Source organism: Serratia aquatilis, from assembly GCF_044865145.1.
GTDB lineage: Bacteria > Pseudomonadota > Gammaproteobacteria > Enterobacterales > Enterobacteriaceae > Chania > Chania aquatilis.
The window spans coordinates 3,219,391-3,680,763 of record NZ_CP173186.1 but is presented as its reverse complement, the minus strand read 5'-3'; the positions used below and the strand labels follow the sequence as shown (position 1 = coordinate 3,680,763).

The 461,373-nt window shown below is 50.1% G+C and carries 390 protein-coding genes, 5 tRNA genes, 4 other RNA genes, 7 pseudogenes, 1 riboswitch and 1 other annotated feature (1 of these 408 only partly in view); of the genes and pseudogenes, 223 read left to right on the top strand and 183 right to left on the bottom strand.

The genetic code is table 11. The features are described from left to right. The 22 genes from cydB to aroG all read left to right on the top strand — a co-directional run. A protein-coding gene (gene cydB, locus SAQUA_RS16710; RefSeq protein WP_380680929.1) for a cytochrome d ubiquinol oxidase subunit II crosses the window boundary here: on the top strand, positions 1 to 856 show its 3' portion. 284 nt of this gene lie to the left of the window's left edge; only the last 856 of its 1,140 coding nucleotides appear in the window; the start codon falls outside the window, past its left edge; its stop codon occupies positions 854 to 856. Between the two features lie 17 nt (positions 857 to 873). After that, positions 874 to 987 (top strand): cytochrome bd-I oxidase subunit CydX, encoded by a 114-nt coding sequence (gene cydX / locus SAQUA_RS16705; RefSeq protein WP_021805265.1) that lies wholly within the window; start codon positions 874 to 876, stop codon positions 985 to 987. After that, positions 987 to 1,283, top strand: a complete 297-nt coding sequence (ybgE, locus tag SAQUA_RS16700; RefSeq protein WP_380680924.1) for a cyd operon protein YbgE — start codon at positions 987 to 989, stop codon at positions 1,281 to 1,283. The genes cydX and ybgE overlap by 1 nt, the downstream gene beginning before the upstream one ends. 130 nt (positions 1,284 to 1,413) lie before the next feature. Further along, positions 1,414 to 1,818, top strand: coding sequence for a tol-pal system-associated acyl-CoA thioesterase (gene ybgC, locus SAQUA_RS16695; RefSeq protein ID WP_380680921.1), 405 nt, complete (start codon positions 1,414 to 1,416; stop codon positions 1,816 to 1,818). Further along, entirely contained in the window at positions 1,815 to 2,498 is a 684-nt protein-coding gene (tolQ, locus tag SAQUA_RS16690) for a Tol-Pal system protein TolQ (protein ID WP_380680918.1), read from the top strand. The genes ybgC and tolQ overlap by 4 nt, the downstream gene beginning before the upstream one ends. A 12-nt stretch (positions 2,499 to 2,510) precedes the next feature. Beyond that, a complete protein-coding gene (tolR, locus tag SAQUA_RS16685; RefSeq protein ID WP_380680915.1) occupies positions 2,511 to 2,939 on the top strand; it encodes a colicin uptake protein TolR in 429 nt (142 codons plus the stop codon). A gap of 78 nt (positions 2,940 to 3,017) precedes the next feature. After that, the gene (gene tolA / locus SAQUA_RS16680; RefSeq protein ID WP_380680912.1) at positions 3,018 to 4,217 is read left to right on the top strand and encodes a cell envelope integrity protein TolA; all 1,200 of its coding nucleotides are present in this window, start codon (positions 3,018 to 3,020) and stop codon (positions 4,215 to 4,217) included. Between the two features lie 127 nt (positions 4,218 to 4,344). Further along, positions 4,345 to 5,637 (top strand): Tol-Pal system beta propeller repeat protein TolB, encoded by a 1,293-nt coding sequence (tolB, locus tag SAQUA_RS16675; RefSeq protein ID WP_380680909.1) that lies wholly within the window; start codon positions 4,345 to 4,347, stop codon positions 5,635 to 5,637. 44 nt (positions 5,638 to 5,681) lie between these two features. Further along, positions 5,682 to 6,191 (top strand): peptidoglycan-associated lipoprotein Pal, encoded by a 510-nt coding sequence (gene pal, locus SAQUA_RS16670; RefSeq protein WP_380680906.1) that lies wholly within the window; start codon positions 5,682 to 5,684, stop codon positions 6,189 to 6,191. Between the two features lie 9 nt (positions 6,192 to 6,200). Next, the gene (gene cpoB / locus SAQUA_RS16665) at positions 6,201 to 6,992 is read left to right on the top strand and encodes a cell division protein CpoB (protein ID WP_380680903.1); all 792 of its coding nucleotides are present in this window, start codon (positions 6,201 to 6,203) and stop codon (positions 6,990 to 6,992) included. A 174-nt stretch (positions 6,993 to 7,166) separates the two neighbouring features. Next, positions 7,167 to 7,242, top strand: a tRNA-Lys gene (locus SAQUA_RS16660). A gap of 15 nt (positions 7,243 to 7,257) precedes the next feature. Next, positions 7,258 to 7,379, top strand: a non-coding RNA gene (locus SAQUA_RS16655) — RtT sRNA. 25 nt (positions 7,380 to 7,404) lie between these two features. Further along, positions 7,405 to 7,480: transfer RNA gene (locus SAQUA_RS16650), tRNA-Val, on the top strand. A gap of 7 nt (positions 7,481 to 7,487) precedes the next feature. Beyond that, a tRNA-Lys gene (locus SAQUA_RS16645) sits at positions 7,488 to 7,563 on the top strand. Positions 7,564 to 7,577: 14 nt separating this feature from the next. Next, a non-coding RNA gene (locus SAQUA_RS16640) (RtT sRNA) lies at positions 7,578 to 7,701 on the top strand. Between the two features lie 163 nt (positions 7,702 to 7,864). Continuing rightward, a tRNA-Lys gene (locus SAQUA_RS16635) sits at positions 7,865 to 7,940 on the top strand. A gap of 14 nt (positions 7,941 to 7,954) precedes the next feature. After that, positions 7,955 to 8,078: non-coding RNA, RtT sRNA (locus SAQUA_RS16630), on the top strand. A gap of 163 nt (positions 8,079 to 8,241) precedes the next feature. Continuing rightward, positions 8,242 to 8,317 (top strand) — tRNA-Lys (locus SAQUA_RS16625). Positions 8,318 to 8,333: 16 nt separating this feature from the next. Then, positions 8,334 to 8,456, top strand: a non-coding RNA gene (locus SAQUA_RS16620) — RtT sRNA. A 349-nt stretch (positions 8,457 to 8,805) separates the two neighbouring features. Beyond that, complete coding sequence (gene nadA, locus SAQUA_RS16615; protein ID WP_380680900.1) at positions 8,806 to 9,867, top strand: quinolinate synthase NadA; 1,062 nt, start codon at positions 8,806 to 8,808, stop codon at positions 9,865 to 9,867. Between the two features lie 119 nt (positions 9,868 to 9,986). Beyond that, on the top strand, positions 9,987 to 10,712 hold the full coding sequence (pnuC, locus tag SAQUA_RS16610) for a nicotinamide riboside transporter PnuC (RefSeq protein WP_380680897.1): 726 nt from the start codon (positions 9,987 to 9,989) through the stop codon (positions 10,710 to 10,712). A gap of 386 nt (positions 10,713 to 11,098) precedes the next feature. Next, complete coding sequence (gene aroG, locus SAQUA_RS16605; RefSeq protein ID WP_380680894.1) at positions 11,099 to 12,151, top strand: 3-deoxy-7-phosphoheptulonate synthase AroG; 1,053 nt, start codon at positions 11,099 to 11,101, stop codon at positions 12,149 to 12,151. Positions 12,152 to 12,246: 95 nt separating this feature from the next. Here the strand turns inward: aroG and gpmA are convergent, their stop codons facing one another. The 8 genes from gpmA to modE all read right to left on the bottom strand — a co-directional run bounded on the left by gpmA (position 12,247) and on the right by modE (position 21,263). After that, entirely contained in the window at positions 12,247 to 12,999 is a 753-nt protein-coding gene (gene gpmA / locus SAQUA_RS16600) for a 2,3-diphosphoglycerate-dependent phosphoglycerate mutase (protein WP_021180326.1), read from the bottom strand. Between the two features lie 281 nt (positions 13,000 to 13,280). Then, positions 13,281 to 13,619, bottom strand: coding sequence for a PsiF family protein (locus SAQUA_RS16595; protein WP_380680889.1), 339 nt, complete (start codon positions 13,617 to 13,619; stop codon positions 13,281 to 13,283). 203 nt (positions 13,620 to 13,822) lie between these two features. Beyond that, the gene (gene galM, locus SAQUA_RS16590; RefSeq protein ID WP_380680886.1) at positions 13,823 to 14,869 is read right to left on the bottom strand and encodes a galactose-1-epimerase; all 1,047 of its coding nucleotides are present in this window, start codon (positions 14,867 to 14,869) and stop codon (positions 13,823 to 13,825) included. Beyond that, positions 14,863 to 16,014, bottom strand: a complete 1,152-nt coding sequence (galK, locus tag SAQUA_RS16585; protein ID WP_380680883.1) for a galactokinase — start codon at positions 16,012 to 16,014, stop codon at positions 14,863 to 14,865. Before galK ends, galM begins: the two co-directional genes overlap by 7 nt. Further along, positions 16,011 to 17,063: a galactose-1-phosphate uridylyltransferase gene (galT, locus tag SAQUA_RS16580; RefSeq protein ID WP_380680880.1), complete on the bottom strand. Its 1,053-nt coding sequence runs from the start codon at positions 17,061 to 17,063 to the stop codon at positions 16,011 to 16,013. Before galT ends, galK begins: the two co-directional genes overlap by 4 nt. 262 nt (positions 17,064 to 17,325) lie before the next feature. After that, positions 17,326 to 18,147 carry a lysostaphin resistance A-like protein gene (locus tag SAQUA_RS16575; protein ID WP_380680877.1) on the bottom strand — a complete coding sequence of 274 codons (822 nt, stop codon included), beginning with the start codon at positions 18,145 to 18,147 and terminating at the stop codon, positions 17,326 to 17,328. A 718-nt stretch (positions 18,148 to 18,865) separates the two neighbouring features. After that, complete coding sequence (gene modF / locus SAQUA_RS16570; protein WP_380680874.1) at positions 18,866 to 20,344, bottom strand: molybdate ABC transporter ATP-binding protein ModF; 1,479 nt, start codon at positions 20,342 to 20,344, stop codon at positions 18,866 to 18,868. Between the two features lie 127 nt (positions 20,345 to 20,471). After that, the gene (modE, locus tag SAQUA_RS16565; RefSeq protein ID WP_380680871.1) at positions 20,472 to 21,263 is read right to left on the bottom strand and encodes a molybdenum-dependent transcriptional regulator; all 792 of its coding nucleotides are present in this window, start codon (positions 21,261 to 21,263) and stop codon (positions 20,472 to 20,474) included. A gap of 209 nt (positions 21,264 to 21,472) precedes the next feature. Here modE and SAQUA_RS16560 point away from each other — a divergent pair, with 209 nt between their 5' ends. The 4 genes from SAQUA_RS16560 to modC all read left to right on the top strand — a co-directional run bounded on the left by SAQUA_RS16560 (position 21,473) and on the right by modC (position 24,296). Continuing rightward, positions 21,473 to 21,616, top strand: coding sequence for an AcrZ family multidrug efflux pump-associated protein (locus SAQUA_RS16560; protein WP_380680868.1), 144 nt, complete (start codon positions 21,473 to 21,475; stop codon positions 21,614 to 21,616). A 155-nt stretch (positions 21,617 to 21,771) separates the two neighbouring features. Then, positions 21,772 to 22,545: a molybdate ABC transporter substrate-binding protein gene (gene modA, locus SAQUA_RS16555; protein ID WP_380680865.1), complete on the top strand. Its 774-nt coding sequence runs from the start codon at positions 21,772 to 21,774 to the stop codon at positions 22,543 to 22,545. Then, positions 22,542 to 23,231 (top strand): molybdate ABC transporter permease subunit, encoded by a 690-nt coding sequence (gene modB / locus SAQUA_RS16550; protein WP_380680862.1) that lies wholly within the window; start codon positions 22,542 to 22,544, stop codon positions 23,229 to 23,231. The genes modA and modB overlap by 4 nt, the downstream gene beginning before the upstream one ends. Further along, the gene (modC, locus tag SAQUA_RS16545) at positions 23,232 to 24,296 is read left to right on the top strand and encodes a molybdenum ABC transporter ATP-binding protein ModC (RefSeq protein WP_380680859.1); all 1,065 of its coding nucleotides are present in this window, start codon (positions 23,232 to 23,234) and stop codon (positions 24,294 to 24,296) included. A 36-nt stretch (positions 24,297 to 24,332) separates the two neighbouring features. Here modC and SAQUA_RS16540 read toward each other — a convergent pair whose 3' ends face one another. Further along, complete coding sequence (locus SAQUA_RS16540) at positions 24,333 to 25,154, bottom strand: pyridoxal phosphatase (RefSeq protein WP_380680856.1); 822 nt, start codon at positions 25,152 to 25,154, stop codon at positions 24,333 to 24,335. 221 nt (positions 25,155 to 25,375) lie between these two features. Between SAQUA_RS16540 and pgl the strand changes: the two genes are divergently transcribed. Beyond that, entirely contained in the window at positions 25,376 to 26,371 is a 996-nt protein-coding gene (gene pgl, locus SAQUA_RS16535) for a 6-phosphogluconolactonase (RefSeq protein ID WP_380680853.1), read from the top strand. A 66-nt stretch (positions 26,372 to 26,437) separates the two neighbouring features. Beyond that, positions 26,438 to 27,817 (top strand): DASS family sodium-coupled anion symporter, encoded by a 1,380-nt coding sequence (locus SAQUA_RS16530; RefSeq protein ID WP_380680850.1) that lies wholly within the window; start codon positions 26,438 to 26,440, stop codon positions 27,815 to 27,817. Between the two features lie 36 nt (positions 27,818 to 27,853). On the opposite strand, the gene SAQUA_RS16525 is transcribed toward SAQUA_RS16530, so the two are convergent. Next, a complete protein-coding gene (locus SAQUA_RS16525; RefSeq protein ID WP_380680847.1) occupies positions 27,854 to 28,336 on the bottom strand; it encodes a kinase inhibitor in 483 nt (160 codons plus the stop codon). Positions 28,337 to 28,370: 34 nt separating this feature from the next. Beyond that, positions 28,371 to 29,357: a CDF family Co(II)/Ni(II) efflux transporter DmeF gene (dmeF, locus tag SAQUA_RS16520; RefSeq protein WP_380680844.1), complete on the bottom strand. Its 987-nt coding sequence runs from the start codon at positions 29,355 to 29,357 to the stop codon at positions 28,371 to 28,373. Between the two features lie 79 nt (positions 29,358 to 29,436). Between dmeF and SAQUA_RS16515 the strand changes: the two genes are divergently transcribed. Continuing rightward, complete coding sequence (locus SAQUA_RS16515; protein ID WP_380680841.1) at positions 29,437 to 29,712, top strand: metal/formaldehyde-sensitive transcriptional repressor; 276 nt, start codon at positions 29,437 to 29,439, stop codon at positions 29,710 to 29,712. Between the two features lie 29 nt (positions 29,713 to 29,741). Here SAQUA_RS16515 and bioA read toward each other — a convergent pair whose 3' ends face one another. Beyond that, positions 29,742 to 31,016 (bottom strand): adenosylmethionine--8-amino-7-oxononanoate transaminase, encoded by a 1,275-nt coding sequence (gene bioA, locus SAQUA_RS16510; protein WP_380680838.1) that lies wholly within the window; start codon positions 31,014 to 31,016, stop codon positions 29,742 to 29,744. Between the two features lie 90 nt (positions 31,017 to 31,106). Between bioA and bioB the strand changes: the two genes are divergently transcribed. From bioB to bioD, 4 genes are read left to right on the top strand one after another with little or no spacing between them, the layout of a single operon-like run. After that, positions 31,107 to 32,144: a biotin synthase BioB gene (gene bioB, locus SAQUA_RS16505; RefSeq protein ID WP_380680835.1), complete on the top strand. Its 1,038-nt coding sequence runs from the start codon at positions 31,107 to 31,109 to the stop codon at positions 32,142 to 32,144. After that, entirely contained in the window at positions 32,144 to 33,295 is a 1,152-nt protein-coding gene (gene bioF, locus SAQUA_RS16500) for an 8-amino-7-oxononanoate synthase (RefSeq protein WP_380680832.1), read from the top strand. Before bioB ends, bioF begins: the two co-directional genes overlap by 1 nt. Continuing rightward, a complete protein-coding gene (gene bioC, locus SAQUA_RS16495) occupies positions 33,279 to 34,046 on the top strand; it encodes a malonyl-ACP O-methyltransferase BioC (RefSeq protein WP_380680829.1) in 768 nt (255 codons plus the stop codon). The genes bioF and bioC overlap by 17 nt, the downstream gene beginning before the upstream one ends. Then, entirely contained in the window at positions 34,039 to 34,728 is a 690-nt protein-coding gene (gene bioD, locus SAQUA_RS16490) for a dethiobiotin synthase (RefSeq protein WP_380680826.1), read from the top strand. Before bioC ends, bioD begins: the two co-directional genes overlap by 8 nt. 166 nt (positions 34,729 to 34,894) lie before the next feature. On the opposite strand, the gene SAQUA_RS16485 is transcribed toward bioD, so the two are convergent. From SAQUA_RS16485 to SAQUA_RS16465, 5 genes are all read right to left on the bottom strand, one after another. Then, positions 34,895 to 35,437: a fimbrial protein gene (locus tag SAQUA_RS16485; protein ID WP_380680823.1), complete on the bottom strand. Its 543-nt coding sequence runs from the start codon at positions 35,435 to 35,437 to the stop codon at positions 34,895 to 34,897. 9 nt (positions 35,438 to 35,446) lie between these two features. Continuing rightward, positions 35,447 to 36,454 carry a fimbrial protein gene (locus tag SAQUA_RS16480; RefSeq protein WP_380680820.1) on the bottom strand — a complete coding sequence of 336 codons (1,008 nt, stop codon included), beginning with the start codon at positions 36,452 to 36,454 and terminating at the stop codon, positions 35,447 to 35,449. 239 nt (positions 36,455 to 36,693) lie between these two features. After that, positions 36,694 to 37,452: a fimbria/pilus periplasmic chaperone gene (locus SAQUA_RS16475; RefSeq protein WP_380680817.1), complete on the bottom strand. Its 759-nt coding sequence runs from the start codon at positions 37,450 to 37,452 to the stop codon at positions 36,694 to 36,696. A gap of 128 nt (positions 37,453 to 37,580) precedes the next feature. Continuing rightward, positions 37,581 to 40,070 carry a fimbria/pilus outer membrane usher protein gene (locus tag SAQUA_RS16470; RefSeq protein WP_380680814.1) on the bottom strand — a complete coding sequence of 830 codons (2,490 nt, stop codon included), beginning with the start codon at positions 40,068 to 40,070 and terminating at the stop codon, positions 37,581 to 37,583. Positions 40,071 to 40,302: 232 nt separating this feature from the next. After that, entirely contained in the window at positions 40,303 to 40,836 is a 534-nt protein-coding gene (locus tag SAQUA_RS16465; RefSeq protein WP_380680811.1) for a fimbrial protein, read from the bottom strand. Positions 40,837 to 41,976: 1,140 nt separating this feature from the next. Between SAQUA_RS16465 and SAQUA_RS16460 the strand changes: the two genes are divergently transcribed. The 4 genes from SAQUA_RS16460 to SAQUA_RS16445 all read left to right on the top strand — a co-directional run bounded on the left by SAQUA_RS16460 (position 41,977) and on the right by SAQUA_RS16445 (position 49,522). Beyond that, positions 41,977 to 44,541, top strand: coding sequence for a filamentous hemagglutinin N-terminal domain-containing protein (locus SAQUA_RS16460; protein WP_380680808.1), 2,565 nt, complete (start codon positions 41,977 to 41,979; stop codon positions 44,539 to 44,541). Positions 44,542 to 44,717: 176 nt separating this feature from the next. Beyond that, on the top strand, positions 44,718 to 46,427 hold the full coding sequence (locus tag SAQUA_RS16455; protein WP_380680805.1) for a ShlB/FhaC/HecB family hemolysin secretion/activation protein: 1,710 nt from the start codon (positions 44,718 to 44,720) through the stop codon (positions 46,425 to 46,427). 752 nt (positions 46,428 to 47,179) lie between these two features. Further along, positions 47,180 to 49,192, top strand: coding sequence for an excinuclease ABC subunit UvrB (gene uvrB / locus SAQUA_RS16450; RefSeq protein WP_380680802.1), 2,013 nt, complete (start codon positions 47,180 to 47,182; stop codon positions 49,190 to 49,192). An 84-nt stretch (positions 49,193 to 49,276) separates the two neighbouring features. Continuing rightward, positions 49,277 to 49,522: a VF530 family DNA-binding protein gene (locus tag SAQUA_RS16445; RefSeq protein WP_380680799.1), complete on the top strand. Its 246-nt coding sequence runs from the start codon at positions 49,277 to 49,279 to the stop codon at positions 49,520 to 49,522. On the opposite strand, the gene yvcK (SAQUA_RS16440) is transcribed toward SAQUA_RS16445, so the two are convergent. Beyond that, positions 49,519 to 50,436, bottom strand: a complete 918-nt coding sequence (gene yvcK, locus SAQUA_RS16440) for a uridine diphosphate-N-acetylglucosamine-binding protein YvcK (protein ID WP_380680796.1) — start codon at positions 50,434 to 50,436, stop codon at positions 49,519 to 49,521. The genes SAQUA_RS16445 and yvcK (SAQUA_RS16440) overlap by 4 nt on opposite strands. 335 nt (positions 50,437 to 50,771) lie before the next feature. On the opposite strand from yvcK (SAQUA_RS16440), the pseudogene moaA (SAQUA_RS16435) reads away from it, so the two are divergent. Beyond that, positions 50,772 to 50,891 (top strand): annotated as a pseudogene (gene moaA / locus SAQUA_RS16435) (GTP 3',8-cyclase MoaA); the annotation flags it as partial. A gap of 81 nt (positions 50,892 to 50,972) precedes the next feature. On the opposite strand, the gene SAQUA_RS16430 reads toward moaA (SAQUA_RS16435), so the two are convergent. After that, positions 50,973 to 52,127, bottom strand: coding sequence for a fimbrial protein (locus tag SAQUA_RS16430; RefSeq protein ID WP_380680793.1), 1,155 nt, complete (start codon positions 52,125 to 52,127; stop codon positions 50,973 to 50,975). A gap of 649 nt (positions 52,128 to 52,776) precedes the next feature. Here SAQUA_RS16430 and SAQUA_RS16425 point away from each other — a divergent pair. After that, positions 52,777 to 53,067 (top strand): annotated as a pseudogene (locus SAQUA_RS16425) (UvrB/UvrC motif-containing protein); the annotation flags it as partial. On the opposite strand, the gene yvcK (SAQUA_RS16420) reads toward SAQUA_RS16425, so the two are convergent. Further along, on the bottom strand, positions 53,053 to 53,970 hold the full coding sequence (gene yvcK / locus SAQUA_RS16420; RefSeq protein ID WP_380680790.1) for a uridine diphosphate-N-acetylglucosamine-binding protein YvcK: 918 nt from the start codon (positions 53,968 to 53,970) through the stop codon (positions 53,053 to 53,055). The pseudogene SAQUA_RS16425 and the gene yvcK (SAQUA_RS16420) sit on opposite strands and share 15 nt — an antisense overlap. Positions 53,971 to 54,229: 259 nt before the next feature. Next, positions 54,230 to 54,372, top strand: a riboswitch (molybdenum cofactor riboswitch). Between yvcK (SAQUA_RS16420) and moaA (SAQUA_RS16415) the strand changes: the two genes are divergently transcribed. From moaA (SAQUA_RS16415) to SAQUA_RS16390, 6 genes are all read left to right on the top strand, one after another. After that, positions 54,362 to 55,345, top strand: coding sequence for a GTP 3',8-cyclase MoaA (moaA, locus tag SAQUA_RS16415; protein WP_380680787.1), 984 nt, complete (start codon positions 54,362 to 54,364; stop codon positions 55,343 to 55,345). It overlaps the preceding riboswitch by 11 nt. A gap of 36 nt (positions 55,346 to 55,381) precedes the next feature. Further along, positions 55,382 to 55,894 (top strand): molybdenum cofactor biosynthesis protein B, encoded by a 513-nt coding sequence (moaB, locus tag SAQUA_RS16410; RefSeq protein ID WP_380680784.1) that lies wholly within the window; start codon positions 55,382 to 55,384, stop codon positions 55,892 to 55,894. A gap of 3 nt (positions 55,895 to 55,897) precedes the next feature. Then, the gene (moaC, locus tag SAQUA_RS16405) at positions 55,898 to 56,377 is read left to right on the top strand and encodes a cyclic pyranopterin monophosphate synthase MoaC (protein WP_380680781.1); all 480 of its coding nucleotides are present in this window, start codon (positions 55,898 to 55,900) and stop codon (positions 56,375 to 56,377) included. Then, the gene (moaD, locus tag SAQUA_RS16400) at positions 56,374 to 56,619 is read left to right on the top strand and encodes a molybdopterin synthase sulfur carrier subunit (protein WP_380680778.1); all 246 of its coding nucleotides are present in this window, start codon (positions 56,374 to 56,376) and stop codon (positions 56,617 to 56,619) included. Before moaC ends, moaD begins: the two co-directional genes overlap by 4 nt. A 2-nt stretch (positions 56,620 to 56,621) precedes the next feature. Then, positions 56,622 to 57,074 (top strand): molybdopterin synthase catalytic subunit MoaE, encoded by a 453-nt coding sequence (gene moaE / locus SAQUA_RS16395; RefSeq protein ID WP_380680775.1) that lies wholly within the window; start codon positions 56,622 to 56,624, stop codon positions 57,072 to 57,074. Positions 57,075 to 57,202: 128 nt separating this feature from the next. After that, complete coding sequence (locus tag SAQUA_RS16390) at positions 57,203 to 57,910, top strand: Bax inhibitor-1 family protein (protein WP_380680772.1); 708 nt, start codon at positions 57,203 to 57,205, stop codon at positions 57,908 to 57,910. Between the two features lie 58 nt (positions 57,911 to 57,968). Here SAQUA_RS16390 and SAQUA_RS16385 read toward each other — a convergent pair whose 3' ends face one another. From SAQUA_RS16385 to cecR, 5 genes are all read right to left on the bottom strand, one after another. After that, positions 57,969 to 59,075, bottom strand: a complete 1,107-nt coding sequence (locus tag SAQUA_RS16385) for an ABC transporter permease (protein WP_380681236.1) — start codon at positions 59,073 to 59,075, stop codon at positions 57,969 to 57,971. Positions 59,076 to 59,084: 9 nt separating this feature from the next. Then, positions 59,085 to 60,221 (bottom strand): ABC transporter permease, encoded by a 1,137-nt coding sequence (locus tag SAQUA_RS16380; protein WP_380680769.1) that lies wholly within the window; start codon positions 60,219 to 60,221, stop codon positions 59,085 to 59,087. Next, positions 60,218 to 61,954 carry an ATP-binding cassette domain-containing protein gene (locus SAQUA_RS16375; protein WP_380680765.1) on the bottom strand — a complete coding sequence of 579 codons (1,737 nt, stop codon included), beginning with the start codon at positions 61,952 to 61,954 and terminating at the stop codon, positions 60,218 to 60,220. The genes SAQUA_RS16380 and SAQUA_RS16375 overlap by 4 nt, the downstream gene beginning before the upstream one ends. A 9-nt stretch (positions 61,955 to 61,963) precedes the next feature. Beyond that, the gene (hlyD, locus tag SAQUA_RS16370; protein ID WP_380680762.1) at positions 61,964 to 62,950 is read right to left on the bottom strand and encodes a secretion protein HlyD; all 987 of its coding nucleotides are present in this window, start codon (positions 62,948 to 62,950) and stop codon (positions 61,964 to 61,966) included. A 208-nt stretch (positions 62,951 to 63,158) separates the two neighbouring features. Next, positions 63,159 to 63,857, bottom strand: a complete 699-nt coding sequence (gene cecR / locus SAQUA_RS16365) for a transcriptional regulator CecR (RefSeq protein ID WP_380680759.1) — start codon at positions 63,855 to 63,857, stop codon at positions 63,159 to 63,161. A 328-nt stretch (positions 63,858 to 64,185) separates the two neighbouring features. Between cecR and rhlE the strand changes: the two genes are divergently transcribed. From rhlE to dusC, 3 genes are all read left to right on the top strand, one after another. Continuing rightward, positions 64,186 to 65,553 (top strand): ATP-dependent RNA helicase RhlE, encoded by a 1,368-nt coding sequence (gene rhlE / locus SAQUA_RS16360; RefSeq protein WP_380680756.1) that lies wholly within the window; start codon positions 64,186 to 64,188, stop codon positions 65,551 to 65,553. A gap of 98 nt (positions 65,554 to 65,651) precedes the next feature. After that, complete coding sequence (locus SAQUA_RS16355; RefSeq protein ID WP_380680753.1) at positions 65,652 to 66,611, top strand: D-2-hydroxyacid dehydrogenase family protein; 960 nt, start codon at positions 65,652 to 65,654, stop codon at positions 66,609 to 66,611. Between the two features lie 75 nt (positions 66,612 to 66,686). After that, on the top strand, positions 66,687 to 67,616 hold the full coding sequence (gene dusC, locus SAQUA_RS16350) for a tRNA dihydrouridine(16) synthase DusC (RefSeq protein WP_380680750.1): 930 nt from the start codon (positions 66,687 to 66,689) through the stop codon (positions 67,614 to 67,616). Here the strand turns inward: dusC and SAQUA_RS16345 are convergent. Further along, positions 67,613 to 68,503 (bottom strand): LysR substrate-binding domain-containing protein, encoded by an 891-nt coding sequence (locus tag SAQUA_RS16345; RefSeq protein WP_380680747.1) that lies wholly within the window; start codon positions 68,501 to 68,503, stop codon positions 67,613 to 67,615. The two genes, dusC and SAQUA_RS16345, sit on opposite strands and share 4 nt — an antisense overlap. A gap of 114 nt (positions 68,504 to 68,617) precedes the next feature. Between SAQUA_RS16345 and SAQUA_RS16340 the strand changes: the two genes are divergently transcribed. After that, positions 68,618 to 69,397, top strand: a complete 780-nt coding sequence (locus tag SAQUA_RS16340; protein ID WP_380680744.1) for a 2OG-Fe(II) oxygenase — start codon at positions 68,618 to 68,620, stop codon at positions 69,395 to 69,397. Between the two features lie 57 nt (positions 69,398 to 69,454). Here the strand turns inward: SAQUA_RS16340 and SAQUA_RS16335 are convergent, their stop codons facing one another. Together SAQUA_RS16335 and SAQUA_RS16330 are read right to left on the bottom strand one after the other, a co-directional pair. Beyond that, positions 69,455 to 71,644 (bottom strand): metallophosphoesterase, encoded by a 2,190-nt coding sequence (locus SAQUA_RS16335; protein ID WP_380680741.1) that lies wholly within the window; start codon positions 71,642 to 71,644, stop codon positions 69,455 to 69,457. Positions 71,645 to 71,851: 207 nt separating this feature from the next. Then, positions 71,852 to 72,415: a DedA family protein gene (locus tag SAQUA_RS16330; RefSeq protein ID WP_380680738.1), complete on the bottom strand. Its 564-nt coding sequence runs from the start codon at positions 72,413 to 72,415 to the stop codon at positions 71,852 to 71,854. A gap of 217 nt (positions 72,416 to 72,632) precedes the next feature. Here SAQUA_RS16330 and SAQUA_RS16325 point away from each other — a divergent pair, with 217 nt between their 5' ends. The 5 genes from SAQUA_RS16325 to pbpG all read left to right on the top strand — a co-directional run bounded on the left by SAQUA_RS16325 (position 72,633) and on the right by pbpG (position 77,964). Then, positions 72,633 to 73,952, top strand: a complete 1,320-nt coding sequence (locus SAQUA_RS16325; protein ID WP_380680735.1) for a sensor histidine kinase — start codon at positions 72,633 to 72,635, stop codon at positions 73,950 to 73,952. Next, a complete protein-coding gene (locus tag SAQUA_RS16320) occupies positions 73,952 to 74,575 on the top strand; it encodes a response regulator transcription factor (RefSeq protein ID WP_380680732.1) in 624 nt (207 codons plus the stop codon). Before SAQUA_RS16325 ends, SAQUA_RS16320 begins: the two co-directional genes overlap by 1 nt. 108 nt (positions 74,576 to 74,683) lie before the next feature. Next, the gene (locus SAQUA_RS16315; RefSeq protein WP_380680729.1) at positions 74,684 to 75,367 is read left to right on the top strand and encodes an outer membrane protein; all 684 of its coding nucleotides are present in this window, start codon (positions 74,684 to 74,686) and stop codon (positions 75,365 to 75,367) included. Positions 75,368 to 75,569: 202 nt separating this feature from the next. Beyond that, positions 75,570 to 76,673: an adenosylhomocysteinase gene (locus SAQUA_RS16310; protein ID WP_380680726.1), complete on the top strand. Its 1,104-nt coding sequence runs from the start codon at positions 75,570 to 75,572 to the stop codon at positions 76,671 to 76,673. Between the two features lie 421 nt (positions 76,674 to 77,094). Continuing rightward, complete coding sequence (pbpG, locus tag SAQUA_RS16305; RefSeq protein WP_404413218.1) at positions 77,095 to 77,964, top strand: D-alanyl-D-alanine endopeptidase; 870 nt, start codon at positions 77,095 to 77,097, stop codon at positions 77,962 to 77,964. A gap of 81 nt (positions 77,965 to 78,045) precedes the next feature. On the opposite strand, the gene SAQUA_RS16300 is transcribed toward pbpG, so the two are convergent. The 5 genes from SAQUA_RS16300 to SAQUA_RS16280 form a co-directional block, all read right to left on the bottom strand. Beyond that, positions 78,046 to 78,603, bottom strand: coding sequence for a GNAT family N-acetyltransferase (locus SAQUA_RS16300; RefSeq protein ID WP_380680723.1), 558 nt, complete (start codon positions 78,601 to 78,603; stop codon positions 78,046 to 78,048). A gap of 134 nt (positions 78,604 to 78,737) precedes the next feature. Beyond that, the gene (locus SAQUA_RS16295) at positions 78,738 to 79,763 is read right to left on the bottom strand and encodes a MerR family transcriptional regulator (RefSeq protein WP_380680720.1); all 1,026 of its coding nucleotides are present in this window, start codon (positions 79,761 to 79,763) and stop codon (positions 78,738 to 78,740) included. A 118-nt stretch (positions 79,764 to 79,881) separates the two neighbouring features. Next, entirely contained in the window at positions 79,882 to 80,694 is an 813-nt protein-coding gene (locus SAQUA_RS16290; protein ID WP_380680717.1) for a MetQ/NlpA family lipoprotein, read from the bottom strand. Between the two features lie 117 nt (positions 80,695 to 80,811). Beyond that, positions 80,812 to 81,648 (bottom strand): DUF1460 domain-containing protein, encoded by an 837-nt coding sequence (locus SAQUA_RS16285; protein WP_380680714.1) that lies wholly within the window; start codon positions 81,646 to 81,648, stop codon positions 80,812 to 80,814. A gap of 125 nt (positions 81,649 to 81,773) precedes the next feature. Further along, positions 81,774 to 82,241 carry an acyltransferase gene (locus tag SAQUA_RS16280; protein WP_380680711.1) on the bottom strand — a complete coding sequence of 156 codons (468 nt, stop codon included), beginning with the start codon at positions 82,239 to 82,241 and terminating at the stop codon, positions 81,774 to 81,776. A gap of 199 nt (positions 82,242 to 82,440) precedes the next feature. Between SAQUA_RS16280 and SAQUA_RS16275 the strand changes: the two genes are divergently transcribed. After that, entirely contained in the window at positions 82,441 to 83,031 is a 591-nt protein-coding gene (locus tag SAQUA_RS16275; RefSeq protein WP_380680708.1) for a Yip1 family protein, read from the top strand. A 54-nt stretch (positions 83,032 to 83,085) separates the two neighbouring features. Here the strand turns inward: SAQUA_RS16275 and dld are convergent, their stop codons facing one another. The 3 genes from dld to SAQUA_RS16260 are packed head-to-tail and all read right to left on the bottom strand — an operon-like array spanning position 83,086 to position 85,798. Beyond that, entirely contained in the window at positions 83,086 to 84,792 is a 1,707-nt protein-coding gene (gene dld / locus SAQUA_RS16270; RefSeq protein WP_380680705.1) for a D-lactate dehydrogenase, read from the bottom strand. Positions 84,793 to 84,803: 11 nt separating this feature from the next. Beyond that, positions 84,804 to 85,598 carry a type I methionyl aminopeptidase gene (gene map / locus SAQUA_RS16265; RefSeq protein WP_380680702.1) on the bottom strand — a complete coding sequence of 265 codons (795 nt, stop codon included), beginning with the start codon at positions 85,596 to 85,598 and terminating at the stop codon, positions 84,804 to 84,806. Then, a complete protein-coding gene (locus SAQUA_RS16260) occupies positions 85,595 to 85,798 on the bottom strand; it encodes a ParD-like family protein (protein WP_380680699.1) in 204 nt (67 codons plus the stop codon). Before SAQUA_RS16260 ends, map begins: the two co-directional genes overlap by 4 nt. A gap of 171 nt (positions 85,799 to 85,969) precedes the next feature. Between SAQUA_RS16260 and ddlA the strand changes: the two genes are divergently transcribed. Both ddlA and SAQUA_RS16250 read left to right on the top strand, forming a co-directional pair. After that, positions 85,970 to 87,076, top strand: a complete 1,107-nt coding sequence (gene ddlA / locus SAQUA_RS16255) for a D-alanine--D-alanine ligase (RefSeq protein WP_380680696.1) — start codon at positions 85,970 to 85,972, stop codon at positions 87,074 to 87,076. A gap of 61 nt (positions 87,077 to 87,137) precedes the next feature. Further along, positions 87,138 to 88,061: a haloacid dehalogenase-like hydrolase gene (locus tag SAQUA_RS16250; protein ID WP_380680693.1), complete on the top strand. Its 924-nt coding sequence runs from the start codon at positions 87,138 to 87,140 to the stop codon at positions 88,059 to 88,061. Positions 88,062 to 88,117: 56 nt separating this feature from the next. Here the strand turns inward: SAQUA_RS16250 and yajD are convergent, their stop codons facing one another. The 4 genes and pseudogenes from yajD to SAQUA_RS16230 form a co-directional block, all read right to left on the bottom strand. Further along, the gene (gene yajD / locus SAQUA_RS16245; protein WP_380680690.1) at positions 88,118 to 88,459 is read right to left on the bottom strand and encodes an HNH nuclease YajD; all 342 of its coding nucleotides are present in this window, start codon (positions 88,457 to 88,459) and stop codon (positions 88,118 to 88,120) included. Positions 88,460 to 88,544: 85 nt separating this feature from the next. Further along, positions 88,545 to 89,438, bottom strand: a complete 894-nt coding sequence (locus SAQUA_RS16240; protein WP_380680687.1) for a LysR family transcriptional regulator — start codon at positions 89,436 to 89,438, stop codon at positions 88,545 to 88,547. 119 nt (positions 89,439 to 89,557) lie between these two features. Then, on the bottom strand, positions 89,558 to 90,775 hold the full coding sequence (locus tag SAQUA_RS16235) for an MFS transporter (RefSeq protein ID WP_380680684.1): 1,218 nt from the start codon (positions 90,773 to 90,775) through the stop codon (positions 89,558 to 89,560). A 150-nt stretch (positions 90,776 to 90,925) separates the two neighbouring features. Continuing rightward, positions 90,926 to 90,997, bottom strand: a pseudogene (locus tag SAQUA_RS16230) (hypothetical protein); the annotation flags it as partial. A gap of 122 nt (positions 90,998 to 91,119) precedes the next feature. On the opposite strand from SAQUA_RS16230, the gene SAQUA_RS16225 reads away from it, so the two are divergent. Then, positions 91,120 to 91,713, top strand: coding sequence for a LysE family translocator (locus tag SAQUA_RS16225; RefSeq protein WP_380680681.1), 594 nt, complete (start codon positions 91,120 to 91,122; stop codon positions 91,711 to 91,713). Here SAQUA_RS16225 and SAQUA_RS16220 read toward each other — a convergent pair. Next, positions 91,689 to 92,507 carry an AraC family transcriptional regulator gene (locus SAQUA_RS16220; protein ID WP_380680678.1) on the bottom strand — a complete coding sequence of 273 codons (819 nt, stop codon included), beginning with the start codon at positions 92,505 to 92,507 and terminating at the stop codon, positions 91,689 to 91,691. The two genes, SAQUA_RS16225 and SAQUA_RS16220, sit on opposite strands and share 25 nt — an antisense overlap. Before the next feature lie 137 nt (positions 92,508 to 92,644). Between SAQUA_RS16220 and SAQUA_RS16215 the strand changes: the two genes are divergently transcribed. After that, positions 92,645 to 93,109 (top strand): methyltransferase family protein, encoded by a 465-nt coding sequence (locus SAQUA_RS16215; protein ID WP_380680675.1) that lies wholly within the window; start codon positions 92,645 to 92,647, stop codon positions 93,107 to 93,109. A gap of 39 nt (positions 93,110 to 93,148) precedes the next feature. Here the strand turns inward: SAQUA_RS16215 and SAQUA_RS16210 are convergent, their stop codons facing one another. After that, positions 93,149 to 93,994 (bottom strand): PA4780 family RIO1-like protein kinase, encoded by an 846-nt coding sequence (locus SAQUA_RS16210; RefSeq protein ID WP_380680672.1) that lies wholly within the window; start codon positions 93,992 to 93,994, stop codon positions 93,149 to 93,151. Positions 93,995 to 94,535: 541 nt separating this feature from the next. On the opposite strand from SAQUA_RS16210, the gene SAQUA_RS16205 reads away from it, so the two are divergent. From SAQUA_RS16205 to SAQUA_RS16190, 4 genes are all read left to right on the top strand, one after another. Continuing rightward, positions 94,536 to 95,834, top strand: a complete 1,299-nt coding sequence (locus SAQUA_RS16205) for an SLC13 family permease (protein WP_380680669.1) — start codon at positions 94,536 to 94,538, stop codon at positions 95,832 to 95,834. 90 nt (positions 95,835 to 95,924) lie between these two features. After that, a complete protein-coding gene (locus tag SAQUA_RS16200) occupies positions 95,925 to 96,806 on the top strand; it encodes an oxygenase MpaB family protein (protein WP_380680666.1) in 882 nt (293 codons plus the stop codon). A gap of 353 nt (positions 96,807 to 97,159) precedes the next feature. Next, positions 97,160 to 98,263: a suppressor of fused domain protein gene (locus SAQUA_RS16195; protein ID WP_380680663.1), complete on the top strand. Its 1,104-nt coding sequence runs from the start codon at positions 97,160 to 97,162 to the stop codon at positions 98,261 to 98,263. A gap of 64 nt (positions 98,264 to 98,327) precedes the next feature. Next, the gene (locus SAQUA_RS16190) at positions 98,328 to 98,855 is read left to right on the top strand and encodes a cysteine hydrolase family protein (RefSeq protein WP_380680660.1); all 528 of its coding nucleotides are present in this window, start codon (positions 98,328 to 98,330) and stop codon (positions 98,853 to 98,855) included. Positions 98,856 to 98,934: 79 nt separating this feature from the next. On the opposite strand, the gene SAQUA_RS16185 is transcribed toward SAQUA_RS16190, so the two are convergent. Further along, the gene (locus tag SAQUA_RS16185) at positions 98,935 to 100,164 is read right to left on the bottom strand and encodes an MFS transporter (RefSeq protein ID WP_380681226.1); all 1,230 of its coding nucleotides are present in this window, start codon (positions 100,162 to 100,164) and stop codon (positions 98,935 to 98,937) included. Between the two features lie 365 nt (positions 100,165 to 100,529). Then, positions 100,530 to 101,435 (bottom strand): FCD domain-containing protein, encoded by a 906-nt coding sequence (locus tag SAQUA_RS16180; RefSeq protein ID WP_380680657.1) that lies wholly within the window; start codon positions 101,433 to 101,435, stop codon positions 100,530 to 100,532. 149 nt (positions 101,436 to 101,584) lie between these two features. Between SAQUA_RS16180 and SAQUA_RS16175 the strand changes: the two genes are divergently transcribed. The 12 genes from SAQUA_RS16175 to SAQUA_RS16120 all read left to right on the top strand — a co-directional run bounded on the left by SAQUA_RS16175 (position 101,585) and on the right by SAQUA_RS16120 (position 113,922). Further along, positions 101,585 to 102,610, top strand: a complete 1,026-nt coding sequence (locus SAQUA_RS16175) for a zinc-binding alcohol dehydrogenase family protein (protein ID WP_380680654.1) — start codon at positions 101,585 to 101,587, stop codon at positions 102,608 to 102,610. 62 nt (positions 102,611 to 102,672) lie between these two features. Then, complete coding sequence (locus SAQUA_RS16170) at positions 102,673 to 104,124, top strand: tagaturonate reductase (RefSeq protein ID WP_380680651.1); 1,452 nt, start codon at positions 102,673 to 102,675, stop codon at positions 104,122 to 104,124. 272 nt (positions 104,125 to 104,396) lie between these two features. Beyond that, positions 104,397 to 105,056, top strand: coding sequence for an ATP-dependent Clp protease proteolytic subunit (locus SAQUA_RS16165; protein WP_380680648.1), 660 nt, complete (start codon positions 104,397 to 104,399; stop codon positions 105,054 to 105,056). A 384-nt stretch (positions 105,057 to 105,440) separates the two neighbouring features. Then, complete coding sequence (locus SAQUA_RS16160) at positions 105,441 to 106,586, top strand: ABC transporter substrate-binding protein (RefSeq protein WP_380680645.1); 1,146 nt, start codon at positions 105,441 to 105,443, stop codon at positions 106,584 to 106,586. Between the two features lie 71 nt (positions 106,587 to 106,657). Then, positions 106,658 to 107,041, top strand: a complete 384-nt coding sequence (locus tag SAQUA_RS16155) for a hypothetical protein (RefSeq protein ID WP_380680642.1) — start codon at positions 106,658 to 106,660, stop codon at positions 107,039 to 107,041. A 624-nt stretch (positions 107,042 to 107,665) separates the two neighbouring features. Next, the gene (locus tag SAQUA_RS16150; RefSeq protein ID WP_380680639.1) at positions 107,666 to 108,076 is read left to right on the top strand and encodes a hypothetical protein; all 411 of its coding nucleotides are present in this window, start codon (positions 107,666 to 107,668) and stop codon (positions 108,074 to 108,076) included. Positions 108,077 to 108,535: 459 nt separating this feature from the next. Beyond that, entirely contained in the window at positions 108,536 to 109,369 is an 834-nt protein-coding gene (gene phnC, locus SAQUA_RS16145) for a phosphonate ABC transporter ATP-binding protein (RefSeq protein ID WP_380680636.1), read from the top strand. A 50-nt stretch (positions 109,370 to 109,419) separates the two neighbouring features. After that, on the top strand, positions 109,420 to 110,352 hold the full coding sequence (gene phnD, locus SAQUA_RS16140) for a phosphonate ABC transporter substrate-binding protein (protein ID WP_380680633.1): 933 nt from the start codon (positions 109,420 to 109,422) through the stop codon (positions 110,350 to 110,352). A gap of 93 nt (positions 110,353 to 110,445) precedes the next feature. Then, positions 110,446 to 111,309 carry a phosphonate ABC transporter, permease protein PhnE gene (gene phnE / locus SAQUA_RS16135; RefSeq protein ID WP_380680630.1) on the top strand — a complete coding sequence of 288 codons (864 nt, stop codon included), beginning with the start codon at positions 110,446 to 110,448 and terminating at the stop codon, positions 111,307 to 111,309. After that, positions 111,309 to 112,196 carry a phosphonate ABC transporter, permease protein PhnE gene (gene phnE, locus SAQUA_RS16130; RefSeq protein WP_380680627.1) on the top strand — a complete coding sequence of 296 codons (888 nt, stop codon included), beginning with the start codon at positions 111,309 to 111,311 and terminating at the stop codon, positions 112,194 to 112,196. The genes phnE (SAQUA_RS16135) and phnE (SAQUA_RS16130) overlap by 1 nt, the downstream gene beginning before the upstream one ends. A gap of 134 nt (positions 112,197 to 112,330) precedes the next feature. Then, positions 112,331 to 112,795: a DUF1456 family protein gene (locus SAQUA_RS16125; protein ID WP_380680624.1), complete on the top strand. Its 465-nt coding sequence runs from the start codon at positions 112,331 to 112,333 to the stop codon at positions 112,793 to 112,795. Between the two features lie 188 nt (positions 112,796 to 112,983). Beyond that, positions 112,984 to 113,922, top strand: a complete 939-nt coding sequence (locus SAQUA_RS16120) for a cation diffusion facilitator family transporter (RefSeq protein ID WP_380681223.1) — start codon at positions 112,984 to 112,986, stop codon at positions 113,920 to 113,922. Positions 113,923 to 113,926: 4 nt separating this feature from the next. Here the strand turns inward: SAQUA_RS16120 and SAQUA_RS16115 are convergent, their stop codons facing one another. After that, complete coding sequence (locus tag SAQUA_RS16115) at positions 113,927 to 114,457, bottom strand: GNAT family N-acetyltransferase (protein WP_380680621.1); 531 nt, start codon at positions 114,455 to 114,457, stop codon at positions 113,927 to 113,929. Between the two features lie 31 nt (positions 114,458 to 114,488). Further along, positions 114,489 to 115,061, bottom strand: a complete 573-nt coding sequence (locus SAQUA_RS16110; RefSeq protein WP_380680618.1) for a DUF4865 family protein — start codon at positions 115,059 to 115,061, stop codon at positions 114,489 to 114,491. Between the two features lie 230 nt (positions 115,062 to 115,291). On the opposite strand from SAQUA_RS16110, the gene SAQUA_RS16105 reads away from it, so the two are divergent. Then, complete coding sequence (locus SAQUA_RS16105) at positions 115,292 to 116,161, top strand: LysR substrate-binding domain-containing protein (RefSeq protein ID WP_380680615.1); 870 nt, start codon at positions 115,292 to 115,294, stop codon at positions 116,159 to 116,161. Positions 116,162 to 116,164: 3 nt separating this feature from the next. Here SAQUA_RS16105 and sseA read toward each other — a convergent pair whose 3' ends face one another. Continuing rightward, positions 116,165 to 117,010: a 3-mercaptopyruvate sulfurtransferase gene (sseA, locus tag SAQUA_RS16100; protein ID WP_380680612.1), complete on the bottom strand. Its 846-nt coding sequence runs from the start codon at positions 117,008 to 117,010 to the stop codon at positions 116,165 to 116,167. Positions 117,011 to 117,341: 331 nt separating this feature from the next. Between sseA and SAQUA_RS16095 the strand changes: the two genes are divergently transcribed. From SAQUA_RS16095 to SAQUA_RS16070, 6 genes and pseudogenes are all read left to right on the top strand, one after another. Then, positions 117,342 to 117,815 (top strand): DUF192 domain-containing protein, encoded by a 474-nt coding sequence (locus SAQUA_RS16095; protein ID WP_380680609.1) that lies wholly within the window; start codon positions 117,342 to 117,344, stop codon positions 117,813 to 117,815. Between the two features lie 13 nt (positions 117,816 to 117,828). Beyond that, a pseudogene (locus tag SAQUA_RS16090) lies at positions 117,829 to 117,951 on the top strand (Gfo/Idh/MocA family oxidoreductase); the annotation flags it as partial. A 288-nt stretch (positions 117,952 to 118,239) separates the two neighbouring features. Beyond that, the gene (locus SAQUA_RS16085) at positions 118,240 to 119,169 is read left to right on the top strand and encodes an ABC transporter substrate-binding protein (protein WP_380680606.1); all 930 of its coding nucleotides are present in this window, start codon (positions 118,240 to 118,242) and stop codon (positions 119,167 to 119,169) included. A 102-nt stretch (positions 119,170 to 119,271) separates the two neighbouring features. Continuing rightward, positions 119,272 to 120,432: an ABC transporter permease gene (locus SAQUA_RS16080; protein WP_380680603.1), complete on the top strand. Its 1,161-nt coding sequence runs from the start codon at positions 119,272 to 119,274 to the stop codon at positions 120,430 to 120,432. Next, positions 120,429 to 121,361 carry an ABC transporter ATP-binding protein gene (locus SAQUA_RS16075; RefSeq protein WP_380680600.1) on the top strand — a complete coding sequence of 311 codons (933 nt, stop codon included), beginning with the start codon at positions 120,429 to 120,431 and terminating at the stop codon, positions 121,359 to 121,361. Before SAQUA_RS16080 ends, SAQUA_RS16075 begins: the two co-directional genes overlap by 4 nt. Then, positions 121,358 to 122,149, top strand: a complete 792-nt coding sequence (locus SAQUA_RS16070) for an ABC transporter permease (RefSeq protein WP_380680597.1) — start codon at positions 121,358 to 121,360, stop codon at positions 122,147 to 122,149. The genes SAQUA_RS16075 and SAQUA_RS16070 overlap by 4 nt, the downstream gene beginning before the upstream one ends. A gap of 39 nt (positions 122,150 to 122,188) precedes the next feature. Here the strand turns inward: SAQUA_RS16070 and SAQUA_RS16065 are convergent, their stop codons facing one another. From SAQUA_RS16065 to SAQUA_RS16015, 11 genes are all read right to left on the bottom strand, one after another. Beyond that, the gene (locus SAQUA_RS16065; protein WP_380680594.1) at positions 122,189 to 122,362 is read right to left on the bottom strand and encodes a hypothetical protein; all 174 of its coding nucleotides are present in this window, start codon (positions 122,360 to 122,362) and stop codon (positions 122,189 to 122,191) included. A gap of 78 nt (positions 122,363 to 122,440) precedes the next feature. Continuing rightward, complete coding sequence (yedA, locus tag SAQUA_RS16060; protein ID WP_380680591.1) at positions 122,441 to 123,352, bottom strand: drug/metabolite exporter YedA; 912 nt, start codon at positions 123,350 to 123,352, stop codon at positions 122,441 to 122,443. Between the two features lie 158 nt (positions 123,353 to 123,510). After that, positions 123,511 to 124,047, bottom strand: a complete 537-nt coding sequence (locus tag SAQUA_RS16055; protein ID WP_380680588.1) for a DUF3833 domain-containing protein — start codon at positions 124,045 to 124,047, stop codon at positions 123,511 to 123,513. Further along, positions 124,047 to 124,562, bottom strand: a complete 516-nt coding sequence (locus SAQUA_RS16050) for a hypothetical protein (protein WP_380680585.1) — start codon at positions 124,560 to 124,562, stop codon at positions 124,047 to 124,049. The genes SAQUA_RS16055 and SAQUA_RS16050 overlap by 1 nt, the downstream gene beginning before the upstream one ends. Before the next feature lie 20 nt (positions 124,563 to 124,582). Continuing rightward, positions 124,583 to 125,812, bottom strand: a complete 1,230-nt coding sequence (locus SAQUA_RS16045) for a class I SAM-dependent methyltransferase (RefSeq protein ID WP_380680582.1) — start codon at positions 125,810 to 125,812, stop codon at positions 124,583 to 124,585. Next, complete coding sequence (locus SAQUA_RS16040; RefSeq protein ID WP_380680579.1) at positions 125,809 to 126,534, bottom strand: DUF1365 domain-containing protein; 726 nt, start codon at positions 126,532 to 126,534, stop codon at positions 125,809 to 125,811. Before SAQUA_RS16040 ends, SAQUA_RS16045 begins: the two co-directional genes overlap by 4 nt. Next, positions 126,531 to 127,799 carry an NAD(P)/FAD-dependent oxidoreductase gene (locus tag SAQUA_RS16035; protein ID WP_380680576.1) on the bottom strand — a complete coding sequence of 423 codons (1,269 nt, stop codon included), beginning with the start codon at positions 127,797 to 127,799 and terminating at the stop codon, positions 126,531 to 126,533. The genes SAQUA_RS16040 and SAQUA_RS16035 overlap by 4 nt, the downstream gene beginning before the upstream one ends. 4 nt (positions 127,800 to 127,803) lie before the next feature. Beyond that, a complete protein-coding gene (locus SAQUA_RS16030) occupies positions 127,804 to 128,520 on the bottom strand; it encodes an SDR family NAD(P)-dependent oxidoreductase (RefSeq protein WP_380680573.1) in 717 nt (238 codons plus the stop codon). Further along, on the bottom strand, positions 128,520 to 128,951 hold the full coding sequence (locus SAQUA_RS16025; protein WP_380680570.1) for a nuclear transport factor 2 family protein: 432 nt from the start codon (positions 128,949 to 128,951) through the stop codon (positions 128,520 to 128,522). Before SAQUA_RS16025 ends, SAQUA_RS16030 begins: the two co-directional genes overlap by 1 nt. Beyond that, on the bottom strand, positions 128,938 to 129,717 hold the full coding sequence (locus SAQUA_RS16020) for a MerR family transcriptional regulator (RefSeq protein ID WP_380680567.1): 780 nt from the start codon (positions 129,715 to 129,717) through the stop codon (positions 128,938 to 128,940). Before SAQUA_RS16020 ends, SAQUA_RS16025 begins: the two co-directional genes overlap by 14 nt. 99 nt (positions 129,718 to 129,816) lie before the next feature. Next, positions 129,817 to 130,470 carry a helix-turn-helix transcriptional regulator gene (locus SAQUA_RS16015; protein WP_380680564.1) on the bottom strand — a complete coding sequence of 218 codons (654 nt, stop codon included), beginning with the start codon at positions 130,468 to 130,470 and terminating at the stop codon, positions 129,817 to 129,819. Positions 130,471 to 130,573: 103 nt separating this feature from the next. Here SAQUA_RS16015 and SAQUA_RS16010 point away from each other — a divergent pair, with 103 nt between their 5' ends. The 9 genes from SAQUA_RS16010 to SAQUA_RS15970 all read left to right on the top strand — a co-directional run bounded on the left by SAQUA_RS16010 (position 130,574) and on the right by SAQUA_RS15970 (position 140,625). Next, positions 130,574 to 132,028 (top strand): MFS transporter, encoded by a 1,455-nt coding sequence (locus SAQUA_RS16010; protein WP_380680561.1) that lies wholly within the window; start codon positions 130,574 to 130,576, stop codon positions 132,026 to 132,028. A gap of 661 nt (positions 132,029 to 132,689) precedes the next feature. After that, complete coding sequence (locus SAQUA_RS16005; protein WP_380680558.1) at positions 132,690 to 132,974, top strand: hypothetical protein; 285 nt, start codon at positions 132,690 to 132,692, stop codon at positions 132,972 to 132,974. Between the two features lie 551 nt (positions 132,975 to 133,525). Next, positions 133,526 to 134,062: a fimbrial protein gene (locus tag SAQUA_RS16000; RefSeq protein ID WP_380680555.1), complete on the top strand. Its 537-nt coding sequence runs from the start codon at positions 133,526 to 133,528 to the stop codon at positions 134,060 to 134,062. 70 nt (positions 134,063 to 134,132) lie between these two features. Beyond that, entirely contained in the window at positions 134,133 to 134,825 is a 693-nt protein-coding gene (locus SAQUA_RS15995) for a molecular chaperone (RefSeq protein ID WP_380680552.1), read from the top strand. Between the two features lie 116 nt (positions 134,826 to 134,941). After that, positions 134,942 to 137,494 carry a fimbria/pilus outer membrane usher protein gene (locus tag SAQUA_RS15990; RefSeq protein WP_380680549.1) on the top strand — a complete coding sequence of 851 codons (2,553 nt, stop codon included), beginning with the start codon at positions 134,942 to 134,944 and terminating at the stop codon, positions 137,492 to 137,494. A 44-nt stretch (positions 137,495 to 137,538) separates the two neighbouring features. Next, positions 137,539 to 138,552 carry a fimbrial protein gene (locus tag SAQUA_RS15985; protein WP_380680546.1) on the top strand — a complete coding sequence of 338 codons (1,014 nt, stop codon included), beginning with the start codon at positions 137,539 to 137,541 and terminating at the stop codon, positions 138,550 to 138,552. Positions 138,553 to 138,592: 40 nt separating this feature from the next. Next, complete coding sequence (locus SAQUA_RS15980; RefSeq protein ID WP_380680542.1) at positions 138,593 to 139,102, top strand: fimbrial protein; 510 nt, start codon at positions 138,593 to 138,595, stop codon at positions 139,100 to 139,102. Between the two features lie 504 nt (positions 139,103 to 139,606). Further along, complete coding sequence (locus tag SAQUA_RS15975) at positions 139,607 to 140,317, top strand: AzlC family ABC transporter permease (RefSeq protein WP_380680539.1); 711 nt, start codon at positions 139,607 to 139,609, stop codon at positions 140,315 to 140,317. Next, complete coding sequence (locus SAQUA_RS15970; protein ID WP_380680536.1) at positions 140,314 to 140,625, top strand: AzlD domain-containing protein; 312 nt, start codon at positions 140,314 to 140,316, stop codon at positions 140,623 to 140,625. Before SAQUA_RS15975 ends, SAQUA_RS15970 begins: the two co-directional genes overlap by 4 nt. Positions 140,626 to 140,815: 190 nt before the next feature. On the opposite strand, the gene SAQUA_RS15965 is transcribed toward SAQUA_RS15970, so the two are convergent. Next, a complete protein-coding gene (locus SAQUA_RS15965) occupies positions 140,816 to 141,925 on the bottom strand; it encodes a porin (protein ID WP_380680534.1) in 1,110 nt (369 codons plus the stop codon). Positions 141,926 to 142,341: 416 nt separating this feature from the next. On the opposite strand from SAQUA_RS15965, the gene dinG reads away from it, so the two are divergent. Then, entirely contained in the window at positions 142,342 to 144,543 is a 2,202-nt protein-coding gene (gene dinG, locus SAQUA_RS15960; RefSeq protein ID WP_380680531.1) for an ATP-dependent DNA helicase DinG, read from the top strand. Between the two features lie 22 nt (positions 144,544 to 144,565). Here dinG and SAQUA_RS15955 read toward each other — a convergent pair whose 3' ends face one another. Beyond that, on the bottom strand, positions 144,566 to 145,102 hold the full coding sequence (locus tag SAQUA_RS15955) for a fimbrial protein (RefSeq protein ID WP_380680528.1): 537 nt from the start codon (positions 145,100 to 145,102) through the stop codon (positions 144,566 to 144,568). Positions 145,103 to 145,115: 13 nt separating this feature from the next. Next, positions 145,116 to 146,099, bottom strand: coding sequence for a fimbrial protein (locus tag SAQUA_RS15950; protein ID WP_404413052.1), 984 nt, complete (start codon positions 146,097 to 146,099; stop codon positions 145,116 to 145,118). A gap of 657 nt (positions 146,100 to 146,756) precedes the next feature. Between SAQUA_RS15950 and ybiB the strand changes: the two genes are divergently transcribed. From ybiB to SAQUA_RS15910, 8 genes are all read left to right on the top strand, one after another. Then, positions 146,757 to 147,716 carry a DNA-binding protein YbiB gene (gene ybiB / locus SAQUA_RS15945; protein WP_380681217.1) on the top strand — a complete coding sequence of 320 codons (960 nt, stop codon included), beginning with the start codon at positions 146,757 to 146,759 and terminating at the stop codon, positions 147,714 to 147,716. Positions 147,717 to 148,200: 484 nt separating this feature from the next. After that, positions 148,201 to 148,731, top strand: a complete 531-nt coding sequence (locus SAQUA_RS15940) for a hypothetical protein (protein ID WP_380680525.1) — start codon at positions 148,201 to 148,203, stop codon at positions 148,729 to 148,731. Beyond that, positions 148,722 to 149,525, top strand: a complete 804-nt coding sequence (bcsQ, locus tag SAQUA_RS15935; protein WP_380680522.1) for a cellulose biosynthesis protein BcsQ — start codon at positions 148,722 to 148,724, stop codon at positions 149,523 to 149,525. Before SAQUA_RS15940 ends, bcsQ begins: the two co-directional genes overlap by 10 nt. A gap of 20 nt (positions 149,526 to 149,545) precedes the next feature. Continuing rightward, positions 149,546 to 151,678: a UDP-forming cellulose synthase catalytic subunit gene (bcsA, locus tag SAQUA_RS15930; RefSeq protein WP_380680519.1), complete on the top strand. Its 2,133-nt coding sequence runs from the start codon at positions 149,546 to 149,548 to the stop codon at positions 151,676 to 151,678. Next, positions 151,675 to 154,116 (top strand): cellulose biosynthesis cyclic di-GMP-binding regulatory protein BcsB, encoded by a 2,442-nt coding sequence (gene bcsB / locus SAQUA_RS15925; protein ID WP_380680516.1) that lies wholly within the window; start codon positions 151,675 to 151,677, stop codon positions 154,114 to 154,116. Before bcsA ends, bcsB begins: the two co-directional genes overlap by 4 nt. Before the next feature lie 36 nt (positions 154,117 to 154,152). Then, complete coding sequence (locus SAQUA_RS15920; protein ID WP_380680513.1) at positions 154,153 to 158,184, top strand: cellulose synthase subunit BcsC-related outer membrane protein; 4,032 nt, start codon at positions 154,153 to 154,155, stop codon at positions 158,182 to 158,184. Positions 158,185 to 158,186: 2 nt separating this feature from the next. Continuing rightward, positions 158,187 to 158,672 carry a cellulose biosynthesis protein BcsD gene (gene bcsD, locus SAQUA_RS15915; RefSeq protein ID WP_380680509.1) on the top strand — a complete coding sequence of 162 codons (486 nt, stop codon included), beginning with the start codon at positions 158,187 to 158,189 and terminating at the stop codon, positions 158,670 to 158,672. 3 nt (positions 158,673 to 158,675) lie between these two features. Further along, positions 158,676 to 159,701, top strand: coding sequence for a glycosyl hydrolase family 8 (locus SAQUA_RS15910; protein ID WP_380680506.1), 1,026 nt, complete (start codon positions 158,676 to 158,678; stop codon positions 159,699 to 159,701). A 57-nt stretch (positions 159,702 to 159,758) separates the two neighbouring features. On the opposite strand, the gene SAQUA_RS15905 is transcribed toward SAQUA_RS15910, so the two are convergent. Beyond that, positions 159,759 to 160,394, bottom strand: coding sequence for a flavin reductase family protein (locus tag SAQUA_RS15905; protein ID WP_380680503.1), 636 nt, complete (start codon positions 160,392 to 160,394; stop codon positions 159,759 to 159,761). A gap of 133 nt (positions 160,395 to 160,527) precedes the next feature. On the opposite strand from SAQUA_RS15905, the gene rlmF reads away from it, so the two are divergent. Then, positions 160,528 to 161,490 (top strand): 23S rRNA (adenine(1618)-N(6))-methyltransferase RlmF, encoded by a 963-nt coding sequence (gene rlmF, locus SAQUA_RS15900; protein WP_380680500.1) that lies wholly within the window; start codon positions 160,528 to 160,530, stop codon positions 161,488 to 161,490. 48 nt (positions 161,491 to 161,538) lie between these two features. Here the strand turns inward: rlmF and glnQ are convergent, their stop codons facing one another. From glnQ to SAQUA_RS15875, 5 genes are all read right to left on the bottom strand, one after another. Continuing rightward, positions 161,539 to 162,261: a glutamine ABC transporter ATP-binding protein GlnQ gene (gene glnQ, locus SAQUA_RS15895; RefSeq protein ID WP_380680497.1), complete on the bottom strand. Its 723-nt coding sequence runs from the start codon at positions 162,259 to 162,261 to the stop codon at positions 161,539 to 161,541. Then, a complete protein-coding gene (gene glnP, locus SAQUA_RS15890) occupies positions 162,258 to 162,917 on the bottom strand; it encodes a glutamine ABC transporter permease GlnP (RefSeq protein ID WP_012005911.1) in 660 nt (219 codons plus the stop codon). The genes glnQ and glnP overlap by 4 nt, the downstream gene beginning before the upstream one ends. Before the next feature lie 102 nt (positions 162,918 to 163,019). Further along, positions 163,020 to 163,763, bottom strand: coding sequence for a glutamine ABC transporter substrate-binding protein GlnH (gene glnH / locus SAQUA_RS15885; RefSeq protein ID WP_380680491.1), 744 nt, complete (start codon positions 163,761 to 163,763; stop codon positions 163,020 to 163,022). A gap of 416 nt (positions 163,764 to 164,179) precedes the next feature. Beyond that, the gene (locus tag SAQUA_RS15880; RefSeq protein WP_380680488.1) at positions 164,180 to 165,157 is read right to left on the bottom strand and encodes a diguanylate cyclase; all 978 of its coding nucleotides are present in this window, start codon (positions 165,155 to 165,157) and stop codon (positions 164,180 to 164,182) included. Then, positions 165,144 to 169,724 carry a CHASE domain-containing protein gene (locus tag SAQUA_RS15875; RefSeq protein ID WP_380680485.1) on the bottom strand — a complete coding sequence of 1,527 codons (4,581 nt, stop codon included), beginning with the start codon at positions 169,722 to 169,724 and terminating at the stop codon, positions 165,144 to 165,146. The genes SAQUA_RS15880 and SAQUA_RS15875 overlap by 14 nt, the downstream gene beginning before the upstream one ends. Before the next feature lie 124 nt (positions 169,725 to 169,848). Between SAQUA_RS15875 and SAQUA_RS15870 the strand changes: the two genes are divergently transcribed. Beyond that, the gene (locus SAQUA_RS15870; RefSeq protein WP_380681214.1) at positions 169,849 to 170,385 is read left to right on the top strand and encodes an AAA family ATPase; all 537 of its coding nucleotides are present in this window, start codon (positions 169,849 to 169,851) and stop codon (positions 170,383 to 170,385) included. 279 nt (positions 170,386 to 170,664) lie between these two features. After that, positions 170,665 to 171,870: an aldose 1-epimerase family protein gene (locus SAQUA_RS15865; RefSeq protein WP_380680482.1), complete on the top strand. Its 1,206-nt coding sequence runs from the start codon at positions 170,665 to 170,667 to the stop codon at positions 171,868 to 171,870. 130 nt (positions 171,871 to 172,000) lie between these two features. On the opposite strand, the gene rhtA is transcribed toward SAQUA_RS15865, so the two are convergent. Then, entirely contained in the window at positions 172,001 to 172,888 is an 888-nt protein-coding gene (gene rhtA, locus SAQUA_RS15860) for a threonine/homoserine exporter RhtA (RefSeq protein WP_380680479.1), read from the bottom strand. A gap of 395 nt (positions 172,889 to 173,283) precedes the next feature. Here rhtA and ompX point away from each other — a divergent pair, with 395 nt between their 5' ends. Continuing rightward, a complete protein-coding gene (gene ompX / locus SAQUA_RS15855) occupies positions 173,284 to 173,802 on the top strand; it encodes an outer membrane protein OmpX (protein WP_380680476.1) in 519 nt (172 codons plus the stop codon). 144 nt (positions 173,803 to 173,946) lie between these two features. Here the strand turns inward: ompX and SAQUA_RS15850 are convergent, their stop codons facing one another. The 6 genes from SAQUA_RS15850 to ltnD all read right to left on the bottom strand — a co-directional run bounded on the left by SAQUA_RS15850 (position 173,947) and on the right by ltnD (position 179,756). Next, positions 173,947 to 174,477 (bottom strand): GNAT family N-acetyltransferase, encoded by a 531-nt coding sequence (locus SAQUA_RS15850; RefSeq protein WP_380680472.1) that lies wholly within the window; start codon positions 174,475 to 174,477, stop codon positions 173,947 to 173,949. 215 nt (positions 174,478 to 174,692) lie between these two features. Beyond that, positions 174,693 to 176,063 (bottom strand): GntP family transporter, encoded by a 1,371-nt coding sequence (locus tag SAQUA_RS15845; RefSeq protein ID WP_380680467.1) that lies wholly within the window; start codon positions 176,061 to 176,063, stop codon positions 174,693 to 174,695. 89 nt (positions 176,064 to 176,152) lie between these two features. Further along, positions 176,153 to 176,929, bottom strand: coding sequence for an HPr family phosphocarrier protein (locus SAQUA_RS15840; RefSeq protein WP_380680464.1), 777 nt, complete (start codon positions 176,927 to 176,929; stop codon positions 176,153 to 176,155). Between the two features lie 3 nt (positions 176,930 to 176,932). After that, positions 176,933 to 177,556, bottom strand: a complete 624-nt coding sequence (locus tag SAQUA_RS15835) for an aldolase (protein ID WP_380681211.1) — start codon at positions 177,554 to 177,556, stop codon at positions 176,933 to 176,935. Positions 177,557 to 177,579: 23 nt separating this feature from the next. Continuing rightward, complete coding sequence (gene otnK / locus SAQUA_RS15830; RefSeq protein ID WP_380680460.1) at positions 177,580 to 178,842, bottom strand: 3-oxo-tetronate kinase; 1,263 nt, start codon at positions 178,840 to 178,842, stop codon at positions 177,580 to 177,582. Then, the gene (gene ltnD / locus SAQUA_RS15825; RefSeq protein WP_380680457.1) at positions 178,842 to 179,756 is read right to left on the bottom strand and encodes an L-threonate dehydrogenase; all 915 of its coding nucleotides are present in this window, start codon (positions 179,754 to 179,756) and stop codon (positions 178,842 to 178,844) included. The genes otnK and ltnD overlap by 1 nt, the downstream gene beginning before the upstream one ends. Before the next feature lie 250 nt (positions 179,757 to 180,006). Between ltnD and ygbI the strand changes: the two genes are divergently transcribed. From ygbI to SAQUA_RS15810, 3 genes are all read left to right on the top strand, one after another. After that, positions 180,007 to 180,771, top strand: a complete 765-nt coding sequence (gene ygbI / locus SAQUA_RS15820) for a DNA-binding transcriptional repressor YgbI (RefSeq protein WP_380680454.1) — start codon at positions 180,007 to 180,009, stop codon at positions 180,769 to 180,771. A 588-nt stretch (positions 180,772 to 181,359) separates the two neighbouring features. Then, a complete protein-coding gene (locus tag SAQUA_RS15815; protein WP_404413217.1) occupies positions 181,360 to 182,178 on the top strand; it encodes a transcriptional regulator in 819 nt (272 codons plus the stop codon). A 184-nt stretch (positions 182,179 to 182,362) separates the two neighbouring features. After that, a complete protein-coding gene (locus SAQUA_RS15810) occupies positions 182,363 to 183,010 on the top strand; it encodes a helix-turn-helix transcriptional regulator (RefSeq protein WP_380680448.1) in 648 nt (215 codons plus the stop codon). Between the two features lie 314 nt (positions 183,011 to 183,324). On the opposite strand, the gene SAQUA_RS15805 is transcribed toward SAQUA_RS15810, so the two are convergent. Further along, entirely contained in the window at positions 183,325 to 184,791 is a 1,467-nt protein-coding gene (locus SAQUA_RS15805) for an ATP-binding protein (RefSeq protein WP_380680445.1), read from the bottom strand. 3 nt (positions 184,792 to 184,794) lie between these two features. Next, positions 184,795 to 185,508 carry a response regulator transcription factor gene (locus SAQUA_RS15800; RefSeq protein ID WP_380680441.1) on the bottom strand — a complete coding sequence of 238 codons (714 nt, stop codon included), beginning with the start codon at positions 185,506 to 185,508 and terminating at the stop codon, positions 184,795 to 184,797. Between the two features lie 151 nt (positions 185,509 to 185,659). Between SAQUA_RS15800 and SAQUA_RS15795 the strand changes: the two genes are divergently transcribed. From SAQUA_RS15795 to SAQUA_RS15780, 4 genes are all read left to right on the top strand, one after another. Further along, on the top strand, positions 185,660 to 186,271 hold the full coding sequence (locus tag SAQUA_RS15795; RefSeq protein ID WP_380680438.1) for a cytochrome b/b6 domain-containing protein: 612 nt from the start codon (positions 185,660 to 185,662) through the stop codon (positions 186,269 to 186,271). Positions 186,272 to 186,281: 10 nt separating this feature from the next. Next, positions 186,282 to 187,070 carry a molybdopterin-dependent oxidoreductase gene (locus tag SAQUA_RS15790; RefSeq protein ID WP_380680435.1) on the top strand — a complete coding sequence of 263 codons (789 nt, stop codon included), beginning with the start codon at positions 186,282 to 186,284 and terminating at the stop codon, positions 187,068 to 187,070. A 59-nt stretch (positions 187,071 to 187,129) separates the two neighbouring features. After that, the gene (locus tag SAQUA_RS15785) at positions 187,130 to 187,465 is read left to right on the top strand and encodes a pentapeptide MXKDX repeat protein (protein ID WP_380680432.1); all 336 of its coding nucleotides are present in this window, start codon (positions 187,130 to 187,132) and stop codon (positions 187,463 to 187,465) included. Positions 187,466 to 187,526: 61 nt separating this feature from the next. Next, entirely contained in the window at positions 187,527 to 187,775 is a 249-nt protein-coding gene (locus tag SAQUA_RS15780; protein WP_380680429.1) for a YdgH/BhsA/McbA-like domain containing protein, read from the top strand. A gap of 344 nt (positions 187,776 to 188,119) precedes the next feature. On the opposite strand, the gene SAQUA_RS15775 is transcribed toward SAQUA_RS15780, so the two are convergent. Further along, a complete protein-coding gene (locus SAQUA_RS15775; RefSeq protein ID WP_380680426.1) occupies positions 188,120 to 190,159 on the bottom strand; it encodes a choline transporter in 2,040 nt (679 codons plus the stop codon). A 385-nt stretch (positions 190,160 to 190,544) separates the two neighbouring features. Between SAQUA_RS15775 and betI the strand changes: the two genes are divergently transcribed. The 3 genes from betI (at position 190,545) to betA (ending at position 194,445) form a co-directional block, all read left to right on the top strand. Beyond that, a complete protein-coding gene (betI, locus tag SAQUA_RS15770; RefSeq protein WP_380680423.1) occupies positions 190,545 to 191,141 on the top strand; it encodes a transcriptional regulator BetI in 597 nt (198 codons plus the stop codon). 20 nt (positions 191,142 to 191,161) lie between these two features. Continuing rightward, the gene (gene betB / locus SAQUA_RS15765; protein WP_380680420.1) at positions 191,162 to 192,634 is read left to right on the top strand and encodes a betaine-aldehyde dehydrogenase; all 1,473 of its coding nucleotides are present in this window, start codon (positions 191,162 to 191,164) and stop codon (positions 192,632 to 192,634) included. 155 nt (positions 192,635 to 192,789) lie between these two features. Beyond that, the gene (gene betA, locus SAQUA_RS15760) at positions 192,790 to 194,445 is read left to right on the top strand and encodes a choline dehydrogenase (protein WP_380680417.1); all 1,656 of its coding nucleotides are present in this window, start codon (positions 192,790 to 192,792) and stop codon (positions 194,443 to 194,445) included. An 82-nt stretch (positions 194,446 to 194,527) separates the two neighbouring features. Here the strand turns inward: betA and SAQUA_RS15755 are convergent, their stop codons facing one another. Then, the gene (locus SAQUA_RS15755) at positions 194,528 to 194,983 is read right to left on the bottom strand and encodes a helix-turn-helix domain-containing protein (RefSeq protein ID WP_380680414.1); all 456 of its coding nucleotides are present in this window, start codon (positions 194,981 to 194,983) and stop codon (positions 194,528 to 194,530) included. 128 nt (positions 194,984 to 195,111) lie between these two features. Then, positions 195,112 to 195,795, bottom strand: a complete 684-nt coding sequence (locus tag SAQUA_RS15750; protein WP_380681208.1) for an ArsR/SmtB family transcription factor — start codon at positions 195,793 to 195,795, stop codon at positions 195,112 to 195,114. Positions 195,796 to 195,877: 82 nt separating this feature from the next. On the opposite strand from SAQUA_RS15750, the gene SAQUA_RS15745 reads away from it, so the two are divergent. The 3 genes from SAQUA_RS15745 (at position 195,878) to SAQUA_RS15735 (ending at position 198,991) form a co-directional block, all read left to right on the top strand. After that, positions 195,878 to 196,852, top strand: coding sequence for a cytochrome P450 (locus SAQUA_RS15745; RefSeq protein ID WP_380680411.1), 975 nt, complete (start codon positions 195,878 to 195,880; stop codon positions 196,850 to 196,852). Beyond that, positions 196,833 to 197,177 (top strand): antibiotic biosynthesis monooxygenase family protein, encoded by a 345-nt coding sequence (locus tag SAQUA_RS15740; RefSeq protein ID WP_380680408.1) that lies wholly within the window; start codon positions 196,833 to 196,835, stop codon positions 197,175 to 197,177. The genes SAQUA_RS15745 and SAQUA_RS15740 overlap by 20 nt, the downstream gene beginning before the upstream one ends. A gap of 221 nt (positions 197,178 to 197,398) precedes the next feature. Beyond that, entirely contained in the window at positions 197,399 to 198,991 is a 1,593-nt protein-coding gene (locus tag SAQUA_RS15735) for an ABC-F family ATPase (RefSeq protein ID WP_380680405.1), read from the top strand. A 31-nt stretch (positions 198,992 to 199,022) separates the two neighbouring features. On the opposite strand, the gene moeB is transcribed toward SAQUA_RS15735, so the two are convergent. Beyond that, a complete protein-coding gene (gene moeB / locus SAQUA_RS15730; RefSeq protein ID WP_380680402.1) occupies positions 199,023 to 199,784 on the bottom strand; it encodes a molybdopterin-synthase adenylyltransferase MoeB in 762 nt (253 codons plus the stop codon). Between the two features lie 2 nt (positions 199,785 to 199,786). Beyond that, entirely contained in the window at positions 199,787 to 201,025 is a 1,239-nt protein-coding gene (gene moeA, locus SAQUA_RS15725; protein ID WP_380680399.1) for a molybdopterin molybdotransferase MoeA, read from the bottom strand. A 661-nt stretch (positions 201,026 to 201,686) separates the two neighbouring features. Between moeA and gsiA the strand changes: the two genes are divergently transcribed. From gsiA to gsiD, 4 genes are read left to right on the top strand one after another with little or no spacing between them, the layout of a single operon-like run. Beyond that, entirely contained in the window at positions 201,687 to 203,564 is a 1,878-nt protein-coding gene (gsiA, locus tag SAQUA_RS15720) for a glutathione ABC transporter ATP-binding protein GsiA (protein WP_380680396.1), read from the top strand. 25 nt (positions 203,565 to 203,589) lie between these two features. Next, positions 203,590 to 205,125: a glutathione ABC transporter substrate-binding protein GsiB gene (gsiB, locus tag SAQUA_RS15715; RefSeq protein WP_380680393.1), complete on the top strand. Its 1,536-nt coding sequence runs from the start codon at positions 203,590 to 203,592 to the stop codon at positions 205,123 to 205,125. Positions 205,126 to 205,182: 57 nt separating this feature from the next. Beyond that, the gene (gene gsiC, locus SAQUA_RS15710) at positions 205,183 to 206,103 is read left to right on the top strand and encodes a glutathione ABC transporter permease GsiC (RefSeq protein WP_380680390.1); all 921 of its coding nucleotides are present in this window, start codon (positions 205,183 to 205,185) and stop codon (positions 206,101 to 206,103) included. 12 nt (positions 206,104 to 206,115) lie between these two features. Continuing rightward, a complete protein-coding gene (gene gsiD / locus SAQUA_RS15705) occupies positions 206,116 to 207,021 on the top strand; it encodes a glutathione ABC transporter permease GsiD (RefSeq protein ID WP_380681205.1) in 906 nt (301 codons plus the stop codon). Positions 207,022 to 207,982: 961 nt separating this feature from the next. Here the strand turns inward: gsiD and fghA are convergent. The 3 genes from fghA to SAQUA_RS15690 are packed head-to-tail and all read right to left on the bottom strand — an operon-like array spanning position 207,983 to position 210,960. Next, complete coding sequence (gene fghA / locus SAQUA_RS15700; protein WP_380680387.1) at positions 207,983 to 208,825, bottom strand: S-formylglutathione hydrolase; 843 nt, start codon at positions 208,823 to 208,825, stop codon at positions 207,983 to 207,985. Between the two features lie 15 nt (positions 208,826 to 208,840). Continuing rightward, a complete protein-coding gene (locus tag SAQUA_RS15695) occupies positions 208,841 to 209,965 on the bottom strand; it encodes an S-(hydroxymethyl)glutathione dehydrogenase/class III alcohol dehydrogenase (RefSeq protein WP_380680384.1) in 1,125 nt (374 codons plus the stop codon). A gap of 47 nt (positions 209,966 to 210,012) precedes the next feature. Further along, the gene (locus SAQUA_RS15690) at positions 210,013 to 210,960 is read right to left on the bottom strand and encodes a putrescine utilization regulator PtrR (protein WP_380680380.1); all 948 of its coding nucleotides are present in this window, start codon (positions 210,958 to 210,960) and stop codon (positions 210,013 to 210,015) included. Between the two features lie 106 nt (positions 210,961 to 211,066). Here SAQUA_RS15690 and SAQUA_RS15685 point away from each other — a divergent pair, with 106 nt between their 5' ends. The 7 genes from SAQUA_RS15685 (at position 211,067) to mglC (ending at position 219,649) form a co-directional block, all read left to right on the top strand. Then, on the top strand, positions 211,067 to 212,206 hold the full coding sequence (locus SAQUA_RS15685) for a YbfB/YjiJ family MFS transporter (protein WP_380680377.1): 1,140 nt from the start codon (positions 211,067 to 211,069) through the stop codon (positions 212,204 to 212,206). A gap of 398 nt (positions 212,207 to 212,604) precedes the next feature. Next, positions 212,605 to 213,270: a GTP cyclohydrolase I FolE gene (gene folE, locus SAQUA_RS15680; protein WP_380680374.1), complete on the top strand. Its 666-nt coding sequence runs from the start codon at positions 212,605 to 212,607 to the stop codon at positions 213,268 to 213,270. 67 nt (positions 213,271 to 213,337) lie between these two features. After that, positions 213,338 to 214,519, top strand: a complete 1,182-nt coding sequence (gene yeiB, locus SAQUA_RS15675; protein ID WP_380680371.1) for a DUF418 domain-containing protein YeiB — start codon at positions 213,338 to 213,340, stop codon at positions 214,517 to 214,519. 129 nt (positions 214,520 to 214,648) lie between these two features. Further along, positions 214,649 to 215,674 (top strand): HTH-type transcriptional regulator GalS, encoded by a 1,026-nt coding sequence (gene galS / locus SAQUA_RS15670; protein WP_380680368.1) that lies wholly within the window; start codon positions 214,649 to 214,651, stop codon positions 215,672 to 215,674. A gap of 301 nt (positions 215,675 to 215,975) precedes the next feature. Next, a complete protein-coding gene (gene mglB, locus SAQUA_RS15665) occupies positions 215,976 to 216,968 on the top strand; it encodes a galactose/glucose ABC transporter substrate-binding protein MglB (RefSeq protein WP_380680365.1) in 993 nt (330 codons plus the stop codon). Between the two features lie 150 nt (positions 216,969 to 217,118). Further along, positions 217,119 to 218,627, top strand: a complete 1,509-nt coding sequence (gene mglA / locus SAQUA_RS15660; RefSeq protein WP_380680362.1) for a galactose/methyl galactoside ABC transporter ATP-binding protein MglA — start codon at positions 217,119 to 217,121, stop codon at positions 218,625 to 218,627. 11 nt (positions 218,628 to 218,638) lie between these two features. Further along, positions 218,639 to 219,649 carry a galactose/methyl galactoside ABC transporter permease MglC gene (mglC, locus tag SAQUA_RS15655; RefSeq protein ID WP_380680359.1) on the top strand — a complete coding sequence of 337 codons (1,011 nt, stop codon included), beginning with the start codon at positions 218,639 to 218,641 and terminating at the stop codon, positions 219,647 to 219,649. Between the two features lie 69 nt (positions 219,650 to 219,718). Here the strand turns inward: mglC and sanA are convergent, their stop codons facing one another. From sanA to metG, 8 genes are all read right to left on the bottom strand, one after another. Beyond that, positions 219,719 to 220,468 carry an outer membrane permeability protein SanA gene (gene sanA / locus SAQUA_RS15650; RefSeq protein WP_380680356.1) on the bottom strand — a complete coding sequence of 250 codons (750 nt, stop codon included), beginning with the start codon at positions 220,466 to 220,468 and terminating at the stop codon, positions 219,719 to 219,721. A gap of 145 nt (positions 220,469 to 220,613) precedes the next feature. Further along, on the bottom strand, positions 220,614 to 222,311 hold the full coding sequence (locus SAQUA_RS15645; protein ID WP_380680352.1) for an NAD-dependent malic enzyme: 1,698 nt from the start codon (positions 222,309 to 222,311) through the stop codon (positions 220,614 to 220,616). Between the two features lie 199 nt (positions 222,312 to 222,510). Continuing rightward, positions 222,511 to 223,395, bottom strand: a complete 885-nt coding sequence (cdd, locus tag SAQUA_RS15640) for a cytidine deaminase (RefSeq protein ID WP_380680349.1) — start codon at positions 223,393 to 223,395, stop codon at positions 222,511 to 222,513. Between the two features lie 143 nt (positions 223,396 to 223,538). Then, positions 223,539 to 224,234 (bottom strand): CidB/LrgB family autolysis modulator, encoded by a 696-nt coding sequence (locus tag SAQUA_RS15635; RefSeq protein WP_380680346.1) that lies wholly within the window; start codon positions 224,232 to 224,234, stop codon positions 223,539 to 223,541. Continuing rightward, complete coding sequence (locus tag SAQUA_RS15630; RefSeq protein WP_380680343.1) at positions 224,231 to 224,638, bottom strand: CidA/LrgA family protein; 408 nt, start codon at positions 224,636 to 224,638, stop codon at positions 224,231 to 224,233. The genes SAQUA_RS15635 and SAQUA_RS15630 overlap by 4 nt, the downstream gene beginning before the upstream one ends. A gap of 89 nt (positions 224,639 to 224,727) precedes the next feature. Next, positions 224,728 to 225,954, bottom strand: a complete 1,227-nt coding sequence (locus SAQUA_RS15625; protein ID WP_380680340.1) for an MFS transporter — start codon at positions 225,952 to 225,954, stop codon at positions 224,728 to 224,730. A 458-nt stretch (positions 225,955 to 226,412) separates the two neighbouring features. Beyond that, positions 226,413 to 227,636, bottom strand: a complete 1,224-nt coding sequence (locus SAQUA_RS15620; protein WP_380680337.1) for an alpha/beta hydrolase family protein — start codon at positions 227,634 to 227,636, stop codon at positions 226,413 to 226,415. Between the two features lie 237 nt (positions 227,637 to 227,873). Then, positions 227,874 to 229,901 (bottom strand): methionine--tRNA ligase, encoded by a 2,028-nt coding sequence (gene metG, locus SAQUA_RS15615; protein ID WP_380680334.1) that lies wholly within the window; start codon positions 229,899 to 229,901, stop codon positions 227,874 to 227,876. Between the two features lie 161 nt (positions 229,902 to 230,062). On the opposite strand from metG, the gene apbC reads away from it, so the two are divergent. Beyond that, positions 230,063 to 231,175 carry an iron-sulfur cluster carrier protein ApbC gene (gene apbC / locus SAQUA_RS15610; RefSeq protein WP_380680331.1) on the top strand — a complete coding sequence of 371 codons (1,113 nt, stop codon included), beginning with the start codon at positions 230,063 to 230,065 and terminating at the stop codon, positions 231,173 to 231,175. A gap of 48 nt (positions 231,176 to 231,223) precedes the next feature. Here the strand turns inward: apbC and SAQUA_RS15605 are convergent, their stop codons facing one another. Continuing rightward, positions 231,224 to 231,865, bottom strand: coding sequence for a phosphatase PAP2 family protein (locus SAQUA_RS15605; protein ID WP_380680328.1), 642 nt, complete (start codon positions 231,863 to 231,865; stop codon positions 231,224 to 231,226). A gap of 350 nt (positions 231,866 to 232,215) precedes the next feature. On the opposite strand from SAQUA_RS15605, the gene udk reads away from it, so the two are divergent. The 4 genes from udk (at position 232,216) to SAQUA_RS15585 (ending at position 236,685) form a co-directional block, all read left to right on the top strand. Then, positions 232,216 to 232,857, top strand: a complete 642-nt coding sequence (udk, locus tag SAQUA_RS15600) for a uridine kinase (RefSeq protein ID WP_380680325.1) — start codon at positions 232,216 to 232,218, stop codon at positions 232,855 to 232,857. Between the two features lie 132 nt (positions 232,858 to 232,989). Continuing rightward, a complete protein-coding gene (gene dcd / locus SAQUA_RS15595; RefSeq protein WP_380680322.1) occupies positions 232,990 to 233,571 on the top strand; it encodes a dCTP deaminase in 582 nt (193 codons plus the stop codon). A 143-nt stretch (positions 233,572 to 233,714) separates the two neighbouring features. Continuing rightward, positions 233,715 to 235,556 (top strand): outer membrane assembly protein AsmA, encoded by a 1,842-nt coding sequence (asmA, locus tag SAQUA_RS15590; protein ID WP_380680319.1) that lies wholly within the window; start codon positions 233,715 to 233,717, stop codon positions 235,554 to 235,556. Positions 235,557 to 235,680: 124 nt separating this feature from the next. Further along, entirely contained in the window at positions 235,681 to 236,685 is a 1,005-nt protein-coding gene (locus SAQUA_RS15585; RefSeq protein WP_380680316.1) for a LacI family DNA-binding transcriptional regulator, read from the top strand. A 656-nt stretch (positions 236,686 to 237,341) separates the two neighbouring features. On the opposite strand, the gene araD is transcribed toward SAQUA_RS15585, so the two are convergent. The 7 genes from araD to SAQUA_RS15550 all read right to left on the bottom strand — a co-directional run bounded on the left by araD (position 237,342) and on the right by SAQUA_RS15550 (position 245,200). Beyond that, positions 237,342 to 238,034 carry an L-ribulose-5-phosphate 4-epimerase gene (gene araD / locus SAQUA_RS15580; protein WP_380680313.1) on the bottom strand — a complete coding sequence of 231 codons (693 nt, stop codon included), beginning with the start codon at positions 238,032 to 238,034 and terminating at the stop codon, positions 237,342 to 237,344. Beyond that, positions 238,028 to 238,897, bottom strand: coding sequence for an L-ribulose-5-phosphate 3-epimerase (locus tag SAQUA_RS15575; protein WP_380680310.1), 870 nt, complete (start codon positions 238,895 to 238,897; stop codon positions 238,028 to 238,030). The genes araD and SAQUA_RS15575 overlap by 7 nt, the downstream gene beginning before the upstream one ends. Continuing rightward, entirely contained in the window at positions 238,884 to 240,371 is a 1,488-nt protein-coding gene (locus SAQUA_RS15570; protein ID WP_380680307.1) for an FGGY-family carbohydrate kinase, read from the bottom strand. The genes SAQUA_RS15575 and SAQUA_RS15570 overlap by 14 nt, the downstream gene beginning before the upstream one ends. Positions 240,372 to 240,383: 12 nt before the next feature. Beyond that, on the bottom strand, positions 240,384 to 241,376 hold the full coding sequence (locus SAQUA_RS15565; protein ID WP_380680304.1) for an ABC transporter permease: 993 nt from the start codon (positions 241,374 to 241,376) through the stop codon (positions 240,384 to 240,386). Further along, entirely contained in the window at positions 241,373 to 242,863 is a 1,491-nt protein-coding gene (locus SAQUA_RS15560; RefSeq protein ID WP_380680301.1) for a sugar ABC transporter ATP-binding protein, read from the bottom strand. Before SAQUA_RS15560 ends, SAQUA_RS15565 begins: the two co-directional genes overlap by 4 nt. 261 nt (positions 242,864 to 243,124) lie before the next feature. Then, on the bottom strand, positions 243,125 to 244,042 hold the full coding sequence (locus SAQUA_RS15555; RefSeq protein WP_380680298.1) for an ABC transporter substrate-binding protein: 918 nt from the start codon (positions 244,040 to 244,042) through the stop codon (positions 243,125 to 243,127). A gap of 90 nt (positions 244,043 to 244,132) precedes the next feature. Next, a complete protein-coding gene (locus tag SAQUA_RS15550; protein ID WP_380680295.1) occupies positions 244,133 to 245,200 on the bottom strand; it encodes a zinc-binding dehydrogenase in 1,068 nt (355 codons plus the stop codon). A 667-nt stretch (positions 245,201 to 245,867) separates the two neighbouring features. Here SAQUA_RS15550 and dcuC point away from each other — a divergent pair. Beyond that, a complete protein-coding gene (gene dcuC, locus SAQUA_RS15545) occupies positions 245,868 to 247,226 on the top strand; it encodes an anaerobic C4-dicarboxylate transporter DcuC (protein ID WP_380680292.1) in 1,359 nt (452 codons plus the stop codon). Positions 247,227 to 247,264: 38 nt separating this feature from the next. Here dcuC and SAQUA_RS15540 read toward each other — a convergent pair whose 3' ends face one another. Further along, positions 247,265 to 248,851, bottom strand: coding sequence for a TerC family protein (locus SAQUA_RS15540; RefSeq protein WP_380680289.1), 1,587 nt, complete (start codon positions 248,849 to 248,851; stop codon positions 247,265 to 247,267). Positions 248,852 to 249,522: 671 nt separating this feature from the next. Between SAQUA_RS15540 and galU the strand changes: the two genes are divergently transcribed. From galU to SAQUA_RS15440, 20 genes are all read left to right on the top strand, one after another. Then, on the top strand, positions 249,523 to 250,422 hold the full coding sequence (gene galU, locus SAQUA_RS15535; protein ID WP_380680286.1) for a UTP--glucose-1-phosphate uridylyltransferase GalU: 900 nt from the start codon (positions 249,523 to 249,525) through the stop codon (positions 250,420 to 250,422). A 51-nt stretch (positions 250,423 to 250,473) separates the two neighbouring features. Further along, positions 250,474 to 251,370 (top strand): sugar phosphate nucleotidyltransferase, encoded by an 897-nt coding sequence (locus SAQUA_RS15530; RefSeq protein ID WP_380680283.1) that lies wholly within the window; start codon positions 250,474 to 250,476, stop codon positions 251,368 to 251,370. 312 nt (positions 251,371 to 251,682) lie between these two features. Beyond that, complete coding sequence (locus tag SAQUA_RS15525) at positions 251,683 to 252,822, top strand: polysaccharide export protein (protein ID WP_380680280.1); 1,140 nt, start codon at positions 251,683 to 251,685, stop codon at positions 252,820 to 252,822. Between the two features lie 24 nt (positions 252,823 to 252,846). Then, the gene (locus SAQUA_RS15520) at positions 252,847 to 253,281 is read left to right on the top strand and encodes a protein tyrosine phosphatase (protein ID WP_380680276.1); all 435 of its coding nucleotides are present in this window, start codon (positions 252,847 to 252,849) and stop codon (positions 253,279 to 253,281) included. 16 nt (positions 253,282 to 253,297) lie between these two features. Then, entirely contained in the window at positions 253,298 to 255,475 is a 2,178-nt protein-coding gene (gene wzc / locus SAQUA_RS15515) for a tyrosine-protein kinase Wzc (RefSeq protein ID WP_380680272.1), read from the top strand. A 310-nt stretch (positions 255,476 to 255,785) separates the two neighbouring features. Continuing rightward, positions 255,786 to 256,700 (top strand): glycosyltransferase family 2 protein, encoded by a 915-nt coding sequence (locus SAQUA_RS15510; protein WP_380681202.1) that lies wholly within the window; start codon positions 255,786 to 255,788, stop codon positions 256,698 to 256,700. Between the two features lie 12 nt (positions 256,701 to 256,712). Then, positions 256,713 to 258,146 carry an undecaprenyl-phosphate galactose phosphotransferase WbaP gene (gene wbaP, locus SAQUA_RS15505; protein ID WP_380680269.1) on the top strand — a complete coding sequence of 478 codons (1,434 nt, stop codon included), beginning with the start codon at positions 256,713 to 256,715 and terminating at the stop codon, positions 258,144 to 258,146. Between the two features lie 73 nt (positions 258,147 to 258,219). Then, on the top strand, positions 258,220 to 259,326 hold the full coding sequence (locus tag SAQUA_RS15500; protein ID WP_380680266.1) for a DegT/DnrJ/EryC1/StrS family aminotransferase: 1,107 nt from the start codon (positions 258,220 to 258,222) through the stop codon (positions 259,324 to 259,326). A 2-nt stretch (positions 259,327 to 259,328) separates the two neighbouring features. Beyond that, positions 259,329 to 259,901: an acyltransferase gene (locus SAQUA_RS15495; protein ID WP_380680263.1), complete on the top strand. Its 573-nt coding sequence runs from the start codon at positions 259,329 to 259,331 to the stop codon at positions 259,899 to 259,901. After that, entirely contained in the window at positions 259,898 to 261,049 is a 1,152-nt protein-coding gene (locus tag SAQUA_RS15490) for a TDP-N-acetylfucosamine:lipid II N-acetylfucosaminyltransferase (protein ID WP_380680260.1), read from the top strand. Before SAQUA_RS15495 ends, SAQUA_RS15490 begins: the two co-directional genes overlap by 4 nt. A gap of 1 nt (position 261,050) precedes the next feature. Then, the gene (locus SAQUA_RS15485) at positions 261,051 to 262,448 is read left to right on the top strand and encodes an oligosaccharide flippase family protein (RefSeq protein ID WP_380680257.1); all 1,398 of its coding nucleotides are present in this window, start codon (positions 261,051 to 261,053) and stop codon (positions 262,446 to 262,448) included. 87 nt (positions 262,449 to 262,535) lie between these two features. Next, complete coding sequence (rffG, locus tag SAQUA_RS15480) at positions 262,536 to 263,600, top strand: dTDP-glucose 4,6-dehydratase (RefSeq protein ID WP_380680254.1); 1,065 nt, start codon at positions 262,536 to 262,538, stop codon at positions 263,598 to 263,600. A 20-nt stretch (positions 263,601 to 263,620) separates the two neighbouring features. After that, positions 263,621 to 264,490, top strand: a complete 870-nt coding sequence (gene rfbA, locus SAQUA_RS15475; RefSeq protein WP_380680251.1) for a glucose-1-phosphate thymidylyltransferase RfbA — start codon at positions 263,621 to 263,623, stop codon at positions 264,488 to 264,490. 1 nt (position 264,491) lies between these two features. Beyond that, entirely contained in the window at positions 264,492 to 265,028 is a 537-nt protein-coding gene (gene rfbC / locus SAQUA_RS15470; RefSeq protein WP_380680248.1) for a dTDP-4-dehydrorhamnose 3,5-epimerase, read from the top strand. Then, positions 265,025 to 265,882: a dTDP-4-dehydrorhamnose reductase gene (rfbD, locus tag SAQUA_RS15465; RefSeq protein ID WP_380680245.1), complete on the top strand. Its 858-nt coding sequence runs from the start codon at positions 265,025 to 265,027 to the stop codon at positions 265,880 to 265,882. Before rfbC ends, rfbD begins: the two co-directional genes overlap by 4 nt. A gap of 473 nt (positions 265,883 to 266,355) precedes the next feature. After that, positions 266,356 to 267,210 carry a glycosyltransferase family 2 protein gene (locus SAQUA_RS15460; RefSeq protein WP_380680242.1) on the top strand — a complete coding sequence of 285 codons (855 nt, stop codon included), beginning with the start codon at positions 266,356 to 266,358 and terminating at the stop codon, positions 267,208 to 267,210. A 26-nt stretch (positions 267,211 to 267,236) separates the two neighbouring features. Next, positions 267,237 to 268,127, top strand: coding sequence for a rhamnosyltransferase (locus SAQUA_RS15455; RefSeq protein WP_380680239.1), 891 nt, complete (start codon positions 267,237 to 267,239; stop codon positions 268,125 to 268,127). Positions 268,128 to 268,759: 632 nt separating this feature from the next. Next, positions 268,760 to 269,059, top strand: coding sequence for a transposase (locus tag SAQUA_RS15450; protein ID WP_380680236.1), 300 nt, complete (start codon positions 268,760 to 268,762; stop codon positions 269,057 to 269,059). A gap of 175 nt (positions 269,060 to 269,234) precedes the next feature. Beyond that, positions 269,235 to 270,302, top strand: a complete 1,068-nt coding sequence (locus SAQUA_RS15445) for an acyltransferase family protein (protein WP_380680233.1) — start codon at positions 269,235 to 269,237, stop codon at positions 270,300 to 270,302. A gap of 31 nt (positions 270,303 to 270,333) precedes the next feature. Then, the gene (locus SAQUA_RS15440) at positions 270,334 to 271,548 is read left to right on the top strand and encodes a hypothetical protein (RefSeq protein ID WP_380680230.1); all 1,215 of its coding nucleotides are present in this window, start codon (positions 270,334 to 270,336) and stop codon (positions 271,546 to 271,548) included. Positions 271,549 to 271,567: 19 nt separating this feature from the next. Here SAQUA_RS15440 and SAQUA_RS15435 read toward each other — a convergent pair whose 3' ends face one another. Next, on the bottom strand, positions 271,568 to 273,061 hold the full coding sequence (locus tag SAQUA_RS15435; RefSeq protein WP_380680227.1) for a hypothetical protein: 1,494 nt from the start codon (positions 273,059 to 273,061) through the stop codon (positions 271,568 to 271,570). 187 nt (positions 273,062 to 273,248) lie between these two features. Between SAQUA_RS15435 and galE the strand changes: the two genes are divergently transcribed. Further along, positions 273,249 to 274,265 (top strand): UDP-glucose 4-epimerase GalE, encoded by a 1,017-nt coding sequence (gene galE / locus SAQUA_RS15430; RefSeq protein WP_380680224.1) that lies wholly within the window; start codon positions 273,249 to 273,251, stop codon positions 274,263 to 274,265. A gap of 265 nt (positions 274,266 to 274,530) precedes the next feature. Here the strand turns inward: galE and SAQUA_RS15425 are convergent, their stop codons facing one another. The 11 genes from SAQUA_RS15425 to SAQUA_RS15375 form a co-directional block, all read right to left on the bottom strand. Next, entirely contained in the window at positions 274,531 to 274,635 is a 105-nt protein-coding gene (locus tag SAQUA_RS15425; RefSeq protein ID WP_404413216.1) for an IS66 family transposase zinc-finger binding domain-containing protein, read from the bottom strand. Between the two features lie 393 nt (positions 274,636 to 275,028). Further along, the gene (locus SAQUA_RS15420; protein ID WP_380680221.1) at positions 275,029 to 275,433 is read right to left on the bottom strand and encodes a WbuC family cupin fold metalloprotein; all 405 of its coding nucleotides are present in this window, start codon (positions 275,431 to 275,433) and stop codon (positions 275,029 to 275,031) included. 247 nt (positions 275,434 to 275,680) lie between these two features. Beyond that, a complete protein-coding gene (locus SAQUA_RS15415; protein WP_380680218.1) occupies positions 275,681 to 276,898 on the bottom strand; it encodes a glycosyltransferase family 4 protein in 1,218 nt (405 codons plus the stop codon). Continuing rightward, a complete protein-coding gene (wecB, locus tag SAQUA_RS15410) occupies positions 276,899 to 278,029 on the bottom strand; it encodes a non-hydrolyzing UDP-N-acetylglucosamine 2-epimerase (RefSeq protein WP_380680215.1) in 1,131 nt (376 codons plus the stop codon). It abuts the gene before it with no gap. Further along, positions 278,029 to 279,132 carry a capsular polysaccharide biosynthesis protein CapF gene (locus SAQUA_RS15405; RefSeq protein WP_380680212.1) on the bottom strand — a complete coding sequence of 368 codons (1,104 nt, stop codon included), beginning with the start codon at positions 279,130 to 279,132 and terminating at the stop codon, positions 278,029 to 278,031. The genes wecB and SAQUA_RS15405 overlap by 1 nt, the downstream gene beginning before the upstream one ends. Before the next feature lies 1 nt (position 279,133). Beyond that, positions 279,134 to 280,168 (bottom strand): UDP-N-acetylglucosamine 4,6-dehydratase/5-epimerase, encoded by a 1,035-nt coding sequence (gene fnlA, locus SAQUA_RS15400; protein WP_380680209.1) that lies wholly within the window; start codon positions 280,166 to 280,168, stop codon positions 279,134 to 279,136. A gap of 544 nt (positions 280,169 to 280,712) precedes the next feature. After that, positions 280,713 to 281,960, bottom strand: coding sequence for an O-antigen translocase (locus SAQUA_RS15395; RefSeq protein ID WP_380680205.1), 1,248 nt, complete (start codon positions 281,958 to 281,960; stop codon positions 280,713 to 280,715). A 60-nt stretch (positions 281,961 to 282,020) separates the two neighbouring features. Next, positions 282,021 to 283,235: a glycosyltransferase gene (locus SAQUA_RS15390; RefSeq protein WP_380680202.1), complete on the bottom strand. Its 1,215-nt coding sequence runs from the start codon at positions 283,233 to 283,235 to the stop codon at positions 282,021 to 282,023. 15 nt (positions 283,236 to 283,250) lie between these two features. Next, positions 283,251 to 284,240, bottom strand: a complete 990-nt coding sequence (locus tag SAQUA_RS15385; RefSeq protein WP_380680200.1) for an EpsG family protein — start codon at positions 284,238 to 284,240, stop codon at positions 283,251 to 283,253. A gap of 1 nt (position 284,241) precedes the next feature. Then, positions 284,242 to 285,240 carry a hypothetical protein gene (locus tag SAQUA_RS15380; protein ID WP_380680197.1) on the bottom strand — a complete coding sequence of 333 codons (999 nt, stop codon included), beginning with the start codon at positions 285,238 to 285,240 and terminating at the stop codon, positions 284,242 to 284,244. A gap of 40 nt (positions 285,241 to 285,280) precedes the next feature. Then, positions 285,281 to 286,402 (bottom strand): LPS O-antigen chain length determinant protein WzzB, encoded by a 1,122-nt coding sequence (locus tag SAQUA_RS15375; protein ID WP_380680194.1) that lies wholly within the window; start codon positions 286,400 to 286,402, stop codon positions 285,281 to 285,283. Positions 286,403 to 287,375: 973 nt separating this feature from the next. Here SAQUA_RS15375 and gndA point away from each other — a divergent pair. Then, the gene (gene gndA, locus SAQUA_RS15370) at positions 287,376 to 288,782 is read left to right on the top strand and encodes an NADP-dependent phosphogluconate dehydrogenase (protein WP_380680191.1); all 1,407 of its coding nucleotides are present in this window, start codon (positions 287,376 to 287,378) and stop codon (positions 288,780 to 288,782) included. A gap of 66 nt (positions 288,783 to 288,848) precedes the next feature. On the opposite strand, the gene hisIE is transcribed toward gndA, so the two are convergent. The 9 genes from hisIE to hisL all read right to left on the bottom strand — a co-directional run bounded on the left by hisIE (position 288,849) and on the right by hisL (position 296,124). Further along, complete coding sequence (gene hisIE, locus SAQUA_RS15365; protein ID WP_380680188.1) at positions 288,849 to 289,463, bottom strand: bifunctional phosphoribosyl-AMP cyclohydrolase/phosphoribosyl-ATP diphosphatase HisIE; 615 nt, start codon at positions 289,461 to 289,463, stop codon at positions 288,849 to 288,851. Continuing rightward, positions 289,457 to 290,233 (bottom strand): imidazole glycerol phosphate synthase subunit HisF, encoded by a 777-nt coding sequence (gene hisF, locus SAQUA_RS15360; protein ID WP_380680185.1) that lies wholly within the window; start codon positions 290,231 to 290,233, stop codon positions 289,457 to 289,459. Before hisF ends, hisIE begins: the two co-directional genes overlap by 7 nt. Next, positions 290,215 to 290,952, bottom strand: a complete 738-nt coding sequence (gene hisA / locus SAQUA_RS15355; RefSeq protein ID WP_380680182.1) for a 1-(5-phosphoribosyl)-5-[(5-phosphoribosylamino)methylideneamino]imidazole-4-carboxamide isomerase — start codon at positions 290,950 to 290,952, stop codon at positions 290,215 to 290,217. Before hisA ends, hisF begins: the two co-directional genes overlap by 19 nt. A 5-nt stretch (positions 290,953 to 290,957) precedes the next feature. After that, the gene (gene hisH / locus SAQUA_RS15350; protein WP_380680177.1) at positions 290,958 to 291,548 is read right to left on the bottom strand and encodes an imidazole glycerol phosphate synthase subunit HisH; all 591 of its coding nucleotides are present in this window, start codon (positions 291,546 to 291,548) and stop codon (positions 290,958 to 290,960) included. Continuing rightward, a complete protein-coding gene (hisB, locus tag SAQUA_RS15345) occupies positions 291,548 to 292,615 on the bottom strand; it encodes a bifunctional histidinol-phosphatase/imidazoleglycerol-phosphate dehydratase HisB (protein WP_380680174.1) in 1,068 nt (355 codons plus the stop codon). The genes hisH and hisB overlap by 1 nt, the downstream gene beginning before the upstream one ends. An 8-nt stretch (positions 292,616 to 292,623) precedes the next feature. Further along, positions 292,624 to 293,688: a histidinol-phosphate transaminase gene (gene hisC / locus SAQUA_RS15340; RefSeq protein WP_380680171.1), complete on the bottom strand. Its 1,065-nt coding sequence runs from the start codon at positions 293,686 to 293,688 to the stop codon at positions 292,624 to 292,626. Beyond that, a complete protein-coding gene (gene hisD, locus SAQUA_RS15335) occupies positions 293,685 to 294,992 on the bottom strand; it encodes a histidinol dehydrogenase (protein WP_380680168.1) in 1,308 nt (435 codons plus the stop codon). Before hisD ends, hisC begins: the two co-directional genes overlap by 4 nt. Positions 294,993 to 294,996: 4 nt before the next feature. Continuing rightward, complete coding sequence (gene hisG / locus SAQUA_RS15330; RefSeq protein WP_380680164.1) at positions 294,997 to 295,896, bottom strand: ATP phosphoribosyltransferase; 900 nt, start codon at positions 295,894 to 295,896, stop codon at positions 294,997 to 294,999. Positions 295,897 to 295,966: 70 nt separating this feature from the next. Further along, positions 295,967 to 296,101: a sequence feature (His leader region), on the bottom strand. Next, positions 296,077 to 296,124, bottom strand: coding sequence for a his operon leader peptide (gene hisL, locus SAQUA_RS15325; RefSeq protein WP_100396937.1), 48 nt, complete (start codon positions 296,122 to 296,124; stop codon positions 296,077 to 296,079). It overlaps the preceding feature by 25 nt. A gap of 277 nt (positions 296,125 to 296,401) precedes the next feature. Here hisL and SAQUA_RS15320 point away from each other — a divergent pair, with 277 nt between their 5' ends. Beyond that, complete coding sequence (locus tag SAQUA_RS15320; RefSeq protein WP_380680161.1) at positions 296,402 to 297,226, top strand: SDR family oxidoreductase; 825 nt, start codon at positions 296,402 to 296,404, stop codon at positions 297,224 to 297,226. Positions 297,227 to 297,264: 38 nt separating this feature from the next. Here the strand turns inward: SAQUA_RS15320 and rimO are convergent, their stop codons facing one another. From rimO to SAQUA_RS15290, 6 genes are all read right to left on the bottom strand, one after another. After that, positions 297,265 to 298,596, bottom strand: a complete 1,332-nt coding sequence (rimO, locus tag SAQUA_RS15315; protein WP_380680158.1) for a 30S ribosomal protein S12 methylthiotransferase RimO — start codon at positions 298,594 to 298,596, stop codon at positions 297,265 to 297,267. A 364-nt stretch (positions 298,597 to 298,960) separates the two neighbouring features. Then, on the bottom strand, positions 298,961 to 299,926 hold the full coding sequence (locus SAQUA_RS15310) for a magnesium and cobalt transport protein CorA (RefSeq protein ID WP_380681195.1): 966 nt from the start codon (positions 299,924 to 299,926) through the stop codon (positions 298,961 to 298,963). Positions 299,927 to 299,945: 19 nt separating this feature from the next. Next, a complete protein-coding gene (locus tag SAQUA_RS15305; RefSeq protein WP_380681192.1) occupies positions 299,946 to 300,371 on the bottom strand; it encodes a GNAT family N-acetyltransferase in 426 nt (141 codons plus the stop codon). Between the two features lie 194 nt (positions 300,372 to 300,565). Continuing rightward, a complete protein-coding gene (locus SAQUA_RS15300; protein ID WP_380680155.1) occupies positions 300,566 to 300,979 on the bottom strand; it encodes a YjaA family stress response protein in 414 nt (137 codons plus the stop codon). A 40-nt stretch (positions 300,980 to 301,019) separates the two neighbouring features. Further along, positions 301,020 to 301,640, bottom strand: a complete 621-nt coding sequence (locus tag SAQUA_RS15295; protein ID WP_380680152.1) for a glutathione S-transferase family protein — start codon at positions 301,638 to 301,640, stop codon at positions 301,020 to 301,022. A 76-nt stretch (positions 301,641 to 301,716) separates the two neighbouring features. Beyond that, positions 301,717 to 302,373, bottom strand: a complete 657-nt coding sequence (locus tag SAQUA_RS15290; protein WP_380680149.1) for an HAD family hydrolase — start codon at positions 302,371 to 302,373, stop codon at positions 301,717 to 301,719. A gap of 392 nt (positions 302,374 to 302,765) precedes the next feature. Between SAQUA_RS15290 and SAQUA_RS15285 the strand changes: the two genes are divergently transcribed. Continuing rightward, on the top strand, positions 302,766 to 303,962 hold the full coding sequence (locus SAQUA_RS15285; RefSeq protein WP_380680146.1) for a serine hydrolase: 1,197 nt from the start codon (positions 302,766 to 302,768) through the stop codon (positions 303,960 to 303,962). 54 nt (positions 303,963 to 304,016) lie between these two features. Here the strand turns inward: SAQUA_RS15285 and SAQUA_RS15280 are convergent, their stop codons facing one another. From SAQUA_RS15280 to ybjG, 5 genes are all read right to left on the bottom strand, one after another. Further along, positions 304,017 to 305,384 carry an L-serine ammonia-lyase gene (locus SAQUA_RS15280; RefSeq protein WP_380680143.1) on the bottom strand — a complete coding sequence of 456 codons (1,368 nt, stop codon included), beginning with the start codon at positions 305,382 to 305,384 and terminating at the stop codon, positions 304,017 to 304,019. A 149-nt stretch (positions 305,385 to 305,533) separates the two neighbouring features. Beyond that, entirely contained in the window at positions 305,534 to 306,832 is a 1,299-nt protein-coding gene (locus SAQUA_RS15275; protein ID WP_380680140.1) for an HAAAP family serine/threonine permease, read from the bottom strand. A gap of 915 nt (positions 306,833 to 307,747) precedes the next feature. Then, complete coding sequence (gene deoR, locus SAQUA_RS15270; RefSeq protein WP_380680137.1) at positions 307,748 to 308,512, bottom strand: DNA-binding transcriptional repressor DeoR; 765 nt, start codon at positions 308,510 to 308,512, stop codon at positions 307,748 to 307,750. A 172-nt stretch (positions 308,513 to 308,684) separates the two neighbouring features. After that, positions 308,685 to 309,365, bottom strand: coding sequence for a deoxyribose-phosphate aldolase (deoC, locus tag SAQUA_RS15265; RefSeq protein WP_380681189.1), 681 nt, complete (start codon positions 309,363 to 309,365; stop codon positions 308,685 to 308,687). A 220-nt stretch (positions 309,366 to 309,585) separates the two neighbouring features. Continuing rightward, positions 309,586 to 310,191, bottom strand: coding sequence for an undecaprenyl-diphosphate phosphatase (gene ybjG, locus SAQUA_RS15260; protein ID WP_380680134.1), 606 nt, complete (start codon positions 310,189 to 310,191; stop codon positions 309,586 to 309,588). 281 nt (positions 310,192 to 310,472) lie between these two features. On the opposite strand from ybjG, the gene eco reads away from it, so the two are divergent. Beyond that, positions 310,473 to 310,985, top strand: coding sequence for a serine protease inhibitor ecotin (gene eco, locus SAQUA_RS15255; protein ID WP_380680131.1), 513 nt, complete (start codon positions 310,473 to 310,475; stop codon positions 310,983 to 310,985). Positions 310,986 to 311,039: 54 nt separating this feature from the next. On the opposite strand, the gene lpxA is transcribed toward eco, so the two are convergent. Beyond that, positions 311,040 to 311,834 (bottom strand): acyl-ACP--UDP-N-acetylglucosamine O-acyltransferase, encoded by a 795-nt coding sequence (lpxA, locus tag SAQUA_RS15250; protein WP_380681186.1) that lies wholly within the window; start codon positions 311,832 to 311,834, stop codon positions 311,040 to 311,042. A 471-nt stretch (positions 311,835 to 312,305) separates the two neighbouring features. Here lpxA and SAQUA_RS15245 point away from each other — a divergent pair, with 471 nt between their 5' ends. After that, positions 312,306 to 312,785, top strand: a complete 480-nt coding sequence (locus SAQUA_RS15245; RefSeq protein ID WP_380680128.1) for a 2TM domain-containing protein — start codon at positions 312,306 to 312,308, stop codon at positions 312,783 to 312,785. 120 nt (positions 312,786 to 312,905) lie between these two features. On the opposite strand, the pseudogene SAQUA_RS15240 reads toward SAQUA_RS15245, so the two are convergent. Together SAQUA_RS15240 and SAQUA_RS15235 are read right to left on the bottom strand one after the other, a co-directional pair. Then, a pseudogene (locus tag SAQUA_RS15240) lies at positions 312,906 to 313,139 on the bottom strand (ASCH domain-containing protein); the annotation flags it as partial. A gap of 207 nt (positions 313,140 to 313,346) precedes the next feature. Next, positions 313,347 to 315,035: an aspartate:alanine antiporter gene (locus SAQUA_RS15235; RefSeq protein ID WP_380680125.1), complete on the bottom strand. Its 1,689-nt coding sequence runs from the start codon at positions 315,033 to 315,035 to the stop codon at positions 313,347 to 313,349. Positions 315,036 to 315,444: 409 nt separating this feature from the next. On the opposite strand from SAQUA_RS15235, the gene SAQUA_RS15230 reads away from it, so the two are divergent. Then, complete coding sequence (locus SAQUA_RS15230; protein ID WP_380680122.1) at positions 315,445 to 315,834, top strand: inner membrane protein YbjM; 390 nt, start codon at positions 315,445 to 315,447, stop codon at positions 315,832 to 315,834. 46 nt (positions 315,835 to 315,880) lie between these two features. On the opposite strand, the gene SAQUA_RS15225 is transcribed toward SAQUA_RS15230, so the two are convergent. Continuing rightward, positions 315,881 to 316,147 (bottom strand): GrxA family glutaredoxin, encoded by a 267-nt coding sequence (locus SAQUA_RS15225; protein ID WP_380680119.1) that lies wholly within the window; start codon positions 316,145 to 316,147, stop codon positions 315,881 to 315,883. A 370-nt stretch (positions 316,148 to 316,517) separates the two neighbouring features. On the opposite strand from SAQUA_RS15225, the gene SAQUA_RS15220 reads away from it, so the two are divergent. The 8 genes from SAQUA_RS15220 (at position 316,518) to rlmC (ending at position 324,427) form a co-directional block, all read left to right on the top strand. After that, on the top strand, positions 316,518 to 316,820 hold the full coding sequence (locus tag SAQUA_RS15220) for a YbjC family protein (RefSeq protein WP_380680116.1): 303 nt from the start codon (positions 316,518 to 316,520) through the stop codon (positions 316,818 to 316,820). A 121-nt stretch (positions 316,821 to 316,941) separates the two neighbouring features. Further along, complete coding sequence (gene rimK / locus SAQUA_RS15215) at positions 316,942 to 317,844, top strand: 30S ribosomal protein S6--L-glutamate ligase (RefSeq protein WP_380680113.1); 903 nt, start codon at positions 316,942 to 316,944, stop codon at positions 317,842 to 317,844. A gap of 185 nt (positions 317,845 to 318,029) precedes the next feature. After that, a complete protein-coding gene (locus SAQUA_RS15210; RefSeq protein ID WP_380680110.1) occupies positions 318,030 to 318,509 on the top strand; it encodes a YbjN domain-containing protein in 480 nt (159 codons plus the stop codon). A 397-nt stretch (positions 318,510 to 318,906) separates the two neighbouring features. Then, positions 318,907 to 320,016 carry a spermidine/putrescine ABC transporter substrate-binding protein PotF gene (gene potF / locus SAQUA_RS15205; protein WP_380680106.1) on the top strand — a complete coding sequence of 370 codons (1,110 nt, stop codon included), beginning with the start codon at positions 318,907 to 318,909 and terminating at the stop codon, positions 320,014 to 320,016. A gap of 216 nt (positions 320,017 to 320,232) precedes the next feature. Further along, positions 320,233 to 321,351, top strand: a complete 1,119-nt coding sequence (gene potG, locus SAQUA_RS15200; RefSeq protein ID WP_380680103.1) for a putrescine ABC transporter ATP-binding subunit PotG — start codon at positions 320,233 to 320,235, stop codon at positions 321,349 to 321,351. A gap of 24 nt (positions 321,352 to 321,375) precedes the next feature. Further along, positions 321,376 to 322,338, top strand: coding sequence for a putrescine ABC transporter permease PotH (gene potH / locus SAQUA_RS15195; protein WP_380681183.1), 963 nt, complete (start codon positions 321,376 to 321,378; stop codon positions 322,336 to 322,338). Beyond that, on the top strand, positions 322,335 to 323,180 hold the full coding sequence (gene potI / locus SAQUA_RS15190; RefSeq protein WP_380680100.1) for a putrescine ABC transporter permease PotI: 846 nt from the start codon (positions 322,335 to 322,337) through the stop codon (positions 323,178 to 323,180). The genes potH and potI overlap by 4 nt, the downstream gene beginning before the upstream one ends. A 119-nt stretch (positions 323,181 to 323,299) precedes the next feature. Then, complete coding sequence (gene rlmC / locus SAQUA_RS15185) at positions 323,300 to 324,427, top strand: 23S rRNA (uracil(747)-C(5))-methyltransferase RlmC (protein WP_380680097.1); 1,128 nt, start codon at positions 323,300 to 323,302, stop codon at positions 324,425 to 324,427. Positions 324,428 to 324,740: 313 nt separating this feature from the next. Here the strand turns inward: rlmC and artJ (SAQUA_RS15180) are convergent, their stop codons facing one another. The 5 genes from artJ (SAQUA_RS15180) to artP all read right to left on the bottom strand — a co-directional run bounded on the left by artJ (SAQUA_RS15180) (position 324,741) and on the right by artP (position 328,713). Next, positions 324,741 to 325,475 carry an arginine ABC transporter substrate-binding protein gene (gene artJ / locus SAQUA_RS15180; protein WP_380680094.1) on the bottom strand — a complete coding sequence of 245 codons (735 nt, stop codon included), beginning with the start codon at positions 325,473 to 325,475 and terminating at the stop codon, positions 324,741 to 324,743. A 350-nt stretch (positions 325,476 to 325,825) separates the two neighbouring features. Beyond that, entirely contained in the window at positions 325,826 to 326,494 is a 669-nt protein-coding gene (artM, locus tag SAQUA_RS15175; protein ID WP_380680091.1) for an arginine ABC transporter permease ArtM, read from the bottom strand. After that, complete coding sequence (artQ, locus tag SAQUA_RS15170; RefSeq protein ID WP_380680088.1) at positions 326,494 to 327,210, bottom strand: arginine ABC transporter permease ArtQ; 717 nt, start codon at positions 327,208 to 327,210, stop codon at positions 326,494 to 326,496. Before artQ ends, artM begins: the two co-directional genes overlap by 1 nt. Positions 327,211 to 327,219: 9 nt before the next feature. After that, complete coding sequence (gene artJ, locus SAQUA_RS15165) at positions 327,220 to 327,951, bottom strand: arginine ABC transporter substrate-binding protein (protein ID WP_380680085.1); 732 nt, start codon at positions 327,949 to 327,951, stop codon at positions 327,220 to 327,222. A gap of 33 nt (positions 327,952 to 327,984) precedes the next feature. Further along, complete coding sequence (gene artP, locus SAQUA_RS15160) at positions 327,985 to 328,713, bottom strand: arginine ABC transporter ATP-binding protein ArtP (RefSeq protein ID WP_380681180.1); 729 nt, start codon at positions 328,711 to 328,713, stop codon at positions 327,985 to 327,987. Positions 328,714 to 329,095: 382 nt separating this feature from the next. Between artP and SAQUA_RS15155 the strand changes: the two genes are divergently transcribed. After that, complete coding sequence (locus SAQUA_RS15155) at positions 329,096 to 329,419, top strand: heavy metal-binding domain-containing protein (protein WP_380680082.1); 324 nt, start codon at positions 329,096 to 329,098, stop codon at positions 329,417 to 329,419. Positions 329,420 to 329,518: 99 nt separating this feature from the next. After that, entirely contained in the window at positions 329,519 to 330,355 is an 837-nt protein-coding gene (locus SAQUA_RS15150; protein WP_380680079.1) for an N-acetylmuramoyl-L-alanine amidase, read from the top strand. Here SAQUA_RS15150 and SAQUA_RS15145 read toward each other — a convergent pair whose 3' ends face one another. Beyond that, a complete protein-coding gene (locus SAQUA_RS15145; RefSeq protein ID WP_380680076.1) occupies positions 330,356 to 331,366 on the bottom strand; it encodes an NAD-dependent epimerase/dehydratase family protein in 1,011 nt (336 codons plus the stop codon). Between the two features lie 155 nt (positions 331,367 to 331,521). Continuing rightward, positions 331,522 to 332,961, bottom strand: a complete 1,440-nt coding sequence (locus SAQUA_RS15140; RefSeq protein WP_380681177.1) for a DUF2867 domain-containing protein — start codon at positions 332,959 to 332,961, stop codon at positions 331,522 to 331,524. A 153-nt stretch (positions 332,962 to 333,114) separates the two neighbouring features. On the opposite strand from SAQUA_RS15140, the gene SAQUA_RS15135 reads away from it, so the two are divergent. Next, on the top strand, positions 333,115 to 333,462 hold the full coding sequence (locus SAQUA_RS15135) for a DUF1294 domain-containing protein (protein WP_380680073.1): 348 nt from the start codon (positions 333,115 to 333,117) through the stop codon (positions 333,460 to 333,462). Between the two features lie 50 nt (positions 333,463 to 333,512). Here SAQUA_RS15135 and SAQUA_RS15130 read toward each other — a convergent pair whose 3' ends face one another. From SAQUA_RS15130 to SAQUA_RS15105, 6 genes are all read right to left on the bottom strand, one after another. After that, positions 333,513 to 334,502 (bottom strand): MBL fold metallo-hydrolase, encoded by a 990-nt coding sequence (locus SAQUA_RS15130; RefSeq protein ID WP_380680070.1) that lies wholly within the window; start codon positions 334,500 to 334,502, stop codon positions 333,513 to 333,515. Positions 334,503 to 334,599: 97 nt separating this feature from the next. Continuing rightward, a complete protein-coding gene (gene ltaE / locus SAQUA_RS15125) occupies positions 334,600 to 335,616 on the bottom strand; it encodes a low-specificity L-threonine aldolase (protein ID WP_380680067.1) in 1,017 nt (338 codons plus the stop codon). A gap of 111 nt (positions 335,617 to 335,727) precedes the next feature. Continuing rightward, positions 335,728 to 337,449 carry a ubiquinone-dependent pyruvate dehydrogenase gene (gene poxB / locus SAQUA_RS15120; protein ID WP_380680064.1) on the bottom strand — a complete coding sequence of 574 codons (1,722 nt, stop codon included), beginning with the start codon at positions 337,447 to 337,449 and terminating at the stop codon, positions 335,728 to 335,730. Between the two features lie 116 nt (positions 337,450 to 337,565). After that, a complete protein-coding gene (gene hcr / locus SAQUA_RS15115; RefSeq protein ID WP_380680061.1) occupies positions 337,566 to 338,570 on the bottom strand; it encodes an NADH oxidoreductase in 1,005 nt (334 codons plus the stop codon). A gap of 54 nt (positions 338,571 to 338,624) precedes the next feature. Further along, positions 338,625 to 340,274, bottom strand: a complete 1,650-nt coding sequence (gene hcp, locus SAQUA_RS15110; RefSeq protein WP_380680058.1) for a hydroxylamine reductase — start codon at positions 340,272 to 340,274, stop codon at positions 338,625 to 338,627. A gap of 181 nt (positions 340,275 to 340,455) precedes the next feature. Then, the gene (locus SAQUA_RS15105) at positions 340,456 to 341,352 is read right to left on the bottom strand and encodes a lysine exporter LysO family protein (protein ID WP_380680055.1); all 897 of its coding nucleotides are present in this window, start codon (positions 341,350 to 341,352) and stop codon (positions 340,456 to 340,458) included. Positions 341,353 to 341,596: 244 nt separating this feature from the next. On the opposite strand from SAQUA_RS15105, the gene SAQUA_RS15100 reads away from it, so the two are divergent. Continuing rightward, complete coding sequence (locus tag SAQUA_RS15100) at positions 341,597 to 343,255, top strand: ATP-dependent endonuclease (protein ID WP_380680052.1); 1,659 nt, start codon at positions 341,597 to 341,599, stop codon at positions 343,253 to 343,255. Here SAQUA_RS15100 and SAQUA_RS15095 read toward each other — a convergent pair. Next, positions 343,217 to 344,212: a VirK/YbjX family protein gene (locus SAQUA_RS15095; protein ID WP_380680049.1), complete on the bottom strand. Its 996-nt coding sequence runs from the start codon at positions 344,210 to 344,212 to the stop codon at positions 343,217 to 343,219. The genes SAQUA_RS15100 and SAQUA_RS15095 overlap by 39 nt on opposite strands. A 226-nt stretch (positions 344,213 to 344,438) precedes the next feature. Here SAQUA_RS15095 and macA point away from each other — a divergent pair, with 226 nt between their 5' ends. Both macA and macB read left to right on the top strand, forming a co-directional pair. Further along, positions 344,439 to 345,521, top strand: coding sequence for a macrolide transporter subunit MacA (macA, locus tag SAQUA_RS15090; protein WP_404413215.1), 1,083 nt, complete (start codon positions 344,439 to 344,441; stop codon positions 345,519 to 345,521). Then, on the top strand, positions 345,521 to 347,467 hold the full coding sequence (gene macB, locus SAQUA_RS15085; RefSeq protein WP_380680046.1) for a macrolide ABC transporter ATP-binding protein/permease MacB: 1,947 nt from the start codon (positions 345,521 to 345,523) through the stop codon (positions 347,465 to 347,467). Before macA ends, macB begins: the two co-directional genes overlap by 1 nt. Positions 347,468 to 347,741: 274 nt before the next feature. Here macB and cspD read toward each other — a convergent pair whose 3' ends face one another. After that, complete coding sequence (gene cspD / locus SAQUA_RS15080) at positions 347,742 to 347,963, bottom strand: cold shock-like protein CspD (protein WP_380680043.1); 222 nt, start codon at positions 347,961 to 347,963, stop codon at positions 347,742 to 347,744. Positions 347,964 to 348,303: 340 nt separating this feature from the next. Between cspD and clpS the strand changes: the two genes are divergently transcribed. Together clpS and clpA are read left to right on the top strand one after the other, a co-directional pair. Continuing rightward, positions 348,304 to 348,624 (top strand): ATP-dependent Clp protease adapter ClpS, encoded by a 321-nt coding sequence (gene clpS, locus SAQUA_RS15075; RefSeq protein ID WP_380680040.1) that lies wholly within the window; start codon positions 348,304 to 348,306, stop codon positions 348,622 to 348,624. Between the two features lie 26 nt (positions 348,625 to 348,650). Further along, complete coding sequence (clpA, locus tag SAQUA_RS15070; RefSeq protein ID WP_380680037.1) at positions 348,651 to 350,930, top strand: ATP-dependent Clp protease ATP-binding subunit ClpA; 2,280 nt, start codon at positions 348,651 to 348,653, stop codon at positions 350,928 to 350,930. A gap of 203 nt (positions 350,931 to 351,133) precedes the next feature. On the opposite strand, the gene infA is transcribed toward clpA, so the two are convergent. The 5 genes from infA to trxB form a co-directional block, all read right to left on the bottom strand. Then, positions 351,134 to 351,352, bottom strand: a complete 219-nt coding sequence (gene infA / locus SAQUA_RS15065; RefSeq protein WP_002211347.1) for a translation initiation factor IF-1 — start codon at positions 351,350 to 351,352, stop codon at positions 351,134 to 351,136. Positions 351,353 to 351,458: 106 nt separating this feature from the next. Then, a complete protein-coding gene (gene aat, locus SAQUA_RS15060; RefSeq protein ID WP_380680029.1) occupies positions 351,459 to 352,184 on the bottom strand; it encodes a leucyl/phenylalanyl-tRNA--protein transferase in 726 nt (241 codons plus the stop codon). Positions 352,185 to 352,292: 108 nt separating this feature from the next. Next, the gene (gene cydC / locus SAQUA_RS15055; RefSeq protein WP_380680026.1) at positions 352,293 to 354,041 is read right to left on the bottom strand and encodes a heme ABC transporter ATP-binding protein/permease CydC; all 1,749 of its coding nucleotides are present in this window, start codon (positions 354,039 to 354,041) and stop codon (positions 352,293 to 352,295) included. Between the two features lie 2 nt (positions 354,042 to 354,043). Further along, positions 354,044 to 355,810 (bottom strand): heme ABC transporter permease/ATP-binding protein CydD, encoded by a 1,767-nt coding sequence (gene cydD, locus SAQUA_RS15050; RefSeq protein WP_380680022.1) that lies wholly within the window; start codon positions 355,808 to 355,810, stop codon positions 354,044 to 354,046. Between the two features lie 443 nt (positions 355,811 to 356,253). Continuing rightward, on the bottom strand, positions 356,254 to 357,225 hold the full coding sequence (trxB, locus tag SAQUA_RS15045) for a thioredoxin-disulfide reductase (RefSeq protein ID WP_380680019.1): 972 nt from the start codon (positions 357,223 to 357,225) through the stop codon (positions 356,254 to 356,256). Positions 357,226 to 357,908: 683 nt separating this feature from the next. Between trxB and lrp the strand changes: the two genes are divergently transcribed. The 11 genes from lrp (at position 357,909) to SAQUA_RS14990 (ending at position 372,467) form a co-directional block, all read left to right on the top strand. Further along, a complete protein-coding gene (gene lrp, locus SAQUA_RS15040) occupies positions 357,909 to 358,403 on the top strand; it encodes a leucine-responsive transcriptional regulator Lrp (protein ID WP_021804943.1) in 495 nt (164 codons plus the stop codon). A gap of 120 nt (positions 358,404 to 358,523) precedes the next feature. Next, positions 358,524 to 361,994, top strand: coding sequence for a DNA translocase FtsK 4TM domain-containing protein (locus tag SAQUA_RS15035; protein WP_380680014.1), 3,471 nt, complete (start codon positions 358,524 to 358,526; stop codon positions 361,992 to 361,994). Positions 361,995 to 362,190: 196 nt separating this feature from the next. Further along, positions 362,191 to 362,802, top strand: a complete 612-nt coding sequence (lolA, locus tag SAQUA_RS15030) for an outer membrane lipoprotein chaperone LolA (protein ID WP_380680011.1) — start codon at positions 362,191 to 362,193, stop codon at positions 362,800 to 362,802. Between the two features lie 7 nt (positions 362,803 to 362,809). Beyond that, complete coding sequence (locus SAQUA_RS15025) at positions 362,810 to 364,153, top strand: replication-associated recombination protein A (RefSeq protein ID WP_380680008.1); 1,344 nt, start codon at positions 362,810 to 362,812, stop codon at positions 364,151 to 364,153. A gap of 109 nt (positions 364,154 to 364,262) precedes the next feature. After that, the gene (gene serS / locus SAQUA_RS15020; protein ID WP_380680005.1) at positions 364,263 to 365,555 is read left to right on the top strand and encodes a serine--tRNA ligase; all 1,293 of its coding nucleotides are present in this window, start codon (positions 364,263 to 364,265) and stop codon (positions 365,553 to 365,555) included. Between the two features lie 508 nt (positions 365,556 to 366,063). Then, the gene (gene dmsA, locus SAQUA_RS15015) at positions 366,064 to 368,517 is read left to right on the top strand and encodes a dimethylsulfoxide reductase subunit A (RefSeq protein ID WP_380680002.1); all 2,454 of its coding nucleotides are present in this window, start codon (positions 366,064 to 366,066) and stop codon (positions 368,515 to 368,517) included. A gap of 10 nt (positions 368,518 to 368,527) precedes the next feature. Continuing rightward, entirely contained in the window at positions 368,528 to 369,145 is a 618-nt protein-coding gene (locus tag SAQUA_RS15010) for a DMSO/selenate family reductase complex B subunit (RefSeq protein ID WP_380679999.1), read from the top strand. A gap of 1 nt (position 369,146) precedes the next feature. Then, the gene (locus SAQUA_RS15005) at positions 369,147 to 370,007 is read left to right on the top strand and encodes a DmsC/YnfH family molybdoenzyme membrane anchor subunit (protein WP_380679996.1); all 861 of its coding nucleotides are present in this window, start codon (positions 369,147 to 369,149) and stop codon (positions 370,005 to 370,007) included. A 47-nt stretch (positions 370,008 to 370,054) separates the two neighbouring features. Next, positions 370,055 to 370,663: a Tat proofreading chaperone DmsD gene (dmsD, locus tag SAQUA_RS15000; protein WP_380679992.1), complete on the top strand. Its 609-nt coding sequence runs from the start codon at positions 370,055 to 370,057 to the stop codon at positions 370,661 to 370,663. After that, positions 370,663 to 371,211, top strand: coding sequence for a 4Fe-4S dicluster domain-containing protein (locus SAQUA_RS14995; RefSeq protein ID WP_380679989.1), 549 nt, complete (start codon positions 370,663 to 370,665; stop codon positions 371,209 to 371,211). The genes dmsD and SAQUA_RS14995 overlap by 1 nt, the downstream gene beginning before the upstream one ends. Before the next feature lie 107 nt (positions 371,212 to 371,318). Then, positions 371,319 to 372,467, top strand: a complete 1,149-nt coding sequence (locus SAQUA_RS14990; protein ID WP_380679986.1) for an MFS transporter — start codon at positions 371,319 to 371,321, stop codon at positions 372,465 to 372,467. A gap of 51 nt (positions 372,468 to 372,518) precedes the next feature. Here the strand turns inward: SAQUA_RS14990 and pflA are convergent, their stop codons facing one another. The 4 genes from pflA to ycaO all read right to left on the bottom strand — a co-directional run bounded on the left by pflA (position 372,519) and on the right by ycaO (position 378,896). Then, a complete protein-coding gene (gene pflA, locus SAQUA_RS14985) occupies positions 372,519 to 373,259 on the bottom strand; it encodes a pyruvate formate lyase 1-activating protein (RefSeq protein ID WP_380679983.1) in 741 nt (246 codons plus the stop codon). Positions 373,260 to 373,599: 340 nt separating this feature from the next. Beyond that, the gene (pflB, locus tag SAQUA_RS14980) at positions 373,600 to 375,882 is read right to left on the bottom strand and encodes a formate C-acetyltransferase (RefSeq protein ID WP_380679980.1); all 2,283 of its coding nucleotides are present in this window, start codon (positions 375,880 to 375,882) and stop codon (positions 373,600 to 373,602) included. Positions 375,883 to 375,941: 59 nt separating this feature from the next. After that, on the bottom strand, positions 375,942 to 376,802 hold the full coding sequence (gene focA / locus SAQUA_RS14975; RefSeq protein ID WP_380679977.1) for a formate transporter FocA: 861 nt from the start codon (positions 376,800 to 376,802) through the stop codon (positions 375,942 to 375,944). Positions 376,803 to 377,138: 336 nt separating this feature from the next. Next, positions 377,139 to 378,896: a 30S ribosomal protein S12 methylthiotransferase accessory factor YcaO gene (ycaO, locus tag SAQUA_RS14970; protein ID WP_380679974.1), complete on the bottom strand. Its 1,758-nt coding sequence runs from the start codon at positions 378,894 to 378,896 to the stop codon at positions 377,139 to 377,141. Positions 378,897 to 379,045: 149 nt separating this feature from the next. On the opposite strand from ycaO, the gene ansB reads away from it, so the two are divergent. The 3 genes from ansB to aroA all read left to right on the top strand — a co-directional run bounded on the left by ansB (position 379,046) and on the right by aroA (position 382,913). Then, complete coding sequence (gene ansB, locus SAQUA_RS14965) at positions 379,046 to 380,092, top strand: L-asparaginase 2 (protein WP_380679971.1); 1,047 nt, start codon at positions 379,046 to 379,048, stop codon at positions 380,090 to 380,092. 284 nt (positions 380,093 to 380,376) lie between these two features. Then, on the top strand, positions 380,377 to 381,462 hold the full coding sequence (gene serC / locus SAQUA_RS14960; protein WP_380679968.1) for a 3-phosphoserine/phosphohydroxythreonine transaminase: 1,086 nt from the start codon (positions 380,377 to 380,379) through the stop codon (positions 381,460 to 381,462). 164 nt (positions 381,463 to 381,626) lie between these two features. Further along, complete coding sequence (gene aroA, locus SAQUA_RS14955) at positions 381,627 to 382,913, top strand: 3-phosphoshikimate 1-carboxyvinyltransferase (RefSeq protein WP_380679965.1); 1,287 nt, start codon at positions 381,627 to 381,629, stop codon at positions 382,911 to 382,913. Between the two features lie 235 nt (positions 382,914 to 383,148). On the opposite strand, the gene SAQUA_RS14950 is transcribed toward aroA, so the two are convergent. Both SAQUA_RS14950 and SAQUA_RS14945 read right to left on the bottom strand, forming a co-directional pair. Next, complete coding sequence (locus SAQUA_RS14950; protein ID WP_380679962.1) at positions 383,149 to 383,976, bottom strand: alpha/beta hydrolase; 828 nt, start codon at positions 383,974 to 383,976, stop codon at positions 383,149 to 383,151. A gap of 310 nt (positions 383,977 to 384,286) precedes the next feature. Beyond that, a complete protein-coding gene (locus SAQUA_RS14945) occupies positions 384,287 to 397,438 on the bottom strand; it encodes an Ig-like domain-containing protein (protein WP_404413033.1) in 13,152 nt (4,383 codons plus the stop codon). A 625-nt stretch (positions 397,439 to 398,063) separates the two neighbouring features. On the opposite strand from SAQUA_RS14945, the gene cmk reads away from it, so the two are divergent. From cmk to lpxK, 6 genes are all read left to right on the top strand, one after another. Continuing rightward, positions 398,064 to 398,753 carry a (d)CMP kinase gene (gene cmk, locus SAQUA_RS14940; RefSeq protein ID WP_380676939.1) on the top strand — a complete coding sequence of 230 codons (690 nt, stop codon included), beginning with the start codon at positions 398,064 to 398,066 and terminating at the stop codon, positions 398,751 to 398,753. Between the two features lie 285 nt (positions 398,754 to 399,038). Then, positions 399,039 to 400,715, top strand: coding sequence for a 30S ribosomal protein S1 (rpsA, locus tag SAQUA_RS14935; RefSeq protein WP_380676941.1), 1,677 nt, complete (start codon positions 399,039 to 399,041; stop codon positions 400,713 to 400,715). 62 nt (positions 400,716 to 400,777) lie between these two features. Then, a complete protein-coding gene (gene ihfB, locus SAQUA_RS14930) occupies positions 400,778 to 401,062 on the top strand; it encodes an integration host factor subunit beta (protein WP_004928264.1) in 285 nt (94 codons plus the stop codon). Between the two features lie 297 nt (positions 401,063 to 401,359). After that, entirely contained in the window at positions 401,360 to 403,585 is a 2,226-nt protein-coding gene (locus tag SAQUA_RS14925) for a ComEC family protein (RefSeq protein WP_404413032.1), read from the top strand. A 35-nt stretch (positions 403,586 to 403,620) separates the two neighbouring features. Beyond that, on the top strand, positions 403,621 to 405,369 hold the full coding sequence (msbA, locus tag SAQUA_RS14920) for a lipid A ABC transporter ATP-binding protein/permease MsbA (protein ID WP_380676944.1): 1,749 nt from the start codon (positions 403,621 to 403,623) through the stop codon (positions 405,367 to 405,369). Next, the gene (lpxK, locus tag SAQUA_RS14915) at positions 405,369 to 406,346 is read left to right on the top strand and encodes a tetraacyldisaccharide 4'-kinase (RefSeq protein WP_380677193.1); all 978 of its coding nucleotides are present in this window, start codon (positions 405,369 to 405,371) and stop codon (positions 406,344 to 406,346) included. Before msbA ends, lpxK begins: the two co-directional genes overlap by 1 nt. Here the strand turns inward: lpxK and SAQUA_RS14910 are convergent. Further along, complete coding sequence (locus SAQUA_RS14910) at positions 406,339 to 407,754, bottom strand: VOC family protein (RefSeq protein WP_380676946.1); 1,416 nt, start codon at positions 407,752 to 407,754, stop codon at positions 406,339 to 406,341. The genes lpxK and SAQUA_RS14910 overlap by 8 nt on opposite strands. Before the next feature lie 553 nt (positions 407,755 to 408,307). On the opposite strand from SAQUA_RS14910, the gene SAQUA_RS14905 reads away from it, so the two are divergent. The 6 genes from SAQUA_RS14905 (at position 408,308) to SAQUA_RS14880 (ending at position 412,413) form a co-directional block, all read left to right on the top strand. Then, positions 408,308 to 408,517 (top strand): cold shock domain-containing protein, encoded by a 210-nt coding sequence (locus SAQUA_RS14905; protein WP_317695855.1) that lies wholly within the window; start codon positions 408,308 to 408,310, stop codon positions 408,515 to 408,517. 224 nt (positions 408,518 to 408,741) lie between these two features. Continuing rightward, positions 408,742 to 408,969, top strand: a complete 228-nt coding sequence (locus tag SAQUA_RS14900; RefSeq protein ID WP_317695858.1) for a cold-shock protein — start codon at positions 408,742 to 408,744, stop codon at positions 408,967 to 408,969. A gap of 109 nt (positions 408,970 to 409,078) precedes the next feature. Then, complete coding sequence (locus tag SAQUA_RS14895) at positions 409,079 to 410,305, top strand: winged helix-turn-helix domain-containing protein (RefSeq protein ID WP_380676949.1); 1,227 nt, start codon at positions 409,079 to 409,081, stop codon at positions 410,303 to 410,305. Between the two features lie 137 nt (positions 410,306 to 410,442). Beyond that, positions 410,443 to 410,625 carry a Trm112 family protein gene (locus SAQUA_RS14890; RefSeq protein ID WP_317695860.1) on the top strand — a complete coding sequence of 61 codons (183 nt, stop codon included), beginning with the start codon at positions 410,443 to 410,445 and terminating at the stop codon, positions 410,623 to 410,625. Next, positions 410,622 to 411,371 (top strand): 3-deoxy-manno-octulosonate cytidylyltransferase, encoded by a 750-nt coding sequence (gene kdsB / locus SAQUA_RS14885; RefSeq protein WP_380676952.1) that lies wholly within the window; start codon positions 410,622 to 410,624, stop codon positions 411,369 to 411,371. Before SAQUA_RS14890 ends, kdsB begins: the two co-directional genes overlap by 4 nt. A 145-nt stretch (positions 411,372 to 411,516) precedes the next feature. Beyond that, entirely contained in the window at positions 411,517 to 412,413 is an 897-nt protein-coding gene (locus SAQUA_RS14880) for a YcbJ family phosphotransferase (RefSeq protein WP_380676954.1), read from the top strand. A 37-nt stretch (positions 412,414 to 412,450) separates the two neighbouring features. Here SAQUA_RS14880 and elyC read toward each other — a convergent pair whose 3' ends face one another. Further along, the gene (gene elyC, locus SAQUA_RS14875; protein ID WP_380677195.1) at positions 412,451 to 413,218 is read right to left on the bottom strand and encodes an envelope biogenesis factor ElyC; all 768 of its coding nucleotides are present in this window, start codon (positions 413,216 to 413,218) and stop codon (positions 412,451 to 412,453) included. 152 nt (positions 413,219 to 413,370) lie between these two features. Here elyC and cmoM point away from each other — a divergent pair, with 152 nt between their 5' ends. The 7 genes from cmoM to SAQUA_RS14840 all read left to right on the top strand — a co-directional run bounded on the left by cmoM (position 413,371) and on the right by SAQUA_RS14840 (position 424,135). Next, entirely contained in the window at positions 413,371 to 414,156 is a 786-nt protein-coding gene (gene cmoM, locus SAQUA_RS14870; protein WP_380676956.1) for a tRNA uridine 5-oxyacetic acid(34) methyltransferase CmoM, read from the top strand. Further along, positions 414,153 to 415,475, top strand: coding sequence for a chromosome partition protein MukF (gene mukF, locus SAQUA_RS14865; RefSeq protein WP_380676958.1), 1,323 nt, complete (start codon positions 414,153 to 414,155; stop codon positions 415,473 to 415,475). Before cmoM ends, mukF begins: the two co-directional genes overlap by 4 nt. After that, the gene (gene mukE, locus SAQUA_RS14860; protein ID WP_380676960.1) at positions 415,456 to 416,175 is read left to right on the top strand and encodes a chromosome partition protein MukE; all 720 of its coding nucleotides are present in this window, start codon (positions 415,456 to 415,458) and stop codon (positions 416,173 to 416,175) included. The genes mukF and mukE overlap by 20 nt, the downstream gene beginning before the upstream one ends. Next, positions 416,172 to 420,626 (top strand): chromosome partition protein MukB, encoded by a 4,455-nt coding sequence (gene mukB / locus SAQUA_RS14855; RefSeq protein ID WP_380676962.1) that lies wholly within the window; start codon positions 416,172 to 416,174, stop codon positions 420,624 to 420,626. Before mukE ends, mukB begins: the two co-directional genes overlap by 4 nt. 214 nt (positions 420,627 to 420,840) lie before the next feature. Continuing rightward, a complete protein-coding gene (ldtD, locus tag SAQUA_RS14850) occupies positions 420,841 to 422,703 on the top strand; it encodes a L,D-transpeptidase (protein ID WP_380676964.1) in 1,863 nt (620 codons plus the stop codon). Positions 422,704 to 422,873: 170 nt separating this feature from the next. Next, the gene (locus tag SAQUA_RS14845) at positions 422,874 to 423,422 is read left to right on the top strand and encodes a DUF882 domain-containing protein (RefSeq protein ID WP_380676966.1); all 549 of its coding nucleotides are present in this window, start codon (positions 422,874 to 422,876) and stop codon (positions 423,420 to 423,422) included. Positions 423,423 to 423,487: 65 nt separating this feature from the next. Continuing rightward, positions 423,488 to 424,135 carry an MBL fold metallo-hydrolase gene (locus SAQUA_RS14840; protein ID WP_380676968.1) on the top strand — a complete coding sequence of 216 codons (648 nt, stop codon included), beginning with the start codon at positions 423,488 to 423,490 and terminating at the stop codon, positions 424,133 to 424,135. A gap of 68 nt (positions 424,136 to 424,203) precedes the next feature. On the opposite strand, the gene SAQUA_RS14835 is transcribed toward SAQUA_RS14840, so the two are convergent. The 4 genes from SAQUA_RS14835 to pncB form a co-directional block, all read right to left on the bottom strand. After that, positions 424,204 to 425,394 (bottom strand): amino acid aminotransferase, encoded by a 1,191-nt coding sequence (locus tag SAQUA_RS14835; RefSeq protein ID WP_380676970.1) that lies wholly within the window; start codon positions 425,392 to 425,394, stop codon positions 424,204 to 424,206. A gap of 244 nt (positions 425,395 to 425,638) precedes the next feature. Continuing rightward, complete coding sequence (gene ompC, locus SAQUA_RS14830) at positions 425,639 to 426,751, bottom strand: porin OmpC (RefSeq protein WP_380676972.1); 1,113 nt, start codon at positions 426,749 to 426,751, stop codon at positions 425,639 to 425,641. Between the two features lie 301 nt (positions 426,752 to 427,052). Beyond that, positions 427,053 to 428,453: an asparagine--tRNA ligase gene (gene asnS, locus SAQUA_RS14825; RefSeq protein ID WP_380676974.1), complete on the bottom strand. Its 1,401-nt coding sequence runs from the start codon at positions 428,451 to 428,453 to the stop codon at positions 427,053 to 427,055. A 391-nt stretch (positions 428,454 to 428,844) separates the two neighbouring features. Then, positions 428,845 to 430,050 (bottom strand): nicotinate phosphoribosyltransferase, encoded by a 1,206-nt coding sequence (pncB, locus tag SAQUA_RS14820; RefSeq protein ID WP_380676976.1) that lies wholly within the window; start codon positions 430,048 to 430,050, stop codon positions 428,845 to 428,847. 401 nt (positions 430,051 to 430,451) lie between these two features. Between pncB and pepN the strand changes: the two genes are divergently transcribed. Then, on the top strand, positions 430,452 to 433,067 hold the full coding sequence (gene pepN, locus SAQUA_RS14815) for an aminopeptidase N (RefSeq protein ID WP_380676978.1): 2,616 nt from the start codon (positions 430,452 to 430,454) through the stop codon (positions 433,065 to 433,067). A 32-nt stretch (positions 433,068 to 433,099) separates the two neighbouring features. Here the strand turns inward: pepN and ssuB are convergent, their stop codons facing one another. From ssuB to SAQUA_RS14795, 4 genes and pseudogenes are all read right to left on the bottom strand, one after another. Continuing rightward, complete coding sequence (gene ssuB, locus SAQUA_RS14810; RefSeq protein ID WP_380676980.1) at positions 433,100 to 433,867, bottom strand: aliphatic sulfonates ABC transporter ATP-binding protein; 768 nt, start codon at positions 433,865 to 433,867, stop codon at positions 433,100 to 433,102. Next, positions 433,864 to 434,658 carry an aliphatic sulfonate ABC transporter permease SsuC gene (gene ssuC, locus SAQUA_RS14805; RefSeq protein ID WP_380676982.1) on the bottom strand — a complete coding sequence of 265 codons (795 nt, stop codon included), beginning with the start codon at positions 434,656 to 434,658 and terminating at the stop codon, positions 433,864 to 433,866. Before ssuC ends, ssuB begins: the two co-directional genes overlap by 4 nt. An 11-nt stretch (positions 434,659 to 434,669) precedes the next feature. Then, positions 434,670 to 435,251, bottom strand: a pseudogene (locus SAQUA_RS14800) (LLM class flavin-dependent oxidoreductase); the annotation flags it as partial. 94 nt (positions 435,252 to 435,345) lie between these two features. Then, a pseudogene (locus SAQUA_RS14795) lies at positions 435,346 to 435,714 on the bottom strand (NAD(P)H-dependent oxidoreductase); the annotation flags it as partial. Between the two features lie 318 nt (positions 435,715 to 436,032). Here SAQUA_RS14795 and pyrD point away from each other — a divergent pair. Further along, positions 436,033 to 437,043, top strand: coding sequence for a quinone-dependent dihydroorotate dehydrogenase (gene pyrD / locus SAQUA_RS14790; RefSeq protein WP_380676984.1), 1,011 nt, complete (start codon positions 436,033 to 436,035; stop codon positions 437,041 to 437,043). Between the two features lie 157 nt (positions 437,044 to 437,200). After that, positions 437,201 to 437,749: a cell division protein ZapC gene (locus SAQUA_RS14785; RefSeq protein ID WP_380676986.1), complete on the top strand. Its 549-nt coding sequence runs from the start codon at positions 437,201 to 437,203 to the stop codon at positions 437,747 to 437,749. Between the two features lie 10 nt (positions 437,750 to 437,759). Here the strand turns inward: SAQUA_RS14785 and SAQUA_RS14780 are convergent, their stop codons facing one another. Continuing rightward, the gene (locus SAQUA_RS14780) at positions 437,760 to 438,863 is read right to left on the bottom strand and encodes a YcbX family protein (protein ID WP_380676988.1); all 1,104 of its coding nucleotides are present in this window, start codon (positions 438,861 to 438,863) and stop codon (positions 437,760 to 437,762) included. A 103-nt stretch (positions 438,864 to 438,966) separates the two neighbouring features. Between SAQUA_RS14780 and rlmKL the strand changes: the two genes are divergently transcribed. From rlmKL to rmf, 6 genes are all read left to right on the top strand, one after another. Next, positions 438,967 to 441,087: a bifunctional 23S rRNA (guanine(2069)-N(7))-methyltransferase RlmK/23S rRNA (guanine(2445)-N(2))-methyltransferase RlmL gene (gene rlmKL, locus SAQUA_RS14775; RefSeq protein ID WP_380677197.1), complete on the top strand. Its 2,121-nt coding sequence runs from the start codon at positions 438,967 to 438,969 to the stop codon at positions 441,085 to 441,087. A 5-nt stretch (positions 441,088 to 441,092) separates the two neighbouring features. After that, on the top strand, positions 441,093 to 442,997 hold the full coding sequence (locus SAQUA_RS14770) for an ABC transporter ATP-binding protein (protein ID WP_380676990.1): 1,905 nt from the start codon (positions 441,093 to 441,095) through the stop codon (positions 442,995 to 442,997). A 77-nt stretch (positions 442,998 to 443,074) separates the two neighbouring features. Then, a complete protein-coding gene (pqiA, locus tag SAQUA_RS14765; protein WP_380676992.1) occupies positions 443,075 to 444,391 on the top strand; it encodes a membrane integrity-associated transporter subunit PqiA in 1,317 nt (438 codons plus the stop codon). Further along, positions 444,378 to 446,024 carry an intermembrane transport protein PqiB gene (gene pqiB / locus SAQUA_RS14760; protein ID WP_380676994.1) on the top strand — a complete coding sequence of 549 codons (1,647 nt, stop codon included), beginning with the start codon at positions 444,378 to 444,380 and terminating at the stop codon, positions 446,022 to 446,024. Before pqiA ends, pqiB begins: the two co-directional genes overlap by 14 nt. Continuing rightward, entirely contained in the window at positions 446,021 to 446,578 is a 558-nt protein-coding gene (gene pqiC / locus SAQUA_RS14755) for a membrane integrity-associated transporter subunit PqiC (protein WP_380676996.1), read from the top strand. Before pqiB ends, pqiC begins: the two co-directional genes overlap by 4 nt. 396 nt (positions 446,579 to 446,974) lie before the next feature. Then, the gene (gene rmf / locus SAQUA_RS14750) at positions 446,975 to 447,142 is read left to right on the top strand and encodes a ribosome modulation factor (protein WP_317695921.1); all 168 of its coding nucleotides are present in this window, start codon (positions 446,975 to 446,977) and stop codon (positions 447,140 to 447,142) included. Positions 447,143 to 447,208: 66 nt separating this feature from the next. On the opposite strand, the gene fabF is transcribed toward rmf, so the two are convergent. From fabF to SAQUA_RS14735, 3 genes are all read right to left on the bottom strand, one after another. Continuing rightward, entirely contained in the window at positions 447,209 to 448,483 is a 1,275-nt protein-coding gene (gene fabF / locus SAQUA_RS14745) for a beta-ketoacyl-ACP synthase II (protein ID WP_380676999.1), read from the bottom strand. 223 nt (positions 448,484 to 448,706) lie between these two features. Next, positions 448,707 to 449,225, bottom strand: a complete 519-nt coding sequence (gene fabA, locus SAQUA_RS14740; protein WP_380677001.1) for a bifunctional 3-hydroxydecanoyl-ACP dehydratase/trans-2-decenoyl-ACP isomerase — start codon at positions 449,223 to 449,225, stop codon at positions 448,707 to 448,709. Positions 449,226 to 449,293: 68 nt separating this feature from the next. Beyond that, entirely contained in the window at positions 449,294 to 451,042 is a 1,749-nt protein-coding gene (locus SAQUA_RS14735; RefSeq protein ID WP_380677003.1) for an AAA family ATPase, read from the bottom strand. Positions 451,043 to 451,251: 209 nt separating this feature from the next. Between SAQUA_RS14735 and matP the strand changes: the two genes are divergently transcribed. Continuing rightward, positions 451,252 to 451,710, top strand: coding sequence for a macrodomain Ter protein MatP (gene matP, locus SAQUA_RS14730; protein WP_380677005.1), 459 nt, complete (start codon positions 451,252 to 451,254; stop codon positions 451,708 to 451,710). Between the two features lie 64 nt (positions 451,711 to 451,774). On the opposite strand, the gene ompA is transcribed toward matP, so the two are convergent. Beyond that, a complete protein-coding gene (ompA, locus tag SAQUA_RS14725; RefSeq protein ID WP_380677007.1) occupies positions 451,775 to 452,866 on the bottom strand; it encodes a porin OmpA in 1,092 nt (363 codons plus the stop codon). Between the two features lie 359 nt (positions 452,867 to 453,225). Further along, entirely contained in the window at positions 453,226 to 453,732 is a 507-nt protein-coding gene (gene sulA, locus SAQUA_RS14720; RefSeq protein WP_380677009.1) for an SOS-induced cell division inhibitor SulA, read from the bottom strand. Between the two features lie 233 nt (positions 453,733 to 453,965). On the opposite strand from sulA, the gene SAQUA_RS14715 reads away from it, so the two are divergent. Further along, positions 453,966 to 454,634 carry a TfoX/Sxy family DNA transformation protein gene (locus SAQUA_RS14715; RefSeq protein ID WP_380677011.1) on the top strand — a complete coding sequence of 223 codons (669 nt, stop codon included), beginning with the start codon at positions 453,966 to 453,968 and terminating at the stop codon, positions 454,632 to 454,634. On the opposite strand, the gene yccS is transcribed toward SAQUA_RS14715, so the two are convergent. Beyond that, positions 454,631 to 456,766 (bottom strand): YccS family putative transporter, encoded by a 2,136-nt coding sequence (yccS, locus tag SAQUA_RS14710; RefSeq protein WP_380677013.1) that lies wholly within the window; start codon positions 456,764 to 456,766, stop codon positions 454,631 to 454,633. The two genes, SAQUA_RS14715 and yccS, sit on opposite strands and share 4 nt — an antisense overlap. 26 nt (positions 456,767 to 456,792) lie before the next feature. Further along, positions 456,793 to 457,245 (bottom strand): YccF domain-containing protein, encoded by a 453-nt coding sequence (locus SAQUA_RS14705; RefSeq protein WP_380677015.1) that lies wholly within the window; start codon positions 457,243 to 457,245, stop codon positions 456,793 to 456,795. Positions 457,246 to 457,399: 154 nt separating this feature from the next. Between SAQUA_RS14705 and helD the strand changes: the two genes are divergently transcribed. Then, on the top strand, positions 457,400 to 459,454 hold the full coding sequence (gene helD, locus SAQUA_RS14700; RefSeq protein ID WP_380677017.1) for a DNA helicase IV: 2,055 nt from the start codon (positions 457,400 to 457,402) through the stop codon (positions 459,452 to 459,454). A 31-nt stretch (positions 459,455 to 459,485) separates the two neighbouring features. Here the strand turns inward: helD and SAQUA_RS14695 are convergent, their stop codons facing one another. Further along, positions 459,486 to 459,944 (bottom strand): methylglyoxal synthase, encoded by a 459-nt coding sequence (locus tag SAQUA_RS14695; RefSeq protein WP_380677019.1) that lies wholly within the window; start codon positions 459,942 to 459,944, stop codon positions 459,486 to 459,488. A gap of 126 nt (positions 459,945 to 460,070) precedes the next feature. After that, the gene (locus SAQUA_RS14690; protein WP_380677021.1) at positions 460,071 to 460,742 is read right to left on the bottom strand and encodes a DUF2057 family protein; all 672 of its coding nucleotides are present in this window, start codon (positions 460,740 to 460,742) and stop codon (positions 460,071 to 460,073) included. A 210-nt stretch (positions 460,743 to 460,952) separates the two neighbouring features. Between SAQUA_RS14690 and SAQUA_RS14685 the strand changes: the two genes are divergently transcribed. Next, entirely contained in the window at positions 460,953 to 461,366 is a 414-nt protein-coding gene (locus SAQUA_RS14685; protein ID WP_380677023.1) for a CoA-binding protein, read from the top strand. Positions 461,367 to 461,373: the final 7 nt, after the last annotated feature.

Sequence of the window (461,373 nt, the reverse complement as noted above, 5' to 3'; positions counted from 1 at the left end):
GGCCTTGTTCTTCCGCCCGGTCGGTTTTGATTACCGTTCCAAGTTGGAAAATAGCCGCTGGCGTAACATGTGGGACTGGGGCATCTTTGTAGGTAGCTTCGTGCCAGCACTGGTATTTGGTGTGGCATTCGGCAACTTGCTGCAAGGTGTACCATTCCACATCGATGAATACCTACGCCTGTTCTATACCGGTAATTTCTTCCAACTGCTCAACCCGTTTGCACTGGTGGCCGGTATTGTCAGCCTGACCATGCTATTGGCTCAGGGTGCAACCTATCTGCAGATGAGAACCACTGCCGAGATCCACCTGCGCGCGCGTGCTGCCGCACAGATTTCTGCTTTGGTAATGGCAGTATGTTTCCTGTTGGCAGGGATCTGGCTGGTGAAGGGGATCGACGGTTTTGTGGTGACTTCAGTGCTGGATACTGCGGCGGAATCTAACCCGCTGCGTAAAGAAGTGGCGCATCAGGCTGGTGCTTGGCTGATCAACTACAACAAGTATCCGATCCTGTGGGCGTTGCCGGCGTTGGGTGTTATTTTGCCATTGTTCACCATCCTGTTCTCCCGTCTGGAGAAAGGGGCTCTGGCATTCTTGACTTCGTCGCTGACTATTGCATGTGTGATTTTGACGGCAGGGGTAACCATGTTCCCGTTTGTAATGCCTTCAAGCACCGTGCCTAACGTTAGCTTGACAATGTGGGATGCGACTTCCAGCTTACTGACGCTGAAAGTGATGACCATTGTAGCGATTATCTTTGTGCCTATCGTTCTGGCGTACACCATCTGGTCGTACTACAAAATGTTTGGGCGTTTGGATAAGAACTTCATCGACAAAAATAAGCATTCACTGTACTAAGCAAAAGGAGCTAAACCATGTGGTATTTTGCCTGGATCCTCGGAACGCTTCTTGCCTGCGCATTTGGTATTATCACGGCGCTGGCGCTTGAGCACAGTGAAGATTCAAAAGCGCAGCAAGATGGTAAGTGATGAGTTCTTCGCTCGCTGATAAGCTGTACGCTCTCACTGATAAGGGCCCTGTTCGGGCCCTTTCACTGGTGATGGCATTGATTTTGGCAGGATTCGTTTTCTGGGATCCTACCCGCTTTGCGGCGCGCACCAGTTCATTGGAGATATGGCAAGGCATCTTCCTTATCTGGGCAGTGTGTGCTGGGTTGGTTCACGGCGTTGGGTTTCGTCCGCACAGCACGTTCTGGCGTGCGTTTTTTGCGCCTTTACCTGCCATTGTGATCTTGGCAGCAGGATTACTTTACGTTTCTTTGTAATCTGCTTTAAGTGCTATTCTATGGGCCGTTCTGGCCCATAATTATTTTCATTACCATCTGGTTACCCATTCCCAACCCAATCCGTCTTGCGTATAGTAGCAGCGTTAAATTGCATTGGCTTGGAAGTATCGTGAGTAATACGTTGTTTCGATGGCCGGTTCGTGTCTACTATGAAGACACCGACGCCGGAGGTGTGGTTTACCATGCCCGCTACGTCGCCTTTTATGAAAGAGCGCGCACAGAGATGCTGCGTCAACATGACTTTCATCAACAGCAGCTGCTCAGTGAACATATCGCTTTCGCCGTCCGGCGTATAACGGTGGATTATCTGCTTCCGGCTCGTCTCGACGATCTATTGGAAGTGCAGACCCAAATCACCTCAATACGCGGGGCATCTCTTACGTTTGCTCAACGCATTGTTAATTCTGACGGTACTCTTTTGAGTCAGGCCGATGTATTGATTGCATGCATTGATCCACACCAAATGAAGCCGATAGCGCTTCCTAAGTCTATTGTCGCGGAGTTTAAGCAGTGACTGAAATGAACATCCTAGATTTATTCTTGAAGGCGAGCCTGCTTGTTAAGCTTATCATGTTGATTTTGATATGCTTTTCAGTGGCGTCCTGGGCGATCATCATCCAGCGCACTCGCATCCTGAATGCAGCAACGCGCGACGCAGAAGCTTTTGAAGACAAATTTTGGTCGGGTATCGAACTTTCACGCCTGTATCAGGAAAGCCAGGCGCGTCGCGATAGCCTGACGGGTTCTGAGCAGATTTTCCACTCCGGTTTCAAAGAGTTTGCTCGCTTGCATCGTGCCAATAGCCATGCACCTGAATCTGTGATCGAAGGGGCTTCGCGAGCGATGCGCATCTCCATGAATCGTGAACTCGAAACACTGGAAACCCATATTCCTTTCCTCGGTACTGTGGGTTCCATCAGCCCGTATATTGGTCTGTTTGGAACAGTATGGGGGATTATGCACGCATTTATCGCACTGGGTGCTGTCAAACAGGCGACCTTGCAGATGGTGGCTCCAGGTATTGCCGAAGCCTTGATTGCAACCGCGATCGGTCTGTTTGCCGCGATCCCTGCGGTTATGGCTTATAACCGTCTTAACCAGCGTGTTAACAAGCTTGAGCAGAATTACGACAACTTTATGGAAGAGTTCACCGCTATTCTGCATCGCCAGGCCTTCTCCAGCGACAGCAAATAAGTAGGAGGTAGCATGGCGAAAGTTCGTGGTCGTAACCGTCGAGAGCTGAAGTCGGAAATCAATATTGTTCCCTTGCTGGATGTATTGTTGGTGTTGCTGCTGATTTTTATGGCAACAGCACCAATTATTACCCAAAGCGTGGAAGTTGATTTGCCGGATGCCACCGATTCAAAAGCGGTGTCTAGCGATGACAATCCTCCGGTAATTCTGGAAGTCTCCGGTGTTGGTCAATACACCTTGGTGGTCGATCATAACCGTATGGAACTGTTGCCACCTGAGCAGGTTGCGGCTGAAGCCCGGTCGCGTCTGGCTGCTAATCCAAAGACGGTCTTTTTGATCGGTGGAGCAAAAGAAGTACCGTACGATGAAATTATCAAAGCCTTGAATATTCTTCATCAGGCGGGCGTAGCTTCCGTAGGGTTGATGACTCAGCCCATTTGACCGTAAGGTGAGTGGTAACCCGGTTTCTGCTCTTTTTGAGCAGGAGCCCGTTTAAGCACCAGTTTTTGGGACTCTATTTTGGTAAAGGCAACTGAGCAAAACGATAAGCTGAACCGCGCCGTTATTGTTTCGGTGGTTCTGCACATCATATTAATTGCCCTGTTGATTTGGGGATCGCTGCATGAAAACACTGAAATGAGTGCAGGCGGTGGCGGTGATGGCTCCGTCGTTGGCGCAGTGATGGTCGATCCTGGCGCTGTGGTGGAGCAGTTTAATCGCCAACAGCAACAGAGCAGTGATGCAAAACGTGCAGAGAAACAACGTCAGAAAAAGGCGGAACAGCAGGCTGAAGAGCTACGGCAAAAACAGGCTGCAGAGCAGCAGCGCCTGAAAGAACTTGAACAAGAGCGTTTAGCTGCTCAGGAGAAGGCTGCTCAGAGTGCTAAAGCGCAGGCTGAACAGCAGAAAAAAGCTGCTGAGCAACAACAACAGGCCGTTGAGCAGCAGAAGGCTGCAGAGGCAGCAGCAGCGAAGGCCCTAGAACAGCAAAAAGCTGCCGAACAGGCGGCTGCGAAAGCTAAAGCCGAGGCTGACAAGATAGCCAAAGCGCAAGCAGACGCGCAGAAAAAAGCTGAAGCAGAAGCCAAGAAAGAAGCAGCCGCTGCGGCCGCTGCCAAGAAACAGGCGGAAGAAGCTAAAAAAGCGGCTGAAGCAGCCGAGAAGAAAGCTGCTGCTGATGCCGAGAAGAAGGCTGCTGCAGAAGCCGAGAAGAAAGCAGCTGCTGAAGCAGAGAAGAAAGCTGCAGCTGCAGAGAAGGCTGCTGCGGCCAAGAAAGCTGCTGAAGACAAGAAAAAGGCAGCTGCTGAAGCGGCCAAACAGTCTGCTGAAGTTGATGACTTGTTTGGTGGTTTGGCTGATGGCAAAAACGCGCCAAAAGGCGGGGGGGCTAAAGCCAAAGGCGATGGCAAACCGGCTGGGCAAGGCAATGCCAAATCTGCAGGGGCAAGTGGCGCGGATCTGGATAGTTATGGTAGCCAGATACAGAATGCCGTGAAGAATAAATTCTACGATTGGACTTCGTACAAGGGGCGCACATGTACATTGAGAATCAAACTTGCACCCGACGGTTTATTGATCGATGCGAAAGTTGAAGGTGGAGATCCAGCACTATGCCAAGCGGCTCTAGCAGCGGCTCGGCAAGCGAAAATACCTAAACCGCCAAGTAATGAAGTTTATGAGGCATTTAAGAATGCACCTATTGATTTTAACCCTAAATGATATTTATCCGTTGTTGTGGTTAAAGTTTACACGATGCACCAACAGGGAGCAGGTAGTTTTGTTGGCGTTGATTTGTTAAAATTCTGCTAATTTATCGTAGGCATCCTGCCTGGATAAGGGAGATGAGATGAAGCAGGCATTTCGAGTAGTACTAGGTTTTTTAGTACTGTGGGCAGCCGTGTTGCACGCGGAAGTTCGCATTGAAATCACCCAAGGGGTCGACTCAGCTCGCCCTATTGGTGTGGTACCGTTTAAATGGGCGGGTCCAGGTACCCCTCCTGAAGAAGTTGGTCAGATCGTCGGTGCAGATTTGCGCAACAGTGGTAAATTCAATCCAATTGATGTCGCACGCATGCCGCAGCAGCCTGCCAGCGCGTCTGAAGTGACGCCGGCTGCATGGACTGCATTGGGTATTGATGCTGTCGTTGTTGGTCAGGTACAACCTGGTGCTGACGGTAGCTACCTGGTTTCCTACCAATTGGTCGATACTTCAGGTTCTCCGGGCACTGTTCTGGCACAGAATCAGTTTAAAGTGACTAAGCAGTGGTTGCGTTATGCTGGTCACACCGCCAGCGATGAGGTGTTTGAAAAGCTGACGGGTATCAAGGGTGCATTCCGAACTCGTATTGCCTATGTAGTGCAGACCAATGGTGGCAAATTCCCGTATGAGCTGCGTGTGTCGGATTACGACGGTTATAACGAGTTCGTTGTACATCGTTCACCAGAGCCGTTGATGTCACCAGCCTGGTCACCGGATGGAAGCAAGCTGGCTTATGTCACCTTCGAGAGCGGTCGTTCTGCACTGGTGATCCAGACGTTGGCTGATGGTGCTGTCCGTCAGGTTGCCTCATTCCCGCGCCACAACGGGGCGCCAGCCTTCTCTCCAGACGGAAGCCGTCTGGCTTTCGCGCTATCGAAGAGCGGTAGCCTTAACCTGTATGTGATGAATCTGGGTTCTGGTCAGATTACGCAAATTACCGATGGTCGCAGTAACAATACGGAACCAACCTGGTTCCCGGACAGCCAGTCTCTGGCATATACCTCTGACCAAGGGGGCCGTCCGCAGATTTATAAGGTTGGTGCTGGCGGTGGTGCGCCACAACGCCTGACTTGGGAAGGAGCCCAAAATCAGAACTCTGATGTGAGTTTTGATGGTAAATTCCTGGTGATGGTGAGTTCCAACAATGGTAACCAACACATCGCCAAACAAGATCTTGGGTCGGGAGCCGTTCAAGTATTAACGGACTCGTTCCTGGACGAAACGCCTAGTATCGCACCAAACGGCACAATGGTGATCTATAGCTCCACGCAAGGTATGGGCTCTGTGTTACAGTTGGTATCGACTGATGGGCGTTTCAAAGCGCGTCTTCCGGCAACTAATGGACAGGTCAAATTTCCTGCCTGGTCGCCGTATCTGTGATGCATGTGTAAATATGTATAGCAAACTATAAAAGGATCAAAGAAATGCAACTGAACAAAGTGCTGAAAGGGCTTCTGCTGGCACTGCCAGTTCTGGCTGTAGCAGCTTGTAGTTCTAACAAAAGCGCAAATAACGACCAATCTGGTATGGGCGCTGGCACTGGTACAGAAAATGGCAGCAGCAACCTGTCTTCTGAAGAACAAGCTCGCCTGCAGATGCAAGAACTGCAGAAGAGCAACATTGTTTACTTTGGTTTTGACAAATATGACATCAGCTCTGAGTTCTCTCAGATGCTGGATGCTCACGCTGCATTCCTGCGTAACAACCCATCCTACAAAGTGACTGTTGAAGGTCACGCGGATGAGCGCGGCACGCCAGAATACAACATTGCTTTGGGCGAGCGTCGTGCAAACGCAGTTAAAATGTACCTGCAAGGTAAAGGCGTTTCCGCTGACCAGATCTCTATCGTTTCTTACGGTAAAGAAAAACCAGCAGTACTGGGCCACGACGAAGCGGCTTATGCTAAAAACCGTCGTGCCGTTCTGGTTTACTAAGAGAATCGCATGAACAGTAACTTCAGACATCACCTGTTGAGTCTGTCGTTATTGGTTGGCGTAGCGGTCCCATGGGCCGCTACTGCCCAAGCGCCAATCAGTAATGTCGGCTCTGGCTCGGTCGAAGACCGTGTCACATCTCTTGAGCGTATCAGTAATGCTCAAGGGCAACTTTTAAACCAACTCCAGCAACAACTCTCTGACAACCAACGCGATATCGATACTCTCCGTGGACAGATCCAGGAAAGCCAGTATCAGTTGAATCAGGTTGTTGAGCGCCAGAAACAAATCTATCAACAGATGGATAGTATTAGCCAGGGTGGCGCACAGAATTCTGCGGGTGTGGCAGCAGGTGCAGCAGTAGGTGATTCTGCCGCTGCTTCAGCTCAAGGCACGGCAGTTGCTACAGCCGCCCCAGCAAGTGTTGGGGATGAAAACAGCGACTATAATGCGGCTGTTTCGTTAGCGCTGGAAAAAAAACAGTATGACCAGGCGATTTCTGCTTTCCAATCTTTCATAAAGCAGTATCCAAAATCCACTTACCAGCCTAATGCCAACTACTGGCTTGGGCAGTTGTTCTACAACAAAGGTAAAAAGGAAGATGCGGCATACTATTATGCAGTGGTGGTAAAGAATCATCCAAAGTCGCCTAAGGCACCGGACGCAATGTATAAAGTCGGGGTGATCATGCAGGAAAAAGGCCAGGTAGATAAAGCCAAAGCCGTTTACCAGCAGGTAGTAAAACTCTATCCGACCAGTGATGCGGCCAAACAGGCAAAGAAACGCCAAGCCAGTCTGTAAATATATAGTGAGCCCAGAAGTTAGTCGATTTGGCCGAATTCTGGGCTCATTCGCGTGAAGAACAAGCAGTTGAATCGGTATTGCCAAAATTTAGGTTGCGCTACCGAGAGAAATTAGTAATATATGCCGCCGTTGCCAAGACATCTTACAAGACGTTAAAGCAGCAAAGAAATTGGGTCGTTAGCTCAGTCGGTAGAGCAGTTGACTTTTAATCAATTGGTCGCAGGTTCGAATCCTGCACGACCCACCAATTTCAAAGAATTGGTGCAAAGTGGAATCGTAAAGGATGAGAACCGTAAAGGTTCGAGCCGAGCGCAGCGAGACGACAACGCGCAGCGTTGCCCGAAGGGCGATGCCGAAGGCGAGTCAATCCTGCACGACCCACCAATTTCAAAGTAGTAATCACGACAGTGGGTGATTAGCTCAGTTGGTAGAGCATCTCCTTTACACGGAGGGGGTCGGCGGTTCGAGCCCGTCATCACCCACCACTTCTGCGGGTCGTTAGCTCAGTCGGTAGAGCAGTTGACTTTTAATCAATTGGTCGCAGGTTCGAATCCTGCACGACCCACCAATTTTAAAGAATTGGTACAGACTAAATCGTGAAGGATGAGAACCGTAAGAGGTTCGAGCCGAGCGCAGCGAGACGACAACGCGCAGCGTTGCCCGGAGGGTGAGGCCGAAGGCCGAATCAATCCTGCACGACCCACCAATTTTAAAGAATTGGTACAGACTAAATCGTGAAGGATGAGAACCGTAAGAGGTTCGAGCCGAGCGCAGTGAAATAGAACGATTACGCGATGAACTGAGCATAATGATCTTTGCAATACAGTTTTCAGTTCTGTATTTGCAGTTAAGAAGTAAGTCACATCATCGGGTCGTTAGCTCAGTCGGTAGAGCAGTTGACTTTTAATCAATTGGTCGCAGGTTCGAATCCTGCACGACCCACCAATTTTAAAGAATTGGTACAGACTAAATCGTGAAGGATGAGAACCGTAAAAGGTTCGAGCCGAGCGCAGCGAGACGACAACGCGCAGCGTTGCCCGGAGGGTGAGGCCGGAGGCCGAATCAATCCTGCACGACCCACCAATTTTAAAGGATTGGTACAGACTAAATCGTGAAGGATGAGAACCGTAAAAGGTTCGAGCCGAGTGTAGGTAAACAGCTCGACTAATCCAATATTTATGCATGATAATCTTTACAATACAGTTTCCAATACTGTACTTGCCATTAAGCAGTAGTCCACATCAGTGGGTCGTTAGCTCAGTCGGTAGAGCAGTTGACTTTTAATCAATTGGTCGCAGGTTCGAATCCTGCACGACCCACCATTCTCAAAGAATTAACGCAGAATAAAAATCGTGAAGGATGAGAACCGTAAAGGTTCGAGCCGAGCGCAGCGAGACGACAACGCACAGCGTTGCCCGAAGGGTGAGGCCGGAGGCCGAATCAATCCTGCACGACCCACCATTCTCAAAGAATTAACGCAGAATAAAAATCGTGAAGGATGAGAACCGTAAAGGTTCGAGCCGAGCGCTTAGCAAGTAAAACCAAAACTAGCATTTTCTTCTTTAACCCATCAAAACACCGCTTCTTCAGTACTTTTCTTGAGACTCACCCAAAAAGAATGCACTCAACGTTGACCATACTTCCTTTTATTTTAGCAAATTAAACAAATTTATAGCCTTTAGACGAATTGCAGCGACTTTTCACTTAATTTTAGGTATTTTGTTTATTATATAAAACGAAGGTGTTTGCAAAGGGCGTGAAATGATGTACCTGAGTAACAGGCAAACAGCCTAGCACAGAGATGACAGCGATGAGTGAAATGTTTGATGCCAATGCGTTGATATATCCGTTCCCGCCGAAACCGGTGCCATTAGACGAAACAGAAAAGTCGTTTTACCGGCAAAAGATTAAAACGTTACTCAAGCAGCGTGATGCCGTCATGGTGGCACACTATTACACCGATCCAGAGATTCAGGCGTTGGCGGAGGAAACCGGCGGCTGCGTAGCTGATTCGCTTGAGATGGCGCGCTTTGGTAGCCAGCACCCCGCGTCGACTCTGTTGGTCGCTGGTGTGCGCTTTATGGGCGAAACAGCAAAAATACTCAGCCCTGAAAAGCGAATCCTGATGCCGACGCTGAAGGCTGAGTGTTCACTGGATCTCGGTTGTCCTGAAGCTGAGTTTAGTGCTTTTTGCGACAGTCATCCTGATCGCACCGTGGTGGTTTATGCTAATACTTCAGCTGCGGTTAAAGCGCGTGCTGATTGGGTGGTGACTTCCAGCATCGCTGTTGAGTTGATTGAGCATCTCGATAGTTTGGGTGAAAAAATCATCTGGGCACCCGATAGGCACCTTGGACGATATGTACAAAAGCAAACCGGGGCGGACATATTGTGTTGGCAGGGGGCGTGTATCGTCCATGACGAGTTTAAAACTCAAGCGTTAATGCGTATGAAGGCTTTGTACCCCGGAGCTGCCATACTGGTGCATCCTGAGTCGCCGCAGGCCATTGTTGATTTGGCTGATGCTGTCGGTTCTACCAGCCAACTGATCCAAGCGGCAGTTACGCTGCTTAACAAGCAACTGATTGTTGCTACAGACCGAGGCATTTTTTACAAGATGCAACAGGCCTGCCTGGACAAAGAGTTGTTTGAAGCCCCAACGGCGGGGGAGGGAGCAACATGTCGTAGCTGCGCCCGTTGTCCTTGGATGGCGATGAATGGCCTGAAAGCAATTGCCGAGGGACTAGAGCAGGGCGGAGTTCAGCATGAGATTATTGTTGAAAACGCATTGCGTGAAAAGGCTCTTGTTCCACTCAATCGCATGTTGGAATTTGCTGCACAGTTGAAGCAGCAGGTGAGAGGAAATGCCTAAATAGCCGCTACAGGCGGAACGATTCGTGCCACTGGGACAGGGAGATCACTGTTTCGCATGACAGCCTAGCCTGAAGTTAATGTTTTAGTCCATCGGAACCTAAAGTTAAGGAAAGCAAGATGAGTTTTTTCAGTACCGGCAATATATTGGTTCATATTCCGATAGGAGCAGGGGGATACGATCTATCGTGGATTGAGGCCATCGGGACGCTGTTTGGATTACTGTGCATCTGGTATGCCAGTAAAGAAAAGATCATCAACTATCTATTTGGATTGATTAATGTCACGTTATTTGCCGTGATATTCTTCCAGATCCAACTTTATGCCAGCCTGTTACTGCAGCTATTTTTCTTTGTTGCCAACATATACGGTTGGTATGCTTGGAGCCGACAGACGCAGGATAACCAGGCAGAACTGAAAATTCGTTGGTTGTCGCGCTCTAAAGCACTGATATGGGGGACGCTATGTGTGGTTGGTATTGCGTTGATGACGTTTAACATCGACCGCGTATTTGCTTATCTGACGCAGTTAGCCGTAGCCGTGATGCAGGCTCTGGGTCTTAACGTACAGATGCCAGAGTTGCAACCTGATGCTTTCCCGCTCTGGGATTCAACGATGATGGTCCTGTCTATTGTCGCGATGATCCTGATGACACGTAAATACGTTGAGAACTGGCTGTTGTGGGTGGTTATTGACGTCATCAGCGTGGTTATCTTTACCTATCAGGGTGTTTACGCGATGGCGCTGGAATACGTCATCTTGACTTTGATTGCGCTTAATGGCTCTTGGTTGTGGGTACGCAGCGCTGCACGGAATGACTCCCAGCCGTTATCTTCGGTGCAATAGGAAGTACAGTTGCTGGTTGCTGATAATCTCTGATAGCCCTTCAGCAGCCAGTAACGGCCCACTACGGCGGCAAATCAACATAGTCGTACAAAGAAGTACGCGCACAGCAGCTAAGCCTCATAGCCCCCTACAGGATGAATGCAGCTTACGTCATCCGATCCGGAAGATGTAAAGTGCGCGCAGAACTGTGTTGATGTTGAGGCTTCCGCAGCTAAAGTGATGGAACACCACCGAATATCTACCGGTAGCAGCAGTAAATCAGAGTTGAAATCCATACCACCTCCATTGGTTAAACTAAAGATGATTTACAGCGCCAGCCCCACAGGCTAGATTGGTAGGATTAAACCGCTGCAAATTACACCTACCGAACACCGAATGGAAAAGTTATGAATTACCAAAACGACGATTTACGTATTAAAGAAATCAAGGAACTCCTGCCTCCTGTGGCCCTGTTGGAGAAGTTTCCGGCCACGGAACAGACGGCAGAGACGGTGTCAAAGGCGCGTAATGCTATTCATAAAATCCTTAATGGCAAGGATGATCGCCTATTGGTTGTGGTTGGGCCTTGCTCTATTCACGATACCAAAGCAGCAAAAGAGTATGCCGCACGCCTATTAAAGTTACGCCAGGAGTTAAGTGGTGAGCTGGAAGTGGTAATGCGTGTCTACTTTGAAAAACCGCGAACCACCGTTGGCTGGAAAGGTCTGATCAACGATCCCCACATGGATAATAGTTTCCAGATTAATGACGGCTTGCGCCTTGCTCGTAAACTGCTGATAGACATTAACGATAGCGGTTTGCCAGCTGCCGGTGAGTTCCTCGATATGATCACTCCGCAATATCTGGCCGATTTAATGAGCTGGGGAGCGATCGGAGCACGAACCACTGAATCCCAGGTACACCGTGAACTGGCTTCGGGCCTCTCTTGCCCTGTGGGCTTTAAGAATGGTACTGATGGCACTATCAAGGTTGCGATTGATGCCATCAATGCAGCCAGTGCGCCGCACTGCTTCCTGTCGGTGACTAAGTGGGGGCATTCCGCAATTGTAAACACCAGCGGAAACGGTGATTGCCATATTATTTTGCGCGGTGGTAAAGAGCCGAACTACAGTGCTGCACACGTGAAAGAAGTGAAACATGGCCTGGCAAAAGCCGGTTTGCCTGCTCAGGTAATGATTGATTTCAGCCATGCCAACAGCAGCAAGCAGTTCAAAAAACAGATGGATGTCAATACAGACGTTTGTCAGCAAATCCGCGCGGGTGAGAAGGCGATTATCGGTGTAATGATCGAAAGCCATCTGGTAGAAGGCAATCAGAATCTGGAAAGTGGTGAGCCGCTGGTTTACGGTAAAAGCGTTACTGATGCCTGCATTGGTTGGGAAGATACGGAAACCGTGTTGCGTGAGCTTGCGGCGGCGGTGAAGGCACGCCGTAGTTAAGTGCCAGCCTCCTAAAATATTCGTTAGCTTGAATCTTGCTCATTTAAAAGCCCCCATTCAGAAGATAGGGGGCTTTTATCGTTTTAGTAACGGGATTACTTCGCTTTGCCCTGATTGGCTACTGCGGCCGCTTTTGCCGCAATCTCGTCGGCATTGCCCAGATAGTAGCGCTTGATAGGCTTGAAGTTCTCGTCGAACTCATACACCAATGGCACGCCGGTCGGGATATTCAGCTCAAGGATTTCATCTTCGCTTAAATTATCCAGGTACTTAACCAGCGCACGCAGGGAGTTACCGTGAGCTGCGACGATCACTCGTTCACCGCTTTTAATGCGTGGCAGAATTTCTTCATCCCAGTATGGGATCACGCGATCAATGGTTAATGCCAAGCTCTCCGTTAGCGGCAGTTCTTTTTCGCTCAATGCTGAGTAGCGCGGATCGTGGCCTGGGTACCGTTCATCTTCTTTGGTCAGCTCCGGTGGCGTGACGGCAAAACCACGACGCCACTGCTTAACCTGCTCGTCACCATATTTTTCAGCGGTTTCCGCTTTGTTCAGACCTTGCAGAGCACCGTAATGGCGTTCGTTCAACTTCCAGGATTTTTCTGTCGGCAGCCAGGCTTGGTCCAGTTCGTCCAGAATGTTCCACAAAGTGTGGATAGCACGCTTGAGTACCGAGGTATAAGCAAAATCAAAAGAGAAACCTTCATCTTTCAAAAGTTTGCCCGCTGCTTTCGCTTCGGTACGGCCTTTGTCAGACAGATCAACATCATACCAACCGGTGAAGCGGTTTTCGTTGTTCCACTGGCTTTCGCCGTGGCGCACCAGAACAAGCTTAGTTACAGCCATAGCTTAACTCCTTAATAATCCGATAGTTCAATGATAACGAAAATCATTATATTACCGCAGCCGGTAGCTCGGCAATCGATATACTCGTGAGTGTACCCGACTAAGAGTAGGCCAGGAGCAGCGTTATTCCCTGCAGTCATTGGGTGTCGTGTATAACCATAGTCAATTTATGGCTGCAAAGTAAGTGCGGTGTGAGGGAATAGCTTAATCGCTCAAGCTGACAGAGCAATAAGAACAAAGGCGCGAATGATATTAATTCAATCGCGCCGAGGAGAATGGAATCAAACGGATTTTTTCAGGCAGTCACTCATAAAGGTTTTGCGTTCTTCACCCTTCAGGCTCTTTTTGGCAGCATCAGCGTTACAGTTTTTCATTTTCTGCTGCTGTGGGGTCAGAGCTTTCTCCGTTTTGTGGCCTTCGGCCTTCAGGCAAGTGCTCATAAAGGTAGTACGGTCAGCCCCTTTTAACGATTGGTTAGTGGCCTGTTGATTACAATCGGTCATGCGCTTCTGCTGTGCGGCTTGCGCTGTAGAGGGGGCTTTTGCCGTGGTTTCTGCGGCTATCAGATCGGTGCTAAGCATGAAACCTACCAGTAATGGAAGTGCGATAATCAGACGCATAGGTATTCCTTTAGCTATTGTTCGGCCAGACTGGCCAAAAATTGTGACGTTGCACAACATGTTGTGTTTATTTGTTAGCCTGATTCTAGACCTGGGGGGGGAATAAGGGAAGGAAAGCAGCAGTGATAACCGTTTGTAAAATCGTAATGATTTATAACCAGAACTCCCCTTGCGGTACAGCAAGGGGAGCGCAAGGCAAAGGATCAGAGGGCTTCTCTAAATTGATAGTGCGTGGCGCTCTGGTAACGTTGGCCTGGCTGTAACCAGCAGTCCGGTTGCGGCCACTCTGGATGGTTTGGGCTATCGGGCAGGAATTCACTTTCCAGCGCTACGCCCTGGTAGTTTTCGTAGGTGCCACCGTTACGTGAAGGTGTCCCCTTCAAGTAATTACCACTATAGAATTGCAAAGCAGGGGCAGTGGTGAAAACCGTTAACTCAACCTGGCCGTCAGCCGACCACAGATGCGCTGCTGGTGCAGCCAACTCGTTACAGGCCGAGTGCAGTAGATATGCATGGTCATAGCCATAAACGCGTTGCTGATCGCTATCACGCAGTAAATCCTGCTCAATAGACTTGGGCTGGCAGAAATCCATGCCGCTACCTGCAACAGCCGTCAGATCGGCGCAAGGTATACCCTCACTGTCTACTGGCAGGTAATGGTCTGCAAACAGCTGTAATCGCTGTTGCCTTGCGTCATTCCCGGTACCATCCAGATTGAAGTAAGCATGATTGGTCAGATTGACCGGGCAAGCGCGATCGGTTTGCGCCTGATAGCTGATTTCCAGCCGGTTATCGTGGGTCAGTAAATAGGTCACCGTCACGTCGAGATTGCCGGGAAAGCCCTGATCGCCATCCGCTGAATGTAACTGATAAACCACCCGCTGTTCATCTTGAGCCATAATCTGCCAGCGGCGAGCGTGGAATCCCCCGGGGCCACCGTGTAGCTGGTGTTCTCCTTGGTTAGCAACCAGTGGATGGCGCTTGCCGTCCACCGTCAGACTGGCGTGTGCAATACGGTTGGCATAACGCCCGACGGTAGCCCCCAGATAGGCACCCTGATTCAGGTAATCTGCAGGGGTGCGGCACCCAAGCAACAATTCACGGTTTTCACCCGAGCTCAATGGCAAGATGGCTGAAAGCCAAGTTGCGCCCCAATCCATCAAGGTGATCGCCATTCCGCCAGTATTACGTAGCGTGGTGAGAATAAAGGGCTGGCCGTCAGGGGCAAGCGCAGCGGTGTCCGTTAACATAAGCCCGATCCTTGCGATGCTTTACACACGTAGAAAGTTTCTTTTAGGCCGTTGGTTTTCAAAGGATACTGTTGGGCTACGGCTGCACGCACGGGCTCAACCAAGTCCAGCGGCATCAGTGCAACTATGCAACCGCCAAAGCCCCCGCCGGTCATGCGCACGCCACCTCGCTCGCCGATGACACTTTTGACAATCTCAACCAGCGTATCGATAGGAGGAACGGTGATCTCGAAATCATCACGCATCGAAGCGTGCGATTCTGCCATGAGTTTCCCCATCAATTTCAGATTGCCCGCGGCCAATGCATCGGCAGCCGCCAGCGTACGACCGTTTTCGGTAATCACATGACGCGCTCGTTTGGCGACGATCGGGTCCAGTTCATGCTGGATCGGCAAGAACAGCTCTGGGCTTACATCACGCAATGCTTTCACCCCAAAGAAGCGTGCAGCTTCCTCACATTGCTTGCGGCGGGTGTTGTATTCACTGTCCACCAGACCACGTTTCACATTGGAATTGATAATCACCACCGCCGCATCTTCAGGCATCGGTACTGCTCGGGTTTCCAGCGTTCGGCAGTCGATCAGCAGCGCATGATCTTTTTTGCCCAGTGCTGAAATCAACTGATCCATGATCCCGCAGTTGCAACCTACGAACTGATTTTCCGCTTCCTGGCCATTCAGAGCCAGTGCAACCCCATCCAGCGGTAAGTGATAGAGCGCCTGCAATGCCTGCCCAACGGCCACTTCCAAAGAAGCAGAAGAACTCAGCCCTGCACCCTGGGGCACATTGCCGCTGATCACCAAATCGGCTCCACCGAAATCACTGTTGCGAGTCTGCAGGTGTTTCACTACGCCGCGCACATAATCTGCCCAGCGCAGGGTTGGGTGTTTGACGATAGGTTCATCCAACGAAAACAGGTCTTGTTGATCTTCATAATCGGCTGCCAATACACGGATCTGCCGATCATTACGCGGAGCGCAACTGATAACGGTCTGATAATCAATGGCGCAGGGCAGGACAAAACCGTCGTTGTAATCAGTATGTTCACCAATCAGGTTGACCCTACCCGGAGCCTGAATGGTAAGGGTAGGCGCGTAGCCAAAATGATCGGTAAAGATAGCTTGGGTATGTTCTTTCAGACTCATTGTTTCACTCCGGCTTCACGATAATGGATGTCGCTCACCGCTCTCAGGCGCTCTGCTGCCTGCTCTGCGGTGAGATCACGCTGGGTTTCCGCCAGCATTTCGTAGCCCACCATAAATTTGCGCACGGTAGCGGAACGCAGCAGTGGTGGGTAGAAGTGGGCATGTAACTGCCAGTGGCGGTTATCGGCATTGTTGAACGGTGCCCCGTGCCAGCCCATTGAATAAGGGAAAGAACATTGAAACAGATTGTCATAGCGGCTGGTGAGCTTCTTGAGGGCGATGGCCAGATCGCTGCTTTGTGCCTGCGAGAGTTCGGTGATGCGTTGAACAGCGGCTTTCGGCAATAACAGCGTTTCAAACGGCCAGGCCGCCCAGTAAGGGACAACAGCCAACCAGTGCTCTGTTTCCACTACCGTTCTGCTGCCATCGGCCTGCTCACGCTGTGCGTAATCGAGCAGCATGGCGGAGCGATATTGCTCGAAATAGTCACGCTGCAGACCATCTTCCCGTTCGGCTTCATTAGGTAAAAAGCTGTTAGCCCACACTTGGCCATGCGGATGAGGATTGGAGCAGCCCATGGCTGCACCTTTGTTTTCAAACACCTGTACCCAAGGATAATCGCGTCCCAGATCGGCGGTCTGTTCCTGCCAGGTGGCGATCACCTGCTCTAATGCGGGAAGCGAAAGCTGCGGTAACGTTTTGCTGTGATCCGGTGAGAAGCAGATCACCCGGCTGGTACCGCGAGCGCTTTGGCAACGCATTAGCGGGTCATCACTTTCTGGTGCTGGTGGCGTATCTTGCATCAAAGCCGCAAAGTCATTGGTGAAAACGTAGGTGCCCGGGTAGTCAGGGTTGTTATCACCGGTTACGCGCGTATTGCCGGGGCACAGGAAGCAGTCAGGATCGTGGGCAGGTAGAGTTTCCTGCGCTGGCGATTCTTGCTGGCCTTGCCAAGGACGCTTGGCACGATGGGGAGATACCAGCACCCATTGGCCTGTGAGTGGATTAAAGCGGCGGTGCGGATGATCAATAGGATTAAAATTTGGCATTGCGCTTCCTTCATCTTACCTGTCTGCCCAAGTGTAATCGCTTTCATCGCTTGATTGCGGTTCACAATAGGGCGCTCTGCAAAGAATATTTATGCTAAAGATAGCATTGGTGAGCTTATAAAAAGGTGATCTAGCGCGAAAAATGGAATCGTTTACACTAATTGAAACAGCGAGTGGCTCGCATAGCTTGGCGGATTAAGTGAAAAGAAGTGGTAACGCTTCCATTGTTATGGCCAGCAGCAAAATCTGCTGGCCATAAGCATCATGGTTGTTGATAGAAGGGGTAAGTAAAGAACATCAAATGAACCAGATTAAGGCCGAAATGGAACAGGATCGGTACCCACAGGCGTCCGCTCCACATCCAGGCCAGGCCGTAAATCACCCCCGCCAACGTAGCGAATGCCACCATCAGCATACCACCTGCAATATGGGCGGCGCCAAACAGCAAGGCTGTGATGATCAGTGCTGGGTAGGCTCCCAGCCATTGGCGAATACGCTGCTGTAAATAGCCCCGAAACAGGGCTTCTTCGGCCATAGCAACAAAAAACAGATTAGCCATCAGGAATGCCAGGATCCACTGCGGCATATGCAGTTCTATCTTCAGCCCACCAAGCAGCACGGCTAACAACAGCAACGCGGGCACACACAGCACCAGAATTATCCAGGCGCGGCTGCCGACTTTCCGGTCGGCAAAGCCCGCATTGAACAGCGTTGGCAGGCAGACAAACAATAGGAATGGCACCAAGGCTTTATCGAAGTTGTAATACATCGAATATAGCGAACTCAATGGCCCAACCTTATCCTTAACAACCATCAATGGATTATTAAAGCCGGGTATCAGGTGATAGAACAGGGCGACCGAATAGGCAACAAGAAAGATCTCTGCGGCCAATCTGATAATACGTTGTTGACGGTATTGGTGATGAAGCCAGACTGCAACGGCGGGAAAAGCCAGGCAAGCCAGACCGAGAGGCGTCAGAACATGGTGGTAAACTCCCATACCAATAGCGGCGGCCAATATGACTGAGGCTATAAGCCGATTAAATGGCAAAAAAAACAAGGAAGCCGAAAGTACGCCCCACATAATGGTGATTCCTTAAAATAGACACATGGCACTATACTCGTCATTCTTCAAGTTGCCTGTGTGTTGGCTTTCCTCGCTCACCCCAGTCACTTGACTTGCGTAAGCTCCTGGGGACTCGCTGCGTTGCCGCGTTACTCGGCCCAAATTTGGGCCTCGCCCCTGCGGGGCCAGCGCCAGCGCTGTTCAAAAACGCATTACGTTTTTGTCATGCAACTCGAATTATTTAGAGTATAAATACCGAAAATCAGGTGTGTTGAAGACCCGTAAAGTGAGTAATCGGCCGTACTGCCTTGTTAACCGTTTCGCAGGTAATTGAGGGCACAGCCTGAATGGATAGTAGCATACGCAAAAGCAAATATAAGATCGGGGCCGTTGCGTAAAGACGTTCTCCCAATAGCCTCAGAGGCGCCGACGTGCGACTGAGGGACACAGCCTACCTAGTTTTTCATCCAGGTACGCGAGTGGAGCACTTCGCTCAGGTTTCGCAGCATATCCAGCCTTTGCTGCTTGCCAGATCTTCAATCAAGTCAATAGTAATCAGTGCCGCAGACATACTTTCTCCAGAAAATAACCCTGCATCCTTATATGATAAAAGGCCATAAATAATGTGCTGCGGGGAAGTGTTGCCGGATATATCCCGGTTGAATGTTTATGCCCTCAACCGGGAGGGGCTGGCAAATCGCACCTTGCTCCTATACTGCAATTACTAAAGGAGTCATTAAGGGGCGACGGTTAAAATATCCTGCTGATAGCGGTATCCATCCTCTTCAGGCACGAAGGTCAAACGGTGAGTAATGCATAGGGGTGCATCTTCTGCATGGTGGGAAACAAACAGTAATTGGGTTGACCCCTGTTGGATCAACACATCAACGAAACGCCGTACCAACTGACGGTTAATCGGGTCCAAGCCTTGTAATGGCTCATCAAGGATTAATAGCGCCGGGTGCTTGACCAGCGCTCTGGCGATCAGGGCTAACCGTTGCTGGCCCCAGGAAAGGCTATGGAAAGGCGCGTCGGCCTGGGTATTCAGACCAAGCAATGCCAACCACTGCGAGGTCAGTTGTTGCTGACGATCGGAAACGGCCTGATAGATACCAATCGAATCAAAAAAACCGGAAAGGATCACGTTACGCAGGCTGGCACTGACGCGGTAATCCAGATGCAGGCTGCTGCTGACGTAGCCGATATGACGCTTGATATCCCAGATTGTTTCGCCACTACCACGTCGGCGGCCAAACAGTGTCAGATCATTGCTGTACCCTTGCGGATGATCGCCAGTGACCAGGCTGAGAAGCGTAGATTTGCCCGCACCGTTAGGGCCGACGATCTGCCAGTGCTCGCCAGGATTAACTTGCCAACTTAGCCGGTGCAGGATGGGGCGGTCGTTATAGCTCACCACGCCATCGCGCAAAACGATCAAGGGCCGATCGGTGGGGAGGTGGGTAACTTGAGCGGGGTCTTCGGTTTCAGGCAGCATCAGCCCGGCAAGGTTTTCACTGTGTGCCAATTGAGCGACCAGCGCATCGGCCATCACCTGTTCCCGTGGCCCTTGGTTGGTGAGAATACAATCCGCCAGTACACCGACCCGCTGCACAAACTCCGGGATTTCATCAAAGCGATTGAGCACCATTACCAGCGTGTAACCGAACTGTGAGAGTTCTGCGAGCATAGCGGCCAACTGAGCGCGTGAATTGACGTCCAGCCCATCGAACGGTTCGTCGAGGATCAACAGATCTGGCTGGGGCATCAGTGCGCGGCAAAGCAGTGTTTTGCGCGTTTCGCCGGTAGAAAGGTATTTAAAACGGCGCGAAAGTAGGGCTGTGATACCAAACTGGGCGGCAAGTTGCTCACAGCGTGCGGCATCGTTGATCTCTTCCTGAATGATTTCCGCCGTGGTGCGGCCTGTATCGTCTTCATCAGGGCTGAGCATGTCGGTATTGTTGCGTTGCCATTCATCGCAGACCAGTTTTTGCAACTGCTCGAACGAAATTCGTACGGTGTTGCTGAAATCACTGTGGCGCTGACCTTTCAGCAACGTTAACTCATTGGCTAACGCTCGTGCCAAAGCAGATTTACCGCTGCCATTGGCCCCGACGAAAGCCCAACTTTCTCCAGACTTAATGTGTAATTGGTCCAGCGTTAGCGTACGTGTATCACTTAAACGAAATGAACCTTGCGAGATTTGCAACGACGACATCGTTTGTTCCCTGTTCAGCAATAATTTGTTTTAGGCTGTTACCCAGTTGCGCCGCAGCACACCGCCTAGAGAAATAGGCGTATCAGGAAAAGATGTCAATCGGCAATACTGCAACGTGACGTTGCGTTTAACACAATGTGGCGATAATGACCCGATCGGCATTGAAAAAAGCGTGAACGTCGCTACCTGGACGAAGTTTCAACTGAGCGAGCTCCTGATTATTCAGGGTGGCGCACAGCGTTTCTCCGCTGCCGAGTGTGACCAGAACCTCGCTGTGATCGCTACCGGGCTGGATACTGAACACCGCGCCTTTCAATACGTTATCCGCCAGGCCAGTAATCGCGGGATCGGTACTTAGTTTCACCCAGGGGGCTTTAATCAGTGCCAAAACCTCTCTGCCTGGCGTCAGTTGTAACCGTTCGGCACTTTGTTGAGTGACAGCCGCAGTAAGGTGAGTTCGGCCGTCTGCCAGCAACAGGTTGATATGCTGTTGTACCTGTTGATGATCGCGTTCAATGACGGTACCAAAAAACTGGTTGCGTGCGCTGGTTTGCAGTGAAAAACGGGCAATTACAGCCAGCAGGCTGTCGAGCGGCAGGTTATCCTGTTGCAATACGTCGAAGGCCTTTTGCTGGATTTGGCCCAACAGGTCATAAAGTTGGATCAGGCGCTGCCCATAGTGGGTGACCTGAGCACCGCCACCGCCCTTACCCCCGGTAGCTCGTTCGACCACGGTTTGCTCGGCCAGTAGGTTCATTTCATTAATGGCATCCCAGGCGCTTTTGTAGCTGATCCCGGCCAGTTTGGCTCCCTGACTGATTGAACCAGTATGCACAATCTGCTTGAGCAGCGAGATGCGGCGCGGATCGGCGAACAGCTTCTGTTGAAGTTTTAAAGTGAGAAGGATCTCTGCCTGCATAATGAGTACGCCCGTCGTTTTTCAAGCCGTGGTTTGAAATTCATGGTGATAAAGCGGTTATTGTCGCTGATTTGCTCAAAAGCGCCAAATGAGCACGTTTAGCCGGTTACAAATTTCCTGCTGTCTCTAAAATAAACACGTTTTTGCCTGCATTTTGGTTTAGAGTAAACCCTACGCAGCCGTTTAAATAGGCAGTAAAGTGAGGTTTCATGTTGGAATTATTGAAAAGTCTGGCGTTTGCCGTGGTAATGGTACCTGTCGTTATGGCCGTTATCTTGGGCCTGATCTATGGCTTAGGGGAAGTGTTTAACGTCTTCTCCAAGATTGGCCATCCAAAAGAAAAACGTAGCTAAAATCCTTATCTCAACGCCCCGTCAATTGATTTTGGCGGGGCTTTCTCAAGTATACCCTCGTTATATACCAATAAACCGCATGACAAGCTTGCGCATTGCGTTATATTATTTTTTATATAACGATTAGTGGCAATAACTAACTTGCGGAGAAAACCATGAAAAAGCAGTGGGTCAAGTGGCTTGCAGGCGTTGCACTGGCTTCAGGGATGATTGTGCAGGCCTCGGCGGCAGAGAGGATTACCGTTTTTGCTGCCGCCTCATTGACTAACGCATTGCAGGATATCGCCGCTCAATACCAGAAAGGTCAAGATGTACAGGTGGTTTCTTCTTTTGCCTCATCTTCAACGTTGGCGCGTCAGATTGAGCAAGGGGCTCCTGCCGATCTGTTCATCTCCGCCGACCAGCAATGGATGGATTATGTCATCGACAAGCAACAGATGGTGAAAGAGACGCGTTATACCCTGTTAGGCAATAATCTGGTACTGATTGCGGCCAAATCTGCTCATCAAGACAACATCGGCATTAACAAGAAAACGGATTGGGCAAAGTTGCTCAAGGGCGGTCGTCTGTCAGTCGGTGACCCGGATCATGTGCCAGCAGGGATCTACGCCAAAGAAGCCTTGCAAAATCTGGGCGTCTGGACAGCATTGGAATCACAATTGGCACGAGCCAACAACGTACGCAGCGCCATGGCACTGGTTGAACGGGAAGAAGCCCCGCTGGGAATTGTTTATGGTTCTGATGCTGTCGCCAGTGATAAAGTAAAAGTTGTGGGGATCTTCCCGGAAGAGAGCCATAAGCCAGTTGAATATCCAATGGCAATAGTCAAAGATCGCCAGACACCAGCCGTAACTGCCTTCTACAGCTATCTGAAAAGCCCTGAAGCGGCGGCTATTTTCGAACGTTATGGATTCGCCCCGCATAAATGATATTGAGTGAGTATGAATGGCAGGCGGTTGAACTGAGCCTGAAAGTCTCCAGCCTGGCAGTGATCTGCAGTTTGCCGCTGGGGATTTTGACGGCTTGGATCTTGGTGCGTTGCCATTTCCCTGGCAAGTCGCTGCTGGATAGCATTATTCATCTGCCGCTGGTGTTACCGCCGGTAGTGATTGGCTATTTACTGCTGATTGCCATGGGGCGCCGGGGTTTTATCGGTGAATGGCTGTATGAGTGGTTTGGATTCAGCTTCAGTTTCAGCTGGCGAGGGGCCGCGCTGGCCTCTGCGGTGGTAGCATTTCCGCTGATGGTGCGAGCCATCCGGTTAGCTCTGGAGGCGGTGGATATTCGCTTGGAACAGGCTGCCCGCACCCTGGGTGCGCATCCATGGCGGGTGTTTTTCACCATCACTTTACCGCTTTCGCTACCCGGCATTATTGTTGGCACCGTGTTGGCATTCGCCCGCTCTTTGGGCGAATTTGGTGCGACTATCACCTTTGTTTCCAATATTCCCGGTGAAACGCGAACCATCCCTCTGGCAATGTATACCCTGATAGAAACGCCGGGGGCCGAAGCGGCGGCGGCGCGCTTGTGCGTGATTGCCATCGTACTTTCACTGGCGGCATTGATGGTTTCCGAATGGCTGGCCCGCTGGGGCCGTAAGCGTATGGGCCTGTAAATGTTAGAACTGGATTTTTCCCAGCGTCTTGGCGATCTCAATCTTGAGGTAAAAGCCAGTTTACCTGCTCAGGGGATTACTGCGATCTTCGGGCTGTCCGGTGCGGGTAAAACCTCGCTGATTAACGCCATCAGTGGCCTGACGCGTCTACAGCAAGGGCGGATTACCCTTAATGGCCGTGCGCTGGTGGATACATCTGCGGGTATTTGCCTACCGCCGGAAAAACGCCATATCGGCTATGTTTTTCAGGATGCTCGCCTGTTCCCGCACTATCGGGTGCGGGGTAATCTGCAATATGGCATGGCAGCCAGCATGCACAGCCAATTCGACAATATTGTTGAGCTCTTGGGGATCGCACCGTTGCTGCATCGTCTGCCGCTGACCCTGTCGGGAGGGGAAAAACAGCGTGTGGCGATTGGCCGTGCGCTGCTTACCGCGCCGGAACTGTTGCTGATGGATGAACCCTTGGCGTCCCTCGATCTGCCGCGTAAGCGTGAGCTATTACCCTATCTGGAACGTTTGGCGCAAGACGTGAACATCCCGATCCTCTACGTTAGCCACAGCATGGATGAGATCCTGCGGCTGGCAGACCAGGTAATGGTGCTAGATAACGGCCAGGTAAGAGCTGTAGGTGGGTTAGAGGAGGTCTGGGCCAGCAGTGCGTTGCGGCCTTGGCTGCAACGTGAGGATCAGAGTAGCGTGCTGAAAGTTAGCGTGATTGAACATCATCCGCGCTATGCCATGACCGCTCTGGCGCTGGGCGAACAGCGATTGTGGGTTGCCAGCATCGATGCGGCGATTGGAACGGAGCTGCGTATTCGTATCAACGCCGCCGATGTTTCTTTAGTGCTGCAACCGCCGCTTAACAGCAGTATCCGCAATATTTTGCCCGCCACAGTAGTGGAGTGTCTTGAGGTGGATGGTCAGGTCGAAGTGAAACTGACGGTAGCGGGAAACATTCTCTGGGCGCGTATCTCACCCTGGGCGCGCGACGATCTGGCAGTTCAGCCCGGTCTGCGACTGTATGCGCAGGTCAAAAGCGTTTCGATTAGTCGTGAAGGTTAAGGAGAAGGAAAGCCTGTTCCCTTCTCCGCACAGGCGTCAGCCTAAAACTCGGCTGCGGATAACTTCAGCAATACCCGGCTGCAGATGATCGGCAATCACCAGGTCTGCGCGCTCCTTGATGGCGTCATCGGCGTTACCCATGGCAACCCCTAACCCAGCGGCTTCGAGCATGCTGAGATCGTTATAGTTGTCACCAAATGCGACAACCTGATCCATACTCAACCCCTGAGATTCTACCCATTGCTGCAGACGCTTGCCTTTGCTGTTACCCGCTTGCGCAATATCTACCTGATCGCGCCATGACCATTCACAAGCCAGCCCCAGCTCTTTCTCCACCGTTTCGGCAAAGTCGCGTAGCGATGAATGATCGTCATGTGAAATAGCAAATTTCCAAATGGCCTGCACTTCATCTGCCGCCTGTAGCAAACTGTTCACCTGCTGTAGCGCTGGCCGTTGGGCTTGGGGCAACGTCTCAGCCCAGGCCAACGAACGGATCACATGTCCACTGGTATGTTGGTAGAGCATCGCATCATCCACGTACATCAGACCGTGAATATTGCTCTGCTTGAGCATCTGTAATACCAGCTTGGCTTGCTCTTTCGCCAGCGGATTGGCCGCCAGCACTTTTTTCTGTTGGAAATCGTAAACATAGGTACCATTGCAGCAGATGGCCGGCGTGTCGATCTGCAATGCCTGATAGAACGGGTGGATAGCAACGTGATGACGGCCAGTGACTATTACCACTTTCACTCCGGCGGCGCGCGCCTGGGCCAGTGCACTCAACGACTCGGGCAAGATTTTTTTCTGATCGTCCAGCAGGGTGCCATCTAAATCGAGGGCAATAACACGGTAGCTCATAGCATTCTCGTTATGGTTAGCAAGGAAATTAACCCGATGGTACACCGGATGAACGCTTGATAAAACAGCACAATATCAGGCTGTGCCTTCCAAATACACGTGAGCGCCGCTGGTGAGCACTTTAGGGACCCAACCTGGGGTTGTTATGCCGCAGATGTCAGGTAAGCTAAAGCAAACAGCAAAACTGAAACCGGTTACTCTTTCTCAATTAAGGAGAGAAAATGAAGCAAATCGTTTATGTCGCCAGCCCGGAAAGCCAGCAGATCCATGTTTGGCAGTTAGATAACAACGGAGCCTTGGCGTTATTACAAACGGTCGATGTACCGGGACAGGTGCAACCCATGGTTATCCATCCTGATCGGACGCACCTTTACGTAGGGGTACGCCCAGCATTTGGTATTGTCAGCTATCGCATTGAAGCGGATGGCAAGTTGCAGCAAGCCGGTATGGCTCCGCTGCCTGGTGGGCCGACCCATATTTCGACCGATTTGCAGGGCCGCTATTTGTTCTCTGCTTCTTATAGCGGTAACTGTACCAGCGTCAGCCCGATTGGCCATGACGGCGTGGTAACGGCGCCCATAGAGCAGATAGAGGGACTGACCGCGCCACATTCGGCAAATATTGACCCAACCAATCAACTGCTGCTGGTGCCTTGCCTGAAAGAGGATCGTATTCGGCTGTTTAACCTGAGTCTTGAAGGCAAGCTGACGCCGCACAGCCAGGAAGCGGTATCAACGGCAGCCGGTTCTGGTCCACGCCATATGGCATTCCATCCGAACAGCAAGTTTGCTTACTGCGTCAACGAACTGGATGGTACAGTGGATGTGTTGGCGATCGGTGAAAACGGCGGCCAATATACGTTGGTACAAACCCTGGACGCTATGCCTGCGGATTACAACGGCACCCGTTGGGGGGCTGATATTCATCTCACACCGAATGGCCGTTTCCTTTACGTCAGCGAACGCGCTGCCAGCATTCTGACGATTTTCAGCGTGTCTGAAGAGGGGGGCGAGGTTGCAGTCGTTAGTCACCAGACGACGGAAGAGCAACCGCGCGGTTTTAATATCGATCACAGTGGTCGTTTCGTCATTTCAGCGGGTCAGAAATCCGATCATATCGAGGTCTACGAGATTGATCAGCATAACGGCGGATTGACTGCGTTGGCGCGTTACCCGGTAGGTAAAGGCCCTATGTGGGTGAGTATCTTGGCAAGATAACCCGCAGAGGGGGGGCACCGCTATGATTTGAATGAACCTGGGTATATTACAAAAAGGAGTTTCGCGATGGCTGATTCACCATTAACACCCTCTACCACTCTGCCAGCCACACGCAGGGGGCTTTTGATCCTGGCTTTGGATATTCTGTTGCTTGTAGTTCTATTGAATACTTTGCCATTCAGCCCAAAAGAAAATATGGGTTTGTCACTGTTGGTCTTTATCGGCATTTTATGGCTCACCGAGGCTGTGCATGTGACTATCACTGCCTTATTGGTGCCTATTCTAGCCATAGGGATGGGCATGATGGATGTGACCAAAGCCTTGTCATCCTTCGCGAACCCTACCATTTTTTTGTTCTTTGGCGGGTTTGCGCTTGCAACGGCATTGCATGTACAAAGTATTGATCGCTTGATCGCTAACCGGCTTCTTGCGCTAGCACGTGGGCGGATGTTGGTGGCTGCCCTGATGTTATTTGGGGTAACGGCGTTACTGTCTATGTGGATCAGTAATACGGCAACCGCCGCGATGATGCTGCCACTGGCTATGGGGATCTTGAGCAATCTGGATCGCGAGCGCGAGCATAATACCTATGTATTTCTACTGCTAGGTATTGCCTACAGCGCTAGCATCGGTGGATTAGGTACTATGGTTGGCAGCCCACCCAATGCGATTGCTGCGGCGCAGCTCGGGTTGGATTTTGTCGGTTGGATGAAGTTTGGTGTACCGATCATGCTGGTTTTGATGCCAGTGATGGTAGGTATTCTATATCTCACTCTGCGCCCAAACTTAAATCATCGCTTTGAACTGAAACTAGAGGCGTTCGCTTGGACCCCTTTCCGTAAACTCACTCTTGGCATTTTTATGCTCACCGTGTTTAGCTGGATTTTCAGCAGCTATATAAGCGCTCTGCTTGGGGGAGTGGGGCAGTTTGACACTGTCGTTGCGATCAGTGCTGCAATATTGATCGGTACTAGCGGCGTGGCTAACTGGGAACAGATCCAAAAAAATACCGAATGGGGTGTTCTCATGCTATTCGGCGGCGGGCTCACATTAAGCGTGATATTAAGAGATTCAGGTGCTAGCGCGCTTATGGCGCACGGCTTGGCTTCAATGCTGGGTGCCAGCCACTGGTTCATTATTATTCTGGCGGTAGCAACCTTTATCATTTTTCTGACGGAGTTCACCAGTAATACCGCCAGTGCGGCGCTATTGGTGCCGGTATTTGCTACGGTGGCTGAAGCCCTGGGTATGCCGCCAGCGCTGCTGACCATTGTGATTGGTATCGGTGCGTCATGTGCCTTTATGCTTCCGGTCGCCACACCGCCTAATGCCATCGTTTATGGTACGGGGATGATTCTGCAAAGTGAAATGGTGAATGTAGGATTCCGGTTGAACTTGCTGTGTATTCTCATCGTGACGCTGTTTGCCTGGTTTATCTGGTTATAACTTTAAAAATCGGGGCGAAATGCTCGCCCCATAATTTTAGCTATATGTTACGGTCAGGGTGGCGCTACCCAGACTATGGAAGTGAATATTGAAGCCGACCATCGCGCCGCTGGCCTCCGCATCCACAGGAATACTCTCCACATCCAAGGCGTGAACCGTGAAGTGGTAACGATGGCTTTCACCCTGCGGCGGTGCCGCACCACCGTAACCGGATTTGCCGAAGTCGGTACGGGTTTGTACTGCCTCTGCAGGTAGCCCCGGTTTGCCGGAGCCTGCGCCTTGAGGCAGTTCGCGCGTATCTGCAGGCATATTGGCGACCACCCAGTGCCACCAGCCAGAGCCGGTAGGCGCATCGGGATCGTAAACCGTTATGGCAAAACTCTTGGTGCCTTCAGGCACACCGTCCCAGGCCAGATGAGGGGAAAGATTGTCCCCTTGGTAGCCCATACCATTGAATACCTGCCGCTCCGGCATTTTTGCGCCGTCTTGCAGATCGTTGCTGTACAGACGAAAAGCCATAATGACTCCTTGTTGTCTAAAGTAACAGACCAGCCTAGACCTTTTTGCCGGAAAAATACAAGCCCGACAGAGAAGGGCGATTGATTTCCACAGTAATATGCACCAGTTCCTCATGAATGCTTAGCAACTGCCGTACCCGATGGGCTGTCAGTAGCGGATCGGCACTGCGCAGTGCCATCACACAATGAAATTTTCCCTTGCCGATTTGGCCAAGATGCAGATCGGTAATGGTCATCGCATACCCGGATTGCGCAAAGACTTCCTTGATCTCTTCAATCACTGGCGCATCCATTTCGGCATCCAACAAGATCTTGCCGGTATCACGCATCAGGCTGTAGGACCAGGCAGCAACCAGAATGGCACCAACGATCCCCATCAGCGGATCAAGCCAACTGGCTCCCCAAAGCTTGCCGCCAAACAAGGCAATAATTGCCAGTACCGAGGTGGTGGCGTCCGCTATCACATGAATATAGGCCGAGCGAAGGTTGAGATCTTGATGATCGCCGTGGGAGTGCCCGTGAGCATCATGGTGATGGCCATGATGATGACCATGGCCGTGATGATGCCCGCCGCGCAGAAGCCAGGCACAAAGCAGGTTGACCAGAAGCCCCACGGCACCGATGGCAATGGCTTCGTTGTAGTGAATCGGGCTGGGGTTAAGCAAGCGTTCTGCCGACTGGAATAGCATCAATACGGCGATCAGTGCCAGCAGAACTGCGCTGGTATAGCCTGCCAGGATCTCTATTTTCCAGGTGCCCAGGCTGAAGCGTCGATCCTGTGCAAACTTGCGTGCTGCCCCGTAGGCCAGTACCGATAATCCGAGAGCTAACGCATGGGAACTCATATGCCAGCCATCGGCCAATAGAGCCATAGAGTTAAACCACCATCCTCCCAGGATCTCGATGACCATCATACTGGCGGTGAGTATGACCGCCCACCTGGTATTTTTCTCGGCCAATGGGTTACCATCGTCAAAGGCATGACTATGATCATGCTGGAGGATCTGCGTTGGGGAGGACATGATTGCCAATTTCCTGTGATTATTTTTAAGCTTGAATATACTATACCCCAGTATATTAAATAACAATCGGATGCTGACTATGGCCCACACGATAAAAGATAAAAAGAAACTGCTGGCTCGCGTGAGACGTATCAAAGGTCAGGCGGAAGCCTTGGAGAGAGCGCTGGAGAGTGGCAACGACTGTTCCGCTATTTTGCAACAGATAGCGGCGGTACGCGGTGCGGTAAACGGTTTGATGGTGCAGGTGTTGGAAGGCCACGTGCGGGAACATCTGGTAGCTGAAAATGCCACGCCGCAGCAGCGCGAGCAGGACGTGGAACAATTGATGTCAGTATTACGCTCCTACATGAAGTAGGCTGATTGCTGTAAATCAGCCTGATTAACTCATTTAACGGCAGCGGCAACCGCGGCAGTCAGACATGAGAGCTGTTCTGCTGAAATGATATAAGGAGGCATCAGGTAAATCAGTTTACCGAATGGCCGGATCCACACGCCGCGCTCGACAAATCCACGTTGCAGCAACGCCACATCCACCGGTTGGTGCATCTCTACTACGCCAATCGCACCCAGGACACGGACATCGGCCACCTTGGGTAACGCTGCCAGAGGCAACAACTGCTGTTTGAGCTGCGCCTCAATAGCGGCTACCTGCGCTTGCCAGTGGTTTTCTTCCAACAATGTCAGGCTGGCGCAGGCTACCGCGCAGGCCAGCGGGTTAGCCATAAATGTGGGGCCGTGCATAAAGCAACCGGCAGCGCCGTTGCTGATGGTTTCCGCAACATGCAGTGTTGTCAGCGTGGCGGAAAGCGTCATGTAACCCCCGGTCAGCGCTTTACCCAGGCAGAGAATATCCGGCACCACGTCGGCATGTTCACAGGCGAAAAGCTTGCCGGTGCGGCCAAACCCGGTGGCGATCTCGTCGGCGATCAGCAGGACCTGATAACGATCACACAGTTCTCGCACGCGCTTGAGATAGGTCGGGTGATAGATGCGCATCCCGCCAGCACCTTGCACCACCGGTTCCAGGATCACCGCGGCAATCTCACCTTGATGTAGTTCCAACAGTTCGGCAAACGGGGCAATATCCTGCTCGTTCCACGGCTCATCAAAGCGGCACTGAGGAGCAGTGGCAAACAGATGCGTGGCAAGATAGCCCTGATACAGGCTGTGCATGGAGTTATCGGGATCGCACACCGACATTGCGCCGAAAGTATCACCATGATAACCGTGGCGTAAGGTCAGAATACGTTGCCGCTTTTCCCCCCGGGCCTGCCAGTATTGCAGTGCCATTTTCAAAGCCACTTCTACCGCTACCGAGCCTGAGTCGGCCAAAAACACGCACTGCAAGGCTTCCGGCGTCATTGCTACCAGCTTGCGGCACAGCGCGATGGCAGCCGGATGGGTGATGCCGCCGAACATGACGTGAGACATTTGCGTTAATTGTGTCGTCGCCGCCTGATTCAATAGTGGGTGATTGTAGCCATGAATGGCTGCCCACCAGGAGGACATCCCGTCGATCATCAGGCGGCCATCGGCCAGTTGCAGCTCAACGCCATTGGCTGAAACCACCGGATAACAGGGAAGAGGGCGGGTCATAGAGGTATAAGGATGCCAGATATGGCGCCGATCAAATTCCAGATCACAGGCAGAGAGAGACATTAACTGTAAACCAAATTTAATATGAATGGTTGACAGTATAGCCGCAATATTTACACTGACGACACTTTTTTCGCTTTGGGGACGTGGTAAATGGCCGATCGTATTCACTGGACAGTGGAGCTAGCTCAAGCGCTGTTTGATAAACCTTTGCTGGAATTATTGTTCGAAGCACAAACCGTTCACCGCCAGCATTTTGATCCGCAACAAGTACAAGTCAGCACGTTATTGTCGATTAAAACCGGTGCTTGCCCGGAAGATTGTAAGTACTGCCCGCAAAGCTCGCGTTATAAAACCGGTGTTGAATCTGAGCGGCTGATGCAGGTGGAGCAGGTGCTGGAATCGGCACGCAAGGCCAAAGCGGCAGGTTCAAGCCGTTTCTGCATGGGGGCCGCGTGGAAGAATCCCCACGAGCGCGATATGCCCTATTTGCAGCAGATGGTACAAGGCGTTAAAGCGATGGGGATGGAAACCTGTATGACGTTGGGCTCGCTGGACACCGATCAGGCTGAACGTCTGGCAGAAGCCGGGCTGGATTATTACAACCATAACCTGGATACCTCCCCGGAGTTTTACGGCAGCATTATCACCACCCGTAGTTATCAGGAACGTTTGAATACGCTGGATAAAGTGCGTAATGCCGGTATCAAGGTCTGCTCCGGCGGTATTGTCGGGCTGGGGGAAACGGTGCGCGACCGTGCCGGGCTGCTGGTACAACTGGCCAATTTGCCCAAACCACCGGAAAGCGTGCCGATCAATATGTTGGTCAAGGTGAAAGGAACGCCACTGGCTGACAATGACGACGTTGACCCGTTCGAATTTATTCGCACCATTGCCATTGCCCGCATCATGATGCCCACATCTTATGTACGGCTCTCGGCAGGGCGCGAGCAGATGAATGAGCAAACGCAGGCGATGTGCTTTATGGCCGGGGCCAACTCCATCTTTTACGGTTGCAAGCTACTGACCACGCCAAATCCTGAAGAAGACCAGGATCTGCAGTTATTCCGTAAGCTGGGGTTGAATCCGCAGCAAACGGCTACCGAGCAGGGTGACATTCAGCAACAACAGGTTCTGACCGAACGCTTGCTGCATAGCGATACCGCCGAATTCTACAATGTGGCACCGTAATGGGCTGGCAACAACGGATCCAGCAGGCATTGAATGAACGCCAGCAAAGTGCTGCCTACCGTCAACGGCTGGTGAATCAGGGGGGCAATGGCCGCTACCTGCAACTGAATGGCCAACGTTACCTCAATTTTTCCGGTAATGATTATCTGGGGCTCAGCCAACATGCCGAAGTGATTGCCGCCTGGCAGCAAGGGGCGGAGCGCTATGGGGTAGGCAGCGGGGGATCGGGCCACGTAACTGGTTATTGTCAGGCGCATGCTGAATTGGAGCAGGCGCTGGCCGAATGGCTGGGTTACCCGCGTGCATTGCTGTTTATTTCTGGCTATGCGGCCAATCAGGCCGTATTAGCTGCCTTGATGCAGGCCGATGACCGGATTCTGGCGGATAAACTCAGCCATGCTTCGCTATTGGAAGCGGCCACTCACTCACCGGCACAGCTGCGGCGTTTTAGACACAACCAACCACAGGCATTGGCTGCGTTGCTGCAAAAAAAATGTGCCGGCCAGCAGTTGGCGATCACCGAAGGGGTGTTCAGTATGGATGGTGACAGCGCCCCATTGGCTGAATTGTATCAATTAACCCAACAGGCCGGTGCCTGGCTAATGGTGGATGATGCCCATGGTATCGGGGTACGCGGTGAGCAGGGGCGCGGCAGTTGCTGGCAACAAGGCGTTCAGCCGGAAGTGCTGGTGGCGACCTTTGGCAAAGCGTTCGGTGTCAGCGGTGCAGCCGTACTATGTGATGAATCCTTGGCAGAGTACCTGTTGCAGTTTGCCCGCCATCTGATTTACAGCACCTCGATGCCACCCGCGCAGGCCTGCGCTCTGCAAGCGGCATTGCGCTGCATCCAGCAAGGGGATGAGCTACGCGAACAGTTGCAGCATAACATCCAGCGTTTTCGGGCCGGAGTCGCCAGCTTGCCGCTGACGTTAACCGCCTCGGACACTGCCATTCAGCCGTTACTGGTGGGGGATAACCAGCGTACCCTTGATTTAGCACAGCGTTTGCGTGAGCGAGGGCTGTGGATCAGCGCCATTCGCCCACCGACAGTACCGCCGGGTGGGGCGCGGTTACGCATCACGCTTACCGCAGCACATCAGCCGCAGGATATTGACCGTTTACTGGAGGTGCTGCATGACGTCTGCCACTGAGGCCGTGAATAAAAAAGCGGTGGCATCGGCGTTCAGCCGCGCTGCAGCGAGTTACGATAGCGTCGCGGTACTGCAACGTGAGGTTGGTGAACACTTACTGGGGATGGGCATGCATCACCCGGGTAAAACCGTGCTGGATGCCGGTTGCGGCACCGGTTATTTCAGCCGCCGCTGGCGCGAACTGGGTAAACAGGTGACGGCGCTCGATCTGGCCGCCGGGATGCTGGCATTTGCTTGCCAACAGCAGGCGGCAAACCATTACCTGTTGGCTGATATAGAGAATATCCCGCTGCCAAGCGCGTCGGTAGATATCAGTTTTAGCAGCCTGGCACTGCAGTGGTGTAGCGATTTGCCGCGTGCGTTGGCGGAATTGCACCGCGTCACTCTCCCCGGCGGGCTGATCCTGTTTTCTACGCTAGCAGAAGGCACCTTACACGAGTTAGGCGATGCCTGGCAGCAAGTGGATGGCGAACGCCATGTGAATGCATTTTTACCACTGACGCAAATCGCTAACGCCTGCCACTCTTACCGCCATCATATGGAGTCCGCATGGCAAACGCTCACTTACCCGGATGTTATGACGCTGATGCGTTCGCTAAAGGGGATCGGTGCCACGCACCTGCATCAGGGGCGCGAGGCTGGATTGCTCTCTCGCCAGCGGCTTGCGGCATTACAAGCGGCCTATGTTTGCCAGCATGGGCAATATCCGCTCAGTTATCATCTGGTTTATGGAGTGATTTATCGTGACTAAACGTTGGTTCGTGACCGGAACGGATACCGAAGTAGGGAAAACCGTTGCCAGCTGTGCGCTGTTGCAGGCCGCCAGCGCGGCAGGATGGCGCAGTGCCGGTTACAAGCCGGTGGCGTCGGGCAGTGAGATGACCAGCGAAGGGCTGCGTAACAGCGATGCGTTGGCGTTACAGAGCAATAGTAACGTGGCGCTGGACTATGCCTTAGTGAATCCTTACACATTTGCCGAATCGACCTCGCCCCATATTGCCAGCCAAGATGCGGCGAACCCCATTTCTCTGCCCCGGCTTTCTGCTGGCCTGCGCGAGCTTGAAAAACGTTCCGATTGGTTGCTGGTGGAGGGCGCGGGAGGTTGGTTCACACCACTCTCTGAGCAGCATACCTTCGCCGATTGGGTGCAACTGGAGCGCTTGCCAGTGATCTTGGTGGTGGGAATTAAGCTAGGGTGCATCAACCATGCGTTACTCACCGCCCAGGCGATCCAACATGCTGGGCTGACATTGGCTGGCTGGATCGCCAACGATGTTACCCCACAGGGAAAACGCCATCAGGAATATCTGGCGACACTTTGCCGCATGCTGCCCGCGCCTTTATTGGGTGAGATCCCGTATTTGCCCAATATTGCGCAACAAGCACTGGGGCTGTATCTCGATTTAGAACTATTAAGTGAATTGAGGTATTAAAAGAGGTGAGGTTTGCATAAAAAAGAAGGGGAGGGGCTCCCCAGATGTTGCAATAAGGAATGACTTGCTGAGTTGTAATTTTTATTAATAAACAAGCGGCGTTACCGCATTCAATAATGATTTTATTGAATGCGGTATGCCACGTTAAGACAATGATTTGGAACAGTTATTGATAGCTAACAACAAAGTTGGCAATCGAGCTGAATTGCCCTTCGGTTATGCTGCGGTTCTGTATTGCCGATGGCCGCCCTAATACGTAAGCATTGAACTTCAACGTATTATCCCCATTACTCAGGGTTGTGGCACTGCTAGGCGTACCTAAATCGATATCTACGTTTTTGTCATCGGCTATGGCAATAGCAACACCGTTGGCACCATTATTAATGGCTAACTTACCGGTTAATTCACTGTCTTCTGTGCCGGTAAATGTCACCGTTGCCGTTTTAAAAATATTGGTTTTACAATCGGTTAAATTAATATAAAACGGCCATCTGCGAATCTGGTTGCGATACATTGCTTTGACAATTATCGTATCCATATCAACAGACTGATCGAGAGATTCCGGAGCAATATTACAGGCCCGAGCCACTACCGTGCCGCGAAATTGAATTTCCGGATCAGGGACTATGATTTCGGTCTGGGCAATAGCCAAGTTGCAAAACCATCCGCTTATCGAGCCCAAGGCTACTAAAAACAATAACTTTTTCATCCCTGCCCTTTAAAGATAGTTAACGCGGAGGATAAGGGTGGTGTTAAACGGTCCTTCCACACCTTCGCCATTAGCCCACAAAGATGCCGTATAGTTTTTGCTGACTACGCTCTGACTGGTCATATCGGTAAATGAATCTATCTTATTAAATTTTATGCTCTTAGGGTTGGTGTTATCCGTAATACGCAAGGTTGCACCGTTGCCTATATTAATGCCGGTTTCATCCGCCAGACTTGAATGGCCATCCGCCTTCAACTCAAAGTTTGCGTTGAGTTTAAAGCCGCCATCACAGCTGCCGTTTTTAGTGGCAACTATGGAAAAATCCTTTTCGGCCACTTTGCCATCGCCAGCGGACCATGCGCGAATCTCACCAAAATCTACGCCTGCCGGCGGGTTGATTTCAATTGAGGCAGCGCAAGGAATAATCTCAATATTACTCAGATCCGTTAGAATATACTGATAGTTTACGTTAGGTTTAGCGTTAATCCCATAAAACCCATCAAGTTGAAAGGCTGCAATTTGGTCGATACCGACCGGACCAATGGCTATATCTGCCGTTTTCCTCAGATATACCTGAAATGTAAATGTACGGAGCCCATTTAGAGGATTATTTTCACCTACGTAGGCATAATTACCTGATTCTATGTCAAGTTGGCCTAATTGTTCTATCGTACCGCGGTCTATACCATTTTGGTCGATGAAACCGATACCGATACCAGGTGGAAGACGCGGCTGGTTAATGTATTGGCTCGGGTGAAAGTATACTTTCTCGCCATCAGGCACGTTCGGATATGCCCAGCAATATGCTTGGATACTTATCCGTTCTGATGTCCATAACCGAGTGCCTATAGGCACGTTGGCTGGGATTTTCACCGGTCCAATAGACACAGATTCTCTTACCACTCCGTTGGTTTCGTTGGTACCATTTTTGTAGCACTCAAGAGCCTGTGCAGCAAAAGACGCCCCCAGACTCACCATTAGAAAGAGAGTAAATTTATAAATTAGCGATCTGGACATCAGCGACGCCTCCAAACGGTTTCATCTGGTTCGTCTTCTGCAGATCTTCGAGCTGCAAACTGAACCACAATAGTATATTGCCGAGATTGGCATCTGGTTAGAGTTGCCTAAAACCAGTGCGCATGGGGAAAGAGTTATTACTTTGGACCATGCGCGCACTGGTAATTCCCAGCAGCGATAAAGGTAAAACAGGCCCTGCAGCTAAGTTAATCCATGGCTACAGGCCGCGAACTTTTATGTTACTTCCCATCTTTCTTTTCGTCCGGCACCGAATTACACACGCTGCCATTACAAACGAACTTCAATTCTGGGTGGCCACCGTAATCATTAATATAAGTGACATAAAAGCTATTAAGATTACCGGCATTCAGCGTCAGCGTTTGGCTCGATTTGGGTGCCAACATGATTGGCTCGAAACCCTTGAGCATAACGCCGCCATCTTTTAGCGTTTTAGGTGCAATCGAGGTCAGGGTAACGTAAAACGGCGTTGGGTTCTGAATGCTAAACCCGTTACCGGTTTTGTTGATGACCAGCTTTTCCTGCCAGTTCTCGCCCTTAGGCAACACGATCGCTTTAGGGCGATAGAACAGCTTAATCTGGGTTTGCAACGCAAGTTGCAACACGTTGGCTTTTTCACTTTGCGGCGGAATTTCCCGTACGTTGAAATAGAACAGCGATTCCCGATCCTGTGGCAGGCTATCGGCAGCAGGGGTTTTGGTTACCCGCACCACGCTGCGTTCGCCAGGCTCTACCCGCTGCAAGGGGGGCAAAGCTACCAGCGGCCCAGTTATTTTTTGATGCTTCTCGTCCTCTATCCAAGACTGCGCCAGATAAGGCAATCTTTTGTTCTGATTTTCAATGTTAAGGCTGATCGATTTTGCATCGCCAACATAAATTGCACGGGTACGGTCCAGCGCTATCGCCGCATTCACCGTTGGGGCGGCGCCAATCAACGTCAGGCCCGCAACCACTATTTTTACTAAGCTAGATTTATTCATGTCTATTAACTCTCATTGGAACCAAGTGTTAGGCTATCTCTCGTCGTGACTAGGTTTAACACTTAGCGAGAATTCACAGCCCATTACTATTGTTTGTTAAAAACTGCCTAGCGGCAGTTTTTGATGGATTAAAGCTTGCATGGCAACAATATTTGCTCAAGTGACTTGGCAGCCTTTGGAACCACAACCTTGCACTGATGTTTGCCATCCCAGGCGATGTCCAGCAGCTCTTCTGGTTCCACACCGGTCAGATAGGTCAAACCCTCATCGCCAACCACGGCCATTTCACGGCCTTTGCTATTCAATACGGTGGCACCAAACGGTGGCGTGCTACCGTCAGCCAGTTTGATAATCGCCATCAGCTTGCTGCCCTGTACCACCTCAAAGTGGCGGTAGCCGATGGCACCTTCAGTCAACGTTCCTTGCACCACCGGGGTGTTTGCTTCTACATCATCAGCCAGCTTGTTGACATCGATACGGGTATCGGTGTTGTAGTAGCTGGTAACGTCGGAAATCACGGCAATACCAAATCTGTTGGACCTTGCACGGCCATTATTTATCGGCACCCCTGATACGCCGTCGGTATCAACCATCAAACGCGTACTACCGTTACTATAGTTGCGATGTGTAGCCACACCGTGTTGGGTGGCAGTAATACCACTTCGGAAAGTCCCGCCTATCGAGGAGAAATTATCCTGCTGATAAGAGGCGCTAGCGTTAAGCGCACCGAAGGACGCGTTGTGGGTATAGAATCCACGAGCCAGTCCCTTACCATTCTGGTTAACGCCGCTGCTGACCTGCCATGTATTGTTCTGGTCGGTATAATCATTATAGGACGCCACATTGGTGACATCGTTGTTATTTGTTTGTAATGCGTAACCGACACTGCGGCGTTCACCAATAGGCATCGTAAAGTTAAGCGTAATGCTATCGTCATTGCGCCCGTTGGTTTCGGTACGAAACGCCGAAATAGCGGCGGTAACGTTACGTATCTTGCCAATATTGAAAATCTTACTGGCAGAAAAGCCGTAACGATCCTGTGACCGGCTATCCCAATAGGTCTGGTGCGAGTAGTTCAGATAGACGGTAACTGCCTTTTCCCGATCATGCGCCATCAGTGTTTTACTGGCCGCGATGGTATATTGCTCTTTTTCGCGCCCAATAAATTGTTCTAATTCGTTACTATAATCGTTGTAACGTTTCTGTAAAAATTGATTCATGGTCATAAACTGACGCTGGGAGAATCGGTATCCGGCGAAGGTTATCTGGCTGTCATACTCTTCAAAACGCTTTGCATAGTTCACTCTGAACGACATACCCGAATTTGTTTCTTCGGTAGGAAACTTGGCGTAAGACTGCGTCATATCGACTGATAAAGCACCCAGCACGCTCAAGTCACGGCCAAGTCCCAATGACCAGGCATTGTACTCACCGCCAATCAGGGTGCCGCCGTATAGCGACCAGGCATTAGCGATCCCCCAAGAGAAATCAGAGGTAGTGAAGAACGGGCCTTCTCTGTGGCGACCAAACGTAGAGGGTTGCCCCACTGCGATATTGTAACGCACATAACCAGGGCGGGTCAGATACGGGATTGATGCGGTATCTACCTGGAAGGTAGAGATACTGCCGTCCTGCTCTTCAACCCGCACATCCAGCCGGCCACGAACCCCACTGCTGAGGTTATCTATCGAGAACGGCCCCGCGGGTACCGTTGTCTGAAACAGCACTGTGCCGCTCTGCGATACGGTAACTTTGGCGTTACTTTTTGCCACCCCACGCACCTGTGGAGCATACCCCTGCAATTCAGGCGGCAACATACGCTCGTCACTGGCGATGTTTGCGCCCGCGAAACGGAAACTGTCGAACACTTGTGAGTTGAGGAGCATTTCCCCGACCGTGACTTTTGCCGCATGCATTGGTAACGGTAGGTAAGCGTATATCTGGCTCCAGTCAAAATTGCTGTCGCTCTCACCGCCCCGAGCGTTATAAGTCCCCTGATAGTCGCCACGTAAGCGCCAAGAGCTTACGTTGGCACCCACGGTACCTACCGTGCTGAGGCTACGCGTTGTATCCTCAGAACCGTTCAATTTATTAACCTGGCCACTGACGCTGTAGTCGAGTAATAACCCGGGAATACCTCTGTCCCACTGCTCAGGCGGCGTCCAGTTCGGGTCGTTATATTTCAACGAAGATTGTGGGACGGTGATCAACAGAACACCAGCTCCAACGCGCGCAGAGATTTCTGCTCCAGGTACGGAGCTAATGTCCGCACACTGATTGTCATGCCACAGTATGACCTTTTTAGCTATTTCTTCTTTAAGGGCCATTTGTGGGATGATATCGGGTGGCAAACAGAGGACGCTTTCTTTTTTATCGTCAATACGTAAGTATTCGACACTGCGCTGTGGCAGCATTTTCTGGTTAAACTTAATATCCAGTAAATAAGTACCGGGCATGACATAATCGGCATCGGTAAAGCGCGATAGATCTATCTTGGTACTGTCGCCCACATCCAGAGCGCCAGCATTGAATTTAACTTCGGCAAACACTGAATTACCATAAAGCAAAGATAAAATGACGATTGTACTGGTTTTTTTCCGTGTCATTAATGACGTCATAAAATACTCACTGGTGGCAAATCCGCGCCTAACCGCAGGTCGACTTCTTGACCTGAATGTATAAATGGGAATTTTGATTAATACAGACGTTAAGCTGAGTGACCAAAAAATATAACTCACCCAAAAATATCTTAAAAGAAGGTCTCTTTTAGACATGCATATTCAGGTGAGTTATTCATTGGCTTAAAGCAATCGGATACGCTTAGCTGCGACTCTCCGATTGGCAGTTAACTTACTGGTATGCCAGGGTAAAGTTAGTAACAGCAGTGAAGTCACCTGGAACCACTGCAACACCAGTTTTGCTACCTTGCAGGTATGCAGCAAAGTTCAGAGTGTTGTCGCCGTTCTGCAGGTAGGTAGCAATACCTTGGGTGCCATCCAGCTTAACTTTCACGTTGTTACCGTCAACCAGCTGAATACCAGCACCTGAAGCAGTACCTGCCAGACCCAACAGGTTGGCGTTGTTAACATCAGTCTGACCAGTGAAAGCAACTTTCACAGTTTTCAGAGTAGTGATATCACAATCTTTCAGTTCGATAGTGAAGTCTTGAGAAGCGCCAACGCCTTCATCAGCCAGAACACGGTTGCTTACCTGACCCATGTCATAAGTCTGGTCAACAGAGTCTGCATCAAGAGTACATGGTGCATCGATGATTTCACCGAAGAATTTAACAGTACCGCTACCCTGGTTGCCTGGCGCTGCTTGAGCCATAGAAACAGAAGACAGTGCAATTACAGTTGCCAGCATCAATTTGTTGAAGTTCATTCCTAGTATTTCCTTTTAGTGTGTCTTAATTAAATCAAGCATATAAACTGAAGTGTCTAATGCTCGTTATCCGTAACTTTTTCCTTGATTTTGGCAACACAAACCCATGTGTAATTAATACACGGTATTTCCTAAGGGCTATTATTACTCGTATCAAAGAATTAACATTTGTTTTCAGCAAAGCTGCGAAATTCTTTTAAACGCTATCTGCTACAATAAAGAAAGCGAGTAGAAGACATATCGATTTGCTGGAACGGATTATAGATTTAAACCTATTTTAAGCAACTCAATGGCACTAGAAGTTAGTCAGTGGTTGCTCAGTGTTTTAATCTGTTTTTTTCTTATAGACTTTGTAAAAATATGGTAAAAATGGTCTATGTAAGCATTTTTTTTCAAAGCCGTTCAGGCTGGCTTCGTAATTTTCAGTAGCTTAAAATATCTTTTTTTAAATTTATTTAGTTTATAATACTAATGGCATGCCATTGGTCTGCTAGAAAGGCGTTGATTTTAGATGTGGCTCTTGTATTTAATTTCAATATAATAGCATGTTTTATATGATAATTATTTAAAATTAGTTACTGTATGGTCAAAGCCATCTCGGGATTGGGCGTTTTTTACTCGCAAAACGGCTAAGCACTACGAACTTTCCTAGGAATGAGGTGAGATGTCTGCTGAACGGCAGGTTTTGGGGGGCTTCGGGCCTTATCTTTTGGGAGAAGGCCTACCTTCATTGTTCACAGCAAGAATAATCTAAAGTATAAAGTTGAGCTTTATCGCCGGGCTGCTTTTCGTAACAGCTGACTCTAGTTATTAAGTTGTCAGGCGGAAGTGAGCCAGCGTTACGCCATGCGTAGCATGTATGAATGCACGAGATACTCGCGGGGAAATAAAAAATCGACATTATAGATTAATTCTACTAACTTAATTACTGCCTGCATTTTACTGTTGTTTTTCTTCATCTTTTGTTGAAGTTAAGTGCCTTGTGCAGGTAATTATCTAGAACAATCTGAATCGAAATACGCTAATGCGCGCTAGGTTTCTTGCTGACAGTACGGCTGGCATTGTCTCTGCCTGCCTGCATCTTGAAATCTATTATGCGCGTTCAAATCATTTTTATTTCCTCGGACGGAGATATTATTCATGCGTAATATAGGCAATACCTCATTAAACCGCCTCACGTTAGCTATTCTGGGTAGCTTGGCGGTGGGCACCAGCTATGCCGCCGATCTGCCAACCAATGGCTCGGTAAAGTTTGGTTCCGGCACTATCAGCCAGCCGACGAGCCAACAGATGCAGATAAACCAAACCAGCGACAAGCTGGCGATTGAGTGGCAAAGCTTTAACATTGCCGAAGGTAACAAGGTTAATTTCCAGCAGCCTAACAGCAAATCCATTACGCTCAACCGGGTGGTGGGCACAGAAGGCTCCAAAGTGATGGGGCAACTGAACGCCAATGGTCGCGTATTCCTGGTTAACCCCAATGGCGTGCTGTTTGGCAATAATGCCCAGGTCAACGTTGGCGGGTTGGTTGCATCTACCCAGGACTTGACCACTAACAACTTTGCGCTCGGTAAATACAACTTCAGCGGCGGCAACAGCCCGGCCAGCGTGGTCAACCAGGGAACCATCACCGCCAAAGACGGTGGCGCGGTGGTGTTACTGGGTGGGCAAGTGAGTAACCAGGGGAATATTCAGGCCAATCTGGGCAGCGTGAAGCTGGCGGCGGGCAAAGCCACGACGCTGGACTTCGGCGGTGACGGGCTGGTGAATATCCAGGTTACCAGCGCGGCAGCCAATGCGCTGGCGGAAAACAGCGGTCTGATCCAGGCAGACGGCGGTCAGGTAGTGATGAGTGCCGCCTATGCCAACAATAACGTTTTGCAGACCGTGGTGAATAACACCGGTACCCTTCAGGCGCAAACGCTGAGCAACAAATCCGGCAAAATTGTCCTGAGCGGTGGGCAGCAGGGCCGGGTTAATGTAGAGGGCATTCTGGATGCCAGCACCGCCGATCAAGGTAATGGTGGCAGTATCGAAACCAGCGGTCAGGCGGTGAATGTCGTTGCCAGTACCAGCGTCGATACCCGTGGGATTGCTGGTCAAAATGGCACCTGGACGGTGGCAGCCGACCATCTTGACGTGAACGATGGTACCGGCAGCAGCAAAGTCTCGGCACGAGTGGTTACCAACACCCTGCGCACCAGCAATGTTGAGCTGATCAGCAACAGCAGCGACTTAACGATAGACAACGACATCAGTTGGAATAACGGCAATCAGCTGTTGCTGGCGGCACAGGACAATATCGTGCTGAATGCCAATCTGAAAGCCACCGGCAAAAATGCCGGGCTGGCGCTGATTGAAAGCGGCGACTATCTGTTGGCCAAAGGTAAAAGCGTCACCCTTTCCGGTCAGGGTGCCAGCTTTAGCAATAATGGCCAAAGCTATACCGTGATCCAGAACGTTAACCAGTTGCAGGCTATACAGGATGATCTCACCGGTCACTATGTGCTGGGCAATACCATTGATGCCAGCGATACGGCGCAATGGAATGAAGGCAAAGGGTTTATGCCGATCGGCTGGGGCAGCACTTATTGGGCACGTCTACCGGAAGATGATGGTGTTTACTTTAGCGGGATCTTTTCCGGCTTGGGTAATACCATTAATCAACTCACCATCAATCAGAGCAGCAGCAATCCGCAAGGCACTTTTAGTCGCTTTACCGGGCTGTTTGGTGGTGCCAGCGGCGAGATCCGCAATGTGGGGCTGACCAATGCGCACCTTACCGTCAGCATGGCCCCCGGCTTAATCGCCCCCAGTGAATGTGACTATTATTGCTATCACAATCCAACCCGTGACTACGTTGGGGGGCTGGTAGCCTATCAGTCCGGCGGCAGTATTCACGATGCCTATGTAGAAAATATTACTATCAATAATCTCATTGTGGACGTGTATCGCTATGCCAATAGCGGCGGGATGATTGGGATGGCAAGAAATACTGCTCTCAATAATCTCTCCGCCAGCGGCAAGGTTACTGCCGATGGTGCTGTTGGCGGTCTGATTGGTGGCATGTTCGGTACGTCTTTGAGCCACTCGTCTGCCAGCACCGAGGTTATCCATAAAGATGCCTCATTTTACTATAGATATGGCGGTGGGTTGGTTGGTGATGTTCTTTCATCATCATCCATTATGGACAGTTATGCTACAGGAAAAGTGACCGCGGAGAGTGCTGCCGGCGGGTTAGTAGGCAGTTTAAGTGGTTCGATTCTGTCTGGTGTTTGGGCTTCTGGCGATGTTATCGGTAAGTTTTGTATAGGTGGGTTGGTGGGTTGTACCATGACAAGTTCCATCACAGATGCTTACGCCAGTGGTAATGTGAGTGGGGGTGGAAGAGTAGGTGGTTTACTTGGAGACTTAGACCGGAGTTCTCTTTCTAACAGTAAGGCCAGTGGTAACGTCTCAGCGTCTGGAGCAATAGGCGGGCTGGTTGGCGAACTGCATAACAACAGCGAGGTTGTCTACTCTTCGGCATCGGGTGACGTTACCCATATAGGGCCTGAAGGGCCTACTTCTATGACTGGTACCTTAGCAGGTAGCAGTCTCGATTCTAAGATCATAAAGTCATTTGCGACGGGAAGTGTCATCGGTGGCCAGGATGCAGGGAAATTAGTTGGTTATCTAGATTACAATTCAACTATCGAGAACTAGCAAATAGGTGGGGTAGGGCTCTGCAATAGCGTTGGGGCTTGTTAATAACCCACGCTAACTACCTGCTCCCCACCGCAACCAAGCCCGGCTAACGCCAGGCTTGGTTTCTAGGCACCTTCACTCGAGTCTTTACTCCACATGACCAAGTCATGCACCACCAACCTATCTGACAAACCATGAAAAAAAATAACAAAAATACCCCGTTCGCTGCTCTGCGCCAGCAGATCTGGTCATTGTTCCCTTTGTTGCTCTGGAGCTTCAGCGCACAGGCTGCAACGCCTGCGATACCGGATGCCGGGCAGGCACTGCGTGAGCTCGACACCCGCCGCCCAGCGTTGGCCCCCTCACAACCTTCGGGAATGGACTTGCCCAAGCCACCTGCACCAGCCCCGGTAGAGCCCGGCGGCGGTGAACAGCCTACGGTGAAGGTAAGTGCCTTTACCCTCGCGGGTAACACCCTGTTTTCCAACGCTCAGTTGCAGTCGTTGCTGCATGAATACACCGGGCGCGACCTTACCTTAGCGCAACTCAATCAGGCCGCTCAGACGATCACCCTTTATTACCAACAGCAGGGCTATGTGCTTAACCGCGCCTACTTGCCAGAGCAGGAGATTGAAAACGGTGTAGTAAAAATCGCCATAGTAGAAGCGCACTACGGCGAGATTAAAGTCGACAACACCTCACGCCTTGCCGATAGCACGTTGAAGTATTTGATTAGCCGCAACGCAGCGGGCACGGCGATTAATGCCAGCAAACTGCAACAGACGTTGCTGCTGCTGAATGATACTCCCGGCGTACAGGCGCGCTCGGTGCTGCTGACCAGCCAACAGCCCGGAGCAGCCGATCTGCTGGTGGAGGCCAAACCTACGCCGCTGTTCAGCGGTAACCTCGATCTGGATAACTATGGCGGGCGCTATACCGGTAAAAACCGCCTGAGTGCCGATATCTCTGCCAACAGCCCGTTGGGATTAGGGGACAGGCTGCGCCTGCGCGGCCTTGCCAGCGATGAGCGCCAGCACTATTACTACCTGTCGTATGATGCGCCGGTGAACCGCTGGTTTACCCGCGTGGGCGCGGCATATTCCAATATGGATTATGCCTTGGGCAAAGACTTTGCCGATCTTGATGCAAACGGCAATGCCCGCACCGCCAGTGCCTACATTTCTCAACCACTGTACAAAAGCCGTACCCTGAGCGTGAGCAGCCAGTTGCAGTTTGACGACAAACGGCTGCGCGACGACATCAATCTCTTCGATAGCAAAAGCCATAAACGAAGCCAACTGTGGACGGCCAGCCTGAGTGCCAACAGTCAGGATACCTTTGGCGGTGGCGGGCTGAACTTTGCTGCCGTGAGCATCAGCCATGGTCATCTTGATATTACCGACCCCACCACAGCGCAGGGAGACGGTATGACCGCGCATACCGAAGGCAGCTTCAGCAAACTCAATGTTTCAGCCCTGCGCTTACAGGCGCTCAGCGAAAGTTGGAGTTTTTACACTCAGCTTAGCGGCCAGTTAGCCTCGAAAAACCTGGATTCCTCGGAGAAATTCAGTTTGGGAGGGGTAAACGGCGTGCGTGCCTATGCGTCCGGTGACGCCAGCGGCGATAGAGGCTGGATGGCCAATCTGGAATTGCGCTATGCCATTACGCCAGCCTGGCAATGGAAAACCTTTTTTGACTACGGCGGCGTGAAAACCAATAAATCGCCCTGGACTGCGGAAAAGAATCACCAGCAACGCGGCGCGTTAGGAACGGGTGCCAGTTGGTTTGGCGATAACCGGCAGGTTTCATTGCAGTTAGCCTGGCGGGTCAATCATCCATCAGACGATACCAGCAAGCTGGATAGGCAACCGCAAGTATGGGTACAGGCTTCGCAAGGTTTTTAGCAAGGCAGAGTTGCATTGCTAAGTGGCTTAGGGGGTTAAAAGTAACATTTGTGCCAAAAAAATCAGATAGATAAAAACGCTATCATCAAGGCTTACGCTGTTTTGGCGGCAGATAAAAATGAGTGAGTGCCAAGAGGGGGAACCAGATTTTTTAGTATTAATCGTCATAACCAAAGCAATATTATTGTAAAAAATAACTAAAAAACGGGCTTCCGTGGAGTTTTGCGGAGAAAAGCGTTCTTTCCGTAACTCCCGCCCCCCATGGGGTGGTGTGAGTTATCCACCATTCCTGTGGATAACCTTGTGCATTATAGCTAGAAAAGCGGCCTAAACAGAGAGCGGACGCGGCTTGTGCACCCGTTGCCCGTATTCTCATCTTTTTATTAAAACTAATTAATATCAATAAGTTAATTAAAATCAAGCGAGGTGGTTACGCCGCGAGGTTGTGTGAGTGGTTTTTCATCAGCGTGCTATCAATATGTTAATGAATAACGCTATCTGGGGATAACACGGCTATTGACAATAAAAATGTCATACCAGGTTCATTTAACCGGTACATTGGCGCTCTATTAACGCATAAATTCGCTTGATGCTGTTTTTATATCCAGTATTATAGGCATTGGCGGAAATCGCCAAGGTTTTCCATAATTAATCGCTGCCTCTGGCAGATGCCATCCTGGCTACGGCTGAGCGGATATTCACACCGCTTGCTGCGCCCCACCGCCTGGCTGCAATCTGAACGATGAAGGTATATGAGCAAACTTTTCAAACTGCATTCTGAATTCAAACCGGCTGGCGATCAGCCAGAAGCCATCCGCAAGCTGGAAGAAGGGCTGCAAGACGGCCTGGCGCATCAGACGTTGCTGGGGGTCACCGGTTCGGGTAAAACTTTCACTATCGCCAATGTGATTGCCGATCTTAACCGGCCAACCATGGTGCTGGCACCGAACAAGACGCTGGCGGCGCAACTCTATGGTGAGATGAAAGAGTTCTTTCCTGAGAATGCGGTGGAGTATTTTGTCTCTTATTACGACTACTACCAGCCAGAAGCCTATGTGCCGAGTTCCGATACGTTTATTGAGAAAGATGCCTCGGTAAACGAGCACATCGAGCAGATGCGCCTTTCGGCCACCAAGGCGTTGCTCGAGCGGCGCGATGTGGTGGTCGTAGCGTCGGTCTCGGCGATCTACGGCCTGGGCGATCCCGATCTCTACCTGAAAATGATGCTGCACCTGACCAAGGGCATGATCATCGATCAGCGTTCGATCCTGCGGCGCCTGGCAGAGCTGCAATACACGCGTAACGATCAGGCTTTCCAGCGTGCGACCTTCCGCGTACGTGGCGAGGTGATCGACATTTTCCCTGCGGAGTCAGACGAACTGGCGCTGCGCGTTGAGCTGTTTGACGAAGAGGTGGAGAGGCTGTCGCTGTTTGATCCGCTAACCGGCCAGGTAGAGCAGGTGGTGCCGCGTTTCACCATCTATCCCAAGTCCCACTACGTTACACCGCGTGAACGTATTGTGCAGGCGATGGAAGAGATCAAGGTAGAATTGGAACAGCGGCGTAAGGTGCTGCTGGCTAATAACAAGCTGTTGGAAGAACAGCGGCTTTCGCAGCGTACCCAGTTCGATCTGGAGATGATGAACGAACTGGGCTACTGCTCGGGTATTGAAAACTATTCACGCTACCTCTCCGGGCGCGGCGAGGGGGAACCGCCCCCAACGTTATTCGATTACCTGCCGGCGGATGGCCTGCTGGTGGTGGACGAATCCCACGTTACCATTCCGCAGATTGGCGGGATGTTTAAAGGTGACCGCTCGCGTAAAGAAACACTGGTTGAGTATGGTTTCCGCCTGCCTTCGGCGTTGGATAACCGGCCAATGCGCTTTGAAGAGTTTGAAGCCTCGGCGCCACAGACTATCTACGTTTCTGCCACTCCGGGAAAATATGAGCTGGAGAAATCTGGCGGTGACGTTATCGATCAGGTGGTGCGCCCAACCGGCTTGCTGGATCCTGTAGTAGAAGTCCGCCCTGTCTCGACGCAGGTGGATGATTTACTCTCAGAAATCCGCAAGCGTGTGGCGATCAAAGAGCGTGTGCTAGTCACCACCCTGACCAAACGCATGGCCGAAGATCTCACCGAATATCTGGAAGAGCATGGAGAACGGGTGCGTTACCTGCACTCGGATATCGACACGGTGGAACGTGTCGAAATCATCCGCGATTTGCGTCTTGGCGAGTTCGATGTTCTGGTGGGAATCAACCTGCTGCGGGAAGGTTTGGATATGCCAGAGGTGTCGCTGGTGGCGATCCTGGACGCAGATAAAGAAGGGTTTCTGCGTTCCGAGCGCTCACTGATCCAGACCATTGGCCGTGCGGCGCGTAATCTCAATGGTAAGGCTATTCTTTACGGTGACCGGATCACCGATTCCATGGCCAAAGCCATTGGTGAAACAGAACGCCGCCGCGCCAAGCAGCATGCGCACAACCAAGCCAATGGCATTGTGCCGCAGGGCCTGAACAAGAAGATTTCTGATATTCTGCAGCTTGGGCAACCGAGCTCGCGCGGTAAGAACAAAGGAAAAGGCAAAGCGGCAGAAAGCGCGGCGCAGTATCGGCACCTCACGCCAAAAGCCCTGGAGCAGAAAATTCAGGAACTGGAAACGAAAATGTACTCCCACGCGCAGAACCTGGAGTTTGAGCAAGCCGCCGCTGTACGTGATGAGATCCACCAGTTGCGCGAGCAGTTTATCGCTCTGTCCTGACACAGCCTAGCTGTAATTTTTGTTGCTGAGCACGCGCTAGCTGTTTAAGGTATGCGCCCCAAGAATTTATGCGAGTAGCCGAAAATGAATGCACCTCCTTCCAAAGACCCGCTGCACGGCGTCACGTTAGAGCGTTTACTGAACGTCTTGGTAGAGCATTACGGCTGGGAAGGATTGGCTGAACGTGTTCGTATCAACTGCTTCAGCAGCGATCCGAGCATCAAGTCCAGCCTCAAGTTTTTACGCCGTACCCCATGGGCACGCAAGCAGGTAGAAGATCTTTACATCAATATCGTAAGCGATAACCCGTGGCATCGCGGCAAAGACTAGCTACGGGCTGACAGCGCAACCAGTGCTTGATCCAGTGCCTGACGCAATAGCTGACGATCATGGCGATAAGGAATGTCGCTGGCTTCCAGCGCTTGCTTGACTACAATCCGATCGTGCATATCTTGCGTATCCACCGCTGGGCCAACAATCACCGCGTCAATCATTTTGCGCCCAATCTTCTCTTCCATCAGTGCCAGTTTGTCTTTTAACGTCAGCGCTGCTGCAGCTATGCTAAGTTCACGGCCAAGATTCCCAATGTAGATCATATTGGCACTGCTGCGCCGCAGCGCCTGTGTCAGATCGTCGAGCAGTAATAGCGGCATCAGGCTGGTAAGGAAACTGCCGGGCCCAATCAGGATCAGATCGGCCTGTGCGATAGCCTCTATGGCTTCGCGTGTGGCATTTACCGGCGGGGAAAGCATCAACTCTTGCGGCATGAACTTTAACTGGTCGATATTCACTTCGCCATAAACCTGGTGGCCCTCATGATCGTGTGCCATCAGATCGACAGGCTGTTCCGACATGGGGATCAGTGCCGCGTCGATCTTCAACAGGCTGCGAACCAGATTGATCGCCTCCAGGGGGCGCACGCTCAAATGATCCAACGATTTCAACATCAGATTACCCAGGTTATGCCCTGCCAACTCACCGTTACCACTAAAACGGTACTCAAACATCGCTGAGGCTACGCTGGGCTCGGTGATGAGCTGGTTTAGGCAGTTACGGGTATCACCCCAGGCAATACCGCCTTCCGAACGGCGGATGCGGCCAGTGGAGCCGCCGTTATCGGTGGTGGTGACAATGCCGGTCAAGCGGGAGCCGAGTGATGATAAAGATGACATTACTCGGCCAAGTCCATGGCCACCGCCAAGAGCCACAACCCTATCGAGGTCGGCGAGGGTACGGTTACGCATAAAATTCCTTAACTTGGGGTAAACACAGCCCGTATAAAGTAGCGGATCTGGTACCGAAACGCGATAAAGAGTGTTGTTTGCGTGATTCTTGTCAACTGGTTGGAATAACAGCCGTTTATCATAGTTATCTCATCCTGGCAGCGTTAAAATCGCTATGTAATTAATTATATAGCGTAAAATGCACGTTGGCTATCGCGCCGGTTTAGCGCTAGAATTCCCAGGAAAACCACGGTTTCGTTCCGGCTACCCAAGGTAGCGGGGGAAATCAAAACTCCTAGCCTTTGTACCTACGTTGTCCAATAGAACAATAAGGTATCTGGGCCGTGGCGATGTCAGCCGCGCTGGGTACTGAGAAAGTGCGTCTAACCGGTGGGGAACTCTCTTTACGCCGTGATTTCGTCGATATTGCTACTGTGCGAAAAAATCCGGCGTTTCGCACTCTGGCTGTGACTACTCCTCCCGGCAAATATGAGCTGGAGAAATCTGGGGAGTAGAAGATGCCGTCAGATTGCATTACTGCTAATACGCAGGCATCATTAGGGTGTTTGGATAATCAAAACACCGTTGGCAGAAAAGTTACCCGCCAAGCTTGCAGTAGCGCCCGGTTTTTTTACCAGGGCGAAAGATATCGTGTCGCTTCCTCGCCCATTTATCACACGTCCATTAAAACTGCTATTTGGGGGAATAACCTTTATTGCGCCGCTGTCATAGCCAGACTTCATGACTATGCCGAGGTCGGGAGTCGAGGTTGCGATAAAATTGTTGGAGAAGCTGCTATTGCCAGCAATTAGGCTTATTTTTACCGGTAGGTCCTTGTTACCACTATTGCATTCATAATTTAACCTGCGTGTTTCGATGTGGCTGGTGCCATCAGTCGTTATATTTTCACTTTTAATATCGCCAAAATCTACATTGAGTTGTTCCTGATCATTAACTGTAATATTGCATTCAAGCGGTACTGGGTTTTGCATTTTTCTGAGAAAAATACGGTAAATAGGGGTGGGATTCTCTGAAACTCGTGAGGCAGCTGTTTTCCCCATTGAACTATGGACAGTGGCAAGCAACACATCTTCTTGTAATATGGACTCGCCAGCTTGTGGTTGTCCGATGAACCTTAAATCTACGAACCCTTGCGTCGCAGCGTTAAAGTTGGGGATGACACTTATGCCTAAAATGAGTTCAGGACTCCTCCTGTTGGCAGACCGCATATTGAAAGGTACAACCATCCTAACGAGCGTCGAGCCAGAATCCATGATGCCTACTTGTGCATAAATATGGTTATTTACTCTGAGAAAAAGACTATACGCCCTATCGGTAACTTGAGGCAAGTCTGTGTGAGCAGCTAGGTAAACAAAGGGGTTGGTTATACCCGTCGTATTATAATAGGCAAGCGGAAAACCACCTACTCCGACTCTATAATTAATGACGAAACCGTTAGGATATCGGTAGTCGCCAGGGGGAATATCTAAATAAACATCATTTTGCCCGTTAAGATCCCAAAAGGTGTTTTCAATGTTATTGGCGTGTGCAGGTTGTCCTACGGTGAAGAGAATAAAAGAGAGTAAGGTAATAGCGCCTATTTTTCTCATGCTGGTGCATGTTTTCTGCACATGCTGGAAGCTCTCTATCCAGTGTTCAATTATGTTTCCCCATTTTGGGGAGTGAAAAAACCTAAAAATATTGTTACTCATGAGCATGTCCATATCTCGTTGAATTTTTTGAATATGACTCTGCCAAGTCCAGAGGGGGGGCTGTTTCATATCGGTTAAATAAAAATATTCATGTCTATACCCAGGGAAAACGCATGAATGTTTCTTGAACAATTAATGTATTAAAAATAAACACACTTAGGTCGTTAAATGTATAGTGGTGGTTCTAAACGGGCTATACGTGACTGTATACCGACCAGATTGATCAAAATTACCGCACTCATGAGGTTGCACTGTGTCTATACCCCTGCATCTTGAAGGGGGACGGTATGTTTATTTAAATTACTTTTTCAAGTTAATCAATGCTCCACTTTATGGATGTACATAACATTATTTAAATTTGGAACTCAAACAGCACGATAATAAAATACTCCTGATAGATTTGTGGTTCAAGCAATCAAACCTCTTGAACTCATTTATCGATTTTTTTCAGAATGAGGTATTAAGTATTTCATAGGCCGTATGAATTTTCGAGCAAAGCATCCCATCTTTCGGTCTATATTTACGTCAGGTATTTAATGTGTTGATGACAGAAAATAATCCCCCAACTTTGGATGTGGGAATAGGACGGATAAATTTGACATAATGTGTCACAGCCGGTGGCGAACCCTCTTTGCGACGTGATTTCGTCAATATTATTGTGCTGCAGGGTCTGGACAAGAAGATTTCTGATATTCTGCAGTTTGAGCAACCGAGTATGCGCGGCAAGAATAAAGGGAAAGGCAAAGCGGCAGAAAGTGCGGCGCAGTATCAGCACATTACGCTAAAAGCCCTGGAACAGAAAATTCAGGAACTGGAAACGAAAATGTACTCCCACGAACAGAACCTGGAGTTTGAGCAAGCTGCCGCTGTACGTGACGAGATCCACCCGTTGCGCGAGCAATTTATTGCTCTGTCGCGGCAAAGACTAGCTACGGGCTGACAGCGCAACCAGTGCTTGATCCAGAGCCTGACGCAATAGCTGACGATCATGGCGATAAGGAATGTCGCTGGCTTCCAGCGCTTGCTTGACTACAATCCGATCGTGTATATCTTGCGTATCCACCGCTGGGCCAACAATCACCGCGTCAATTATTTTGCGCCCAATCTTCTCTTCCATCAGTGCCAGTTTGTCTTTTAACGTCAGCGCTGCTGCAGCTATGCTAAGTTCACGGCCAAGATTCCCAATGTAGATCATATTGGCACTGCTGCGCCGCAGCGCCTGCGTCAGATCGTCGAGCAGTAATAGCGGCATCAGGCTGGTCAGGAAGCTGCCGGGCCCAATCAGGATCAGATCGGCCTGTGCGATAGCCTCTATGGCTTCGCGTGTGGCACTTACCGGTGGGGAAAGCATCAGCTCTTGCGGCATATGCCTTAGTTGGTCGATATTCACTTCGCCGTAAACCTGGTGGCCCTCATGATCGTGCGCCATCAGATCGACAGGCTGCTCCGACATGGGGATCAAGGCTGCGTCGATCTTCAGCAGGCTGCGTACCAAATTGATCGCCTCCAGTGGGCGCACACTCAAGTGATCCAACGATTTCAGCATCAGATTCCCCAGATTATGCCCAGCCAATTCACCGTTACCACTAAAGCGGTACTCAAACATGGCCGAGGCTACACTGGGCTCGGTGATCAGTTGATTGAGACAGTTACGGGTGTCACCCCAGGCAATACCGCCTTCGGAACGGCGGATGCGGCCAGTGGAACCGCCGTTATCGGTGGTAGTGACAATGCCGGTCAAGCGGGAACCTAATGATGATAAAGATGACATCACTCGGCCAAGTCCATGGCCACCGCCAAGAGCCACAACCCGATCAAGGTCGGCGAGGGTACGGTTACGCATAAAATTCCTTAACTTGGGGTAAACACAGCCCGTATAAAGTAGCGGATCTGGTACCGAAACGCGAAAAAGAGTGTCGTTTGAGTGATTCTTGTCAATTCGTTGGCATAACAGCCGTTTATTATGGTTATCTCATTCTGGCAGCGTTAAAATCGTTATGTAATTAGTTATATAGCGTAAAATGTACGTTGGCTATCACGCCGATTTAGCGCTAGAATTCCCAGGAAAACCACGGTTTCGTTCCTGCTACTCAAGGTAGCGGGGGAAATCAAAACTCCTAGCCTTTGTACCTACGTTGTTCCACATAACAATAGGGTATCTGGGCCGTGGCGATGTCAGCCACCAGGGTGCAGAGTGGAAACGCTCGCATCTCCCGTATTTGGAAGGTGTTAAGGTGCCGCAACTCATTGATGCTTTTGAGCGCAAATTTTATTATTTGCGCCTGTCGATAACCGACGTGTGTAACTTTCGTTGCACCTACTGCCTGCCGGATGGCTATAAACCCAGCGGCAGCCCCAAGACCTTCCTTTCTTTGGATGAAATTCGCCGTGTCAGCCGCGCGTTTGCCGTGCTGGGTACTGAAAAAGTGCGTCTAACCGGTGGCGAACCCTCTTTACGCCGCGACTTCGTCGATATTATTGCCGCCGTGCGAGAAAATCCTGCGATCCGCACTCTAGCTGTGACCACCAATGGTTATCGTCTGGCGCGCGATGTGGCCAGTTGGCGTGATGCTGGCCTCACTGCCATTAACGTCAGTGTCGATAGCCTCGATCCGCACCAATTTCAGGCAATCACCGGCCAGGATAAATTCCGTCAGGTGATGAGTGGCATCGATGCGGCTTTTGCTGCGGGCTACAGCAAGGTGAAAGTCAATGCCGTGCTGATGCGCGACGTAAACCACCGGCAACTTACCAGTTTTCTCGGCTGGATAAAGGATCGGCCAATCCAACTGCGTTTTATCGAACTGATGGAAACCGGAGATAGCAGCGCTTTGTTCCGCAAACACCATGTTTCTGGTGAGGTGATCCGCCAACAGTTGGAACAGCAAGGTTGGCAGCGGCAGGCTCGTGGCCGCAGCGATGGCCCGGCGCAGGTATTTAGCCACCCGGATTACCAGGGCGAGGTCGGTTTGATCATGCCGTATGAAAAAGATTTCTGTGCCAGTTGCAATCGCCTGCGTGTTTCCGCGATTGGCAACCTGCATCTGTGCCTGTTTGGCGAACAGGGGATTACTCTGCGTGATTTACTGGCGGATGACGGCCAGTTAGAACAGCTGAAACTGCGCATCCAGGGTGGGCTGCAGAGCAAAAAGCAAACCCATTTCCTGCATCAGGGAAATAGTGGTCTTACGCAGAACCTATCGTTTATCGGCGGCTAATACCCGGGGTATCAATAACAGTGAGCATCTTCAACTATGAGCCATACCAGCAGTGAATTCATTCCGGCAAAAATTGCCATTCTGACCGTCTCAGATCGCCGCAGCGTAGAGGAAGATACCTCTGGGCAGTATTTGCAGGAAGCGGCGCAGGAAGCAGGCCATCAGGTGGCCGCACGCGCCTTGGTCAAAGACAATATTTATCAGATCCGCGCCCAGGTTTCTGCCTGGATTGCCAGCGATGACGTGCAGGTGGTGTTGATCAACGGTGGTACCGGTTTTACCGCTGGGGATAACACGCCGGAAGCGCTTTTACCGCTGTTCGATCGTGAAGTGGAGGGATTTGGCGAGTTGTTACGTATGGTGTCGTATGAAGAGATCGGTACAGCAACGCTACAGTCTCGCGCCTTGGCCGGTATCGCCAACCAGACGGTGATCTTTGCTATGCCGGGTTCTACCCGCGCCTGCCGCACCGCCTGGGAACGTATCATTGAAGAGCAGTTGGACGCGCGTCACCGCCCGTGCAACTTCTTACCGCATCTGAAGAAGTAACTCATGACACAGCTAACCCATATTAACGCCGCGGGCGAAGCCCATATGGTCGATGTTTCTGCCAAGGCGGAAACGGTACGTGAAGCCCGCGCAGAGGCTTTCGTTGAAATGCACGCCAGCACATTAGCGATGATTACAGCCGGGCAGCACCACAAAGGTGACGTCTTTGCCACGGCACGTATTGCCGGTATTCAGGCGGCTAAACGCACCTGGGAACTGATCCCTCTTTGTCATCCGCTGATGTTGAGCAAGGTTGAAGTGCATCTTGAGGCGCAACCCGAACATAGCCGCGTGCGTATCGAAACCTGCTGCCGTTTGACCGGTAAAACCGGGGTGGAAATGGAGGCATTAACCGCCGCATCGGTGGCTGCATTGACCATCTACGACATGTGCAAAGCGGTGCAGAAGGATATGGTTATTGGCCCGGTGCGGCTGCTGGCGAAAAGCGGCGGTAAATCCGGTGATTTCAAGGTGGAAATATGATTAATGTGCTGTTTTTTGCGCAGGTTCGCGAACTGGTTGGCATTGACACGTTGAGCGTGCCTGCGGAATACCCGACGGTAGAAGAGTTGCGTAAGTCGCTGTGCGAGCGGGGTGACCGCTGGGCTCTGGCATTGGAGTCGGGCAAACTGCTGATGGCGGTGAATCAGTCATTGGTGGCCGCTGAGCATCCGTTGCAGGCGGGGGATGAAGTCGCGTTCTTCCCACCGGTTACCGGGGGGTGAAGGTGAATAATACCCGTATTCGTGTCGGCAGTGCTCCCTTCAGCGTTGGTGAGGAGTATCAGTGGCTGGCCCAGTGTGATGACGATGGCGCAGTAGTCACTTTTACCGGCAAGGTTCGCAACCACAATCTGGGGGATGGTGTCAGTGCACTGTCGCTGGAACACTATCCCGGTATGACTGAGAAAGCACTTGATGAGATTGTGGCGGAAGCTCGAACGCGTTGGCCCTTGCAACGAGCAACGGTGATCCATCGTATTGGCGATCTGTTTCCCGGCGATGAGATCGTGTTCGTCGGGGTTACTAGTGCCCACCGCAGCCAGGCATTTGAGGCGGCGCAGTTCATTATGGATTACCTGAAAACGCGGGCACCGTTCTGGAAGCGTGAGGCAACCGAGCAGGGTGCTCGCTGGGTAGAAGCGCGTGATAGCGATAAACAGGCGGCTAAGCGCTGGTAAAGAGCAGAAATAAATCAATGCGTCCCGCCGTTTCGCGTCACGTATTCTGTGTTACGCTTATAAAGCACATCACCTAAATGACAGGGGATGTTCCCCGAAACTTGGCTCACATGTAAAAGGTAACCGTCATGGACCGATATCCACGTAATGGTTCGATTGTTGAACGTGCCAACAGCGGCATTCAAGCTTATATGGCGCAGGTTTATGGCTGGATGACTTGTGGCTTGCTGTTGACATCATTTGTCGCCTGGTATGCAGCTAACACGCCCGCGATACTGAACTTTATTTTTTCTAGCCAGATCACCTTCTTCGGCCTGATTATCCTGCAGTTGGGGCTGGTATTTGTTATTTCCGGTATGGTGAACCGCCTGAGCGGCACCGTGGCTACCGGGCTGTTTATGCTCTATTCGGCGCTGACCGGGCTAACGCTGTCCAGTATTTTCATTGCCTACACCTACAGCTCAATCGCCAGCACCTTTGTTGTTACCGCCGGTATGTTTGGTGCTATGAGTATTTATGGCTACACCACCAAGCGCGATCTCAGCGGTTTAGGCAGCATGCTGTTTATGGGGCTGATTGGTATTGTGCTAGCGTCGCTGGTGAATATGTGGCTGAAAAGCCCGGCGTTAATGTGGGCAATTACCTACATCGGCGTGTTGGTGTTCGTGGGCCTGACCGCCTATGACACCCAAAAACTGAAAGCGATGGGCGAGCAACTGAACCCAGATGACCGCGACAGCTTCCGTAAATACGCCATCGTTGGCGCATTGACGCTGTATCTCGATTTCATCAACCTGTTCCTGATGTTATTACGCATCTTCGGCAACCGCCGCTAAGTCTTTGCTGGGTTCAAAAAGATTTGAGAAGGCTCTGCTTGCAGAGCCTTCTGCTTTTTCAGGCAATTTTCCGCCGGAACATGGCATAGGCTGCACTGCCTGTGGTTGCGGTAATCGCCAGCAGTGGCCACAGGCTGTGCCAGATAATGCTGAAGCTGGCATCTTTGAGATAGATTTGCTTGGTAATGTCAGTGAAGTGGCGGATAGGGTTAACCCAAGTGATATGCTGCAACCAGAGCGGCATATTCTCCACTGGCGATACATAGCCGGAAAGCAGTATGGCAGGCATCATAAACACAAATACCCCGATAAACGCCTGCTGCTGCGTGGCGCAAAGTGACGAAATCAACAGCCCAAACCCCACCAGAGAAAGGCCGTAAATCAGCATCGTGGCATAAAACAGTAACAGAGAACCGGCAAACGGGATCTGGTAGGCAAAGATACCGATCAACAACACGATTGATGCCTGGAAGATGGCCACAATAAGCGCCGGCACCGCTTTGCCAATAAATATCTGCCAAGTGGTCAGTGGCGATACCAACAACTGTTCCAGCGTGCCTTGCTCACGTTCGCGAGCCACCGAAAGCGAGGTCACAATCAACACGCCGATGGTAGTGATCATGGCGATCAACGAAGGCACCACGAACCACTTGTAATCCAGGTTCGGGTTATACCAGTTGCGTATCACCAGTTCGCTGTTATTGGGTTTGGCACGCCCAGCGATCAGGCCGTTCTGATAATCCTGCACAATTTGTTGCACATAGTTGGCCGCTATCTGTGCGCTGTTGGAGTTACGGCCATCCAGAATCACCTGCAGTTGCGCTGTATTACCGCTAGCGATATCGCGCGAAAAGTTCGCTGGAAAGCGAATTAGCAGCAGTGCCTTTTGATTATCGATAGTAGTCTTGATTTCCTGCTGATTGCGTAGTAATAGCACGTGAGAAAACGCTTTGGCCTTGGCAAAACGCTGTGTCAGCTCGATGGAGTGGGGGCCACTGTCTTCGCTATAAACCGCGATGGTGGCGTTGGTCACTTCGAGTGTTGCGGCAAAAGGAAACAGCAGCACCTGCAGCAATACCGGCATCACCAGAATTGCACGGGTCTGCGGATCGCGCAGTAGCGACTGCATTTCTTTAACGATTAATGTCCAAAGGCGATAAAACATCATTTCCCCTTAGTCCAGCCGCCGTGGCGTTTTCCAGGCCGTCAGGCCGATAAACACCACCGCCGAGGCGATCAAAAACAACAGGTTAATTATCAACACCGTGCCGATATTACCCGCCAGAAACAGCGTCTGCAGCGTACTGACAAAATAACGGGCCGGTATGATATAAGTCACCGCCCGCACGATGGCAGGCATACTGTCGATTTGGAAGATAAAACCGGAGAGCATGATTGAAGGTAAAAAGGCCGCGTTCAGGGCCACCATCGCCGCGTTGAACTGATTACGGGTAATCGTGGAGATCAACAACCCCATGCCGAGGGTACTGGCCAGAAACAGGCTGCTGATTACAAACAGGATCAGTAATGAACCGCGGAACGGGACGCCGAGCACAAACACTGAAACCACCATGCAGAGCACCATGGCAATCATACCCAGGAAGTAATAAGGCACCAGTTTGGACAGCAACAATTCGCTGCGGGTGACCTGGGTGGAGAGCAGGGCTTCCATGGTACCGCGTTCCCACTCGCGGGCAATCACCAGTGAAGTCAAAATTGCGCCAATCACCGTCATAATGATGGTGATCGCACCGGGAATAATAAAGTGCTGGCTGATCGCCGCGGGGTTAAACCAGTAACGCAGTTGCATTTCAATCAGTGGTTTGTCGTCATGGCCCCGATCGGTAGCGCGTTGCTGCTGCCAGATTTGCCAGACGCCCTGAACGTAGCCCTGAACAAAATTGGCGGTATTGGGTTCGCTGCCGTCGGTAATCACCTGTAGTGGTGCCTGATCATAGGGCCGTGCCATATGCTCGGCAAAATCGTTGGGGATCACTACCAGACCACGGATGCTGCCAGCCTGCATCATCTGAATTAATTGCTGCCGGTTATCGCTGACGGTGGGTTGAATATAAGGCGAGCCGATAAAGGTATTGGCCAGATCGCGGGCTTCTTCACTTTGCTGTTCCATCAGGATCCCAAGACGCAGCTTGCTGGAATCCAGGTTAATGCCGTAGCCAAAAATGAACAGCAGCATCAGTGGGATAACGAAAGCTATCAGCCCGCTGCTGGGGTCGCGCAGGATCTGCCGCGTCTCTTTCAGGCACAGTGCCCGCAGGCGCCGCCAGGAAAAACCGTTGTCGCTGCTCATGCTGTCTCCTCGCGGTCGTAACCTTGCACCAGCTCGATAAACGCCTGTTCCATTGAAGGGGAGGGATCCTCCTCGCTGGCCACCTGGTTTTTAAGATCGTCCGGGGTACCGGCAGCGATGATTTTGCCGCGATACACCAGCCCGATGCGATCGCAGTACTCAGCCTCATCCATAAAGTGGGTGGTGACCATTACCGTTACCCCTTTATCCACCATCCCATTGATATGCAGCCAGAACTCACGCCGGGTCAGAGGATCGACGCCGGAAGTTGGTTCATCAAGGAACAGAATGTCCGGTTCGTGCATCAGCGCGCAGGCCAACGCCAGCCTTTGTTTAAAGCCTAGCGGCAGTGAGTCTGGCGTTTGGTTGAGGATTGGAGCGAAATTGAAAGCGGTAGACATCTCATTAATTTTGTCGCGCTGCCTCTTGCCACTCAGACCGTAAACACCAGAAAAGAACTTCAGGTTCTGTGCCACCGTTAGGTTGCCGTAGAGAGAAAATTTCTGAGCCATGTAGCCCAGATGCTGGCGTGCTTTGCCGGAGCTGGTTTTCAGATCCATGCCCAGTACCAGCGCTTTACCGCCGCTGGGAACCAGCAAGCCGCACATCATCTTGAAGGTGGTGGACTTACCTGCTCCGTTAGGGCCAAGTAAGCCAAAGATTTCACCGCGCCGTACTTTAAAATCCACATGATCGGTGGCGGCGAAATTACCGAATTTTTTCGTCAGGCCCTGCGCTTCGATCACTATTTCTGTGCTGTCACCCGCCACGGTAGGCATGATTTCGGCTAAGGCGGATTTGCTGTTCGGGCCACCGCCCAGCAGATCGATAAATGCGTCTTCAAAACGGGGCTCGGCTTCTGTCAGCTCGGCATCTGGAAGTTCCAGTTGCTGTAATACCTGCTGGTGGTCTTCACCTTCCTTGAGGATCAGCCGCAAATATTTCCCCTGGATCACGCCGTCGCTCACCGAAGGAAGGCAGATCGCCCGTTGCAGCAGGGCGCGGTGGCTACCGGCAGGTGCCGTAATCAAAACCGTCCGCCCGGTCATGCGTTGAGTGAGATCCTGCGGAGAGCCACTGAACAGCAATTCGCCCTCGTTCAGTAGCAGCACTTCGCGACACTGTTCAGCTTCATCCAGATAGGAGGTACTCCACAGGATCAGCATGCCGTCGTTGGCCAGTTCGTGCACCATCCGCCATAGTTCTCGGCGCGAAATAGGGTCAACCCCGACGCCGGGTTCATCGAGCAGTAGCACCTGAGGTTGACCAACCAAGGTACAGGCCAGCCCCAGCTTTTGCTTCATGCCGCCGGAAAGCTTGCCTGCCAGCCGCTCGGTAAAACGGGTCAGATCGGTAAATGTTAGCAACTGGTCAAATGTCTGTTTGCGTAACTCACCGGTAACGCCGCGCAGATCGGCATACAACGTTAGGTTTTCCATCACGGTCAGATCTTCATACAGCCCAAATTTTTGCGGCATATAACCGAGAATGGCATGCAACTGACGGTCCTGAGCAATCGGATCCAATCCGGCGACGCACAGCTTGCCGCTGCTGGGTTTCAGCAGCCCCGCCAACATGCGTAGCAAGGTGGTTTTACCTGCGCCATCCGGGCCAACCAGCCCGGTGACAGCGCCACTACGCAACGTTGCCGTCAGGCTGGCGACCGCTGGCTTTTCGAGTGATGGAAAGCATTTTTCCAACGCCTCCAGTTCAATCGTATGTGCGAGTGTCATCACTGTTCCCTACGGTTGTGTGAAGTGGACAGTGACCGGCATTCCTTGGCGCAAGGCATCGTCGGCGTCGGTGACGATGATCCGCAGGCGATAGACCAGATCGGTACGCAGGTCTGGGGTTTCTACGGTTTTAGGGGTGAATTCTGCCGTTGGGGAAACAAAACCAATCTTACCGTGATACGGTTTGCCGGGACGGCTGTCGGTAAATATCTGCACCTCGGTGCCCGGTTGGGCATTACCCAGGCTGACTTCGTTGATGTAAGCACGTACCCAGACCGGCCGGGTCAGGGAGAGGGTAAATACCGTGCCGCCTGCGCTGAGCATGGTGCCCGGTTCCACGGCCCGCGTCATTACCCGGCCAACAGCAGGGGAGAGCAGAGCCGTATCCTGCAGATCCAATTTAGCCTGCGCCAGTGCCGCCTCGGTTTGTGCCAGATTGGCTTTGGCCTCTTCGATTTCTTGCGGGCGGTTACCGCTGAGATATTGTGACAATTTGTCTTTTGCTGCCTGCAGGTTGGCCTGCGCCTGATTACGTAAAGTACGCGCATCTTCCAATGCGTCGGCAGAGGTGGCTTTTTTTGCCCAAAGCCCCTGTTGGCGCTGGAAGAAACTATCTGCATAATTGAAGGCCGAAACACGCTGCGCAACTTCCGAACGCACCTGAGCAATCTCTTCATCCCGATAGCCTGCCTGCAGCAATGCCAGTTTGGCTTTGGCACTGCTCACGTTGGCCTGAGCCTGTTGCAATGCGTTCAGGTAAGGCGCGTCGTCCAGCTTGCCGAGCACTTGCCCTGGTTCTACACTGTCTCCTTCGTCTACGGCCAATGTGGCCAGACGCCCAGCGACGCGAAAGCTCAGGTTGACCGTGCGGATATCCACGTTCCCGTACAAGGTTAGGGGTTTATCCTGCTGTTGTTGGTGATACCAGAAACCATAGGCGGCTGCGGCAATCAACACGATAAGCGCACCCACGACGGCAATTTTCTTCTTATTCATAATACTCCCTGCCAGATTGATACCGATTTAAGCTTATCAGAGGGGATCTATACCCAAAAAAATTCGAGTTGCTTGTAGGCGGCAAGCTTACGAGGCCCCAGGAGCATAGATAACTATGTGACTGGGGTGAGTAAGCGCAGCCAACACCCAAGCAACTTGAAGTATGAAGGGTATATACCCAATGTATATACGGTTGCGGCGCATCAAGTTATGCACCGTGACGCTGGCGTAGCCCGTTAACCAGAAGCTCGATGTGTTCAGCTAGCACCTCACTAATCTGCCTGGCTTCATCCATTCCTATCTGTTGCCATTGAGCCTGGCGCAATAGCGTTTCCCGCCCGACACGAAAAGACAGTACCTCGCCAATCAGAGCATGGGTGTGCAGCACAATCTTGGTCGAATGCTCATCGATGCCGGTATAGCCTGCCAGCAGGCGGCACAAGGTGCGGTGCAACGGAGCGATCACCTGCTGGTGGATCAGTGGGTAAGCCTCTGTCGGGGAAAGCTGTTCCCGAGACATGATTTTGCTCAAGTTGAGCGTTTCTGGCTGAGTCATCAAGCTGCTTAAGGCCAGTAACCCGCTCTTGAAGTAACCCAGATAGTGTTCTGGCAAGCGCTGCGCTGCTGGCCGTAACCAGAAGTGCTCAATTTCATCGCTCAATGAATGAAAATTTTGCTGAATAAAATCGGCAATCCACTGCGCAACTGCCAGATACAATCCCTCTTTTGAGTTGAAATAATAGGTAATAGCCGCGATGTTCTGCCCGGCACGCTGGGCGATTTCACGGGTTGTCGCGCCGTAAACCCCATATTCACCAAAAACCTCAATGGCGGCAGCGATCAATTGTTGGCGGGCGTATTCACCTCGTGCCCGGCTGGTTGTCAGTTGGTTTTGTCTTGAGGGCATAAGGTGGTCGTAAAGTTAATCAATCATATGATTAACTTTAGGCGTGAACGCGCGCAATGTAAACAATGAGGCGGTTTCTTTTAACTTTTTGCCCTATTTACTTAAAATAATGTGCTATCACACGCAAAATTTTCTTTTCTATTTCGATTTCTGTTATAGTCTTGCCCCTGGTGCACTGCAGTTTGTGCCAAATCCCTCGAGGCCATACCGAGGAAATGCCGCTAACAAAAGTGCGAGCATCTCCTTATGTCCCGTCTGATCGTCCTCCCTGGAAACTGCACCGAACAACATTGTTTAGGTTAGGGTGGATCTGGAGTTTTTCTCTACTATGTCATTTGAAACCCTCGGCTTAAGTGCTGAAATTCTGCGCGCTGTTGAAGAACAGGGCTATCGCGAACCTACGCCAATTCAACGTCAAGCTATTCCTGTGGTGTTGGAAGGCCGCGACCTGATGGCCAGCGCTCAGACCGGCACGGGTAAAACCGCCGGTTTTACCCTGCCGTTGTTGCAACTGCTGAGCAAGCATGATCACCCTATCAAAGGCCGCCGCCCGGTACGCGCGTTGATCCTGACGCCCACCCGTGAACTGGCAGCACAAATCGGTGAAAACGTTGAGGCTTACAGCAAACACCTGCGTTTACGTTCGCTGGTGGTATTTGGTGGTGTGAGCATCAACCCGCAGATGATGAAATTGCGGGGCGGCGTCGATATTCTGGTGGCAACACCGGGCCGCCTGCTGGATCTGGAACATCAGCACGCCGTTGATTTATCGAAAATTGAAATTTTAGTGTTGGATGAAGCCGACCGCATGCTGGATATGGGCTTTATCCATGATATCCGCCGCGTGCTGGCCAAGCTTCCCGCCAAGCGTCAGAACCTGCTTTTCTCTGCCACCTTCTCGGACGAGATCAAAACGTTGGCGGGCAAGCTGCTGCATAACCCGGCCTCGGTTGAGGTGGCGCGTCGTAATACCGCTTCCGAACAAATTGAGCAAAGCGTTCACTTCGTTGATAAAAAGCGCAAGCGTGAACTGCTTTCCCAGATGATTGGCGAAGGCGATTGGAAGCAGGTGCTGGTGTTTAACCGTACCAAGCATGGTGCAAACCATCTGGCTGAACAGTTGAACAAAGATGGCATTACTGCGGCGGCGATCCACGGTAATAAAAGCCAAGGGGCACGTACTCGTGCGCTGGCAGATTTTAAAGATGGCAAAATCCGCGTGCTGGTGGCTACGGATATTGCTGCCCGTGGGCTGGATATCGATCAGTTGCCCCATGTGGTGAACTACGAACTGCCAAACGTCCCGGAAGATTATGTGCACCGCATTGGCCGTACTGGCCGTGCCGAGCGTACCGGTGAGGCGATCTCTTTGGTGTGTGTAGATGAACACAAACTGCTACGGGATATCGAACGCCTGTTGAAGCGCGAGATACCGCGTATTGCTCTGCCAGGCTATGAGCCGGATCCGACCATCAAGGCCGAACCGATCATCAATGGCCGTCAAGCTGGTGGACGCGGTGCCCCGCGCGGTAATGGTGGCGCTCCGCGTACCCATAGCGCGGGTGGCCAGCGTAGTGGTGCTGCTGCTGGTCAGCGTGAAAATCGTGGCGGCGGTAATGCTCGGCCGCAGGGCGAAAATAAAGCGCGTTCAGGTGCACCTTCGCGCCAACCGCGTAGAAGTAAACCCGCTCAGTAACTGCTTTAGCATCTGAATCTAAACCGCCATCGATTTGGCGGTTTTTTTATAGCTGTAAAATGGATTACGATAAAGAAAACAGTATCCAGGAGCCAAAGATGAAATTGAAATGCGCAATTCTTGATGATTACCAGAACGTAGCGTTATCGATGGCGGACTGGTCTGCTATTGGTGAACAGGTTGAGGTATTTTCCATCAATGACCATATTACCGATGAGGCCGAGTTAGTCAGCAGGATTGAAGAGTGCGATATCGTGGTGATCATGCGTGAGCGAACGCCTTTTACTGCCTCTTTGCTCTCTCGTTTGCCGAATTTGAAGCTGTTAATCACTTCTGGAATGCGCAATGCTTCAATCGATCTTGCGGCTGCAACCCGGCAAGGGATCACCGTCTGTGGCACCGCTAGCGGTTCCGAAGCGCCGATGGAGTTGACCTGGGCGCTACTTCTCGGTTTGGCCAAACACCTGCTGACAGAAAGCTGCGGACTGCGCGACAACGGGCCCTGGCAGCAACGAGTGGGCATTACGTTGCACGGTAAGACTCTTGGCCTGCTGGGCCTGGGCAAGATCGGTAGCCAGATGGCCAGAGTGGCGCAGGCGTTCGGGATGAACGTGGTAGCCTGGAGCCAGAATCTGACTCCGGAAAGAGCCGAAGCCTGTGGCGTGAAATTGGCGGCATCCAAACAGGCGCTATTGGCGGTGAGCGATTTTGTTTCGGTACATCTGGTGCTGAGCGATCGCAGCCGTGGTCTGATCGACCGCCAAGCCTTGGCGCAGATGAAAAAGAGCGCCTTCCTGATCAATACTTCTCGTGCGGCGATAGTCGATCAACCGGCGCTGATTGAGGCGTTGCAGACTGGGCAAATCGCCGGGGCCGGGCTGGATGTTTTTGAACTGGAGCCGCTACCCGCTGACCATCTATTCCGCAGATTGCCCAACGTGCTGGCAACCCCGCATCTGGGATATGTGGCTGATGATAACTACCAGACCTATTTCCGTGAAGCGATAGCCGATATTCAGGCATTTATTGCCGGTGAACCGTTGCGCAAGCTGGGTTAGCTTTTCTCGGCGTGAGGCTTGTCTGCCACTGCCTTTCACCCGTATCATTGCGCGTCTTTTTTAGCAGGGGTTGGCATGCGCGTATTATTGGCTCCGATGGAGGGGGTACTCGACTCACTGGTGCGGGAGTTACTCACCGAAGTGAACGATTACGATCTCTGCATTACCGAATTTCTGCGCGTAGTCGATCAGCGGCTACCGGCAAAATCCTTCTATCGCCTGTGCCCCGAACTGCTGAATGCCAGCCGCACCCCTTCCGGCACCCTGGTTCGCGTGCAACTGCTTGGACAACACCCGCAGTGGCTGGCGGAAAACGCCGCCCAGGCTGTCGAATTAGGTTCTTACGGTGTCGATTTTAACTGTGGTTGCCCCTCCAAACATGTCAACGGCAGCGGCGGTGGAGCCACCTTGCTCAAAGATCCCGAACTTATCTATCAAGGGGCGAAAGCGATGCGTGCAGCGGTGCCTGCCGAGTTGCCGGTGACGGTAAAAGTACGCCTGGGCTGGGATTCAGACTCCCGCAGCTTTGAAATTGCCGATGCGGTAGAGCAGGCCGGTGCGACGGAAATCGCCATACATGGCCGTACCAAAGAGGATGGCTATAAAGCCGAGCGCATCAATTGGCAGGCCATCGGTGAGATCCGCCAGCGTTTATCCATCCCGGTGATCGCCAATGGGGAGATTTGGGATTATCAAAGTGCGCAGGCTTGCATTGATGCCACTGGTTGTGATGCGGTAATGCTCGGGCGCGGGGCGCTGAATATCCCCAACCTGAGCCGGGTAGTGAAGTATAACGAACCGCGCATGCCGTGGCCCCAGGTGGTACAGCTACTGCAGAAATATATCCATCTGGAAAAGCAGGGCGATACCGGCTTGTATCACGTTGCGCGCATCAAACAGTGGCTTGGTTATCTGCGCAAAGAGTACCAAGAGGCAACGGAACTGTTTAGCGAGATCCGTGCACTGAATAACTCCAAGGATATCGCGCGGGTGATTTGCCGTTAATGGCCCAGTGAACCCAACCAGGCCAGGAATTCAGCGGCGTAGGGTTTATTCAGCGTGCGTGGTGGGTAAACCGCATAATAAGGCTTGCTCAGCGGTAATGTTGGCCCAGACAGAGGCACTAACCTGCCATCAGCCAGCTCTTGCTGAATAAGCCGTTGCTGTCCAAGTAGCACTCCGTAGCCTTGCACGGCGGCATCAATTGCCAGCGATGTCAGGTTATAAGTCAGGCTGCGTGACTGTGGCGCAGGAGTTAACGCCGCTGCCGTGAACCACTCGTGCCAGCCCGGCAAAAATTGCCCCTCTCTGCCCCAATCCACCTGTATTAACGGCTGACCGTTTAGCGTGCCATCCCCCCGCAGCGCTGGGCTACAAACGGGTAATACGCGATCCTGAAACAGAGATTTTTTTTCCATTTGGGGATAGTGCTGATCGCCGAAGCAGAGGGCGAAGTCTGCCGATGAAGTGGCAAAGTCAACGGCAGCATGGCTGGCATGAATACGCATATCCACCTGCGGAAAGCGTTCTAGCCACTCCTCTAGCGCCGGGTTAAGCCACTTGGACGCCAGGGCGGGCAATGTGAACACCGTAAGCATTTCTCTGCCGCGCTGCCGGTCAACCTGTAGCTGTGCGACTCGCAGTGTTTCAAACGCTTCCTCTACGTAGGCAAGATACTCCGCGCCTTGCTCTGTCAGCGTTACGCCACTTTTGGAACGAAGAAATAGCGTAATCCCCAGATGTTGCTCCAATTGGCGGATCTGCTGGCTGACGGCGGCGGCGGTCAGCGCCAGCCGTTCGGCGGCTTTGGTCAGGCTCCCGGTATGCGCGGCGGTTTCGAATGCCAGAATGGTGCTCAGTTTGGGTAAACGCAGGCGAGTGGATGAATTCATGGCAGGGACCGTTAAGCTGGGGTTGTCATATCCTTAACGTATTTTCGTTATAACATCAATGCAACATTCTATACATTGGGAGTGAGTCAGAAGGAAGCCAGAGAGAGGAATGCGATGCGACAGCTTGCACAGATTGTGAATTTATCTACCAACCCATTGGATGATTCGGCGTTTATTGCCCGTAGCAAACAGACGCTGGCGCAGTATGGCGTGCTGATTTTACCCGGTTTTCTGCATTCCCAGGCATTGGCTGCCGTTCAGCAAGAGGGGAAGGAGTATAGCCATGCTGCATTCTATGCGGCCAGCCAGCACAATGTTTACCTGAAACCGCAGGATCCCAGCTTCCCAGATGAGCATGCCCGCAATCGGTTGGTGACCTCTTCCAAAGGCTGTATCACGGACGAAGATATTCCAGCCGATTCCCCGTTACGTACGCTATACGACTCCCCTGAATTCAGGGATTTTCTTTGTGCGGTACTGGATGAACCGCAGCTTTACCCTTATGCCGATAGTCTCTCCTCGATCAATCTGCATTATGCCCATACCGGTCAGGAGTTGGGCTGGCACTTTGACAACTCTTCTTTTGCTATTACCTTACTGATTCAGAAACCGCTGGCTGGCGGCGTGTTTGAATATGTAGAAGGTTTGCGCGATGCCGATCGCGGTGAAATGAATTATGCCGGAGTGGCGCAGGTGCTTGATGGCGGTGTTAAGCCAAAACAGTTGGCAATCAACGAAGGCGATCTGGTGCTGTTTCGTGGCCGTAATGCCCTGCATCGGGTTACGCCTACCGAGGCTGACAAAACGCGGATGCTGGTGGTGCTGGCTTACAACGCACAACCGGGAATTGAGCTTTCTGAAAGTGCCAGAATGACCTTTTACGGTCGGTTGTAATCGTTGAGAGACGGGGCGTATGTTACGCCCCGCATCAAGCGTTTGGGCAGAGTAAGGTTACTCCGCAAAGCCTGATTTATCACTAAGGTTGCTCACTTCGCGCTGTTCGAGATTAATCATAAAGTGGTCACTGGGTGGTATCGAAGTACCCAACTTACGCAGTATGGCAAACAGAGCGCCAAAACGGTTCTGGAATACCTGGCTGACGGTATTTTCATCCAACACTTTGTTGTTAGACAGGTGAATAGTGGCCTGTGTATTAGCCAGTGCATCGGCCAACACGCTGTACTGGGCAATACGTTCAGGTGTGATGTCATCTAGCGCCAGATCCCCGGCATTGGCCAGACGATAAAAATCGGTGGCTAAATCAAAACCGCTCCATGCAACAAAATCATCCAGAGTCAGGCGGTTTGCCTGAACCAGCGATGCGGCTTTGATTTTGGCGCGTTCCCAGTCGGCGGTAATGGTTTCCGCTGCTACGCTCAGCGAAGGTTGTGGCGTTGCGGTAGTGCACTTGGCAAGTGTTGCTACCGGTGATAGTGACGGATTGGCCTGTAGTTGAGCCAGCGTCACGGCTGTATCCAGTTGCGAGAGGATCAGCATATCGCGGCCATTCATATTGAACAGCATCTCACGCATTTCGCAGGGCCATTCCTTGGGTAAAAACCGCAGGCGAGTCAGTTCAGCGAGATAAATGCTATTGAATTCATGATAATCCTTGGCAGCAAGGATATCCGCATTCCATAACTTTTCCGATTTCTGTGCTGCCAGATGCTGGTGCTCCATCTGGTAATGTTCAAACAGTTCATCGAAGCGCGGAACCTGATTCAACCTAATGGTTTCTACTTCTATAGCACTTTTGCTGGTGAGAGTGAGTAGCTTATAAGCGGGAACATAGGCTGCCATTGAAGGGGCTTGAATATTTACCAGGAAACCATCGTCGTATTCTCGTACACCAGTATCATTGAAGTGCATATGCCCCCCGATATGGAGCTCGATACCGGCCTGGGCAAGCGCATGGGCAGTATCTTCTGTGGGGCGTCGAGCTATCTGGAAACTGCCGGTGCCAAACAGGGCTTCGAGATCATCAGAAGCGCCGTTATAGAATTCGGTCATCGGGAAATGGCTAAAGCTAATCAGCTGTTTATTCTGCTCTTTGGCACGCTGCGTCACGGTTTTTATCCATTCAATCACCTGAGTCTTGTGGGTTATCATGCGGTTATATCCCGCATTGCCAGAACCACTAAAGTTCTTCGGATTGGTAGGATCCGCGTCATTGGCAGAAGCACTGGGAAGATAGACATTAGCGTCAATCGCCAACAGCCATACTCCTGGGATCGGCTCAACAAGATAGCTGGCATCTGGAACCGTCAGGCAGTGGGTGTAATGGCTTTTCTTATAGGCACCGCCGGTTCCTTCGGTACAAATTTCATATTGGCGATACTGCCAGTCAGCCTGTTGGCGTGCGGTTTCAAATTTGTAGTTGGCGGTTGAGTAGCTGCTGTAAGGGGTTTCCCAGTACAGATAGGACGCTTTTGGCATAAACCCGTGATCGGCAAGGGCGGCGGTGACCCCTTTATATCCCAATTCGCGGATATCCTCGGTGCAGACGGTGGGTAACTCATATCCAGCATCGATAGTTGCCCAGCTTTCGGTGTAATCTTGGCATTCTGCTGCCCCCTTGCTGTAGATCCGCTGTTCTTTTCCGTCCTCACCAAGAAAATCGCTTTTACCACCGGGGCGTTCAAACGGCACATTGGGATCGTGATTGCCGGGTGCCGCAAAGAATTCAATGCCATAACGTTGGGAATAATCATCGAGAATTTTTTTCAGCCCACGCATATGGATCGGCTGCCCGTCGTCACTGAAATCCCCTGGCAGTGCGATCACCTTAACCCCACGCTGTGCCGCGTCGTCCAGAGCAGCAAGAAATGCAAAGTAGTTCTCGTTAAACAGGCGGGTAGACGTCAGTTGTGCGTACATAGTGCGGATAACTGCTGGTTGCCCACTGTTACTGTTCACCAGGCCACTGAATGCGTTGCCTTCGAATGTGCCGTAAACGTCATGGAAATGCACATCGGGCATAAAAGCCACTTTTACCGGGTTTGTGATTGCCGGGCTTTCAGGAACCGGAGTTTCCTCCTTGGGGGGCGGCTGGAGCAGTTCGCTATTGCTATTATCATCACCGCACCCGACCAGTAAAGAGGCAGAGAAAAAGAGAACGCCGAGAGGCCAAACCGTTTTCATTAAAAACTCCCTATATATTAAGAACAAATTTTCAAATCAAGGTAAAGTCTCCTTGTGTCAGAAAGATGATCGGGACGGTACTGCGCTAAAAAATGCCGCTAAAGGAACAGATAAAGCTCATCTGAGTGCGTGTCTTAATAAAGGGCAGCGCCTGGGTGGCAGCGTACTGGCGCTACTGGGCCTGAAATTAATGTTTAATAAATAGGCTTATCTGGCCTTACGGCGACGCCAGTAATAGCGTAACAGTAATATGGCGGTGATAACCAACAGGCAGAACAGCAGGCTATAGAGCTTTTTATCGGTGCCGCTAACGAAATTGCTTATTGCCTGACCGCCAAAATAGCCGAATAACACGAAAAGGGTTGCCCACAGGATGGCACCAAGAATATTCAGCGGGATGAATAGTGAAGGGCGCAACTTGCTGGCACCGATCAGAACCGGGCCAATAATGCGGAATCCATACATAAAACGCACGCCAATCACAAACAGAACAGGGTGGCTGGCAATCAGTTTTTGCGCCCGTTCGATGCGTGATTGCTGGTTTTTCATGCGAATCAGGACTCTTCCACCGAAATAACGCCCGGCGAAATAGAGCAACTGATCGCCCAAGGTCCCGCCGAGCGCCACTACTGCCATGACCAACGGTAGCCGTAAAAGCCCGTTGTGCGCCGCAATGCCTCCTAATAGGGTGATAGTTTCCCCTTCCAGCAGGCAACCAATAAATAGCGCCCAGTACCCATACTGAGTAATGTAATGGCTCAAGTCGGTCATTTCTTTTCCTTGCAACGAAGAGGTATGATTATAGCCGTCATACCCTGCTGGAGATACACTCGTTGCTCTTTAAGCCGCAGGAGGGGCCGCCGCTGATTTGGCCCACCAAACCGCGCGGCTCACGCTTTGCGCTGTGCGTAAATGGCCGCCAGCAGCGCTCGCGTGTAATGGAGGGACACCGCCCAGTAAACGTATCCGCTAAAGATATGGAATAGCTATGTTCAAGGTTCTGCTTTGGTTAGTCTTAACCCTGTTTTCAGGGAGTGGGGTGGTTCTTTATGCCTTACAGCAGCAATACGAAGATCAATCAGTAACCTACCGTATTTTGTATCGTGAGGTAACGGTTAAGCTGTCCCAGCTTGAAACCATCCTTTCCTTGCTGTCGGTGGCCAGCGATCCCTCCGCGGTTCAACAAAAGTTCCCGCAGATCCTTGCCTGGAAAACGCTGCCAAAAGAGGATTCAACCCCAACGCTTAGAGCTGCGGAAAATGGCACCTATTGGCTGGAAAACCAGCATTTTGCGCTGCTGATCGATCCCCAGGTGCTACTGGCTGATATTCCTCAGATTCATTCTTTCCAACACATTCTCATGAGCTGGAACAATAGGCCATTGTTTGAAATTGGCGATGGCGATGAATCCACTTTCTGGCAATGGGAAAAAGGGATAAACAGCAATTTGCAGCCTTTCGAGCTGTCTGCCAATAACGATCCCGAGTGGGCAAGATTACCCTGGCTATTACTTTTACTGTTATCTGTGATTTGGGCCGTTGTCGTTTATTTTATTGGTCAGTATCGTATTAAAAAACGCCAACACAGCATCGCTGTTCTGCGGGAGCACTTCTCTGAATTGACGCGGTTTAATGCCATTGGGGAGGTCACCACCGGTATTGTTCATGAACTCAACCAACCCTTGACGGCCGTGCTCAGTTATAACCAGGCTGCATTGCGATTGATCGGTCAGCAGCAGATGCATAAAGTGGCCCCACTGCTGGATGCTGCTGTGATACAAATAAAGCGCATCAGTACGCTGTTATTACATTTTCGACAAAAATTGACCCTTGAGCAGGTGGCTTTTCAGGAGGTTAATTTCAGCAAAGTCTGGCGGCGCGTCACTGTGCTATTAGAAAATGAGATTAACCAGGGTAAAGTAAAAATCATCACCAGAATACCCGATTCATTGCCCACTCTGCGCGCCGACCCACTTTGGATTGAGCAAATATTCCACAATATCCTGTCAAACGCGATTCAGGCACAGCAGCATAACAATGCAGCTTCTGCCTGGGTCGCCATCGGCGCTGAATATTCGGACCAGGGCATAACATTGGTGATTACAGACGGTGGCCCTGGGCTATCAGAGCAAGCACTGCAACAGGTTTTTATTCCGTTTTTCACTACTCGCCAAGAAGGCCTGGGATTAGGTATGGCATTGACTGAAACTCTGGTTCAGCGGCTTAACGGTAACATTAAGGCAGAAAATATTGCCGGGCAGGGAGCCTGCTTTACTTTATGGTTCCCATTTAATACTCAGGAGTTGTGATGGAACAGCTTATTTATCTGATTGATGATGACCATGCTATTCGCTGTTCGCTAAGTTCATTATTGGAAACGATGGGCTGGCAAACTGCGGTCTACGAAAGTGTCGCTGATTTTCAGCAGCAGGTGACTGAACCTCGTACCCTATCAGGTTGTCTATTACTGGATATTCGTATGCCGGGGAAAAGCGGGCTGGTTTATCTTGAGCAATTGCGGCAACAAGGGCTGGAAATTCCTGTCATCATTATGACTGGGCACGGAAATATTGAATTGTGCCGCCGAGCTTTCAAAAATGGGGCTTTCGAATTCCTGACCAAACCTATTGATGCTGATCTGTTGATTGAAACTGTAGGCGCGGCGTTGGAACATCAGGATATATTGCAGAAAGAACGGCAAGAAGTGGCTGAGTTGCAAGAAAAAATCAATAAATTGTCAGCGCGAGAATATGAAGTCACCAAGCTGATTATGGAGGGTAAATCCAGTAAGGAAATTGCCAATGATTTAGCCCTTTCTCCACGTACGGTTGAGGCGCATCGTGCCAGTTTATTTGCAAAACTGCATATAAACTCCTCGATAAAACTGATGAAAATCTATGGTGGCCTGTTTCCCCCAGGAAGAGTTAAGTAAAAATACCTAGGTTACTAGGTAATGATGCGAATTGTTCTGCTTTGTCGCGATGGTTATTTTATGCAAACTTTTGTTTCATCATAAATAACCTTTTTAAGCGAGGAACGCATGAATATTAAACCTTTATTACTGGTGGTTTCTCTGGCAACCGTTTCGAGTAATGTATTTGCCGCCGATTTTCTGGAAGGATACTACGGGGCATTAAAACTGCAGTATGCCTGGCAACAAGCAGATGACATGGATACCAGCAGTCGTCCAGGTGTGGGGCAATTTGTCGGCGGTGATGAAAGGCATAATTTCTTGAACGGCGCTATCGCAGGCGGCTATCAGTATGGCAACGGCTGGCGTACTGAGGGGGAATATGTTTTCTACAAAGAAAGCGAATATACCAGCGGTTCAACCACCTTCGCAAGCAGCTACAATCACCATAAAGTCAAGGCTCAACGCCTGATGCTCAACGTATATCGTGACTATGCGTTGGGTTATGATTTCTCCGTCTACGGTATGTTGGGGTTGGGTATTGCTAACGTCAAGTCTGAGGGCTGGCAGGGCAACACCTCACGCCAATATGCATCCAGCACGCAGAATAACCTGGCCTACTCTTTGGGGGCCGGTATTACCTATACGGCGATGGAACGTCTGAGTTTCGATTTAGGCTACCGCTATGTTGATATGGGCAATATCGAAAGTGGCTACAATAATTTTACCAATGCCCGTGGGCTGAAAGACGAACAAATGAAGGCCCGTCTGGTTGCTCATGAGATGGTGCTAGGCGCGCGTTATCTTTTCTAATTGTTTAAACTGATGATGTGCGGCGACAGGCTATGTCCTGATTTGCCGCCATCATACTTCTCCCTAATCCCCGCATTTTTCTTTCCTGATTACGACGCCAATCTTCTGGTGGTTAACTCGGTTTTTTGTTTGATCTCAGCAGTAATAGCCGCCATCCTGCACCGTTAAATTCATTCTGTTTTACCCTGGCGAGGAGTAACCGATGTATCAGGATTTTGAAAGTGAGTTGAACTGGGCCATGCGCCACATGCCGCGCACCCGAGCGGCCGTTGCCGCGTTACCCGATCTGCAGGGAGTCCGGCTAGCCTGTAATATGCACCTGGATTTGAAAATGGCCCCTTTGGTGGCTGGCCTGTTGGAGAAAGGGGCAGATATTTTTCTCACTACCTGCAACCCGACGACGGTGCAAGATGATGTGGTGGCTTGGCTGGAACGCCGTGGCGCCGCAGCTTATGCCTGGCGTGATATGAGTGATAGTGACTGGTCTGAGTCCTTTGATCGTGCGTTGGCTTGGGAGCCTACTCATCTTTGCGAAATGGGTGCGGACTTGACTGCTCGTCTGCATCAATCCCATGGTGGTCCACAAATCAAGGCCGGATTAGAAGCTACGGGCTCCGGGATCAGCCGCTTGGGTGGGATTGCACCGCGCTACCCGATTTTCAATTGGGACGATCTGCCAGTAAAAGAAGGGCTACATAATCGGCATATGGTCGGGCTCACCGCCTGGCACACTTTCTTCCAAACTACTCATCTGACGCTGCACGAAAAATGCGTGCTGGTGATTGGTTATGGGCTGGTTGGGCAGGGAGTGGCCGCCGCTGCCAAGGCCTATGGTGGGCAGGTGATTGTGGCCGAAATCGATCCTGCCCGCGCATTGCAGGCGCGTTATGACGGCTGGGCGGTGATCGACCTGGCTACGGCTGTCACTCAGGCTGATGTGATTGCTACGGCAACAGGGGCTAAAAACGTGCTGTCTGCGGCACATTTGGAGCGGACAAAAGATGGAGTATTTATCCTCAACGTAGGCCATGTGGCGGAAGAGATCGACGTTGGTTTCCTCCAGGGCCAGCCGCACAGCGAGCCCATGCCATATATCAATGCTTACCAACTGGCAGGTAAAACGCTGTATCTGTTGGCCAACGGTTCGATGTTTAACCTGACGGCAGGCTATGGTGACAGCCTGAATGCCTTCGACGTTACTCTGGCAGTGATGGCTGCTGGTATTGGCCACATTGTGGGGGTTGGAGAACAGCAATCTGCTGGCTTGTATCTGCTTCCTTCTTCTGCCTGGCTACCTGCACTGTAACTTTTCCTCTGCGAGCGTACAGACCAGTGCGCTCGCGGCCTGCGCAATTTTTTGCGCCGACAGACTTTGTCACAAATCACCGCTAACAATCACCGTGTTAATTCCATATCCCTGACTTATACTCTAAATAATTCGAGTTGCATCTAGGCAGCAAGACCGAGACAAATCTGTCTGGAACAGATTTGAACAGCGCTTGCGCTGGCCCGAAGGGTGAGCCTCAGGGAAGAGGCTCATAATCTGCCAGGAGCATAGCCCACTATGTGACTGGTGCGAGCGGACGCGGCTAACACCCATGCAGCTTGAAGTATGACGAGTATATACTTCAACGCAGTGAATCCCCCTGTTAATCAGCTATAGAGTAATACATGTGAAAATCCGTGTTTTGGTTCTAACCCTGCTCGCTTTGCAGGCAGGTACAGGCTTGGTGCCGAGTGCGCTAGCCGGTGAGAAGGCTGCTGCATCGCATGCCACACAGCCTGAGCTGGCCTCTGGCAGTGCCATGGTGTTGGATATGCAGAGCCATAAAGTGATTTATGCACGCAACCCGGATGAAGTTGTGCCGATCGCCTCGATAACTAAGCTGATGACGGCGATGGTGACGTTGGATGCGCATTTGCCGTTGAATGAAATGCTGGCGGTGGACATCAGCAAAACGCCGGAAATGAAAGGGGTTTACTCCCGCGTGCGTCTTAACAGTGAAATCAGCCGCAAAGATATGTTGCTGCTGGCGCTAATGTCTTCGGAAAACCGCGCAGCGGCCAGCCTTGCTCACCACTATCCGGGTGGCTACAACGCCTTTATCAAAGCGATGAATGCCAAGGCTAAATCGCTCGGTATGACTCGCACGCATTACGTTGAGCCGACAGGGCTGTCGATTCATAACGTTTCTACCGCCCGCGACCTTACCAAGCTGTTGCTGGCGACCAAACAATACCCGTTGATTGGCCAACTGAGTACCACTACCGAGCATATGGCGGCCTTTAAGGACCCTAACTATACGCTGCCATTCCGCAATACCAACCATCTGGTCTACAACCAGAAATGGAATATTCAGTTGACTAAAACCGGTTTTACCAACCAGGCAGGACACTGTCTGGCGATGCGCACCATGATTGGCAATCGTTCAGTATCGTTAGTGGTGCTGGATGCGTTTGGTAAATATACCCACTTTGCGGATGCCAGCCGTCTGCGCACCTGGATTGAAACTGGAAAAGTTACCCCTATCCCGGCGGCGGCGCGCGATTATCGCCGTCAGAAAGACGCCAGTCTGGCCAAGAACGGAGCAGAGTAAAGGGGGCCGACAGTCTGCTACTTATGGCGCTAAAACGAGGGGGAAAGGAGATTCCGTCAAATTCCCCACTCTTTGCACTCGCTATGCCGAGCCCGCAATCTTTGGCAACGCGTCACTGCCTTCATTCAGCGGGCGTTGCATAATGTGCGTATCTAACCAGCCACCGAATTTGAATCCCACTGCGTTTAGGGTACCAACGCTGGTGAATCCCAGTTTGCGGTGCAGTGCTAGCGAACCTGCGTTGCCCGCAGCGTTACCGACAGTCGCCAGCATTTGCCGCCATGGGCCTTGCTCACAGCGTGCAATAAGTAAGCTGAGCAAGGCTTTACCGATGCCGTTGCCCTGCATGCCTTCGGCAATATAGACCGAATCCTCGAGGGTATAGCGGTAAGCGGGGCGTGGCCGGTAGGGATGTGCATAGCAATACCCTACAACACGCCCCTCTATTTTTGCGGCTAGCCACGGCAATCCTGCGGCTAACACATTGGCGCGACGCTGCTGCATTTCCTCCAGCGTCGGCGGAGTTTCTTCAAACGAGGCTTGCCCGTAAAGCACATGGTGGGCATAGATCTGTTGGATAGTGACCATATCCTCGACGATGGCGTCATCGATAGTCAACTGGGGGGAAGAAATCGGCATGATGCCCCCTATTTATGGCGAGAAATCAAAATATAAGTACAATATGCCTTTTCCCAGGTTGCTGGGTAAACTGTTTTTTATCTGATACTTATCGAAAATTAATACGACTAATCCCGCGGTTTGAACGGTGTCGTTTAGCCTTGCATCAGTTGTGTGATGCACTGACGCAGATAGTGCAGAAGTGCCGAGGTAAGCCAGGTTCCCTCGGTCAAGGTAGGTTCCTGCTCCATGGCTTGTCGGATTTTCATCTGAGTTGCCGGGTTTTCACCTGCATAGGAACGGAATAGCGTTAACCACTGGCTAGCCAACTGTTTAGCATGAGCCGATTCCGGTGCAACCTCCTCTCTCATCGCTTGCTGGAATTGGGCGATCAGCGCGGGCCACTCATGTATGCGGTCAAAATAGTGAGCGCGTACATAGGCATACTCTGTTGCAGACAGATACTTGCGGTAGATTTGCAGCTTGGTTTCAGCAAATGCCCGGGTAACGTAATCGGTCATTGCCGGGGAGATCCCCGTTTGCTCACGCATAGAGGGCTCATCGGCATGCATAGCGTTAAGGCGAGTCAGGAATGCGGGGTTACCTGCGGTATCACGCTCTAGAGTGCGCATCCAATGGCGCGCAATAGTCTGAGCACGCGGGTCTTCAGCATCAACCCCGCTTTCCATCAGCATTTGCACCTTGCCAACCATCTCTTCCCACTCCTGGTTGCGGGCTTCATCAGCCTGATAGAAGGGTAATTGTGCCAACTCGTCGGCGGTAAAATATTTATCGTACATCGTCATTAACTCCAAAGTGGTCAGCCAGTCATTCAGTTCGGGTTCGTTACCTAGTTTCAATTGTGCATGTATGTGCTGCAAACGGCTGCGCAGCGTGGTTATCTGCGCTAACTGCCGGTCAAGCATCGCCATTTGTTGCTCAATAACCTGAGGTAATGCCAATTCTGAACCAGCCAGAAGTCCGCCGATCTCGGCCAGTGCCACGCCCATTCGCCGTAGGGCTTGAATGCGGTGGAGGCGGGTAATATCTCTGCGGTTATATAAGCGATACCCGGCGTTGGAGCGTGCGGAAGGGGTTAACAGACCAATACTGTCGTAATAATGCAGTGCTCTGACGGTAATGCCCGAACGGCGAGCCAGTTCGCCTACTTTTAGTAACATTGGTTTATCCCCTTGGTGCAGTTAAGGGACACAGCCTAAAGCCTGACGCTACGTGAGGGTCAAGCGGGGGAGTGGTTTTTTTGCAGTGGCAGGCCCGCTGTTGGCACCTGCCATAGGGTTACCAGCCTTTAACGGCTCCGCCATTAAAGATTTTCTCTGCGGCTTTGGCAACTTCATCAGACTCGTAAGCTTTTACGAAGTTCTGCACATTCAGTGCCTCTTTATTATCTTCGCGGGCGACAACGATATTGGTGTAAGGTGAATCTTTATCTTCAATGAAGATACCGTCTTTGGTGGGTGTCAGGCCAATCTGGTTGATATAGGTGGTGCTGATCACTGCGACGGCGACTTTAGGATCATCGAGCACATGGGGCAGTTGCGCGCCCTCTAACTCCATAATCTGATAATTATGCGGGTTGGCGCTGATGTCCAGTGAGGTTGGCAGCAGACCTTTACCTTCCTTAAGGTCGATCAACCCCACTTTTTTCAGCAACAGTAGCGCACGGCCCAGGTTGGTTGGGTCATTGGGAATAGCGATAACCGCTCCATCCTGCAATTCCTGTAGCGACTTGATCTGTTTTGAATAGCCTGCCATCGGGAACACAAAGGTATTGCCTACCACCACCAGCTTATAGCCGTGATCTCTATTTTGCTGTTCGAGGAAGGGGCGATGCTGGAATACGTTAGCATCCAGTTCCCCTTTATCGGTGGCATCATTGGGCAGCAATGAACCGCTGAAGCCAACCAGTTCAACCTCAAGACCATATTTATCTTTCGCCACCTGCTTGGCCACTTCCGCTACGTCTTGCTCAGCACCGTTAATTACGCCGACCTTGATATGGTTCAGATCGGTTTTCTGATCGCACCCCTGTAATAACAGCGTTGCCGATAATGCCGCAGCCAAGGCCGTGCAGCGCCAGAGTATTGCCATAAGTCGCTCCCTGAAAAACAATAAAATCAGTTGGTTTTGTGCCAACAGCTAAACCCAAGGACAAAACCAAGTCAATTTCTTGCTAAGCACAAAAACTTATAGCTAATTACGCGGCGATTAACGTGGGCGCAGCACGACGATACCTGGCGTTTTAAGCACATAGTCAGTAAAGGCAGAGTCGATGACTTGCATGCTTTCTTTGCGCGAGGAGGCGTGGCGCAGTACCGGCCCCTCTGGTGTGATGATAAAGAACCCGGTGTGGGTAACGTCCAAGCCCGGCAGTGGGGTATAGATGCCGATATAGTCGCCGGTCCGCAGTTGGCCGATAGTCTTTTCATCGATAAACTCGCTGGGAATATAGGTGATGTTGCGTGTTTTCACCGCTATTCCTGGCAGGTAAATATCGCCGTCGGCCTTGCGGTTGAGATGTTTTACCACGGTGACGGCATGGGGGCTGATCTGTGCGGTAATATCATCGGTAAGTACGTGTTCTGTTTGTGCCCAGTCACTGAAGAAATGTTTGCGATGCTGGAAATCGATTTCTCCCTTGACATAACGGGTCTGAATTACGTTTTCGACAAATTCACTTTCACTGGTGGCGGTTCTGAGCGCTTCAACATAATCCAGGTAGGTAAAGCAATCTAGCGCGCCGAAATCGATGACTAACCGCTCAGGGGTATTTGCTGAGCCTATTAACCGGTTGGCAACGTAGGGGGTACCCAGAAAAGGCTGTGAGAGCAGCGCGATAGCCTGGCCGTTATCGAGCCCAGGCACCGCTTCCTGCAGGGCCAATATTGCCTGCAGTTTGTTTACTGTGTAATCGTCCATTGTCACCGTCGTCATTGTCTGATGTTCAACCTTCTGCGGCTTCGATTCTATCGGGTTTCTGACAGGTTGTTGACTACTGCAACCTACTACTGTGGCGATCAACATCGTTAGGGCAAACCTGTACATCTTTTTCCCCAGGTTACGCATAATACTTTATTGATAACAATTTTCATTGCCATCATGATAACTACCAAGTAAACATCAAGGTTACTTATCAAAAACTGGGTAGTTTGCATAAAAGATGTAGCAACTCAATCGAGTTCCCTGATCAGCCTGGCGGGGTTACCCGCATAGATGCCTTTACGCGTAATGTCTTTGCTGACGACGGCACCGGCACCTATCACTGCGTCATCACAAATCTCAACCGCCAGTATGGTGGCTCCAGATCCTACTGAAACCCGGTTACCCAGCCGCGTATGACCCCAGGTTGTCGGATCGGCGTTCGGGGCACCGCTTTTGAACAGATCGTTGGCAAACATAACGCCATGACCGATAAAGCAATCTTCACCCAGGGTTACGTATTCGCAAATAAAGCTGTGCGACTGGATCTTGCTGCGCGCACCGACGCTGACGTTTTGCTGGATCTCGACAAACGGCCCGACGAACACGTCGTCAGCCAACTGGCAGCCATACAGATTGCAGGGTTCTATCACCATCACATTCTGCCCGACTTTGACATTATTGATCCCGCTTTGGCGGGTACGGATCTTGGCTGACATGGTATCCCTCTATTTGTTAGGTAACGTAATATGTTGATTAAGCAGCAGAGTACCTTACAGACCGCGTATAGCGTACGTTTTTTCAACCAAAGACTATAATTGTCGCAGGGGGATATCCCCAGAACCGTAACTCTCGCGCGGTGTGTTAGCCGTAAGCGGCGTGTTTACTTTCGCCAATCGTGTTCTACGGAGGTGTCTCATGGCTAATCATGTTTGGGGGCTGCTGGCGCATCCCAGCACCGAGTTCAAACACATCAAAAGCGAGAATGAATCGGTCTCGCATCTTTACACCCACCATGTCCTGTTGATGGCGCTAATTCCGGTTATTTGCGCATTTATTGGGACCACTCAATTGGGTTGGCTCTCTGGCAGCGGCCATGCCCTGCGGCTCGATATGCTCACCGCCTTTTATACCGCAGTGGCCTTCTATCTGTTGATGTTGGCCGGGGTGGCATTTATGGGTAAAGTGATCCACTTTATGGCCCGGCGATATGAGTCCCGCCCAAGTCTGCACCGCTGCATGGTGTTTGCTGGTTACGTGGCTACCCCGATGTTTCTCAGCGGGCTAGTAGCACTATACCCGGTGCTTTGGCTCTGCCTGTTCGTGGGTATTATCGGTCTGGTTTATTCCGGCTACCTGCTTTACGTCGGCATTCCCCATTTCTTGAATATCGACAGTAAAGAGGGGTTTATCTTCTCCAGTTGGACACTGGCTATCGGCGTCCTGCTACTTGAGTTTCTGCTTGGGCTGACAGTGGTGCTGTGGGGGTATGGTTCCTGGTTCTTCTGATTCAGAGTGTATTATCGCCCCCCATACCGTAATGGTCTGGGGGGCTTTGTTGTTTTAGGCTTTATCGCCCCAGTATTTCTGCTTGCTGGTTTTACCGATGCCGGGGTTAAAACTGTTGGTGGGATCCGCTTGTTGATAAAACGCCTTCAGCTCCGGTTTGGCATGATATAGATGCCCGACGTTGTGTTCAGCAGGATATTCCGCCCCGCGCCGATCAAGCATCTCCAGCATCCGTTCTTTTAGTGCCTGGCAGTCGACGCCTTTTTTCACCACATAATCCTGATGGAAGACATGGCACATAAAGTGGCCGTAATAGAGTTTGTGCACCAACTGGCTGTCGATCTCTGGCGGTAAGGTTTCGAACCACTCGTTATCGTTACGGCGCAGGGCGATATCCAGTGCCAGAATGTCTTCTACCTTATCGGCATGTACCGCGTGATAGCGTATGGCAGCACCCGCTGCCGCAAAGCGATGCAGGAACGCTTTTTTGCCCTCTTCCGGGGTGCAGACGAAGAAATCGCCGTCGGCCTGCGCAAAATAGCTTTGCAGATAGCGCTCGGCTTCTTCCACTCCTGGCCCAGCCATTTTCAGCAACAGGTGATGCTCGAAGCGTTCGCGATAGGCTCTCATCCGTTGCGGCAGGTGGTTGGGCGTCAGTTTGCTGAATTTTTGCATCAGACGATCGGCCAAATGGTGCGGTACCAGCGGGACTTTGCTCAGTGTGGCGTCGACATAACCCTTCATCGCGAATAAGCGCGGTATCTGGTCGGTACCAAACTTGTCGATCATCATAAAGGTATCTTTGCCATACACCTCGGCGATATCAAAAATATCGCGGTGCATATATTCCCCCGCCACGGGCAGGTTCTCAAACTGGCTGAGCATATGGCGGCGCAGTTCGGTCAACACTGCGGTATCGTTGGTGCCGATATAGAACACCTGCTCATGCTGCTCTTTGGCGAAGGTGTCCAGACGCACGGCAAATACCGCCAGCTTACCGGCACAGCCGGAGGCTTCGAACAAACGGCGTTTATCGGCGTTAAAGCGGGAAGGGGTAGCGGCATCAATATCGCGTACCCGGCTGGCATATTCGTTGTCGGAGGCACGCAGTTCCCCCTGTTCGATATCTTCTGGCCGGTAATCCCCTTGCTCAAGGCGGGTAAGGATCTCTTCCGGCGTTTCCCCCAGCCTAATCCCCAGATGATTCACCAGCCGCAATTGACCATCCTCGCCAAGTTTGGCATACAGCGCCATTTCGGTATAGGCCGGGCCGCGTTTGACCAGTGAACCACCGGAGTTGTTACATACGCCACCAATCACCGAAGCGCCAATACACGAGGAACCGATCACCGAATGCGGCTCTCGGCTATAAGGTTTCAGTAACCTTTCCAGCCGGTTTAGCGTGCTGCCAGGGAAGCAGACTACCTGCTTGCCATGATCCAGAACCTGAATATGATCGAGCTGCAGTGTACTGACAATCACGATCTCGCGATCATAATCCTGGCCGCTGGGGGTTGAGCCTTCAGTCAGGCCGGTATTGGCGGCCTGCATAATAACGATTTTATCTGCATCGACGCAGGCCTGTAGGATTTGCCATAGTTGCAGCAGGTGGGTGGGTAATACCACGGCCAATGCATTGCCACCGCCGGAGCGGAAGCCTTTACGGTATCGTTCTGTGTTGCGCTCACCGGTCAACACCTGTGAGTTACCGACGATACTCTTGAGCCGGTTGATAAATGCCTGGTCTGTATGCTGCGTCATGCCATACTCCATTAGTAACGTTCCGTATATCCCATTAGACGTTCTTCGTCGCGCAATGTCAGTATCTCTACACCGTCAGCGGTAACCGCGACGGTATGTTCCCATTGTGCGGACAGTTTCTTATCGCGAGTGACCACCGTCCAGCCATCTTTTTTCTGCTTGATGCGGTGATCGCCCTGATTAATCATCGGTTCGATGGTAAATACCATCCCTTCCTGCAAAACCGTGCCGGTGCATGGCTGCCCGAAATGCAACACTGCCGGGCCTTCATGCATTTCGCGGCCAATACCATGCCCGCAATACTCGCGCACTACGCTGTAGCCTGCCTGTTCGGCATGGCGCTGAATGGCGTGGCCGATATCGCCCAGCGTCGCGCCGGGTTTTACCGCAAGAATGCCTTGCCACATCGATTGGTAGACATTATTCACCAACCGCTTGGCAATTGGGGTGACTTGGCCGATACAGTACATTTTGCTGGAGTCGGCAATAAAGCCCCCTTTCTCCAGCGTAATATCTACGTTAACGATCATGCCAGAACGCAGGATCTTACTGGCAGAAGGGATCCCGTGGCAGATAACGTCATCGATGGATGTATTGAGCACGTAGGGAAAATCATACTGTCCTTTGCTGGCAGGGCGTGATTTCAGCTCTTCAACGATAAACGCTTCGGCGCGGTCATTGATCTCCATGGTAGTAATACCTTCGCGGATCACCCCATCAAGCATAGCAAAGACTTTGGCCAGCAAGGCTCCAGAGTGACGCATTTTGGCAATCTCCTCCGGCGTTTTTATCACAATCTCTTTCACCCAATAATCTCCTTTAGCGTCAATGCATTATCCTTCATCATTTTCTTTACCAACTGCGAATAGGTCAGGTCTGGGTTGAGCTCTGCCAGCATGCCGATCCTGATCCAGTGTTCCGCCTGAGCGTTAATGGAACGCGACATGCTCAGACTGGCGATCCGCAAATCGTCATGCAGCACATCCGAAATTTTTACGATCCCCATCACTTGCTCCATATACAAATCATTTATGAAGTGTATGCATTTTGGATACTTTCGGCTTGGCATTCTGTGGCGCAAGTCTTTTCGGCAGAATGGCGATTGCCGGGGCCTTATATTGCGTTTATTGTGATTAGCGGCTTTGTTGCCATGACTTTTTACAGAAGGATTGAAGGCGTGACTAAACTACGTGTTGGGGTGATCTTTGGGGGCAAATCGGCGGAGCATGAGGTTTCGTTGCAGTCGGCAAAAAATATTCTGGATGCCATCGACAAAGAGAAGTTTGACGTCACGCTGTTGGGGATTGATAAAAAGGGGCAGTGGCACATTAACGATGCTTCAAACTTCCTGCTGAATGCGGAAAACCCGGCGTTGATCGCGCTAAACCACACCAATAAAAATGTGGCGCTGATCCCCGGGCGAGAGAAACATCAGTTGATTGAAGCCGATGGTGCGGCGGCACTGGGGCAACTCGATGTGGTGTTCCCTATTGTTCATGGCACCCTGGGAGAAGATGGTTCCCTGCAAGGTTTGCTGCGTATGGCCAATATCCCCTTTGTGGGGGCTGGAGTGTTAGGCTCAGCGGTCAGTATGGATAAAGATGTCACCAAACGTCTGTTGCGTGACGCCGGTCTGGCTGTAGCACCTTTTGTCACGCTGACGCGCGCCAACCGCAACCAATACGGTTATAGCCAATTGAGCGAACGCCTGGGGCAAACGCTGTTTATCAAGCCCGCGAACCAGGGCTCTTCCGTTGGCGTTAGCAAGGCAAAGGATCAGGCCGAATTCGAGCGTGCTGTCGCCTTGGCATTTAGCTTCGACCATAAGGTGCTGGTGGAGTCTGCTATTGTGGGGCGTGAGATTGAGTGCGCGGTATTGGGGAATGACCACCCGCAAGCCAGCGTATGCGGCGAGATTGTCCTCAGCGATGAGTTCTACTCCTACGATACCAAGTATATCAATGAGCAAGGCGCGCAGGTGGTGGTGCCAGCGGCCATCGATCAGGCCGTCAGCGATAAAATCCGCGATGTGGCGCTGAAGGCATTTAAGGCGTTGGATTGTCTGGGGATGGCGCGCGTCGATGTTTTCCTGACGGCAGACGATGAGGTGATCGTTAACGAAATCAATACGCTGCCGGGCTTCACCAATATCAGCATGTATCCGAAATTGTGGGGAGCCAGCGGGGTGAGCTATACCCAGTTGATTACCACCTTGATCCAGTTGGCCCTGGAGCGCCACCAGCAGGACAGTGGGTTGAACAGTTCGGTATTTGAGCGGCCTTAACATTTATTGCTTTGGCACTGTGCTACAGCGGTGCCATTTAACCGTCACTGGGAAAATCACCATGAAAAGATATCTGGATTGCAGCGCCTCTGAGCTTGCCAACATCAGTAAAGATGACCTGATTTACGCCATCCGAGCCAGCGAAGGACGGATCCTGATCAGTGAAACCATTGCGGGTACCCAACCGCTGCTTAATGGTGTGACCAACGCCGAGCTGGCCGCCAGCCAGGGTGCTGACATGCTGTTGCTGAATCTGTTCGATGTTAACCAGCCGCATATTGCCGGGTTACCTGCAGGGGTTCCGCCCGAAGAGGTGCTACGTGAACTGCAGCGCTTGACGGGGCGTGTCATCGGCGTGAATCTGGAGGCGGTCGATCCGGCGTTTGCCACAACGCATAATGAATTCTGGCAGATAACCGCAGGGCGAGCGGCTACGGCTGAAAACGCGCGCAAACTGTACCAACTCGGTGCCCGTATGGTGGTTTTAACCGGCAATCCCAATAATGGCGTCAGCAATCAGGCCATCGCCGAGGCTTTAAAACTTATTCGCGATGAAGTGGGCGACGAACTGGTATTAGTGACGGGCAAAATGCATGGTGCGGGGATTGTGCGTGAAAGCGGTAATCAGTTGATTAACGAACAGGATATCGCCCTGTTTGTTGACAACGGGGCTGATATTGTCCTACTGCCCGCACCTGGAACCATTCCGGGCATGTCGCAGGAAAAGGTTGCCGCTCTGATTGCCTTTACCCAACAGCAAGGCGCATTGGCGATGACTGCCATTGGCACTTCACAAGAGGGGGCAGATGTTCAGACTATTCGCCAGATTGCCCTGATGAGCAAAATGGCCGGGGCGGATCTGCATCACATTGGCGATACCGGTTTTCTGGGGTTGGCGCTGCCGGAGAATATCTTCGCCTATAGCGTGGCAATCCGTGGCGTAAGGCATACCTATACTCGCATGGCACGCTCTATTAATCGGTAACTGCTTAGTCGATATGGGGCAGCGGTAAATAGCGCTGCCCCACTAATAACACGACGCTACTTTTTCATCATGTTCTTCAGGTTGGCGAACGGGTTATGTGTGGCCAGCCCAACATCTTTTTGCGCATCCTCACCGGCCACCACCGTCGAACCGTATTGATCGGCTTCGGTATATTTGGAATGCTCATGATCGTGGCAATAAAGGCACAGCATTTCCCAGTTGCTTCCGTCTTCCGGGTTGTTGCTGTGATCGTGATCGATATGGTGCACCGTGAGTTCACGCAGGTTGGAATAAACAAATTCCCGTGAACAGCGGCCACAGACCCACGGGAAAATTTTCAGTGCTTTTTCGCGGTAACCGACTTCCAGTTTTGCGTAGTTTTTTGGAATGTATGCCATGGTATGCCTGCAGGATAATAACAATATTACGATTTATATTATCACAGCCTAGGCCGTATTGCTGATGGACAATGAAGCGCCCAGTCTAGCTGAATCTTTCTATTGCCCAGTCGATAAATACCCGCAGTTTGGCACTTAGATGGCGGTTGGAAGGGTACACCACATACATAGACTCGTCGGGCGGTTGCCAACTGTCCAGCAGGCTGACCAGTTCGCCACTGTCCAGATGGGGCTGCGCCATAAAACGAAAGGTTTGAATAATCCCGAGGCCTGCCAGCACGGATGCCAGATGAGCATTGCTTTCGTTCACGCTGATATAGTAGCGATGCAGGATGTCGATCTCTTTGCCCTTATCGACAAATTGCAGTGGCTGTATGCGATCGTTCAGCGCGTGGCGATAGTGCGCTAATGGATATCCCTGTTGCAGATCGTTAGGGTGCTGCGGCGTGCCGTGGCGAGCAATGTAGGCCGGTGTGGCACAAGTTACCCATTTCAGCGCGAATAACCGCCGGGCAATCAGGCTGGAGTCGGCCAGTGGCCCGCTGCGGATCACACAGTCTGCGCTATCGTTGATCAAATCAATGATCCGATCGCTTACTCCCAGATCGATCTGAATCTGCGGATAGCGTGCGATAAAATCGGGGAGAGCGGGTAACAGTACCTGCCGTGCGGTGGTTCCCCCCGCATCAATGCGTAACACGCCCTGTGGCGCCGCTTGTGAATCGGTAATGTGACTTTCCATCTGCTCAAGTTCTGCCAGCCACTTGATTGTGCGCTGGTAGTAGCACTCTCCTTCTGAGGTAACCGAAACGCTGCGCGTTGTACGCTGAAAGAGCTTGGTCTGCAGATGATTTTCCAGGTTCTGGATCAGTTTGGTGACGGTGGCTTTTGGCATACCCAACGAATCAGCGGCACGGGTAAAGCCACCGGTTTCCACTACGCGGGTAAACACGCGAATAGCAAGCAGATGATGATCCATATCGCTCCGAATGTCTTACCCCGGCATTTCGCCGGGGTAAGTTTCTGTGGGTAAATAATGTTGATGAGCGTTCTATTCCGGCTATTTTACAGGGTGGTTATGCCGTTAACAACGTTACCTCAGTCTTGAGGGCAGGCTTTTGCATCCGTATTGGCAAGTGGGGATAAGGCCGTTCTCTTGGTGCGTAGCGACCAACCAAATACCAGCGTGGCAGAGAGGATCAATGCGCCGCCAAACAGCATTGCACTGCTCACTCCTTGCCAGTCAACGACCTCGCCTCCGAGCATCGAACCCGACGCCAAGGCTATCTGGATCACGCTCACCAGCAACGCTTGACCGGCTTCAGGTGCCTGAGGCACAGCATCAAACATCCAGTTGGCGGCACAGACTGGCACTGCGCCAAATGCCAGCCCCCATACCAGTACCATCAGCGTAGCACCGGGGATCCCACTCAGTAATGGCGAAATAATCAGGATGCCAGCCAGCATTACCGTGATTAGGATAAAGGTGGCACGCAGACTACGTTCCGCCAGGCGTTCTCCCAGGAAGGTTCCCAGCAGGCCGATTGCACCATAAGCCAGCAATTGCAGTGAAATTGCGGTTGGGCTGAGGGCAAACACCTGTTGCAACAGTGGGCGCAAGTAGGTGTAAGCAGCAAAGTGGCCAGCAAATAGCAGCACGATAGCGATTAACCCAATGCGTGCCATGGGGAGCCGCAGTGGCAACAGCAGATCGTTCGGTGTTACCGCGCGAGTAGGCGGTACCGAGGTGAGCAGGCGCATTTGCGCCAGTAACACGATGCTGGCCAATACTGCGCTGCCGAAGAAGGCAGCACGCCAGTTGAACAGATCGCCAATCAGCGCTCCTGCCGGTACACCACACACGGCACCGACGGAGATACCGCTGAGGATCAGGGCGGTTGCCCGGCCCTGGCTGGCAACGGGCACCAGATGGCGGCCATAGCTGGCGGCGAAAGACCAGAAACCGCCGACCGAGACACCCAACAGGACCCGTCCCATTAGCATCATGGGGAAATTGACGGCCAGCGCGGAAACCAGATTGGAAATGATTAACAGCGCGGAAAGGTACAACATCAATAACCGCCGGTCGAGTCGGCCGGAGAGCAGGCTCAGCAGCGGCGCGGCCACAGCGGCAACAATACCGGGTATGGTGATCATCAGACCGGCTTTACCGGTACTGACATCCATTGAAGAAGCGATGTTGGTGAGTAGCCCGATAGGTAGAAACTCGGTGGTAACCATGACAAAACAGGCAACGGTTAGCGAAAAAATCGCCAGCCACGGTGATGAAGCAGGTTTATCTTTATTATTCAGCATAGTACCGCTCATTTCAGGTGAATACGCAACCCGCACGCACTGCATACGAGTGACCGAGATCACAAGTTACTCAGTCCTGAACGGCGGATAAATCCATGTTCTGTAGTTACACTGTTTCTCTATGGGAACAATCAACGTGGCTCGCTGTGATTAAAGCCCCGGCGCTTTCCACAGAGAAGTGGTTAAGCCATGATCGACCAGCGTTAATTGGTCGGCATACATTTTGTGGGGGCAGATGCTGCAATGCCACCAAGGGAGCGGGTTATCCTTGGGCAATTTTGTTCAATACTCATGCGCGGTAACAAGGCACGCTGGCACCGGTAACTCTTTTACAGGTGCAAACTATGACGCTTTATCTTTCTATGGCCGCTTTTGCTTTGGCTTCTTCGATTACTCCCGGCCCGGTAAACATTGTGGCTCTCAGCAGTGGGGCGCAATTCGGTTTTCATGCCAGCCTACGGCATGTGACCGGGGCGACGCTGGGTTTCACCCTGTTACTGGTGTTAGTGGGGCTGGGGCTGCACGAGGTCTTGACTCACTGGCCGGGCTTAACCACGGCGATCTTCTGGGCTGGCGTGGCTTTTCTGTTGTACATGGCCTATCAACTTGCTGCAGATAACGGGCAGTTGGGGCAGGGTAATCGGCAAAAAGAACCCTCTTATTGGTATGGTGCTTTATTGCAATGGTTGAATCCGAAGGCTTGGCTGGCTTCGATCGCCAGTATGGGCGCTTTTGTTGGCGAAGGGGAGATGCGGTTATTGTGGCAGTTTGCCCTGATCTATTTTGTGATTTGTTATGCTTCGGTGGCCTGTTGGGCATATGCCGGAGCGATGCTCAGCAGCCTGTTGAAAAGCACACGCAATGTGCAGCGCTTCAACCGCTTGATGGCGCTGCTGTTAGCGGCCAGCGCCTGCTATTTGCTTGCCGAAGGGGTTTGATACTGGCCGGGCGTGGCCGCCAGTAACTGCTTGAAGGTGCGCTGAAAGTGCGCCTGATCGGCGAATCCACTTTCGTTGGCCGCCGCAGCAATGGGCAAACCACGTTTCAATAGGTGATGGCCATACTGGATGCGTTGGTTGACCAGATAGGCGTGCGGCGTCATACCATACCGTTTCTTGAATGAGCGGATCAGGTAGGACGGGGAAAGTGCAGATGCTTGGCAGATCGCCTCCAACGTCAGTGACTGGGTGCAGTGGTTGCGGATAAAAGCGGCAGCTTTTTCCAACTTGGGGTTGATATCCGGTTGACTGGCCGCTGTTACCCCCAATCGCATTGACAGCGTGGTGAAATAATCGACCAGAGCTTCCTGTTTTTCCCAATGGCAGAACGACGAATGAGTTAACAGCGTATAAAGCTGGTTCAGGCCACTGAAGAGTTCCGCATCCTGGCTGATAATCGGAGTAAATGGCACGAAATCACCCGCGGTATTTTCCTGCTGTAGCAAGGTCAGCCAGCGTGGGTCGACGTAAAACATGATATAGGCCCAACGCTGGTTACCTATCGGGTTACAGCCATGCGCCTGCTGCGGATTAATGATGACCACGTCGCCAGTTTTAACCTGCAGATGTTGGGAACCATTGATATAAGTGCTGGTACCGGCGGTAATAGCCCCAATAGAAAAAAACGCGTGACTATGCAGAGAATAACAGAGCTTTCGGCCATCCTCGATAGCACGGGCTTCAACAAACGGTAAGCGCTCGTCGCGCCAGAATTGTGGGGCATCATCGGCCATCGTATATTCCTGGGTTCTTTACACGCAGCCATTGTTATAGCGTAAAGTCGTTGGTGGGGGAACACTAGGCTGTGTCCCAGTTAAGGAACACAGCCTAGGTTGATTTTTCATACACAAGCGTGGCAAGGAGCAGAGAAATGGCAACGTGGCTGAATAAGCTAGTATTGCCGCCGGTAGTGATGGCGGTATGTGCGCTGGGGATGTTGGTCGCTCGTTGGTTGGCGGACGAACAGTGGCAAGTGCGCTTTGCTAACCTTTCGGGCAGTGCGCTGTTGCTGGTGATTGCTGCGGCAATCATGTTCAGCGCCAGCCGGTCTTTTCTGCGCGCAGGAACTACACTTCATCCACAAAAGTTGCAGCAGGTCAGTGCGCTTATCGTTAGCGGGAGTTTTCGTTTCAGCCGCAATCCGATCTATCTTGGGCAAATGCTGTTGCTGGCAGCCTGGGCGTTGGCGCTGGGTGGATGGGGAGTCTGGTTATGGTGGTTGCTCTATTTTGCCTATCTGGATGGGGTACAGATCCCACGTGAGGAAAAGTTTCTGCAGGCACGCTTTGGCGAAGACTATACGTCTTTTTGCCGCCGAGTCAGGCGTTGGTTGTAAGGTAGTGAGTTCCCCGGCGTTACGGGCCGGGGCTAAAGGTTACTCTTCCTTACGGGCCAGTAGTTGGCGCTGGTGTTCATCGCTGGCGGCCTGGATCTCTTCCAGTATGGAGCCAACGTCTGCCCGCTTGTTGCTTTCGATATATTTACCGGTCAGTTCGCTTTCTGGCGTCAAATTACCCTCCTGATAGAGTGCCCAGATTTCTTTAGCGTACTTGCTGCCAAGCAGTTGCGGCGCAAACTGGCCGTAATATTGCGTCATATTATTGATATCGCGCTCAAACATGCTTTTGGCATGATTGTTGGCGGCGGCATCCACTACCTGCGGCAGATCAATAATTACTGGCCCATTTTTATCCATCAACACGTTGAATTCTGACAGATCGCCGTGGACCAGTCCCGCACACAGCATGCGCACCGCATAGTTCATCATCAAGGCGTGGTCGTGCAGTGCCTGTTCGGGCGTTAACGTCACGTCGCTCAGGCGCGGTGCCACCAGACCTTCTTCGTCAGTGATAAGTTCCATCAATAGCACGCCGTCCAGGCAGATATCCGGTTGAGGTACACGCACACCCGCCTTGGCAAGCAGGTAGAGTGCATCCACTTCAGTATTCTGCCAGGCTTCTTCCTGTTGCTGACGGCCAAATTTGGAACCCTTGTTCATGGCGCGCGCATCACGGCTGTTGCGAACCTTGCGGCCTTCCTGGTAGTTAACCGCCTGCTTGAAGTTTCGCTTTTCAGCTTCTTTATACACTTTGGCGCAGCGGATCTCTTCACCGCAACGCACGATAAAAACGTCGGCTTCTTTACCACTTTTCAAACGGCGGATGACGTCGTCGATTAAACCATCATCTACCAATGGCTGGAGTCGTTTTGGAATTTTCATGCAGCCTTGTACCTTATTTAGGCTCCGGTGTGAATATTTTGCTTATGGTCATAACGTAAATATATATCCATTGTGCTTCAAGCCGCTGATAACGGTATTGACCTGAAAGGTAAAAAAACAGCTTAATCACCAGCGTGAGGTGTGGCTATTAGTGCTGTGAATTAAACAACCGCTGCGTTAGCTCTGCCTGCGTTGAATGAAAAATCTGCATCGGCCGATTCAGTGGCCATGATAACGTCCTTGCGGTTATCGAGGAAGTCGCACCGGGATTTAGATGCAAAATTCACTCCTTCGAGGCCTATTACCTTACCACTGACGGGCGCTAAATACTGTTGTCATGCTGTTAAATCGTCCGAGGGGGTAAACGGCTCGCGCTACAAGCCGAGATCTATAAGGTAGGGTATCGCCAATAATCGTTGGTCAGCCTGGTTATGTAGAAAATCGATGTGGGATTGTGAACCCTCTCACCATTCAATGTTGTTCGCTATGAGACTATAAAATCCTTTTATAACAAAATACTAACAATCAATGGGCGGCAAAAATGATGGGGTATCCGATGGGCGTTTCTGCCCTGATCACATTGATAGTGATCGCGTTATGGGCAACGTCGCGTTTACCTGAGTATCTGGTCGCTCTTTTGTTCTTTGCGGCAGTGATGGTACTGCAACTTGCTCCGGCCAGCGTGGTTTTCTCAGGCTTTGCTTCTTCGGCCTTCTGGTTGGTATTGAGTGGTTTTGTGCTGGGCACGGCGATTCGTTCAACAGGCTTGGCGGACCGGCTTGCCAATCGAATTCTGCCGCTATTGGCGGGCTCATGGCCGCGTCTGGTGGGCGGTGTGGTTGCGATCAGTTACGCGCTGGCATTTGTTATGCCATCGAATATGGGTCGTATCACCCTACTAATGCCAATCATCATGGTGCTGGCAGGCCGTGCTGGGCTGGCAGAGGGAACCCGTGGCCGTTATGGATTGGCATTGGCGGTTGGCTTGGGTACTTTCCAGCTTTCAGCCAGCATCTTACCCGCCAATGTCCCTAACTTAGTGATGAGTGGGGCGGCAGAAAGTACCTTTGGGATCCACTTCACCTATTTGGCATACCTGATCCTGCATGCGCCGATCCTCGGGCTGGCAAAAGGCGTGCTACTGACCCTGTGTATCTGTTGGCTGTTTCCTGCCAAACCGCAGGCAGTGGAGAAAATACCCGAGAACAGTGTGCTCACTGCGGCGGAATGGCGGCTGATCTTGTTGTTGGTTGCCACCGTGCTGCTGTGGATCACCGACAGCTGGCACGGTATTCCTGCGGCCTGGGTTGGTCTATCTGCTGCCTGCCTCTGTCTGTTACCACGTATCGGTTTCCTGACTGGGGAACAATTTGCTGCTGGCGTTAATATTCGTACCTGTATCTATGTGGCGGGGATATTAGGGCTGACGGCACTGGTGAGTCACTCTGGATTGGGTGATTGGCTTGGCAACGCCTTGCTGGATGCGATACCGCAAACACAGGGGCGTCCATTTGTGGCTTTCAGTTCGATGATCGGCTTAACCACCTTGCTGAATTTTGTGGTAACAGCCAATGGAGTGCCGGCCCTGTTCACGCCACTGGCGCAAGTATTAGCGGAAGGTAGTGGGTTGCCGTTGGCAACGGTACTGATGACGCAGGTGATCGGTTATGCCACGCCGCTACTGCCCTATCAGGCTTCGCCGATAGTGGTCGCTATGGGGATGGGAAAGGTCCCGCCACGGGAAGGATTGAAACTGTGCCTGCTGGTTGCCGTGTTGACATTCGGGCTGTTGGTACCGCTGGATTATCTGTGGTTCAGATTGTTGGGCAGTTTCGGTTAAATTCAGCAAAGTAAAACAGCCGATGTGTCCTGCAGTTCCCACGGCAAGTCATGGTAGACTGGAACCACGGTGGTTGGATCAGGGTTCGGCATGGAAATCATACGTGCAGCGATTGAAAAACAGGTGCTTAGCCTGACTGGGCTGGCATTGGGCGGAGTAGATTTCGAAAATCCGCCAGGCGATCCCGGTCTTTTTGGCCCCCAGTCGGTTATCTGGCAGGTTCATGGGGATTTTACCTCTATGCTCTGCGGCGGTGTTAGTGCGTTGCTGCTGCAGATGCTGCATCCGCTGGCGTTGGCTGGGGTGTGGGACCATTCCAATTTTCGTGAAGACATGCTTGGCCGTCTGCGGCGTACCAGTCAATTTATCTCTGTCACAACCTATGGTTCAACGGCCGATGCACAACGCCTGATCGACAAGGTCAAAGCCATTCATTTACGTGTGACCGGAGTGGCTCATGGTCAGCCTTATGCTGCCAGCGATCCGCAACTGCTAACCTGGGTGCATGTTGCCGAAAGCAGCCGTTTCCTGGCTGCCCATTTACGTTACCGCAATCCAAACCTTTCTCTGCCCCAGCAAGACCAGTATTACCGTGAGGCGGCCCGCGTTGCTGAAGCCTTGGGAGCGCGTGACGTTCCCACCTCCTGTGCGGCGGTGGCTGACTACTTGCAGCAGATGCGCTCGCAATTGATCTGTGATGAGCGAACGTTGGAAGTGGCGCGGATTCTCTTGGCAGCACCTGCTCCCAGCAGGTTGGCGCGGCCAGTAGGGGCAATGGTGATACAGGCGGGGATCGACCTGTTACCCGACTGGGCGCAGCAGCAACTGGGGTTGGATCCCGGCACCGTAAAGCGACGAGGGGTGCGCATTGGCGTTGCGGGGATAGGGAAGGTTTTACGTGCCTCAGTGCGCAACGGTTCCTACCACCGGGCGATGCGCAGGATCAACAAAAGTACCAAGCCAGGTATTTAGCCTCCTGGCCAAGCAGGCGTTTTACACGTGGGGAAATACAATCTAGGCTGTGTCCCTTAATTGCACGCGAGCGCCGCTGGCGGTCATTTGCGCACAGGGCAAGGCGAGAGCCGCGAGGTTTGGTGGACCCAATAAGCGGCGAACAACGCCGCAATGCGCGCAAATGGCCCCAGCCCGAAGGGTCGCGCCCCAAAAGCCCGTTCGAAGTAAAGTCGGGCTTGAACAGAGGGCCACTCTGCTCTTCACCCTCCGCCTTGATAACGGGCTTTTGGGTCTGCGACGGCACCACGGGCAATTAAGGGACACAGCCTAGTATGCAGAACAATAATTCGCTGTGAACTCATTGAGGTGACATGAACGAGTCAAATGTGCTTGCTGAGGTCAGCAACGAGAACCAAACTTTGGTCGCGGTGGTTCAGCAAGATAGCCGGGCTGCCTATTTTTATATCTACCCAACGGAAGAGTTCGCTGAACGTTTTCAGGTTCGAGCCTGCTGGTTGCGCAATCTTGGCACCGCCCCGCAACGGGAAGATCTGGCCGCTATTGAAGCCGGATTACCACCGATGTTGGCTGCCGAATATTGCCGTACCCCGCAAGGAGAAGCACCGCTGCTCGCTGAAAGGCTAATGGTGATCTGGACGGAAAGTGATGACGGTGCCGCACTGTGGTATGACGACCAACTGTTAGCCGTGATCCCCGGATGGAGTTTGTATAGCGAGCAGGCGGTGTGTTATTCCGCCGGTTGCGTCAAAGAGAATCCGCTGGCCCATCCACTTGCTGCCGATCCCGCCGATGCTCAATATACCCAGGCGGAAAACACGCGCCAGTTTTGGCAGAGCTGGCAGCGTGAAGAGGGTAACCCATGGCCGAAAATGCAGTGCGACTATCAAGCCTGCTATGAACCGCACTTTGGCCCTACGGTGAAGTATTACGCCATCGATCAGGGGAAATGGCCACCAATGGCAATTACCCAGCATCAGCGCGAAGGTGTTTACTATTTTATGACTATTGGCTGCAGCATCCGGCCTATGCCATGGGTTGATGCCCTGTTCTGCGACGAAGCTGCCGGTTATCGCCGTATGGAAATGGGGATCGCCATTGACGGGCAGTATATGACCGAAGAGGATGCTGTGCAGATGGCCAGCGCATTAGCAGGGTTTGCCCATGTGCCTTGGGCGAAAATCACTTGGTTTGGTGAAGGCCATACGCTGGTGTCGGAAGTGGTCCCCGCAGGCTACGCCGGTTACGTTCTCTCTTCTTCATTCTATCCCGGCAGTGAAAATCTGGCGTTGCCTAAACAGTATGGCGATCCGGTCAATATTTTCTGGGCGAGTCCGATATTTGAAGATGAACGAGTTTTGGCGCAAACCTCGCCGGACGGTGGGTACAGTCTGGTAAACAGAATGCGAGAGCAGGGTATTGATCTGGTTTTCCGCCCGCGCCAGCCGATAAAGTGAAAGGTAACAGATCGTAAATTAGCACAAGTCGTCAGGTTGTTTTTTTAGCGCCATGGAGATTTTAATGAAGTCTGCGGTATTGGTTATCGATGTACAACAAGGGTTATTCGTTCCGCCGCCAGCGGATGCCGGGGCGGTTGTGGTGCGGATCAATCAACTGTGCGAACGTGCACGCCGGGCAGGTGCGCCAGTGATCTTCATCCAGCACCAGACAGCGGATGACGAATTACGTTATGGCGGTGAGGCATGGCAAATTCACCCAGAGTTGCAGGTCAAAGAGGGTGATTATCGGGTGGATAAAACCACGCCAGATTCATTTTTGCGCACCAATCTGGGTAAGTTGCTGATTGCTGAAGGCGTTACGCAACTGGTGATCTGCGGCTATTCGACAGAGTTTTGTGTCGATACCACCACGCGCCGAGCGGCCGGTTTGGGTTATCCAGTTGTGTTGGCGGCAGATGCGCACACCAGCCATGACAAACCCCATGCTAGCGGCTTGCAGATCCGTGCTCACCATAATGCGTCGTTGTCGAACATCAAGAGCTTTGGCGTGGCGATCAGCGCGGTGCCGACAGAAGAAATCTGTTTCTAAGGCTCCTCGGGCTGCGCGAAATAATGCCGCCTGTTCAGTTCAGGCGGCATTTCTTTAGCCTTATTCTGACGGTTTACTGTCAGGCCGCTTGGTCTCCAATCGGGTGTTTGACAATAAATATATAAGACAGCGCACCTATCAGCGTCACGCACGAACAGATGGTTAGTGCAAGGCTGAAGGAGTTGGTGGTATCCAGGATCCAGCCGGTGATCACCGGGGCAAATGAGGCGAACACAAAGCTGGCGAAGTTTTGAATACTGCCCACCGAGGCCGTCATGCGCGAGCTAACCGCTACGTGGATCAAACCCCAGCACGAAGTTCCGGCGAAGTGGATACAGAACAAGGCCATGCTGATTAATGCCACGGCGCTGCTGGTGGTGGTCGCTTGCGCTACCACGGAAGTAAACCCGGCGGACAACAGCATCCCGGCAACGATACAGATTTTACGGCTCTTGAGCGGTGCCATACCACTGCGAACCAGGAAATCGGTGACAAATCCGTTTGACAGCATGCCAGCAGCCCCAAACAGGAATGGGATAGCTGCCAACATGCCGGTGCTCTTCAAATCCAGGTGGTAGGTGGTTTGCAGATAACCCGGCAGCCAGGCCAGATACAACCAGGCGGTATAGTTGATGCCGCTGAAGCCAATCATCATCCCCCACATGGTGCGGTTGCGGAACAGTGAACGCCACTCCTTGAAGTTCATCGGCTCGCGGCGGGTGCTGACGCTGCCTGCATTGAGATAGGTTTCTTCCTGTGCGCTCAGATTGATGTCTTCACGGTTGCGGTAAATCAGGTACCAGCCGATAGACAGCGCGATACCTAATAAACCGATGGTGATAAACATGCCGCGCCAGCCAAGCAATAGCATCATGGCGGTGAGGATCGGTGGGCTGATAGCCAACCCGATGGTAGATGCCGAGTTAAAAATGCCCATCGGCATACCGCGATCTTTGATATTGAACCAATCATTGATGACTTTAACACCGCAGGGGTTCATTGGTGCTTCGCCGATGCCCAGGCCGATACGCACCAGAATAAACTGGCTAAAGTTGTGGATCATGCCAGAAAAGGTTTGGAACAGGGACCAGATAAACATCCCCAAACCAAGCATGATGCGTGGCCCTTTACGATCCAACAGGGGGCCACAGGGTAATTGAGCAATTCCATAAGCTAAAGAAAATGCGGAGAGCAGCAAGCCAATTTCCGTACCGCTCAACCCCATTTCCTCACGAATAGTTGAGTTCGCTACCGAAAGTGAGCTGCGGTCGAGAAAATTAATTACGGCAGCAAAGAATAATAGGATCATAGCCGTGGTCTGTATTTTTTTAATTCTTGCAGAACGCTCTATTATTCCACAGGTTGGTGTGGGCTTGAGCTTCTCGGGATAATTTTCCACCTGTTCGTTCCCATTATTTACTCTCGTTACTTTTTCCACTTACTTGCCTCCATAATTCCGTATTAGACATATTTATTCTTCCTGGGTATGGCCCCGGATAGTTTATTTACAACGGTATAAAGCCATGCGCTTCGCTGGCAGCTAATTGAATAATTCAGCCTAGGGGGCAAAATAATAAGTGGGGTCTTTTTTAACCGGTTCCGTGCGGAAGTTAGAATTTTGCTGTTTTTTATCGGTTTTAAATGCCGGTTGGTATGGTTTTTTATCAATAAAAATCAGGCCGTGTCCTGCTTGATAGAACGGATCATCGACTGTTTGGCGGTATCAAGATGGCGGTGTAGTTCGCGGGCTGCTTCTTGATCGTTACGGCAGATAAGTGCACTCAGGATCGCCATATGTTCTTCAATCGCAATGATATTCCTCTGCTTGAGATCGGTTTCGTCCCATTGGTAGTGGAAGTGAAATATCACCGAAATGATCTCCAGTGACTGGTTGAAAAACGGGTTATTGGCAGCTGAGAGGATCAGGCTATGAAAGTCACGGTCCAACTGGGAGAACAAGCGATAGTTATTGCTGATGGTGTCACGCAATTGACGGTGGCGGTTTAATAGCTCTTTCGCCTGTAACCAACGCCCATCGTGTGCGGGGAGATTAATAAAACGTGTCAGCGCGTGGGTTTCCAACATTTGGCGCAGTTCAAAAAGCTGTTCGGCATAGTCCTGCTCAAACTTTTTCATGCTCCATTGACCGCGCCGAACGTTGTCGATCAGATCAAAGCGGCTGAAACGCAACAGGAATTCGCGTACTACCACCGGGCTGACGTTCACCGCCCGTGAAAGCTGTAACTCGGTAAATGAGTCACCTGCACGCAGTTGCTTTTGATTGATCATCTGGTAGAAAGCTTTCTCAAACAGTTTGCCTTGTTCATCCAAAGAGTGGTTCATGCATTCAAAACCGTCTTCAGCCAGCGGCATCCGCAAGATCACGTAGTCATCATTGACCTTTTCCAACACGCCTCGCTGATGCAGATGCTTCAATGTGTGACGTACCGTGGTGCGACTAATGTTATACATTTCTGCCAGAGCGGCCTGAGAGGGCAAAGGTGAACGGATATGGCCGTTAATGATGCCGTCGATCATCTGGTTCACGACATTTTGCCGCAGGTTTTGCGTTCTGCTCATTGGCATCCTTAACGCTGTTGGTGGTTTTTACGTATTTAAAACCCATTTAAACCGGTTTATTTTGTGCTGACTCACAATTTTATCTCGTCAGCTAAACGGCACCGCTCATTTTGCCTGATAACAGCTCCCACATTACTGGAGGAGAAATCATGGCCACAATGAATACGCTTGTTTGTCTGGAACCGACCCGTTTGGTTTACCAACAGCGACCGATACCGCAACCCGCAGTGGATGAAGCGGTGCTAAAAATTCTGACGGTGGGCATTTGTGGTACGGACATTCACGCCTGGTCTGGCCAACAGCCTTTTTTCAGCTATCCGCGTGTGCTTGGCCACGAAATATGTGGGCATATTGTCAGCGTGGGTAATCAGGTCAGCGAACTGCAAGTCGGGCAGCGTGTGACGGTGATCCCTTACATTTCCTGCCATCACTGTGGGGCTTGCAATAGCGGTAGGCCCAACTGTTGTGAGAATATCTCAGTGATTGGTGTGCATCAGGATGGTGGTTTCAGTGAGTTCTTAAGCGTCCCGGTCAGCAATTTGCTGGCAGTAGATGACGTGGAGGCTCAGGCAGCCGCATTGATTGAACCTTTTGCCATTAGCGCCCATGCCGTTCGGCGTGCAGCCGTGGCACCAGACGATCATCTGCTGGTCGTGGGAGCCGGGCCGATTGGCCTTGGCGCTGCGGCAATTGCCAAGGCGGATGGAGCAAAGGTGATAGTGGCTGATACCAGTGCACAGCGCCGTGCCCATGTGGAGAAGATGCTTGGATTAACCACGCTGAACCCGGCTGAAGAGGGTTTTGAGGCGGCGTTACGAGCAAGTTTCTCCGGCATGCTGGCAGCAAAAATCATTGATGCCACTGGCAATCAGCAAGCGATGAACCATAGCGTTAACCTGATCCGCCACGGCGGCAGCATCACTTTTGTCGGCCTGTTCAAAGGCGATCTGCAGTTCTCCGATCCCGAATTTCATAAAAAAGAAACCACGATGATGGGCAGCCGTAATGCAACCAGAGAGGATTTTATCAAGGTTTGCAAATTGATGGCTGCCGGGAAAATAACTGCTGAGATGATGCTTTCACATCAATTTGATTTTGCTACCTTGGCAGATAAATACCAGACGGAAGTGATTAATAATAAACAGTTGATCAAGGGCGTTATTCATTTTAATTGAATTATTTAATTCAGGTTTTGCTATTGGCAATTCCTCGATATCACTGGATGCAAGGAGTAATAATGAAGCAATTAAATCGGAGTGAGTTTCCCGGCGCACAGTATCCCGATCGAATTATACAATTTGGTGAGGGGAATTTTTTGCGTGCCTTTATTGATTGGCAAATCGACTTATTAAACCAGCATACCGGTCTTGATGCGGGTGTGGTGGTGGTGCGCCCGATCAATAGTGAACAGCCCCCCTCATTGAACACCCAGGACGGACTCTATACTACTATTATTCGTGGGTTGAATGAGCAGGGAGAGGCAGTTTGCGAACCGCGCCTGATCCGTTCGGTAAATCGAGAAATAAACGTCTATCAGCAATATGACAGTTATCTGGCGCTGGCCCACAATCCAGATATCCGCTTTGTTTTCTCCAATACTACCGAAGCAGGCATTAGTTACTTGCCCGACGATAAATTTAGCGATGCACCAGCCGCCAGTTTCCCGGCCAAGTTGACACGCCTGCTGTTCGAGCGCTTCACCCACTTTGCCGGGGCTGTGGACAAGGGGTGGGTGATACTGCCGTGCGAATTGATCGACTACAACGGCGAAACGCTGAAAGAGTATGTTCTGCGTTATGCACAACAATGGCAATTGCCGCAGGCGTTCAGCGATTGGCTGAATAACTATAATACTTTCTGCTCAACGCTGGTTGATCGCATCGTTACCGGTTATCCACGTGGGGAAGAAGCGCAGTGGCAACAGCAGTTGGGTTATCGCGATAGCTTCCTTGATACCGCAGAGCATTTCTACCTGTTCGTTATTCAGGGCCCGCAATGGCTGGCAAAAGAGTTGCATCTGGACCAACTGGACCTCAACGTTCACATTGTTGATGACATCAAGCCATACAAAGAGCGCAAGGTCGCCATTCTGAACGGCGCGCACACCGCGCTGGTACCGGTTGCGTTCCTGGCGGGTTTGAATACCGTGGGCGAAGCCATGAGCGATGAACAGATTGGCAACTATGTAGCGCGAACCATCGCCGAAGAAATTGTCCCGGTACTGGATCTGCCGCAAGAGGAGTTACTGCCGTTTGCTGAAGCGGTACAGAATCGTTTCCGTAACCCATTCATTCAACACCAACTATTATCCATTGCGCTGAATGGAATGACAAAATTCAGAACGCGTATTCTGCCGCAGTTGCTGGCAGGCCAACAAAAAAATGCGGCTTTGCCAAAACGATTGACCTTTGCCTTGGCGGCGCTGATTGCTTTCTATCGCGGCGAGCGGCAGGCAGGTAGCTATGCTTTGCAGGACGATGCTCATTGGTTGACGCGCTTTGAAACTTGGTGGACTGGAGTCAAGCATCACGATGTAACACTCTCCACGCTGGTGGAAAACGTGTTGTCCGATGAAGCGCACTGGGGACAAAATCTCAATGCGGTGCCTGGACTGACCGCCGCCGTTACCGCCGATCTGCAAGCTATTATCGGCAAAGGTATGCGCGCTGCGTTGGATGAAATAGCGTAACTAATCTTGAAACCTGTCAACCAAGGGAAATGGCGTTGAGCGCCGTTTCCCTATCATAAAATCCGCGCTCGATTGCTATAAGACTTTTCTCTATTATACCCAGAACACGCCCATTTAGTGTCAGTAACTCGTGTTGTTAGACTAAATATTTAAAGAGTGAAAAATAATTAAGCGATAGCTGCAATAGCATATTAAACAGAAAATCAACAGATAGAGAATAAAATTGATATAAAAAATAATCAAAGTTAGCATAGGGAAAATTAGGAGGGCTTATGTACAAGAAAATAATTATCACCAGCATGATTTATCTGGCAATGACGCATTCAGCAAATGCTGATATATCGAAACTTATATCCGAAGACGTATCGGCAACAACGCAGGCGAAAGTCAATTTCACCGCTGATGTGACGCCAAAATCAGCATCAGAACTTTCTTCGGTTATTGATGAAATAAACGTTAACTATCCAAAACTAAAAAGAATATTACTTTATATTAATAGTGGCGGTGGTGATATGGATAGCGGCAGATTAGCCTACTGGAGCGTGAAGAATTCCCATATTCCAATAACCACGGTCGATGTTTCAATGACTGCGTCCGCGGCTACTCTGTTCTATTGCGCAGCTGATCAAAGATATGCCCTGCCGGGAAGCCATTTTATTCTGCATCCAGCCAGTATCTCGATTCCATCAGGAGACGCCAAACCAAATGATGTTGATATAATTAACAGAAATATAAATCTAGGTAACGAAATATTTAAAGGAATCTATAAGAAATGCACCAGCTTATCGGATGCTGAAATTAAAACTATTTTATATTCCGAGCAGGGTAGCCTGTCTCTAAATCCGCAGGAAGCGATGAAAATCAAGCTGACGACTAACATAACGAAAGATATTCCATTATCTAACATCAATTACTATGTTACATCGGCATAGTAAGTAATTTCTTAAAATATACGCTAATAATTCGAGTTGCTTGTAGGTGGCAAGTCCGAGAGTCGCCTACAAGCAACTCGAATTTTTTTTGGGTATAACTCGAATTACTTAGGATATAACCCGATTTGATTACTCCCTCCCTACACTAATTTTTTGAATGAATAGATCAAAATGTTAGGTTTTTATATGCCTGATTAACAAGTTATTGTTTTCATCTTAACGGCTTGTGCCAGATGTTTGATTATGCGGAGGATCATATTCGCAGCGAGGGAGGTAGAACAAATAAATAACCGGTATATCCGTAAAACGGAAATATCAATTTTCGTTGCATCCAATCATGCTCCATGGCAAGCTTTTTCCACAGCAGATATAGAGGGATCTGAAATGAATCGGAGAGATTTACTTAAAGCCGCAGTGGCTACAACATTGGTGGCGGGTATAAAAGCACAGGCAAGTGAAAAGACACTTTCATCACCCAAGTCCTCAGATAAAAAACATTCTGGAATGGCTAATATCGCCGAAGAGACTAAAGACCTTGATACACTTTATCAGGAGGCTCTGGCAGAAGGTGGTGAGTTGGTGGTATATGCTGGTGGTGATACCATTGACCAGCAAGACTTCAATGCCAATGCTTTCCGTAAACGCTTCCCTAAAATGAAACTGAAAATGAACGTGGATTTTTCCAAGTTTCATGATGCAAGAATTGATATTCAGTTAGCCAAGTCAGCCTTGGCGGTGGACGTTGTACAACTGCAGGAGTTGCAGAATTTCCCACGTTGGAAAGATGATGGGGTATTGCTTCAGTATAAACCCAAGGGTTACAGCAAGGTATATGAACCTTTCAGAGATCCCGATGGTTATTGGGTGAGTATTTGTGTCAACTCATTTGCTAATCTGGCGCACAAATCGGTAAAAAACCCACCAATAGAAGCGACGGATTATCTCGCTCCAGAGTGGAAAGGGAAAATTATTCTTGATTATCCGAACGATGATGATGCGACCCAATTTTTGTTTATGAAGGTCATTGAAAAGCATGGCTGGGAATGGTTGGAGAAGTTCCTTAAACAAGATCCAATATTTGCTCGTGGTGGCCAGAAACCAGTTGATGAAGTAGAAAATGGTAATATGCCACTGGCATACGGTGTGTTTGGCCCACTTGAACGCAGCCCGGAAGATCCTGCGGTATTTTCAATTCCAAAGCATGACCCATTTATGGCCTGGGCACAGCGTGCTGCCATCTTTAAGGATTGCAAACACCCTGCGGCTGCCAAGCTTTATCTGAACTGGTGGTTGTCGGAAGAACAACAGAATCATTGGTATCAGTGGCCGGTGCGTACAGATATCAAGCCTAAAGGTGGCTACAAGCCGATCTGGGAATATGAAAATGCCTACGTGCAGGACTTTATTGATTATATGATGGACCGAGGCAAAATGGAGCGTTTCCGTTCTATGCTGACTCAATATATCGGTGAGGCCAAGGGACCACCAAGTGCAGGAGTTCTGGGGATTTATCCTGACACAGGACATTGATATAAGAAAGCCACTTCAACGTAAGTGGCTTTTTACTTTTCATTTTACATATTTTATTAAAGGAGCTAAGAATGAAAATATATCTTACAATTTCTGCATTTGTTCTTTTTGTTGTAACGTCCGTTGCCCATGCTAATTCCACCAATCATCAGGATATTATCGGGAGTTGGAAAAGATTGAAGCCTAATGGTGAATGGATTGTTTATGAATATCAGAAGGATGGCCACTTGCTCAGAGCGACCAATTCTCAGCAGAAACTTTCACCACTAGGTGAGTATGAAATCCAGAAAGATATTATCTATTTCAAGAGTAACCCAGAAAATTATACCCCGATTAGATTCGTTGTTAAAATGAGCACCTGTAGTGGGCATAGTGGCGAAACATTATTCCTTTACGACAAAGAGAGCGGAGACGCTTATGGATGTTACTTCAGGACTGCAGCCTTAGGGGATTAAAAACGTGGTTTGGTAAAAGTATGCTTCATTAACCATCTGTAATGAAACCACAAACGTTAATTGAGAGGGGGGCTTAAACACCCTCCTTTCAAGTTCCTGCCGTTGGTGATCCTCACATACTCGTCATACTTCAAATTGCTATGCGTGGCTCTCCTCGCCCGCTCAGGCACTTATCAAAGTAAGCTTCTGGAGACTCACGGTGTTGTCGCGTTACTCGGCCCAAAATTGGGCCTCGCCCCTACGGGGCCAGCGCAAGCGCTGTTCAAAAACGCATTGCGTTTTTGTCATGCAACTCGAATTATTTAGAGTATAAATCTGCTTTTAAGCATTTGAGCCAGAGCTTATACTACTCTGCGACTGGAATTATTTGAGTATATATTATGGGTTCTGTAAGACAGCAAAGATATACTCGTCATAGTTCAAGTTGCATGTGCGTTGGTTCTCCTCGCTCACCCCAGTCATTGAATGGAGTAAGCTCCCGGGGACTCACTGCGTTGCCGCGTTACTCGGCTCAAGTCTGGGCCAGCAAAGGTGCTGTTCATAAACGCACCGCGTTTTTGTAATACAACTAGAATTATCTTGAGTATATCAAATCTAAGTCCGCTCGCTCGGTGAGGGTGAAACATGAAATTGAAGAAAATTTGTGGTGTGGCTATGGTGCTGGCAACCTTGGCTACCAGTGGATGTCACTCTTATAATTCTGTAGAGCTTAAAAAACAGCAAATTGGTGAAGGTTATAACTATTACGAGTTGCAGCCACCTCTTTACGCTGGGGATGAGCTCCGGTACAAGCTTAAGGACGGCACAGAGGGTGAACTAAAGGTGGCTAAAAAAGAGCCAAGTACTATTGTTGGTGAGAATGGTGCAGTTATCCCCATCTCGGAAATTGCTTCTTTAGAAAGAAAAGACCTTTCCAAGACAAAAACTGCGGCAGCCGTTGGTGGTGGCGTTGCTGTAACGACGGTAGTGGTGGTAGCGGTTCTTGCGGTTACTGTTACCACGGCGCTTATTGCTGTAATCGGCTCTGGCGCTTAATTGACATGCTGTTTACCGGCCAGCGGCGCTCATGTGTAATTGAGGACACAGCCTAAATAGGCTCTAGGTGTATGCTGTTGTAAGCAATATTTATTTGTCGCCATTTCCGCCATAAAGGTGACCACTTCGGTGGTCACCTCAGACTGCTGAAAAACCCCGTTATTAGGGAGAGCGTGCCGATGGGGTCGTAACGGCGTAAGCCGTCGGAGCGCTAGGCCCGGGTATCTCGGGTCAGAAGGCGACTTTGTCATCAACTTCAGAAATAGTATTTCTTCCTCATCTGCAACCTGCTGGTTAATCTTGGCAAAGACACGCGTTATGTGTTTATCAAAATTTACTTCTCACAGACCAAACTCCGTTCAGCGTCATTTCCCGGCCATAAATTCATCATCTCGGCGTCACAAAGATATTCGTTAATAGGTGCCCATAGTGATTCACCACTGAACTCAGAGAAATCATATGGCTCAGGCACAGTTAAAACTCGCACAGACCGATTATCCGCAGCAACAGCCACTCCAGTTGCGCAAAGTACTCTCGGTGAAAGGACTGGGTAAAGCATACCAATCCCAGCAACGTGTTCTCGACGATATTAATTTCGATCTGCATGCCGGTGAGTTTGTTGCCGTAATTGGCCGCTCAGGTGCCGGTAAATCGACGCTGTTGCATACCTTGAATGGCACCATCCCTGCGAGCTGTGGCGAGATACTGCATTTTGATGACGGCGATATCGTGCAGGATATTGCCAAACTCACTACCCGTCAGATGCGCCAGTGGCGCGCACAGTGCGGCATGATTTTCCAGGACTTTTGTCTGGTGCCAAGGCTGGACGTGATGACCAACGTGCTGCTTGGCCGCCTCAGTCATACCTCAACGCTGAAATCTTTCTTCAAGGTCTTTGATGATACCGACCGCGCACGCGCAATAGAGTTACTGCAATGGCTGAATATGCTACCCCATGCACTACAGCGCGCCGAACATCTTTCCGGCGGCCAGATGCAACGTGTGGCGATCTGCCGTGCGCTGATGCAAAACCCGAAAATTCTGCTGGCCGACGAGCCGGTCGCCTCGCTCGATCCCAAAAACACCCGGCGTATTATGGATGCTCTGCAGAAAATCAGTGAAAACGATATTGCAGTCATGGTGAACCTGCACTCGGTTGAATTGGTCAGGGAGTACTGCACGCGGGTGATCGGTATCGCTCAGGGACAAATCATTTTTGATGGTCCCCCGGCACTGCTCGACGAACGGATTTTGCAGCAGCTGTATGGTGAAGAAGCCAACCAGATCCATTAACCCCTTGAATGTTGATTTCCACTTTTACCTTTACACACAGGGAACGCGCAATGAAAAAAGTATTGAGTCTGACCACTCTGATAGCTGGCGTAATAATGGCATTTAATGTGGGGGCAGCAGATGCACCCAAGGAACTGAATCTGGGGATTATGGGTGGGCAAAACGCCACTCAGCAGATTGGTGACAACCAATGTGTGAAGCAATTTCTGGATAAAGAACTCAACGTGGATACCAAGCTGCGCAACTCTTCCGATTATGCTGGTGTGATCCAGGGCCTATTGGGCGGTAAGATCGATTTGGTATTCGGCATATCACCGTCTTCATTCGCCTCGGTCTATCTCAAAGATCCGCAAGCGGTCGAATTGGTAGGGATCGGCGTAGACGATGTGGATCAGTCACGTGGTTATCACTCGGTGGTATTGGTCAAAGCCGATAGCCCCTACAAAAAACTGGAAGACCTGAAAGGCAAGTCCTTCGGTTTTGCAGAGCCGGATTCCACTTCCGGTTTCCTGTTTCCAAATCAGGTATTTAAGCAGCAGTTCGGCGGCTCACTGGACGATAAATACAACAATTTTTTCTCCAGCGTAACCTTCTCCGGTGGTCATGAGCAGGACATTCTGGGTGTATTGAACGGCCAGTTTGAAGGCGCGGTAACCTGGACTTCGATGGTCGGTGATTACGATAGCGGTTATAGCAGCGGTGCTTTTGGCCGCATGATCCGCATGGATCACCCGGATTTGATGAAGAAGATCCGCATCATCTGGCAGTCGCCGCTGATCCCGAACGGCCCGATTCTGATTCGTCAGGCACTGCCGGTTGATTTCAAAGAGCAACTGGTTGCCGCCATCAAAAAGCTGGATAAAGAAGATCACGAGTGCTTCATCAAAGCGATGGGCGGCAAGCAGCACATTGGTGATGTCACACTGGCAGAGTACCAGACTATCATCGATATGAAGCGTGAACTGACCAAAGGCTCACGTTGATACCGCTATATATTTTCATCCCTCACTTTAACCTGCTCTACAGGGGGCGGTGAGGGAACAATTTTTGCTGTAACCCAATGATGGGAAGCCATTTTGAAGACCGATTTTGCACACTACTATCAACGGATCCGCAGCAAGCAAAAGCGTGAAACCTTGCTCTGGTCTCTGGGGCTGGCGGTACTCTATCTTGGTGCTGGCAACCTCGCCGAATTCAATCTGCATACCGTGTGGGTTTCTATCCCCCACTTTTTTGACTATCTGGCAGAGACCATACCTGTTTTGCATTGGCCTGTGTTGTTTGCCGATAGTCATACGGAAGGTTCTTTTGCCTACTGGGGATACCGGTTGAATATCCAGTTACCGTTGATCTGGGAAACCATACAACTAGCCTTGGCTGCGACCATTCTCTCTGTCCTTATCGCCGGCGTGCTGGCATTTCTGGCCGCTAATAACACCCATAGCCCAGCGGGATTACGTTTCGCCATTCGTACTCTGGTAGCATTTTTGCGCACTATGCCTGAACTGGCCTGGGCAGTGATGTTTGTCATGGCGTTCGGCATTGGTGCCATTCCTGGGTTTATGGCCTTGGCATTGCATACCATCGGTAGCCTGACCAAGTTGTTCTATGAAGCGATAGAAACCGTATCAAACAAGCCGGTACGTGGGCTGACGGCTTGCGGCGCTACGCCAATGCAGCGCATGCGTTTCGGCCTGTGGCCTCAGGTTAAGCCGATATTTCTGTCCTACGGGTTTATGCGGCTGGAAATCAACTTCCGCCAGTCGACCATCCTTGGCCTGGTCGGGGCAGGGGGGATTGGTCAAGAACTGATGACCAATATCAAATTAGATCGTTACGATCAGGTCAGCATGACGTTGATATTAATAATCGTCGTGGTATCACTGCTGGATTACGTTTCCGGTGAGTTACGTAAACGCGTTGTAGAAGGAAAAACCTAATGTCTGTTCAGCCGATCTCTGCCATAAATTTGCAGCAACTGAAACAGCAGCACCCGGAAATCTTCTCGCGTCAAAGCCGCTATTTGCGTACGGTTGGCATTATAGCTGCAGCGATTGTGTTGTATTACGTATTCTTTTTCCTGTTTTTCGGTATTTCCTGGCTGCAGTTTATTAATGGTTGCCAGCAGATTAGCCGTTACTTTGTCAGGATGTTTGTCTGGCACGATTTTGCCAACTGGCCATTTATCTATTACTTCCAGCAGATCTTTATCACCCTCGCAATCGTATTTGTTGGCACGCTTACGGCATCGCTACTCGCTTTGCCACTGTCATTTTTTGCCGCACGTAATGTCATGTCAGCACCCTGGTTACGCCCCGTTGCCGGTGTGGTTCGCTGTTTGCTTGATATCCTGCGTGGCATCGACATGGCTATCTGGGGGCTGATTTTCGTACGCGCGGTAGGGATGGGGCCATTGGCTGGTGTGTTAGCCATCGTTATGCAGGATATTGGGTTACTCGGCAAACTGTATGCGGAAGGTCATGAAGCGGTGGAGAAATCCCCGAGCCGAGGGTTGACGGCGGTTGGTGCGAACGGTTTGCAAAAGCATCGTTATGGTATTTTCACCCAATCTTTTCCCACCTTCCTGGCGTTGAGTCTCTACCAGATTGAGTCCAATACCCGCTCTGCGGCGGTGCTTGGCTTTGTTGGCGCAGGAGGGATTGGTTTGGTGTATGCCGAGAACATGCGGCTCTGGAACTGGGATGTGGTGATGTTTATCACCTTGCTGCTGGTGGTGGTGGTGATGCTGATGGACAAGGTATCCTCGATGCTACGCAACAAATACATCGTGGGTGAAGAGATCCCTCTTTATAAGCAGACAAATTAGTCCTTGCCTGTCTGCGCCGCTAGAAATACGTTTGAGAAACCCCTGCCGGAACCCTATACTGCCGCCATACAAGGTGTGTGGCGGTTATGTTACTGCGCCACATGTCCCCTGATTGACAAGCTAAAGGCAATTCCATGATTAACAATGATGTGCTGCGTAGCGTGCGCTACATGCTGGCTATTAATGACGCGAAGATGGTTGCGATCGTCAAGCTTGACGATTTTGACGTCGATGTTGCAGCCATGGGGGCCTATATGGTCAAAGAAGGTGAGCCGGGTTTTGAACCCTGTCCTGACGAAGTCATGGCGCATTTTCTCAATGGTCTGGTGTTATTCAAGCGTGGCAAGGATGATAAATTTCCGCCCCCTGCAATAGAACTGCCGATCACGAATAATCTGGTACTGAAAAAGCTGCGTGTGGCCTTCGAGCTGAAAGATATCGATCTGCAGCAGATATTTACCTCCGTTGATTTCCGTATCTCCAAGCCTGAACTGAGTGCGCTGTTCCGTAAAGAAGGCACCAAGAACTATCGCCCATGTGGCGATCAGATGCTGCGCTACTTCCTGAAAGGTTTGGCCCAGCGCCTGCGTGGCGCATAATCCCCCGACTTCCGGCGCCCTAATCATGGGCGCTTCCTGTCCAGCTTAGTCTGTCTTTTGCGCGTAATAGATTTGTGGATCATACTCAGTACGATATGGGGGTTTTATCTCGATGAATATCAGTGAACTGATTATTCTCATCACGATAATACGCGTCTGAACTGTTTTGACACAATAAGATCATAATGATGACTACAGCGCCCACACCTATTCCTCAGCAGTTAAGCAACACCGCTATAGAACAGAAAATACTCAGACGCTCAATCTTGTGTACCCTTTTTATCGCCAGTTCTGGGATTGTGTTTGGTATTGTCTGCGGTTCAATGTCGATTGTTTTTGACGGTATGTTTTCGGCGTTGGATGCCGGTATGTGTGCACTGTCCTTGATGGTTTCACGCTTGCTGGGGCAACCTCATAGCCGCCGTTTTCAGTACGGTTTTTGGCATATCGAACCGCTGGTGCTGGCGTTTAACGGCAGCTTGCTGACCTTGTTGTGTCTCTACGCCTTTGTGAACGCCGTTAAGGGGATCGCAGACGGTGGGCGTGAACTTGAATTGGGTTGGGCGATTGTTTATGCCGTCACGATCAGTTTTTTCTGCTTCTTCCTTTACTTTAAGCAGTTGAAGTTGAATAAGCAGGTCAAGTCGGAGTTAATTGCGCTGGATACCAAAAGCTGGTTGATGTCTGCCTGTATCAGCTCGGCATTACTGGTGGCTTTTATTCTTTCCTGGCTGATGGAAGGTACCCGCTATGAGCATCTGATCGTCTATGCCGATCCTTTAGCTCTGGCTATTTTGACGTTGGTGTTGTTACCAATACCGATAAAAACGGTGAAATCTGCCATGAGTGAGGTCTTGCAGATGACCCCCGACAGCCTGGATTGCAAAGTGGAAGCCATTATGGCGCAGCTCACGCTGGAATATGGCTTTCTGGATTATTCCAACTATGCCACGCGCATGGGACGTGGTTTGTTTATTGAGATCCATATCGTTATCCCGGAAAGCATGGAAAAAAGCGGTGTGCAAAAGTTTGATAAAATCCGCGACCAAATTGCCGATGCCATCGGCGAAGATAGCCCCCACCGCTGGTTGACTATCTCATTTACCCATGATCCCAAATGGTTGTAGGCCGTTAATTGCACCTGACCGGGTCCAGAGGCTTGGCCATACACCAAAGTTCAACGGATTCGCTGCCACTGGAGAAAAGGTACTCGCCAACGATTTGCATTCCTTGCCGCTGATAGAACCGTTGTGCGGCAACGTTGGTTTTCAGCACGTCCAGCCACAGCTGCCGTTGCTGTTTGCCGATGGCTCGCCGCTGTACTTCGTCATACAGACGTTCGCCATAGCCAAGCCCGGCAAAACCGGGCATAAAGTAGATCTTCTGTAGCTCAGCACCGGTTGTTGCGGTGGCTTCCAACCTGCTGTCAAAGTTTATGCGGGCAAAGCCTACCGCGACGCTCTCTTGGTAGGCTAATAGCCAGCAAGTCTGAGCGTCTCGCAATGACTTCTCGAGTGCCTCTACGGAAAAATCCTGGTCCAGAAAAGCGGCCATCTCCTGCGGATTGCGCCAGAGTGCACCGAAATGGGCAACATAGCTGGCAATACCAATTTCCCGCACGGTGGTTAAATCTGCGGGTAACGCCTGACGAATAGTGAGCACGGCAACCTCCCTGTTGTTGGATAAGCCGGAATTATAATCGCTCGCCTGTTTGAGGTAACAGCGAATTATCCAGTGGTGCAGAGATATGCCCCACCTGATAGCACTGCGTGCGATTGTTGGTAAGTTCAGGTTTTTCACGCCACAAGTGGAAATGCATCAGGTGCCAACTGGTCGGGTTGAATGCGACGATACTGGCCAATGCCAATGGATTGGCCTGCTGCTGCGAACGCAACAACGACAGATCGCAATGGGGGAGAATTGGTTGATATTCACTGGTTGCGAAATGGGCATCGGTAAGCCCTTGGCGATCTATCTGCACCAACCAAGGTAGCCAGCAGTCGACCCGTGGCCAGCCAAAAGCCTGACTGACGCCACGAAATCCGCTACCGCAAACAAAATCACTCATCCCCTGATTGCTGTTCCACAGATAGAATGGCGCATAGGTATTCTCCATGCTCTGTTCACCTTTCAACGCATACAGATAGGCTTTAAAGATTAACTGCCGGTGCGCATCCATCAAATGACCAAAGTCGGCAATGCGGTGGCGGATAATGTTCATATAGTAGTCGGCGGGTAGAGTGAATCGGTATTGCATAGCGATCATGGTGAAGCTCCTGAAAGAAATTGACGACAACAGCATCGCACGGCATTTTGATCTAAAAAATCGGCATTACTAAAATTGATATACCCAAGTTACTTCAAGTTGCATGTAGGCGGCCACTGAGCGAAGCCCCAGGAGCTTGGTAAACCAAGTGACTGGGGTGAGAGAAGGCAGCCAACACCCATGCAGCTTGAAGGGCGACGGGTATAGTTCATTAAATCAGGATGGTTAACATGGCGAGGATAACTTTCGATCTCGACGACCTGCGCAGTTACGTTACGGGGATCGAGCTGGGTAGTTTTGCCAAGGCGGCGGAACGGTTGGGGCGTTCGACGTCGGCCGTCAGTGCTCATCTGAAAAAACTTGAGCAACAGGTGGGATCGCCAATCCTGCGCAAGTCAGGGCGAGGGATGATGATGACCGAAGCAGGTGAAACGCTGCTTGGTTATGCCCGTCGTTTGTTAGAACTGAATGATGAAGCCGCTGTGGCGGTTCGCGGCCTGGATCTGCAGGGGAAGGTTCGCCTGGGGTTGCAGGAAGACTTTGGCGAAACGTTTTTGCCGCAAGTGTTGGGTAGCTTTGCCCGCGCGCATCCGCGTGTACAGATTGAAGCGCGCATTGGCCGCAATGCAGAACTGATCGATGGGGTGCTTAATGGGCAACTGGATTTATCATTAGCCTGGGATGGCGGCACTCGCACGCCTTTTCAGCAGGCGTTGGGGCAACGAATGATGCAGTGGATCGCTTCCCCTGATTTTGATTTTTGCCATTGGCAAGCCAGTGGGGAGGCGCTGCCGCTGGTGGTGTTTGAAGCTCCGTGCCTGATGCGTAACGCAGCGACCACCGCCCTGGATCGTGCTGGGATCCCGTGGCGTATTGCTTTTACCAGCCGCAGTCTTGCTGGCGTATGGGCAGCGGTCAGCGCGGGCCTGGGGGTGACGGTACGAACCGATAGCGGATTACCGTCAACGCTATTCTGCCAGCCCCCCGGCATACTGCCTGAACTCAATCCAATAGGTGTGGTGCTGCACCGGGCCGAAGATCAGCCGCAGGCAGCGGTCCAACGCCTGGCGCAGATTGTGATTGAACGGCTAAATAGTTAATCCCTAATCTTTGGCAATGGGTTGCTTGCCACTCAGCGCTCCCCACTCGCTCCAGGCTCCGTCGTATAGCTTCACCTGCTCGGCTCCCAGGGATTGTAACCCCAGAGCCAGCACGGCGGCCGTTACACCAGAACCGCAGCTGACGATGGTTGGTGCGTTGATATCAACCCCTTTGTCGCTGAAGGTTTGTTTCAGTGCAGCCAGCGACTTGAAACGTCCGTTCTCCAGCAGCTCAGGGTAAGGGATATTGATGCTACCGGGAATGTGGCCACGATGCAGGCCGGGGCGGGGTTCGTCCGCTTGTGCAAAGAAACGGGGCGCTGCGCGGGCATCTATGATCTGCAGTTTGTTATCCATTGCTTGCTCCACTTGCTGCATATCCACTACTGCCTCAGCGTTGAAATGAGCCTGGAATTTGGTGGGGGCAGGTTGGGCCGCGCCGGTTTGTAACTCATTGCCACGGGCAATCCACCCTTGCAACCCCTCGTCGAGCACGAAAACGTTCTGTGCGCCAAAATTACGGAATGTCCACCAGCCGCGCGGGGCAGAGAACTGATTACCTTCATCATAGAAAACAATAGTCTGTTTCTCACTGATACCCAGTTTACCTACCGCTTCGCTAAATGCTTCCTCCGTTGGCAGCATATGCGGTAACGAGGTATTTTTGTCCGCAACATCGTCGATATCGAAATACACCGCACCGGGAATATGGCCGCGTTCAAACTCGGCTAACATGTCTTTCTTTGGGAGCAGCCCCACGGGGGACATACGCACGTCAACGACCGCCAGGTCCTCATCGTTAATATGCTGTTCCAACCATTCTGCCGTCACTATAAAGGGAGAGTTCATGATTATTATTTACCTGTTATCAAACATATACCCTGTGTATCTGGGGCGGGGGCTACGGTTAATAAAACCGCAGATTCAACGAGTAAGGTTATCTGATTTAGCACGCTAGCGGAAAGGTTTAGTATTAGGCTGTGTCTCAGACTGCTGACCAACCCCGTTATTAGGGAGAGTGTGCCGATGGGGTCGTAACGGCGTAAGCCGTCGGAGCGCCCCTCGGCGCGCTAGGCCCGGGTATCTCGGGTCAGAAGGCGACTTTGTCATCAACCTCGGACACAGCCTAGGCTGTGTCTATAATAGTGAGTTAAACCAATCTTTAAACCGAGGATAAGCAATGAACTATCGCAATGGAACGGTTCGCACCAGAAGTCTATCGGTCGCTTTAGCGTTCACCGTGGCGTTTTCTATTGGCAGCCATCAGGCCCGGGCAACGCAATCAGCCGAAAAGTGTGACCTTCACTTTTCCAACGGCATAACCCTGGCAGGCGTGCCGGTTGTCAGAACCATCGAGCAGCAGGCGAAAGGGCTCTCCAAACGCGACAACGTAGGGCCGGGCATGCTGTTCTCCTGGGACAAGGCAGAACCGCGCATATTCTGGATGCGTGATACATACGTTCCTTTGTCCATCGGATTCTTTGACCACTCGGGGCGGTTGTTTGCCGTTGAGGATATGCAACCGGAAACGGACGATCGCCATTATTCGATCCAACCTGCACTCGATGCCCTTGAACTGGCTCGTGGTGAGTTCCAGAAGTATGGATTAAAAGTGGGAGTCCGTCTGACAGCAAGAACTTGTGTAGCGCAGTAGAGTTATGCCACCTAAAGAGATGGCTCTGGCGGCCATAGCACACGGCAAGCATGTGTATTCGGAAAAACCGCTGGCGCTGGATGCGCAAAATGCCGCAGAAATGATACAGGCTGCGCGGGCCAAAGGGGTCGTAACGGCGTAAGCCGTCGGAGCGCTAGGCTCGGGTATCTCGGGCTAGAAGGCGACTTTGTCATCAACCTCCCAGTTTAATTACTGCTGTTATCCCCCTCCGGCGACCACATTCCCTAAATATTGTATGAATATCTAGCCGTTAAAGCATTACAGAGGCATTCTGTGTATCTTGGCGGTTAGGATCCCCGGTTCTGGGCTATCATTTATATCCGACGCCCTTCAAGTTGCAGGGCTGATGCAGCTTGAATTATTTAGAGCATATCTGGAAAGCCTGATAAGAGAGGAAGAAAGCATGGCTATTACCCCATTACGTGGACGTTTATTGGCGTTGGCGTTGGTTCTGATTGCCGGGACTGGCAGCATTGCTTACGCGGCCGATTCGGTACGCGTGGGCTCCAAAATTGATACCGAAGGGTCGTTGCTGGGTAACATTATCGTGCAGGTACTGGAAGCCAACGGCATCAAAACCACCAATAAATTGCAATTGGGGGCGACTAAGGTGCTGCGGGGAGCGATTACCTCTGGCGAAATCGACATCTACCCGGAATACACCGGCAATGGAGCCTTCTTTTTCTCTGATGAAAAAGATCCGGCCTGGAAAAATGCCCAGGCTGGGTTTGATAAGGTGAAACAGCTCGACTATAAGCAAAACCAGATTGTCTGGCTGGATGCGGCTCCGGCGAACAATACCTGGACTATTGCGATCCGTCAGGATGTGGCAGCGGCCAATCATCTTAAATCCCTGGCGGATCTGGCAAAGTGGATCAATGGCGGCGGCAAGTTCAAGCTGGCCGCGTCGGCTGAATTTATCGAGCGCCCAGACGCGTTACCGGCCTTCCAGAATGCTTATGGATTCAAGCTCAACCAGGATCAGTTGCTCTCGCTGGCGGGTGGCGATACGGCGGTAACCATCAAAGCCGCTGCGGAACAGACCTCGGGAGTGAATGCGGCAATGGCCTATGGAACGGATGGTCCAGTGGCTGCGCTGGGGCTGCAAACGTTGGAAGATCCGCTGGGTGTACAACCGATCTACGCACCGGCTCCGATCATCCGCGAAGCGGCCTTAAAGCAGCATGCTAATATTGCCGAGTTGCTCAAGCCGGTTTTTGCAACGCTGGACGGGCCTACGTTGCAGAAATTAAACGCACAAATTGCGGTCGAAGGGCAGGATGCCAAGCAGGTAGCCGCCAATTATCTGAAAGAGAAAGGGTTAGTTAAATAATCTCTATTTCGCTGGCAGGGTAGGTACAGTCAAGCAACGCCTATCTAGCCAGCAACGTTAGCGTATAAAGAGCAAGAGGATAACCGGAACCATGGAGTGGCTTTGACTACTGTGTTAAAAAATCGCGTACTGCTGACACTGCTAACCCTGTTGCTGTTGGCAGCATTTGGCTTACCATTCCTCAGTTATGCTCCCAATCGTCTGCTGTCTGGTAAGGGAATTTCCCTGATTTCTCTGCTGCATGGCCCGGCGTTGTGGCTGTTGCTACCGATGTTTGTGCTGGCCATTCTCAGCGTGCTGGCACCGACACGCCAACGGTCCATGCTGACCGCGCTTGTAGCGGCGCTGTTGTTGGCCCTGATCTTCTGGCTGAGTGGTTATGCCGCCCGGCAACTGGCGCTGCAGGGTTCTGCCCTGGCACGCACATCCTGGGGGAGCGGCTGCTGGCTGATGGCAGCGTTGAGCGGGTTGATTGCTACAGATGCCGTAACGCGGGTTACGCCATCGCACCTGTGGCGCGTGTTGGGAAACAGTGTCGTGATGATCCCGGCACTGTTGCTACTGTTTACACACCAACTAGATCACCTTTCGCTGCTGAAAGAATACTATAACCGGCAGGATGTGTTTGACGCTGCGCTATTGCAACATCTGACGATCTTACTGGCTACCCTGGTGCCAACGCTGTTGATTGGCGTACCGCTAGGGGTGCTCTGTTTTCGCTCAAGCCGTTGGCAAACGCCGATCTTCTCTACGCTCAATATTATCCAGACCGTACCTTCAATCGCCTTATTTGCCCTGTTGATTGCGCCATTGGCGGGATTGGTTGCGGCACTGCCTTGGCTGGCAACGCTAGGCATCAGTGGCATCGGCATGGCTCCCGCCATTGTGGCATTAGTACTTTATGCGCTGTTACCGCTGGTACGCAGTGTGGTTGCTGGTTTGCAAAGTGTTCCAGCCAGCGTGATCGAGTCCGCCAGTGGTATGGGGATGACACGATGGCAGATCTTCTTAGCGGTGCAATTACCCTTGGCATTGCCGCTATTGCTCACCGGTGTGCGTATCCTCGCGGTGCAAACCGTGGGGATGGCGGTGGTGGCCGCACTGATCGGGGCTGGGGGTTTCGGTGCCATTGTGTTTCAGGGGCTGCTCAGTAGCGCGTTGGATCTGGTGCTGCTTGGCGTGATCCCGGTGATCGTCATGGCGGTGATGGTCGATTCACTATTTAAATTCATGATTTCTATGCTGGAAGTGACGCGTCGATGATTAACTTTGAGCGGGTAAGCAAACTTTTTCAGGGCAAACCTGCGGTGGATAACCTCACGCTAAACATTGCGGCGGGGGAATTCACTGTCCTGATCGGTACTTCGGGGTCGGGAAAATCGACCACCTTGAAGATGATAAACCGGCTTATCGAACATGATGAGGGAAAAATCAGATTTGCTGGTGAAGAGATCCATAATTTCAAACCGCAGGATTTACGCCGCCGCATGGGGTATGCCATTCAGTCGATTGGCCTGTTTCCACACTGGACGGTGGAAGAGAATATTGCCACGGTGCCGCAATTGTTGAAATGGCCTCGCGCACGTATTCGCGATCGCGTTACCGAACTGATGGAGCTATTGCATCTGGAACCTGAACTGTTCCGCCGCTATCCACATCAGTTGTCGGGCGGCCAGCAGCAGCGGGTGGGCGTAGCGCGTGCGCTTGCCGCCGACCCGGAGGTCCTGCTAATGGATGAACCCTTTGGCGCGCTCGACCCGGTGACTCGGGCCACACTGCAGGCGGAGATGGTACGTATCCATCAACTGTCGGGGCGCACTATTGTACTGGTGACTCACGATATTGATGAAGCATTACACTTAGCCAATCGCATCGTCTTACTTGACCAAGGGCGAGTGGTCCAACAGGGCACGCCAATGGCCTTGTTAACCCACCCGGTAAACGATTTTGTGCGTGATTTCTTTGGCCGTAGTGATAGGGGTATCAAACTGCTGGCACTGGGGACGGTGGCAGAACGCATGCGGCCGGGTAGTGCGGCAGGTGAGCCGATTGGTGCAACCATGAGCCTGCGCGATGCACTTTCGGTGTTTGTCACCAGGGGCAGTGAATGTCTGCCGGTAATCGGTGAACAGGGGGAACAGCTTGGAGTGATCCACTTCAGCGATTTAATAACGCCAAAGGCACTGCCATGAGCCGCTATAGCGCATCACCTAGCTGGTGCCGATGGTTGTGCGATCCCTTGCCGTGGGTCATCACGCTGTTGTTGGCATTGGTGTTTGGCATGAACCAGTTACACGGCCTGTTTGCCGCCTGGTTCCCGGATCTGGATCGGCCGGTCTATCAGCAAGACAGTTTCTTTTCGCTGTTACAGGCCCACTTACTGCTGGTTGCGGTATCGAGCCTGATCGCGGCGACGATTGGCGTGGCTGCCGGTATCGCCGTTACAAGGCCGGCGGGGCGGGAGTTTCGTTCGCTGGTGGAAACCGTGGTGGCGGTTGGGCAAACCTTCCCGCCGGTAGCGGTGCTGGCTATTGCTGTACCGGTGATGGGATTCAGTGAACAGCCGGCCATTATTGCGCTGGTGTTGTACGGCTTGTTGCCAATCCTGCAAGGTACGCTGGCTGGGATTGAATCCGTACCCGCGGCGACGCGGGAAGTGGCCCAAGGTGTCGGCATGAGCCGTTGGCAAATTCTGCGGCGTGTCGAGCTGCCCTTGGCTGCCCCGGTGATTGTCGCGGGGCTGCGGACTTCAGTCATTATCAATATTGGCACAGCCACTATTGCTTCGACGGTAGGTGCCAAAACGCTAGGCTCACCAATCATTATCGGACTGAGTGGGTTCAACACCGCCTATGTGATCCAGGGCGCAGTAGTGGTCGCGCTGCTGGCGATCATTACTGACATGTTATTTGAACGCTGGGTACGCTACCTCACCGCTTGGCGCCAACAGGCGGTCACTGTCTTATCTTCCGCAGGATGAAGGCAAAGGCAGCCGTTATTACCGGCTGTCAGTAGCACTTTACTTGGCTTGAATGGTCTTGGCTGGTTCGCTGTGGGTGGAAGTGTCGTTGGTAGTAGTCTCTTGGTGTGGCGTAGTGGAACGGGTATAGATATTCAGCCCGGCCAGGAACACGCCGCCCAGAGAACTGAAGGCACACAGAGCGATGATGACGATGAACGCTTTTTTCAGCATGATTATTATTTCGCAGGTTGTTCAGAACAGCGGCAAGTATAATCCCTTGGCCGGGTGAAACAAGGCGCATTTTAACCGCTACTCGGCGGGTTGCACCTGAGGTGGCCTCACAAAAAGATATTTACCCAGCGTCACCAAGACCACGGCGGAGACGATCACCACCAGCGCCAGCCACTCACGCGGAGCCAGTGTCTCACCTGCAAAGCCGACACCGAGCAGCACGGCCACCACTGGATTGACATAAGCGTAGCTGGTTGCCACCACCGGGCGCACGTTCTTAAGCAGGAACATATAAGCGCTGATGGCCAACATCGAACCGAAAACAATCAGATAACCGAGCGCCAGAAAACTGCTCAGGCTTGGCATTTTATCGAGATGCTCACCGCTAAGTTGGCTGGCAATTGTCAGCACCACGCCAGCGACCAGCATTTCTGCCGCTCCGGCCATTGCTCCTGCTGGGAGTGAAATACGCGAACTGAGCACCGAGCCGAAAGCCCAACTGGCGGAGGCCAGCAGCACTAATAATGCACCGGTCGGGTTACCTATCAGGTTATTGCCGGTGTTAAGCAGCACAATACCCACCAGGCCGAGAGCAATACCAGCCCATTCCAGTCTGGTATTGCGGATCCCCCAGAACAGGCTAAAGAGCAGAGTAAACAAGGGGACCGTGGCGACCATCACTGCGGCAATTCCTGAGGGAACATCCTGGTGTTCCGCCACCGTAACCAGACCGTTCCCCACGGCTAACAGCAGGATGCCGATGAGGCCAGCGGATAGCCACTGTTTCAGGGTAGGCAGAGCATGGCCGCGCAGCAGCAGGAAACCAAACAGGATAATACCGGCAACCAGAAAACGAATGCCTGCCATCATCAATGGTGGCCAGCTTTCAACACCGAGCCTGATGGCATAGTAGGTCGATCCCCAGACAATATATAGCGTGAATAGCGCCCCTATTAATGGCAGGAGATGACGATTCTGTTGGCTCAGCATGGTTTTTATTATTCGGTAGGATGAGAAATGGTTAGGAGACTTAGTAAACCCTAAGGCATAGCTGATAATCAATGCTTTTTTACGACACTGGCGAAATGTATTAAACCGACCAAATATAACTCGGCCTGGCAATGCCAGGCCGACATTACCTGCCAGCGTTACTGCGCTTGGGCAGGCGTCTTGGCAAAAAACAGCGTGACCCTGGCCACTTCCAAACCAAACTTGCGCAACGAAGTTTGGTTGAACACATGGGTTTCATCCTGGCGGTACAGCCAGTCGTCAAAGTGCAACTTCACCATACCGTTATCAGTATTCACTTCCATATCATAGCGCCAGTTGAACGCATTTCCTTCGGTATTTCCATGGGCTACGCCAATGATATCACCCGCTGTTCCCTGATAGGTGCCATCCGGGTTTCTGGTGATGCGCCAGGTTCGGGTCTGTCGCTCACCATCGTTATAGACAAATTTTTCATGCAGCGTCAGGGTGTCGCCGACCACATCTCCTTGAATAACCACCTCAAAGCGTCGGATTTGTTTATTCTGATAATCCTGCACCATACCCCATGCGCGAGTTTCGCCGCTAAAGTAGCCGAACAGATCAAAAGTGGGTTTTTCCGAACGGTAGTCACTGATGTCTGCACTGCATCCTGCCAGCAAAATCAGCAAGACCATAAACAGGCGTTTTATATTCATCAAGAACCCCCAGTCAATTGTTGCCGTAAGGCGGGATATTGCGTTGCAGGCGATAGCCATATGGCGAGAAAGGCATCACGAAAAGCAATGTCGAAACGTTCACCAATCTGCCGCACTGGCTGATCCGGTTGTGGGCGGTAATAGAAAAGCCCGCCGTTGTCATCGCCGACAAAGGTAATCTGGCTACCGCTCTGCACTGAAGGCCAAATGGCGGACAACTGCGCCAGCCAACGCTGTTGTTGCTCAGCAGGAACGGCTATTTCCATCGCTTGCCACTGATCTTGCGTTGCCTCCACCAGATCGGCGGCGGCAATATCACGCTGATAGTTAATACTTAACGCCTGTGGCCACTGATTGGCCTGGTATCGTCCAGCAGGGGTTCGTAACACAGAGAAATAGATGTCGAATGGCCCCCAACTTAACTTGGCGCTACCTACCGTGGGCCAGGTCAGCCAATTGTCGGCTTGCGCTGGCAGGCTGCTCAAGCAAAGCAGCAGTATTAACAATATTCGCATCAAAAGTCCCCTGAGCTGGTTTATCGGCGTTCGGCACTTAACTGAACCGTACTAATCGTGCGGGCCAAGAACCCGGCCTCGCAGTAGCAGAGATAAAAACGCCACAGGCGCTGGAAACGTTCGTCAAATCCCTGGCTATGCAAAGTTGGCCAGTGATGCTCAAAACGTTGCCGCCACTCCTGTAAGGTGCGGGCATAGTCCCGGCCTATGTCGTACAGATCGCACATCACCAGATCGCTATGGTGTGTCAACGTGTTGCACAAGGCGGTAATGGAAGGCAGAAAGCCACCGGGGAACACATAGCGCTGGATAAAATCCACACTGCGACTGTATTGCTTATAGCGCTGATCGCTGATGGTGATGGCTTGCAAGACCATCTTTCCTTTTGGCTTCAGCAACTGCTCGCAGCGTTTGATAAATAGCGGCAAAAAACGTTTACCAACGGCTTCAATCATTTCTACCGAAACCAGCTTGTCGTATTGGCCTTTAAGTTGGCGATAATCTTCAAACAGCAGCGTAACCCGATCTGTCAGCCCGGCCTGTGCGATACGCTGGCAGGCGTAATCGTATTGTGCCTGGGAGATGGTGGTGGTGGTTACCCGGCAGCCATACTCGCGTGCGGCAAACTCGGCCAGAGCCCCCCAACCGGTGCCAATTTCCAGCAGGTGATCGGTAGGTTGCAGATCCAACTGCTCGCACAGACGGCGCATTTTTGCCTGCTGTGCCTGTTCCAGCGTCAGATCCGTTTCGCTGAACAGCGCGCTGGAATAAAGCATGTCACGATCGAGAAACTGTTGATAAAAGTGGTTACCCAGATCGTAGTGCGCGGCAATGTTGCGCCGCGCCTGACGTTGGCTGTTACTGCGCCACAGATGCACCAATCCATGCCAGGGGGCGGTGATCCAACTCAAGCGTGACTCCAACTTGTCCACCAACTGCATATTGCTGGCGAGCAGTTGTAACAGACAGGTCAGATCTGGGCTGCTCCAGTCGCCATCGATGTAACTTTCCCCAGCGGCGATGCTGCCGCCGAACAGCACCCGGCTGTAGGCGCGTAGATCGCAGATATCAACCTCCGCTTGCAAAGGAGCGTTAGTGTCGCCAAAGCGTGTTTCCCCAATACCCGGCTCGCGCAAAATTAGCCCTCCCCCCTGTAACTGCTGCAAAAGGGTGAAAATAATGTGGCGCGCGCTCTTGTTGCGGCCGGAAATGAGTGCGCTGCGGCGCAGGGAATATTCCGGGGAGCTCATAGTTTATCCTTGCCGCCTGTGGCGGGGTGAGGGTAGATAGGGGTACGTTTTAGCCATAATTTCAGTGCTTGCCAGTAAATGGCAGCGGCAGTTTTTAACGTCATCAATGGCAAACGCCACAATTGGTGACGCAGCGTGGCTGGCGTCAGGGGCTGCCGGTAGAGCAGTAACGTAGCGTCGAATTCGCGTGTGGCGCGGTGATTCTCGATATGAACCCGCAGACGGTGTGCCGGTGCAGAAAGCCGCCAGTGATAGGTCATATCCATCGGGTTGAACGGCGAAACGTGGAATTGCTTGGCTACTGGGAGTGTCCCATCGGGTTTTACTGCATAGGTATGGCGTTCATTCCACGGCGTATTGCACACTTCAGCCAATAGCCAGCGCAGTTCGCCGTCATCGTTATACAAATAGTAAAAATTGACCGGATTAAAGTAGCAGCCCAGATAACGTAACTGACAGAGCAGCATCACCCGGCCAGCCAGTTTTTCACCGGTCAGTTCAGCGATGCGTTGCTGGGCTTTGGCTTTTATATCGCCACCGCCGAGATAGTCACGGCGGTAAAACGAAGCGGGGGCAAAGCGTTCCAGTGCAATGCCCAGCGCAGGCAACTGGCCCAGTTCGTCAAGGTCGATCAACGGCATGAAAATACGATAATCGAAACTGTGCACTACCGGGGTAAAACGACGGTGGCGAACGTTGCCTACATACAAAGCGCTGTTCATACCGGCTGCGCCTGCAATAGGGCTTGAGTGACATCAAGCGCACTGCGCACGCCATCTTCGTGGAAGCCATTGTACCAATAAGCGCCACAGAACCAGGTATTCTGTTGGCCATTAATCAGCGAGCGCTGTTGCTGTGCCTGCACACTGGCCTGATTAAATACCGGGTGATAGTAATTGAAGCGTCGCAGGATCTTCGTCGGTTCAATAGCCTGCTGTGGGTTAAGGGTGACGCAGAAGGTATGTGGTGCCTGCAATCCCTGCAGAATGTTCATATTGTAGGTTACGCTGGCCCGCTGGGCTTCAGCCAGCCCTTCATTGGCAGGTAACAGATAGTTCCAACTTGCCCAGGCGCGGCGTTGGCGCGGTAATAATTGCGTATCGGTATGCAAAACCACTTCATTAGCCTGGTAGGGCAACTGGCTCAAAATACGTTGCTCTAAAGGGCTGACTTCAGACAGCAGATGCAAAGCCTGATCGGCATGGCAGGCGAAAATCACCTGATCGAATTGCTGTTCCCCCAGGGCACTATGGATCAGACAATGCTGCGGGTGGCGCTCAACCCGTTGAACCGGAGTATTCAGATATAAAGTAATTTTGCCTGCTAATGCGGTCAGCATGCGGCGTACATATTCCCGTGAACCGCCCGGTACTACGAACCATTGCGGGCGATTGGTCACATCCAACAGGCCATGGTGATCAAAAAAACGCAGGAACAACGCCAAAGGAAACTGGCGCATGTCGGCCATTGAAGAAGACCAGATAGCGGCCCCCATGGGTAATAGATAGTGCTGAGCAAAATAGAGCGAAAAGGCGTTCTGTTGCAGGAATTCATCAAGGGTTTCGCTGCCAATGCTTGCTTCACTCAGACGCTTTTTACACAAGCGATTGAAACGCACGATCTCTAGCAAAAAACGATAGAAACGCGGGTTGAGCAGGTTACGGCGCTGGGCAAACAGAGTATTTAGCGTGTGGCCGTTGTACTCCAACCCGCTGTCGGGATGGGTAACGGAGAAACTCATCTCCGTTGGTTGGCCGCTAATACCCAGTTCAGCCAGTAAGGCGATAAAATTGGGATAGGTGCGCTCGTTATAGACGATAAAACCGGTATCAATAGCGTAGTGCTGCCCCTCCAACGTGACATCCACCGTAGCAGTATGCCCGCCGAGATAATCGTTGGCTTCAAACAGCGTAACCTGATGTGTGGGTGCCAGTTTCCAGGCACAGGTCAGGCCAGAAATGCCACTGCCAATAATGGCGATCTTCATTGTTTTACCTCACCATACGTTTTGCCAGCCAGCGCTGTAGCGCCTGGGGCAGTATTGCTGTTATCCGTAACAGAGCCGCGAACACCGGAGGAAAGGCGATCTCGGCACGGCCTTTAGCCAGTCCCTGACGGATATAAGTTGATGCTTGAGCGGGTGTAATGATCATCGGCATAGCGAAGTCGTTACGATCCGTCAGCGGAGTAGCAACAAAACCGGGGAGTATCAGGGAAATGCTGATACCACGCTTTGTCAGGTCCACCGCCAAGCTGCGTGCAAAATAGGCCAGCGCGGCTTTCGAGGCTCCATAGGCTTCCGCCCGTGGCAAGGGCACCAGGCTGGCGGTTGAACCCACTAGAGCTACCCGTGAACCGGCCTGCAACCGGGGTAACAAGGCATCAAGGCAATTGACCGGCCCCAGTAGGTTGGTGCTGAGCACGCGTGCGACCAGTTCTGCATCCACTACACCGTCGTTTAGGTATTCGCAGGTTCCTGCACAAAGGATCACCAATTCCGCTGTACTTGTTGCCAGAGCTTCACGGGTAGCGACCAGATCGGTGACATCGAAGCAGAGGGGGGTGATTGCCGAATGTTGCTCGCGCAAGGCAGCCAACCGGGTTTCATTGCGACCGCATGCAGTGACCTGCCAGCCGTGCGCTGCATAATCCAAGGCTAACTGTTGCCCGATGCCGGAGCTTGCCCCGGTGATCAGTACACGCTTCATTACTGCATCCTCCGTTTTATGCCTAGTACTATTTTCCCAAGCAGTGGGATGTGCTCGTAGAGCATGGCACCCATATCGTAGTAGTCCCGTTGATAAATGATCCTTTGGTCGGCAAAACGTAGCCGACTGATGCCTTCAAGCGTGAGCTCACGCCCCCGCTCTAGACGCGGGTGGGCATACTTCATTTGCCAACACACCGCCGCCTGATTTTCGTCATATTGCACGTCGGTCAGGGAAAAATGGCAGTAACTCACGTTGGTGAGTAGCTGGCGAAAATAGTTATCTAGTGCCTTTAGGCCACGATGTTCTCCTAAGGGATCGATAAACTGAATCGAGCAGTGGTAAACCTCATACAATGAATCTAACGCAGCATCATCGAGCGAAGTATAAAGCTGCGAAAAGCGGGTCATAAGCGTCTCAGACGTTCCCATTGTTGTGCTCCACGTGTTCAGCCAGTAACGCCGTACTGCCAACCAGCGTTATATCCAGGCCGGTCAGACGCCAGGCAGCCAACTGTTTGCGCCGGTAGGTATTAAGAGAACCTTCGGTAGCGATAAAATAACGATCGGCCTTGAATAGGCTAAGCGGTGGATGCTCTAGCGCTTCGGGCAGAATATCGAGGTGCATGCCCGCTTTCGCCAGCACGATGGCGTGCATCCACAGTTCAATCGGGTCGTTTTTGCCCCAACCCAGCAGCAGAGCGGTTTTACCGGCTTTTTTACGCGAGCTGTTCATGCAAAAGGTCGCGTATTCGATGATGATGCCATCCAGCAGGGCGCGTAACGCCTGGAACAGTTCATGCGGACCGAATAATTGCATACGTAACGGACGTAACACGTGGTTGATGAGGATCTGTGGTGGGTATTCGCGGCCCTGCTCAAACAGACAGCTGCGCAATTTAGCGGGGGCAGGAATGTGTAGCAGTGCCTGCAACTGTTGTTGTAGTCCGTTCCAGTTAATATCGTGCTCAATCGCGGTTGGATTATCCAGCAAGGGTTTTATCTGGCTGACAGGAACGCCGCGTTCCATCCAACTGATAATGGTATGGATACGTGCAACGTCCTGCTCATTGAACTGGCGATGCCCACCCTCGCTACGTTGCGGCTTCAATAAGCCATAGCGACGTTGCCAAGCGCGCAATGTGACGGGGTTAATCTCGCAAAGCTCTGCAACTTCACTAATTGTGTACAACGCCATTCCGCATACCCCACCTCAGCCACTTGGTGAATTAACCATAGTCGGTGAATGGCAAGTTGTACAAAAAAAAATTTCTTGTACAACTTTTGCAGAGAGGAATTACAGCATTGAAATCCGAAAAGCACAGCGGCGGGAGCCGGTCAGAACATGTTCGATGCGTTCTACCTGCGCTTGTAACACTTCAGCAAATACCCGCAGTTCGGCGCGGCAGAATCCTTGGCAGACCGTAGCTGCGGAACAGATTGGGCAATGGTTTTCTACCAGCAGAAACGCGCCATTTTTCAACTCACTGCATTCGGCCATATAGCCCTCGCGGCAGCGGATATCCGTCAGACGGGAGACGCGTTCAGCCAGGTTGTTTGCACCTATCATCGCTTGCTTATAGTTGATGCGCGTTTCCTGTTCGCGGCAGTCGATCAGCAAATCTATCGCTTGTTCACCCAGCTTGTCGCGTACCGTACGTAGCAGTTGCGCCGTTAATTCGGCATGTGCATCGGGAAAACGGGCGTTACCGGCAGAGGTCAATTGCCAAAGCTGCACCGGACGACCAACCCCACGCGTTTCGGCTTTGGCTTCGACCAGACCTTCTTTTGCCAGTTTGACGAATTGCTGACGGGCGGCTTCCCCAGTGGTGCCAAGTACTTTTCCTGCCTCGGAGGCTTGTTGAGGGCCCTGGGTTTTTAATAGCTTCAGCAGGCGCTCACTGACCGAACGTGCTGCGCACTCCCCATTTTCCAAGTTTATTCTTGACATATCACATCACCTCGGTCTTACTTATTCCAAGATATTACTTGTTAAATTTAACTTAATATAACACTCAACTCAATATCATATCTCTGAATACAGGACGATAAATGTGAAAACCGATGATAAAAGCCGTTGGGGAGATCTCTTTTCTGGGCAAAATGCTGCAAGTGCTCTGGCCCTGTCGCTTGGTGTTGGACTCCACGCGACTAATATTCTGGTCGCGACCACGATCCTGCCCTCCGTTGTACAAGATATTGGTGGGTTGGATCTCTATGCCTGGAATACCACGCTGTTTGTAGTCGCTTCAATACTGGGTTCTGCTTTGTCGGCGCGCCTGCTCAGCCACTATGGTGCGCGCGGTGCCTACCTGGTGGCTTCGTTGTTCTTTATCATCGGGGCCATGTTATGTGCGTTGGCGCCTTCAATGCCGGTGATGCTGATTGGCCGCACTGTACAAGGTTTTGGCGGCGGACTTATTTTTGCACTGTCATACGCCATGGTGAGTCTGGTATTTGAACAGCGGCTCTGGCCACGTGCGATGGCACTGATTTCTGCCATGTGGGGGATCGCCACCCTGGTGGGGCCAGCCGTCGGTGGGATCTTTGCCGAGTTGAACGCCTGGCGCTGGGCATTTGGTATCCTGCTGCCAATTATGCTGCTGTATGCCGCTTTTACTTTCCATACTTTGCCTAAGGGGGAATTACAGCAGCAAGCGGCACCATTACCTGTGATACAACTGTTGTTACTGGCCGGGGCAGTGCTGGTGGTTTCTGCAGGCAGCCTGGCTGATAGTGGTTGGGTTAACGTCGGTGGCATTATTCTGGCGCTGTTAATGATGGTTTGGCTTATTCGCCGTGAAGAATATTCCGCCGCACGCCTGTTACCTTATTCAGCACTGCGCCGGGGTTCGGCACTCGCTTCGTTATATATAACGGTCTTATTGCTGGTGATCGGTATGACCAGTGAGATTTTTGTCCCTTACTTCCTGCAAACCTTACACGGGCAATCACCGCTGATTTCTGGTTACATGGCAGCGATGATGGCTGCAGGCTGGACGCTGGCTGAAATTCTTAGTTCCGGCTGGCGTAGTGCTGGGATCCGCCGGGCGATCATCAGTGGACCGATCCTGGTGTTGATCGGGTTACTGGCATTGGCGATACTGGTGCCAACGTCCTCCAGCGGCCATTGGCTGGCGCTGTGGCCGATTATGGTTGCCCTGACGCTGGTTGGTTTTGGCATCGGTTTCGGCTGGCCACATTTACTGACTCGCGTCTTGCAGGTAACGCCTCAGGAAGATAAAAGTATCGCTGGTGCGTCTATTACTACGGTGCAGATGTTCGCTACCGCGCTTGGTGCTGCGTTAGCTGGGATGGTGACCAATCTTGCCGTGTTCAATTCGCCAGGTGGTGTTGCCGGAGCGACCAACTCAGCCCACTGGTTATTTCTGGCGTTTGCCGTAGCACCTTTGCTGGCGATCTATACTGCCTGGCGCAGTGCGGCGATCGCGCTGCCAGAGAGTGGGGCGGGTGAACCTTTACCAACGCCAGTTTCTGGAGAGTATTAGGCTGTGTCCCTTAATTGCCCGTGGTGCCGTCGCAGACCCAAAAGCCCGTTATCAAGGCGGAGGGTGAAGGGCAGAGTGGCCCTCTGTTCAAGCCCGACAACACAGAAAACGGGCTTTTGGGGCGCGACCCTTCGGGCTGGGGCCATTTGCGCGCATTGCGGCGTTGTTCGCCGCTTATTTGGTCCACCAAACCTCGCGGCTCTCGCCTTGCTCTGTGCGCAAATGACCGCCAGCGGCGCTCGCGTGCAATTAAGGGACACAGCCTAGGTCGATAGCTCCAATGTAACGGAGTTCGGCTGTGCAACTTAGCTTACCCATTGGATTTAACGATATGTTTTTGAAGAAACTGTCAGCAAACTTTTTATCTGCGCAGTAGACGTAAAAGCCGCCAGTATTAATGCTGTGGGGCTCAAGACCTTTGAGATTGAGGGTTTTGTTGAATATCGCCCGATGTAAGCTGCCGCATTTTTTCCTGGTTCGCAGCCTAGCCCATACCAAGTGTATGCCTCCGTTAGGCATCTGTCGGAGAGAAGTGTTACCCGTCGATATTACTATCTCACGGGAGTAGCGGAAGCATGTGGGGGCATTATGACCTTGTTTCCTCTCTGGGCAGGCACGGCAGGGATATATCGTAGTCAGTATGGATCCGTCCAGGGGATAATTGAGCCGTGCCAGTTCAACCAGCACTATTTATCTATGGCCGCACTATGCAGATCTCAGCCGTTTGACAGAAACGCTCAGGTTACCAGCGCTCTCATCACATATCGACGCTGACCAGATTGGTTTCGTAGGATTTTCCGCCGGCGGTGCAACAGGCCTGATCCTTGCCGAATGTGCATTCTCATTGAGCCGTTCAATGCCCGATTTATGCGATGCCGTCGCAGACTCAAACGGTGGAAGCCGGGTATTGATAGGACCACTGTGTCATTTGCAGCCTGTCACTTGAATATTTCCTTTCATGCGGATGACGTAATCGAACCTGAATCCCTCACGGAGTAAGGAAAAATAATCGTCTGAAAAATCGATTAACGGATATGGGTATCCATTAAATGCACTTTCGATTAAAAATACACCGTATTGATGGCGTTTCTCTATGTCTATCATGTTGCTATATATCAGACAGTTACTTCACTAGCGTACATTTTGTTCTATTGGAATTTAACCTCCCCCATTACCAAGATTATTCATACAGCTGTAGGAATGAGGCATCAAGATAATAAGTAATATCGCATGGTTAATAATTATGACTTGTGTAAAATCCCCTCCCAGATAAAGAGTTAACCACATTGTAATTTTATTATTTACATAAACACAAGGAGATTAATAAGCTATATTCTAAACCAGGCATTACATTTACATGAGAGACTGAAAATGAACGCGTTTCTCTGATAAAAAATACATTAAGGTTAGAGGGTAAATATCCTCTTAAACGAACGGTAAGAAGAAGTTTCCTGCAACTCTTCTTTAAAGTTACAACGTAAACGTTAGAATGGAAGTATGATGAAAAAGACAATCATTGCTGTATCCCTGTTAGCATTAACCAACGCTGCTAGCGCTATCGATGGCACTATTCATTTTTCTGGTGCATTTACTGATGCCCCTTGTGAAATCAATATTAACGGCTCACAAGCTAACAGCAGCAATTCAGTTAGCGTAAACCTGGATACCTGGAGCACTGCCAGCTATCAAAACAATGTTGGTGCAACAACCGATCTCAAACCTATCACCATCAGCCTGTCAAACTGCCCGAATATGACCCAGGCAAACATTCGTTTTAGTGGAGCAGTTGATGCCACCAATCCAGAGCTGTTCGCTATTGATACTGGCGTAGAAACAGCAAGCAATGTCGGCATCGGCATTTACAAATCTTCTAATACTGCTGACATCATTTCACCTAATGATCGTACTGTATCCATCCCATTGACTGCGCAAACTGGCGATTACACTTTCTATGCCAGCTATATGACAACGGGCAGTTCAGTCGGTGAAGGTGCCGCTAATGCAGACGTTACTCTTGATATCTCTTACGAGTAATCACTGAGTATATTGGTTCCATCTAGTCAGGGTGGAACCAATAGACATATTTTTGAGGAGCAGACAATCCGTGTTATCAAAATACATCAAGCCTTTTATTGGGTTATTCTTATTGGTATTAACATTTGAAAGTTATGCTGGAGTCGTGATCGGCGGAACTCGGTTTATTTATGATGAGAACAGGAAAGAACTTTCTGTTTCTATTCGCAATCCGGATAATTCACCTTATTTAATTCAATCCTGGCTAAGTAATATCGAGCAGCAAGAGGCTCGTGACATTCCTTTTATTGTTACACCTCCTTTGTTTCGCTTAAATGCAGACTCATCCAGTGCATTGAGGATCGTTAAAACCGGTAATTTGCCTGATAACCGTGAATCTGTTTTTTGGCTTAATATAAAATCGATACCAACATCGGATCCGAATGCAAAAAACCAATTAAACATTTCAGTAAATAGCCGTGTTAAATTGTTTTATCGCCCAGCATCGTTAACGACACAAGATGCGGTGGGATCTTATAAGAAAGTGAGTTTCTATCGTGCTGGAAATCAGGTTTTTGCCAAGAACCCGACACCATTCTATATTTCAATGGGTTCATTGAATATAAACGGTCGTGAACTGCCAAACCCTGGGATGATTGCCCCGATGAGTGAAAAGAGCTGGTCTATCCCTGCTGTGGCCTCATCCTCTGAATTACAGATAAACTGGTCTGTGATTAATGATTATGGTGCTAGAACCGCTGTGAATACTCACGTTAAAAAATAAAATGTATTCACGACTGTCTGGGTGACTCCCCCTCTATTACATATAAAGTGGAGGAGTATTCATCGTGCCTGGTAGTAAACAGAAAGTAACGTATATTCGGTAAGTGATAGATTATCATGAAAAAAACCAACGCTTCTAATAATAAAAATAATTGTTTATCGACGAAAGGATTTCGTTATTTCCCTCTTTCATTATTGATCGCCGCTGCATTATGCTCAGGAGAGTGGGTGAAGAATGCCAGGGCCAGTGATTACTTTAGCCCCAGCTCTCTGGATAAAAGAGGCATGCAATCTATTGCTGATATTGACAGCCTGTCGGCTTTTGCTCAATCTGAAGGGCAATTGCCGGGCACCTATATGGTGGATGTCTATATAAATAACGAACCCGTTGGTTTGAATACCATTAATTTTATTGCTAATGATGCTAATCAGTTACTTCCTGAATTGACCAAACAACAGCTGGTCGATTGGGGACTAAACCCGAAAGCGTCATCTGAATTCTCTGATCTTACTGACGATACCGTAGTTACGTCACTGGTAGAGTATATTACTGGCGCTACGACAAAACTTGATTTGCCACAGCAAAAATTGCTGCTGAATATTCCACAGATTGCGATGAAATCAACCGCGCGGGGTTATGTATCCCCAGAACAGTGGGATCAAGGCATTACAGCATTGACACTAAACTATGGTTTCACCGGTTCTAAAACCTGGCAGAAAAAAAATGAAGTACAGCATGCCAACTTTCTAAGCTTGCGTAGTGGGTTAAACCTCGACGCATGGCGCTTGCGTAATTATTCTGTCTATTCTCAGAATAATGACGGCCACCATTGGGAAAGTATCAATACTTACTTAGAACGGGATATTGCACTACTCAAGAGTCAGTTTACGATAGGGGAAACGTCAACCTCAGGAAACATTTTTGACAGTGTGTCATTTACGGGTGCCAGCCTTGCCTCTGATGACAGCATGTTACCTTACAGTTTACGTGGTTTTGCCCCGGTGGTGAGAGGTATTGCTCAAAGCAATGCCAAGATTACTGTTAGACAAAATGGCTATATTATCTATCAGACCTATGTATCAACAGGGCCATTTGAAATAACCGATCTCTATCCGACATCGGCCAGCGGCAATCTGGATGTCACAGTAGAAGAGATGGATGGCAGTGAGAGAACCTTTGTCGTGCCGTTTTCTTCGGTGCCTATTATGCAACGTGAAGGTCAACTAAAATATTCCTTGGCTGGGGGGAAATACCGGACTAACGCTGAACAAATTAAAGCGCCTTATTTTGTTCAGTCAACATTGATATATGGTTTACCATGGAATGCTACATTGTATGGTGGTGGATTATACTCACCTGACTATCAGGCGATGGTACTCGGAACCGGCTTGAATTTAGGCGATGCGGGCGCATTTTCTTTTGATGTTACCAACGCAAGAACACAATTTAACGGTGAAGCGACAGACTCATTATATCAAGGGCAGTCCTATCGTTTTCAATATGCCAAGAGTTTACTGAACAGTGGTACGACTGTCACGCTAGCCGGCTATCGTTATTCCACGGAAGGATATTATGATTTCGCTGAAGCGAACGATTATTATCAGGCGCGTACGCATTTCAATAAACGTTCTCGTGTTCAAGCGAATATCAGCCAAACGCTCGGTTCGTATGGCTCGTTGTTCGTCAATGCTTACCAGCAAGATTTCTGGGGACGACAAGGACAGGAAACCACGGTGAGTGCCGGATATAACGCTAACTGGGGAAAGATCACCTATGGCTTCAATTATACCTACAGTGAGCTACCGGGTAATAATTCAGCTAACCAGCAGTTCGCTTTCAATATGAGTCTTCCATTTGATGCGTTGACATCTGGTGGCCGAATCTCGACATCGATGAGTCGTGATAATCGCGGTATGAGTAATATGCAGCTCGGTATGAGTGGCCAGGCTCTTGATAATAAATTGAATTATGGCGTTCAACAAAGCTATGGCAACAAAGGCCAACAAAGCAGTGGTAACGCCTCAGCATCTTACACCGGGCGAAACGGTACGCTAAACGGTGGTTACAGCTACAGCGCACATTCTCAGCGGATTAACTATGGCCTGTACGGCGGGTTAGTCGTGCATGAGGACGGGATAACCGCTTCTCAACAGTTAGGTGAAACCGTGGCTCTCGTCAGGGCGCCGGATGCAAATGATGTTGCTGTTCAGGGGCGCACCGGGGTGATGACAAACGCGCAGGGTTATGCCGTGGTTCCTTATTTAACGCCTTATCAACGAAACAGAGTTCAACTCAATGTGGAGACACTTGGGGATCATGTCGATCTGGTGAATAACAGTGCTTCAGTTGTTCCGACTCGTGGCGCGGTCGTTAGGGCCGACTTTAAGACACAAGTGGGTTGGCGGGCGTTGATTAAATTAACCCGTAACGGAACCGCATTACCCTTTGGTGCCATTGTTGTCGTTGAAAACAACAATAGCAGCAGTGAAGCGATAACCGGCATCGTTGGTGAACACGGTGAAGTCTACCTGAATGGATTACCTGAAAAAGGGCGTTTGCATGTGAAATGGGGTGAGGGAAATGACCGGCAGTGTTGGGCCAACTTTGTGTTACCTGACAATAAACAACAGCCAGTACTGCAACTCACCGCCACCTGCACTGCGGCTTGAATGTTATCCCTTTTCAGACACAAATAATTAGAGAGCGATATGTAATGAAAAAATTACTCTTATCCTTATTAATGACAACATACTCGGTAATTGGATACAGTGCGGACTTGACCTTATCACCGCCAACTATCCAGTATACTAACCCGGCAGATGCAGTAACCGATTTTAACTTATTGACCGGAACGTGGAATGCCACAGGCAGTCAGGCGCGTTTTTGCGAATACTCCTCAAATATGAATAAGGCGGTGATCGAGTCATCATCACCATTATCAGGCTATACAGCACAAATTGATGGCGTAACGTATAGTATTTTTGCCTCTAATATGCCAGGTATCGGCTGGGTTATGGGAGCCAAAGATACTAATGCAGCGAGTTGGACTCCTCTAACTGACACTCAAAAGACAGTATATCCATTTGCAACAGGGCAAACTGGCTCAATCAGTTTAGGAGCTAACGTCCGATTTGCATTTGTAAAATTGCCGGGTAGTCTTGGTGTTGGTGCTATGGCGTTTCCCCAGCAAAAAATTGCTGATTTCAAATGTTATCGGAGTACATCTATTCTGACAGCACAGGCTGCAATCTATGTAAACTCCACCACAATAAATGTGAATGCGCTTGCTTGTCAGGTTGCCACCGCTAAAAACGTATCTATTCCATTAGGGGAGTTTTCCCCCGAGGAATTACCGCCGGTTAATGGCAACTTTGGTGAATATTCAACCGCGGTAGAGTTGAGTTGTGATTCAGGGGTGACGCCTTGGATGACGGTTTCTGATGCCTCAAACTCTGCTAATACCTCAAATATTATTCAACTTACACCGGATTCTACGGCTCAAGGTGTCGGTGTGCAGGTTTTTTATAATAATGAAGCGATTGCCAAGTCATTAGGGTTGGACAGCTCATCAAAAAATAACCCTAACCAGTTTCAGGTTGGGGGAAAAACAACGATGGCTGCCCAACAGGTTTCTGTACCTCTGAGTTTTAGATATATCCGAACCCAGCAATCAGTCACCCCCGGGAATGCAAATGCTGCAGCAACCGTGACCTTTTCCTATCAATAATGGTTGCGGCTAAGCGATCAATAAACAAGAGAGAACAATAATGCGTATATTCTGGAAAAGTTTCGCTTTCTTATTGATTAGTTGTACTTCTACGCTTCAGGCAGCGGATGTTATTTTCAACATCACAGGGATAATCAAAAATGCGTCCTGCTCCGTTTCTTTTGGCAACAATCAGACGGTACCATTAGGAACATTCAGTACCGGTTATTTAAACAGTGTAGGGAAAAAAACGCCATTGCAGCCCTTTATGATCAAACTTGATAATTGTCCCAACAATTACGATGATGTTCAGGTGACGTTTGAAGGTGACATTGACGCAGGCAATCCGCAACTTTTAGCCCTCCAGCCAGGGGGAGCACAAAATGTAGGCGTTGCCATTTATGACAGCGACAAAACCTCTCTTATCCCAATCAATACGGCGTCATCGGGAAAAAGTGTGTCTACAACACAAGAGACAACGTTAACGTTTTATGCCGCTTATCAGTCTACAGGGACGGTAACCGAAGGCGCAGCTAATGCAGATGTCAGTTTTACGGTTTCTTATAATTGACATATACCCAAAATAATTCGAGTTGCATGTAGGCGGCAAGTCCGAGAGTCGCCAGGAGCATAGCCCACTATGTGACTGGTGCGAACGGACGTAGCCAACACCCATGCAACTTGAAGTATGAAGGGTATAATGGTTTATATGCGGGGTTTAAGTTGAGTAGACCTGCTGGCTACGACAGGCGACCATGCCTGTCTTGCCTGCCCCCGCTGTCTCTGGTGGTTTCACCTGTGCGCCGTATCTGCGTCGGCACCTTCAATAGTATCAACACCGCTGCCACCTCACTATCATCGACCCCGCGATTTTGTTGCATTCAGTTTCTTATGGTTATTTAGGCTGTGTCTTATAACTGTTTTTTGTACAATTTCATCATTAGGATGACAGCCTAAGCCGCTTATGCGACTGTCTGTGCAATTGAGCAGTTGCCGCCGATGCTACCCAACATCATCGGATAGAAATTTTATCAGGAAACATCGAATCAATTTGCAGATCAAGGGAGTGAACTTTTTGACTTACCAATCCACACTTGCGGAAGCGCCAATGCAGCGTCTGCGACCGGCGTTGCAGGGGGCTATGGCGATCTTACCGCTGTGTCTGGCCGTATTACCCTGGGGTATTCTGGCGGGCTCAATGGCCATCGAGAGCGGCCTGACGGCGGCGGAAGGTTTGGGGATGTCGGCGATTGTTTTTGCCGGGGCATCGCAACTAGTCGCTATGGGCATGCTCAAGTCTGGAGCAGGTTTGTTGGCCATTCTGGTATCGACTTTTTTTGTGACGGCCCAGCATTTTCTTTACGGTTTGCGCTTGCGGGAATGTATTGCGCCATTGCCGCTTAAATGGCGTGTTGTGCTGGCATTCCTGCTGACTGACGAATTGTTTGCCCTGACGGGCGAGCACGGCCCGGCGCGTTTCAACCGCTGGTATGCGTTAGGTGCCGGTTTGGCATTTTATCTTTGCTGGTTCCTGGCGACCTTGCTTGGCGTATTGGCCGCCAGTAGCGTCAGCGATCTCGGCAGCTTTGGGCTTGATTTTTCTATTGCCGCCACCTTTATCGCTATCGTGGTGCCTCTGGTGCGTAATCTGCCGGTTTTGGCCTGCGTATTAACTGCGCTGGTGCTGTCTATTGGCTTGCACCACTATCAGGTTCCGGGCGCACTGATTATCGCTACTGTGGTGGCGATGTTGGTTGGTTTATTTTGCAGCAGGGGAAGAGAATGATCTGGCTGACTATTGTGCTGATGGGCGTGATCCTCTTTTTCAACCGCTACTGTTTTCTGGCCCCCAACCTGCCGGTGCGTCTGTCACAGCGGATGAGAACCCTGTTGAGCTTCTCGGTACCCGCAGTATTGACTGCCATCAGTGGGCCGATCATTGCATTTAACGGAGATGAGTGGCGCCCTGTTGTTGAAAACCCTTACCTGTGGGGGGCGTTATTCGCCATCGTTCTGGCCTATTTCCTGCGCAATATGCTGGTAGTGGTGGTGCTGAGTATGTTGATGTTTATCCTGCTGCGTACGGTGTGGTAAACCCTCAGGATGAAACGCTGGTGGGTAAGCAGATTTTCACTTTGCTTGCTAATAACCGCATTAAGAGAAAATAGGCCCTGTTCGAAGAGAAAAGTGCAAATCAAAAAGCCGGGCGCAGCAGCCCGGCAAAATAACGCTTAGAAATAGCCGAAGCTATAATTTGCAGTGGTGGTATATTTTAAAACCTTAATCAGAACTGATAGGTCAGAGCAACGGCAGCTACGTTATCGTTATTCAGACCCAGCTTGTTGTCATCACCCAGACGATTGATTTTATAGTCTACAATGGTTGACATGTTTTTGTTGAAGTAATAGATAACGCCTACATCAAAATATTTAACCAGATCTGCGTCACCGACACCATTTTCAATATCTTTGCCTTTAGACTGAACATAAGCCAGCGATGGCTTCAGGCCAAAGTCGAACAGATACTGTGCAACCACTTCCACGTTCTGGGTTTTATTGGCAAAACCACTTACTTTAGTCGTAACGTTATTAACGGTGGTGGGAACTGAAATGGATCTCATGTTGCGAGTTTCAGCAAATGTGGTAGCCAGATAGACGCCATTGGCATCATATTTGAAACCGGTCGCCCAAACCTCGGCTTTATCACCCTTACCATAGGTACTGGCTTTCTGGCCAGCGGTACGGTTAGACGAGGCATAAGCTGCGCCAAAACTCAGGCCATCAATGATCTGATAGCTTGAAGACAGGCCGAAACCGGTACCGTTGGCCTGGCTGTCGGAACGACCATCATTTTGGTTGCTGCCCTGATGCTGCATGGCGAACTTCAGGCCCTCAACCATGCCAAAGAAGTCGTTGTTACGGTAAGTTGTAACGCCGTTGGTACGGCCATTCATAAAGTGGTCAGTTTTGACGAACGAATCAGCACCGAACTCAGGCAACACATCGGTCCATGCGCCGACGTCATAAACCACGCCATAGTTACGGCCATAGTCGATTGAACCTAAATCCTTAACTTTCAGACCGGCAAAACCAAGACGGGTTCTGGTGTCTTTGGCGTTACCGGCACCGTCAGACTCGGCGTGGTTTGCGGCGATCTGATATTCCCACTGGCCGTAGCCGGTAAGCATATCGTTAATTTGGGTAGCCCCTTTGAAACCGAAACGTGCATAAGTTTTATCGCCGTCGCTGCCTTTATCATCAGAGAAATAATGCAGTGCTTTTACACGGCCATAAAAATCGAGCTTATTACCGTCTTTATTGTAGATTTCTGCAGCCTGTGCAGCCTGAGCAAGTAAAAGTGCCGGAATAATCACGGCAAGAAGATTACGTTTCATGATGTTCCCTGTTATTTATACGATTGAAAGACGCTTGTCATCAGTAATACAGTTATTTCACTTTGCTGCCTGAATTATCACAACGCATTTTTTACCTTAGTTGTGTGATGTATTTATGACAGAGCGTTTGTTTACGTGTTAAATGGTAAAAATTAATACTGAGGTAGGTGTTTTATATTGCTGAAAGCGCGTTATCGTGCTGGCTGGCGCGTCTATTTCGTGCTGAAAGGCAACGTTGTCATCAACCTCAATAACGTCCTGAGGGCACAATGACGATCGTTACCACGACACGGTGTGAAGAGTGTTCATTCAGTGCGGGGCGCTGCGCATGGCTGAAAAGTCCACCGTAACTCGAGCTGACGTCGCGGGCGGTCTGTGGGACAATGGTGACATCATTTCGTTTAGATAAGAGTTGAATGGCGCTCTCCTCAGCAGTTAAAGATCAGATCGGCCAGTGGTACAAAGCACTGCAACAGCAAATACCGGATTTTATTTCCCGAGCACCGCAACGGCAGATGATTGCCGAGGTTGCCAAGACGCTTGCCGGCGATTACCCGCGCCATTTGGCGATTGAGGCACCCACAGGGGTGGGCAAAACGCTCTCTTACCTGATCCCCGGCATTGCCGTCGGACGCGCCGAGAGTAAACCGCTGGTGGTCAGCACCGCCAACGTGGCACTGCAGGATCAGATCTATAGCAAAGATTTACCGCTGTTGAAAAAGATCATCCCCGATCTGAAATTCACCGGCGCGTTTGGCCGTGGCCGCTATGTCTGCCCGCGTAATCTGGCGGCGATGAGCACCGATGTTGCTGAGCAGGGCGATTTAATGCTCTATCTGGACGAAGATGAACTGGTTCCTTCAAACGGTGAGGAGCAGGTGTTGTGCCAAAAACTGTCGAAAGCCATTAGCCGTCACGAATGGGATGGCCTGCGCGATCACTACCCGCAATCGATAGACGATCCTCTCTGGGGTAAGTTGAGCACTGACAAGGCGAACTGCCTAGGGCGAAACTGCTACTACATTCGCGAATGCCCGTTTTATATCGCGCGTAAGGAAATCGAAACCGCTGATGTGGTGGTGGCTAACCACGCGCTGGTGATGGCGGCGTTGGAAACCGAGTCGGTTTTGCCCAATCCGAAAGAGTTGTTGCTGATATTGGACGAGGGCCACCATCTGCCCGAAGTTGCGCGGGATGCGCTGGAGATTGACGGTGAGATCACCGCGCTGTGGACCAACCTGCAACTCGACATGATCGTGCGCCAGGTGGAGTTGTGCATGACCCAGTATCGGCCAAAAAATCCGCCGGGTTTGTCGAACAGTGAACGGTTGAAGAACCATTGCGAAGAGTTGCGTGAACAGATCCAGATTTTTGAACACCAGGCCTGCGCCTATTTGCCCCCGGATAGCGGTCATGCCGAATATCGGTTCGAAATGGGTGAACTGCCTGCTGAGATGGTAGCGGTCTGTGCACGTCTGTTTAAACTGACGGATGGCTTGCGCGGTCTGGCAGAGTTCATCCTTAACGATCTTACCGAACAAACCGGCAAACACGATATTGTGCGGCTGCACCGAACCATTATTCAGATGAGCCGCACCTTGGGCTATCTGGAAGCCATGAGTAAGCTATGGCGGCTGGCTGCAATGGATAAATCATCCAATGCGCCGATCTCCAAGTGGGTGGTGCGTGAAGTACGCGATAATGTCACTCATCTGTATTTGCACTGTGTGGGCATCCGTGTCAGCGAACAGCTGGAAAAGATGCTGTGGCGCAAGGTGCCGCACGTGGTGATCACCTCCGCCACGCTACGCTCGCTAAACAGTTTCTCCCGTTTGCAAGAGATGAGTGGGCTAAACGAAAAATCTGGCGATCGCTTTGTTACCCTGGATTCGCCGTTTAACCATGTCGAACAAGGGAAAATCGTTATCCCAAACATGCGTTTTGAACCTGCTATAGCTAACGAGGCAGAGCATCTGGAAGAGATGGCGCGTTTTTTCCGTGGCGAGCAGGCCAGTGGCAAACATACGGGCATGCTGATCCTGTTTAGTAGCCATCGAGCAATGCAGACGTTTCTCAGCTATGTGACCGATCTGCGCCTGATGCTGCTGGTGCAGGGCGATCAGCCTCGTTATCGGCTGGTAGAGGAGCACCGGAAACGTGTCGAAAAGGGGGTTGCCAGCGTGTTGGTGGGGTTACAATCGTTTGCTGAAGGGCTTGATCTGAAAGGGGAGTTATTGACTCAGGTACATATCCACAAGATCGCTTTCCCGCCGATTGACAGCCCGGTGATCCTCACCGAAGGCGAATGGCTGAAGTCGCTTAAACGCCACCCGTTTGAGGTGCAAAGCTTGCCAAGTGCATCATTCAACCTGATACAGCAGGTTGGCCGCCTGATCCGTAGTAACGAATGCCACGGTGAGATTGTGATTTACGATCGCCGTCTGCTGACGAAAAGCTATGGCTCACGGCTGTTGGCCGCATTGCCGGTATTCCCGATCGAACGGCGGGATGTGCCAGAAGCGGATAAGGCACATCAGGCAGCGTTAAAATCTGCCGCCACGGTAACCAAGAAAGAGAAAAAAGGTAAAAACCCCTTTGCTCGTCGCCGCGTCCGTTAGCCACTGTGGACGGGTGAATGTTTTAGCGATAATTGATCAGGAAACTTACCGTTGCATCGAATGGCCCCTCGACTATCTTTCGGTCTTTTATTGCGGAGGGGCGTCCCTGAAGATAGGCACTGAATTCCAGTTTATTGTTTCCGTTAACCAAAGCGGTTCCGGCGGTAGGCTGGTTTAAACTCACTTCTTGCCCTGAGCTATCGAATAGCACAATAGCGACACCTTTGGTGCCATTGTTAACCGCCAATTTGCCGGTTAATTCCCTGTCTTCTTCACCCATAAATGTAATATTCGCCGTTTTGTATAGAATTGGGTTGCAGTTTTTCAGGGTAATGAAAAACGGCACTGCGGTGCTGTGCCCATATCGGTATAACGTTTTGGTATTTACAGTTTTTAGATCGACGGTTTGGAAAAGCGGCTCAGGGTCAATATTACATGGGCGGGCCATTAATTCCCCCTGAATCATGATGGTCTCCCCCGCAGCTAAAGTTTGCGCCGAAGCTGACGTATAAAAAAATATTGTCAGGTTAAATAATGTAGCCAAATATACCATTTTCATTTATCAAATTTCCTCAAAGGTAGTTAACCAGCAGGATTAATGGACGATTAAACGGTCCTTCTTTAGCTTCGCCTTTTGCCACCAGTGTTGCTGTATATCTTTTTGTCGTATCTGTGATACCAGCCATATTGACAAAAGGTTGCGGGGTATTAAAAGAGACGGCTCTACCGTCCGAGTCTTGTAGCGTCATACCCAAGCCATTGCCAAGATCCATCATAGTGCTTACCGTACCAGGCGGTTGAGTGTTGTTAGGCAGGGAGGCATCGTTAGTTCGGGTATCAAAGATAGCATTGAGCGAAAAGTCAGTGTTAACAGTCCCACAGTTCCTTTTACTCACCCCAATAGAAAAACTCTGGCTCGCTACGGGTGTATTATTTCCAGGCCCCTCCCATGTTGTCATGGAACCAAAATTTATGCTCTGGGGTAAGGTTAAACTGACGGAGCATTGTATCTCGTCCATGGTGCCTTTTAATGTATAGCGGTAGTTTTTACCTCGTTCTTTGTTAACTCCATATACGCCATCAAGCTGAAAAATCGGCATATCAAGATTCAGTCTTTCGATGTCACCAATAGGGCCGGTTCGTTCCAGATAAACCTGGTAACGAATGGAAAATGTAGACGTACGTGGCCCTTCACTCGGCTTCCATCCGCCGGGGACACGGTTTCCTGAATATATTTTTTCACCGAACTTTCCCTCATCTTTGCCGTTATAAATCAGCCCGAAGCTGATGCCTGGGGGGAGAGCGATCTGATCAGGATTAGGGTACAGGTAGATCCCCTCGTCACTCATCGCATTTGGCGGCGCCCAGCATACCATGGTGCGAGTTATTTGCTTCGAGGTCCATAATCGGGCTCCTACAGGTAGGTCCATCGGAATTCTTATGCTACCAAAATCCTCGACCTCTTCGGTAATACCTTGTACGCTATCCAGGTGGCACTCAAGAGCTTGAGCCGAAAAAGAAAGTGTTGCCAAAAACAGGCAAACAAACGCACCCATAAAAAATCTGACCATCAATAGCCTTTACCTCATATTCAGTGCTGCTGCAATACGCGTTATATCGAGATGACTATATGCTATAGGCTACTTAGAATGTTTTCAATGTGAAATTGTTATTTTTTAAAATTTAAGCATCAACCTGAAATTGAAATGCAAACATTCATTAATTTTTTAATTATTTATTCATGTGTCAATATATTAAAGTTATTACGCGCTGTGGTGTAATTTTTACTCGTTTAATTTATTTTTTCTCATTTCATGGCTATATATTTTTCTGATTTTTTAATTGATGGTGAAAATAATTTAAGTTTTAATAGAAATATCCCAATGTAATATACTCTAAATAATTCGAGTTGCAGGAAGGCAGCAACGCAACGAATCCCCAGGAGCTTACTCAAGTAAGTGACTGGGGTGAGTGAGGAAAGCCAACGTACAGGCAACATGCAGTATGACGAGTACAAATAGGTATGAGTTGTTGCCCGCAATTATCGGTGCGGAAGGTTTGCAGAAGCTGGAATGTGCCCGCACTCTTATGAAGAGGACCCACGTCGTCGTATTGTTGCAAAAAAGACAGCGGGCGGTAAAAATGAGCTGATGAAGTTGAACAGCGTCGGGGATAAAATAGGTCTGGCGCAAATCTTAGCAGTGGAGCGATCGGTGGATTACAGCAAAATTATTAAAGAAATAGGTCGCGGTAAGCAACATGCGCGCAATCTGGATCAGGAAACCGCTTTCCAGCTTTATCAGGCGATGCTTGCTGGTGATGTTCCAGCGCTGGAGCTGGGTGGCATTTTGATCGCACTACGTATCAAGGGAGAGGCCGAGAGCGAGATGCTGGGTTTCTACCAGGCGATGCAGCAACAGGTCATACGCCTGCAAAAGCCACAGGGCCGGGCGATGCCTGTGGTGTTGCCGAGCTATAACGGCGCGCGCAAACAGGCCAATCTAACGCCTTTACTGGCGTTACTGCTGGTTCGCGTAGGGCTACCAGTGGTGGTTCACGGGGTGGTCAACGACAGTACCCGAGTCACCAGCGCAGAGATTTTCCGTGCGCTCGGTATGCCTTGGTCGGAAGATCCTCGCCATGCTCAGCAGCGGCTAGAGGATGGGCTGCCGGTATTTATCCCGGTATCTGCACTTTCCCCCTTCTTGGAAGCCCAACTCGATCTGCGCTGGAAAATGGGGGTGCGTAACAGCGCCCACACTCTGGCCAAGCTGGCCACGCCGTTTGGCGATAGCGACGCACTGCGCATTGCCAGTGTTTCTCACCCGGAATATGTTGGGCGTGTGGCGGCGTTCTTTTGCCAGATTGGGGCGAGAGGGCTATTGATGCACGGTACGGAAGGGGAGGCTTATGCCAACCCACAGCGTTGCCCGCAGATCCACGTTATCGCCGGCGGAGAACAGCAGATTTTACTGGAACGGCCACAGCTGGATGCCACGGTTGAGTTACCCACGGCTAAAGATGCTGAAACGACAGCACGCTGGACGGAACGTTGTTTGGCGGGTGAGGTTGCGATCCCTGAATCTATTGCCTGGCAAATCGCCTGTTGCCTGGTAGCGACTGGTGAAGTGGAGACATTGGCTCAGGGATTGGCCAAGCTAAGCAAAATCTGACTTTTCATGGCTGATAAACCGAATCAGCCCGCCAGGCTGTGTCCCTTAACTGGCCCCAGCCCTGCGGGGCTGCGACGGCACCACGGACAGTTAAGGGACACAGCCTAATGTGTTACTCCTAGCATTAACCGAAGGAGCGCAGGCTGCGATCCGGAAAGATCGAAGGGGTGATGGAAAAACTTTGAAAACTCAGGTGTATAACTTTAAAAAAGTAGATTACACTCAAAACGCCCTCACGGGGCATTAAGCATAATTAACAGCATCAGCCCGGTAGGGTTCTTAATGGTGAAGAATGTCTTCTCTATTTTGCTACTGCTTTGTTGTAAAAAGAGACTTGTCAGCTACGCTATCTAAACCGCAAGAAGATAGTTCTTGAATATCCAGGCGGTTGTCTGGATGTATTTAAGGGATAAATCACGTTTTTGGACACAAGTGATTGGTAGGCATTAATCGAGTGCGAAGGATAATCTTACAGGTGTAGATTATGAGCAAATATGATGATGTGCAGCGGTTTAAAGATAAAATCAATATGAAGAATATTGATTATAAAGAGTTTCCAAGGGAAGATGCTGCGTCGCCACTCCAACGTTGGTCTATTGTTGAACAGATTGCAGGGACCGATAACAAGGCCGCTGCTACCTTTCAGCCTACGCTACCCAACGCGACGGATTTTTTTTCGGCAGCCTCTTTGGCGGGGCAACAACAATTTCAGCCCACTGCCGCGGTAAATGAAAATAAACCTGTTCCGGCTCACGTTTCTCATAATTTTGAACATCTCGCCCCAATGGTTGCGCCTAAGCCCAATAACCCACCTCCGCAGGAAGCTGCACCGGTCTTCTCTGCTCATGAACATCGAGCGCATTCTTCGTCTGCCGAACGAAATGCCGCCCCGCAGACGGACGCTAAACGATTTAAAAATATGTTCAGTAAGAAAACGTCCTCAGCCGGTGAAATGGATGTTGGCCGTAATACATTACTTAAACCACTATTAGAGTCTATTGCCTCATGCCGTTAGTCTGCGTCTGTTCTCCGAAAGGAGGGGTAGGGAAAACCACGGTTACTGCTAATCTGGCTTATGCGTTAGCCCGGAGTGGCAGTAAAGTGCTCGTTGTTGACTTTGATACGCAGAATGCGCTTAGGCTTCATTTTGGTGTCCCTATCTCCGATAACCGAGGTTTTGTGGCCCAGTCAGGAACACTGTCAGACTGGAGCCAATTTATTTTAAAAGTCGGGCCTAATCTGTTTCTATTGCCTTACGGTGAAGTCACCGAGCGCGAGAGATTGCAGTTTGATGATAATCTGCTTAACGAACCGATGTTTATTCAGCGTGGCCTGAGTGCGGTATTGAAAATCCCAGGCATGGTGGTGATTGCCGATATGCCGCCGGGGCGCAATGCTGCCATACAGGCGATGCAGGCGGCTGCAGATATGCGCATTATGGTTTTACTGGCGGATACCGCATCCCTCAGCCTGTTACCTGACATAGAACAGCACAAATATATGAATCCACCTGCCAGTAATGGCGTTGGTGAGTATTACATTGTTAATCAGAGTGACATGAGGCGTACGTTAAGCAGGGACGTGACGCATTTTCTGGAGCAACGTCTGCAAGGCAGATTGTTGGGCACCATCCATCGTGATGAGTGTGTTCCTGAAGCCAATGCGTCGCAACGGGCGATAATGGATATCAGCCCCGTTTCGGCCGCTGCATTTGATATTGATCATATCAGTAAAAAGGTAGCAGTTATTTTAGGGCTTAGTGTGGGAGATGGCTCGTATCATCATACTACGTCTATTTACAGCTCTTAGTAGGGATAGTCTGGTTAGTTATGAATAAAATACTCTTTTATTTCTTACTGCTGTTGGCGTTGCCTTTTATTCTGTTGGTTATCATTGCGCCAATGAACAGTGATAACCAGTACATGTTTGGCTTTATCTGTATTGCCATCGTGTTTATTTTAGGGTTCAGTAAAAGCAAGAAAGCCACGCTGGTAATGATCGTCATGTCTACATTGATGTCATTACGCTACATATACTGGCGATCGACAGAAACCCTGCACTTCAATAGCACACTGGAAGCCGTGCTAGGTATTGCTCTGTTCTTGACTGAGCTGTATGCCCTGGTCATTTTGTTGTTTGGTTATATCCAGACCACCTGGTCATTAAAACGAACCATTGAACCACTGCCCGACGATACATCGCTATGGCCAACGGTGGATGTCTATATCCCGACCTATAATGAAAGCATGGATGTGGTGCGTGATACCGTGCTGGCAGCCCAATGTATCGACTACCCCAAGGACAAGATGAAAATCTATGTTCTTGATGACGGCAAACGCAGTGAGTTTGCCGTTTTTTGTGCTGATGCTGGCGTTGGTTACATTACCCGTACCAATAATAATCATGCCAAAGCCGGTAACCTGAACAACGCCTTGAAGGTGACTCAGGGGGAATTGATTACCGTATTTGACTGTGACCACGTCGCTACGCGCGCTTTTTTACAGGCAACGGTAGGCAGTTTCCTGGTCGATGATCGTCTGGCATTGATCCAGACCCCGCACTATTTCTATTCTCCCGATCCGTTTGAACGCAACCTGACAGAGGCCAGAAGAGTCCCTAATGAAGGGGCATTATTCTATGGGCCGGTTCAGCAGGGCAATGATAACTGGAACGCCACTTTCTTCTGCGGTTCATGCGCGGTTATTCGCCGTTCTGCTCTGGAAGAAGTGGGTGGATTTGCGGTTGAAACCGTAACTGAAGATGCCCATACCGCGTTGAAAATGCAACGTCTAGGCTGGAACACCGCATTTCTGTCGCTTCCTTTGGCCGCAGGGTTGGCAACTGAACGACTGGGCTTGCACGTTGTTCAACGTACCCGCTGGGCACGCGGTATGACGCAGATCTTCAGGGTAGATAACCCATTATTTGGCAGAGGGCTGAACTGGCAGCAACGATTATGCTATCTGAACGCCATGCTGCATTTCCAATACGGGCTACCCAGGGTCATATTCTGTATTGCTCCGTTATTTTATCTGTTATTTAACCTGAACATCATTGCGTCATCGGCCGGGCTGATTTTTGCCTATGTATTGCCGCATTTAGTGATGTCGATCTATATCAACTCCAGAGCTAACGGGCGTTATCGCCATTCATTCTGGGGGGAAATATATGAAACAGTGATGTGTTTCCATTTGGTTATTCCTACTCTGCTGACGCTTATCTCGCCAAAGCATGGCAAGTTTAACGTAACGGATAAAGGCGCTCTGCTGGACGTTAACTACTTCGATTTCCACATTGTTCGGCCACATATCATTGCGGTGACATTATTACTGTTAGGCAGTATCTGGGGTGGTGTTCGGATGGCAATGCCAGATCACTTTGGTGCCAACCCGCAGGTTATTATGCTCAATATAGCTTGGGCCAGTTTCAGCATGATTATCCTGTTGGCTTCGATTGCCGTCGCAAGGGAAACCCGCCAGGTCAGAAAAACCATACGCGTTGAGGCTTCTCTTCCCGCAGTGCTTTATTTTGCCAGTGGAACGGCGGTGCGAACGGAGACCCTGGATCTTTCTATGGGCGGCGTAAAGCTGAAAAACCATGATGAGCGTTTTCTGCAGGATCCGATCGAGGAAGTGGAGTTGGCATTACAGTCGGGCAGTGTGAGTTTCCCGGTTGAATTGATAGATGCCGACAAATCGGTTATCCGCCTGATGTTTAAAGAACTGCCTATCGAAAAAAGACGTGAGCTGGTGCGGGTGGTGTTGGCTCGGGCAGATGCCTGGATCCGTACCGAACCTTACCCGCGCGATCGGCCATTGCGTTCACTGCTGGGAATAATTCGTTGTATTTTTGAATTGTTCTACTTTTCCTGGCAAGACCGTCGTGAGAGAAAACAGCAGAAGAAAGAGCAGAAAAAACAGGCCAGTGTGGAACGGGTGCAGGAAAAGGAACAAATTATATGAGCCTGCCGGGAATAGCGCAGCCAAGAAGCCGAATCACGTTTATTGCATTGGTAAGCAGCCTGATACTATGGGCCAGCCTGCCTGAATTATCTATTGCGGCAGATCCCCTGCCTCTTCCATCCTCGGTTATTGGCAACAACGACGCTCAGGGGTTTCCTTCGTTACCTCGGCCTGCTGACACACCGCCTGCAGAAGCTTTACCGGCCAGTGTTGACCAGAACGTCGCTGGGAATAATCCCGCCAGTGAGAATGTCTCGTCGCCCACAGTAGCCCTGAATCAGTCGATCGTCTCTACACTTTCGGTGACTGAGATGGGGCAACCGGCAGGGCTGATGCTGAGCAACTGGCAACAGCAGTCGGGTATTACCTTTACCCTGCCTATGGATTTGGTTGTTACTGATGGCAACCTGATAATGGATGTTGAAGTATCGCCAGCTTTGATGGAGAGCAACACCGAACTACATCTGATGCTAAATGGCCAACCGCTCAACACATTCAGGTTAAACCAACTCCATGAAGCCAAGGCGACGTATCGTGTGCCGATCCCGGCAGCCATGATTGTGGCGCTTAATAACCTGAGCTTCAGTATTGAGAATAGCGGCGACACGCCGATGCTGTGTGAAAAAGGCGTTTCCAACAAATATTGGGTCAAGGTATTGCCCACCACCCGTTTGCAGTTGGAAAACCAAGTGCTGAATATTGGCCAGAATATTGGCCGCTTCCCGCGCCCATTTTTCGATCCACAGTCAATGCCGCCTTCCACCGTGGATATGATTTTCAGCCAGGCCAAGCGGCCTGAAGACGTTGCGGCAGCTGCCATTGTCAGTTCTCATCTGGGCAAGGTGGCTCGCCACAACAACCTCGATTTTCAGGTTTTGCAGGATACGCTACCTGAACAAAATGGCATTATCTTTGCCCGCCCAGGGGAGCAGATTGGGCAATTGACGTTGCCACAGGTTGATGGGCCGACGCTACAGATTATCGATAATCCGCTAAATCCGGTGTTTAAACTGCTGCTGGTGATGGGGCGCAACGATGTTGAGATGCGTCAGGCAGCATACCGTCTGGTAAGCCCATCGTTGCCTGAGAAAACGGCCACGCTTCCGGTAAAACCGGTCGAGATCCCCGTGAGTTTACCTTATGACGCACCTCGGTGGATTGATACCAGCAAGCCGGTCAGCTTTAGCAAACTGGTAGCGAATCCAGATGAGCTTACTGTTACTGGTATTTACCATGATGCGGTACGTATTCCTTTCCGTGCGGCGCCAGACCTGTTTATGTGGGATGGCAGAAACGTTCCTTTGCAAATCGATTACCGTTTCCCGACCGAGAATTGGATAGATGAGAGTAAATCGCAGCTCAGTGCCACTCTGAACGGAGCATTCTTGCGCAACCTTCCGGTTAACCAACATGGTTTGCTAGAACTGCTGTGGCATCAATTTGGTGGCGATATCCGCCAGGAAAGCGCCAGCATACCCGTGCCGTCTTATCTGATATACGGCGACAACATGCTTGAGCTCTATTTCACCATTGTGCCGAAAAACAACGCTTCCTGTGATCCAGCAGATAACAACACTATCAAGAGTCATATCGGGCCTGATTCTTATATTGATTTGAGTCAGACCTACCATTTTACTGAGTTGCCAAATCTTTCCTATTTTGTCGGCGCCTCCTTCCCATTCTCCAGATTGGCGGATTTCTCGCAGACCGTACTGTTAATGGCTGAAAAACCGACTATAAATGAAGTTCGGACGTTGCTGAATTTGACCGCTCAATCCGGAGCTGCAACAGGGAGTGCGGTCAGCAACGTGGATGTCCGCTTTGGCTTACAGGGCAATGAAAGTGAGGATCCGGAATTCAAGGGGCGGGACGTGCTGGTGGTGGCTTCGCTGGAGCAGAGTGCGTTTTATCAGCGTTTGTTACAGGGAGTGCCTTTTACCCGCAACGAAAGGGGAACACTGGCGGTGAAGGAGCAGTCTATGCTCGACAAACTGCGTTCTTACCTGACAGGAAACTGGAGGTCGCAGGGAATTGATGCCGATCGCTATTTATCCTCGGTGAATGAGTGGCGGGGATTTTTGAGTTTCCGTTCAACTTGGGATCCGCAGCGGGTAGTGGTGGCAGCCAGTGCTTCTTCAGACGATGGCCTGAGTAAAATCTACTCTGACCTGAAGACGTTAAAGATCAACGCCGGAATACGTGGCGATCTGGCAGTGATCACCGATCAAAATGGTGTGCGTAGTTTTCAGGTTGGTCAGCAATTCCCGAGTGGGGAACTTCCCTGGTACCTGATTTTTATCTGGTATGCCAGTAAACATCTTGTGTTGTTATCGCTTACGGGGTTGGCTATCTCTGTGGTGTTGGGGCTGAGTCTTTATACTCTGCTGCGGAAACATGCCGCCAAACGTCTGGGGAGAGATGCTGAAGATGAAAACTAAAATACGTCTCGACCTGCAGCTGGACAGGAGCTGTTCATGGAATATAACCAATTGAACATATTGTTGAAAAAGAAACTTTGCTGGGTCTCTTTGGCCGGGCTGACAATTTTCTCTGTATCGGCGATGGCCGAGGACAGTAATCCGGCGCTGAAAGCACTCTTCCAACAGGCTGCGTACTGGCATGACAAATCCCATGATGAGTTGGCTCAAGGCGCCTTGCAGAAAATCCTGCTGATCGACGAGAACAATGCTGAGGCGATGTATCTGTTATCCCTGTATGCCATGCAAGCCGGGGATAAGGCTAATGCGGAACTATGGCAGAAGAAGCTGAGTGCTGTTTCGCCCAATGATCCGCGTTTGCAGGCTTTAAGCAGTAACAGCGCGGCGCAGTCAGTTTCCAAAAGCTTACTGGCTCAGGCTCGGCAGTCGGCATCTAAAGGGGATTTCCCGCAGGCCATTGCTGTTTATCAGTCTATTTTCAATGGCAAGACGCCGATTGATAGCCTGGCTAATGAGTATTATCTCACGCTAGCCGGCATACCGGGCAGCCGACCGGAGGCGATTGATGGCCTCAAACAGCGTTTAGCGCTGCAGCCTAATGATGTGCAAACCCGCACTGTGCTGGGCAAAGTGTTGACCTATCAGGAGTCGACGCGCCGGGAAGGGATTAATCTGCTGGCATCAATGGCTCCAGATAATGGCGAAGCAGATCAGGCGTTAAAGCAGGCGCTGCTCTGGTTGGCACCACAGCCAAGTGATAAACCGCTGTACGATGCCTATCAACAACGGCATCCAACAGACAAGGCCGTAGCGGCCTATTACCAGCAGAATATTGCTGGCGCGGCAAAAAGTGCCGGGTTCTCTGAGCTTAATAAAGGAGATCTCAGCGGTGCCAAGAATCAATTTGCCACCATCCTGGCAAGCAATCCTAACGATGGTGATGCTTTGGCCGGTATGGGGTTCGCTGCAATGCGCAGTGGTGACTTCAGCCAGGCCGAAAGTTATCTCACCCAGGCGGCGAAGCAGGGAGGGCCGCAAAGTGCACAATGGAGTTCGCTAGCGCAGGATGCCGCTTTTTATGGCAACCTGGAAAAAGCCAAGCAGGCCGCCAACGCAGGCAAATTGGATGAGGCGTTAAGCCTCAGTGCCCCGCTGAGTAACGCGACGGGGCAAAAAGGCGATGCGGTTACGATGTTCCGCGCCGATCTCTCCCGCAAGAAAGGAGACTTCGCTGCCGCCGAGCAGATGTACCGTGGCCTGTTGGCACAGAACCCACAGAATAACGATGCCAAACTGGGGCTTTACTACCTGTTACTGCAACAGCGTGATAAGAGCAAAGAGGCTGAGCTGGTGTTGCAGACTATCCCTGACAATCTTCGTCCGAAGATCCTAAAGGCGGTAGCTGGGGTGAATGTCGATCCATTGCGTAAACAGGCCGAAGTGGCCATGCAAAATAATGAACCGCAACGGGCAATGACGTACCTGCAACAGGCGCTGGAAAAACAGCCCTCGAATGTCTGGGTGCGTCTGGATATGGCACGCATTCTTAATAAACAGGGGCAAGAACTTCAAGCCCAGACTCTGATCTCTCCGCTTATGCAGATGGGGGCCCCGCCAGACAGCCTTTACGCTGCCGCCTTGTTCGCGTCAGAACGCAATGACTGGCTGAACGTGTCTACCTTGATGGCGCGCATCCCGGTGGCCAGGCAAAGCGTTGCTATGCGGGCATTAGCGGCAACCGCAGCGGCAAACCAACAGCGTGTCAGTGCAGAAAACTATATCAAGCAAGGGAATACCGCCAGCGCAGCGGTGATTTTACGGCAACTGGCGGAGAAGCCACCTTCAGACCCTGCAGCACTGGGGGAGTTAGCGAAAGATCTGATGGTCGTAGGTGACGCCACCACGGCGGTAAAGCTGGTTCGCGACAACATGCGCCAGGGGGTTAAAGGTAGTGCGGGTGATTATGCAGGTCAGATTGCCGTGCTCAATCAGGCTGGATTAAGCCAGGAAGCGGATGCCTGGTTAAATAACCCGGCGCTACGTGCCCGCAGTACCTCAAAAGATATCAGTCAACTGCAATTGGGTAGCGTGATCAATGAGGCGGACAAACTGCGTCTGCAAGGGCAATACGGTGCAGCCTATGACAAATTGATCGGCGCTTTGCGCAGTGATCCGCAAAACCCAGAAATTATGCTGGCAATGGGGCGGCTCTATCAATCTGGCAACATGAATAAAGAAGCTGGGCAGGTGTTCAATTATCTGCTCAGTCGTAATGGCCTCAATCAAGGGGCTAGAGAAGGAGCCGTTGGGGTAGCGCTGTCCGAAGGCGATGTTGATCGGGCTAAACAGCTGGTGCGTGGATTGCCAGCTATTAAAACAGCCGACCAACTGTTGCTGGCAGCCCGTGTTGCCCAGGCAGATGGCAGTTATCAGCAAGCCCTGGTCCTGTTACGTGAGGCTAAGCACCGTGCCAATGGTCTCGGTGGCGTAACTGGGGGCGATACTGCAATGGTTGGTGGATTGAGATTGGCGGATAACCCCTTCGCCAATCAGAGCGTTTCCCCATCGGCACTGAGTTCTTCTTCCCCTTCGGCCTACGGCGAGGTTCTTCCTTGGCAGGTAGCGGCTCCGGGGCTAGCAGGCAGTTACGGCAATGGCCAACATCGCGCGCCTGAGAAGGTGGCTAAAAACGCCACCTTGCAGAATATTGAAAAACTGATGGATGAAATACAGGGCAAGGTAGCCACCTGGGTGCAGGGTAACATCAGTCTGCGTGATAACAGCAGTGGTGAAAGTGGCCTGAGTAATATCACCGAGGTAAGAAGCCCGATCACGTTATCTGGTATGCCATTTGATAGCGGTAGGGTCAGTTTTGACGTGACGCCAGTGATGTTGCAATCCGGTACGCCAACTAATGGTGCCAATGCGCGTTTTGGTACTGGTGCCTTGCAACAGGCTAAAGCGGTAGAGGCCGCAACCCAGGCTTCCCTGATTGCCTCGCAAAACTCGATTGCCGCTGCGCAAGCCGCCGATCTGCGTTATCAGCAACTCCATGCCACGCGCGATAGCCTATGTTCAATCAACGCAACGTCTGCTGAATGTGCCGCTGCGACGATAGCCGAGAACCAGGCCTATGCCGATAAGCAGACGCTTGCGGGGCTGGTGACTCAGCCGCAGACCTTCAACCCGAATGATTTTTACGCTGACTCTCCTGGTAAACAACAGGATACCGGCGTTGAGCTGGCGCTCGCCTTAAGCGGTGATAGCTATAAGGTGGACGTCGGCAGCACGCCATTGGGGAGTGGTATTACCTCGATCGTCGGCGGAGCGAAATGGTCGCCCAAATTAAGCCAGCATTCTACGCTTGATTTGACGGTTGAGCGTAGGGCCGTTACGGATAGCCTTCTCTCTTACGTTGGTACTGAAGATACCATTACAGGTAAGAAATGGGGTGCTGTCACTAAAAACGGTGGCAGTGTCAATCTGGGATACGACGATGGCGTTGTCGGTGCTTATGGCGGAGCGGGATATTACAGTTACATGGGTGATAACGTTGCCAGCAACAAAAGCCTTACCGGGACGCTGGGTGCCTACATTCGGCCCTATAAGGACGATGAGAACGAGCTGAAGGTGGGCGTCAATGTTAATTACATGAACTTTGACAAGAACCTGAGTTATTTCAGCTATGGTCAAGGGGGATATTTCAGCCCGCAGGATTATCTGAGCATTTCGTTGCCCATCGAGTTTACCAAGAAGCTGGATAACTTGACCTATTATCTGGGTGGCAGCGTCGGGTATCAGACTTATAGCACAGAGGAAAGCCCCTACTTCCCGAACGATCCAGATCTTCAATCGCAGTTGGAAGGCCTGGTCAGTCAGGGGTACGGTAAAGAGGCGAAGTACGCCAGCGAAGACAAGAACGGCATTGGTTACAATTTGAAAGCGGGTGGAACCTATAAGGTGACGCCGAGTACGTTGGTCGGAGGGCAGCTAGGTTATGACACTTTCGGCAGCTATTCCGAGAGCAAGGCTTTGCTCTATTTTAAATATCTGTTAGACGGGAAATAACCATGCAGGATATTAACAATTCGTTGTATGAGCTTGATTATTACCGCCAGCGTCAGTTTAAGGCGGGTTGGCAGGATCTGGTTGAAGTGGTGTTCTCTGGTATTTTAGCCTCAGCCGATGATGCGGATAGCCGTGATTTTCTGCGTTTGATGGGGGCTAACCTGGCGAAAAAATTACCATTGCCTGATGCTGAGACCGTGGGCGATCTGGAGGATAGTCTCAATCGTATGCTACGCCATTTTGATTGGGGGAGTGTGCGGATTGACGCGACTCAAGAGCAACTGCTACTTACCCATTACGCTTATCCACGCAGTGCCGATATTGAAAGCGAGCCCATCTGGGTGTTGTCTTTCGCTACGGTGCTTGAAGGTGCATATGAAGCCTGGCTGCTGGCCCAAGGTGGGGAGCCGCATGTTTCACTCCGCTGGTGCGGCCCGGCTCAGGAAAATACGCTGATATTTAGCTACAGAAATGAGCAACTAAGGTAAATTATGGTGGCTAAATATACTCTTGGCAGAATCAAAATACTTATTGTTATGGTTGGACTCTGGCTATCTTTTTGCACCTTAGCTCAAGATATCGGTTGGCTACAATATAAACAGCGTTTTTTGTTATCTGACGGGCGTATTATTGACACAGGCAATAATAATATCAGTCATACAGAGGGGCAGGGGTTTGCCATGCTGCTGGCGGTCTATAATAACGATCAGGCCGCTTTTGACAGCATGTGGCAATGGACAAACGCCACGCTCTATCGTAAGGATATTGGCTTATTCTCCTGGCGCTATGAACCTGAAAAACCTAATCCGATAGCAGACAGAAATAATGCCACGGACGGTGACATCTTTATTGCCTGGGCATTGCTGGAAGGAGGGAAGCAGTGGAATGTCAAAGCCTATCGTGATGCCTCGTCGGAAATACAGAAATCTCTGCTAAGGCATACATTGATCAACTATGCCGGTTATCAGGTTATGTTGCCCGGGGTGAATGGTTTTAAACAGAAAGACTTTGTGATTGTTAACCCTTCCTATTTTGTATTTCCTGCCTGGGAAGCGTTTTACCAGGATACTCATCTGCTGGTATGGAAAAACCTCTGTGACGATAGCCTGGCTTTGCTTAAAAAAATGACGTTTGGCAAACCACAGCTCGCCACTGATTGGGTTTCGCTACAGGCTAATGGGCAAATGGCCCCAGCAAATGGCTGGCCAGCGCGTTTTGGCTTTGATGCCGTGCGTATTCCGCTCTATGTCCACTGGTACCAGACGGGCAACACCACACTAACGCCATATGTCAGCTTTTGGCGCGGCTTCGATCGGCGTGCCGCACCGGCCTGGATCAATGTACTCAGCGGTCAGCGGTCGGAATATAATCAAGCCCAAGGGATGAGAGCGATCAGGGATTTGGTCGTCGGGGATAGCGGGCCACTGGTTAATCGTCTGGATCCTGATGAAGATTACTATTCTGCCAGCCTGCATCTTTTAGCGTATTGGTCACAGCGCAACGCCTTTCTTCGCTAGCTAAGGATCGCTGCACTGATGCAGAGCGCGCGCAAGCCTCTCTGCTGATCAGTACGACTATCTTCCTAATTCCGGGCGCAGCAAATCGAAGCGGTGCTGGTCAGAAATACCATAATAGGCACTTGGGCCACCGGCACGTAACACTGGCTGCGCCGCCGCAGTCTGATAGATACCATTTTCATCCAACAGGGTGGGGTCGATATGCACCGCGATGACTTCACCTAATACCAGCCAGGTATTCACTTTTTCCCCTGCGGCGCTTTGTAGCTGAATGCACTGAGTCAATCGGCATTCGAAATTGACTGGGCTCTCGGCCACGCGTTCAGCTTTGACCCGGACGCCTGCGATGGGGGTCAATCCTGCAAAGGCAAACTCATCTTCACCCCGTGGCAACGCCGCAGAACTGCTGTTCATTGCCTCAGCCAACGGGCGCGTCGCCAGGTTCCAGACAAACTCACCGGTTTCGACGATGTTGGCCACGCTGTCTTTCCAGCCGTTGCTGGAAAAACCAATGATGGGCGGGCGGTAGTTGAAGCAGTTAAAGAAACTGTAAGGTGCCAGATTCCGCTGTCCACTGGCACTGAGGGATGAAATCCAACCAATTGGACGAGGGCCAATAATCGCGTTCAGTGGATCGTGCGGTAGGCCATGGCCAGTCGCTGGCTCATAATAATAACGTGGTTCACTGCTCACAAGTGCTCCTGTCAGGAAGGGACAAAACCCTATTTTGGCGCATTTCAAACCGGTTGTAAGCGTCTTACAATCTTTTTTAATGGCCTTTGTGCTATCTTACGCGCTAGAAAACCCTTTCAGAGAGCCTCTTCCGGTGGAAAAAAAGAAAAGTTTCCCGCAGCAGAAACGCGGCCTGCATCCGCGTAATCGTCATCGCTCACGCTATGACTTTCCAGCGTTGATTGCCAGTTGCCCGGCACTGGAACCCTTTGTGAAACCTAACGCCTGGGGGGATATCTCGGTGGATTTCGCCGATCCTGCCGCAGTGAAAATGCTTAACCGCGCTTTGCTGCAACATTTTTACGGCATTGAGCACTGGGATATTCCTGCCGATTACCTCTGCCCGCCGATTCCGGGGCGTGCGGATTATGTACATCATCTGGCGGATCTGCTGGCAAGCAGCCATGGCGGCGAGATACCGCGTGGCAAGGGTATAGCCATTCTGGATGTGGGGATCGGGGCAAACTGTATTTACCCTATTATCGGCCAGCGTGAATATGGCTGGCGTTTTGCCGGTTCGGAAACCGATCCTGTTTCGCTTAGTGCTGCCAAGATGATCGTGGCCATGAATCCAGCGTTGAAAAACAGCGTACGTCTGCGGCAGCAGAAACATCCATCGGATATTTTTAACGGTATTATCGGTGTGGCTGAACGATTTGATGCCACGATATGCAACCCGCCGTTCCATGCTTCGGAGCAGGAAGCGATAGCCAGCACCCGGCGCAAATTGCACAAACTTGGCAAGGGCGAAGTCGCCGACAAGCCGGTGCAAAACTTTGGCGGTAAGAATAACGAATTGTGGTGTGAAGGTGGGGAAGAAGCCTTTGTCAGCAAGATGGTAGAGGAGAGTGTGGGTAAAGCGGAAAACTGCCTGTGGTTTACCTCGCTAATCTCTAAAAATACCACTTTACCGGCTATTTACTGGGCGTTAAAACAGGCGGGTGCCGTCGAAGTACGAACCATTGAGATGGCTCAGGGCCAAAAGATCAGTCGCTTTGTTGCCTGGACATTCCATAATGCCGAGCAACAAGCCGCCTGGGCTGCCGAACGCTGGTAATAGCCCCCCAGCCGAACTGGCTGAGGGGCGTAGCCCAGAGTGGAGCTATCAGGATACGTGCTGCAAAAACTCACGCAGACGCGGGCTTGGAGGGTTGTTAATCAGCTCATGCGGGTTACCGTCTTCGGCTATCCGGCCTTTGTCGATAAAGATCAGACGCGATGCCACTTTCTCGGCGAAACCGACTTCGTGGGTTACGATCACCATCGTCATACCTTCTTCTGCCAGATCCTGCATAACCTTTAACACTTCGTGGCGCAGTTCCGGATCGAGGGCCGAGGTCGGCTCATCGAACAGCATCATTTTCGGCTTCACCGCCAGCGCACGGGCGATGGCGACACGCTGTTGCTGCCCACCAGAAAGCTCGGAAGGGTAGTGATGAGAACGTTCCGCCAGGCCAACCTTGGCTAACAGCTCACGCGCCTGTTTCTCTGCCTCATCTTTCTTCAGACCACGCACGCGGATCGGGCCAAAGGCGACGTTTTCCAGCGCGGTCAGGTGTGGGAACAGATAAAACTGCTGGAATACCATGCCTGCTTCCTGACGGATCAGGCGATCGTCCACTTTCGGGTCGTTAACCTTCAAGCCATCCACCACCAGTTCACCACTGGTGATCTCTTCCAACTTGTTGATGCAGCGCAACAGCGTAGATTTACCTGAGCCGGAAGGGCCGATAATCACGACGACTTCGCCCTGAGTAATTTTCAGGTCGATGTTGTGTAGCACCTGGGTCGGGCCAAAGTGCTTAGAGACGTTTTTAAATTCAATCACAGGATTTTCATCCTTCTTTCCAGACGACGCAGAACGAAGCTCAGCACCAGGGTAATAATCAGATAGATAACCGCCACGGCGCTCCAGATTTCCAGCGCACGGAAGTTACCCGCAATAATTTCCTGGCCTTGTCGGGTCAGTTCGGCAACGCCGATGACGATAAACAGCGAGGTATCTTTGATGCTGATGATCCACTGGTTACCCAACGGAGGAAGCATACGGCGCAACGCGAGCGGCATTATCACGTAGCGGATCGTCTCGCGGCGGGACAGCCCCAGAGCCAGTCCTGCTTCACGGAAACCGCTGTGGATAGACAGCACGGCCCCACGGGTAATTTCCGCAATATAGGCACCAGAGTTGATCATAATGGTGACAACGGCGGCGCTGAACGGGTCGATACGTAAATCGCTAAATGCCATTGGCAGTGCGAAGTAGATAAACATCACCTGAACAACAATCGGCGTACCGCGGATCACTTCAATGAAAACCAGTGCCACATGGTTGGCGATCCAACCACCGTAAGTACGTGCAAAACCGGCAACAAGGCCGATTATCAGGCCACCAATCAGACCAAGGACCGAAATCCACAGGGTCATTTTGGCGCCTTCTAACAGAATAGGGATGGCGGGCCAAATGGCACTCCAGTCGAACTGCATGGTGTTTTCTCCCGGTGATCCCAAACTAGGGGATCATAAAATGCAAAGCACAGGTCAGACACTTCCCCTGTGCTTATGTTAGTGGTTTACTAAACTCATCAATTACTTAGGTTCGGTACCAAACCACTTTTTATAGATTTCGTTATAGGTGCCGTTATCACGTAAGGTTTTCAGAGCGGCGTTTACTTTCTCACGCAGTTCGTCGCTACCTTTCGGGAAGGCGATACCGTACTGCTGGGCTTCCTGTGATTCACCTACGGTTTTGAACTTGCCAGCACCTGCTGTTTTGATGAAGTAAAGGATGTTTGGCGTGTCGTGCAGTACAGCATCAGCACGTTTGGTACCCAACTCCATATAAGCGTTATCGATGTTAGGGAATTGGCGCAGATCTTTAGTTTTTATGTGCTGCTTGGCGTAATCTACGGAGCCGGTACCGCTTTTCACGGCGACAACTTTACCATCCAGATCGGCTATGCTTTTCACGCTGTCATTATCGGCATTGACCATCACCAACAGACCGCTCTTGTAATAACCGTCAGAGAACTCAATCGCTTTCTTACGCTCTTCGGTGATGGTGATACCTGCCAGCGCCAGATCGATGTTTTTGGTTTGCAGTGCTGGAATAATGCCGCTGAAATCCATTGGTTTCAGGGTGTAATCCAGTTTCAACTCTTTCGCGATAGCTGCCCATAAGTCGATGTCAAAACCAACGTATTGGTCGCCCTGTTTAAATTCAAATGGAACGAAAGCAGTATCCGTGGCGACAACTAATTTGTCTGCTGCCTGTGAACTCACGGCAAAGGCCAGAGTAAGTGCGGCCAGGGAGACTTTAAAAATAGACTTCATAAGAGGAATTCCTTTATAGGTTGAGGATTACTCATTTTTGTATTGCATTTTTGCCATGAAATAATCATGCCAAGTTTGCAATCATTTCTAAAACAATGGATTGCGTTATGATGTTGTGTTCAGAAGGATAATTATCATTACCACGCACCGCAGTGGGGCCCTAAAATGGTGCAGTATGGCACCCATGGTGCAGTGGGCTATCATTAACCAAAAAACAGGTTAGAAACAACCGATAATTAACGTTTTTGCTTTAATACTGATACCTAACCCTAACTTTTCATCTTCAATCCGACGGTTTTTGGTGCAGATATGCCCCCTCTGCATGGGAGCATCATCTGATGAAATGAGAGTTTGGCCTGTTTATGTGTGAATTCCTCAAACCTTCTTTTCAAAAGTCAATGCTGGTCAAAAATTCATTATTTTGGAGTAAGACCAATATTTTCTAAAAATGTGCCACAGGTTTGATTCTTGCCATTTGCCTTGGATTTATAAAGTTGCGTATCTGCCTGCAGCAGGAAATCGGCAAGTGTACCCGTGCCATCAGCCCGCCTGCAACAGACCCCTAGGCTGATACTGACAAAAGGTAAAACAGAGGAGTCTGCATGGGGGATCGCCTGTTTTATAACCTGTAATCTTATTGCTTCAGCAACTTCCACTGCACCCATCAATTCAGTATTGGGAAGTAAACAGGCAAATTCTTCGCCGCCATAGCGTGCAACCAGGTCGGTAGGGCGCTTAAGGGTATGACCGATGGCTTTTGCAACAATACGTAAACAATCATCGCCTGCCAAGTGGCCATATAAATCGTTATATTTCTTAAAAAAATCAACATCAATAATGATCAGGCTGAGAGGGGTTTTATGGCGACTGGCCAGTTCCCATTCCTGATTCAGCCGTATATCAAAATAGCGACGGTTATGGACTTCGGTTAATCCATCCAAATAGACTAATTGGCGCAACAAATCAGATTGAGCTTTCAGCAGCAGATGCGTACGCACTCGCGCTCTGACGGTGTTCCTGTTGACTGGCTTGCTGATAAAATCGACCCCACCCTCGTTAAAACAGCGGGTTTCAGTCTCTTCATCGATATGGGCTGTGACAAAGATAATAGGGATATCCTTGGTTTCAGAGTGCGCCTTAAGTTGGGTGCAAACCTCATAACCGCTGATATCAGGCATTTCAATATCCAGCAAAATCAGATCCGGCTTCTGCTTGAAACAGACTTCCAGCGCCTGTCTCCCACTCGTTGCCATATAAACACGATGATCGGCAGAAAATGCTTGGTATAGCATCTGAATATTGATCGGATTGTCATCAACAATGAGTAACTTTGGTTGAACCAAGCCCGTTATAAGCGCCGCCGGCTTTTGGCCAAGAGAGTCATTTGTTGCCATCTGTTTTATCTCTTTGGCTTGAGGAACTACCTAGCAACGTTTGGGCTAACTGGATCGCCAAAGCAAAGTCTAACCGATTGATTGCTTGGCTCAAAGGGGATAGTTCCTCGCTAAATTGGTGGCCAAACGTCGCTTGCAGTTTATCCATTGTTTCCAATGCTGCCATATCTGAATTTTGTAACAACAATATCAACGCGCTCAAAGTAGAATCAAGAGAATTGCTATCCCCATCGCTGGCTGATGCAGCTTCAACAGTATTGCCTGACAGCATTTTGCTCAACTCCATCATCGTTGTCCGTACGCTCAGAGCCTGATCTTTTATTTCGCAAAGAAAATGGCCTATGACTTCCGGCGTAGGTGTTGGCGCACTGTTCAATAATGTCTCACCTTCAGCGGCATTTTGCGACAAATGTATTGCGCCAAACTGTGCTGCAAGTCCCCTTATTGTGTGCAGCATACGTGATGCAGCGCGCCAGTCACGTTGTGCAATTAAATCATCTAGTTGCTCCGGGAAATCAGCCAGTTCTGCCGCAAACTGCGAGGCCATTTTCTGATATAACGAGATATCTCCTCCTAACCGATTAACAGCCGCCTCCAGTTCAATACCGGCGGCGGCAGCGGCATTTTTCCATCCCGCTAATAACGGTGATGGGGGGGCTTCGCTAATGGCTTTCACAACATTCGGCTGCTCGCCGTATTTCTGTATGACACGGATTAGGTTCTTTAGGTCGAAGGGCTTGCCAACATGATCATTCATCCCTGCAGCCAGGCAGTCATCGCGGTCAGAGGCCATCGCATTGGCGGTCATGGCGATAATAGGTAAGTCCAGTAACTTGAGTGTGTTGCGAATATATCGAGTAGCGCTTAACCCATCCATAACGGGCATTTGTAAGTCCATCAATACCACGCTGAAGGCCGATGGATTGGCTCGTAGTATGTCAATGGCCTCTTGACCATGGCTGGCAATTTGAACGATCGCGCCTTCGTCTTCCAATAACTCGCGGGCTATTTGTTGGTTATTCACGTTATCTTCAACGACTAATAGCCTGATACCAGACAATTGCTGTGAAGGGGCACTCTGGCTGACAGGTGAATTACCGTATTGTCTACCTTCACTTAAAGCATCAGTGACTGAATCCAGCAGCATGGAAGCTGTAATAGGTTTTACCAGATAACCATCAAGCAATGCCTGGTCTTCTTCGCTGCGTTGTAACAACATTTCTCGATCGTGGGCGGTGATCATCACAATCATCGGGACAACACCTTCCGGCATCAGTTCACGTACGGATTTACTGGTCTGCCAACCGTCAAGGCCTGGCATTTGCCAATCAATGAATAGCGCGCCGTAAATAATACCTTGCTCGCGCTGCTGCCTCACCAATTGCAGCGCTTGGCTGCCACTGGTTGCTACATCAACAGTCCAGTTTAGAGATTCGCCCATACGCTTGATCAGATCGCATGCGGTTGGGTTATCATCAACCACTAATACGCGTAAATAATTTAATGTATTAGTTGTTCTTACCGCCAATGACTCAGTGATCTCATGCTCAATGGGAGGATTTTCAGGAATAGCCAGGGTTATAGTGAAATAGAAAAGGCTTCCACGACCAATTTCGCTTTCTAACTCCAGTGTGCCTCCCATCAAACTCACAAAGCGTTGGCTGATGACCAAACCCAATCCCGAACCACCGAAGCGGCGGCTAATGGAAGCTTCCGCTTGTGTAAATCCACTGAAAATACGTTCCTGATGTTCAGGCGCAATCCCTATACCGGTATCGCGCACACCAAACTGCAAAGTTACGTGCTGCCTGTCCTGCTTAATAACCTTAATAAACAGTATCACTTCGCCCTGTTCGGTAAATTTCAGCGCATTACCCCCAAGATTGATTAATACCTGTTGTAGCCGCATGCTGTCGCCTTCAACAAAGGGAGGTAATTGTGGGTCAATATCAAACAGGACCTCAACATTTTTGACCCTAAGATTACTGGATAAAATAACGGAGAGATCTCGCATCATCACATGAATATCAAATGGAATGCTCTCCAATACCATTTTACCTGATTCTATTTTCGAAAAGTCTAATATGTCATTAAGAAGCCGTAACAAGGTACGAGCAGCTGCTTCAATTTTGATTGCGTAGTCGGCTTGTTTATTATTAAGCCCTGTTTTTCTTAATAGTGTCATCATGCCAAGAATGGCGTTCATCGGCGTACGTAATTCGTGACTCATGGTAGCAAGAAAAGAAGATTTTGCGTTATTAGCCTCTTCAGCAGCTTGTCTGGCTGCGCGAAGTGTATTTTCATCTTCACGTTGTTTGGTAATATCGCGATTAATCCCCATCATCAAGACGGGATGGCCGTTTTTATCTCGTTCAACCATGCCGGCCGATTGGATAAAACGTATTTGATTATTGATCATTACTCGGAAGATCTGGCGGTAAACGTCACCACCTTCCAACGCTATTTTTATGGCCCGTTCAACTTCAGCGCGATCTTCGGGGTGCAGCAACTGATACCAATAGTCTTGAGGGATAGGAACGTTACGTAACTCAGTAGGGAGGTCATAGATGTCATTCATTCTCTCATCGAAAGAGAGCGTGCCATCAGGAAGGTTCCAGGACCAGATCCCTAATTCGGCGACATCTGCAGCACGAACTAATTGACTCCGGGCAATGATCAAGTTGGCTTGCTGATTTTTGCTGGTTGTAATATCAATCTGAATAGAAATAAACCGTTCAATCTCGCCAGCGCTGTTTTTAAATGGTGCAACTGTGGTGTCAACCCAGTAAAGGCGGCCATCCTTCGCTTTATTGCAGATCTCTCCGCGCCAAGAAACTCCGTTGGAAATATTTTCCCACATAGCTTGCCAGAAATCGGTCTTATGGATATGAGACTCTAGCAGACGATAATTTTGACCAATCAGTTCCTCGCGCGTATAACCGCTAATACTGCAGAACTTATCATTAACCTCCGTTATTAATCCGTTGCTGTTTGCAGAAGAAATAATAGCATGTAAGTTAAGAGTGCTTAGTAATGCATCATTCTCGCGTATAGCTGTTTCAAGCCGCTGATAGGTTAATTTACGCTCACTAATATCTGACTCAATCGCCATAAAACCAATGAGTTTATTTTGCTCGTTGTAACGCGGTTGAATCTCTAATTCAAGCCAATACTCCTGGCCTGATTTAGTGCGGTTTAATATCTCACCAGAAAATGACTCCCCGGCATTCAGTGATTTCCTCATGGCGATTACAGTATTTTTATCAGTATTGTCACATTGTAGTAATTCCCCTGGAGATTTACCTAGTGCTTCGGCTTTACTGTAACCTGTAATACGCTCAAAACCTTCATTCACCCAGACCATAAGACGGTTTACATCTGTAATAACAACGGCATTAGACGTGTTTTTTGCCACCAACGCCAGACGCTCAAGGTCTGCTGTCATATTGCGTGCCAGGGTTTCTGCACGATATCGTCCGTTTATTTGCTGACGTAGCAATAATGCCAACGCAGCACTCAGCACAAAGCCAAAAACGAACAATATCCACGAGACATAGCGATTTGTTGAGCTTTCAAAGGAAGAAGTGCTACTCACGCGCAGAGTCATCTCTCTCCCTGGTAAGGGCAATGTGCTGATACTGTGAAATATACGCGCATTTATAACCTGTTCGGGGACCACTTCTTGTGGTATGAAATTTGTTTTTTTACTGCCATCTGCATCGAAAATTAAATGCTTTAAAGAGAAATCTTTTGTATTATCAAATAGTTCTATGTCAACTCGGCCATTGATAAACTCTGGAATATCACTTAACAGATCGGCGATAACTATGGGGGAATAGAGTAACCCTACTAGTGATGCCCGCCGTTGGGCAGGGGTGACAGGATTGGAGGCTTGAGCATAAACCGGTAGATAAAGCAAAACACCGGGCGTCTTACGTTTATCCTGCACTAAATAAATGGTATTTGATAGCGTGGCTTTGCCGGTGTTGATGGCTAATAAAGCTGCCTCACGCCGAACAGGTTCAGAACCCACATCAAGCCCTTCAGCCCCCTGATTGTTTCCCGCAGGTTCAATATACTTAATGAGATACAAGTCGTCATGATGCGTTTCACTGAACTGGTGGACAGCAAATTCTGGTGCGCCATCAGCCCTGACTTCGGCAAGAAAAGCGTCCAGATTATTACGTTGAACACGTTGAATAAAACCAAACCCACGTACACCGGGGAACTCAGCCTGTAAGTCACGGGAGGCCACAAAAGCACGAAATTGCTCACGATTTAAGTGGTTATTGGTGGCGTAAACGCCTTTTGCGCCATTCAGACCGTATACAGGTTGAGAAAAACGCCTGATAATCTCACCGGAAATCCTTTCGACGTTACGCTGGAATTCAGCCTTTGCACTCAGTTCAATTTCTTTGTGTAGCTGCCAAGCACCAACCCCAGAAAAGACCACTCCAACAATAAACAATAGTATTGGCAATAAATTAGATTTTTGAGAATAATATTTATTCCATGAAATGGCGGGTTTTTGAGATAAATTACTTTCATGGTGCTGTGGTTCAGTCATATAAGCTCACGATCATTATCATCAACAATAGCTCAAGCATAGTCGGATTTCACATGTGGCGCCGTTAAGGCTGTTTAACAAAAGTACCAAATATTTACTACCGCAAGTAATCGGATCAACGATGATAAGAATAAACGTAGTAGGAACCAGCGGTAGCGGTAAGAGTACCGTTGCACGGCAGTTGGCACAAAAGTTGGCAATACCCTATATCGAAATGGACCGGTTGTTCTGGAAGCCTGATTGGCAGGAGTTGCAAGATGAGGCTTTTCTGGCACGAGTGGAGCAAGAGTTGGCTGCGGCCAAATCGGGTTGGGTATTGGATGGAAACTACACGAGAACCCAAGCGGTGAAGTGGCGTGACGTTGATTGGGTTGTCTGGGTGGACTACGGGTTTTGCCGCACATTGTGGCAAGCCATTCGGCGTGCAGCCGTCCGATCCTGGCATCATACCGAACTTTGGCCAGAAACCGGCAATCGGGAAAGCTTTACCCGTTCTTTCTTTAGCCGTAAATCAATCATTCTGTGGACTATCAAGACCTATCACCGGAATCGTAAAAAATACCTGGCAACAATGCATAACCACAATAATCGCCATATCCGCTTTATCCAACTGCGCTCACCGGCGGAGACGGCTGCTTTTCTGGCTGGTATCAAGCCATAGAGATTAAACGATTCAGCTTTTTATTCTATATGGTGCTACCTCAATCTTTTTTGCTGAAACTACTTCAGCTTACCTCTCAATAAATAAGAGATTTAAGTCACGGTAATTTGTTTTTTTTAAATACCAGTTTCATTTTTTTTTGACTAAAATCGCTAAATAGTTGTTCCACTTTGCTGGATTGTAGGAAAAGTGACCCGCATCGCATTTTATAAAAGCTATAAAACCTACTTTGTGATGGCTTTTGCTAAAACCATTCAGCTAATCAGCAAGGAACAAAAAATGAAAAAGCTTACGGCGATAACCATCGCTATCTCTTTGATTTCTGGGTATGCCGGAGCACAGACTATTGTGCTGACCGACAGTGAAAACGGTATTGAACTGGGAAACTGGAAGATTGATAGCCAGCAGCTGAAAATTCCAGGACCTCGCTTCAGCTTGCAGCAGCAGGTTTTGCACGGAGGCAAACAAGAAGGCTCTAAAGTGATAACCCTGACTAGCGAGGGATTGACCATTGCTCTCAGTCCGACACGGGGCATGGATATCCTGCACGTTAACGGCTCTGGCGTCAGGCTGGGCTGGGATTCCCCGGTAACCGACGTTGTCAATCCGGCTTATATCAACCTGGAGAGCCGCAACGGTATAGGTTGGCTCGATGGTTTTAACGAGATGATGGTACGCTGCGGTTATGAGTGGACCGGGCATCCAGGTGTGGAAAACGGTACGTTGTATACCTTACATGGTCGCGCTGGTAACACGCCGGCTAATAAAGTTACGGTAGAAATTGCAGAGAAAGCTCCTTATGAAATCCGCATTCGCGGTTTGTTAAAAGAGAATACCTTTAAGAAAAGCAATCTGGAGACCTGGACTGAACTGAGTTATGTGCCTGGTACCCAGCAATTCAAAATTCATGACCGTTTGACCAACCGTGCCGATTACCCACGTGATTACCAGATTATTTACCACAGCAATTTCGGCAAGCCTTTGTTGGAAGAGGGGGCTAAATTCAGTGCGCCAATCAAGGAAATCTCACCGTTCAATGATTATGCAAAAAGTGGTTTGCAGGACTGGCATACTTACAAAGGGCCGACCAAAAACTACGATGAAATGGTGTTCAACATTGTTCCATTGGCCGATTCACAGGGCAAAACGCTGGCAATGATGAATAACGAGAAAGGAGATCGTGGTGTTGCCATTGGCTTTGATACCCGCCAGTTACCGGTATTGACGCTATGGAAAAACACCGACACAGAGCGCCAGGGCTATGTAACCGGTATCGAACCGGGAACCAGCTACGCGTATCCGGTAAAAATTGAACGTGAGCAAGGGCGCATTAAACAACTACAGCCAGGCCAAAGTACTGACTTCGAGTTGACTTATACCCTGCTGAAAAATGCTGAACAGGTAAAAGAGTATCAAAACAAGATCAAGACCCTGCAAGGGACGAATGAAGTGAAGCTGGTAGAGACACCTATGGCGGTGGAATAACCGATAAAACTGCAAAGCCAATCAGCAGATCGGCTTTGCAGTACCGTAGCGCTAATTGCTTCAGGTTTTCTAGCCCTCACAACCGAGTTTATCTAACACCCTACCGATATACCCGGTGTGAGTTTCAAACTCAGTTGATACTCTCAATTTTGGGTTTGGGCGTGATGGTCAACGTTGCGCCGATTGAAGCAGCGATAATGGCTGCCAAAGCTGCCCACTGCAAACCGGTGAGATTTTCACTAAGAAAGATCATGCCAGAAAGCGCAGCCAGCGCCGGCTCCAGGCTCATCAGTGTGCCAAAGGTTCGAGCCGGAATTTTGGGTAACGCGATAATTTCCAGTGAGTAAGGTAGTGCGGTAGAAAGAATGGCGACGCCCAACGCCAACGGCAAAATTTCCACGTTCAGCAGTGTGCTGCCGGCTTGCCAGGCACCGATTGGGCAAAATACAATCGCAGCAATTAGCGATCCCACCGCCACTGTTCCTGGCCCATGATCCCCGCCGGCCTTCTGGCCAAAAATAATATATATCGCCCAGCATGCCCCAGCACCCAAAGCACAGGCCGCCCCCAGCGGATCGATGCTACCCATGCTACCGCCAAGGGGCAGCAGAAAACAGAGGCCCATGATTGCCAACGCGACCCAGATAAAGTCGACAGGACGGCGCGAAGAGAACATGGCGACCGCCAACGGGCCGGTGAACTCCAGCGCGACGGCAATACCCAGCGGTAGCGTGCGCAAAGAGAGATAAAAAAGGTAGTTCATTGCCCCTAGTGACAGACCATAAATCAACAATGGCATCCGGCTGCCAACGGCGAAGCGCATGCGCCATGGGCGGAAGATAATAAACAGTATCAGCGTACCAATGCCCAGACGCAGAGTGGTGATCCCTTCCGCACCAACCAGTGGAAACAGGCTCTTGGCCAGCGAAGCACCACTCTGGATTGAGATCATCGCAACGATCAGCAAGCACACGGGTATTAGCGCAGAAGACGCTTTAGCGGTTAAAGACGAAGACATCCATTCAAGCCTTATAGGTCTCCCCGTGTCGGGAAGAGATGAGTGGGAACATGTGTTGCACAGTGTAAAGGAATTGACAGCAAGGTGTTGACGAAAAGCGAACTCTGGCGATGAATTAGTCAAAATTTTGAACAAAGATGGCCAAAATGGTCGAGAAAATGCCTCTTTTAAGACTTATCTGTATGGCATAAAAGTGATTTAAATCACAAAAAAGGGTAAGCTGGGAGCGAAAATGTAAGTAAATTAGTTTGCTTTAGTGTTCTTGTAATTTCCTGTTACACGATATAAACATTTATTTACTTTAGAAAATACAGTTATTGAAGCTGGTTTTTGTTATATTCCCGGCGTATCAAAAAGTTGATGTACTTTTATTATAAAACGCGTTTGAGGTGGTTATGAAAAAAATTGTATGTCTTTCCGCAGTAGCAGCTTGTGTATTGGCAGTAACCGCAGGTAGCGCATTGGCTGGTGAGAGCACCGTATCTGCCGGTTATGCGATGGGTGATTTCCAGGGCATTGCCAACAAAGCCGATGGTTTCAACCTGAAATACCGTTACGAATACAGCAATAGCCCGTTTGGCGTGATCGGTTCTTTCACCCATCTGGAAAAGACCGGTTCTGGTAACGGGGAATACAACAAAGCACAGTACAGCGGCATTACTGCTGGTCCTGCCTACCGTATCAACGACTGGGCAAGCATCTACGGTATGATCGGCCTGGGCTACGGTAAATTCACGGCAAATGCTCAAGACGGTTCAAACAACCACAGCATCAGCGATTATGGCTTCAGCTATGGTGCTGGCCTGCAGTTCAACCCAATGCAGCAGGTTGCACTGGATGTAGGCTACGAGCAGAGCCGTATCCGCAGCGTTGATGTTGGCACCTGGAACGTTGGTGTCGGTTACCGCTTCTAACATCTCGCCACGCTTTCGGGCGTGAGCCGTTGATTTTGGTTGCTAGCGCTAAAAATCCGCCTTTTTTCGGGCGGATTTTTTTTGCCTGAAGTAATGTGCATTACTGACTAGAATTACCGTTTATTGCAGTAAAAACGGCGGCACTTAAAGTGGCCGATGCATGACGACGATGGTGTTCTGGTGGTAGTTACTGCGGTGACTTTCCACAAAACCCACTTTTTGCGCCACTCTAAGAGACGGGCGGTTTTCCGGTGAGATGATACAAACCGTTTTTTTCTGTGGGAAATGATCTTTAGCCCATTCCAGGGCGGCACTCAACGCTTCGGTAGCATAACCCTTGCCCTGTGCTGAAGTGACTAGCGTCCAGCCCATTTCCGGCGCATCAAGTGCTGGCTCGATCTGGCGGTGAAAGTCAGCAAAACCAATCCCGCCAATATAGTTGCCACTGGTCTTCTCACGCACCGCCCAATAGCCATAGCCCAGCAGTTGCCAGTGACCAATATAGCGTAACAAGCGCCCCCAACTGTCTTCCTGGTCGCGTGGCGTGCCGCCAATATAGCGAACTACCGCTGGATCGGCCCACATGGCCGCCAGAGCGTCAAAATCCTCCTGCCGGTGAGCATCCAGAATCAAGCGTTCGGTAATCAATGTGGGGGCGGCGGTGTGAGTGTTCATGGTCATCTTCCCGGATAAATGAAAAGGCGATGCGGTTGCATCGCCTCAGACTGCTGACAAACCCCGTTATTAGGGAGAGCGTGCCGATGGGGTCGTAACGGCGTAAGCCGTCGGAGCGCCCCTCGGTGCGCTAGGCCCGGGTATCTCGGGTCAGAAGGCGACTTTGTCATCAACCTCAGGCGATGCGGTTGCATCGCCTAGACTATGCCAAAAAATCAGACCGCCAGCCATAACAGCCAGGTGAACAGAAAACCGCTCAGGCCGAGTAAGGTGGTTAATACGGTCCAGGTCTTCAGGCCGTCGGCCACCGAAAGGCCAAGGTACTTGGTGACGATCCAGAAACCGGAATCGTTAACATGGGATAAACCCAACCCACCAAAACAGGTGGCGAGCGTTACCAACACCAGTTGCATCTGATTAAGGCCGGTGACCGCTTCGGAGAGCAGCCCGCCAGTGGTCAGGATTGCTACGGTAGCGGAACCCTGCGAAGCACGCAGTGCCAGCGAGATGAGAAATGCTGCCGGAATGAGCGGCAGGCCAACCGTGGTCAGCACATCTGCCAACGCTTTGCCCACGCCAGATTCCACCAACACCTTACCAAATACGCCACCCGCACCGGTCACCAGGATCACCACCGCCGCTGTTGGCAGAGCGCCTCCCATCACATCGCTGGTGTGCTGCAGACTCCAGCCACGGCGGATGGCCAGAAAATAGAACGCCAGCAACAAAGCAATCATCAAAGCGACAGCAGGAGAACCGATTAATGACAAGGTATCGCGCAGCGCTGAACCTGGCGGCAGCAAGGTGGCCGAAACGGTGCCGAGCATAATGATGGCGATAGGAATAACGATCAGCGCAGCGATCAACCCGGCACTCGGTGGGTTAATCCGATCGCTTAGCGGAGCTTTACCTTCGGCAGTGGGTTCGGGTGACGCTAACTGCAACTGTTCCAACACCTCGATCGAGAGCGGGTAAGTTTTGCGGTTAAGATATTTTGCTGCAAAGTAACCGATAACCCCTACCGGTAAGCAAATAGCCAGGCCGATGATGGTCAGCCAACCGATGTCGGCATTCAGTAGCCCTGCGGCTGCCACAGGGCCAGGGTGAGGTGGCAGGGCAACGTGCACTGTCAGCATCACCCCCGCCATAGGCAGACCAAATTTTAATGGGGACAGCTTTGCCACTTTGGCAAAGCCATAAATGATTGGCGCCAGGATGATAAAGCCGACGTCAAAGAACACCGGAATACCCAGGACAAATGCGGCGCTGGTCAGTGCGGCGATTGTGCGTTTGGGCCCTAGCGCGATGCTGAAACGCTGAGCCAGAGATTCAGCGCCGCCAGAGTGTTCGATCATTCTGCCTAACATGGCGCCAAGGCCGATGATAATCGTTACTGAGCCGAGTACACCGCCCATACCGGCGGTCATGACTTTCATGACTTCGCCAGTCGGGATGCCGCTAGCCAGTGCGACCAGTAGACTGACGACCAATAGGGCGACAAAGGGCTGAACTTTCGCCTTGATCACCATCAGCAGGAGCAGCACCACACCTAATACGGCGATGATCAGTAGCATAGAAGTAGACATGGTATAGCCTTTATTCAGGTAAGCTTTTGGCACCGCGATCGCCTAACGGCGATACGGTGCGTTTAATTTTGATATCGTTATTTGCGGTGTTACAGGTAGGGTTTTATCCAGCCAAGACCCGCAGTAGTTTCGCCCCGGGGCTTATACTCACAGCCGATCCACCCCTGATAACCCATTTTGTCCAGTTGGGCGAATAGCCATGGGTAATTCAGTTCCCCGTCGTCAGGTTCGTTGCGGTCGGGCACCGAAGCGATCTGAATATGGGCATAGCGCCCGGCCAGCGATTTGAGCAAATTGCTGATATTGCCATCCACTAACTGGGCGTGGAAGAAATCGAACTGGATGAACACATTTGGCCGATCAATAGCGGTAACCAGTTCTGCCGCCTGATGCTGGCTTGAGAACAGATAGTTGGGTTTCACCGGTGGGCTGAGCGCTTCGATCATCAGCTTGATACCGTGCGGGGCAAAGGCGTCGGCAGCGTAGCGGAGATTGCTGATAAAGGTTTCCCGGTAACGGGCAATATCTTCCCCTGGAGGGACGACGCCAGCCATAACGTGAACATTGGGGCATTTCAGGGCAATCGCATATTCCAAGGCGCGGTCAATATCTGCACGCGCCTCCTGTTCGCGGCCCGGTATCGCCGCCAATCCCCACTCGCCATTGTTGACGTTGCCAGGCGCGGTATTGAATAGCACCTGTTGCAGACCGTTCTGTTGAAGTTTTTCAGCCAACAGATCCGCTGGATAGTCATAGGGGAATAAGAATTCTACCGCGCTAAATCCTGCCGCCGCAGCGGCCGCGAAACGATCCAGAAACGGTAGTTCGGTAAACATCATTGATAAATTGGCAGCAAATTTAGGCATTGTTCAGCTCCGTAACTCGGCAACTTCATCATCGGTTAAATAACGAATAGGGCGGTTGCCGAGGGTAAAAATCAGCTTGGCCGCATCTTCCATTTCTTCAGTATTGTTGGCTGCTTCGCGCAAGCTCTCACCAGTGACAACCGGCCCATGATTAGCCAGTAGAAAGGCTTTATAAGCAGGGGCAAGTTTGGCCAGATCTTCCGCCAGCCGCAGATCCCCTGGGCGATAGTAAGGCACTACGGGGATCTGGCCGACGCGCATCACCACATAAGGGGTAAACGGCTTAATGGCGTTTTCTGTATCCAGCCCCTGCAGGCACGACAGGGCGGTAAGGTAAGTACAATGTAGGTGGACTACCGCCTTGCACGCTGGGTTATGCTGGTAAAGCGCGCGGTGAAAACTGATCTCTTTTGAAGGCTTATCGCCAGAGATCCATTCACCGCTCAGCGTCACTTTCGATAGTCTTTCTGCCTGCAGTTCTCCCAGGCAAGAACCGGTCGGTGTGGCCAGCAGGGTCCCATCGGGGAGCAACAGCGAAAGGTTGCCCGCTGAACCGGTCGCGTAGCCGCGCTGGAAGAAAGAGGCACCCAGACTCACCATCTCCTCTCTTGCCTGCCATTCGGCGATTTGGTGTTGTTCAGCGGTCATGGTCATACAGGAAACTCCGTTTGTGCTCTGGCGAAAAAGTTTTCGTCGCCGAAATTGCCCGATTTCAGGGCCAGTGATACAGGTTGCTCGATGGCACGCACCCAAGGCACGCCGGGGGAAATACAGGGGCCAATGTGGAAACCACTGATCCCCAACGCCTGCGTTACTACGCCGGACGTTTCACCGCCGGCCACAATAAAGCGGCTGAAACCACGCTGGTACAATCGCTCGGCAACTGCGGCAAAAACCGCCTCCACCGCTAGGCTGGCGGCTTCGATACCATATTGTTGCTGAGTATGTTGCAGGTTTTCTGGCTCTGCGGTGGCATATAGCAGGGGTGCCAACGCTTCTCCTGCATGCTGTTCCACCCAGGCGCTCAGTTCGGCGGCATATGCGTTCCGTTCGGTGGCATTAATGCAGCGCGCGACATCGACGCTTTGTGCCGGAGCCTGCTGGCGATAGCGGGCAACCTGCTTGTTGGTCATTAACGAGCAGGAACCCGACAGCACCACGGCTTTTTTACCCTGAGGGGCTCCCGCTGACTGTGCTTTCTTGCCACCCGGTTGTGCCCATTGGCGTGCAATACCAATCGCCAGCCCGGAACCTCCGGTCACCAGTTTCATGGTTTTTAACGCTTCACCCTGAGTGAGCAGGTGTTGTTCATTCAGGGTATCCAAGACCGCGTATCGCACGCCCTGCTGCGCCAACTGCTGGAGTTTTTCCTGCACTGCGCCAGCGCCGCGATCCATCTCTGCCGCGTTCACCAGCCCACAGCGGCCAGTAGCCTGGGCCTCCATCAACCGTAACAGATTGCTGTCGGTCATCGGCGTCACCGGATGATTGCGCATACCTGATTCCGACAGTAACTGATCCATCACGAACAGATACCCGTGATACACCGTGCGTCCGTTAACCGGCAGTGCGGGTGAAATCACCGTTTGCTGCTCACCCAGAGCGTCGAGTAGGGCATCGGTTACCGGACCAATATTGCCTTGGGCGGTGCTGTCGAAAGTGGAACAATATTTGAAGTAGAACTGGCGGCAACCCTGACGCTGTAGCCATGTCAGAGCCTGCAAGGATTGTTCGACCGCCTGGTTTACCGGGCAGGAACGCGACTTGAGGCTGATCACTACCGCCTGCGCATCCACCAGGACATCGTCTTGCGGCACTCCATTGAGTTGTACCGTCGGCAAACCGTTTTCCACCAGGAAACTGGCAATATCGGTGGCGCCGGTAAAGTCGTCTGCAATTACGCCGAGCAGCATTATGGGTTCTCCTTATTCTTTGGCAGATCGATACCGGCGAAAATCTTGATCACGGCACTATCATCTTCTTTGCCATAGCCAGCATTACTGGCTGAGGTAAACATATTGAATGCGGTAGAGGCCAATGGCAGAGGGAAGTGCAGCGCTTTAGCTGTGTCGGCAACCAGCCCAAGGTCTTTAACGAAGATATCGACGGCAGATTTTGCTGTGTAATCCCCATCGACCACATGGCGCATGCGGTTTTCAAACATCCAGGAGTTCCCGGCCGCGTGCGTCACAACATCGTACATAACGTCCAAAGGGATACCGGCGCGTGCCGCCAATGCCATCGCCTCGGCCCCGGCTGCAATGTGCACGCCAGCCAGCAGTTGGTGAATGATTTTGACCGTTGCGCCCAGACCAATTTCTTCGCCAATGCGGTAGACTTTACCGGCAACGGCATCCAGCACCGGTTGCAGTTGTTCAAAGGTTCTCTCACTCCCCGAAGCCATAACCGTCATTTCACCTTCTGCCGCCTTGGCTGCGCCGCCGGAAACGGGGGCATCCAGCATCGGGAGGTTATGAGCCTTCAGTTTCTGCTCGATCTCTTTGGCATCGGCAGCGGAAATAGTGGAAGAGACCATCACCGGAGTATTGGGTTTCAACTGAGCTGCCAGGCCGTTATCCCCAAACAGGATGTTCTTCACCTGTGCAGCATTGACCACTAACAGCACTACTGCATCCAGTTTGGCGGCAAAGCTGTCAGCGCTTGCGGCTGCCTGCTTGGCTCCTGCCTGCGTGAGGGTAGCTAACGCCTGCGGATTGAGATCGACACCATAGGTAGTGAGGCCTGCTTTGATGCATGATTTAGCCGCCCCCATACCCATCGAGCCTAAACCGACGATACAAACTGCATAGTTTCCTGGTTGTGTCATGATGTCCGCCTGTTAATTTTAGTGATTATTTGTTTTGATGTGTTAAATATAAGCGTTATTCGCACCGTTATCGGTGATCGTCTTCACACTTATTAACAGTCACTATTTGTGCAAGGAGCAGGGTAAATAGCGATAAAATAATAATTTTCAATAGGTTTTATTGGATTCGTAGTCTGAAAAGCTTTGTTTTTATTGCACGAAAATTGACGTAAAATCACAATTATTATCACCACTATATGGAGAGGGGACTGTGATTCCTGTTGAACGCCACCAACAAATTCTGGCACTGGTGTCCGAGCGCGGTGTGGTCAGCATTGCTGAACTGACAGAAAGGCTGGGCGTATCCCACATGACTATCCGGCGTGACCTGCAAAAACTGGAAGAACAGGGGGCAGTTCTGACCGTTTCAGGTGGTGTACAGTCAGCCGAGCGTATTGCTATTGAGCCATCGCATCAGGATAAAGAAGGGATGTTCAGCCAGCAGAAGGCGGCAATTGGGCGGCTGGCTGCAAACCAGATCCCGGCCAACAGCTGTATCTATCTGGATGCTGGAACGACGACGCTGGCATTGGCGCGGCAGATTGGCGAGCGTTCTGATATCACCGTTGTGACCAACGATTTTGTCATTGCGGCCTATTTGCTTGAGCAGAGCCAGTGTAAGCTGATCCACACCGGGGGAACCGTATGCCGTGAAAACCGCTCCTGCGTTGGTGCCGCCGCCGCCCACGCATTACGTAATCTGTTTATCGATCTGGCATTTATCTCTGCCTCTTCCTGGAGCATGCGCGGGCTATCAACCCCCAGCGAGGATAAAGTGATGGTTAAAAAAGCCATCGTTGAAGCGAGTCGCCGTTGTATTTTGCTGAGTGATACTTCCAAGTACGGCAAGGTAGCGACTTATTTGGCGCTGCCTATCTCGGTATTTGATGTGATTATTACCGATGATCACCTGCCGGAAACGGCTCGGGAGGCGATTATGCAAGCAAATATAACGTTACTCACGGCGCTGATATAAGCCCTATTTAATAAGATAAATCTTGAAAGGTAGTCAATTGCAGATCAAACAGTGCCGATTTATCGACATCGTTTGATCTGGGTTTGTGAGAGATTTTCACTTTAAAGTACCACGTATGCAGCGTAAACATGAAATAAACTACTTTTTTTGTTTTCAGAGGAATAGGGAATCTTGTTGATTTTTAAGCTGATAAATAAGCGAGGTGGTGGTTTTTACGCTGAACTTCTGCAGTATTAAATCATTAATGAATTAAATATACATTATTTTCGTGTTAAAAAATGATTAAAATAAACATATAAACCTTTCTTTTGCATAAAAAAACATTACCAACCATATAAAAACCTAATTTTAAGAAAATCCACTTATAAATATATCAATAATTGATATGTTTGTATAACCTTTGAAGTGGGTTATGAGAAAATTCTTATTCCATGGAGAGAGGGAATACTAAGAATAATTTATGTATTGGTAAGTTTTTCACCAAGAGTAAATCAGGACTAGAAAAGTTAAATTTTCACACTTTAGTTAATAGTTTATTAACAATCGATACCAGGATAGGTCATCTTTATAGTGAAACCTGTGAATAAAATGAGATATAGATTTAATGATCGTATTATTTTTGATGTAGACAATGGGACATTAAGTCTGACAGATATCTCTGACGATCCCATACCTATCTCTAATCCTTCAATACGTTTACTGTTGTTGTTGATTGCGCACCATGGCGATGCTGTCAGTCGCGAGGTGATCTTTAAAAAAGTTTGGGATGACTATGGCATGGTCTCCAGCAATAACAACCTCAATCAGTGCGTTAGCAAGCTGCGTAGAGTCATTAAGGCGTTGGGTATTGATGATGAAGTGATTGTCACCGTACCCAAGATGGGTTTTGTACTGAGTCGTGAAATCCTCGTGCAGATCTGCGAGGGGGAGAACAGTACATTTGTTGAGCGTGAGGACGTGTCCACAGCGCGAGATACTAAACTCAAAGAGGCTAAAGTTCCTTTGGCTTCGAGCCGAGCATCAATCTTTCAACGCATACCCTATAAATGGGGAGTTTTGGCGTTTATTTGTATTGTGTTGCTCGGTATTACCGTCAATGCCTTCAGTCCAATCTCCCGAGAGGAAGCCTACTTGGGTAAGGCTGGCAGCTGTAAGGTTTTTGTTTCTGCCGCGACGGAAGACTTTGTTAATGCGGATTCGGGCTTGATAAAGGATATCTTTGCCTTTGCTGGCCAGCAGAAGGCTCAATGTGATGCAGATGAGTATCTGTTGTTAGTGCACAGTAACCAGGTTAAGTCATATGTATCAAATGTTTCGCGGCTTTTCTTTCTACGGTGTAAGGTTCTGCGCGAGCACCAAATAGAAATCTGCTCAGGGCTGGAAAGCGAAAAAACATTGCTGCTTTAATAACTACTATTAGGTATTCAGAATTAACCCCTATTAAGGATTCAGGAATGTACCGCTAGGATAGTATGCATAAAATTAACTACTGTAATACCGCTGAGAATGCAGTGGCTAATCAATATCTTCTGCATAGATTTTTATCTATTTACTTTGGTCCGTATTTTTAGTCGTTTCGTGGTAACCCATTATGAATAGAAAGATTGGCAAAGGGACGTTTATTTTTTACGAGCCGCATCCTTGGGTTAGAAAAGGGTTGCAGGCCCTGATTGATCCTGTACATACTTGCAGTAATAGTTTTGAAAGACTGAAAGAAATAGAAATGGCACTGAATGATAACGGGAAACAGACCGTTATTATGGAGCTCTATAATCATTCGGAAAATTTATATGATGTTATACAGTTTGTCTTGACAGTCAGAATATTCTGGGCAGATGCCGCAATTGTCATATTTACCGACGTTACTAATCCCAGCATTTTGGCTATATTAGCAGCACATCCTCACCTGTCGTTGATCTCCAAGCGTGACAAGTTAGATTGTCTGCTTAATGCCATAGAGGCTGCGAACTTAAAGTTGATATATCGTAGCCCCGAGATAGAACGTATTCAGGGGCAGTTAATTCAGCCACTCTCCCAAAGTGAATGGCGTATTCTGGCATTTATGACTGGGGGGGCTAATTCTCAGCGTATTGCCAACGCCACTCAGCGTAGTTATAAAACCGTCAGCACGCACAAGCTCAACGTGATGCGCAAACTGAAGTTGAACCAGGCTGATTTTATGCGTCTGGTCCTCGTTTTCAGAACCCGGTATTTTTTTGACTATATTGAATCTGTTTAGGGTTTCTTAATATTTTTTATTAGAGTATATACCCTTCATACTTCAAATTGCTTGGTTGTTGGCTGCGTTACTCGGCCCATGCTGGGCCTCGCCCCTTCGGGGCCGCTGCAAGCAGCGTTCAAATCTGCCAAGCAGATTTGTCGTTCACCCCAGTCACTTACCTGAGTAAGCTCCTGGGGATTAATGAGCCTCATCCCTGAGGCTCACCCTGCGGGCAGCGCAAGCGCTGTTCAAATCGGTTCCTGACCGATTTGTCGCTCAGTGGCCGCCTACAAGCAACTCGAATTTTTTTGGGTATAATTGAGCAACACAGCCTAATACACTGGAACCGAAAACCGGAAACAGGCACCGGTCTGTGGCTGATCCACCAGCGTGATATCGCTGTCGTGCAACTGCAGAATACGTTTTACGATCATCAGCCCCAATCCTCCCGCATGGCGACGTGCATTGCTCAGAATTGACGGGCGAATAAACAGACATGAACGCAATTCCTGCGGAATGCCCGGCCCGGTATCATTTACCTGCACCATTACCTTATTGTCTTGCGGCCAAAGGCGAACTTCGATCTCGCCGCCTTGCGGTGTGTGGCGGATAGCGTTATCCAGCAGATTGGTCAGTACCCGTTCGATCATGCTCAGATCGGCATTGACCAGCGGCAGCCCGGACTGGATGTCGGCGCTTAGCCGCTGTTGGCGCGCACCGGCGGCCAACTCGAATTTCTGGAACACATCCTGCACCAGTTCGCTAAGGGAAAAGGCCTCTTTCTGTGGCTTCACCACGCCGTACTCCAACCTTGCCAGTTCGAATAACTCTTGTGCCAGACGGCCAACCTTGCGGCTCTGGGCCAGGGCGATCTCCAGATAACGTTGGCGATCGGTTTCCGTCAGACTGGAGGATTTCACCGAAAGGGTTTCCAGATAACCATGCAGCGAGGTGAGTGGGGTGCGCAAATCGTGTGAAATATTGGCGATAAATTCACGCCGCTGCTGGTCCTGCTGCGAAAGGGTCTGCCATTGTTCGGCTATGCGCAGTGCCATGCGGCGGAATGCTTGCTGTAACTGGCTCACTTCGTCGCGACCAGGGCTGTTTACCGGGGTATCCGCATACGCCTGCAAGGCGGCGATCCCTTTGCTATCCAGGGCTACAACCTGCTGGGTCAGATGGCGTATGGGGCGCGTGACCCAACGGAAGGCAAAAGAGCCAGCCAGCAGGCCAAACAACACCACCAATCCCATTGACCACAGCGCGGAGTAGATCGCCGAGTTGACCTGTGCACTATTGGCTAATGCCGCGTAGTTTTCCCCTAGCAACACCACATAAACATAACCTTCGATATCACCATTCACTTTTAACGGTGCGACGCTGAAGACTTTCCCCGTATCCTTGTCACGGGGATCTTCACCATAGACCGGCATCTTTGCCCCAGCCAGTAATGCCTGTATCGGTAATAGATCAACCTTCTGACGTTTTAGCCGCCCGGGAGGAGCCGCATTACCCACAATGTTGCCCTGCTTATCCAGCAGGTAAACTTCTACGCTGGGATTTACCGCCATCAATTGACCGAACAAGGTATGAACCGACTCATTATTCCAGCCTTTCGTGCTCAGTAATGGATTGCTGGTGGCGATGTGCTGTGCCAGATTCGCGGAAAGCTGCTGGATCACCGCTTGGCTATATTGGGTGCTGCTGCGCACCTGCAGCACGCCGGAGATGGTGCAACAGATCAACAGTAGCAGAGCGAAAACCGAGGTCAGACGTTGTGTTAGCGTGAGATTTTTCATAATTCACTCTTGCGGTGAAGCCGAGAATTTATAACCCATACCCCATACGGTGAGTATGTGCTCAGGCTCAGCCGGGTTGCGCTCAATTTTTATCCGCAGGCGGTTAATATGGGTATTGACGGTATGCTCATACCCCTCGTGTTGATAGCCCCAGACCTGATTCAACAGGCTGAGGCGGGAAAATACTTTGCCGGGATGACGGGCAAAAAAGTACAACAGATCAAACTCCCGTGGCGTTAGTTCCACCGGCTGTTGGTTCAGAAAGACTTCGCGCGCAATAGGGTCGATGGTTAGCCCATCAAAACTCAGCGTTCCTGCTTCCATACGCAGATTCCGGGTCATTGCCTCCTGGCGGCGGAACAGGGCCTTTACTCGCGCGACCAGTTCCAGCATGGAAAACGGTTTGGCCAGGTAGTCGTCTGCCCCCAGTTCAAGGCCCAGCACGCGGTGGATCTCACTGGAACGGGCGCTGGTGATGATAATTGGCGTATAGCGCGCCATGCTGCGGGCGCGGCGGCAGATCTCCAGGCCATCGATACCCGGTAACATTAGATCGAGGATCAGCGCATCCCATCCACCTTGTTCCAACATCGCCATGCCAAGATTGCCATCGGCAGCGTGGCTGATGTTGTAACCTTCATCGCGCAGATGGAGCTGCAACAGCTCGGCGATGTTGCTGTCGTCCTCGACGATCAAGATTCGTTTTGCCTTATCCATTCTTCCCACCGCGTTTGACTGACCTTACTCAAGTCTACACAACACCTACCCCACGAGTTATCACATTTTATTTAACTTTGCGTGAGGTATTGGGGAACTGATTTCGCTAATACTTAAATGGTGAAAATTAATATGGGCAAGGAGAGAACTGATGGGCATGTCCATGACGCCAGAGAAACCGATTGTGATACACCCGCTTTGGCTCAGGCTTACGCACTGGTTGAATGCCTTGGCTATGTTGATCATGGTGACCAGCGGTTGGCGCATTTATAACGCTTCCCCGCTGTTTAACTTCAGGTTTATTAATGAATTAACGCTCGGGGGTTGGCTGGGCGGCGCGCTGCAGTGGCACTTTGCCGGGATGTGGCTGTTTGGTATCAATGGCCTGTGCTACTTGTTGATCAACCTGTTCAGTGGCCGCTTTAAACGCAAATTCTGGCCACTCAGCCCACGGCAGTTTTTTACCGATATCTGGGCAGCTTTGCGCGGCAAATTGCAACATGCCGATCTACGTCACTACAACATGGTGCAACGGGCGATGTATCTGTTCGTCATTGTAACCAGCGTGCTGATGGTGGTTTCCGGGCTGGTGATGTGGAAATCGGTGCAGTTCCCGCTGCTGCGCACCCTGCTGGGGGGCTATGAAGCCGCGCGTTATATCCACTTTTTTGCCATGACGGCGCTGGTCGGTTTTGTGGCAATACATTTAATCATGGTGGCCTTGGTGCCGCGTACTTTGCTCGCCATGCTGCGTGGCCGTTAAGGAGATACCGATGAAAACGGAAAAACAGCCTATCAGCCTGAGTGAAGGGCAGGATATCGTGAAAGAGGCGCAGCGCTTGCTGGCAAGTCACTTGGCATCCTCATCACGCCGCCGCTTTCTACGCAACGGTTTGACATTAGGTGGAGTGGCGATGCTTACCGGCTGCGATCTGAGCGACAACACCCATGTGGAACAGGCATTGAGCCGTATTTCGCGCTTTAACGATCGTGTTCAAGGTTGGTTATTCAATGCCGACCATTTAGCACCGGTATACCCGGAATCAATGATGACCCGGCCTTTCCCGTTCAACGCGTTTTATAGCGAGGACGAAGCGCCAGATATCAATGGCGATGATTACCGGCTGGAAGTGGCCGGGCTAGTGTTGCACAAGCAACCCTGGACGTTAGCGCAACTGCACCAAATGTCCCAGATCAGTCAGGTGACACGCCATATCTGTGTGGAAGGCTGGAGTGCTATCGGCAAATGGGGCGGGGTGCCGTTTGCTGAGTTTCTCAAAGCGATTGGCGCAGATCTGAATGCACGTTATATCGGTTTCAAGTGTGCCGATGACTATTACACCAGTATTGATATGGCCACGGCTCTGCACCCGCAAACCATTATGGCACTGACTTATGATGGTCAGATCCTGCCGCGCAAGTATGGTTACCCAATGAAATTACGTATGCCTACCAAGCTGGGCTACAAGAATCCGAAACATATTCAAGTCATCGAGGTGACTAATACTTTCCCTGGCGGTTACTGGGAAGATCAAGGCTACAACTGGTTCGGCGGCAGCTAAATGTCGTTTGAACCATCTAACCGCAGTCATAGTGCTGTTCAATGAGAGAAGGAAAAACCATGAAAAAGTTATTTGCAATGATGATGTGTAGTGCACTGATGTTGGGCGTTGCTGGGGCTAATGCGGCAGACAGCATGAGCAAAGACGCGATGAAAAAGGACGAAATGGGCCAAATGTCCCATGAAGGCATGGCTAAAGATGGCATGAAGAAAGATCACATGGGTAAGGATGCCATGAAACACGACGGCATGAAGAAAGATCATATGGGTAAGGATGCCATGAAACATGACGGCATGAAGAAAGACTCGATGGCCAAAGATGGGATGAAAAAAGACTCGATGGCCAAAGATGAGATGAAGAAAGATTCGATGGCCAAAGATGGCATGAGCCAGTAATCAGCTACGCTACCGGCGGCAATTACCGCCGGTGACGATCCAATCAGTAAGAGGTTTTATCATGAAAAACATTATGTTGATTTTAGCGCTTAGCTGCGCTTACGGGAGTGCCTTGGCAGCAACGCCGGTAACCATGGCCGAGGCACAAAGGCTACAAAAAATCGGTGAAGTTTCATCCCAGGCAACGACACTGGATAGTTTTGAACAGATGATTGCCGCAGATGCAGAGCGCAAAGGTGCCAGCGCTTACCGGATCACTTCGGCCACCGTCAATAATCATGTCTACGGCACGGCTGTATTGTACAAATAACCAGGGAGTAGGGCATGGCAGGTAGGAGACCGTGTGAAGGGCAGAGGCTCACTAGGCTGTGTCCCTTAATTGCCCGTGGTGCCGTCGCAGACCCAAAAGCCCGTTATCAAGGCGGAGGGTGAAGGGCAGAGTGGCCCTCTGTGCAAGCCCGACTTTACTTCGAACGGGCTTTTGGGGCGCGACCCTTCGGGCTGGGGCCATTTGCGCGCATTGCTGCGTTGTTCGCCGCTTATTTGGTCCACCAAACCTCGCGGCTCACGCCTTGCCCTGTGCGCAAATGACCGCCAGCGGCGCTCGCGTGCAATTAAGGGACACAGCCTAACCTCTGCCCTTTGACTTTGCGATTATCTGTCTGGGAAGGTTAGCGTATTGCCTGGTGCTTCACGGTGAATGTGCAGGAAGTTAAGGTGTTTTTCATATTGATCAAGGATATCGCCAATCACCTGCTCCTTGCTGTAATCCATCAGATCATTGCCCTGTGTGCCTTCCATCAGGAAGGTTTCTAACCGGTAATAATGAGACTTGCCGGAACGGGCTCGATAGGTGAAGCCCGGCACTGAATAACGCTGCGGCCAAATCTGATAGATAAAATTCTGTTCCTCACCCAGATGAACCAGTAATTCCAGGTGGGGGAGACGCTCTTCGTCTATCGGTGGAATTTCATTGAATGCGACCTTGGCAGAGCGCAACTCCAATTCCCGCGCGACTTCCAGCATGGCTGGGCGACAAACGGTATCCAACATCCTCTGTGTATATTGCGTCCCCGGATAGTTCATCACTCTCGACAACCGCTGTTTCCAGTTAAGCACATCATTAGTTGAAACCGGGGTAGGTGCAGAGATATTCAGCGCGCTGGCTTTGCGATAATCCTCGATGCGCAAGGATTTATACAAACCGGCCATGATAAAGAAAATCACGAAGCTGAATGGCAATCCCATAATGACGGTAGCGTTTTGCAGTGCTGACACGCCATTGGTCATCAACATACCGATAGTCAACAGGCCGATAGTAATAGACCAGAAAATGCGTAGCCAGTTTGGTGCATCGCTGTTGATTTCACTCAGCCGCGAGGTAAAGTTGCCCAGCACCAGCGAGCCGGAGTCGGCAGAGGTTACGTAAAACAGCAACCCGGTGATGGTTGCCACCGAGGCACTGAAGGTGAACCCCGGATACTGTGCCAGAAGGCTATAGAAACCACGCTCAGGATGCTGCATCACTTCCTGCGCAAAAGCCGTATTACCATGAATAATCTGGTAGAGCGCGCTGTTACCAAAGATCGACAGCCACAGCAGGGTAAACACAAATGGGATGATCAACGTGCCTACCACAAACTGGCGGATAGTCCGGCCACGGGAAATACGCGCCAAAAACAGCCCAACAAACGGCGACCACGCTACCCACCATGCCCAAAAGAACAGTGTCCAATTATTCATCCACTCAACGGGGCGATCAAAGGCAAAACTGTTGAGCGTCATCCCCATAAAGCGGTTGGTGTAATCACCAACGTTCAGCACCAGCGCATTGAGCAGAAACTCGGTATCGCCAGCAAACAGGATAAAGACGATCAGCCCCAGCGCCAGCAGCACGTTCAGCTCGGAAAGAATGCGGATACCTTTATTGACGCCGGAGGTGACCGAGATGGTGGCCATAATCACGGAAAGCAGGATCAGCGCGGCCTGTACTGTCAGGTTTTCCGGTATTTGAAACAGCACTTTCAACCCGTAGTTGAGTTGCACCACGCCAATTCCCAGGGTAGTCGCAATACCGAATATGGTGCCGATCACCGCCGCGATATCAACGCTATGGCCGATGGGGCCATTGATACGATTACCAAATATTGGATACAAAGCAGAACGAATAGTCAGCGGCAGATTATAACGATAGCTGAAGTAACCCAGAGCGATGCCCATCAGTGCATACATCGACCAGCCGGTCAGGCCATAGTGGAACAGTGTCCAGACCATGGCCTGACGTGCCGCTTCCAACGTCTGCCCCTCGCCTTCCGGCGGCATCATATATTGCGTGATCGGCTCGGCTACGGAGAAAAACATCAGGTCAATGCCGATCCCGGCGGCAAACAGCATTGCCGACCAACTCAATAGGCTAAATTCAGGTTTTGACTGTTCTGGACCCAGTTTGATCGAACCAAACCGTGAGGCGGCGATAAACAGCACGAACACGATGTATAAGGTGGCAGCCAGCAGATAGTACCAACCAAAGGTCGAGGACACCCAATTGAGAGTTTGGATTAGCCAGCGCCCGGAGAGCTCGGTGAAGAAAATGGTCATCAAGGTGAAAGCCAGTATCAATCCGGCCGAAGTGAAAAAAACCACCGGATTGAGTCGATCTTTTTGCGGTTTTGAGGAGTTTTCGCTGGTTGTCATCGTCTTCCTCTTTTTTTAATGACTAAGTAAAAAATCATGCCCACAACTGAGCAGGGACTCGCTGTCCATCGTGCCGGTAAGTGTGGAAAGAAGCCTGCGGCGAATTATTTGGCGCTGCCGTTGCAACGGTTAATTAAGCACTGGGTGGCTTGCAGGTGAGAACCGTACTCGCTGGTGCGCAAGTGGCTATGACGGTAACCCTTCGGTTTGATGAGGACTGATTTTGGTCAGGTTCGTTAAATACCTCACGAAAATCAGTGTGAAAAACAACTAAAAACACACCTTTTATTAACCTGCTGGCAATAAATATATTCAATTTTGATTGAACGTTCAATCAAAAAAAAGTTTAATAGTCAGCGTTGAGTCGTTTTTGAGAGCCAGAATCATGCCTAAGGTAGGGATGCAGCCAATAAGAAGGCAGCAGTTGATTGAAGCCACGTTGGCCACAGTCAATGAAGTGGGAATGCACGACGCCACCATCGCACAGATAGCGCGCCGAGCGGGGGTTTCCAATGGCATCATCAGCCATTACTTCAAGGATAAGAACGGATTGCTGGAAGCGACCATGCGCTATTTGATCGGCCATTTGGGTGATGCGGTGAAACTGCGGCTACAGGCGTTGGACGATAACAGCCCGACAGCGCGGTTGCAGGCGATTGTTGCCGGTAACTTTGACGTCAGCCAGACCAACAGTGCCGCAATGAAGACCTGGTTGGCTTTCTGGGCCAGCAGTTTACACCAGCCGCAGCTTAACCGGTTGCAACAGGTCAATGACCGTCGCTTATATTCCAACCTGTGTGCTGAGTTTCGCCGCGTAATGCCGCAACCGCATGCCAGGTTGGCGGCCAAAGGTCTGGCGGCATTGATCGACGGTTTATGGTTGCGTAGTGCGTTACGCGGAGTGGCATTCAACCAGCAACAGGCGACTGCGCTTGCCACCGAGTACATTGAATTTCAACTTGGGATGAATCGATCACCCTGAGTTAACCAGAGGAGAACTTAATGACCCGTTTTGGCTTACAGAAGCTCTATATCCATGGTGCCTATGTAGACAGTACCGAAGGTAAAACCTTCAATGCGGTTAACCCGGCCAATGGTGAAGTGATCGCCGAGGTTCAGGTGGCCAGTGCTGAAGATGTTAATCGTGCGGTGGCGAGTGCGGCCAGCGGGCAGAAGGTTTGGGCAGCAATGCCTGCAATGGCGCGCTCACGCATTTTGCGCCGTGCGGTGGATATCCTGCGTGAGCGTAATGATGAATTGGCAATGCTGGAAACGCTCGATACCGGTAAGGCACTGTCCGAAACCACGGTAGTGGACATTCAGACCGGAGCCGACGTGCTGGAATATTACGCCGGGTTAATCCCGGCGCTTGAAGGCCAGCAGATCCCATTGCGTGACACCGCCTTTGTTTACACCCGCCGTGAGCCTCTTGGCGTAGTTGCCGGTATTGGTGCATGGAATTATCCGATTCAGATCGCACTGTGGAAATCTGCTCCGGCATTAGCGGCAGGCAACGCCATGATCTTCAAACCCAGCGAGGTCACTTCACTGTCCGCGTTAAAACTGGCGGAGATCTATAGTGAAGCAGGGGTGCCCGACGGCGTATTCAACGTCGTTACCGGCATTGGCACACAAGTGGGGCAATATCTTACCGAGCATCCCGGCATTGCCAAAGTGTCCTTCACCGGTGGCGTGAAAACCGGCAAAAAAGTGATGGCTAATGCTTCTGCCTCCAGCTTGAAGCAGGTGACTATGGAGCTGGGAGGCAAATCGCCGCTGATCGTTTTCGATGACGCCGATCTGGATCGGGCAGCCGATATCGCCATGATGGCCAATTTCTACAGTTCCGGGCAGGTGTGTACCAATGGCACACGGGTGTTTATCCCCGAGACTCTGAAAACAGAGTTCGAAGCTAAAATCCTTGAGCGGGTAAAGCGTATCCGCTTGGGGGATCCCACCGATCCTGCTACCAACTTTGGTCCGTTGGTGAGTTTTGCTCATATGGAATCGGTACTGCGTTTTATCGAGAGTGGTAAAAGCAGCGGTGCACGCCTGCTTTGTGGCGGTGAGCGCGTCACTCAAGGAGCCTTTGGCAAAGGGGCATTCGTTGCCCCCACGGTGTTCAGTGACTGTCATGATGATATGACAATTGTCCGTGAGGAAATTTTCGGCCCGGTGATGAGTATTCTCAGCTATCAAAGCGAGGCTGAAGCGATCAGGCGCGCTAATGATACGGATTTCGGGCTGGCCGCTGGGGTGGTGACGCGGGATCTGGCGCGTGCACACCGGGTTATCCACCAGTTGGCAGCCGGAATTTGCTGGATCAATACCTGGGGCGAGTCACCGGCGGAAATGCCTGTCGGCGGGTATAAGCAGTCCGGCGTTGGCCGCGAAAATGGCCTGACTACGCTGGAACATTACACACAAGTCAAATCGGTACAGGTGGAGCTGGGCGACTATAGCTCCGTGTTCTGATTACCGTCCTGTTTTCTCTGATTTCCCCCTTTCCCCTGCCGCCAAACAGGCGGCTGAAGGCACTAAAGCCGCCATCAGCAAAATCACGCTGAGGATCACGCCCCTCTTTTTATGAAGAGGGCAGGCGGGGGCACTTTAACCAAAGGAGATAATTGATGGAATATGATTACATCATTATCGGTGCCGGTTCTGCCGGTAACGTCTTGGCGACACGCTTAACTGAAGATGCTGATGTCAGCGTTCTGCTGTTGGAGGCCGGTGGGCCGGATTACCGGATGGATTTTCGCACCCAGATGCCAGCGGCATTGGCTTTCCCATTGCAGGGGAGGCGCTATAACTGGGCTTACGAAACCGATCCTGAACCCCATATGAACCACCGCCGTATGGAGTGTGGCCGTGGTAAAGGCCTCGGCGGTTCATCACTGATTAACGGCATGTGTTACATCCGTGGTAATGCGTTGGATTTTGATCATTGGGCCAAAGCGACCGGGCTTGAAGACTGGAGCTATCTTGACTGCTTGCCCTATTTCCGCAAGTCGGAAACCCGCGATATCGGCCCTGATGATTATCATGGTGGGGAAGGGCCGGTCAGTGTGACCACACCGAAAACCGGCAACAACGAGCTGTTCCATGCCATGATTGAGGCCGGTGTTCAGGCCGGTTTTCCACGCACTTCAGACTTGAATGGTTATCAGCAGGAAGGTTTCGGCCCGATGGATCGTACCGTGACGCCGAATGGACGCCGTTCCAGTACGGCTCGTGGCTATCTGGATCAGGCGCGTTCACGTCCGAATCTGAAAATTGTTACCCATGCACTCACTGACCATATTGAGTTCAGTGAAAAACGCGCGGTCGGCGTTTGTTACCTGAAAGGCGATAGCAATCACCGTCATTCGGCCAGAGCCAAGCGCGAAGTGCTGCTGTGCGCTGGGGCAATTGCATCGCCGCAGATCCTGCAACGTTCCGGCGTTGGCCCGGCGGCGCTACTCAAGCGTCTGGAGATTAATCTGGTACACGATCTGCCTGGCGTTGGTGAGAATCTGCAGGATCATCTGGAAATGTACCTGCAGTATTCCTGTAAAAAACCGGTATCGCTCTACCCGGCATTACAATGGTTTAATCAGCCGAAAATCGGAGCCGAGTGGTTATTCAACGGTACCGGCATTGGGGCGAGTAATCAGTTTGAGGCTGGTGGTTTTATCCGCAGCAGTGCGGCCTTTACCTGGCCCAATATTCAGTATCACTTTCTGCCGGTAGCGATTAATTACAATGGCAGCAATGCGGTAAAAGAACACGGTTTTCAGGCCCATGTGGGCTCGATGCGTTCACCAAGCCGTGGCCGCATCCAGGTAAAGTCCAAAGATCCACGCCAGCATCCGAGCATTTTATTCAACTATATGTCAACCGAACAGGACTGGCAGGAGTTCCGCGATGCCATTCGCATCACGCGGGAGATCATGGCGCAACCGGCGTTGGATCAATACCGTGGTCGAGAAATCAGTCCGGGAGCTGAGATAAAAAGTGATCAACAGCTCGATGCGTTTATCCGCCAGCATGCGGAAACCGCCTTTCATCCTTCATGCTCGTGTAAAATGGGAGAGGACGCGATGGCGGTGGTCGATGGCCAAGGGCGGGTTCATGGAGTTGAAGGATTACGGGTAGTCGACGCCTCAATCATGCCGCAGATCATTACCGGTAACCTCAATGCAACCACTATCATGATCGCCGAGAAAATTGCCGATCGCATCCGCCAGAGGGAGCCATTAGCGCGCAGTACCGCAGAGTATCATGTTGCCACTGAGGGGCAGTAAGACGGGGTAACCCCCGTTGTAGTGGGGCAGTAAGCAAAGGCCATTGGCGATGCTCAATGGCCTTGATTTTTTCAGCTTAGTATCACTGGCCCATCCAGGCGGCGCAGTTTTCGTCCATACATTTGTAGTTGTAGAGCAGATGCAGACCAGGCGAACCGTGGTAATAGCCGGGTAAAGGGGCGATGCTTGACGATTTTTGGTCTGCCCCATCCTGTTGGGAACCTCGGCGATAGACTGCTGGCGTTTTGCCAAACTGCTTTTTAAATGCCCGCGAAAATGAAGGCTGGGAATCAAAATGGAACTGTAGAGCAATATCTAGAATGGGGCGAGGGGTCGCGCGTAGCGCCTGCGCAGCCTTCGACAAACGGCGTTCGCGAATGTAGCTGCCAAGTGCATAACCGGTAGTGCTGCGAAACATGCGTTGCAGGTGCCACTTGGAATAGCCTGATTTTGCCGCCACATTATCCAACAGCAGCGGCTGATCCAGGTGCGTTTCAATCCAGTCCAGCAAGTCGTGAATGATATTGGTGCGATCCATTATTTTAATTCTCCCGCGGTTACGACATTCAGGTCACATTGAAATAAGTGCCAATAATCCAAGAATATTCTTTGATAATAGGCTCGTATGGCGGGTTACGCAAGTATAAACTTGGTAAATCGAAGCAACTAAAGCGAAAGGCCAAAATGCAACTTTAAGGCTTTTACCCCTGCGGGAGTGAGCTGCAGTGCCCGGCTGTCGAGCTGGCGCCAGAGCCAGCCACGCCTCTCAAAGGCCGTCAGCATAGCAGCGCCCAGTGCACCACCGAGATGTGCCTTGCGTTCGCTCCAGTCCAGGCAATCGCAGGCGAAACGCCTCCGCGAAGGTGGTGCAGAACAATCGATACCGAGCTGTGTTAAAGCTGCCAGCCCTTGGTTGCTGAGTTGGTAGTCGTTTTCCCCTTCTAGCCAGCCCAGTTCCAGTAGCCGGTGATGCAATTGCACTGCAATTTCACCAGCAATATGGTCATAGCAGGTCCGAGCAAAACGAAGTGCGTCCGGGGTAGTGCTTTTGACTTTTGGTCGCTCCTCCCCGGCCAGAGCCATCAACATTTCCAGTGCGTCAGCCACCGGTTTGCCAGCTAGACGGTAGAAGCGATAGCGGCCCTGTTTCACGCAGGCGATAAGGTTCTGCTCCTGCAGGCGAGAGAGGTGGCTGCTGGCGGTGGAGGCTGCAACATCCACTGCGGCACTTAGCTCAGTAGCGGTATAGGCGCGCCCGTCCATTAGCAGGCACAGCATACGTGCCCGAGTGCGATCGGCAATGGCGGCAGTCAACGTTGCCAGACGGTCTTCAAGTGGGGTGTCATTCATACTTCGAGCATAATCGAAGTATCGGTTCTCGGCTACCCCGACAATGGCTCCTCCCTCATAAGCTAAAAAGGAGACTTCGATCATGGCCTGCCCATTCTCAGTGACATCGCGGCAAGCGGTATGTGAAGCATTAACTCATCGCGACCTCGGTGTTCGACCTGCCCATGAACCGGTACCCCCGGCGTTACTTGCCACACCGGCTCACCCAATATTTGCTTCTCTGGTTCGTATGCGCGATGACGGCGTGCAGCCGGAATTAAAGGCGGCGATTGGCGCGGCTTTAGACTCGTTCAGTGAAGATGACATTCGCCAGACCACTATCAAGGTAGCGCAACAGTTGGCTACTCGCCTGTCAACGGCGGAACAACTGACCCGCTTTAATTACTCTTTACCGATCTGCCTGTTGGCAGAAATGCTGGGAGTGGCCGTTCGGCAGCGCGACGCGCTGGTGGATGAAGTGATGGATTTTGTGCGCTGTATTGCCCCCGGTGGCAGCACTCAGCAAATGATCAGCGGAGCGCAGGCTGCTGGAAAATTACAGATCAGGATGCAACAAGCCGATGGCCCGCTGTTTCTCCGCCTGAGCCTGCAGATTGGCGATCGTTCACTGGCAGAGGCCAATGCCATCGGGCTGTTTTTTCAGGCTTGTGAAGGAACCGCCGGATTATTGGGGCAAACGTTGTTGTTGATGAGCCATCGTTCTGAATCAGCAGAATATTTGATCTCAGAGGTACTGCGGCAAACGCCACCCATTCATACTACTCGCCGCTTTGCTTTGCGGGATACGCAGCTGGACGGCCAGGCGCTGGTTAAAGGGCAATGCGTAACCATCCCATTGAAAACGGCTGAGGAAAGTTTTGCTTTCGGCTACGGTGTTCATCAATGCCCGGGTTCCCATTGGGCGAAAACCATAGCGCTGGCGGGGATCGACTATTTATCTGCCCTTAATTTCGACCCCAGTCTGTTGAGCTACTTCCGCTGGCGCATTTCGCAGAATGCGCACGTGCCAGAGTTCTATACTGCCAAGGAGCATAATAATGATTGCGGTGATTTTTGAATTGCAGGCTGCAGAAGGACAGCGGGAAACTTACCTTCAGTTAGCGGCGGAGTTGAAGCCGCTATTGGCGGAGATCGATGGTTTTATCTCGATTGAACGCTTTCAGAGTTTGACCGATCCCGAGAAATTACTCTCGCTCTCGTTCTGGCGTGACGAAGCGGCGGTACAGCAGTGGCGTAATCTGGAGCAGCATCGTCAGGCGCAGTCTCGCGGGCGGCACGGTGTACTGGAGCATTACCGGCTCCGGGTTGCCGACGTGGTCCGCGATTATGGGCTGGAGCCTAGGGAGCAAGCCCCGGCCGATAGCCGTAAGGTTCACGGTTGATTAGCATCCAAGTTACAGAAAGGCGGCAAGTGCTGTTCACCCGGGGTTGCGCACTTACCGCCTGCTTGATTATACAACCCGTTTAAGGCGCAACGGAGGTAGGTACCCACAGTCGTCTTTTTGCTGATTAAAAAACAACCAAAAATCCCTGCGATCTCTTACTGCCGTTATGGCATAATGCGCGCCAAATCACATTCCTAATTAAATTAAGAGCGAGCGCTGTGTTAAGCACTAACAACATCACTATGCAGTTCGGCAGTAAGCCGCTGTTTGAAAACATCTCAGTCAAGTTTGGCGGCGGTAATCGCTATGGTTTGATCGGAGCCAACGGCTGCGGAAAATCTACCTTTATGAAAATTCTGGGGGGCGATCTGGTACCGAGTGCCGGTAACGTCTTCCTTGATCCTAATGAGCGCTTGGGTAAATTGCGCCAGGATCAGTTCGCCTTTGAACAATTTAGCGTGCTCGATACCGTGATCATGGGCCACACCGAACTGTGGACCGTGAAGGAAGAGCGCGATCGCATCTATGCACTGGCAGAGATGAGCGAAGAAGACGGCTATAAAGTGGCCGATCTGGAAGTGGCCTATGGCGAGATGGATGGTTATACCGCAGAAGCCCGTGCCGGTGAACTGCTGCTTGGCGTCGGTATCCCGGTAGAACAGCACTATGGCCCGATGAGCGAGATTGCGCCCGGCTTCAAACTGCGTGTCCTGCTGGCACAGGCACTGTTCTCCGATCCAGAAATCCTGTTGCTCGACGAACCAACCAACAACCTGGACATCGATACCATCCGCTGGCTGGAGCAGGTGTTGAACGAACGCAGCAGCACCATGATTATCATTTCGCACGACCGTCACTTCCTCAACATGGTGTGTACTCACATGGCGGATCTGGACTACGGCGAACTGCGTGTCTACCCAGGTAACTACGACGAGTACATGACTGCCGCCACCCAGGCGCGTGAGCGCTTGATGGCAGATAACGCCAAGAAGAAGGCGCAGATTAACGAACTGCAGTCATTCGTCAGCCGCTTCAGTGCCAACGCCTCCAAATCCAAGCAGGCTACTTCCCGTGCCCGTCAGATCGACAAGATCCAGTTGGAAGAGGTTAAAGCCTCCAGCCGTCAGAACCCGTTCATCCGTTTTGAACAGGACAAGAAGCTGTTCCGTAATGCGCTCGAAGTGGAAGCGCTCAGCAAAGGTTTTGATAACGGCCCACTGTTCAGCAAACTCAACCTGATGGTTGAAGTTGGTGAGAAGATCGCCATTCTGGGGCCTAACGGTATCGGTAAATCAACCTTACTGAAAACGCTGGTGGGTGATGCGGAGCCGGATAACGGTAGCGTGAAATGGTCTGAAAACGCCAAGATCGGTTACTACGCGCAAGACCACGAGTATGAGTTTGACGAGACACTGACCGTATTCGATTGGATGAGCCAGTGGAAGCAGGAAAAAGACGACGAGCAGGCGGTCCGCAGCATCCTGGGGCGTCTGTTGTTCAGCCAGGACGACATCAAGAAGCGCGTGAAAGTGCTGTCTGGCGGCGAGAAAGGCCGCATGCTATTCGGTAAAATGATGATGCAGCGCCCGAACATTCTGGTTATGGATGAGCCAACCAACCACATGGATATGGAATCCATCGAGTCGCTGAACATGGCGTTGGAAATGTACGAAGGTACCTTGATCTTTGTTTCCCACGACCGTGAATTCGTCAGTTCATTGGCTACTCGTATTCTGGAAATGACGCCGAACAAGGTGATCGACTTTAGCGGCAACTACGAAGACTATCTACGTAGCCAGGGTATTAACTAAGCTCCCTGCCTGCTAGCCCCCTGGTCCAGCATCAGGGGGCTCCTTCGCTACACACTTCACAGTGCGGATCTTTCGGCAGTTTCATTTCGCGGAACTGCATGCTCATGGCATCCAGCATCAGCAGTTTACCCACCAGCGGTTGGCCATAACCGGTCAGTAATTTGATCGCCTCCATCGCCTGCAAACTCCCAATGGTGCCGACCAGTGGAGCCATTACCCCTGCTTCGACACAGGTCAGCGCGTTGTCACCGAACAGCCTGCTCAGGCAGCGGTAACAGGGTTCATCCGGCTGATAGGTGAATACGCTTAGCTGGCCCTCCATACGAATAGCGGCCCCTGAAACCAGTGGTTTACGCTGCGCATGGCAGAGGCGGTTTAGCCTGTCGCGGGTGGCAACATTATCGGTGCAGTCCAATACCACATCACAGGATGCTATCTGTGCTGCCAGTGACCGATCATCCAACTGACCGTCAACGATATCGATGTGAACATGCGGATTGATCGCGCTCAACTCAATGCGCGCCGACTCTACCTTCGGCATAGCTAGACGCGCATCCCGGTGCAGGATCTGCCGTTGTAAATTGGAGAGTGAAACCGTGTCGAAATCAACCAATGTCAGATGGCCGACGCCAGCTGCTGCCAGGTAAGGCGCAGCCGCGCAGCCTAAGCCACCCAGCCCGATAATCAGCACGTGCGACGCTTTCAGTTTTTCCTGGCCGTCAAAATCAAAGCCGCGCAATACGATCTGGCGGTTATAACGCAGCATTTCCGCATCGGTTAATTCCGGCAACATGTTCAGTTCCTCAGTAGCGCATTGAAAGGTTCGATCTCTACCGTTTCCCCCGCTGCTACTGAACCACGCTCCCGCTCCAGCACGATAAAACAGTTACCCTGGCTGTAAGAGCTGAACACGTGTGAACCTTGATGGCCTGTGGTGCTCACTACCAGTTCACCTTCGGCGTTGCTGGTGAAAATACCACGTTGGAAATCGAGGCGGCCCGGTGATTTTTTTAATGGTGTCAGTGCGCGAGCCTTGAGACGCGGTGGCATATGCCACTCTGTGTGGCCAGCCAGTTTGGCAAGCAGCGGTTGCACCAATTGGTAGAAGGTCAGTGCGGCAGAAACCGGGTTACCGGGCAGGCCACAGAACCAGGCATTCTGCAGTTTACCGAAAGCAAAAGGCTTACCTGGCTTGATTGCCAGCTTCCAGAAGCTGACGTTACCGAGTTCATCGAGCATTTGCTTGGTATAGTCCGCCTCACCCACAGAGACGCCGCCGCTGCTGATAACCACATCCGCTTCGCTATCCGCCTTGAGAAATGCCGCACGCAAAGCCGCCTGATCGTCGGGGATAATACCCAGATCAATAACGCTGCAACCCAGTTGTTCCAGCATTAACCGCACCGCAAAACGGTTGGTGTCGTAAATCTGGCCGTCTTGCAATGGCTGGCCGATGGGTTGCAGTTCATCTCCGGTAGAAAACAGCGCGACTTTCAGTTTGCGTATCACCTGCACATCGGCAACGCCGAGCGAGGCCAGCAAAGGAAGTTGGGCTGCCCCCAGCTTGACACCTGCTGGCAGCACGTTGGCCCCTTTCAGGATATCTTCCCCCGCCAAACGGATATTTTGCCCGGAATTTACTGTTGCATTGAACCGCACACCCGCTTCACTCACTTCCGCCTGCTCCTGCATGATCACTGCGTCGGCACCAAACGGAATGGGCGCGCCGGTCATGATGCGTATACAGCTATTGGCCGGCCAAACGCCGTTAAACGGAGCACCAGCAAAGGCTTTGCCCGCCACGGGCAGGGGGACGTTGGCCTGCAATTCACCAATACGCACCGCATAGCCATCCATCGCCGAGTTAGCAAACGGGGGCACAGCAATCGGTGAAATCACCGGCGTGGCGGTAATACGCCCAGCGGCGCTGGTCAGTGCTATGGATTCAGTCTGCTGCAAAGGCGATATCTGGCTGAGCATTTTATCCAGCGCCTGCTCAAGGGAAATGAGGTCAGAAGTATGGCAATGATCCATAAAGAAAACTCCGTAATCAGCGTGCGCGAATTTTTCGGCAAAGTGCGGCTATTATGGCAGATAACGCCGGATGGGAGAATGCGCAATGCCATTGCGGGCCGATCGTTTCAGTATGCAGCGGCGCTTTGGCCTCGCTTATTTACTGCCCAAGACCACCAGTGTGGTTTTAGGGGAAAAAGCCAGATAACGCCCTGTTTTTATAACATTAAGGTTTATCACCGCACGAAATATTCTAAGCAGACTACGCTTAGAGCTTGCCGGCTAGTTAGCGCTTTACATCGCTTGCCGAGCTAAATATAGTCGAAAAGGGCAGAATAATAATTAACCTCCTGTTTTTCGCTGCGTAGCCAGATTGTTGCAACTTGAATTTATGTGGGTGTCTTAGGCTGCGGTGTTGGCTTGATGAGGTTAATACAGAGCGTCAGATTAATAAAAAATAACTGATTGCCATTGAAAAATGCAGAGACGGCACCGCGGTTTTGGTTATTTCGGTGCCGTCTTCCATCGGTATCTATACCCAAAAAAATTCGAGTTGCTTGTAGGCGGCAAGCTTGCGAGGCCCCAGGAGCATAGATAACTATGTGACTGGGGTGAGTAAGCGCGGCCAACACCCAAGCAACTTGAAGTATAAAGGGTATAAATATGTTTACCGGGAGTGGTTATGACCGATGCCGTAATCTTTTCACCGGCAGAGAGTGAGTTGCTGCTACCGCCACAGCGTGTATTGGCGGTGAGCGATCTGAGCGTGCAATTTCGCCAGGAAGGTGACACTGTGGCAGCCGTTCGCCAACTGGCTTTTGAGGTTGATCGCGGCGAAACCTTGGCGATTGTCGGTGAGTCCGGCTCAGGAAAATCGGTGACTTCTCTTGCCCTGATGCGTTTGGTGGAGCAAGGTGGCGGTGACATAACCAGCGGCGCGATGCATTTTCGCCGTCGTAATGGTCAGGTGCTTGATCTGGCCAAGGCAAAGCAGAGCACTCTGCGTACCTTGCGCGGTGCCGATATGGCAATGATTTTTCAAGAACCTATGACCTCGCTGAACCCGGTATTTCCTGTGGGGGAGCAGATCGCCGAGTCGTTGCGGTTGCACCAAGGGATGGATCACCGGCACGCCAAACGTGAAGCGCTGAATATGCTTGATCTGGTGCGTATTCCTGACGCGAAGAATGTGCTCGAGCGCTATCCGCATCAGCTTTCTGGGGGAATGCGCCAAAGGGTGATGATTGCCATGGCGCTGTCATGCAAACCGGCGCTGTTGATTGCCGATGAACCCACCACTGCGTTAGATGTGACTATCCAGGCGCAAATCTTGCAGTTGATCCGCGTATTACAGCAGGAAATGCAGATGGGGGTGATCTTCATTACCCACGATATGGGCGTAGTGGCAGAGATTGCCGATAGGGTGCTGGTCATGCACCAGGGAGAAAAGGTCGAGCAGGGGGATGTGCGTGCGTTATTTGCTGCTCCGCAGCAGGCTTACACGCGGGCTCTACTGGCGGCGGTACCGCAACTGGGGGCGATGGCGAAGAAAGACTTCCCGGCCAAATTCCCCTTGCCTGGGGTGAATGATACTGACCAACATCAAGATACGATCCCTGCCGGAGCTCCGCCCATTCTGCAGGTAGAGGGGCTAGTTACCCGCTTTGACCTGCGTAGCGGTATTCTCAACCGTGTGACACGCCGGGTTCATGCGGTGGAAAATATCAGCTTTGATCTTTTCCCTGGTGAGACTCTTGGTCTGGTTGGGGAGTCTGGTTGCGGTAAATCCACCACCGGGCGTTCGCTATTAAAGCTGGTAGACAGCCAGCGCGGTACCATCACCTTCAATGGTCAGAAAATCAATGCATTAAAAGGTGCCGCTTTACAGCATCTGCGGCGCGATATTCAATTTATCTTTCAAGATCCCTTCGCTTCTCTCGATCCGCGTCTGACTGTTGGTTTTTCTATTATGGAGCCGCTGCTGATACACAAAGCCGCCCACGGTAAAGAAGCAGAGAAACGCGTGGCCTGGCTGCTGGAGCGAGTAGGGTTGAAGCCGGAACATGCGCGGCGATATCCGCATGAATTTTCTGGGGGGCAGCGCCAGCGTATCTGTATCGCTCGCGCGTTGGCACTCAATCCGAAAGTGGTGATCGCTGATGAGGCGGTTTCAGCACTGGATGTTTCCATCCAGGCGCAGATCGTCAACCTGCTACTCGATCTGCAGCGCGAGTTGGGTATCGCCTTTCTGTTTATTTCCCATGATATGGCGGTGGTGGAACGCATCAGCCACCGTGTGGCAGTGATGTATCTTGGCCAGATTGTCGAAATTGGCCCACGCCGTGCGGTATTCGAAAACCCACAGCACCCTTACACCCGTAAGCTGATGGCCGCAGTGCCGGTCGCCGATCCTGCTCATGTCAATAAGCGCCAGTTGCTGCTGGCAGATGAAATTCCCAGCCCGATCCGCATGCTGGGTGACGAACCCGTTACCGCACCTTTAGTGCAGGTTGGGTCGGGGCATTTTGTGGCCCGCCACCCGATTGCCGGTGCCTTTTAGCCTTGTCTCAGGAGAGAAAAGCAATATGACTAAGCACACATTCAAGCGTAATGTTTTGGCTGCCGTTCTGCTGACTGCCGCTGCTGGCCCCGCCTGGGCAGCCAAGGATGCGGTGATTGCCGTAGCGTCCAATTTCACCACCTTAGACCCCTATGATGCTAACGACACCTTATCGCAGGCGGTAGCAAAATCCTTCTATCAAGGGTTGTTTGGCTTTGATAAAGACATGAAGCTGGTGAACGTGTTGGCAGACGATTATAAGGTAAGCGAGGATGGGCTGACCTATACCCTCAAGCTGCATCCAGGCGTGAAGTTCCACGATGGCACCGCGTTTGATGCCGAAGCGGTGAAGGTGAATCTGGACCGTGCCAGTAACCCGGACAATCACCTCAAGCGTTACAACCTGTTTAAAATGATCGACAAAACCGAAGTTGTGGATCCGGCAACGGTCAATATTGTATTAAAACAGCCATTTTCTGCATTTATCAACAACTTGGCGCACCCGGCGGCGGTGATGATCTCTCCGGCGGCCCTGAAGCAGTACGGTAAAGAGATCGGTTTCCACCCGGTAGGCACCGGCCCCTATCAGTTCGAAACCTGGAACCAGACTGACTTTGTCAAGGTGAAGAAGTTTGACGGTTACTGGAAAGCTGGCCTACCGAAGCTGGACAGCATTACCTGGCGGCCAGTGGTGGATAACAACACCCGCGCGGCAATGCTGCAAACCGGCGAGGCGACCTTTGCCTTCCCAATTCCTTATGAGCAGGCCAGCGTGCTGGAAAAAAACAGTAAGTTGGATCTGGTTGCCGCTCCGTCGATCCTGCAACGTTACATCAGCATGAACGTAACGCAGAAACCGTTTGATGACCCGAAAGTCCGGCAGGCGCTGAACTATGCGATTAATAAAGATGCGCTGATCAAGGTGGCATTCTCCGGCTACGCCGTGCCTGCGGAAGGCCCGGTACCACCGGCAATCGACTTCGCTACCCGCTATCAGCCATGGCCATACGATCCGGCCAAGGCCCGTGAATTACTCAAAGAAGCCGGTTACCCGAACGGTTTTACCACTACCTTGTGGTCTTCCCATAACCACAGCACCGCACAGAAAGTGCTGCAGTTTGCCCAGCAACAGTTGGCGCAGGTTGGGGTTAAAGTGACAGTAACCGCCATGGATGCTGGCCAGCGTGCGGCGCAGGTGGAAAGTGTGGGTGTGAAAGATACCGGCGTGCGTCTGTTCTACACCGGTTGGTCGGCTTCGACCGGTGAGGCCGATTGGGCTCTGTCACCGTTATTCTCTACCCAAGCCGCACCGCCTAAACAGTTCAACACGGCGTTCTACAGTAATCCGCAGGTTGACAAGAACTTAGCCGATGCGCTGGCAACGACCGATCGTGCTCAAAAACAGGCGCTGTATAAAGATGCCCAGGATCGTATTTGGGCTGATGCACCTTGGATTTTCCTGGTCACCGAACGTCTGCTCTCTGCCAACAACAAGCAACTGAGCGGTTTTTACGTCATGCCAGATACCTCGTTTAACTTTGATAACGCGGATCTGAAATAAGACACTGATCGCCATCCTCCAAGCTAAAGGAGGATGGCGTGAGGGGATTTATGCACGATGCTTAATTATTTTCTGAAACGCCTGCTGGGCTTGATCCCGACGCTGCTGATCGTGGCCGTGCTGGTATTTCTGTTCGTCCATATGCTGCCGGGCGATCCAGCCCGTTTAATGGCAGGGCCGGAAGCGGATGAAACCGTTATCCAACTGGTTCGCCAGGATCTGGGGTTGGATAAGCCGCTGCCTCAGCAGTTTGTGCATTTCTTTATGAATGTGCTGCGTGGCGATTTCGGTATCTCGATGGTATCGAAACGTCCGGTGAGTGAAGAGATTGCTTCACGTTTTATGCCAACTTTTTGGCTGACCATCACCAGCATGGTGTGGGCGGTGATAATCGGTATGGCGATTGGCATAGTGTCTGCCGTGTGGCGTAACCGCTGGCCCGACCGCCTGGGTATGACATTGGCCGTATCCGGTATCTCCTTTCCGGCCTTTGCGCTGGGCATGTTGCTGATGCAGGTTTTCTCGGTCAACCTCGGCTGGTTACCCACGGTGGGGGCCGACTCCTGGCAGCATTACATATTGCCTTCCTTGACCCTCGGTGCTGCGGTCGCGGCGGTGATGGCCCGCTTTACCCGCGCCTCGTTCGTGGAAGTAATGCAGGAAGATTATATGCGCACTGCACGCGCCAAAGGCGTGCGGGAGTCCGTGGTGATCGTCAAACATGGGCTGCGTAATGCCATGATCCCGGTGGTGACCATGATGGGCCTGCAGTTTGGTTTCCTGCTCGGCGGCTCGATTGTGGTCGAGAAGGTATTCAACTGGCCGGGATTAGGGCGCTTGCTGGTGGACTCGGTAGAAATGCGTGATTACCCGGTGATCCAGGCGGAAGTCCTGCTGTTTTCGCTGGAGTTTATCGTTATTAATCTGTTGGTGGATATGCTGTATGCGGCAATCAACCCCTCGATTCGCTATAAATAGGCAGGCCGCATGATGAAGTATTGGCGGCGTAATGCTGCACTCAAGGCAATGCCGGTGATTGACCCTAACGCGGTACGAACCCCTTGGCACGAATTCTGGCGGCGCTTCCGTCGCCAGCATGTCGCCATGATCGCCGGTTTGTTCGTGCTATTGCTGGTCGCCGTGGCGCTGTTGGCACCCTATGTGGTTCCCTATGATGCAGAAAACTTCTTTGATTATGACCGGTTGAATGAAGGGCCTTCATTGGTACACTGGCTCGGTGTGGATGCCCTTGGGCGTGATATTTTCAGCCGTATTCTGATGGGGGCACGTATCTCTCTGGCCGCCGGGGTGTTCTCGGTATTGGTCGGCGGGGGTATCGGCACGTTACTCGGGTTGCTGGCCGGATACTACGAAGGCTGGTGGGATCGGGCGGTGATGCGCATCAGTGATGTGCTGTTTGCCTTCCCTGGCATTCTGCTGGCAATTGGTGTGGTGGCGATCATGGGCAGTGGGATGTCCAATGTGATCGTGGCGGTGGCGATCTTCAGCATCCCGGCGTTCGCACGTCTGGTACGTGGCAACACGCTGGTGCTGAAACATCTGACGTATATTGAATCGGCGCGCAGCATTGGTGCTTCAGACTGGACCATCATTCTGCGGCATATTCTTCCGGGAACGCTCTCTTCGATCGTGGTGTACTTCACTATGCGTATCGGCACTTCGATCATCACCGCTGCCAGCCTGTCGTTTCTTGGCTTGGGTGCACAGCCACCAACGCCGGAGTGGGGGGCTATGCTGAACGAGGCTCGGGCAGATATGGTGATTTCTCCTCATGTGGCGCTCTTTCCCAGCCTGGCGATTTTCCTGACCGTGCTGGCATTCAATCTGCTGGGGGATGGTCTGCGCGATGCATTGGATCCTAAGCTGAAGGGGTAACTTCTATCATTATCTATGAATATGAATGACGAAGTCATACAGCATAAAAACGGCACAGACGGCGAGCGCTTGCCGTTTGGTATTTTACCGTCCAGGTGGTTTAGAGCCTAGTGGGAATAACACCAGGCCGAAATACTTAATGTTTTTCAGTACGATCAGCCCTAACCCCAGCCCTCTCTTACAGGGCTGCCCTTTGTTTACATTTTGGTACAGGACCAGAGTATTATTTCGGTCGCTAAACAACTCGTATTCTTTCTGTTATCAAGTGAACGCGCCCGAGCTGGGGGCTCAAGAGCCAGCCCCTGCACCCCGGCCCTGGCCGAATCAGGCGGTCGCTGCGCGACTCCCGAATACTCGGCTTATCCCTGAGCCTCGCGCCTTCAATGGCCTCAACACCTGTGCTCACCTAACCCATGGCATTGCTTGACGTTCTGTTATCAACACCCATGTCGATGCTGCCCGGTGATAACAGATTCGGGTGTTGACCTTGAGCGCATCATGGTCTGCTGAGCAAGACACCGTTGCCAGGGGCAACCGGCCATGGAGGGCCGGTTGAGGCGATATGAACATGGATGTGAATTGAGCCGACCCGTCCGGCAACGGGGGGGCAGCGAAGGGACCCGCGCAGCGGGCAGGCCATGTTAAGCGTAGGCGCGGGTGCAGGGCCCCGCCTTGGGCCCTGCAATTGCCGTTCATGGGGGTTACATGAAATTGCACTCTCTTGACGGCAATTCCCATGACACTGGTCTTACATAGACGAAGGCGTTGTGTATAAGAGACGGCCTGTAGGGAGAGGGGGACTGACTTATAGCATTTGCTGCTAAATTATGTGGTTTTTCACTTCACCGATCTGCATTAGGCCCAACTACTCGGTTTATAGCTAAAAAATACGCGGGCCTTGTTACGGGCCCGCGCTGTTAGAGTGGAATGCCTTGGCGCTCAATTCAGCGCAACTTCATCATCACTTGAACAGATGCTCTGCATGAAAGCGCAGGTGGTCTTCGACAAAGGTAGCGATGGTGAAGTAGCTGTGGTCGTATCCAGGTTGAATGCGCAGCGTAAATGGCCAACCGCGCTGCCTTGCCAGCTCGGCCAGTTTGGACGGCTGCAGTTGATCCGCCAGAAACTGATCGTTATCCCCCTGATCGATCATCACTGCTATTTTTGTTCCACTATTGGCCAGCAGGTGGCAACTGTCGTACTGCAACCATTGGGTTTCGTCGCTGCCCAGATAGGCCGCAAAGGCTTTACGGCCCCAGGGAACCTGGCAGGGGTTAACGATGGGGGCAAAGGCGGATACCGAACGGAAACGCTGTGGATTGCGCAAAGCCAGGATCAACGCCCCGTGGCCACCCATCGAATGCCCTGAAATGGATTGGCGCTCGCTGACGCTGAAATGCTGCTTAATCAGTGCAGGCAATTCATCGTTGATGTAATCATACATATGAAAATGCCGATCCCAGGGTGCCTGCGTGGCATTGAGATAGAACCCCGCCCCTTGCCCCAGGTCGTAACCTTCGTCATTGGGGACATCTTCGCCGCGCGGGCTGGTATCCGGCATTACCAGCACCAGGCCCAGTTCGGCAGCGATACGTTGCGCACCAGCCTTCAACGTGAAGTTTTCATCATTGCAAGTCAGCCCTGACAGCCAATACAGCACCGGCGGCGGATTATCATCACGCGGTGGTGGCAGATAGATGCTGAAGGTCATGTTGCAATTCAGGCTTTGCGCCTCATGCCGGTAACGTTGTTGCCAACCGCCGAACATGCGGTGCTCTTCGAGAAGTTCTAGTGACGTACTCATCTTCTGCCTCCTGGCTTATCGATCAAAGTGGATCACCGAGCGGATTGACTTGCCCTCGTGCATCAGGTCAAACGCGTCGTTAATCTGCTCCAGTCCCATGGTGTGGGTGATGAAGTCATTCAGTGCAAATTCACCGTCCAGATAGCGCTGCACGATACCCGGCAACTGGCTACGGCCTTTCACGCCACCAAAAGCTGAGCCGCGCCACACGCGCCCGGTCACCAACTGGAAGGGGCGGGTTGAGATCTCTTCACCTGCACCGGCAACACCGATAATCACCGACTCACCCCAACCCTTATGGCAGCATTCCAGCGCAGAACGCATCACATTAACGTTGCCGATACACTCAAAGGAGAAATCGACCCCGCCGTCGGTCAGTTCAACAATCACGTCCTGGATGGGTTTAGCGTAATCTTTCGGGTTAATCAGGTCGGTAGCACCCAGTTTGCGTGCCAGCTCGAACTTGCTGGTATTGATATCAATACCAATGATACGGCCAGCACCGGCCATTTGAGCACCGATGATCGCTGAAAGCCCGATACCACCCAGGCCGAAAATAGCGACGGTATCGCCCGCCTTGACCTTGGCAGTGTTGATGACGGCACCCATACCGGTAGTGACGCCACAGCCGAGCAGGCAGACTTCTTCCAGCGGTGCTTCTTTACTGATTTTTGCCAGCGAAATTTCCGGCACTACGGTGCGCTCAGCAAAGGTGGAGGTGCCCATATAATGGAAGATCGGCTTGCCATCTTTAAAGAAACGGGTAGTACCGTCTGGCATCAAGCCTTTACCTTGCGTGGCGCGGATAGCCTGACACAGGTTGGTTTTGCCTGATTTACAGAACTTGCACTCACCGCATTCGGGTGTGTATAGCGGGATCACGTGGTCGCCAACGGCAACGCTGGTAACCCCTTCACCAATCGCTTCTACGATACCGCCGCCTTCGTGGCCGAGGATTGCCGGGAATACCCCTTCCGGATCCTTACCTGACAGGGTATAGGCGTCGGTATGGCAAACGCCGGTAGCGACAATCCGTACCAGCACTTCGCCTTTTTGTGGGGGCATCAGATCGACTTCCTCGATCTTCAGCGGTTGGTTAGGTCCCCAGGCTACGGCTGCGCGGGTTTTGATCATGTCCATTATTCTCTCCTCGGTGGTATACCCTGTTTTTCAAGCAGGTTAATAGGTTACAGCTTGAAATCCGTAGTGTTGATCGCACGTTGATGCTGGTGAGTCTCTGCCGGTAGACCAGGTTCGTCGTAGGTTTCCTGGCGTTCCGTCTGTTCGATTATCAGTTCTTTTAATGCGCGAACGTTAGGCCCGAACGCGTCTCGCCGCCACAGAAGCCAAGTGGCGGTCTCGGCAATTTCTGCTGGTAATGGGTGGACTTTGACCCGCTGGCTACCGGGTAGCAGGTTGAGTACTGAGTATGGGATCATTGCTAATCCGGCGCCACTGGCAACACAAGCCAACATGGAGTGATAAGACTGGATCTCCAGAATATTACCCGATACTGCACCATCATGTTTGAACCATGACTCCAACCGCAGGCGATAAGAGCAACTGGAACGGAATGCGAACAGGGTCTCTCCCTGAGCATCCAGCGCATTCTCAATAGGCGGGTGGTCGAGGCTAGAGATCACCACCATTCGCTCAGGGAAAGCGATACAACCATTGAGTTCATCATGCTGTATTGGGCCATCCGCTAGTGCGGCGGCCAGCGTACCGGCACGCACTCGCTCGATGATTTCGCCAGAGGTTCCGGTCGTCAGTGAAAGTGAAACCTGCGAAAATCGCTGATGGTAGGCTGCCAGTAAGGTGGGTAATCGGGTGGCTGCGGTACTTTCCATTGAGCCTAAGACAAAGTTGCCTGCGGGTTCTCCGGCGTGAGAGAGGCTCATGGCTTCTTCACTTAATGCCAGAATACGCTGGGCGTAGCCGAGAAAATTATGGCCCATTGCCGACAGCCGCAGACGCTGTTTTTCGCGGATAAACAGATCGGTACCCATTTCCAGCTCAAGCTGACGCAGCCGCGTGGTCAAGTTCGAGGGCACGCGGTGCAATTGTTCGGCGGCACGGGCTATGGAGCCGGTTTCGGCAACACTGCAGAACATGCGCAGTTGGGTTAAATCCATAATATTCTTTTTATGTGATGAACTTGATAATTATTATTCAGTTTCCGTGAGTGTAATGCTGGGGCATTATAGGCGCAACTTTTTTATAACAAACGGGATGTGTTCAATGGCCTTAAAGATTGCCTTGAGTGGCTTTATAGCTTTGATTGTGGCGATGGGCATTGGCCGCTTTGCGTTCACCCCGCAGGTGCCGTTGATGATTGCAGAAAATCAGTTCACCCTGACCGGTGCGGGTTTAGTGGCGGCACTCAACTATCTAGGGTACCTGTGTGGTGCCTATGACGCGATGCGTGCCAGTCGACATGTTGAACGCCGTTTGTGGCTTGGCGTTTGGGGAGCGGTGACGTTGACGCTGTTCTCTGCCGTGGTCGAAGGTTTGTGGTGGCAAGGGGCGGTGCGCTTCGCAATCGGCTGGGCCAGCGGTTGGGCGATGGTTCTGGTAGCAGCCTGGACCAACGAACGTTTGGCGCATTATGGCCGTCCAGCACTCAGTGCCGCAGTATTCGCTGGGCCGGGGGCGGGGATTTTTATCAGCGGTATGCTGGCGGTAGCAATTAATAATCTGGCTTTGAGTGCTTCGCAAGCCTGGCTGGTGTACGGCGTACTGGCGTTGGTATTAATAGCCGCTATCAGCATTAATCTGCCACGGGCAGGGGGGTTGCATCGCCCAAACGTGCCACCAGAACCACTGGTGTTGACGCCAGCATTGAAACGCCTGGTATGGAGCTACAGCCTGGCTGGTTTTGGTTATATCTTGCCCGCGACGTTTCTTTCGCAGATGGCGGCGACGCGCTTTCCTGAGAGTCTGTTCGCCCAGTTTGTCTGGCCGGTTTTCGGCGGTGCGGCGGTACTGGGGATCGTTATTGGCATCCTGACCCGCCACAAACTCACTACGCAAACCCGCTTGGCGTTCACTCTATGGCTTCAGGCGCTGGGTGTGATCTGCGCTGAAGTGGTGCCGGGGGTTACCGGTTTGGTGCTGGGGGCACTGTTGACCGGCGGCGGTTTTCTCAGCGTGGTGCAACTCTCTATCCAACATGGGCGTGAACTGGCACCGCATCATGCTCGCTATATGGCAGGTTTGTTGACTACGGGTTATGCTATTGGCCAATTGGTTGGTCCGATGCTCTCAGCCGTTTCAACGGCAGTGACCCATCGCCTTGAGCCGGCCTTGTACATGGCTGCAATCGCGTTGGTGATCGCCGGTTTGTTGGTGATTAACACCCCGGCCCGCAGATTGTCCTGATCCTGAATAAAACCCTATAAATAATAGGTCATAACCTGGATGCGGTTATTTCACATAACGATGAAACACAATCACTGGATTAACGTCTCACTCTCATCTAGAGTGAAAGAAAAATATTGATCGGGTTCACGTTATATTTGCCATACTCAACGGTATTGCGTGTTGATTGCACAGGTCAGCCAGGGTTTAACGCGTTCACGCAATTCGGATTATTGAGAGTATATAATCACCGGACCCACAATTTAGCCTGTCGACTTCAAGTAACCGCTATGCCTGAATGAGTTTACGGATAGAAGGCCAACGTGAATACGACGGGTTTAGAAGAATTAGATACCGCCAATCTGCTAGTCATCGGCATAGCAGGCATTGTCGGAGACGCCTGCTGGAGATAAATAACCATGACATCGTTAAGTACTGAAGCTGCACTGGTGCACGCGGCGCTCGAAGCGCGCGGCCTGGAAACTCCACTGTGTGGGGAAGTGTTGGATCGCGAAACGCGTAAACGACGCATCGAAGAGCACATGAAGGAAATTATGCAGCTGTTGAATCTCGATTTATCAGACGACAGCCTGGCAGAAACCCCTCATCGTATTGCTAAAATGTATGTCGATGAGATTTTCTCCGGTTTGGATTATGCCAACTTCCCGAAAATCACCGTTATTGAGAACAAGATGAAGGTGGATGAAATGGTCACGGTGCGTGATATCACTCTGACCAGCACCTGCGAACACCATTTTGTCACTATTGATGGTAAAGCCACCGTCGCCTACATTCCTAAAGATTCGGTGATTGGTTTGTCGAAAATCAACCGTATCGTGCAGTTCTTTGCCCGACGTCCTCAGGTACAGGAGCGGCTGACTCAGCAGATCCTGGTGGCGTTGCAAACCTTATTAGGTACCAATAACGTGGCGGTATCGATTGATGCGGTCCATTATTGTGTCAAGGCTCGTGGTATTCGTGATGCGACCAGCGCGACGACGACGACTTCGTTAGGGGGCATGTTCAAATCCAGTCAAAGCACCCGCCAGGAGTTCCTGCGCTCTGTGCGTCATTATCACGGATGATGGACGTATCTTCGATAATCAGGCGCCTGTGGGCGCCTTTTTACCGACCAAAATACAGCGGTAAAAAATGAACGCTAACCAAACTCCTCCACCGCCGCGTATTGCTACGCTCGACTGCGCGCGCGGTATCGCCATTCTCGGTATTCTGTTGCTGAATATCAGCGCGTTTGGCTTACCCAAAGCGGCCTATCTGAACCCTACCTATCTTGGCCTGCCTTCTGCACGGGATGCCTGGACCTGGGCGGTGCTGGATCTGTTTGTTCAAGTCAAGTTTCTGACCATGTTTGCCCTGTTATTCGGGGCCGGATTGCAACTGTTACTGCGGCGCGGCAAAGCTTGGATACGCGCTCGGCTGTCGTGGCTGGTGCTGTTCGGGGCGGTGCATGCGATCTTCCTGTGGGAAGGGGATATTCTGTTGGCTTATGGATTGATTGGCCTGGTGTGTTGGCGAATGATCCGCGACGCGCTTAATACGTTCGCCTTAATGAAGACCGCCGTGGTGCTGTATTTGATCGGTGTTGCGATCCTGTTGCTGCTGGGCTTTATTCCTCATGGTGAGCCAGGTAGTTTTTGGCAACCCACCATGACAGAGTTGCACTACGAAACATTCTGGAAGCTGCAAGGGGGCGCGGAAGCCTGGCGCAATCGTCTGGACCTGCTCTCTTCCAACCTGATAGCGATTGGCGCGCAGTTTGGTTGGCAATTGGCCGGGTTGATGCTGTTTGGTGCAGGACTGATGCGCAGCGGCTGGCTGTGTAACATGTATTCTCCCCGTTACTATTTGCATCAGGCTGCCTGGTTGATACCGCTTTCGCTGCTGATCCAGTTGCCGGGCGTCATCTTGCAGTGGCAACTGGACTGGGAATTCCGGTGGAGCGCTTTTCTGCTGCAGGTGCCGCGTGAGTTAGGGGCACCGTTGCAGGCAATCGGCTATCTGGCATTGGTGTATGGCTTCTGGCCCGCACTTTCGCGTCTACGCATTAGCTATTGGCTGACTCAGGTTGGGCGTATGGCGTTGAGTAATTACCTGCTGCAAACGCTAATCTGCACTACGCTGTTTTATCGCTTTGGTTTTTATCAACAATTTGATCGCTTGCAGCTACTGGCAATCGTTCCTTTGGTCTGGCTGGCTAATCTGCTGTTCTCCAATCTGTGGCTACGCTATTTCGCGCAAGGCCCGGTAGAGTGGTTATGGCGCAAATTGACCCTGCTTGCTGTCGGCGACAAGGTGCCTCAGTCGACAAAATGAGATCTGACGCAGGCAGGTTAAAAAAATGTATGTAAACGTTTTCTTTCCTGTGACGTAATTCACGCTGAGGAGAATGACTAACGGAGTAGGATATCGTCATTATCAACGCTGCGGATCCCAGGATACTCCATGAACATCACCATTCGCGACGTGGCAAAACGCGCAAGTGTTTCTGTCGCTACTGTTTCGCGGGTACTGAATAATAGCGCCCTGACGAGCAAAGAGACGCGCGAACAGGTGCTTAAGGCTGTTGCAGAGTTGGGTTATCGGCCCAATGCCAATGCGCAGGCACTTGCCACTCAGAGCAGTGATACGCTGGGAGTGGTGGTGATGGATGTCTCCGACCCTTTTTTTGGCGCATTAGTGAAAGCGGTAGACACTGTGGCGCAGCAAAACCACAAATATCTGTTGATCGGTAACAGTTACCACCAGGCTGACAAAGAGCGTCATGCGATTGAAGTCTTGATTCGCCAACGCTGTAATGCCTTGATTGTACATGCGAAAGCGCTGGGGGATGCGGAACTGATCGCTTTTATGGATCAGGTACCGGGCATGGTGCTTATCAATAGAATTATTACGGGGTACGAGCATCGCTGCGTAGGGCTTGATAATGTGCTTGGTGCAGAAATTGCTTTGCGCTTGCTGTTATCACAAGGCCACCAACGGATCGGTTATCTTGGTTCCGATCACCCTATCGAGGACGGGCCGCTGCGCCAGCGCGGTTATACCCAGGCAATGGCGGCTGCGGGCATCTCCCCGGCGGATAGCTGGCATGCCTTTGCTTCGCCGGATCTCCAGGGTGGGGAGGCCGCAATGGTGGAATTGTTGGGCCGTAATTTACAACTTAGCGCTGTCTTTGCCTACAATGACGCTATGGCAGCCGGTGCGATGGCGGTATTAAAAGAAAACGGTATCATGGTCCCGCAACATTTCTCGCTGGTGGGGTTTGATGACATCCCCATTGCGCGTTACACCAGCCCGAAGCTCACCACCATCCGTTATCCCATCGTTTCCATGGCTACCTTGGCCACTGAATTGGCGCTTAAAGGGGCTGCCGGGCAGCTTGACGTGCAATCCTCTCACTTATTCATGCCGACGTTGGTGCGCCGACACTCTGTTGCACCATGGCAAAATGAGGTTTCGGTCACTCTGTGAATATTTACTGTTATGTAACCGTTTTCAATCTGTGAGAAAATTCACAGAATATTAACATTATGCCATCTATGCTTTATATGTTTACAGGCGCAAAAAATCTTGCCACTGCAGATTGCAAACCAGCGCCTACACAGCATTACAGCAATAATAAGATCCACCGATAGCAGACATTCATTTGAAACTGCCACAACCCGCAGTGATTTTACTGCGGGTACGTGCCTGAAGTCTTGGAGCTGCGGCTTCAAGTAACGAAGGCATGGCGTGTTACCGAGTACGACCCCATATAAACCGGAGACAGACAATGAATAAGAAGGTTTTCACCCTGGCCGCGCTGGCCGCAAGCATGATGTTTGGCGCTGTTGCCCATGCAGAGACCCGTATTGGCGTCACGATCTATAAATATGACGACAACTTTATGTCAGTGGTGCGTAAAGCAATCGAGAAAGAAGCCAAAACGACTCCAGATGTCACCCTGCTGATGAATGACTCGCAGAATGACCAATCCAAACAGAATGACCAGATTGACGTTCTGATTGCCAAGGGGGTGAAAGCATTGGCGATCAACCTGGTGGATCCGGCCGCTGCGCCAGTGGTTATCGATAAAGCGCGCGCTAACGATATTCCTGTGGTGTTCTACAACAAAGAACCTTCTCGCCAGGCTCTGGACAGTTACGATAAAGCCTATTACGTCGGTACCGACTCCAAGGAGTCTGGGGTGATCCAGGGCGAATTGATAGCCAAGCACTGGAAAGCCAACCCAAACTGGGATCTGAATAAAGATGGTCAGATCCAGTATGTACTGCTCAAAGGTGAGCCAGGCCACCCAGATGCCGAAGCGCGTACCACTTACGTGGTCAAGACCCTGAATGACACGGGTTACAAAACGCAGCAACTGCAGATGGATACTGCAATGTGGGATACCGCTCAGGCCAAAGACAAAATGGACGCATGGCTGTCAGGCCCGAATGCTAACAAGATCGAAGTGGTGATCGCTAATAACGATGCTATGGCGATGGGGGCGGTAGAAGCATTGAAAGCACACAATAAAGCCAGTATTCCAGTGTTTGGGGTGGATGCGTTGCCAGAAGCGTTGGCAATGGTGAAGTCCGGTGCTATGGCCGGTACGGTGCTGAACGATGCTGATAATCAGGCTAAAGCCACCTTCGAACTGGCGAAAAACCTGGCAGCAGGTAAGCCAGCGGCTGATGGCACCCCTTACAAAATTGTTAATAAAATCGTACGTGTGCCTTACGTAGGAGTCGATAAAGACAATCTGTCTCAGTTTGTTAAGTAAGTGCTGAGGTAAGATGAAATGCCCCGCCGGTTAAATATATAACCGGTGGGGGAACGAATTATAATAAGACCCCGTTTCTTCCCGATATCTTTCCTGGTTTCACCTGGAAGGCAAGGGGAAAACAGGCTCCAGATTTAGCCAGGACTCGTTATGGCCGAAAACTCTCGTGAGTGGCTGCTGGAAATGACTGACATCAGTAAGTCGTTTCCTGGTGTAAAGGCACTAGATAATGTGAATCTGCGCGTTCGTCCTCACTCCATTCATGCATTAATGGGGGAAAACGGTGCCGGGAAATCAACATTATTAAAATGTCTGTTTGGCATTTATAAAAAGGACTCAGGCAGTATTTTGTTCCAGGGGCAGGAAATTGATTTCAAGAGCTCCAAGGAGGCGCTGGAGCATGGCGTGTCAATGGTGCATCAGGAGTTGAACCTGGTTCTGCAACGGACCGTGATGGACAACATGTGGCTGGGGCGTTACCCCACTAAGGGCCTGTTTGTCGATCAGGACAAAATGTATAAAGACACCAAGGAAATATTTGACGAGCTGGATATTGATATCGATCCTCGCGCCAAAGTCGGCACGCTGTCGGTATCACAAATGCAGATGATCGAGATTGCCAAGGCGTTCTCATATAATGCCAAAATTGTGATTATGGATGAGCCGACGTCTTCACTGACCGAGAAAGAGGTCAATCATCTGTTCACGATTATCCGCAAGTTAAAAGATCGTGGCTGCGGCATTGTTTATATCTCGCATAAGATGGAAGAGATTTTCAAGTTATGTGATGAAATCACCATTCTGCGCGATGGGCAGTGGATTGCTACCCAGCCGTTGGCAGAGCTGGATATGGACAAAATTATCTCGATGATGGTAGGGCGTTCGCTGAGCCAGCGTTTCCCCGATCGCCAGAACACGCCGGGAGAGGTGATTCTGGAGGTGAAAAACCTCACTTCTTTACGCCAACCCTCGATCCGCGATATCTCCTTTGATTTGCATAAAGGGGAGATCCTGGGTATTGCCGGGCTGGTGGGTGCCAAGCGTACCGATATCGTGGAAACCCTGTTTGGCATTCGCGAGAAAGTGTCTGGCACCATCAAATTGCACGGTAAGAGCATCAACAATCACAGTGCCAATGAAGCCATCAACCACGGTTTCGCACTGATAACCGAAGAGCGCCGTTCAACGGGGATTTATGCCTATCTGGATATTGGTTTTAACTCACTGATTTCCAATATTCGCCATTACAAAAACAAGATGGGGCTGCTGGATAATACGCGGATGAAGAGTGACACCCAGTGGGTAATCGATGCCATGCGGGTAAAAACGCCAGGCCATCGCACCAATATAGGTTCACTTTCAGGTGGTAATCAGCAAAAAGTGATTATTGGCCGTTGGTTGCTGACGCAGCCGGAAATTTTGATGATGGATGAGCCGACACGGGGTATTGACGTGGGGGCCAAGTTTGAAATTTATCAGTTAATGACCGAATTGGCGAAGAAGGGCAAGGGGATCATCATTATCTCTTCTGAAATGCCGGAGCTTTTGGGAATTACCGACAGAATACTGGTGATGAGTAATGGTCAGGTTGCGGGCATCGTGAATACCAAACAGACCTCGCAAAATGAAATATTGCGATTAGCCTCCTTGCATCTTTAAGGATCGTAATTATGAACGCGCTGAATAAAAAAACTTTCTTCACCTATTTTAAAGAGGGTGGCATTTATGTGGTGTTACTGGTGCTGCTGGCAATTATTATTATCCAGGACCCCACGTTTTTAAGCCTGATGAACCTGAGTAATATCCTGACCCAATCCTCCGTGCGTATCATTATTGCACTGGGCGTTGCCGGGCTGATCGTAACGCAAGGGACAGATCTTTCTGCCGGGCGGCAGGTAGGGTTGGCGGCGGTAATTGCGGCAACCTTGCTGCAATCGATGGATAACGTCAATAAAGTGTTTCCACAAATGGAAACCTGGTCTATTCCTCTGGTGATCTTGCTGGTTTGTGCGGTAGGTGCGGTGATCGGGCTGGTGAACGGTCTGATTATCGCTTATCTCAACGTAACGCCGTTTATCACCACCTTGGGCACCATGATCATCGTCTACGGTATCAACTCCCTATACTACGATTACGTTGGTGCATCACCGGTGGCGGGCTTCGATCCGAAATTCTCAAGCTTTGCCCAGGGCTTCTTGCGATTCGGTGATTTCAAGCTCTCTTACATTACCTTCTATGCCATTATTGCGATTATCTTTGTCTGGATCCTGTGGAACAAAACCCGTTTCGGTAAGAATATTTTCGCCATCGGGGGCAATCCGGAAGCGGCGAAAGTCTCTGGCGTCAACGTGCCATTGAATCTGATTATGATCTATGCGCTTTCTGGTGTGTTTTATGCCTTTGGTGGATTGCTGGAAGCGGGCCGTATCGGCAGCGCCACCAACAACCTTGGCTTTATGTATGAGCTGGATGCTATCGCTGCCTGCGTGGTGGGCGGGGTATCGTTCGCCGGGGGCGTAGGGACCGTGCTGGGTGTGGTGACCGGTGTGATCATCTTTACCGTCATCAACTACGGCCTAACCTACATTGGTGTTAACCCTTATTGGCAATACATTATCAAAGGCAGCATCATTATCTTCGCAGTTGCGCTTGATTCGCTGAAATACGCCAAGAAAAAATAATTTCACCGTTGATAAAATCGGCCAGTTAAAGCTGGCCGATTTTATTTGTTACGGATATTGATCGCGTCTTCAACTCTTTTTCTGTTGAGCCTTCTGTCTTTCTGCCGCCAGTTTGTTATCCAATTCGACCAATTGCTCCAGCGATACCGCCGGGTAACCTTGCGCATCTTCGGGTATGTCATGAATGGCAGAGATAGGAATTAACGGCCCCAGAAAACGCGGCTCACGTTTTAGGATATACAGATCGATCAAGGCCCCGAGGCGGGCGAAAATCTCGCGTGCTCGCACCGTCATCATGTCTTTGGGTGAAGGTACGGCATAACACTGGGCCTGGATGCCCATATGCAACGCGATAAACAGCGCGCGCTCGCAGTGGAAACGTTGGGTAATAATAATGAAGTCATTGGCGTCGAACACCTTGCGTGTGCGTACAATTGAGTCGAGGGTGCGGAACCCGGCATAGTCGAGCACAATATCGCTTGGTGCTACACCTGCGGCGATCAGATCGCGGCGCATGGTCATGGGTTCATTGTAGTTTTGCTGCGCATTGTCACCGCTTAACAGCAAGTATTTCACCTTTCCACTGTTATAGGCGTTGATCGCCCCCTGAATACGGTAGCGGTAATACTGATTGATCACGCCGGTGCGATAATACTTGGCGGTGCCGAGTACCACGCCTACCTGGCGGTGCGGCAACCCTTGCAATTCATCATAGACGTAAGGGGCTGTTTTCCAGCTTATCCAGCGATCAAGCGCAATAGCCGACAGCAACAACACCGAAATGATGATGAGTAGGCTAATTATCAGGCGTTTCCACATGTTAGTGCCCTGTGCGCGCATTTGCCAAAGTTGGATCCAAGGCTACTTTACCTGTTCGGCAGACGCAAGCAGCGTGCTTTCTTAGGCAATTTTTATTGCTGCGGGGATTGAATATCGGGGCCTGTATCAGGCCCCGATATCAAGTTTAAAACGAAGTGCGTTTGTAACTGCGGTATTGGGGACGCCAGAAGTTGTGCTCGATGGCTTTGGATAGCGCTTCTTCAGAAGTGACCACGGCAACTCCCTGCAATTGTGCGGCTTTACCTACCGCCAAGGCGATACATTTGGATACGCCTTGAATGTCGTCGATATTCGGCAATAGAGCGCCGTGGCCGTCGCTAGCCAAAGGCGAGCAGTCTGCCAAGGCACGGCTGGCCGCCATCAGCATGGCATCGGTGACGCGTGTTGCCTTCGCGGCCAGAACGCCCAGACCAATCCCAGGGAAGATGTAGGAGTTATTGCACTGGGCAATCGGGAACAACTGCTCTTTATAGGTCACCGGTGGGAATGGGCTTCCCGTTGCTACCAGCGCTGCGCCGTCTGTCCAGTTGATGATATCTTCTGGCCGCGCTTCCACGCGTGAGGTTGGGTTAGAGAGAGGCATCACGATCGGGCGCGGGCAATGCTGATGCATTTCGCGGATCAACTCCTCGGTAAACAACCCAGGCTGACCGGATACGCCGATCAAAATGGTGGGCTTGGCGTTGCGCACCACTTCCAGCAGTGAAATGGCGTCGCTTTCCACCTGCCAACCGGCCAGATTGTCACTTTTTTGTACCAGTTTGCTCTGGAAGTCGAGCAGGTTGGGTAATTTATCCGTTAGCAGGCCAAAGCGGTCAACCATAAACACCCTGGCACGGGCTTCTTCTTCACTCAGCCCTTCCGATTTCATCTGCGCAATGATCTGCTCTGCGATACCGCAACCGGCAGAACCCGCTCCCAGGAAGGTAACAGTCTGGTCACGCAGTTGGCTACCTGCCGCGCGGCTGGCGGCAATCAGGCTACCCAGCGTAACGGCGGCGGTCCCTTGAATATCATCGTTGAAACAGCACAGCTCATCACGATAGCGATTCAGCAGCGGCGTGGCGTTGTTTTGAGCAAAATCCTCAAACTGCAACAACACATTTGGCCAGCGGCGCTTCACAGCCTGAATGAACTCTTCCACAAAGGCATGATACTCATCGCCGGAAATACGCGGATGACGCCACCCCATGTAGAGCGGATCGTTCAGGCGTTGTGGGTTATTGGTCCCTGCATCCAGAACGACCGGCAGCGTATAGGCTGGGCTGATGCCACCGCAGGCGGTGTACAGAGAGAGCTTACCGATAGGAATGCCCATACCGCCGATACCCTGGTCACCTAGGCCAAGGATACGCTCGCCGTCGGTTACCACAATCACCTTAACGTTCTGCTTGGTAGCGTTTTGCAGCATATCGTCAATGCGATCACGGTTTGGATAGGAGATAAATAACCCGCGCGCACGGCGGTAGATATCGGAGAAATGCTCACAGGCTTCGCCGACCGTTGGCGTGTAGATGATAGGCATCATCTCGCTCAGGTGAGACTCCAACATGCGATAGAACAGGGTTTCGTTGGTGTCCTGAATGTTGCGCAGGTAGATATGCTTGTCATTGTCGTTCTTGAAATCCTGATACTGGCGGTATGCACGTTCCACCTGTTCTTCAATGGTTTCCACCGCTTCCGGCAGCAGGCCGTGCAGGTTGAAGTGGCTGCGCTCATCTTCGGTGAAGGCGCTACCTTTATTCAACAGTGGAAACTCCAGCAGGATTGGGCCGGCATAAGGAATGTACAGAGGGCGTTTGCTTTCGTATTCAAGTTCCATCAGTTTTACTCTTAAACGTATCGGCTAATTTTTATAAAACAGGCAGGTCGGTAGATCCTAAAACATCAGGAAAATATATACAGCAATTGTTTTTCAATGGAGAGGGGAAAATAGGGGAATTCCAATCAATTCATTGTTCAGGAGAGTGTTTGAGGGCGATAAGCAAGGTAGCGGAGCAGGTAAGGCTCCGCCTGAGGGTTCAGAAAGTAAACCGCTGGATATCCTGACAGCCCAGAGCTTCAAGCGTGGCCCGCGTGGCATCCCACTGCGTCAGGATAGCGCCTTCCGCTTCAGCCAACACAGCGCGGCGGATTTTCTGACAATCGCCACCTGAGATATTCATCAGCACCAGCGCAGCCTGCAGCGGCGGCAAGCTAGGGTTGAATGCGGCATTTTCCGCATAGCGACCAGCGTAAATCGTACCATCTTCGCCTTCCAAAGCTACGCCGCTGTGGGCTTTGCTGTAAGGGGCATGACTGCGGTTGGCTGCATCCAGGGCGGCTTTGGCCAGTTCATCTTCCAGGGCCAGTTGGAAACCATGGTCGACCGGGTCCATCAGCAACTGGTTGATTTCCAGATCTTGCGGCCCGAAGGAATAGGGTAGGTAATCCCCAAGCGTGGCCTGTGCTCTGGTCGGCAGGTTAATCAATAGCGCAGTGCCAGTGTTGAGTTCGTTCATAAACTGGCGGCAGTGGCCGCAAGGCGTGTAGTTGACGGTCACCGAAACCAGTCTGGTTTCACCGCGCAGCCAAGCATGGGTAACAGCGCACTGTTCAGCATGTACCGTTTGCTGCATTGGCGCGCCACTGAATTCCATATTGGCACCGAAGTAGAGATTACCACTGGTGCCACGGGCAATAGCGCCGACGTGAAACTGAGAAATTGGCGTTAACGAGCAGGCAGCCGCCAAAGGCAGCAGGGCAAATGCCAGACCATTGTCGTCTAACCCGCAGCGTTGCTTGATCGTTTCTACTTGGTCTGCTTCAAGCACGGCCCGAAAATCAGGCGCAGCCAGATAGGGCAACAGGGCTGATTGCAAGGTTGCTGGCAGTTCGCTATATGCAGTGTGAAAGCGCGGGTGCATAGGAAGTCTCTCTACAAGTTAACGGGGTAACATTCTAGGCAGCCTGCTGATAATAAAGTGTGATAAATGTCTAATTTTTGATGAAATTCATGTAATGAAACTCGACAATAAGCGACATAAAACAAATTTTAAAACCTAAACCCTCAGCCAAACAGTAGCAGCAATAGTGGGAACAGGAAGGGGGCAATCAGTGATGTGATGATCCCACAGATCACCAGTGCCAAGGAACTGAACGCGCCTTCCTGATAGTCCAACTCTGCGCTGCGTGCGGTGCCGAGAGCGTGTGATGCGGTTCCGATTGCCAAGCCTCGCGAAGATTTGGTGCTGATCCCCAACAGGTTGAGCAGTGAATGCCCGAAAACAGCGCCCATAATTCCGACAAAAATCACGCAGACCGCGCTGATTGCTGGAATGCCGCCGATGGAGTCGGCTACCGCCATCGCGATCGGCGTCGTGACGGATTTAGGCATAATCGACGCGGCAATATCCGGTTTCGCCCCCATCAGCAGTGCCAAGGCGCCACCGCTGATCATCGCGGTTATGCTGCCGATAAAACAGACGGTAATAATCGACTTCCAGCGAGCGCGGATCTGATGCATCTGTTCATAAAGCGGAAAGGCGAGGGCGACAACTGCGGGTTGCAGCAGGTCATTGAGGATTTTACTGCCCTGAAAGTAGTCCTCATAAGGAGTCGCGGTCAGTAACAGCAAAGGAATAATTACCGCCATTGAAACCAGCAATGGATTCAGTAATGGCGTGTTCAACCGTTGCGCTAGCCAGCGTGCCGCGAAGAAAACCACCAGCGTCAGAGGAAGCGACCACCAGATAGTGTTCATCATTTATTTTCCTCCTGGGTTTTGGTTTTACTTGCAGGAGAGCGCTCGCGGTGGAAATAGTGCGAAGAGTAGCCGACGACGACAAAAACCATCAATGTACTGATCAGGCAAGACACCACCAACGGGGCCAGATCGTCAACAATCTGGTCGTAGTAATTCATCACGCCGACACCGATGGGCACAAACAGCAAAACCATGTAGCGGATCAACAGTTGGCATCCAGGTTTGACCCATTTGGCAGGCATGATTTGTGTAGAGAGCAGGGCAAACAGGATCAGCATGCCGATAATACTGCCAGGGATGGCAATCGGCAGCAGCGCCGCAATGGCGTTGCCAAGAAACAGACTGAGGTAGATCAGCACTATCGCCCTGACATATTTCCAACACACTGTGAATACCTTGCCCATGGCTATTTCCTGTTTGACTTGACGCATTCATCATACAATTAAATTGTGATCTAAACCACAAAACGCATCATGAATTCTGGTTATGCCAATCATGCCATTTTGGCAGGTTTATCTGTGCCGGAAAGCGGTTGTTGTGCCAGCCGGTGCCCAAGGAAAAAGAACAGCAGGCTGAGTAACGCCGCCGCGATCAGCACCACAAACATCAGCGAGGGTGCAGCATAGCTTAGCAGGAAACCGCACATGATCGGATTAATCGCGCCACCGAGATTGCTGAGACTCTGCACCCCGTAGTAGCTGCCTTTCAAGTGTGCCGGGGCGATAAAGTCAATGAACATATACTCCACGGGAATAACAATGATCTCGCCAAGGCTGAAAATGGCCATCGCCAACACCCATAACCAGATTGACTGACCAGCCAGAAGAAAACCGATCAACCCCAAAACGAAAAACAGCGTGCCCAGTATCAGCCAGCGCAGCAGGTTGTCTTGGCGCATACCACGGCTAAATAGATACTGCAGGGCGATCACGATACATGCGTTGACGATCATCACCACACCGATGACCTTATAGGCGAATTCGGCGTTGGCAACGGTGATCAGATACTGTGAAAGATAGCCAGTGAACTGACCAAACACCACCGCTCCCAGCGTACTGCCGACAGTGAAATAGATCAGACGCCGATCGGCACGCAGAATACGGATAGTTTCACGGAAATTGGGCACCGCTAGCGGCGTGGTGCCATTTCCCACTTTGGGTTGATGTTGCTGACCGCGAAAGCGAAAACTCAATGTGCTTACCGTCAGTAATGCCAATCCACCGGAAAGGTAGAACGGTAATAATGGGCTGAAACCTGCCACCATCACCCCTAAAGAGGAGCCAACGGCCCAGCCGACGTTTACCAGTGTGTAATTCATCGAAAAGGCTTTGATGCGTTGCGTGACCGGTAACCAACTGGCAAAGCAGGCCTTGATGGCGATGTTGAGTACCGCATAAGCGGTATGCAGGATCGCCAGCACCACAATGATACCCGCCGGGCGAGAAACCCATGGGATAACAAAAAAACTTAGCGCAAATAGCAGGATAGCCAACAGAATAATGTGGTTTTTATTAAAGCGATCAACCAGATAGCCGCCATAAAAGCTGCTGATGATACCGATAGTCAGACTGATGCCCAGGATAATGCCGACGCTTTTAGGCAGTAGATGAAAATGCTCGGTCAGGTAGATGGTGATAAAAGGCAAAGTAACGCCACGGCCTATCGTCAGCACCAACGAACTTGCCAGCAAAAGCTTAATCAGTGGGGGGAATCCCTTCATAATCCAATCTGTTCATGCATACAGTCGTTGAGCTAGTTTGGATACAGTAACTTATTTTGCAGCGCTGAAAAGGGGAGGCGGAATAATAGTTTTAAAAAAAGAGGCTACGTCTGTAGCCTCTGGGGAAAACAGGATTATTTACCTGTTTTAGGCTGTGTCCCTTAATTGCACGCGAGCGCCGCTGGCGGTCATTTGCGCACAGGGCAAGGCGTGAGCCGCGAGGTTTGGTGGACCAAATAAGCGGCGAACAACGCCGCAATGCGCGCAAATGGCCCCAGCCCGAAGGGTCGCGCCCCAAAAGCCCGTTCTCTGTGTTGTCGGGTTTGAACAGAGGGCCACTCTGCCCTTCACCCTCCGCCTTGATAACGGGCTTTTGGGTCTGCGACGGCACCACGGGCAATTAAGGGACACAGCCTAGTTTGTAAGGTGCTGGTGGGGCGAGCTACCGTTCAGTGATGTTACTTGCTGTCAGCGTCAAATAGGGTCTTCCACTGCGGTACTGCTGTAGCAAAAGTACCACGATGGGTGGTTTTACCGGTGGAGACCGCTTTTACCTGCTGATTACCGTTACCCATTGCCTGTTGATAGGTCATTGGCAATTTGCCCAGACCCACACTGATCGCTTCGTCGCTTTCACCGTAGTAGTTTACTACCGGGCTTTTGATTACCCAGCGATAAGCCTGCGTGTCGGCAATCAATCGGCCATAGGCTGAGGCGGCAAAAAACTGTGGATCAAAATACTCTTTCCGAACCAGCTTATGTAAGTCGGTGGGGATATCCGCTATGTTGAACGGCTGTTTTTCGTAGGCTTTACGCGAAACGTCGTAATACTCATCGTTAATTACCGAACGTGCTAAACCGGGAATACCGTAATAGTTCTCGAAAGAAAAGGCGGAGAGGATAAATAGCGTTGGTACCCAGTCTGCATCATTGGCACGAGGGAAGTTGAGGAAACCGTTTAGCGCCATAAAAACATCCGCCGGTGCGCTGGCTGTCACCGCCGCATCGACAGCAACATGGCTTTTCTCGAGTTTTTCAAGAAAAGCCATGGTAACGAAACCACCTTGCGACCAGCCAGCCAGAAACAATTTTGGTGAACTAATCTGCATATGATCGAGCACTGCCTTGCTCGCTACCAGCATATCGTAGCTGGCCTGCTGGTGGCTGCCTTTTACCATATAGCCTTCTGGCTCGGTCGATTCCCCCATGCCAAAGTAATCTGCACCGATAACGATATAACCTTGCCCGGCAAACTGGGCAATCATCAGCTCTGTTTCTGGCGATTGTTCAGGGAAAGAGGGAACTTGCTGCTTGCCGTAGACCGTACCATGTTGATAGGAGACCATGGGGAAGGATTTTCCGTCAACATCGGGTATTGCCAGCAGGCCTGTAGCAACGGTTGGCTTATTACCACGCTCAGGTATCACCGAAGGATAGGTTATTCGATATAGCCTTACTGCATTGGTCGCCGGTGTATATTCGACCGAAACACCGGCAAACTGCGGAATATCTTTTTGCAGGATCTGATTGAGCTTTTCCTGGTCCCAGCGGCCTATCAACTCGAATTTTACCCCCGATACTACTGCGGTTGGCGTTGCTTCCTGTGCCTGAGACGGTGATATAGACAACAACATGAAACAAGAAAATAACAGCGCGCCCAGAGTTTTATAAAAATGAACCATAGCTTTTACCTTATGCGGATAAAATGAAAAATCTCTCTGTGATAAACAGACTGGCCTGAAGTACATCCAGTATAGACAGGTTTAGAACGGGGGATTTTTTTAATGGCTATTTTGTATTTTTCATCGGCAACCGCGTTGTTATTCCATCAACGATTGTTTGCCGCAAATGAAATGAGCCTCATTGCGAGGCTCATTTTTAGGTGGAATACGGGATTTACCCGGTACCGCTGTAAGCTGTTACTTGACCTGCATTCCTGGCTGCGCACCGCTGTCCGGGCTCAGCAGGAAGATTTCCTTGCCGCCAGGCCCAGCAGCCATCACCATACCCTCGGAAACACCAAAGCGCATCTTGCGCGGTGCCAGGTTGGCTACCATGATCGTCAGGCGGCCTACCAGCAGCGAAGGGTCAGGATAGGCTGAACGAATACCGGAGAAAATCTGGCGGGATTCGCCACCCAGATCTAACTGCAATTTCAGCAGCTTATCAGAACCTTCCACCAACTCGGCGCTCTTGATCAACGCGATACGCATGTCGACCTTGGCGAAATCGTCAAAGGAAATGGTTTCCTGCAGCGGCGCATCCGCCAGCGGACCGGTCACGACTTTGCTGGCAGCCATGTCCTCTTTTGATGCGCTAACCATCTCATTCACTTTATCGAGATCGATACGGTTGAACAGTGCCTTGAAGGTGTTCACCTGATGCCCCAATAGCGGCTGCTGGATACCCTCCCAGCTCAATTCACAGTTCAGGAATGCCTCGGCACGTTCAGTCAACGAAGGCAGCACGGGCTTCAGATAAGTCATCAGCACGCGGAACAGGTTAATGCCCATGGAGCAGATTGCCTGTAGATCGGCGTCACGGCCTTCCTCTTTTGCTACTACCCACGGCGCTTGCTCATCCACGTAGCGGTTGGCCAGATCTGCCAACGCCATGATTTCACGGATCGCCCGGCTGGTTTCACGGCTGGCATAAGCCTCGGCAATACTGACAGCTGCGTCGGTAAAGGTCTGGTACAACTCAGGATCGGCCAGGCTAGCTGACAGTTGCCCGGCAAACCGCTTGTTGATAAAGCCCGCGTTACGGGAGGCCAGGTTCACTACCTTGTTGACGATATCGGCATTCACGCGCTGGACGAAGTCTTCCAGATTCAGGTCAATATCATCGATACGTGAAGACAGCTTGGCGGCGTAGTAATAACGCAGGCAGTCAGCATCAAGGTGTTGCAGGTAAGTACCCGCTTTGATAAAGGTACCGCGTGATTTGGACATCTTCGCGCCATTCACCGTGACGTAACCATGTACAAACAGGTTGGTCGGCTTACGGAAGTTGCTGCCTTCCAACATGGCTGGCCAAAACAGGCTATGGAAGTAGACGATGTCTTTACCGATAAAGTGATACAGATCGGTGGTGGAGTCTTTACGCCAGAATTCGTCGAAATCAATGTCGCCGCGCCTGTTGCACAGGTTCTTGAATGAGCCCATATAACCGATTGGCGCATCCAGCCAGACGTAGAAATATTTACCGGGAGCATCCGGGATTTCAAAACCGAAGTAAGGGGCATCGCGGGAAATATCCCACTGCTGCAGACCGGATTCAAACCACTCCTGCATCTTGTTAGCCACCTGCTCTTGCAACGCACCGGAGCGAGTCCACGCTTGCAGCATGTCGCTGAACGCTGGCAGATCGAAGAAGTAGTGTTCCGAGTCGCGCATCTCTGGCGTAGCACCAGAAACCACCGATTTTGGTTCGATAAGCTCCGTTGGGCTATAAGTGGCACCGCAGACTTCGCAGTTATCGCCATACTGGTCCGGGGCTTTACATTTCGGGCAGGTGCCTTTCACAAAACGGTCCGGCAGGAACATGCCTTTCTCAGGATCGTAAAGCTGGGAAATAGTACGCTTCTTGATATAACCGTTCTCTTTCAGACGGCTATAAATCAGGCTCGACAGTTCACGGTTTTCGTCGCTATGGGTGGAGTGATAATTATCATAGCTGATGCCAAAACCGGCGAAATCCTGTTGGTGTTCGCGGCTCATCTCCGCAATCATTTCTTCCGGCTCAATACCCATCTGTTGTGCTTTCAGCATGATCGGCGTGCCGTGTGCGTCATCCGCACAGATGAAATGAACTTCGTTGCCGCGCATTCGTTGGTAACGAACCCAGATGTCTGCCTGGATGTGCTCGAGCATGTGGCCGAGATGGATGGAACCATTTGCGTACGGTAGCGCGCACGTCACCAATATTTTTTTCGCGACTTGAGCCATAGTGAGAACTTGATTTCTGTTATCAATAAAAGGGGTTTAGATGTTAACCGATCCCGCCCTTCGCTGCTAGGGCGGTTTCTTTCGGGTTAGATGAGTGAGTCAACGCGCAGTTCTGATATGCTTAGCGAGTCGCTACTCATACAAAAAATCAAGGAGCCGGGATGAACGCTAAATCCCCTGAGCAGACTAACCCTGAAGTTCTGCGCGCCCTGGTGACCGGTGTATTGGCCACCTTTGAACACCCGACGTTAAAAAATAACCTGACGACGTTGAAAGCCATCCATCATTGTGCCGTGCTGGACAATGTGCTGCATATCGAACTGACGATGCCTTTCCCGTGGCAAAGCGGTTTTGCGGTGCTGAAAGAGACCGTTGGCGACGAACTGCTGCGTGTCACCGGCGCACAGTCTATTGATTGGAAGCTGAAACACGATGTCACTACCCTGAAACGTGCCAATGAGCAGGCGGGCGTGAAAGGCGTGCGCAACATCGTTGCGGTCAGCTCCGGCAAAGGCGGGGTAGGGAAATCCAGTACTGCCGTCAATCTGGCGCTGGCGTTGATTGCTGAAGGTGCAAAAGTTGGCATACTCGATGCGGATATTTATGGCCCGTCGATCCCCAATATGCTCGGCACCGAGCACCAACGGCCAACCTCGCCGGACGGCAAGCACATGGCCCCAATTATGGCTCATGGCTTGGCTACCAACTCGATTGGTTATCTGGTGACGGACGACAACGCTATGGTTTGGCGTGGGCCAATGGCCAGCAAAGCGTTGCTGCAAATGCTGCAGGACACCTTGTGGCCGGATCTGGATTATCTGGTAATAGATATGCCGCCGGGAACGGGTGACATTCAGCTAACGCTGTCACAGAACATCCCGGTAACGGGTGCGTTGGTGGTAACCACGCCACAGGATATTGCACTGCTGGATGCGGCAAAAGGCATCGTCATGTTTGAGAAGGTACATGTACCGGTATTGGGTATTGTTGAAAACATGAGCGTGCATATTTGTAGCAACTGTGGCCATCACGAGCCTGTGTTTGGTACAGGTGGCGCAGAAAAGCTGGTGAAAAAGTACAACAGCCGTCTACTGGGGCAAATGCCGTTACATATTTCGTTGCGTGAAGATCTGGACCGTGGGCAACCTACGGTGATCAGCCGCCCAGACAGTGAATTTGCCGAAATATATCGGCAACTGGCTGGCCGCGTTGCCGCACAGATGTATTGGCAAGGTGAGTCAATCCCAACCGAGATCGCTTTCCGAGCGTTGTAATTGCTCAAGTGAAACCCTCTCCCGATTGGGGGGAGGGCACTGGTTCTATTAGTGGCTCAGCGAAGATGAAACGGCGGGTTTGGTATGCAAATCTGCCCGAACAAACGGTTTTTCTATTGGCGCGATAGTCACGGCAATTCTTTCCAGCAACCCTTGGGTTGGTGCCGCAGAGCCGGTGTTGATCAGTATCAGTGGCAGAACCAGCGCGGCGGCAATTTTACGGTAGGAAAGTCTTGGTGGGTGCGAACCGCGCTGAAGCAACAGAAATGTACTGCTCACAACAAAGCCGAGCGCCAGGCCAGTGATGACTTCCGAAGTTGAATGAGCGTGAATAACCAAACGTGAATACCCCACTACAGCGGCCAGTAAATAACCGGCAACTACCGCCACACGCCGGACTGGCGAAGAGAAACGCCCGCACAGCAGCCACAGCAGAACTGGCCAGATGCTGGCAGAAAGTGCCGAGTGGCCGCTGAAACCAGTAAAATCAAACGTGCGGCTGCCTATTCCCCATCCCATAAATGCCAGTTTAGATACGCACACCACGGCACCGACACCGCCAAACAACAGTGTCCATTCCCAGGTCTGTCTTCTGCAGGTGGGGGAAAGCATCAAAATAATAAAGATGATTGCCGCGCAGGGCAGCAACAGCATGCTATCACCAAAAAAAGTCAGAAAATGCCAGTTCATGTGCCGCTTTACTCTAAGAAGGTGGATTTAGAAAGTGGTTAGCTCAATATCAGCCTGAAGGATTGTACTCTGAGCGGCTGGTTTGCAGTAGTGTAACAATTCTGAAAGCGCAGGTTTTTAGGCCTATTAACGACCCATTGGCCGCTGAAACACTGGCGTGCAGGGACGTAACTCCCTATAATTGCCACGTAGTGTACCCGTCGTTTTTCAAGCTGCAGTGGTGTTACCATGCGTGCATGGTCATTACTTGAGGCAGTTCCAGGGGGGTTGATACCCTTCCGCCTGCAGCTACAAGAAACTAATGGGGTATCGTTCCCCTTCCCCCACTTTGAAACCAGGTCTTTAATTTTATGACTGACAAGTCGCATCAGTGCGTCATTATTGGTATAGCTGGCGCATCAGCTTCCGGTAAAAGCCTTATTGCCAGTACCTTGTATCGCGAACTGCGTGATCAGGTTGGCGACCAACATATCGGTGTGATCCCGGAAGACTGTTACTACAAAGACCAGACACACCTGACTATGGAAGAACGAGTCAAAACCAACTATGACCATCCGAGCGCCATGGATCACAATCTGCTGATCCAGCATCTGCAAATGCTGAAAGCCGGCCAGTCGGTTGAACTGCCACAGTATAGTTATACCGAGCATACGCGCAAAACAGAGACCATCCATCTGGAACCGAAGAAGGTCATCATTCTGGAAGGGATCCTGCTATTGACCGATATCCGTCTGCGCCAGGAGATGAATTTCTCGATTTTTGTCGATACCCCGCTGGATATTTGCCTGATGCGCCGCATGAAACGCGATGTGAATGAGCGTGGCCGTTCGATGGATTCAGTGATGGCGCAGTATCAGAAAACCGTTCGTCCCATGTTCCTGCAGTTTATTGAGCCTTCCAAGCAGTATGCCGATATTATTGTTCCGCGCGGTGGCAAAAATCGCATAGCGATTGATATTTTGAAAGCGAAGATCAGCCAATTCTTTGAATAAAGCCTTCAAAGGCCTGGAGACTGTGCTTTTTCGGCCTTTGGCCAACAATTTGAGTCCTGACATGGATCTTTTGCCTATTGTGTGGCAATTTTCGTATGAGTTTATGCGCCTAGAAGTGATGGAGACTACCCAATGAGACTGTGTGACCGTGATATAGAAGCCTGGCTGGACAACGAAAAACTGGTGATTACGCCGCGTCCGCCTATCGAGCGTATAAACGGGGCCACAGTGGATGTCCGTTTGGGCAACCAGTTCCGCGTGTTCCGTGGCCATACGGCTGCCTATATCGACCTGAGCGGCCCAAAAGATGAAGTGAGTGCCGCACTTGACCGCGTGATGAGTGATGAGATTGTGTTGCCGGAGGGTGAGGCATTTTTCCTGCATCCGGGGGAGTTGGCGCTGGCGGTAACGCTCGAGTCGGTAACGCTGCCAAACGATCTGGTTGGCTGGCTTGATGGCCGTTCTTCTTTGGCGCGTCTCGGGCTGATGGTGCATGTGACGGCACACCGTATTGATCCCGGTTGGAAGGGCCGAATTGTACTGGAGTTCTATAATTCAGGTAAGCTGCCATTAGCGCTGCGCCCAGGTATGCTGATCGGCGCGTTGAGTTTTGAACCTCTTTCCGGGCCAGCGGCGCGGCCGTACAATAGCCGTCAGGATGCGAAATATAAAGATCAGCAAGGGGCAGTGGCCAGCCGAATTGACAAGGACTGACAGCATCGGCTCGCTACACGAATTGCTTCGATATGCAGCTTGGTCGCAGGCTGTTACTTTTGTATGCAATGGTGAACGCTGGTAAAGGCGCGGCAGGTTGAGGTAAGAGGGGAGCAAACCTGCGTGGCTGATAAGAGGATGGCATGAGAAGACTATTGACGACGTTGGCAATTTTGCTGGTGGTATTGGTGGCAGGCATGACTGCGTTGGTGCTGTTGGTCAATCCAAACGATTTCCGTGCCTATATGGTCAAGAAGGTTGAACAGCGTAGCGGCTACCAACTGACGCTGGAAGGTGACCTTCGTTGGCATGTTTGGCCGCAGCTCAGCATTCTGGCCGGGCGAATGACGCTGACTGCGCCAGGGGCACAAGCCCCAGTGATCAGTGCCGATAATATGCGTCTTGATGTCAAACTGTTACCACTATTCTCCCATCAACTCTTTGTGAAGCAGGTCATGCTGAAAAGCGCTGTGATCCGCCTTACCCCCGATAGCGAACAACAAAGCCAGCCGGATGCGCCAATAGCCCCCGGTGGCCACCCGGTTGACGATAATGCCGAATCATTATGGAAGTTTGATATCGATAATCTGCGGGTGGTAGATAGCCTGCTGATTTGGCAGCGCGCCAATAACGAGCAGATAAATGTCCGCGATATCAATTTAACCTTGCAGCAGAGCGGCCAGCGTTTGGCGCAGATGGAACTTTCGAGCCGGGTGAATCGCGATCAGCGCGACCTGACGTTCACCATGGCCGCCGATATTGATTTGCAGCAGTATCCGCGCCAGATCGGTGCAAAAGTGACTCAGTTCAGTTACCAACTGGAAGGGGCGGATATTATCGCGGGTGGTATCAAAGGTGAGGGCAGTGGGCAGGCGGTTTATCAACAGTCGCCGCAGCAAATCGCCTTAAGCCAACTGATGTTCAGCGCCAACGGCAACCAACTTACAGGCAGCATCGGCGCACAATTTGGTCCCATTCCTTCCTACACGCTGGATCTGGCCGCTACGCAACTCAATCTGGATATGCTCTCAGGTTGGCATACCAAAACAGCTGATGAGACAACAACGGCACCGCCAGTAGCGGCCTCACCGGTCATTGCCAATCAAACCGAAGACATGCAGCAGAATCTTCAGGCATTGCGCGAGTTCAATGCGCAGATAAACCTAAAGGCGGAGCAGGTCACTTACCGTGGCATGAACATTGGCCAACTGGCGGTTAAGGCTAACAACCAGCAGGGCTTGCTGGCGGTGGACACGCTGTCCGGCAAGTTGGCTGGGGGTGATTTTGCTATACCTGGTTCGTTGGATGCGCGTGCCAATAAACCTGTGATCAAGCTACAACCGGTGTTACGGCAGATTGAGTTGGGTGAGGTGCTCAAGGCATTTAACATGCCGTCGGCGATAACCGGTGCTTTCACTATGCAGGGTGATTTAGTTGGCGAGCGGTTTACCGCATCCTCTTTCAGACAGCGTTGGCATGGTACGGCAGAATTGACCATGCAGAATGCTCAACTTCATGGCTTGAATATCCAGCAACTCATTCAGCGTGCTGTCGCTCGTACAACCAGCGACGTAAGTGGCCAAGATAGCTACCAGCGTTATACCGAAGTAAAACAGGTAAGCGCTAAAGCCAGCCTGAACCAAGGGACGGTTACCCTCAGCGAACTGGTGGCAGAATCACCACTGTTGAGTTTGAGCGGTGGCGGTACGCTGGATTTGCCGGGCGAGCAGTGTGATGTGATATTGAACGTATTGGTTACTGGTGGCTGGCAGGGTAACAATGAGCTAATTGCACAATTGAGGAAAACGCCGATCCCGCTGCGTGTCTATGGCCCCTGGAAGCAACTCAATTATCAACTGCAGGTTGAACAGCTATTGCGCAAAACCCTGGAAAATAGGGCTAAAGATGCGCTGAATAAGTGGGCCGATAAGAATAAGGCCTCCCAGACAGGGCAAGATCTGAAGAAACTGCTCGATAAGTTGTGATCTCTGCCCGCTAGGGTTAACTAATGCAAACGCCCTTACTGGAATAGTAGGGCGTTTGGGCCCAAGAGAGGAGAGTTCCTCCCGACGATAACTAATCCCTAGATGTATAAAGCAAGGATTGAAGGTGCCAAAAGCGAATTCGAATGCCACCATTGTAGATATTGCCCGCCGCGCCAAGGTGACGAGTATTACGGTTTCCCGTGCTTTTAATAAACCAGAACTGCTAAAGCCAGAGACACTAGAGAAAATTCATGCTATCGCCAAAGAGCTTAACTATGTGCCGAATGCCTTTGCTCAGGGATTAAAGAAAAGTAGTAGCCAGATTATTGGTATTGTGACCAGCAGCATGTATAACCCCTTTTATTCCAACCTGATCCAAACCGTTTCGCGTATCGCCCGTCTGCAGGGCTATCAGATTATGTTGTTCGATACCGACGGTAGTGAAGAGGCGGAAGTTCAGGCCGTTCAAGCGTTGTTTGGCTATAAGGTGCGCGGTATTCTGCTTTCTCCGGTGCGTGATGACAAACACTATCAGCCAGCCTATCTCGATCAGGCCGAGCGTTATCATATTCCGGTTATTCTGATTGATAGAGATATTTATAATCAGCAACTCAGTGGGGTGTTTCTCAATAATAAGGAGATCGGCTACCTCGCTGGGAAATATCTGGCCGAGCAACAGGAAAGTAAAATTCTTATTCTTGGTGGTCCGGCGGATTCGGAAATTACCCTGGCAAGAACTAAGGGTATTATTGATTCACTGAAGAGCAGAGAAACCGAAATTACTATCATCAATGGTGATTATGATTTCATTTCGCAAGCGGCGCAGGTGAGAGATTATCTTGCCGATGCCAAAAATCAGCCTGATTGTATTGTTGGCCTGAACGGGACTATCACTCTGGGGGCAATTTCTCTCTGTCACCAGCTTGGCCTTTATCAAAAGGTTAAGTTTTTCTCTGTCGATGAGCCACCCAAAGCGCGGGATTATGGTTTGCACATTGCGGGGGTTTACCATGATACGCAGACGCTGGGGGAGATAGCGGCTGAGTTGCTGTTTGATGCAATCAAGAATAAAAGTAGCGAACTGCCCTTAAGGCGCGAGTTTTTCACCGGTAAATTACTTTCCTGGTAAAGCGGGGGCAGCTAATCCCGCTTGTAAAAGCTGTTTTTTGTTCACAATGCCTTCATCTATGTAAGTCCGGTGTAATGGGAATTGCCGTCAAGAGGGTGCAATTACATGCAACACCCCTGAACGGCAATTGCAGGGCCCAAGGCGGGGCCCTGCACCCGCGCCTACGCTTAACATGGCCTGCCCGCTGCGCGGGTCCCTTCGCTGCCCCCCCGTTACCGGACGGGTCGGCTCAATTCACATCCATGTTCATATCGCCTCAACCGGCCCTCCATGGCCGGTTGCCCCTGGCAACGGTGTCTTGCTCAGCAGACCATGATGCGCTCAAGGTCAACACCCGAATCTGTTATCACCGGGCAGCATCGACATGGGTGTTGATAATAGAACGTCAAGCAATACGAAAGGTTAGGTGAGCACAGGTGTTGAGGCCATTGAAGGCGCCGAAGGGGCGAGGCTCAAGGATGAGCCGAGTATTCGGGAGTCGCGCAGCGACCGCCTGATTTGGCCAGGGCCGGGGAGCAGGGGGCTGGCTCTTGAGCCCCCTGCTCGGGCGCGTTCACTTGATCACAGAAAGAAGGTGGGTTGTTTAGCGACCGAAATAAATACTCTAGCTCTCATACTAAAATATGAACAAGAGCCTGCTTCTAAAGGAGGAACCTTTATTGGCCGTAGTAAGCATTTTTACCGTGCTTGCGTAAAAAGTGCTTGTCCAGCAGCGCGGATTGCATTGGTTGGATCGCCGGTGCCAACTGCCGCGTAGCCATCGCCATCGCCGCGACCTCCTCCAGCACCACCGCATTATGCACCGCATCTGCTGCGGTTTTCCCCCAGGAAAATGGGCCGTGGGAGTATACCAACACACCGGGTACCTGCTGCGGGTCGCGCTTTGCAAGCCGAAACGTCTCGATGATCACCTCACCGGTTTGCCGCTCGTAGTCACCGGTAATTTCCTCTTCATGCATCGGGCGGGTGCAGGGAATATCACCGTAGAAATAGTCGGCATGCGTGGTGCCCAAAGCCGGGATCGCCTGACCTGCCTGCGCCCAGATAGTGGCATTACGGCTATGGGTATGCACAATGCCGCCGATATCGGGGAATGCGCGATACAATGCCAGATGGGTATCGGTATCCGAAGAGGGTTTACAGCACCCTTCACGTATGACTCCATCGAGATCTACTACCACCAAATCATCCACCGTCATTATCTCGTAGGCAATTCCCGAGGGTTTGATTACCATCAACCCCTGCTGACGATCAATAGCGGAGACATTTCCCCAGGTAAAGGTCACCAGACCATAGCCCGGCAGGCTGAGGTTAGCGGCTAATACCTGCTGTTTCAGTTGGTTCAACATGCGATGCCCCCGATTCTCATCTGCTGTTCAATCCAGCTTTTTGCCTGGGTAATATGCTGACTGTCCTGCCCGTCGTTGCGCGCCCACATTTCCAGTAAGAATGGGCCTTGATAGTTAAGCCTGTTGAGCACGGAAAACGTGTGGGCAAAGTCGACACATCCGCTGCCGAAGTGCACATCGCGAAACTGCCCGCTGGTGCCAGGCAATACGGGCAACGTATCCTTCAAATGAATGGCGGTGATCTTATCGATACCTTGTTCGAGTTCAAAAGCCACGTCATTACCCCAGGCGCTCAAGTTGCCGATATCCGGGTAGACGGTAAACCACGGGCTGGGGATTTGCCGCGCCAACTCACGCCATTTGCTGATGCTGTTGATAAACGTGGTGTCCATGATTTCGACGGATAGCATCACTTGGGCTTTGGCCGCCAGCGCAACGGCCCACTGCATGCCTTCAATAAAATGTTGCCGTGTCTCAAGGTTGGCGCTTTCGTAATAGACATCGTACCCGGCCAGTTGGATATTGCGGATCCCAATGTCTACCGCGAAGTCCAATGCCTTTTCCATCAATACTCGAGCCTGCTGGCGGGTGGCCGTATCTTTACTGCCAAAGGGATAGCGCCGATGAGCCGACAGGCACATGCTGGGCAGTGCAATACCACTGTCAAAACGGGCATTAATCAGCGCCATGCGCTGCTTGCGATCCCAATCCAGCCGCTGCTGACGTTCCGGCTGTTCATCAATGGAAATTTCCATAAACTGAAAACCCAATTCATGGGCGGTGTCCAAACGTTGAGCCCAACTTAGCTGTGCAGGTAAGGCTTTCTCATATAAGCCCAGACAAACAGGGTTAGTGGTGTGCATGGTTGGCCTCACTTAAGGTCTTGGCAGTGTTCAGGTAGTCCGAAAATCGATCGCGTAGGCGGCGGTTTGCTGCCGGATCGGAGAAGTAGGTGTGTACTTCGGGCTGAATAACCTGTACGGCTTCGGTAAAACTGGCATATTCCCCCGCCCCGACGGCGGCACAAATGGCGGCTGCCCGGCAACCACTCTGCTGAATATTCACTACCTCCAGCGGCAGGTTGCCGGCGTTGGCGAACATCTGCATCCAGACTTCGGACTGTGTTGGGCCGCCGGTCATGCGGATCCTTTCCACTGCTGGATTAAGTGCCACCAGCCGATCCTGATGGACCAGGTGGGAAAAGACGATGCCCTGATAAATAGCGTGCACAATATCGGCCATATCATGGTGGCCACGCAGACCAAGAAGCGCACCCGGCAGATTGTTGCCCAGGTTGGATCCATACAGATAAGGCAAAAAGACAATCTCGCTGGGTTGTTGGCTGCGCTCTGCCACCCAACAATTAAATTGCGCGTAACGCTGATGATCGTTATCGCAGAACTGGCGCAGGAACCAGGCCAGATTGCTTGCCGAAGTAGGGCTACCTTCATGCACAAAGTAGCGGTCTGCCATGCAATAGCGCCCCCAGGCAAAAGGGTGAGCCGAAGGGATCAGGTTTTCCGTGACACAGGTGGCTATCGACCATGTGCCTGCAACCGTGCTCAGGGTACGCTCGTCCACAACACCTGAACAAAGTGCGGCACCTACCACGTCAAACAGTCCGCCATATACCGCTGTTCCTGCCGCTAATCCGCACTGTGCAGCGGCGGAGGAAGTCACTTGCCCGGCAAGTTCAGCTGAACCTAGCAGTGGCGCAGTTTTATCGGCTACCTCCTCGATGCCAAAGGCCGCCATCAGCAGCGGGTCGTAGTCAGCGCTTTGTTGGTTAAACAGGTTACTACCGGAGATATTGGTGATTTCCGCCGCGGCTTCGCCGGTCAGCCGAAAACGCAGATAGTCATGCGCCATCAGCACCCTGTCAATGGCCGCATACTGTGCCGGTTCATGCTGCTTCAGCCAACGCAGTAACACTGCCGGGTGGCCGCTCCAGATAGGTTGCATGCTGCGAGGATAGGTAACCGCTTCAATGCCCTGACGCTGCAAATCAGCAACGGTTGCGGTGGCGCGGGTATCTGACGAAATAATGCCATTGCGCACGGGTTGCCCATTTTTATCAATGGCGTACAACCCTTTGCCATGAGAAGAGAAACTGACGCCACGCACCTGCTTGCTGGAAACGGAAGCGAGGCTAAGCACCTGGCGCAGTGTCTGACAAAGATCCTGCCACAGCGCTTCCATTGCCCGCTCACTGAAACCCGGCTGGACGCACAGCACCTCGCCATCACATTCCGCGACGGCAATTTCCTTACCATCGGCGCGGTACAACCCCGCTTTGATAACGGTGCCGCCAATATCAATCCCTAAAAAATATCCCATATCGGTACCTCCCTATTTTTTACGGCGGCTAGAACTGAGGTAGATAGCAGCAAGAATAATGCCGCCCTTTACCACGTTCTGGATGTACGGCGATACGCTCATCAGATTCAAGCCGTTGTTCAACACGCCAAGCATCATGGCGCCGACCAAGGTGCCGATAATTGCGCCTCTGCCGCCGGAAATCGCTGCTCCCCCTAGAACCACAGCGGCAATGGCATCAAGTTCGAAGCCTTCACCCGCGTTCGGTTGCCCGCTCATCAGGCGAGAGGTCAATACCAGCCCGGCGATGGCCGCTGTCAGCCCACTAATCACATACACCAGTACTTTGTAGCGGGGCACGCGAATACCGCTCAGACGGGCCGCCTCTTCATTACCACCGATAGCGTAAACATAGCGGCCAAAGGAAAGATGATTGAGCATCAGCCAGGCCAGGATATAGACACCAACCATGATCAGAATCGGCACCTGAATGCCCAGTACCGTACCGCGCCCGAAGAAAGAAAATATCTCAGGTAAACCGGAAATCGGGTAGCCGCCGGTGTACAGCAAAGCCAGGCCACGGGCGATACCCATGGAGGCCAGTGTTACGATAATCGGTGGCATACGCAGGTAGGCGATGCATGCACCGTTGGCCAACCCGAACAGCGCACCAACCACTAGAGCAGCGACCATCGCCAGAGGAATGGGGATCCCCCCCAGCATCAGCCCGGCGGCAATCGAACCTGACAGCGCCATAACTGGCCCAACGGAGAGGTCGATACCACCGGTCAAGATCGCGCAGGTCATGCCAACGGCGATAATGGCGTTAATAGATACCTGCCGCGCTACGTTGGTCAGGTTGTTGACCGTCAGAAAACTGTCATTAAACATGCTCATCAACAAGAACAGGATGGCGAAGCCGATAAATGGCAGTACGGCAGGGTGGTGCAACACTTTATCCCAACGCTTGCCAAGGCTCTGCTTTTGGGCATATTGGTTAGGTGGGGACTGTTCAATTCCGATCATAATGCACTCCCTGTAGCGTGAAGCATGATGTTATGAGACTCGATTTCATCACCGGCCAATTCGGCTACGATATGTCCGCCGAGGAAGACCAAGACGCGATCGCAAACGCCGATAATTTCCGGTAATTCTGATGAAATCATGATGATAGAAATGCCTTTTTGCGTGAGTTGTTGCATTAGTTGATAGATTTCAGCCTTGGCCCCGACGTCAATCCCCCGGGTAGGCTCATCAAAAATCAGTATGTTGCAATCGTTGTTCAACCAGCGTGCAATGACGACCTTCTGTTGATTGCCGCCGCTCAGGGTATTGACGGCGGTATTCGGATCAGGCGTTTTTACTCCAACCGCACCGATCAGGCGCTGCACGATGTCGTTATCTCTGCGGGTACTGACGAAAATCTTGCCGTAGTGCTCATGCCGGTTAAGCGTGATGTTCTGCGCGACAGAAAACGGTAGCACCAACCCCTCGGTTTTCCGGTTTTCCGGCAGTAACCCGATGCCTTTTTCCAGCGCCACCGCCGGGCTGTTGAGCGTTGTGGCTTGCCCACTCAGACTGACGCGTTTGCGATAGCTTGGGCTGGCACCGATGAGTGCGGACACTGTTTCGGTTCTGCCAGAGCCCACCAGACCGGCAAAGCCCAGTATTTCCCCTTTGAACAGATGGAAATTGTCTTCTTGATGGTGCCTGGAGCGCTGAATGCTGGCTTCGAGCAGACGCACCGAAGTATCGACCGGGTGCGATTTCACCGGGAAAGTGTTCTCGATCTTTCGCCCAACCATCAGTTTCACCAACTCATCGACGTTAGTGTCCGCCGTTGGCAGCGTCTGCACATAAGTGCCATCACGCAATACGGTGATCTGGTCGCACACGGTGAAAATCTCGTCCAGATGGTGTGAGATAAAAACCATACCAACGCCGAGCAGCTTGAGATCGTTCATCACTCTGAACAGGTGTTCGGCTTCGCCTGGGGTTAGGGTCGCGGTAGGTTCATCCAACACCAGCACTCGTGCATCCAGCGAAAGCGCCTTGGCTATCTCGACAAATTGCTGCTGCGCTACGCTCAATTGTTCAACCGGGCAATCCAGTTCGATATTCACCGCCAGGCTTTTAAAAATAGCCTCGGCTTTTTTGCTCATGGCCTTGCGGTCTAATAATCCCCAGCGATTTTTGATTTCCCGGTTGAGAAAGATATTATCAACGGCATTCATATAGGGAATTAATGAAAACTCCTGAAAAATAATGCCTACGCCAGCATCAATAGCCTGACGGTAATTATCAAAGTGCCTATTTTTACCTTCCAGAATAATTTCGCCGGAGTCTGGTTGATGAATACCACACATGATTTTAACCAGCGTTGATTTCCCTGCTCCATTTTCCCCTAATAAGGCATGTATCTGGCCGTGTTTAACGGTGAGATCAATACCGTCCAACGCCTTGACGCCCGGAAAGGTTTTTTTTATTTGCCTTAATTCTAATAGTGCCGTCACGTTGATATCCTTTGAGTTTATTCCCAATATACCCGTCGCCCTGCAAGACGCAGGGGTGTTGGCTGCACTCATTCACCCGAATCACTTACTTGAGTAAGCTCATCGGGATCCTCTCGTTTGCCGTCTACCTGCATCTGGAAGTAGCTTGGGTATAGACTTCAGGCTTCGGCGTAATGCTGAAACCTGAAATCCAGCTCAGATAATCCAATCGCGTTGAGCATTACGCCTTGGGTACAGGGAAAGGTGCTCTGCTGCCGGTAATTACCAGCTAAAACCTTGCGCATTGCTGCTGTCGATCAGTTTCACTTTCACAGGAATAGTTTTCGGTACTTCTGCTCCCCAGTGGCGAGCCAATGCGATGCCCAAGGCTATGCGCATCTGATCGCGTGGATATTGTGCAGAGGTAGCGATAAACGGCGAGTTCGGTTTCAGGACCTCTTTAATCGCCTCGGGATGGCCATCAACGCTCACCAGTTTCACCTTGGCACCGTTACTTTCAATGGCAGCCAAAGCACCTAAGGCACCCACATCATTCACACTGAAAATACCGGCCAGATCGGGCGTCGATTGCAGCATGTTTTCGGTGACCGTCAGCGCCATAGCACGTTCTTGCTTACCGTTTTGCTTGGTAACGATCTTCATTTCAGGATGTTTTTTAATGGCATCTTCAAAACCGCGAACGCGCTCAAGAATTGGTACCACCGGGATACCGTCCAAGATCGCTACTTTACCTTTGCCACCCAGTGACTTCGCCAGGTATTCACCTGCCTGTAAACCGGCATCGTAGTTTTCTGAACCAACGAATGAATCCAGCGGGCCTTCAGCCTGAGCGTCAATCGCGACCACCACAACCCCGGCTTTGTGAGCCGACATAACAGCCGACTGTACCCCAATTGAATCCGTCGGGTTAATCAGCAATATATCGATTTTCTTTTGCAGCATGTCCTCAACATCATTGAGCTGTTTAGAGACATCGTGACGGGCATCGGAAATATAGACCTTGGCACCAATGTCATTGGCGGCCTGTTCTAAAGACTCTTTCATTGATACGAAATATTCGTTATTCATCTCCTGAAATGAAGCACCAATAACAATCTGCTTTGCTATTGTCGATTGACCAGCAAACAACATGCCGCCTGCTAATAAAATAGGCAGGGCTTTCTTAGTAAATGAAAACATAATTAATTCTCCTGTAGGGTAGGGGGGGCAGAGCGTCGATATTTTTATATTTGTTATTTAGCTAACTTTTGATAATAGTGGTTGCTTAATTTAAGGAACCAGTATCACCTTTATTGAGTCCGTTGAATCGGCCAGTGCAAAAGCCTTATCCCATTCGTTTAATGAAAAACTGTGGGTAACTACGCCTCTGGAAGTAACCAGACCGCGTTCAAACAGGTCAATAGCAATCTCATAACTGTAAGGCGCTAAATGCGCACCACGAATATCTAATTCTTTTCGATCGCCAATAATTGACCAGTCAACGGTAGTTTCTTTGCCGAAGACGCTGAACTCAACAAACCGCCCCAGCTTGCGGATCATCTGCAACCCTTGGGTAACACCAATCGGCGCGCCCGTGGCTTCAATATAAACATCGCAACCGTAGCCATTGGTGAGCGCCTTAACGATCTTATCGGCATCCTCTTTGAGCGGATTGATGACAATATCTGCACCAAATTCCTTGGCCAGTTCCAGGCGTTCGTCAATGGTATCAATCACGATCAGCTTTTTCGGCGTCTTCAAGCGGGCAACCTGCACCATGCAGAGGCCTAACGGCCCGGCACCGGCCAGAACGACAACATCGTCCAGTTGGATATCTCCGCGTGCAACGGTGTGAATGGCGCAGGCCATCGGTTCGATCAATACGGCATCTTCATGGCTGAGGCTTTCAGGAATTTTGTGAACGATGGCGTTTTCAGAAAAACGCATGTATTCCGCCATCCCGCCCTCAGCCACATCTTTTTGGAAGCCATAGATATTGTGCGTTTCGCACATCCAATAGCTGCCTGAGTTGCAATAGCGGCAGTCCCAGCAGGGGACGATCTGTTCAGCAATCACGCGCTCACCAATCTTGTATTTCTTCTCTGCGCCTTCCCCCATGGCGACAATGCGGCCATAAAACTCGTGCCCCGGTACCACCGGTGGTTTTACCCACGGATTTTCACCCCAAAACATCTGGGCACCGTTTTTACATTTGCAGTCACCGGCACAGATCCCGCATCCATCGACTTTGATCACCAACTCCTTGGCTTTTGGTTGCGGTGTTGTTACCTGCTCAAGCCGATAATCCTGTGGGCCATGGCAAACCACTGCGCTCATTTTTTCTGGTAAATGACTCATTTCCCTCTCCATTGTTAGTTTCAATTACGTCAAACCGCTAAATGTTAACGTTGTCATTTTTTATTAAATAAAATAATTTAATCTATAATATTCATGTTATTACAAACAATTTCCGCTCGAAAACAAAAATGACAACGTAAACATTCCAGATCATATAACCAAACTAATGAAAATGATTGTATGACCTAAGTCACATATCGTTAACAAATGATGTTTAATTTATACAAACTCAGATCATGGTCACAACGCCGCGCAGCTGCACTACAGCAGATTACTCAGGGAGTAATGATGTTACTTATTGAAATATTTGGTTTTTATTCTGAGTATGGGAGTGAGGTAGGGCACTTGATAACGTCGACGGTAACAATAGCGACAGGCTAGGCAGGATTTTACTCATCGTCAACAATGTTATGTCCGTACCATTTCGAGAAAAACTTAAGTATTTCCTGATGGTTTCCTCCCGCAATCTTGATGAATGTCATACTATACTTTACTCATTTTCGGCAGAGTGTGACTCGATTCAGCTCTAAAGAGTGCTGCGCTGAAATAACATAATCAAGAGCCTGTTCAGTAGTGGTTATTGACCAAGCCCTTTGGATGCCGCATCGGCCAGACTAAAGTGGCAAGTGAAATAGCTTTACGGTCATAGGCGCTAAGTCGAGGAATTATGCTAGAACTTCTGGTTGGTGCTGTGGTAGCGGTGGGTGTTGGCCGCTACATTATTAAAGGTTACTCCGCTACCGGCGTATTAATGGCTGGTGGACTGCTCCTGCTGGCAATCAGTGCATTGATGGGCAAAAACGTGTTGCCTGCCAGTGCAACCTCAACGGGATGGCGAGCGACGGATATTGTCGAATATGTCAAAATCCTGCTGATGAGCCGCGGTGGCGATCTTGGCATGATGATTATGATGTTGTGCGGATTCGCCGCTTATATGACACACATCGGTGCCAATGACGTGGTGGTGAAGTTGGCATCCCGCCCGCTGCAGATGATCAACTCCCCCTATTTACTGATGATTGCGGCCTATTTCGTCGCCTGTCTGATGTCCCTGGCGGTATCATCTGCAACAGGATTGGGGGTGTTGTTGATGGCGACCTTATTCCCCCTGATGGTTAATGTGGGCATCAGCCGTGGAGCAGCCGCAGCTATCTGCGCTTCACCAGCGGCCGTTATCCTTTCGCCAACTTCAGGCGATGTGGTGTTGGCGGCTAAGGCGTCTGAAATGCCGTTGGTTGATTTTGCTTTCAAAACATCGTTGCCCATTTCGATTGCGGCCATTATCTGCATGGCGATTGCGCACTTCTTTTGGCAACGCTATCTCGACAGAAAAAGCAACGAACAGCACCATATTATGGATGTGAGCGAAATCACTACCAACGCTCCCGGTTTCTACGCCATCCTGCCTTTCACCCCTATCCTGGGCGTGCTGGTATTTGACGGTAAATGGGGACCAGAATTGCACATCATTACCGTGCTGGTGATTTGCATGTTCGTTACTGCGGTCATAGAGTTTATCCGCAGTTTCAATGCGAAAACCGTGTTTAGTGGCCTGGAAGTGGCTTACCGAGGCATGGCTGATGCGTTCGCCAGCGTGGTTATGCTGCTGGTCGCTGCGGGGGTTTTTGCTCAGGGGCTGAGTACCGTTGGCTTTATCAGCGGCCTGATCGGCTTGGCACAATCCTTTGGCACAGGCGGTATTGTGATGATGCTGGTGCTGGTGGTGATCACCATGCTGGCAGCCATGACAACCGGTTCGGGTAATGCACCGTTTTATGCGTTTGTGGAGCTGATCCCGAAACTGGCGGCGCAAATGGGGATTAACCCGGCTTACCTGGCTATTCCTATGCTGCAGGCTTCTAACCTGGGCCGTACGCTTTCCCCTGTTTCTGGCGTGATCGTGGCTGTTTCCGGTATGGCGAAAATCTCTCCGTTCGAAGTGGTGAAACGCACTTCAGTGCCAGTTATTGTCGGCTTGATTGTGGTGATTGTTGCCACAGAGCTGCTGGTGCCAATACACCTATAAGCAGTACCGGGCATCCTAGCTGGATGCCCGGCATTCACTCAAACTTCGTCGTCTTCGTTCGCTACCACTAACGGCGTGATTTTTACTTTCACGATGCGGTGGCTGCTGATTTCTAACGGTTCGAACAGGTAGTTACCAATCTCCAGTTGTTCACCTTCACGTGGAATTCGCTGGCAGTGCTCCATCAATAATCCTGCCAGAGTATGGTATTCCCGTTTCTCTTCTATCGGTAGCGGTACATACAGCACCAGATCTTCCAGAGGCATGTGGCCGTTGGCTATCCAGCAGCCGTCAGAGGTTTGCTGAATATCGTGGCGAGCGTCGATCTCCTCGTCCGCTTCTGGCAGGTTGCCAGCGATGGTTTCCATCACGTCAGTTAAAGTTACCACGCCTTCCACAGAACCGAATTCATCGACTACGAAAGCAAAATGTGTTTTTGCCTGACGGAATTGCTCCAGTGCCGAGAGTAACGTTAACTGCTCCGGGAAGATCAGCGGCTGACGCACCAGTGCGCGTAAATCCAATTGTGATTGCTGCAACTGTTGCTTCAGAACATCAATAGTGTGCACCACCCCTAACGGTTCGTCACTGGCACTATCTTCCGTAACGACAATGCGCGTATGCTGGTTTTTTTCCAGCAGTTCGGTCAGTTTCTCTTGCGGATCGTTCAACTCAAGGTACTCAACATCATGGCGCGAGGTCATGATACTGCTGACGGTACGCTGCGCCATGCCCAGAACGCGCTCGATCATGTGGCGTTCCTGCTGGTTGAAGATCTCGCCACTTTCACTACCGCTATCGACCAGCAGTTGGGCTGAGTGGCTATCTATCTCCGCTTCTTCATGCTTGCCACTCAACATACGCAATACCGCTTCTGCTGTACGCTCACGCAGTGGTCGCATCTTTGAAAGGAAACGTCGGCGATTGAACTGTGCAAGTTGGTTTAACGCCTCGATCATTACAGAGAAACCGATTGCTGCGTAGAGATACCCTTTCGGAATAGAGTAACCGAAACCTTCCGCAACCAGGCTGAAACCTATCATCAGCAAGAAGCTGAGACACAGAATGACAATGGTAGGGTGGGCGTTAACGAAGCGCGTAAGTGGCTTGCTGGCGAGCAGCATCAGGCCAATGGCGATACAGACCGCAATCATCATCACCGCCAGGTGGTCAACCATTCCCACTGCGGTGATCACTGAGTCTAGTGAGAACACCGCATCCAGCACCACAATTTGCGCCACTACAGGCCAGAAACGCGCACCTTTGCGTGGCCCGTGCTGTTCCTCATCTTTGCCTTCCAGCCGCTCATTCAGCTCCATGGTGGCTTTGAATAGCAGGAAGATACCACCAATCAGCATGATCAGATCGCGGCCACTGAAAGAGTGCCCAAAGGCAGTAAACAGCGGTGCTGTTAGCGTTGCCAGCCAGGATATTGAGGCAAGTAATGCCAAGCGCATCAGCAGCGCCAGCAGCAGGCCGATGACACGTGCTTTATCACGTTGTTTTCTTGGTAATTTCTCCGCCAGAATGGCGATAAAAATCAGGTTATCTATCCCCAGTACAATTTCCAACACAACCAGGGTGGCCAAGCCGGCCCAAATTGTTGGATCTGCGATCCATTCCATACGCCCAATTTCACCTTTAAGTTTGGCGGCTTATGCCGCAGTGGGAATGATGGAGTCTGAGAGAGGGGAATTCAACTTCAAATCAACATCATCATGCGGTGTAATGCACAGTTAGGATAATTCGTTACTGTAATGAAGAGTCCGACGCTGGTTGGTTAATACCTTGAAAGGAATAAATATAGAAGATAAATAGCGCTGTTGGGATAATCACAACAAAATCAAGTTATTAAAACGGTTTGAAAATGGTAAGATCCCTGGCCCCAAACCGCGATAGTAGTCTTATTCTGAAAAGGCCTTTATTACCTATCTAAGGCTTGTTTCGCTGGAGCAATAGTATAAGAATCTTAGCATTCAATGAACGAATGATAGCAAGAATCACCATTTAGCCAGAAAAGCACTGCCTCTTTTCTATTTTTGTGACTTGTCTCTCATAAAATCCCGAACGGAACCCCCGGTTCATCTGCATACGTGATGATTATCACGATTTTGCCAGTTCAAACATTGTGTACAGTGCATTGGTAGCTGAAAGCCAAGGGCGGTAGCGTGCCTGAAGAGTGTTGCTTAGTTGGTAATCTATTGATTTAAAGCATGAATAATCCTTACGAACGCTAAGTGAGCCGCTTTGCCTGACACTGTTACACTTACTTGTTATTTGTTTGTGGAAGAAAAAAATGCAAAGAAGATTGAAGGCTGTGATCCCAGTCGCGGGTTTGGGGACCAGGATGTTGCCAGCCACCAAGGCTATTCCGAAAGAAATGCTGCCGGTAGTGGATAGACCATTGATCCAATATATTGTGAGTGAGTGTGTCGCTGCCGGTGTTAAGGATATTGTACTGGTTTCGCACTCATCCAAAAATGCGATTGAAAACCATTTTGATACCTCGTTTGAGCTGGAAGCAGTATTGGAATCGCGCGTGAAGCGCCAGTTGCTGGCAGAAGTGCAGAATATTTGCCCGCCAGATGTCACCGTGATGCAGGTGCGCCAGGGGCAAGCTAAAGGCCTTGGCCATGCGGTACTCTGCGCCAAACCCATGGTTGGCGATAATCCCTTCATCGTGCTGTTGCCGGACGTATTGCTGGATGACGCCACTGCCGATTTGAGCAAAGAAAACCTGACCAGAATGATCCAGCGTTTTGAGCAAACAGGCTTTAGCCAGATTATGGTTGAGCCGGTGCCGGAAGAAGACGTTTCCAAATACGGTGTGGTGGATTGTGGTGGGGAGCCACTGTGTGCGGGTGAAAGCACTCCGATGACGGCTGTGGTAGAGAAACCAGCACGAGAAGACGCACCTTCAAATCTGGCCGTGGTTGGGCGCTATGTACTTTCTGCAGACATCTGGCCGTTGTTGGAAAAAACCCCGCCGGGCGCTGGCGATGAAATCCAACTGACCGATGCAATCGCCATGCTGATGAAGCAGCAAACGGTAGAAGCCTTCCATATGAGCGGTAAATCCCACGATTGCGGTGACAAACTAGGATATATGAAAGCTTTCGTTCAGTATGGGTTGCGCCACTCCTCAGAAGGTGAAGGGTTTACCCAATGGTTGAAGCAAACCCTGAATGACAAGTAAGACTCTTTAGCAACATTGCCAGGCACGCTCACAAGATTTTAGAGGATTATCATGACTACGAAGCTGAAAGCCGTCATCCCCGTAGCTGGTTTGGGTATGCATATGTTGCCTGCTACCAAGGCGATCCCAAAGGAGATGTTGCCGATCGTCGACAAGCCGCTGATCCAATACATCGTCAATGAGTGTGTGGCTGCCGGGATTAAAGAAATTATTCTGGTTACTCATTCTTCCAAGAATGCGATTGAAAACCATTTTGATACTTCCTACGAGCTTGAAGCGATGCTGGAAGCGCGAGTGAAGCGCCAACTGCTTGAGGAAGTGCAATCAATTACTCCCAAAGGCGTGACCCTGATGCACATTCGCCAGGGGCAACCAAAAGGTTTGGGGCATGCGGTACTTTGCGCCAAACCTCTGGTGGGTGAATCACCTTTTGTGGTGGTACTGCCAGACGTGTTGTTGGATGACGCCAAAGCCAATCTCAAGAAAGATAACCTGGCACATATGATCGCCCGATTTGAAGAGAGTGGTGTGAGCCAGGTATTAGTGCAAGCTGCGGATGAGAAGGTGCTTTATGACTACTCAGTGGTAGAGTGCGACACCAACAGCTTGCAACCGGGTGAAAGTTCACGCATGACATCGATAATTGAGAAGCCGAGCAGAGAAGTGCAACTTAGATCAAACTATTCTGCGGTTGGCCGTTATGTGCTCACGAAGGATATCTGGCCAATTCTGGAAAAAACTGAGCCGGGTGCCTGGGGGCGTATTCAACTGACCGATGCCATTGCCGAACTGCTGAAGCATGAGCCAGTAGAAGCGATGGAACTGGTGGGGGAGTCGTTTAACTGCGGTGAAAAATTGGGCTATTTGCGTGCTTTTGTAACTTACGGTTTACGGCACCCAACCCAAGGCAAAGCCTTCCGCGAATGGGCTGAGCGGTTGAAGCTTTAGCAATTTTTGCTGCAATCAAAAAGAATAATCTTTATAGTTATGGCCCTGCGGAAAATGCTCTGCGGGCTTTTGACATACAGCTAACACCTGCATGTGAATACACCCATGGTGCATGCGCCGACGCGTTTGGTTTTGCTAGCAGCATATTAGCAATCTCCGCCTTAACGTTTGCTCAATGAGTGTGTTTAAAAGTATGCCGCTGGCGGCATACTTAACCCCATAAAAAAGTTTGTTAAGCAGGGTACCAGGCGGCCATGGTTGGCCAGTTGCTTAGCGTTAAAGATTGACTACTTTGGAAGTGATAAAAACTCGATGGCAAAGAAACAATGGAAACTGATACCACTCCTGGTATCGATCAGTGTAATCAGTGGCTGTACCGTCATCCCCGGCTCCTACCTTTCCACCAGTGGCAAAAACGTTGTCCGCCAAGATGACAGCGATTTCAATCTTAACAGGCTGGTGAATATCTACCCTATGACGCCGAGCCTGGTTGAGAAAATGCGACCAAAACCGGTAGTGGCGCAGAATAATCCCGAACTGGAACTGGCCCTACAGAATTATGAGTACCGCATTGGTGTGGGTGATGTGCTGATGGTGACCGTTTGGGATCACCCCGAGCTGACTACCCCTGCAGGCCAATACCGCAGTGCCAGCGACACAGGCAACTGGGTTAATGCTGATGGCACCATCTTCTATCCGTACATTGGTAAAGTCAGTGTTGTGGGTAAAACGGCCAGCCAGGTACGCAATGATATTAGCAATCGCCTTGCCCAGTATATTGAGAGCCCGCAGGTGGACGTGAGCATTGCCGCCTTCCGTTCGCAAAAAGCTTATGTAACGGGCGAGGTTGCCAAATCTGGCCAGCAGCCAATCACTAACGTGCCGCTAACCGTTATGGATGCCATTAACAATGCGGGTGGCCTGGCTGAGAATGCAGACTGGCGCAACGTGGTGCTAACACACGACGGCAAAGAGCAGCGTATTTCTCTGCAGGCGCTGATGCAAAAAGGGGACCTGACGCAAAACCGTATGCTTTACCCTGGGGACATTCTCTATATCCCACGTAACGACGATCTAAAAGTGTTCGTGATGGGAGAAGTGAAACAGCAAACCACGCTGAAGATGGACCGCAGTGGGATGACGTTGACTGAGGCATTAGGCAATGCTCAAGGAATGGACCAGTCGGTCGCTGATGCAACGGGTATATTTGTCATTCGCCCACTGCGTGGTAGCGAAGGTAGTAAACTGGCAAGCATTTATCAGCTAAATGCTTCTGACGCCACTGCATTGGTGATGGGGACTGAATTCCATCTGCAACCCTATGATATTGTTTATGTTACAACCGCACCTGTTGCTCGTTGGAACCGCCTGATCAGCCAATTAGTACCAACAATTACCGGTTTTAACAATCTTAGCGAAGGTGCATTGCGCGTGCGCAACTGGCCTTACTAATTATTTTTAGATTGAGCAACAACTATGTTTAATTCAATTTTAGTGGTGTGTGTTGGTAACATCTGCCGTTCCCCCACAGGAGAGCGATTGTTGAGAAAGGCTTTGCCTAACAAAAAGGTTGACTCTGCAGGGCTTGGCGCTTTAGTAGGCAAACCTGCGGATGCAACAGCAACAGAAGTAGCTAGCCTACACGCGTTATCTCTAGAGGGGCATCAGGCCCAACAACTCACTAGGGCGATGTGCAGTGAATATGATCTGATCCTGGTTATGGAAAAGAAGCATATTGATGCGGTGTGCCGATTGGCTCCAGAGGTAAGGGGCAAAACCATGTTGTACGGCCATTGGCTGGACCAACGGGAAATTGCCGATCCTTACCGACAGAGCCGCGAGGCTTTCGAGTTTGTTTACCGTCTCCTTGATGAATCAGCCCAAAAATGGGCTAAAGCCTTAAGCCGATAGCCAGTCAGGATTTCCAATGTCAGAAAAAAATAGAGTGAATAATTCGGGAAATGATGCGTCCGATGAAATTGATTTAGGCCGCTTGCTAGGCGAAATAATTGATGGCCGCTGGTTGATCATTGGTATAACCGCAGCGTTCCTGACCTTCGGTATTTTATACAGCTTGTTCGCGACACCGGTTTATCGTGCTGATGCGATGGTCCAGGTTGAGCAGAATGTGGGCAACTCGTTGCTTAATAACCTAAGCCAAATGTTGCCTAATAGCCAGCCAGAGTCCGCTCCTGAGATTGAATTGCTTCAATCAAGAATGATTCTCAGCAAAACAGTAGACGATTTGAACTTGCGTACTGTGGTCGAGGAAAATTTCTTTCCAATTTTCGGCAAAGGATATGCGCGGCTTACTAATAAAAAACCTAACAAGATTTCCATATCTGAATTTGAATTGCCTGAGTCCTGGCAGGATACTGCTTCGATAAAATTGGTAGTTAACGACGCAAAGAGTTTTACCCTGTTCAATGATGGTGAAGAAATTGCTAAAGGTGAAACTGGGCATTTTCTCCATAAAGATGGCGTGTCTATATTAGTGGATGATATTAGTGCTCCTGCTGGCACAGAGTTTAAAATATCTAAAATAAGCGAACTAAGTGCAATAAATAAATTGCTAGAAGCACTTGATGTAGCGGATAAAGGAAAAAACACAGGGGTTTTAGGTCTTACACTAACAGGTGAAGATCCGGCTAGAATTCAGAAAATCCTTGATTCTATAACAAGAAATTATCTTCAGCAAAACGTTGAAAGAAAATCTGAAGAGGATGCTAAAAGTCTTGAGTTCTTAGCTATTCAACTACCTAAGATACGTAGCTCTCTCGACTCTGCAGAAAGCAAATTGAATCAATTTCGTCAGCAGAATGACTCTGTAGATTTATCACTTGAAGCTAAGTCTGTTTTAGATTCAATAGTTTCAGTTGATACTCAACTCAATGAGTTAACATTTAAGGAAGCTGAAATTTCAAAGCTTTATACCAAAGAGCACCCTTCGTATCGTGCTTTGATGGAGAAAAGAAAGACCCTTGAAGATGAAAGAGAGAAGCTTAATAAACGTGTGAGTGCAATGCCAAAGACGCAGCAAGAAATATTGCGGTTGAGCCGTGATGTTCAGTCTGGGCAAGAAGTCTATATGCAGCTTCTAAATAAAGAACAGGCTCTGAGTATTTCAAAGGCGAGCACAGTAGGTAACGTACGCATTATTGATAATGCAGTAACACAAACAAAGCCTGTACAGCCAAAGAAACTGATTGCTCTTATACTATCTGTTGTTATGGGTGGAATATTATCGGTCGGTTATATACTTTTGCGCTCATTCTTACATCGCGGTATTGAAAGCCCAGAGCAACTTGAAAAGTTGGGTGTCAACGTTTATGCCAGCGTCCCGCTTTCAGAATGGCAGCGTAATAAAGACTTAGAGTTTTCTAATAAGAATAAAGGCAAAAAGATTAATAGTGACTCGAACTCGTTACTAGCATTTGGTAATCCAGCCGATCTGGCTATTGAAGCTATTCGTAGCCTGCGTACAAGCCTTCATTTTGCAATGATGGAGGCAAAAAATAACGTCTTAATGATCTCTGGGGCGAGCCCTGGGATCGGTAAAACATTTATTAGTGCAAACCTGGCTGCAGTTATTGCCCAAACGGGGATGAAAGTATTATTTGTTGATAGTGATATGCGTAAGGGGTATGCACACGATCTTATTGGCCTTGATGGTAAAAATGGTCTTTCAGAAATTTTATCTGGAAAAATCACTGTAACTGCTGCCGTTAAACATACTGCATTTGAGGGGCTAGATTTTATTCCTAGAGGTATGGTTCCACCAAATCCTTCAGAGCTCTTGATGCATAATCGTTTTGCTGAGGTCATAAATTGGGCTTCAGAGCATTACGATATTGTATTGGTGGATACACCTCCAATTCTTGCCGTTACAGATGCTGCAATTATAGGTAAGCATGCAGGAACCTCGTTGATGGTCGCACGTTTTGAACTAAACACGCCTAAAGAGGTTGAAGTAAGCTTTAGACGATTTGAGCAGAATGGCATTACCATCAAAGGCGTTATTCTTAACGCAGTTGTAAAAAAAGCAGCTAACTATTACAACTATGGTTATGATTACTACGACTATAGCTACAAGTCGAAGAGTTAACTGAGTAACCCATACAATATATTGAGAAGGCCACGTGATGTGGCCTTTGACTACAGACTAATTTTTCCAAGAAACATCAATTAAAAATGGAGCGGTAGTTACATATTATTCTACTGTAGTATCGAGCCATTAAATATATACTTAATTGTTTCTAGCGATAGAGATGTTTATTCTTGAATATTTTTGATAATTAAGCGCAGCTTTGAATTACTATATAATAAACAATCCTCGATTTTAATTTCAGCTATTAGCCTTTAGGCTAACCATAAAAATCATATTTTCCAAATTCATTGGTAGAAAAATGAAAGATATAAAAGTCAGCGTTATAGTACCGACATATAATGGTGGTAGTGTTTGGGGAAAATCAGCTAAAGCAATATCGGAATGTTCACCACAGAGCAAAGAAGTGCTTGTTATTGATTCATCCAGTAAAGATGCAACTGTGGAAATAGCACGGAAATATGATTTTAAAATTGAAGTTATCTCATCTTCAGAGTTTAATCATGGAGGAACAAGAAATAAAGGAGCGCAAGATTGTAACGGTGATATAGCTGTTTTTATTACTCAGGATGCGATCGCTAAAAAAGATAGTATTGAGAGAATTCTAGCACCATTTTCTGACCCTAATATTGTGTGTGCATATGGACGGCAGTTACCACACGATGATGCAAATCCTTTGGCGAAGCATGCTAGAGAGTTTAATTATGGTAAGAAAAGTTATATAAGCGATATTACGTCATGTGATGCGTTAGGGCTGAAAACTGTATTTATGTCTAACTCTTTTGCTGCATACAGATTATCCGCATTTAACCAGTTAGGTGGTTTTCCTGAAAATACAATCCTTTGTGAAGATATGTATTTGGCAGCAAAAGCTGTGCTAGCAAATTTTAAAGTAGCTTATGTTGCCGACGCAGAGGTTTATCACTCACACAACTATACTATGGTTGAGGAATTTAAACGTTACTTTGACATCGGTGTATTTCATCATGATGAGCCATGGATTAGAGAATCGTTTGGTGGTGCTAGTGGCGAAGGGAAAAAATTTATTTTTTCTGAGATTAAATATCTGACGAAAAATGGAATCTTGTGGTTACCTATCGCTTTCGCCAACAATTTGGCTAAAATTTTAGGATACAAGCTTGGGCAAAATTATAAAAAGATCCCAGCAGTTCTTAGGAGAAGGTTAAGTATGCACACCAGATATTGGAATAATTTCCAAGAATAAAAGGATAAAATTATGAGTGCGCTTAGTTACTCAAAGAAAACAAATTTTGTTAAATTGATTTTGGCATTGTCTGATTTCATTACTTTTAAGTTATCGCTGGTTATCGCTATATATCTGATTAGCATATTTGACTCCGATATATATGAGTTTATCCCAAAATCGGAAATGTCAGCACGTCTTCTGACTCACGTAATGTTGGCCGTCCTCTGTGTTGGTTGGTTTTGGGTGAGATTACGGCATTACTCGTATCGCAAACCGTTTTGGTTCGAACTAAAAGAAATTCTAAGAACATTACTTATTTTTGCGGTACTAGATCTGGCTTTAGTTGCATTTTCAAAATGGCAGTTTTCCAGATATGTGTGGATTATAACATGGACACTGGCGCTTATATTAGTACCGTTGTCTCGTGCAATTACTAAGCGTTTACTCAACAGAATTGGAATGTGGCAGAAACATACTGTCATTATCGGTTCGGGGAAGAATGCATGCGATGCCTATGCTGCTTTACAAAGTGAAGAAGTTCTAGGTTTTTCAATATGTGCTTTTTTCTCTAGCTCGGCAGAATGCGAAAAAGAACTTCTCGGAACACCTGTTATCTGTGATGAACAAGATTTATGGAAGCAGTGTGATCCCGAGCATACACAGTTTATTATTGCATTAGAGTTTGAAGAACACATTTTGCGTGATGAATGGCTGAAAAAATTAGCAAAACATAATTGTCGTTCAGTTTCTGTTATACCAACTTTACGTGGAGTACCTCTTTACGGTACTGACATGTCATTTATTTTTAGTCATGAAGTAATGATCTTACGTGTCCATAACAATTTAGCTAAGCGAACATCTCGCTTTGTTAAGAGAAGTTTTGACATTGTAGGGTCCGCATCTATTATTGTACTTCTCTCTCCGATTTTAGGTGTTCTAACCTATTTAGTATCCAAAGATGGGGGGAACGCTATTTATGGGCATGAGCGTGTGGGACAAGGTGGCGTGAAGTTTAAATGTCTGAAGTTTCGTTCTATGGTTACAAATTCTAAGGAAGTACTAGAGCAATTATTGGCAACTGATCCTGATGCTCGAGCAGAATGGGATAAAGATTTCAAGCTAAAAGATGATCCGCGCGTAACACGTGTTGGTAAGTTCATCCGCAAAACAAGTCTGGACGAGCTTCCACAACTTTTCAATGTGCTAAAAGGTGAAATGAGCTTAGTAGGCCCTCGACCAGTAATTGAAAAGGAATTAGAGCGTTACGCTGGAGATGTAGATTATTATTTAATGGCTAAACCTGGTATGACGGGGCTATGGCAGGTTAGCGGCAGGAATGATGTTGACTATGATACTCGTGTTTATTTTGATGCGTGGTATGTGAAAAATTGGTCTCTTTGGAATGATATTGCCATTCTCTTTAAAACAATAAATGTAGTTTTAAAGAGAGATGGTGCTTATTAGTTTTGCGTTTATAGTGATTTGCTGTGTTTAAATTCACTTTTTATTTAAAATAATGTTTTTATGGAGTTCTTTCATGAGTAAAAAAAATATCTACGTAACTCAGCCTTACCTACCTGATTTGAATGAATTTATGCCTTATTTGGAGAGTATTTGGGAGAATAAAATTTTAACTAATGGCGGTCCAATGCATGAATCGCTAGAGAAGGAACTCTGTGAATATCTAGGAGTCAATGAAATTGCACTATTTAACAATGGAACTATAGCATTACTTACCGCATTACAAGCATTGAGAATTACTGGTGAGGTTATTACTACGCCGTATTCTTTTGTTGCGACTGCACACTCTCTACTGTGGAATGGTATCAAACCAATCTTTGTTGATATTGATCCTGTGACATTAAATATTGATCCGGATAAAATTGAAGCAGCGATTACTCCACAAACAACGGCTATTATGCCAGTACACTGTTATGGGAATCCCTGTGATATCGAGAGAATTCAAGAAATCGCTGATAATTACAACTTGAAAGTTATTTATGATGCTGCACATGCATTTGGCGTTACCGATAAGGGCGGTAGCATTTTAAGACATGGTGATTTAAGTGCAATAAGTTTTCATGCGACTAAAGTATTCAATACGTTTGAGGGTGGTGCCATAATTTGCCCCGATAAAAAAACGAAAGTGAGAATTAATAATTTAAAGAATTTTGGTATAGTTGATGAAACTACCGTTGTTGCACCAGGTATTAATGGCAAAATGAGCGAAATAAATGCTGCATTTGGTCTGTTGCAGCTCAAACATGTTGATAAAACTATTCAGCGTCGTAAAGAGATTGATGAGAATTATCGTAATGTATTTGCTGGATTGAAAGGAATTACTGTAGTACCACAGTCTGGGCAAGTTGATGCTAACTATGCATACTTCCCAATTCTGGTTGAGGATGAATTCAGAATGAATAGGGAGGAACTTTACGATTATTTGAAAAAACACAATGTATATTCTCGCAGGTATTTCTATCCACTAATTAGTGATTTTTCTATGTATAAAGGAATGAAGTCTGCGTCTAAAGAGAACCTTCCAGTTGCTAATGAAATTGCGCGTAAAGTACTTTGCCTTCCTATATATCCTAATCTGACTAATGAAGAACAGCAAAAAGTAATATCCTTAATTCTGGGGTGATAATGGCCTACTATACAGATCTAGAACTGACTAATTTGGGTTTTCGCACACTTGGTAGTAATGTAAGAATATCAAAGAATGCTTCCTTGTATAATTGTGAGAGGATTTCTATCGGAAATAACGTCAGAATTGATGATTTCTGTGTATTATCTGCCGGACATGGTGGTGTTGAGATAGGAGATAATATTCATATTGCTGTGTATAGCTCCCTCATCGGGGCAGGTAAAATAACAATATCTGATTACGCCAATATATCATCTAAGGTTGCTATTTATAGTAGCAATGATGACTATAGTGGCGAGTTTATGACTAATCCTACTATCAATGAAGAATTTACAAATGTATCACATGCCGACGTTTTCATCGGAAAGCATGTCATAATAGGTTGTGGTAGTGTTGTTTTACCAGGTGTAACCATCGGTGAAGGGGCTGCAATAGGCTCACTAAGTTTAGTCAGCAAAGATTGTAAGCCATTTTTTATCTATGCAGGGACGCCCGTGCGTCCCTTAAAAGAAAGAAAAAAAAATATTTTACTGCTTGAGGATAGGTTCAATAGCCAAAAAAATGAGTTATGAAAAAACTGAAAATACTGCATTTGTGCACAGATGAAAAGTTTATAGACAGGGCTATTGCAACTTTTGAGACCGCCTACCCAAAGCAAAATATCGTATGTGTATATAACAACAAAGAGAAGATCTCGTACATAAAAAGCGATGTGGACTTTACTGCTGGCTTTAAAGAATCTCTTGTGGGTCTGGATTTTTCAAAAATAGGCGAAATCGATATTCTAGTTGTTCATTCTTTGAGAGATTTCTGGTTTAGAACGATTGAAAAATTGGATAAAAATATACCTATTGTTTGGATAGGATGGGGCTATGATTATTATGATTTGATTGGTGGTGATGATAAGTGGTTATTAAAGGATACACTAGCACTCAGTGGGAAACTGAAGAAAAGTAAAACCATCAAACAGCGTATAAAAGAGCTTGTTATGTATCCGGCAGTTAGACGAACTAAAGTTATTGAAAGAATACAATATTTCACCCCGGTTATCCCTGCTGAATATGAGATTTTGAAGGATAGCCGTGAGTGGAGGACATTTCCTAGTCAAGTGGACTGGAATTATGCAGCTGCAGAAAAGGACCTTTCTAGCTATATTTCTGATGCTGGAATTGCTGATGTAAAGAGAGATAATATACTTTTAGGAAATAGTGCAACATGTACTAATAACCATGTTGAAATTTTTAAAATATTGAAAGAAATAAACCTTGAAGATAGAAAGTTAATTATTCCTCTTAATTATGGTGATAAGGACTATGGTGGTAAAATACACAAGGCTGCAAACAATATGCTTGGAAGAAATGCCGATGTTTTAGTTGATTTCATGCCGATTGAAGAGTACATGAGAAAAATCAGCTCTTGTGGCATTGTTATAATGAATCATATCCGACAGCAGGGCGTTGGAAACATTATCAGTATGCTTTATCTCGGAGCTAAAGTATTTCTTCGAGAGGAAAATCCTACTTTTAATTTTTTGAAAAGTAGGGGGGCGATTATTTTTTCCATTCAAGAATTGGAACGTGATCCGCACCTTTTAAAATCGCTCCTAATTGAAAGCGAGGTTGTTAATAATCGAGAAGTAATTGAAACTATTTGGTCTAACGCTGTGCTTTTAGAAAAAACAAAGAAAATGATTTCTTCTTTGATAGGAAAAGAGAAATAAAATGAAGCTCAAGGTTATTCTCTCTTTTGCAATGGGGCCGATAGGTGCTGCTGCCTTGGGGTTTATTACGTTGCCAGTGATGACCTGGCTATATTCTCCTGAGGACGTAGGTCGGTTTGGGATGTTAAATGTAGCAATATCATTTACAGTTCTTCTATTCGGGTTGGGCCTTGATCAGGCATACGTTCGGCAATATCATGAGAGTGAAAATAAAGGTGAGTTGCTTAAAATATCAATAATCCCAGGGCTCATGTTGTTGCTATTGTCTCTCTTTGCATTTTCTTGGGAGCCAAGTTTTATATCTTCATTACTTTTTGAAAAGGATAGTATTGCTATTGGGCTTTTAGTAATGCTCATTCTTCTTTTTAATTTTATATTACGGTTTTTGTCTTTAGTAGTAAGGATGGAGGGAAGAGGGGTTGGGTTTTCACTAAGCCAATTGATTCCTAAAGTTGTTATTTTAGTTAGTCTATTATGTTTTTATTTTTTTTGGGAAAGTCATCCCTTTGAACAACTATTATGGGCGAATTTTTTTGGTTTTTTAATAACGCTGATTATTATGTTGCTCATTACAAAGAGAGACTGGCTTTTAGCCATTTCATCGCGTGTTGATTACCATAAATCGAAAGAAATGATCCGATTTGGTTTCCCATTAATACTAGGAAGTTTAGCTTTCTGGGGAGTCACAGCGATGGATAGAATGTTCTTGCGATCGCTATCTACGTTTGAACAACTGGCGGTTTTTTCTGTTGCAGTCAGTTTTGCCAGTGCGGCAACGATAATTCAAACTATTTTCTCGACACTCTGGGCACCAATGGTCTACAAGCTTGCTAATAATGACGAAGAGAGCTTGGGGCTTGTAACAAAAGCATCAAAATATATATTGTTGGTCGTGGTTGCTTTGTTTTGTATTGCGGGATTACTATCCTGGGTAGTGGACTTTTTTATTCCTGTAAGCTATAGCGATGTTAAATTTATTTTATTAGCGTGCCTTGGTTACCCATTGCTTTATACTCTTTCTGAAACAACAGTTGTTGGCATTGGTATCAGCAAAAAAACATATTTTTCAATGATTGCTTCATTGTTGGCTTTGAGTGTTAATTTTGTTCTTAACTATATTTTAGTTCCACGCTTTGGTGCTGCCGGAGCAGCTGTTAGTACATGCATTACATTTTGGTTTTTTTTAGTTTTCCGCACAGAATTGTCGATACTCTGTTGGAAAAAAATACCTCGCTTGGAATTATACTTTTTTACACTCTTGTGTATTGCTGGAGCCTCTGCTGAGGCAATGTTTGGCTATAGGTATTTTGCTTTTCTAAAATTCTATTGGGGAGGCGTACTGATTTTACTTCTATTCTGCAATCGTCACTATTTAAAAGGACTTAAGTTAAAACGATAGAATAAATATGTGATTCTAATCAGATTCCAAAACATTTAAATTTAATTGTTTACTATTTTTAAAAACTAATTCATACGAAGGGGCAAAATGAAAATTATCGTTACCGGTGGCGCCGGTTTTATTGGTTCGGCTGTTGCGCGCCATATTATTAGCGATACTCAGGATGAAGTCATGGTTGTCGATAGCTTGACCTATGCGGGGAACCTGGAGTCACTTAAATCGATTGCAGATAATACGCGTTTTAAGTTTGAACATGCTGATATCTGTAATCGCCATGAACTTGATCGCATTTTCAGTGAGTTCAAGCCTGATGCGGTGATGCATTTGGCTGCAGAAAGTCACGTAGATCGCTCCATCGATGGTCCTGCTGCATTTATTGAAACCAATATTGTAGGAACTTACACACTTTTAGAAGCAGCGCGGCAATACTGGAACACCTTGGAGGCTGAAGCTAAAGCAGCATTCCGTTTTCACCACATTTCTACAGATGAGGTCTATGGCGATCTGCATGGTACCGATGATTTGTTCACGGAAACAACACCATATGCGCCAAGCAGCCCGTATTCTGCCTCCAAGGCTTCTAGCGATCATCTAGTTCGGGCATGGCTGCGTACTTATGGCTTCCCAACCATAGTAACTAACTGTTCCAATAACTATGGACCTTATCATTTCCCAGAGAAATTGATCCCGCTGATCATTCTTAATGCACTGGATGGTAAACCATTACCGGTTTACGGAAATGGCGCGCAAATTCGTGACTGGCTATATGTAGAAGATCATGCTCGAGCGCTATATAAAGTTGTGACTGAGGGGCTAGTAGGTGAAACCTACAACATAGGCGGACATAACGAGCGAAGAAACATAGATGTTGTGCAAACTATTTGCCGCTTGCTGGACGAATTAGTACCTAGTAAGCATGCAGGTATTGGTAAATATGAGGATTTAATAACTTATGTTACCGACCGACCTGGCCACGATATGCGTTATGCAATCGATGCATCCAAGATTGATAATGAGCTAGGCTGGAAACCACAAGAAACCTTTGAAAGTGGTATTCGTAAAACAGTTGAATGGTATTTGTCTAACGAAGCATGGTGGAGCCGCGTCAAAGACGGTTCCTATGCTGGGCAACGTTTAGGTCTGACCCGTTAATATTACATAAGGAAATTAAAATGAAAGGTATTGTACTGGCGGGTGGCTCAGGAACACGTTTGTACCCAATTACGCGTGGAGTATCGAAGCAGCTGCTACCAATCTATGATAAGCCAATGGTTTATTATCCGATCTCTGTTCTTATGCTGGCTGGTATCCGTGATATTCTGATTATTTCCACACCTGAAGATATGCCCTCTTTCAAACGATTATTAGGAGATGGTAGTCGGTTTGGCATTAGGTTGAGTTACGAAATCCAACCAAGCCCAGACGGTCTTGCGCAAGCTTTCCTGATTGGTGAGGAGTTCATCAATGGTGATCGTTGCGCACTTGTTCTTGGCGATAATATTTATTTTGGCCAAAGTTTTGGTAAAAAACTTGAAAACGTTGTTGAGCGTGAAGTTGGTGCAACAGTATTTGGTTATCAAGTGATGGATCCTGAACGTTTTGGTGTTGTTGAGTTTGACGATAATTTCCGCGCACTTTCTCTGGAAGAAAAACCTGCTCAACCCAAGTCTAACTGGGCTGTGACTGGTTTATATTTTTACGACAACCAGGTAGTAGAAATGGCTAAGCAAGTAAAGCCGTCGCAACGCGGAGAGCTGGAGATTACTACTCTTAACCAAATGTATCTTGATGAAGGAAAATTAAGCGTTGAGTTACTTGGCCGTGGTTTTGCATGGCTTGATACCGGTACTCACGATAGTCTTGTTGAAGCTTCACAATTTATTCATACCATTGAAAAACGGCAGGGCTTCAAAGTCGCTTGCCTTGAAGAAATTGCATTCCGCAAAGGTTGGCTGTCTCGCGAACAGGTTGCAGAAGAAGCCAAGTTGCTGAGTAAAACGCTTTATGGACAATATCTTGCTCATTTGGTTGGAGTGAAGTGACATGCAGGTAATTGATACTAGAATTAAAGGTGTAAAAATCATTCAGCCAAAGGTTTTTGGTGACGCAAGGGGGTTCTTCCTCGAAACTTTTGAAAAGAAGCGCTATCAGGAAATGCTGGATATTGATCTCGATTTTGTTCAGGACAATCATTCACGCTCTGCCAAGGGCGTGCTCCGTGGACTGCACTTCCAAAAAGTAAACCCACAAGGGAAACTTGTTCGCGTAGTGCGTGGTGAGGTTTTTGATGTCGTTGTTGATATTCGCCAAGATTCGCCGACCTATGGAGCATGGGAGGGGCTAGTACTTTCTGAAGAAAATAAGACTCAGTTTTGGGTCCCACCCGGTTTAGCTCATGGCTTCGTTGTACTTTCCGATATTGCTGACTTCGAATATAAGTGTACTGATTATTACAACCCTGTACATGAGGGCTGTTTACTGTGGAATGATCCAGAAGTTGGCATTGAGTGGCCTATTGATGCTCCGTTACTTTCAGAGAAAGATAAAGTAGGTAAGCTCTTCAAGGAGTTGGTAAAATGAAAGTATTGTTAACGGGTTCTAAAGGGCAGTTGGGCAGTTGTTTTCAGGATCGATTGCCTGATGGTTGGGAGATCTGGGCTACAGACTCAGACGTGCTTGATATTACTGACCTGGATAAAGTGAAGCAGGCAGTAACACAATTTAAACCGAATGTTATCGTGAATGCTGCTGCATATACTGCGGTAGATAAAGCAGAAACAGATCGTGAACTAGCTGCACGGATTAATGAGACTGGGCCAAAGAATTTGGCATTAGCCGCGAATGAAGTAGGTGCACGTTTGGTTCACGTGTCTACTGACTACGTATTTGATGGTAATGCAACCAAGCCATACGTAGAAGAAGATGCTACTAACCCGTTAGGAGTGTATGGGAAGACCAAACTTGACGGGGAGATCGCTGTTGCTGAGGTTCAACCCGATGCAATAATTATTCGCACTGCTTGGGTATTCAGCGAGTATGGCAATAATTTCGTGAAGACTATGCTAAGGCTGGCAAAGGAACGTGATACGCTTGCTATTGTAGCCGATCAACGTGGCTGCCCTACTTATGCTGGTGACATAGCTCAGGCAATTATAGATTTAATCCAAAAAAAATCTCAGGGTGGCGTCTACCATTTTTGTGGAGATACTGAAGTAGCATGGAGTGACTTTGCCTCTGTGATTTTTAACGTTGCTTTAGAGAGGGAAGTTCTGGAAAAGAAACCTATTGTCAATAATATTATTTCAAGTGATTACCCTACACTTGCTAAAAGACCTAGTTATTCTGTCCTTGATTGCGGAAAAATTCGTTCTGAAAATATCGATATGTCGAATTGGAAGAGTGCTCTTGAAGAGGTACTACTGAAGTTAAAATAATATATTGATGCCTTTTTTGTAATTTCATACACCTAGCCATTTTAAAAAACCACAAAGAAACTAATTCACTGGGTAAATATTGAAATGATTTAACATCCTGTGGGTATGAGGAAATTCAAGTTTGATGAATGGCTAGTAATGTTGTGTTTGCCGCTTTAAAATTTCATAGAGTTTGAGTATGAAAAGTAGCTAGTAAAGTCCTGGTTCGTTGTTGCCCCCAAAATCTTGACCTGCACGATAGACATAAAGCTTAACACTCTATAGATGAATAATATGTATTTAGTCCGGCAGAAATATCTTCCTCTAACATTACGTACCCCTGTTTAGATGATACATCTAATAGATTGAGTTTGATGCCCAACTTAGGCTTTCCTGGTTTACATAGGTGCCTTCATTGAAATTTTTATTGGACACATCGATTTTTAATGTCAACTGTTAAACTGAAAACATAGTGTAAATAGAGAGTGTTTATAATGCCTAGCATTAGTTCTTTAAAAGTTAGCATCTATATATCGACACACAATAGACTAGAAAAACTGAAACGTGCAGTGAATTCTGTGCTGGAACAAGACTATGAGAACATCGAGATTTTAATTTGTGACGATGCCTCAACTGACGGAACAAAAGAGTTTTCTGAAAAATTAAGTTGTCTAGATAGTCGAGTTGTATATTTGAGGAATGAAAAAAATCAAGGTGCATGTGCGACGAGAAATCTTGGTATAAATCATGCCAGTGGATATTTCATTACGGGGTTGGACGATGACGATGTATTCTATAAAGATAGAATATCTTTTTTTGTTACTAGATGGAGTAATGAATACTCATTTTTAGCCTGTAATTTTGTAAATAGATCACCAGAATCTGAAACAGTTCATTATAGACGAAAAAAAGAAAAAGTTTTTTCACATTTGGACTTGTTATTTACTAATGAAGCATCAAATCAAGTCTTCACACTTACAGAGCGTTTACGCGACATCGGTGGTTTTGACACTCGTGCTAGGAGGTTACAAGATTGGGATACATGGTTAAGGCTGTCCTATAAATACGGAAACTTTATCAGATATCCTGAAATAAAATATGTCATGTATCATGACCATGCAGTAAATGAGTCTAGAGTTTCAAATAGTTACTCATTTAACGATGCCTTATTTGATATGTGCCAAAGAAATAAATCAATTTATGGGGACGTAAACTCAGTCATCATTGAACACATTATTGCCTTAGATAAAGGTGAGTTAAGATTAAGTGGCTTAGTTAATTGGTTTTTTATTTCTAAAAGCCCTAGTATGATTGCTAAGTTTTTATATGCTAAGCTATTAAAAAAATAAACATATTGCTGCTCGAGAGTATTTAAATGAATATTGATAAATCAAAGGTTTTTTCTGTTATCGTTTCTTACAATCCCGAAATTGAAAATTTATCAAGACTAGTTACTGAACTTAAAAAACAAGGCGTTGTGCCTATTATTGTGGATAATGGAACATTATCAGAGCAAGACTCAAATAAATTGTTACTAGTATGCCATGTAATTCTCTTGAATGATAATGCTGGTATTGCCAAGGCTCAAAATGTTGGCATCGATTATTGTCGCAAAAAAGGAGGGGAGTTTATTATTTTTTTCGATCAGGACAGTGATATTGATATTTCTTTTGTGGATTCATTACTATCAGATTACATTGAAGTGTGCGAGTCTGGAGTTGGAAAGATTGCCACAATTGGACCAGTATTTACCGATTCTCGCTATGGTTTTTTCTATAAATTGATTAAGCTAAATAGATACGGATTACGTAAAAAAATAAACCCACAGTATGAAAGTAAGCCATTCGAAGTGTCATTAATAATATCATCAGGCTCTCTTATTCCAATTAACGTCATTGATGAGGTTGGGTATATGGATGAGAAATTGTTCATTGACTATGTAGATACTGAGTGGTGCCTAAGAGCGATAGCTAAAGGTTATAAAGTATATGTGGCTACCTCTGCAAGGATGTCTCACGCTATAGGAGATAAGATGGTCCACTTATTCGGTTTTAATGTACCTGTTCACTCGCCGTTTCGGAGATACTATAGAATAAGAAATGCCTTGTTATTTTCCCGTATGCGACATGTTCCGTTAGCTATGAAAATAAGGGATAATCTGTTCAATATCATTCATCAGTTCATACTGATTATAACGCAAGATAACAAAGTTGCTTATTTTAAAACTATGGTTAAGGCAATTAGAGATGGTATTTTAAATAAATGAACCCATTTTTTGGGGTTATCAAAAATCTAATTATAATGTTTGTTTGTATTTTTTCTCGGGAATCAATTTTCCTTCTATGGGATATGTGTTACTTTCGAAAAAATCGGTCGTCATTATAGGTTTTCATCGAGGATTGTTTGTGAACGTATTAATGACATTCTTAAGCGCTGTAAAGTTTTAAAAATTAAAATGGTCTATATGTTTCAAACGACACATCAATGGCTACTAGGATATGCGCAGGCTAAACAAAATGGGAAATTTCGTTTTACTTATTAAGACCGTGAGTCAAAACGTAGGGAATACGGTAGCATGATTCTGATTGCTAATATTAGTTATGAAGTAATCTTGGCTGGGAAAAAATCGATGGATATTCAGTCATGAACTCGAAAATTAACAGAGCAAAAATTGGTCTGTCTGTACATTAGCTCGTTATTTTTTGGTTGATTAATAAAACACTTGAATCTAGGCTGTGTCCAGAAATTATTTTTTGTACAATCCAACACCTATTTTAACCAAAAGAAGTCTTTTACGTGGCTCGTTACGATTTTCCCTTGTTGCCGCCTGAACGAAGCCTTGCTAAGGCCGGTCGTCCTTATCTTGAGCACAGGCAAGTGATGAATGGCATATTTTAGGTGCTGTGTTCGTTGCTTGGCCGGGTTGGGATCATCCGACAAAGTGGGCACCTGAAATCGCGGCCTAAAGCGGTGCTGGCTGATAAGGGATACTCAAGTCAGGTATTGCGTAATTCACTGATAATTAAGGAGATAAAAGCCGTTATCCCTTTTAAATCGAATAAAAAAGCCAGTCAGGATAAACGCCAAAAACTCGATACTCGCTTGTACAAAAAACGTAACGTCGTTGAACGTTGCTTCGTTAAGCTAAAAGAAAATCGCCGTATCGCTACCCGCTCGGAAAAAACAGCCAAAAATTAGCTTGGCATGTTAAAATTGGGCGCTGTCCGGTTATTTTTAAAGCGATTGTTAAATTAAGGGACACATCCTATTGGGCAACTTATTCTAAGAACAATATTGCTTGATAAAGTTGCTATCTCGGTATACGTTTAATGTTAGTAAAGTGAAGAGTAAATAATAATGGAGAGTCTTTTAAGTGACTAATTTTCAGAGCGATGTTGTCCCGATAGTGACGAGTAAGAAAGAGTCTAGACTCAATTATATTGATTCACTGAGAGGATTATCTGCTATATTAGTTGTCTTTTCTCATGCATACTTTTTTTTAACCATAAATCATTTTTTTATTAATATTGGCAAGGTTGGTGTTTTTGTTTTTTTCTTGATAAGTGGATTTGTAATTCCATTCTCATTCAAAAAAGGTCCGGGGAGTTACAAGGTTTTCATAACAACAAGGTTTTTTAGGTTATATCCTGCATATTGGGCATCCATGATTATTGCTGTTTTAATCTATTTTATTTTTGACGGTAAAATTCCAGGATTTAAAGAAGTAGTATCAAATTTAACGATGTTTCAAATGGGAATTGGTCAGCCAAACATTATTGGTGTTTATTGGACATTATTCATTGAGTTAATATTTTATATCGTTTGCATTTTTCTTGCTTGGAGAAATATTCTTTGGGATGAAAAGGGCATGATAAAGACGTTTTACTTTTTCTCTCTGTTGTCTATTTTGGTTTCTGTAGCAAGATTTTTTCTTCATATGAAATTCCCAGTTGCTGTACCACTTGGATTATCACTTATGTTCTTAGGGTGTGCTTGGAGATTTTTTCTTCTGGAAGGTAGTGAATATGTAAAATCAAAGATTATAAAAATGATTGTTTTCTGTATTGTTACTACGTTTCTTTCAAGCTATCTTTCTTATTCATGGGACATTCAAGCAGAGGAACCTTGGCAGAATTTCGCTTTCGCATACAGTATAGGAATAGTCACTTTTGCTATTCTTACAAAATTTGTAAGGATAAATAGTACATTAATGTGTTTCCTAGGTTCCATTAGCTACTCACTGTATCTTGTGCATGATCCTGTGATTCATTTGTTTAGAGAGCTCAACACACTTTTTTTAATTGAGTACAGTACTGGCTATCGGCTACCTGCAATTATTGCATCTATTGCAATAGCATTTTTATTGTACGTGGTTGTAGAAAAGCCGAGTATTTCAATAGGAAGAAATATAACCAAAAGAATAAAGGCGAGTTGCAAATGATTTCTGTTTTACTATATATTGGTGCTAAAAAATGTTCAGTATTTCATTAACCAGACTTCAAGACATCACCATAAAAGTATTTATTTCAATATGTGTGATATTGCCAACAGGGAGCTTATTCGGTATAAATGTTAAATTTTTATCCTTGTTTATAGTGTTGGTGCTTGCCCTCTTATCAAAGAATGGACGTGGATTTGTAAGTCTTTTTAGGGGATTGTTTTTGCCAGTATTAGTATTACTAATATTTCTTCTAATAACGATAGCAAATGGACGGTATATTAATGAGACAAATGGTCAAGCTCAGGATATTTTAGTGTTCTTTATAATAGCGACACTTGGCTATTCATTGATAGAAAAGGAAAATAGAGTTTCATTAATAACTAAAACAATAGTTAACTGTCTTGTTTTTTTGGGTTTTTGTAAGTTATTAATTCTCGGATATTCGGTTGTCAGTGGTTTAGGTGTATCGAGTGTTGTTAGAGCGATATCTGCATTCTTTGATACATCATTAATGATAATGGAGTCAGATGAAGTATCGATTAGTAGAATAACTTTCATGTCTGACTATTTATTACCAATAGCTATGTTCCTCAAGACGAAGGAATATATTTCACGAAAAACGGGTGTTCTTGATACAATAATATTGTTTTTACTCATGTATTCTATACTTGTCAGTATGTCTCGATTCCTCTGGATTATTAGCCTTGCGTCATTTATCATTGCAATAGTAGGAGATTTGAAAAAACGGAAAAGTATCTTAATTTTTGTTGCAATGACTTCAATCGCCTTTTTTTTAATATCTCTACCTTCTGTTCAAGAAATTTTTGAGTTTAGACTTGCTTCAAACGGTGTAATTGTATCTGATAGTCTCAGGGAAGTTCAGAAAAGTGCAATCGTATCGGCATTTAATAATGCTCCTTTTTTTGGTAACGGTATTGGTTATTTTACTCCAAGGCTTATAAGGAGTGATGTTGCCAGATATTCTTATGAACTACAAATACAAGCTCTTTACATGCAAATGGGTGTTGTGGGGGCAACATCTTTACTGTTAATTATCATAGGAACACTTCTTTCCCAAGTTAAAGGTTTAACTATTAAGGAGTTTTTTACATTTGCGTTGCTTATTACTATGTGGATATCTGGTGGTTTTTTCAACCCCGTTATAATATCGTCTACTGGCGGGGTTGCGTTCTTGTTTCTATTTACAATCCCGGACGCTATGAAAATGTTAAGAAATAAAACTTAGTAAAATTAGCTTTAATGTACTATTTCACAAAGTAATTCTCGCCATCATATAGCATAGTTATCATTTTCGCCCCAGGCAGAACGTCAGGGGCAATTATCTTACTATGTGATTTTATGATTATGTTTTTTTTGGCAATTATTTTATATTCAAAATTAATTCGCGCTCCAATAAAGTCCATGATTTCTTCATTTTGTATATAAACTATGCCAGGGATCGAGTTTCGTAGGTCTATAATTCCATTTTTGTTATTATTAACTTCTCCCCATAATTCATCAATATCCATCTTAGTTAATCTGATTGTGTTAGCCTCAATGGATACAGTCTCTTTCCATGAATTCAGATTGCTAATATCAATCCATTTGCCTTTAGTATCCTTTGTTGAGTTCGATAAAGTTAAGTTGTATATGTTACCATTTAACTTTATGAATGGACTTTTCTTACCACTCCCCCAAAAATTACAATCTGAAATACGAATTAGCCCAGATGGTGATTGGAGGTTTCCTGATATAATTATACCAGGAACATCAGATTTAATTCCTATTAGCGCTAATGAAATGCCAGTTATAGAAACATCACTCACACTATTGAGTTCTATAAAGCACCCATCATTCCCTTTTTTATAGAACAATCCCCCAATAATGTGTATGCTGATTGCCCTGTTTATGGAAATTAGTTTACCATAGCCGTTAATATGGCAACCAAATATCTCAATTTGAGGAGGGACGTAAACCTCTGAGTTATTAAATACGATGCCATTTTTGACACCTCCCATGTCACAATTGAAAAATTTTAGTCCTTCAATGCCAGGCGTTGAATTTGAATTGATATCAAAAGCTGTATCCACATCATTTATCTGAAGTTCACTTATTACCCATGATACGGAAGCACTATATTTTGAGTTTATAGAAACACCAATCTGCTGACTTGGCCTTCCTTCCCTGTTCATTCCATCAAACTGGGTTCCTACAAGAACAGCATCCCGTACATCTGTGAGATGCAATCCATAACGCCATTCATTTTTTCCTTTCCTGATTCTCATCCTGCCATTAAACTCGAAAGAACTGCTTGCATAACTTCCATTATTTTTCAGTGATATAAATCTGATACAAGCTGCTTTATCCGTTATTGGCCCATCATAGATAAACTCTCCATTTCCAAAAAATCTCAAAGCTGCATTTTCAGAGCCCTCGATATTAAACATGTCATCATCTATTTCCATCCTCATAATAGCATTTGATGATGTGTATATTGATATTTTACACCCTATGCGTGTTTTCACTGATCTAGTAAATTTGTAGTCTCCATTGGGTATATGAATATTCCCTCCTCCATTCTTATTTAGGTATAAAATTGCTTTGTAAAAAGTAGCGCTCGCATCCTCACTTGTACCAAACTCAAGAACGCTAACAGTATTACGCCAATCTTTGGTATCAATATTTTTTACTTCTGAGCCTGCTGACAAGGTACTGCCTCCAGCAATTACTCCTCCTGCCGCTAAGACTAACTTTTTCACTAAATTTCTTCTGTCCACTATAGTGTTCCTATCAAGAGTAGCGTCTGACACATGGTGAGGATACTTAAAATTAAAAAAAATACATTGCGAGATCATCATATTGAATACAGAACATTACTTCACGAGTAGAATAGGGCATTGCTGCTTTATGATTCTTAGCGCTTCACGCGCATTTTAGGGAGTAACAATGGCAATTTTAGTCACTGGCGGTGCTGGTTATATCGGTTCTCATACGGTCCTTACCCTGCTTGAACGTGGGGAAGATGTTGTGGTGCTGGACAATCTGTCTAACTCTTCTGAAGAGTCACTGCACCGCGTGGAACAGTTGGTGGGCAAGGCGGCCATCTTCTACCAGGGAGATGTTCAAGATGCAGAGTGCTTGAACCGCATTTTCGAAAGCCACAAGATCACTGCAGTGATCCACTTCGCTGGCTTGAAAGCGGTAGGGGAGTCAACCCGTAAGCCGCTTGAGTATTACCAGAATAATGTCACCGGTACGCTGGTGCTGCTGGATGAAATGCGCCGTGCAGGTGTGCATCAGTTTATCTTTAGTTCTTCCGCAACGGTCTATGGCACCCCTGAACAGGTACCGTTGGTTGAAAGTTCTTGTGTTGGAGGAACCACTAACCCATACGGCACTTCCAAACTGATGGTTGAGCAGATCCTGCAAGATTTTGCCAAAGCCGAACCTGAATTTTCAATTACCGCGTTGCGCTATTTCAACCCAGTGGGAGCACATGAGTCTGGCCGCATTGGTGAAGACCCGAACGGCATTCCAAACAACCTGCTGCCGTATATCTCACAAGTAGCCATTGGTAAGCTGGAGAAGTTATCAATTTTTGGTAATGACTACCCAACACCAGATGGTACCGGCATTCGTGACTACATTCACGTGATGGATCTGGCTGAAGGGCACCTGAAAGCCATCGATCATATCACCGACCAAAAAGGTTTCACGGTTTATAATCTGGGGACAGGTAAAGGCTACTCGGTCCTGGATATGCTGCATGCTTTTGAGAAAGTCTCTGGGCGCGAAATTGCTTACCAGATCGTTCCTCGTCGCGATGGCGATATTGCTGAATGCTGGTCAAATCCGGCGCTTGCTGCAGAAAAGCTAGGTTGGCATGCAGAGAGGGATCTTGAGGCTATGATGCGTGATACCTGGAACTGGCAGAAAAATAATCCTCAAGGGTATAGCAGATAATCTGGATGGGATGGTGCGATTTGCATCCATGGCATGTTAGAAGATTGACCAAATTTCGGTCTTTTGATTACAACTCTAATCTAGTTTATGGACCTGCAACAATCCGCAAACCTTTATACGCATACGGCTTCTATCTTGGGGCCGTTTTCTAAAATATTTTCGTAAATGCCTGCCACATTTAACACCGCGGTAGAGCGGCAGGTGGTCAAGGCTTTTGGTACACACCACTTGCGTCAGCAACCCAGGACCGGCAGACATTTTTCAATCAACTGTGCCAGTAGTTTTCGCTGACCACCGTTTCACAGTGTGTGCAACTGAACTGTGGGCGGACATGGCGATGAACGATGAAGCGAGCCGGAACATATTCCAGCCGTTCACTTATTTCAACACGTATGAAGCCTAAGGTGTGTCCACTATTGCTAGGTAAGATAACACGAAGCCTGGCAGCATAGCGGATTAAGCAAACGGCACAATGGCCATCAACACGAGTTGAACCTTAATTATTGGCACAAGCTCTCGCAAAATATTACCAGGCTGTGCCCCTTAACTTCTCTGCATATTTAGGGAGGCGCTGAAAATATCTTTAAAAATGCAAAAAAGCTTCAACTTCGCGCGTTTTGCAAATTATCATCAGAGCTTAAAGTGGATTTTTCGCCGCTGTAACGATACTTAATTATACAAAAAATAATTACGGGATACACCCCAGCGTTGCCATACTTTCAGCTGTATTCCTGCGCACAGGGTTAGCCAGCAACCAGCCTGGTTACCATTCTGGAAAGGATTTAGCAAAATTAGGGTCAAAAGGTCCCTCCTTGATTTCAAGCATTAAAGCTTTATCTGAAACACACTCGACACTGTGGATCTCATTTGGAGAGAACTCGACAAGTCCACTATGGTCCTCTGGACCAGCAAAGAATTCATCTACAATCTCACCTGTTTTACTATAGATGCATACTTTAATGCGGCCCTCTGTTACACTAAACATCTCCCATTGATGCTGAAGTGTATGAAAGTGAGGTTCAACATAACTCCCTTTCACCAAAGCAATCAGTAAACGCTGAACCTTTTCGTCATGAGAATTATGCAGTTGGTAATGTGAACGTTTACGCTCTGAAAGTAATGCTTGCCTATAAAGGTCATTAATAAAATCTTTATCAATTAATCGCATTTTTTTTCCAATTGGTTAAATTTGTTATCGATTTACCATTTTTAAAACTGCCTAAACTCAGTGATTTGGCACATTCGAGGGAGTGTCTCCGGAGTGCTGAACGCGGTACTCAAATATACTGGAAATAAAATCTCTGTAACTCTCTAGTGCTACCGTTTTGCGGCTTTGAATCTATTTCGCCTGCTTATAAATTCCCCTTCCGGCAGATTTTTCAACTATTCTACATAATTATCTATGCGATTAAGTATTAATCAGTCTTACCCCGAAACTCCTTCAAACGATCGGTTATAAGCTGTACGGCAGATTTAACTGAAAATTTTTCAATCATCAGTTGCTTGGCATTAGCTCCCATTTTCTGACGTAAACATTTATCAAAATATAGTTTCTCAGCAGATAAAAATAGTTGCTGATCTTCGCCATTTAAATGTACGAAGCCAGCACCGTTAGTATTTACTAGATCTTGTAAATCATTCCCTGAATTTACACTGCCAAGAATAGGTAAAGATTCCACCATATAACCCAGTAACTTACCAGGGAAATTGTGTGTAGTATGCTGTGCAGATAAAGAAAACAGCCCAATATCAATTTCTGTAAGAATGAACTTAAATTCATCTTGCATAACTGATGGTAAATAGGAGAAGTTTTTCAATCCCCACTCAGTCGCCAATGAATTGATCAATACAACTTCATCACCTTGGCCAATAAAAAGAAAATGAGCATTTTGATGATGCTGCATATTCCTTGCTAAACGCATTAGGTTGGCCATATCTTGAGCATGACCGACGTTGCCACCATAGAAAAAAATAATTTTATCTTGGAGGCCTAGACGTTCTCGGATAGAAGTATAATCAACATGTTGACTAAAGAATGAAGAAATGTTTGTCCAGTTGTGTAAAACTTCGCATGGATAATGCTGGTTTTTACTTTTAAACAGTTCGAGATTTTTTTCTGACATCAGGCCAATATAATTGGCCTGCTCATAGGTGATACGCTCGAAAAATCTAAAGTATTTCTCAATTAAACAGCCATCTTTAAGTATGCCTGCATCGATAACCCATTGCGGAAAGAAATCTCTCAGCACCAAGTAACTCGGGCAGCGGCAACGTTTTTTTATTCGCTTAATCAGATTCCCCCAAAAAATAGAGGGCGAGTAATAAATTATCCCATCAAACGAATCATGATAAATATGCGAATTTATGGCCTTCCACGCCTTGAATGACAATAGTGTTTCATTTACTACGCGCTGGAACTTACTAACATTTTTTATTGGGCCACTTTTAAAATACCATACTGTAACATTAGAAAAATTTTCGATAACTAAATCCTGATCCTGTTCACAACAGGGCGTAATTACTGTTACACAGTGACACTGGGAGTTTAACTCAAGCGCCAACTCGTGAAACATTTTTGCACCAACTCGAGTACTTTTGGGCAAATAGTCATCAATTATCAAAACTAGTTTCATTTAATACAGTTTCCAAACCACTCGCTTAACATAATCGGTATAGGAATGAATAATCCTAACCATCTTATCTGATACATTTGGCATACTATAATCATAAACTTGGCGTAATAAACGCTCATCACCGCGTGGTTGTGTTTCTAAAATAGACAGCGCCTGAAGGACTCGCTCAACTTCCAAACCAACCATCATTACTGAAGCCTCTTCAAAACCCTCTGGTCTTTCATGTGCTTCGCGAATATTAAGGGCTGGGAAGTTCATGATCGAAGACTCTTCGGTAATAGTTCCACTATCCGAGAGTACAGCACGCGCATGCTTTTGCAGGTGGTTGTAATCATGAAAACCGAGTGGTTTAAGTAATTGAATATTGGGATGGAATGAAACTCCCTTCTCATCAATTCGATTACGGGTACGAGGGTGAGTTGATACTATGATTGGGAGATTATATTTTTCTGCAATAGTATTTAATATTCCCGCTAATTTTACTAACTGTTTTGGCGAATCAACGTTTTCTTCACGGTGTGCACTAACAACAAAATAATTATTTGCGTTAAGATTTAATCGAGCCAGTACGTCAGACTTATCAATCTCTGGCATATAATGCGTCAATACCTCGAACATTGGGCTACCCGTCTTAATCACACGATCGGGAGGTAAACCCTCTGCCAGTAAATATTCACGAGCAATATCACTATAGGTTAAATTAATATCTGCAGTATGATCAACAATACGACGATTTATCTCTTCTGGAACACGCATATCAAAACAACGATTGCCAGCTTCCATATGAAAAATAGGAATTTTTCGACGTTTGGCTGGTAAAGCGGAAATGCAGGAGTTGGTATCGCCAAGCACTAATACTGCTTCAGGCTTTACTGACTCCAAAACTTCATCAACATTCATGATTATCTGACCGATCGTCGTTGCGGCAGTTTTACCTGCAGCATTCAGAAAGTAGTCAGGCTTACGAACTCCAAGATCATTAAAGAATACTTCATTAAGTTCAAAGTCGTAGTTCTGCCCAGTGTGAACTAAAATATGCTCACAGTGTAAATCTAACTTGGCTAGTACGCGAGATAGACGAATTATCTCAGGGCGTGTACCTACGATTGACATCACTTTCAATTTTTTCATTATAATGGTCTCGATACAGTGTCTGGAGCATCACGATCAAAAATTTCGTTTGCCCAAAGCATAACGATCAGCTCGTCATCACCAATGTTTGTAACATCATGCGTCCAACCAGGAACAGTCTCTACAATCTGATAAGAATCCGAAGAGACAGTTAGCTCATATTTTTCATGTGTAACAATATGTTCAAATTTAAAAATCGCATGACCCTTGATTACTAAAAATTTCTCATTCTTGGTATGATGATAATGTCCACCCCGAGTAATACCAGGATATGCTGTGAAAAATGAAAATTGACCAGCTGATTTTGTTTTTAGCATTTCGCAAAAAACACCGCGAGCGTCAGCATAAGAAGGAACGGTATAACTAAACTGCTCAGGTTTCAGGTAACTTAACCATGTGGAATAAAGTGCCCGAGTAAAACCTGTTCCGACTTCTTCTGTAACCAGTGTCGTGCGGCTATCTCTAAATGTATACAGAAGATTAGCAACTTCCCCCACCGTTACTGAATATTCAGGTAATACCTGTAAATACCCAGATACTCTCTCTGCTTTCAGTATGGCCAACATCTCATTACAAAGATCATCAATATAAATCAATGTAACGCATGCAGATGGGTCATTAATATTAATATCAATGCCGTTAGCAATATTGTGACAGAATGTGGCAACGAATGAGTTGTAATCAGGACGACACCATTTGCCAAAAACGTTAGGGAACCTGTAAATAAAGTAATCGGAACCAGTCTGTTTACCATAGTTCTCGACATATTTCTCTGCAGATGCTTTACTCATGCCATATGCATTTTCTTTGGTAGCCTGCGTAGATGAGCTGAGCATAATAGGGGTACGTTTATTTTTTAACTCGAGAGTCTTTACGATCTTTTGAGTTAAATCAGCATTTCCCTCAGAGAATTCTTCAATATTTTCAGGGCGGTTTATACCTGCAAGATGAAAAACAAAATCGGCCTCTTGTAGGCCAGATGTCAGTTCTTGCTCAGAAGAGTGCCTGTCGATCTTGATAAGATTACTAAAACCAGCCTCTTTAAGCCGTATGCATAAGTTTTTACCGATGAAGCCTTTAGCTCCGGTCACTAAAATTTTCATATTATATATCCAGCTCGTATTCTTCTCCTGCGGCCATTGCCCGAATAAATGGCAACTTGAGCAACAGAGCCTTCATCGATTCAACATTTAAACGCTCTGTATTGTGTGAGTTATAATCTTCAACTTCAGTAATACGTTTATCACCTTGCTCGACATATTTTCCATAGTTCAGATCCCTCAAATCTGGCGGCACACGGAAGTACTCTCCCATATCTTCAGCTGCAACCATCTCTTCACGGCTTAGTAACGCTTCATATAATTTTTCGCCATGGCGAGTACCTATTATATTGATCTGATGATCCGGAACATTCAGAAGTTGCTTTAACGCAATACAAAGCGTCTCAATAGTTGCAGCTGGTGCTTTCTGAACAAAGATATCACCGTTATTACCGTGCTCAAAAGCATAAAGAACCAGATCCACTGCATCGTCAAGAGTCATCATAAAACGAGTCATGTTAGGATCGGTAATAGTCAAAGGTTGACCAGCCTTTATCAGATCGATAAACAAAGGAATTACAGAACCACGTGATGCCATTACATTTCCGTATCGAGTTGCGCAAATAACCGTTTTATCTCTATTCACATTTCTGGATTTAGCTACAATAACTTTCTCCATCATTGCTTTTGATATACCCATAGCATTAATAGGGTAAACAGCTTTATCTGTACTCAAACAAACAATACGTTTCACTTCATTAGTAACCGCAGCCTCAAGCACATTCTCAGTTCCAAGAACGTTTGTTTTCACTGCTTCCATTGGATGGAATTCACATGATGGAACCTGCTTTAGTGCAGCTGCGTGATAGATAAAGTCAACGCCACGCGAGGCATTTAATATACTGGAATAATCACGGACATCACCAATATAGAATTTAAGTTTTGGATTGTTATATTTTTTCCGCATGTCATCTTGTTTCTTTTCATCACGGCTGAATATACGTATTTCTCCGATATCAGTATCAAGAAAACGGCGTAATACAGCATTGCCGAAAGAACCGGTACCACCAGTGATAAGAAGAATTTTGTTTTTAAACATTATGAATACCTCAATAATAATTTTTAGAAAATATAAATTAAGTCAAGACTTACATGCGAAAAATAACCTTGAGAAATTAGGTTATTGTCACCTTAATCGTATTGTTACAGCTATAAAAAAGCCAGTTGCAGCGACCACTATTGTTTTAAAAGTTATAAACTGAACCCTTTTTTTGAAATGTTTTCTCATCAACTTTCGAAAAAATGTAGAGGGTTTAAAGGATGCAGAGTAGTTAAATTTTTATTGAAGGGCGATAAACGCCTCCCTATCATAAAAACATGATCTTTAAAATGTAGGTGAATCAAGCATCTTTAATGACAACTTGTCTGTTTTATAAATTTGTATAAACTCGTGATGCTTATAAGTAGTATGAGTGGATACATCATTTTGCATCAGTCTTATAGTAGGCTATGCGCGCGTTGTTCAGCACAAGCTTTGGTCTTGCCTTTCTAGTGCCAGCCTAAATGTTGTTGAAAAACGTATTGCGTTTTTGTCAGGCAACTCGAATTATATAGAGCATAAAGTAAATAAATAACGCAACTCATTATATATCTTTATTATATTTAAAGTACCAGATATTAACTACTATCATTATTACTAAGTATAATAAATTATTTGCTAGATAAGCATAGGACAATCCAACAAAGCCGTAGTATTTCAACGAAAATATTGATAGGAAAGTTAAACTCAATGCAGATAAAACTTCTGTGAAAATAAATGTTTTTGTAATTGCCTTTGCTAACATAAGGTAACTTAACAAACATGCTGATATTTTTATTACATCCCCAATCAACTGATACTTGAATAAAATCAACATATTACTAAAATCTTTACTGAACAGAATTAGCACTATCCAGTCTTTTATTAAATAAATAAATGCTGCCCCTAAAATTGTCAGCGGTAAAAGTACTATCGAATTGTTAATCATTTCTTTAATTAAAGCATTTTTGTTTTTAATCTCAGATAATCTCGGTAAGTAATATACCGATAGGACGGTTGTAATCACTAGAAGATACATTGAAGATATATAGTTTACAGCTTGCCAATAGCCAGCGTAGTCCCAAGATAGATGGTTGCCTACATAATTTCTTATCGTAATGGCTGATATAGGAAGACTAATGACAGATATGATGCTCATCAGAGTGTATCTGAGCAGTTTTTTAAGGCACTGATAGTCAAATCGAGAGAAGAAATAAGTTAAAATTATCTCTTTATCGTTTCTTAAGAACCAAAATAACACGAATAAGATAACAGACTGGTTTGTTACCATTGCTATCAATGCACCATCCAACCGAAAAAGATAAACTAGTATAGCGGTAAATATCAAGCTGTATAAACTTTGAATAATATTGATTTTTATATATAAATTAATTCTTTTCAAGCCGCTTAATATTGCAAGCAACAGCTGATTTACGGAGAAAAGTGTAACTGTAAAACCGTATAATATGAAAACATATCTGTATTTGTTATCTTCAAGAAAATAACTCGCTAGCTGAGATGAAAAAACAACCAATACGCATCCACACAACAAAGACATTATTATGGTTACTTTAAGCGCCGTACTCCATAATGAGTTTCGTGATTGAGTATCTGCGGTGTATTTTACGACACCATTAGTTAACCCCGCGATAGCGAAAGTTTGAATAATTCCAGATATATTTTGGAAGTGACCGATTACGGCTAACCCACTAGGTCCAATGAATAAGGAAACAAATTTATTAATCACTACACTTGATAACAATTTTACTACTGTAGATGCTGAGGTTAAAAATACAACCTTTGTTATTTTCAATTTTCATCCCACTTAACCATTAGAGTCAATCTGGTTATTAATATTTAGATTACGATGGGGTTATTTTTTCATTAATGAGTAAAATTTCAAGACTTGCTGTTTGGGGGTTGTATTTTCAAAAATGAACTCACGTGCTATTTTCCCCATTGACACTAATTCTTCAGGATCTTTTTCTGAAATATTTTTTAAAATTAGAGGGAAGTCAGCTTGGGAAGTTATTTCAAAGTAATATCTATCATAAGAGTCAGGTATGCCATCTAACTTATACATTAACACAGGAGTCCCCGATGACATGTACTCTATAATTTTTGAAGGGAAAGAAAATTTGGTAAATTCACCTTCGTTATTTCTTGGGTTAATCAGCAATTTTGCTTTTTTTTGTAATAATTGAGCATCTTCCCTTGTTATTTGACCAAGGTAAACTATCTGTGGATTTTTTCTTTGTTCAATTTCAACATACTCGCGATCGTCACCATCACCGCAAATTACAAGTTTGGTATTATTTGATATTTTAGACTGATTATACGCATTTATTAAATCTCTTATCCCGTACCTAGAGTCTAGTGTACCAGTATATAAAAAGTAATCGCCAAGCTCACTCTGGTTAGGAGAGGGGCAAACGCGATTTTCAAGTTTAGGTGGTTCAGATACGATACCCTCAATTATTGTAGTTCCAACTGAAGTGTCAAAACGCTCCGACATTTCTTTTGTTATAACGGAAATTCCGTTAGACCTGTTGACAATATAATATGAGAGTTTGCTTAGCAGTGTATAAAGTTTCTTATTAAGTCCGTGTCTAACACTCATAAACTCTGGAAGATCTGGAACTATAATATAATATTTGCACTTATCAGAACGTAATTTATTTAAAAAGCAGCTTAACAAAAATGGCAGATGCATTGAGTAACAGACTATATGATAGTCTTTATTATCATGAGTTATTTTTCTTATTTCTTTAAATGATCGCCAGAATCTGGCGATGCTTTTTATTGCTTTTATATTATTAAAGCCGTAATTAAATACAGCAACGCGGCTATATAAAAACTCTTCTTTTATCTCGGGAGTGAAATATTTATCTTTAAAAAGAGATGGATAACTTCCAATATAAGGAAGATTTATTACTCTAATCTCTTCTATTTCATCTATCTCAGAAAACCCACGCAAGTAGTTTTTTTGTAATGCATCTGCTGCATTTTGTATTGGGCCTATGGATTTTTTCTGAATGACTTCTTGAATTGATGGAGTATAAATTCCGCCAAGAAAAATAATGTTCACTTCTTATCCTTTGTATTATCCAATCATTGTTAAAAAATTAAAATTAAACAATGGTATTAAAGAGTATCCTAGCGTGAGATAAATATAATAATAGAACAAGTACACTGAGAAAAATAAAATATAGAAAGAGCCATAATAGGTCGACTTCTTCGTGATGCAAATGCTCTGTAGCAAGTATACTATATTAATAAAAACTAAAAGCCTGAATACTCTAACAAATATATCTGCCTGAAAGTACAAACACAGTAAGAGTAAAGATATTATATTTATATTTCTAATGAATTTCTGGTATTTAACTTGGTTAGACCGATTTTTCTCATCAAAAACAATCAGGTATACAGATAGTATATGAAAAAAAAGACTTCCTACAATGGTTTTCCATGTGGTTTGATAGTAGGAAAAATGATTTACTATCTTCTCAGCAAGAAGTCCATAATGAGTTAATAGTTGCGAAATTATTATTAAAAAAGTAGCGTAAAAAGTATATTTGCACACTTTAATGTTTTCATGGTTCTTGTTATTGACTACAAAAATTAAAAATATAAAAGCTGATTGATGGATCAACGTTGCTATGACTATTAATATACTGAATTGAATTTTTTTATTGTCATAAAGTAAAAGAAAAGCATTTAATACAATTGCGTATGCTAGACTTGTTCTCATGAGAACATAATCTAAAGGAAACATTAATAAAAAGTAAGCAAAAAAAGAGATACTAAAATACAATGATACCTTTTTTAAGTATATACTTGTTAGGAATATAGTAAAGAAAGCGACAATAACTTGAAAAGTTTGAAACGGCACCCCCATGCTATGGAAGAATATATTGAGGTAGCCATAAAGCAGCTCAATACCCCATGGTGCTATACTATCCCGTTGATAGTATAATTCATATGCATCTCTGTCCCCATTCCAATAATTGCCACCGTAAAGTACCAAGGCGATAATAAAAAAATATAAAAAAACTAAAAAGTCAGCAAGATGAATGGCTTTAGCTTTATTCATTTTATTTCTTAAAAATATTTTTGATGCTAAGAGTTTTATTTAAATTAAACTTGTTTTTTAAATAGCGACTGATGATAGATCTAATGGAAAAAAAGCTGGGGTCTAATATTATTTTTGCAATTTTTCTATCCAAGGTAATATCCATTAATAAAGTGTTCGGGTGTATTAACGGAAATGACAGTATCTTTGTTTTTCTTTCACAAAAACGTTGCACCATGACATTCGACAATGAAGTACCACCATGAGTTGAATCTGTATCTACGCCTATATTTTTAATCTGATTATACTTTGGCACTATGGAGTATAAGTTGTGAGCGCGTAGGGAGAATGACATCTGATAATCCCATGAATAAAATCGACCATGCAATTTTTTATAATCAAGCTCGTACTCAATGTTGTATATGTCCTGATAATATAATTTTTTGAAGTTATATTCTTGTTTCAACCTTTTTTTAATATACTCACTTTCCCATAACTGTAGGTCACCATCATAAAACTTATTAAACTTCCATCCCCAAGATGCCCAGCCACACGGAAGCATATTTTTGCTGAAAAAATAGCTCGTATTGTTTTCAGGTGTACACTCTTCTAAATAATTACTACCACATATCCAAAGAACTCTAGAATCATCATTATATTTATTTAATAAATCTTCACAATATGGGAAAAAGGTGAGCTCAGGTAAATTATCATCTTCTAAGAAAATAGCATGCTCTTCTCTTTCAAATACCCATTTTGCTCCTCCAGCTATATTATTATACACACCTACATTGTTAGCTTGGTATCTCTTAATGACCTCACATGGCCATGTGATCGCTAATTCAATTTTTTCTCTGATACTTTTAACTAGAGTGACTTCTTCACTATTTCTTCCTCCGTCAGATAGTAAATATATTTTTTTTGGTTTTATTTTCTCTAATACTTTTAATATTTCAATAACACTATCGAGTCTTTTAAATATAAATAAAACAACGGGTATATTGAATTCTTTACTTTCCACGCTGAGCGCCCTCAAATTTTAAAGGAAAATTGGATAGAAATTATCTTACTTTCTCTCGAATTAATTTAATGATATATTGTACTATTACTAGAGAAAAACCAAAAATCAATCCAGAAAACGCACCAATTAATAATATCAAACTGCGTTTAGGCGCATCGCGTTGAATAGGTAACAATGGAGTTAACTCATAAGAGTATGCTTGAACATCTGCGTTTTTTTGTTTTAATAGTGCTAACTGTTTTAATTGATTTTCAATCTGAAAATAACGTGCGGGATAGTTTGGCCGAGACTGTTTTTTTATTTGTAACTCTGCACTGAGTATTTTTTCCCCCAACATAAAATTTTGTTTCTGATCTAAATCAGTATGTTGTCTTTTTGAAATAAGATCTGAGCCAAGAGGATTCTGAATACCACTTTTTTGGGCTATTGATAAATCACTTTGCAATTTATTTATATCTGAATCCCGTTTGGTGTTGGTATCAAAAATAATATCCTGATATTCTTTATGAAGCTCATTAACTTTAGCCTGGATGTTATTTAAAAACTCGGTGTTAACGGCAGCAAAAGTTTTTTTATTTGTTTCGTTGATAAAATCGTCCAACAACTGTTTCGCAGTGGCTGCACTATCGGTCTGCATGGAGATTTTCAATCTTTTATCTACAGCGTTGGCATTCAAGTTTGTTTCTGCCATGTTGAGAAGGAGTGCTTGTTTGGCTTCAGGGCTTTTCAAGTGCGCTATATTTTTCTGGTAATAATCACTTTTCTGTAAAAAAGCCATTTTCTCATCAGTCAGTTGTGAGAAAGTAACAAACGTACTAAATAATTCTTCACTCAACTGGGTTGGTTCGACGGGCTGTTTGAGTACTAACCCATACTCACGACGTAACTCTAGATAATCACCTAATTGAGAAATGCGTGGGGATAATAATACTGCATTGGCAGTCCATTTTTCTTTAGCATTAAAAGCATATACCCCTGCGAGCAGTGTAAAAACTATTATCGTTGCTATAATCAACCAGCGCTTTAACCATATTAATTGTAACATCGCAATATAATCTATTTCATAATGGTTATTTTTGAGTGAAGCGGATTGAGAAATGGGATCTGATTGAGTTTCTGCACCATAGGGGGCTGGTATAAGGGGAGAAAACTGCTCACGCATAACATATCCTATTTACTATATAAAATCAGAAGGCCAGGGTTCAGTCAAAGAAGCTCTAGTTAGCAGTATTGCGAGATCTGGGGAGACAGCCTCAATTCCCCTGAATCATTTACTTGGGTAAACTCATCAGAAGTCTCTCGTTGGCTACCAGGATCCGGCTGATGTAACTTGACTTTAAGGTGCGGAGTATATTATTTAGGCACGCTACCGCCCTTGGCGTTAAGCAACCAATGAAGCTGAAACAAGGTCTGTACAGCGCTGATCATATGACCACGCCGATTGTCAAGTACATATCCACATGTGGGATCAACTAAAAAAGAACACTATGCTAACATTCAGCTTATATTTTTTCAGTAAAAAATATTAATGAATTAATGCTGAAAAAACGCTCAATTTCAGGTTGTCTATTGTTCATAACTAGAAAAACCATGTCCTATAGTATTACACCTTATAAAGATATTGCCATGTTTGACTCTGCTTTGTGATTTCACACATGAACTGTTGGCATGGATTTGAAGCGGAAACTCTCTTGGGTGCTTTGGGTGATAAAACTGTGGTTGGCACCATGGTAGGATTCATCCTATTTCTTCTTTTTCTTAACATTGCATTCAGAATAGTTAGCAGTTTGCACGGGCATGAAAAAGATAAAGCATTTTCATGCATCTGCTCAAGCGGTTAACAACCTTTCTTGAGCTAGTGTATTCTTAAAGAAGTTATAAGAAAAATGCTTGAATATGAAAGCCTCGCGGCGGCCTATCCGCATAATTCATCACCCTTTCTTTCTTCTGTCTCGCCTGTGACCAAGGTGGAGAGCCAAAAGTTGCAACGGCTGATAGCAATCAGGGTGATACTGAATCCCTATCGCACCAATCACTACCCAGTGGCCTCTATCCTGAGTTAACATGTGCGCCACATCAAAAAACCTGTGGCCGTGGGCCGAGATACAGGTGTTATCCTCAGACAGGAGTTCCTAATGTCCAAACAACAAATCGGCGTTGTCGGCATGGCGGTGATGGGCCGCAATCTGGCATTGAACATCGAAAGCCGTGGCTATACCGTTTCCATCTTTAACCGTTCAGGCGACAAGACTGACGAAGTTATCGCTGAGAATCCGGGTAAAAACCTGGTGCCGCACTACAGCGTTGAAGAGTTCGTTGAATCGCTGGAAAAGCCACGCCGCATTTTGCTGATGGTGAAAGCCGGTGAAGCTACGGACAAAACCATCGCCTCTCTGACTCCGCACCTGGAAAAGGGCGATATCCTGATCGATGGCGGTAATACTTACTATCAGGACACGATTCGCCGTAACCGCGAGTTGTCTGCTCAGGGCTTCAACTTTATTGGTACCGGCGTTTCCGGTGGCGAAGAAGGGGCACTGAAAGGGCCTTCTATCATGCCTGGTGGCCAGAAAGAAGCGTACGAGCTGGTAGCCCCAATCCTGAAAAAAATTGCCGCAGTGGCAGAAGGTGAGCCTTGCGTAGCCTATATCGGTGCTGATGGTGCTGGCCACTACGTGAAGATGGTGCACAACGGTATTGAATACGGTGACATGCAGCTAATCGCAGAAGCCTACTCCTTGCTGAAGCAAGCGCTGAATCTCAGCAACGAGCAGTTGGCAGAAACCTTTGCCGAATGGAATAAAGGTGAGCTGAATAGCTACCTGATCGACATCACCAAAGATATCTTCACCAAGAAAGACGAAGAGGGCAAATACCTGGTTGATGTGATTCTGGACGAAGCCGCTAACAAAGGCACCGGTAAATGGACCAGCCAGAGCTCGTTGGATCTGGGTGAACCGCTGTCGCTGATCACTGAATCGGTGTTCGCGCGTTACCTGTCTTCCCTGAAAGAGCAGCGCGTTGCCGCATCCAAAGTGTTGACCGGGCCGAAAGTTGCTGCGGTCAGTGGTGATAAAGCCGAGTTTGTGGAAAAAGTACGCCGCGCACTGTATCTGGGCAAAATCGTTTCTTACGCGCAGGGCTTCTCTCAGTTAAAAGCTGCCTCCAAGGAGAACAACTGGGATCTGAACTATGGTGAAATTGCCAAGATCTTCCGTGCCGGTTGCATTATCCGTGCTCAGTTCTTGCAGAAGATCACCGATGCTTATGCTGAGAATGCTGATATCGCCAACCTGCTGCTGGCACCTTACTTCAAGCAGATTGCTGATGAATACCAGCAAGCCCTGCGTGACGTGGTGTCTTATGCGGTACAGAACGGTATTCCAACACCAACCTTCTCTGCGGCGATTGCTTACTACGACAGCTACCGCTCGGCAGTACTGCCAGCCAACCTGATCCAGGCGCAGCGCGACTACTTCGGTGCGCACACTTACAAACGTACCGATAAAGCAGGCGTGTTCCATACCGAATGGATGGAGTAAGCCCTAGGGTATAAAAAAACCGCCGAGGTTAACGCCCGGCGGTTTTTTATTGCCTGAAAAACAGGGTTACTTCTGATGCCTTTCGCGCAGGCGACCAATCACCTTGCTCAAGTCCAGATCCTGATCCTGCAGCAGTACCAACAGGTGGTAAATCAGGTCCGAAGCCTCGTTGGTCAGCTCTTCACGGTCGTTTACCGTGGCGGCTAAGGCGGTTTCAACCCCTTCTTCACCCACTTTCTGTGCGATGCGCTTGGTGCCGCTGGCATACAGCTTGGCGGTGTAAGAGCTATCCGGGCTGGCGGTTTTACGCTCGGCCAGCAATTGCTCAAGTTGATACAGGAAACCCCAATCGCTAGCCGCCGGGTGGAAGCAACTGTTATTACCCAAATGGCAGGTAGGGCCGACCGGGTTGGCTAGCACCAGCAGGGTATCGTTATCGCAGTCTGGCGTGATGCTGACCACGTTAAGCACGTTGCCCGAGCTTTCGCCCTTGGTCCACAGGCGTTGCTTGGTGCGCGAGTAAAACGTCACCTTGCCGCTCTGTTCGGTCACGGCCAGCGCTTCCCGATCCATATACCCCAGCATCAGCACTTCACCAGAAACGGCGTGTTGAACGATGGCCGGCAGCAGGTTGCCGGTTTTTTCCCAGTCCAGCTTGTTTTTCTGTTGTTCTGTTAACACACGCGAATCTCCACGCCAAATTCCTTCAGGAACCTTTTCAGTTCCCCAATGTTAATGATCTGCTTATGGAATACCGAGGCTGCCAGTGCACCGTCTACGTTGGCATCCCGGAAGGCTTCCAGGAAGTGTTCCATGGTGCCAGCACCGCCGGATGCGATCAGGGGCACTTTGCACACTTCACGTACCCGGCGGAGTTGTTCCAGGTCATAGCCGTTACGCACGCCATCCTGGTTCATCATATTAAGCACAATCTCGCCAGCACCGCGCTTTTGCACTTCCTGTACCCAATCGAGTGTTTGCCATTCGGTTACCCGAGTGCGGCTCTCATCTCCGGTGTACTGGTTGACATGATACTTGCCAGTGGCCTCTTCATACCAGGTGTCGATCCCGACCACGATGCACTGCACACCAAAGCGATCGGCCAAACGGCTGATCAGCGTCGGGTCCGCCAGCGCCGGTGAGTTGATAGAGATTTTATCTGCGCCGAAAGAGAGAATTTGGCTGGCGTCTTCGGCACTTTTAATCCCCCCGGCAACACAGAAAGGAATATCAATCACTTCCGCTACGCGGGAAACCCAGCTTTTATCCACCACGCGGCCATCGCTTGAGGCGGTGATATCATAAAACACCAACTCATCGGCACCTTCCTGCGCGTAACGCTGGGCCAACGGCACGATGTCGCCAATGATTTCATGGTTGCGGAACTGCACGCCTTTAACCACTTGCCCGTCTTTTACGTCCAGACAGGGGATTATCCGTTTTGCCAGCATGCAATAGCCTCCTCGACGCTGAATTTATTCTCCAGCAGGGCACGCCCCACGATCACACCGTTCACACCACTGCCGCGCAGTTGGGCAATGTCGTCCAGATTACCGATGCCGCCAGATGCCTGGAAGGCGATCTGCGGGTAGCGCTGGCAGACTTCCCGATACAATGCCACGTTGGAACCTGCCAAGGTACCATCGCGTGAAATATCGGTGCACAGAACGTGTTTCAGGCCGAACGGCAGATACTGTTCAACCACCTGCTCCAGCGTGGTATTTGAGTTCTCCTGCCAGCCGCTGATGGCAACGTGCTTGTTGCCTGCCGCATCGATACGAACATCCAGTGCCAACACCATGGCATCAGCACCGTAGCGCTTAAACCATTCTTGCACCATTTCTGGCTGTTTTACGGCGGTGGAACCAATCACCACGCGGCTTGCTCCGGCTTCCAATAGAGCAGATACGTCTTGCTCATTGCGAATGCCACCGCCAACCTGAACCGGGACGCTTACACCTGCCAGCAGCTTGCGCAGCAAAGGGATCTGGCGTGCTGCCGGGTCTTTGGCACCGGTAAGATCAACCAGATGCAGCACTTGTGCGCCTTGCAGCTGGTAATCTTGCAGGCGCGGCAATGGGTCACTACCGTAGTCGCGTTTTTGGTCGTAGTCGCCCTGATGCAGGCGCACAACGTTACCGTCGATCAAATCCAAAGCGGGAATAATCATGCTGCCTACATCTCCAGGAAATTTTTCAACAGTTGAGCTCCAGCCCTGCCAGAACGCTCGGGATGAAACTGCACGCCAAAGAAGTTGTCTTTTTGCACGGCGGCGGTGAAGGGCTCGCCGTAGTCCGCCTGAGCGATGGTGCTTGTGCATATCGGCATCGCATAGCTATGAACGAAGTAGAAGTAAGCACCGTCCTCGATGCCACGGAACAGGTGGTTACCTGCTTGAGACGTTATCTGGTTCCAGCCCATGTGCGGCAAAGGCAGTCCCAAGTCGGTCATCTGTTTAACCGGCGTATCAATAATCCCCAGCGTTTTGATCCCGCCACTTTCCTCACTGTTCTCAGCCAGTAACTGCATACCCAGGCAGATACCCAGTACGGGTTGAGTACAGGCTTTAATCAGGTCAATCAGTTCGCGCTGCTGCAACTGCGCCATAGCCGCCTGCGCGGTGCCGACACCGGGCAAAAACAGTTTATCGGCACGCAACACGATCTCCGGGGCGCGGCTCACTTCCGGCTGGTAGCCTAAGCGTTGAACCGCATAGGTAACGGAAGCAAGGTTGGCGCAACCGGTATCCAGGATCACCACGTTCATCACAACACTCCTTTCGAGCTTGGCAGCGTGTTGCCCTCAACCCGAATGGCTTGGCGCAATGTGCGGCCAAACACCTTGAACAGGCTTTCGACCCGGTGGTGGTCGTTTCTGCCTTTGGTTTTCAGATGCAGGGTGCAGGCCATGGAATAAGACAGCGAGCGGAAGAAGTGCTCGACCATTTCGGTGCTGAGATCGCCCACGCGCTGGTAGTTGAATTCCGCCTTGTATTCCAGGTGCGGGCGCCCGGAGATGTCCAGAGCGCAACGCGCCAGGCATTCATCCATCGGCAATACGAAGCCGAAGCGCGCAATACCGCGTTTGTCGCCCAACGCTTTGCTGAGTGCTTCACCCAGCGCCAGCCCGGTGTCTTCCACCGTATGGTGATCGTCGATGTACAAATCACCGTTCACCTGAATGTCCATGCGGAAGCCGCCGTGAGTGGCGATCTGATCCAGCATATGATCGAAGAAACCGACGCCGGTTTTGATCTTGCTGCCGCCTTCACGGTCCAGCCAGACATTCACATCAATCTGTGTCTCTTTGGTGACGCGATTAACGTGCGCGTGGCGGTCGCGTTTGGTCAATTGATCAGTGATTGTTTTCCAACCCAGCGTTTGGCGTTGGTAGAGCAAACCCTGAATGCCCATATTGTTGGCTAGCTGAATATCGGTCTGGCGATCGCCAATCACATAGCTGTTGGCTACATCCATTACGCCTGGCGTCAGGTAGCCTTTGACCATCGCGGTTTTCGGTTTACGGCATTCGCAATTATCTTCCGGCTTGTGCGGGCAGATCAGAATATCTTCGAATTTGACACCTTGCGAACTGAGGATCTGCATCATCAGATTGTGCGGAGGATCGAAAGTTTCCTGCGGGAAGCTGGCGGTACCGAGGCCGTCCTGATTGGTGATCATCACCAGAGTGAAGCCCGCCTGCTGCAAAGCCAGCAGTGAAGGGATAACATCCGGTTCCAGCGCCAGTTTGTCCAGGCGATCAACCTGAAAATCTTCTGGTGGTTCAGCAATCAGTGTGCCGTCGCGGTCAATAAAAAGAAATTTCTGGCTCACATGGGCTCCTATGCGCCGGGTAAAGTGTTGAGGGCATCGACGACGCGCTGGCATTCATTGCGGGTGCCTATGGTGATACGTAGGCAGCCGGAAAGGCCAGGCTGTTTATTTTGGTCTCTCAGGATAATTCCCTGATCCCATAGGGTTTTAAAGACCGGACTCGAGGCGAAAAAGCGTACCAGCAGGTAGTTGCTTTCGCTGCTGAAGACCTTTTCCACACAGGCGCATGCCTGCAACGCCTGCTGCAACCAACTGCGGTTTGCCGCGATCTCTGCTACTCGCTGGCGCATAACGCCGACTCCCTCAGCGCTCAATGCCTGGGCGGCGATATCGGCCACCGGGGTAGAGAGCGGATAAGGGGCGATCACTTTCAGCAGCAGGGCGATCACCTCTTCATTAGCCAGCGTAAAACCACAACGCAGACCCGCTAGCGCAAAGGCTTTCGACAATGTACGCAATACCACCAGATGCGGATAATCTTTCAGCCAGCCAACAACCGATGCTTGCGGACAGAATTCGATATAGGCTTCGTCAATGGCAACGATCGCTTTACCCTTAGTCATTTCCAAAAGAGCGCGCAGGTCATTGGGATCCAGCAGATTCCCCGTCGGATTATTGGGGCTGCAGGCGTAGATCAGTTTTACATTGTCCAGGCTGGCGGCAATGGCGGGTAAATCGAGCTGCCAATCCTCTTTGGCGGCAACGGTACGGCGCTCAACACCGAACGTCTCGGCACTGACGGCGTACATGCCATAGGTCGGTGGGCAGAACAGAATAGCGTCCTTGCCGGGTTCACAGAATGCGCGGATCAGCAATTCGATGCCTTCATCTGCACCACGGCTGACGAGTACCTGTTCCTTGCTGACACCGGCATAAGCGGCATAGCGCTCAATCACCAGTACCGGCTGACACTCCGGGTAGCGGTTGAAAGTCTGGGCCGTCAGTTGGAACTCTGGTGCAACCGGGTATTCGTTGGCATTCAACCACACGTCACCTTTGCCGCCTAAACGGCGTGCCGACTGATACGGCGTCAGCTCGCGCACGTTTTTACGTGCTAATTCTTCAATGCTCATGCTTGCTCCTTCAGCGCGGCAACACGTAAGGTCACGGCGTTCTTGTGGGCGATCAGCTGTTCGGCGGCCGCCAGAACTTCAATGGTGGGTGCCAGCGTCATAAAACCTTGTGGGGTCAGTTCCTGCACCGTCATACGCTTTTGGAAATCCGCCAAACCTAAACTGGAGCAGGTGGCGGTATAGCCATAGGTCGGTAGCACGTGGTTGGTGCCCGAGGCATAATCGCCAGCAGATTCAGGTGACCAGTCGCCGAGGAACACTGAACCGGCACTGGTGATGCTGTCCACCAGTTCGCGCGCATTGCGGGTCTGGATGATCAGGTGTTCTGGGCCATACTGGTTGCTGATTGCCACGCACTCGGCCAAATCCTGCGCGACGATCAATCGGCTGCTGGCCAGTGCCTGGCTGGCGGTTTCCGCACGGGGTAACTGTGCCAACTGTTGTGCAACCGCTTCTGCTACCGCCTCAGCCATGGCGGCATCAGGTGTTAACAGAATGACCTGCGAATCCGGGCCATGTTCGGCTTGGGAGAGCAGATCGGAAGCCACAAACGCCGGGGTGGCTCCTCCGTCGGCAATCACCAGCACTTCGGAAGGACCGGCGGGCATGTCGATTGCCGCACCATCCAACCGTTGGCTGATCTGGCGTTTGGCTTCGGTCACGAATGCGTTGCCCGGCCCGAAAATTTTATCCACCCGGGGCACCGAGTCGGTGCCGAAGGCCATGGCGGCAATTGCCTGTGCACCACCGACCTGAAATACTTCCTGCACGCCACAGAGTTTGGCGGCATAGAGGATCTCATCGGCAATTGGCGGCGGCGAGCAGAGCACCACTCGGCGGCAACCGGCAATACGTGCTGGTGTGGCCAACATCAACACGGTTGAGAACAGTGGTGCAGATCCGCCTGGGATATACAGGCCGACCGAGTCTATCGGGCGCGTGACTTGCTGGCAGCGCACACCGGGCATTGTCTCTACATCAACCGGTGGCAGCTTTTGTGCGTTGTGGAAGGTTTCCACGTTGGTAACGGCAACGGCCATTGCCTGCTTAATCTCTTCTCCCAAACGTGCGCAGGCCTGTTCAATCTGTTCGGCTGTGACGCGTAATGCGGCAACCTCAGCCTTGTCAAATTTGGCGCTGTATTCACGCAAGGCACTGTCACCCTGAGTTTTCACGTTGTCGAGGATCTCGCGCACCGTACGGGTAATGCTGTCCGAGGCGGAAATGGCCGGACGCATCAGCAGTTCAGCACGCTGTTCGGTGCTGCAACTGGCCCAATTGACGACGGTATTGAAGCTAGGCATGGCGTTACTCCATCATCTTCTCGATTGGCAGCACCAGAATAGAACTGGCACCCAGAGCTTTCAGTTTTTCCATGGTTTCCCAGAACAGGGTTTCACTGCTGACCATGTGCATTGCGACGCGGTTCTGTGAGCCAGCCAGTGGCAGAATAGTTGGGCGTTCGGCACCCGGCAGCAGCGCGACGATCTCGTCCAGACGTTCACTCGGTGCATGCAGCATGATGTATTTGGATTCACGGGCCTGGATCACCCCCTGGATACGGGTTAACAGGCGGTCGATCAGTTGCTGTTTAGCTTCTGGCATTTCCCCGTCGCGCTGGATCAGGCAGGCTTTGGAGCGGTAAATCACTTCTACTTCCCGCAGACCATTGGCTTCCAGAGTTGCGCCGGTAGAGACCAGATCGCAAATGGCATCCGCCAGGCCAGCACGTGGCGCGACTTCCACCGAACCGTTTAGCAGGCAGGATTTAAAACGAACGCCTTGTTTATCGAGATACTGCTTGAGCAGATGCGGGTAAGAGGTAGCGATACGGGAGTCTTGCAGGCTTTGCGGGCCGTTATATTCGCTGTCCAGCGGTGCGGCCAGCGATAACCGGCAGCCACCAAAATCCAGACGGCGCAGCATGTAGTAGCGTGGGTCTTCACCTTGTGCACGGCGGTTAAGCAGTTCTTCTTCCAGCACGTTCTCACCGATGATACCGAGATCGACCACACCATCCATTACCAGGCCAGGAATATCGTCGTCACGCACGCGCAGGATATCAATCGGCATATTCTCGGCGAAGGCAATCAGGCGCTGTTGTTGCAGGTTGATCTTGATACCACTGCGGGCCAGTAGCTCCTGGGAGTTTTCACTCAGGCGGCCTGATTTCTGCATTGCTATCCGTAAACGTGTTTTGTCCAACATGGTAACCTCTGTTTAATCTGTAATTTTATGAATTTATTATAAAAAACTAATTTTCTATCTGTCCGAAGCACAAAAAAAACCCTCGGAAGATATCTTCCGAGGGCTTTCTCTTGCGTTTTTACGTTCTACGCGCCACTGGAAGATTCAACAACTGTCTTCCAGCACACATCGCCCGAAAGACTAGTCTGGGTGATGGTGATGATGGTGGTTGAACTGGACGCGAGTCATGTAATTTCTCTTTAAATTAAACCAGCCGATGCTGAGTTGCTGATTAAGCTAAACTATCCCCTATGTAACTTGCAACTCTTTTTTGCGGTTTAAAATTTAATTTACTGAAAAATTAGATTTATCAGTTGGCTATAGGCTGAGTGCCTTACCTGCACCGGTGTGCAATTGGGGTACTCAGCCTGACTTGATCTAACCTTAATGTGAACCGATTGTATCACCCTAAGGAGTGGCGTAGCCTTGAGCCGTCGAACGCTGCGATCTTGATGAGAGGAAACCGATGAAAAAAGTCGCCATTGTTGGCCTGGGTTGGTTGGGAATGCCGTTGGCCTTATCGTTGATGAGCCGCGGGTTTGAAGTGGTTGGCAGTAAAACGACACCAGACGGCGTAGAAGCAGCACGAATGAGCGGTATTGAATGTTATCAGCTCGAACTGACGCCAGAACTGATTTGCGATGCAGGGGATTTGGAGCAGCTTCTGTACGCAGATGTGCTGGTGATTACCTTACCGGCGCGGCGAACCGTTGAAGGCAGTGAGGGTTACTTTCATGCCGTACGCATGCTGGTAGACAGTGCAATAGCGTTTGGGGTTCCGCATATTATTTTTACCAGTTCAACCTCGGTTTATGGTGAAACGACAGGTACGGTAGGTGAAGATTCGCCACTCAAACCTGTAACACCTTCAGGACGCGTGTTGGCTGAACTGGAGCAGTGGCTGCATAAATTACCCAATACTTCAGTAGATATTCTGCGGTTGGCGGGGCTGGTGGGTACCGATCGCCATCCGGGCCGTTTCCTGGCGGGTAAAGTTGATGTTAAAGGGGGAGGGCAAGGGGTCAATCTGGTGCATCAGGATGATGTGATTGCGGCAATTCAATTGTTACTGAAACTGCCCAAAGGGGGGCACATTTATAATCTCTGCGCTCCTGGCCACCCGACCAAACGTGAGTTTTATCCGGCGCTGGCAGAGCAGTTGCATCTGCAACCGCCGCAGTTTGCTGAAGACAGTGAAGAAGAAGGGCGGCTGGTGGATGGTAGCCGCATTTGCCGAGAGCTCGGGTTTGAATATCAATATCCGGATCCGGCACGCATGCCGGTAAGCTGATGCCGATTGCCGGGCTAAGATAGCAGCCCGGCAACAGGTTAGGCCCGAGAGCCCCAAAGATCGTACTCGTCAGCGTTTTCGATTTTCACTTTGACGATATCGCCGACCTTCACCCCGGTTTCACCGTTCAGGTAGACTGCCCCGTCAATTTCAGGTGCGTCGGCCATGCTTCGGCCAATCGCGCCTTCTTCATCTACTTCGTCGATCAACACCAAGACTTCTCTGCCAATCTTGTCTTGCAACCGCTGAGCAGAGATTTGTTGCTGCAACTGCATGAAGCGGTGATAGCGCTCTTCTTTTACCTCTTCAGGAACCTGATCCGCCAATTCGTTAGCGGCAGCGCCCTCTACCGGGCTGTACTTGAAGCAACCCACGCGATCCAGTTTGGCTTCTTTGAGGAAATCCAACAGCATCTGGAAATCTTCTTCGGTTTCACCAGGGAAGCCAACAATGAAAGTAGAGCGCAGCGTTAACTCAGGGCAGATTTCACGCCAACGTTTGATGCGTTCCAAGGTACGTTCCACCGCACCAGGGCGCTTCATCAGCTTGAGGATTTTCGGGCTGGCGTGCTGCAGTGGAATATCCAGATAAGGCAGAATTTTACCTTCCGCCATTAATGGGATCACATCATCCACATGTGGGTATGGATAAACGTAGTGCAGACGAACCCAGACACCCAAGCTTGAAAGCTGCTCGCACAGACTGACCATGCTGGTTTTCACCGGTTGGCCATTCCAGAAACCGGTACGGTGCTTAATATCCACGCCATAGGCTGAGGTATCTTGCGAAATCACCAGCAGTTCTTTCACTCCCGCTGCGACCAGGCGTTTAGCTTCATCCAGCACCGAGCCGATTGGGCGGCTGTCTAAATCACCGCGCATCGAAGGGATGATGCAGAACGTACAACGGTGATTACAGCCTTCAGAAATCTTCAGGTAGGCGTAGTGCTTTGGCGTCAGCTTCACACCCTGGGCCGGAACCAGGCTGGTAAAAGGGTTATGCTCCGGTTTCGGCACATATTGGTGAACATGGGATAAAACCTGTTCGTAGCTGTGCGGCCCGGTAATCTCCAATACTTTGGGATGCACTTCACGGATCTGGTTTTCTTTGGCACCCAGGCAGCCGGTCACAATCACCTTGCCGTTCTCGTTCAATGCTTCACCGATCGCTTCCAGCGACTCTTGTACGGCACTGTCGATGAAACCGCAGGTATTGACGATCACCAGTTCGGCATCATCATAGCGTGGCACCACCTGGTAACCTTCATTACGCAGTTCTGTCAGGATCCGTTCAGAATCAACAAGGTTTTTCGGGCAACCGAGTGAAACAAAGCCGACACGGGGGGCTTTTGGGGTCATATTCTGTGACATAGCTCAATCCAAAGAAGAAACGGGCGGATTTTACACTTGAGCAACGCGAAATTACACCGTTAATATGCACCGGCATAAATAAAAGGGTTTATACCCTTCATACTTCAAGTTGCTTGGGTGTTGGCTGCCCTCGTTCACCCTAGTCACATAGTTTATCTATGCTCCTAGGGGTTAATGAGCCTCATCCCTGAGGCTCACCCTTCGGGCAGCGCAAGCGCTGTTCAAATCGGTTCCTGACCGATTTGTCACTCAGTTGCCGCCTACAAGCAACTCGAATTATTTTGGGTTTATATCTTATCTGGCGTTATAAGCGGCTTACGCGACCAGTGGTTCACAGGCCGCTTTTTGCAAAGCAGCGTTGTTGTTATAACCAGCCGGAATGCTTGAGTTTTCGGTATAGAAAAATACAACCGACAACCGTAATCCCTAACGTGGTGTGATAGGCCCAAGGGAATTTCAGTTCCGGCATATCGGCAAAGTTCATTCCATACAGGCTGAAGATCACCGTCGGGATCGCCAGGATCGCTCCCCAGCCAGCCAACCGTTTTACCACTTCGTTTTGCTTTACTGTTACCAGTGCCAGATTAACGTGCATGGCGTTAGTCAGCATTTCCCGCATATCGTCCAAGGTTGTGGCCACCTGCCGGGCATGGTCTTGCACGTCCCGCACATAGGCACGCAACTCTTTGTGGATCACGTCTTCATGCAGGTGAATCAGTTGATTACAGATCTCATCCATTGGCAGGGCCGCATTGCGCAGCCCTAGCAGATGACGCCGCAGGATGTACACGTTTTCGATAGCGGTTTCGTCAAACTCTGATCTGAACATATTGGATTCGATATCTTCGATCATCGCTTCAAATTTGCCAACGATATGGCGGTAATTATCCACCACGAAATCCAACACGGAATACATGGCAAATCCTGGCCCATAGCTGAGCTGTTTCGGATTTTCTTCCACTTTGGCGCGTATAGGGGCATAACTGGAAGAGGCACCGTGACGAACGGTTACCAGGAAGTTTTTGCCAACGAAAAAGTGAGTTTCGCCATATTCGACCTCTTCGTTCACCCATTGTGCGGTTTTCACCACGATAAACAGTGAGTCGCCATAGGTTTCTATTTTTGGGCGCTGGTGGGCGCAAAGTGCATCTTCAATGGCGAGATCGTGAAGACCAAACTCTTGCTGGATCTTACGCATAAATGCGTCTTCAGGTTGCCACAAGCCGAGCCAGATAAAGGTACCCGGTTCCTTGACCACTTCACTGATCTCATCAATCGTGATGTCATTCAGCCGTTTGCCAGCCTTGTAGGCTACGCAGTTGACCACCATCGTTTGGGCTTCCACAGCGCTACCTTGGGTCAGCTAGGGTTTTGGTGAAGAAATAGCGTTCATGCTCTACCGGGCAGTTGTGCAGCATCATCTGCAGTTGATAACCAAGTTTTTCGTAGAATGGCTTGGCCTGGAAACTGAAGGTATCAACACGAGAGAAACGGCAACCATTGGCAACAGCATGTTCCTCCGCTGCTCGTATTAACTTGCTCCCTACACCTCTGCCACGTAATGTCTCTGAAACCCATAAGAGATCGATATTCAACCACAGGCCCAGCGTGCTCCCGGTCAACCCGGCTATCTTGGTACCATTATCATCCAGGAAAAATACCCCAATGTTTTTATTGAGTATTTCGCCAACAAACTGGCGATTGTGAGTTTTCAAATGGTTGCGAATTTCTTCGGTATCTTCTATGCGTAATTCGTCTGTTATGGTGATATTCATCATTCCTCCTCGTTCAATCAGTTAACTTAAGCACAGTTTAAGTAAAATGCAACATATTGAAATTTATATTAAAGAGTGGCTGCTTGAGATCGCTTAAAACTTAGTGATTTCGATGAATTCAGAACGTAAACATGTTGAGAGTTGGTGTTTGAAATGGGCTTGGCTAGCTGCGACGTAAGCCGTTGCAGCTAAGGTTAAAACTTGAGGTCGGCGGCGGTAATCACCTTATCCGAGTTGAGCTGAATGATACGCTTCACGAATTCATCACTCAGGGTTTGAGGCCCGGCGTAAACGGTGCTGTCTGCTCTGGGAAAGCTTGCTACGATAAACTCCTGTAGGATCCGCTGTTCAACCTGGCTAACACCCCCTTCCAGCATTTCCTGCGCATGAACCAGAACGCGGTAACTTAAATGGCGTCGCTTTAACTGGTTGATGAAGCCGGGAAAGAATTGCGGTACCAGGTAATATAAGCAGGCCTCGGCAACAAAGAATTGGCCGATCAGCAACCGTTGGGTGCTGAATGCAGCGGTACCCGAGGCGCTCTTCTTGCTCTCCAGTTCCTTCAGTGTGAGGTGGTTTCTACGTACCTGTAAATAAAAGACTGGCATCCTTGAGAATGGCTCCATGGTAATTTTCGTACGGTGGCAATCAGGTAAGTGCGGTCATTACTGCGCTCTGGTAGGCAGGGCGAGCGCAAAGACTCTGGTACCAACGTTCCAGATGCGGGCGCGGCTGGCGTTTGATCGGCATTTCAAACCAGGCATAAATAAAGCTACCGAGTGGAATATCCCCGATACCAAACTCGTCCCCGGAAAGATACGCTTGGCCAGCTAACGTTTGTTCTACGATTTCCAAGTGTTGTTCCATTTCGGCAATCGCGGCTTCAATTTGGGCCATATCGCGTTGTTCCGGCTGGCTGCGAACTATTCCCCTTAAGATGGTGCGAAAAGGGGCTGAAATGGTTGAGGTTTGCCAGTCCATCCATTTTTCCGCTTTGGCACGCGCTTGAATGTCATTCGGATAAAATGGCGCCTGACCAAATTTTGCCGCCAGATAACGTACGATGGTATTGGACTCCCACAGTGTAAAGTCATCATCTTGCAATAGAGGCACCAATCCATTGGGATTCAGCGAGCGGAAAGGCTCTTCGTTAACCTTGCCATAAACGCCCCCCGCGTTGATGTGGGAGAAGTTCAGCCCTAATTCTGCGGCACACCAAAGTGCTTTTTTAACATTGGTCGAGTTTTCGCGTCCCCAGATGGTAAGCATAATCAGCCTCTCTATACGTTAGATAAAGTGGCCTCTATACCTACGCTACAAAGCGACTTTTGTCACCCAGAAAACGCTAACGTTGCCAGTGGCATACCTCCCAGCCAGATTGTGTGGCGAGTGCAGCCAGCTCGCTGGTTGGATTGATCACCGTAGCGCTGTCAACGTATTCCAGCATGGCTCTATCATTAATAGAGTCACTATAGCCATGGCGGTGATCAAATTTCAGTTCTGGGTGCTGTTGCAACCACTGCTCCAGACGGACAACTTTGCCCTGTTGATAAGTCATGGTGCCGTAGGTATTGCCAGTAAAACGGTCCTCAGCCACTTCAACCCCAATCGCCAGCGCGCCATCTGCCCCCAAATGTTCAGCAATTGGCGTTACCAGATGCTCGCCGGTGGCGGAAATCACCAGGATGTAGTCGCCTCGTTCACGGTGCCACAGCAAGCGCTCGCGTGCTGCAGGGTAAACGCGTGGCAGAATATCCCGGCGAATGTAGCGTTGTACCCAACCAGCAACGGTTTGTGTGCTTAGCCCCACCAACGGTGCCAGCGTCGCCTTCATGTAATCTTCCATCGAGAGTTTTCCCTGATGGTAAGACTGCATCAACCGTTGTTCTTGTTGCCCCAGCTCAGTTGGCGCAAAACCTTCAGCAATCAGCCAGCGGATCCACAGGCTGGCACTGTCATCGTCAATCAAGGTTTCATCCAGGTCGAAAAGGGCTAAATCCATCAATTTTTCTCCGGCAAGGAACGTAATGGGGTATACAGAGTAGCGGAAGCCGTTGGCTACTAGGCGATGGCCACAAAGAGATCGCAAAATCATAAGAAATTTTGATGACAGTGCGAAGACAATTTATTGACGGTTTGCCTACTCATTTTCCGTCGAGAGCGTACAGTTATGTAAAAATGGAGAAAAACCAGACTAATCCCTGTAAAAACAGGTGGGATCTAATAAACTCACGGCTAGGGCTCTTTCAGATTGTGCTGGTCAAAATGCATAACGCGTTATGTTCTGCGGTTAGCAGCACTCTTTCGAGTCACCTTCGCTAGTTGGCTGAAAACGTGAACATGTTTGAAAGTTAACGCTATTTCAATGGTTTAAATGGACACTCTGGCGACGTAATGATGAAAAAAAAATTTTCTACCCCCCTTGGTAAACTGACCCTCGGTGTAGGCGTCTTGTTATTGGTCGTTCCCAGCTTAAGGGCAGCCGATGCCCCTGCCGCTCCCCAGGTTGATGCCAAAGCCTACGTGCTGATGGATTACAACAGTGGCAAGATCCTGGCCGAAGGCAATGCAGATACTCGCCTTGATCCTGCAAGCCTGACTAAAATCATGTCCAGTTATGTGATCGGCCAGGCGATGAAAGCGGGCAAAATAAAACCTGACGATCTGGTTACCGTTGGTAAAGATGCCTGGGCAACCGGGAACCCGGCCCTGCGTGGCTCTTCACTGATGTTTATTAAACCGGGCGATAAAGTACCGGTTTCGGAACTGAATAAAGGCATTGTTATTCAATCTGGCAACGACGCCAGTATTGCTCTGGCAGATTTCGTGGCGGGCAGCCAGGACTCTTTCGTCGGGTTGATGAATAACTACGCTAAATCCCTTGGCCTGCAAAATACCCATTTTCTTACCGTTCATGGCCTGGATGCTGAAGGGCAATACAGTACCGCTCGTGATATGGCGTTACTGAGCCAGGCGCTGATCCGTGATGTGCCGGATGAATATGCGGTGCATAAAGAGAAAGAATATACTTTCAACAAAATCCGCCAGATAAACCGTAATCGGCTGTTATGGAACAGCAATCTGAATGTGGATGGTATCAAGACCGGCTTTACCAGCGGAGCCGGGCATAATCTGGTGGCTTCGGCTACCGAAGGCCCAATGCGCTTGATTTCGGTGGTGCTGGGTGCTCCGAGCGATCGGATCCGTTTCAGTGAAAGCGAGAAGCTATTGACCTGGGGCTTCCGTTTCTTTGAAACCGCGACGCCGCTCAAAGCAGATAAAGCGTTTGTTACCCAGAAAGTGTGGTTTGGTGACGTGGGTGAAGTGCCACTGGGCGTGGCAAAAGATGCGTCAGTGACTATTCCGAAAGGGCAGATGAAAAACCTGAAAGCTACCTACAAACTTAATCAGCCGACATTGGAAGCACCGTTGGCAAAGGATCAGGTGGTCGGTACCATTGAGTTTCAGCTCGATGGTAAAACCATCGAACAGCATCCACTGGTGGTGATGCAGGAAGTCAAAGAGGGGAACATCTTCAGCCGCATGTGGGATTTTGTCATGATGAAGCTGAGTCAGTGGTTTGGTGGTTGATAATCTTCAAAGATTGCATCTTCTCTAGGGGGCCCCCGTGGCCCCCTCGGGTTATCAGTTACAAGCAACGATCTTTATAGCCAAACCACCCTGAGAAGTTTCACGGTATTTGGCATTCATATCTTTCCCTGTCTCGTACATGGTTTCGATCACTTTATCCAGGCATACGCGCGGTTCGCTGGTACGACGTAATGCCATGCGTGCGGCGTTGACGGCCTTAACGGCGGAAATGGCGTTACGCTCGATACAAGGTACCTGGACCTGACCAGCGACGGGATCGCAAGTCAGGCCAAGGTGGTGCTCCATGGCAATTTCTGCAGCGACACACACTTGGGAAGGGCTACCTCCCATTAGTTCTGCCAGCCCGGCAGCGGCCATTGAACAGGCAACACCAACCTCGCCCTGGCAACCAACCTCAGCGCCAGAAATAGATGCGTTCATCTTAAAGAGCGCACCAATGACGCCTGAAGTCAGGAAAAAACGACTATAAGAATTGGTATTTACTGGGCGAATAAACTGGTCGTAATACGCCAGCACGGCGGGAATGATGCCACAGGCTCCGTTGGTAGGAGCTGTCACCACGCGTCCCCCGGCGGCATTCTCTTCATTGACTGCGAATGCGAACATGTTGATCCAATCCACCACATTCATAGGATCGATATTGTTCTTGTCACCGGTTACCAGAAGGCGGCGCAATGGCGCGGCACGGCGCTGAACTTTCATCGGGCCAGGCAGCAAACCTTCGGTATTCATACCTCGCTCTATGCCGGTTTTCATCACTTGCCAGACATTGGCGAAATGGGCTTCGATTTCCGCTTTACTCCGCAACGCCAGTTCGTTCTGCATCACCAACCCGGAAAGAGAAAGTCCGGTATCTTTGCAGTGCTGCTGCAAGTCTTGCGCAGAACGGTAAGGGTAGGGAATTTCCGATGTATCATTGGCCGATTGCCCGAAATGTTCTTCATCGACGATGAAACCGCCACCGATAGAGTAATAGGTTTTGCTGTGCAGTAATTGATCGCCAGCATAGGCGCTGATGCGCATTCCATTCTCGTGCAGTGGCAGGTTGGTATTGTGGAAGTTCATGCTGCCTTGCAGCGGGAAGTCGACTTCATGTTGGCCATTAGCCAAAGGCAAACGGCCACGTTGTTCCACATCGAGGATAAAAGCAGGAATACTGTCGATCTCTACATCATGAGGCAAATTACCCGCCAACCCCATAATGATCGCGATATCGGTTTTATGTCCTTTGCCAGTCAGTGATAGTGAACCGAAGACGTCAACGACCACTCTCGTGGCGCTGCGAAGTTGCCCGGCAGCAATCAAATCTTCGGTAAACTGTTTGCCAGCCTTCATGGGGCCGACGGTGTGAGAACTGGATGGGCCGATGCCAATTTTGAAAATGTCGAAAACGCTGACCATGGTCTCGCTTCCTTTTGCAGAATTTAACCCTTGAACTTTCGAGCGACTGTGCGATTGCTGGTGGGCTACACCAGGGAGTGGGGGGCACAGTCAGGTCACAGAATCGGGGCAAGGGCAGGAGCCGGTGCCGAAGCACCGGCCAAGAGTGATTAACCGAACAGGGTGAATAGGATTGCTGAAATGGCAATCAACCCCATCAAGACCACGAAGACGTTACTGACGTGACCGCTGTATTTGCGCATGGCCGGGACTTTGTGGATGGCATACATCGGCATCAAGAACAACAGCATAGCGATGATTGGGCCGCCCAGGCTCTCGATCATACCCAGAATACTTGGGTTCAACGTTGCGACTATCCAGGTTGTCACCAACATGAAGATTGCGGTGATACGGTTCAATCTATTGCTACTGATGGTTTTGCCGCGGCTTTTCATCGATTTGGTAATTAAACCGTTAAAACCTTCACGGGCACCCAGGTAGTGACCCAGAAACGACTTGGTGATGGCGATAAAAGCGATAAACGGCGCGATATACTCGATCATCGGGTTATGAAAATGGTTGGCCAGATAGGACAGAATAGAAATGTTCTGCGCTTTGGCTTCGGCCAGATCTGCTGGGGAAAGGCTTAGTACGCAACTGAATACAAAGAACATGACGGTCAACACCATCATGGTGTGTGCGTAAGCCAGAATGCGGGAACACTTCTTCTCTGCACCATCACCGTATTCTTCCCGTTTTGCCACCGCAAAAGCTGAGATAATCGGTGAATGGTTGAAGGAGAACACCATGACAGGAATGGCCAGCCATAGGGTGACTATCAGGCCGTGCCCCAAACCACTGCTGGAGTTTGAGAGAGAAACGTTTTCGAAGATGGCACCGCTCCAGTTAGGGATCAGGTACAGCGCCAGCAGCATGAGTACAGCAACAAACGGGAAAACCAGAATACTCATCGTTTTCACAATTGCTTGCTCACCGAAACGCACGATGCACATCAGGCCGACAATCAGAATCAGTGACAGAATGGCGCGCGGTGGCGAAGCCATGCCGAGCTGGTGGGTGATAAAGCTGTCTACGGTGTTGGTGATGGCGACGCTATACACCAACAGAATAGGGTAGATAGCGAAGAAATAAAGCAGGGTAATCAACTTACCTGCGCCGTTACCGAAGTGTTCTTCTACTACGACAGTGATGTCTTCCCCTGGGTTTTTACCCGATAAAACGAAGCGGCACAGACCGCGGTGGGCAAAGTAGGTCATCGGGAAGGCAATAATGGCCATGATGATCAATGGGATCAAACCACCGATACCCGCGTTGATTGGCAAGAACAGGACGCCTGCGCCAATAGCTGTGCCGTAAAGGCCCAACATCCACATAGTGTCGGTTTTACGCCAGGTACTGCTGGAACCAGATTCTGCTGAGGCAATAGTGCCGGTATGTGTAGTGTCCATAAAATATCTCCGAGGTGAACACGTTAACTTAAAATTAAAGCTAAAACTGAAGGTTAAAACCCATTGGCGGAATTATTGTCATGTCGCTAAGGGTAAAATTAGGTGCTCTTTGTGGGAATGAATGCCCCTGGTTGTTTATTATGCAAATTACTCTCAGGCTCTATTACCGGGTAACTAACTAAATGATTTTCTGTAGTTAAATGGCATAAAGCTGTAAATTCTGTTAGAGAGTTGTTTTTTACTGATTTTTGCTGTCGAGAAGATAACTATTGTTAGAATAAAAAACTGTGATCTTGCTCCAATATACCGTGTTTGTGCCATTTTTGAATTTTTTGTTGGTGTTTTATGCAAATGTTAATCTTTTGTTTGAATTTTAATGCTTCTAAATTTTGCAATTTTATTAAGATTTTAATGTTGACTATGTGACATACGGCAAGATAAAAATCTGAGTTTAAAACTGGATGGGCAATATATTTTATGCGTCGGCTCTGGTCTACCCCAAAAACTTAATTAAGCTATTTTAGTGATTAAGATCACGTTTCTCTATTAAGTATTATTTATTAAGATATTGTTTTTAATGGTATTTCTGTCGCATGGGAACCGTAAGCCTGCTAGATAATCTCGGAATAGACACACTGTTATTCATCATATAAATCGAGATGGGTGAACATATCTTAATCAAATAAGTTAAGAAGATATTGTGAATGAAAATTGTGGTAAAGGAGTGCGGTTATTTTCTGTGAAGAAATTAACCGCGTTCACGGCACATTGTTTAATAATAACGTTGGCAAGTTGTTGCAATATATTGAACTGTAATTAGCTGTTACTAACGATCCTTCAGGCTAAAATGCGCATTATTTGCGCAATAAATAGCATGGGAAATAAGTTTTTTAACAGCCTACAGCGGGGCGGGATTTAAAATCGCAGAGTGATAGCATGCTCACTGAAGAAATCGACGAACTCCTTTGCTGGCTGGCGGTCGGTAATTACCCGATCAAAAAGCGTTAGTGGCCCGATGCACACTGACCTGATTACGGCAAATTTGCTGTAGTCGGCAACCAGGATTTTCTGCTGTGCCATGGCCATAGCCTTGTGTTTCATCGCTAGTTCATCAAAGTTGAAGCAGGTTGCGCCCTGTTGCAGCGCAATCCCCGCCGCAGATATAAAGGCAACATTGGGGCAAATAGCATCCAGTTCGTTGTGCTGGCCGACAGCGGTAAAAATGGCGTTATTAGGCTTGAATTCACCACCGCACAGGATCACTTTGCAATTGGGTTTATTCTGCAATGCCAGGAAAGTATTGAGTGAGTGACACACTGCGGTGAAAGACAGATCATCGGCAATTGCGTCGATGATTGCTGGGGTTGTGGTACCACAGTCAAAGAACACCGTATCGTTTTCATTAACTAACGGCGCTGCCAGCAGACCAATGCGCTTTTTCTCCGCCACCTGTCTGGCTTTTTGATCGGATACAAAGTAGTGGGTTACCCCAGTGGCGCGTGGATCGGCCACCACGTAGCCACCTAACAACCGCACCGCTGTGGGTTCAGCACTGAGATCGCGCCGGATAGTCATTTCCGAAACGCCTAGCAGCTGTGCGGCTTCTTTCAGGTGAATTTTATCAGAACGCTTTAATGCCTGGGCTAGCAGGTTGATTCGTTCGTCGCGCCTTGTTTCCATCGGTGTAGGTGAACCCCAAAATATACGGTTAACAGGACACAGCCTACACTCAAGTTACTTCAAATTGCAGGTAGGCCGCAAACTTGCAGGCCCTAACTGCATTAATAACTCTATGGCTGGGGCCGCGAATGTAGCTAGGCTGTGCAGATATACCTGCTGCGCTTGATCAAGTTTAGTAGCTGGAAGCAGAGGCGCTGTTGCCAGAAACAATCGCAATACCTGAACTGGTACCTATGCGTGTAGCACCCGCGCCGATCATTTTTTCTGCGGTTGCTTGATCGCGCACGGCTCCAGATGCTTTGACGCCCATCTCGCTACCAACCGTCGTTCGCATCAGTTTGACATGTTCTTCACGAGCTCCCCCAGTACTGAAGCCGGTGGATGTTTTAACAAAAGCCACATCCAACTCGCGGCACATTTCACAAACCTGAACGATCTGGGTATCGCTGAGCAGACAAGTTTCCAGTATTACCTTCAACGGGATCGCCTCACAAACCTCGCGCACTGCAGCGATATCGGCCTTTACTTCATCCAGCAGGCCACTTTTTAGCCATCCGACATTTATCACCATATCGATCTCCTGCGCCCCAGCAGCGATAGCGGCTTTGGCTTCGAAGGCTTTTACTACGGTTAAACCGGCCCCCAGTGGAAAACCGATGACCGAGCATATTTTAACCTCGCTTTCCTGCAGCAGATGTGCGGCAAGCGGAACATAGCCTGAATTGACGCAGACGGCATAGAAATTGTGCTGCAGGGCCTCATCGCACAGTTTGGCAATTTGACTCTCGGTAGCATCCATTGCTAGCAATGTGTGGTCAATATAACTTGCGTAATCAATCTGTTCGGTAGTCATCATGAATCCTCAATTAATTTGAAACGTGCTGAAATATGAGCAATGTTAGAATAATAACATTCAAGTTCAAGGATGAGTAGTATGCAGTATGATGATAGTGTTTAATGCTACTTAAATTGGGGTGTTCACTGTTGTGGGTATGTTATTTAAATAACATTCTAGCGCGATTTTTTTAGATGCAAAGCTTGTAGACGCGGCAGGAACCACCTGCCGGAAGGGATTATTCTTGCACCCATCCTTTACGGATCGGGAAGGCGAACAGGAAGTGGTACAGACGCGTTAATTTAGCGGCGATGGCGTAACCAAACAGATTCCACAGCAGTTGTGCAAACAGACAACCCACCCCTCCTAACAGGAAACCACCTACCATATCCAGTGGCCAGTGTACGCCAAGGAATACACGTGACCATGCGATTGTGATAGCAATAATCATTAGCAGAATACCTGACCAGACACGGTGCCAGCTCAGGAAGGCCAGGGCAAAAGTGAAGATCGCGGTACCATGGTTGCTGGGGAACGAACTGTCCGGCACGTGTGCCAAGTAGTTATGACCGACACCGATAGAAAATGGACGCTCATGTGGCAATAGCATGCTGATAGTTGCCGCAGCAACCATAGTGAACAGCAGAGCAATGGTTGTTTTCGCGATGACCTCGCGTTGAGCCGGCAACTGGTCGCGAGGCCCCCAGAACCATAAACTAACGATCAGTATCGGTATAACGGCAATGAGATCTTTTGCGGCAAAGATGGCAAAACTGATTAACCCTTGCGGACTTGCCGGGGAGGCATTGATCCAGGCGAAAAGAAGATAGTTCAATTGCTCCACGATGTATTACCTCGTATTACGGCGGAAGAAGCGGCTAGGCTGTCAACTGGCTGAAACCCAAAACTGGCCAACGTTAAAAGCAAGCAGGTGAGGAGTAAAGGGTGGGGGCCTTATTTCGTCTGGTTGTTTAGGATTGATTTAATCACTGTCTCTATAAGATCGAACCGTTGGCAATATAGTCACTATGCATGGATGGGGATATCCAGATTTAACCTATAATTTGACGATACAATTTCTGTTAACGTACCGCATTATGACACTATGATTTATAAGGATAAAAAATGAACAAATTTTCTGTTGTATTGACTAGTCTGTTAATGGCTATGTCTGCCAGTGCAATTGCAGCCACCACTGCCGAAAATGGCGATCTCAACAATCAACCTCTGGAAAAGGTGGCTCCTTTCCCTAAAGCTGAGAAGGGGATGAGCCGCCAGGTGATCTACTTGCCTAAACAGGAAAATGAAGAGAACCTTAAGGTTGAATTGCTGATTGGCAAAATGCTGGAAGTGGATTGCAATCGTCAGATGATGGGAGGCAATCTTGAGAGTAAAACGCTTGAAGGCTGGGGATTCACCTATTTTGTCCTGGATAAAATTTCTGCCCCGGCATCAACCATGATGGCTTGCCCTGATAACTCCAAACGTTTGGAGTTTGTGGCTGCTCATTTGGGAGATGCTGCACTGCAACGTTACAACAGTCGCCTGCCAATCGTGGTCTATGTGCCGAAAAATGTCGAGGTCCGTTACCGTGTGTGGTCAGCCAGCGCGGAAATCGGACGTGCAGTAGTGAAATAACGGCAATTAGCGCAGGCTCATACAACCCGCGGGTCGGTCATGGCCTGAGGGTTGTTAGCGGATAATGCCGCGTACAGAGCGTGTAAAAAATGCATTAAAGCAAAGCAGTTGAGGATAAACCATGCTCAACCTTTCTGCTTCCTGTTTCACTTGGTCAATCGCCAATGTGCTGTGATACAGCATGTTATACAGGGTTTGAACAATCTGCTGCTGCTGCTGTATATCCACGGGGTTAAAGAGCAGAGCTAACTTGTTGAGGCCAACAGCGGTGGCGTGATTGCCACTTGCGCAGACAAAAGGTGGGACATCTTGTACGACACCGGATTGGTCGGCAATTTGCGCGTGGGCGCCCAGGATACAAAACTGATGGATTGCACACATAAAACCAATTTGTACGAAGTCGTCTAATTCCACATGTCCGGCCAACCCTGTGTTGTCACCAATAGTTACGCCGTTACCGACGACACAATCATGTCCGATATGTACATTACTCATAAAAAGATTGTCATTACCAATAGCCGTTCTCTGAGAGCCCTGCATGGTACCGCGATGAATGGTCGCATTTTTACCGATTCTGTTTCTGTTACCAATAATCACCTCCGTAGCTTCGCCGGCGTACTTTAAGTCCTGGTTTACTTCGCCGATGGTTGAAAACTGCCCAATCACATTATCGGATCCAATACGCGTCCGCCCGTTGATGCTAACGTGAGAGGCGATGATCGAACCATCACCAATTTCTACACCAGCGGTGATGACGCAAAAAGGACCAATACAAACACCTGCCCCGATAATCACACCGGGTTCGATCACGCTGTTGCCTGAAATCCGGGCAGAAGAAGAAATTGTCATCATTTTTCCTGGTATTGTTGGCTATTCCATATTGGCGCGTAGTGTTGCCGACGCTTTTGACCAATCATGGACAAATGTTGCATTAATCAGGGAGTAAGCGACTCGCTGGAGGGATTGAGATTGGTTCACCGCGCAATGTGGTAAAGACTGGGTGATCCTCTTATGGCTGCGAGCAGCATAAAGAGTAATCGTTGATTTAACACACTGTTATATTTTATTTATTTTCTGAACCTTTCGTTAAACTGTGTTGCTTCATGGAGTGTGCTGCTATCGACATATTAAAAACTGCGGTCAAGGGCGAGTGGGAAGTGCGTGATCGCGTGACGCCTGATGTAGAATTTCTACCGGTAGGCGCAGACTTTCACACTGTCGGTAAGGTGTCGGGTTGGTGTCGGGGGGCTGACCTGTTGCTGTCATATGCTGGGCGGCATAATAAACGGGATTTCTATCCGCATAGTGAAGGTGGTATTTATGAGCCAGAGCAGTATCAAACAACTTAGACTTTCCAGGGCCTGGTCACAGGAACAGCTTGCAGAATTGGCAGCTCTCAGTGTAAGGACCATACAGCGAATTGAGAGTGGTGAGCAGGCGAGCCTCGAGACACTCAGCGCTATTGCCGCCGTTTTTAACGTTAGTGTGACAGAGATTTCTGACATTGGAGAAACTGCCGATAATGCTCAGTGTGAAAATGCCCTTGATAAACAAATAGAGAAGGCGAGAGAAAGGGTTGCCGCTGAAAGTGGGTTCTACCGTGGTTTACTGCTGTACGCGGTTGTGAATTTTTTTCTGTTTGTAATTAATCGAGTGATTACACCTGACAGTTTTTGGTTTATCTGGCCGCTTGCCATTTGGGGAACGTTCCTGGCGATTGGTGGAGTGAAGGTTTTTTTCTTGCGGGATTGGTTAGCACGCTGGCAGCAGGAACGTCTGCTGAAAATTTTGCGTAAGTAAATAGTTTGTTCGGTGCACTCCTATTCGAGGCATTAGGGCGTGATTGCCGGTGCGCGGCATTGGTATCATCCCTGATAGCCTATATCAGTTCTGTGTGTTGGTAAGGGTACTTTGCAAGCCTCACAAGACTTCCACAAGTTGGAACTCTTCAAACACCAGTTCCATATTATTAGCGTAGGTGCCTTCACGTTCGAAGAAAGCCTGGTGTCCTGCTCTCCAGTGATTCAGGCTTAAATCTCCTTCACCTTCCTTTCTGGCCTGTTCTTCAGTGATCGCAGAAAATAGGACAAGGCTCAGCGAAAGGGTTCTTATCACGCAAACTGGTTGGCCTTCTCCGCTTAAAACAATGCTATACTATTGTTTTTAAATAGTTTAAATTTAAGGCAATAAAAAACCCGCTAGTCTTGAACCTAAAAAGGCGGGACTAACGGGCTCCACAAATAAGGGACATCAAAGAAAAGCAGTGGCACTAACTCAGACTACCGCATGATCGAAAAGTTCTACCTGACAAGAGAAAATTTTAGGGTTTTTTGCCGCAGAACCATTTCCTTTCTTATCCTGTCACCACAGTATTCCTGGCCATATCACAACGATGAGCGAACCTGCCAAGGTTAACAAGACGTTAGCGATAGCATAGGTGCCTGCATAACCTAAAGCAGGGATGTTACTCCTGGCCGTATCACTGATGATTTCCATTGCTGGCGCGCAGGTGCGGGCGCCCATAATGGCACCAAATAACAGCGCTCGGTTCATGCGCAGCACATAGGCACCAAACAGGAAGCAGATGACTACTGGCACCAAACTGACGATCAGCCCGGCTATCAGCATCTGGCCGCCAACGGCACCAAGGCTGTTACCGATCCCGGCCCCTGCACTCAAGCCTACACCTGCCATAAATACCATCAAGCCGAACTCTTTCACCATATTTAGCGCTCCCTGAGGGATATAGCCAAATGTTGGATGGTTAGCTCGCAGGAAACCCAGCAGAATACCAGCGATCAACAGACCAGCGGCGTTGCCGATACCGAAGGAAAAGTTACTGAATTGGATGGTAATTTGGCCAATCAGCAAGCCAATGATAAAGAAGGAACAGAATGCCAACAGGTCGGTGACTTGGCTATGAATCGAGATAAAACCAATTTTTTCTGCAACGCTTTTCACCCGTCGCGCATCGCCACTGACTTGCAGGACATCACCTTTGTTCAACACGATGCTGTCATCAATCGGCATTTCAATCTGGCTGCGGATAACGCGGTTCAGGAAACAGCCGTGATCGGTTAACTTCAACTGACTCAGACGTTTACCTACAGCATTGCTGTTTTTAACAACAATCTCTTCGGTGACGATACGCATGTCCAGCAGGTCACGATCAAACACCTCTTTACCGTTACGGAAACTGGGATCGAGTCTGGCATGTGCATCGGGATAACCTACCAGCGATATCTCATCGCCTACCTGTAATACGGCATCCCCATCAGGGTTAGCCAGAATACCATTGCGGCGAATACGCTCAATATAACAGCCAGTTTGGCGGTAAATGCCAAGTTCACGCAGGTTTTTGCCGTCTGCCCAGGCAACCAGTTCCTGACCAACCCGATAAGCGCGGATCACCGGTAGGTAAACTTTACGTAGGCTATCGGTATCGAGACCCCGTTCGCGGGCGATTTGTTGTGCTGAGGTTGGGAGATCTTGATGCTGGAGTTTTGGCAGATAGCGCGCACCAAAAATCAGGCTGACCAAGCCAATTAGATACGTCAGAGCGTAACCGAGGCTTAAGTTATCCTGTGCGGCGAGTAATGCAGGGCCATTGGTGATAGTGTTGCGCAGCGTATCCCCAGCCCCCACCAAGACCGGAGTGGAAGTCATCGAACCGGCGAGCATACCTGCTGTCAGGCCGATATCCCAACGGAACAGCTTCCCCAGCCCAATGGCGAGGACCATCGCTGAACCGACCATCACCAGCGCCAACATAAAGTAGTTCTTGCCGTCGCGGAAAAAAATCGAGAAAAAGTTAGGGCCAGCTTCTACGCCGACGCAAAAAATAAATAGCATAAAGCCAAGGTTGAGTGCCTCGGTATTAATCGCGAAGTGCTGTTGACCAAGCAACAGCGATACCACTAAAACACCAATGGAATTACCGAGTTGAACGGAGCCCAGGCGGATTTTTCCGAGGCAGAGTCCCAAGGCGAGTACAACGAACAGTAACAGGATGTAGTTACCGTTTAACAAACTAGCGACGTTTATGTTCACGGAGTATAACTTATTGTTTACCAGTAAATGCTTGATATAGAACACTATAAGATATAGATTTAACCATAGAATATATGGATTAAAAACATATAAAAAAGCATTCCAACGGAAGGAAACTCAATCCAACGATCAGCGGCGCTTATTCTAGCCCCTTAGAAGCATGACAGCCAGCATAAAGCTGTTTGCGGGCTCTGATCTGTTTAACTCTCTTTATGACCAGGGAAGAGGCTCAGTCAATGTCACCGGTTTTGGTGGCGCGTCACGAGATGCGTGGCAAGGCTGTTTTGCAAGGTGTAGTCAGCAGTCACACCGTTTTATCCACCGCCTTCTAAGCCTAAGTGCTGTTGATGGTGCGAATCGGTTGCCTGGATGCATCCTGAAACCTGTTGGGTAGAAAAGGGAGAAGTATATGGCAAGCTATCGACCCTGGTTAGGGCTCTTCAGCTGTTTCCTGCTTTTCACAGTGGTTTTTCTAGGCCAGAAGAGTGGTGACTTCAGCATTTCTGAATCTGAACATCATGGCGATCCCGGTTTGTTGCTATTTATTATTCCCGGTTTTATCGCCAGCTATCTTTCGAGCAAAAAACGTATTCTGTGTCCGTTACTGGGGGCACTGTATGCGGTACCGCTATGTCTGCTCATCCGTCACTTTTGGCTGACGCCAGGCAATTCACTCTGGCAGGAGTTAGCCTATTCGGTCAGTGCGGTATTCTGGTGTGCTTCCGGCGCTATGCTATACCTCTTCATACGAGTGCTCCTGCAAGCGTTGCAGCAGTTGTATCAGCGACAAAGGCAATAATCATTAAAAAAGCCGCGTTTGCGGCTTTTTGCTGGGTTTCAGTAAATTATTCCTGAAACAGACTCAGGTTTTCTTTGGCATAGGCTTCGAAGTCGGTACAGCCGCCGATATGTGTTTGGTCGATAAAAATCTGCGGCACGGTTTCTACCGGCTTGCCTACGGTTTTTTCCAAATCAGCTTTGGAGATGCCTTCTGCGTGGATATCAACATAACGGAAGTTAAAATCATCACGCTCTTCAGTCAATTTTTCAGCCAGCTCTTTAGCACGTACACAGTAAGGACAGCCTGGGCGTCCGAAAATTACAGCAAACATGTCACACTCCTATTCTGTTATTCAATTACCAGTTGCCTTGCAAATTGCACTCTTGCTACCTGCTCGGGCAAACCCATTTGGGTTGACCTTTGACAGGCGCTTGAAACTGCAACCTGAAGTTCATTGGGTAAAAAATTTTGCGTGAGGCGGTGATGCTCAGGTAACTGCCAGCAGAACTCACGCTTATTTAATGCACACTGCCTTGTGCTGTGAGGCTAAAATTATTACTCACGTTGTGCTCACTACTATGCCTGTTGCCAAGTCTAAAAAAAAGCAGGAACTGCCTGTTGGTTTGATTCATAGAACCGATTAGGCTGTCGCTGCGCAGGTGAATTTACTACACTGGGCAGAGCAAGTCTGGAGATAAAATATGCGTTCATTCGGGGATTTACCGCGCCCGGTGCTGGTGCTTGAAGGGTTGGGCATGGTGCTGCTGGTGCTCTCATATCTGAGTATTCACGATTTCGTGCGTTTGCCCGGCATACTGGCCTCACAATCGGTTGCGGTCGGGATGATTTTTCTTGGCGTGGCGCTTATGGTTCCTGCTGCCGCATTCCTGGTTTGGCGTGTCGTACAGGGCTTCAGCCCACTGCTGCTTGCAGGTAAGCCAACCAAAAACGATCGGCGCTCTCCTCCGCCGTCAGATAAAAATAACCAAGGCCCCCAAGATTGAGAGTACCCAGGTGACAGGCTAGGTGACGCGGCCAACACCCCTGCAAATTGAAGAGAAACGGGTATATAGCCTTGGGGGAATGCCTGCCACTGCAGGCGATCAACGCTTTTAGGGATGATGAGTGAAAATTGCCATTCTTTCGCGCGATGGTTCATTGTACTCCTGCAAGAGATTGCGGGAGGCGGCAGAACAGCGTGGACACCGTATTGATATTATCGATCCACTCTCTTGTTACATGAATATCAATCCTGCGGCTCCGACCATCCATTACCGTGGTCGCAAACTGGAGCACTATGATGCAGTGATCCCACGTATTGGCACCGCGATGACTTTCTACGGCACCGCCGTATTACGTCAGTTTGAGCTGCTTGGTAGTTACCCACTCAATGAGTCCGTTGCCATTACACGTGCGCGTGACAAGCTGCGTTCGTTGCAACTGCTTGCGCGTCAGGGGATTGATCTACCAATTACCGGTTTTGCCCATTCGCCGGATGACACTGGGGATCTGATCGAACTGGTAGGGGGGGCTCCATTGGTGGTAAAACTGGTCGAAGGAACCCAGGGGATTGGTGTGGTACTGGCAGAAACCCGCCAGGCGGCGGAGAGCGTGATAGACGCATTCCGTGGCCTGAATGCCCATATTCTGGTACAGGAATATATCCGCGAAGCTCAGGGCAGTGATATTCGTTGTCTGGTGATCGGTGGCCGAGTCGTGGCAGCTATTGAGCGGCGGGCAAAACCCGGTGAGTTTCGTTCGAATCTGCATCGCGGTGGCACAGCGCGTAAAGTCCATATCACCGGCAAAGAGCGTGCTATGGCGATCAAGGCTGTTGCAACCCTTGGGTTAGACGTGGCAGGTGTCGACATTTTGCGAGCCGATAGAGGCCCGCTAGTGATGGAGGTTAATGCCTCTCCTGGCTTGGAAGGGGTAGAAACGACTACCGGGCTGGATATTGCCGGGATGATGGTCGAATACATTGAACAACAAGGTCGACCTGGCTTTCGTCTGAAATCTGGGGGGTAACAATACGGCCATCTGGATGCGTCCTTGCCGCTACCGTACTCGCTTAGAGCCATTTTTTGGCCGCCAGATCCTGTATTAGAAAAAATCTGATAAGTGAACTTGGTGGCTTTGATCGTGGCATATCGATTGAATATTCCGTAAGCTATGCGCCTTTTCACGTTTTAATCTTGTGAGGCTGGTAATTTATGGATTCGCTTATCGTCCCCGATTTGGCGTTACTACGACGTTGGCTGGATCAATTGGGGATCTCATTTTTTGAATGTGATTCTTGCCAGGCTTTGCACCTGCCCCACATGCAAAACTTCGACGGTGTTTTCGATGCCAAAATCGATTTGGTTGATAACGTGATCCTGTTTTCTGCATTGGCTGAAGTCAAGCCAACGGCACTGATCCCCTTGGTTGCCGATCTCAGTCAAATCAACGCCAGTTCCCTGACGATCAAAGCATTTGTTGATATTCAGGATGATAATCTGCCTAAACTGATTGTCTGCCAGTCGCTGAGTATTGCCGTAGGGGTTGCTTATGAACAGTTTGCCCACTTCATGCAACAGGGAGAAGAGCAGGCGTCAATGGTGATCCTGGAAGCCAGAGCGAACGATCTGCTGTTTATGGGGGAGGAAGAAGATAACCCCGCTACGTCAGTCCGCCAGACGATGTTGCATTAATACCCGCTGTGCCTTGCTGATGTTGTAGCTGTATCAGCATACTGTACTTATTTTAATCCGCAATACGATATGCTGCACTTTTGCTTCCTCTGCCAGATATTCCTCGGTGTTTGTGGCGTTATTGGCATATCACATAAAGAACTCATGCATAAATAATCGATAAAAGGCGTTTTTTACCCTAGAGGCTGGCACACCCTGGCAACTCCGGTTATGCTGCTGATTCTGTTAAGGGCTCGTGTTTCCGTTTGTTAACGTGCGGGCTTGGCAGATGGGAAAAGTGCTTACAATCATATGCATAGCCATTCAATCACGGCCGCAACGATTGTGCTCGGCTGGTCAAAGGTTTTGTATCAATTTGAGATACAAATTTACCCCTTGTTTTTGGAGGAAGTTACGGATGGTCACCCAACGTAAAAAGTGGTTATCGGGTGTTGTTGCCGGTGTACTGATGGCTGCATCTGTCACCGTGTCAGCCGCAGACAATACGCTGCACATCTACAATTGGTCCGACTATATTGCACCGGACACGCTTGCCAAATTCCAGAAAGAAACCGGTATTAAAGTGGTGTATGACGTCTTTGATTCCAATGAAGTTTTGGAAGGCAAACTGATGGCGGGTAGTACTGGCTATGACCTGGTTGTGCCTTCATCCAACTTCCTTGAGCGCCAGTCCAAAGCCGGTATTTTTGAACCGTTGGACAAGAGCAAGATACCTAACTACAAAAATCTCGATCCAGAGATGTTGCAACTGGTGGCTCATAACGACAAAGACAATAAGTACGGTATCCCATACATGATGGTGACGACCGGCATTGGTTATAACATCGATAAGGTCAAGGCAGTGCTTGGTGAAGATGCGCCAGTTAATAGCTGGGATCTGATCCTTAAGCCAGAGAATCTGGAAAAACTTAAAAGCTGTGGCGTTTCCTTCCTGGATGCACCGAGTGAAGTGTATGCCAGCGTCCTGCACTATCTGGGCAAAGATCCAAACAGTACTAACGCGGAAGATTACACCGGCGCTGCCAACGAACTGTTAATGAAGCTGCGTCCGAATATCCGCTACTTCCATTCTTCCCAGTATATTAACGATCTGGCCAATGGGGATATTTGTGTGGCTATTGGTTGGTCGGGCGATATCATGCAAGCGGCTACCCGTGCAAAAGAAGCGAAGAACGGCGTGAATGTGGCTTACTCCATTCCTAAAGAAGGGGCACTTGCCTACTTCGATATGTTTGCAATGCCCGCAGACGCTAAAAACAAAGACGCCGCCTATCAGTTCTTGAACTTCCTGCTGAAGCCGGACGTCATTGCGGATATCAGTAACCACGTTTTCTATGCTAATGCGGTGAAAGATGCCACATCGCTGGTAAACCCTGATGTGCGTGATAACCCGAACGTTTATCCACCGGCGGATGTCCGTGCCAAACTGTACTCGTTGAATGTACAGTCGCCGAAAATGGATCGTGTCATTACCCGTGCCTGGACCAAGGTCCGGAGTGGGAAGTGATGCATCTAACCCTTTCACGTTGCAGTTGAGTTGGCCCTACCAGCGTGCCGCTCTTGTGTATTTTGAAAGTTATTGAGTGTTATAGCGGAGCCAGCTTTTGGCTCCGCATACGACTATAATCATAATCAGCAGGGGGCTTTTCCCCCTGCGTTTGCCATTTGGGGCCATGGCAATTGCTGTGGTTGTTTGTACTGCTTTAGCCGGAGAGCACCCCGATTGAATCCTCAAGCCAAGTCGCAGAAGGTATTCACCCCTCTGTTGGAAATCCGTAACCTTACTAAAACCTTTGACGGTCAGAACGCTGTCGAAGACGTTAGCCTGACTATTTACAAAGGTGAAATTTTTGCGCTGCTCGGGCCATCTGGCTGTGGCAAATCAACGTTGTTACGCATGCTGGCAGGCTTTGAACAGCCGTCGGAAGGGCAAATTGTCCTTGATGGGCAGGACATGTCGCATGTGCCACCTTATCAGCGTCCGGTAAACATGATGTTTCAGTCCTACGCACTGTTCCCACATATGACGGTGGAGCAGAACATTGCGTTTGGTCTGAAGCAAGACAAAATGCCGCGTGCAGAGATTAACGAACGTGTGACGGAGATGCTTTCTCTGGTGCATATGCAGGAATACGCCAAGCGTAAACCGCATCAGCTTTCCGGTGGCCAGCGTCAGCGGGTTGCCTTGGCGCGTAGCCTGGCCAAACGGCCAAAACTGCTGCTGCTGGATGAACCAATGGGCGCGCTGGATAAGAAGCTGCGTGACCGCATGCAGTTGGAAGTGGTCGATATCCTTGAACGTGTTGGCGTGACCTGTGTAATGGTTACCCACGATCAGGAAGAAGCCATGACCATGGCGGGCCGTATTGCCATCATGAACCGTGGCAAGTTTGTGCAAATCGGTGAGCCGGAAGAGATTTACGAGCATCCAAACAGCCGTTTCAGTGCTGAATTCATTGGGTCAGTCAACGTGTTCGACTGTGTGCTGCAAGAGCGGCGGGATGATGCCCTGATCCTGCAAAGCCCAGGTCTGCGCCATGCGCTTAAAGTGGATCCCGATTCATCCGTTGTGGATGGGGTTCCCATTCAGGTGGCGCTGAGGCCGGAAAAAATCATGCTGTGCGAAGAATTGCCGGAAGATGGCTGCAACTTTGCCGTTGGTGAAGTAGAAAACATCGCTTATCTGGGCGATCTGTCTATTTATCACGTAAAACTGCTTAGCGGGCAGATGATCAGTGCACAGTTGCAGAACGGTCACCGTTTCCGCAAAGGGATGCCAACCTGGGGTGATGAAGTACGCCTGTGTTGGGAAACGGACAGCTGTGTAGTCTTGACGGTGTAGTTGAGAAAGTAAGGAGTGACGATGATGAAATTGCTTTCTGAACGCGTACCGGAACCCCCGACCAGAGCTACAGGCTCACTTAAGGCGTTTATCCAACGTCTGCAGATGGCGCATGGTCGTAAATTAGTGATCGCACTGCCCTACTTGTGGCTGGTGCTGCTGTTTATGCTGCCATTCCTGATTGTGTTCAAGATCAGTCTGTCTGAACTGGCATTGGCCGTGCCGCCGTATACCGATCTGATGAGTTGGGCTGATGGCAAGCTCGATATAGCGTTGAATTTTGCCAACTACCTGCTGTTGACTGAAGATCCGCTGTATATTGACGCTTACCTGAAGTCATTGAAGATTGCGGCGGTTTCTACGCTGTGTTGCTTGGTTATAGGCTATCCCCTAGCGTGGGCTGTTGCTCACAGTAAGTCGTCGACACGCAACATTCTGCTGCTGTTGGTGATCTTGCCATCGTGGACCTCATTCCTGATCCGTGTTTATGCCTGGATGGGAATATTGAGTAACAACGGTGTGCTAAACAATATCCTGATGTGGTTGGGGGTGATCGACCAGCCATTGGTGATCTTGCGTACCGATCTGGCGGTTTATATCGGCATCGTCTATTCCTACCTGCCATTTATGGTGTTGCCGATCTATACCGCGCTGACTCGTCTTGATTATTCGCTGGTTGAAGCGGCACTCGATCTTGGTGCTAAGCCGTTGAAAACGTTCTTCAGCGTGATTGTGCCTCTGACGCGCGGCGGTATTATTGCCGGCTCGATGTTGGTGTTTATCCCGGCGGTAGGGGAGTTCGTGATCCCGGAACTGCTTGGCGGGCCTGACAGCATCATGATTGGCCGCGTGCTTTGGCAGGAATTCTTCAATAACCGTGATTGGCCAGTCGCTTCTGCGGTTGCGACAGTTATGCTGTTGTTATTGATAGTACCGATCATCTGGTTCCATAAACACCAGAACAAGGAAATGGGAGGGCAGGGATGAACAACTTGCCGGTAGTGCGCTCACCATGGCGTATAGCGATTCTTGTGGTAGGTTTCACCTTCCTGTATGCCCCCATGCTGATGCTGGTGATTTACTCGTTCAACAGTTCCAAGCTGGTTACCGTCTGGGCGGGCTGGTCAATACGTTGGTACATCGAGTTGTTCAATGATTCGGCGATGATCAGTGCGGTCGGTCTGAGTTTGACCATTGCTGCGGCTTCGGCAACGGCGGCGGTGATCCTCGGCACCATTGCAGCAGTGGTGATGGTGCGGTTTGGCCGCTTCCGCGGTTCGACCGGTTTTGCCTTTATGCTTACCGCTCCGCTGGTTATGCCCGATGTGATCACCGGCCTGTCGCTGTTACTGCTGTTTGTGGCGATGGGGCACGCTTTTGGTTGGCCATCGGAACGCGGGATGTTCACCATCTGGCTGGCACATGTCACCTTCTGTACGGCTTATGTTTCGGTAGTGATCAGTTCACGTTTGCGTGAGTTGGATCGTTCTATCGAAGAGGCCGCAATGGATCTGGGTGCCACGCCGCTGAAGGTGTTTTTTGTCATCACTTTACCGATGATTGCACCGGCACTGATCTCCGGCTGGATGCTGGCGTTTACACTGTCTTTGGACGATCTGGTGATTGCCAGCTTTGTTGCCGGGCCTGGAGCGACAACATTACCTATGCTGGTGTTCTCCAGCGTGCGTATGGGGGTAAATCCAGAGATTAACGCCCTGGCAACGTTGATCTTGCTGGTAGTTGGCGTCATTGGTTTTATTGCCTGGTGGTTTATGGCTCGGGCGGAAAAACAGCGGTTGCGTGAGTTGCAAAGGGCTGCCCGAGGCTGAAGACCTATTTATCCTTTCAGTAAATGACCGTTTTTCCACGGTCGCAAGTAAGTTTTTGTGGGCGCAGGATGTTACAATCTGCGCCCACAATTGCCATCCTGATTTAACGGTTAATATTCATGCATTGCGCTTTGTACACGGCGGGTAGCTGCCGTTCCTGTCAGTGGCTGGAAAAGCCTTACCCACAGCAACTGGCTGAGAAACAGCATCACTTGCAATCGCTGCTAGCAGAGCACCACGATGTGCAATGGCTGGCACCGGTTATCGGTGAAGAAAGTGCATTTCGCAACAAAGCGAAAATGGTGGTCAGCGGCAGCGTAGAGCGCCCGTTGCTCGGTATGTTGCACCGTGATGGTACACCAGTGGACTTGTGTGCTTGCCCGTTATATCCCGCCAGCTTTACCAATATATTTGACGTGCTAAAACGCTTTATTCCTCGTGCTGGGTTAACCCCCTACAATGTGGCGCGCAGGCGGGGCGAACTGAAGTATCTACTTTTAACGGAAAGTACCTTTAGTGGCGGCATCATGCTGCGTTTTGTGCTCCGTTCCGAGAGTAAGCTGGCACAGTTACGCGCAGCCTTGCCATGGTTACAACAGCAGTTGCCTCAATTGAAAGTGATCTCGGCCAATATTCAGCCTGTGCATATGGCAATTATGGAAGGTGAACATGAAATTCCACTCACCGAATCGCAGGCGTTGGAAGAGCAATTCAATCAGATCCCGCTCTATATCCGCCCGCAGAGTTTTTTTCAGACCAACCCACGGGTAGCTAGCCAGCTGTATGCCACTGCACGCGATTGGGTACAGGCATTGGGTATTGCCAGCATGTGGGATCTCTTTTGTGGCGTAGGTGGATTTGGGCTTCATTGTGCCCAACCGCAAACGCTACTCACCGGTATCGAGATTAGCGCCGAAGCGATAGCCTGCGCCAGACAGTCCGCGCAACGTTTAGGTTTGCAACACGTTGACTTTCAGGCGTTGGATTCCACACGGTTTGCCACTGCTGAAGGGAAGATACCCGATCTAGTTTTGGTTAATCCGCCGCGCCGGGGAATTGGCCGCGAGCTGTGCGATTATCTCAACCGCATGGCACCTGGCTATATTCTTTATTCCAGCTGCAATGCAGACAGCATGGCGAAAGATATTACCATGCTGCCCGGCTACCGCGTTGTTAGGGTGCAACTGTTCGATATGTTCCCGCATACGGCACATTACGAGGTGCTGACGCTGTTGGTGCGCAAATAGCTCTAGGCTGTGTCCCTTAATTGCCCGTGGTGCCGTCGCAGACCCAAAAGCCCGTTATCAAGGCGGAGGGTGAAGGGCAGAGTGGCCCTCTGTTCAAGCCCGACAACACAGATAACGGGCTTTTGGGGCGCGACCCTTCGGGCTGGGGCCATTTGCGCGCATTGCTGCGTTGTTCGCCGCTTATTTGGTCCACCAAACCTCGCGGCTCACGCCTTGCCCTGTGCGCAAATGACCGCCAGCGGCGCTCGCGTGCAATTAAGGGACACAGCCTAGGTGAAGTCGCCTCTCTTCAAAGCAGAGGCGACAGACAGACTTACTGCGGGAACCACTTATCGTTGATGGTTTTGTAGGTGCCATCGGCCTTGATAGCCTCCAGCGCGGCATTCAGCTTGGTCAGCAAGGCCTGATTATCCTGACGCACGGCGATGCCTAACCCGGTGCCAAAGTACTGTGCATCGGTAACGTGTTCACCCACCGGGGCCAGGTTTGGATTGTTTTTCAGCCATTCATTGACCACGGCGGTATCACCGAATACCCCATCGATACGGCCATTTTTCAGCTCCAGAATGGCGTTCTGGTAGCTGTCGTAAGACACGGTGTTGATCTCAGGATGCTTATCCTGCAGGTACTTCTGGTGGGTGGTACCATTTTCCATCCCGACTTTTTTGCCTTTCAAGTCTGCCAGCGAAGTGAATTTGCCTTTCTGGGCGATCACGATCGCAGAGTTGGCATAGTAGGGTTGGGTAAAGGTAACCTGCTTGCTGCGCTCTGGGGTGATATCCATACCTGAAATCACCGCATCATATTTTTTGAATTTCAACGCGGCGATCAAGCTGTCAAATGCCTGATTGGTAAAGGTACAGTCGGCTTGCATCTGCTTGCACAAGGCTTTGGCCAGGTCGATATCGAAACCGACGATCTGGTTGCTGGCATCAAGAGATTCAAACGGGGGATAAGTGGCTGATGAGGCGAAACGGATAGTGTCTGCTGCGGTGGCGCTAAAGGTTATCCCGGCCATAATGGTCGCGGCAAGTAAGAGTTTTTTCATGCGTAATGCTCCTGTCGGCAAATTTATATTTTAGTTGCGCCACCTTTTGATTTTACTGGCAATAACCCAGAGGTATTGTGAGTGGCTGTGGTGACAACCATGCCATTTAGTGAATTAATATGCAATAAAAATGAGTATAGATTTAATTTTCAATAAAAAAGCCCTGCGCAGGCAGGGCTTGAAGTTGATGACAAAGTCCTTTTTTAGCCTGAGATACTCGGGCCTAGCGCACCGAGGGGTGCTCCGGCGGCTTACGCCGCTACGACCCCTTCGGCACGCTCTCCCTAATATCTGGCTTTGTAAGCAGTCTGAAGCCCTGCACAGGCAGGGCTTCATCCGAAGGGCGTGACTCAGTTGCGGCGTTCAAAGGCCAGCGCGCGGCGTTCAATCAGACGCATCATCAACGTTAGCAGACCATTGACGCATAGATAAACAATGCCTGCAGCACCGAATACCATTACGTCATAGGTTCGGCCATACATCAGTTGGCTGTAGCCCATCACTTCCATCAGCGTAATGGTGTACGCCAGAGAGGTACTTTTAAACACCAGTACCACCTCGTTGGAATAGGAGGACAATGCGCGCTTAAAAGCGAACGGCAGCAGAATACGCAACGTCTGCTGACGCGACATACCCAGAGCTTCGCAGGATTGCCATTGGCCAGCCGGGATTGCACGAACCGCACCATGGAACAACAGGGTGGTGTAGGCCGTACTATTGAGCGCCAAGGCGATCATGGCACAGAGCCATGGCTGTGAAAGCAGATCCCATAGCCATGGATACTCACGGATCGCTGGGAACTGACCCGGGCCGTAGTAAATCAGGAAGATCTGCACCAGCAATGGCGTACCAGTAAACAGCGTAATGTAGATCTTCACCAACGGTGTCAGCACGGGGGTCTTTAACGTCAGGATAACCGTCAGCAGCAACGACAACAGCAGCGCGACAACCAGAGCGGCTACCGTCAATGTTAGGCTGGTATGCAACCCCTTGACGATTTCAGGTAAGAACTCAAACATCAGGATGGCCCCCGTTCAAAACGCGTCGTGTGGAGCTCGATCCGCTTAAGAATGTACTGGCTTAATAACGTGACAAGCAGGTAGATCACTGCGGCAATCACATACCAGGTAAAGGGTTCTTGAGTGCGTGTGGCGATACTCTTGGTTTGTAGCATCAGATCGTTAACGCTGATGAGCGAAACCAGTGCGGTATCTTTTAGCAACACCAGCCACTGGTTGCCCAGGCCGGGTAAGGCGTGACGCCACATTTGCGGCATAATCAACCGGAAGAAGATCGCCGCCTTGCTCAGGCCCAAAGCCTGCCCAGACTCCCACTGCCCCTGTGGTACAGCCTTCAACGCTCCACGCAGCGTTTGCGAAGCATAAGCTGAATAGAGTAGTGCCAGAGCGATAACACCGCACAGGAACGGGCTGACTTCGAAATTATCGATAGCCAACTTTACCGGGAATTGGAACAGGCCTAAGTTCACGGTAAAGCCGTCTGACAGCATTAATAACAGCTGCGAAGATCCGAAATAGATAAACAGCACTACCAGAATTTCTGGCAGACCGCGTAGCAGCGTCACCCAAGCGGTTCCGAGCCAACTGACGATTTTCCAGCGCGACGACTCCCAGACAGCAAACAGCATTGCCAGGATCAGCCCAAGGACCAGGGAACAAACGGCAAGGCCGACGGTCATCCCGGCGGCGCTTGCTAAAGGTTGGATTTCATTCATGGATGATGATTACTGCTGAAACCATTTTTTGTAGATGGTTTCGTATGTCCCATCCTGTTTGATTTTTTCCAGAGCAGCGTTGAATTTGCCCTGTAGCTCAGTGTTCTGCTGGCGGACTGCGATGCCAAGACCAGTACCGAAATAGTCTTTATCAGTCACCTTATCGCCAACGGCAGCCAGAGCATCGTTTTGCTTCAGCCATTCATTGACCACGGCGGTATCACCGAACACGGCATCAACGCGGCCACTCTTCAGATCCAGAATCGCATTCTGGTAGCTATCGTAAGGGACAGTGGTGATTTCCGGGTGTTTATCGGTCAGGAATTTCTGGTGTGTAGTCCCGTTTTGAACACCGACTCTCTTCCCTTTCAGCTCTGCGACATTAGCCACTTTGCCTTTTTCGGCAATGAACAGGGCCGAGTTGTCATAGTAAGGCTTGGTAAACCGCACCTGCTTTTCACGTTCCGGGGTGATATCCATACCCGCCATTACTGCGTCGAAGCGTTTGAACTTGAGGCTGGGGATCAGGCTGTCGAAGGCTTGATTGGTGAAAGTACAGTTAGCCTGCATCTCTTTACACATGGCGTTGGCCAAATCGACGTCAAAACCCTGGATCTTGTTATCCGCACCAATAAACTCGAACGGAGGATAGGAAGCTTCGGTTGCGAAACGGATAGTTTCGGCAGCAGAGGCGGAAACGCTGATGCCAGCCAAAACGGCGGCGATTATTAGTTTTTTCATCGCAAACTCCCCTAAAGACAGCAAATAGAAATATTAGTGAGATAGATAGTTGGCAAACTCTGTCGTTTGCGGCTGCGCAAAGTGGCTGGCATCACCCTGTTCTACCACATGGCCGTTTTCCATATAGACCACGCGACTCGCGGTTTTGCGGGCCACTTCAACTTCGTGAGTGACGATCACCTGCGTGATGCCAGTACCCGCCAATTCACGGATAATGCTGACAATCTGTGCGGTGATTTCCGGGTCCAGTGCCGCCGTGGGTTCATCAAACAGCAAAACCTGTGGCTCCATCATCAGTGCACGGGCGATAGCCACGCGTTGTTGCTGCCCACCAGAAAGATGCAGTGGGAAACGGTCGGTGAAGTCGGTCAGGCGCAGCCGTTTGAGTAACTTGTCTGCTCGCTCCATGGCTTGTGCTTTGGTCAGGCCAAGCACGCGGCAGGGGGCCTCAATCAAGTTCTGCACTACGGTAAGGTGCGGCCAAAGATTGTACTGCTGGAAAACCATGCCAACATTCTGGCGAAGCTCGCGGATGGCCTTTTCACCTGGCGTTTGCTTGAAATCGAACTGATTACCAGCAATGTGCAGGCTACCAGAACGCGGCATCTCGAGCAGATTGAGCACCCGCAGCAAAGAGCTTTTCCCTGCGCCGCTTGGACCAAGCAGCACCAAAGTTTCCCCCGCTGGGCAATCCAGAGAGATGTTAAACAGCGCCTGATGCGCGCCGTAAAAGCAATTGATATCTTTTAGTTGAATACTCATGCGCCGGAATTGAATAGACATTGATGCCGCGAATGTTAACTTCCACAGAATACTTATGCAATCTTTGTGGGTTGAAATTTATTACTGCACGACAGAATAGGTAAAAAATAGTGCGAAACGCTGCTAATTAAACCTTGGTTGAAGATTTGTCGCGTATCCTATGGCATTGATAGAGAATTTTCTCAGGCCGATGCATTTCTGAGCGGAATAATGGTGTACCGGTGTCTCCGAACTGTCGACCGTCTGTTTCCTCAAAGACGCGAGCCAACGTGCCATTATGCCAAATCAAATCACACGTATTTTTTTAGAGATACAAGGGACGCAGCCTAGGCTAAATTTTCGTCTCAGCGCAACAATGGTTTTATTTTATAAGGATTTTCTAATGAAGTTGTCTACAACTCCTACTCTGGAAGGGTTCTCCATTACTGAATACTGCGGCGTTGTAACCGGCGAGGCAATTCTGGGGATTAACATCTTGCGTGATTTTCTTGCAGGTGTACGCGACATTGTTGGCGGGCGTTCTAATGCTTATGAAAAGGAATTACGCAAAGCGCGTGAGTTTGCTTTTCAACAGTTGCAGGAGCAAGCCAAAGAGTTGGGCGCCAATGCTGTTGTCGGGATCGATATCGATTATGAAACAGTGGGTAAAGATGGCAGTATGCTGATGGTCAGCGTCAGTGGCACCGCCGTAAAGGTCACCCTCTAAGGACTATTTCCGGGACGGCGCTATTTTCCTATTGGGATAACAAGGAGGTTAAATGGAAAAGGTGGGTAAAGTGAGGTCCCGATTAGTGAGGGCAATATTGTGACCAAATGGCTGTTGTTCGGCGTAATCGCTTTGCTTACGGGTTGCCAAAGTCCTCAACGTAACACCATTGTTAATCACGAAAACTATCGGCTGGAAACCTTGCATCAGGCTCAAGGAGCCGATCAGCGTATCCGTTTCCTGGTGATGCACTACACCGCGGAGGATTTCCACTCTTCGCTAAAAACGCTGACCGACGAACATGTCAGCGCCCATTACTTATTACCTGCTCACCCCTCATTGCAACAGGGTAAACCATTGGCTTACCAACTGGTGCCGGAAGAGATGCGCGCCTGGCATGCGGGTGCCAGCAGTTGGCGTGGGCGTACCCATCTGAACGATACGTCGATTGGTATCGAAATTGTCAACCAAGGGTTTAGCCGCACGTTGCTTGGCACCCATTGGCAGGCTTATACCCCGGAGCAAATTACCTTACTGATCCAGCTGAGCCGCGAAATCATAAAACGTTACGCCATTGAGCCGACGAATGTGGTTGGGCATAGTGACATTGCCCCGCAGCGAAAACAGGATCCGGGGCCGTTATTTCCCTGGCAGCAATTGGCGCAGGAGGGGCTTGGTGCCTGGCCAGATCAAGGTGATGTAGAACGTTATCTGGCAGGGCGCGATAAGCACGCCGCCGTTCCCATGGATCGCATATTGGTAAAACTGGCACGCTATGGCTATGCCGTTGAACCCAGTTGGGATTTAAAGCAGCAACGGAATGTGCTGGTGGCCTTTCAAATGCATTTCCGGCCCAACGATTATCACGGCGAGCCAGATGCAGAGAGTGAAGCGATTATTGATGCGCTACTGAGCAAGTATGGTTCAACACGTTGATTATAAGCCGTATAGTTTGCCGTGATCTGCCAGCCAGCGAGCGGTATGGCTGATACCTTCATCCAGCGAGATAAGCGGCTCATACCCTAACGCCTGCTGCGCCCGTGTCGTATCCAACGTAAGGTCGAAATTGAGCTTGGCGACGCCGTAGTGGGTAAGCATTGGCTCTTTATCGGCTTTACTGCCCAGTTTTTCCATGCCGCGTGCGATCATATCCAGCATTGGGTAAGGCACTGAACGGATGCGGCATTTTATCCCCAATTCATCGAGCAACTGTTGGACAATGGCGCGCAGCGTTCGGGTCTGATGGTTGGTGATATTGTAGGCTTGGCCTGATGGAGTCTCATACTTATGGGTCGCCAGCCACATGGCATGTACCGCATTTTCCAGATAAGTCATATCTACCAGAGCCGCGCCGCCACGGGGTAGCAGCAAACTACCATCTCGCTTAATCATCTGTAGCAGACGTGGCAGCAGTATTTTATCGTGCGGACCAAATAACCCTTGTGGGCGCAGAATAGTGAAATGGGTTTGCGGGTTGGATAATGCCAATTGCTGAATAACCTGTTCCCCGGCAGCTTTACTGCGGGCGAACTCATTGGCATAACGCTGCGGGCGAAAATCTTCATCCACATTACGGCGATGGTGATAGTCGAAGTAAATTGCGGGTGAAGAAATATGAATAAATTGAGTCACGCCGTAAGCCGTCGCCCATTCACCCAAGCGGCGAGTAGCGCGGACATTAGCCAGTTCGAAAGCTTCTTGTGTACCCCACGGGGAGGTGAAGCTGGAACAGTGCCATAGAACGTCCACGTCCGCTAACAGGGCTTTGGCTTGCGAAGAGATCAGGTTGGTGAGGTCGGCATGAATGAATTCAGCACCCATTTTTTGCAGCAGGCTACCCATGGCCTGATTGCTGCCAGTCGCGCGCACTTTTATACCTTGGCGGCGTAGATATTCAACGGCATTCCGGCCTAACCCACTGGTAGCACCAGTGACCAATATCTTCATAGCGAACTCTATTCTCACCAAAAATCAGAATACTGAGCGGTTTTGGGCCAGCTACAGTCAATAAGATGCCATTCTTCCGTGATTCAGTGTGCCATGCAATCGGAAAGGACCCAAACCGCAGCAGCAAACTGTGCGGTTGTTCGACAAATAAGCTATCACGGATGCTTGTGGTCGTGTTCTTCCGCCAAGCGGGCAATCCGTTTGGCCATGCCACGGAAAATAAACAGATGGGCGGGCATCATGATAAACCAGTAAAGCAGCCCGCTGAAGCCAGCAGGGTGCCACCAGGCACGAACATCCAGTTGGCGGCGATTGCCCAGATCTTTGATACTGAAGGTCAAGCGGCCCAGTCCGGGAGCTTTCATACCAAACATCAACGCCAACTGACGCAATGGTTTCATGGTAATCACTTTCCAGCCGTCAACCAGATCGCCAACTTCCAGTGTCTCCCGTTGCGGACGGCCATAAACGATGCCATTACCCACCATATCGTCCATCCGAGCCCGGATTTGCCACAGTATGTTGGCGTAAAAATAGCCTTCTTTGCCCCCCAACTGCTGGACGACATGCCACAGAGCCTCATTTGAAGCTTGTGTTTCCAGTACGCAACCCGCCTGTTTGGGATAGAAGCCATATCCTGGACGCCAACGAGCTCGGGCCTCAGGGTCGTAGCCCCAGTCGGCGGAGTCAATCACCTCATCCTCGTGGCGCAGTGTCTCTTTAACGGCTTCATCAAAGGTCTGCAACGGCTGTGGGATTAACGCCTGCAGTGCCTTGCCATCGGCCGGTAAATCGTGATTCAACCCCTGGATCAAGGCATTGGCGATAGAAGAGGGGACCGAGGTAATCATGCTGATAAACCACACCGAGATGAAACGCGTCGGCAATGGAACCGGGATCAACCAGCGCTTTTTGCCACTGATGGTGATGAAGCGCTCAAACATGGTTTGATAACTGATATATTCCGGCCCGGCAACATCGAAAATCCGATTTTCTTGCGCAGGGTGTTGTAGCAATTCGGTTAAGTAAGTCAGCAGGTTTTCCAGCGCCACTGGGGAGGATTTTGAACGTACCCAGCGCGGAGGGGTAAGGATAGGTAGGTTATAGACCATATCGCGCATGATTTCGAACGCCGCTGAACCTGGGCCAACGACGATACTGGCGCGTAATTCAGTGACGGGGATACCACCCTGGCGCAGGATCTCACCCGTCAATTTACGTGCTACCAGGTGAGGGGAACTGGCACCTGCCGGTTGCAGTGCGCCAAGGAAAATGACCTGCTTTACGCTGGAGTCACGCAGGGCATTGCGCAGGTTCTCCGCTGCCTGACGCTCCTTTTCGATAAAGTCATCACCATCACCCATTCCGTGGATCAGGTAGTAAACGGTATCGATCTGCCACAATGCAGCGTTCAATGTTTCTGGGCGGTAGACGTCGACATAGCGGCAGTCTACGTTTGGCCAGTTCTGTTCTTCCAACCATTCAATGCGGCGTGCAGCAGCGGTGATTGCATGCCCCTGTTCAGCCAAGCGAGGGATCAGATGTTGGCCAATATAGCCGCTGGCGCCAAGAACCAGAATACGTTGGGGGGTCATCATCACTGCCTTAAGTTGTTTATGCCTGTGTTAGCGTCGCCACAGCATGCCAAATTCACCGATTAATTGCACTTTCTGTATGGATATCAGCAGTTGCATCCAGACCAATCGCAGTCCACTATACGCGGCGATGACGTAATGAGCTTATGTACGATGAAAATCAACCACCTCTGTTATTTACTGCTGCTACTGGCCCTGGTTGGCAGCCTCCAGTTTCCTCACCCGTTATGGATGTGGCTGCTGTCGGTTAATCTTCTGACATTCCTGGTATATGGCGCGGATAAGTTGGCCGCCTGCAAAGGCTGGCAACGGGTACCGGAAATAACCCTGTTACTGTTCGGTGTGGTGGGTGGTTGGATTGGCGGCATGCTAGCCCAACAGCTTTTCCGGCATAAAACGCAGAAACAGCCCTTCGTAACCCGGTTTATTTTCAGCGTGGTGCTGAATCTGCTGGCGATACTGGCTGCCGGATATTGGTTCTATGGCCGCATGGTGGTGTGAATACTCCTTGCCTGCTGGCAAGGAGTGATAACGGAAAGCGTTGGTAATAACTATGGCTTTTTCTGGCTGACCACAGGTGCGTACTCAATCGGCACCCAGGCGTAACCTTTACCTTCAGCACGGACATGGCCAAGACCTGGGAAGGGTAAATGAGCGCCGCCAATCCACAGTTTGTTTTTAGCCGCATCGGCAAATACTTTGTGCCGTGTGGCTATTGCCTGCTTGGAATCAGAGTCAAAATCAATTGTCACCTTGGGTTTGGCAAACTGTAAGGAGTGGCTGTGAACGATATCACCCCACAACAGCAGTTTCTGGCCTTCGGAGCTGAACAGATAAGAGGTATGCCCAGGCGTATGGCCCGGCGTAGCGATGATTTCCAGGCCCGGTAGCAATGTTTCCCCTTGGCTGTATAGCTTCAGCTTTCCTTGCTCTGCATATGGGGCTACGGCATCCTGTGCCAACTTGAACATTGGCTGTGCATCCTTTGGTGCCTTGAGCGCGGTTTCTTTATTGAGCCAATAATCGCCCTCTGCTTTAGCTGCATAAACGGTTGCGTTAGGGAATGCGGCCTTACCCTGTTCGCTGATGCCGCAAGCATGATCGGGATGCAGGTGCGTTAGCAGCACCATATCAATTTGTTCGGGCTGATAACCTGCCGCAACGAGGTTGTTCTTGAGGGCTCCCAGCGTTGGGCCAAAACACTGTGCAGTGCCCGCATCAACCAACACCAGATGTGTGCCGGTGTTTACCAGAAAGGCGTTCACTGCGGTTTGTATTCCCGACTTATTATCGGTAAACATGCGAGTGAACAGCTTCTGCATATCCGCTCCACTGATACCATGGAACAGCTTGATATCCAGAGTAGCGTAACCGTCGTAAAGCGCAGTTATCTCCAGATTACCTAGCATCATGCGGTAATAGCCAGGAACTTGAGTTTGCTGTTGAGCGGGGGCTGGTTCGGCACCTGCAGGGGCAGTGAACATCACCGCTATACTGGCAAGCGCGACAGCCAGTAATGTCCGACGAAATCTATGGCTCATGAATATCCTTTTACAGTGAGAAAAACAGACGTGATAAAAGCCGGGAAAACAGCTGAGTTATCGCGGCTTTGAATCATTGACTTACAACGCAATCCGCTTAGGCATGCTGTTGCAAAAATGCCTGCCACAAAATGACCACTTTCTGCAGATCCTGACGGCTGACGTTGATGTGCGTTAGCAGCCGTGTCACTGGGCCAGAACTGATCAACACACCTTGCTCACGCATCCAGGGGCCGAGTTTGGCTGCCAACTCAGGGGATTGGCGCACATAGAGTACGTTGGTCTGTGCGCCGGGCTCAACAATCTCCAACCCAATATTGCTTAGCTGTTGTTCCAGCCATTTGGCGTTATCGTGATCTTCTTTCAGCCGCGCAACATTGTGCTCCAACGCATACAACCCAGCAGCCGCCAGAATACCGGCCTGACGCATACCGCCGCCGGTCATCTTGCGCCAGCGATTTGCCCGCTGGATAAATTCTTCGCTACCGCACAGTAATGAACCCACCGGGGCTCCTAGCCCTTTAGACAGGCAGATAGTGAAGGTATCGCAATACTGCGCCAGGGTTTTCAACGGCACATCTAATGCCACCGCTGCGTTGAAAATACGGGCTCCGTCAACATGCAGAGCCAGTTTATGCTCCCGCGTGAACTGCCAGGCACGCTGTAAATATTCAAGTGGCAATACTTTGCCACCGATGGTGTTTTCCAGGCTCAGCAGACGGGTTTTGGCGAAGTGAATATCATCTGGCTTGATGGCTGCGGCAACTTTGTCCAACGGCAGGGTCCCGTCGGGATCGGCTTCTATCGGCTGGGGTTGAATACTACCCAGTACTGCTGCGCCACCCGCTTCATATTTATAATTATGTGCATGCTGGCCAACAATATATTCCTCACCACGCTGGCAATGGCTCAACAAAGCCACCAGATTTGCCTGGGTACCCGTGGGTAGAAACAGCGCGGCGGCTTTCCCGGAAAGTCTGGCTGCTTCGGCTTGCAGAGCATTGACCGTGGGATCGTCGCCATAAACGTCGTCACCGACGTCGGCTTGCGCCATAGCGGTGCGCATCTCTGCGCTGGGTTGGGTTACGGTATCACTACGTAAATCGATGAGCATACGGATCCTTGCGTTGCCGATGAGAGAAGAGACTCTCATCATAACCGGATTGCCGCGTTGAAAAAGAGGAAAATGCAGGTTGCGATAAACTTCACCGCATCCTGCAGAAAATCACCGTAGCCAGTTGGTTTTGGCCAACTCGACGATTTCATCGCCGCGCCCATTGATGATGGCGCGCAGCATGTAAAGGCTGAACCCTTTGGCCTGTTCGAATTTAATCTGCGGCGGCATGACCAACTCTTGTTTTGCTGTCACCACATCCAGCAGTGCCGGGCCAGGATGTGCCAATATTTCCTGCAATGCGCCATCCAGTTCGGAGGCTTTTTCCACCCGGATCCCTTTGATACCGGCCGCGTTGGCAATCGCAGCAAAGTCGGGGTTGTGAAGATCGGTACCATCAGTAAGGAAACCGCCAGCTTTCATCTCCATCGCCACAAAACCCAGTACGCTATTGTTGAATACCACCACTTTGACGGGTAATTTTAACTGCGCGAGTGACAGAAAATCCCCCATCAGCATGGTAAAGCCGCCATCACCACACAGGGCGATAACCTGTTTATCCGCTTTGGTGGCTTGAGCACCAATAGCCTGCGGCATGGCATTGGCCATTGAACCATGGTTGAACGACCCCAACAGACGGCGCTTGCCGTTCATTTTCAGATAACGTGCAGCCCATACCGTAGGGGTACCAACATCACAGGTAAAGATGGCATCTTCTGTGGCGTAGTGGCTGATCTGTTGCGCCAGGTATTGTGGATGGATCGGTTGTTCGTCGTTGGCCGTTGCCAGTCCGTCGAGGTCTTTACGCGCATCCCGGTAATGCTCTAACGCGGTATCCAGAAACTTGCGGTCACTCTTGGGATGAAGTTGCGGGAGCAGCGCGGTAAGCGTTGTTTTGATATCCCCCATTAAAGCCATGTTCACCGGACAATGGGCACCGAGACTGCCCGCATTGATATCAATCTGAATGATATTGGCCTGGGCAGGATAGAACGCCCGGTAAGGGAACTGGGTGCCGAGCAGGAGCAACGTATCGGCGTTCATCATGGCATGGTAGCCCGAAGAAAAGCCGATAAGGCCGGTCATGCCGACACTGTAAGGGTTGTCCCATTCGATGTGCTCTTTACCGCGTAGGGCGTGAACTACAGGTGCCTGCAACAGTTCAGCCAATTTCACGACTTCATCATGCGCTTCAGCACAACCGCTGCCGCACATCAGCGTAATATTTTTCGCAGTATTCAGCGTATCAGCCAGTTTTACCAGTTCACTCATCGGCGGTTGGATCAGCGGCAGTGCAGGCGTATGCCATACCATGCTGGCATCTTCCGGTGCCAGTTGTAATGCAACGTCACCAGGTAGCACGATAACGGAAACACCGCGCTCGAGGATCGCTTTGCGCATAGCGATCTCAAGCACTCGCGGTAGCTGTTCCGGGTTGGAAACCAATTCGCAATAATGGCTGCATTCGCGAAACAGTTCTTGCGGATGGGTTTCCTGGAAATAACCGCTGCCGATTTCACTGGTGGGGATATGAGCGGCGATGGCCAGAACCGGAACGCGATTGCGGTGACAATCGAACAGGCCGTTGATCAGGTGTAGGTTACCGGGGCCACAGGAACCGGCGCATACGGCTAATTGGCCGGTGAGCTGTGCCTCGGCACCTGCTGCAAAAGCGGCTACTTCCTCGTGCCGAGTACCCAGCCATTCGATGGTCCCCATGCGGTGCAGGCTGTCGCTTAGACCGTTCAGCGAATCGCCCGTTACGCCCCAAATGCGCTTTACACCGGCCTGTTCTAGTTTTTTTGCGATCAGCGTGGCTACTGTTTGTTTCATGCTTCCTCCAATCACTATCAAAAATGCGTGTGCTCGCTGGCGAGAAGCGAGCTGCAAGTGTAGAAGGATTTGAACGAAGCGCTTGCCGTTAAGTGCCTAACCGCAATAATCATGCATCAAGCCAGGGTGATATCCCCCTGGAGCTGGCAGCTACAGGCTAATACATAACCCTGTTCGATTTCAGCCGCACTTAACGTCATGTTGCTGGTGGTGGTGTATGACCCTTCGAGGATCCGTGTTTTGCAGGAGCCGCAAACGCCAGCGCGGCAGGCTGCGTTAACCGGTAACTTGTGGGATTCCAGTGCGGCAAGCAGCGTGCTGCCAACGGGCACTCGGTACTCGCGCAGCGGTTGGCCAATACGCAGCATAATTTGTTTGCCGTGTTTTTCCCCTTGCTCAACCGGCGTGTGAAATTGTTCTTTGTGGAATTGCGTTGCCGGAACCCCGAACTGCTGACAAAGTTGTTCCACTTGCTGCATATAGGCGATTGGGCCGCAAGTCATCACTGTGCGAGAGGTAATATCAGGCACGGTCTGCCGCAAAACCTGTTCACCGATCCGTCCGTGCAGGAAACCCGGCTGTACCTGTTCCTCGGCCATCAACGTCAACTTCAACTGCGGGCAGGTGGCACTGAGCTGCTGCCACTGTTCAGCAAAAATGACATTTTCTGGCGTGCGAACGTTAAGGATGACCTGTATATCGCACTCCGGTCGGTTTACCACCAGCCAGCGGCACATTGATATGATCGGCGTTACGCCGCAACCTGCAGCCAGCATCAGATAACGATCGCTAGGGTGTTGCATACAGCTGAACGTCCCTTGTGCGTCTGACAGCCACAATATCTGACCCGGTTTGACTTCCTGTGTCAGCCAGCGTGAACCGATACCATCGGGTAGACAGCGAACGCTGATACTGACGAACGGACTCAAACCAGGCGAGGATGAAAGGGTATAGGCGCGCAGTGTGTCTTCACTGTCACGGATGCTGACCAGTGCAAATTGGCCGGGTTGGTAAGGGTAAAAGTCATTATTGATGAGATTGAGCGTCCAGACATCATCGGTTTCTCGTTGCAGTGAGTGTACTTGCATCGGGTTGGGGCAATGGGGGCTGGGTTGGGCCATCGTGAACCTCAGAACAGAAGGGGCTGCTGCTGCGAGCAGCCCCGGGAAATGGTATTAGCCAAGAAAGGTTTGCAGATCCTGCTCTACGGTGGTGATCGGGCTCAGACCGAATTTCTCATTCAGTATTGCCAGCAGGTTGTCCGTCAGAAACGCAGGCGCGCTTGGACCCGTGACGATATTTTTCACGCCCAGCGACAGCAGCGTCAGCAGAATGACGATCGCCTTCTGCTCGAACCATGAGAGCACCAGACTGAGCGGCAGATCGTTCACTGTACAGCCCAGCTTTTCTGAGAGTTTTACCGCCAACATGACGGCAGAGTAAGCGTCGTTGCACTGGCCGACATCCAACAGGCGTGGCAGACCTTCCAAGGTACCAAAGTCCAGCTTGTTGAAACGATATTTGCCGCAACCCAGCGTCATGATCAGGCAGTCCTGCGGAACGCTGCGGGCAAAATCGGTAAAGTAGCTGCGTTCGTCGCGGCTGCCGTCACATCCGCCGACCAGAAATACATGACGAAGTTTTTTCTGAGTGACCAGATCGATCACCGTATCCGCAGCATTCAGCAGCACCTGACGACCAAATCCGATGGTGATCAGTTGTTCAATTTCACTGTATGGGAAACCAGAAAGCTGCTGCGCCTGTTCGATCACGGCACTGAAATCATCGCTTTCCAAATGGTTAACGCCCGGCCAGCCAACCATACTGCGCGTCCAGATGCGATCACTGTAATTCCCAACGTTGGGGTCGATAATACAGTTGGAGGTCATGACGATCGGGCCAGGGAATTTAGCGAACTCGGTTTGTTGATTCTGCCAGCCGCCGCCGTAGTTACCTACCAGATGGGAGAATTTTTGCAGTTCTGGATAGCTGTGTGCCGGCAATAACTCGCCGTGGGTATAGACGTTAATGCCGGTTCCTTCGGTCTGCTCCAGCAGCAAGTGCAGATCTTTCAGATCGTGACCGGAAATCAGAATGGCTTTACCTGCCACCGGGCGCACGTTGACCGATGAAGGCTGAGGATCGCCGTACGCCTGGGTTTCGCCGCGATCCAGAATGGCCATTACATTGAAGTTCATTTTGCCAATACCCATGGCGTTGCCTAATAAGGTATCAACATCGCGCGGTTCAGTACCGAGCCAGGCCATGTAGGCGTGATAGTCAGCATAAATCTGGTTATCGAACTGCCCTAGCACGTGCGCGTGCTCCATGTAGGCGGCAGCCCCTTTCAAACCGTACAGGCACAGCATGCGCAGGCCGTGAATGTCGTCACCTACTTCTGCTTTATCGGTGTTAAGTGCGAATGCTGCGGCCTGTTGCAGCAGGGTAGGCATATCGTCACCAGCCAGTTTTAGCGTTGCCAGCGGATGATCAACACGCACGCTGGCATCAAGCAGGCGGCAGCGCGCTGCTAGCGACTCGCGCAGGTTAATGGTTTCACGGGCATAAGCGATAATGCGCTCGGAGTCGAAGTTGACGTTAGTCAAGGTAGAGAAGAAGGCGCGTGGAGAAAAACTATCGACTTCATGATCGATAATGCCCAAAGCCCTGGCCTGTAACGCCCAGGCAGAAAGACCTTGCAGTGCGGCAACTAACAGATCCTGCAGGTCGGACGTTTCTGCTGTTTTTCCGCACATTCCTTGAGCATAAGTGCAACCGTTGCCTGCGGGTGTACGGATAGTTTGTTCACATTGCACACAGAACATAATCGCTTCCTTTTTAAAGTTGTATTTTTAATGCTTGTTTTGAAGAATAGATGTGCAACAACGCTTTAGGAAGGACTTTGTTACGCAACTTTAACAAAGCTTGATCTAGAACAATTTGGTATGCGGATAGGAATTATTACGATTTCGATCCCGTTGGCGCAGTGAACTGCGCCGTCGGCATTCAAGAAAACAGAGCGATAAGTATCGGAGCCAGCAAGCTGAGCAAGAATCCATGCACAATAGCCGGAGGTACCATTTCCACCCCGCCGCTGCGTTGTAGGATTGGCAACGTGAAGTCCATTGATGTTGCACCACATAAACCCAGAGCCGAGGAGCGGCTGCGGCGTACCAGTGTGGGTATCAGCATAATGGCTACCAGTTCGCGAGCCAGATCGTTAAAGAATGCAGCACTGCCCATCACCGGGCCGTAAGCATCAGTGATCAGAATACCGGAAAGCGAGTACCAGCCAAACCCCGATGCCATTGCCAAACCGGTTTTCAGCGGTAACGCCAGTAATAGCGCGGCTAAAGCGCCACCAGCCAAAGAACTTGCCGCTATGATCACGGCAACCAGCATCCCACGGCGGTTCAGCACGATCTGACGCAGCGTCATTCCACTATTACGTAATTGGATCCCCACCAGTAACAGCAGCAGTATCAGAGCATACTCGCCCCCTTGGCTGGCAAATTGTAACCAAGGCCATTGGGTGAGGCCGACGACAAATCCACCTAGAACCACCCCGCATAGCTTCAGAGATTCTAATGCCATGTGTAGGCGTGAAGGCAATTTTTCCTGCCTGTGGGTATTTTGCCAAGGGTGACGGCGTTCTAATAGATAGAGCAGCAGAGCGTTGGCGCAGAAAATGCACAGAAAAAACACCAGAGTGTATTGCAGGATCAGCACCAGATTACTGCTGAGATTTTCCAGAAATGCCAGACTGATCCCCATAAAGAACAGAATAACGTACACCATCCAGCTTAATAGACGGTTGATGACTTGAATCAGGGAGTTGCTGCGCAAGGGAACAAGATAACCGGCGATCAGCGGTAGTAAAATTATCAGCAGGCCTGAATACATGATGAGGCAAAAGTCCTTTGGTCTGGGGAATGTACCGGGAACCCGGCAGGCAAATACGCTAACTAAAATGATGGTTAAAGTACAGTACCGGCTTGAAGAGCAACAAGCAGTAATGTCTGCTTGACCTGCAAGGGTTTTATTGACCATTCTCAAGAGTGGGCAGTGTCACCTGACTGCCAGCGGTGCTCACAAACAAGTAATATGTACGGTCAAGCCCCCCATAAGTGCACACAGGAGTTAGCAGATGTTCTTAGAGCGTATCGAGATTGCAGGATTCCGCGGCATAAACCGGCTTTCACTGATGCTGGACGACAACACGGTTCTGCTGGGTGAAAACGCCTGGGGTAAGTCCAGTTTGCTGGATGCGATGACGCTTTTGCTGTCGCCTGAGCAGAAGCTTTACCGCTTTGAATCTCGTGATTTTCATTTCCCTCCTGGTGATGAAGCGGCCAAAGAGCGCCATTTGCAGATTATCTTCACGTTTTGTGAAAAAGATATCGGTCATGCTCATCTGCCCCGTTATCGCCACCTTTCGCCGCTTTGGTCTAAGGGGGATGATAGTCTAGGCCGCATTCATTACTGCTGCGAAGGTGAACTGGCTGATGATGGCACGGTGTGTACCTGGCGCCGTTTTCTGGGTGAGCATGGTAATGAACTGCATCTGCACCATATCGATCAACTGGTACTTGCTTTAATCCGTATCCATCCGGTGTTGCGCTTGCGAGATGCACGTTTTATCCGCCGCCTGCGACCCAGCTCGCTCAATGACAATCTTCCCGTTGATAACCAGGCCTTGGCACACCAGTTGGACCAATTGACGCGTGAACTGGTGCGTAATCCGCAAAAACTGACCAATGCCGAGTTGCGGCAAGGTTTGACAGCCATGCAACAGCTGCTTGAGCACTACTTTGCCGAACAGGGTTCGCAGGTGCCTGGACCGCGCCGCCATCGCCAGCCTCCAGAGCAGCAGGCGTGGCGTTCTCTGGATAGCATCAACCGTATGATTGCGGAACCCAACAGCCGCAGTATGCGGTTGATCCTGTTAGGGATGTTTTCTACTTTGTTGCAGGCCAAGGGCAATCTGAGGCTCGATCCACACGCCCGGCCATTGCTGTTGGTTGAGGATCCGGAGACGCGCCTGCACCCTATCATGCTCTCCGTTGCCTGGAATTTGCTCAACCAAATGCCGCTACAGCGCATCACGACTACCAACTCCAGCCAACTGGTGTCGCTAGTACCAGTGGAGCATATTTGCCGGCTGGTGCGCGAGTCTTCCCGCGTGGCAACCTATCGGCTTGGTACGCCGGGGTTAAGCCTGGAAGATGGGCGGCGTATCGCATTTCATATCCGGTTTAATCGGCCTTCTTCACTGTTTGCCCGCTGTTGGTTATTGGTCGAAGGGGAAACCGAGGTGTGGTTGCTGAATGAATTGGCACGTCAGTGCGGATACCATTTTGAAGCGGAAGGCGTCAGAGTTATTGAGTTTGCCCAGTGCGGGCTTAAACCGTTGTTGAAGTTTGCCAGGCTGATGGGTATTGAGTGGCATGCGTTAGTCGATGGCGACGAGGCCGGGAAGAAATATGCCAATGCCGTTCGCAGCATGCTGGTCAATCATGACGATAATGAACGCGATCGTCTGACAGCGCTGCCAGCATTGGATATGGAACACTTTATGTACAAAGCGGGTTTTAGCTCAGTCTACCATCGCGTAGCTTCAGTTCCCCTTAAAGTACAAATGCCGGTACGCAAGGTGATCCTCAAAGCCGTGCATCATTCATCAAAACCCGATCTGGCGATTGAGGTTGCAACGCAGGCAGGGCAGTGGGGCATCGATTCGGTGCCCCCCCTGCTGAAGAAAATGTTCTCACGCGTTATTTGGCTGGCGCGGGGCCGAGCAGACTAAAGCATAGGGATTTGCGTCGAAGTGCAGTGCGAATCCCTGTTGCAGCTCATCCAGCAACTGGTAACGACGACGATATTCCGCACGCTTTTTGCTGGCTATGTCTTCAAGCGGTTTACGGGCAATACGCGTAGGCAAGAGAAAATAACCGTTGTCGAGCGGTTTGCCCCCCATGGAAAGCCAGAACTGATCGTAATCTGCATGCAGCAGGTCTTTCTTTTTACGATGATAGCGCCAGTTCTGGTAGATATGCGTTGTATTACCCACCGCGATCACTTGCCGGATCCCCAAATGCTGTGCCAGATAACCTACCCCCTCGAGGGCAAGACGTTTCGGGAACAACCCGTGACAGGCTTTGGTAGTACTTTGGATCTCAGCGTGCGGAACACCGTACTCTGCGCCCTGGAGGCCACCAATAAACAGGGTTGGCTGCTGGTGATAGTTCATCAGGGTGAAGGTGATTTCCGCCAGCATCAACCCCTTGGCATTTCGCATTAGTAGGGTTGCTTCCCCCTCCTTGTTCAACTTGTCGAGAGAGGCCAATTGCAGGCAGATCTGTTCACCATTTTTATCCTCTGCACAACTTAAGGTGAACGGTTGGCTGAGATAACCCAGGCGCATTTTCAGTGGCATACGCTGAGCAATAAGATCGTAGTGATCGCGCAGTGCGAACAAACACTCGATGCGGCTCATGTTTGCTGCCAGATAGGGGCGATGCAATTTACACGGCAGGCCGGGTTGAGCGCTTAGAATTTCATCCAGCAGAGGATTTGCAGCCAACATGTCGAGTAGGGCATGGGTTGTGGACCAGCAGAGCAGCGAACGACAAAGGAATTTTAGACGGAACGAGGTTTTTTCCCAGGATTTGCTGGGAACCTTTTCCCCATTGAGCAATGCGCTCATCAATTGGCCGCAGCTGGCTGGCTTGGCAGATTCTAGCGGGTAGCTGAGCTGTGACATGATAAGTCCTTGTGATGTTGACTTGCGCTATTTCAACAAGGTTTCGCTAAACGGGAGTTCAATGTGAAATTTTAAAAAACCAGCGCCCACGGTACGTTGAGCTTAGGTTTAGTTATTGATAATTCGAAATGGTAATCTTTCCGGGCTGCCGGGTTTGGCAGTCAGGGATTGACCAAATAGGTAGGAATATATTTTGACGTGGTTAATAGGACGTAAAAAACGCGGGTTGATAGGGATAGTGCTTCTGCTCGCGCTCGCCATACTGCTTTATCGGCACTTTAGCCATCCCACCCCGGTTGAATTCAAGACCGTCAAGGTAACAAAGCGTGATTTGCAACAGAGTGTGTTGGCGACAGGCCAACTGGATGCGGTGCGCAAAGTTGACGTGGGGGCTCAGGTCAGCGGGCAACTGGAGAGTTTGAACGTCGAGATTGGCGATACAGTGAAAAAAGGCCAACTGCTCGGCATTATCGACCCCCAACAGGCATTAAACAGTATCCGCGAAGGTGAAGCTACGCTGCAGGAGCTGCGCGCTAATTTACAGCAGGCTCAGGCCGAGCAGCAGTTGGCTGCGGTAACGTTGCAGCGTAATCGTGAACTGGCCAAAGTACAGGCAGTAGCGCGTCAGGATCTGGATAAATACGCGACAGAGCTGACGGTGAAAAAAGCTCAGGTGGATACTATCAAGGCGCAGATCGCCAAGAATCAGGCCAGTCTGGATACTGCCCGGCTCAATCTCACCTATACCCGTATTGAGGCACCGATGGATGGTGATGTTGTGCAAATCACTACCTTACAGGGCCAGACGGTGATTGCCGCGCAGCAAGCACCCAACATTCTAACGCTGGCAGATATGCACACGATGTTGGTGAAGGCTCAGGTTTCCGAGGCTGACGTCATCAATCTCAAACCGGGGCAGAAAGCCTGGTTTACCGTGCTGGGGGATCCGAACAAACGTTTCGATGGTGTACTGAAAGATATTCAGCCTACGCCAGAGAAAGTAAATAATGCCATCTTCTACTATGCGCGTTTTGAAGTCCCTAACCCAGATGGCTTGCTGCGTTTGCAAATGACCGCTCAGGTGCATATTCAACTTTCCGCCGTCAATGATGCGTTGGCTATTCCGCTGGTCGCTTTGGGTGACCAGATTGCCGATGAACGTTATCACGTATCCGTATTGGAGCAGGGGAAAGAAGAGAAGCGGGAAGTCACTATCGGTATTCGTAACAATACCGATGTGCAGATCGTCAGTGGCCTGTCTGTGGGTGAAGAAGTGATTATCAGCCGTGGCGGCGCGGAGACCAACTGATGGCGGCATTGCTGGAATTGAGCAGGATAGGGCGTAGTTATCTCTCCGGCGAACAGACCGTGGATGTGCTGAAAAATATCAGCCTGCGCATTGATGCCGGTGAGATGGTGGCGATCATGGGCGCTTCTGGTTCGGGTAAATCTACGTTGATGAATATTCTCGGTTGTCTGGACAAACCCAGCGCCGGGATATATCGCGTTGCCGGGCAGGATGTGGCGATGCTTGATGGGAATGCGCTGGCTCAGCTCAGACGCGAGCATTTTGGTTTTATTTTTCAGCGTTATCATTTGCTTCCGCATCTTAGCGCAGCCCATAACGTTGAAGTGCCTGCTGTCTACGCCGGGTCAAGCAAGACCGCCCGGCGCGAAAGAGCAGAGGCATTGCTACAGCGTCTTGGATTGGGGGAACGAACGGCTTACCGCCCAAACCAACTCTCCGGTGGGCAGCAGCAGCGTGTGAGTATTGCTCGGGCGTTGATGAACGGTGGTCAGGTGATCCTAGCGGATGAACCTACAGGGGCGCTCGACAGTCATTCCGGTGAGGAGGTGATGGCTATCCTCAAGCAACTGCGCGAACAGGGGCATACCGTAATTATTGTGACCCACGATCCTGCCATAGCGCACCAGGCAGAAAGAATTATCGAAATCCGTGATGGTGAAATCGTTGCCGATTCACGTCCGCTGACACAAGAGGTTCCTCAGGCGAAAAAGCTGATATTGGCAACGCCTACGTCATCCTGGCGGCAGGTTTCGGGGCGTTTTCGCGAGTCGTTGGTTATGGCCTGGCGCGCAATGGCAGCCAATAAAATGCGTACCGCCCTGACCATGCTGGGGATCATTATTGGCATTGCCTCCGTAGTTTCTATCCTGGTGATTGGCGATGCGGCTAAACATATGGTTCTGGCAGATATCAAATCTATTGGAACCAATACCGTGAATGTTTTTCCCGGCAAGGATTTTGGTGACGATGATCCTTCCTTCCGCCAGTCGTTAAAATATAGCGATCTGAGTGCGTTGAGTGAACAGCCCTATGTCCATGCGCTTTCGCCCAATATTGACAGCAATATGCGCCTGCGTTTTAGCAATATTGATGTGGCTGCTAATGTGTCCGGCGTCAACTCGGAGTATTTCCGGGTTTATGGTATGACATTCTCCCAGGGACGAGGTATTGATGCCCAGCAAGAACAATCGCAAGCGCAGGTCGTGGTGATCGATGCCAATACGCAACGCCGTTTATTCCCGCACCAAAATGATGTGGTTGGTAAAGTGATCCTGGTTGGCAATATGCCCGCGACAGTGGTTGGCGTGGCACAAGTAAAGCAGTCGATGTTTGGCAGCAGCAATACGTTGAATGTATGGGTACCCTATACCACCATGGCCAACCGGCTAGTGGGCCATGATTATTTTGATTCCATCACTGTGCGCATCCGTGAAGGATACAGTAGCCAGGAAGCGGAACAGCAGCTCACGCGTTTACTGACGTTACGCCATGGTAAGAAAGATTTCTTCACCTACAACATGGATAGCCTGGTGCAGACTGCCGAGAAAACCACGCGCACGCTGCAACTGTTCCTGACTTTGGTCGCCGTGATTTCGCTGGTGGTAGGGGGAATTGGTGTGATGAATATCATGCTGGTTTCGGTAACGGAAAGGACGCGTGAAATCGGTATTCGTATGGCGGTAGGGGCTCGTTCCAGCGATGTTTTACAGCAGTTCCTGATAGAGGCAATACTGGTCTGCCTGGTTGGCGGGGCGTTAGGGATAACCCTGTCATTTGCCATTGGTTTACTGGTGGAGTTGGTGTTGCCGGGGTGGCAAGTCAGTTTCCCACCTTCCGCACTGTTGAGTGCGTTCCTGTGTTCAACCGGTATTGGTGTTGTATTCGGTTATCTACCGGCACGCAATGCGGCGCGCTTGAACCCGATTGACGCTTTAGCACGCGAGTGAAATGGAGATGTGCGTAAGATGCCCTAAAAATAAGCAGGGCGGCGATGTGAACAACTGAAGAAATATGGCTAATAAAAATGCCAGTCGTACAGCGGCTGGCATTTTTAATGCGGCTCAAGAGAATGGCCCTGCAGACAGCGTTTATACCCGTGGCCCTTCAAGCTGCATGGGGGTTGGTTGCCTTCACTTATCCCAGTCACTTGGTTTACCAAGCTCCTGGGGCTTCGTTCAGTGGCCGCCTACATGCAACTTGAAGTAACTTGGGGATAGTTTTTTAGGCTAACGCCTCGCTTTCCAGCGGCAGAATAAGACTTGCATGGTTCCCTTTCGGTCCTTGATGCACATCGAACCTGACTTGTTGGCCCGCTTTCAACGTTCTGTAACCATCCATCTTGATTGTCGAATAATGAGCGAAAATATCTTCGCCGCCGGCTTCAGGGCAAATAAAACCGAAACCTTTTGCGTTATTAAACCATTTAACAGTACCCGTCTCCATGCTTCTACATCCCTCGCAACGCTATTTTATAGATGAGATGAATAACTGATTCTGAAGAGTGGGTGGTCAAAAGACCAGCAGCCCACAAAATTACACTCTAGAGCAATTGATCATCACGTCAAGGGATCGGCTTTTGACAGTAGCGAGCAGTTCACCAAAGTTTGAAGCAGTTAACGCTATTGAGATTGTTTGGTAACAAATTATGGCAGACTCAGTGCGGTATATTCGATTTACACTGCGACTAACTGGATGCGAAGATGGTAAAATAATCGCGGTATACCGCATTGTATAACCCGAATGTGCCCCCCATAACAGGGCATTGCAGAGAAGATGAACAGCGATGGGCAAGAATAGCGATTGGCTAAATTTTGAACACTTGGTCAAAGAAAAACAAATCGATGCGGTAAAACCGCCATCAATGTATAAAGTTATACTTAATAACGACGATTACACACCGATGGAATTTGTGATTGACGTTCTGCAAAAGTTCTTTTCTTATGATATTGAACGTGCAACGCAACTGATGCTCACGGTTCACTACAAAGGTAAGGCTATCTGTGGTGTTTTTACCGCCGAGGTGGCGGAAACCAAGGTAGTATTTGTAAACCGTTACGCAAGGGAGAACGAGCATCCGTTGCTCTGTACGCTGGAAAAAGCCTGAAAAGGCAATCTATTGGGGAGGTGCCTATGCTCAATCAAGAACTGGAACTCAGTCTCAACATGGCTTTCGCCAGAGCGCGTGAGCACAGACACGAGTTTATGACCGTGGAGCACCTGTTGCTGGCATTGCTCAGCAACCCTGCCGCGCGCGAAGCGCTAGAGGCATGTACGGTGGATCTGGCGGCATTACGTCAGGAACTGGAAGCCTTTATCGAACAGACCACGCCTACGCTGCCTGCAGGTGAGGATGAGCGTGATACTCAACCTACGCTCAGCTTCCAACGTGTGTTGCAGCGTGCGGTCTTCCACGTGCAGTCTTCTGGGCGCAATGAAGTCAGCGGTGCCAACGTATTAGTGGCGATCTTCAGCGAACAGGAGTCGCAAGCGGCATACTTACTGCGCAAACACGACGTAAGCCGTCTCGACGTGGTGAACTTCATTTCACATGGTACGCGTAAAGATGAGCCGGGCCAGGCACCTAATGCGGAAAACCCGGTAAACGAAGAGCAGTCCGGAGGGGAAGACCGTATGGAAAACTTCACCACCAACCTGAATCAACTTGCTCGTGTGGGCGGTATCGACCCACTGATTGGCCGTGACCGTGAACTGGAACGCACCATTCAGGTGTTGTGCCGCCGCCGTAAAAACAACCCGTTGCTGGTAGGGGAGTCTGGCGTGGGTAAGACTGCCATTGCCGAAGGGCTTGCCTGGCGCATTGTGCAAGGTGATGTGCCAGAAGTTATGGCGGATTGCACACTATACTCGCTGGATATCGGTTCGTTGCTGGCCGGTACCAAATACCGTGGCGATTTCGAGAAGCGCTTCAAGGCGCTGCTGAAACAGTTAGAACAGGATCAGAACAGTATTCTGTTTATTGATGAAATCCACACTATTATCGGCGCTGGAGCAGCTTCCGGTGGGCAAGTGGATGCTGCTAACCTGATCAAACCGTTGTTGTCCAGCGGCAAGATCCGGGTGATCGGTTCTACTACTTACCAGGAATTCAGCAGTATCTTCGAAAAAGATCGTGCGCTGGCACGCCGCTTCCAGAAGATAGATATTACCGAGCCAACGCCGGAAGAGACCATTCAGATTATTAATGGTCTTAAAACCAAATATGAAGCGCATCATGATGTGCGTTATACCTCCAAAGCGATCCGCGCTGCGGTGGAGCTTTCTGTCAAATACATCAACGATCGTCATCTGCCGGACAAGGCGATAGATGTGATCGATGAAGCTGGCGCACGTAGCCGCTTGTTGCCGCTGAACAAGCGTAAGAAGACGGTCAACGTGGCAGACATTGAATCTGTGGTTGCACGTATTGCGCGCATCCCGGAGAAAACCGTCTCTGCTAGCGATCGCGATGTATTGAGAAGCCTGAATGATCGTCTGAAAATGCTGGTGTTCGGCCAAGATCCGGCGATTGAAGCCCTGACCGAAGCGATTAAAATGAGCCGTGCAGGTCTTGGTCAGGATCGCAAGCCTGTGGGGTCCTTCCTGTTTGCAGGGCCTACTGGGGTTGGGAAAACCGAGGTAACGGTTCAACTGGCTAAGGCGTTGGACATTGAGCTGCTGCGGTTTGATATGTCCGAATATATGGAGCGCCATACCGTTAGCCGTCTGATTGGTGCGCCTCCGGGTTATGTCGGTTACGATCAGGGTGGTCTGCTGACCGACGCGGTGATCAAACATCCTCACGCTGTAGTATTGCTGGATGAAATTGAGAAAGCGCATCCGGATGTGTTTAACCTGTTATTACAGGTGATGGATAACGGAACGCTGACCGACAACAATGGCCGTAAAGCCGATTTCCGCAACATCATTCTGGTGATGACCACTAATGCCGGTGTGCGTGAAACAGAACGTAAATCGATTGGCCTGATTGAGCAGGACAACAGTATTGATGCGATGGAAGAGATCAAGAAAGTGTTTACGCCAGAATTCCGTAACCGTCTGGATAACATTATCTGGTTCAAACCGCTCTCTACTACCGTGATCCAGCAGGTTGTCGACAAGTTTATCGTCGAGTTGCAGGCACAGTTGGATGCCAAGGGCGTCTCACTGGAAGTCAGTGATGAAGCGCGTGATTGGCTGTCTGTTAAGGGCTATGATCGTGCGATGGGGGCTCGTCCAATGGCACGGGTCATGCAGGAAAGCCTGAAGAAACCGTTGGCCAACGAATTGCTGTTTGGTTCTCTGGTTGACGGTGGTTCGGTGAAAGTCGAACTGGATAAAGAGACCAAGCAACTGACTTACCACTTCCTCAGTGCTCAGAAGCGTAAAGCGGATGAAGGTGCAGTTCACTAAGCGGTAATCGGTTAATAAAAAAGCGATGCTTCGGCATCGCTTTTTTTATGCGTTAATTTTATAGGGAATACAAATGAGTGAGCCCTCTCGGTTTACCCGCGCCAAAACAACTCGATGCTGAACGTTGCTGCGGCGGTAAACGGAAAGGGCTCTTGAGGGATCACATCCTCGGTGTTGCCAGTGGCTGGCAACGGGTGAGCCGATTAACGGCTACGGAAGACAATGCGGCCTTTGCTCAGGTCGTACGGGGTCAGCTCTACAGTGACTTTGTCACCCGTCAGGATGCGGATATAGTTTTTACGCATTTTACCGGAGATATGAGCGGTTACCACGTGCCCGTTTTCCAATTCAACGCGGAACATGGTGTTTGGCAGCGTATCAAGAACGGTGCCCTGCATTTCAATATTGTCTTCTTTGGCCATCGAATCCTCTAGGGGTAACTACCTTAGTTTTTAACCGGCAAGATAATGCCGAAAAACCCACATTATGTAAAGAAGTGTCGGTGAACAATGCACCATTTCCGCAAAATTAGTTTGTTGGGGAGGGCGGTTCAACCAGCTGTGGGGGTACAACTTGCGGCAACCAACATCCCGGCGCTAAAACCTTGCGCTGAAGGTTGCTCAGTAGCTGCAAAAATTGGTGACGGGGAATATCCCTCGCTCCAAGCCGGGCAGTGTGAGCGTTAAGCACCTGACAGTCAATCAATTCCCCGCCATAACTGGCAAAATGGTGGCAAAAGGCCATTAAGGCGCATTTTGATGCATTGGTAGTGCGGCTAAACATGGATTCACCACAGAACAGAGCACCTTGCGCCACCCCATATAGGCCGCCAACCAATTCTTCTCCACGCCATACCTCGACGGAATGAGCATAACCCATACGGTGCAACTGCAAATAGGCTCGCTGCACTTCCTCCCCAATCCAGGTACCTTCGTCGGGACGTTGTGCACAAGCGCTTATCACGGCAGCAAAATCATGATTGAGGGTGATACGGAAAGGGGCGCTACGCAGGAAACGCTTAAGGCTACGGCTGGTATGATACTCGTTTGGAAACATCACCGCCCGTGGATCCGGCGACCACCACAGAATCGCTTCCCCAGGTGAATACCACGGGAAGATACCCCGCTCATAAGCGGCCAACAGGCGGGAGGGCGTCAGATCCCCGCCGATTGCCAGCAAACCGTTAGGATCGCGCAGAGCAGCTTCAGGAGAAGGAAACGCGACAGACTGTGGTGATAACTTAACAATACGCATAAAACCTCTTAGCGTTGCCTACAGGCTGTTTTACAGCTGCACACAAATGACATCACGAAATCTGTAGAGGCGGTGCTCCTTATTATCACAGGAGAGCACCGCTGGCGGCTAACTACGCGACGGTGCCTTGGTATGATGGATACGTTGGCGGAAGCGGGCATAGCGGCCTTGCTGACGCAACAGTTCGTTGTGGCTTCCCTGTTCGACGACATTACCGCCATCCATAACGCAGATACGATCAAAATGCTCCAGCCCGTAGAGACGGTGGGTGATCAAAATCAACGTTCTGCCCCGGCAATGCTGACGTAACAGCGCCAGGATCTGTTGTTCAGTCTCGGCATCCAGTCCCTCGGTGGGCTCATCCAGTAACAGTAATGGAGCCGAGTGCAACAAAGCACGCGCGATGCCCAGACGGCGTTGTTCGCCCCCGGAAAGCTGACGACCGCCTTCACCTAGCCATGCATTCAGCCCTTCGTTTTCAAGGAGTTTACTCAATCCAACCTGCTGTAGGACGCTGTTCAGCGTTTCATCGCTAACCTTGGGGCTGGCGATACGCAGGTTCTCACGCAGTGTGCTGCTGAAAATATGCACTCTCTGGCTGACTACGGTGGTCATGGCTCGCAGCGTCGACTCATCATAGTCGCTCAGTGGTTGGCCGTTCAGCCGGATTTCACCGCTGTCTGGGTCCCATGCGCGGGTCAATAGTTGCAACAGGGTCGATTTACCACATCCCGTGCGGCCCAATAAAGCGATGTGCTCGCCAGCGGCGATATCCAGCAACACATTTTGCAGCACCGGCAGTGGTTGTTCTGGATAGGTAAAGGTGACATCACTTATTTGCAGCGATGCACTTTGCTGTGCCACTGGCCCCGTCGCAGGGAATGCCACCTCAGGTTGCTGTTCGATGAGTTGCTTGACCCGAGTTGCTGAAGCGATCACTTGGCCCAAATGCTGAAAAGCGCCGGCAACAGGCATCATGGCTTCAAAGGAAGCCAGGGCAGCAAAGGCGAACAGGGCAATAAGCGCACCAGGTTGGCTATCACCGCCAATACCTGCGGCAGCAAGCCATAGCAGCAGCGTTACGGTGAGGCCGCTGGCAAGGATCATCAATGCCAGGGCAATGCCACCCAGTGATGCCTGCTGCCATTGGCGCCGTTGCCAATGCTGCTCGGTGGCGTTGAGTTTCTGGCGGAAATTCTCCAGCGCGCCAAAAACAACCAATTCTGCTTGCCCTTGCAGCCATGACGTTAGCTCTGTGCGGTATTGGCTACGTAGCAGGGTGAGTTCTTTCCCTATCGGTTTACCCGCGCGATAAAACACCGGGGGGATGACCAGCAACAGCAGTAATAAAATACTGCCAAGAGTCAATGCCAGTGGGCCATCCAGCCAGCTAAGGCCGAAGGTGACCACCATAATCACCACCGCAGCGCTGACCATTGGCGAGATAACACGTAAATAGAGATGATCGAGCGTATCGACATCCGCCACCAGGCGGTTCAGCAGTTCAGCCTGACGAAAACGGGCAATACCGCCCGGCGATAACGGTAGAATTTTCTGGAAAGTAAAAACGCGCAGATGTGACAGGACGCGGAAAGTGGCGTCGTGGCTGACGACACGCTCGGCGTAACGACCTGCGGTTCGGAAAATCGCAGCGCCACGCACGCCTGCTGCAGGCAACATGTAGTTAAAGGTAACTAAACCCGCCAGCCCGGCCACCGAAGAAGCAGCAAGGAACCAACCTGATAAAGCCAGTAAACCGATGCTGGCCAGTAATGTGACGATCGCCAGGATGATACCCAGCAGGATCAGGAAAGTGTGGCGGCGGTACAACGCCAGGAATGGCAGCAAAACACGCATGATTACAGCTCCTCGCTGCGGTGTGCTAGCAGATTGGCAAACAGACCGGGTTGTGTGCTAAGCGTGGCATAATTGCCTTGCTGGACGATTTTTCCACTGTCCATCACCCAAATCTGGTCATAATCTTCAGTATCTTCCAACTGGTGCGTAACCAGCAGTGTGGTCTGCTGTTGAGACGCCGCATTCAACGCCTGCATGACCCATTGTTCACTATGCGCATCCAGGCTGGCAGCAGGCTCATCTAACAGCAGTAAGCGGCGAGGGCTGAGCAGAGCTCGCGCTACCGCCACCCGCTGTGCTTGCCCCACGGAAAGCCTTGCGGCTCCGTCGCCCAAATCAGTATCCAGCCCTTTTGGCAGATGGTGCAGAAACTCGCTGACGTAAGCCTGTTCAACCGCCTGTTGCAATTGTGCCTCACTGGCATCCGGATAACCGAGCAGGATATTAGCCCTTAATGTTTGTGCGGGCAGGTGCGGGTTTTGTCCCACCCAACCCAGTTGCTTACGCCAATTAACCGCAGCCAAGTCACGCAGTTCAGTGCCATTTATCTTTAAGGAACCACGGTAAGGGAGAAAACCAAGCAACAGGTTCAGCAGTGAACTTTTTCCAGCACCGCTCAGGCCGACCAGTGCAATGCGTTGGTTGGCTGGCAAGGTAAAATCGAGTGGCCCGGCAAGCAACACGCCATTGGGCGAGAGGATTTCCAAGCCCTGCGCCTGTAAGGTCAGTGGCACCGTGGTATCCAGCGATTGCGTGCCGTTCCCAACGCTTTCCCCTTCAGCCGTCAGAAATGTTTCCAGTGCTTCGGCGGCCCCAATAGCCTGTGCTTTGGCGTGATAGAAGGCCCCCAAATCGCGTAATGGCTGGAAGAATTCCGGCGCCAGGATCAGTACGAGAAAACCCGCAAACAGCGTTACGCCGGTACCGTAACTGCCAAAATTCAGTTCACCAAGATAAGAGAAACCAAAGTAGACCGCGACAACGGCAATCGAAATGGACGCGAAGAACTCCAGCACGGCGGAGGAGAGGAAAGCCATACGCAGCACTTCCATAGTACGCTGACGGAAATCTTCTGAGGATTGGGCTATGCGTTTTGTTTCGGCCTCTCCTCGGTTGAACAGGCGCAATGTTTCCAGACCACGTAAACGATCAAGAAAGTTGCCACTGAGCCGCGCGAGTGCAACAAAATTACGCCTATTAGCGTCTGCAGCGCCCATACCAACCAAAGCCATGAACAGAGGGATCAATGGAGCGGTCGCCAGTAGGATAAATCCAGCTGCCCAGTTAATTGGGAAGACGGTGATCAGGATTAGAACCGGAATAAAAACGGCCAGGTACATCTGCGGCAGATAGCGTGAGTAGTAATCCTGCATATCTTCAATCTGCTCAACGATGATACTGGCCCAACTGCCTGCAGGTTTCCCTTGGATCCACGCAGGACCCAACTGCTGCATTTTATCCAGTATCTGTGCCCGCATACGCTGGCGTATGACTTGTCCGCAGATGAAGCCAACGCGTTCGCGTAACCAGCTCAGCAATGCACGCAAGGCAAAGGCGGTAGCCAGCCAAATAAACGATGAAACAAGCTCACCACGGGGTTGGTGTTCAATAATCAGGGCATGGAGCAAGTACGCTAGCAGCCAGGCTTGTGCGACGATCAAAATGCCGCTTGCCAGGCCTAACAGCATGGATAAGCGCAGCCAACGCTGCGCCAACGTGCTCTGTGTTTTGAGCCAACGGGTTAACTGGTGCTGTCTGGTTTTTTTCATCAGGTAGTCTGCGTCGCCGATGCCTGCCGAAACAGGTCAGGTTAACGTACTGTTAAATAGTGCTTGCTTCAGCCTGAAGCAAGACAAGTGAGCGCTAATGTTACCTCGACACTCGGAAGACTGGAATAAATATCCCTATACGACCAGCGCTGTAGCGCACTGATTGCAGTCACTTTGCCGCTGAGAACTCAGGAAGTGGTTTGTTGCCAATCAGGCAATGGGTGAAAATGGTCAGATTAAAGTCGACTAGACGCCTGTGTGGCTTGCTTGTCACCAAGGCGCATGCTTGACCGCCTTGGTGACATATTTATATACCCTTCATACTTCAAGTTGCTTGGTTGTTGGCTGCGCTTACTCACCCCAGTCACATAGTGATCTATGCTCCTGGGGCCTCGCAAGCTTGCCGCCTACAAGCAACTCGAATTATTTTGAGTATAGAAGTATTACTTAACGACAGCCTGCGCAATACCGTCAAGATAGCGCTCGGCGTCGAGTGCGGCCATACAGCCGGTGCCCGCAGAGGTAATTGCCTGACGGTAAATGTGATCCATAACGTCACCGGCAGCAAACACGCCAGGGATGCTGGTCTGTGTCGCGTTACCCTGAATACCGGAGTTTACCTTGATATAGCCGTTTTCCAGCTCAAGCTGGTTGCCGAAGATGGCCGTATTTGGGCTGTGGCCGATAGCAATGAACACACCGGCAACTGCCAACTCTTCAACTTTATTTTCTGCCTTGGTACTGCGCAGACGAACGCCAGTGACCCCCATCTGATCTCCCAGCACTTCATCCAGCGTGTGGTCAGTGTGCAGGACGATGTTGCCGTTCTTTACCTTCTCCATCAGGCGATTGATAAGAATTTTTTCCGAACGGAAGCTGTCACGGCGGTGGATCAGGTGAACCTCAGAGGCAATGTTAGACAGGTACAGTGCTTCTTCTACGGCAGTGTTACCACCGCCGACCACAGCGACCTTCTGATTGCGGTAGAAGAAACCGTCACAGGTCGCACAGGCGGAAACCCCCCGGCCCTTGAACGCCTCTTCAGATGGCAAACCTAAATAACGCGCGGATGCACCGGTAGCAATAATCAGTGCATCACAGGTGTATTCGCCGCTGTCACCAAACAGGCGGAACGGACGATTGTGTAAATCAACGCTGTTGATGTGATCAAAAACGATTTCGGTATCGAATTTTTCCGCGTGTTCGCGCATACGCTCCATCAAGGCAGGGCCGGTCAAGCCCTCCGCATCGCCAGGCCAATTTTCGACCTCGGTGGTTGTGGTCAACTGGCCACCTTGCTCCATACCGGTGATCAACACTGGGTTAAGATTGGCACGCGCTGCATAAACTGCCGCGGTGTAGCCAGCTGGGCCAGAGCCCAGAATCAATAATTTGCTATGTTTAGCCGTGCCCATGAATAGCCTCTTTTTGCAGAATGGCGGACAATGTTAGCGATTGTAGGGAAAATACAGCAGTAAAAAAAGCATCTGAGCATGTTGTTAACGATTTGTTCGATAGTAGTGGCCTATCAATCCTTCGTAGCGGCGAACCCCGGTAACAAGGTGTGGGTAGATTAACAGCTGGTGATGACTTTTATACGGTAAGCGGTGAAAAACCCTGTTCCTGCCTGGATTGTGCAACTAATCGGCTCACTTTTTATCAGGTTTATTCCTAACTGAAAATCAGGTGCGCATTTTTTCTGACGGTACGTTCTACTGATTTTGCTTCTTTTACTTTGACAATCCGCTGCGCATTTGCGAAAACATCATAGGAAGAAGAAATTATCCCCATACCGGTAGCAAATCGAATGTATTTACAACAACGAGGCTGAAAATTGCTTCGGGGTATCAGGTGAGTGCGGGTTTTGCGGTTGGCGGAGAGTTTGTTTCTTAACAAAAACATCCTTCGAATTGGTTATCCAGGGTGGATAGGCAGGCTGGATAACGGCGGATGATGGTAGTAAACAAGGACTATGGCGGTTGATATGTGGAATAGCCGCTTAATATTGGTATCGGGTCTTCGCTTGGAACAATCCCTCGCACATTGATGTTGGCTAGGGTGTGCAAGTGCAGGGAAGAACATAAGAGAGACAATAATAATGGTAGACACTAAAAAACGCCCGGGTAAAGATCTTGACCGTATCGATCGTAACATCCTCAATGAGTTACAGAAGGATGGGCGAATTTCGAACGTCGAGCTTTCGAAGCGCGTAGGGTTATCCCCAACCCCATGTTTGGAACGTGTGCGTCGTCTGGAACGTCAAGGCTTTATTCATGGCTATACCGCATTGCTCAACCCACATTATCTTGATGCCTCTTTGTTGGTTTTCGTGGAAATCACGCTGAACCGTGGCGCTCCAGATGTGTTTGAGCAATTCAACTCGGCGGTGCAGAAACTTGAAGAAATTCAAGAATGTCATCTGGTTTCCGGTGATTTCGACTACTTGTTGAAAACCCGCGTGCCGGATATGTCTGCTTACCGCAAATTATTAGGTGAGACTTTGTTACGTTTGCCGGGGGTTAATGACACCCGAACTTACGTCGTAATGGAAGAAGTGAAACAGAGTAACCGTCTGGTGATTAAAACACGGTAAGGCGCAGGTGCAAAACCTGAATAAATTCGTTACACTCCTGTTCATTCATACAGTTTTGGCGCCGAGGAAGATTCTCGGCGTCTCTACTATGCCAGCTAACAGGAACCTGGAGTGCCTTTCTTGAGCCAGGAATATACAGAAGATAAAGAAGTAACCTTGAAAAAACTCAGTAGCGGGCGGCGTTTGCTTGAAGCTGTGTTTATCGTGGTTTCCATTTTTGCCGTTTACCTCATCGCTGCACTGGTCAGTTTTGACCCTTCTGATCCCAGTTGGTCGCAGACTGCCTGGCATGAGCCTATCCACAATCTGGGGGGCACTGTTGGTGCATGGTTGGCCGACACACTGTTCTTCACCTTCGGTGTACTCGCCTACGCGATACCCCCTATCATGCTGATTTTCTGCTGGGCGGGTTATCGTCAACGTGACAAAAGCGGTTATGTCGATTATTTTGCGCTCGCGTTACGCCTGATTGGCACACTTGCGCTAGTGCTCACTTCCTGTGGCCTTGCGGCACTGAACGTCGATGATCTCTATTACTTTGCTTCCGGCGGTGTGATTGGCAGCTTGCTGAGTAGCGCTATGTTGCCATGGTTCAATGGTATCGGAGCTACGTTGGCATTGCTTTGCATTTGGGCCGTAGGTTTGACGCTGTTTACCGGCTGGTCGTGGCTGGTGATTGCAGAAAAGATCGGTGGAGTCGTTCTGGGGGCCGCTACCTTCATGACCAATCGTTCACGTCGTGAGGAGCGTTACCACGATGATGATCGGGTGATTGATGATGAGCCAGAGCCAAAGGGCAAAGAGACGGTTGTGGCTCTGCCCGCTGAGGAATTAGCAGATGATGATGTGTTGTTCTCTGCCCCTTCAGTGTCTGAAGCTGTCAGGAAAGTGGCGGAAGAGACAGTCGATCCGTTGCTAAGTGGCTTGCGTGCCAGTAGTCATGATGAACTCCCCGCGGTTGAAAGCGTACCCGTTGACACTGACATTCCGCTGATGCCTAAGGTTTCAGCTCAGATGCCAGTAACCACTGCGCCTGTAGCCCCGGCCTCTGTCAGCCAGCATCCATTAACGCCGGTCTTGGAGCAGGGCATACCACCGCTTTACTCTTTTGAGATCCCTGAAGAGACGCCTGTACCTAAAGCACCTCAGCCGGTGGATATTTACCGCGACGAAGACGAACCCCGTATGGGCGACTGGCAGAATACACCTGTGGTGAAGCGTGAACAGTCGCCATTTGATTTTTCTGCGGCACAGCGCGATAGCGACGATGTCAGTGGATCTACTGGTTTCAGCGCCAGCGACACGGTTCCTGCCTTTGGTGCTGTGAAACCATCTTCAGCCTCTTCGGCTGCTACAGGTGTGGTGAGTAATACCTTCATGCCTGCGTTTACCGCAACCAGTGACAGTAATTCTCAGATTAAACAGGGCATAGGCCCTGAGCTGCCGCGGCCAAATCCTGTGCGTATTCCTACTCGCCGGGAATTGGCATCTTACGGCATTAAGTTGCCTTCCCAGCGTAATGCTGAACAAGAACTGCGCAAACGTGAGGATGAACCTCATCCTGAAGCTGTCGGTGATGCAGTGGAGGATGAAATTCTTCAGGAATCCATATTGCGTCAGGCTTTTGCTGAACAGCAAAGCCAGCGTTATGGGGAAGAATATCAACAGGATCAAAATGAGGAAGATGCTCAGCGCGAAGCAGCGCTTGGGCAGGCATTTGCTGAGCAGCAACAGGCCCGTTATGGGCTGGAAAATACAGTGCCCGAACAGACCTCGGCCTTCCGTTCTGTTGATACAGGTAATGCTTTCAGTTTTTCGCCGATGGCAGATCTGGTTGACGATGGACCAAGGGAACCCTTGTTTACTCTCTCTCCGCAGCTTGAGGATTGTATTGAGCAGGAAAGCGAGCAGCAAGATGATGTGCCTTTCGGCCACTTTGAACCGGAAGTGCCCGCTTATCAGCCACCGCGTCCCCAAGCTCAGCAGGCACCAGCTTACTCGCAGCAGCAACCTTATCAGCCTCCGGCACAGGATAAGCCAGTTGTCCCTGCGATGGACAGCCTCATCCACCCGTTCCTGATGCGCAATGATTTGCCGCTGCAGAAACCGACTACACCGTTGCCTACGCTGGATCTGTTAAGCGAGGCTCCGAGAGAGATTGAGCCAGTCGATATGTTTGCGTTAGAGCAAAAAGCGCGTTTGGTGGAGGCGAGCCTGGCGGATTACCGAGTCAAAGCCGATGTGGTTGATATTCTGCCTGGTCCGGTAATTACTCGTTTTGAACTGGACTTGGCTCCTGGCGTTAAGGCCGCGCGCATTTCCAACCTGTCGCGCGATCTGGCTCGTTCGCTGTCAACATCAGCCGTTCGCGTGGTGGAAGTCATCCCCGGAAAACCTTATGTAGGCTTGGAATTGCCGAATACCAAGCGTCAAACGGTCTATTTGCGCGAAGTGCTGGATTGCCCTGCGTTCCGCGATAATACTTCGCCGTTGGCGATTGTGTTGGGTAAAGATATTTCTGGCCAACCTGTCGTCGCCGATCTGGCTAAAATGCCGCATCTGCTAGTGGCCGGTACTACGGGGTCGGGTAAGTCGGTTGGGGTCAACGCCATGATCCTGAGTATTCTGTATAAAGCCACGCCAAAAGAAGTGCGCTTTATCATGATCGACCCGAAAATGCTGGAGTTGTCGGTTTATGAAGGTATTCCGCATCTGCTGACCGATGTGGTGACCGATATGAAAGACGCTGCCAACGCTCTGCGGTGGTGCGTGGCTGAGATGGAACGTCGTTATAAGCTGATGTCTGCGCTGGGGGTACGTAACCTGGCTGGTTATAACGAGCGGGTTGACCAGGCCGAAGCGATGGGCAGGCCGATACCGGATCCATTCTGGAAGCCGAGTGACAGCATGAACATCTCGCCGCCGGTGCTGGAAAAAGAGCCCTACATCGTGGTTATGGTGGATGAGTTTGCCGATCTGATCATGACGGTGGGTAAAAAGGTCGAAGAACTGATTGCTCGTCTGGCGCAGAAAGCACGTGCGGCAGGGATCCATCTGGTGCTTGCTACCCAGCGTCCATCAGTTGATGTCATTACCGGCTTGATCAAGGCCAACATTCCAACGCGCATAGCTTTTACCGTATCCAGTAAAATTGACTCCCGAACTATTCTCGATCAAGGTGGGGCTGAATCCCTGTTAGGCATGGGTGATATGCTGTATCTGGCACCAAACTCATCCATTCCGGTGCGTGTGCATGGTGCATTTGTTCGCGACCAGGAGGTTCATGCGGTGGTCAAGGACTGGAAGGCACGTGAGCGGCCACAGTACAAGGAGGGCATTCTCAGCACAGCTGAAGAGGGTGAAGGCGGCGGTGGTCTGGATGGTGATGAAGAGCTGGATCCGCTGTTCGATCAGGCAGTAGAGTTTGTTGTGGATAAACGCCGCGCCTCGATCTCCGGTGTACAACGTCAGTTCCGTATCGGCTATAACCGTGCCGCCCGCATTATTGAACAGATGGAAGCGCAGGGGATTGTCAGTGAGCAGGGGCATAATGGCAACCGTGAGGTGTTGGCTCCCCCACGCAATGATTGATCGATAGTTGAGCATTTCTGTATCAGTAAAGGGCCGCTTAGCGGCCCTTGTGCAAAGAAGCGTAAACCCTTGCTTTTATCGGAATACAGCGCTGGTTGCGGGTTCGTGGCTTCAGGTAAAGTGTAGGGCGTTGAAGGTAAAGTTAGCCGCAAAGTACTACCTTGCGGTAAATGCATTTCATAAGGTGTCTGGAATAATGAAAAAACTGTTAGTTGCCTGCTGTCTGCTCTCGGGATTCGCGTCCACCTCTGCGCTGGCGGATGCAGCACAAGATTTGCAAAGTCGCTTGGCGAAAGTAAACAGTTTCCATGCCAGCTTCTCCCAATCTGTTACCAGCAGTGATGGCGCTGCGGTGCAGCAAGGGGAAGGCGAATTGTGGGTAAAGCGTCCTAACCTGTTTAACTGGCATATGACCTCCCCAGATGAGAGCGTGCTGGTTTCTGATGGCGAAACCTTGTGGTTCTACAATCCGTTTGTTGAACAGGTAACGGCTACCTGGTTGAAGAATGCCACCGGTAATACGCCTTTTATGTTGATTACTCGCAATAATGCCACTGACTGGAAGCAGTACCACGTCAAGCAGAAAGGCGATGACTTTGAACTGACACCAAAAGTCGCCAGTGGTAACCTGAAGCAATTCGCGATTACCGTTACCAACAGTGGCACGATAAAGAGCTTTACGGCGGTAGAACAGGATGGCCAGCGTAGCGATTATCAGTTGAAAAGCCAACAAAACTCCAGCATCGATGCTGCCAAATTCAAATTTACCCCACCAAAGGGGGTGACGCTGGACGACCAGCGCCAGTGAGGTTTTCGTGAGTAATATGTCACTCGATTTTTCCCACAATGAATTTCAGCCGTTGGCCGCGCGTATGCGGCCAACAACCCTTGCACAGTACATTGGTCAGCAGCACTTGCTGGCACCCGGTAAACCTTTGCCGCGAGCCATCGAAGCCGGGCAACTGCATTCGATGATCTTGTGGGGGCCGCCTGGAACGGGGAAAACGACGCTGGCAGAGTTGATTGGCCGCTATGGTCAGGCCGACGTAGAGCGGATCTCTGCGGTGACATCTGGTATCAAGGAGATCCGCGAAGCCATCGAGCGCGCCCGGCAAAACCGTGATGCTGGTCGCCGCACTATTCTTTTTGTTGATGAAGTACACCGTTTTAACAAAAGTCAGCAGGATGCTTTTCTGCCGCACATTGAAGACGGCACTATTACCTTTATTGGCGCAACGACAGAAAACCCTTCCTTTGAATTGAACTCGGCATTGCTTTCCCGGGCCAGAGTTTATCTATTAAAAGCACTGACGGCAGAAGACATTTCCCTGGTACTTGAACAGGCAATGCAAGACGTTGAGCGTGGTTTCGGTGGTCAGAACATAACCTTGCCGCCAGAAACCAGACGCATGCTGTCTGAACTGGTGGGGGGCGATGCGCGCCGTGCTTTGAATAGCCTGGAGATGATGGCCGATATGGCTGAAATCGATGGGAAAGGAATGCGAATCCTTACCCCTGAGTTGCTGAAAGAAGTCTCCGGTGAGCGCAGCGCGCGTTTTGATAATAAAGGCGATCGCTATTACGATCTGATTTCAGCACTGCATAAATCGGTGCGTGGTTCTGCTCCAGATGCTGCGTTGTATTGGTATGCACGCATCATTACTGCGGGGGGGGATCCGTTGTATGTCGCCCGCCGTTTGCTGGCAATTGCGTCGGAAGATGTGGGTAACGCCGACCCACGTGGTATGCAAGTTGCTATTGCTGCCTGGGATTGCTTCACTCGGGTCGGGCCTGCGGAAGGTGAGCGGGCTATCGCGCAAGCCATCGTCTATCTGGCTTGCGCACCAAAAAGTAATGCGGTTTATACCGCCTTCAAAGCAGCAATGCGGGACGCGAAGGAAATGGCAGATTACGACGTGCCTGAGCACTTGCGCAACGCACCCACTAAACTGATGAAAGAAATGGGATTGGGGGCGGAATACCGTTATGCCCATGATGAACCCAATGCCTATGCGGCTGGGGAAAGCTATTTCCCGCCTGAAATGGCCGCGACACGCTACTATCATCCGACCTCGCGTGGGCTTGAGGGTAAAATCGGTGAAAAGCTGGCATGGCTCGCTGAGCAGGATCAAAATAGCCAGACAAAACGCTACCGCTAGCGTTGCCGTTGCGGTAAGGTTAGCGGGTATTACACTCCTTTTATGCGGCTTTAACTTTGCCGTGTAGAACAACAATTTCTCTTTCAATAACAACAAGCACAGGATTAGCATGCTCGATCCCAATCTGCTGCGTAATGAGCTAGACGCAGTCGCCGTAAAACTGGCTCGCAGAGGCTTTAAACTCGATCTGGATCTGCTACGTTCACAAGAAGAACGCCGTAAGGTTCTGCAGGTAGAAACTGAGACACTGCAGGCAGAACGTAACTCCCGATCGAAATCCATCGGCGCGGCGAAAGCGCGCGGTGAAGATATCGAGCCACTGCGTCGCGAAGTGAACGAACTGGGTGACAAGCTGGATGCTGCCAAGGCAGCACTGGACAAGCTGCAGAACGAAATCCGCGATTATGCTTTAATTCTGCCAAACCTGCCGGATGATGCGGTGCCAGATGGCAAAGACGACAGTGAAAATCTTGAAGTCAGCCGCTGGGGTGAGCCGCGTCACTACGACTTCCAGGTGCGTGACCACGTTGAGTTAGGCGAAATGGCCGGTGGTCTGGATTTTGCTGCGGCAGTGAAGCTAACAGGTGCGCGTTTTGTGGTAATGAAAGGGCAAATCGCCCGTATGCATCGTGCGCTGTCCCAGTTTATGCTGGATCTTCACACCGAGAAACATGGCTATCTGGAAACCTATGTTCCGTATCTGGTAAACCATGCAACACTCTATGGCACCGGTCAGTTGCCGAAGTTTGGTGAAGACCTGTTCCATACCAAACCGCTGGAAGAGGAATCAGAAAGCAGCAACTATGCGCTGATCCCGACTGCGGAAGTGCCAGTTACCAACCTGGTGCGTGATGAGATCCTGGATGAAGACGACCTGCCGCTGCGCATGACTGCACACACGCCATGCTTCCGTTCTGAAGCCGGTTCTTACGGGCGGGACACGCGTGGCCTCATCCGTATGCACCAGTTTGATAAAGTCGAAATGGTGCAGATCGTGCGTCCAGAAGATTCCATGAACGCCTTGGAAGAACTGACCGGTCATGCTGAGAAAGTGTTGCAGTTGCTCAATCTGCCTTATCGTAAAGTGCTGCTGTGCACTGGCGACATGGGGTTTGGTGCATGTAAAACCTACGATTTGGAAGTGTGGTTACCCGCGCAGAATACCTACCGCGAAATCTCCTCATGCTCCAACATGTGGGATTTCCAGGCGCGTCGCATGCAGGCTCGTTGCCGCAGCAAGACTGAGAAAAAACCACGTTTGGTTCATACGCTGAATGGTTCTGGTTTGGCTGTGGGCCGTACATTGGTGGCGGTGTTGGAAAACTACCAACAGGCCGATGGCCGTATTCAGGTACCGGAAGTATTACGTCCTTATATGGGCGGTCTAGAGTACATCGGTTAACCCGCAACACGTCATATCGAAAGCGCCTACGGGCGCTTGAGGTTGATGATAAAGTGGCCTTCTGACCCGAGATACCCGGGCCTAGCGCACCGAGGGGCGCTCCAACGGCTTACGCCGTTACGACCCCATCGGCACGCTCTCCCTAATAACGGGGTTAGTCAGCAGTCTGAAGCGCCAACGGGCGCTTTTTCTTTTATTGCAATACCCGCAGAATCTATCCACTCACAGCCTAGCTGTAAAAGCAATTCTCAGTCCCTGTTCTTGCCGCATAAAATTTTAAGAAATGAAAATCATTATCGATAAATCGCTATATATCAATTAATTATTGATTATAAGCAAAGTGGAACTACCTCTTTTGGAGGATAGTTCCACGGTGAGCAGGCCACAATAAAAACAACCCTGCCAGCCGATATAACCCAACCTGCATCGAAGAAAGACGTGATGTATTAATTACGGCTTTTTATCGCCATTCAACTGGCTGAATTTAGCAAACCAGAGCGAAATGACTATGAGCGAGTCTGAAAAAAAATCGTTGTCCGGACTGCAGTGTTCCAGGCGTAAGCTGGTGAAGAACAGCGCTATCGGGGGGCTTGCCCTCGCTGTAGCTGGTACTTATCTACCGTTTAGCCGCCGTGCCAGCGCCGAAGTCACTCCAACAACCTCATCCTCCTCTCAACCCGAAGAAAAAACCGTATGGAGTGCCTGCACCGTCAACTGTGGTAGCCGCTGCCCTTTACGTATGCATGTGGTCGACGGTGAAATCAAATATGTTGAAACCGACAATACCGGTAACGATGCGTACGAAAAGCTGCATCAGGTCCGGGCCTGTTTACGTGGGCGCTCAATGCGCCGCCGAGTGTATAACCCAGATCGTTTGAAATATCCCATGCTGCGCGTTGGCGAACGGGGAGAAGGCAAATTCAAGCGTATCAGTTGGGATGAAGCCTTCACGCTGATCGGCGACAACCTGCAGCGCATAATCAAGGATTATGGTAACGAAGCGATTTACTTGAATTACGGCACGGGAACATTAGGTGGCACTATGACCCGTTCCTGGCCGCCTGGCGCCACGCTGATTGCCCGTTTGATGAACTGCTGTGGAGGCTACCTTAACCATTATGGGGACTACAGTACCGCGCAAATTGCTGCTGGTCTGAACTATACCTACGGTGGATGGGCAGACGGGAACAGCCCAACGGATATCGAAAATAGTAAGCTGGTGGTGCTGTTTGGCAATAACCCCGGCGAAACCCGCATGAGTGGTGGAGGGGTTACCTATCTGTTGGAACAGGCACGTGAGCGTTCGAATGCCCGCATGGTTGTGATCGACCCGCGCTATACCGATACCGCAGCCGGGCGTGAAGATGAGTGGATCCCTATTCGCCCTGGCACCGACGCGGCTTTGGTTGCAGGGTTGGCATACGTGCTGATTACTGAAAATCTGGTAGACCAACCGTTCCTGGATCGGTACTGCGTCGGTTATGACGAAAAGACATTGCCAGCCGGTGCCCCAGCCAATGGCCATTACAAGGCTTATATTCTGGGGCAGGGTGATGACGGTATCGCTAAAACCCCAGCCTGGGCCTCACAGATCACCGGTATCCCCGCCGACCGCATTATTAAACTCGCGCGTGAAATAGGCAGTGTGAAGCCAGCTTACATTTGCCAGGGATGGGGGCCGCAGCGCCATTCAAATGGTGAGTTGACCTCGCGAGCTATTGCCATGTTACCGATCCTCACCGGCAACGTAGGGATTAATGGTGGTAACAGTGGTGCCCGTGAAGGTTCCTACGGACTGCCGTTTGTAAGGATGCCGACGCTGGAAAACCCGGTAAAAACCAGTATCTCCATGTTCTTGTGGACCGATGCCATACTGCGTGGCCCAGAAATGACCGCCAAACGTGATGGCGTCAGAGGAAAGGATAAGCTGGATGTGCCTATCAAGTTTGTCTGGAATTATGCTGGCAACTGCTTGGTTAACCAACACTCTGAAATCAATCGAACACACGATATTCTGCAGGACACGAAGAAATGTGAAATGATCGTGGTGATTGATAATCATATGACGTCTTCGGCGAAATATGCCGACCTGGTGCTGCCTGATTGTACCGCATCAGAGCAAAGGGATTTCTGTCTGGATGCATCCAGCGGCAATATGGGTTACGTCATTTTTGCCGATCAAGCAATAACACCGCGTTTCGAGTGTAAAAACATCTATGAAATGACCAGCGAAATTGCCCGTCGCATGGGTGTTGAACAGACCTTTACCGAAGGCCGTACACAAGAAGAGTGGTTGCGGCACCTTTACCAGCAGTCCCGCCAGAAAATTCCTGCGCTGCCGGAATATGAACAGTTCCTTAAGCAAGGGATCTTCAAGCAACAGGACCCCGATGGGCACCACGTAGCTTACAAAGCATTCCGTGCCGACCCGCAAGCTAACCCTTTGACTACCCCTTCCGGCAAGATTGAAATCTATTCCGCTGAACTTGCGGCATTGGCGGCCAGTTGGGAACTGGAGAAGGAAGACGTTATTCATCCGTTACCGATATATACGGCGGGGTTTGAAAGTTTCGACGATCCATTGAGCAATAAATATCCGTTGCAGATGACCGGTTTCCATTACAAGGCAAGGACGCATTCAACCTACGGCAACGTTGATGTGTTGAAAGCTGCTTGCCGTCAGGAAATGTGGATCAACCCGATTGATGCGCAGACGCGTGGTATCGCCAATGGTGATCTGGTAAGGATTTATAACGATCGCGGTGAAGTGCGTATCAATGCCAAGGTGACCCCGCGCATGTTTCCTGGGGTGGTTGCGCTAGGAGAAGGTGCTTGGTATTCACCGGACGGGAGCCGTATCGACCATGCTGGCAGCATTAACGTGCTGACCACCCAACGTCCCTCGCCGCTGGCCAAGGGTAACCCTTCCCACACCAATCTGGTGCAGGTCGCCAAACTTTGAGGAGTAGCTGATGGCTAAGCAATATGGCTTTTATATCGACTCAAGTCGTTGTACCGGCTGCAAAACTTGTGAGTTGGCCTGTAAGGACTATAAAAACCTGACACCGGAGATCAGTTTCCGTCGCATTTATGAGTATGCGGGGGGCGATTGGTTGCAGGATGGCGATGGCTGGCACCAGAACGTGTTTGCCTATTACCTGTCGATCGCCTGTAACCATTGCGAAGATCCTGCATGTACCAAAGTGTGTCCCAGTGGCGCGATGCACAAACGTGAAGATGGTCTGGTCGTCGTCAACGAAGAAATCTGCATAGGCTGCCGCTATTGTCATATGGCTTGCCCCTATGGCGCCCCGCAATACAACGAAGCGAAAGGGCACATGACCAAGTGTGATGGTTGCTTTGAGCGCGTTACCGAAGGCAAAAAACCGGTGTGTGTCGAGTCTTGTCCGCTGCGGGCGCTGGATTTTGGTCCGATAGAGGAATTACGTGCGCAGCATGGCACTTTGGCTGAAGTTGCACCGTTACCCGCAGCGCATTTCACTAAACCGTGCATTGTGCTGAAACCGAACGCAAACAGTCGTCCGAGTGGTGACACTACCGGTCACCTGGCTAATCCGAAGGAGGTTTAAAATGGGGACGGGATGGCATGAATGGCCGCTGATGGTATTCACCGTGTTAGGGCAGTTTGTGGTGGGCGGCGTGATTATAATGGGGCTGGCGCTCATTGCCGGTAATCTCACCGATCGTCAGAGCAGGGCGGTGCACGGTTCTATGTTTTTCCTTTGGTTGTTGATGGGAATTGCGTTTATCGCCTCGGTAATCCACTTGGGGACACCGCTAAGGGCATTCAACTCATTGAACCGCGTGGGTGAATCGGCGCTGAGCAACGAGATCGCCAGCGGTGCCGTGTTCTTTGCGATCGGCGGTATTTACTGGTTGTTGGCCATGTTGAACAAGTTGCCACAGGCGCTGGGGAAAGCGTGGCTGGTTGTCACCATGATACTGGGCCTACTGTTTATCTATGCTATGACGCGGGTCTACCAAATCGATACAGTACCTACCTGGCACAATGGTTATACCACCTTAAACTTCTTCCTGACCGTATTGATCGGCGGTCCATTGCTTGGGGTATTGCTGCTTCGTGCTGCCGGTTTGGAGGTTGCTGGCCGTTATCAGTTGGTGATACTCAGCGTGCTGGCCTTGTTACTCAGCCTGGGCTCCGCGTTGATGCAAGGCTTTGAGCTTGCAACCATTAACACGTCGGTACAGCAGGCTTCGGCACTGATCCCTGAGTATGGTCAGTTGATGGTATGGCGCTTGGTATTGCTGGTTCTTGGACTGGGTTGTTGGATTTGTCCGCTGTTGCGCCGCGGTAATGCCAGTGTGATGGGGATGAGCTTGGGCTTTGTGCTAGTCTTTGCCGGTGAGTTGATCGGCCGTAGTGTGTTTTACGGCTTACATATGACCGTTGGCATGGCTGTTGCTGGCTAACGATTAACCGGGGCGCTGTATCCAGCGCCCTTGGAGAAGTTCAAGTTATGATGCTCGAAAAAATCGCTTTAACAGGCCGCGTGTTGGGTGTTTTGCTGTACGCACCGCCAGAAAGTAAAGAGTGCCAGCCTTTACTGGCATCACTCGCTGACGCGCAGTGGCTGACCGAATGGCCCTATGAAGGGGCTCAGGAGGCTGCAGCATTGATTGCTGAAGGCCTCGCGGGCAATCAGCCAGAGACATTGGCAGAAGCGTACCAGCGCCTGTTTGTCGGGCCATACGCTTTGCCTGCCCCCCCGTGGGGTTCGGTCTATCTTGACAGGGAGAGCGTTCTGTTCGGTGATTCCACGCTGCGCCTGCGCCAATGGCTGCGGGTCAATGGTATCGAAGCGCAACGGCAGCAAAATGAGCCGGAAGATCACATTGGAACATTACTGATGATGGCGGCCTGGTTAGCAGAGGAACATCAGCAAACAATGATTTCAGCACTGCTCGCACAGCACCTTCTCCCTTGGGCTCCTCGTTATCTTGAACTGTTACAACAACATGCCGGGCATCCGTTCTACAAGGGTGTGGCACAGTTGGCTCAAATCACGCTGGCAGGATGGGCGGCTGATTGCCCAGCACCGGTAGCCAGTCTAGAGTTGTATTACTGATGAAAAATAGCCCGCAGCTTACTTCGCAAGGCAACAGCCGGCGCAGATTGCTGACGGGCTGGCTTGAGCGCACTAAGCCTTCCCTGGAAACTTCTTCGCCATTGCCGGCGATGGCGCGCCCACCCCAGGCATTGCCGGAGATGTTGTTTACTGCACTGTGCGACGGTTGTGGTCACTGTGTGAACGAATGCCCTTACGGGTTGTTGAGTCTTGATCAGGGCAAAGCGTTATTGAGTATCGATTTCACCGCCTGTGATGTTTGCTGTAAATGCACTACAGCCTGCCAAACTGGTGCGCTGCGCGAAGGGATGCCATGCGATACATTGTTGCGTCCACAAATCAGCCACAGTTGCCTAGGCCGACAGGAGAGCTGCCAGATGTGCGTCATCAATTGTCCTCAGCAGGCGCTGGAATTTCAACTTTCTGAAGGCGGCATTCGTCAATTACAGCGGGATGATACAAGGTGCAATGGTTGTGGGTTGTGCAAGTTATCGTGTTTCCATGGCCATATTGTGCTGGTAGCCTCGGGTGAAAAGCTATTGCCATAACGCATTGTTAAACATATTGTGCGATCGTTCTCCCACCGGCGATTGACTTTTTTATCGCCAGTGGCATGATGCGCGCACTTTCTTCGTCCGTTCGGTTCCATTTCACTATGTCCCCATATTCGCGCCCAGTGCTCTTATTGCTCTGCGGCTTGTTGCTTCTTACGGTTTCTATTGCCGTATTGAACACGTTAGTTCCTCTGTGGTTAACCCATGCTCAATTACCCACCTGGCAAGTCGGTGTCGTCAGCTCTTCTTACTTTACCGGGAATCTGGTGGGTACACTGGTTGCAGGTAAGCTGATCAAACGTATTGGTTTTACCCGCAGTTATCACCTGGCCTGTCTGCTTTTTGCTCTGGCGACAATGAGCATGGCGCTTTCTCTGGATTTCTGGAGCTGGATAGGCGGGCGTTTTTTTGCCGGAGTTGGATGTGCCTGGATTTGGGTGATCGTCGAGAGCGCGCTGCTGCGCAGCGGCAATCTGAGTAACCGCGGTCAACTGTTGGCAGCCTATATGATGGTCTACTATTTGGGGACTGTAACAGGCCAATTGCTGTTAGGCATGGTTTCCACCGAATTGTTGCATGTGTTGCCTTGGGTGACGGCCATTGTGATGGCCGCCATGTTGCCGATGCTGTTTGCGCGAGTGAACCATCAGGAAGAAGATGAACCGCAGCGAGCCTCGGTTTGGTTGATGCTCAAACGCCGTGGCGCAAGGTTGGGGATCAACGGCTGTGTTATATCGGGGATGGTACTTGGTTCGCTATATGGGCTGATGCCGCTTTATCTAGCCCACCAGGGAATGAGTGATGCTAACGTCGGATACTGGATGGCGTTGCTGGTCAGTTCCGGCATTGCGGGCCAGTGGCCGATAGGGCGGTTGGCCGATCGTTATGGTCGTTTGCTGGTGCTGCGTATTCAGGTGTTTGTTATTATTCTTGCCAGTATCGCCATGCTGGGTAACTACGCTATGGCGCCAACGCTGTTTATTCTTGGCTGTGCAGGTTTTACTCTGTATCCGGTGGCAATGTCCTGGGCTTGTGAGAAGGTGTTACCGCATGAGTTGGTGGCCATAAATCAGACATTATTGATGAGTTACACGGTAGGTAGCCTGCTAGGCCCCTCAATGACGTCGCTGTTGATGCAACGCTATTCTGATCGCTTGCTGTTTGTGATGATTGCGATAGTGGCGTTGGTTTATCTGGTGATGTTGCTAAGAAAACCGGACCGTCATCATACGCCTCTGGCGGCAGCCTGAACAATGCAAACCCGGCAGATTTGCCGGGTTTGATGGTCGTGAAGGGGATTTTTAGTAAATAACTTTGTGGCCGTAGCTCTCAAGGATCTCTTTAACGTGATCCATCGTATCGGCCTTGGGAGGACGAACGCCATCTAGTTTGTACTCTTCTCCCATTGCCACCCATTTATGTTTACCCAACTCATGGTAAGGCAGCAGCTCGATTTTCTCGATATTTGTCATGTCTTTGGTGAATTCACCGAGCATATGTGTTGATTTATCATCATCCGACCAACCCGGGACCACTACGTAGCGGATCCAGGTGCGTTGATTGCGCTTTGCCAAATAGCGGGCAAATTCCAGCGTACGGTGGTTGGAAACACCCACCAGATTCTGATGAATATCATCATTCATTTGTTTCAGGTCTAGCATGACCAAGTCAGTTGCATCTAGCAACTCGTCGATAACGGGATCGTAACGGCGCACAAAGCCGTTGGTATCAAGACAGGTATGGATACCTTCAGCATGGCATGCGCGGAACCAGTCACGCACAAACTCTGCCTGTAAGATCGCTTCTCCCCCTGACGCGGTTACACCACCACCGGAAGCATTCATAAAGTGGCGGTAAGCAACGGTGTCAGTCATCAATTCTTCGACAGTAACTTCTTTACCACCGTGCGTATCCCAGGTATCTCGGTTATGGCAATACAGGCAGCGCATCAGGCAGCCCTGGAAGAAAACAATAAAGCGAATACCAGGGCCATCAACGGTGCCACAAGATTCGAAGGAGTGGATGCGACCTTTTACAGACATTGCGGGGTATTCTCCAATGTTGACTGTCAAACGCAGTCTAAAATAGGCTTACAACCGCCAGATAGAAATCAGCGCGCGGCATCGGGGCAGGCCCGGCACCGGGGTGAACGATTCCTGTTGGCTGGATATGACGCCGGAAAACTGTTTTGACGGATATCACTGCAGTATATACCTTTCACCTTGCAAGCAGCAGCATTGTTACCTTTACGCTTACATGCGGTGACTAGGGATACCTGGCAAAACAGACTCGAGGTAAAAGTCAGACCTGGTTAATAAAAAGGCCGGAATATCCGGCCTTGGCATTAATACTTTCCTGGGGTGTACCCAGTGAGTCAGTGGATTAGATCGACTGAGTGAAAGTACGAGTAATTACGTCTTGTTGCTGTTCTTTAGTCAAGGCGTTGAAACGCACTGCATAACCGGATACGCGGATAGTCAACTGAGGATATTTCTCAGGGTGTTCCATCGCATCCAGCAGCATTTCACGGTTCATCACGTTAACGTTCAGGTGCTGACCACCCTCGATTGATGCTTCGTGGTGGAAGTAACCATCCATCAGACCGGCCAGGTTGGCTTTACGCACATCGTCATCTTTACCCAACGCGTTAGGTACGATGGAGAAGGTGTAAGAGATACCGTCTTTCGCATAGGCAAATGGCAGTTTAGCAACGGAAGTCAGCGACGCTACCGCACCTTTCTGGTCACGACCATGCATTGGGTTGGCACCTGGGCCAAACGGTGCACCGGCACGACGGCCATCTGGGGTGTTACCGGTTTTCTTGCCGTACACCACGTTAGAGGTGATGGTCAGAACCGACTGGGTAGGCACCGCATTACGGTAGGTGCGCAGTTTCTGAATTTTCTTCATGAAACGTTCTACCAGATCACAAGCGATGTCATCAACGCGGGCATCGTTGTTACCAAACTGCGGATATTCGCCTTCAATTTTGAAGTCTACAGCCAGACCGTCTTCGTCACGGATGGTAGATACTTTGGCGTATTTGATGGCAGACAGTGAGTCAGCGGCAACCGACAGACCCGCGATACCGCAAGCCATGGTGCGATACACATCACGATCATGCAGCGCCATCAGTGCAGCTTCATAGCTGTACTTGTCGTGCATGTAGTGAATGATGTTCAGCGAGGTTACATACTGCATGGCCAGCCAATCCATAAAGTGATCCATGCGTTCCATGACTTTGTCATAGTCCAGCACTTCATCCATCATTGGCGCTTCTTTCGGGCCGACCTGCAGTTTCAGTTTCTCGTCAACGCCGCCGTTGATTGCGTACAACATGGTTTTCGCCAGGTTGGCACGCGCACCGAAGAACTGCATTTGTTTACCCACAATCATCGGGCTGACGCAACAGGCGATGGCGTAGTCATCGTTGTTGAAGTCTGGGCGCATCAGATCGTCGTTTTCATACTGTACGGAGGAGGTGTCGATGGACACTTTCGCAGCGTATTTTTTGAAGTTCAACGGCAGTTTTTCAGACCATAGAATGGTCATGTTCGGTTCTGGGGATGGCCCCATAGTGTACAGAGTATTCAGGAAGCGGAAGCTGTTTTTAGTGACCAGCGTACGACCATCAACGCCCATACCTGCCAATGATTCTGTTGCCCAGATCGGGTCACCAGAGAACAACTCATCATATTCAGGGGTACGCAGGAAACGAACCATACGCAGTTTCATAACCAAGTGGTCAATCAGTTCCTGAGCCTGCTCTTCGGTTAGTTTACCCGCTTTGATATCGCGCTCGATGAACACGTCAAGGAAGGTAGAAACACGGCCAAAGGACATTGCCGCGCCGTTCTGGGATTTAACCGCAGCCAGATAGCCGAAGTAGGTCCACTGTACGGCTTCCTGAGCGGTTTTGGCCGGGGCAGAAATGTCGTAACCATACTTGGCTGCCATTTCTTTAATTTGATTCAGTGCACGGTGCTGCTCAGCAATTTCTTCGCGCAACTGGATGGTCATTTCCAGATCTTCACCGTTTTCCAGTCTGCTCTGCAGAGACTTGAACTGGTTCAGCTTGTCGGCCATCAGGAAATCGATGCCGTACAGTGCAACACGGCGATAGTCACCGATGATACGGCCACGGCCATAAGCATCTGGCAGACCGGTCAGAATGCCTGACTTGCGGCAGTTGAGAATGTCTTTGGTGTACACATCGAATACGCCCTGATTGTGGGTTTTACGGTATTCGGTGAACACTTTTTTAACTTGCGGATCCAGTTCGCGGCCATAAACCTTGCATGAACCTTCAACCATTTTGATGCCGCCGAATGGGATCAGCGCGCGTTTCAGAGGGGCTTCGGTCTGTAAACCAACGATAGTTTCCAAATCTTTGCTGATGTAGCCCGCATCGTGAGAAGTAACGGTAGATACTACGTTAGTATCGAAATCAACTGGCGCATGGGTGCGGTTTTCCAGTTTGATTCCTTCCATAACCTTGTCCCACAAGGTAGTTGTGGCTTGAGTTGCGCCAGCCAAGAAGGATTCGTCACCCTCATAAGGCGTGTAGTTTTTCTGGATGAAGTCACGAACGTTGACTTCTTTCTGCCAGTCACCTTCACTGAAACCTTGCCAAGCGGTCGCTAACTTCTCGTTGAGTTCGGTCATTATACACCTACCTTCTAATGTGGATTTCTTTGTAACCCGGTGCTGTGCTGGCTGACAGATTAGTGCTTCTGTTCGCCATCACGCAGATAAATTACCCAGTAAGTCAAGCCAACCAACACGCCACCACCAATGATATTGCCAATGGTGACAGGGATCAGGTTATCGATAATGAAGTTGCTTACTGTCAGATGAGCAAATTGCTCGGGTGCTGCCCCCACGGCTTGCCAAAACTCAGGCGTGGCGAAGTGTTTAACCACAATACCCATAGGGATCATAAACATATTGGCGATGCTGTGCTCAAAGCCGCTGGCAACAAACATGGCTACCGGCAGGATCATGGCAAACATTTTATCCATCAGGCTGCGGCCAGAATAACTCATCCATACGGCCAGGCAGACCATCAGATTAGCCAGAATACCGAGGCAGACGGCTTCAATAAAAGTGTGATGCAATTTATGGTCGGCGGTTTGTAAAACGTTCAGTCCCCATAGACCATTGGCTGCCATGTGTTGACCAGAAAACCAGATCAGACCGACAAACAGCAATGCACCGATTAGATTACCAATATAGACGTTAAGCCAGTTGATAGCTAATTGGCCCCAGGTAATCCGCCCGCTTGCCTTGGCAATCACGGTGAGTACGGTTGAGGTAAACAGGTCTGCGCCGCAAACAACAACCAGCATTAAACCCATGGAGAAGCAGATACCCCCCACCAATTTGGCAAGGCCAAAGGGCACAGCTGCAGTGCCTGTGGTGGCAGTGATATAGAAAACAAAGGCAATGGAAATGAAGACACCAGCAGTGATCGCCAAATAAAAGGTTTTCAGCGGATGCTTGGTTGCCTTATACACTCCCGCATCTTCGGCAATTTTCGCCATCGCGGCAGGTAACAACATATCGAAGGGGTTGTCAGCTCTCACACTAACTCTCACTTTATAAGGGTTAAATTAACGCAATGAGATACTAGCAAAGCAGTATAGGGTAAAAATTGACTTGGATCATAACGCGCAGAACTAGAACCCCCAAAAACCTTAAAAATAACAAGGTCAATGTGCTTATATAATTGAATTTAAATAAGAAAATTTTTTTTAATGTTTGCAAATAATTTTGAATGGAAGCCACTGCATTCAGCGGTGATGGTTAAATATTTGTATTTCTGATGGCTTTTTGGTTAACAAGGGCCGTAAGTTGCTTAACTTATACTTTACATTCATTGCAACGCTGGCATAAGGCCAGCGCTGCAATGAAGCTTATGCTTACGCCCAGTGGCGGCGCTTTGCTTTTTGCAGTTTTTCGTAGGCAGACAGCAGTGCTTGGTGGGCCGGTAATGCTTTCAACTCACTGTCGATGGCAAACAGACCGTTAAAGCGCTCTTCACCGCTAATTGCCGCAGAGGCAGCATCAACCGCTTCCTGCCCGTACATCTTCACAAAGGCAGAGTGGTATTGCGCTGGGTCACGCTCTGGTTCTAGTGCCAACAGCAACAATGTTCGCAGGCAGCGATAGTAGTTGTCGCGCTCAGGAGTAAAGATTGAAGTATTGAAATCCTGAGTCCATTCTGCCCAGATCAGTGCCTGCTCGATGTCACCGCCGGCCAAGGCCAGCATCGACTTCAGTTCACCAATGCGCAGGGTGTACCAGGCATTGTCTTTACCGGTAGCCAAGCCCAATAATTCGCGAACACGAGTGAAATCATCCAGACCTTCATCATCCAACTGCTGGATCAGGGCCAGATACTCTTCTGGTTCCCATTCGCTAGCGGGTAGTTGCAGTAAGGTCTCGCGCAGATGTGCTCCCATGCTGTTATTCGCCAGCAACAGATCCTCTGCGGGATAAATATCGGACATTCCCGGCACGAGAATACGGCAGGCATAAACGTCCAGATGCTCGTAATCAGCGATGTAGACCTCAGCGCCTTCCTTATTGAATATGCCCATCAGAGTTGAAAACTCTTCCTGCGTGCTGCCGCTGAAGTTCCAGTCAACAAACGGATAATCCGCATCCTGCTTAAACATATCCCAGGAAATAAGGCCGCTTGAGTCGATAAAGTGCGTCTCCAGATTGGTATGCTCAGCTACTTCTTCATCATCGAATGTCGGTGCGGTAAATACATCCAGATCCTTCAGACCACGGCCTTGTAACAACTCGGTTACGGTTCTTTCCAGCGCAACCCCGAAATCAGGGTGAGCGCCAAACGAAGCGAAACAGGTGCCGTTGGCCGGGTTGAACAGCACCACGCAAATTACCGGGTAGTTACCTCCCAGAGAAGCGTCATAAGACAGGATCGGGAAACCCTCGGCTTCCAGTGTGCGAATGGCTTCAACCACGCCAGGATAGCGGTTTAGCACCTCGCTCGGGATTTCTGGCAGACTGATGGACTCGGCGATAATGCGGTTTTTCACGTAACGTTCAAAAACCTCTGAAAGCCCTTGCACTCGCGCTTCATTCGCCGTATTGCCTGCAGACATACCATTGGAAACGTAGAGATTGCCGATGATGTTCATCGGGATATAAATCGTCTGCAGATCGGACTGGCGTGAGAATGGCAGGGCGCAGATACCGCGTTCGGCGTTACCTGATTGCAGGTCAATCAGGTCGCTTGCAGTCAGTTCCTGTTCTGGATCATAAAAGGCGTGCAGACGTTCATCAAGGATCCCCTGAGGCAAAGTGTTGTCCGCCGGGATAGGGAACCATTTCTCATTTGGATAATGGACAAAGTCACCCTCGGCAACTTGCTGGCCCAAATAAAAATCGGCGAAAAAATAGTTGGTGGACAAGCGCTCGAAATATTCGCCCAAGGCTGAAGCCAGCGCGGCTTTTTTACTGGCGCCTTTACCATTGGTGAAGCACAGCGGGCAATCGCGATCGCGAATATGTACTGACCAGACGTGGGGAACTGGGTTCAGCCAGGAAGCTTCTTCGATGTTAAAACCCAGATCGGTCAATTTTTGCTGAAAACGGGCGATGGAGTCTTCCAGTGCTGCGTCTTTGCCAGGAATAAAAGTTTGCGTCATTGTCTTCACTTTTTGAGCGTACTAAAAACGCGCAATGATACGGGGTTTTACGCTCAAGCTCCATGTATTAGTAAAGCGCTGTTAATATCACAGTATTTTTAGGGATAAATGACATAATTCAGTAAGTTATCAAAAAATGGAGAAACGTAGTGAAATCAATAAAACTTCGCGTACTGGCATTGCTGCTAGCAGGTGCCAGCGGTTCAGCCTTGGCATTACCTACCATCACATTGCTGGCAACCGGTGGCACTATTGCCGGTGGGGGAGAGTCCGCAACTCAGTCCAACTACACCGCAGGTAAACTGGGTGTTGAGGCATTGGTTGATGCCGTACCAGAGCTGAAAAAAGTGGCGAATATCCAAGGGGAACAGGTAGTCAATATTGGTTCGCAGGATATGAATGACCAAGTCTGGCTAAAACTGGCCAAGAAAATTAATACTGATTGTGCCCAAACCGACGGATTTGTGATCACCCACGGTACCGATACGCTGGAAGAAACTGCGTATTTCCTCGATCTCACGGTCAAGTGTGATAAACCGGTGGTGATCGTAGGCGCTATGCGTCCGGCAACCGCAATGAGTGCTGATGGTCCGTTCAACTTATACAATGCGGTAATTACGGCTGCAGATCCGCAGTCAGCCAAGCGCGGTGTGCTGGTCGCCATGAATGATGTGGTGCTGGATGGGCGCGATGTAACCAAAACCAATACCACCGGGGTGCAAACCTTTCAGTCGCCCAATTTCGGTCCGTTGGGATACATCCACAATGGTAAAATCGATTATCAACGTTCGCCTCAGCGCAAACACACGACTGATACGCCTTTTGACATCAGCAAGATGAGTGAGCTACCGAAAGTGGGTATTATCTATAACTACGCCAATGCGTCGGATGCCCCAGCCAAAGCTTTGATCGCCGAAGGCTACAAAGGGATTGTCAGTGCAGGTGTTGGTAACGGTAACCTGTATAAATCCGTGTTTGACACCTTGGCTACCGCGGCCCATAACGGCGTTGCCGTGGTGCGTTCTTCTCGCGTTCCGACCGGAGCAACCACGGAAGATGCTGAGGTCGATGATGTGAAATTCGGTTTTGTGGCTGCAGGGACCTTAAACCCGCAAAAAGCACGAATTCTGCTGCAATTGGCATTAACACAAACCAAAGACCCAAAACAGATCCAGGCGATATTCAATCAGTATTGATCGTTGTACTCACTGGGGGCTTACGCCCCCTGATTATGTCGGTCGAAAATGACATAAAACCCCGTAGTAACCCGTGGTATTACCCCATGTCACAGCGTTTTATGGCAAAAAAGTACCTTACGTTGGCAGAGCCTGTTATTTATCGCTTAAACAGTTTCCCGCTCATGGAACAATAAGCGTTGCAGCCGTGTGGCGTGAGTGATAAAACCGATGGGTTGCTTTTAACTTCGAGCGTATTTCAGCAAGCCGGTTTGTATGGCGAACAGTCAATGTGGTGAGGGGAAATGACACAGGTTTATAATTTTAGCTCTGGCCCGGCAATGCTGCCGGTTGAAGTGTTGCGTCGTGCAGAACAGGAACTGTGCAATTGGCATGGCCTTGGTACTTCTGTGATGGAGATCAGCCATCGCAGTAAAGAATTTATCGCAGTTGCCGAGCAATCGGAACAGGATCTTCGCGATCTGCTGAAAGTCCCCGCCAATTATAAAGTGCTGTTCTGCCATGGCGGTGCTCGTGCGCAGTTTGCAGCTTTGCCGCTGAATCTGCTGGGTGATAGCAATAGTGCCGACTATATCGACGGTGGCTATTGGGCACACAGTGCTATTCTGGAGGCAGAGAAGTACTGTAAGCCGAATACTATTGACGTCAAAATCAAGGTCGACGGCCTAAGTGCCATCAGACCGATGAAAGAGTGGCAATTGAGCGATAACGCTGCTTATGTACACTATTGCCCGAATGAAACTATTGACGGCGTAGCTATCGACGAGATGCCAGATTTTGGTGATAAAGTCGTTATCGGTGACTACTCCTCCACGATTCTCTCCCGCCCGATTGATGTTAGCCGTTTTGGCGTTATCTATGCTGGTGCACAGAAAAACATCGGCCCTGCTGGCCTGACGCTGGTTATTGTGCGTGAGGATCTGCTGGGCAAGGCACGTCGTGAAGTTCCTTCGATTCTGGATTACAAGGTACTTGCCGAAAACGGCTCAATGTTCAATACGCCACCGACCTTTGCCTGGTACCTTTCTGGCCTGGTATTCAAATGGCTGAAAGAACAGGGTGGGCTGGTGGAAATGCAAAAACGCAATCAGGCGAAAGCCGAACTGCTTTATTCCACCATCGATAATTCAGATTTCTATCGTAGCCAGGTTGCCGCGTCTAACCGCTCCTGGATGAATATACCGTTCCAGCTTGCCGAACCAGCGCTTGATAAAGTCTTCCTCAGCGAAGCGGAAGCCATTGGCCTACAAGCGTTGAAGGGACACCGAGTTGTCGGGGGCATGCGTGCTTCGATCTACAATGCAATGCCATTGGTTGGTGTTAAGACATTGACGGACTTTATGGTTGACTTTGAACGTCGTCATGGTTGATTGGCTCAGTCCGTATTGAGCTGTTGTGTTCTTCTTGATGGTCTTCAATCCGCTCTCCGTAGCCTTGAAGACTCAAGATAGGGTTGTTGTCCTCTTGCACTAAAGCGGCCCTGGTGTGATACCGGGGCCGCTTCGTTTATCAGATTCTGGAGAGTTTTGTTCACATGTTGGATTCCCTGACGTTACAACCGGTCGCTTTGGTCAATGGCACCATCAACTTACCCGGCTCCAAGAGCGTATCTAATCGGGCTTTGTTGCTGGCTGCGCTGGCAAAGGGGACGACCCGGCTTACCAACCTGCTGGATAGCGACGATGTGCGTCATATGCTCAATGCATTACAGGCGCTAGGGGTGAATTATCAACTTTCCGCTGATCGAACTGTTTGCCTTGTGGAAGGTGTTGCTGGCCCGCTGCTAGCGAAACAGCCGCTGGAACTGTTCCTTGGCAATGCCGGTACCGCTATGCGTCCGCTGGCTGCAGCGCTGTGTCTGGGGGATGGTGACATCATTCTGACCGGTGAGCCGCGCATGAAAGAGCGCCCTATCGGCCATCTGGTTGATGCCTTGCGCCAGGGTGGAGCGCAAATTGATTATCTTGAGCAGACCGATTACCCGCCACTCCGCTTGCGAGGCGGTTTCCGTGGTGGTGAGGTTAGCGTTGATGGTAGCGTTTCCAGCCAGTTCCTGACTGCATTGCTGATGGCGGCACCGTTAGCGGCTCAAGACACGGCTATTCACATCAAAGGTGAACTGGTTTCCAAGCCTTACATTGATATCACGCTACATCTGATGAACACTTTTGGTGTTGAGGTAACACACGATAACTATCGCGTATTCCATATTCGTGGGCAGCAGACCTATCGTACGCCGGGTGAGTATCTGGTTGAAGGGGATGCTTCTTCTGCCTCTTATTTCCTGGCTGCTGCGGCCATCAAAGGTGGAACCGTTCGCGTGACCGGCATTGGTAAAAAAAGCGTGCAGGGTGATACCAAGTTTGCCGATGTGCTGGAAAAAATGGGCGCACGTATAACTTGGGGCGATGATTTTATAGAGTGCAGCCGTGGTGAGCTTAAAGGTATCGACATGGACATGAATCATATCCCAGACGCTGCCATGACTATAGCTACCACCGCACTGTTTGCTTCAGGTCCCACCACGATCCGCAATATCTACAACTGGCGGGTGAAAGAAACCGATCGTCTGGCAGCCATGGCGGCTGAGCTGCGTAAAGTAGGGGCGGAAGTGGATGAGGGGGAAGATTACATTCACGTTGTGCCGCCGAGCAAACTGCAGTTTGCAGAAATTGGCACTTATAACGACCACCGTATGGCGATGTGTTTCTCGCTGGTGGCACTTTCTGATACCCCGGTGACCATTCTTGATCCTAAGTGCACAGCCAAAACGTTTCCGGATTATTTCGAGCAATTGGCGCGCATCAGCCAATTGGCATGATCAATAGACTCTAAATAATTCGAGTTGCATGTAGGCGGCAAGACCGAGAGTCGCCAGGAGCATAGCCCACTATGTGACTGGTGCGAACGGACGCAGCCAACACCCATGCAGCTTGAAGTATGACGAGAATAATCCTTATTTAGCTGGGGCCTCGTGCGAGGCCTCTTGTTTATCCGCGCCATCTACGTGCTGCAATTCAGCTATACATTAATATAATGCCGCTTTCTTTATGGTTTTATCTTGCTAGTAGTTCCTTAAGGGATTTAACTAGAAAACCATCCGGATCTGTAAATTCATATAGCTGAGTGAAATGATCATGATTACCAACCTCCTGATATATGACATTACTCCCTATATCTTTGAGCTCGTGGTAAAGCTCTTTGGAGTGTCTAATCAATTCAGGAAGTTCTCCTCCGCCAACGTGAACCGCTATAGGTCCTCCCTTTATTAGTTTGTTGATCGGGCTGTATTTCTCAATCTCATTGTCACTTAGTGATAATTTATCGTTCAACCAACACAAGCTGATGGGCTGCAAATCAATAAGGGCACTTATCGGCATGGCATGTGAAATAAGAGGGTGATTACGATGGATGACCGTTAAGTGCCCTCCAGCAGAGTGACCGCCAAGACACACTTTTCCTCTGGTGATATTAAGTTCTACTGTATGCTGATTTAAATAATCCAGTAATAAACCAATCTCGTTGACGATTTGTGTCATGGATGCTTCAGGCGCTAGCGTATACTCGGCAAGAATAACGTTGATGCCGGCATTGAGAATTCCTTCTGCAATAAAAGCAAAGTCCTCTTTGTTACAGTTTTGCCAATAACCACCGTGAATGAAAATAAATGTCGGGCAATTTTTTTGACTGGCAGGGAAGTAATCAAAGGTGGTTCTTGGCGAAGAGTGGTAACACACATCTATTTGCGATTTTTTTTCTAAGTATAATTTTTTGCTGCTGAACTGAAATTCCTCTAACAGCTTGGTGAAATTTTCGACAGCTTTAGTGTTATTATACGCCGCATCTAATTGGCTACGCGTCATTCCTCTATAAATTTCTTTCATTTCATCCCTTAAATTCAAAGTCATACCTGGGTTTGAGAAAAGGTCATTTTCCCCATAACTCGCCAATCATAAAGAGTGTTTCACTTTACGCGTTATCCTATAAGTGCCTATGTTTTTAAATGTTCTAACTTTTTGTTTTTTATCAAAATTATCATGTTATTCATTGTGTTAAAAAGAAATGATAAAGCTGTCATTGAACAGATGCTCCTGAATTATTGTGGCGCAATATCATTCGGGCCTTGTGCCCCTAAAGCATTCAGTCTGGTTAGGCGGCTCCTCCATGAGCCTGGTCAATCCAGATAGCAGCACTTTAGTTATAGATAAACTGGATCCCTGAAATATAACCAGAGCCTACAGCGCCTGAGCCATAGATCAGTACGCCATAGATTTTATCGGTTACCGCTACTGTTGTTGCTGTTCCTGTAAGGTGTGCTACCGTTTTCGCCGTAGCTCCCTCTTGCCATTTCATTCCCTGTAACAACACGGTTCCACTAAGGGAACTGTAACCACTGTATCCAGTCACCTGAGTAATACTGCCTAGGTTCATCACTGCAGCTTCAGGGCCACCTCCTGTTCCCCCTGCCAATCTTGTTCCCGAAGTTGATAAGACGGAATCGATTACTACGCCACTATTAAATTTCAAGCTAGGGTACTGCTCTGCACTGACCACAGATTGGAATGCGGTCTGTGTGCCAATCACCGCACTGGTCTTCGCGACCACTACCGTGGCTTTTGCCGTGGCGGTCATCCCTCCGTAGGTCATGGTGATATTACTGGTTGCCCCCTCCTGTTTAGAGGAAATATTGCCTGAGCTATTAATACTGATTTGCGAATTACTGCTGCTCCAGGCACCCGTTTTGGTAATGTCGGCAGTAGTGCCGTTTGAGTAAACCGCTGCGGCGGTAATATTAGTACTGAAGTATTTCGTCAAAGAAATGTCTGCATTGCTTAAGGTAATACCGGTCATCACCGTCTGGAAGTTTGCGGAGACAGTGTTGGAAGTAGAGGTATTGACTTTGGCATTAAGAGTAACCGTTTCCTGGACTGCATTTACTAAGCCAATTACGGCTTGCCCATTGTTGTCGATTGACACGACATTGGTGCCGACAAATTTCGCGCTGCCGCTAGTACTAAAGGTGACATTCACTTTCCCTGCCTGATCTTTAATCACATTGCCATTCTTGTCCGTAACTGTTACCAGCAGACTATGGGTGGAAAGGGCTGTTGGCGTACTTCCGTCAGCGCTGGTGTTAATAGCCTGCCCGACGGTACTGAGTACCAGCCCATTGGTTGAATTCACCATTGCCGTGCTGATATCGGCAATAAAGTTCATTGTCACCTGACTGGTGTTACTACCCACCTTAGCTGAGACATTAACGCTACCTGCCTTGGTACTGGTGATTGGCAGAGTGGCGATACCGTTTTTATCGGTAGTGGCGGTGAAGGTGGTTTTGATGCCACCTGGGTCGGTCACCGTAAAGGTGACGTTGTAGTTAGGTAACAGATTTTTGTTGATATCCGTGACCAATAGCGTTGCGTTATTACTGGTGCTGCCATTTGCCACGGTATCACCAGCGTTGCTGGCGGACATTGCACCATTGGTGATGGTGGCGGTGGTTTTGTCGGCGATAAAGGACATCGTTACGCTACTGGTTTTGTCGTTGACGGTGGTTGAGACCTTAACGGAACCAGACTGAGTATTGGTGACTGGCAGGGTGGCGATGCCATCTTTATCGGTTTTCACCGTTTGGGTTGTGGTTGAGCCATCCGGTGCTGTGATGGTAAAGCTAACGTCATATCCTTCCAGCGGGTTGCCCTTGGCATCGGTCACTGGGAGCGACACGGTATTGCTGGTGCTGCCATTAGCCACGGTATCACCACTGTTAGTCGCTTTCAGTGCGTTATCAGTAATAGTCGCGGTGCTGCTGTCGGCCACAAAGCCCAGGTTCAAGGTCTGGGTTTTGCCCCCGACGTCGACAGCGACGTTCACGGTTCCGGCCTTGTCGCTGGTGACTGGCAGTGTGGCAATACCGTACTCGTCGGTGGTGGCGGTGACGGTGGTTTGATTCCCTCCGGCATCGGTGACGGTAAAGGTGACTTCATAATCCGGCAGCGGATTGCCGTTGGCGTCGGTGACCGGCAACGAGACGGTGTTGCTGGCGGTGCCGTTAGCCACGGTGTCCCCGCCGTTGCCGGCGGTGAGGGCATTATCCGCAATGGTCGCGGTACTGCTATCGGCGATAAAGCCCAGATCCAACGTATTGGTTTTGCCTCCGATTTCTACCGTGACGTTAACGGTGCCGGCCTTATCGCTGGTGATCGGCAGGGTAGCGATACCGTTCTCATCGGTGGTGGCGGTCACGGTGGTTTGATTCCCACCGGCATCGGTGACGGTAAAGGTCACCTCATAGTCCGGCAGTGGGTTGCCTTTGGCATCGGTGACCGGCAACGAGACGGTGTTGCTGGCGGTGCCGTTAGCCACGGTGTCCCCGCCGTTGCCGGCGGTGAGGGCATTATCGGCGATGGTGGCAGTGCTGCTGTCGGCCACAAAGTCGATCCCGACGCTGACATTTTTACCGCCGACGCTGGTTTCCACGGTGACGGTCCCAGCCTTATCGCTGGTGATCGGCAGGGTAGCGATACCGTTCTCGTCGGTGGTGGCGGTGACGGTGGTTTGATTCCCACCGGCATCGGTAACGGTAAAGGTGACTTCATAATCCGGCAACGGGTTGCCCTTGGCGTCGGTGACCGGCAACGAGACGGTGTTGCTGGCGGTGCCGTTAGCCACGGTGTCGCCGCCGTTGCTGGCGGTCAGGGTGTTATCAGCAATGGTCGCGGTGCTGCTGTCTGCGATGAAGCCCAGATCCAACGTATTGGTTTTGCCTCCGACTTCTACCGTGACGTTAACGGTGCCGGCCTTATCGCTGGTGATCTGCAGAGTGGCGATACCGTTCTCATCGGTGGTGGCGGTCACGGTGGTTTGATTCCCTCCGGCATCGGTGACGGTAAAGGTGACCTTATAGTCCGGCAGCGGGTTGCCCTTGGCGTCGGTGAGCGGCAGCGAAACGGTGTTGCTGGCGGTACCGTTGGCTAGGGTGTCACCGCCGTTGGATGCGGTGAGGGCATTATCGGCGATGGTGGCGGTGCTGTTGTCGGCCACAAAGTCGATCCCGACGCTGACATCTTTGCCGCCGACGCTGGTCTCAACCGTGACGGTGCCGGCCTTATCGCTGGTGATCGGCAGGGTGGCGATACCGTTCTCGTCAGTGGTGGCGGTAACGGTGGTTTGATTCCCACCGGCATCGGTGACGGTAAAGGTGACTTCATAGTCCGGCAACGGATTGCCCTTGGCATCGGTGACCGGCAGGGAGACGGTGTTGCTGGCATTACCGTTAGCCACCGTGTCGCCGCCGTTGGATGCGGTGAGGGCATTATCGGCGATGGTCGCGGTGCTGCTGTCGGCCACAAAGTCGATCCCGACGCTGACATCTTTGCCGCCAACGCTGGTTTCCACGGTGACGGTACCCGCTTTGTCGCTGGTGATCGGCAGGGTGGCGATACCGTTCTCGTCAGTGGTGGCGGTGACGGTAGTTTGATTCCCTCCGGCATCGGTAACGGTAAAGGTGACTTCATAATCCGGCAGCGGGTTGCCTTTGGCATCGGTAACCGGCAACGAGACGGTGTTGCTGGTTGTGCCATTAGCCAGGGTATCGCCGCCGTTGCCGGCGGTGAGGGCATTATCCGCAATGGTGGCGGTGCTGCTGTCGGCGATGAAGCCCAGATCCAACGTATTGGTTTTTCCTCCGACTTCTACCGTGACGTTAACGGTCCCGGCCTTATCGCTGGTGACCGGCAGGGTAGCAATACCGTTCTCGTCGGTGGTGGCGGTAACGGTGGTTTGATTCCCACCGGCATCGGTGACGGTAAAGGTGACTTCATAGTCCGGCAGCGGGTTGCCGTTGGCATCGGTGACCGGCAACGAGACGGTGTTGCTGGCGGTGCCGTTAGCCACGGTGTCGCCGCCGTTGGTTGCGCTGAGCGCGTTATCGGCAATGGTCGCGGTGCTGCTGTCGGCCACAAAGTCGATCCCGACGCTGACATCTTTGCCGCCGATGCTGGTTTCCACGGTGACGGTACCCGCCTTATCGCTGGTGACCGGCAGGGTAGCGATACCGTTCTCGTCGGTGGTGGCGGTGACGGTGGTTTGATTCCCACCGGCATCGGTGACGGTAAAGGTGACTTCATAGTCTGGCAGCGGGTTGCCCTTGGCGTCGGTGACCGGCAGGGAGACGGTGTTGCTGGCATTACCGTTAGCCACCGTGTCGCCGCCGTTGCTGGCGGTGAGGGCATTATCGGCGATGGTCGCGGTGCTGCTGTCGGCCACAAAGTCGATCCCGACGCTGACATCTTTGCCGCCGACGCTGGTTTCCACGGTGACGGTGCCGGCTTTGTCGCTGGTGATCGGCAGGGTGGCGATACCGTTCTCATCGGTGGTGGCGGTAACGGTGGTTTGATTCCCTCCGGCATCGGTGACGGTAAAGGTGACTTCATAATCCGGCAGCGGGTTGCCTTTGGCATCGGTAACCGGCAACGAGACGGTGTTGCTGGTTGTGCCATTAGCCAGGGTATCGCCGCCGTTGCTGGCGGTCAGGGCATTATCCGCAATGGTGGCGGTGCTGCTGTCGGCCACAAAGTCGATACCGACGCTGACATCCTTGCCGCCGACGCTGGTTTCCACGGTGACGGTACCGGCCTTATCGCTGGTGATCGGCAGGGTAGCGATACCGTTTTCATCAGTGGTGGCGGTAACGGTGGTTTGATTCCCTCCGGCATCGGTGACGGTAAAGGTCACCTCATAATCCGGCAGTGGGTTGCCTTTGGCATCGGTGACCGGCAACGAGACGGTATTGCTGGCGGTGCCGTTAGCCAGGGTGTTGCCGCCGTTGCTGGCGGTCAGGGCATTATCCGCAATGGTCGCGGTACTGCTATCGGCGATAAAGCCCAGATCCAACGTATTGGTTTTGCCTCCGATTTCTACCGTGACGTTAACGGTGCCGGCCTTATCGCTGGTGACCGGCAGGGTAGCAATACCGTTCTCGTCAGTGGTGGCGGTGACGGTGGTTTGATTCCCACCGGCATCGGTGACGGTAAAGGTGACTTCATAATCCGGCAGTGGGTTGCCGTTGGCATCGGTGACCGGCAACGAGACGGTGTTGGTATCGGTGCCATTAGCCACCGTACCGGCGGGGTTAGTCGCTTTCAGGGCATTGTCGGCGATGGTCGCGGTGCTGCTGTCGGCCACAAAGTCGAGGCTGACGCTGGCATCTTTACCGCCAACGCTGGTTTCCACGGTGACGGTGCCCGCCTTATCGCTGGTGATCGGCAGAGTAGCAATACCGTTCTCGTCGGTGGTGGCTGTCACGGTGGTTTGATGACCGTCCGGATCGGTGACGGTAAAGGTGATTTCATAATCCGGCAATGGGTTGCCGTTATCATCGGTGACCGGTAACGAGACGGTATTGCTGGCGGTACCGTTGGCCAGGGTGTCGCCGCCGTTTCCGGCGGTGAGGGCATTATCGGCGATGGTGGCAGTGCTGTTGTCGGCCACGAAGTCGAGGCTAATGCTGGCCTCCTTGCCACCGACGGTCGTTTCCACGGTGACGGTGCCGGCCTTATCGCTGGTGACCGGCAGGGTGGCAATACCGTTCTCATCGGTGGTGGCGGTGACGGTGGTTTGATTTCCATCCGGGTCGGTGACGGTAAAGGTGACTTCATAGTCCGGCAGCGGATTGCCCTTGGCATCGGTGACCGGCAGGGAGACGGTGTTGCTGGCATTACCGTTAGCCAGGGTGTCGCCGCCGTTGCCGGCGGTCAGGGCATTATCGGCGATGGTCGCGGTGCTGCTGTCGGCGATGAAGCCCAGATCCAAGGTATTGGTTTTGCCTCCAACCTCCACCGCAACGTTAACGGTGCCTGCCTTATCGCTGGTGACCGGCAGGGTGGCAATACCGTTCTCATCGGTGGTGGCGGTGACGGTGGTTTGATTCCCACCGGCATCGGTGACGGTAAAGGTGACTTCATAGTCCGGCAGCGGGTTGCCGTTGGCATCGGTGACCGGCAACGAGACGGTGTTGGTATCGGTGCCATTAGCCACCGTACCGGCGGGGTTAGTCGCTTTCAGGGCATTGTCGGCGATGGTCGCGGTGCTGCTGTCGGCCACAAAGTCGAGGCTGACGCTGGCATCTTTGCCGCCAACGCTGGTTTCCACGGTGACGGTGCCCGCCTTATCGCTGGTGACCGGCAGGGTAGCAATACCGTTCTCGTCGGTGGTGGCGGTGACGGTGGTTTGATTCCCTCCGGCATCGGTGACGGTAAAGGTGACTTCATAATCCGGCAGCGGGTTGCCGTTGGCATCGGTGACCGGCAACGAAACGGTGTTGCTGGTTGTGCCATTAGCCAGGGTGTCGCCGCCGTTGGTTGCGGTCAGGGCATTATCCGCAATGGTCGCGGTACTGCTATCGGCGATAAAGCCCAGATCCAACGTATTGGTTTTGCCTCCGATTTCTACCGTGACGTTAACGGTGCCGGCCTTATCACTGGTGATCGGCAGGGTAGCAATGCCATCCTTGTCGGTTTTTGCTGTGACGGTGGTTTTATTCCCACCGGCATCGGTGACGGTAAAGGTGACGTCATAATCCGGCAGCGGGTTGCCGTTGGCATCGGTGACCGGCAACGAGACGGTGTTGGTATCGGTGCCATTAGCCACCGTACCGGCGGGGTTAGTCGCTTTCAGGGCATTGTCGGCGATGGTCGCGGTGCTGCTGTCGGCCACAAAGTCGAGGCTGACGCTGGCATCTTTACCGCCAACGCTGGTTTCCACGGTGACGGTGCCCGCCTTATCACTGGTGATCGGCAGGGTAGCAATGCCATCCTTGTCGGTTTTTGCTGTGAACGTGGTTTTATCGCCAGCGGCATCGATGACGCTAAAGGTGACGTCATAACCCGGCAGCGGGTTGCCGTTGGCGTCGGTGACCGGCAACGAGACGGTGTTGGACGTGGTGCCATCGGCCACGGTGTTGCCGCTGTTGCTGGCGGTCAGCGCATTATCAGCGAGGGTGGCAGTGCTGCCGTCGGCCACAAAGCCGAGGCTGATGCTGGCCTCCTTGCCGCCGACGCTGGTTTCCACGATGACGGCCCCTGCCTTGTCACTGGTGATCGGCAGGGTGGCGAGTCCGTCCTTGTCGGTAGTGGCGGTGACGGTGGTTTTATTACCGGCAGTGTCGGTGACGGTAAAGGTGACCTCATAATCCGGCAGTGGATTACCGTGGGTATCGGTGACCGGCAACGAAACGGTGTTGCTGGCGGTGCCGTTAGCCAGAGTGTCGCCGCCGTTGCTGGCGGTGAGGGCATTATCGGCAATGGTGGCGGTGCCGCTGTCGGCCACGAAGCCCAGATATACGGCAGCGGTCTTGTTGCCTATCTCCACAGAAACAGAGACGGTTCCGGCTTTGTTGCTGGTCACTGGCAGACTGGCGATACCGTCGTTATCTGTTTTTATCGTGGTGGTGGTTTGTTGACCAGTGGTGTCGGTAACGGTAAAGGTGACCTCATAGCCTGGCAACGGGTTGCCGTTGGCGTCGGTGACCGGCAACGAGACGGTGTTGGACGTGGTGCCATCGGCCACGGTGTCGCCGTTGTTGCTGGCGGTCAGCGCATTGTCAGCGAGGGTGGCGGTGCTGCTGTCAGCCACGAAACCGAGGCTGATGCTGGCCTCCTTGCCGCCGACGCTGGTCTCCACGGTGACGGTGCCCGCCTTATCGCTGGTGACCGGCAGGGTGGCAATACCGTTCTCGTCGGTGGTGGCGGTCACGGTGGTTTGATCCCCATCGGCATCGGTGACGGTAAAGGTGACCGGATAATCCGGCAGCGGATTGCCGTTGGCATCGGTGACCGGCAGCGAGACGGTATTGCTGGCGGTACCGTTAGCCAGAGTGTCGCCGCCATTGCTGGCGGTCAGGGCATTATCGGCAAGGGTCGCGGTGCTGCTGTCGGCTACAAAGCCGAGGCTGACGCTGGCCTCTTTGCCGCCGACGCTGGTTTCCACGGTGACGGTGCCGGCTTTATCGCTGGTGACCGGCAGGGTGGCAATACCGTTCTCGTCGGTGGTGGCGGTGACGGTGGTTTGATCCCCATCGGGATCGGTGACGGTAAAGGTGACTTCATAGTCCGGCAGCGGGTTGCCCTTGGCGTCGGTGACCGGTAACGAAACGGTGTTGCTGGCATTACCGTTAGCCAGAGTGTCGCCGCCGTTGCTGGCGGTCAGGGCATTATCGGCGAGGGTGGCGGTGCTGCTGTCGGCCACAAAGCCGAGGCTGACGCTGGCCTCTTTGCCGCCGACGCTGGTTTCCACGGTGACGGTGCCGGCTTTATCACTGGTGACCGGCAGAGTGGCAATACCGTTTTTATCGGTGGTGGCGGTGACGGTGGTTTGATCCCCATCCGGGTCGGTGACGGTAAAGGTGACCGCATAATCCGGCAGTGGGTTGCCCTTGGCGTCGGTGACCGGCAACGAGACGGTGTTGGACGTGGTGCCATCGGCCACGGTGTCACCGCCGTTGTTGGCAGTCAGGGCATTATCGGCGATAGTGGCGGTGCTGCTGTCGGCAACGAAGCCGAGGCTGACGCTGGCCTCCTTGCCGCCGACGGTGGTTTCCACGGTGACGGTGCCGGCTTTATCACTGGTGACCGGCATGGTGGCGATACCGTTTTTATCAGTGGTGGCGGTGACGGTAGTTTTATTGCCGGTGGTATCGGTGACGGTAAAGGTCACCTCATAATCCGGCAGCGGATTGCCGTTGGCGTCGGTGACCGGCAACGAGACGGTATTGCTGGTTGTGCCGTTAGCCACCGTGTCGCCGCTGTTACCGGCGGTCAGTGCGTTATCGGCAAGGGTCGCGGTGCTGCTGTCGGCCACAAAATCGATGCCGACGCTGACCTCTTTGCCGCCGACGGTCGTTTCCACGGTGACGGTACCGGCTTTATCACTGGTGACCGGCAGGCTGGCGATGCCGTTTTTATCGGTGATGGCGGTGACGGTGGTTTGATTACCGTCCGTGTCGGTGACGGTAAAGGTGATCTCATAGTCTGGCAGCGGATTGCCGTGGGCATCTGTGACCGGCAGCGAGACGGTATTGGCGGTAGACCCATCGGCGACGGTTGTATCACCGTTGTCAGCTTTTAGCGCGTTATCGACAATCGTCGCGGTGTGGCTGTCGGCGACAAAACCGAGGCTGATGCTGGCATTTTTGCCCCCAACGCGGGTTTCCACGGTGACGGTGCCGGCTTTATCACTGGTGACCGGCAGAGTGGCAATGCCGTCTTTATCCGTTTTGGCGGTGACAGTGGTTTTATTGCCGGCCGTGTCAGTGACAGTAAAGGTCACATCATAACCTGGCAGCGGATTGCCCTTGGCATCGCTGACCGGCAGGTAAAGGGTATTGCGGGTGCTTCCATCGGCCACGGTGTTACCGCTGTTGCTGGCGGTCAGCGCATTATCGGCAATCCGCGCAGTACTGCTGTCGGCCACAAAGCCGAGGCTGACGCTGGCCTCCTTGCCGCCGACGTTGGTTTCCACGGTGACGGTGCCGGCTTTATCACTGGTGATCGGCAGGCTGGCAATGCCGTTTTTATCGGTGGTGGCGGTAACGGTGGTTTTATTCCCGGCCGTATCGGTGACGGTAAAGGTGACCGCGTGATCCGGCAGTGGATTGCCGTTGGCATCGGTGACCGGCAGCGAGACGGTATTGCTGGCGATATTATTGGCTACGGTATTGCCGCTATTGCTGGCGGTCAGGGCATTATCGGCAATCGTGGCGGTGCGGCTGTCGGCCACAAAGTCGACGCCGACGCTGATGTTTTTACCGCCGACGCTGGTACCGACCAACACAGTACCCGCCTTGTCACTGGTGACCGGCAGGGTGGCGATACCGTCCTTATCGGTGGTGGCGGTGACGGTGGTTTTATTGCCGGCCGTATCGGTGACGGTAAAGGTGACCGCATAGTCCGGCAGCGGGTTGCCGTTGGCATCGGTAACCGGCAGGGAAACGGTGTTACGGGTGGTGCCATCGGCGACGGTAACGCCGCTGTTAGCCGTGAGGGCGTTATCGGCAATGGTCGCGGTGCGGCTGTCGGCGACAAAGCCCAGATCCAGAGTGGCACTCTTGCCGCCAACGTTTGCCGAGACGTTCACCGAGCCTGCCTTGTCACTGGTGACCGGCAGGGTGGCGATGCCGTCTTTATCGGTGGTGGCGGTGACGGTGGTTTTATTACCGGCCGTGTCGGTGACGGTAAAGGTGACCGCATAGTCCGGCAGTGGGTTGCCGTTGGCATCGGTAACCGGCAGCGAGACGATACTGGCAGTAGTGCCATCGGCGACGGTCAGGCCACTGCCAGCAACAAGGGCGTTACCGGCAATCGTCGCGGTACGGCTGTCGGCCACGAAATTAAGATCCCGCGTATTAGTTTTACCGCCAACGTCCACCGCAACATTAACTGTGCCAGCCTTGTCACTGGTGACCGGCAGGGTGGCAATACCGTCCTTGTCAGTTTTGGTGGTGACGGTGGTTTTATTGCCGGCGGTATCGGTGATGGTAAAGGTGACCTCGTAATCCGGCAGCGGGTTGCCGTTGGCATCGATGACCGGTAGCGAGATAGTGTTGGCGGTAGTGCCATCAGCCACAGTAACGTCGCTGCTGGCGTTGAGGGTGTTATCGATAATCGTCGCTGTGCGGCTGTCGGCAATGAAATCGAGGCTGATGCTGGCATTTTTACCGCCGATGCTGGTCTCAACGGTGACAGTACCCGCTTTGTTACTGGTGACCGGCAGGGTGGCGATGCCGTCCTTGTTAGTGGTGGCGGTGACGGTAGTTTTATTGCCGGCGGTGTCAGTGACAGTAAAGGTGACCGCGTAATCCAATAGCGGGTTGCCTTTTACATCGGTGACCGGCAGCGAGACGGTATTACTGGTGGTGCCATCGGCGATGGTGTCGCCGCTGTGGCTGGCGGTCAGCGCATTATCGGCAATCGTGGCGTTGCTGCTGTCGGCGACAAAGTCGAGACTGATGCTGGCATTTTTACCCCCGACGCTGGCCTCGACGGTGACGGTGCCTGCTCTGTCACTGGTCACAGGCAGGATGGCGACGCCGTTGGCATCGGTCTTGACGTTTACCGAGGTTTTATTGCCCGCAGTATCGGTGACGGTAAAGCTGACCTCATAATCCGCCAACGGGTTGCCGTGGGCATCGGTGACCGGTAGCGAAACCGTATTCGGGGTAATGCCATCGGCGACAGTGGGCCCCAATTTTGACATGTTGCTGGCAATAAGCCCTTTACCGGCGATGGTCGCGGTGTTGCTGTCGGCAACGAAGTCGAGACTGACGCTGGCATTTTTACCGCCAACTTCTGCAGATACTATAATCTTACCTGCCTTGTCACTGGTGACTGGCAGGGTAGCCATGCCGTCCTTATCCGTCTTGACGCTGACGGTGGTGGTATTGCCTGCGGTGTCAGTGACGGTAAAGGTGACCCCATAGTCCGGCAAGGGATTACCGTTGGCATCGACGACCGGCAGGGAAACGCTATTGGCGGTGGTGCCGTCGGCCACGGTGCTGCCGCTGTTACCCACGGTGAGGGCATTGTCGCCGATGGTGGCGGTCGATGAGGCAGGGAGCAGGGTCACTTTGGCATTGGTGTTGGCCAGGGGCGTGCCTTCCATCATCGCCGTAATGTTAACGACACCTTCCTGGTTACCGGCCGTCAGTGTGGCGAGGTAGGTCCCGGGTTTTTGTGGCGATTCGGTAACGCTGCTTATCGTATGCATTTGCGCACTCGGCTTGCTTGCCGCGCTCTCGGGTTCACTCAGCTTGCTCTTCTTGCCGATACGCGCGTTAGCCGGTGGCTGCGGTTGAAACTCGCTCATCAATTGGACGTATTGTGCGATGCCGGAAAGGGGTTGCTGAGCCGCATCGGTCAAGGCCAGTTCGATGGTGCTGCTCGATTGGCTGTCTGCCAGCAGCGTGTCCTGGCTCGACCTGAGGGTGGCCTGCAGACCCTCAACACCGTATCCGGTCACCATGATCTGCGTCTGTGCCGCCTGGGATTGATTACCGGCGTTATCGTAGACCACCAGACTGAGCGGGTAGCCGTTGTTACCCCCGGGCACATACGCGGGCAGCGTGACCTGCCAGTTAGCGCCACTGCCGATAATCTTGCCGCCAGCGGCGGTCAACAGGCTGTCATCCCACGCGTAGCGTGCCACCCCGTTTTTACTGGTGGTTTTAACCTCTAAGGCGAGCGTTTGCCCGGTATTTCCCTGTAGCGTTGGCGGCAGGGAGACGCTGAGTTGTGCCTGTTCCTCATACTGCAGGATGATTTCATTATTGCGATTGACCAGCTCATAGCGGCTGCCTTCCAGGCTGCGTTTGGCCGCCACGCTCGAGGCCTGTGTCTGTTTTGACAGCGACGTCCCAAAGGCATAGTTAAACGCGAGATTGAAGTGGGTATCCTGCAGGCCTTCAGTCCCTTGCTTATGGTCAACGCCGAAGGTAATCAAGGGGATCGGTGTGTAATTAACGCCAAAGGTAATGGCACGCGGATTGGACTGGAGCTTGTCTTTGCCGAACAGCCCCACTTTATCGCCGAAATATTGCTCATAGTTTACCTTACCGCCCAATTGCGGCAGCGAAGGCAGATAGCCCTCAGCACGCACATCAAAACCGCTGGCGACTTTTTCATTGTATCCGGCCAGGTTTTCCGAGTCTTTCCACCCGTCCAGAGCCAGGTAGGTATTGGTTGAGAGCCGCAGGTTGTCGCGCATGTATTCGGCACCCAGCCCACCCCGTGAGTGATGCCCCTGAATATCGCGATCAAGAAACAGGTTGTAGCCTAACATCTGGTCCGCAAGAAAATGGCGTTTCCCAAAACCCAGGTTTAGCGTGAGGTCGCCATCAGTATTGCTTGAGTGGACCCCCAATTGGCTGAAGGTCAGGGCGCTCGGCGTGTCCTCGATGGAAAAAAGGGCATCCACCTCGCTGCCTTTGAGCGTCATGTCATCGTCAAGGTCCAATTGGACCCTGGCACTGCCGAACTGGTTTAGCCATTGTTCGACGGCTTCATTGCCCTTGCTGGTTGCAACACCACGGGCAAGGGATTCGGCCGACTGCGTCGCATCGTTGCTGGAAAGGACATTTGCCAGTCGGGTGGCGGCCGTTGCCGTTGCCTGCTCTTCTCGCGTCGACGCGCGCTTTTTGGTTGACGTTTCTGCCATAACAGCTGGGGTGAAGGCGACACCCAGCGGGAACAGTGCCTGTGTGACAATATTGGCCCAGGCTAATGAGACGGATAAGTTTGATTTTCTGAATATTTTTTTGAAGGGCTTTGATTTTGAAAGGCGACGTTTCTTCATGTTTATTGCCCCATTCTAGTTTATGGCACAGTAGTTCATGTTCCGTATTAAACGGTTTACAGAGGTACAACAGGTTGTTGAACATAAAATCAATTACTGAAACGCAACTTTAAAGACACTTTATTGAATATAGACTGAAGAGGTTTTAAATAGTGTAGTCCTGAATATTTTACGCTGCAGATATGCTGGCAGTGCTTGCTTATCTTAATTGTAGAGGTAGATAAATGAATTTTTATTATTTTTTAAATTTCAATTAGTTAGTCTTTGTATGGGGGTGTTGAGTTAGTTAAGTGAATGAATGCAAAAAATTATCCCTACAAAATGTCAAGATGTAGTCTTCATTAGTTGAACGTAATCGCTAATTTCGGTTGGTTATAAATGAGTCTGCTATTTCCTGCATCACGTACTTTTCAGGGGCACGATTCATTGAAAAATGTTCAGCCTTTTGGCACTTCCTCCCATTCCCCTATATTTTCCAGGCATCAATGGCCTTATTTTCAACAACTAGACAGTTCTGGGGTAACAGTAAATCTTTCAGGCGCGTATAATGCACCACCGAATCGGCTCCGACTGGGGCAGAGAGTAGGTGTATACCTGCTAGGTTTTCTACCTGAAGGAGTGATAAATGACGGCTACAGCCCCGGTAATAACCGTTGATGGACCAAGTGGTGCGGGTAAAGGCACGCTTTGCAAAGCGCTAGCTGAGTCCCTTGGTTGGCGTTTGCTGGACTCTGGTGCGATTTATCGTGTGCTAGCTCTTGCAGCATTGCATCATCAAGTGGATATCGCCTCTGAAGAGGCGCTTGTCCCCTTGGCCGCACACCTCGACGTCCGCTTTGTTGCGCATGACGGCAAGCTGCAGGTGATTTTGGAAGGTGAGGACGTCAGTAATGAGATCCGCACTGAAACCGTCGGCAATACCGCTTCGCTTGCTGCCGCATTGCCCAGGGTTCGTGAGGCGTTGTTGCGCCGACAACGTGCTTTTCGTGAATTGCCTGGGTTGATTGCAGATGGCCGCGATATGGGAACAGTAGTGTTTCCGGATGCACCGGTTAAAATTTTCCTTGATGCCAGTTCGGAAGAACGGGCGCATCGTCGCATGCTACAGTTGCAGGAAAAGGGCTTTGATGTTAACTTTGAACGTCTTTTAGCCGAGATAAAGGAACGGGATAACCGTGACCGTAATCGGGCTATAGCACCTCTAGTTCCGGCTTCTGATGCTCTTGTGCTTGACTCAACCAGCATGTCGATCGAAGAAGTGATCCAGAGGGCGTTGGCATATGCACATGAAGTTCTCGCGTTGCCGCAGCAATAAGCGCGGTGGCGTAATTTCTTTTTGTCATTGTATTGCATAGCAGAATCGTAATATATCGGGTAAAATTTTACCCTCCTAATCTATGTACCCTATGAATTTCAAGTTATAGGCGTGTATACACAGGCGCTTACCCAGGTCAGCGAATGCGAGTATCTACACTGTAGTTTGAAAAACAACGGACATAACCCCTTGTCGGCATGGAGCCAATGGCAGGGGATGTATAACAACCCCATTCGGCGGGATGCTAAATGGACGTTAAACTAAAGAACCCTGAAGATTAACAACATGACTGAATCTTTCGCTCAACTCTTTGAAGAATCCCTGAAAACAATCGAAACCCGTCCGGGTTCCATCGTTCGTGGCGTAGTTGTTGCTATCGATAAAGATGTCGTACTGGTTGATGCCGGTCTGAAATCTGAATCTGCCATCCCGGCTGAGCAATTCAAAAACGCACAGGGCGAGCTGGAAATCGAGGTTGGTGACGAAGTTGACGTTGCGCTGGACGCTGTTGAAGATGGCTTCGGTGAAACTCTGCTGTCCCGTGAAAAAGCTAAGCGTCACGAAGCTTGGATCACGCTGGAAAAAGCTTACGAAGAAGCTGAAACTGTCGTCGGTATTATCAACGGCAAAGTTAAGGGTGGCTTCACTGTAGAGCTGAACGGTATTCGTGCGTTCCTGCCAGGTTCCCTGGTTGACGTGCGTCCGGTTCGCGACACTCTGCACCTGGAAGGCAAAGAGCTTGAGTTTAAAGTCATCAAGCTGGACCAGAAGCGCAACAACGTTGTAGTTTCTCGTCGTGCAGTAATCGAATCCGAGAACAGCGCAGAGCGCGATCAACTGCTGGAAAACCTGCAGGAAGGCATGGAAGTCAAAGGTATCGTCAAGAACCTCACTGACTACGGTGCATTCGTTGATCTGGGCGGTGTTGACGGCCTGCTGCACATCACTGACATGGCTTGGAAACGTGTTAAACATCCAAGCGAAATCGTCAACGTTGGTGATGAAATCACTGTTAAAGTGCTGAAGTTCGACCGCGAACGTACTCGTGTATCTCTGGGCCTGAAGCAACTGGGCGAAGATCCATGGGTTGCTATCGCTAAGCGTTACCCAGAAGGCACCCGACTGACTGGTCGTGTTACCAACCTGACTGATTACGGTTGCTTCGTTGAAATCGAAGAAGGCGTAGAAGGTCTGGTACACGTTTCTGAAATGGATTGGACCAACAAAAACATCCATCCGTCCAAAGTTGTTAACGTGGGCGATGTAGTGGAAGTTATGGTTCTGGACATCGACGAAGAGCGTCGCCGTATCTCCCTGGGCCTGAAGCAGTGCAAAAACAACCCATGGCAGCAGTTCGCGGAAACCCACAACAAGGGCGACCGTGTTGAAGGTAAAATCAAGTCTATCACTGACTTCGGTATCTTCATCGGCCTGGATGGCGGCATCGACGGCCTGGTTCACCTGTCTGACATCTCCTGGAACGTTGCAGGCGAAGAAGCAGTACGTGAATACAAAAAAGGCGACGAAATCGCAGCGGTTGTTCTGCAGGTTGACGCAGAGCGCGAGCGTATCTCTCTGGGCGTGAAGCAACTGGCTGAAGATCCGTTCAATAACTACCTGTCCATGAACAAGAAAGGTACTATTGTTACTGGTAAAGTCACAGCAGTAGACGCCAAAGGTGCTACAGTTGAATTAGCAGGCGGTGTAGAAGGTTACCTGCGTGCATCTGAAGCCTCTCGCGACCGCATTGAAGACGCAACTCTGGTTCTGAATGTTGGTGATGAAGTTGAAGCTAAATTCACTGGCGTTGATCGTAAGAACCGTGTTGTAAGCCTGTCTGTACGTGCTAAGGACGAAGCTGACGAGAAAGACGCAATCGCTACTGTTAACAACAGCAAACAGGAAGAAAGCAATTTCTCTAGCGCTATGGCTGAAGCTTTCAAAGCGGCTAAAGGCGAGTAATGACGGGGGGCGGTTTCTGACCGCCCCGATACGGTAGTTTAGCTGCAAAGCTTGGAGGTAATATGACCAAGTCTGAACTTATTGAAAGACTTGCTGGCCAGCAATCTCATATTCCGGCGAAGGCCGTTGAGGATGCAGTGAAAGAGATGCTCGAACACATGGCAGCTACGCTAGCCGAGGGTGAACGCATCGAGATCCGCGGATTCGGCAGTTTTTCTCTTCACTACCGTGCTCCGCGCGTCGGCCGTAACCCTAAAACGGGTGATAAAGTTGAGCTGGACGGCAAGTATGTTCCTCACTTCAAACCGGGTAAAGAGTTGCGTGACCGTGCCAATATCTATGGCTAGTCGCTGACCACTCATAGAGTTGTTGCTTGTAAAGAATATAAAACGGTGCCTTTGGGCACCGTTTTTTTTAGCTTTCCGAATTCCTCACCCCGCCAAAATCTGCTTACAGCCTCGCAACCTGCGTTGTAAATGCAAAACAGAAAACCGATTTATTGCGTATCACTTTCCTGCCTATGAATCTGCTACTGGTGGTTATTTCCCAGAAATTTAACCTCTTGCTCAGGTAAATATATGTAGCTAAGGGGAACGGTAATCAGGATCTCAGTCGATTTTGTAGCTATTGCTTTAGTAATGGGAATGTTGCCAACACTTTTTCTGCCCCAATTACCCTCTGTATCGCTATTAGTCGGAGTCGTGATCGTCATCTTGCTGCTTTGGCGACAAAGACAGCGCGGCTGGTGCCAGTTTCTAGGTTGGTTACTACTGGGTTTTATCTTTGCGGTCGGCAGTGCAAGTGTGCTTTTGCAACAACTTACCATGCTGGTAAGCGGTGGCGACAAAAATGTCGTCGTATCTGTTCAAAGCATCCGGCTGGCTGAGGGAGAAATGCCGTCGACGCTGTTTCGCATAGAGCAGGTTAATGGTCACTGGTTGGTTCCTGCGCTCACTTTCACCGCAAACTGGCAGAGCGAAACATTGTGCGCAGGCCAACGTTGGTTAATGAACGTTCGTTTCCGCCCGGTACACGCCAGCCTGAACGAAGGGGGATTTGACGGACAGCGCTGGGCGATTGCTAATCGGCAGCCCCTGCGCGGTTTTATACGTACTGCTGATGTGCTGAATGAGGAGTGTGCATTGCGGCAGAAAATTATCCACCATATGGATAAGCAACTGATACAAATGCCGCAAAGGCCGTTTCTGTTAGCTTTGGCATTTGGTGAACGGACTCTGTTTGACAGCGAAAAACGTGAGTTACTGATTAAAACCGGGATCGCTCACCTGATGGCAATTTCTGGTCTGCATATTTCTCTCGCTGCTGCTTTTGCGTGGTGGATAGCGCGTGGCGTGCAGTATTTATTGCCTGCACGATATATCAGCTATCGGTTACCGCTGCTTGTCAGTTGGCTAATGGCTCTGTGTTATGTGTGGTTAGCGGGTGGTCAACCGCCAGCGATGCGGGCGGTTGTCGCTTTGTCACTATGGTTTGCGCTACGTTTTAGAGGGGTCTCCTGTTCTCCCTGGCAAATCTGGCTCTGGTGTATCACCCTGCTTTTGTTATGTGATCCCATGTCTGTGCTTTCAGACAGTTTTTGGCTTTCAGCCTTGGCCGTCGCTGCATTGGTTTTTTGGTTTGAATGGGCGCCATTACCTGCGCGTTTTACTTCCTTCTGGGGATGGGCCCCGCTAGGTTGGTTACATATTCAGTTGGGAATGACGCTACTGCTAATGCCGCTGCAGTTTGGTTTATTCCACGGAGTGACCTGGACATCGCTACCTGCCAATCTATGGGCCGTGCCGATTATTTCTCTGCTGTCCGTCCCCATGATTTTATTGGCATTAATGCTGTTTTTTATTCCTACGCTGAGCCGTTGGTGTTGGCAATTGGCCGATCTCACCGTCGATTGGGCTTTATGGCCGCTACCTTGGTTAGAAAAAGGGTGGCTACAAATGGGCTCAATGTTATTGCAATTTAGCGTACTTGGTTGGCTGATGGTCGTATGTTGGCGTTTTCACTGGTGGCGAAGTTTTCCTGCTGGCTGTGCCGTAGTGTTGATTTGTTGTCTGTTATGGCGAGACCGGCAGCAGGAGTATCTCTGGCGGGTAGATATACTCGATGTAGGGCACGGCTTGGCTGTGGTGATTGAACGCCAAGGTAAAGCCGTTATTTTCGATACGGGCAACCGATGGCAAACGTCGAGTGCGGCAGAACGGATGATTTTGCCATTCTTGCACTGGCGCCAAATTTCACTAGAGGGCATTCTTATCAGCCATAGTCACCTCGATCATATTGGTGGGTTGGAACTACTGGAAACGGCTTTCCCGCAGGCAACCGTACGCACGCCGCTGATTAACGCCCGTCATCAACCTTGCCAGCAAGGGCAACACTGGGTGTGGCGTGGGTTAAACTTTAAGGTCTTGTGGCCGCCGGAACTCAAAGATCATGCCGACAATGATGACTCCTGCGTTGTTCGTATTGATGATGGAAAATTCAGTATATTACTGACCGGCGATATTGAACGCCGCGCTGAACAGGCGTTACTGCGCCAACGCCACGCATTGCCCAGTACTATCCTCCAGGTGCCTCACCATGGAAGCAAGACATCATCATCTCCACCTTTCTTGCGAGCGGTAGCGCCTGAGTTGGCGGTTGCTTCTGCTTCCCGCTATAACGTCTGGCGGTTACCAGCAGGGAAAATCATTAAGCGATACGCAGAGAACCATATTATCTGGCGAGATACTGCTCACTCTGGGCAACTTAGTGTGCTTTTTTTCGACAATAATTGGCAGGTTAAAGGCTATCGTGAGCAATTAAATCCACGCTGGTATCATCAGCGGTTTGGCGTAGAGGGCGATAATGAGTAGAATGGGCCGCTATTTCTTCCGATGCTGGTATTTGCATGATGAATGATAAAGATCTCTCCACCTGGCAGACGTTCCGTCGCCTCTGGCCGATGATCACTCCTTTTAAAACTGGTCTGATCGTGGCCGCTATTGCGTTAATTTTAAACGCCGCAGGGGATACGCTAATGCTGTCCTTGCTCAAACCTCTCTTGGATGATGGGTTTGGTAAGACCGACAGCAGCGTTTTACTTTGGATGCCTTTGGTCGTGATTGGCCTGATGCTGATGCGCGGTGTCACCAGTTTCGTTTCCAGCTATTGCATTTCCTGGGTGTCTGGCATGGTTGTCATGCAGATGCGCCGCCGTCTGTTCGGTCACATGATGAGAATGCCTGTGGCCTTTTTTGACCAACAATCGACAGGGACTCTGCTTTCACGTATTACCTATGATTCGGAGCAGGTTGCCTCCTCCTCTTCCAGTGCCTTGGTGACCGTGGTACGTGAGGGGGCCTCGATCATTGGCCTGTTCATACTGATGTTTTACTACAGTTGGCAACTTTCGTTGATTCTGATTGTATTGGCACCGATAGTGTCCTTTGCAATCCGCACGGTATCCAAGCGGTTCCGCAATATCAGTAAAAACATGCAGAACACCATGGGGCAGGTGACCACCAGTGCTGAGCAAATGCTGAAAGGGCATAAAGAAGTGCTGATCTTTGGTGGCCAGGAAGTAGAAACAGAGCGTTTCAATGCAGTTAGTAACCGCATGCGTCAGCAGGGGATGAAGCTGGTTTCTGCCTCTTCCATTTCCGACCCTGTTATTCAGTTGATTGCTTCGTTGGCATTAGCATTTGTGCTGTTTGCGGCGAGTTTCCCCAGCGTAATGGAGACACTGACTGCAGGTACCATCACCGTTGTGTTCTCATCAATGATTGCCCTGATGCGTCCATTGAAGTCATTGACCAACGTTAATGCCCAGTTCCAACGTGGTATGGCAGCGTGCCAGACACTGTTTTCGATCCTCGATATGGAACAGGAAAAAGACACGGGTACACGTCAGATGGATCGTGCGAAAGGGGAGATCGAATTCCGTAACGTCACTTTCTTTTATCCCGGCCGTGAAAGTCCGGCATTGCGTGGCGTCAATCTGAATATTTCTGAAGGTAAAACGGTAGCGCTGGTTGGCCGATCGGGTTCAGGTAAATCGACCATCGCCAGCCTGCTAACACGTTTTTACGACGTACAGGAAGGGGAGATCCTGCTGGACGGTCACGACCTGCGGGAATACAGGCTTTCCTCGTTACGCGATCAGGTTGCCCTGGTTTCACAGAACGTTCACCTGTTCAATGACACCATTGCCAACAACATAGCTTATGCGCGCGAGCAGCAATACAGCCGCGAGGAAATTGAGAAAGCGGCACGTATGGCTTATGCCATGGACTTTATTGACAAGATGGAGAATGGCCTCGATACCATGATTGGCGAAAATGGCGTCATGCTTTCTGGTGGGCAACGCCAGCGCATTGCTATCGCCCGCGCTTTATTACGCGACTGCCCAATTCTGATCCTGGATGAAGCAACTTCTGCCTTGGATACCGAGTCGGAGCGGGCCATTCAGTCTGCATTGGACGAACTGCAGAAAAACCGCACCTCTTTGGTGATTGCGCATCGTCTGTCGACTATTGAAAAAGCTGATGAGATCCTGGTGATTGAAGATGGGCGTATTGTTGAGCGTGGCCAGCATGCCGAGCTTCTTGAGCATAAAGGTGTCTATGCGCAGCTTCATCGAATGCAGTTTGGTCAGTGATGATAGAGCGCATCTGGTCTGGTAGCTCACCTCTTTATCTACTGCTGCTGCCACTTTCCTGGCTGTACGGCCTGGTAAGTGGGCTGATTAGTTTTAGCTATCGCTGTGGCTTGCGTAAAAGTTGGCGTGCCCCGGTTCCTGTGGTTGTCGTTGGGAACCTGACCGCAGGAGGGAACGGTAAAACGCCGATGGTGATTTGGTTGGTGGAGCAACTACAGCAGCGTGGTTATCGTGTGGGTGTGGTTTCCAGAGGCTATGGCGGTAAGTCAGCGGTATATCCGTTAGTGCTGGATAGGCAGACGACAACGCAGCAAGCTGGCGATGAACCCGTGTTGATCTATCAGCGTACCGGTGCGCAAGTGGCGATTGCGCCAAAGCGGGCTGAGGCGGTTCAGGCATTACTCAAGCAGGGTGAACTTGATGTGGTCATTACGGATGATGGCCTCCAGCATTACGCTTTACAGCGTGATTTTGAGTTAGTGGTGATCGATGGAGTACGTCGTTTTGGCAACGGTTGGTGGTTACCTGCTGGGCCAATGCGTGAGCGGGCGGCACGGCTGAAGACTGTAGATGCTTGTGTGGCGAATGGTGGTGTTGCCCAAGTTGGTGAGATTGCTATGAAACTGCAAGCGCAGGATGCTGTTAATTTAGTGAGTGGTGAACGTCGCCCAGTTACCGAATTGCCCCAGGTTGTGGCAATGGCCGGGATCGGTCATCCACCACGCTTTTTTGCAACACTGGAGAAGTTGGGTGTTGAGGCCGAGCGTGAGGTTTCTTTTGCCGATCATCAGGTATATAACTCCTCGCAATTGGCTGCATTGGTAAAGCAAGGGCAAACCCTATTGATGACCGAGAAAGATGCGGTGAAATGTCGCCTGTTTGCTCAGCCTGACTGGTGGTATTTACCGGTCGATGCGGTTCTTCCAGCCGAGCAGGCCGAGCAGTTATTGCTTGAGATCGAGAAACTGATCAAGTAATCAGCGTGTTCAGTGCGCGCAGCCCTAAAGCTTGAGCGCAAGCTTGCAGTGAGCGTTGCTGCGTTTGCTGATACAGTTCTAGCTCATCGATCACTGTTGCCCCTAATGCCTGTTCAAACGCGGCACGACTCGACGTTTTTTCGTATTGCGTGTGACGAATATCTCCCAGATTGGATTGGAAAATCCCTGCTGCGCTGACGGGCAGGAAATCCTCATAGACCAATGGCTGAAAACGAATGTAATCCAGTGCAATAAGTTGATCCAGCGTGCAGTGCTGATCGAGAGTGTCTTTAGCTGCTAAGCCACATTCGGTGGGGAAATAGCGGAACCAAGCCAGTTGCTGCTCACGCATCGTGGCATAATCATCCGGAAAAGTGCGAAAATTCTCACTCAGCAGCTGATAGTATCGTGCAGCATTGCTTTCAGTTGCCGGTGTTTGCAATTCATCATTGGTAGCTTGTAGCAAACGATCATAGAGCGCCCGCCCTTTGGGCGTTAGTGCTACCCCTCGCTGTTCGATCTCGCCAAAACGGGCGCTATGATGCCCGGCAACTTGATAGCCGTCCGGCTCAATAAATGCCACATCTTCTTCTAACGCCTTGAAACTGGTTTGGCGTAGCAGAATAGGACAGTTGCGTGTTGGTGGGCCTTCAATAATCGCTTTAGGGGGAATTCCCTGCCCAGGCATGGCCGATTGCACGCGATCAATATCCAATGTTCTTGGTGTCAAGTGATTGATATGCGGCCCTTTAAACGCTACAACGTCTGCAACCAATCGGTGTTGATCATGCAATTGCTGGTACTCGCTGGCACTCACCGTTGCCAAACTATGCCAGCGGAAGGTTTCGAGCGCCTGTATGACAAATTCCTGCGCCTGGGTTGCATCCAATCCTCCCTGAGCTTCGTGCAATGTGATCAGTTCCAGAACACGTTCAGTGAAAATGTTACGGCGAGATAACAGCCGTTGCGCCAGATCACGTATCGTTTCATTCTCAATCAATTCGAGTCGCAATAACGAGGTAAACACGCGAAAAGGACTGACTTGCAAGTCAGTTTCGTGTACCGCCCTGAATGCCGTTGAGTGCACGGGGACGCCAGCCGTGGCAAGATCGTAGTAGCCAACTGCCGACATACCCATAACGCCGAATAGCCGCCGTAAAGTTGTTAACTCTTCCGCACTACCGACTCTTATGGCGCCATGGCGTTCCATCGCCAATCGGTTAATCTCCCCGGTAATTTGTAGCCGATGAGCCAATGCTGCGTCTTCACGCAATACTTGCCGGTTAGTCTCTGCCACCAGTTCGATCAGCCGACCATACAGCGGTACCTCCTTTTGATACATAGCTGACATCGCCTGAGAAAATTTGGCACGTATTTCATTCGGTGAGACGAAGTACTGGGCGGTCATGCGTCTAATTCCTTAACTGAATAAAATCTGAAAAAATGCGACTCGGGAAGTTAACTGCAATCTGGGTGGCATCTCACAATTGAAGTCACGCTCAACTGATAGGGGGCCAACATAATGGTCACTCACCGTGTTTTTGACTTTAGTTTAGTCAGGTTACTTGTGATTTGTTATCGATTAGCTAATGATATTAGTGTTTTATGCGTCAGCTCTCATTTGTCTATACTGCCATATACGGAAAATGGTTAGTGAGAGTCGATAGCCGTTAATTAAAATTAATTTTTCAAATCATAGGGTTAATGCATCTGACTGCAAGTTGCAATGAAAAACTGTGACAAAAGTCTTGTATTAATGATGGGTTTATGAGTTAATACATTCCGGCCTGTGATACAGACCTATTTATGTTTGAGTTTAGAGTTAAGCAGTTCCTCACAAAACGTTATCATCTGATTCCGCTTCAAAGACGAACCTTCTAAGTACCTCCCATAAGTAATGATTCTGAAAGCGGCCAAATCGCCACATGGCAGGTTTTGTAAATATATTTTAAGGTAAAGTAATGTCTAAGAAGATGGGTCAGGTTAAGTGGTTCAACGAAAGTAAAGGTTTTGGTTTCATTGAACAGCAAGATGGTGGTAAAGATGTATTTGTACATTTCTCTGCTATCATGACCGAAGGTTTCAAGACCCTGGCTGAAGGCCAGCGTGTTGAATACACTATTCAGGACAGCCCGCGCGGGCCGGCTGCCGCTAACGTTGTTGCTCTGTAAGTTAACAGGGAATAGCGTAGAAGAGAGAGCTTAATACAACCATAATGACGCGAATATGCTGATTTATTGCGGAAGATATTAAGCTCAACAAGCCCGCCTTAGTGCGGGTTTTTTATTTTTTGCTCACGAGAGGTTTGTTACGAGAAACTTTAGGATGGGCTGGTAGCATCCAACAATAAATAAAAAGATGTTGTTAGGGATGCTCAAGTGATAGGAGTTAAATTATGTTTAAAAATAAAAATACTGTGTTAAAAATGGGCCGTGTGAAATGGTTTGATCAGGCTGAAGGCTATGGTTTTATTTCACCGGTTGATGGTAGTGACGAAATTTATGTTAGCCGCCGTGCTATCGCCAATACCAAAATAAAGTCGTTAAACGAAGGTCAGGACGTTGAGTTCTCGATCTATCGTAGCTCTCATGGGCTGTCTGCGGCAGACGTTATCGCATTCTGACCTAACTCTTCCTCGCCAGTGCCGGTGTTGCCACCCCTTGCACTGGCGAAGAAAAATTCTTCGATATCCTCTATTATCCTGCCATTGTTCCATAACCTTGGATTTCAGGATGCCAACCCCGGTTATTTCGCTTTCTTCTGCTCGTTCCCTGCACCTTGCTGCTCAAGGGCTATTGACCCCGATCAAACGTAAAGCTCGCCCCAATGATGTGGTCACTGCTATCCAACGTATGGGGTTGCTGCAAATAGATACTATCAGCGTGGTAGCGCGTAGCCCTTATCTGGTGCTATTTAGTCGTTTGGGTGACTATCAGCCGGAATGGCTGGAGCAGGCTTTAGCAGCGCGTAAGTTGTTTGAATATTGGGCGCATGAAGCCTGTTTTATCCCCATAGAAGATTTTGCCTTGCTACGCCATCGCATGTTGGATCCACAAGGAATGGGGTGGAAATATTCACAACAGTGGGCGCAGAAGCATCAACCAGCTATTGATGCACTCTTGCAACATATCGAGGTACAGGGCCCGGTGCGTTCAGCGGATTTTAATGCCGAAAAGAAGGGCGCTAACGGCTGGTGGGATTGGAAACCAGAAAAACGTCATCTTGAGAGCCTGTTTACCGCTGGCAAGTTGATGGTGGCAGAACGCCGCAACTTTCATCGAGTCTACGATCTTACAGAGCGGCTACTGCCGGAGTGGGACGATGCTGTCGATGCTTTGCCGCGTGCGACGGCACAACAAGAAATGTTAAGCCGCAGTTGCCAATATTTGGGCATTTTCAAGGCCGAATGGCTGGCAGATTATTACCGGTTAAAACGTGTTGCCCCTAAAAAACTGCTGGAGCAGCTATTGCTACAGGGTGAGATCCTGCCCATCGACATCGAAGGATTGTCAGGGGAGTTTTATGTTCACCAGTCGCTTGCTGCTGAGTTGGCACTTGCTGTGCAGGGAAAATTGAAGTCCACCGCAACTTGCTTGCTCTCTCCTTTTGACCCTGTGGTGTGGGATCGCCGACGTGCGCTGGAGTTGTTCAATTTTGACTACCGTCTGGAATGCTATACACCGAAAGAAAAGCGCAAATTTGGCTATTTCACTCTGCCGTTATTACATCGGGGTGAACTGATTGGGCGGATTGATGCAAAAATGCATCGCAAGCAGGGCATTTTTGAGATTATCAGTTTCCACCTCGAACCTCAGGCCAAGTTAAACAAACAGCGCTGTCAGGATGTTTGGCAGGCGATAACTCGCACCGCGAAGTGGCACGGTGCTCGGCAAATCTCGCTGGGAGATGTACCGGCACAGTTGGCCATTGAGTGGGGAGAAGGCTGGTTGGTGGACTAGCGAATGCATGTTCAGCGAGAGTGACATAAATATCTGAGGCTGAAGATCTGATAAATCAGCGGTGATTAACCTGCTCAATGGCGTTATGCTATTCTGACAAACTTTCACTGATGGTAATTCTTCCCCCTGGAGGAAGCATGGATCACCGTTTACTCGAGATTGTTGCCTGCCCTGTATGCAACGGAAAACTGTATTTCAATAAACAAAACCAGGAACTGGTCTGTAAATTGGACGGCTTGGCCTATCCATTGCGCGATGGTATTCCGGTGTTGCTGGAAAATGAAGCGCGTTCACTTTCACTGGACGAGAAGCACGCATGAGTTTTATTGCTATCATTCCTGCGCGTTACGCTTCTACCCGCCTACCTGGCAAGCCGTTGGCTGATATTCATGGTAAACCCATGGTAGTGCATGTGATGGAGCGTGCGCGTGAGTCCGGTGCTTCTCGCGTTATCGTAGCCACTGACCATCCCGAGGTGGCTAAAGCGGTGGAAGCAGCAGGAGGGGAAGTCTGTATGACCAGCCCTGACCATCAGTCCGGCACTGAACGTTTAGCGGAAGTGATCGAGAAATGCGGTTTCTCAGATGATGAAATCATCGTTAATGTGCAAGGCGATGAACCGCTGATCCCGCCGGTGATAGTACGTCAGGTGGCAGAAAATCTTGCTGCCAGTAGCGCTGGCATGGCCACCTTGGCAGTACCGATTGAAACTGCGGAAGAGGCTTTCAATCCCAATGCGGTAAAAGTGGTTATGGACGCGCAAGGTTACGCTCTCTATTTTTCGCGAGCAACTATTCCGTGGGATCGTGAACGTTTTGCCCAATCCAAAGAAAGCATTGGTAACAACTTGCTGCGGCATATTGGTATTTACGCCTATCGTGCAGGATTCATTCGCCGTTACGTTAGTTGGCAGCCAAGCCAACTAGAGCAGATCGAGCTGTTAGAACAGCTACGTGTGTTGTGGTACGGTGAAAAAATTCACGTCGCGGTGGCGCAGGCCATTCCTAGCGTTGGCGTCGATACTCCCGAAGACCTGCAACGGGTACGCGAAAGTATCAAACGCTGAGTCTTATCAAGCCGGGGCGGTGTTCGGCGCTCCGGTAATTTCATTTCCGGCTGTTTATCCCCTTTTATTTGATCTGCATTGAAGAATTTCTCTGCTCCCCGTTCAATGATGTAGCGAATTTTTCTTAATCTGGAGGTTTCGCCCAATGGAGCAATTGCGTGCCGAATTGAGTATTGTGCTGGGGGAATCAATCAGCCGCCTGGAACGCGTCAGTGAACAACCCTACGCTCATATGTACTCGCTTTATGATAAGCAGAATCATGCAATTCCGTTGATGGCGAAAAGCTTTGTCTGTGAGGGAATAGCCCAACAGGAGGCCTATAAGCTCTCCATGCTGGCTCGCGAGGGCGACATTCGGTTGCCCACGGTTTATGGTGCGGTCTTTACCCGCCAGGAGCCCTACCACGAGATTTTGTTGATCGAGCGGCTGCGAGGTGTTTCGGTCGAGGCTCCGACGCGCACGCCAGATCGTTGGGACATACTGATGGAGCAAATTATCGATGGGGTACTGGCCTGGCATCGCATCGATAGCCACGGGTGTGTCGGCACGGTAGACAGCACTCAGGAAAACGACTGGTTCAGTTGGTATCAACAGCGAGTCGAGGTGCTATGGTCAACCCTCTGTAACCTAAACTCGCCGCTGTTGACCATGGCGGATCGTCGTCTGTTGTATCGAACCAGGGAAATGTTGAGCGATTTTTTTGACGATTTTGACGATCCTTGTGTGTTGGTTCACGGTAATCTTTCTTTACGCAGTATGCTGAAAGATGCCAAGACAGACCAACTGTTGGCAATGCTTAACCCAGGCATGATGCTGTGGGCTCCAAGAGAGTATGAATTGTTCAGACTCTGTGAGGCAGGTATGCCGGCCCAACTCCTGTTCCGCTATCTACAGCGCGCACCGGTAGCAGAATCTTTCCTGTCACGCCGCTGGCTGTATGTTGTGTGGGAGGCGGTGGCCAGGATGATCCATACTGGTCAACTGGATCGCGTGCTATTCGATCAGGCAGCGAAACAGCTGTTACCCTGGCTGGCCAAATAACCACCAGCGGCGCTCACGTGCAATTAAGGGACACAGCCTAGTACTCCTCTGGTTTGCTTTTCAAACGTTGCCACAGGCTGCCAAGGGTTTCGTACACCGCCCGTTCGCTGTGCCCCAGGAACATTGATGAAGGCATAATTCGATCCCAAAAGTTCAAGGGGGAGCTGATCGCCATTTGGTTGGCTGGCGCAGGTATTGGATGTAATCCCTGAGCTTCGAAAAAAACCATGGCACGTGGTAGATGGTTTGCAGAGGTAACCAGAATGAAAGGTTTTTGCCCGACCAGCTCTGCAACCTGTGCCGCTTCTTCCTCGGTATCTAGCGGGCGATCCAGAATGATGATGTCGTTGCGTGGTACACCCAGGCTTTCAGCCACCAGTGCGGCAGTAGCGGCGTTACTGAGCGTTTTTGCTCCCCGCGCTCCGGTAAAGACCATTTTGCTGCCAGGGTGTGAAAGATATAACCTGACCCCTTCGGTAACCCGAGGCAGGCTATTACCGAGCAGGTTTGAGCTTGGAGCCCAGTCAGGGTTAAAAGTGTAACCTCCCCCTAATACCACGATATAATCAATCTGGGCGCTACCGCGGTAAGTCACATAGCCAGATTCAAGTGGCCGTAGCAGGCGATCTGATACAGGTTGCAGGCTCAGTAGCAGTAAAAGCAGCCAACTCAGGCTCAAGATGACTTTGCCGCTCTTTTGCCAGCGGGTAAACCACAGTAGTAATAAAGCCAGCCCCATCAGTAACAATAGCGCGGGTAATGGCATCATCAGATTGCCGATGAACTTTTTCAGGTTGAAAAGCATCAAAAATTAGGTCCTTTTGGGCGAAAAAACGGCATATGGGCGCAATCAGGCTGCAAGAAGATTTATTCTAAGCCAGTCTGTGCCAAAATAGCAGGTTTGAATGGGCAAGCGATTTGCCGTAAGCCAAATGAGAATCAGCGGAGCCGTTGCCCATGCAGGATCGCAATTTTGACGATATTGCTGAGAAATTTGCACGTAATATTTACGGCACAACCAAAGGAAAAATCCGTCAGGCAGTAGTTTGGCAGGATCTGACCTCCCTATTGGCTAGCTTGCCGCAGCGGCCGCTGCGCATTCTGGATGCCGGTGGTGGTGAGGGGCATATGGCCTGCCAGTTGGCAGAATTAGGACATCAAGTCTTGTTGTGCGATCTTTCTGGTGAGATGATCCAGCGCGCTGCGTTGCTGGCAGAGCAGAAAGGTGTGAGCCAGAACATGCAATTCATACAAAGTTCTGCGCAGGAGATAGGCCAACACTTGGCACAGCCGGTTGATCTGATATTGTTCCACGCGGTGTTGGAGTGGATCGCCGAGCCGCAGGTTGCATTGCAGGCTCTGTACAACTGCCTGTTACCTGGTGGGGCGCTTTCACTGATGTTCTTTAACGCCAACGGTCTTCTGATGCGCAATGTGGTACTGGGTAATTTTCAACTGGTTGCTCCCGAGGTCAGAAGGCGTCGAAAACGTTCTCTGTCGCCGCAGTATCCGCATAACCCGCCGCAGGTATACGGCTGGCTTGAACAGCTGGGTATGGAGATTTCAGGGAAAACCGGCGTGAGGGTTTTCCATGATTATCTGCAAAGCAGACAACTGCAGACACAAAAATTTGAAGAGTTACTGGCACTTGAACAGCACTATTGCCGGCAAGAACCCTACGTGAGTTTGGGGCGTTATATTCACGTCATGGCGCATAAACCAAACCTGAAGGACGGACTATGAGTGAGTTTTCCCAGACAGTCCCCGAACTGGTCGCCTGGGCACGGAAAAATGATTTCTCTATTTCGCTCCCTACTGAGCGTCTCGCTTTTTTGCTGGCTATAGCCACACTCAACGGTGAACGGCTGGATGGCGAAATGAGTGAAGGTGAGTTGGTTGATGCATTTCGCCATGTCAGTAAAGGTTTTGAACAGACGCACGAAACCGTGGCAATCCGCGCCAACAATGCGATAAACGACATGGTACGCCAGCGTCTGTTGAACCGTTTTACCAGCGAGTTGGCCGATGGAAATGCCATCTACCGGTTGACGCCGTTGGGTATTGGTATCACCGATTATTACATTCGCCAGCGTGAGTTCTCGACACTGCGTCTTTCGATGCAGCTATCGATCGTGGCCGAGGAGTTGAAACGTGCCGCAGATGCGGCCGAGGAAGGTGGCGATGATTTCCACTGGCACCGCAATGTGTTTGCACCACTGAAATATTCGGTGGCGGAGATCTTCGATAGTATTGACCTCACGCAGCGCTTGATGGATGAGCAGCAACATAGTGTCAAAGAGGATATTGCTGCACTACTCAACCAGGATTGGCGGGCGGCGATCTCCAGCTGTGAGATGCTGCTATCGGAAACGTCCGGCACGTTGCGCGAACTGCAGGATACGCTGGAAGCGGCAGGTGATAAGCTCCAGGCTAACTTGCTACGTATCCAGGATGCTACCCAGGGTGGGGTGGAACTGGGTTTTGTTGACAAGCTGGTGTTTGATCTGCAAAGCAAGCTGGACCGCATCATCAGTTGGGGGCAACAGGCGATCGATCTGTGGATCGGTTATGATCGCCACGTGCACAAGTTTATCCGTACCGCGATCGATATGGATAAAAACCGGGTGTTTGCCCAACGTCTGCGTCAATCCGTGCAAAACTACTTCGAAAATCCCTGGACCCTAACCCACGCCAATGCCGATCGTCTGCTCGATATGCGCGATGAAGAACTGGCACTGCGCAGTGAGGAAGTCACCGGGGAGTTGCCGCCGGATCTCGAATACGAAGAGTTCAGTGAAATCCGCGAACAGTTGGCAGCCATGATTGAACAGGCGCTGAAGATTTATCAGGAACAAAAAATGCCGCTCGATCTGGGGGCAGTGATGCGCGACTATCTGGCGCAATATCCGCGGGTGCGTCATTTTGACGTTGCTCGTATAGTGGTCGACCAGGCTGTACGCCTTGGTGTGGCCGAAGCCGATTTTTCAGGGTTGCCGGCACAGTGGCAGGCAATCAATGATTACGGAGCCAAGGTACAGGCCCATGTCATCGACAAATATTGAACAAGTAATGCCAGTTAAACTGGCCAAGGCATTGTCTAACACGTTATTCCCCGCACTGGACAGCCAATTGCGATCTGGCCGTCACATCGGCATTGATGAGCTGGATAACCACGCTTTCCTGATGGATTTCCAAGACGAGTTGGAAGAGTTTTATGCCCGTTATAGCGTAGAGCTGATCCGTGCGCCGGAAGGATTTTTTTACCTGCGCCCGCGCTCCACCACGCTGATCCCGCGCTCGGTGCTTTCCGAACTGGATATGATGGTTGGTAAGATCCTCTGTTATCTCTACCTCAGCCCGGAACGTCTGGCCCATGAAGGCATCTTCAGTCAGCAGGAACTGTACGAAGAGCTGCTAAGCCTGGCGGATGAGAACAAATTGCTGAAGTTTGTTAACCAGCGCTCCACCGGTTCGGATCTCGATCGTCAGAAGCTGCATGAAAAAGTTCGTTCTTCGCTTAATCGCCTTCGCCGTTTGGGCATGGTGTATTTCATGGGTAATGACAGCAGCAAATTCCGCATTACCGAAGCTGTGTTCCGCTTTGGTGCCGATGTGCGTAGTGGCGATGACCCGCGTGAAGCTCAGTTACGCATGATCCGCGACGGTGAAGCGATGCCGGTTGAAAACAGCCTGTCACTGAATGATGACATTGATACGGAAGCAGATACCACCACAGACAGTGCAGAGGATGAACAGGAATGATAGAACGCGGTAAATTTCGCTCACTGACACTGGTTAACTGGAACGGTTTTTTTGCCCGAACCTTTGATTTGGACGAATTAGTCACCACGCTTTCTGGCGGCAACGGGGCTGGCAAGTCCACCACCATGGCGGCGTTTGTTACAGCACTGATCCCCGATCTTACGCTGCTCCACTTCCGTAATACCACCGAAGCGGGGGCCACCAGTGGTTCACGTGACAAGGGGTTACACGGTAAATTGCGTGCGGGTGTCTGTTATTCTACGTTGGACGTGGTCAACTCCCGCCATCAGCGTGTGGTGGTTGGCGTGCGTTTGCAACAGGTCGCCGGGCGCGATCGTAAAGTCGATATCAAACCTTTTACTATCCAAGGCCTGCCAACTGCAGTGCAGCCGACGGAGTTGTTAACCCAAACCGTGGGTGAACGTCAGGCACGGGTACTTTCGCTACAGGAACTGAAAGAGCGCGTTGAAGAGATGGAAGGGGTGCAGTTCAAGCAGTTCAACTCCATCACTGACTACCATGCCTTGATGTTTGATTTGGGAGTGATCCCGAAACGCCTGCGTTCCTCTGCCGACCGAAGCAAGTTCTATCGCCTGATCGAAGCCTCGCTGTATGGGGGTATTTCCAGCGCCATTACCCGCTCGCTGCGCGATTACCTGCTGCCTGAAAACAGTGGCGTACGTAAGGCCTTCCAGGACATGGAAGCCGCACTGCGCGAAAATCGCATGACGCTGGAAGCGATACGTGTGACCCAATCGGATCGCGATCTGTTCAAGCATCTGATTTCTGAAGCCACATCCTACGTGGCGGCAGATTATATGCGCCATGCCAATGAACGCCGTATCCATCTGGACGGTGCCTTGGTGTTGCGTAGTGACTTGCTGGGTAGCCGCAAGCAACTGGCTGCAGAGCAGTTCCGCCATGTTGAAATGGCGCGGGAACTGGCAGAACAAAGTGCTGCCGAGTCCGATCTGGAAACCGATTACCAGGCAGCCAGCGATCACCTGAATCTGGTGCAGACCGCCATGCGCCAACAGGAGAAAATTGAGCGCTATGAAGGCGATCTGGAAGAGCTGACCTACCGTCTGGAAGAACAGAATGAAGTAGTGGCAGAAGCGGGTGAGCAGCAGGCTGAATACGAAGCGCGAGCCGAAGCAGCAGAACTTGAAGTTGATGAGTTAAAAAGCCAACTAGCTGATTACCAGCAGGCGCTGGACGTGCAGCAAACTCGTGCCATTCAGTATCAGCAGGCCCTGCAGGCGCTTGAGCGCGCCCGTGCATTGTGCCAACTACCCGAACTTACCGCCGATAATGCCGAAGAGTGGCTGGATACTTTCCAGGCGCGTGAACAAGAGGCGACAGAATCCCTGTTGATGCTGGAGCAAAAACTGAGTGTGGCCGATGCGGCTCACAGCCAGTTTGAACAGGCTTATCAGCTGGTGGTTAAAATTGCAGGCGAAGTCAGCCGCAGTGAGGCCTGGCAAACCGCCCGTGAACTATTACGTGATTGGCCAGCGCAACAACACCAGGCCGAGCGAGTACAGCCGTTACGGATGCGCTTGAGCGAGTTGCAGCAACGGTTGCACGCTCAACAGGACGCTGAACGACTTCTGCAGGAGTTTTGCAAACGCCATGGGCAGTCTTATCAACCGGATGAGCTTGATGCCTTGCAGCAGGAGCTTGAGGAACGTCTGGAGTCATTGTCACTGAGCGTTAGTGATGCGGGTGAGCGCCGGATGGAAATGCGCCAGGAATTGGAACAGATCCAGCAACGTATCAAAGAGCTCACCGCCCGTGCCCCGATTTGGTTATCCGCGCAAGATGCGCTGAGCCAACTCAGCGAGCAAAGTGGTGAAACCTTTGAAGATAGCCAGCAAGTAACCGAGTTCATGCAGCAACTGCTGGAGCGCGAGCGGGAAACGACTGTTGAGCGTGACGAAGTTGCTGCCCGCAAGCGTGAAATTGAAGCGCAGATCGAGCGCCTCAGCCAGCCGAGCGGTGCCGAGGATCAGCGGCTGGTGACGCTGGCCGAGCGCTTTGGTGGCGTGCTGTTGTCGGAAATTTATGATGATGTCACCATCGATGATGCTCCCTATTTCTCAGCGTTATATGGCCCCTCGCGTCATGCGATAGTGGTACCCGATCTGTCGCTGATACGCGAAATGCTGGAAGGGCTGGAAGATTGCCCTGAAGATCTCTACCTGATTGAAGGGGATCCACAGTCGTTCGATGACAGCGTATTCGCCGTTGAAGAGCAAGAAAAAGCGGTAGTGGTGAAGATTGCCGACCGCCAGTGGCGTTATTCGCGTTACCCGGAAGTACCGCTCTTCGGCCGTGCAGCCCGTGAGAATCGCCTGGAAGTGCTGCATGCGGAACGCGACAGCCTGGCTGAGCGTTACGCAACCCTTTCATTTGATGTCCAGAAAACCCAGCGCTCCCATCAGGCTTTCAGTCGCTTTATCGGAACTCACCTTGCGGTCGTGTTTGACTCGGATCCTGAAGCAGAAATCCGCGCCATGAATACACGCCGTGGTGAAATTGAGCGTGGACTCAATAGCCACGAAGCGCAAAACCAGCAGCAACGTCAGCAGTATGAGCAGGCAAAAGAGGGTATCTCTGCACTTAACCGTCTGATGCCGTTGGTTTCACTGCTCAACGACGAGACATTGCCAGATCGTGTTGAAGAGATTCGTGAGGAAATGGAAGAAGCGCAGGATGCAGCGCGATATATCCAGCAGCACGGTGTTTCTTTAGCCAAACTGGAGCCGTGGCTTGCGGTTCTGCAAAGCGATCCCGAGCAGCATGAGCAGTTGCAGCAGGATTATGTACAAGCGCAGGCAACCCAGCGTTTGGCCAAGCAACAGACGTTCTCCCTGACGGAAGTGGTGCAACGCCGGGCACATTTCAGCTATACCGACTCTGCCGGTATGCAGAATGCTGACAACGATCTTAATGACAAACTGCGTCAACGGCTGGAACACGCCGAAGCGGAGCGTACGCGTGCCCGTGAGCAGTTACGGCAGTATCAGACCCAGTTTACCCAATACAGTCAGGTGTTGGCCTCACTGAAAAGCTCCTTTGAAGCCAAGCGAGAGATGTTGAAAGAGCTAAGTCAGGAGTTGGTCGACATTGGCGTGCAGGCGGATGCTAATGCCGAAGCCCGTGCGCGCCAGCGCCGCGATGAACTCCATGCTTCACTGAGTAATAACCGTTCTCGCCGTAATCAACTTGAGAAACAGTTAACCTTCTGTGAGGCTGAAATGGATGGCCTGCAGAAAAAGCTGCGTAAGCTGGAGCGTGATTATTATCAACTGCGCGAGCAGGTGGTCACTGCCAAGGCCGGGTGGTGTATGGTTATGCGGCTGGTCAAAGATAATGGTGTCGAACGCCGATTGCATCGCCGCGAACTCGCTTATATGGATGGCGATGAACTACGCTCAATGTCGGATAAAGCGCTCGGCGCGTTGCGTCTGGCGGTAGCGGATAACGAGCATCTGCGCGACGTGCTGCGCCTGTCGGAAGATCCCAAACGGCCTGAACGTAAAATCCAGTTCTACATTGCGGTGTATCAGCATCTGCGCGAACGGATCCGGCAGGACATTATCCGTACCGATGACCCTGTTGAAGCCATCGAACAGATGGAGATCGAATTGGCTCGGTTGACCGAAGAGCTGACGGCGCGTGAGCAGAAACTGGCGATCAGCTCGAAGAGTGTGGCAAACATTATCCGCAAGACCATTCAGCGCGAGCAGAATCGTATTCGGATGCTTAACCAAGGGTTGCAGGCCGTTTCTTTCGGGCAGGTCAAGAGCGTACGCCTGAATGTGAACGTACGGGAAGCACATGCCACACTGTTGGATGTGCTCTCTGAACAGCAGGAACAGCATCAGGATCTGTTTAACAGTAACCGCCTTACCTTCTCCGAGGCCCTTGCCAAGTTGTATCAGCGCCTGAACCCGCAGATTGACATGGGGCAACGGACACCGCAGACCATCGGCGAAGAACTGCTGGACTATCGTAACTATCTGGAGCTCGAGGTTGAGGTCTTCCGTGGATCTGATGGTTGGCTGCGTGCCGAGAGTGGCGCATTATCCACCGGGGAGGCGATCGGTACCGGTATGTCGATTCTGGTTATGGTGGTGCAGAGTTGGGAAGAGGAGTCACGCCGTTTGCGTGGCAAAGATATTTCCCCTTGCCGTCTGCTGTTCTTGGATGAAGCTGCACGCCTGGATGCCAAATCCATCGCTACGCTATTTGAGTTGTGCGATCGTCTGGAAATGCAGTTGATTATCGCAGCACCAGAGAACATCAGCCCGGAAAAAGGCACTACCTATAAACTGGTGCGTAAAGTGTTCCAGAATCATGAGCATGTGCACGTTGTAGGGCTGCGCGGTTTTGCCAGCGAGCAACCAGCGTTGGACACAACGGCGGTTGAAACGTCTCAGACTTAAATAAAACAGCCCTACTAATCTGAAAGTGGCCACCTTGGGGTGGCTATTTTTTTGCACTGCGAGGATGATAGGCCTGTTTTTTTTACCAGTGGGATACTGGTCGATAAATGGATGAGGCGGTGGGTTACGGTGACGCAAAAGCGCCATTCTATTTGTATACTAAAACCAATGAATAATTTTGTAGTATTTTTCGTGAGCCTACAGGGGGCAAGGGATGTTGCTTAAAAATGGAAACTCAATCCGACGTTTGGCATTAAGTTGTGCGATCGCTTGTGGTTTTGCCGCGCCGTTTTCCGCATTGGCAACTTTACCGGCGTTACCGGTAGCGTCATTATCACCCAGCATGTCTGTCGCGCAGAGCCGTGCAGCTTTGCTTGACGCGCTGCCGAAAAGCGTTGTGCCACATTATATTGCCACCTTGGCACCTTTATATGCGTCTAATCAGATGCAACCCATGTGGCAAAACCACGAAGCTGTTTTGCAGTTCCAACAACAACTTGCCGAACTGGCCATTTCTGGCGTGCAACCGCAATTTACCCAGTGGGTAAAATGGCTGACCGACCCGGCGATTACCGATATGGCGCGTGACATTGTGCTGTCTGATGCCATGCTGGGCTACCTACAATTTGTGTCATCAATTGGTGCCAACGGCAACAGCTGGTTGTACAGCAACGTTCCCTATAAGTTAAACGTTCCGGCAGCGACGGTCATTAATCAGTGGCAGCTTGCGGTGCGTCAAGGTAAGACGCTTGCCTATGTGCATACGTTGGCTCCACAGCATCCTCAGTATGAAAAGATGCACCAAGCGTTACGTGAGGTGCTGGCAGACGCTCGCCCTTGGCCTCAGTTGTCCAATAGTACCAGCCTACGTCCGGGGCAACTCAGTGACGATATTCCTGCTCTGCGGGAGATCCTGACGCGTACCGGCATGTTGGCCGCAACACCTGCGGTAGTTCCCCATTCGCCAGAATCTGACGTGACCAGCGCTGCGGCTACAGCGCCAGCCGTTGAAGACGACCTGTCGGTAGACGAAGAGAAGAACCGTGTTGCGTCCGGTGCGGTTGTCAGCCCGTCTGCAACCCCGATTAAAGATATTGTTCCGGCCTCCCCGGAAGCACCCTTGGCCCCACAGCAAGCCAACCATGTGTCGGTAACGGACAACCGTTATACCGATGATTTGGTCGAAGGCGTCAAACGTTTTCAGGCTTGGCAAGGTTTGACGCCGGATGGTGTTGTTGGTGTAAGAACGCGCGAGTGGTTAAACGTTTCGCCACAAATACGGGCATCACTGCTGGCGTTGAATATCCAACGGCTGCGTATCTTGCCCGGCCATGTTGACACTGGCATCATGGTTAACATTCCTAATTACTCGTTAACTTATTACCTGAATGGTAATGAGGTGTTATCTTCACGCGTGATTGTGGGGCGTCCTAGCCGCAAAACCCCATTAATGAGTAGTGCATTGAACAATGTGGTGGTCAACCCGCCGTGGAATGTGCCAACTAAATTGATACGTGAAGATATCGCTCCCAAGGCGATGCATGATGCTGCTTACTTCCAGAAACATGGTTATCGGGTGTTTTCTGGCTGGAGCAACGATTCAGAGCTTATCGATCCTGCAATGATTGACTGGAATACGATTTCTCCGCGTAATTTCCCTTATCGTATTCAACAGGCTCCGGGAGCCAGCAACTCTTTGGGCCGTTTCAAATTCAACATGCCAAGCTCTGATGCTATTTATCTGCACGATACTCCAAACCACGGCCTGTTCCAGAAGGACATTCGTGCGTTGAGTTCAGGTTGCGTGCGCGTTAACAAAGCCTCCGATCTGGCCAACATGCTGTTACAGGATGCTGGTTGGAATAATGATCGGGTATCTTCTACCCTGAAAAGGGGTAACACGACGTATGTAAACATTCGCCAGCATATACCAGTACAGCTTTATTACCTGACAGCCTGGGTTGCTGATGATGGCAAGCCACAGTTCCGCACAGATATTTACAATTATGATGCTCCGGTGAGATCGGGCGCACAGATTCTGAGCCAAGCTGAGAAATTGATGCGACAAATGCAGTAATTCCAGATGAATAGCGGTCTTAGTACCGAGCTAGCCGTGAGCATGTTTTTATCAATGCTTGTAAGCCTAAGCGTATCGCGGGTTGACTCAGAATACGCTGGCGGTTATGGTTCGGGCAGTGCGCGGTTTTGTGCATATATATTGACATTGTTGCCGGGTTTAAAAGAGTCATGGACAAAATTGATCATCATCGCCGTAAATGGCTGGCACTGGGTGGCGCAGCTATGGGTATCGCGCTGCTTCCAGGACAGGCGTTTGCCAGCCTTTCTACCGCTCGCCCACGCATTCTGGTGCTGAATAACTTGAATACCGGTGAATCTATCAAAGCCGAGTTCTTTGACGGTAGAGGGTACAATAAGGAAGAATTGGTTCGTTTGAACCACCTTTTCCGTGACTATCGTGCTAACAAGACCAAAACTATCGACCCTCGTTTGTTTGACCATCTTTATCGTCTGCAGGTTATGCTGGGAACCACTAAACCGGTGCAATTGATTTCCGGCTACCGTTCTAGGACGACTAATAATGAAATGCGTGAACACAAACGTGGTGTGGCCAAACAGAGCTATCACACCAAAGGGCAGGCGATGGATTTCCATATCGAAGGTATCCAACTGAGTAACATCCGCAAGGCTGCGTTAAAAATGCGTGCGGGTGGTGTAGGATATTATCCACGTAGCAACTTTGTGCACATCGATACCGGCCCGGTGCGGACCTGGTAATCACTGTGCACTCGGAGTGAATGGCACCCGCTTCAACAGCGTGGTGCCATTGTCGTTGGAGCTTTATGAACTATCATATTATTCCCGTAACGGCGTTCAGCCAAAACTGTACGCTTATTTGGTGTGATGCCACAAAACAGGCCGCGTTGGTTGATCCTGGCGGAGACCCTGAAAAACTGAAGGCGCAAGTTGCTCAGAAAGGTGTGCAGATTAGTCAAATCCTGCTGACCCACGGCCATCTCGATCACGTTGGTGCAGCCGCTGAAATGGCGGACTATTATCAGGTGCCCATCTTTGGGCCGCACAAAGAAGATGCTTTCTGGCTCGAAGGGTTGCCTGCTCAGAGCCGGATGTTTGGCCTTGAGGAATGCCCGTCCTTTACTCCCACCCGCTGGCTGGAAGAAGGGGATGTGCTGCAGATTGGTGATATATCATTGAAAGTTCTGCATTGCCCTGGTCATACGCCGGGCCATGTCGTATTTATCAATGAAAAAGCGCGTCTAGCCTTGGTTGGCGATGTTCTATTTAATGGTGGTGTTGGCCGTAGCGATTTCCCGCGTGGTGACCACCAGACTTTGATCAATTCGATTCGCGTGAAATTGCTGCCTCAGGGCGACGATATGGCGTTTATTCCAGGGCATGGGCCTATGTCTACTTTTGGTGTAGAACGTCAAACTAACCCCTTCCTGCGCGAAGAATCCGCTATCTGGTGATAGCGCGTTTAGCACTGAGAATAGCAAAGGGGCGCATCCGCGCCCCTTTTCAATAAACGTTATTTAGCTTACAGCACAGCAACGATAGCTTCACACAGAGGCGCCATGTTGTCCGGCGTCATGCCAGCCACGTTAACGCGGCCAGAATTGACGGCATAAACACCAAACTCATCGCGCAGACGCAGAACCTGTTCTTTGGTCAGCCCGCTGAAAGAGAACATGCCGTTCTGATTGATGATGAAGCTGAAATCTTGCTCCGCGCCTTTCTCACGCAGGGTGTTAACAAACAGCTGACGCATGCGATGGATACGTTGACGCATATCGGTCAGTTCTTGTTCCCAGATAGCGCGTAGTGCCTCGTTACCAAGGATGGTAGCAACCACGGCCGCACCGTGCGAAGGCGGGTTAGAGTAGTTGGCGCGAATAGCCGCTTTGACCTGGCTGAAAGCACGGTCGGCAGTTTCTGCATCAGCAGCTACGACGGTACATGCCCCGACGCGCTCGTTATACAGGCCAAAATTCTTGGAGTAGGAGCTGGCAACGATCAGCTCTTGGTGTTTGGCAGCGAAGATGCGCAGGCCTTGAGCATCCTCTTCCAGACCTTTGGCAAAACCTTGATACGCGAAGTCGAATAACGGTAACCAACCATTGGCGACGGACAGTTCAGCTAATTGCGTCCATTGCTCTTCGGTCGGATCGATACCGGTAGGATTGTGGCAGCAGCCGTGGAACAACACCACATCGCCAGCCTGAGCCTGTTTTAGGCTATTGAGCAAGCCGTTGAAGTCTAATGCGTGGTTCGCCGCATCGTAATAGTCATACTCCAGTACTTCCAGGCCAACGGCACCAAAGACGTTTTTATGGTTTGGCCAGCTAGGATTACTGATCCAGATACGCTTAGCACTGGTCTGGTTGGCAATAAAGTCCGCCGCAACACGCAAGCCGCCGGTACCGCCAGGGGTTTGAGCGGTACGCGCACGTTTGCTGGTAATGATTGAGCTCTGCTTGCCAAACAGCAGTTCTTGCGTGCAACTGGCAAATTCCGGAATACCTTCAATACCAAGATAGTTCTTGGTAGTTTCATTCTCCAGTAGCCACTGCTCAGCTTTTTTTACACTGGTCAGTACCGGTGTTTTACCGGTTTCGTCTTTATAGACGCCTATCCCTAAGTTGATTTTATTCGGGCGGTCGTCCGCGCGGAAAATGTCAGTCAGACCCAAAATTGGATCGGCAGGTGCAGCGATAATTTTTTCAAACATGTCAGATGCTTCCATGGCCTAGAGTTAAGCGGACAGAAGCATCAGGGTAGCGTCAGTTGCCGCCTTTGCCAACCGTTTGCGAGAAAAACACATCGATCTTGTGATAGCGGTGGCTTCGGCACAAAAAATGATGGGGAAGGGGAGTTTAGCAGAATAAAAAATGGCTGAAACCGCTAAAAAAAAACAGGGCCGAAGCCCTGTTTTTTAACTTGAATGGCAAACAACCGCCATTCAGTTTAACAACTTAGAACTGGTAAACCAGACCGGTAGCTACGATGTTGTCAGTAGCGATCTTGTTATCTTTGTAGAAGCCAGAGTCGTTATCGTTCAACAGGTTGATTTTGTAATCAACATAGGTAGACATGTTTTTATTGAAGGAGTAAACCGCACCCAACTCAACATATTTAACCAGGTCTTTGTCGTTACCGTAAGTGGTGCCCAATTTCTTACCTTTAGACTGCAGGTAAGCGATAGATGGACGCAGACCGAAGTCGAACTGGTACTGAGCAACCACTTCGTAGTTCTGAGTTTTGTTTGCGATAGTATCAGCGTCACCGTATGCAGTCATGTTGCGGGTTTCTGCATACATGGTTGCCAGGTACACGTTGTTCGCGTCGTACTTGACGCCAACGGTCCATACATCGGCAACATTACCACCAGCCATGGTGGTTGAATTGCGGCCAGCCTCTTTTTGCGCAACGGTACGGTTAGAAGAAGAGTATGCTGCACCCGCACTGATACCGGTATCCATAATGGCATAGGTAGTAGAAACACCAACACCGTCACCATTCTGCTCTTTCAGCTTACGGCTTTCATTTTTGCCTTGATACTGCAGAGCGAAGTTCCAGCCATCAACCAGACCGAAGAAGTTCTTGTTACGGTAAGTAGCAACACCGTTAGCACGGCCAGTCATAAAGTTGTCAGTATTGGTGTAAGTATCACCACCGAACTCTGGCAGCATATCGGTCCAGCTTTCAACGTCATACACTACGCCGTAGTTACGGCCATAATCGAATGAACCGTAATCAGCAAACTTCAGGCCAGCAAAGCCCAGACGGGTTTTGGTGCCATCGGTACCCTGGGATTCAGCTTTGTTCGCTTGAACGTTGTATTCCCACTGGCCGTAACCGGTCAGTTCGCTATTGATCTGGGTTTCACCTTTGAAACCAAAACGGACGTAAGATTTGTCGCCGTCATTGCCTTCTTTGTAAGTATCTTTAGAGAAGTAATGCAAGCCAACAGCTTTACCGTAAAGATCCAGTTTGTTGCCGTCTTTGTTGTAGATTTCTGCTGCGTTCGCTGCACCAGCTGCTAACAGAGCTGGGATTACTACTGCAAGAATGTTGCGCTTCATCATTATTATTACCCTCATTGTGTTATTCGGACACCTTGCCACTGCCGCCAATAATTCTTTTGGAACTATTGTTGATAGTTTGGTGTCGTCCTGTGTCTGCACGCAGTGTTCCACTCACGGGCAGGTTAATCTAGAGCGAAAATGCTACTAATGTCGTATTTGGGTTTCAGAAAGAAACCATGTGTTACAATTTGTAAATTTTACGGAACTTTGTGACATTGGTCAATAATAAAAAATACGAAAGGCCAGCTTGGCTGGCCTTTGGATTATTCTGAATGGTTTAAAAAACGTTCAGGTTTGTCGCTTAGAAGCTCGCATTGCGAGGTGTGCGCGGGAATGGGATCACATCCCGCACGTTTTGCACCCCGGTCACATAAGCAATTAAACGCTCAAAACCCAAACCAAAACCTGAATGCGGTACTGTGCCGTAACGGCGCAGGTCGCGGTACCACCAATAGTCTTCTTTATTCAAGCCCATCTCTTCCAGACGCTGGTCGAGCACGTCTAAACGTTCTTCACGCTGTGAACCGCCGATGATTTCACCAATGCCTGGTGCCAAGACATCCATTGCAGCCACGGTTTTACCGTCTTCGTTCATTCGCATATAGAAGGCTTTAATATCTTTCGGGTAGTTTTTGACGACTACCGGTGCCTTGAAGTGTTTCTCGGCAAGGTAACGCTCGTGTTCAGACGAAAGGTCAATGCCCCAAGAGACCGGGTTCTCAAAGGTTTGACCGGAAGCGATCAAGATCTCAACCGCCTCGGTATAGTCGACCTGAGCAAAATCGGAGGAAACGAAACGTTTCAGGCGCTCAATTGCGTCTTTATCTACACGTTCAGCGAAGAACTTCAGGTCGTCGGCACGCTCATCGAGTACCGCCTGGAATACGTACTTCAACATGCTCTCGGCCAACTTGGCAACATCGTCCAGCGTAGCGAACGCCACTTCCGGTTCGATCATCCAAAATTCGGCCAGATGGCGGCTGGTGTTAGAGTTTTCGGCACGGAAGGTGGGGCCGAAGGTGTAGATTTTTGACAGCGCACAGGCGTAGGTTTCGCCATTCAGTTGGCCGGATACGGTCAGGAAGGCTTCTTTACCGAAGAAATCCTGGCTGAAATCGACGGCGCCTTTATCGGTACGCGGCAGGTTTTCCATGTCTAACGTAGACACGCGGAACATTTCGCCAGCACCTTCAGTATCAGAAGCGGTAATCAGCGGGGTAGAAACCCAGAAATAACCGTTTTCGTGGAAGAAGCGGTGGATCGCCTGCGCCAGCGTATGGCGAACGCGAGTCACAGCACCGATCAGGTTGGTGCGTGGGCGCAGGTGGGCAACTTCACGCAGATATTCGATACTGTGACGCTTGGCCGCCATTGGATAAGTATCAGGATCGTCAACCCAACCAACAACGCGGACTGCCGTTGCCTGCAGTTCGAAACTCTGGCCTTCACCTGGGGATGCCACAACGGTACCGGTGATTTCAACAGAACAGCCAGTGGTCAGGTGCAGAACTTCATCCTGATAATTTGGCAGAGAATGGTTAACGACGGCCTGTAACGGATCAAAGCAGGAGCCGTCATAAACGGCGAGGAAGGAGATACCAGCTTTAGAATCTCTCCGGGTACGTACCCAGCCGCGTACGGTGACTTCACTGTCAACCGCGGCACGACCTTGCAGTACGTCGACTACAGGCACTACGCTCATAGATTTCTCTCTTGTAAGTTTTGGTTCAGAAATAGCCATACCCGTTATTTTCAAGTTTTCGCGTTGTTATCTGCACTCATTCCTGTGATTAAACAGGATCAGGTTTCAGAGCGACAGTGAACTGGCTGCCGGCTACAACTTGAAATCCATCGGGGATAGCAACCCAGGAATTTGGGGATATTGCTATGTTACTTGCCGCGTTGCAGAGCACAAGTAGAAATCGCCAGAATGGCACAACATTTATTGCCAAGGGATAAGCGTGGTATTTCGCTATTGCCGAAACAACACCTACTGGGCAGGTTGGTGTCTGGATGAAACTTGAGTTACGTGGGGTATATAAATAGAAGAGAAATAAAGAAGCCGGTACGGGTGAGGCAGCCGGCTTACAATATCAACTGGCTTTCTTAACCAATGGCAGGTCGAAAGCCTTGCGTAGGGCTTTTACAAAAGCCTTGTCATGGCAGATGGTTTTGCCCGGGCTATCAGAGAGTTTGGCGACCGGTTTACCTTTGCACTCTACCAGCTTGATAACGATATTCAGCGGTTTGACGCCGGGGATGTCGCAGGTGAGACGCGTGCCGATGCCAAAGACCAGATTGATGCGTCGATCAAAATGGCGATATAGCGCCAGCGCTTTATCCAGATCCAGATTATCCGAGAACACCAGCGTTTTGCTCATCGGGTCAATACCCAGTTTCTGGTAATGAGCGATAGCTTTTTCACCCCATTCAAATGGGTCGCCAGAGTCATGCCGTAGCCCCTGATAATGTTGGGCAAACTGTATACCGAAGTCACGCAGAAATGCGTCCATGGCAATACAATCTGTCAGCGCCACACCGAGCTGATCGGGGTATTCATCCAGCCAGGCTTGCAGTGCTGCGCGCTGACTATTGGCTAACACCGGGCTAATCTGCTGATGTGCCTGGAACCATTCATGAGCCTGAGTGCCAACCGGTGTCAGCCCCAACTGATGTGCCAGATCGTAGTTACTGGTACCAACCAGGAAAGGGAATTCTTCTTTCAGGGTGCTGACGATAGCGTGTTGCACTTCTCGCGAGAAACGACGGCGGCTGCCAAAGTCCATCAGTTTGAAGCGGGAGATATCAATATCTGCACTGGCCTGTTTGAATTGCACCAGCTTACTGCGCAACTGGTTTACCGCCATCTCTGGCGTTACCTGCGGTGAGCGGTGGCGATGCACCACTTCACTGATCAACGCCAGCAGAGGAACTTCCCACATGATCACCTCTAGCCAAGGGCCAGCGATGCGGATCTGCAGTTTGCCGTCGAGGCTTTCTATGCTGACTTGCTGCGGGTTATAGCGGAAATCACGCAGCCAGTTAAGGTAATCCTGATGGAAGAAAGGCAGGCCGGAAAGGTAGTCGAATTCGGCGTCCGTCAGCGCCAGTTTACTCATCAATGCAACCTGAGCGCGGATTTCATCGACATACTCGCCCAGCAGTTCGTCGCCACGGCAACGGAACTCCGCCGCAACGGTAATTGCGGGGTAGCGATGGAACACTGCTTGCTGCATATGAAGCTTATAAGCATCAGTATCAAGCAAAGAGGTCAAAATCGGGGAAGCGTATAGATTCATATCGCGTTGCAGCATCCTCGTCAGGCGCGTGTCCAAATCCGGATAATGATAAAAAAGTGGGTGGAGTATACCCGGATTATCCTGTTATTGAAGCCTCATCACACCATAAATGGCTAGAATGGGTCGAGGATAAAACGTGCCTTTATCGGGCTTGGCATTTTCAGCAACTGACAAAAAAGAAAATAATCCAATATACTGAGTCACTTAGTCTATTTAACGATAAAAATTATGAGGTTAATTATTTTAAACACAGCTTGGATAAAACTGGTGGACCTATGGGATTTTAAAATGGCTGTGATACAGTTTATTCACTATCGGGCCATCAATGAACAGTGCCCTTCTGTGGAGCAGAACGCTCCAGTCTTGTTACCTGCCACCCACTGAGACGTCAAAGGTTCTTTATGACACAACAGCCACAGGCGAAGTTTCGCCACGATTATCGCGCACCGGATTACACCATTACCGATATCGATTTGGATTTTGAGCTGGATGCGGATAACACACGCGTCACTGCAGTCAGCCAGATCAAACGCCTGGGGGCCGCTGGCGCCCCCCTCATTCTCAACGGTGAAGACTTGACACTGGTCAGTCTTCAAGTCGACAGCCAACCGTGGAATAGCTATCAGCACCAGGACAACCAACTGGTTATTGAACAGTTACCCGCGCAATTTACCCTCACTATCGTGAATGATATTCACCCGGCGAAGAATAGCGCTCTGGAAGGCCTGTACCTGTCCGGTGAGGCGCTGTGTACGCAATGTGAGGCCGAAGGGTTTCGCCACATCACCTATTATCTGGATCGTCCAGACGTACTGGCCCGTTTTACCACCCGCATTGTGGCTGATAAAGCCCGTTATCCTTTCCTGCTCTCGAACGGTAATCGCGTGGCTCAAGGTGAACTGGAAGATGGGCGTCACTGGGTTAAATGGCAAGATCCGTTCCCAAAACCAAGTTACCTGTTTGCATTGGTAGCGGGGGATTTTGATGTCCTGCGCGATACGTTTATCACGCGTTCGGGGCGAAAAGTCGCTTTAGAACTGTTTGTTGATCGTGGCAATCTGGACCGTGCAGATTGGGCCATGACCTCGCTGAAGAATTCGATGAAATGGGATGAAACCCGGTTCGGCCTGGAATACGATCTGGACATCTATATGATTGTTGCCGTGGATTTCTTCAACATGGGAGCAATGGAAAACAAAGGGTTAAATATCTTTAACTCAAAATATGTCCTGGCAAAAGCAGAAACGGCAACGGATAAAGACTATCTGAATATCGAATCGGTGATCGGTCATGAATATTTCCATAACTGGACCGGCAACCGTGTCACCTGCCGTGACTGGTTCCAGCTCAGTCTGAAAGAAGGGCTGACCGTTTTCCGAGACCAGGAGTTCAGTTCAGATCTGGGTTCCCGTTCGGTTAACCGTATTGATAATGTGCGGGTTATGCGCGGTGCCCAGTTTGCAGAAGATGCCAGCCCGATGGCCCACGCTATTCGGCCTGATAAAGTTATTGAAATGAATAACTTCTATACCCTGACAGTTTATGAGAAGGGTTCCGAAGTGATACGCATGATGCATACATTGCTGGGAGAACAACAGTTCCAGGCGGGGATGCAGCTCTATTTCGAACGTCACGACGGCAGCGCGGCAACCTGCGATGATTTCGTTCAGGCGATGGAAGATGCTTCCAACGTCGATCTGTCGTTGTTCCGTCGCTGGTATAGCCAGTCAGGTACGCCGCTGTTGACGGTGCGCGATGACTACAGCGCCGAGCGTCAACAGTATCGTTTACATGTCAGCCAGAAAACGGAACCAACGGCAGATCAGCAAGAAAAGCTGCCATTGCATATTCCGTTGGATATCGAACTTTATGACAGCGAAGGCAACGTGATTGCCTTGCAGAAAGACGGTTCGCCAGTGAATAACGTTCTCAACATTACCGCTGCGGAACAGACGTTTGTATTTGATGGTGTCGCACATAAGCCAGTGCCTTCGTTACTGCGCGAGTTTTCGGCGCCTGTGAAGCTGGATTACCCGTACAGCGATCAACAACTGACGTTCCTGATGCAGCATGCGCGTAATGAGTTTGCCCGTTGGGATGCGGCACAAAGCCTGCTGGCAATCTATATCAAACTGAATGTTGCGAAATATCAACAGAAACAGCCGCTGACGTTGCCGCTTCACGTAGCCGATGCTTTCCGCGCCGTGCTGCTGGATGAAAAACTGGATCCTGCTTTGGCAGCCCAGATCCTAACATTGCCATCTGAAACTGAAATAGCCGAGTTGTTCGCTACCATAGATCCGCAAGCGATCGCTGCGGTGCACGAGTCGATAACCCGTTGTTTGGCCGAAGAGATGGCTGACGAATGGTTGGCGGTATATCACGCTAATAAAACAGATGGTTATCGTGTTGAGCACGGTGATATTGCCAAACGCTCATTACGCAATGTCTGCCTCCACTATTTGGCGTTTGGTGAGGTTACAGCGGCTGACGCGTTGGTGGCAAAACAGTTCCACCAGGCGGATAACATGACCGACTCATTGGCCGCATTGGCTTCGGCTGTCGCGGCACAATTGCCTTGCCGTGATAAATTGATGAAAGAGTTTGATGAGCGCTGGCATCAGGATGGTCTGGTGATGGATAAATGGTTTATATTGCAAGCCACCAGCCCGGCTGCGGAAGTGCTTGATAATGTGCGCGCTTTGCTGAAACACCGTTCATTCAGTCTCAGTAACCCAAATCGCACCCGTTCACTGATTGGCGCTTTTGCCTCTGCCAACCCGGCGGCCTTCCATGCGGCAGACGGCAGTGGCTATCAGTTCCTGGCGGAGATCCTCAGCGATCTTAACCAACGTAATCCGCAAGTGGCCGCTCGCCTGATTGAACCACTGATCCGGCTGAAACGTTATGATGCTTCGCGCCAAGCGTTGATGCGCCAGGCGCTGGAGCAGTTGAAGGGGTTGGAAAACTTGTCGGGCGATTTGTTCGAGAAGATCACCAAGGCGTTAGACGCGTAACACCAAGGGGACGGCATTGCCGTCCCCGTCTCCTAATTTGCCGCCCGGTTGGAAATATTTATGGCTTGCGGCGGAGATAATACCCTTTCCAGCACTTCAGCTTCCAATTCTGCCAGCTTCGCGGATCCTTTGCGCCGTGGTCGCGGCACATCGATGGTCAGATCCAACCCGATTCGGCCTTCTTCAATCAACAGGACCCTATCGGCCAAGGCGATAGCCTCACTGACATCGTGTGTCACCAGCAGCACGGTAAAACCCTGTTGTTGCCATAGAGTTTCGAGCAGCCCTTGCATTTCAATGCGGGTTAATGCGTCTAATGCCCCCAGCGGTTCATCCAACAATAATAGCCGTGGGCGGTGGATCAGCGCACGAGCCAGAGCAACACGCTGCTTCTGCCCGCCTGATAATGCCGCTGGCCATTCGTTGGCGCGGTCCGCCAACCCGACAGTGGTTAACGCAAGCTTTGCTTCATCACGCCAGTTACCGCGTAAGCCAAGCCCGACATTATCAATAACTTTTTTCCAGGGCAGCAAGCGTGCGTCCTGAAACATGAGACGCGTATCGTCCTTAGCATGACTCAGCGGTGCGTTGCCGCTCAGTAATTTCCCTTCACTGGCGGTTTCCAACCCGGCGAGAAGACGCAGCAGGGTACTTTTTCCGCAGCCGCCGACTACTGCCACGAATTGACCAGCGGTGATCCTCAATTCCAGATTGTCTAGAACGGTACGCTGACCATAACGTTTGGCAATAGACTCTAAGGTGATGGGGGTTCCTTGCGGAAGGCGAGTCGGAACTGTCATGGTGCTTCTCCAGATTTTAATTGATAAGCCGGATGCCAGCGTAACCAGATACGCTCGAGTAATTGGGCACTGGTGTCAGCCAGTTTGCCGAGCAGGGCATACAAAACAATGGCAACCACGACCACATCGGTTTGCAGGAATTCGCGTGCATTCATCGCCAGATAACCAATCCCCGAGTTGGCCGAAATGGTTTCGGCAACGATCAGCGTCAACCACATAAACCCGAGAGAAAAACGTACGCCGACCATGATAGAAGGCAGCGCCCCAGGCAAAACGACTTGCGTAAACAGGCTAAAGCCCCTCAAACCGTAACTCCGGGCCATTTCTAACAGGCCACGATCGATATTTTTGATGCCGTGATAGGTGTTGAGATAAATAGGGAATAGAGTACCAAGAGCAACCAGAAAGATTTTTGCCGATTCATCAATGCCAAACCACAGGATCACCAGCGGGATCAGTGCCAGATGAGGAATATTGCGGATCATCTGAACCGAACTATCGAGTAATGTCTCTCCCCAATGGGACAAACCGGTGATAAGGCCCAAGCCCAATCCGATGTTGCCACCGATACTGAAGCCAATCAGTGCGCGCCAACTGCTGATGGTCAGGTGTTGCCACAGTTCGCCACTCTTGGTCAGCGCCCAAAAGGCGCCAACTACCGCGCTGGGAGCTGGTAGGATGCGGTTTGATAACCAGCCAGCCTCAACCGCAAGTTGCCAGAAAATCACCAGTGCTACTGGCAATGCCCAAGGGGCGGTCTGCTGAAGAACGTTTCGCGCACTGATTGTCATGATTATTCTCCTTAGCTTTGCGACACTTTTTGCGGAACATAAATATTGGCGATCGCTTCACCCTGCGGCTTGATCGCGCGCCGTTGTGTGGGGATCTCTGCAGTGGCCAGATCAATATGGGGGAACAGTAACTCCGCTTCGCGGTAGGCTTCCTCAAGATGCGGATAGCCTGAGAGAACAAAAGTATCGATGCCCAGATCGGCGTATTCCCGGATACGCTCCGCCACAGTCGGCTCATCGCCCACCAATGCTGTGCCAGCACCACCACGTACTAAACCCACACCGGCCCACAGGTTGGGGCTGATTTCCAGATTATCTTTCTTCCCTCCGTGCAAGGCCGCCATGCGTTGCTGGCCAACAGAGTCGAAACGTGCAAAGGCTTGTTGCGCATCGGCTATGGTCTTTTCATCCAGATTAGCGATCAAACGATTGGCTGCTCGCCAGGCCTCTTCTGTGGTTTCACGCACAATGACGTGCAGGCGGATGCCGAAACGTACCTTCCTTCCTTTTGCTGCCGCTTTGGCACGAACTTCTGCGATTTTTTCTTTCACCTGGGCGGGGGTTTCTCCCCAGGTAAGGTAGAGTTCAACCTGCGCAGTGCCAGCATACCGATCGTGGCCAGTACCGCCGCGCTTAACCCACGAAGAAAAGAGAGGGACAGAAGCATGATGATTTCCTTTATGGTCTTTATGCGGTTTGACGGGTCAATAGCGTCAGTGGAGTTTTTAACAGCGATGGCTTGTGGCGGTTGAGTGCCAGATAGAAACCCTCCAACGCTTCTTCCAACCTGGCCGTAACTCTGTCAGAGAGCGTGGCCTGTTCTCCATCAAGGATAATTTGGCTGTCATCGGCGAATACGCCCTGCAGTACCTCTTGCGCCTTCAGCGCGGCTAATACCGGTTTTAGTGCATAATCCACGGCTAGCATGTGTCCGATGGAACCCCCGGTCGCCAATGGCAAAACCACTTTATGTTCCAGTGCACGCTCTGGTAGCAGATCGAGCAACGTTTTCAGGGCACCTGAAAAGGAGGCTTTGTAGACTGGCGTAGCGCTAACAGTGCTGCGGAGCGCGAGGGAATTCGTGGACTGCCAGCGAGAGAAATAATGCGCATTACCATTCCTTATAACTAAAAGTTATCAATGTTAAATTTATGTTTGCAAAGTGTTTTAAAGCTAACAGAAAAGAAGGGTGTTTTTTAAATCTCAATTTTTGATTTCGATATGCGTAAATGAGGAAAGGCAGGGGTTACAAGGGTTCAAAAGAAAACGATTGCGTTAAAAGCGCTTTTTTTGCCTTTAATCAATTCCAATTGGTGAGGGGATACCGGATAATATGCCCCCGGTTTGCAACTAACCGGGAAATCAGGAGAGTACATGTACTACCCCATCATCAGGAAGGCGTTGTTCCAGCTCGATCCCGAACGCGCGCATGAATTGACTTTCAGTCAACTCCGCCGTATTACCGGCACCCTATTAGAGTTTCTTATCCGTCAGTCTGTACCGAGCAAGCCGGTAAACTGCATGGGGCTCTCTTTTAAAAACCCGTTAGGTCTTGCTGCCGGGCTGGATAAAGATGGCGAATGCATCGATGCCTTTGGGGCCATGGGGTTTGGTTTTGTGGAGGTAGGAACCGTCACGCCGCGTCCACAGCCTGGGAATGATAAACCACGTTTATTCCGTATCGTTGAAGCCGAGGGTTTGATTAACCGTATGGGGTTTAATAACCATGGGGTGGATAACCTGGTTGAAAACGTCAAAAAATCCCACTTTGGTGGCATTCTCGGGATCAATATCGGCAAGAATAAAGATACCCCGGTAGAGCAGGGTAAAGACGATTACCTAATATGTATGGATAAAATTTATCCATATGCCGGATATATCGCGATTAATATCTCTTCGCCGAATACCCCAGGATTACGTTCCTTACAGTATGGCGAAGCGCTGGACGATCTGTTAGCTGCGATTAAAAATAAACAGGCTGAATTACACGCTCAACATCATAAATATGTGCCGGTTGCAGTAAAAATTGCGCCAGATCTTTCTGAAGAAGAGTTGATCCAAATAGCCGATAGTTTGATCCGCCATAATATCGATGGGGTCATTGCGACTAATACAACGCTCGATCGTAAACTGATCCAGGGGTTGAATTACTGCGATCAGGCTGGAGGATTGAGCGGTCGTCCAGTTCAGTCTCGGAGTACCGAAGTGATCCGCCGATTGTCACAGGAACTTCAGGGACGTTTACCCATTATCGGCGTTGGTGGGATCGATTCTCTCACAGCGGCACGGGAAAAAATGGATGCGGGAGCAACGCTGGTACAAATTTATTCCGGATTTATCTTCCACGGCCCACGTTTGATTAAAGATATCGTTACCCATATCTAATATTTTCCCTTCATTCCGGGCTGGGGGTTTATTTATGCTCCCAGCTCGTCTATATTTTGTTCGTTCACAGAATTAACTGAGTGTTTGGATGGCTTTTCTGGTGATAAAATCATCTTTTGGGTAATACAGCGTTGGCATGTGGTAAGAAGGATAAGAAATGAAGATAAAACCTGACGATAATTGGCGTTGGTATTTTGACGCTGAGCACGATCGGCTGATGCTCGATTTAGCCAATGGTATGATCTTCCGTTCGCGTTTTCCTGCAAAAATGTTGGCCCCCGATGCATTCAACCAGTGTGCTTTTTGCGTTGATGATGCAGCGCTTTATTTTGATTATGAAGAGCAGTGTAAGCAGATAAAACTCAGTTATGAACAGCGTGCTGAACTGGTATTAAATGCGCTGGTGGCTTTTCGCTTCCTGAAACCCCTGATGCCCAAGAGTTGGCATTTTGCTCAGCAACCCTATCCGCTACGGCCAAAAAATGGTGAGTTGGCCTCGGTGAAAGTGATGGCAAGTGGTGAGGATGCCTGTTTGCTGGTGGTGGAAGCGGGCGACAATGCCAGCCTGTGCCTGTTAGCGCAAAATCAGTTGGTGTTGGCCGGGCGTACCATGGTGCTGGGGGATGCAATAAAAGTGATGCACGATCGCCTGAAACCTTTTATCGCCGACGAATTGTCTGCCCCGGCTTACGACAGGGCAGTTTAACGAGGTGGCGTTACGCCAGCTTCAAATCGCTTTTAGGAATACAGCTGCAAGAGAGGATCGTGCCATTAGCCTCCACTGCGCTTTGTTTTAACGGTGCCACTTTGCCTTCCGTCAACGTCATCCTGCAACTGCCGCAAATACCTGCGCGGCAGGAGTAAGGGATTCGAATCCCCTGTTGTTCCAGCTGTTCCAACAATATCTGCTGGTTATTACCGGTAAACACATTCCCTTGATACTCAATAGTGACGCTGTCGGTATTGTCCTTAGGCGCTTTTAGGCTTTCGACGACGTTACCGGAGCCGTAGGGCCGCGGTGGTTTGCTCGAAAGAACCTCAACCTGATCGCCAACGCGGATGATACCGCTATTGCGCGCAATCATGTTTTGGCCGAAGTCGATATCGCCGTTATCGGCGGTTCGGAATCCTTGCAAGGTACTTAATGGCTCACCGCTTGGGTGCTTGCGGCCGCGATCGGTACTGACCGTGGTCAATACGCAGCGGCCACAGGGCTTAACCACATCAAACATTACATTACCGATGCGGATCACCTGCCAACCGTCTTCTGCCCAGGCAGGGGCACCTGTCACCACAATATTAGGCCGGAACTGTTCCAGCTTGATACTGCTTGGGCAGCGCTGTTGCAGATCTTGGAATGACGCTTCATTAATCAACAGATACGGATAACCATCGGCAAACGAGAGTGGGATCTCCGGATGTTTTGTGACTCTGCGTGTCAAAGTTGCCCCAACCCAGCGCAGTTGCACTGGCCGTTGGAAATAACCGCTGAGCCATTGGTTGATGGCCTGTGGCGCGATCAACGCGGTGAAATGGTTACCCCAAACTTCGGTTGGCTGGCCATCTGATGCGAAATCTTCGAAGCGGATAGTGGCACTTTCACCATCTGGAGCCGTCAGAAATAGGCCGTCTGCCAATAATGCGGGAGTAAACAGCACCATCTGCGGAAATTGACGCGCGGTAATAAAAGTACCGTCAGGCTCAGTAATCATGAAAGTGCGATCAAACGCCAGCCCATGAGAGGCAACCTGTGCGTGGGAAAGCTGCAAACCGCGCAAGGATTTGACCGGATGAACGTAGAGTCGGGAAAGCGTGAACACTGCAGCCTCCAAACGATAATGAAATAGAAAGGAGCAACTTTATGACAAGCGGTCTGGATTAGCTATAATGCGCAACGATTTTCTTTTTGGTGATAAGCACGATATGAACTCTCTGTTTGCCAGCACGGCGCGTGGACTGGAAGAACTGTTAAAAAGCGAACTGGAACAGCTTGGCGCTCACGCCTGCAAAGTGGTGCAGGGGGGAGTCCATTTCCAGGGTGACGATCGTCTTCTGTACCAAAGCCTGCTATGGAGCCGCCTGGCCTCCCGTATTCTGCTGCCGCTGAACGAGTTCCGCGTGCATAGCGATCTGGATCTGTATCTTGGCGTTCAGTCCATTGACTGGCCAGCCCTATTTACCGTTGATAAAACTTTTGCCGTTCACTTCAGCGGCGTCAACGAAGAGATCCGCAACAGCCAATATGGCGCCTTGAAGGTAAAAGACGCGATTGTCGACAGCTTCACCCGCAAGCTGGAACAGCGGCCAACGGTAGCAAAACAGCAGCCGGATATTCGCGTTAACGTTTTCCTGCAACGCGACATGGCCAGCGTAGCGCTCGATCTTAGCGGCGAGGGTTTGCACCAGCGCGGCTACCGCGATCTCACCGGTCAGGCACCGCTGAAAGAAAGCCTGGCGGCGTCTATTGTGCAACGTTCTGGCTGGCAGCCAGGAACGCCAATGCTTGATCCGATGTGTGGTTCCGGCACGCTGTTGATCGAGGCGGCGATGATCGCCTCCGATCGTGCGCCCGGGTTACAGCGCCAATACTGGGGCTTCACCGCCTGGAGCGGTCATAACGCCGAACTGTGGCGTGAAGTGGTTACCGAAGCGCAAGTACGCGCCCGCCGTGGTTTGCAAGAAACCTCTTCGCGTTTCTTTGGTTCAGATATTGATCGCCGAGTGATCGAAATGGCCCGGGGCAATGCCCGGCGTGCAGGGGTGGCGGAATTGATCACCTTTAACGTGAATGATGTCAGCAAACTGACCAATCCATTGCCGCAAGGTCCGGTGGGAACCGTGGTCAGCAACCCGCCATACGGTGAACGCCTTGAGAGCGAACCGGCGCTGATCGCCTTACACAACATGTTGGGCCGCATCATGAAAAGCGCTTTCGGTGGTTGGCAGCTTTCTCTGTTCAGCGCCTCCCCTGAGCTGCTAAGTTGCCTGCAACTGCGCGCAGAGCGCCAGTTCAAAGCGAAAAATGGCCCGCTGGATTGCGTCCAGAAAAACTATCAGTTAGCGGAAAACCCGCAGGGTTCTGCCGGTGTGCAGGTTGCTGAAGATTTCGCCAACCGCCTTCGCAAAAATCTGAAAAAGCTCGATAAATGGGCGAAACAGCAAGGGATCGAATGTTACCGCTTGTATGATGCGGATCTGCCGGAATATAACGTGGCGGTGGATCGCTACGGCAGCAAGGTTGTGGTGCAGGAGTACGCGCCACCGAAAACTATCGATGCACAAAAAGCACGTCAACGCCTTTTCGATGTGATCAATGCCACTCTGGCAGTGCTGGAACTGCCCTCTAACCAGTTGGTGCTGAAAACTCGTGAACGTCAGAAGGGCAAAAACCAGTACGAGAAACTGGCACAGAAGGGCGAGCTCCTGTTGGTGACAGAGTTTAATGCCAAACTTTGGGTCAACCTGACCGACTATCTCGATACTGGGTTGTTCCTCGATCACCGCATTGCGCGCCGTATGCTGGGCGAGATGAGTAAAGGTAAGGATTTCCTCAATCTGTTTGCCTATACCGGTACTGCCAGTGTTCATGCAGGATTGGGTGGCGCGCGCAGTACTACCACGGTGGATATGTCGCGCACCTATCTTGAATGGGCAGAGAAGAACCTGCGGGTAAACGGGTTAACGGGTCAACAGCATCGACTGATTCAGGCAGACTGCCTGTCATGGCTGAGTAATGCCGACGAACAGTTTGATGTGATTTTTATCGACCCGCCGACGTTTTCCAACTCCAAACGTATGGAGAACACTTTTGATGTACAACGCGATCATCTGGCATTGATGAAAGATTTGAAACGGTTACTGCGTCGTAACGGAACCATTATGTTCTCTAACAACAAACGCGGTTTCCAGATGGATTTGGACGGTCTGAACGTGCTCGGTCTGCAGGCAAAAGAGATTACTGCCCAGACGCTGTCACAAGATTTTGCCCGTAACCGTCAGATCCACAACTGCTGGCTGGTAACCCACGCTGGCGAAGGAAAATAATTACTATGTCGTTAATCAGCATGTCCGGGGCTTGGCTCTCTTTCAGCGATGCTCCCTTGTTAGACAACACCGAAATTCATATTGAAGACAATGAACGCGTCTGTCTGGTTGGGCGTAATGGGGCTGGTAAGTCCACATTACTGAAGATCCTCAGCAAAGAGATCCCGCTGGACGATGGGCGGATCATTTATGAGCAAGATCTGATTGTGGCCCGGTTGCAACAGGATCCCCCACGTAATATCGGTGGCACAGTCTTTGACTTTGTAGCTGAAGGTGTCGCTGAGCAGGCTGAGCACCTGAAGGCCTATCACGCGATCTCCCATCAGGTTGAACTGGACCCGAGTGAAAAGAATCTGGCGCGGATGGCGCAGGTGATGGAGATCCTCGATCACCAGGGGCTTTGGCAGCTTGACAGCCGTATCAGCGAAGTGCTGTTGCAGCTTGGTTTGAACGGTGATGCCGAGCTTTCCTCCCTTTCGGGTGGTTGGCTGCGTAAGGCTGCGTTGGGCCGTGCTTTGGTCAGTTCACCGCGAGTGCTATTGCTTGATGAGCCTACCAACCATTTGGATATCACGACTATCGATTGGCTGGAAGCCTTCCTGAAAGAGTTCCAAGGCAGCATCGTGTTTATTTCCCATGACCGCTCGTTTATCCGCAACATGGCAACCCGTATAGTCGATCTCGACCGGGGAAAGCTGGTGTCATGGCCTGGCAACTACGAGCTGTATCTGCAAAGTAAGGAAGAAGCACTGCGCGTGGAAGAACTGCAGAACGCCGAATTTGACCGCAAACTGGCGCAAGAGGAAGTCTGGATACGTCAGGGTATCAAAGCACGCCGCACGCGCAACGAAGGCCGTGTTCGCGCTCTGAAAGCGCTGCGTAACGAGCGCTCGCAGCGGCGTGAAGTGATGGGCACTGCCAAGATGCAGGTGGAAGAGGCGGTGCGCTCCGGTAAGATTGTCTTTGAAATGGAAGACGTCCATTACCAGATCGGCGACAAAGTTCTGGTGCGTGGTTTTAGTGCGCAGGTCCAGCGTGGCGATAAAATCGCCTTGGTCGGTCCAAACGGTTGCGGGAAAACCACGCTGCTGAAATTGATGCTCGGTCAGTTGAAAGCCGACAGCGGGCGTGTTCACTGCGGCACCAAGCTGGAGGTAGCCTATTTTGACCAGCACCGTGCTGAGCTGGATCCGGAACGGACAGTGATGGACAACTTGGCAGAAGGTAAACAGGAAGTGATGGTCAATGGCCGTTCACGCCATGTGTTGGGTTATCTGCAGGATTTCCTGTTCCATCCAAAACGGGCAATGACGCCGGTGAAAGCTTTGTCAGGCGGGGAACGTAACCGCTTGTTATTAGCCAAACTATTCCTGAAGCCAAGCAATTTACTGATCCTCGATGAACCCACCAACGACTTGGATGTCGAAACGCTGGAATTATTGGAGGAAATGATCGATAGCTATCAAGGTACTGTGCTGTTGGTCAGCCACGACCGGCAGTTCGTTGATAACTCGGTAACGGAATGTTGGATATTTGAGGGGAATGGAGTGATAGACACCTATGTCGGTGGCTATTACGATGCACACCACCAGCGTGCAACCGCCAAGCCCATTCGCCAGGTAGCCAATACCCCAGCTAAATCTGCGGTGGAAAAAAAGGTTGAACCGCCTAAGAAAGCGGCTGCCAAGTTGAGTTATAACCTACTGCGTGAATTGGAGCAGTTGCCGCAGCGCCTCGAGCAGTTGGAGGCTGAAATCGAGAGCTTACAGGCGCAGGTAAGCGATGGGGGCTTTTTCTCCCGCCCGCATAGCGAAACACAGCAGGTCCTCACCGACCTTGCAGCAGCAGAGCAAGCACTCGAAGAAGCTTTTGCTCGTTGGGAAGAATTGGAAGCAATGAAAAACGGCTGATCGGTTGAATTTTTGCCCGCACGCTGCTGCGGGCAAATGTTGCTGTGTGCTGATGAGAGAAGTTGTTAAGGAAGAAAATGGTGTGTTCCCACGAAAGCCACAAGCAGCACAGTCATCCAATTGATGACGCTCGGCAACAGGATAACCTGATGCTTTGCCCGCAATGCGATATGTTAGTGACTCTGCCTGCCCTGGCGTTTGGTACTAAGGCTGTCTGCCCGCGTTGTAAAACCACACTCAGTGCCCGTTGGGATGAACCACGTAAACGGCCGATAGGGTATGCACTAAGCGCCTTATTTATGCTGTTGCTGGCGAATATATTCCCGTTTATCAATATGCGGGTTGCGGGTATTGCAAACCAGATAGAACTGCTGCAAATCCCTCGAGTGATGGTGGCAGAAAACTATGCCAGCATGGCCACGCTGTTCATGGTGCTGGTGCAACTGATCCCGGCGTTTTGTATGCTGGCTATCATTCTGCTGTGCGCCAGAGCGCGTATGCCGTTGAAATTGAAAGTCTGGATAGCCAAGGTACTGTTCCGGTTCAAAACCTGGTGTATGGTGGAAATTTTCCTCGCTGGCGTGCTGGTCAGTTTCGTCAAACTGATGGCCTATGGTGATATTGGTATTGGCTCCAGCTTTATCCCTTTTTGCCTGTTTTGCCTGTTGCAAGTACGCGCTTTCCAGTGCGTCGATCGCCGTTGGTTGTGGCAGGATATTGAGTCAGCCCCCCGTATTGATCAACCGTTACAGGCTGGTATAACAGGGGCGCAGCAGGGGCTGCGTTCTTGCTCATGTTGCACCGCCATATTACCTGCTAGGCAAGTTCACTGCCCGCGTTGCCATACCAAAGGGCACTCCCGTCGCCATAACAGTCTGCAGTGGACACTCGCGTTGTTGATGACTTCGGTTATTTTGTATATCCCAACCATGCTGATGCCAATCATGATCACTGAAGCTTTGGGTAACAAAATGCCATCCAGCGTGATGGCTGGCGTGATACTGCTTTGGGGGGAAGGGGCTTACCCCATCGCCATGGTGATTTTTATTGCCAGCGTGATGGTACCTACCCTTAAAATGCTGGCTATTGGCTGGTTATGTGTTTATGCAAATGGCAGAGAAAAGGCCAAAGCTGACAGCGAGCGTATGCACTTTATTTATGAGGCGGTGGAGTTTGTTGGCCGCTGGTCAATGATCGATGTGTTTGTTATTGCCGTACTTTCGGCGTTGGTACGTATGGGACAATTGATGAGTATTTATCCTGCCATCGGCGCTCTGCTGTTCGCCATGGTGGTCATCCTTACCATGTTTGCAGCCATGACGTTCGATCCCCGATTAATTTGGGATCGCGTAAATGAAACAATGAAAAAGGAACCGCAAAGTGACGGAAAGTAACGACAATATCGCGGATGTTGAAAAGATCAAACGCTGGTCGCCGGTGTGGATTATTCCCATCGTGACAGTGCTGATTGGTGCCTGGATCCTGTTTTATCACTTCAGCCATCAGGGGCCTGAAGTGACGTTGGTCACAACGACAGCAGAGGGGCTTGAAGCGGGTAAAACCAAAATCAAAAGCCGCAGCGTGGATGTGGGAACGGTAGAAAGCGTTACCTTGAGTGAAGATTTAAGCAAAGTGCTGGTGCAGGCTCGCCTCAACGACGGCATGGACAAGCTGCTGCGCGAGGATTCCGCCTTCTGGGTGGTGAAACCGCAGATTGGCCGCGAAGGGATCTCTGGGTTGGGAACCTTGCTTTCTGGTGCCTATATCGAACTGCAGCCAGGTAACAAAGGCAAGGAAGGGAGAGATAATTTCCAATTGCTTGATTCCCCACCGTTGGCCTCTCCGGACGCCAAAGGGCTACGCATCTTGCTGGACAGTGATAAATCAGGTCAGTTGAATGCTGGCGATCCGGTGCTGTTCCGCGGTTATCGCGTCGGTTCAGTAGAAACCAGTTATTTTGACGCCAAATTGCGCGCCATGCGCTATCAACTGTTCATTACCGCTCCTTACGATCAGTTGGTTACCAGCAATGTACGCTTCTGGAAAGATAGCGGAGTCTCATTTGACATGTCTGCACAGGGTATGCGTGTGGAAATGGGCTCACTGACAACCTTGTTTAGCGGCGGCGTCAGTTTTGAGGTCCCTGAAGGCTGGGAACGTGGTGAACAGGTCAAAAATAAGGCCGAGTTTGAGCTGTACGATAGCCAGCGCAACATTCAGGATTCCCTGTATACCGAGCATACCGATTACCTGGTGTTCTTCTCTGACTCGATTCGCGGCTTACAACCCGGGGCACCGGTTGAATTCCGTGGCATTCGTCTTGGCACCGTTGGGCAGGTACCTTTCTTTAAAGAAGGGATGCGGCAGAAACTGGATAACGATTATCGTATTCCTGTGCTTATACGTATTGAACCAGACCGCTTTAGCCAGCAGTTGGGTAAAAACTTTAATATTGAACAGCATCTTAAAGACGCGGAGTCTCGTGGTCTGCGTGCCTCGCTGAAATCTGGCAACCTGCTGACTGGTGCGCTGTACATCGATCTGGATTTCTATCCGCAAGATAAGTCCTTGCCGGGGCCGCGTGAGCTGTTCGGCTATCCGGTCTTGCCAAGCACCAGTAGTGGTTTGGCGCAGATCCAGCAGAAGCTGATGCAGACGTTGGATAAGATCAATTCAATGCCGTTGAATCCAATGCTTGAAGAAGCAACCAAAACGTTGACTGAAAGCAAGAAAACCATGCAGGCTACGCAGCAAACCTTGCAGTCGCTGAATGACATCATTGCCAGCAAAGAGATGAAAGCATTGCCTGCGGATATGCAGAAAACGCTGCAAGAACTCAATCGAAGCATGAAAGGGTTCCAGCCCGGTTCACCGGCCTACAACAAAATGGTGGCCGATATGCAGCGTCTTGACCAGGTGCTGCGTGAACTGCAACCGGTGCTACGCACGTTGAATGACAAGAGTAATGCCCTGGTATTCGAAGCCGCGGGCAGTGACGATCCTCAGCCCAAGAAGGCCAAAAAATGAAGAAATGGCTCCCGATAGCCCTGGTAATGTTACTGAGTGCTTGCAGCAGCACGCCAAGCAAGACTTACTACCAGCTACCCGCATTGGGTACACCGGTTCAGGTAAATGGAACCCCAGCGTCTCGTCAGCTGTGGCTAGAGCATGTCAGCGTTGCTGATTTCCTTGCCCAGAGTGGCGTGGTTTATCAGACTAATGATGTGCAGTTTGTGACTGCACAAAATAATCTGTGGGCCAGCCCTTTGGATCAGCAACTGCAGCAGACGCTGGTGACTAACCTCGGCAGTGCGTTACCGGGGTGGGTAGTGTCATCACAACCGATGAGCAGCGATCAGGACGTACTCAATGTTACCGTCAGCGGCTTCCATGGTCGCCATGATGGTAAAGCGATCATTCAGGGGGAATGGGTGTTGAGTCGTCAGGGTGCTCTGATTAAGCGGCCATTCAATCTGGAATTAAAGCAGGGTGAGGATGGCTATGATGCGTTAGTCAGAACGCTGGCCCAAGGCTGGCAGCAGGAAGCGCAGGAGATCGCCAGCCAGGCTGCTCGCCTTTAAATCATATACTCTAAATAATTCGAGTTGCATGTAGGCGGCAAGACCGAGAGTCGCCAGGAGCATAGCCCACTATGTGACTGGTGCGAGCGGACGCAGCTAACACCCATGGAACTTGAAGAATGACGAGTATAGCTTGTATCAAAATAATCTAACCATTTCCCGGCAAGGAATATAAAAACCCCTTGCCGGGATTTTTTTAATACTTATCATCATCTTAAGATTGTTTCAGACTTATCAGTCAGTTAGCTTTTTTGCCGGACATAGCTCACAAATATGGCACTTGTGTGAAATCCGTTTATTGATCTTCCCGGCTTTTAGAGCTATTGCTTTAAGGTGGCTGTTTATAAAACGGTCATTGTTTTCTTTCCGCCAGAGTAAAAATGAGGGAAACGAGGCATGAAAAGACAGAAAAGAGATCGTCTGGAGCGGGCTCAATCACGTGGTTACCAAGCAGGTATTGCAGGGCGTTCGAGGGAGATTTGTCCCTATCAATCTTTAGATGCACGGGCTAACTGGCTGGGAGGGTGGCGAAAAGCCATGGAAGACAGGGCTGTGACCGCTTAAGCGGCTCTCTGTCATCAGTAAGGAATAACCTCCGCCACGGCGGAGGTTTTAGTTTCAAACTTTGAATTATTCCTGCCAGTGTTTCAGTAAAATACTCGCGTTAACCCCACCAAAGCCAAAACCGTTCGACAATGCATAGGTTATTGCCATTGGCTCGGCCTTATTTGCCACCAGATGCAAACCTGCAGCAGCAGGATCTGGATTGTCCAGATTCAAGGTCGCTGGTGCAATTTGGTCACGCAGAGCCAAGGCGGTAAAAATGGTCTCTAACCCCCCAGCAGCCCCTAGCAGGTGGCCAGTTGCTGATTTGGTTGAGGTAACGGCAATACCACCATCGGTGCCGAATAGATGCTTGATGGCATTGATCTCTCCCAGATCGCCTACCGGAGTTGATGTGGCATGTGCATTCAGGTGTTGGACCTGATCGGGGCTCACCCCAGCTTGTTTAAGCGCAATCTTCATGGCCCGATACGCACCATCACCATCCTCTGCACCTGAAGTCATGTGGTAAGCGTCCGCACTGGTGCCGTAACCAACAATTTCTGCCAGTGGCTTAGCGCCTCTTGCCAATGCATGCTCCAATTCCTCGATAACCAGCATACCGGCACCTTCACCCATAACAAACCCATCACGGGCGCTATCGAATGGACGTGAAGCCTTGCTAGCTGCATCGGCAGCGGCTGTTGACATCGCTCGCGCTGCGGCAAAACCACCCAGACTGACGGTATCAATTGCGGCTTCTGCGCCACCACACAGAGCGATGTCTGCTTCATCGTTACGGATCATCCGCACAGCATCGCCAATAGCTTGTACGCCCGCTGCACATGCGGTGACAGGTGCGCCAATCGGACCCTTAAAGTGATGCTTGATAGAGACATGCCCTGCAGCCAGATTCACCAGAAATGAGGGGATGGTAAATGGGGAAAGCCGTTTAGTGCCTCGGCTGTCAGTAGTTCGCACTGCATGGGCAATGGCAGGGAAACCACCGATGCCAGATGCAATAACGGTAGCAGTTCGTTCCTGTTTATCTTCCGTATCGGCGATCCAGCCTGCCTGCTGAATAGCTTCATCGGCAGCGGCCATTGCCAGCAGAATAAAACGGTCCATCTTTTTCTGGTCTTTCGGCGCGACAGAAACATCAGGGTTAAAACCCGCTTCGGGATCCTGCTCTAAAGTGGGTACTTGCCCACCGATTTTGATCTGTAAATCTGCAACTATCTGCTCTGGGAGTGGACGGATACCTGATTGGCCGGCTAATAAACGTTGCCATATCGCTCCTACGCCGCAACCTAAAGGAGAAACGGCACCCATACCAGTAATAACTATACGACGACTGCTCATTATTATTCCTTTGATGATTTGTTGATTAAGGCGTAATGACTCTTTATTTGAAAGGCGTAACGTAACAGGCCTTCTCCAGCGTCGAAGCTAGGTGACTAGCAATAGCGTCAGGCTTGGCCCCTCTGTTGCATATGAGAGCCGCTGGCGGTCATTTGGGTGTACGCAGGGTTGGGGGCCATGTGGAGCCAGCGATAGTGCAACTGGCTCCATTCAATGCCTAGGCTTAGAAAGCTTCGGTATCCTTGAAAAGACCCACTTTCAGATCGCTGGCGGTGTAGATAACTTTGCCATCGACCAGTACTTCACCATCGGCAACGCCCATGATCAGCTTACGCGTGATCACGCGTTTAAAATTGATACGGTAGGTTACTTTCTTGGCGGTTGGCAGTACCTGACCGGTGAACTTCACTTCACCCACGCCAAGCGCACGGCCTTTACCTTCACCACCCAACCAGCCCAGGTAGAAACCAACCAATTGCCACATGGCATCCAACCCCAGGCAGCCTGGCATGACAGGATCACCAATAAAGTGGCAGCCGAAGAACCACAGGTCTGGGTGGATATCGAGTTCAGCCTCGACATAGCCTTTATTATGGCTACCCCCGTCAACGGTCATTTTGACCACGCGGTCCATCATTAACATGTTACCTGCTGGCAACGGTGGGCCACCAGCGCCGAACAACTCGCCGCGGCCAGATGCCTCAAGGTCTTCTTTCGTATAGGATTCGCGTTTCTCTACCATGTTCTCAGTAAGCCTTATTTTAATGAATGACGCAGTCTAGCTTACACGTGTACGCTGAACAAGTCCGATCAGCCGTGGTTGAACCAGCTGAGCCAACGTAATGGCCAAGGCCACTGACGACGTTCTTGTGGGTTCACTTGTGCTATCCGCTCTTGGATCGCAGCCAGCAAGCTTGGCTGCTGTTCATCGGAATACGGGTATCCGGTTAATAATGGTAAGGCCTCTGCCACGCTGTCTACCGCCCATAAATGGAATTGACCTTCGCGTACCGCCTCGACAACATCTGCGCGTAGGCAAAGATGACGTACGTTGCTGGCTGGCATGATGACCCCTTGTTTTCCCGTCAGGCCTCTACGAATGCAGACTTCGAAGAAACCTTCGATTTTCTCGTTCACCCCCCCGATTGGCTGAACATTACCAAATTGGTCAACGGAACCCGTCACAGCGATTTGCTGAGTGATCGGTTGCTGTGACAGCGCGCTGATCAGTGCACAAAGTTCTGCCAGCGAGGCACTGTCTCCGTCAACTTCTCCATACGATTGCTCGAAAACGATCGAAGCGGAGAAGGGGAGTTGCTGATCGAGTTCCAACTCGGAAATCAGAAAAGCCTGCATTATCATCATGCCTTTAGCATGCAGGTTTCCCCCTAATTCGGCTTTGCGTTCAACGTCGGTAAACTCGCCGTCACCGAGATGAACCACACAGCTGATCCGTGATGGCTCCCCAAAACTGCGTGGATGCCCAGGATAATCCAGTACTGAAAGACCGTTGATCTGACCGATAACCTCGCCTTCGGTTTCTATCATCAGTTGACCAAGCTCGATCTCATCCTGCATCCGTTCGGCTAAATAGCTTTCACGCCATTCACGGGCATTCAGCGCTGCTTCCAACGCTTTCGCAGTGATTTGCTCTTCTTCAGCATATAAAGCGGCTTCAGAGAGTTGCTGGCTGACCCATAGCGGTGACAACGGCAAGTTACCCTGATCGCCGGTATAGCGCACGGCCTGAACCATCAGAGGTTGCCAGGCGTCGCTGGCCAGAGGAGGCAATTGTTGCTCGGCAATCACGGCATTAATGTAGCTGCACCATTGCGCCATGTCGTCTTGCTCGGTGAGTTGCAAGTCATCCTCGTACTCGCCGTAGATAGCCAGTTCACTCAGCTCCGGTTCGATATCGTGGAAGTCGGCAAGGCCATGACGATCGCCTATTACAATCAGGCGTAATTCCAGCGGCATAGGTGGAATGTAAACCGGTAGCGGTCGGGTTTCATCTGGCGTGAACCATTGGAATTGGCGCTGAATGATCATTTGCTTAAGACGCAGCCACAATAATGGCTGTGCCAATAAGGCACGTGCGGACAGGATCAGTACACCGCCGTTAGCCTGGTGGATAAGACCAGGTTGCAGGGTAATTTCGCCATTACGGGTCCTGACGCAACCGAACAATTGTTCTGGCTCAATCCACTCTTGGTAAATACAAGCTCCGCCAGCAGCAAAAGGTTCATCACCGCGAGTAGCGGCCTTAAGGCTGACTTTGTCTGTTTCGATCACATAGTGACTGCCCTTAATCGAATTTTGTGGTTGCAACTGCTCTACAGCTCGGGCTATCAACGCCAGGAACTCATGTGTTTCCTGCGCTTTCAACAGCATAAACCGTGGCTGAGACTGCGGATGCAAAAACAGCGTCAGTGTGTTCTCCAAGCGGGGCTGGATTGCTGAAAAGGCAATGGGAGCCAGTTGAGCAGCGGAATCAAAAATCGCCTGATAAGGCGTAGCGGCAGGCAACAGAGATTGCCATTCAAGTCGGTTATTGGTCAAAGTGTTAGATGCAATCGTCAAAAAGGGAAAGCGCGATTATACAAGAATAACGCCAGCTTGATACACACTGAGTCAATGTTGATGACTGGGAGTTTGACTCGGAACCCGGATTGTCTAAAAAACAGCCTATAGTTGGTCTCAAATGCTGGGGAAAGTCTATGCAAAACTGTTATGCTTACTAAAGTTACGCGGTCACAGAAGAGTTCACGATGAAATATCAGCAACTGGAAAATCTGGAAAGCGGTTGGAAATGGACGTACCTGGTGAAAAAGTTCCGGGAAGGTGAATCTATCACTCGCTACATTGAAAATAGCGCCGCTCAAGAAGCTGTTGATGAGCTGCTGAAACTGGAGAATGAGCCGGTCAGAGTATTAGCGTGGATTAATGAGCATATGGATCCAGCGTTGGAAAACCGGATGAAGCAGACCATCCGTGCCCGGCGTAAACGTCATTTTAACGCTGAGCATCAACACACACGCAAGAAATCTATCGATCTTGAGTACCTGGTTTGGCAACGTCTGGCTGCATTGGCACATCGCCGCGGTATAACGCTATCGGAAACGGTTGTACAACTGATTGAAGATGCCGAACACAAAGAGAAATATGCTAGTCAGATGTCGTCGCTGAAACAGGATCTAAAAGCGATCCTTGGCCAGGAAAGCGACTAGCGAAACCAAATGATAAGCAAAAAAAACCCCGCAATGCGGGGTTTTTGCTGACCATCAGAAGATGTTACTGAGCCGCTGCAGGCTGAGATACAACTTCTTTGATGCCACGCACTTCGATCTCTACGCGACGATCTGGTGCCAGGCAAGCGATCTGTGCTGGGGTAGCACGGCCAGAACGGTAACCACAAGAGTCGCCGGTAACTGGGTTAGCTTTGCCCATGCCACGTGCAGAAATCTTGTCTGAAGGAATACCTTTAGAAACCAGGTAGTCAACAACGCTTTGTGCACGCTGCTCAGACAGACGCTGGTTGAATTCAGCAGAACCTACTGCATCGGTGAAACCAACAACGACTACTGAACCGTCTTTCGGATCCAGTGAGCTCAGCTGTGAATACAGTTGATCCAGAGCCTGTTGACCTTCTGGTTTCAGCGTAGATTTACCGAAGTTGAACAGAACGTCAGAAGTCAGAGTGAACTTCTTGGTCTCAACAACTGGAGCTGGTGCCGGAGTTGGTGCAACAACTGGAGCTGCAACTTCATCCTGGCCAAAGCGGTAAGAAACACCCACGCTCAGCATGGCGTTATCTGGACGAGCACCAACGGTACCTTTGTCACCGATGTTGTTGGTCCACTGATAATCCAAACGTGTTGCAATGTTTTGGGTCAGTGCATATTCAACACCTACCGCTGCCAATGGAGAAACGCCGGTATCGTGAGCGCTTCTACGCTCATCGGTTGCACCGTAGTGGGCATTGGAGTCTGCACGCCACACCATACCACCCAGACGAGTGTAAACATCCAGATCATCCATTACTGGATAGCTCAGTTTGGTGGTCAGTTGAACGCCTTGAGCTTTAAAAGCACCATTGTTCACGCTGCCTTTATAAGGCATACGGCCAAGCCAGTCATACCCCATTTCAAAACCGAGGTATTGGTTTGCCTGATAACCTACATACGCACCTGCACCCAGTTGGGTTCTGTGGGTAGGGCCGTTACCGATGGTGTTGTTAAAGCCATTACCGTCAAATCCGGTATCATAATACTTGGACCAGCCTAGTTTTGCGCCGGTGTACCATGTGTCATCTTTTGGGGCGGCTTGCGCTACGGTAGCGAAACCAGCCAGTGCCACTGCTAATGCGATAGCTGTCTTTTTCATTTTGCGCCTCGTTATCATCCAAATAGGCAATGAGCTTTAAAGCTGTATTAAGCCCTTGGTTTAAATTCCTTCGTCAAGGTTTGAGCCCTCGTCTGTTACTTTGCCAGTTTTTCTGACGTTATAGGGCAACCTTGGCGAGCTAAAGTCTACAACGTGGAGCGAAAGTTACAAGTGTGATGTGATAAAGCTCTAAAAAAAAACATTGAATTGGACATATCTTCTAACATATTGGCGGGGAAAGTGAGACTGGCCCATGCTTGATAACTGATACGGGGCCGCGTCAGTACTCGCTTTGTGTACCTTCCCCCAGTGGGGAAGGTACTGGGGGGAACGGCTGTTGAGATTAGTCTTAAAATTAGTCAATGATACAAAGACGTGTGAATTTTTATGGTTGAACAGTGTCCGCGTGAGGTCGCAACGTCTTGTTGCGGGCGCATAATGAAGCCATAAGCGTTACCCAGTTCAGCCGCCCGACTTAATTTCAGGCGATCCTGTTCAGTAAGTTCAGGCAGCCAGCCAAGCACGACGCTGTAATTCCCCGTCAGTAAAGCCCGCTCCATTGCATCTACAGTGGCCATTGGGTCGATCTGATTGAGTTGTACTACCTTGTGGACTGGAAGCTCAGCCTGTTCAAGCCAGGATTTGCTGAGTTTTTGCTGCGGCGTCAGCCATAACAACCACCGAGATTGCATACCTAGCTGCCGTAATAGAGGCACCAGCAATTGGGCTACTGCGGGTTGCTGATCGTTGTAAACAAGTTCACTGATGAGGCCATTCTTCTTGCTTTCTTTAGAGGTTTCAACAAACTGCCCAGTTACCGGAGAAGCCAGACTGAAATGGGTTTGGTAAAGTGATTGTGTACGCATGTAGTATCCCACCCGTAGTATTGCTGTATGTATATACAGTATATCCATCGAAACAGAAGATCAACCCAAATTTTCGTGATGCTTCGCATAATTGAGATCATTTTTTATACGTCTTAATTTTGTGATTGGCACCGATAGCAATTATGCGTATTTTCCTTAATTAGTTGTTCCCGTTACGTTTATTCCATAGGTGAATGTAATTAACAGTCGTTATAGATATAAAGGAGAGCTAAATGAAAGGAGGATCCGCAAGGAGAATCGAACAGGCAAAAACCTTTTTTGCCGCGTTAGGAAAGATTGAAACGCGCTCACAATTTGGTGGCTATGGATTGTTGGCAGACGGCACGATGTTTGCCGTTGTTGCCGAGGGGGAGTTGTACTTACGCGCTACTGAGAGTCTTGAACCAGTATTCCGAGAACGTGGGATGGCGAATATGACTTATCTGAAGCGCGGTGTGCCAATGACTATGAGGTATTACCGGGTGGACGAACAATTATGGTCAGAGCGCCAGGTTTTATCTGCACTCGCGTTGCAGGCGGTGCGTGAGGCTCGTAGAGAAATAAAGGTGAAAAAACGCAGTAAAGGCAGGTTGAAAGACCTGCCAAATATAGATGCATCATTGGAGCGCTTTCTATGGCGTGCAGGCATACAGAATATCTATGACCTACGCTTATCGGGTGCTAGAAAAACCTATCTGAAATTGCTGGAACAACACAAAGGTCTTGGTATCAAAGTTCTGATGTCGCTTGCCGGAGCGATGGCAGGATATCACCATGCCGCATTACCCATGCCACGACGAAATGAGCTGGCTGAGTGGTTCGCAGAAACCATAGTCATGTTGCCTGCCGGCTTTGAAGTAAGAACGGACAAAAAGGTTTTTATTCAACATATCAATGATTAATGCGAGCCACCTATTTGTGCATTGAGAACTGTCAACTCAGGTAACAGTTCGAGCACTAAGCCAATTTGCTGCAACACCAGTTGTTCTTTGCTTTCGGGTTCAGGAATCAGCGATTTAATTCTTTCAGATAGAGTCTCAAGAGTTTGAGCAATGCGCAGTTGATCCTGTTTTTCATGGTGTAATGCATCGTCAACAAAGCATACCGCGTCATTCAACAAATCAAGTACGGCAGAGTTTTTCAGGCGTTCGCGATGTGCTCCGAGTGCTGAAATATAGCTAAGCAGGATGTGGTTAAGGCATAACAGGCGGAACGCAGCTTCCTGAATGGTTTTGTCTGCTTTCGGATCCACAGACATGTTAGAGATTACTGAGGCCAGTTCACCATCACAGTTATGCGCGTCGCGGCGTGCAATACGGTAGGGTAAGCCGTTATCTTTACCCTGATGGTATTGCACCATGATCGCATCAAGGTAACGGCAATTAGCATTTAGCGTTTTACGAACAATGTCGGGTAACTGACGAAACTGCCAATCTGGCCAGATAAAGCTTACCGCCGCCCAGGCGATGGCGCATCCCAACAGGGTATCGTAGACGCGTGGTGCAGCAACTTCGAACCCTTCCCCCAGCAGGTTAAAGCACAGTAAGACCAAGAGGGTAATAAACATTGTAGCATGGGCATATTGCACAGTCCGGAAGGCAAAAAAGAGCACCCCGGAGATGACAATCAGTACCATTTGCCCTTCCAGAGAAGGCACGAAGTAAAGTATCGGCAGACCGACCAAAATACCCGCCAGGGTCCCGATAACTCGCAATGCCAAGCGCCGGCGCGTCGCGTTGTAGTTAGGTTGGCAGACAAACAGGCTGGTCAGCAGGATCCAAAAACCGTGCTGCATACCGGTAAGCTGAATGAAGGCATAGCCTACGCATAAGACCACTGACATACGGATTGCATGGCGGAACAGGGCCGACTTAGGGGTCAGATGACGGCTGATACGCAGGCGAATATCGCTCCAACCGGTGATCCGGTCATCTGAAAGCGCATTTTCCTCCAGTTGCCCGCTAGCTAAAGTCTGCTCTGACTCTATGTTGGCTAATTGGGCGTCAATCGCCCGCAAATTCTTCAGTAGGTGAGAAAGTGCTTTGGCTAGATCACGATTCTCGGCTGTTAAGGTAACTTGGGCCAACGCTTCTTCTATGCGGCTGAAGGCAGGCTCAAAACGTGCGTTGTGCAGGTATTTCTGACGTAACAGAATCGATTGAGCCAGTTGTTGGCAGGCACGCGCCTGCAAGGTTAACAGGCGCTGAAAGCGGAACAGAATATCGCTGTGACGGAATTGTTGGCTGAGAGCCTGGTACTGGACATGGGAGGAACTGGCACGCTCATGGATATCTTGAGCCACAAAATAGTATTGCAGCGCCCTACGAGTGCCTCGCTGCCCTCTATCACCCTTCAGGCGGGTTAGCAGCGAGGTTTTGGTTTGGTTAAGCGTGGTGACCAGCGTGCTGTTCGCCATAGCGACATCCATCCAGGGGAGATCGGTATCGTGCTCGGCATCGGGGTCGAACAGATTGGCTTTGGCATCCAGATAACCTGCCAACTGCTGATAGCAACGTGCAAGGTTTTCCTGCAATGGCTTGATGGGAAAGAGCAGGTGACCGAACAGTGTCAGCAGATTGTACCAGACAGCACCGATAATCAGCAGGATAGGTTGCTGATACCAGGTGCTATACATTGAAGTGCCCAACATGGTGTAGACGGCAATCAACAGGGCACCGAAGGCGATAGTGGCGTAACGTTGCCCCAACGCACCTAACAGGATAAAAATGCAGGTTGAGGTGGTCAGCCCAAAGGCAAATAGCCAAGGATATGGAAACAATAATTCAATGGATGCCGAGGCAACAAAAAAACAAATTAGCGTAATCAGCAGGTTACGTAATCGGCCAGCTAATCGGTCGTCCAGGTTGGCCAGCGCGGCAGCAACAACACCCAGTGTGAGCGGGATGGTCAGTTTAGGGATCCCTAACCACCAAGGTACCGCAGCGGCTCCTGCCAGCGCGATGAAGATCTGCAGATTGTAAAGCAGGTTACTATTGTAGATATATCGCCGAATTGCCGGTGCAAAAGAAAGCACAAAAAACTCCCGAAATGGAGAATAAATTAACGTTTCTGATATTGGCGACGTGCATTTTCTGTACGCGCCAGTTGCGCCATTTCAACGGAAACAACGCGTCGTCCAACAGGCCAGAGTGCGATGGCTGCAATCTTGAAATTGGTGATGCCGACAGGAATACCAATGATGGTAATACACTGGGCAATCCCTGCAATGATGTGTGACAAGCATAACCACCAGCCAAACAGCAGGAACCAGATAATGTTCAGCAAAGACCCCCCAGTTGCCATTAGGGCATTGCTTTTTTCCGGGTAAAGCTCATCCACATGGATAGCCTCGTTGCCGAATGGCAAAAAGGAAAGTTTAGTGATCTCCCAGCAAGAGCGAGTCAGTGGCAAGGTAAAAATCAGTACAATGCTCACCAATGTCGCAACCAGCCAACCTAATGTGGTGAAAAAACCGCCAAGCACGAAGTTAAGAATATTTAATACTGTACGCATAGCCGTCATTCTGCCCTGTTGGTGACCAAAACATGGAGTGGTATTAACAAGTATAATACTGAAACTATTCTACCCTTTTTTTAACGCTAGAGTGCCACTGCTTATCGCGGGTAAACTGGTAATAACAATCTCAACCTCTTCATGGCGTGAGCATATGGAACTTAAAGCAACATCGCTGGGTAAACACCTGGCACAGCACCCTTATAACCGCGTGCGGTTGTTGCATGCAGGCGTTGAGGTAAGCGGCGAAAAGCATGAATACCTTATCCCTTTCAATCAGCTAATCCAGGTACGGTGCAAACGGGGCATTGTGTGGGGGGAGCTTGAGTTTGAGTTGCCGGATGAGAAAGTGGTTCGGTTGCATGGCACCGAATGGCAGGAAACGCAGCGCTTTTATCATCATCTGCAGCAATCCTGGCAGCAGTGGAGTGCTGAGATGAGTGAGATCAGTGCTGGGGTTTTGCAACAGCAGGTGGAGCAGATCCAGCGTATCGAGCAGCAGGACAAATGGTTTAAGCGCAGTGAGTTGGGCAAACTACAGCAGCAGATCCGCCAGTCGTTTGAGGCTCTGCCTATGCCTTTGGCACGGCTGGATGAATTTGAACAGTGTCGCGACAGTTATCATTTATGTCTACAGTGGTTACAGCATGGGCAACATAGTGTATCGCTGCGCAATATGCGCTGGAGCGAGCACATACTGAAAGCCCACCAGGATTTTTTCCAAACAATTGAAACCTCGCCGTTGAATAAATCGCAAAGTCTGGCTGTGGTGAATGGCGAAGATACCGTATTGGTTCTCGCGGGTGCTGGCAGTGGTAAAACATCGGTGCTGGTTGCCCGCGCAGGATGGCTCTTGCATCGGCAAGAAGCTGAGCCAGGCCAAATTTTACTGCTGGCATTTGGGCGCAAAGCGGCTGAAGAAATGAATGAACGCATTCAGACGCGGTTGGGGAACGAAGCCATCAAGGCTAAAACCTTCCATGCGCTGGCGTTGCAGATTATTCAGGAAGGTAGCCGCAAAGTACCCGGTATCAGCAAACTGGAAACTGACAGTAACGCGCGCCGTACGTTGCTAATAAAAAACTGGCAACAGCAATGCGGTGAGAAAAAAGCCCATGCCAAAGGTTGGCGCCAATGGCTAACCGAAGAGCTTGAATGGGAACTTCCCGAAGGCGATTTCTGGCGCGATCCACGATTGGCTGAGCGTTTGAGTACCCGTCTTGAGCGCTGGTTAGGCTTGATGAGAACACATGGTGGCAGCCAGGCCGAAATGATTGAACAGGCTGATGAGGAAATCCGCGATCTGTTCACTAAACGTATCCGTTTGATGGCACCGTTGCTGAAAGCCTGGAAAACGGCATTGAAAGATGAAGGAGCTGTTGACTTTGCTGGCCTGATCCATCAAGCGGTAAATATTTTGGAGAAAGGGCGCTTTATAAGTCCGTGGAAGCACATTCTGGTGGACGAATTTCAGGATATTTCACCGCAGCGCGCGCAATTACTGGCAGCACTACGTAAACAGAACAAGCAGACTAGCCTCTTTGCCGTGGGCGATGATTGGCAAGCTATTTATCGTTTCAGTGGCGCCGAACTGTCGCTGACTACCGCCTTCAGAGAGAACTTTGGCGAGGGTGCTCAATGTGCGCTGGATACCACTTACCGTTTTAACGATCGCATCGGCGAGATTGCCAATAACTTTGTGCAACAAAATCCGCACCAACTGAAAAAACCGCTAAACAGCCTGACTAAAGGCAATAAAAAGTCGGTGGTAATTCTGCCGCAGGAGCAACTGGAAGCCTTGCTCGATAAGATAAGTGGTTATGCAAAACCGGAAGAGCGGATTTTAGTACTGGCACGCTATCACCACCTTAAGCCGGGATCATTAAAAAAGGCGGCGACGCGCTGGCCGAAGCTTGATATCGAATTTATGACGATTCATGCCAGCAAAGGGCAGCAGGCGGAATACGTTATTATTGTCGGGTTATTCGATGGTAACGACGGGTTCCCGGCATCCGCTCGCGAGTCTGTGCTTGAGGATGTGTTACTGCCGCAACAGGAGGATTTCCCTGATGCAGAAGAAAGGCGCTTACTGTATGTAGCACTGACGCGCGCCAGACATCAGGTTTGGTTACTGCAGGATCGCGAATGTCCTTCGGTGTTTGTTGAGCAATTGCAGAATATCGGCGTACCTTTACAGCGAAAACCTTGACTGGCAGGCCTGCCAGTCAAGGCCTTAGCCATTATTTCAGGCGCTCGGCAAGGTACTGCTCGTAATCGGGAATAGTGATCTCAACTTCGCGCTTGAACAGCGACGAGTCGATGAGAAAGTCAGCGGTAGAGCGGTTTGTCGCCACCGGGATATTCCATACGGTTGCCAGGCGCAGCAATGCTTTTACATCGGGATCGTGTGGTACGGCGTTTAGCGGATCCCAGAAGAAGAGCAGCATATCGATCTTGCCTTCGGAAATCAGCGCACCCACTTGCTGATCGCCCCCCATCGGGCCGCTTAGCATGCTCTGAACCGGTATCCCGCTAGCCCGCTGGATCAGATTGCCGGTAGTGCCAGTAGCGTAAAGCTGATGTTGGGCAAGTAAGTCTTTGTTGTCTAGAACCCATTCCAGCAAGGCTTGTTTACGGTGATCGTGGGCAACCAGCGCGATATGCTTGCGCGAAGCGATGGTGCGGGTGGTCTGTTTCATTACATTATCCTCGGCAAATCAAATGATTTGCCACAGATTACTGAAACTACATTTTACTGCCTAGCGTTAGCACTGGAAAATGCGAAGAAAACACGCCTTTATCGGGATCTCTAGGCGTGTAATCGCCTAGCGAGTCTGGCGTTTGTTAGCCCAGTTGATGAAACGTTTTTGCGTCTCACGATCGGCACGTAGGAACCAGTATTGCAACATCTGTTCCGAAACGTTTTCACCTTTTAATGTGATCACTTTTTGGCTTGTCGTTTTGTTTTCGGGCTGGGCAGCGAGAGCACTGATGCTCAGATGTGCTAACGCAGGGACTGAGGCTTTGCGATTAAGACCATTATAATCTGCTATGAACCTTTCCAGCTTGCTATCATCGGGTAGCGATTTCACCGGTAATACATCACTTTTTATCGCCAAAGCCTTACTATTTGCATCAAGAACTCTATAATTCGGCTCCTCGTCAAAATGCTTACCGTCACGAACACTCTCGAGTCGGGGCAGCTCAATAGTCACTGAACTGACGTTCTGGCTATCGAAGACCACAATCAGCGGTGAGGAAACATAGGGGACTTGAGTTTGTGGATCTTTTCGCACGGACTTTGTGACTTTAAACATCAATTGATGCTGCCCGGCGTCCAGTTCCAGGCTATCGGCGCCTTTAAGCAACGAACCTGTCATTCTCTTGCCATCGACCATCATCAAATCGATGTCCGGGGAGAGTTTAAGCGTCGTAGCCGTTGCCGATAAGCTCAACGAGAGACAGAGTAGCCCCGCAACCACCAGATTAAATTTCATCGTTACTTCCTTCTCGTGGGGCATTGTTATCAGTGCAAGTGATCGCACTTGGGGCATCAATTTTTCATCAAGGCCTCTCATTTACATTTGTACATATTTTAAAAACATTTGAAACATAAATGCAAGGGTTGTGTCCCAATAAGGACACCAGGTAGGAAGCGTTCGGTTACACTGAGAAAGACGCGTTATCTATGAGCACAGGAGACAAAGATGCAAGATCATGAAATTTCTGACGTTCTGAAGCAGGTCAAAACCATCGCGCTGGTGGGAGCAAGTGATAATCCAGGCCGCCCTAGCTATGGGGTTATGGCCTACCTGTTAGCGCAAGGTTACCAAGTGACGCCGGTGAGCCCGAAACTTGCTGGGCAGAAACTACTTGGCCAGACGGTTTATGCCAAATTGGCAGACATTCCACATTCTGTCGATATGGTAGATGTGTTCCGTAATTCCGAGGCGGCATTAGGCGTGGCACAGGAAGCAATAGCGATTGCTGCCAAGGTGTTGTGGCTACAAATTGGGGTGTTCAATGAACAGGCCGCAGTATTGGCAAGGGATGCCAATATGAAAGTTATCATGGATCGCTGCCCGAAAATCGAGATCCCACGATTGGGGCTCGAACACTGATTAAATA

Coding starts and splice junctions, on each gene's coding strand:
- cydX (WP_021805265.1), top strand. CDS start 874: ATGTGGTATTTTGCCTGGATCCTCGGAACGCTTCTTGCCTGCGCATTT.
- ybgE (WP_380680924.1), top strand. CDS start 987: ATGAGTTCTTCGCTCGCTGATAAGCTGTACGCTCTCACTGATAAGGGC.
- tolR (WP_380680915.1), top strand. CDS start 2,511: ATGGCGAAAGTTCGTGGTCGTAACCGTCGAGAGCTGAAGTCGGAAATC.
- tolB (WP_380680909.1), top strand. CDS start 4,345: ATGAAGCAGGCATTTCGAGTAGTACTAGGTTTTTTAGTACTGTGGGCA.
- pal (WP_380680906.1), top strand. CDS start 5,682: ATGCAACTGAACAAAGTGCTGAAAGGGCTTCTGCTGGCACTGCCAGTT.
- cpoB (WP_380680903.1), top strand. CDS start 6,201: ATGAACAGTAACTTCAGACATCACCTGTTGAGTCTGTCGTTATTGGTT.
- nadA (WP_380680900.1), top strand. CDS start 8,806: ATGAGTGAAATGTTTGATGCCAATGCGTTGATATATCCGTTCCCGCCG.
- pnuC (WP_380680897.1), top strand. CDS start 9,987: ATGAGTTTTTTCAGTACCGGCAATATATTGGTTCATATTCCGATAGGA.
- aroG (WP_380680894.1), top strand. CDS start 11,099: ATGAATTACCAAAACGACGATTTACGTATTAAAGAAATCAAGGAACTC.
- gpmA (WP_021180326.1), bottom strand. CDS start 12,999: ATGGCTGTAACTAAGCTTGTTCTGGTGCGCCACGGCGAAAGCCAGTGG.
- SAQUA_RS16595 (WP_380680889.1), bottom strand. CDS start 13,619: ATGCGTCTGATTATCGCACTTCCATTACTGGTAGGTTTCATGCTTAGC.
- galM (WP_380680886.1), bottom strand. CDS start 14,869: ATGTTAACGGACACCGCTGCGCTTGCCCCTGACGGCCAGCCCTTTATT.
- galK (WP_380680883.1), bottom strand. CDS start 16,014: ATGAGTCTGAAAGAACATACCCAAGCTATCTTTACCGATCATTTTGGC.
- galT (WP_380680880.1), bottom strand. CDS start 17,063: ATGCCAAATTTTAATCCTATTGATCATCCGCACCGCCGCTTTAATCCA.
- SAQUA_RS16575 (WP_380680877.1), bottom strand. CDS start 18,147: ATGTGGGGCGTACTTTCGGCTTCCTTGTTTTTTTTGCCATTTAATCGG.
- modF (WP_380680874.1), bottom strand. CDS start 20,344: ATGTCGTCGTTGCAAATCTCGCAAGGTTCATTTCGTTTAAGTGATACA.
- modE (WP_380680871.1), bottom strand. CDS start 21,263: ATGCAGGCAGAGATCCTTCTCACTTTAAAACTTCAACAGAAGCTGTTC.
- SAQUA_RS16560 (WP_380680868.1), top strand. CDS start 21,473: ATGTTGGAATTATTGAAAAGTCTGGCGTTTGCCGTGGTAATGGTACCT.
- modA (WP_380680865.1), top strand. CDS start 21,772: ATGAAAAAGCAGTGGGTCAAGTGGCTTGCAGGCGTTGCACTGGCTTCA.
- modB (WP_380680862.1), top strand. CDS start 22,542: ATGATATTGAGTGAGTATGAATGGCAGGCGGTTGAACTGAGCCTGAAA.
- modC (WP_380680859.1), top strand. CDS start 23,232: ATGTTAGAACTGGATTTTTCCCAGCGTCTTGGCGATCTCAATCTTGAG.
- SAQUA_RS16540 (WP_380680856.1), bottom strand. CDS start 25,154: ATGAGCTACCGTGTTATTGCCCTCGATTTAGATGGCACCCTGCTGGAC.
- pgl (WP_380680853.1), top strand. CDS start 25,376: ATGAAGCAAATCGTTTATGTCGCCAGCCCGGAAAGCCAGCAGATCCAT.
- SAQUA_RS16530 (WP_380680850.1), top strand. CDS start 26,438: ATGGCTGATTCACCATTAACACCCTCTACCACTCTGCCAGCCACACGC.
- SAQUA_RS16525 (WP_380680847.1), bottom strand. CDS start 28,336: ATGGCTTTTCGTCTGTACAGCAACGATCTGCAAGACGGCGCAAAAATG.
- dmeF (WP_380680844.1), bottom strand. CDS start 29,357: ATGTCCTCCCCAACGCAGATCCTCCAGCATGATCATAGTCATGCCTTT.
- SAQUA_RS16515 (WP_380680841.1), top strand. CDS start 29,437: ATGGCCCACACGATAAAAGATAAAAAGAAACTGCTGGCTCGCGTGAGA.
- bioA (WP_380680838.1), bottom strand. CDS start 31,016: ATGTCTCTCTCTGCCTGTGATCTGGAATTTGATCGGCGCCATATCTGG.
- bioB (WP_380680835.1), top strand. CDS start 31,107: ATGGCCGATCGTATTCACTGGACAGTGGAGCTAGCTCAAGCGCTGTTT.
- bioF (WP_380680832.1), top strand. CDS start 32,144: ATGGGCTGGCAACAACGGATCCAGCAGGCATTGAATGAACGCCAGCAA.
- bioC (WP_380680829.1), top strand. CDS start 33,279: ATGACGTCTGCCACTGAGGCCGTGAATAAAAAAGCGGTGGCATCGGCG.
- SAQUA_RS16485 (WP_380680823.1), bottom strand. CDS start 35,437: ATGAAAAAGTTATTGTTTTTAGTAGCCTTGGGCTCGATAAGCGGATGG.
- SAQUA_RS16480 (WP_380680820.1), bottom strand. CDS start 36,454: ATGTCCAGATCGCTAATTTATAAATTTACTCTCTTTCTAATGGTGAGT.
- SAQUA_RS16475 (WP_380680817.1), bottom strand. CDS start 37,452: ATGAATAAATCTAGCTTAGTAAAAATAGTGGTTGCGGGCCTGACGTTG.
- SAQUA_RS16470 (WP_380680814.1), bottom strand. CDS start 40,070: ATGACGTCATTAATGACACGGAAAAAAACCAGTACAATCGTCATTTTA.
- SAQUA_RS16465 (WP_380680811.1), bottom strand. CDS start 40,836: ATGAACTTCAACAAATTGATGCTGGCAACTGTAATTGCACTGTCTTCT.
- SAQUA_RS16460 (WP_380680808.1), top strand. CDS start 41,977: ATGCGTAATATAGGCAATACCTCATTAAACCGCCTCACGTTAGCTATT.
- SAQUA_RS16455 (WP_380680805.1), top strand. CDS start 44,718: ATGAAAAAAAATAACAAAAATACCCCGTTCGCTGCTCTGCGCCAGCAG.
- uvrB (WP_380680802.1), top strand. CDS start 47,180: ATGAGCAAACTTTTCAAACTGCATTCTGAATTCAAACCGGCTGGCGAT.
- SAQUA_RS16445 (WP_380680799.1), top strand. CDS start 49,277: ATGAATGCACCTCCTTCCAAAGACCCGCTGCACGGCGTCACGTTAGAG.
- yvcK (WP_380680796.1), bottom strand. CDS start 50,436: ATGCGTAACCGTACCCTCGCCGACCTCGATAGGGTTGTGGCTCTTGGC.
- SAQUA_RS16430 (WP_380680793.1), bottom strand. CDS start 52,127: ATGAGTAACAATATTTTTAGGTTTTTTCACTCCCCAAAATGGGGAAAC.
- yvcK (WP_380680790.1), bottom strand. CDS start 53,970: ATGCGTAACCGTACCCTCGCCGACCTTGATCGGGTTGTGGCTCTTGGC.
- moaB (WP_380680784.1), top strand. CDS start 55,382: ATGAGCCATACCAGCAGTGAATTCATTCCGGCAAAAATTGCCATTCTG.
- moaC (WP_380680781.1), top strand. CDS start 55,898: ATGACACAGCTAACCCATATTAACGCCGCGGGCGAAGCCCATATGGTC.
- moaD (WP_380680778.1), top strand. CDS start 56,374: ATGATTAATGTGCTGTTTTTTGCGCAGGTTCGCGAACTGGTTGGCATT.
- SAQUA_RS16390 (WP_380680772.1), top strand. CDS start 57,203: ATGGACCGATATCCACGTAATGGTTCGATTGTTGAACGTGCCAACAGC.
- SAQUA_RS16385 (WP_380681236.1), bottom strand. CDS start 59,075: ATGTTTTATCGCCTTTGGACATTAATCGTTAAAGAAATGCAGTCGCTA.
- SAQUA_RS16380 (WP_380680769.1), bottom strand. CDS start 60,221: ATGAGCAGCGACAACGGTTTTTCCTGGCGGCGCCTGCGGGCACTGTGC.
- SAQUA_RS16375 (WP_380680765.1), bottom strand. CDS start 61,954: ATGACACTCGCACATACGATTGAACTGGAGGCGTTGGAAAAATGCTTT.
- hlyD (WP_380680762.1), bottom strand. CDS start 62,950: ATGAATAAGAAGAAAATTGCCGTCGTGGGTGCGCTTATCGTGTTGATT.
- cecR (WP_380680759.1), bottom strand. CDS start 63,857: ATGCCCTCAAGACAAAACCAACTGACAACCAGCCGGGCACGAGGTGAA.
- rhlE (WP_380680756.1), top strand. CDS start 64,186: ATGTCATTTGAAACCCTCGGCTTAAGTGCTGAAATTCTGCGCGCTGTT.
- SAQUA_RS16355 (WP_380680753.1), top strand. CDS start 65,652: ATGAAATTGAAATGCGCAATTCTTGATGATTACCAGAACGTAGCGTTA.
- dusC (WP_380680750.1), top strand. CDS start 66,687: ATGCGCGTATTATTGGCTCCGATGGAGGGGGTACTCGACTCACTGGTG.
- SAQUA_RS16345 (WP_380680747.1), bottom strand. CDS start 68,503: ATGAATTCATCCACTCGCCTGCGTTTACCCAAACTGAGCACCATTCTG.
- SAQUA_RS16340 (WP_380680744.1), top strand. CDS start 68,618: ATGCGACAGCTTGCACAGATTGTGAATTTATCTACCAACCCATTGGAT.
- SAQUA_RS16335 (WP_380680741.1), bottom strand. CDS start 71,644: ATGAAAACGGTTTGGCCTCTCGGCGTTCTCTTTTTCTCTGCCTCTTTA.
- SAQUA_RS16330 (WP_380680738.1), bottom strand. CDS start 72,415: ATGACCGACTTGAGCCATTACATTACTCAGTATGGGTACTGGGCGCTA.
- SAQUA_RS16325 (WP_380680735.1), top strand. CDS start 72,633: ATGTTCAAGGTTCTGCTTTGGTTAGTCTTAACCCTGTTTTCAGGGAGT.
- SAQUA_RS16320 (WP_380680732.1), top strand. CDS start 73,952: ATGGAACAGCTTATTTATCTGATTGATGATGACCATGCTATTCGCTGT.
- SAQUA_RS16315 (WP_380680729.1), top strand. CDS start 74,684: ATGAATATTAAACCTTTATTACTGGTGGTTTCTCTGGCAACCGTTTCG.
- SAQUA_RS16310 (WP_380680726.1), top strand. CDS start 75,570: ATGTATCAGGATTTTGAAAGTGAGTTGAACTGGGCCATGCGCCACATG.
- SAQUA_RS16300 (WP_380680723.1), bottom strand. CDS start 78,603: ATGCCGATTTCTTCCCCCCAGTTGACTATCGATGACGCCATCGTCGAG.
- SAQUA_RS16295 (WP_380680720.1), bottom strand. CDS start 79,763: ATGTTACTAAAAGTAGGCGAACTGGCTCGCCGTTCGGGCATTACCGTC.
- SAQUA_RS16290 (WP_380680717.1), bottom strand. CDS start 80,694: ATGGCAATACTCTGGCGCTGCACGGCCTTGGCTGCGGCATTATCGGCA.
- SAQUA_RS16285 (WP_380680714.1), bottom strand. CDS start 81,648: ATGTACAGGTTTGCCCTAACGATGTTGATCGCCACAGTAGTAGGTTGC.
- SAQUA_RS16280 (WP_380680711.1), bottom strand. CDS start 82,241: ATGTCAGCCAAGATCCGTACCCGCCAAAGCGGGATCAATAATGTCAAA.
- SAQUA_RS16275 (WP_380680708.1), top strand. CDS start 82,441: ATGGCTAATCATGTTTGGGGGCTGCTGGCGCATCCCAGCACCGAGTTC.
- dld (WP_380680705.1), bottom strand. CDS start 84,792: ATGACGCAGCATACAGACCAGGCATTTATCAACCGGCTCAAGAGTATC.
- SAQUA_RS16260 (WP_380680699.1), bottom strand. CDS start 85,798: ATGGGGATCGTAAAAATTTCGGATGTGCTGCATGACGATTTGCGGATC.
- SAQUA_RS16250 (WP_380680693.1), top strand. CDS start 87,138: ATGAAAAGATATCTGGATTGCAGCGCCTCTGAGCTTGCCAACATCAGT.
- yajD (WP_380680690.1), bottom strand. CDS start 88,459: ATGGCATACATTCCAAAAAACTACGCAAAACTGGAAGTCGGTTACCGC.
- SAQUA_RS16240 (WP_380680687.1), bottom strand. CDS start 89,438: ATGGATCATCATCTGCTTGCTATTCGCGTGTTTACCCGCGTAGTGGAA.
- SAQUA_RS16235 (WP_380680684.1), bottom strand. CDS start 90,775: ATGCTGAATAATAAAGATAAACCTGCTTCATCACCGTGGCTGGCGATT.
- SAQUA_RS16225 (WP_380680681.1), top strand. CDS start 91,120: ATGACGCTTTATCTTTCTATGGCCGCTTTTGCTTTGGCTTCTTCGATT.
- SAQUA_RS16220 (WP_380680678.1), bottom strand. CDS start 92,507: ATGGCCGATGATGCCCCACAATTCTGGCGCGACGAGCGCTTACCGTTT.
- SAQUA_RS16215 (WP_380680675.1), top strand. CDS start 92,645: ATGGCAACGTGGCTGAATAAGCTAGTATTGCCGCCGGTAGTGATGGCG.
- SAQUA_RS16210 (WP_380680672.1), bottom strand. CDS start 93,994: ATGAAAATTCCAAAACGACTCCAGCCATTGGTAGATGATGGTTTAATC.
- SAQUA_RS16205 (WP_380680669.1), top strand. CDS start 94,536: ATGATGGGGTATCCGATGGGCGTTTCTGCCCTGATCACATTGATAGTG.
- SAQUA_RS16200 (WP_380680666.1), top strand. CDS start 95,925: ATGGAAATCATACGTGCAGCGATTGAAAAACAGGTGCTTAGCCTGACT.
- SAQUA_RS16195 (WP_380680663.1), top strand. CDS start 97,160: ATGAACGAGTCAAATGTGCTTGCTGAGGTCAGCAACGAGAACCAAACT.
- SAQUA_RS16190 (WP_380680660.1), top strand. CDS start 98,328: ATGAAGTCTGCGGTATTGGTTATCGATGTACAACAAGGGTTATTCGTT.
- SAQUA_RS16185 (WP_380681226.1), bottom strand. CDS start 100,164: ATGATCCTATTATTCTTTGCTGCCGTAATTAATTTTCTCGACCGCAGC.
- SAQUA_RS16180 (WP_380680657.1), bottom strand. CDS start 101,435: ATGAGCAGAACGCAAAACCTGCGGCAAAATGTCGTGAACCAGATGATC.
- SAQUA_RS16175 (WP_380680654.1), top strand. CDS start 101,585: ATGGCCACAATGAATACGCTTGTTTGTCTGGAACCGACCCGTTTGGTT.
- SAQUA_RS16170 (WP_380680651.1), top strand. CDS start 102,673: ATGAAGCAATTAAATCGGAGTGAGTTTCCCGGCGCACAGTATCCCGAT.
- SAQUA_RS16165 (WP_380680648.1), top strand. CDS start 104,397: ATGTACAAGAAAATAATTATCACCAGCATGATTTATCTGGCAATGACG.
- SAQUA_RS16160 (WP_380680645.1), top strand. CDS start 105,441: ATGAATCGGAGAGATTTACTTAAAGCCGCAGTGGCTACAACATTGGTG.
- SAQUA_RS16155 (WP_380680642.1), top strand. CDS start 106,658: ATGAAAATATATCTTACAATTTCTGCATTTGTTCTTTTTGTTGTAACG.
- SAQUA_RS16150 (WP_380680639.1), top strand. CDS start 107,666: ATGAAATTGAAGAAAATTTGTGGTGTGGCTATGGTGCTGGCAACCTTG.
- phnC (WP_380680636.1), top strand. CDS start 108,536: ATGGCTCAGGCACAGTTAAAACTCGCACAGACCGATTATCCGCAGCAA.
- phnD (WP_380680633.1), top strand. CDS start 109,420: ATGAAAAAAGTATTGAGTCTGACCACTCTGATAGCTGGCGTAATAATG.
- phnE (WP_380680627.1), top strand. CDS start 111,309: ATGTCTGTTCAGCCGATCTCTGCCATAAATTTGCAGCAACTGAAACAG.
- SAQUA_RS16125 (WP_380680624.1), top strand. CDS start 112,331: ATGATTAACAATGATGTGCTGCGTAGCGTGCGCTACATGCTGGCTATT.
- SAQUA_RS16120 (WP_380681223.1), top strand. CDS start 112,984: ATGACTACAGCGCCCACACCTATTCCTCAGCAGTTAAGCAACACCGCT.
- SAQUA_RS16110 (WP_380680618.1), bottom strand. CDS start 115,061: ATGATCGCTATGCAATACCGATTCACTCTACCCGCCGACTACTATATG.
- SAQUA_RS16105 (WP_380680615.1), top strand. CDS start 115,292: ATGGCGAGGATAACTTTCGATCTCGACGACCTGCGCAGTTACGTTACG.
- sseA (WP_380680612.1), bottom strand. CDS start 117,010: ATGAACTCTCCCTTTATAGTGACGGCAGAATGGTTGGAACAGCATATT.
- SAQUA_RS16095 (WP_380680609.1), top strand. CDS start 117,342: ATGAACTATCGCAATGGAACGGTTCGCACCAGAAGTCTATCGGTCGCT.
- SAQUA_RS16085 (WP_380680606.1), top strand. CDS start 118,240: ATGGCTATTACCCCATTACGTGGACGTTTATTGGCGTTGGCGTTGGTT.
- SAQUA_RS16075 (WP_380680600.1), top strand. CDS start 120,429: ATGATTAACTTTGAGCGGGTAAGCAAACTTTTTCAGGGCAAACCTGCG.
- SAQUA_RS16070 (WP_380680597.1), top strand. CDS start 121,358: ATGAGCCGCTATAGCGCATCACCTAGCTGGTGCCGATGGTTGTGCGAT.
- SAQUA_RS16065 (WP_380680594.1), bottom strand. CDS start 122,362: ATGCTGAAAAAAGCGTTCATCGTCATCATCGCTCTGTGTGCCTTCAGT.
- yedA (WP_380680591.1), bottom strand. CDS start 123,352: ATGCTGAGCCAACAGAATCGTCATCTCCTGCCATTAATAGGGGCGCTA.
- SAQUA_RS16055 (WP_380680588.1), bottom strand. CDS start 124,047: ATGAATATAAAACGCCTGTTTATGGTCTTGCTGATTTTGCTGGCAGGA.
- SAQUA_RS16050 (WP_380680585.1), bottom strand. CDS start 124,562: ATGCGAATATTGTTAATACTGCTGCTTTGCTTGAGCAGCCTGCCAGCG.
- SAQUA_RS16045 (WP_380680582.1), bottom strand. CDS start 125,812: ATGAGCTCCCCGGAATATTCCCTGCGCCGCAGCGCACTCATTTCCGGC.
- SAQUA_RS16040 (WP_380680579.1), bottom strand. CDS start 126,534: ATGAACAGCGCTTTGTATGTAGGCAACGTTCGCCACCGTCGTTTTACC.
- SAQUA_RS16035 (WP_380680576.1), bottom strand. CDS start 127,799: ATGAAGATCGCCATTATTGGCAGTGGCATTTCTGGCCTGACCTGTGCC.
- SAQUA_RS16030 (WP_380680573.1), bottom strand. CDS start 128,520: ATGAAGCGTGTACTGATCACCGGGGCAAGCTCCGGCATCGGGCAACAG.
- SAQUA_RS16025 (WP_380680570.1), bottom strand. CDS start 128,951: ATGGGAACGTCTGAGACGCTTATGACCCGCTTTTCGCAGCTTTATACT.
- SAQUA_RS16020 (WP_380680567.1), bottom strand. CDS start 129,717: ATGGCGTTGTACACAATTAGTGAAGTTGCAGAGCTTTGCGAGATTAAC.
- SAQUA_RS16015 (WP_380680564.1), bottom strand. CDS start 130,470: ATGTCAAGAATAAACTTGGAAAATGGGGAGTGCGCAGCACGTTCGGTC.
- SAQUA_RS16000 (WP_380680555.1), top strand. CDS start 133,526: ATGATGAAAAAGACAATCATTGCTGTATCCCTGTTAGCATTAACCAAC.
- SAQUA_RS15990 (WP_380680549.1), top strand. CDS start 134,942: ATGAAAAAAACCAACGCTTCTAATAATAAAAATAATTGTTTATCGACG.
- SAQUA_RS15985 (WP_380680546.1), top strand. CDS start 137,539: ATGAAAAAATTACTCTTATCCTTATTAATGACAACATACTCGGTAATT.
- SAQUA_RS15980 (WP_380680542.1), top strand. CDS start 138,593: ATGCGTATATTCTGGAAAAGTTTCGCTTTCTTATTGATTAGTTGTACT.
- SAQUA_RS15970 (WP_380680536.1), top strand. CDS start 140,314: ATGATCTGGCTGACTATTGTGCTGATGGGCGTGATCCTCTTTTTCAAC.
- SAQUA_RS15965 (WP_380680534.1), bottom strand. CDS start 141,925: ATGAAACGTAATCTTCTTGCCGTGATTATTCCGGCACTTTTACTTGCT.
- dinG (WP_380680531.1), top strand. CDS start 142,342: ATGGCGCTCTCCTCAGCAGTTAAAGATCAGATCGGCCAGTGGTACAAA.
- SAQUA_RS15955 (WP_380680528.1), bottom strand. CDS start 145,102: ATGAAAATGGTATATTTGGCTACATTATTTAACCTGACAATATTTTTT.
- SAQUA_RS15950 (WP_404413052.1), bottom strand. CDS start 146,099: ATGGGTGCGTTTGTTTGCCTGTTTTTGGCAACACTTTCTTTTTCGGCT.
- SAQUA_RS15940 (WP_380680525.1), top strand. CDS start 148,201: ATGAGCAAATATGATGATGTGCAGCGGTTTAAAGATAAAATCAATATG.
- bcsQ (WP_380680522.1), top strand. CDS start 148,722: ATGCCGTTAGTCTGCGTCTGTTCTCCGAAAGGAGGGGTAGGGAAAACC.
- bcsA (WP_380680519.1), top strand. CDS start 149,546: ATGAATAAAATACTCTTTTATTTCTTACTGCTGTTGGCGTTGCCTTTT.
- bcsB (WP_380680516.1), top strand. CDS start 151,675: ATGAGCCTGCCGGGAATAGCGCAGCCAAGAAGCCGAATCACGTTTATT.
- SAQUA_RS15920 (WP_380680513.1), top strand. CDS start 154,153: ATGGAATATAACCAATTGAACATATTGTTGAAAAAGAAACTTTGCTGG.
- bcsD (WP_380680509.1), top strand. CDS start 158,187: ATGCAGGATATTAACAATTCGTTGTATGAGCTTGATTATTACCGCCAG.
- SAQUA_RS15910 (WP_380680506.1), top strand. CDS start 158,676: ATGGTGGCTAAATATACTCTTGGCAGAATCAAAATACTTATTGTTATG.
- glnP (WP_012005911.1), bottom strand. CDS start 162,917: ATGCAGTTCGACTGGAGTGCCATTTGGCCCGCCATCCCTATTCTGTTA.
- glnH (WP_380680491.1), bottom strand. CDS start 163,763: ATGAAGTCTATTTTTAAAGTCTCCCTGGCCGCACTTACTCTGGCCTTT.
- SAQUA_RS15880 (WP_380680488.1), bottom strand. CDS start 165,157: ATGGCAACAAATGACTCTCTTGGCCAAAAGCCGGCGGCGCTTATAACG.
- SAQUA_RS15875 (WP_380680485.1), bottom strand. CDS start 169,724: ATGACTGAACCACAGCACCATGAAAGTAATTTATCTCAAAAACCCGCC.
- SAQUA_RS15865 (WP_380680482.1), top strand. CDS start 170,665: ATGAAAAAGCTTACGGCGATAACCATCGCTATCTCTTTGATTTCTGGG.
- rhtA (WP_380680479.1), bottom strand. CDS start 172,888: ATGTCTTCGTCTTTAACCGCTAAAGCGTCTTCTGCGCTAATACCCGTG.
- ompX (WP_380680476.1), top strand. CDS start 173,284: ATGAAAAAAATTGTATGTCTTTCCGCAGTAGCAGCTTGTGTATTGGCA.
- SAQUA_RS15850 (WP_380680472.1), bottom strand. CDS start 174,477: ATGAACACTCACACCGCCGCCCCCACATTGATTACCGAACGCTTGATT.
- SAQUA_RS15845 (WP_380680467.1), bottom strand. CDS start 176,063: ATGTCTACTTCTATGCTACTGATCATCGCCGTATTAGGTGTGGTGCTG.
- SAQUA_RS15840 (WP_380680464.1), bottom strand. CDS start 176,929: ATGCCTAAATTTGCTGCCAATTTATCAATGATGTTTACCGAACTACCG.
- otnK (WP_380680460.1), bottom strand. CDS start 178,842: ATGCTGCTCGGCGTAATTGCAGACGACTTTACCGGCGCCACCGATATT.
- ltnD (WP_380680457.1), bottom strand. CDS start 179,756: ATGACACAACCAGGAAACTATGCAGTTTGTATCGTCGGTTTAGGCTCG.
- SAQUA_RS15815 (WP_404413217.1), top strand. CDS start 181,360: ATGAGATATAGATTTAATGATCGTATTATTTTTGATGTAGACAATGGG.
- SAQUA_RS15810 (WP_380680448.1), top strand. CDS start 182,363: ATGAATAGAAAGATTGGCAAAGGGACGTTTATTTTTTACGAGCCGCAT.
- SAQUA_RS15805 (WP_380680445.1), bottom strand. CDS start 184,791: ATGAAAAATCTCACGCTAACACAACGTCTGACCTCGGTTTTCGCTCTG.
- SAQUA_RS15800 (WP_380680441.1), bottom strand. CDS start 185,508: ATGGATAAGGCAAAACGAATCTTGATCGTCGAGGACGACAGCAACATC.
- SAQUA_RS15795 (WP_380680438.1), top strand. CDS start 185,660: ATGGGCATGTCCATGACGCCAGAGAAACCGATTGTGATACACCCGCTT.
- SAQUA_RS15790 (WP_380680435.1), top strand. CDS start 186,282: ATGAAAACGGAAAAACAGCCTATCAGCCTGAGTGAAGGGCAGGATATC.
- SAQUA_RS15785 (WP_380680432.1), top strand. CDS start 187,130: ATGAAAAAGTTATTTGCAATGATGATGTGTAGTGCACTGATGTTGGGC.
- SAQUA_RS15780 (WP_380680429.1), top strand. CDS start 187,527: ATGAAAAACATTATGTTGATTTTAGCGCTTAGCTGCGCTTACGGGAGT.
- SAQUA_RS15775 (WP_380680426.1), bottom strand. CDS start 190,159: ATGACAACCAGCGAAAACTCCTCAAAACCGCAAAAAGATCGACTCAAT.
- betI (WP_380680423.1), top strand. CDS start 190,545: ATGCCTAAGGTAGGGATGCAGCCAATAAGAAGGCAGCAGTTGATTGAA.
- betB (WP_380680420.1), top strand. CDS start 191,162: ATGACCCGTTTTGGCTTACAGAAGCTCTATATCCATGGTGCCTATGTA.
- betA (WP_380680417.1), top strand. CDS start 192,790: ATGGAATATGATTACATCATTATCGGTGCCGGTTCTGCCGGTAACGTC.
- SAQUA_RS15755 (WP_380680414.1), bottom strand. CDS start 194,983: ATGGATCGCACCAATATCATTCACGACTTGCTGGACTGGATTGAAACG.
- SAQUA_RS15750 (WP_380681208.1), bottom strand. CDS start 195,795: ATGAATGACACCCCACTTGAAGACCGTCTGGCAACGTTGACTGCCGCC.
- SAQUA_RS15745 (WP_380680411.1), top strand. CDS start 195,878: ATGGCCTGCCCATTCTCAGTGACATCGCGGCAAGCGGTATGTGAAGCA.
- SAQUA_RS15740 (WP_380680408.1), top strand. CDS start 196,833: ATGATTGCGGTGATTTTTGAATTGCAGGCTGCAGAAGGACAGCGGGAA.
- moeB (WP_380680402.1), bottom strand. CDS start 199,784: ATGTTGCCGGAATTAACCGATGCGGAAATGCTGCGTTATAACCGCCAG.
- moeA (WP_380680399.1), bottom strand. CDS start 201,025: ATGGATCATTGCCATACTTCTGACCTCATTTCCCTTGAGCAGGCGCTG.
- gsiA (WP_380680396.1), top strand. CDS start 201,687: ATGACCGATGCCGTAATCTTTTCACCGGCAGAGAGTGAGTTGCTGCTA.
- gsiB (WP_380680393.1), top strand. CDS start 203,590: ATGACTAAGCACACATTCAAGCGTAATGTTTTGGCTGCCGTTCTGCTG.
- gsiC (WP_380680390.1), top strand. CDS start 205,183: ATGCTTAATTATTTTCTGAAACGCCTGCTGGGCTTGATCCCGACGCTG.
- gsiD (WP_380681205.1), top strand. CDS start 206,116: ATGAAGTATTGGCGGCGTAATGCTGCACTCAAGGCAATGCCGGTGATT.
- fghA (WP_380680387.1), bottom strand. CDS start 208,825: ATGAGTACGTCACTAGAACTTCTCGAAGAGCACCGCATGTTCGGCGGT.
- SAQUA_RS15695 (WP_380680384.1), bottom strand. CDS start 209,965: ATGGACATGATCAAAACCCGCGCAGCCGTAGCCTGGGGACCTAACCAA.
- SAQUA_RS15690 (WP_380680380.1), bottom strand. CDS start 210,960: ATGGATTTAACCCAACTGCGCATGTTCTGCAGTGTTGCCGAAACCGGC.
- SAQUA_RS15685 (WP_380680377.1), top strand. CDS start 211,067: ATGGCCTTAAAGATTGCCTTGAGTGGCTTTATAGCTTTGATTGTGGCG.
- folE (WP_380680374.1), top strand. CDS start 212,605: ATGACATCGTTAAGTACTGAAGCTGCACTGGTGCACGCGGCGCTCGAA.
- yeiB (WP_380680371.1), top strand. CDS start 213,338: ATGAACGCTAACCAAACTCCTCCACCGCCGCGTATTGCTACGCTCGAC.
- galS (WP_380680368.1), top strand. CDS start 214,649: ATGAACATCACCATTCGCGACGTGGCAAAACGCGCAAGTGTTTCTGTC.
- mglB (WP_380680365.1), top strand. CDS start 215,976: ATGAATAAGAAGGTTTTCACCCTGGCCGCGCTGGCCGCAAGCATGATG.
- mglA (WP_380680362.1), top strand. CDS start 217,119: ATGGCCGAAAACTCTCGTGAGTGGCTGCTGGAAATGACTGACATCAGT.
- mglC (WP_380680359.1), top strand. CDS start 218,639: ATGAACGCGCTGAATAAAAAAACTTTCTTCACCTATTTTAAAGAGGGT.
- sanA (WP_380680356.1), bottom strand. CDS start 220,468: ATGTGGAAACGCCTGATAATTAGCCTACTCATCATCATTTCGGTGTTG.
- SAQUA_RS15645 (WP_380680352.1), bottom strand. CDS start 222,311: ATGGAACTTGAATACGAAAGCAAACGCCCTCTGTACATTCCTTATGCC.
- cdd (WP_380680349.1), bottom strand. CDS start 223,395: ATGCACCCGCGCTTTCACACTGCATATAGCGAACTGCCAGCAACCTTG.
- SAQUA_RS15635 (WP_380680346.1), bottom strand. CDS start 224,234: ATGATGAACACTATCTGGTGGTCGCTTCCTCTGACGCTGGTGGTTTTC.
- SAQUA_RS15630 (WP_380680343.1), bottom strand. CDS start 224,638: ATGGGCAAGGTATTCACAGTGTGTTGGAAATATGTCAGGGCGATAGTG.
- SAQUA_RS15625 (WP_380680340.1), bottom strand. CDS start 225,954: ATGAAGGGATTCCCCCCACTGATTAAGCTTTTGCTGGCAAGTTCGTTG.
- SAQUA_RS15620 (WP_380680337.1), bottom strand. CDS start 227,636: ATGGTTCATTTTTATAAAACTCTGGGCGCGCTGTTATTTTCTTGTTTC.
- metG (WP_380680334.1), bottom strand. CDS start 229,901: ATGGCTCAAGTCGCGAAAAAAATATTGGTGACGTGCGCGCTACCGTAC.
- apbC (WP_380680331.1), top strand. CDS start 230,063: ATGAACGCTAAATCCCCTGAGCAGACTAACCCTGAAGTTCTGCGCGCC.
- SAQUA_RS15605 (WP_380680328.1), bottom strand. CDS start 231,865: ATGAACTGGCATTTTCTGACTTTTTTTGGTGATAGCATGCTGTTGCTG.
- udk (WP_380680325.1), top strand. CDS start 232,216: ATGACTGACAAGTCGCATCAGTGCGTCATTATTGGTATAGCTGGCGCA.
- dcd (WP_380680322.1), top strand. CDS start 232,990: ATGAGACTGTGTGACCGTGATATAGAAGCCTGGCTGGACAACGAAAAA.
- asmA (WP_380680319.1), top strand. CDS start 233,715: ATGAGAAGACTATTGACGACGTTGGCAATTTTGCTGGTGGTATTGGTG.
- araD (WP_380680313.1), bottom strand. CDS start 238,034: ATGTTGAACCAACTGAAACAGCAGGTATTAGCCGCTAACCTCAGCCTG.
- SAQUA_RS15575 (WP_380680310.1), bottom strand. CDS start 238,897: ATGCACACCACTAACCCTGTTTGTCTGGGCTTATATGAGAAAGCCTTA.
- SAQUA_RS15570 (WP_380680307.1), bottom strand. CDS start 240,371: ATGGGATATTTTTTAGGGATTGATATTGGCGGCACCGTTATCAAAGCG.
- SAQUA_RS15565 (WP_380680304.1), bottom strand. CDS start 241,376: ATGATCGGAATTGAACAGTCCCCACCTAACCAATATGCCCAAAAGCAG.
- SAQUA_RS15555 (WP_380680298.1), bottom strand. CDS start 244,042: ATGTTTTCATTTACTAAGAAAGCCCTGCCTATTTTATTAGCAGGCGGC.
- SAQUA_RS15550 (WP_380680295.1), bottom strand. CDS start 245,200: ATGAGTCATTTACCAGAAAAAATGAGCGCAGTGGTTTGCCATGGCCCA.
- dcuC (WP_380680292.1), top strand. CDS start 245,868: ATGCTAGAACTTCTGGTTGGTGCTGTGGTAGCGGTGGGTGTTGGCCGC.
- SAQUA_RS15540 (WP_380680289.1), bottom strand. CDS start 248,851: ATGGAATGGATCGCAGATCCAACAATTTGGGCCGGCTTGGCCACCCTG.
- galU (WP_380680286.1), top strand. CDS start 249,523: ATGCAAAGAAGATTGAAGGCTGTGATCCCAGTCGCGGGTTTGGGGACC.
- SAQUA_RS15530 (WP_380680283.1), top strand. CDS start 250,474: ATGACTACGAAGCTGAAAGCCGTCATCCCCGTAGCTGGTTTGGGTATG.
- SAQUA_RS15525 (WP_380680280.1), top strand. CDS start 251,683: ATGGCAAAGAAACAATGGAAACTGATACCACTCCTGGTATCGATCAGT.
- SAQUA_RS15520 (WP_380680276.1), top strand. CDS start 252,847: ATGTTTAATTCAATTTTAGTGGTGTGTGTTGGTAACATCTGCCGTTCC.
- wzc (WP_380680272.1), top strand. CDS start 253,298: ATGTCAGAAAAAAATAGAGTGAATAATTCGGGAAATGATGCGTCCGAT.
- wbaP (WP_380680269.1), top strand. CDS start 256,713: ATGAGTGCGCTTAGTTACTCAAAGAAAACAAATTTTGTTAAATTGATT.
- SAQUA_RS15500 (WP_380680266.1), top strand. CDS start 258,220: ATGAGTAAAAAAAATATCTACGTAACTCAGCCTTACCTACCTGATTTG.
- SAQUA_RS15495 (WP_380680263.1), top strand. CDS start 259,329: ATGGCCTACTATACAGATCTAGAACTGACTAATTTGGGTTTTCGCACA.
- SAQUA_RS15490 (WP_380680260.1), top strand. CDS start 259,898: ATGAAAAAACTGAAAATACTGCATTTGTGCACAGATGAAAAGTTTATA.
- SAQUA_RS15485 (WP_380680257.1), top strand. CDS start 261,051: ATGAAGCTCAAGGTTATTCTCTCTTTTGCAATGGGGCCGATAGGTGCT.
- rffG (WP_380680254.1), top strand. CDS start 262,536: ATGAAAATTATCGTTACCGGTGGCGCCGGTTTTATTGGTTCGGCTGTT.
- rfbA (WP_380680251.1), top strand. CDS start 263,621: ATGAAAGGTATTGTACTGGCGGGTGGCTCAGGAACACGTTTGTACCCA.
- rfbC (WP_380680248.1), top strand. CDS start 264,492: ATGCAGGTAATTGATACTAGAATTAAAGGTGTAAAAATCATTCAGCCA.
- rfbD (WP_380680245.1), top strand. CDS start 265,025: ATGAAAGTATTGTTAACGGGTTCTAAAGGGCAGTTGGGCAGTTGTTTT.
- SAQUA_RS15460 (WP_380680242.1), top strand. CDS start 266,356: ATGCCTAGCATTAGTTCTTTAAAAGTTAGCATCTATATATCGACACAC.
- SAQUA_RS15455 (WP_380680239.1), top strand. CDS start 267,237: ATGAATATTGATAAATCAAAGGTTTTTTCTGTTATCGTTTCTTACAAT.
- SAQUA_RS15440 (WP_380680230.1), top strand. CDS start 270,334: ATGTTCAGTATTTCATTAACCAGACTTCAAGACATCACCATAAAAGTA.
- galE (WP_380680224.1), top strand. CDS start 273,249: ATGGCAATTTTAGTCACTGGCGGTGCTGGTTATATCGGTTCTCATACG.
- SAQUA_RS15420 (WP_380680221.1), bottom strand. CDS start 275,433: ATGCGATTAATTGATAAAGATTTTATTAATGACCTTTATAGGCAAGCA.
- SAQUA_RS15415 (WP_380680218.1), bottom strand. CDS start 276,898: ATGAAACTAGTTTTGATAATTGATGACTATTTGCCCAAAAGTACTCGA.
- wecB (WP_380680215.1), bottom strand. CDS start 278,029: ATGAAAAAATTGAAAGTGATGTCAATCGTAGGTACACGCCCTGAGATA.
- SAQUA_RS15405 (WP_380680212.1), bottom strand. CDS start 279,132: ATGAAAATTTTAGTGACCGGAGCTAAAGGCTTCATCGGTAAAAACTTA.
- fnlA (WP_380680209.1), bottom strand. CDS start 280,168: ATGTTTAAAAACAAAATTCTTCTTATCACTGGTGGTACCGGTTCTTTC.
- SAQUA_RS15385 (WP_380680200.1), bottom strand. CDS start 284,240: ATGAATAAAGCTAAAGCCATTCATCTTGCTGACTTTTTAGTTTTTTTA.
- SAQUA_RS15375 (WP_380680194.1), bottom strand. CDS start 286,402: ATGCGTGAGCAGTTTTCTCCCCTTATACCAGCCCCCTATGGTGCAGAA.
- gndA (WP_380680191.1), top strand. CDS start 287,376: ATGTCCAAACAACAAATCGGCGTTGTCGGCATGGCGGTGATGGGCCGC.
- hisF (WP_380680185.1), bottom strand. CDS start 290,233: ATGCTGGCAAAACGGATAATCCCCTGTCTGGACGTAAAAGACGGGCAA.
- hisA (WP_380680182.1), bottom strand. CDS start 290,952: ATGATTATTCCCGCTTTGGATTTGATCGACGGTAACGTTGTGCGCCTG.
- hisH (WP_380680177.1), bottom strand. CDS start 291,548: ATGAACGTGGTGATCCTGGATACCGGTTGCGCCAACCTTGCTTCCGTT.
- hisC (WP_380680171.1), bottom strand. CDS start 293,688: ATGAGCATTGAAGAATTAGCACGTAAAAACGTGCGCGAGCTGACGCCG.
- hisD (WP_380680168.1), bottom strand. CDS start 294,992: ATGCCTAGCTTCAATACCGTCGTCAATTGGGCCAGTTGCAGCACCGAA.
- hisG (WP_380680164.1), bottom strand. CDS start 295,896: ATGTTGGACAAAACACGTTTACGGATAGCAATGCAGAAATCAGGCCGC.
- SAQUA_RS15320 (WP_380680161.1), top strand. CDS start 296,402: ATGAAAAAAGTCGCCATTGTTGGCCTGGGTTGGTTGGGAATGCCGTTG.
- rimO (WP_380680158.1), bottom strand. CDS start 298,596: ATGTCACAGAATATGACCCCAAAAGCCCCCCGTGTCGGCTTTGTTTCA.
- SAQUA_RS15310 (WP_380681195.1), bottom strand. CDS start 299,926: ATGGTGGTCAACTGCGTAGCCTACAAGGCTGGCAAACGGCTGAATGAC.
- SAQUA_RS15305 (WP_380681192.1), bottom strand. CDS start 300,371: ATGAATATCACCATAACAGACGAATTACGCATAGAAGATACCGAAGAA.
- SAQUA_RS15300 (WP_380680155.1), bottom strand. CDS start 300,979: ATGCCAGTCTTTTATTTACAGGTACGTAGAAACCACCTCACACTGAAG.
- SAQUA_RS15295 (WP_380680152.1), bottom strand. CDS start 301,640: ATGCTTACCATCTGGGGACGCGAAAACTCGACCAATGTTAAAAAAGCA.
- SAQUA_RS15290 (WP_380680149.1), bottom strand. CDS start 302,373: ATGGATTTAGCCCTTTTCGACCTGGATGAAACCTTGATTGACGATGAC.
- SAQUA_RS15285 (WP_380680146.1), top strand. CDS start 302,766: ATGATGAAAAAAAAATTTTCTACCCCCCTTGGTAAACTGACCCTCGGT.
- SAQUA_RS15280 (WP_380680143.1), bottom strand. CDS start 305,384: ATGGTCAGCGTTTTCGACATTTTCAAAATTGGCATCGGCCCATCCAGT.
- SAQUA_RS15275 (WP_380680140.1), bottom strand. CDS start 306,832: ATGGACACTACACATACCGGCACTATTGCCTCAGCAGAATCTGGTTCC.
- deoR (WP_380680137.1), bottom strand. CDS start 308,512: ATGGAAACAAGGCGCGACGAACGAATCAACCTGCTAGCCCAGGCATTA.
- deoC (WP_380681189.1), bottom strand. CDS start 309,365: ATGACTACCGAACAGATTGATTACGCAAGTTATATTGACCACACATTG.
- eco (WP_380680131.1), top strand. CDS start 310,473: ATGAACAAATTTTCTGTTGTATTGACTAGTCTGTTAATGGCTATGTCT.
- lpxA (WP_380681186.1), bottom strand. CDS start 311,834: ATGACAATTTCTTCTTCTGCCCGGATTTCAGGCAACAGCGTGATCGAA.
- SAQUA_RS15245 (WP_380680128.1), top strand. CDS start 312,306: ATGAGCCAGAGCAGTATCAAACAACTTAGACTTTCCAGGGCCTGGTCA.
- SAQUA_RS15230 (WP_380680122.1), top strand. CDS start 315,445: ATGGCAAGCTATCGACCCTGGTTAGGGCTCTTCAGCTGTTTCCTGCTT.
- SAQUA_RS15225 (WP_380680119.1), bottom strand. CDS start 316,147: ATGTTTGCTGTAATTTTCGGACGCCCAGGCTGTCCTTACTGTGTACGT.
- SAQUA_RS15220 (WP_380680116.1), top strand. CDS start 316,518: ATGCGTTCATTCGGGGATTTACCGCGCCCGGTGCTGGTGCTTGAAGGG.
- SAQUA_RS15210 (WP_380680110.1), top strand. CDS start 318,030: ATGGATTCGCTTATCGTCCCCGATTTGGCGTTACTACGACGTTGGCTG.
- potF (WP_380680106.1), top strand. CDS start 318,907: ATGGTCACCCAACGTAAAAAGTGGTTATCGGGTGTTGTTGCCGGTGTA.
- potH (WP_380681183.1), top strand. CDS start 321,376: ATGAAATTGCTTTCTGAACGCGTACCGGAACCCCCGACCAGAGCTACA.
- potI (WP_380680100.1), top strand. CDS start 322,335: ATGAACAACTTGCCGGTAGTGCGCTCACCATGGCGTATAGCGATTCTT.
- rlmC (WP_380680097.1), top strand. CDS start 323,300: ATGCATTGCGCTTTGTACACGGCGGGTAGCTGCCGTTCCTGTCAGTGG.
- artJ (WP_380680094.1), bottom strand. CDS start 325,475: ATGAAAAAACTCTTACTTGCCGCGACCATTATGGCCGGGATAACCTTT.
- artM (WP_380680091.1), bottom strand. CDS start 326,494: ATGTTTGAGTTCTTACCTGAAATCGTCAAGGGGTTGCATACCAGCCTA.
- artQ (WP_380680088.1), bottom strand. CDS start 327,210: ATGAATGAAATCCAACCTTTAGCAAGCGCCGCCGGGATGACCGTCGGC.
- artJ (WP_380680085.1), bottom strand. CDS start 327,951: ATGAAAAAACTAATAATCGCCGCCGTTTTGGCTGGCATCAGCGTTTCC.
- artP (WP_380681180.1), bottom strand. CDS start 328,713: ATGAGTATTCAACTAAAAGATATCAATTGCTTTTACGGCGCGCATCAG.
- SAQUA_RS15155 (WP_380680082.1), top strand. CDS start 329,096: ATGAAGTTGTCTACAACTCCTACTCTGGAAGGGTTCTCCATTACTGAA.
- SAQUA_RS15145 (WP_380680076.1), bottom strand. CDS start 331,366: ATGAAGATATTGGTCACTGGTGCTACCAGTGGGTTAGGCCGGAATGCC.
- SAQUA_RS15140 (WP_380681177.1), bottom strand. CDS start 332,961: ATGACCCCCCAACGTATTCTGGTTCTTGGCGCCAGCGGCTATATTGGC.
- SAQUA_RS15135 (WP_380680073.1), top strand. CDS start 333,115: ATGAAAATCAACCACCTCTGTTATTTACTGCTGCTACTGGCCCTGGTT.
- SAQUA_RS15130 (WP_380680070.1), bottom strand. CDS start 334,502: ATGAGCCATAGATTTCGTCGGACATTACTGGCTGTCGCGCTTGCCAGT.
- ltaE (WP_380680067.1), bottom strand. CDS start 335,616: ATGCTCATCGATTTACGTAGTGATACCGTAACCCAACCCAGCGCAGAG.
- poxB (WP_380680064.1), bottom strand. CDS start 337,449: ATGAAACAAACAGTAGCCACGCTGATCGCAAAAAAACTAGAACAGGCC.
- hcr (WP_380680061.1), bottom strand. CDS start 338,570: ATGGCCCAACCCAGCCCCCATTGCCCCAACCCGATGCAAGTACACTCA.
- hcp (WP_380680058.1), bottom strand. CDS start 340,274: ATGTTCTGTGTGCAATGTGAACAAACTATCCGTACACCCGCAGGCAAC.
- SAQUA_RS15105 (WP_380680055.1), bottom strand. CDS start 341,352: ATGTATTCAGGCCTGCTGATAATTTTACTACCGCTGATCGCCGGTTAT.
- SAQUA_RS15100 (WP_380680052.1), top strand. CDS start 341,597: ATGTTCTTAGAGCGTATCGAGATTGCAGGATTCCGCGGCATAAACCGG.
- SAQUA_RS15095 (WP_380680049.1), bottom strand. CDS start 344,212: ATGTCACAGCTCAGCTACCCGCTAGAATCTGCCAAGCCAGCCAGCTGC.
- macB (WP_380680046.1), top strand. CDS start 345,521: ATGGCGGCATTGCTGGAATTGAGCAGGATAGGGCGTAGTTATCTCTCC.
- cspD (WP_380680043.1), bottom strand. CDS start 347,963: ATGGAGACGGGTACTGTTAAATGGTTTAATAACGCAAAAGGTTTCGGT.
- clpS (WP_380680040.1), top strand. CDS start 348,304: ATGGGCAAGAATAGCGATTGGCTAAATTTTGAACACTTGGTCAAAGAA.
- clpA (WP_380680037.1), top strand. CDS start 348,651: ATGCTCAATCAAGAACTGGAACTCAGTCTCAACATGGCTTTCGCCAGA.
- infA (WP_002211347.1), bottom strand. CDS start 351,352: ATGGCCAAAGAAGACAATATTGAAATGCAGGGCACCGTTCTTGATACG.
- aat (WP_380680029.1), bottom strand. CDS start 352,184: ATGCGTATTGTTAAGTTATCACCACAGTCTGTCGCGTTTCCTTCTCCT.
- cydC (WP_380680026.1), bottom strand. CDS start 354,041: ATGCGTGTTTTGCTGCCATTCCTGGCGTTGTACCGCCGCCACACTTTC.
- cydD (WP_380680022.1), bottom strand. CDS start 355,810: ATGAAAAAAACCAGACAGCACCAGTTAACCCGTTGGCTCAAAACACAG.
- trxB (WP_380680019.1), bottom strand. CDS start 357,225: ATGGGCACGGCTAAACATAGCAAATTATTGATTCTGGGCTCTGGCCCA.
- lrp (WP_021804943.1), top strand. CDS start 357,909: ATGGTAGACACTAAAAAACGCCCGGGTAAAGATCTTGACCGTATCGAT.
- lolA (WP_380680011.1), top strand. CDS start 362,191: ATGAAAAAACTGTTAGTTGCCTGCTGTCTGCTCTCGGGATTCGCGTCC.
- serS (WP_380680005.1), top strand. CDS start 364,263: ATGCTCGATCCCAATCTGCTGCGTAATGAGCTAGACGCAGTCGCCGTA.
- dmsA (WP_380680002.1), top strand. CDS start 366,064: ATGAGCGAGTCTGAAAAAAAATCGTTGTCCGGACTGCAGTGTTCCAGG.
- SAQUA_RS15010 (WP_380679999.1), top strand. CDS start 368,528: ATGGCTAAGCAATATGGCTTTTATATCGACTCAAGTCGTTGTACCGGC.
- SAQUA_RS15005 (WP_380679996.1), top strand. CDS start 369,147: ATGGGGACGGGATGGCATGAATGGCCGCTGATGGTATTCACCGTGTTA.
- dmsD (WP_380679992.1), top strand. CDS start 370,055: ATGATGCTCGAAAAAATCGCTTTAACAGGCCGCGTGTTGGGTGTTTTG.
- SAQUA_RS14995 (WP_380679989.1), top strand. CDS start 370,663: ATGAAAAATAGCCCGCAGCTTACTTCGCAAGGCAACAGCCGGCGCAGA.
- SAQUA_RS14990 (WP_380679986.1), top strand. CDS start 371,319: ATGTCCCCATATTCGCGCCCAGTGCTCTTATTGCTCTGCGGCTTGTTG.
- pflA (WP_380679983.1), bottom strand. CDS start 373,259: ATGTCTGTAAAAGGTCGCATCCACTCCTTCGAATCTTGTGGCACCGTT.
- pflB (WP_380679980.1), bottom strand. CDS start 375,882: ATGACCGAACTCAACGAGAAGTTAGCGACCGCTTGGCAAGGTTTCAGT.
- ycaO (WP_380679974.1), bottom strand. CDS start 378,896: ATGACGCAAACTTTTATTCCTGGCAAAGACGCAGCACTGGAAGACTCC.
- serC (WP_380679968.1), top strand. CDS start 380,377: ATGACACAGGTTTATAATTTTAGCTCTGGCCCGGCAATGCTGCCGGTT.
- aroA (WP_380679965.1), top strand. CDS start 381,627: ATGTTGGATTCCCTGACGTTACAACCGGTCGCTTTGGTCAATGGCACC.
- SAQUA_RS14950 (WP_380679962.1), bottom strand. CDS start 383,976: ATGAAAGAAATTTATAGAGGAATGACGCGTAGCCAATTAGATGCGGCG.
- SAQUA_RS14945 (WP_404413033.1), bottom strand. CDS start 397,438: ATGAAGAAACGTCGCCTTTCAAAATCAAAGCCCTTCAAAAAAATATTC.
- cmk (WP_380676939.1), top strand. CDS start 398,064: ATGACGGCTACAGCCCCGGTAATAACCGTTGATGGACCAAGTGGTGCG.
- rpsA (WP_380676941.1), top strand. CDS start 399,039: ATGACTGAATCTTTCGCTCAACTCTTTGAAGAATCCCTGAAAACAATC.
- ihfB (WP_004928264.1), top strand. CDS start 400,778: ATGACCAAGTCTGAACTTATTGAAAGACTTGCTGGCCAGCAATCTCAT.
- SAQUA_RS14925 (WP_404413032.1), top strand. CDS start 401,360: ATGTTGCCAACACTTTTTCTGCCCCAATTACCCTCTGTATCGCTATTA.
- msbA (WP_380676944.1), top strand. CDS start 403,621: ATGATGAATGATAAAGATCTCTCCACCTGGCAGACGTTCCGTCGCCTC.
- lpxK (WP_380677193.1), top strand. CDS start 405,369: ATGATAGAGCGCATCTGGTCTGGTAGCTCACCTCTTTATCTACTGCTG.
- SAQUA_RS14910 (WP_380676946.1), bottom strand. CDS start 407,754: ATGACCGCCCAGTACTTCGTCTCACCGAATGAAATACGTGCCAAATTT.
- SAQUA_RS14905 (WP_317695855.1), top strand. CDS start 408,308: ATGTCTAAGAAGATGGGTCAGGTTAAGTGGTTCAACGAAAGTAAAGGT.
- SAQUA_RS14900 (WP_317695858.1), top strand. CDS start 408,742: ATGTTTAAAAATAAAAATACTGTGTTAAAAATGGGCCGTGTGAAATGG.
- SAQUA_RS14895 (WP_380676949.1), top strand. CDS start 409,079: ATGCCAACCCCGGTTATTTCGCTTTCTTCTGCTCGTTCCCTGCACCTT.
- SAQUA_RS14890 (WP_317695860.1), top strand. CDS start 410,443: ATGGATCACCGTTTACTCGAGATTGTTGCCTGCCCTGTATGCAACGGA.
- kdsB (WP_380676952.1), top strand. CDS start 410,622: ATGAGTTTTATTGCTATCATTCCTGCGCGTTACGCTTCTACCCGCCTA.
- SAQUA_RS14880 (WP_380676954.1), top strand. CDS start 411,517: ATGGAGCAATTGCGTGCCGAATTGAGTATTGTGCTGGGGGAATCAATC.
- elyC (WP_380677195.1), bottom strand. CDS start 413,218: ATGCTTTTCAACCTGAAAAAGTTCATCGGCAATCTGATGATGCCATTA.
- cmoM (WP_380676956.1), top strand. CDS start 413,371: ATGCAGGATCGCAATTTTGACGATATTGCTGAGAAATTTGCACGTAAT.
- mukF (WP_380676958.1), top strand. CDS start 414,153: ATGAGTGAGTTTTCCCAGACAGTCCCCGAACTGGTCGCCTGGGCACGG.
- mukE (WP_380676960.1), top strand. CDS start 415,456: ATGTCATCGACAAATATTGAACAAGTAATGCCAGTTAAACTGGCCAAG.
- mukB (WP_380676962.1), top strand. CDS start 416,172: ATGATAGAACGCGGTAAATTTCGCTCACTGACACTGGTTAACTGGAAC.
- ldtD (WP_380676964.1), top strand. CDS start 420,841: ATGTTGCTTAAAAATGGAAACTCAATCCGACGTTTGGCATTAAGTTGT.
- SAQUA_RS14845 (WP_380676966.1), top strand. CDS start 422,874: ATGGACAAAATTGATCATCATCGCCGTAAATGGCTGGCACTGGGTGGC.
- SAQUA_RS14840 (WP_380676968.1), top strand. CDS start 423,488: ATGAACTATCATATTATTCCCGTAACGGCGTTCAGCCAAAACTGTACG.
- SAQUA_RS14835 (WP_380676970.1), bottom strand. CDS start 425,394: ATGTTTGAAAAAATTATCGCTGCACCTGCCGATCCAATTTTGGGTCTG.
- ompC (WP_380676972.1), bottom strand. CDS start 426,751: ATGATGAAGCGCAACATTCTTGCAGTAGTAATCCCAGCTCTGTTAGCA.
- asnS (WP_380676974.1), bottom strand. CDS start 428,453: ATGAGCGTAGTGCCTGTAGTCGACGTACTGCAAGGTCGTGCCGCGGTT.
- pncB (WP_380676976.1), bottom strand. CDS start 430,050: ATGAATCTATACGCTTCCCCGATTTTGACCTCTTTGCTTGATACTGAT.
- pepN (WP_380676978.1), top strand. CDS start 430,452: ATGACACAACAGCCACAGGCGAAGTTTCGCCACGATTATCGCGCACCG.
- ssuB (WP_380676980.1), bottom strand. CDS start 433,867: ATGACAGTTCCGACTCGCCTTCCGCAAGGAACCCCCATCACCTTAGAG.
- ssuC (WP_380676982.1), bottom strand. CDS start 434,658: ATGACAATCAGTGCGCGAAACGTTCTTCAGCAGACCGCCCCTTGGGCA.
- pyrD (WP_380676984.1), top strand. CDS start 436,033: ATGTACTACCCCATCATCAGGAAGGCGTTGTTCCAGCTCGATCCCGAA.
- SAQUA_RS14785 (WP_380676986.1), top strand. CDS start 437,201: ATGAAGATAAAACCTGACGATAATTGGCGTTGGTATTTTGACGCTGAG.
- rlmKL (WP_380677197.1), top strand. CDS start 438,967: ATGAACTCTCTGTTTGCCAGCACGGCGCGTGGACTGGAAGAACTGTTA.
- SAQUA_RS14770 (WP_380676990.1), top strand. CDS start 441,093: ATGTCGTTAATCAGCATGTCCGGGGCTTGGCTCTCTTTCAGCGATGCT.
- pqiA (WP_380676992.1), top strand. CDS start 443,075: ATGGTGTGTTCCCACGAAAGCCACAAGCAGCACAGTCATCCAATTGAT.
- pqiC (WP_380676996.1), top strand. CDS start 446,021: ATGAAGAAATGGCTCCCGATAGCCCTGGTAATGTTACTGAGTGCTTGC.
- rmf (WP_317695921.1), top strand. CDS start 446,975: ATGAAAAGACAGAAAAGAGATCGTCTGGAGCGGGCTCAATCACGTGGT.
- fabF (WP_380676999.1), bottom strand. CDS start 448,483: ATGAGCAGTCGTCGTATAGTTATTACTGGTATGGGTGCCGTTTCTCCT.
- fabA (WP_380677001.1), bottom strand. CDS start 449,225: ATGGTAGAGAAACGCGAATCCTATACGAAAGAAGACCTTGAGGCATCT.
- matP (WP_380677005.1), top strand. CDS start 451,252: ATGAAATATCAGCAACTGGAAAATCTGGAAAGCGGTTGGAAATGGACG.
- ompA (WP_380677007.1), bottom strand. CDS start 452,866: ATGAAAAAGACAGCTATCGCATTAGCAGTGGCACTGGCTGGTTTCGCT.
- sulA (WP_380677009.1), bottom strand. CDS start 453,732: ATGCGTACACAATCACTTTACCAAACCCATTTCAGTCTGGCTTCTCCG.
- SAQUA_RS14715 (WP_380677011.1), top strand. CDS start 453,966: ATGAAAGGAGGATCCGCAAGGAGAATCGAACAGGCAAAAACCTTTTTT.
- SAQUA_RS14705 (WP_380677015.1), bottom strand. CDS start 457,245: ATGCGTACAGTATTAAATATTCTTAACTTCGTGCTTGGCGGTTTTTTC.
- helD (WP_380677017.1), top strand. CDS start 457,400: ATGGAACTTAAAGCAACATCGCTGGGTAAACACCTGGCACAGCACCCT.
- SAQUA_RS14695 (WP_380677019.1), bottom strand. CDS start 459,944: ATGAAACAGACCACCCGCACCATCGCTTCGCGCAAGCATATCGCGCTG.
- SAQUA_RS14690 (WP_380677021.1), bottom strand. CDS start 460,742: ATGAAATTTAATCTGGTGGTTGCGGGGCTACTCTGTCTCTCGTTGAGC.
- SAQUA_RS14685 (WP_380677023.1), top strand. CDS start 460,953: ATGCAAGATCATGAAATTTCTGACGTTCTGAAGCAGGTCAAAACCATC.